Origin of the sequence: Cognatishimia activa (assembly GCF_026016445.1) — a bacterium.
Lineage (GTDB): Bacteria > Pseudomonadota > Alphaproteobacteria > Rhodobacterales > Rhodobacteraceae > Cognatishimia > Cognatishimia activa_B.
Genome location: NZ_CP096147.1, coordinates 1,606,037 through 2,060,918 on the forward strand (window position 1 = coordinate 1,606,037; position 454,882 = coordinate 2,060,918).

General features: G+C 53.9%; 449 protein-coding genes, 8 tRNA genes, 1 pseudogene and 2 riboswitches (2 of these 460 cut by a window edge). Of the genes and pseudogenes, 234 read left to right on the plus strand and 224 right to left on the minus strand.

The genetic code is table 11. The annotated features are described in order from the left end of the window. The 3 genes in view from gatA to M0D42_RS08020 are tightly spaced (at most 33 nt apart) and all read right to left on the minus strand, a layout consistent with a single transcriptional unit that may run on beyond the window. Positions 1-552, minus strand: the beginning of a protein-coding gene (gene gatA, locus M0D42_RS08010; protein WP_265021062.1) for an Asp-tRNA(Asn)/Glu-tRNA(Gln) amidotransferase subunit GatA. The gene continues 936 nt to the left of window position 1, outside the view; the window shows 552 of its 1,488 coding nt (coding positions 1-552); the start codon lies at positions 550-552; the stop codon falls past the left edge of the window. Further along, positions 552-839 carry an Asp-tRNA(Asn)/Glu-tRNA(Gln) amidotransferase subunit GatC gene (gene gatC, locus M0D42_RS08015; RefSeq protein ID WP_265018096.1) on the minus strand — a complete coding sequence of 96 codons (288 nt, stop codon included), beginning with the start codon at positions 837-839 and terminating at the stop codon, positions 552-554. Before gatC ends, gatA begins: the two co-directional genes overlap by 1 nt. A 33-nt stretch (positions 840-872) precedes the next feature. Next, positions 873-1,529, minus strand: coding sequence for a ceramidase (locus M0D42_RS08020; protein ID WP_265018097.1), 657 nt, complete (start codon positions 1,527-1,529; stop codon positions 873-875). Between the two features lie 56 nt (positions 1,530-1,585). Between M0D42_RS08020 and M0D42_RS08025 the strand changes: the two genes are divergently transcribed. Next, positions 1,586-2,278, plus strand: a complete 693-nt coding sequence (locus M0D42_RS08025) for a metal-dependent hydrolase (protein ID WP_265018098.1) — start codon at positions 1,586-1,588, stop codon at positions 2,276-2,278. Between the two features lie 4 nt (positions 2,279-2,282). Here M0D42_RS08025 and M0D42_RS08030 read toward each other — a convergent pair whose 3' ends face one another. Further along, positions 2,283-2,735 (minus strand): nucleoside deaminase, encoded by a 453-nt coding sequence (locus M0D42_RS08030; protein ID WP_265018099.1) that lies wholly within the window; start codon positions 2,733-2,735, stop codon positions 2,283-2,285. 62 nt (positions 2,736-2,797) lie between these two features. Between M0D42_RS08030 and M0D42_RS08035 the strand changes: the two genes are divergently transcribed. The 7 genes from M0D42_RS08035 (at position 2,798) to M0D42_RS08065 (ending at position 10,341) form a co-directional block, all read left to right on the plus strand. Further along, positions 2,798-3,769, plus strand: a complete 972-nt coding sequence (locus M0D42_RS08035; RefSeq protein ID WP_265018100.1) for a pseudouridine synthase — start codon at positions 2,798-2,800, stop codon at positions 3,767-3,769. Between the two features lie 200 nt (positions 3,770-3,969). Further along, positions 3,970-4,788 carry a TerC family protein gene (locus tag M0D42_RS08040; protein ID WP_265018101.1) on the plus strand — a complete coding sequence of 273 codons (819 nt, stop codon included), beginning with the start codon at positions 3,970-3,972 and terminating at the stop codon, positions 4,786-4,788. 213 nt (positions 4,789-5,001) lie between these two features. Further along, positions 5,002-5,889 carry a 5-bromo-4-chloroindolyl phosphate hydrolysis family protein gene (locus M0D42_RS08045; protein ID WP_265018102.1) on the plus strand — a complete coding sequence of 296 codons (888 nt, stop codon included), beginning with the start codon at positions 5,002-5,004 and terminating at the stop codon, positions 5,887-5,889. A 25-nt stretch (positions 5,890-5,914) separates the two neighbouring features. Next, positions 5,915-7,114 (plus strand): toxic anion resistance protein, encoded by a 1,200-nt coding sequence (locus M0D42_RS08050; RefSeq protein ID WP_265018103.1) that lies wholly within the window; start codon positions 5,915-5,917, stop codon positions 7,112-7,114. Positions 7,115-7,120: 6 nt separating this feature from the next. Then, entirely contained in the window at positions 7,121-8,050 is a 930-nt protein-coding gene (locus tag M0D42_RS08055; protein WP_265018104.1) for a DUF2927 domain-containing protein, read from the plus strand. A gap of 26 nt (positions 8,051-8,076) precedes the next feature. After that, entirely contained in the window at positions 8,077-9,192 is a 1,116-nt protein-coding gene (locus M0D42_RS08060; RefSeq protein ID WP_265018105.1) for an SPFH domain-containing protein, read from the plus strand. Positions 9,193-9,225: 33 nt separating this feature from the next. Beyond that, the gene (locus tag M0D42_RS08065) at positions 9,226-10,341 is read left to right on the plus strand and encodes a TFIIB-type zinc finger domain-containing protein (protein ID WP_265018106.1); all 1,116 of its coding nucleotides are present in this window, start codon (positions 9,226-9,228) and stop codon (positions 10,339-10,341) included. A 10-nt stretch (positions 10,342-10,351) separates the two neighbouring features. On the opposite strand, the gene M0D42_RS08070 is transcribed toward M0D42_RS08065, so the two are convergent. Continuing rightward, positions 10,352-10,768 (minus strand): Hsp20/alpha crystallin family protein, encoded by a 417-nt coding sequence (locus M0D42_RS08070; protein WP_265018107.1) that lies wholly within the window; start codon positions 10,766-10,768, stop codon positions 10,352-10,354. A gap of 136 nt (positions 10,769-10,904) precedes the next feature. Between M0D42_RS08070 and dtd the strand changes: the two genes are divergently transcribed. Beyond that, complete coding sequence (gene dtd, locus M0D42_RS08075; RefSeq protein ID WP_265018108.1) at positions 10,905-11,354, plus strand: D-aminoacyl-tRNA deacylase; 450 nt, start codon at positions 10,905-10,907, stop codon at positions 11,352-11,354. Between the two features lie 25 nt (positions 11,355-11,379). Here dtd and glpK read toward each other — a convergent pair whose 3' ends face one another. From glpK to M0D42_RS08090, 3 genes are all read right to left on the minus strand, one after another. Continuing rightward, on the minus strand, positions 11,380-12,864 hold the full coding sequence (gene glpK, locus M0D42_RS08080; protein ID WP_265018109.1) for a glycerol kinase GlpK: 1,485 nt from the start codon (positions 12,862-12,864) through the stop codon (positions 11,380-11,382). A gap of 273 nt (positions 12,865-13,137) precedes the next feature. Beyond that, on the minus strand, positions 13,138-15,018 hold the full coding sequence (locus tag M0D42_RS08085; RefSeq protein ID WP_265018110.1) for an acyl-CoA synthetase: 1,881 nt from the start codon (positions 15,016-15,018) through the stop codon (positions 13,138-13,140). A gap of 163 nt (positions 15,019-15,181) precedes the next feature. Continuing rightward, complete coding sequence (locus M0D42_RS08090; RefSeq protein ID WP_265018111.1) at positions 15,182-16,978, minus strand: ABC transporter transmembrane domain-containing protein; 1,797 nt, start codon at positions 16,976-16,978, stop codon at positions 15,182-15,184. Between the two features lie 210 nt (positions 16,979-17,188). Here M0D42_RS08090 and M0D42_RS08095 point away from each other — a divergent pair. Beyond that, positions 17,189-17,262 (plus strand) — tRNA-Gly (locus M0D42_RS08095). 51 nt (positions 17,263-17,313) lie between these two features. Here the strand turns inward: M0D42_RS08095 and M0D42_RS08100 are convergent. Next, positions 17,314-18,693: an FAD-binding oxidoreductase gene (locus M0D42_RS08100; RefSeq protein WP_265018112.1), complete on the minus strand. Its 1,380-nt coding sequence runs from the start codon at positions 18,691-18,693 to the stop codon at positions 17,314-17,316. A gap of 293 nt (positions 18,694-18,986) precedes the next feature. On the opposite strand from M0D42_RS08100, the gene M0D42_RS08105 reads away from it, so the two are divergent. The 5 genes from M0D42_RS08105 (at position 18,987) to M0D42_RS08125 (ending at position 25,325) form a co-directional block, all read left to right on the plus strand. Then, positions 18,987-20,714: a sensor histidine kinase gene (locus tag M0D42_RS08105; RefSeq protein ID WP_265018113.1), complete on the plus strand. Its 1,728-nt coding sequence runs from the start codon at positions 18,987-18,989 to the stop codon at positions 20,712-20,714. Continuing rightward, the gene (locus tag M0D42_RS08110) at positions 20,711-21,934 is read left to right on the plus strand and encodes a sigma-54-dependent transcriptional regulator (RefSeq protein ID WP_265018114.1); all 1,224 of its coding nucleotides are present in this window, start codon (positions 20,711-20,713) and stop codon (positions 21,932-21,934) included. Before M0D42_RS08105 ends, M0D42_RS08110 begins: the two co-directional genes overlap by 4 nt. A gap of 237 nt (positions 21,935-22,171) precedes the next feature. Continuing rightward, positions 22,172-23,173, plus strand: a complete 1,002-nt coding sequence (locus tag M0D42_RS08115; RefSeq protein WP_265018115.1) for a DctP family TRAP transporter solute-binding subunit — start codon at positions 22,172-22,174, stop codon at positions 23,171-23,173. A 62-nt stretch (positions 23,174-23,235) separates the two neighbouring features. Continuing rightward, the gene (locus tag M0D42_RS08120; protein WP_265018116.1) at positions 23,236-23,907 is read left to right on the plus strand and encodes a TRAP transporter small permease; all 672 of its coding nucleotides are present in this window, start codon (positions 23,236-23,238) and stop codon (positions 23,905-23,907) included. Further along, on the plus strand, positions 23,907-25,325 hold the full coding sequence (locus M0D42_RS08125) for a TRAP transporter large permease (protein WP_265018117.1): 1,419 nt from the start codon (positions 23,907-23,909) through the stop codon (positions 25,323-25,325). The genes M0D42_RS08120 and M0D42_RS08125 overlap by 1 nt, the downstream gene beginning before the upstream one ends. Positions 25,326-25,393: 68 nt before the next feature. Here the strand turns inward: M0D42_RS08125 and M0D42_RS08130 are convergent, their stop codons facing one another. From M0D42_RS08130 to M0D42_RS08140, 3 genes are all read right to left on the minus strand, one after another. Next, entirely contained in the window at positions 25,394-29,122 is a 3,729-nt protein-coding gene (locus M0D42_RS08130; RefSeq protein ID WP_265018118.1) for a translocation/assembly module TamB domain-containing protein, read from the minus strand. Continuing rightward, complete coding sequence (locus tag M0D42_RS08135) at positions 29,122-30,912, minus strand: autotransporter assembly complex protein TamA (RefSeq protein WP_265018119.1); 1,791 nt, start codon at positions 30,910-30,912, stop codon at positions 29,122-29,124. The genes M0D42_RS08130 and M0D42_RS08135 overlap by 1 nt, the downstream gene beginning before the upstream one ends. 239 nt (positions 30,913-31,151) lie before the next feature. After that, positions 31,152-31,241, minus strand: a tRNA-Ser gene (locus M0D42_RS08140). Positions 31,242-31,450: 209 nt separating this feature from the next. Between M0D42_RS08140 and M0D42_RS08145 the strand changes: the two genes are divergently transcribed. From M0D42_RS08145 to M0D42_RS08180, 8 genes are all read left to right on the plus strand, one after another. After that, positions 31,451-32,311 carry an SPOR domain-containing protein gene (locus M0D42_RS08145; RefSeq protein WP_265018120.1) on the plus strand — a complete coding sequence of 287 codons (861 nt, stop codon included), beginning with the start codon at positions 31,451-31,453 and terminating at the stop codon, positions 32,309-32,311. Between the two features lie 35 nt (positions 32,312-32,346). Then, positions 32,347-33,513 carry a D-alanyl-D-alanine carboxypeptidase family protein gene (locus M0D42_RS08150; protein WP_265018121.1) on the plus strand — a complete coding sequence of 389 codons (1,167 nt, stop codon included), beginning with the start codon at positions 32,347-32,349 and terminating at the stop codon, positions 33,511-33,513. Beyond that, positions 33,510-34,151, plus strand: a complete 642-nt coding sequence (gene tmk / locus M0D42_RS08155) for a dTMP kinase (protein ID WP_419195932.1) — start codon at positions 33,510-33,512, stop codon at positions 34,149-34,151. Before M0D42_RS08150 ends, tmk begins: the two co-directional genes overlap by 4 nt. Beyond that, positions 34,148-35,269, plus strand: a complete 1,122-nt coding sequence (locus tag M0D42_RS08160; RefSeq protein ID WP_265018122.1) for a DNA polymerase III subunit delta' — start codon at positions 34,148-34,150, stop codon at positions 35,267-35,269. Before tmk ends, M0D42_RS08160 begins: the two co-directional genes overlap by 4 nt. Before the next feature lie 2 nt (positions 35,270-35,271). Then, positions 35,272-36,078 (plus strand): TatD family hydrolase, encoded by an 807-nt coding sequence (locus M0D42_RS08165; RefSeq protein WP_265018123.1) that lies wholly within the window; start codon positions 35,272-35,274, stop codon positions 36,076-36,078. Continuing rightward, positions 36,075-36,875 (plus strand): MBL fold metallo-hydrolase, encoded by an 801-nt coding sequence (locus M0D42_RS08170; protein ID WP_265018124.1) that lies wholly within the window; start codon positions 36,075-36,077, stop codon positions 36,873-36,875. Before M0D42_RS08165 ends, M0D42_RS08170 begins: the two co-directional genes overlap by 4 nt. Positions 36,876-36,881: 6 nt before the next feature. Next, positions 36,882-37,811, plus strand: a complete 930-nt coding sequence (locus tag M0D42_RS08175) for an AEC family transporter (protein ID WP_265018125.1) — start codon at positions 36,882-36,884, stop codon at positions 37,809-37,811. 111 nt (positions 37,812-37,922) lie between these two features. Continuing rightward, positions 37,923-38,567 (plus strand): DsbA family oxidoreductase, encoded by a 645-nt coding sequence (locus tag M0D42_RS08180; protein ID WP_265018126.1) that lies wholly within the window; start codon positions 37,923-37,925, stop codon positions 38,565-38,567. Positions 38,568-38,573: 6 nt separating this feature from the next. On the opposite strand, the gene M0D42_RS08185 is transcribed toward M0D42_RS08180, so the two are convergent. Beyond that, positions 38,574-39,218, minus strand: a complete 645-nt coding sequence (locus M0D42_RS08185; protein WP_265018127.1) for a class I SAM-dependent methyltransferase — start codon at positions 39,216-39,218, stop codon at positions 38,574-38,576. A 2-nt stretch (positions 39,219-39,220) separates the two neighbouring features. Then, entirely contained in the window at positions 39,221-40,249 is a 1,029-nt protein-coding gene (locus tag M0D42_RS08190) for a hypothetical protein (protein WP_265018128.1), read from the minus strand. Between M0D42_RS08190 and M0D42_RS08195 the strand changes: the two genes are divergently transcribed. The 4 genes from M0D42_RS08195 to M0D42_RS08210 all read left to right on the plus strand — a co-directional run bounded on the left by M0D42_RS08195 (position 40,244) and on the right by M0D42_RS08210 (position 45,390). Continuing rightward, entirely contained in the window at positions 40,244-42,616 is a 2,373-nt protein-coding gene (locus tag M0D42_RS08195; RefSeq protein WP_265018129.1) for a glycosyltransferase, read from the plus strand. The two genes, M0D42_RS08190 and M0D42_RS08195, sit on opposite strands and share 6 nt — an antisense overlap. Next, positions 42,613-44,382, plus strand: coding sequence for a glycosyltransferase (locus M0D42_RS08200; RefSeq protein WP_265018130.1), 1,770 nt, complete (start codon positions 42,613-42,615; stop codon positions 44,380-44,382). Before M0D42_RS08195 ends, M0D42_RS08200 begins: the two co-directional genes overlap by 4 nt. Beyond that, the gene (locus M0D42_RS08205; RefSeq protein WP_265018131.1) at positions 44,379-44,951 is read left to right on the plus strand and encodes a hypothetical protein; all 573 of its coding nucleotides are present in this window, start codon (positions 44,379-44,381) and stop codon (positions 44,949-44,951) included. The genes M0D42_RS08200 and M0D42_RS08205 overlap by 4 nt, the downstream gene beginning before the upstream one ends. Positions 44,952-45,090: 139 nt before the next feature. Next, entirely contained in the window at positions 45,091-45,390 is a 300-nt protein-coding gene (locus M0D42_RS08210; protein ID WP_265018132.1) for a hypothetical protein, read from the plus strand. A 67-nt stretch (positions 45,391-45,457) separates the two neighbouring features. Here M0D42_RS08210 and M0D42_RS08215 read toward each other — a convergent pair whose 3' ends face one another. The 6 genes from M0D42_RS08215 to M0D42_RS08240 form a co-directional block, all read right to left on the minus strand. After that, positions 45,458-45,928: a hypothetical protein gene (locus M0D42_RS08215; RefSeq protein WP_265018133.1), complete on the minus strand. Its 471-nt coding sequence runs from the start codon at positions 45,926-45,928 to the stop codon at positions 45,458-45,460. A 3-nt stretch (positions 45,929-45,931) separates the two neighbouring features. Further along, entirely contained in the window at positions 45,932-46,747 is an 816-nt protein-coding gene (locus M0D42_RS08220; RefSeq protein ID WP_265018134.1) for a hypothetical protein, read from the minus strand. Positions 46,748-47,185: 438 nt separating this feature from the next. Further along, complete coding sequence (locus M0D42_RS08225; RefSeq protein WP_265018135.1) at positions 47,186-48,292, minus strand: hypothetical protein; 1,107 nt, start codon at positions 48,290-48,292, stop codon at positions 47,186-47,188. A gap of 62 nt (positions 48,293-48,354) precedes the next feature. Further along, positions 48,355-49,722, minus strand: coding sequence for an efflux transporter outer membrane subunit (locus tag M0D42_RS08230; protein WP_265018136.1), 1,368 nt, complete (start codon positions 49,720-49,722; stop codon positions 48,355-48,357). Between the two features lie 160 nt (positions 49,723-49,882). Then, positions 49,883-50,419 (minus strand): hypothetical protein, encoded by a 537-nt coding sequence (locus M0D42_RS08235; RefSeq protein ID WP_265018137.1) that lies wholly within the window; start codon positions 50,417-50,419, stop codon positions 49,883-49,885. Then, complete coding sequence (locus M0D42_RS08240; protein WP_265018138.1) at positions 50,406-51,170, minus strand: response regulator transcription factor; 765 nt, start codon at positions 51,168-51,170, stop codon at positions 50,406-50,408. The genes M0D42_RS08235 and M0D42_RS08240 overlap by 14 nt, the downstream gene beginning before the upstream one ends. A 726-nt stretch (positions 51,171-51,896) precedes the next feature. Between M0D42_RS08240 and M0D42_RS08245 the strand changes: the two genes are divergently transcribed. The 7 genes from M0D42_RS08245 (at position 51,897) to M0D42_RS08275 (ending at position 62,934) form a co-directional block, all read left to right on the plus strand. Beyond that, on the plus strand, positions 51,897-53,966 hold the full coding sequence (locus tag M0D42_RS08245) for a hypothetical protein (protein ID WP_265018139.1): 2,070 nt from the start codon (positions 51,897-51,899) through the stop codon (positions 53,964-53,966). A 126-nt stretch (positions 53,967-54,092) separates the two neighbouring features. After that, positions 54,093-55,049 (plus strand): hypothetical protein, encoded by a 957-nt coding sequence (locus M0D42_RS08250; RefSeq protein WP_265018140.1) that lies wholly within the window; start codon positions 54,093-54,095, stop codon positions 55,047-55,049. 12 nt (positions 55,050-55,061) lie between these two features. Beyond that, positions 55,062-56,087: a hypothetical protein gene (locus tag M0D42_RS08255; RefSeq protein ID WP_265018141.1), complete on the plus strand. Its 1,026-nt coding sequence runs from the start codon at positions 55,062-55,064 to the stop codon at positions 56,085-56,087. 21 nt (positions 56,088-56,108) lie between these two features. Continuing rightward, positions 56,109-58,151 (plus strand): type I secretion system permease/ATPase, encoded by a 2,043-nt coding sequence (locus M0D42_RS08260; RefSeq protein WP_265018142.1) that lies wholly within the window; start codon positions 56,109-56,111, stop codon positions 58,149-58,151. Positions 58,152-58,162: 11 nt separating this feature from the next. Next, the gene (locus M0D42_RS08265) at positions 58,163-59,524 is read left to right on the plus strand and encodes an HlyD family type I secretion periplasmic adaptor subunit (RefSeq protein ID WP_265018143.1); all 1,362 of its coding nucleotides are present in this window, start codon (positions 58,163-58,165) and stop codon (positions 59,522-59,524) included. A gap of 378 nt (positions 59,525-59,902) precedes the next feature. Next, a complete protein-coding gene (locus tag M0D42_RS08270; RefSeq protein WP_265018144.1) occupies positions 59,903-61,636 on the plus strand; it encodes a type I secretion system permease/ATPase in 1,734 nt (577 codons plus the stop codon). Continuing rightward, the gene (locus M0D42_RS08275) at positions 61,633-62,934 is read left to right on the plus strand and encodes an HlyD family type I secretion periplasmic adaptor subunit (RefSeq protein WP_265018145.1); all 1,302 of its coding nucleotides are present in this window, start codon (positions 61,633-61,635) and stop codon (positions 62,932-62,934) included. The genes M0D42_RS08270 and M0D42_RS08275 overlap by 4 nt, the downstream gene beginning before the upstream one ends. Positions 62,935-63,066: 132 nt before the next feature. Here the strand turns inward: M0D42_RS08275 and M0D42_RS08280 are convergent. The 3 genes from M0D42_RS08280 to ychF all read right to left on the minus strand — a co-directional run bounded on the left by M0D42_RS08280 (position 63,067) and on the right by ychF (position 65,435). Continuing rightward, positions 63,067-63,156, minus strand: a tRNA-Ser gene (locus M0D42_RS08280). 111 nt (positions 63,157-63,267) lie between these two features. Next, positions 63,268-64,185, minus strand: coding sequence for a nucleoside hydrolase (locus tag M0D42_RS08285; protein ID WP_265018146.1), 918 nt, complete (start codon positions 64,183-64,185; stop codon positions 63,268-63,270). 152 nt (positions 64,186-64,337) lie between these two features. Continuing rightward, positions 64,338-65,435, minus strand: a complete 1,098-nt coding sequence (gene ychF / locus M0D42_RS08290; RefSeq protein WP_265018147.1) for a redox-regulated ATPase YchF — start codon at positions 65,433-65,435, stop codon at positions 64,338-64,340. Positions 65,436-65,529: 94 nt separating this feature from the next. Between ychF and M0D42_RS08295 the strand changes: the two genes are divergently transcribed. The 3 genes from M0D42_RS08295 (at position 65,530) to M0D42_RS08305 (ending at position 67,309) form a co-directional block, all read left to right on the plus strand. Continuing rightward, positions 65,530-65,949: a VOC family protein gene (locus M0D42_RS08295; RefSeq protein ID WP_265018148.1), complete on the plus strand. Its 420-nt coding sequence runs from the start codon at positions 65,530-65,532 to the stop codon at positions 65,947-65,949. Positions 65,950-66,010: 61 nt separating this feature from the next. Then, positions 66,011-66,802 (plus strand): tryptophan synthase subunit alpha, encoded by a 792-nt coding sequence (gene trpA / locus M0D42_RS08300; RefSeq protein WP_265018149.1) that lies wholly within the window; start codon positions 66,011-66,013, stop codon positions 66,800-66,802. A 3-nt stretch (positions 66,803-66,805) separates the two neighbouring features. After that, the gene (locus M0D42_RS08305; RefSeq protein WP_265018150.1) at positions 66,806-67,309 is read left to right on the plus strand and encodes a GNAT family N-acetyltransferase; all 504 of its coding nucleotides are present in this window, start codon (positions 66,806-66,808) and stop codon (positions 67,307-67,309) included. On the opposite strand, the gene M0D42_RS08310 is transcribed toward M0D42_RS08305, so the two are convergent. Both M0D42_RS08310 and phhA read right to left on the minus strand, forming a co-directional pair. Further along, positions 67,306-67,626 (minus strand): 4a-hydroxytetrahydrobiopterin dehydratase, encoded by a 321-nt coding sequence (locus tag M0D42_RS08310; protein WP_265018151.1) that lies wholly within the window; start codon positions 67,624-67,626, stop codon positions 67,306-67,308. The genes M0D42_RS08305 and M0D42_RS08310 overlap by 4 nt on opposite strands. Positions 67,627-67,628: 2 nt before the next feature. Further along, positions 67,629-68,429 carry a phenylalanine 4-monooxygenase gene (phhA, locus tag M0D42_RS08315; RefSeq protein ID WP_265018152.1) on the minus strand — a complete coding sequence of 267 codons (801 nt, stop codon included), beginning with the start codon at positions 68,427-68,429 and terminating at the stop codon, positions 67,629-67,631. Between the two features lie 121 nt (positions 68,430-68,550). Here phhA and M0D42_RS08320 point away from each other — a divergent pair, with 121 nt between their 5' ends. From M0D42_RS08320 to M0D42_RS08335, 4 genes are all read left to right on the plus strand, one after another. Further along, positions 68,551-69,009 carry an Lrp/AsnC family transcriptional regulator gene (locus M0D42_RS08320; RefSeq protein ID WP_265018153.1) on the plus strand — a complete coding sequence of 153 codons (459 nt, stop codon included), beginning with the start codon at positions 68,551-68,553 and terminating at the stop codon, positions 69,007-69,009. 72 nt (positions 69,010-69,081) lie between these two features. After that, positions 69,082-70,248, plus strand: a complete 1,167-nt coding sequence (locus M0D42_RS08325; RefSeq protein ID WP_265018154.1) for an alpha-hydroxy acid oxidase — start codon at positions 69,082-69,084, stop codon at positions 70,246-70,248. Between the two features lie 75 nt (positions 70,249-70,323). Beyond that, a complete protein-coding gene (locus M0D42_RS08330) occupies positions 70,324-70,935 on the plus strand; it encodes a sulfotransferase family 2 domain-containing protein (protein WP_265018155.1) in 612 nt (203 codons plus the stop codon). 117 nt (positions 70,936-71,052) lie between these two features. Further along, a complete protein-coding gene (locus tag M0D42_RS08335; RefSeq protein ID WP_265018156.1) occupies positions 71,053-71,715 on the plus strand; it encodes a 50S ribosomal protein L25/general stress protein Ctc in 663 nt (220 codons plus the stop codon). Positions 71,716-71,827: 112 nt separating this feature from the next. Here the strand turns inward: M0D42_RS08335 and M0D42_RS08340 are convergent, their stop codons facing one another. Beyond that, a complete protein-coding gene (locus M0D42_RS08340) occupies positions 71,828-72,898 on the minus strand; it encodes a CobW family GTP-binding protein (protein ID WP_265018157.1) in 1,071 nt (356 codons plus the stop codon). A 92-nt stretch (positions 72,899-72,990) separates the two neighbouring features. Continuing rightward, a complete protein-coding gene (locus tag M0D42_RS08345) occupies positions 72,991-73,686 on the minus strand; it encodes an FkbM family methyltransferase (RefSeq protein WP_265018158.1) in 696 nt (231 codons plus the stop codon). Between the two features lie 119 nt (positions 73,687-73,805). On the opposite strand from M0D42_RS08345, the gene pth reads away from it, so the two are divergent. Then, positions 73,806-74,486, plus strand: a complete 681-nt coding sequence (gene pth, locus M0D42_RS08350) for an aminoacyl-tRNA hydrolase (RefSeq protein WP_265018159.1) — start codon at positions 73,806-73,808, stop codon at positions 74,484-74,486. Positions 74,487-74,501: 15 nt separating this feature from the next. Further along, positions 74,502-74,873, plus strand: a complete 372-nt coding sequence (locus M0D42_RS08355) for a DUF2237 family protein (RefSeq protein WP_265018160.1) — start codon at positions 74,502-74,504, stop codon at positions 74,871-74,873. On the opposite strand, the gene M0D42_RS08360 is transcribed toward M0D42_RS08355, so the two are convergent. From M0D42_RS08360 to M0D42_RS08370, 3 genes are all read right to left on the minus strand, one after another. Continuing rightward, entirely contained in the window at positions 74,870-75,349 is a 480-nt protein-coding gene (locus M0D42_RS08360; RefSeq protein WP_265018161.1) for a helix-turn-helix transcriptional regulator, read from the minus strand. The two genes, M0D42_RS08355 and M0D42_RS08360, sit on opposite strands and share 4 nt — an antisense overlap. Positions 75,350-75,384: 35 nt before the next feature. Next, positions 75,385-75,759, minus strand: coding sequence for a PepSY domain-containing protein (locus M0D42_RS08365; protein ID WP_265018162.1), 375 nt, complete (start codon positions 75,757-75,759; stop codon positions 75,385-75,387). A gap of 117 nt (positions 75,760-75,876) precedes the next feature. Next, positions 75,877-76,248: a hypothetical protein gene (locus M0D42_RS08370; protein ID WP_265018163.1), complete on the minus strand. Its 372-nt coding sequence runs from the start codon at positions 76,246-76,248 to the stop codon at positions 75,877-75,879. Between the two features lie 374 nt (positions 76,249-76,622). Here M0D42_RS08370 and M0D42_RS08375 point away from each other — a divergent pair, with 374 nt between their 5' ends. Next, the gene (locus tag M0D42_RS08375) at positions 76,623-76,931 is read left to right on the plus strand and encodes a hypothetical protein (protein WP_265018164.1); all 309 of its coding nucleotides are present in this window, start codon (positions 76,623-76,625) and stop codon (positions 76,929-76,931) included. A 32-nt stretch (positions 76,932-76,963) separates the two neighbouring features. Here the strand turns inward: M0D42_RS08375 and trpB are convergent, their stop codons facing one another. From trpB to ihfB, 4 genes are all read right to left on the minus strand, one after another. Beyond that, complete coding sequence (trpB, locus tag M0D42_RS08380; RefSeq protein ID WP_265018165.1) at positions 76,964-78,217, minus strand: tryptophan synthase subunit beta; 1,254 nt, start codon at positions 78,215-78,217, stop codon at positions 76,964-76,966. Positions 78,218-78,286: 69 nt separating this feature from the next. Beyond that, complete coding sequence (locus tag M0D42_RS08385) at positions 78,287-78,946, minus strand: phosphoribosylanthranilate isomerase (protein ID WP_265018166.1); 660 nt, start codon at positions 78,944-78,946, stop codon at positions 78,287-78,289. A gap of 65 nt (positions 78,947-79,011) precedes the next feature. After that, positions 79,012-79,362 (minus strand): LapA family protein, encoded by a 351-nt coding sequence (locus M0D42_RS08390; protein ID WP_265018167.1) that lies wholly within the window; start codon positions 79,360-79,362, stop codon positions 79,012-79,014. Beyond that, positions 79,363-79,647, minus strand: coding sequence for an integration host factor subunit beta (ihfB, locus tag M0D42_RS08395; RefSeq protein WP_058315462.1), 285 nt, complete (start codon positions 79,645-79,647; stop codon positions 79,363-79,365). 320 nt (positions 79,648-79,967) lie between these two features. Between ihfB and M0D42_RS08400 the strand changes: the two genes are divergently transcribed. Continuing rightward, complete coding sequence (locus tag M0D42_RS08400) at positions 79,968-81,350, plus strand: aldehyde dehydrogenase family protein (RefSeq protein ID WP_265018168.1); 1,383 nt, start codon at positions 79,968-79,970, stop codon at positions 81,348-81,350. Positions 81,351-81,355: 5 nt separating this feature from the next. Here M0D42_RS08400 and M0D42_RS08405 read toward each other — a convergent pair whose 3' ends face one another. Both M0D42_RS08405 and rpsA read right to left on the minus strand, forming a co-directional pair. Then, positions 81,356-83,314: a DEAD/DEAH box helicase gene (locus M0D42_RS08405; RefSeq protein WP_265018169.1), complete on the minus strand. Its 1,959-nt coding sequence runs from the start codon at positions 83,312-83,314 to the stop codon at positions 81,356-81,358. Positions 83,315-83,454: 140 nt separating this feature from the next. Then, positions 83,455-85,131: a 30S ribosomal protein S1 gene (gene rpsA, locus M0D42_RS08410; protein WP_265018170.1), complete on the minus strand. Its 1,677-nt coding sequence runs from the start codon at positions 85,129-85,131 to the stop codon at positions 83,455-83,457. Between the two features lie 332 nt (positions 85,132-85,463). Between rpsA and M0D42_RS08415 the strand changes: the two genes are divergently transcribed. After that, positions 85,464-86,786 carry a hypothetical protein gene (locus M0D42_RS08415; RefSeq protein WP_265018171.1) on the plus strand — a complete coding sequence of 441 codons (1,323 nt, stop codon included), beginning with the start codon at positions 85,464-85,466 and terminating at the stop codon, positions 86,784-86,786. 14 nt (positions 86,787-86,800) lie between these two features. Further along, entirely contained in the window at positions 86,801-87,214 is a 414-nt protein-coding gene (locus M0D42_RS08420; protein ID WP_265018172.1) for a GNAT family N-acetyltransferase, read from the plus strand. A 4-nt stretch (positions 87,215-87,218) separates the two neighbouring features. Here the strand turns inward: M0D42_RS08420 and cmk are convergent, their stop codons facing one another. The 7 genes from cmk to ybeY all read right to left on the minus strand — a co-directional run bounded on the left by cmk (position 87,219) and on the right by ybeY (position 94,381). Beyond that, positions 87,219-87,839, minus strand: a complete 621-nt coding sequence (cmk, locus tag M0D42_RS08425; RefSeq protein ID WP_265018173.1) for a (d)CMP kinase — start codon at positions 87,837-87,839, stop codon at positions 87,219-87,221. Then, positions 87,832-89,184 (minus strand): 3-phosphoshikimate 1-carboxyvinyltransferase, encoded by a 1,353-nt coding sequence (gene aroA / locus M0D42_RS08430; protein ID WP_265018174.1) that lies wholly within the window; start codon positions 89,182-89,184, stop codon positions 87,832-87,834. Before aroA ends, cmk begins: the two co-directional genes overlap by 8 nt. Positions 89,185-89,350: 166 nt before the next feature. Beyond that, the gene (trmB, locus tag M0D42_RS08435) at positions 89,351-90,082 is read right to left on the minus strand and encodes a tRNA (guanosine(46)-N7)-methyltransferase TrmB (protein WP_265018175.1); all 732 of its coding nucleotides are present in this window, start codon (positions 90,080-90,082) and stop codon (positions 89,351-89,353) included. 123 nt (positions 90,083-90,205) lie between these two features. Further along, a complete protein-coding gene (metK, locus tag M0D42_RS08440; protein WP_265018176.1) occupies positions 90,206-91,387 on the minus strand; it encodes a methionine adenosyltransferase in 1,182 nt (393 codons plus the stop codon). A gap of 4 nt (positions 91,388-91,391) precedes the next feature. Next, positions 91,392-91,440, minus strand: a riboswitch (SAM-SAH riboswitch). A gap of 38 nt (positions 91,441-91,478) precedes the next feature. Then, the gene (gene lnt / locus M0D42_RS08445; protein ID WP_265018177.1) at positions 91,479-92,978 is read right to left on the minus strand and encodes an apolipoprotein N-acyltransferase; all 1,500 of its coding nucleotides are present in this window, start codon (positions 92,976-92,978) and stop codon (positions 91,479-91,481) included. Beyond that, the gene (locus tag M0D42_RS08450) at positions 92,965-93,861 is read right to left on the minus strand and encodes a hemolysin family protein (RefSeq protein ID WP_265018178.1); all 897 of its coding nucleotides are present in this window, start codon (positions 93,859-93,861) and stop codon (positions 92,965-92,967) included. The genes lnt and M0D42_RS08450 overlap by 14 nt, the downstream gene beginning before the upstream one ends. A gap of 22 nt (positions 93,862-93,883) precedes the next feature. Further along, complete coding sequence (ybeY, locus tag M0D42_RS08455; RefSeq protein WP_265018179.1) at positions 93,884-94,381, minus strand: rRNA maturation RNase YbeY; 498 nt, start codon at positions 94,379-94,381, stop codon at positions 93,884-93,886. Between the two features lie 70 nt (positions 94,382-94,451). Between ybeY and M0D42_RS08460 the strand changes: the two genes are divergently transcribed. Next, a complete protein-coding gene (locus M0D42_RS08460) occupies positions 94,452-94,760 on the plus strand; it encodes a Dabb family protein (protein ID WP_265018180.1) in 309 nt (102 codons plus the stop codon). Here M0D42_RS08460 and M0D42_RS08465 read toward each other — a convergent pair. From M0D42_RS08465 to M0D42_RS08480, 4 genes are all read right to left on the minus strand, one after another. Beyond that, positions 94,735-95,784, minus strand: a complete 1,050-nt coding sequence (locus M0D42_RS08465) for a PhoH family protein (RefSeq protein ID WP_265018181.1) — start codon at positions 95,782-95,784, stop codon at positions 94,735-94,737. The genes M0D42_RS08460 and M0D42_RS08465 overlap by 26 nt on opposite strands. A 160-nt stretch (positions 95,785-95,944) precedes the next feature. Continuing rightward, entirely contained in the window at positions 95,945-96,259 is a 315-nt protein-coding gene (locus M0D42_RS08470; protein WP_265018182.1) for a hypothetical protein, read from the minus strand. A 12-nt stretch (positions 96,260-96,271) separates the two neighbouring features. Then, on the minus strand, positions 96,272-96,784 hold the full coding sequence (locus tag M0D42_RS08475) for an OmpA family protein (RefSeq protein WP_419195969.1): 513 nt from the start codon (positions 96,782-96,784) through the stop codon (positions 96,272-96,274). A gap of 192 nt (positions 96,785-96,976) precedes the next feature. Beyond that, positions 96,977-97,879 (minus strand): LysR family transcriptional regulator, encoded by a 903-nt coding sequence (locus M0D42_RS08480; protein WP_265018183.1) that lies wholly within the window; start codon positions 97,877-97,879, stop codon positions 96,977-96,979. Positions 97,880-97,970: 91 nt separating this feature from the next. Here M0D42_RS08480 and M0D42_RS08485 point away from each other — a divergent pair, with 91 nt between their 5' ends. Further along, entirely contained in the window at positions 97,971-98,399 is a 429-nt protein-coding gene (locus tag M0D42_RS08485; protein ID WP_265018184.1) for a DUF6326 family protein, read from the plus strand. Continuing rightward, positions 98,392-99,120, plus strand: coding sequence for a class I SAM-dependent methyltransferase (locus M0D42_RS08490; protein ID WP_265018185.1), 729 nt, complete (start codon positions 98,392-98,394; stop codon positions 99,118-99,120). The genes M0D42_RS08485 and M0D42_RS08490 overlap by 8 nt, the downstream gene beginning before the upstream one ends. Before the next feature lie 9 nt (positions 99,121-99,129). Here the strand turns inward: M0D42_RS08490 and miaB are convergent, their stop codons facing one another. Then, positions 99,130-100,452 carry a tRNA (N6-isopentenyl adenosine(37)-C2)-methylthiotransferase MiaB gene (gene miaB / locus M0D42_RS08495; protein WP_265018186.1) on the minus strand — a complete coding sequence of 441 codons (1,323 nt, stop codon included), beginning with the start codon at positions 100,450-100,452 and terminating at the stop codon, positions 99,130-99,132. Between the two features lie 116 nt (positions 100,453-100,568). Between miaB and M0D42_RS08500 the strand changes: the two genes are divergently transcribed. Continuing rightward, complete coding sequence (locus M0D42_RS08500; protein ID WP_265018187.1) at positions 100,569-101,438, plus strand: hypothetical protein; 870 nt, start codon at positions 100,569-100,571, stop codon at positions 101,436-101,438. Between the two features lie 69 nt (positions 101,439-101,507). On the opposite strand, the gene M0D42_RS08505 is transcribed toward M0D42_RS08500, so the two are convergent. Then, on the minus strand, positions 101,508-102,713 hold the full coding sequence (locus M0D42_RS08505; protein WP_265021126.1) for a BCCT family transporter: 1,206 nt from the start codon (positions 102,711-102,713) through the stop codon (positions 101,508-101,510). A 209-nt stretch (positions 102,714-102,922) separates the two neighbouring features. Further along, positions 102,923-103,339, minus strand: a complete 417-nt coding sequence (gene irr / locus M0D42_RS08510) for a Fur family transcriptional regulator Irr (RefSeq protein WP_265018188.1) — start codon at positions 103,337-103,339, stop codon at positions 102,923-102,925. 176 nt (positions 103,340-103,515) lie between these two features. Between irr and fabA the strand changes: the two genes are divergently transcribed. From fabA to M0D42_RS08525, 3 genes are all read left to right on the plus strand, one after another. Next, positions 103,516-104,025, plus strand: coding sequence for a bifunctional 3-hydroxydecanoyl-ACP dehydratase/trans-2-decenoyl-ACP isomerase (fabA, locus tag M0D42_RS08515; protein ID WP_265018189.1), 510 nt, complete (start codon positions 103,516-103,518; stop codon positions 104,023-104,025). 144 nt (positions 104,026-104,169) lie between these two features. Beyond that, entirely contained in the window at positions 104,170-105,399 is a 1,230-nt protein-coding gene (gene fabB, locus M0D42_RS08520; protein WP_265018190.1) for a beta-ketoacyl-ACP synthase I, read from the plus strand. Between the two features lie 15 nt (positions 105,400-105,414). Next, the gene (locus tag M0D42_RS08525; RefSeq protein ID WP_265018191.1) at positions 105,415-106,206 is read left to right on the plus strand and encodes an enoyl-ACP reductase FabI; all 792 of its coding nucleotides are present in this window, start codon (positions 105,415-105,417) and stop codon (positions 106,204-106,206) included. A gap of 81 nt (positions 106,207-106,287) precedes the next feature. On the opposite strand, the gene M0D42_RS08530 is transcribed toward M0D42_RS08525, so the two are convergent. Further along, positions 106,288-106,605 carry a YciI family protein gene (locus tag M0D42_RS08530; RefSeq protein ID WP_265018192.1) on the minus strand — a complete coding sequence of 106 codons (318 nt, stop codon included), beginning with the start codon at positions 106,603-106,605 and terminating at the stop codon, positions 106,288-106,290. 89 nt (positions 106,606-106,694) lie between these two features. On the opposite strand from M0D42_RS08530, the gene M0D42_RS08535 reads away from it, so the two are divergent. After that, positions 106,695-107,570, plus strand: coding sequence for a LysR family transcriptional regulator (locus M0D42_RS08535; RefSeq protein WP_265018193.1), 876 nt, complete (start codon positions 106,695-106,697; stop codon positions 107,568-107,570). A gap of 10 nt (positions 107,571-107,580) precedes the next feature. Here M0D42_RS08535 and M0D42_RS08540 read toward each other — a convergent pair whose 3' ends face one another. Continuing rightward, positions 107,581-108,009, minus strand: coding sequence for an FKBP-type peptidyl-prolyl cis-trans isomerase (locus tag M0D42_RS08540; protein ID WP_265018194.1), 429 nt, complete (start codon positions 108,007-108,009; stop codon positions 107,581-107,583). Between the two features lie 144 nt (positions 108,010-108,153). Between M0D42_RS08540 and M0D42_RS08545 the strand changes: the two genes are divergently transcribed. From M0D42_RS08545 to pdeM, 8 genes are all read left to right on the plus strand, one after another. Further along, on the plus strand, positions 108,154-108,837 hold the full coding sequence (locus M0D42_RS08545) for a haloacid dehalogenase type II (RefSeq protein ID WP_265018195.1): 684 nt from the start codon (positions 108,154-108,156) through the stop codon (positions 108,835-108,837). Next, the gene (locus M0D42_RS08550) at positions 108,837-109,667 is read left to right on the plus strand and encodes an alpha/beta fold hydrolase (protein ID WP_265018196.1); all 831 of its coding nucleotides are present in this window, start codon (positions 108,837-108,839) and stop codon (positions 109,665-109,667) included. The genes M0D42_RS08545 and M0D42_RS08550 overlap by 1 nt, the downstream gene beginning before the upstream one ends. 96 nt (positions 109,668-109,763) lie before the next feature. Further along, positions 109,764-110,963, plus strand: a complete 1,200-nt coding sequence (locus M0D42_RS08555; RefSeq protein ID WP_265018197.1) for an endonuclease/exonuclease/phosphatase family protein — start codon at positions 109,764-109,766, stop codon at positions 110,961-110,963. A gap of 9 nt (positions 110,964-110,972) precedes the next feature. After that, positions 110,973-111,758, plus strand: coding sequence for an alpha/beta fold hydrolase (locus tag M0D42_RS08560; RefSeq protein ID WP_265018198.1), 786 nt, complete (start codon positions 110,973-110,975; stop codon positions 111,756-111,758). Between the two features lie 20 nt (positions 111,759-111,778). Further along, positions 111,779-112,534: a hypothetical protein gene (locus tag M0D42_RS08565; RefSeq protein WP_265018199.1), complete on the plus strand. Its 756-nt coding sequence runs from the start codon at positions 111,779-111,781 to the stop codon at positions 112,532-112,534. 83 nt (positions 112,535-112,617) lie between these two features. Further along, on the plus strand, positions 112,618-112,941 hold the full coding sequence (locus tag M0D42_RS08570; protein WP_265018200.1) for an ArsR/SmtB family transcription factor: 324 nt from the start codon (positions 112,618-112,620) through the stop codon (positions 112,939-112,941). Between the two features lie 3 nt (positions 112,942-112,944). Beyond that, positions 112,945-115,350: a ligase-associated DNA damage response DEXH box helicase gene (locus M0D42_RS08575; protein WP_265018201.1), complete on the plus strand. Its 2,406-nt coding sequence runs from the start codon at positions 112,945-112,947 to the stop codon at positions 115,348-115,350. Between the two features lie 40 nt (positions 115,351-115,390). Further along, complete coding sequence (pdeM, locus tag M0D42_RS08580) at positions 115,391-116,065, plus strand: ligase-associated DNA damage response endonuclease PdeM (protein WP_265018202.1); 675 nt, start codon at positions 115,391-115,393, stop codon at positions 116,063-116,065. Here pdeM and M0D42_RS08585 read toward each other — a convergent pair. From M0D42_RS08585 to ruvC, 18 genes are all read right to left on the minus strand, one after another. Beyond that, positions 116,013-116,855, minus strand: coding sequence for a LytTR family DNA-binding domain-containing protein (locus tag M0D42_RS08585; protein ID WP_265018203.1), 843 nt, complete (start codon positions 116,853-116,855; stop codon positions 116,013-116,015). The two genes, pdeM and M0D42_RS08585, sit on opposite strands and share 53 nt — an antisense overlap. Before the next feature lie 174 nt (positions 116,856-117,029). Next, entirely contained in the window at positions 117,030-117,920 is an 891-nt protein-coding gene (folD, locus tag M0D42_RS08590) for a bifunctional methylenetetrahydrofolate dehydrogenase/methenyltetrahydrofolate cyclohydrolase FolD (RefSeq protein ID WP_265018204.1), read from the minus strand. 26 nt (positions 117,921-117,946) lie between these two features. Next, positions 117,947-118,252 carry a chorismate mutase gene (locus tag M0D42_RS08595; protein WP_265018205.1) on the minus strand — a complete coding sequence of 102 codons (306 nt, stop codon included), beginning with the start codon at positions 118,250-118,252 and terminating at the stop codon, positions 117,947-117,949. Positions 118,253-118,305: 53 nt separating this feature from the next. Further along, positions 118,306-119,982: a formate--tetrahydrofolate ligase gene (locus tag M0D42_RS08600; RefSeq protein ID WP_265018206.1), complete on the minus strand. Its 1,677-nt coding sequence runs from the start codon at positions 119,980-119,982 to the stop codon at positions 118,306-118,308. A 341-nt stretch (positions 119,983-120,323) separates the two neighbouring features. Then, positions 120,324-121,010: a hypothetical protein gene (locus M0D42_RS08605; RefSeq protein WP_265018207.1), complete on the minus strand. Its 687-nt coding sequence runs from the start codon at positions 121,008-121,010 to the stop codon at positions 120,324-120,326. Positions 121,011-121,139: 129 nt separating this feature from the next. Then, complete coding sequence (ftsH, locus tag M0D42_RS08610; RefSeq protein WP_265018208.1) at positions 121,140-123,056, minus strand: ATP-dependent zinc metalloprotease FtsH; 1,917 nt, start codon at positions 123,054-123,056, stop codon at positions 121,140-121,142. A gap of 101 nt (positions 123,057-123,157) precedes the next feature. Continuing rightward, on the minus strand, positions 123,158-124,390 hold the full coding sequence (tilS, locus tag M0D42_RS08615) for a tRNA lysidine(34) synthetase TilS (RefSeq protein WP_265018209.1): 1,233 nt from the start codon (positions 124,388-124,390) through the stop codon (positions 123,158-123,160). After that, on the minus strand, positions 124,381-125,196 hold the full coding sequence (gene ybgF / locus M0D42_RS08620) for a tol-pal system protein YbgF (RefSeq protein ID WP_265018210.1): 816 nt from the start codon (positions 125,194-125,196) through the stop codon (positions 124,381-124,383). The genes tilS and ybgF overlap by 10 nt, the downstream gene beginning before the upstream one ends. Positions 125,197-125,209: 13 nt before the next feature. Beyond that, positions 125,210-125,728, minus strand: a complete 519-nt coding sequence (pal, locus tag M0D42_RS08625) for a peptidoglycan-associated lipoprotein Pal (protein ID WP_265018211.1) — start codon at positions 125,726-125,728, stop codon at positions 125,210-125,212. Between the two features lie 90 nt (positions 125,729-125,818). Continuing rightward, positions 125,819-127,150, minus strand: a complete 1,332-nt coding sequence (gene tolB, locus M0D42_RS08630) for a Tol-Pal system beta propeller repeat protein TolB (RefSeq protein WP_265018212.1) — start codon at positions 127,148-127,150, stop codon at positions 125,819-125,821. Beyond that, the gene (locus tag M0D42_RS08635) at positions 127,147-128,238 is read right to left on the minus strand and encodes an energy transducer TonB (RefSeq protein WP_265018213.1); all 1,092 of its coding nucleotides are present in this window, start codon (positions 128,236-128,238) and stop codon (positions 127,147-127,149) included. Before M0D42_RS08635 ends, tolB begins: the two co-directional genes overlap by 4 nt. A gap of 11 nt (positions 128,239-128,249) precedes the next feature. Further along, entirely contained in the window at positions 128,250-128,717 is a 468-nt protein-coding gene (tolR, locus tag M0D42_RS08640; RefSeq protein WP_265018214.1) for a protein TolR, read from the minus strand. Positions 128,718-128,720: 3 nt separating this feature from the next. Then, positions 128,721-129,395 carry a protein TolQ gene (tolQ, locus tag M0D42_RS08645; protein ID WP_265018215.1) on the minus strand — a complete coding sequence of 225 codons (675 nt, stop codon included), beginning with the start codon at positions 129,393-129,395 and terminating at the stop codon, positions 128,721-128,723. Between the two features lie 120 nt (positions 129,396-129,515). Continuing rightward, positions 129,516-129,905, minus strand: coding sequence for a tol-pal system-associated acyl-CoA thioesterase (gene ybgC / locus M0D42_RS08650; RefSeq protein ID WP_265018216.1), 390 nt, complete (start codon positions 129,903-129,905; stop codon positions 129,516-129,518). A gap of 69 nt (positions 129,906-129,974) precedes the next feature. Further along, complete coding sequence (locus M0D42_RS08655; protein WP_265018217.1) at positions 129,975-130,607, minus strand: hypothetical protein; 633 nt, start codon at positions 130,605-130,607, stop codon at positions 129,975-129,977. Positions 130,608-130,720: 113 nt separating this feature from the next. Continuing rightward, positions 130,721-131,752, minus strand: coding sequence for a Holliday junction branch migration DNA helicase RuvB (gene ruvB, locus M0D42_RS08660; protein WP_265018218.1), 1,032 nt, complete (start codon positions 131,750-131,752; stop codon positions 130,721-130,723). After that, positions 131,753-132,439: a Holliday junction branch migration protein RuvA gene (gene ruvA / locus M0D42_RS08665; RefSeq protein ID WP_265018219.1), complete on the minus strand. Its 687-nt coding sequence runs from the start codon at positions 132,437-132,439 to the stop codon at positions 131,753-131,755. After that, positions 132,436-132,942, minus strand: coding sequence for a crossover junction endodeoxyribonuclease RuvC (gene ruvC, locus M0D42_RS08670; RefSeq protein WP_265018220.1), 507 nt, complete (start codon positions 132,940-132,942; stop codon positions 132,436-132,438). The genes ruvA and ruvC overlap by 4 nt, the downstream gene beginning before the upstream one ends. Before the next feature lie 271 nt (positions 132,943-133,213). Here ruvC and M0D42_RS08675 point away from each other — a divergent pair, with 271 nt between their 5' ends. After that, positions 133,214-133,405 (plus strand): DUF1127 domain-containing protein, encoded by a 192-nt coding sequence (locus tag M0D42_RS08675; protein ID WP_265018221.1) that lies wholly within the window; start codon positions 133,214-133,216, stop codon positions 133,403-133,405. A 76-nt stretch (positions 133,406-133,481) separates the two neighbouring features. On the opposite strand, the gene M0D42_RS08680 is transcribed toward M0D42_RS08675, so the two are convergent. The 4 genes from M0D42_RS08680 to M0D42_RS08695 all read right to left on the minus strand — a co-directional run bounded on the left by M0D42_RS08680 (position 133,482) and on the right by M0D42_RS08695 (position 138,465). Next, entirely contained in the window at positions 133,482-133,829 is a 348-nt protein-coding gene (locus M0D42_RS08680) for a hypothetical protein (RefSeq protein ID WP_265018222.1), read from the minus strand. 192 nt (positions 133,830-134,021) lie between these two features. Further along, a complete protein-coding gene (locus M0D42_RS08685) occupies positions 134,022-134,891 on the minus strand; it encodes a 50S ribosomal protein L11 methyltransferase (protein ID WP_265018223.1) in 870 nt (289 codons plus the stop codon). A gap of 63 nt (positions 134,892-134,954) precedes the next feature. Next, complete coding sequence (locus tag M0D42_RS08690) at positions 134,955-136,187, minus strand: MFS transporter (RefSeq protein ID WP_265018224.1); 1,233 nt, start codon at positions 136,185-136,187, stop codon at positions 134,955-134,957. Positions 136,188-136,269: 82 nt separating this feature from the next. Continuing rightward, complete coding sequence (locus M0D42_RS08695; RefSeq protein WP_265018225.1) at positions 136,270-138,465, minus strand: primosomal protein N'; 2,196 nt, start codon at positions 138,463-138,465, stop codon at positions 136,270-136,272. Positions 138,466-138,580: 115 nt separating this feature from the next. Here M0D42_RS08695 and fsa point away from each other — a divergent pair, with 115 nt between their 5' ends. The 6 genes from fsa (at position 138,581) to M0D42_RS08725 (ending at position 146,497) form a co-directional block, all read left to right on the plus strand. Further along, positions 138,581-139,234 carry a fructose-6-phosphate aldolase gene (gene fsa / locus M0D42_RS08700; protein WP_265018226.1) on the plus strand — a complete coding sequence of 218 codons (654 nt, stop codon included), beginning with the start codon at positions 138,581-138,583 and terminating at the stop codon, positions 139,232-139,234. Positions 139,235-139,433: 199 nt separating this feature from the next. Next, positions 139,434-140,141 (plus strand): DUF484 family protein, encoded by a 708-nt coding sequence (locus M0D42_RS08705; RefSeq protein ID WP_265018227.1) that lies wholly within the window; start codon positions 139,434-139,436, stop codon positions 140,139-140,141. Next, a complete protein-coding gene (locus M0D42_RS08710) occupies positions 140,138-141,052 on the plus strand; it encodes a tyrosine recombinase XerC (protein ID WP_265018228.1) in 915 nt (304 codons plus the stop codon). The genes M0D42_RS08705 and M0D42_RS08710 overlap by 4 nt, the downstream gene beginning before the upstream one ends. Before the next feature lie 657 nt (positions 141,053-141,709). Next, a complete protein-coding gene (locus tag M0D42_RS08715) occupies positions 141,710-143,644 on the plus strand; it encodes a PrkA family serine protein kinase (RefSeq protein ID WP_265018229.1) in 1,935 nt (644 codons plus the stop codon). 10 nt (positions 143,645-143,654) lie between these two features. Continuing rightward, entirely contained in the window at positions 143,655-144,977 is a 1,323-nt protein-coding gene (locus M0D42_RS08720) for a YeaH/YhbH family protein (protein ID WP_265018230.1), read from the plus strand. Beyond that, complete coding sequence (locus tag M0D42_RS08725; protein WP_265018231.1) at positions 144,974-146,497, plus strand: SpoVR family protein; 1,524 nt, start codon at positions 144,974-144,976, stop codon at positions 146,495-146,497. The genes M0D42_RS08720 and M0D42_RS08725 overlap by 4 nt, the downstream gene beginning before the upstream one ends. Positions 146,498-146,518: 21 nt before the next feature. Here the strand turns inward: M0D42_RS08725 and M0D42_RS08730 are convergent, their stop codons facing one another. Beyond that, positions 146,519-149,026 carry an ATP-dependent helicase gene (locus M0D42_RS08730; RefSeq protein WP_265018232.1) on the minus strand — a complete coding sequence of 836 codons (2,508 nt, stop codon included), beginning with the start codon at positions 149,024-149,026 and terminating at the stop codon, positions 146,519-146,521. 205 nt (positions 149,027-149,231) lie between these two features. Between M0D42_RS08730 and M0D42_RS08735 the strand changes: the two genes are divergently transcribed. From M0D42_RS08735 to M0D42_RS08745, 3 genes are all read left to right on the plus strand, one after another. Then, entirely contained in the window at positions 149,232-151,040 is a 1,809-nt protein-coding gene (locus M0D42_RS08735) for a diguanylate cyclase (RefSeq protein WP_265018233.1), read from the plus strand. Between the two features lie 313 nt (positions 151,041-151,353). Then, positions 151,354-154,794, plus strand: coding sequence for a pyruvate carboxylase (locus M0D42_RS08740; RefSeq protein ID WP_265018234.1), 3,441 nt, complete (start codon positions 151,354-151,356; stop codon positions 154,792-154,794). 109 nt (positions 154,795-154,903) lie between these two features. After that, the gene (locus tag M0D42_RS08745) at positions 154,904-155,290 is read left to right on the plus strand and encodes an MAPEG family protein (protein ID WP_265018235.1); all 387 of its coding nucleotides are present in this window, start codon (positions 154,904-154,906) and stop codon (positions 155,288-155,290) included. On the opposite strand, the gene M0D42_RS08750 is transcribed toward M0D42_RS08745, so the two are convergent. After that, the gene (locus M0D42_RS08750) at positions 155,287-156,186 is read right to left on the minus strand and encodes a YHYH protein (RefSeq protein ID WP_265018236.1); all 900 of its coding nucleotides are present in this window, start codon (positions 156,184-156,186) and stop codon (positions 155,287-155,289) included. The genes M0D42_RS08745 and M0D42_RS08750 overlap by 4 nt on opposite strands. A 22-nt stretch (positions 156,187-156,208) precedes the next feature. Further along, positions 156,209-156,526, minus strand: coding sequence for a hypothetical protein (locus tag M0D42_RS08755; protein ID WP_265018237.1), 318 nt, complete (start codon positions 156,524-156,526; stop codon positions 156,209-156,211). 187 nt (positions 156,527-156,713) lie between these two features. Here M0D42_RS08755 and M0D42_RS08760 point away from each other — a divergent pair. From M0D42_RS08760 to hisB, 5 genes are all read left to right on the plus strand, one after another. After that, a tRNA-Gly gene (locus M0D42_RS08760) sits at positions 156,714-156,788 on the plus strand. A 25-nt stretch (positions 156,789-156,813) separates the two neighbouring features. After that, positions 156,814-156,888: transfer RNA gene (locus M0D42_RS08765), tRNA-Gly, on the plus strand. Between the two features lie 22 nt (positions 156,889-156,910). Further along, positions 156,911-156,985: transfer RNA gene (locus M0D42_RS08770), tRNA-Gly, on the plus strand. A gap of 91 nt (positions 156,986-157,076) precedes the next feature. Further along, the gene (locus tag M0D42_RS08775; RefSeq protein WP_265018238.1) at positions 157,077-157,781 is read left to right on the plus strand and encodes a DUF1868 domain-containing protein; all 705 of its coding nucleotides are present in this window, start codon (positions 157,077-157,079) and stop codon (positions 157,779-157,781) included. Between the two features lie 113 nt (positions 157,782-157,894). Further along, complete coding sequence (gene hisB / locus M0D42_RS08780; RefSeq protein WP_265018239.1) at positions 157,895-158,482, plus strand: imidazoleglycerol-phosphate dehydratase HisB; 588 nt, start codon at positions 157,895-157,897, stop codon at positions 158,480-158,482. A 51-nt stretch (positions 158,483-158,533) separates the two neighbouring features. Here the strand turns inward: hisB and M0D42_RS08785 are convergent, their stop codons facing one another. After that, positions 158,534-159,157 carry a DUF2306 domain-containing protein gene (locus M0D42_RS08785; protein WP_265018240.1) on the minus strand — a complete coding sequence of 208 codons (624 nt, stop codon included), beginning with the start codon at positions 159,155-159,157 and terminating at the stop codon, positions 158,534-158,536. Between the two features lie 95 nt (positions 159,158-159,252). Here M0D42_RS08785 and M0D42_RS08790 point away from each other — a divergent pair, with 95 nt between their 5' ends. The 3 genes from M0D42_RS08790 to M0D42_RS08800 all read left to right on the plus strand — a co-directional run bounded on the left by M0D42_RS08790 (position 159,253) and on the right by M0D42_RS08800 (position 160,816). Further along, positions 159,253-159,846: a TetR/AcrR family transcriptional regulator gene (locus M0D42_RS08790; RefSeq protein WP_265018241.1), complete on the plus strand. Its 594-nt coding sequence runs from the start codon at positions 159,253-159,255 to the stop codon at positions 159,844-159,846. 62 nt (positions 159,847-159,908) lie between these two features. After that, complete coding sequence (gene hisH / locus M0D42_RS08795) at positions 159,909-160,547, plus strand: imidazole glycerol phosphate synthase subunit HisH (protein ID WP_265018242.1); 639 nt, start codon at positions 159,909-159,911, stop codon at positions 160,545-160,547. 17 nt (positions 160,548-160,564) lie between these two features. Next, on the plus strand, positions 160,565-160,816 hold the full coding sequence (locus M0D42_RS08800) for a WGR domain-containing protein (RefSeq protein WP_265018243.1): 252 nt from the start codon (positions 160,565-160,567) through the stop codon (positions 160,814-160,816). A gap of 4 nt (positions 160,817-160,820) precedes the next feature. Here the strand turns inward: M0D42_RS08800 and M0D42_RS08805 are convergent, their stop codons facing one another. Further along, on the minus strand, positions 160,821-161,216 hold the full coding sequence (locus M0D42_RS08805) for a DUF2147 domain-containing protein (RefSeq protein ID WP_265018244.1): 396 nt from the start codon (positions 161,214-161,216) through the stop codon (positions 160,821-160,823). 145 nt (positions 161,217-161,361) lie between these two features. Here M0D42_RS08805 and hisA point away from each other — a divergent pair, with 145 nt between their 5' ends. Next, positions 161,362-162,084, plus strand: a complete 723-nt coding sequence (gene hisA, locus M0D42_RS08810) for a 1-(5-phosphoribosyl)-5-[(5-phosphoribosylamino)methylideneamino]imidazole-4-carboxamide isomerase (RefSeq protein WP_265018245.1) — start codon at positions 161,362-161,364, stop codon at positions 162,082-162,084. Positions 162,085-162,125: 41 nt separating this feature from the next. On the opposite strand, the gene M0D42_RS08815 is transcribed toward hisA, so the two are convergent. After that, complete coding sequence (locus M0D42_RS08815; protein WP_265018246.1) at positions 162,126-162,512, minus strand: hypothetical protein; 387 nt, start codon at positions 162,510-162,512, stop codon at positions 162,126-162,128. Positions 162,513-162,681: 169 nt separating this feature from the next. Between M0D42_RS08815 and M0D42_RS08820 the strand changes: the two genes are divergently transcribed. After that, the gene (locus M0D42_RS08820; RefSeq protein WP_265018247.1) at positions 162,682-163,167 is read left to right on the plus strand and encodes a DUF2867 domain-containing protein; all 486 of its coding nucleotides are present in this window, start codon (positions 162,682-162,684) and stop codon (positions 163,165-163,167) included. 42 nt (positions 163,168-163,209) lie between these two features. Here M0D42_RS08820 and M0D42_RS08825 read toward each other — a convergent pair whose 3' ends face one another. Next, positions 163,210-163,653: a DUF302 domain-containing protein gene (locus tag M0D42_RS08825; RefSeq protein WP_265018248.1), complete on the minus strand. Its 444-nt coding sequence runs from the start codon at positions 163,651-163,653 to the stop codon at positions 163,210-163,212. A 170-nt stretch (positions 163,654-163,823) separates the two neighbouring features. Between M0D42_RS08825 and hisF the strand changes: the two genes are divergently transcribed. Together hisF and M0D42_RS08835 are read left to right on the plus strand one after the other, a co-directional pair. After that, on the plus strand, positions 163,824-164,621 hold the full coding sequence (gene hisF, locus M0D42_RS08830) for an imidazole glycerol phosphate synthase subunit HisF (RefSeq protein ID WP_265021127.1): 798 nt from the start codon (positions 163,824-163,826) through the stop codon (positions 164,619-164,621). A 10-nt stretch (positions 164,622-164,631) separates the two neighbouring features. Then, positions 164,632-164,946, plus strand: a complete 315-nt coding sequence (locus M0D42_RS08835) for a phosphoribosyl-ATP diphosphatase (protein WP_265018249.1) — start codon at positions 164,632-164,634, stop codon at positions 164,944-164,946. Here M0D42_RS08835 and M0D42_RS08840 read toward each other — a convergent pair. After that, entirely contained in the window at positions 164,943-165,371 is a 429-nt protein-coding gene (locus tag M0D42_RS08840) for a CoA-binding protein (protein WP_265018250.1), read from the minus strand. The two genes, M0D42_RS08835 and M0D42_RS08840, sit on opposite strands and share 4 nt — an antisense overlap. A gap of 146 nt (positions 165,372-165,517) precedes the next feature. Between M0D42_RS08840 and M0D42_RS08845 the strand changes: the two genes are divergently transcribed. Next, positions 165,518-165,997 carry a DUF1203 domain-containing protein gene (locus tag M0D42_RS08845; protein ID WP_265018251.1) on the plus strand — a complete coding sequence of 160 codons (480 nt, stop codon included), beginning with the start codon at positions 165,518-165,520 and terminating at the stop codon, positions 165,995-165,997. Positions 165,998-166,166: 169 nt separating this feature from the next. Here M0D42_RS08845 and M0D42_RS08850 read toward each other — a convergent pair whose 3' ends face one another. The 3 genes from M0D42_RS08850 to rlmB form a co-directional block, all read right to left on the minus strand. Further along, a complete protein-coding gene (locus M0D42_RS08850) occupies positions 166,167-166,625 on the minus strand; it encodes a YHS domain-containing (seleno)protein (RefSeq protein ID WP_265018252.1) in 459 nt (152 codons plus the stop codon). A 98-nt stretch (positions 166,626-166,723) separates the two neighbouring features. After that, a complete protein-coding gene (locus M0D42_RS08855) occupies positions 166,724-167,008 on the minus strand; it encodes a hypothetical protein (RefSeq protein WP_265018253.1) in 285 nt (94 codons plus the stop codon). A gap of 64 nt (positions 167,009-167,072) precedes the next feature. Beyond that, positions 167,073-167,855: a 23S rRNA (guanosine(2251)-2'-O)-methyltransferase RlmB gene (rlmB, locus tag M0D42_RS08860; protein ID WP_265018254.1), complete on the minus strand. Its 783-nt coding sequence runs from the start codon at positions 167,853-167,855 to the stop codon at positions 167,073-167,075. A gap of 134 nt (positions 167,856-167,989) precedes the next feature. Here rlmB and M0D42_RS08865 point away from each other — a divergent pair. Then, positions 167,990-168,073: transfer RNA gene (locus M0D42_RS08865), tRNA-Tyr, on the plus strand. 65 nt (positions 168,074-168,138) lie between these two features. Here M0D42_RS08865 and M0D42_RS08870 read toward each other — a convergent pair. From M0D42_RS08870 to M0D42_RS08880, 3 genes are all read right to left on the minus strand, one after another. After that, the gene (locus M0D42_RS08870) at positions 168,139-169,449 is read right to left on the minus strand and encodes an O-antigen ligase domain-containing protein (protein WP_265018255.1); all 1,311 of its coding nucleotides are present in this window, start codon (positions 169,447-169,449) and stop codon (positions 168,139-168,141) included. Then, entirely contained in the window at positions 169,442-170,899 is a 1,458-nt protein-coding gene (locus M0D42_RS08875) for a GumC family protein (protein ID WP_265018256.1), read from the minus strand. The genes M0D42_RS08870 and M0D42_RS08875 overlap by 8 nt, the downstream gene beginning before the upstream one ends. A gap of 118 nt (positions 170,900-171,017) precedes the next feature. After that, positions 171,018-171,632 carry a response regulator transcription factor gene (locus M0D42_RS08880; protein ID WP_265018257.1) on the minus strand — a complete coding sequence of 205 codons (615 nt, stop codon included), beginning with the start codon at positions 171,630-171,632 and terminating at the stop codon, positions 171,018-171,020. A 250-nt stretch (positions 171,633-171,882) separates the two neighbouring features. On the opposite strand from M0D42_RS08880, the gene M0D42_RS08885 reads away from it, so the two are divergent. The 3 genes from M0D42_RS08885 to M0D42_RS08895 all read left to right on the plus strand — a co-directional run bounded on the left by M0D42_RS08885 (position 171,883) and on the right by M0D42_RS08895 (position 176,417). After that, positions 171,883-173,259: a WecB/TagA/CpsF family glycosyltransferase gene (locus M0D42_RS08885; RefSeq protein WP_265018258.1), complete on the plus strand. Its 1,377-nt coding sequence runs from the start codon at positions 171,883-171,885 to the stop codon at positions 173,257-173,259. A gap of 96 nt (positions 173,260-173,355) precedes the next feature. Next, entirely contained in the window at positions 173,356-173,871 is a 516-nt protein-coding gene (locus M0D42_RS08890) for a molybdopterin-dependent oxidoreductase (protein WP_265018259.1), read from the plus strand. A 20-nt stretch (positions 173,872-173,891) separates the two neighbouring features. Then, complete coding sequence (locus tag M0D42_RS08895) at positions 173,892-176,417, plus strand: PAS domain-containing hybrid sensor histidine kinase/response regulator (protein ID WP_265018260.1); 2,526 nt, start codon at positions 173,892-173,894, stop codon at positions 176,415-176,417. Positions 176,418-176,447: 30 nt separating this feature from the next. Here M0D42_RS08895 and M0D42_RS08900 read toward each other — a convergent pair whose 3' ends face one another. Next, positions 176,448-177,653 (minus strand): polysaccharide biosynthesis/export family protein, encoded by a 1,206-nt coding sequence (locus M0D42_RS08900; RefSeq protein WP_265018261.1) that lies wholly within the window; start codon positions 177,651-177,653, stop codon positions 176,448-176,450. 193 nt (positions 177,654-177,846) lie between these two features. Here M0D42_RS08900 and M0D42_RS08905 point away from each other — a divergent pair, with 193 nt between their 5' ends. The 5 genes from M0D42_RS08905 to M0D42_RS08925 all read left to right on the plus strand — a co-directional run bounded on the left by M0D42_RS08905 (position 177,847) and on the right by M0D42_RS08925 (position 182,489). Next, positions 177,847-179,082, plus strand: a complete 1,236-nt coding sequence (locus tag M0D42_RS08905) for an oligosaccharide flippase family protein (protein WP_265018262.1) — start codon at positions 177,847-177,849, stop codon at positions 179,080-179,082. A gap of 2 nt (positions 179,083-179,084) precedes the next feature. Then, positions 179,085-179,999: a glycosyltransferase family 2 protein gene (locus tag M0D42_RS08910; protein ID WP_265018263.1), complete on the plus strand. Its 915-nt coding sequence runs from the start codon at positions 179,085-179,087 to the stop codon at positions 179,997-179,999. A gap of 15 nt (positions 180,000-180,014) precedes the next feature. Then, on the plus strand, positions 180,015-180,986 hold the full coding sequence (locus M0D42_RS08915) for a glycosyltransferase family 2 protein (RefSeq protein ID WP_265018264.1): 972 nt from the start codon (positions 180,015-180,017) through the stop codon (positions 180,984-180,986). A 21-nt stretch (positions 180,987-181,007) separates the two neighbouring features. Then, positions 181,008-182,006: a glycosyltransferase family 4 protein gene (locus M0D42_RS08920; RefSeq protein WP_265018265.1), complete on the plus strand. Its 999-nt coding sequence runs from the start codon at positions 181,008-181,010 to the stop codon at positions 182,004-182,006. 406 nt (positions 182,007-182,412) lie between these two features. Continuing rightward, positions 182,413-182,489: transfer RNA gene (locus M0D42_RS08925), tRNA-Arg, on the plus strand. 331 nt (positions 182,490-182,820) lie between these two features. Here M0D42_RS08925 and M0D42_RS08930 read toward each other — a convergent pair. Further along, positions 182,821-183,066 (minus strand): helix-turn-helix transcriptional regulator, encoded by a 246-nt coding sequence (locus M0D42_RS08930; RefSeq protein ID WP_330221165.1) that lies wholly within the window; start codon positions 183,064-183,066, stop codon positions 182,821-182,823. An 87-nt stretch (positions 183,067-183,153) separates the two neighbouring features. Here M0D42_RS08930 and M0D42_RS08935 point away from each other — a divergent pair, with 87 nt between their 5' ends. After that, the gene (locus M0D42_RS08935; RefSeq protein ID WP_265018267.1) at positions 183,154-183,816 is read left to right on the plus strand and encodes a hypothetical protein; all 663 of its coding nucleotides are present in this window, start codon (positions 183,154-183,156) and stop codon (positions 183,814-183,816) included. A gap of 285 nt (positions 183,817-184,101) precedes the next feature. Next, positions 184,102-184,449, plus strand: coding sequence for a helix-turn-helix domain-containing protein (locus tag M0D42_RS08940; protein ID WP_265018268.1), 348 nt, complete (start codon positions 184,102-184,104; stop codon positions 184,447-184,449). 226 nt (positions 184,450-184,675) lie between these two features. Here the strand turns inward: M0D42_RS08940 and M0D42_RS08945 are convergent, their stop codons facing one another. Both M0D42_RS08945 and M0D42_RS16040 read right to left on the minus strand, forming a co-directional pair. Further along, positions 184,676-184,894, minus strand: a complete 219-nt coding sequence (locus M0D42_RS08945) for a hypothetical protein (protein WP_265018269.1) — start codon at positions 184,892-184,894, stop codon at positions 184,676-184,678. Continuing rightward, positions 184,786-185,025: a transposase gene (locus tag M0D42_RS16040; RefSeq protein WP_419195933.1), complete on the minus strand. Its 240-nt coding sequence runs from the start codon at positions 185,023-185,025 to the stop codon at positions 184,786-184,788. Before M0D42_RS16040 ends, M0D42_RS08945 begins: the two co-directional genes overlap by 109 nt. A gap of 81 nt (positions 185,026-185,106) precedes the next feature. On the opposite strand from M0D42_RS16040, the gene M0D42_RS08950 reads away from it, so the two are divergent. Then, positions 185,107-185,421 carry a RidA family protein gene (locus M0D42_RS08950; protein ID WP_265021128.1) on the plus strand — a complete coding sequence of 105 codons (315 nt, stop codon included), beginning with the start codon at positions 185,107-185,109 and terminating at the stop codon, positions 185,419-185,421. A gap of 98 nt (positions 185,422-185,519) precedes the next feature. Next, positions 185,520-185,828 carry a rhodanese-like domain-containing protein gene (locus M0D42_RS08955; protein ID WP_330221166.1) on the plus strand — a complete coding sequence of 103 codons (309 nt, stop codon included), beginning with the start codon at positions 185,520-185,522 and terminating at the stop codon, positions 185,826-185,828. 129 nt (positions 185,829-185,957) lie between these two features. Here M0D42_RS08955 and M0D42_RS08960 read toward each other — a convergent pair whose 3' ends face one another. Next, entirely contained in the window at positions 185,958-186,566 is a 609-nt protein-coding gene (locus M0D42_RS08960) for a TetR/AcrR family transcriptional regulator (protein WP_265018270.1), read from the minus strand. A gap of 70 nt (positions 186,567-186,636) precedes the next feature. Here M0D42_RS08960 and M0D42_RS08965 point away from each other — a divergent pair, with 70 nt between their 5' ends. The 4 genes from M0D42_RS08965 (at position 186,637) to M0D42_RS08980 (ending at position 189,237) form a co-directional block, all read left to right on the plus strand. Further along, positions 186,637-187,170, plus strand: coding sequence for a peroxiredoxin-like family protein (locus M0D42_RS08965; protein ID WP_265018271.1), 534 nt, complete (start codon positions 186,637-186,639; stop codon positions 187,168-187,170). A 177-nt stretch (positions 187,171-187,347) separates the two neighbouring features. Continuing rightward, complete coding sequence (locus tag M0D42_RS08970) at positions 187,348-188,328, plus strand: MFS transporter (protein ID WP_330221196.1); 981 nt, start codon at positions 187,348-187,350, stop codon at positions 188,326-188,328. A 45-nt stretch (positions 188,329-188,373) separates the two neighbouring features. After that, positions 188,374-188,685: a hypothetical protein gene (locus tag M0D42_RS08975; RefSeq protein ID WP_265018272.1), complete on the plus strand. Its 312-nt coding sequence runs from the start codon at positions 188,374-188,376 to the stop codon at positions 188,683-188,685. Positions 188,686-188,802: 117 nt separating this feature from the next. Next, entirely contained in the window at positions 188,803-189,237 is a 435-nt protein-coding gene (locus M0D42_RS08980; RefSeq protein ID WP_265018273.1) for a YybH family protein, read from the plus strand. A gap of 49 nt (positions 189,238-189,286) precedes the next feature. On the opposite strand, the gene M0D42_RS08985 is transcribed toward M0D42_RS08980, so the two are convergent. The 6 genes from M0D42_RS08985 to M0D42_RS09010 all read right to left on the minus strand — a co-directional run bounded on the left by M0D42_RS08985 (position 189,287) and on the right by M0D42_RS09010 (position 192,895). Beyond that, the gene (locus M0D42_RS08985; protein ID WP_265018274.1) at positions 189,287-189,859 is read right to left on the minus strand and encodes a hypothetical protein; all 573 of its coding nucleotides are present in this window, start codon (positions 189,857-189,859) and stop codon (positions 189,287-189,289) included. 29 nt (positions 189,860-189,888) lie between these two features. Further along, complete coding sequence (locus M0D42_RS08990) at positions 189,889-190,452, minus strand: SRPBCC domain-containing protein (RefSeq protein ID WP_265018275.1); 564 nt, start codon at positions 190,450-190,452, stop codon at positions 189,889-189,891. A gap of 15 nt (positions 190,453-190,467) precedes the next feature. Then, positions 190,468-191,034 (minus strand): TetR/AcrR family transcriptional regulator, encoded by a 567-nt coding sequence (locus tag M0D42_RS08995; protein ID WP_265018276.1) that lies wholly within the window; start codon positions 191,032-191,034, stop codon positions 190,468-190,470. Positions 191,035-191,269: 235 nt separating this feature from the next. After that, a complete protein-coding gene (locus M0D42_RS09000) occupies positions 191,270-191,419 on the minus strand; it encodes a tripartite tricarboxylate transporter permease (protein ID WP_330221167.1) in 150 nt (49 codons plus the stop codon). 52 nt (positions 191,420-191,471) lie between these two features. After that, on the minus strand, positions 191,472-191,999 hold the full coding sequence (locus M0D42_RS16020; protein WP_330221197.1) for a tripartite tricarboxylate transporter permease: 528 nt from the start codon (positions 191,997-191,999) through the stop codon (positions 191,472-191,474). After that, positions 191,996-192,895: a LysR family transcriptional regulator gene (locus M0D42_RS09010; protein WP_265018278.1), complete on the minus strand. Its 900-nt coding sequence runs from the start codon at positions 192,893-192,895 to the stop codon at positions 191,996-191,998. The genes M0D42_RS16020 and M0D42_RS09010 overlap by 4 nt, the downstream gene beginning before the upstream one ends. 110 nt (positions 192,896-193,005) lie before the next feature. Between M0D42_RS09010 and M0D42_RS09015 the strand changes: the two genes are divergently transcribed. From M0D42_RS09015 to M0D42_RS09030, 4 genes are read left to right on the plus strand one after another with little or no spacing between them, the layout of a single operon-like run. Then, positions 193,006-194,565 carry a sulfatase gene (locus M0D42_RS09015; protein ID WP_265018279.1) on the plus strand — a complete coding sequence of 520 codons (1,560 nt, stop codon included), beginning with the start codon at positions 193,006-193,008 and terminating at the stop codon, positions 194,563-194,565. A gap of 54 nt (positions 194,566-194,619) precedes the next feature. Continuing rightward, positions 194,620-195,621, plus strand: a complete 1,002-nt coding sequence (locus M0D42_RS09020) for a tripartite tricarboxylate transporter substrate-binding protein (protein WP_265018280.1) — start codon at positions 194,620-194,622, stop codon at positions 195,619-195,621. A gap of 13 nt (positions 195,622-195,634) precedes the next feature. Next, positions 195,635-196,129, plus strand: coding sequence for a tripartite tricarboxylate transporter TctB family protein (locus M0D42_RS09025; protein ID WP_265018281.1), 495 nt, complete (start codon positions 195,635-195,637; stop codon positions 196,127-196,129). A 6-nt stretch (positions 196,130-196,135) separates the two neighbouring features. Continuing rightward, positions 196,136-197,641 carry a tripartite tricarboxylate transporter permease gene (locus M0D42_RS09030; protein WP_265018282.1) on the plus strand — a complete coding sequence of 502 codons (1,506 nt, stop codon included), beginning with the start codon at positions 196,136-196,138 and terminating at the stop codon, positions 197,639-197,641. Positions 197,642-198,037: 396 nt separating this feature from the next. Here the strand turns inward: M0D42_RS09030 and M0D42_RS09035 are convergent, their stop codons facing one another. The 6 genes from M0D42_RS09035 to M0D42_RS09060 all read right to left on the minus strand — a co-directional run bounded on the left by M0D42_RS09035 (position 198,038) and on the right by M0D42_RS09060 (position 204,239). Then, complete coding sequence (locus M0D42_RS09035; RefSeq protein WP_265018283.1) at positions 198,038-198,361, minus strand: 2Fe-2S iron-sulfur cluster-binding protein; 324 nt, start codon at positions 198,359-198,361, stop codon at positions 198,038-198,040. A 6-nt stretch (positions 198,362-198,367) separates the two neighbouring features. Beyond that, positions 198,368-198,760 (minus strand): carboxymuconolactone decarboxylase family protein, encoded by a 393-nt coding sequence (locus M0D42_RS09040; RefSeq protein WP_265018284.1) that lies wholly within the window; start codon positions 198,758-198,760, stop codon positions 198,368-198,370. Positions 198,761-198,827: 67 nt separating this feature from the next. After that, positions 198,828-200,675 carry a BCCT family transporter gene (locus M0D42_RS09045; RefSeq protein ID WP_265018285.1) on the minus strand — a complete coding sequence of 616 codons (1,848 nt, stop codon included), beginning with the start codon at positions 200,673-200,675 and terminating at the stop codon, positions 198,828-198,830. 37 nt (positions 200,676-200,712) lie between these two features. Next, the gene (locus M0D42_RS09050; RefSeq protein WP_265018286.1) at positions 200,713-202,167 is read right to left on the minus strand and encodes an aldehyde dehydrogenase family protein; all 1,455 of its coding nucleotides are present in this window, start codon (positions 202,165-202,167) and stop codon (positions 200,713-200,715) included. Positions 202,168-202,245: 78 nt separating this feature from the next. Then, a complete protein-coding gene (locus M0D42_RS09055; RefSeq protein ID WP_265018287.1) occupies positions 202,246-203,355 on the minus strand; it encodes an aromatic ring-hydroxylating oxygenase subunit alpha in 1,110 nt (369 codons plus the stop codon). Continuing rightward, positions 203,352-204,239, minus strand: a complete 888-nt coding sequence (locus M0D42_RS09060; protein WP_265018288.1) for a MurR/RpiR family transcriptional regulator — start codon at positions 204,237-204,239, stop codon at positions 203,352-203,354. Before M0D42_RS09060 ends, M0D42_RS09055 begins: the two co-directional genes overlap by 4 nt. Before the next feature lie 103 nt (positions 204,240-204,342). Between M0D42_RS09060 and M0D42_RS09065 the strand changes: the two genes are divergently transcribed. Genes M0D42_RS09065 through M0D42_RS09095 form a run of 7 tightly spaced genes read left to right on the plus strand, consistent with a single transcriptional unit; the run spans position 204,343 to position 213,901 of the window. Then, entirely contained in the window at positions 204,343-206,820 is a 2,478-nt protein-coding gene (locus M0D42_RS09065; protein ID WP_265018289.1) for an FAD-dependent oxidoreductase, read from the plus strand. Then, complete coding sequence (locus tag M0D42_RS09070; protein WP_265018290.1) at positions 206,817-207,956, plus strand: alcohol dehydrogenase family protein; 1,140 nt, start codon at positions 206,817-206,819, stop codon at positions 207,954-207,956. The genes M0D42_RS09065 and M0D42_RS09070 overlap by 4 nt, the downstream gene beginning before the upstream one ends. After that, the gene (locus tag M0D42_RS09075; RefSeq protein ID WP_265018291.1) at positions 207,953-209,068 is read left to right on the plus strand and encodes a mandelate racemase/muconate lactonizing enzyme family protein; all 1,116 of its coding nucleotides are present in this window, start codon (positions 207,953-207,955) and stop codon (positions 209,066-209,068) included. Before M0D42_RS09070 ends, M0D42_RS09075 begins: the two co-directional genes overlap by 4 nt. A 27-nt stretch (positions 209,069-209,095) precedes the next feature. Further along, positions 209,096-210,199, plus strand: coding sequence for a mandelate racemase/muconate lactonizing enzyme family protein (locus M0D42_RS09080; protein WP_265018292.1), 1,104 nt, complete (start codon positions 209,096-209,098; stop codon positions 210,197-210,199). Positions 210,200-210,225: 26 nt separating this feature from the next. After that, positions 210,226-211,587, plus strand: a complete 1,362-nt coding sequence (locus tag M0D42_RS09085; RefSeq protein ID WP_265018293.1) for an aminotransferase class III-fold pyridoxal phosphate-dependent enzyme — start codon at positions 210,226-210,228, stop codon at positions 211,585-211,587. 39 nt (positions 211,588-211,626) lie between these two features. Next, the gene (locus M0D42_RS09090) at positions 211,627-212,841 is read left to right on the plus strand and encodes an NAD(P)/FAD-dependent oxidoreductase (RefSeq protein WP_265018294.1); all 1,215 of its coding nucleotides are present in this window, start codon (positions 211,627-211,629) and stop codon (positions 212,839-212,841) included. Positions 212,842-212,872: 31 nt separating this feature from the next. Continuing rightward, on the plus strand, positions 212,873-213,901 hold the full coding sequence (locus M0D42_RS09095) for a GlxA family transcriptional regulator (RefSeq protein ID WP_265018295.1): 1,029 nt from the start codon (positions 212,873-212,875) through the stop codon (positions 213,899-213,901). Between the two features lie 19 nt (positions 213,902-213,920). Here the strand turns inward: M0D42_RS09095 and M0D42_RS09100 are convergent, their stop codons facing one another. Next, positions 213,921-214,814, minus strand: coding sequence for a LysR substrate-binding domain-containing protein (locus M0D42_RS09100; RefSeq protein ID WP_265018296.1), 894 nt, complete (start codon positions 214,812-214,814; stop codon positions 213,921-213,923). 101 nt (positions 214,815-214,915) lie between these two features. Between M0D42_RS09100 and M0D42_RS09105 the strand changes: the two genes are divergently transcribed. The 8 genes from M0D42_RS09105 to M0D42_RS09140 all read left to right on the plus strand — a co-directional run bounded on the left by M0D42_RS09105 (position 214,916) and on the right by M0D42_RS09140 (position 223,021). Further along, complete coding sequence (locus M0D42_RS09105; protein ID WP_265018297.1) at positions 214,916-216,043, plus strand: CaiB/BaiF CoA transferase family protein; 1,128 nt, start codon at positions 214,916-214,918, stop codon at positions 216,041-216,043. Between the two features lie 23 nt (positions 216,044-216,066). Next, positions 216,067-216,900, plus strand: coding sequence for an FAS1-like dehydratase domain-containing protein (locus M0D42_RS09110; RefSeq protein ID WP_265018298.1), 834 nt, complete (start codon positions 216,067-216,069; stop codon positions 216,898-216,900). 10 nt (positions 216,901-216,910) lie between these two features. Next, entirely contained in the window at positions 216,911-218,326 is a 1,416-nt protein-coding gene (locus M0D42_RS09115; RefSeq protein WP_265018299.1) for an MmgE/PrpD family protein, read from the plus strand. Further along, the gene (locus tag M0D42_RS09120; RefSeq protein ID WP_265018300.1) at positions 218,326-219,165 is read left to right on the plus strand and encodes an HpcH/HpaI aldolase/citrate lyase family protein; all 840 of its coding nucleotides are present in this window, start codon (positions 218,326-218,328) and stop codon (positions 219,163-219,165) included. The genes M0D42_RS09115 and M0D42_RS09120 overlap by 1 nt, the downstream gene beginning before the upstream one ends. A 222-nt stretch (positions 219,166-219,387) precedes the next feature. Beyond that, complete coding sequence (locus tag M0D42_RS09125; RefSeq protein WP_265018301.1) at positions 219,388-220,878, plus strand: NAD-dependent succinate-semialdehyde dehydrogenase; 1,491 nt, start codon at positions 219,388-219,390, stop codon at positions 220,876-220,878. Between the two features lie 254 nt (positions 220,879-221,132). After that, a complete protein-coding gene (locus tag M0D42_RS09130; RefSeq protein WP_265021194.1) occupies positions 221,133-221,258 on the plus strand; it encodes a hypothetical protein in 126 nt (41 codons plus the stop codon). Between the two features lie 268 nt (positions 221,259-221,526). After that, complete coding sequence (locus tag M0D42_RS09135) at positions 221,527-221,919, plus strand: BlaI/MecI/CopY family transcriptional regulator (protein WP_265018302.1); 393 nt, start codon at positions 221,527-221,529, stop codon at positions 221,917-221,919. Further along, positions 221,909-223,021, plus strand: coding sequence for a M56 family metallopeptidase (locus M0D42_RS09140; protein ID WP_265018303.1), 1,113 nt, complete (start codon positions 221,909-221,911; stop codon positions 223,019-223,021). The genes M0D42_RS09135 and M0D42_RS09140 overlap by 11 nt, the downstream gene beginning before the upstream one ends. 83 nt (positions 223,022-223,104) lie before the next feature. Here M0D42_RS09140 and M0D42_RS09145 read toward each other — a convergent pair whose 3' ends face one another. The 7 genes from M0D42_RS09145 to M0D42_RS09175 form a co-directional block, all read right to left on the minus strand. Next, positions 223,105-223,635, minus strand: coding sequence for a hypothetical protein (locus M0D42_RS09145; protein ID WP_265018304.1), 531 nt, complete (start codon positions 223,633-223,635; stop codon positions 223,105-223,107). A gap of 158 nt (positions 223,636-223,793) precedes the next feature. Beyond that, positions 223,794-224,072, minus strand: coding sequence for a DUF2160 domain-containing protein (locus M0D42_RS09150; RefSeq protein WP_265018305.1), 279 nt, complete (start codon positions 224,070-224,072; stop codon positions 223,794-223,796). 1 nt (position 224,073) lies between these two features. Further along, positions 224,074-224,871, minus strand: a complete 798-nt coding sequence (locus M0D42_RS09155) for a carbohydrate ABC transporter permease (RefSeq protein ID WP_265018306.1) — start codon at positions 224,869-224,871, stop codon at positions 224,074-224,076. Between the two features lie 13 nt (positions 224,872-224,884). Continuing rightward, positions 224,885-225,748, minus strand: coding sequence for a carbohydrate ABC transporter permease (locus tag M0D42_RS09160; RefSeq protein ID WP_265018307.1), 864 nt, complete (start codon positions 225,746-225,748; stop codon positions 224,885-224,887). Then, entirely contained in the window at positions 225,745-226,836 is a 1,092-nt protein-coding gene (locus tag M0D42_RS09165; protein WP_265018308.1) for an ABC transporter ATP-binding protein, read from the minus strand. The genes M0D42_RS09160 and M0D42_RS09165 overlap by 4 nt, the downstream gene beginning before the upstream one ends. Positions 226,837-226,845: 9 nt before the next feature. Further along, positions 226,846-227,907: an ABC transporter ATP-binding protein gene (locus M0D42_RS09170; protein ID WP_265018309.1), complete on the minus strand. Its 1,062-nt coding sequence runs from the start codon at positions 227,905-227,907 to the stop codon at positions 226,846-226,848. A gap of 100 nt (positions 227,908-228,007) precedes the next feature. Then, a complete protein-coding gene (locus M0D42_RS09175) occupies positions 228,008-229,744 on the minus strand; it encodes an extracellular solute-binding protein (RefSeq protein WP_265018310.1) in 1,737 nt (578 codons plus the stop codon). A gap of 662 nt (positions 229,745-230,406) precedes the next feature. Between M0D42_RS09175 and M0D42_RS09180 the strand changes: the two genes are divergently transcribed. The 5 genes from M0D42_RS09180 to M0D42_RS09200 all read left to right on the plus strand — a co-directional run bounded on the left by M0D42_RS09180 (position 230,407) and on the right by M0D42_RS09200 (position 237,381). Then, positions 230,407-231,987 (plus strand): ABC transporter substrate-binding protein, encoded by a 1,581-nt coding sequence (locus M0D42_RS09180; protein ID WP_265018311.1) that lies wholly within the window; start codon positions 230,407-230,409, stop codon positions 231,985-231,987. Positions 231,988-232,143: 156 nt separating this feature from the next. Beyond that, positions 232,144-233,709 carry an ABC transporter substrate-binding protein gene (locus M0D42_RS09185; RefSeq protein ID WP_265018312.1) on the plus strand — a complete coding sequence of 522 codons (1,566 nt, stop codon included), beginning with the start codon at positions 232,144-232,146 and terminating at the stop codon, positions 233,707-233,709. Positions 233,710-233,780: 71 nt separating this feature from the next. Further along, positions 233,781-234,752 carry an ABC transporter permease gene (locus tag M0D42_RS09190; protein WP_265018313.1) on the plus strand — a complete coding sequence of 324 codons (972 nt, stop codon included), beginning with the start codon at positions 233,781-233,783 and terminating at the stop codon, positions 234,750-234,752. Further along, the gene (locus M0D42_RS09195; RefSeq protein ID WP_265018314.1) at positions 234,749-235,690 is read left to right on the plus strand and encodes an ABC transporter permease; all 942 of its coding nucleotides are present in this window, start codon (positions 234,749-234,751) and stop codon (positions 235,688-235,690) included. The genes M0D42_RS09190 and M0D42_RS09195 overlap by 4 nt, the downstream gene beginning before the upstream one ends. Continuing rightward, complete coding sequence (locus M0D42_RS09200) at positions 235,690-237,381, plus strand: ABC transporter ATP-binding protein (RefSeq protein WP_265018315.1); 1,692 nt, start codon at positions 235,690-235,692, stop codon at positions 237,379-237,381. The genes M0D42_RS09195 and M0D42_RS09200 overlap by 1 nt, the downstream gene beginning before the upstream one ends. A gap of 140 nt (positions 237,382-237,521) precedes the next feature. On the opposite strand, the gene M0D42_RS09205 is transcribed toward M0D42_RS09200, so the two are convergent. Further along, entirely contained in the window at positions 237,522-238,436 is a 915-nt protein-coding gene (locus M0D42_RS09205; protein ID WP_265018316.1) for a LysR substrate-binding domain-containing protein, read from the minus strand. A gap of 109 nt (positions 238,437-238,545) precedes the next feature. On the opposite strand from M0D42_RS09205, the gene M0D42_RS09210 reads away from it, so the two are divergent. From M0D42_RS09210 to M0D42_RS09230, 5 genes are all read left to right on the plus strand, one after another. Continuing rightward, on the plus strand, positions 238,546-239,202 hold the full coding sequence (locus M0D42_RS09210; protein WP_265018317.1) for a pyroglutamyl-peptidase I: 657 nt from the start codon (positions 238,546-238,548) through the stop codon (positions 239,200-239,202). Positions 239,203-239,213: 11 nt separating this feature from the next. Then, on the plus strand, positions 239,214-241,079 hold the full coding sequence (locus M0D42_RS09215; RefSeq protein WP_265018318.1) for an ABC transporter ATP-binding protein: 1,866 nt from the start codon (positions 239,214-239,216) through the stop codon (positions 241,077-241,079). Positions 241,080-241,146: 67 nt separating this feature from the next. Continuing rightward, positions 241,147-242,688 carry an ABC transporter substrate-binding protein gene (locus tag M0D42_RS09220; RefSeq protein ID WP_265018319.1) on the plus strand — a complete coding sequence of 514 codons (1,542 nt, stop codon included), beginning with the start codon at positions 241,147-241,149 and terminating at the stop codon, positions 242,686-242,688. A 72-nt stretch (positions 242,689-242,760) separates the two neighbouring features. After that, the gene (locus M0D42_RS09225) at positions 242,761-243,687 is read left to right on the plus strand and encodes an ABC transporter permease (protein ID WP_265018320.1); all 927 of its coding nucleotides are present in this window, start codon (positions 242,761-242,763) and stop codon (positions 243,685-243,687) included. After that, positions 243,688-244,563, plus strand: coding sequence for an ABC transporter permease (locus M0D42_RS09230; protein WP_265018321.1), 876 nt, complete (start codon positions 243,688-243,690; stop codon positions 244,561-244,563). Positions 244,564-244,816: 253 nt separating this feature from the next. Here the strand turns inward: M0D42_RS09230 and M0D42_RS09235 are convergent, their stop codons facing one another. Continuing rightward, positions 244,817-245,983, minus strand: a complete 1,167-nt coding sequence (locus M0D42_RS09235) for an ROK family transcriptional regulator (protein ID WP_265018322.1) — start codon at positions 245,981-245,983, stop codon at positions 244,817-244,819. Between the two features lie 1,617 nt (positions 245,984-247,600). Between M0D42_RS09235 and M0D42_RS09240 the strand changes: the two genes are divergently transcribed. Further along, the gene (locus M0D42_RS09240; RefSeq protein ID WP_265018323.1) at positions 247,601-248,323 is read left to right on the plus strand and encodes a dimethylsulfonioproprionate lyase family protein; all 723 of its coding nucleotides are present in this window, start codon (positions 247,601-247,603) and stop codon (positions 248,321-248,323) included. A gap of 154 nt (positions 248,324-248,477) precedes the next feature. Here M0D42_RS09240 and M0D42_RS09245 read toward each other — a convergent pair whose 3' ends face one another. After that, entirely contained in the window at positions 248,478-249,332 is an 855-nt protein-coding gene (locus tag M0D42_RS09245; RefSeq protein ID WP_265018324.1) for a LysR family transcriptional regulator, read from the minus strand. A gap of 97 nt (positions 249,333-249,429) precedes the next feature. Here M0D42_RS09245 and M0D42_RS09250 point away from each other — a divergent pair, with 97 nt between their 5' ends. The 8 genes from M0D42_RS09250 (at position 249,430) to M0D42_RS09285 (ending at position 260,170) form a co-directional block, all read left to right on the plus strand. After that, positions 249,430-250,623: a M24 family metallopeptidase gene (locus tag M0D42_RS09250; protein ID WP_265018325.1), complete on the plus strand. Its 1,194-nt coding sequence runs from the start codon at positions 249,430-249,432 to the stop codon at positions 250,621-250,623. After that, positions 250,620-252,266 carry a choline dehydrogenase gene (locus M0D42_RS09255; RefSeq protein ID WP_265018326.1) on the plus strand — a complete coding sequence of 549 codons (1,647 nt, stop codon included), beginning with the start codon at positions 250,620-250,622 and terminating at the stop codon, positions 252,264-252,266. Before M0D42_RS09250 ends, M0D42_RS09255 begins: the two co-directional genes overlap by 4 nt. 12 nt (positions 252,267-252,278) lie before the next feature. After that, positions 252,279-252,635: a cupin domain-containing protein gene (locus tag M0D42_RS09260; protein WP_265018327.1), complete on the plus strand. Its 357-nt coding sequence runs from the start codon at positions 252,279-252,281 to the stop codon at positions 252,633-252,635. Then, positions 252,635-254,098, plus strand: a complete 1,464-nt coding sequence (gene betB, locus M0D42_RS09265; protein ID WP_265018328.1) for a betaine-aldehyde dehydrogenase — start codon at positions 252,635-252,637, stop codon at positions 254,096-254,098. Before M0D42_RS09260 ends, betB begins: the two co-directional genes overlap by 1 nt. A 135-nt stretch (positions 254,099-254,233) precedes the next feature. Then, positions 254,234-256,057, plus strand: coding sequence for a BCCT family transporter (locus M0D42_RS09270; RefSeq protein WP_265018329.1), 1,824 nt, complete (start codon positions 254,234-254,236; stop codon positions 256,055-256,057). 567 nt (positions 256,058-256,624) lie between these two features. Then, positions 256,625-258,226 (plus strand): aldehyde dehydrogenase family protein, encoded by a 1,602-nt coding sequence (locus tag M0D42_RS09275; RefSeq protein WP_265018330.1) that lies wholly within the window; start codon positions 256,625-256,627, stop codon positions 258,224-258,226. A 26-nt stretch (positions 258,227-258,252) separates the two neighbouring features. After that, entirely contained in the window at positions 258,253-259,074 is an 822-nt protein-coding gene (locus M0D42_RS09280; protein WP_265018331.1) for an SDR family oxidoreductase, read from the plus strand. 22 nt (positions 259,075-259,096) lie between these two features. Further along, positions 259,097-260,170 carry an AraC family transcriptional regulator gene (locus tag M0D42_RS09285; RefSeq protein WP_265018332.1) on the plus strand — a complete coding sequence of 358 codons (1,074 nt, stop codon included), beginning with the start codon at positions 259,097-259,099 and terminating at the stop codon, positions 260,168-260,170. Between the two features lie 289 nt (positions 260,171-260,459). On the opposite strand, the gene M0D42_RS09290 is transcribed toward M0D42_RS09285, so the two are convergent. After that, positions 260,460-260,963, minus strand: coding sequence for a winged helix-turn-helix transcriptional regulator (locus M0D42_RS09290; RefSeq protein WP_265018333.1), 504 nt, complete (start codon positions 260,961-260,963; stop codon positions 260,460-260,462). Positions 260,964-261,024: 61 nt separating this feature from the next. Here M0D42_RS09290 and M0D42_RS09295 point away from each other — a divergent pair, with 61 nt between their 5' ends. Both M0D42_RS09295 and M0D42_RS09300 read left to right on the plus strand, forming a co-directional pair. Next, positions 261,025-261,297 carry a hypothetical protein gene (locus M0D42_RS09295; RefSeq protein WP_265018334.1) on the plus strand — a complete coding sequence of 91 codons (273 nt, stop codon included), beginning with the start codon at positions 261,025-261,027 and terminating at the stop codon, positions 261,295-261,297. A gap of 7 nt (positions 261,298-261,304) precedes the next feature. After that, positions 261,305-261,757 carry a hypothetical protein gene (locus M0D42_RS09300; protein ID WP_265018335.1) on the plus strand — a complete coding sequence of 151 codons (453 nt, stop codon included), beginning with the start codon at positions 261,305-261,307 and terminating at the stop codon, positions 261,755-261,757. A gap of 303 nt (positions 261,758-262,060) precedes the next feature. Here the strand turns inward: M0D42_RS09300 and M0D42_RS09305 are convergent, their stop codons facing one another. The 5 genes from M0D42_RS09305 to M0D42_RS09325 all read right to left on the minus strand — a co-directional run bounded on the left by M0D42_RS09305 (position 262,061) and on the right by M0D42_RS09325 (position 267,008). Then, positions 262,061-263,161, minus strand: coding sequence for a DUF917 domain-containing protein (locus M0D42_RS09305; RefSeq protein ID WP_265018336.1), 1,101 nt, complete (start codon positions 263,159-263,161; stop codon positions 262,061-262,063). 28 nt (positions 263,162-263,189) lie between these two features. Next, positions 263,190-263,981 (minus strand): ABC transporter permease, encoded by a 792-nt coding sequence (locus M0D42_RS09310; RefSeq protein ID WP_265018337.1) that lies wholly within the window; start codon positions 263,979-263,981, stop codon positions 263,190-263,192. Then, entirely contained in the window at positions 263,978-264,844 is an 867-nt protein-coding gene (locus M0D42_RS09315; protein WP_265018338.1) for an ABC transporter permease, read from the minus strand. Before M0D42_RS09315 ends, M0D42_RS09310 begins: the two co-directional genes overlap by 4 nt. Further along, positions 264,826-265,875 carry an ABC transporter ATP-binding protein gene (locus M0D42_RS09320; protein ID WP_265018339.1) on the minus strand — a complete coding sequence of 350 codons (1,050 nt, stop codon included), beginning with the start codon at positions 265,873-265,875 and terminating at the stop codon, positions 264,826-264,828. The genes M0D42_RS09315 and M0D42_RS09320 overlap by 19 nt, the downstream gene beginning before the upstream one ends. Positions 265,876-265,958: 83 nt before the next feature. Next, entirely contained in the window at positions 265,959-267,008 is a 1,050-nt protein-coding gene (locus M0D42_RS09325) for an ABC transporter substrate-binding protein (protein WP_265018340.1), read from the minus strand. Between the two features lie 188 nt (positions 267,009-267,196). On the opposite strand from M0D42_RS09325, the gene M0D42_RS09330 reads away from it, so the two are divergent. After that, positions 267,197-268,114, plus strand: coding sequence for a LysR family transcriptional regulator (locus M0D42_RS09330; RefSeq protein WP_265018341.1), 918 nt, complete (start codon positions 267,197-267,199; stop codon positions 268,112-268,114). 71 nt (positions 268,115-268,185) lie between these two features. Beyond that, entirely contained in the window at positions 268,186-269,397 is a 1,212-nt protein-coding gene (locus tag M0D42_RS09335; RefSeq protein ID WP_419195934.1) for a M14 family metallopeptidase, read from the plus strand. 179 nt (positions 269,398-269,576) lie between these two features. Here the strand turns inward: M0D42_RS09335 and M0D42_RS09340 are convergent, their stop codons facing one another. Then, entirely contained in the window at positions 269,577-270,506 is a 930-nt protein-coding gene (locus M0D42_RS09340) for a GntR family transcriptional regulator (protein WP_265018342.1), read from the minus strand. Between the two features lie 314 nt (positions 270,507-270,820). Between M0D42_RS09340 and M0D42_RS09345 the strand changes: the two genes are divergently transcribed. The 10 genes from M0D42_RS09345 (at position 270,821) to acnA (ending at position 281,832) form a co-directional block, all read left to right on the plus strand. Further along, a complete protein-coding gene (locus M0D42_RS09345; RefSeq protein ID WP_265018343.1) occupies positions 270,821-271,801 on the plus strand; it encodes a Bug family tripartite tricarboxylate transporter substrate binding protein in 981 nt (326 codons plus the stop codon). A gap of 76 nt (positions 271,802-271,877) precedes the next feature. Then, a complete protein-coding gene (locus tag M0D42_RS09350; protein ID WP_265018344.1) occupies positions 271,878-272,309 on the plus strand; it encodes a tripartite tricarboxylate transporter TctB family protein in 432 nt (143 codons plus the stop codon). A 12-nt stretch (positions 272,310-272,321) separates the two neighbouring features. Further along, the gene (locus M0D42_RS09355) at positions 272,322-273,863 is read left to right on the plus strand and encodes a tripartite tricarboxylate transporter permease (RefSeq protein ID WP_265018345.1); all 1,542 of its coding nucleotides are present in this window, start codon (positions 272,322-272,324) and stop codon (positions 273,861-273,863) included. Positions 273,864-273,947: 84 nt separating this feature from the next. Then, positions 273,948-275,021 (plus strand): isocitrate/isopropylmalate dehydrogenase family protein, encoded by a 1,074-nt coding sequence (locus tag M0D42_RS09360; protein ID WP_265018346.1) that lies wholly within the window; start codon positions 273,948-273,950, stop codon positions 275,019-275,021. Between the two features lie 87 nt (positions 275,022-275,108). Continuing rightward, positions 275,109-275,780 (plus strand): aspartate/glutamate racemase family protein, encoded by a 672-nt coding sequence (locus M0D42_RS09365; protein WP_265018347.1) that lies wholly within the window; start codon positions 275,109-275,111, stop codon positions 275,778-275,780. 12 nt (positions 275,781-275,792) lie between these two features. After that, on the plus strand, positions 275,793-277,076 hold the full coding sequence (gene otnK / locus M0D42_RS09370; protein ID WP_265018348.1) for a 3-oxo-tetronate kinase: 1,284 nt from the start codon (positions 275,793-275,795) through the stop codon (positions 277,074-277,076). Then, a complete protein-coding gene (gene otnC / locus M0D42_RS09375; RefSeq protein ID WP_265018349.1) occupies positions 277,076-277,717 on the plus strand; it encodes a 3-oxo-tetronate 4-phosphate decarboxylase in 642 nt (213 codons plus the stop codon). The genes otnK and otnC overlap by 1 nt, the downstream gene beginning before the upstream one ends. Before the next feature lie 7 nt (positions 277,718-277,724). Beyond that, a complete protein-coding gene (gene rraA / locus M0D42_RS09380; protein WP_265018350.1) occupies positions 277,725-278,198 on the plus strand; it encodes a ribonuclease E activity regulator RraA in 474 nt (157 codons plus the stop codon). Between the two features lie 95 nt (positions 278,199-278,293). Continuing rightward, positions 278,294-279,235 (plus strand): AbrB family transcriptional regulator, encoded by a 942-nt coding sequence (locus M0D42_RS09385; protein WP_265021131.1) that lies wholly within the window; start codon positions 278,294-278,296, stop codon positions 279,233-279,235. Continuing rightward, positions 279,235-281,832 (plus strand): aconitate hydratase AcnA, encoded by a 2,598-nt coding sequence (acnA, locus tag M0D42_RS09390; protein ID WP_265018351.1) that lies wholly within the window; start codon positions 279,235-279,237, stop codon positions 281,830-281,832. The genes M0D42_RS09385 and acnA overlap by 1 nt, the downstream gene beginning before the upstream one ends. Before the next feature lie 410 nt (positions 281,833-282,242). Here acnA and M0D42_RS09395 read toward each other — a convergent pair whose 3' ends face one another. Then, complete coding sequence (locus M0D42_RS09395; protein ID WP_265018352.1) at positions 282,243-282,554, minus strand: ETC complex I subunit; 312 nt, start codon at positions 282,552-282,554, stop codon at positions 282,243-282,245. A 125-nt stretch (positions 282,555-282,679) separates the two neighbouring features. Next, a riboswitch (TPP riboswitch) is annotated at positions 282,680-282,800 on the plus strand. A 104-nt stretch (positions 282,801-282,904) separates the two neighbouring features. On the opposite strand from M0D42_RS09395, the gene thiC reads away from it, so the two are divergent. The 3 genes from thiC (at position 282,905) to M0D42_RS09410 (ending at position 287,767) form a co-directional block, all read left to right on the plus strand. Then, the gene (gene thiC / locus M0D42_RS09400) at positions 282,905-284,698 is read left to right on the plus strand and encodes a phosphomethylpyrimidine synthase ThiC (protein ID WP_265018353.1); all 1,794 of its coding nucleotides are present in this window, start codon (positions 282,905-282,907) and stop codon (positions 284,696-284,698) included. A gap of 474 nt (positions 284,699-285,172) precedes the next feature. Further along, on the plus strand, positions 285,173-287,365 hold the full coding sequence (uvrB, locus tag M0D42_RS09405; protein WP_419195935.1) for an excinuclease ABC subunit UvrB: 2,193 nt from the start codon (positions 285,173-285,175) through the stop codon (positions 287,363-287,365). Positions 287,366-287,503: 138 nt separating this feature from the next. Beyond that, positions 287,504-287,767, plus strand: coding sequence for a hypothetical protein (locus M0D42_RS09410; protein WP_265018354.1), 264 nt, complete (start codon positions 287,504-287,506; stop codon positions 287,765-287,767). Here M0D42_RS09410 and M0D42_RS09415 read toward each other — a convergent pair whose 3' ends face one another. After that, complete coding sequence (locus tag M0D42_RS09415; RefSeq protein WP_265018355.1) at positions 287,768-288,175, minus strand: universal stress protein; 408 nt, start codon at positions 288,173-288,175, stop codon at positions 287,768-287,770. It abuts the gene before it with no gap. 30 nt (positions 288,176-288,205) lie between these two features. Next, positions 288,206-288,526 carry an antibiotic biosynthesis monooxygenase family protein gene (locus tag M0D42_RS09420; RefSeq protein ID WP_265018356.1) on the minus strand — a complete coding sequence of 107 codons (321 nt, stop codon included), beginning with the start codon at positions 288,524-288,526 and terminating at the stop codon, positions 288,206-288,208. A 135-nt stretch (positions 288,527-288,661) separates the two neighbouring features. On the opposite strand from M0D42_RS09420, the gene M0D42_RS09425 reads away from it, so the two are divergent. From M0D42_RS09425 to M0D42_RS09435, 3 genes are all read left to right on the plus strand, one after another. Next, complete coding sequence (locus M0D42_RS09425) at positions 288,662-289,324, plus strand: hypothetical protein (protein WP_265018357.1); 663 nt, start codon at positions 288,662-288,664, stop codon at positions 289,322-289,324. A 113-nt stretch (positions 289,325-289,437) separates the two neighbouring features. After that, entirely contained in the window at positions 289,438-289,758 is a 321-nt protein-coding gene (locus M0D42_RS09430) for a hypothetical protein (RefSeq protein ID WP_265018358.1), read from the plus strand. Positions 289,759-290,011: 253 nt separating this feature from the next. After that, complete coding sequence (locus M0D42_RS09435; protein WP_265018359.1) at positions 290,012-290,977, plus strand: LysR family transcriptional regulator; 966 nt, start codon at positions 290,012-290,014, stop codon at positions 290,975-290,977. A gap of 97 nt (positions 290,978-291,074) precedes the next feature. On the opposite strand, the gene M0D42_RS09440 is transcribed toward M0D42_RS09435, so the two are convergent. Beyond that, complete coding sequence (locus tag M0D42_RS09440) at positions 291,075-291,509, minus strand: low molecular weight protein-tyrosine-phosphatase (protein WP_265018360.1); 435 nt, start codon at positions 291,507-291,509, stop codon at positions 291,075-291,077. A gap of 67 nt (positions 291,510-291,576) precedes the next feature. Between M0D42_RS09440 and M0D42_RS09445 the strand changes: the two genes are divergently transcribed. Next, positions 291,577-292,269, plus strand: a complete 693-nt coding sequence (locus M0D42_RS09445) for an NAD-dependent deacylase (protein WP_265018361.1) — start codon at positions 291,577-291,579, stop codon at positions 292,267-292,269. A gap of 28 nt (positions 292,270-292,297) precedes the next feature. On the opposite strand, the gene M0D42_RS09450 is transcribed toward M0D42_RS09445, so the two are convergent. From M0D42_RS09450 to meaB, 4 genes are all read right to left on the minus strand, one after another. Then, on the minus strand, positions 292,298-292,801 hold the full coding sequence (locus M0D42_RS09450; protein ID WP_265018362.1) for a copper chaperone PCu(A)C: 504 nt from the start codon (positions 292,799-292,801) through the stop codon (positions 292,298-292,300). Positions 292,802-292,848: 47 nt separating this feature from the next. Beyond that, the gene (locus M0D42_RS09455) at positions 292,849-293,196 is read right to left on the minus strand and encodes a DUF2946 family protein (RefSeq protein ID WP_265018363.1); all 348 of its coding nucleotides are present in this window, start codon (positions 293,194-293,196) and stop codon (positions 292,849-292,851) included. Between the two features lie 112 nt (positions 293,197-293,308). After that, on the minus strand, positions 293,309-293,599 hold the full coding sequence (rpmB, locus tag M0D42_RS09460; RefSeq protein WP_058315359.1) for a 50S ribosomal protein L28: 291 nt from the start codon (positions 293,597-293,599) through the stop codon (positions 293,309-293,311). A 191-nt stretch (positions 293,600-293,790) separates the two neighbouring features. Further along, entirely contained in the window at positions 293,791-294,774 is a 984-nt protein-coding gene (gene meaB / locus M0D42_RS09465) for a methylmalonyl Co-A mutase-associated GTPase MeaB (RefSeq protein ID WP_265021133.1), read from the minus strand. Positions 294,775-294,960: 186 nt separating this feature from the next. Here meaB and hrpB point away from each other — a divergent pair, with 186 nt between their 5' ends. Continuing rightward, positions 294,961-297,396 (plus strand): ATP-dependent helicase HrpB, encoded by a 2,436-nt coding sequence (gene hrpB / locus M0D42_RS09470; protein ID WP_265018364.1) that lies wholly within the window; start codon positions 294,961-294,963, stop codon positions 297,394-297,396. 75 nt (positions 297,397-297,471) lie between these two features. Here the strand turns inward: hrpB and argF are convergent, their stop codons facing one another. Both argF and M0D42_RS09480 read right to left on the minus strand, forming a co-directional pair. Beyond that, positions 297,472-298,398: an ornithine carbamoyltransferase gene (gene argF / locus M0D42_RS09475; protein WP_265018365.1), complete on the minus strand. Its 927-nt coding sequence runs from the start codon at positions 298,396-298,398 to the stop codon at positions 297,472-297,474. Between the two features lie 12 nt (positions 298,399-298,410). Beyond that, positions 298,411-299,589 (minus strand): aspartate aminotransferase family protein, encoded by a 1,179-nt coding sequence (locus tag M0D42_RS09480; protein ID WP_265018366.1) that lies wholly within the window; start codon positions 299,587-299,589, stop codon positions 298,411-298,413. Positions 299,590-299,923: 334 nt separating this feature from the next. On the opposite strand from M0D42_RS09480, the gene M0D42_RS09485 reads away from it, so the two are divergent. Both M0D42_RS09485 and M0D42_RS09490 read left to right on the plus strand, forming a co-directional pair. After that, positions 299,924-300,823, plus strand: a complete 900-nt coding sequence (locus tag M0D42_RS09485) for a DMT family transporter (RefSeq protein WP_265018367.1) — start codon at positions 299,924-299,926, stop codon at positions 300,821-300,823. A 170-nt stretch (positions 300,824-300,993) separates the two neighbouring features. Continuing rightward, positions 300,994-301,575 (plus strand): GcrA family cell cycle regulator, encoded by a 582-nt coding sequence (locus M0D42_RS09490; RefSeq protein ID WP_265018368.1) that lies wholly within the window; start codon positions 300,994-300,996, stop codon positions 301,573-301,575. A gap of 75 nt (positions 301,576-301,650) precedes the next feature. On the opposite strand, the gene M0D42_RS09495 is transcribed toward M0D42_RS09490, so the two are convergent. From M0D42_RS09495 to M0D42_RS09530, 8 genes are all read right to left on the minus strand, one after another. Beyond that, on the minus strand, positions 301,651-303,762 hold the full coding sequence (locus M0D42_RS09495) for a S8 family peptidase (protein ID WP_265018369.1): 2,112 nt from the start codon (positions 303,760-303,762) through the stop codon (positions 301,651-301,653). 128 nt (positions 303,763-303,890) lie between these two features. Continuing rightward, positions 303,891-304,625, minus strand: a complete 735-nt coding sequence (locus M0D42_RS09500; protein ID WP_265018370.1) for a prephenate dehydrogenase/arogenate dehydrogenase family protein — start codon at positions 304,623-304,625, stop codon at positions 303,891-303,893. A 188-nt stretch (positions 304,626-304,813) separates the two neighbouring features. Further along, positions 304,814-306,712: an AsmA family protein gene (locus M0D42_RS09505; protein ID WP_265018371.1), complete on the minus strand. Its 1,899-nt coding sequence runs from the start codon at positions 306,710-306,712 to the stop codon at positions 304,814-304,816. A 146-nt stretch (positions 306,713-306,858) separates the two neighbouring features. Beyond that, positions 306,859-307,230 carry a hypothetical protein gene (locus tag M0D42_RS09510; RefSeq protein WP_265018372.1) on the minus strand — a complete coding sequence of 124 codons (372 nt, stop codon included), beginning with the start codon at positions 307,228-307,230 and terminating at the stop codon, positions 306,859-306,861. Between the two features lie 91 nt (positions 307,231-307,321). Beyond that, complete coding sequence (locus M0D42_RS09515) at positions 307,322-307,579, minus strand: DUF6455 family protein (protein WP_265018373.1); 258 nt, start codon at positions 307,577-307,579, stop codon at positions 307,322-307,324. 122 nt (positions 307,580-307,701) lie between these two features. Next, positions 307,702-308,052 (minus strand): YigZ family protein, encoded by a 351-nt coding sequence (locus M0D42_RS09520; RefSeq protein ID WP_265018374.1) that lies wholly within the window; start codon positions 308,050-308,052, stop codon positions 307,702-307,704. Next, positions 308,052-308,762: a M48 family metalloprotease gene (locus M0D42_RS09525; protein WP_265018375.1), complete on the minus strand. Its 711-nt coding sequence runs from the start codon at positions 308,760-308,762 to the stop codon at positions 308,052-308,054. The genes M0D42_RS09520 and M0D42_RS09525 overlap by 1 nt, the downstream gene beginning before the upstream one ends. Positions 308,763-308,800: 38 nt before the next feature. Further along, a complete protein-coding gene (locus tag M0D42_RS09530) occupies positions 308,801-309,520 on the minus strand; it encodes a M48 family metalloprotease (protein ID WP_265018376.1) in 720 nt (239 codons plus the stop codon). Between the two features lie 147 nt (positions 309,521-309,667). On the opposite strand from M0D42_RS09530, the gene M0D42_RS09535 reads away from it, so the two are divergent. From M0D42_RS09535 to M0D42_RS09545, 3 genes are all read left to right on the plus strand, one after another. Then, a complete protein-coding gene (locus M0D42_RS09535) occupies positions 309,668-309,907 on the plus strand; it encodes a hypothetical protein (RefSeq protein WP_265018377.1) in 240 nt (79 codons plus the stop codon). Positions 309,908-310,017: 110 nt separating this feature from the next. Then, a complete protein-coding gene (locus M0D42_RS09540; RefSeq protein ID WP_265018378.1) occupies positions 310,018-310,596 on the plus strand; it encodes a nitroreductase family protein in 579 nt (192 codons plus the stop codon). After that, positions 310,581-311,294 (plus strand): EI24 domain-containing protein, encoded by a 714-nt coding sequence (locus M0D42_RS09545; protein ID WP_265018379.1) that lies wholly within the window; start codon positions 310,581-310,583, stop codon positions 311,292-311,294. The genes M0D42_RS09540 and M0D42_RS09545 overlap by 16 nt, the downstream gene beginning before the upstream one ends. A 45-nt stretch (positions 311,295-311,339) precedes the next feature. On the opposite strand, the gene M0D42_RS09550 is transcribed toward M0D42_RS09545, so the two are convergent. Beyond that, a complete protein-coding gene (locus M0D42_RS09550) occupies positions 311,340-311,621 on the minus strand; it encodes a DUF1467 family protein (protein ID WP_265018380.1) in 282 nt (93 codons plus the stop codon). A gap of 93 nt (positions 311,622-311,714) precedes the next feature. Beyond that, positions 311,715-312,119 carry a methylmalonyl-CoA epimerase gene (gene mce, locus M0D42_RS09555; protein ID WP_265018381.1) on the minus strand — a complete coding sequence of 135 codons (405 nt, stop codon included), beginning with the start codon at positions 312,117-312,119 and terminating at the stop codon, positions 311,715-311,717. A gap of 150 nt (positions 312,120-312,269) precedes the next feature. Between mce and M0D42_RS09560 the strand changes: the two genes are divergently transcribed. Beyond that, positions 312,270-312,980 (plus strand): response regulator, encoded by a 711-nt coding sequence (locus tag M0D42_RS09560; RefSeq protein ID WP_265018382.1) that lies wholly within the window; start codon positions 312,270-312,272, stop codon positions 312,978-312,980. Positions 312,981-312,983: 3 nt separating this feature from the next. On the opposite strand, the gene M0D42_RS09565 is transcribed toward M0D42_RS09560, so the two are convergent. The 3 genes from M0D42_RS09565 to aspS form a co-directional block, all read right to left on the minus strand. Beyond that, entirely contained in the window at positions 312,984-314,216 is a 1,233-nt protein-coding gene (locus tag M0D42_RS09565) for a DUF1501 domain-containing protein (RefSeq protein ID WP_265018383.1), read from the minus strand. Positions 314,217-314,227: 11 nt separating this feature from the next. Further along, entirely contained in the window at positions 314,228-315,616 is a 1,389-nt protein-coding gene (locus tag M0D42_RS09570; protein WP_265018384.1) for a DUF1800 domain-containing protein, read from the minus strand. 144 nt (positions 315,617-315,760) lie between these two features. Beyond that, positions 315,761-317,542 carry an aspartate--tRNA ligase gene (aspS, locus tag M0D42_RS09575; protein ID WP_265021134.1) on the minus strand — a complete coding sequence of 594 codons (1,782 nt, stop codon included), beginning with the start codon at positions 317,540-317,542 and terminating at the stop codon, positions 315,761-315,763. 280 nt (positions 317,543-317,822) lie between these two features. Here aspS and M0D42_RS09580 point away from each other — a divergent pair, with 280 nt between their 5' ends. Next, a complete protein-coding gene (locus tag M0D42_RS09580; RefSeq protein ID WP_265018385.1) occupies positions 317,823-319,037 on the plus strand; it encodes an SAM-dependent methyltransferase in 1,215 nt (404 codons plus the stop codon). A gap of 2 nt (positions 319,038-319,039) precedes the next feature. Here M0D42_RS09580 and M0D42_RS09585 read toward each other — a convergent pair whose 3' ends face one another. Together M0D42_RS09585 and M0D42_RS09590 are read right to left on the minus strand one after the other, a co-directional pair. Continuing rightward, complete coding sequence (locus M0D42_RS09585) at positions 319,040-319,675, minus strand: aminotransferase class IV family protein (protein WP_265018386.1); 636 nt, start codon at positions 319,673-319,675, stop codon at positions 319,040-319,042. Then, entirely contained in the window at positions 319,630-320,751 is a 1,122-nt protein-coding gene (locus M0D42_RS09590; protein ID WP_265018387.1) for an aminodeoxychorismate synthase component I, read from the minus strand. The genes M0D42_RS09585 and M0D42_RS09590 overlap by 46 nt, the downstream gene beginning before the upstream one ends. A gap of 246 nt (positions 320,752-320,997) precedes the next feature. On the opposite strand from M0D42_RS09590, the gene carB reads away from it, so the two are divergent. After that, entirely contained in the window at positions 320,998-324,342 is a 3,345-nt protein-coding gene (gene carB / locus M0D42_RS09595; RefSeq protein WP_265018388.1) for a carbamoyl-phosphate synthase large subunit, read from the plus strand. A gap of 6 nt (positions 324,343-324,348) precedes the next feature. Here carB and M0D42_RS09600 read toward each other — a convergent pair whose 3' ends face one another. The 5 genes from M0D42_RS09600 to M0D42_RS09620 all read right to left on the minus strand — a co-directional run bounded on the left by M0D42_RS09600 (position 324,349) and on the right by M0D42_RS09620 (position 328,888). Then, on the minus strand, positions 324,349-324,981 hold the full coding sequence (locus M0D42_RS09600; RefSeq protein WP_265018389.1) for a hypothetical protein: 633 nt from the start codon (positions 324,979-324,981) through the stop codon (positions 324,349-324,351). 51 nt (positions 324,982-325,032) lie between these two features. Beyond that, positions 325,033-325,869, minus strand: a complete 837-nt coding sequence (locus tag M0D42_RS09605) for a DMT family transporter (RefSeq protein WP_265018390.1) — start codon at positions 325,867-325,869, stop codon at positions 325,033-325,035. A 113-nt stretch (positions 325,870-325,982) separates the two neighbouring features. Next, positions 325,983-327,626, minus strand: a complete 1,644-nt coding sequence (gene groL, locus M0D42_RS09610) for a chaperonin GroEL (RefSeq protein ID WP_265018391.1) — start codon at positions 327,624-327,626, stop codon at positions 325,983-325,985. Between the two features lie 51 nt (positions 327,627-327,677). Further along, positions 327,678-327,965 (minus strand): co-chaperone GroES, encoded by a 288-nt coding sequence (locus M0D42_RS09615; RefSeq protein ID WP_265018392.1) that lies wholly within the window; start codon positions 327,963-327,965, stop codon positions 327,678-327,680. A gap of 149 nt (positions 327,966-328,114) precedes the next feature. Next, positions 328,115-328,888, minus strand: a complete 774-nt coding sequence (locus tag M0D42_RS09620) for a helix-turn-helix domain-containing protein (RefSeq protein ID WP_265018393.1) — start codon at positions 328,886-328,888, stop codon at positions 328,115-328,117. A gap of 110 nt (positions 328,889-328,998) precedes the next feature. Here M0D42_RS09620 and M0D42_RS09625 point away from each other — a divergent pair, with 110 nt between their 5' ends. Next, positions 328,999-329,829, plus strand: coding sequence for a hypothetical protein (locus M0D42_RS09625; RefSeq protein WP_265018394.1), 831 nt, complete (start codon positions 328,999-329,001; stop codon positions 329,827-329,829). Here the strand turns inward: M0D42_RS09625 and M0D42_RS09630 are convergent. The 3 genes from M0D42_RS09630 to M0D42_RS09640 form a co-directional block, all read right to left on the minus strand. Next, positions 329,826-330,470, minus strand: coding sequence for a DUF2161 domain-containing phosphodiesterase (locus M0D42_RS09630; protein WP_265018395.1), 645 nt, complete (start codon positions 330,468-330,470; stop codon positions 329,826-329,828). The genes M0D42_RS09625 and M0D42_RS09630 overlap by 4 nt on opposite strands. Positions 330,471-330,537: 67 nt before the next feature. Beyond that, the gene (locus M0D42_RS09635; protein ID WP_265018396.1) at positions 330,538-330,714 is read right to left on the minus strand and encodes a hypothetical protein; all 177 of its coding nucleotides are present in this window, start codon (positions 330,712-330,714) and stop codon (positions 330,538-330,540) included. A gap of 207 nt (positions 330,715-330,921) precedes the next feature. Beyond that, entirely contained in the window at positions 330,922-331,839 is a 918-nt protein-coding gene (locus M0D42_RS09640; protein WP_265018397.1) for a hydrogen peroxide-inducible genes activator, read from the minus strand. Positions 331,840-331,942: 103 nt separating this feature from the next. On the opposite strand from M0D42_RS09640, the gene katG reads away from it, so the two are divergent. The 8 genes from katG to M0D42_RS09680 all read left to right on the plus strand — a co-directional run bounded on the left by katG (position 331,943) and on the right by M0D42_RS09680 (position 339,799). Then, a complete protein-coding gene (gene katG, locus M0D42_RS09645; protein WP_265018398.1) occupies positions 331,943-334,120 on the plus strand; it encodes a catalase/peroxidase HPI in 2,178 nt (725 codons plus the stop codon). Positions 334,121-334,273: 153 nt separating this feature from the next. Next, the gene (locus M0D42_RS09650) at positions 334,274-335,194 is read left to right on the plus strand and encodes a manganese-dependent inorganic pyrophosphatase (RefSeq protein WP_265018399.1); all 921 of its coding nucleotides are present in this window, start codon (positions 334,274-334,276) and stop codon (positions 335,192-335,194) included. A gap of 98 nt (positions 335,195-335,292) precedes the next feature. Then, positions 335,293-335,829 carry a GNAT family N-acetyltransferase gene (locus M0D42_RS09655; RefSeq protein WP_265018400.1) on the plus strand — a complete coding sequence of 179 codons (537 nt, stop codon included), beginning with the start codon at positions 335,293-335,295 and terminating at the stop codon, positions 335,827-335,829. Positions 335,830-335,897: 68 nt separating this feature from the next. Continuing rightward, entirely contained in the window at positions 335,898-336,773 is an 876-nt protein-coding gene (locus tag M0D42_RS09660) for a TIGR01459 family HAD-type hydrolase (RefSeq protein WP_265018401.1), read from the plus strand. Between the two features lie 101 nt (positions 336,774-336,874). Continuing rightward, positions 336,875-337,318, plus strand: a complete 444-nt coding sequence (locus M0D42_RS09665) for a MaoC family dehydratase (RefSeq protein WP_265018402.1) — start codon at positions 336,875-336,877, stop codon at positions 337,316-337,318. A gap of 53 nt (positions 337,319-337,371) precedes the next feature. Beyond that, positions 337,372-338,304, plus strand: a complete 933-nt coding sequence (locus M0D42_RS09670; protein ID WP_265018403.1) for a bifunctional riboflavin kinase/FAD synthetase — start codon at positions 337,372-337,374, stop codon at positions 338,302-338,304. Continuing rightward, positions 338,301-338,774: a YcgN family cysteine cluster protein gene (locus tag M0D42_RS09675; RefSeq protein ID WP_265018404.1), complete on the plus strand. Its 474-nt coding sequence runs from the start codon at positions 338,301-338,303 to the stop codon at positions 338,772-338,774. Before M0D42_RS09670 ends, M0D42_RS09675 begins: the two co-directional genes overlap by 4 nt. Continuing rightward, complete coding sequence (locus tag M0D42_RS09680) at positions 338,774-339,799, plus strand: threonine aldolase family protein (RefSeq protein ID WP_265018405.1); 1,026 nt, start codon at positions 338,774-338,776, stop codon at positions 339,797-339,799. The genes M0D42_RS09675 and M0D42_RS09680 overlap by 1 nt, the downstream gene beginning before the upstream one ends. Here the strand turns inward: M0D42_RS09680 and M0D42_RS09685 are convergent. From M0D42_RS09685 to M0D42_RS09725, 9 genes are all read right to left on the minus strand, one after another. After that, entirely contained in the window at positions 339,796-341,244 is a 1,449-nt protein-coding gene (locus tag M0D42_RS09685; RefSeq protein ID WP_265018406.1) for a TrkH family potassium uptake protein, read from the minus strand. The genes M0D42_RS09680 and M0D42_RS09685 overlap by 4 nt on opposite strands. Positions 341,245-341,291: 47 nt before the next feature. Next, entirely contained in the window at positions 341,292-341,681 is a 390-nt protein-coding gene (locus M0D42_RS09690) for a lysozyme inhibitor LprI family protein (RefSeq protein WP_265018407.1), read from the minus strand. 12 nt (positions 341,682-341,693) lie between these two features. Then, positions 341,694-342,794, minus strand: coding sequence for a GTP cyclohydrolase FolE2 (folE2, locus tag M0D42_RS09695; protein WP_265018408.1), 1,101 nt, complete (start codon positions 342,792-342,794; stop codon positions 341,694-341,696). 97 nt (positions 342,795-342,891) lie between these two features. Further along, positions 342,892-344,079 carry an O-succinylhomoserine sulfhydrylase gene (gene metZ / locus M0D42_RS09700; protein WP_265018409.1) on the minus strand — a complete coding sequence of 396 codons (1,188 nt, stop codon included), beginning with the start codon at positions 344,077-344,079 and terminating at the stop codon, positions 342,892-342,894. A gap of 280 nt (positions 344,080-344,359) precedes the next feature. Further along, positions 344,360-344,641 carry a hypothetical protein gene (locus M0D42_RS09705; protein ID WP_265018410.1) on the minus strand — a complete coding sequence of 94 codons (282 nt, stop codon included), beginning with the start codon at positions 344,639-344,641 and terminating at the stop codon, positions 344,360-344,362. Positions 344,642-344,820: 179 nt separating this feature from the next. Beyond that, entirely contained in the window at positions 344,821-345,432 is a 612-nt protein-coding gene (locus tag M0D42_RS09710) for an inner membrane-spanning protein YciB (RefSeq protein ID WP_265018411.1), read from the minus strand. Positions 345,433-345,472: 40 nt separating this feature from the next. Further along, a complete protein-coding gene (locus tag M0D42_RS09715; RefSeq protein ID WP_265018412.1) occupies positions 345,473-346,375 on the minus strand; it encodes a DMT family transporter in 903 nt (300 codons plus the stop codon). Positions 346,376-346,431: 56 nt separating this feature from the next. Beyond that, positions 346,432-347,619, minus strand: a complete 1,188-nt coding sequence (ftsY, locus tag M0D42_RS09720; RefSeq protein WP_265018413.1) for a signal recognition particle-docking protein FtsY — start codon at positions 347,617-347,619, stop codon at positions 346,432-346,434. Between the two features lie 111 nt (positions 347,620-347,730). Further along, a complete protein-coding gene (locus M0D42_RS09725; protein WP_265018414.1) occupies positions 347,731-349,416 on the minus strand; it encodes an NAD(P)H-dependent oxidoreductase subunit E in 1,686 nt (561 codons plus the stop codon). Between the two features lie 187 nt (positions 349,417-349,603). Here M0D42_RS09725 and M0D42_RS09730 point away from each other — a divergent pair, with 187 nt between their 5' ends. Together M0D42_RS09730 and M0D42_RS09735 are read left to right on the plus strand one after the other, a co-directional pair. Beyond that, on the plus strand, positions 349,604-350,680 hold the full coding sequence (locus M0D42_RS09730) for an alkane 1-monooxygenase (RefSeq protein WP_265018415.1): 1,077 nt from the start codon (positions 349,604-349,606) through the stop codon (positions 350,678-350,680). Between the two features lie 38 nt (positions 350,681-350,718). After that, positions 350,719-351,111 carry a hypothetical protein gene (locus M0D42_RS09735; protein ID WP_265018416.1) on the plus strand — a complete coding sequence of 131 codons (393 nt, stop codon included), beginning with the start codon at positions 350,719-350,721 and terminating at the stop codon, positions 351,109-351,111. A gap of 1 nt (position 351,112) precedes the next feature. Here M0D42_RS09735 and xseA read toward each other — a convergent pair whose 3' ends face one another. Then, on the minus strand, positions 351,113-352,621 hold the full coding sequence (gene xseA / locus M0D42_RS09740; RefSeq protein ID WP_265018417.1) for an exodeoxyribonuclease VII large subunit: 1,509 nt from the start codon (positions 352,619-352,621) through the stop codon (positions 351,113-351,115). A 72-nt stretch (positions 352,622-352,693) separates the two neighbouring features. Here xseA and purD point away from each other — a divergent pair, with 72 nt between their 5' ends. Further along, positions 352,694-353,956, plus strand: coding sequence for a phosphoribosylamine--glycine ligase (gene purD / locus M0D42_RS09745; protein ID WP_265018418.1), 1,263 nt, complete (start codon positions 352,694-352,696; stop codon positions 353,954-353,956). 61 nt (positions 353,957-354,017) lie between these two features. Here the strand turns inward: purD and M0D42_RS09750 are convergent, their stop codons facing one another. Continuing rightward, on the minus strand, positions 354,018-354,770 hold the full coding sequence (locus tag M0D42_RS09750; protein WP_265018419.1) for an FG-GAP repeat domain-containing protein: 753 nt from the start codon (positions 354,768-354,770) through the stop codon (positions 354,018-354,020). Next, positions 354,770-355,093, minus strand: a complete 324-nt coding sequence (locus M0D42_RS09755) for a 2Fe-2S iron-sulfur cluster-binding protein (RefSeq protein ID WP_265018420.1) — start codon at positions 355,091-355,093, stop codon at positions 354,770-354,772. The genes M0D42_RS09750 and M0D42_RS09755 overlap by 1 nt, the downstream gene beginning before the upstream one ends. A gap of 218 nt (positions 355,094-355,311) precedes the next feature. On the opposite strand from M0D42_RS09755, the gene M0D42_RS09760 reads away from it, so the two are divergent. Further along, a complete protein-coding gene (locus M0D42_RS09760) occupies positions 355,312-355,857 on the plus strand; it encodes a peptidoglycan-binding domain-containing protein (protein ID WP_265018421.1) in 546 nt (181 codons plus the stop codon). A gap of 64 nt (positions 355,858-355,921) precedes the next feature. Here M0D42_RS09760 and M0D42_RS09765 read toward each other — a convergent pair whose 3' ends face one another. Continuing rightward, entirely contained in the window at positions 355,922-357,328 is a 1,407-nt protein-coding gene (locus M0D42_RS09765; protein WP_265021135.1) for a Do family serine endopeptidase, read from the minus strand. Between the two features lie 467 nt (positions 357,329-357,795). On the opposite strand from M0D42_RS09765, the gene M0D42_RS09770 reads away from it, so the two are divergent. Beyond that, entirely contained in the window at positions 357,796-358,116 is a 321-nt protein-coding gene (locus M0D42_RS09770; RefSeq protein WP_265018422.1) for a hypothetical protein, read from the plus strand. Here M0D42_RS09770 and M0D42_RS09775 read toward each other — a convergent pair. The 5 genes from M0D42_RS09775 to rpiA all read right to left on the minus strand — a co-directional run bounded on the left by M0D42_RS09775 (position 358,113) and on the right by rpiA (position 362,528). Further along, complete coding sequence (locus M0D42_RS09775) at positions 358,113-358,307, minus strand: DUF2065 domain-containing protein (protein WP_265018423.1); 195 nt, start codon at positions 358,305-358,307, stop codon at positions 358,113-358,115. The genes M0D42_RS09770 and M0D42_RS09775 overlap by 4 nt on opposite strands. Further along, entirely contained in the window at positions 358,304-359,185 is an 882-nt protein-coding gene (gene hflC / locus M0D42_RS09780) for a protease modulator HflC (protein ID WP_265018424.1), read from the minus strand. Before hflC ends, M0D42_RS09775 begins: the two co-directional genes overlap by 4 nt. Continuing rightward, positions 359,182-360,309 carry an FtsH protease activity modulator HflK gene (gene hflK / locus M0D42_RS09785; protein ID WP_265018425.1) on the minus strand — a complete coding sequence of 376 codons (1,128 nt, stop codon included), beginning with the start codon at positions 360,307-360,309 and terminating at the stop codon, positions 359,182-359,184. The genes hflC and hflK overlap by 4 nt, the downstream gene beginning before the upstream one ends. 66 nt (positions 360,310-360,375) lie before the next feature. Further along, on the minus strand, positions 360,376-361,731 hold the full coding sequence (gene gor, locus M0D42_RS09790) for a glutathione-disulfide reductase (RefSeq protein ID WP_265018426.1): 1,356 nt from the start codon (positions 361,729-361,731) through the stop codon (positions 360,376-360,378). 8 nt (positions 361,732-361,739) lie between these two features. Beyond that, on the minus strand, positions 361,740-362,528 hold the full coding sequence (gene rpiA / locus M0D42_RS09795; RefSeq protein ID WP_265018427.1) for a ribose-5-phosphate isomerase RpiA: 789 nt from the start codon (positions 362,526-362,528) through the stop codon (positions 361,740-361,742). Between the two features lie 252 nt (positions 362,529-362,780). On the opposite strand from rpiA, the gene M0D42_RS09800 reads away from it, so the two are divergent. Together M0D42_RS09800 and M0D42_RS09805 are read left to right on the plus strand one after the other, a co-directional pair. Beyond that, complete coding sequence (locus M0D42_RS09800) at positions 362,781-363,479, plus strand: glutathione S-transferase family protein (protein ID WP_265018428.1); 699 nt, start codon at positions 362,781-362,783, stop codon at positions 363,477-363,479. Next, positions 363,479-364,852, plus strand: a complete 1,374-nt coding sequence (locus M0D42_RS09805; RefSeq protein ID WP_265018429.1) for an L-serine ammonia-lyase — start codon at positions 363,479-363,481, stop codon at positions 364,850-364,852. The genes M0D42_RS09800 and M0D42_RS09805 overlap by 1 nt, the downstream gene beginning before the upstream one ends. A gap of 2 nt (positions 364,853-364,854) precedes the next feature. On the opposite strand, the gene M0D42_RS09810 is transcribed toward M0D42_RS09805, so the two are convergent. Next, complete coding sequence (locus M0D42_RS09810; RefSeq protein ID WP_330221168.1) at positions 364,855-365,694, minus strand: lytic transglycosylase domain-containing protein; 840 nt, start codon at positions 365,692-365,694, stop codon at positions 364,855-364,857. A gap of 378 nt (positions 365,695-366,072) precedes the next feature. Here M0D42_RS09810 and M0D42_RS09815 point away from each other — a divergent pair, with 378 nt between their 5' ends. The 14 genes from M0D42_RS09815 to M0D42_RS09880 all read left to right on the plus strand — a co-directional run bounded on the left by M0D42_RS09815 (position 366,073) and on the right by M0D42_RS09880 (position 379,042). Beyond that, positions 366,073-366,288, plus strand: coding sequence for a Flp family type IVb pilin (locus M0D42_RS09815; protein ID WP_265018430.1), 216 nt, complete (start codon positions 366,073-366,075; stop codon positions 366,286-366,288). A gap of 132 nt (positions 366,289-366,420) precedes the next feature. Further along, positions 366,421-366,630, plus strand: a complete 210-nt coding sequence (locus M0D42_RS09820) for a hypothetical protein (RefSeq protein WP_265018431.1) — start codon at positions 366,421-366,423, stop codon at positions 366,628-366,630. A gap of 117 nt (positions 366,631-366,747) precedes the next feature. Further along, on the plus strand, positions 366,748-367,611 hold the full coding sequence (gene cpaB, locus M0D42_RS09825; protein ID WP_265018432.1) for a Flp pilus assembly protein CpaB: 864 nt from the start codon (positions 366,748-366,750) through the stop codon (positions 367,609-367,611). 192 nt (positions 367,612-367,803) lie between these two features. Continuing rightward, positions 367,804-369,225, plus strand: a complete 1,422-nt coding sequence (locus M0D42_RS09830; RefSeq protein ID WP_265018433.1) for a type II and III secretion system protein family protein — start codon at positions 367,804-367,806, stop codon at positions 369,223-369,225. Between the two features lie 15 nt (positions 369,226-369,240). Continuing rightward, positions 369,241-369,897: an OmpA family protein gene (locus M0D42_RS09835; RefSeq protein ID WP_265018434.1), complete on the plus strand. Its 657-nt coding sequence runs from the start codon at positions 369,241-369,243 to the stop codon at positions 369,895-369,897. A gap of 284 nt (positions 369,898-370,181) precedes the next feature. Beyond that, entirely contained in the window at positions 370,182-371,459 is a 1,278-nt protein-coding gene (locus M0D42_RS09840; protein ID WP_265018435.1) for an AAA family ATPase, read from the plus strand. A gap of 11 nt (positions 371,460-371,470) precedes the next feature. Continuing rightward, positions 371,471-372,919 carry a CpaF family protein gene (locus M0D42_RS09845; protein WP_265018436.1) on the plus strand — a complete coding sequence of 483 codons (1,449 nt, stop codon included), beginning with the start codon at positions 371,471-371,473 and terminating at the stop codon, positions 372,917-372,919. Between the two features lie 5 nt (positions 372,920-372,924). Continuing rightward, the gene (locus M0D42_RS09850; RefSeq protein WP_265018437.1) at positions 372,925-373,893 is read left to right on the plus strand and encodes a type II secretion system F family protein; all 969 of its coding nucleotides are present in this window, start codon (positions 372,925-372,927) and stop codon (positions 373,891-373,893) included. Between the two features lie 9 nt (positions 373,894-373,902). Then, positions 373,903-374,886, plus strand: a complete 984-nt coding sequence (locus tag M0D42_RS09855; RefSeq protein ID WP_265018438.1) for a type II secretion system F family protein — start codon at positions 373,903-373,905, stop codon at positions 374,884-374,886. 5 nt (positions 374,887-374,891) lie between these two features. Further along, complete coding sequence (locus M0D42_RS09860) at positions 374,892-375,467, plus strand: tetratricopeptide repeat protein (protein WP_265018439.1); 576 nt, start codon at positions 374,892-374,894, stop codon at positions 375,465-375,467. 27 nt (positions 375,468-375,494) lie between these two features. Further along, the gene (locus tag M0D42_RS09865; protein WP_265018440.1) at positions 375,495-376,343 is read left to right on the plus strand and encodes a tetratricopeptide repeat protein; all 849 of its coding nucleotides are present in this window, start codon (positions 375,495-375,497) and stop codon (positions 376,341-376,343) included. Beyond that, complete coding sequence (locus tag M0D42_RS09870; protein ID WP_265018441.1) at positions 376,343-376,831, plus strand: prepilin peptidase; 489 nt, start codon at positions 376,343-376,345, stop codon at positions 376,829-376,831. Before M0D42_RS09865 ends, M0D42_RS09870 begins: the two co-directional genes overlap by 1 nt. A gap of 132 nt (positions 376,832-376,963) precedes the next feature. Further along, the gene (locus tag M0D42_RS09875) at positions 376,964-378,283 is read left to right on the plus strand and encodes an ATPase (protein ID WP_265018442.1); all 1,320 of its coding nucleotides are present in this window, start codon (positions 376,964-376,966) and stop codon (positions 378,281-378,283) included. 48 nt (positions 378,284-378,331) lie between these two features. Next, positions 378,332-379,042, plus strand: coding sequence for a CDP-alcohol phosphatidyltransferase family protein (locus M0D42_RS09880; protein WP_265018443.1), 711 nt, complete (start codon positions 378,332-378,334; stop codon positions 379,040-379,042). 23 nt (positions 379,043-379,065) lie between these two features. Here the strand turns inward: M0D42_RS09880 and M0D42_RS09885 are convergent, their stop codons facing one another. The 3 genes from M0D42_RS09885 to M0D42_RS09895 form a co-directional block, all read right to left on the minus strand. Beyond that, entirely contained in the window at positions 379,066-379,524 is a 459-nt protein-coding gene (locus M0D42_RS09885; protein ID WP_265018444.1) for a GreA/GreB family elongation factor, read from the minus strand. A gap of 68 nt (positions 379,525-379,592) precedes the next feature. After that, positions 379,593-380,048 (minus strand): methylated-DNA--[protein]-cysteine S-methyltransferase, encoded by a 456-nt coding sequence (locus tag M0D42_RS09890; RefSeq protein WP_265018445.1) that lies wholly within the window; start codon positions 380,046-380,048, stop codon positions 379,593-379,595. Between the two features lie 3 nt (positions 380,049-380,051). Continuing rightward, positions 380,052-380,681 (minus strand): LysE family translocator, encoded by a 630-nt coding sequence (locus M0D42_RS09895; RefSeq protein WP_265018446.1) that lies wholly within the window; start codon positions 380,679-380,681, stop codon positions 380,052-380,054. Between the two features lie 210 nt (positions 380,682-380,891). Here M0D42_RS09895 and M0D42_RS09900 point away from each other — a divergent pair, with 210 nt between their 5' ends. Further along, a complete protein-coding gene (locus M0D42_RS09900) occupies positions 380,892-381,386 on the plus strand; it encodes a hypothetical protein (RefSeq protein ID WP_265018447.1) in 495 nt (164 codons plus the stop codon). 56 nt (positions 381,387-381,442) lie between these two features. On the opposite strand, the gene ileS is transcribed toward M0D42_RS09900, so the two are convergent. Then, the gene (ileS, locus tag M0D42_RS09905) at positions 381,443-384,403 is read right to left on the minus strand and encodes an isoleucine--tRNA ligase (RefSeq protein ID WP_265018448.1); all 2,961 of its coding nucleotides are present in this window, start codon (positions 384,401-384,403) and stop codon (positions 381,443-381,445) included. A gap of 265 nt (positions 384,404-384,668) precedes the next feature. Between ileS and M0D42_RS09910 the strand changes: the two genes are divergently transcribed. Then, positions 384,669-385,082, plus strand: coding sequence for a group III truncated hemoglobin (locus M0D42_RS09910; protein WP_265018449.1), 414 nt, complete (start codon positions 384,669-384,671; stop codon positions 385,080-385,082). Here the strand turns inward: M0D42_RS09910 and M0D42_RS09915 are convergent. From M0D42_RS09915 to M0D42_RS09925, 3 genes are read right to left on the minus strand one after another with little or no spacing between them, the layout of a single operon-like run. Continuing rightward, positions 385,069-386,079 (minus strand): YcjF family protein, encoded by a 1,011-nt coding sequence (locus M0D42_RS09915; protein WP_265018450.1) that lies wholly within the window; start codon positions 386,077-386,079, stop codon positions 385,069-385,071. The two genes, M0D42_RS09910 and M0D42_RS09915, sit on opposite strands and share 14 nt — an antisense overlap. Further along, positions 386,076-386,522: a GNAT family N-acetyltransferase gene (locus tag M0D42_RS09920; protein WP_265018451.1), complete on the minus strand. Its 447-nt coding sequence runs from the start codon at positions 386,520-386,522 to the stop codon at positions 386,076-386,078. The genes M0D42_RS09915 and M0D42_RS09920 overlap by 4 nt, the downstream gene beginning before the upstream one ends. Beyond that, complete coding sequence (locus tag M0D42_RS09925; RefSeq protein ID WP_265018452.1) at positions 386,519-387,931, minus strand: YcjX family protein; 1,413 nt, start codon at positions 387,929-387,931, stop codon at positions 386,519-386,521. Before M0D42_RS09925 ends, M0D42_RS09920 begins: the two co-directional genes overlap by 4 nt. A 155-nt stretch (positions 387,932-388,086) precedes the next feature. Here M0D42_RS09925 and truA point away from each other — a divergent pair, with 155 nt between their 5' ends. Further along, positions 388,087-388,860 carry a tRNA pseudouridine(38-40) synthase TruA gene (gene truA / locus M0D42_RS09930; RefSeq protein WP_265018453.1) on the plus strand — a complete coding sequence of 258 codons (774 nt, stop codon included), beginning with the start codon at positions 388,087-388,089 and terminating at the stop codon, positions 388,858-388,860. On the opposite strand, the gene M0D42_RS09935 is transcribed toward truA, so the two are convergent. Continuing rightward, positions 388,857-389,315: a hypothetical protein gene (locus M0D42_RS09935; protein ID WP_265018454.1), complete on the minus strand. Its 459-nt coding sequence runs from the start codon at positions 389,313-389,315 to the stop codon at positions 388,857-388,859. The genes truA and M0D42_RS09935 overlap by 4 nt on opposite strands. Before the next feature lie 380 nt (positions 389,316-389,695). Here M0D42_RS09935 and M0D42_RS09940 point away from each other — a divergent pair, with 380 nt between their 5' ends. Further along, positions 389,696-390,274 carry a thymidine kinase gene (locus tag M0D42_RS09940; RefSeq protein ID WP_265018455.1) on the plus strand — a complete coding sequence of 193 codons (579 nt, stop codon included), beginning with the start codon at positions 389,696-389,698 and terminating at the stop codon, positions 390,272-390,274. A 93-nt stretch (positions 390,275-390,367) separates the two neighbouring features. After that, on the plus strand, positions 390,368-390,691 hold the full coding sequence (locus M0D42_RS09945; RefSeq protein ID WP_265018456.1) for a DUF1992 domain-containing protein: 324 nt from the start codon (positions 390,368-390,370) through the stop codon (positions 390,689-390,691). A gap of 9 nt (positions 390,692-390,700) precedes the next feature. Here M0D42_RS09945 and M0D42_RS09950 read toward each other — a convergent pair whose 3' ends face one another. From M0D42_RS09950 to proC, 3 genes are read right to left on the minus strand one after another with little or no spacing between them, the layout of a single operon-like run. After that, positions 390,701-391,654, minus strand: coding sequence for a 2-hydroxyacid dehydrogenase (locus M0D42_RS09950; protein WP_265018457.1), 954 nt, complete (start codon positions 391,652-391,654; stop codon positions 390,701-390,703). Continuing rightward, positions 391,651-391,989 (minus strand): tRNA-binding protein, encoded by a 339-nt coding sequence (locus M0D42_RS09955; protein ID WP_265018458.1) that lies wholly within the window; start codon positions 391,987-391,989, stop codon positions 391,651-391,653. The genes M0D42_RS09950 and M0D42_RS09955 overlap by 4 nt, the downstream gene beginning before the upstream one ends. Next, complete coding sequence (proC, locus tag M0D42_RS09960) at positions 391,982-392,797, minus strand: pyrroline-5-carboxylate reductase (protein ID WP_265018459.1); 816 nt, start codon at positions 392,795-392,797, stop codon at positions 391,982-391,984. Before proC ends, M0D42_RS09955 begins: the two co-directional genes overlap by 8 nt. 141 nt (positions 392,798-392,938) lie before the next feature. On the opposite strand from proC, the gene M0D42_RS09965 reads away from it, so the two are divergent. Then, on the plus strand, positions 392,939-393,310 hold the full coding sequence (locus tag M0D42_RS09965; protein WP_265018460.1) for an STAS/SEC14 domain-containing protein: 372 nt from the start codon (positions 392,939-392,941) through the stop codon (positions 393,308-393,310). 43 nt (positions 393,311-393,353) lie between these two features. Here the strand turns inward: M0D42_RS09965 and M0D42_RS09970 are convergent, their stop codons facing one another. Next, entirely contained in the window at positions 393,354-393,854 is a 501-nt protein-coding gene (locus M0D42_RS09970; RefSeq protein WP_265018461.1) for a YbjN domain-containing protein, read from the minus strand. Positions 393,855-394,456: 602 nt separating this feature from the next. Here M0D42_RS09970 and M0D42_RS09975 point away from each other — a divergent pair. Next, entirely contained in the window at positions 394,457-396,103 is a 1,647-nt protein-coding gene (locus M0D42_RS09975) for a DUF4034 domain-containing protein (protein ID WP_265018462.1), read from the plus strand. A 9-nt stretch (positions 396,104-396,112) separates the two neighbouring features. Here M0D42_RS09975 and M0D42_RS09980 read toward each other — a convergent pair whose 3' ends face one another. After that, complete coding sequence (locus tag M0D42_RS09980) at positions 396,113-396,352, minus strand: accessory factor UbiK family protein (RefSeq protein WP_265018463.1); 240 nt, start codon at positions 396,350-396,352, stop codon at positions 396,113-396,115. A gap of 120 nt (positions 396,353-396,472) precedes the next feature. Here M0D42_RS09980 and lgt point away from each other — a divergent pair, with 120 nt between their 5' ends. The 4 genes from lgt to M0D42_RS10000 all read left to right on the plus strand — a co-directional run bounded on the left by lgt (position 396,473) and on the right by M0D42_RS10000 (position 399,463). Then, complete coding sequence (gene lgt, locus M0D42_RS09985) at positions 396,473-397,360, plus strand: prolipoprotein diacylglyceryl transferase (protein WP_265018464.1); 888 nt, start codon at positions 396,473-396,475, stop codon at positions 397,358-397,360. Further along, positions 397,357-398,409: a class I SAM-dependent methyltransferase gene (locus M0D42_RS09990; protein ID WP_265018465.1), complete on the plus strand. Its 1,053-nt coding sequence runs from the start codon at positions 397,357-397,359 to the stop codon at positions 398,407-398,409. The genes lgt and M0D42_RS09990 overlap by 4 nt, the downstream gene beginning before the upstream one ends. 24 nt (positions 398,410-398,433) lie before the next feature. After that, the gene (gene pgeF, locus M0D42_RS09995; RefSeq protein ID WP_265018466.1) at positions 398,434-399,183 is read left to right on the plus strand and encodes a peptidoglycan editing factor PgeF; all 750 of its coding nucleotides are present in this window, start codon (positions 398,434-398,436) and stop codon (positions 399,181-399,183) included. Between the two features lie 136 nt (positions 399,184-399,319). Then, entirely contained in the window at positions 399,320-399,463 is a 144-nt protein-coding gene (locus M0D42_RS10000) for a hypothetical protein (RefSeq protein ID WP_265018467.1), read from the plus strand. Positions 399,464-399,553: 90 nt separating this feature from the next. On the opposite strand, the gene M0D42_RS10005 is transcribed toward M0D42_RS10000, so the two are convergent. Then, on the minus strand, positions 399,554-400,132 hold the full coding sequence (locus M0D42_RS10005; RefSeq protein ID WP_265018468.1) for an NAD(P)H-dependent oxidoreductase: 579 nt from the start codon (positions 400,130-400,132) through the stop codon (positions 399,554-399,556). Between the two features lie 103 nt (positions 400,133-400,235). Between M0D42_RS10005 and M0D42_RS10010 the strand changes: the two genes are divergently transcribed. Further along, positions 400,236-400,817 (plus strand): TetR/AcrR family transcriptional regulator, encoded by a 582-nt coding sequence (locus tag M0D42_RS10010; RefSeq protein ID WP_265018469.1) that lies wholly within the window; start codon positions 400,236-400,238, stop codon positions 400,815-400,817. Here M0D42_RS10010 and M0D42_RS10015 read toward each other — a convergent pair. After that, on the minus strand, positions 400,814-401,314 hold the full coding sequence (locus M0D42_RS10015; protein WP_265018470.1) for an Lrp/AsnC family transcriptional regulator: 501 nt from the start codon (positions 401,312-401,314) through the stop codon (positions 400,814-400,816). The genes M0D42_RS10010 and M0D42_RS10015 overlap by 4 nt on opposite strands. Positions 401,315-401,520: 206 nt before the next feature. On the opposite strand from M0D42_RS10015, the gene trxB reads away from it, so the two are divergent. From trxB to M0D42_RS10030, 3 genes are all read left to right on the plus strand, one after another. After that, positions 401,521-402,462 carry a thioredoxin-disulfide reductase gene (gene trxB, locus M0D42_RS10020; RefSeq protein WP_265018471.1) on the plus strand — a complete coding sequence of 314 codons (942 nt, stop codon included), beginning with the start codon at positions 401,521-401,523 and terminating at the stop codon, positions 402,460-402,462. Then, positions 402,459-402,959, plus strand: coding sequence for an RES family NAD+ phosphorylase (locus M0D42_RS10025; protein ID WP_265018472.1), 501 nt, complete (start codon positions 402,459-402,461; stop codon positions 402,957-402,959). Before trxB ends, M0D42_RS10025 begins: the two co-directional genes overlap by 4 nt. Positions 402,960-403,203: 244 nt before the next feature. Beyond that, the gene (locus M0D42_RS10030) at positions 403,204-405,279 is read left to right on the plus strand and encodes a bifunctional sulfate adenylyltransferase/adenylylsulfate kinase (protein WP_265018473.1); all 2,076 of its coding nucleotides are present in this window, start codon (positions 403,204-403,206) and stop codon (positions 405,277-405,279) included. Between the two features lie 125 nt (positions 405,280-405,404). On the opposite strand, the gene M0D42_RS10035 is transcribed toward M0D42_RS10030, so the two are convergent. Both M0D42_RS10035 and M0D42_RS10040 read right to left on the minus strand, forming a co-directional pair. Next, the gene (locus M0D42_RS10035) at positions 405,405-405,635 is read right to left on the minus strand and encodes a DUF1150 domain-containing protein (protein WP_265018474.1); all 231 of its coding nucleotides are present in this window, start codon (positions 405,633-405,635) and stop codon (positions 405,405-405,407) included. 3 nt (positions 405,636-405,638) lie between these two features. Then, positions 405,639-406,052: an Hsp20 family protein gene (locus M0D42_RS10040; RefSeq protein ID WP_265018475.1), complete on the minus strand. Its 414-nt coding sequence runs from the start codon at positions 406,050-406,052 to the stop codon at positions 405,639-405,641. 172 nt (positions 406,053-406,224) lie between these two features. On the opposite strand from M0D42_RS10040, the gene M0D42_RS10045 reads away from it, so the two are divergent. The 3 genes from M0D42_RS10045 to M0D42_RS10055 are packed head-to-tail and all read left to right on the plus strand — an operon-like array spanning position 406,225 to position 408,049. Further along, positions 406,225-406,449: a YdcH family protein gene (locus tag M0D42_RS10045; protein ID WP_265018476.1), complete on the plus strand. Its 225-nt coding sequence runs from the start codon at positions 406,225-406,227 to the stop codon at positions 406,447-406,449. Between the two features lie 45 nt (positions 406,450-406,494). Further along, entirely contained in the window at positions 406,495-406,983 is a 489-nt protein-coding gene (gene purE, locus M0D42_RS10050) for a 5-(carboxyamino)imidazole ribonucleotide mutase (protein ID WP_265018477.1), read from the plus strand. Continuing rightward, complete coding sequence (locus M0D42_RS10055; RefSeq protein ID WP_265018478.1) at positions 406,976-408,049, plus strand: 5-(carboxyamino)imidazole ribonucleotide synthase; 1,074 nt, start codon at positions 406,976-406,978, stop codon at positions 408,047-408,049. Before purE ends, M0D42_RS10055 begins: the two co-directional genes overlap by 8 nt. Positions 408,050-408,143: 94 nt before the next feature. Here M0D42_RS10055 and M0D42_RS10060 read toward each other — a convergent pair whose 3' ends face one another. After that, complete coding sequence (locus tag M0D42_RS10060; RefSeq protein ID WP_265018479.1) at positions 408,144-409,277, minus strand: alpha-D-ribose 1-methylphosphonate 5-triphosphate diphosphatase; 1,134 nt, start codon at positions 409,275-409,277, stop codon at positions 408,144-408,146. 390 nt (positions 409,278-409,667) lie between these two features. Further along, a complete protein-coding gene (locus tag M0D42_RS10065) occupies positions 409,668-410,441 on the minus strand; it encodes a FadR/GntR family transcriptional regulator (RefSeq protein WP_265018480.1) in 774 nt (257 codons plus the stop codon). Between the two features lie 306 nt (positions 410,442-410,747). Here M0D42_RS10065 and M0D42_RS10070 point away from each other — a divergent pair, with 306 nt between their 5' ends. From M0D42_RS10070 to M0D42_RS10085, 3 genes and pseudogenes are all read left to right on the plus strand, one after another. After that, on the plus strand, positions 410,748-411,800 hold the full coding sequence (locus tag M0D42_RS10070) for a TRAP transporter substrate-binding protein (protein ID WP_265018481.1): 1,053 nt from the start codon (positions 410,748-410,750) through the stop codon (positions 411,798-411,800). A 103-nt stretch (positions 411,801-411,903) separates the two neighbouring features. Further along, the gene (locus M0D42_RS10080) at positions 411,904-413,970 is read left to right on the plus strand and encodes a TRAP transporter large permease subunit (protein ID WP_330221169.1); all 2,067 of its coding nucleotides are present in this window, start codon (positions 411,904-411,906) and stop codon (positions 413,968-413,970) included. Positions 413,971-414,201: 231 nt separating this feature from the next. Continuing rightward, positions 414,202-415,370: pseudogene (locus M0D42_RS10085) on the plus strand (IS3 family transposase). Between the two features lie 355 nt (positions 415,371-415,725). On the opposite strand, the gene M0D42_RS10090 reads toward M0D42_RS10085, so the two are convergent. The 9 genes from M0D42_RS10090 to phnG are packed head-to-tail and all read right to left on the minus strand — an operon-like array spanning position 415,726 to position 422,506. Further along, positions 415,726-416,919: an alpha-D-ribose 1-methylphosphonate 5-triphosphate diphosphatase gene (locus M0D42_RS10090; RefSeq protein ID WP_265018482.1), complete on the minus strand. Its 1,194-nt coding sequence runs from the start codon at positions 416,917-416,919 to the stop codon at positions 415,726-415,728. Next, on the minus strand, positions 416,916-417,494 hold the full coding sequence (phnN, locus tag M0D42_RS10095; RefSeq protein WP_265018483.1) for a phosphonate metabolism protein/1,5-bisphosphokinase (PRPP-forming) PhnN: 579 nt from the start codon (positions 417,492-417,494) through the stop codon (positions 416,916-416,918). Before phnN ends, M0D42_RS10090 begins: the two co-directional genes overlap by 4 nt. Next, positions 417,491-418,174 (minus strand): phosphonate C-P lyase system protein PhnL, encoded by a 684-nt coding sequence (phnL, locus tag M0D42_RS10100; protein WP_265018484.1) that lies wholly within the window; start codon positions 418,172-418,174, stop codon positions 417,491-417,493. The genes phnN and phnL overlap by 4 nt, the downstream gene beginning before the upstream one ends. A gap of 2 nt (positions 418,175-418,176) precedes the next feature. Next, the gene (phnK, locus tag M0D42_RS10105) at positions 418,177-418,947 is read right to left on the minus strand and encodes a phosphonate C-P lyase system protein PhnK (protein WP_265018485.1); all 771 of its coding nucleotides are present in this window, start codon (positions 418,945-418,947) and stop codon (positions 418,177-418,179) included. Continuing rightward, positions 418,944-419,816: an alpha-D-ribose 1-methylphosphonate 5-phosphate C-P-lyase PhnJ gene (locus M0D42_RS10110; RefSeq protein ID WP_265018486.1), complete on the minus strand. Its 873-nt coding sequence runs from the start codon at positions 419,814-419,816 to the stop codon at positions 418,944-418,946. Before M0D42_RS10110 ends, phnK begins: the two co-directional genes overlap by 4 nt. Beyond that, the gene (locus M0D42_RS10115; RefSeq protein ID WP_265018487.1) at positions 419,813-420,409 is read right to left on the minus strand and encodes an HAD family hydrolase; all 597 of its coding nucleotides are present in this window, start codon (positions 420,407-420,409) and stop codon (positions 419,813-419,815) included. The genes M0D42_RS10110 and M0D42_RS10115 overlap by 4 nt, the downstream gene beginning before the upstream one ends. Continuing rightward, positions 420,406-421,494 carry a carbon-phosphorus lyase complex subunit PhnI gene (locus tag M0D42_RS10120; RefSeq protein WP_265018488.1) on the minus strand — a complete coding sequence of 363 codons (1,089 nt, stop codon included), beginning with the start codon at positions 421,492-421,494 and terminating at the stop codon, positions 420,406-420,408. The genes M0D42_RS10115 and M0D42_RS10120 overlap by 4 nt, the downstream gene beginning before the upstream one ends. Beyond that, complete coding sequence (gene phnH, locus M0D42_RS10125) at positions 421,494-422,057, minus strand: phosphonate C-P lyase system protein PhnH (protein WP_265018489.1); 564 nt, start codon at positions 422,055-422,057, stop codon at positions 421,494-421,496. The genes M0D42_RS10120 and phnH overlap by 1 nt, the downstream gene beginning before the upstream one ends. Then, positions 422,057-422,506 (minus strand): phosphonate C-P lyase system protein PhnG, encoded by a 450-nt coding sequence (gene phnG / locus M0D42_RS10130; RefSeq protein WP_265018490.1) that lies wholly within the window; start codon positions 422,504-422,506, stop codon positions 422,057-422,059. The genes phnH and phnG overlap by 1 nt, the downstream gene beginning before the upstream one ends. A 107-nt stretch (positions 422,507-422,613) precedes the next feature. On the opposite strand from phnG, the gene phnF reads away from it, so the two are divergent. Continuing rightward, entirely contained in the window at positions 422,614-423,348 is a 735-nt protein-coding gene (phnF, locus tag M0D42_RS10135; RefSeq protein ID WP_265018491.1) for a phosphonate metabolism transcriptional regulator PhnF, read from the plus strand. Here the strand turns inward: phnF and M0D42_RS10140 are convergent. The 8 genes from M0D42_RS10140 to M0D42_RS10175 form a co-directional block, all read right to left on the minus strand. Next, positions 423,345-423,962 carry a chloramphenicol acetyltransferase gene (locus M0D42_RS10140; RefSeq protein ID WP_265018492.1) on the minus strand — a complete coding sequence of 206 codons (618 nt, stop codon included), beginning with the start codon at positions 423,960-423,962 and terminating at the stop codon, positions 423,345-423,347. The genes phnF and M0D42_RS10140 overlap by 4 nt on opposite strands. Further along, positions 423,963-425,285 (minus strand): phosphonate ABC transporter, permease protein PhnE, encoded by a 1,323-nt coding sequence (gene phnE / locus M0D42_RS10145; protein ID WP_265018493.1) that lies wholly within the window; start codon positions 425,283-425,285, stop codon positions 423,963-423,965. 1 nt (position 425,286) lies between these two features. Then, the gene (phnE, locus tag M0D42_RS10150; protein WP_265018494.1) at positions 425,287-426,165 is read right to left on the minus strand and encodes a phosphonate ABC transporter, permease protein PhnE; all 879 of its coding nucleotides are present in this window, start codon (positions 426,163-426,165) and stop codon (positions 425,287-425,289) included. A 63-nt stretch (positions 426,166-426,228) separates the two neighbouring features. Further along, positions 426,229-427,137, minus strand: coding sequence for a phosphonate ABC transporter substrate-binding protein (phnD, locus tag M0D42_RS10155; RefSeq protein WP_265018495.1), 909 nt, complete (start codon positions 427,135-427,137; stop codon positions 426,229-426,231). A 56-nt stretch (positions 427,138-427,193) separates the two neighbouring features. Next, positions 427,194-428,006: a phosphonate ABC transporter ATP-binding protein gene (gene phnC / locus M0D42_RS10160; protein WP_265018496.1), complete on the minus strand. Its 813-nt coding sequence runs from the start codon at positions 428,004-428,006 to the stop codon at positions 427,194-427,196. A 427-nt stretch (positions 428,007-428,433) separates the two neighbouring features. Next, positions 428,434-428,898: a DUF6634 family protein gene (locus M0D42_RS10165; protein ID WP_265018497.1), complete on the minus strand. Its 465-nt coding sequence runs from the start codon at positions 428,896-428,898 to the stop codon at positions 428,434-428,436. 31 nt (positions 428,899-428,929) lie between these two features. Then, positions 428,930-429,508, minus strand: a complete 579-nt coding sequence (locus M0D42_RS10170; RefSeq protein WP_265018498.1) for a hypothetical protein — start codon at positions 429,506-429,508, stop codon at positions 428,930-428,932. Positions 429,509-430,311: 803 nt separating this feature from the next. After that, entirely contained in the window at positions 430,312-432,594 is a 2,283-nt protein-coding gene (locus M0D42_RS10175) for an adenosylcobalamin-dependent ribonucleoside-diphosphate reductase (RefSeq protein WP_265018499.1), read from the minus strand. A gap of 134 nt (positions 432,595-432,728) precedes the next feature. Here M0D42_RS10175 and M0D42_RS10180 point away from each other — a divergent pair, with 134 nt between their 5' ends. Then, a complete protein-coding gene (locus M0D42_RS10180) occupies positions 432,729-433,157 on the plus strand; it encodes a DUF1489 family protein (protein WP_265018500.1) in 429 nt (142 codons plus the stop codon). Here the strand turns inward: M0D42_RS10180 and M0D42_RS10185 are convergent. After that, on the minus strand, positions 433,154-433,753 hold the full coding sequence (locus M0D42_RS10185) for a 2-hydroxychromene-2-carboxylate isomerase (RefSeq protein WP_265018501.1): 600 nt from the start codon (positions 433,751-433,753) through the stop codon (positions 433,154-433,156). The two genes, M0D42_RS10180 and M0D42_RS10185, sit on opposite strands and share 4 nt — an antisense overlap. A gap of 104 nt (positions 433,754-433,857) precedes the next feature. Between M0D42_RS10185 and M0D42_RS10190 the strand changes: the two genes are divergently transcribed. From M0D42_RS10190 to M0D42_RS10220, 7 genes are all read left to right on the plus strand, one after another. Continuing rightward, positions 433,858-434,865: a ribose-phosphate pyrophosphokinase gene (locus M0D42_RS10190; protein ID WP_265018502.1), complete on the plus strand. Its 1,008-nt coding sequence runs from the start codon at positions 433,858-433,860 to the stop codon at positions 434,863-434,865. A gap of 17 nt (positions 434,866-434,882) precedes the next feature. Continuing rightward, a complete protein-coding gene (locus tag M0D42_RS10195; protein WP_265018503.1) occupies positions 434,883-435,164 on the plus strand; it encodes a helix-turn-helix domain-containing protein in 282 nt (93 codons plus the stop codon). A gap of 153 nt (positions 435,165-435,317) precedes the next feature. Next, positions 435,318-435,902, plus strand: a complete 585-nt coding sequence (locus M0D42_RS10200; RefSeq protein WP_265018504.1) for a YceI family protein — start codon at positions 435,318-435,320, stop codon at positions 435,900-435,902. Between the two features lie 25 nt (positions 435,903-435,927). Beyond that, positions 435,928-436,869, plus strand: coding sequence for an AraC family transcriptional regulator (locus tag M0D42_RS10205; protein WP_265018505.1), 942 nt, complete (start codon positions 435,928-435,930; stop codon positions 436,867-436,869). A gap of 97 nt (positions 436,870-436,966) precedes the next feature. Beyond that, positions 436,967-437,140 (plus strand): hypothetical protein, encoded by a 174-nt coding sequence (locus tag M0D42_RS10210; RefSeq protein WP_265018506.1) that lies wholly within the window; start codon positions 436,967-436,969, stop codon positions 437,138-437,140. Positions 437,141-437,146: 6 nt separating this feature from the next. Then, positions 437,147-437,524, plus strand: a complete 378-nt coding sequence (locus M0D42_RS10215) for a hypothetical protein (RefSeq protein ID WP_265018507.1) — start codon at positions 437,147-437,149, stop codon at positions 437,522-437,524. 196 nt (positions 437,525-437,720) lie between these two features. Next, a complete protein-coding gene (locus M0D42_RS10220) occupies positions 437,721-438,212 on the plus strand; it encodes a fasciclin domain-containing protein (protein WP_265018508.1) in 492 nt (163 codons plus the stop codon). A gap of 69 nt (positions 438,213-438,281) precedes the next feature. Here M0D42_RS10220 and M0D42_RS10225 read toward each other — a convergent pair whose 3' ends face one another. The 7 genes from M0D42_RS10225 to M0D42_RS10255 form a co-directional block, all read right to left on the minus strand. Beyond that, positions 438,282-438,632: an H-type lectin domain-containing protein gene (locus M0D42_RS10225; RefSeq protein WP_265018509.1), complete on the minus strand. Its 351-nt coding sequence runs from the start codon at positions 438,630-438,632 to the stop codon at positions 438,282-438,284. A gap of 111 nt (positions 438,633-438,743) precedes the next feature. Beyond that, positions 438,744-439,142, minus strand: coding sequence for a F0F1 ATP synthase subunit epsilon (locus tag M0D42_RS10230; RefSeq protein ID WP_265018510.1), 399 nt, complete (start codon positions 439,140-439,142; stop codon positions 438,744-438,746). 63 nt (positions 439,143-439,205) lie between these two features. Next, the gene (gene atpD, locus M0D42_RS10235) at positions 439,206-440,630 is read right to left on the minus strand and encodes a F0F1 ATP synthase subunit beta (protein WP_265018511.1); all 1,425 of its coding nucleotides are present in this window, start codon (positions 440,628-440,630) and stop codon (positions 439,206-439,208) included. 15 nt (positions 440,631-440,645) lie between these two features. Then, positions 440,646-441,521, minus strand: a complete 876-nt coding sequence (locus M0D42_RS10240) for a F0F1 ATP synthase subunit gamma (RefSeq protein WP_265018512.1) — start codon at positions 441,519-441,521, stop codon at positions 440,646-440,648. A gap of 12 nt (positions 441,522-441,533) precedes the next feature. After that, entirely contained in the window at positions 441,534-443,072 is a 1,539-nt protein-coding gene (gene atpA, locus M0D42_RS10245) for a F0F1 ATP synthase subunit alpha (protein ID WP_265018513.1), read from the minus strand. Further along, positions 443,073-443,633 carry a F0F1 ATP synthase subunit delta gene (locus M0D42_RS10250; RefSeq protein ID WP_265018514.1) on the minus strand — a complete coding sequence of 187 codons (561 nt, stop codon included), beginning with the start codon at positions 443,631-443,633 and terminating at the stop codon, positions 443,073-443,075. It abuts the gene before it with no gap. Between the two features lie 311 nt (positions 443,634-443,944). Beyond that, complete coding sequence (locus M0D42_RS10255) at positions 443,945-444,682, minus strand: class I SAM-dependent methyltransferase (protein ID WP_265018515.1); 738 nt, start codon at positions 444,680-444,682, stop codon at positions 443,945-443,947. A gap of 114 nt (positions 444,683-444,796) precedes the next feature. On the opposite strand from M0D42_RS10255, the gene gloB reads away from it, so the two are divergent. Together gloB and clpA are read left to right on the plus strand one after the other, a co-directional pair. Next, positions 444,797-445,564, plus strand: coding sequence for a hydroxyacylglutathione hydrolase (gene gloB, locus M0D42_RS10260; RefSeq protein WP_265018516.1), 768 nt, complete (start codon positions 444,797-444,799; stop codon positions 445,562-445,564). A gap of 281 nt (positions 445,565-445,845) precedes the next feature. Then, entirely contained in the window at positions 445,846-448,182 is a 2,337-nt protein-coding gene (clpA, locus tag M0D42_RS10265) for an ATP-dependent Clp protease ATP-binding subunit ClpA (protein ID WP_265018517.1), read from the plus strand. 72 nt (positions 448,183-448,254) lie between these two features. Here clpA and M0D42_RS10270 read toward each other — a convergent pair whose 3' ends face one another. The 3 genes from M0D42_RS10270 to M0D42_RS10280 all read right to left on the minus strand — a co-directional run bounded on the left by M0D42_RS10270 (position 448,255) and on the right by M0D42_RS10280 (position 452,161). Then, a complete protein-coding gene (locus tag M0D42_RS10270) occupies positions 448,255-450,327 on the minus strand; it encodes a peptidoglycan -binding protein (RefSeq protein WP_265018518.1) in 2,073 nt (690 codons plus the stop codon). Positions 450,328-450,329: 2 nt separating this feature from the next. After that, positions 450,330-451,556, minus strand: a complete 1,227-nt coding sequence (locus M0D42_RS10275) for a biopolymer transporter ExbB (protein ID WP_265018519.1) — start codon at positions 451,554-451,556, stop codon at positions 450,330-450,332. Positions 451,557-451,624: 68 nt separating this feature from the next. Next, positions 451,625-452,161: a gamma-glutamylcyclotransferase gene (locus M0D42_RS10280; protein WP_265018520.1), complete on the minus strand. Its 537-nt coding sequence runs from the start codon at positions 452,159-452,161 to the stop codon at positions 451,625-451,627. 75 nt (positions 452,162-452,236) lie between these two features. Here M0D42_RS10280 and M0D42_RS10285 point away from each other — a divergent pair, with 75 nt between their 5' ends. Then, positions 452,237-453,223, plus strand: coding sequence for a DUF2125 domain-containing protein (locus M0D42_RS10285; RefSeq protein WP_265018521.1), 987 nt, complete (start codon positions 452,237-452,239; stop codon positions 453,221-453,223). Here the strand turns inward: M0D42_RS10285 and M0D42_RS10290 are convergent. Both M0D42_RS10290 and M0D42_RS10295 read right to left on the minus strand, forming a co-directional pair. After that, positions 453,220-453,990, minus strand: coding sequence for an extensin family protein (locus M0D42_RS10290; RefSeq protein WP_265018522.1), 771 nt, complete (start codon positions 453,988-453,990; stop codon positions 453,220-453,222). The genes M0D42_RS10285 and M0D42_RS10290 overlap by 4 nt on opposite strands. Next, a protein-coding gene (locus tag M0D42_RS10295) for a prephenate/arogenate dehydrogenase family protein (RefSeq protein WP_265018523.1) crosses the window boundary here: on the minus strand, positions 453,990-454,882 show its 3' portion. The gene runs 37 nt beyond the window's last position; 893 of the gene's 930 nt are visible here — the last part of the coding sequence; the start codon falls outside the window, past its right edge; the stop codon is at positions 453,990-453,992. Before M0D42_RS10295 ends, M0D42_RS10290 begins: the two co-directional genes overlap by 1 nt.

Consider the following 454,882-nt stretch of genomic DNA (forward strand, 5'->3'; position numbering starts at 1 on the left):
ACGGATCGAACCACCAGTGTCAGTACCGGTCGCCGCCAAACACAGGTCTGCCGCAACGGCAGAAGCAGAACCACCAGAAGAACCACCCGGTGTCAGCTGCGCATCATCGTTGCCGCGACGCCATGGGTTCACAGCATTGCCGTAACAGGATGTTTCGTTGGAGCTGCCCATGGCGAATTCGTCCATGTTGAGCTTACCCAGCATGACGGAACCCGCATCAAAGAGGTTTTGGGTCACGGTGGATTCATACTCAGGCACGAAGCCTTCCAGAATACGGCTGGCGGCCTGGCTCGGAACACCTTTGGTGCAGAAGAGGTCTTTGATGCCAATCGGCAGGCCACACATCGCCGGCGCATCGCCTTCGGCAAGGCGTGCGTCAGCGGCTTTCGCCTGAGCCAGCGCAACTTCTGGTGTGTTGTGCACAAAGGCGTTCAGCGCGTCTGCGCCTTCGATCTCTTTCAGGCAGGCTTCGGTCAGCTCAACAGAGGTGACGTCCTTGGCACGCAGTTTGTCGCGTGCTTCGGCGAGCGTGAGTTTGTTCAGATCAGTCATTACTCAACCACCTTTGGAACCGCAAAAAAGCCTTCGCGCGCGTCTGGCGCGTTGGAAAGCGCTTTGTCCTGTTGATCGCCGTCGGTCACCTCGTCCACGCGGCGCTTCAGGCGCTGCGGGGTCACGGAAGTCATTGGCTCAACGCCTTCAACGTCGACCTCATTGAGTTGCTCAATAAAGCCAAGGATATTGTTGAATTCTTCGGCCAGCGCAGGCAGCGCGTCCTCTTCGACCTTGATGCGCGCAAGTTTGGCAACGCGCGCCGCGGTGTCCTTGTCAATCGACATCGGCAAACTCCAAATGAAACTTGAGGAAAGCGTTTAGCCAAGCTTTGTAGGGCGTGCAAGCATGTGTCGGCGATAGACCTCAATCATCCAGCCCAAAGCGATGCCATTCAGGATGTGCCATAGGAAATGGGTACCAAAAGGCAGCACATTGCACAGGGGTTCATCAATGGAACGGAAAAAGAGCGACAGGCAGACAATCGACGCGCCAATCGCTAGACCCTTGGCAGTTTCTGGCGCTCTGTTTCGCAGACCAAATGCATAGGTAAAGATCAGGAGTGGTACAGGTCCGTAAGCAGACGAGCTTTCAAAGCCGGGAATTTGCGCAAAGAGCGGTGAGAGCAGCGCCGCATAGGGGAAGAAAAGGACCACCGCAAAGCCCGCGATCCAAGCTCTTTGGTTCCAGAAATCGCGGGTCGCAGCGAAAATATAAACGAGGATGTAGAGGATGATGGGCAAAACATCCGCAATACCGGCCCAGGTTTGCGCAAAAGTGTGGAATAGGAAGCTGCCAACACCGATGGCGAACAGCACGATACACAGGAGTTTTGCGAGAAACAGCCCTTCGCTCCTCCGCCACATGTAGATGGCCGCGATCAGAAAGGCCGCGTTTGTGATGGCATTGATCGGTTCCGACCAGAACGAGGGATCCAGACGTTCGCAATAACCATCAACGTGTTGATGCAGATCCATGGGCTTCTCCGACTCACTGAATTTGCTAAGCTTCTACCAAAGTTAGGGAGGCTTACATGAAAATAACCTGGTTAGGACACGGCTCGTTCAAAATTGAGATCGCGGATCAGGTCTTGCTGCTGGATCCCTGGCTGACGGGCAACCCGATGCTGAGCGAAGATCAACATGATGCAGCGCTTGAAGGCGCAACCCATATCCTGCTGACCCACGCGCACTTTGATCACGTTGCTGATGTGCTGGATATTGCCCGCAAGCATGCGATCCCGATTGTCGGCCAATATGATCTGATGTCTTACTGGGAGGAGCATGAACATCTGGCGACGGTTGGTTTCAACAAAGGTGGCACGGTTCAACTAGGGGATGTCGCTATCACAATGGTGCACGCAACCCATTCGTCCACTTTCGCAACACCAGAGGGTCCCAAAGCAGCGGGCAGCGAATGCGGCTTCATGATCGCGGGTGAAGGTCACGTGATTTATGCGACTGGCGACACGGATGTGATGGCGGACATGGCCATTTTCGGAGAGCTGCACGAGCCCGACATTGGCCTCCTCTGCGCAGGCGGTCATTTCACGATGGATATGAAACGCGCAGCCTTCGCGGCGGAAACCTTCTTTGATTTCAGCACCGTGATCCCCTGCCACTACCGGACATTTCCGATTCTGGAGCAATCTGCACAGGTGCTGATTGATGCGCTGCCGGATGTGGATGTGATTGAACCAGAGGTGATGCAACCGATCGAGCTTTAGGAGCTCAGGGGCGTTTTTGACGGAAGAAATCTCTTAGGATGTGCTCGCAGGGCTCCGCCGAAATGCCGTCATAAACCTCTGGCGTGTGGTGGCTCTGCGGATGGTCAAACACCCGCGGCCCCTGGGCGACACCGCCTGATTTCGGGTCAGATGCTCCGTAGTACAATCGCGCGATGCGGGTTTGGGAAATCGCCGATGCGCACATTGGGCATGGCTCCAGCGTCACGTAGAGATCACAGCCGGGCAGACGTTCGGAGTTGAGTTTCTGGCAGGCCGCACGGATGGCAAGAATTTCAGCGTGCGCGGTAGGATCGTTCAACTCGCGGGTGCGATTGCCCGCCTGTGCCAGCACCTTGCCATCCGGACCAATCACGACCGCCCCCACGGGCACCTCTCCCCGCTGGGCCGCTGCCTGCGCTTCTTCAAGCGCCAGATCCATGTGGCTGTTGAATGTCATGATTTTCAGATGCCTGATGATTGGCTCTTTCGCAATGGGGCTTTCGCATATAGGAAACCCAAATGACCAAAGATCGCTCCGATAAAACCCCCGCCAAAACGCCAGCGGGCGACCGTATTGCCAAAGTTCTCTCTCGCGCAGGCGTGGCCTCGCGCCGTGATGCGGAGCGTATGATTGAGGCTGGTCGGGTATCGGTGAACGGCAAGGTGCTGACCTCCCCTGCCCTCAACGTAACGGGTCGGGATCGCATCGAGGTGGATGGCAAATTGATTGCCGAAAAAGAGCCGGAACGCATTTGGCTTTATCATAAACCCGTGGGCCGCGTGACGACCCACAAAGACGAAAAAGATCGCGAGACGATCTTTGATGACCTGCCAGAGGACATGCCAAAGCATGTGCTGACTGTCGGACGTTTGGATCTAAATTCTGAAGGTCTGCTGCTGTTGACCAACGATGGCGAGGTCAAACGCACGCTCGAGCTGCCATCGACCGGTTGGGTGCGTAAATATCGCGTGCGGGTAAATGGCCGCCCAACGGAAGAGACATTCACCCCTTTACGTCGCGGTGTGACCGTAGATGGGGAGCGATTTGCCCCCATGACAATCAGCTTGGATCGTCAACAAGGCGCTAACGCCTGGGTGACGGTTTCATTGAAAGAAGGCAAAAACCGCGAAATCCGTCGCGCGATGGCAGACATCGGCCTGACCGTGAATAGACTGATCCGCGTATCTTATGGTCCTTTCCAATTGGGCGATCTGAAAGCCGGCGAAGTGGATGAAGTGCGCCGTCGCGTGGTGCGCGACCAATTGGGACTGGATGGAGCGATTGCGCCCGAAGAGCGCCGCAAGCCCCAGCGTCGTCGTAAGCCCGGAGCGGGTAAACCGGTTGCAGGCAAGCCGAACCATGGTGATCGTGGGTTCTCTGCAAGCAAACCGTCGGGACAAAAACCAGGCGGAAAACCGGGTGCAAAGCCAAGTGGCAATCGCGCCAGGACCTCATCTAAAGCCCCCCGCAAGTTCACGCCAAAGCGCTAGTCCAATCTTATGAGCGACCGCCTTGACGGGCTGTGTTGATCCAGTAGTCGCATATGGAAAACTAAAGTATTTTGCCTCTCACGCCTTTTGACCCTCAGGTCTTGAGGCGCGTGCCAGAATTTTCCCCAGCATCAACGCTTTGCGGCCTGCCTGTCCTACGTTATGCCTTGGCCAAATGCGCGAATAGGACGAGGCAAATCATGGCTGAACTGTTAACTTTTGAAAATCTGGGCAATCTCTTGATGCTCTGCTTCCTGCAGGCGGTGCTGGGGTTTGATAACCTGCTATATATCTCCATTGAAAGCCAACGCGCGCCGGTTGCGCATCAGCGCGCGGTACGCTTCTGGGGTATCATCATTGCGGTGGCATTGCGGGTTGTGCTGCTCTTCACGATGATCCGTTTGATCGACTCTCTGTCCGAACCCTTCTGGGTCTTCAATAGCCCCGGCCTGATCGAAGGTGGCATCAACTTTGCGACTTGTGTCTTCATTCTGGGTGGTATTTTCATCATTTACACGGCTGTGAAAGAAATCAGCCACATGCTGACTGTCCAGCATCTTGATGCGGATGTGCATCACAAATCCGGTAAATCGGCTGTGAAAGTTGTGGCATTGATTGTCATGATGAACCTGATTTTCTCTTTTGATTCCGTGCTTTCTGCGCTAGCGATCACTGATGTCTTCCCAGTTCTGGCCATTGCGATCCTCTTGTCTGGCGTCGCCATGCTGGTTTTGGCCGATGGCGTCACGAAATTCCTTGAAAAGAACCGCATGTATGAGGTTCTGGGCCTATTCATTCTGTTGATCGTGGGTGTGGTCCTTTTGGGCGAAGCCGGTGTGGCGGCCTCCCATGCAATGCATGACGATGCGCTGGCGCTGAAGTTCTTTGGCTACGCTCTCGAACCGATGTCCAAGACCACCTTCTACTTCTCAGTTGTGGTTCTCTTCATGGTCGAGATCATCCAGTCAGGCTATGCACGCAAGCTCAATATGGAACGTGTAGCAGAGACGCGTCACTAACAGGCTGCGAGTGCAAATGATTGCGGCGGCAAGGCACCGCCGTGATCCCTATTTCAATTTCTTCCCCCTAGTAACGAAAGCCGAAACTTCCTAAGTTTCTGGCAGGGTTACTGGGGGTTTTTCATTTATGTCCCAAACGGGTTTGCAAAAACTGGCGTTTGTTCTGCTTGTCATATTGATGTTCTATGTCTCCATCGCAGGAGCAGGTTCATAATGGCAAAGCGATACGGCGGAAAATTCAGCCCGGATGGGGCATCAAGCGAGCACGACACTCAAAAGCCCGGCCCGTTCCTGAATGCAAAACGCAGCAAAGCGGGTGGGCGCACAAATATGCTCTTCATTGCGCCCTTGCCTCTGATCTGGAAGGCCTTCACCTCTGAGCCGATTGTTATGGCTCAGTACCTGATGGCGCTTGGGTTGTTGCTCTTCGCGGCTTGGATGACCCGCGAAGGCGTGATTGCACAAGAAGCCTACGATGCCCGCAAGGTCGCGCGTCGTCCGGCTCTACCTCGCAAGATGGTGGGGTCTTTGCTGACTGGCGCAGGCCTGGCGATGGCCGGGATCGCTGGCTTTGGCCCAGTTGATGCGATAATTTTCGGCGTCTTGGGGACCGTTATTCATAGCTTCGCCTTCGGTTTTGATCCTTTGAAAGACAAAGGTGCAGAGGGTATCGACCAATTTCAAACTGACCGCGTGGCGCGCGCTGTGGAAGAAGCAGAGAGCCATCTTGCCTCAATGTCAGATGCAATCCTGCGCTCTGGCGATCGTCAGATGGAGCGCCGCGTCGATCAATTTCAGAAAACTGCACGCGATCTCTTTCGCTCGATCGAAGATGACCCGCGTGATCTGACCTCAGCGCGCAAATATCTGAGCGTCTATCTGAGGGGTGCGCGTGACGCGACAATCAAGTTCGCGGATGTCTGTAGCCGCAACCAAAGCGCGGATGCACGCGCAGGCTACGCCGCCCTGCTCGATGATCTGGAGCAGAACTTTGCGGCCCGCACGCAGAAGCTTTTGGAAAACGATCACTCTGATCTCACCATCGAAATCGACGTGCTGCGCGAACGCCTGCAGCGCGAAGGCATCCGAAACGATGCATAAAACTCTATCCAACGAGGGGAATTAAATGTCTGACACAGTACGTCAAAAAGCCGAAGCCGCGCTGGCGGAAGTTGAACAAGTCACCGCAGTTGTGCTGGCAGAGCCTGTAGAAGCCAACGCCATTGTGCCGCTGGCTGATGCCGATGCGCCAACAAGCGAAGAAATCACAAAGCGCATGGCAGAGCTCGATATGAGCGACACGAATTCCATCGTGACCTTTGGCTCCGCCGCGCAATCTGAGCTGCAGGAAATCAGCCAGGCGATGCTACAGGACGTGCGTAACAAAGACGTCGGGCCAGCCGGCGACAGCCTGCGCAATATCGTGACAACAATCCGGGGCTTCTCGATCTCTGAACTGGACGTGCGTCGTGAACGCTCTTTCTGGGAGAAACTGCTTGGCAAGGCCGCGCCTTTTGCCAAATTCACCGCGCGATTTGAGGAAGTTCAGGACCAGATAGACCGTATCACCGACAATCTGCTGGATCACGAACACACCTTGATGAAAGACATCAAATCCCTGGATGTGCTCTATGAAAAGACGCTGACATTCTACGATGAGCTGGCGCTTTATATCGCGGCGGGCGAAGCCAAGATCGCTGATCTGGATGCAAATGACATCCCAGCAAAAGAAGCGGAGGTTCAGGCCGCGCCTGAAAACGAACAGGTCATGAAAGCGCAGGAACTGCGTGATCTGCGGGCTGCCCGGGATGATCTGGAACGCCGTGTACATGACCTGAAACTGACACGTCAGGTGACCATGCAGTCCCTGCCCTCGATCCGTCTGGTTCAGGAAAACGACAAGTCGCTGGTCACCAAGATCAACTCGACGCTCGTGAATACTGTTCCGCTATGGGAAACCCAGCTGGCACAGGCAGTGACGATCCAACGCTCTGCCGAGGCTGCGGCTGCGGTGCGGGATGCGAATGATCTGACAAACGAACTGCTGACCGCAAATGCAAAGAACCTGCGCGAAAGCAACAAGATGATCCGCGAAGAGATGGAACGTGGTGTCTTTGACATCGAAGCCGTTAAACAAGCCAATGCAGACCTGATCGGCACCATCGAGGAAAGCCTGCAAATCGCGGACGAAGGCAAAGCCAAACGGGCTGCTGCCGAAGAGGACCTTAAAGCGATGGAAGCAGAACTGCGCGACACGCTGGCAGCGGCGAAAGCCAAGGCAACAGGTCTGGGCGATACCGTAGCAACCTCTGCAGGCGATGCGTAATCCAGAATGCCACGCAGCCTTTTGACATCAGCCCTATTTGCAGGCGCTTTGAGCGCCTGCACGTTGACGTCTGAAGGCACATCGCCCCAAGCGACACCTGCGGCGCTGCCACTTCCGGCTGCGCCAAGTCAGCAAAGCGTTGCAATTGGAAAATACTATTCCAATCTGCAGGCTGATCTTCTGGTGCAAGGTCTTCTGCGCAAGGATGGCGGCGGACCTGACACGCCTTATACAGCAGACATGCTGGCACGCAATTTCGAGCGTATTGCCTTCTACGACGAACACGCCGTGGGCACGCGACTGCAAAGTGCGGATGGCGAAGCGCGCCAGCTGGTACGCTGGCAAGATCCGGTTCGGATCAAAGTGGAATTCGGTCCCAGTGTTTCGAGAGATCAACGAGAGGCTGACAGCCAATTCGTCAGCGCCTTTGCCGACAGGCTTTCCAAGCTGACCAACCACCCTATCCGTCCTGCCATAGTCCGCCCCAATTTTCATGTTTTCGTTTTTGGCGAAGATGATCGCGCAACCATGCAAACCCGCATCAATGAGGTCCTTCCCGGATTGTCGAGCGCCTCTCGTGCCATCATCCAAAACCTGCCGCGTGACATGCATTGCCTGATCCTCGCCAATAGCGCGGATGATGCAGTGCCGCAGATCAAATCCGCCGTTGCCATCGTGCGCGCCGAACACCCCGATCTGCTGCGTCAAACCTGTTTCCATGAGGAAATCGCGCAAGGTCTCGGCCTGCTCAATGACAGCCGCTACGCGCGGCCCTCGATTTTTAACGACGACGATGAATTTGCCTATCTCACCAGCCACGATGAAAAGCTGTTGCAAATGCTTTATGATCCACGGCTTAAGATCGGCATGACGGCTGACGAAGCCCGCCCCATCGTCAAAACCATGGCCCGCGCTCTGACCGCGCAGGCGCTATAACGATATGATGAAGTAAGGAGTGTCCCATGGGTATTTTCGATTTTCTGACAGGCGAATTTATCGATGTCATTCACTGGACGGATGACACGCGTGACACGATGGTCTGGCGTTTTGAACGCGAAGGCCATGAGATCAAATACGGTGCCAAACTGACCGTCCGTGAAGGACAGGCGGCGGTATTTGTGCATGAGGGCCAGTTGGCGGATGTTTTCACGCCGGGTCTTTATATGCTTGAGACCAACAACATGCCTGTGATGACAACACTGCAGCACTGGGATCACGGTTTCAAAAGCCCGTTCAAATCCGAAATCTACTTCGTCAATACAACGCGCTTTAATGACCTGAAATGGGGCACCAAAAACCCCATCATGGCACGTGACCCAGAGTTCGGCCCAGTGCGTCTGCGCTCCTATGGCACCTATTCGATCCGCGTCACAGACCCTGCGCGTTTCCTGACAGAGATCGTTGGCACCGATGGTGAATTCACCATGGATGAGATCTCTTTCCAGATCCGAAATATCATTGTGCAGGAATTCTCTCGGGTCATTGCAGGCTCAGGCATTCCCGTGCTGGATATGGCCGCGAATACGGCTGAGTTTGGCAAGATCGTTGCAGAGGCGATTGATCCGGTCATTGCGCAATATGGTCTGTCGATCCCAGAACTTTACATCGAGAATATTTCACTGCCCCCCGCAGTCGAACAGGCGCTGGATGACCGCACCTCGCGTGGCATCGCAGGCAATCTGAATGACCACATGAAATGGAAAGCGGCTGAGGCCCTGACAACGGGTGGCGCGGCAGGCGACTCCATGGGCATGGGCATGGGTGCGGCCATGGGATTGCAAATGGCGCAGGGCATGATGGGTGGCGGCAATGCCGGTCCTTGGGGTGCAGCTCCTCAAGCGACCCAACCTGCTCCACCACCTCCACCTGTTGAGCACGTTTGGCACATTGCTGAGAATGGCAAAACCACAGGTCCATTCTCCAAGGCGCGGCTCGGACAGATGGCCTCTGAGGGCAAGCTGAAACGCGAGACCTATGTCTGGACCGCAGGTCAAGACGGCTGGAAAGCCGCAGGTGACGTGCAGGAACTCGCGCAACTTTTCACGATTATGCCACCGCCTCCGCCTCCTGGCGCATAAATCCAAACCTTAAAAATAAAACACCGGACGACCATGACCAACATGCCGCCCCCACCACCCGCGCCGAAAGCGGCGCATCGCTTTCCCTGTGACCAATGCGGGGCGGACTACCGGTTTGATCCCAAAGAGTCGCAACTGGTCTGTGATCACTGCGGCCATACTTCTGAAATGGCGGACATGGGCCCCTGGGCTGGGTCCATCAATGAGCTCGACTTCAAAACTGCGATCAACAACCAACTCCCGGCACAGGAAATCGAAGAGACCCGCGTCTCCACCTGTCCGAACTGCGCAGCGCAAGTCGAGTTTGATGCAATCACCCACTCCAAGGAGTGCCCGTTCTGCGCCACGCCTGTGGTCACGGACACAGGTACACACCGGCACATCAAACCAAAAGGTGTGCTGCCTTTCGCTTTGAATGAACGTGCCGCAAATGGCGCCATGACGGACTGGCTTGGTAAGCTCTGGTTTGCCCCCAACGGATTGCAGGAATACGCCCGTAAAGGTCGGAAAATGGATGGCATCTACGTCCCCTATTGGACTTTTGATGCCGACACGAAATCCTCGTATCGCGGTGAACGCGGCACGGAATATCACGAGACCCGCACCGTCATGCGGGATGGCAAGCAAGAACAGCAGACGGTCACCAAAGTGCGCTGGCGCAATGTTTCGGGCCGAGTGGCGCGGTTCTTCGATGATGTGCTTGTTTTGGCCTCCAGAAGTCTGCCGAAGAAGTTCACCGATGCGCTGCAACCATGGGACTTGGACGCGCTTGAACCTTACCGCCCGGAATTCCTGGCGGGCTTCCGCGCGGAAGGCTACGCGGTGGAACTGGACGAAGGTTTCGCCGAGGCCCGCGCCCATGTGGACCGCGTGATCCTGCGCGATGTGAAATTTGACATTGGCGGGGATCGCCAGCGGGTGCATAACATCGACACAACCGTGTCTGACGTGACCTTCAAGCACATCCTCCTGCCGGTCTGGATGGCCGCTTATAAGTATCGTGGCAAAACATATCGTTTTGTCGTGAATGGCCGCACAGGGCGCGTTCAAGGCGAACGCCCCTGGTCAGCATGGAAAATTGCCTTCGCTGTGCTTCTGGGCGCCATTGTGGCAGCCGGAGTGGGTTACGTAGTGGCGATGAACCAGTAATCCGCAGGTTTTACCCTTTTGAGATCTTAACGGTTTTCGCCTCATTCACCTCTGGCGCGGATTTTGGAATCATAACGGCCAATACACCGTCTTTCAGGTCAGCTGTTACGCCCTCTGCATCTGCATCCGCCGGCAGTCTGAAGTTGCGGCTGAAGGCCCCGTATTGCCGCTCGGAAAAGAACCAAGTGTCACCTTTGTCCTCTTTTTCAGTCCGTTTTTCGCCTTTGATGGTCAACACATCTCCATGAACCGACACATCGATGTCACCTTCATCAACTCCCGGCACTTCCATAGAAATCCGGTAAGCTTCTTCGTCAGACGAGGCCTCGCTGGCCGGGGTCAACCAATCAGCCAGACGCGTGCTCATCGTGCGGAACGGTTCATAAAGCGCGGGCCACAGGCCCAGACCATGTGTTTTCTCAACCATGTCTCTCCTCCTGATATGACAACACATGCGAAGGATCGCACATTTGTTCAAAGGCCGCCTTGAGGCGGATCAAATGGCTTGAAAATCAGGTTTCGAAGTGGCAGCAGGCTTTGAACCTTTTCAAAGGAAAATCAGAATGCGCGCATTGATTCAAAGAGTGTCCGAAGCTGCCGTACGCGTGGATGGCGAGATCGTAGGAGAAATCAAACAGGGGCTACTTGTGCTGATCTGCGCCATGAAGGGTGACACAGAAGCGGATGCCGATCGCCTAGCCGCGAAAATCAGCAAGATGCGGATATTCACTGACGAAAATGGTAAGATGAACAAGTCTGTGCTCGACATCGCAGGCGGCGCTTTGGTGGTCAGCCAATTCACCTTGTCCGCCGATACCAAAAGCGGCAACCGTCCCGGCTTTTCAACTGCTTGCGGTGCGGAAGAAGGCAACGCCTTCTATGAATATTTTGCTCGTGCATTGGGAGAAACCGGTGTCCCGGTTGCCAAAGGCATTTTCAGCGCTGATATGAAAGTTTCACTGGTCAATGATGGTCCTGTAACCATTTGGATCGATACGGACCAGTGGTCTTAAGGTGGGGTGACACCCCACCCTCTCCTTACACGGATAGCGTCGCTTCGACAGCTTTCTTCCAATTTGCGTAACGTGCTTCACGGGTGGCCTCGGCCATTACTGGCTCAAAAGTCTGATCAAGCGCCCATTTTGCTGCAAAGTCTTCCTGAGACGGATAGACGCCTGCGCGCATACCTGCGAGCCAAGCCACGCCGAGCGCGGTGCTTTCCAATACGGTTGGTCGATCCACTGGCGCTCCGGTGATATCCGCAAGGAACTGCATCGCGCAATCGCTTGCGGTCATACCACCGTCGACGCGCAGTTGAGCTTTGCCTGCACCACCCATATCACCTTGCATCGCCTCCAGCAGATCCCGGGTTTGAAAACCAACACTTTCAAGCGCTGCCTTTGCAAATTCAGCCGGACCCGACCCTCGCGTCAGCCCAAAAATCGCCCCTCGGCAATCCGGTGCCCAGTATGGTGCACCGAGGCCTGTAAATGCAGGCACCAAAATCAGTTCTTGCGCGGGATCAGCCGATTCCGCCAAAGCTTGGGTTTCTGAGGCGCTTTCGATGATCCCCAGACCGTCTCGCAGCCATTGAACCACTGCGCCCGCGATAAAGATCGCCCCTTCCAGCGCATACGTCGGCTTTCCATCCAATTGATAGGCAATCGTCGTCAACAAACGGTTCTCTGAGGTCACTGGAGTATCGCCTGTATTCAAAAGCGCAAAACAGCCGGTGCCATAGGTGGATTTCAACATGCCCGGCTCAAAGCAGGCATTTCCGAGCGTCGCAGCCTGCTGATCCCCTGCCACGCCGAGAATTGGAATTTCCGCACCGAGAATAGATGCTTCCGCAACACCGAAGTCCGCTGCGCAATCCAGAACCTCTGGCAACATCGCTTGCGGCACCCCCAGAAGATCGCAGATCTTATCTGACCATGCCCCGTTGTGGATGTCGTAAAGCATAGTGCGCGCCGCATTCGTTGCGTCCGTCACATGGCGTTTGCCGCCGGTCAAATGCCAGATAAGCCAGCTGTCAACCGTCCCAAAGGCAAGCTCGCCCGCCTCAGCGCGTGAGCGCAGGATTTCGTCTTGATCCAATATCCATTTCACCTTCGTCGAGGAGAAATATGGATCAAGCAACAGCCCTGTTGTTTCGGTAATCAGAGCCTCGTGGCCATCTGCTTTTAGGGCGCGACAGATGTCCGCTGTCCGTCGGTCCTGCCAAACAATCGCATTGTGTACGGGCTCACCAGTAGAGCGGTCCCAGACAAGCGTAGTTTCACGCTGATTGGTGATACCAATCGCTGTGATGGCGGCCATTTCAAGCCCGGCCTTGGCAACTGCATCTCTGCAAGTGGACAGCGTGGTGTTCCACAGATCCATCGCGTCGTGTTCCACCCAGCCCGAATTGGGGAAATGCTGTGTGAATTCTTCCTGTGCGCTCGCGATGATTTTCATCTCCGCGTCAAAGACAATTGCACGGGTGGAAGTTGTGCCTTGATCAATGGCCAAAATATACGTCATGCGAGTCACTTCTCTTGCTGCCAATTCAGAATGCCTAAGAATGCAAAGGAGGCAAGCATGACCACGCTGGCAGCGTCCTCCCAGCACTGCATGCCCCTCGTTAGCGCCAAATTGTTCGTTTGAAAAGAGATGAACATGAAAAGAAAATGAATTAGCAGCTATTTGCCGCGATTTTGGGTCGAAAACAAAGAAAACCCCGGCCAGAAGTTCGGCCGAGGTTGTCTATGATTTATAAAAGGATCCTACGCGGGGCTGACGCTCAGGAGAGTTTGTTTAATCCGCCCACTCCCACGACTGCGCAAAACTCCCCAGAAGGGATTGTACTTCTGCCTCTTCAGCACCGTTTCTTTCGAGACGCGCCACAAGGCCGCGTTTTTTGTCATCAATGACTTCCGTCACCCGGGCAGCAAGACCCGCTTCTGTAAGCGAGGCATCAAAGACCCGCGTAATGGCGCGTTTGCGCAAGTCGGGTTTGAACACTTTGCCGACTGCGGTTTTGGGAAGCTCTGTCAGAATTTCCACGTGCTTTGGATGCGCTGCGCGTTCGTGCACCAGTGTTTTGGCATGGGCACGCAGGGTTTCGCCATCCACTTCCGCCCCTTCAACCAACTCTACATAAGCACAGGGCAATTCGCCTGAATGCATATCTGGCTGACCAATGGCCCCGGCCATCGCAACGGCTGGGTGCTGAACCAGCGCTTCTTCGATCTCGGCAGGATCAATATTGTGACCACCTCGAATGATCAGGTCTTTTGCCCGGCCCGTAATCCAAAGGTAACCATCTTCATCCAAGCGACCCAAATCACCTGTGCGCAGGTATTTTTCGGCATAGAAAAGATCGGCGTTCTTTTCGGCTTCGGTGTAGGTGTGCCCGGCGTAAACGCCGGGGTTCGAAACACAAATCTCGCCCACCTCATCCGTGGCACATTCAACGGCCCCATCTGAAGTATGATTGACGATACGCACGTCCGTATGTGGGAAAGGAATGCCGACAGAGCCAACTTTCTTTTCACCACCTGGAGGGTTGCAGGACACCAGACAGGTGGCTTCTGTCAGACCGTAGCCTTCAACAATTGTCACGTTCGACGCGCTTTCAAAGCGTTTAAACAGCTCCATTGGCATCGGCGCAGACCCAGAGAAGGCCACTTCAACAGATGAGATATCCGCGTCCACCGGGCGTTGCATCAAGGCAGAGACCGCCGTCGGCACGGTGATAATAAAGGTGATGTTCCAGCGCTCGATGAGCTTCCAGAAGTTGTCGAACACGCCGTCGCCACGATAGCCCTGTGGTGTCGGAAAGACGACGTGCGCACCAGACGCAATCGCCGACATCATGATCACCTGAACCGCAAACACATGAAACAACGGTAGCGGACACATGATGTTGTCTTTCTCGGAGAAGAGCAGCGTATCTCCAATCCAGCCATTATAGATCATGCCTTCGTAACAATGCTGCGCGACCTTTGGCATACCGGTGGTGCCACCGGTGTGGAAATAGGCCCCAACCCTATCCCCTTTGCTATCCTCAAAATCCAGCGTTGTGTTCTGCTTGGCAAGTTCCTTGCGGAAGTCCAATACCTCGGCGTGATGCTCACCATCGTTCTTCGGGCGGATCAATGGGACGATCCAGCTTTTAGGTGGCGTCAGATAGCGCAGCAGATCGATCTCAAGCACGGTATGAACTTGCGGCGCGTGGCGCACGGCTTCGGTCACCTTCTGGGGCACATCTGTTTTTGGGAAGGCCTTAAGCGTTACAACCACTTTGGCGTTTGTTTCGCGAAGGATCGAGGCAATTTGTTCGGGTTCAAGAAGCGGATTAATCGGGTTTGCGACCCCCGCGATCATACCACCCAGCAACGTCACGAGCGTTTCATGCGCATTGGGCAGAATGTAGGCAATCGTGTCGTTGTCACCGATACCCAGCTTTCGAAACAGGTTCGCCGCCTGAACAGACATCTTGTGAAGCTCATCCCAACTCAGCGTCTCCGCCTTGTCTTTGGGGCCAGAGGTCAGTTGGTAACTGACTGCAGGACGGTTGGGGAACCGATCTCTTGTGCGGGTCAGGAATTCATACATGGTCTTAGCGACATCGCGCTTCTCCCATGGCATTTCCTGTTCAATTGCGTTGCGATCCTCCATCGACGCAAAACTCATGGTCTTCCTCCCCTAGTGTCTGCCCTGCCTTGTGGCTTGATGGCGTTTGTTGACTGTCTCAATAGTGACTTAGCCAAAGCAAGCTTGCCCACAGGTCAACATTAGCGTCGACGTTACGTCCGACAACAGCGAAAACGAGTTTCTAACCGTTTAACGGGAAAATTCAGGCGGCTTTTCCATCAGTGAACTGCAAACGTGCCAATTTCGCGTAAAGCCCGTCTTCAGCGACAAGCTCATCATGGCGGCCCTGAGCGACAATGCCACCCTGATCCATGACGATGATACGATCCGCCTTTTTTACGGTTGCAAGGCGGTGCGCCACAATGATGGTGGTACGGGTTTCGGCCAGTTCATCCACAGCTTGCTGAACCAGACGTTCGCTTTCTGCATCAAGCGCAGAAGTCGCCTCATCCAGAAGCAGTACCGGCGCATCGCGCAGGATTGCACGCGCAATGGCGATACGCTGTTTCTGGCCACCGGAAAGCATCACACCGCGTTCACCGACATAGCTGTCATAGCCATCTGGAAGCTTGGCAATGAAATCATGGGCTGCGGCTGCCTTTGCAGCCGCTTCAACCTCCGCATCGGTGGCGTTTGGGCGCCCAAAGCGAATGTTTTCGCGCGCTGTGGCCGCGAAGATCACCGGATCCTGTGGCACCAGCGCCATGTGCTGGCGGAAATGATGACGGTCCATGTCTTTCAGCGGCATGCCATCCAGAGTGATCTGACCGGACAATGGATCATAGAAGCGCTGAATCATTTGGATGATCGTGGTTTTACCCGCCCCAGAAGGGCCGACCAAAGCAACGGTTTCACCCGGTTTGATGGTCAGGTTCACGTCGCGCAGTGCTGGAATGTCTGGTCGCGCCGGATAGTTGAAGTTAACCCCTTCAAATGCAATCTCGCCGCGCACATCATGCTTGATGAATTGCGGATCAGCTGGGTCTTTCACAGTGTCTTCTACTTGCAAAAGCTCAACCAAACGTTCCGTCGCCCCTGCTGCGCGTTGCAACTCTCCCCAGATTTCGGAAAGCGCGGCCACAGAGCCTGCTACCATGATGGCGTAGATCACAAATTGGATCAGCGCACCGGGGCTCATTTCATCCTGGCGCACATCGTTTGCACCAATCCACAGTACGCCCACCACGCCTGTGAAGATCAGGAAGATCACAATCGAGGTCATAAGCGCACGTGTATTCACGCGACGCAGGGCAGATTTCAGCGAAAGATCCGTCACTTCCGCGAAGTTCTGACGGCTTTCACGCTCATGCGTAAAGGCCTGAACAGTCTGCACCGACAGCAGTGCTTCTGATGCATTGCCAGAGCTTTCGGCGATCCAATCTTGGTTCTCACGCGAAAGCTTACGCAGGCGGCGGCCAAGAACAAGAATGGGCACGATCACCATAGGTACGATCAGCAGAACCAAAGCGGTCAGCTTGGCTGAGGTGAAAAGCATAAGCACCAGGCCACCCGCAAAGATCAATACATTGCGAAGCGCGATGGATATCGAGCTGCCGATCACGGACAGGATCAATGTGGTGTCCGTGGTGATCCGGCTTAGAACCTCACCTGTCATGATGTTCTCAAAGAACGAGGGACTCATGCCGATGATGCGGTCAAAAACTGCCTTGCGGATATCGGTGACCACACGCTCGCCCAGTTTGGTCACCAGCATATAGCGCAGTGCCGTCCCCGCCGCCAAAAGCGCCGCGATGGCGAGGGCAGACAGGAAGTACTGATCCAAGAGCGCGGCATCAGCTGTGCGGAAATTGTCTACAACACGACGAACTGCAATTGGCATCACAAGAGAAATGCCGGCAGTCAAAACCAGAGCAAAACCGGCCATGATTGCCAGCATACGATAGGGTTTTAGAAACGGCGCAAGCTCGCGCAATGCCCCAACGTTTTTGGACTTTGCCCGATCATCGTCAGTGCTTGTCGGCGTAGGTTGGCGCGCCATTTTGGTCCCTCATGTCAGTCTTGCGTGTTAGTGACGCCCCCCTAAAGCAAGGTCAAGGGCCACCAATGTCACGCCCTGACATTTGGGCAACAAAGCCATCGCGCAAGTCAGGCATAAGCCATATGTAATTTTTATGGCCGGAAAGCCGCATCTTGGCTCAAAGAGCTATTGACCTCGGAATCGGGATAAAATACATCCTCATCCTACCGAGCGGGTATGGTGAAATGGTATCATAAGAGCCTTCCAAGCTTAAGGTGCGGGTTCGATTCCCGCTACCCGCTCCACTTTAACTTCCCAACATTATATTTTGAAATATAGACGAAAACTGCTATTCGTCAGTTCAATGAAACCACTTTACCAGGGTTCAGAATGTTGTCCGGGTCCATCGCGCGTTTCAACGTCGCCATAACACCATAGGCATCGCCATGCTGCGCGGACATATAGGGGATTTTACCCAGCCCCACACCGTGTTCACCTGTCACTGTACCTTCATGTTTGATGGCCAGATGGTTGAGGTCTGACACCAATGCTTTAGCGGCGCTCACTTCTTCTGGGTCGTTTGGATCAACCAGCATTTGAAGGTGGAAATTTCCATCCCCGACATGGCCAATCACAGGAGAAATCAATCCTGTTTTCGCTATGCCCTCTTTCGCGATCTGAATGCACTCTGCCAAGGCAGATATTGGCACGCAGCAATCTGTGACAATACCTGAAGCCTCTTTACGAAGCGCTTTCACAGAATAGTAAGCATTGTGCCGCGCCGCCCAAAGTTTGTTTCGGTCTTCGGTTTTTTCAGCCCACTTGAAATCGCTGGCACCAAGTTCCTCAGCGATGTCTCTAAAGAAAGCGACCTGTTCTTTTACACCGGCTGGAGTGCCGTGAAATTCTAGGAAAAGATGTGGTTTTTCAGGAAGGTCGAAGGACTCGTTGTAAGCATTCAGCGCTCTGATCTGGATCTCATCGATCAATTCGATCCGCGCCATAGGCAAGCCAACCTGAATTGCGAGGATTACGCTCTGGACGGCGTTATCGAGATCATCAAACGCGCAGGTTGCAGCGGAGATGCTTTCTGGCTGACCGAACAGACGAACGGTCAGTTCGGTGATAATACCAAGGGTGCCTTCAGAGCCTATGAAGAGATGTGTCAAATCATAGCCCGCTGAGGATTTCTTGGCACGCGACCCGGTGCGAATGATCGACCCGTCAGCTGTAACCACCTCTAATGCCAGCACATTTTCGCGCATGGTGCCATATCGTACGGTATTGGTACCCGAGGCACGCGTTGCTGCCATGCCCCCCATCGTCGCATCGGCGCCCGGATCGACAGTGAACATCAACCCGGTATCGCGCAGCGCTGTATTCAACTCTGTACGTGTCACACCCGGCTGCACCACCGCATCCAAGTCCTCAGAGTGAATATTCAGAATGCGGTTCATACCAGTCATATTCAGACTGATCCCGCCTTTCACAGGCACAACATGGCCTTCAAGTGACGAGCCAACACCATAAGCCACGATGGGGCACTTATGACGTGCACAGATTTTCACGATCTCAGACACTTCCTGAGTGCTTTCCGGAAAAGCAACCGCGTCTGGCAAAACCGGTGTCGTGTAAGCCTCATCGTGGCTGTGCGTTTCACGCACGGACTGCCCAGTTGAAATGCGATCGCCCAACAAAGATTTCAACTCTGCGATGGCTGCTTCATTATTTGCCAAAACGTCTTCCCCCTGCGATATGCAACAGCCCCCATGAAAGCGCTGCATTGCCCTGTTGGATGTTTCTACCTTACCGACCACAAAACAAAAGTGTATGGCCGCTCTTCGCGCAAAATTGACGCAACGAAGAAACTTGGTGATGCTTCTATTGCTCTATGTAATCGATTACAACACTTATTGTTCGACAAAGCACTAACCAAATCCGCTTATCCGCTCGACGTTTCAACACAACTGGTTATCCGTCAAACCTCATCTGGGTTGCGGTCTTTCGGCGCTGCGGCAATGATGGCGGCATGCGAAGGCCCTGGTTAGCAACTCTTTTTCTTGCAGGTGTATTAAGCCTGACCGCTGCGGTCTGGGTTTACTCTGCTGTGCAATCGATCGATGAGCTCGAACGCCGTGGTGAAGTCGATCTCGCATTGGCGTCAGACCGTCTTGTGGGCAATCTCACTGGGTTCCGCCAACTGGCCGTTACTTTGGCCGCTGATCCACGCATCGTCGAGTCTGATACAAGCAATTCAGAGCTGATCGACATTCTTCGCCGTGCTACAGATATCTCTGGCGCATTGGATTTCGTACTTTTGGATCGTGGCGGGCACCATATCGCCAGTGCGGCTGACCGCCCTGTGGAACCATGGTTGAAAGGGCCATTCATTGACCGAGCGCTCGATGGAGCGCTTGGGCGACATTTGACTGTCAGCGAAGAGTTCGGGCGCAGGGTCTTTGTATATGCCGCACCAGTCTTTTCAAACGACGGCCCGGTGTCCCGTGTGTTGGTGGTCATTTTGGATCTTGAGGCCATTGAAGCGGATTTCCGGGGTTCAAACCCTGCGGTTTTGATGACCGATCACACAGGGATCGTTTACTTCTCCAACCGATCAGAGCTTGTTCTGCGTGATCGCTTTGCCAAGGCGACAGACCCGTCCGATGACACGGCTTTTGTGGATTTCACCGACTATCAGCTTTTTGGGTTTGATCTCTGGTCGGTCTCCGCCGGTCGTTATGTGCCCAGCAGTGCGCTGCACATTGAACAGGAGCTGCCCGTCATCGGAATGCGGTCCGAAGCCCTGATCGATCTGCGCCCTGCCCTTGCGACTGCATGGCTGCAGTCAGTTGTTGCGGGCACGATCTGCCTGCTGATGGGATCAGCGATTTTCTTCGTATCTAACCAGCGCCGCATCCTTGCCGAAGCCAACCAGAAATTGGAGTCCCGCGTTGCAAAACGGACTTACGAGCTTTCCGAGGTGAACACCGCCCTTCGCGCGGAAGTTCATGAACGCCGGGAGGCAGAAAAGGCGCTAAAGCGCGCACAGGCTGACCTCGTTCAGGCAGGTAAGCTCAGCGCGTTAGGGAAGATGTCAGCAGGCATCAGTCATGAACTCAACCAGCCACTGATGGCGATCCAATCTTTTGCGGATAACTCCGTCACGTTCCTTGAACGCGAAAACCAAGCCGCTGCCAGCCGGAATATGTCCAAGGTTAGTGATCTCGCGCGGAGAATGGCACGTATTATCAAGAACTTCCGCGCTTTTGCGCGGCAGGAACATGAAACCCTTAACCGCGTGGAGTTGGTTCAAATTGTCAAATCTGCGATCGAACTGGCAGATAACCATCTAGAACGTCATGCGGTTTCTTTGGACATGTCATTGCCCCACGATCCAATTTGGGTTCAGGGCGGCGAAGTGCGGTTGCAGCAGGTCGTTTTGAATCTGGTGACCAACGCAGTAGACGCAATGGCCACCTCTGACGAACGTCATTTGCAAGTTAGTATTGAAGTAGGCTCTGCTGTTGTTCTTAGCATTCGCGACACCGGTCCAGGCATTGAAGAACCGGAAAAAGTGTTTGAACCTTTCTATTCAACCAAAGAGATTGGCGAGGCTGAAGGTGTCGGGCTGGGCCTGTCGATTTCCTATGGTTTGGTGCAAAGTTTCGGAGGCAATATCCGTGGCGTTAACAGCCCAGAAGGCGGTGCGGTCTTCACGGTGGAACTACAACCCTGGAAAAATGAGGCGGCGGCATGAGCGACGTTGTTTTGGTCGTAGAAGACGATGCGCTGGTGCGCGAGGCGCTCGGACAGACTTTAGAACTTGAAGGCTATACCGCCCTGCTGGCAAGTTCCTTCATTGTTGCCAAGGATCACATCAAACCGGATTTCGAGGGCGTGATCCTTTCCGATATTCGCATGCCCGGTCGTGATGGTCTCTATCTGCTCGACTATGTACAATCGATCGATCCGGATTTGCCTGTGATCTTACTGACCGGCGAAGGTGATATTCCAATGGCTGTCGGGGCGATCAACAAAGGTGCCTTTGATTTTCTGGAAAAGCCCTGTGCGAACGATGTGTTGCTGGAAGCGGTTCGCAAAGCCTATCGCACGCGGAATCTGATACTGGAAAACCGGCAACTCCGGACAAAAATCACACGCGGTGATTTGGCGGCTCAGCTGATTTTTGGGATTTCTGATCGCGCCGAAGCTCTGCGGAACCAAGTCCGTAAAATCTCCGCTGTTGAAGGTGCCGTTCTGGTAGACGGAGCACCCGGTACTGGGGTCGCGAAAATTTCTGAAATCCTGCACCGCATGTCCACACGCGCTGAAGGACCATTCGTGCGCATGCCCGGTGCCGGATTATCGCCTGAGGCTCTAAGCAACGTGCTGGCGTCCTGTGTAAACGGCACCCTGTTTCTGGATGAATTTGTGGCTATGCCACAGGAAACCCAATTCGCCCTGCTTGAACATATTGACGCGGGGGTTGGCGCGCGTATCGTAGCGGGATGCTCATCTGATCTCGATGCCCACAACGCGGACGGCGCGATCAATCCGGATCTGTTCTACCACCTGCAAGCACTTAAAGTCCGCATTCCAGCACTGAAAGACCGGCCCGCCGATATCCCTGTGATCTTCCGCGACTACGTGCGCCAGGTCAGCGAACAGGCAAATGTCGCAGAACCCGATATTTCACCGGATGTCTTGGCGGGGATCATGGCGCGGGACTGGCCTGGAAACACGCGCGCATTAATGAATGAAGCAACACGGTTTGTGTTAGGGCTTGAGAGCCAGTCTCAGGGCGAGCAGTTGGGGCTTGCCGAGAAGATGGCGCAGGTGGAGCGCACATTGATTGTGGACGCGTTGCAGAAGAACCAAGGCAATGCCAGCGCCACGGCGACAGAGCTGAAATTGCCGCGAAAAACCTTCTACGACAAACTCTCTAAACACAGAATCAAACCCGAAGACTATCGCTAGCCACTGTGTGGATTTCCACACAGTCACCGATAACGGAGTGTTCCGTTTTCCGCACACTGTTTAAGCAAGCCTCTCACGGCAAGTGCCTGTAACGAACTTACATGACTGATTCCAAACAGTAAAACCCCTCTTATCACGCCAATGTGAAATTCCGATTGCCGCAAATCCTCCCCTGCATCGAAACTATCTGTGGGTAAATCAGATCGTTTTTTTTGCGATCCCAACGGAGGAGAATCCATGAAACTTCTAGCAACAGCCGCAACGGCTATCGCGCTCAGCATGTCCGCAGGTGCAGCTCTGGCGGCATGTGACGCCGGTGAAATGGTTATCAAGTTCAGCCACGTCACCAACACAGACAAACACCCAAAGGGTATCGCTGCTTCCTTGCTGCAAGCACGCGTGAACGAAGAGATGAACGGCACAGCCTGCATGGAAGTGTTCCCAAGCTCTACGCTTTACAACGATGACAAAGTGCTTGAAGCGATGCTGCAAGGCGATGTTCAACTGGCGGCACCAAGCCTGTCCAAGTTTGAAAAATTCACCAAACAGTTCCGCCTCTTTGACCTGCCGTTCATGTTTAAAGACATCAATGCAGTTGACGCGTTCCAAGCGTCCGACGCGGGTCAGTCCATGAAAGACAGCATGCAGCGCCGCGGCCTGCAGGGTCTGGCGTTCTGGCACAACGGCATGAAGCAGATGTCTGCAAACGTGCCTCTGAACACGCCGTCTGATGCTAACGGTCTTAAGTTCCGCGTTCAGTCCTCTGACGTTCTGGTAGCGCAGATGGAAGCCATCGGTGGCTCCCCTCAGAAAATGGCCTTTTCTGAAGTTTACGGCGCGCTGCAGCAGGGTGTTGTGGACGGCCAGGAAAACACCTGGTCCAACATCTATGGCCGCAAGTTCTTCGAAGTGCAGGACGGCATTACAGAAACCAACCACGGCATCATCGACTACCTCGTCGTGACCTCTGTGGACTGGCTCGACAGCCTGGATGCAGACGTGCGTGATCAGTTCCTGACCATCCTTGAAGAAGTCACCACAACCCGTAACGCGGAAGCATTTGCAGTAAATGAATCCGCAAAACAAGCAATTGTCGAAGCAGGTGGCACCATCCGTCAACTTGATGACACACAGCGCGCGGCGTGGGTCGACGCAATGCGCCCGGTTTGGACACAGTTCGCAGATGACGTGGGTCAGGACATGATCGACGCTGCCCAAACTTTCAACACCGGCAGCTAAGTTAAGAAAGTGGCGGCCTCTGCATCCAAACAGGCTGCCACTTTTCTATTTGGGAGGGCGCTATGCACGCAAAACCCGGACAAAATTGGGTCGACCACATAGAGGAAACGCTGATCGCTGCGCTTCTTGGTCTGATGACCCTAATCACTTTCGCCAATGTGGTCGCTCGCTACGGCTTTAACTCTAACATTCTTTGGGCACTCGAACTGACCGTCTTCATGTTTGCTTGGCTTGTCCTTCTGGGCGCGTCTTATGCGGTGAAGAAATCAGCACACCTCGGTGTTGACCTGCTGGTCGAATTGTCTGCCCCACCCGTCCGTAAGACACTGGGCATGATCTCGGCAACCGCCTGCATTGTCTTCACATTCCTTTTGCTCAAGGGCTCTTGGGACTACTGGGCGAACTTCGCCAACCTACCCGCCACCGAAGGCCGCTGGTTCCCGCTCGGCTTCGAAGAAAAGTTCCGCGAAAAGGGCTGGTATGAGGTCAACGACATTCCTTTGCCGGAAGTCCTGCGCTGGCTTGAGGGCGCGTTCAACGAGGGCGAAGAATACGAGAAGATCCCACGCCTGATCCCCTACGCCGTCCTTCCATTCTCTATGACGCTTCTCTTGTTCCGTTTCCTGCAGGCCGCTTGGGCCATGTGGAATGGCAACATGGACCGCATCGTCGCGAGCCATGAAGTGGAAGACGAAATTGCGGAAGTCCGCGAACAAGCTGGGGAGCACAACTAATGGAAGTCCTACTTCTCTTTGCAATGATCATCGCACTGCTGGTGATCGGTGTACCAATCGCAGTTTCGCTGGGCCTCAGCTCTGTTCTGTTCCTGCTATGGTTCTCTGACAGCTCGTTGGCATCCGTTGCTCAGACTCTGTTTGCGGCCTTTGAAGGCCACTTCACACTGCTGGCGATCCCGTTCTTCATCCTCGCGTCTTCGTTTATGACGACCGGTGGTGTGGCGAGACGGATCATCCGCTTCTCCATTGCCTGCGTGGGTCACTTCCCAGGCGGCCTGGCCATCGCTGGCGTCTTTGCATGTATGCTCTTTGCGGCCCTGTCTGGTTCCTCCCCTGCGACAGTTGTGGCCATCGGCTCCATCGTGATCGCTGGCATGCGCCAGGTGGGTTACTCCAAGGAATTCGCAGCAGGTGTGATTTGTAACGCGGGTACGCTGGGCATCCTGATCCCGCCGTCCATCGTGATGGTTGTTTATGCAGCCGCCGTTGAGGTGTCTGTAGGTCGCATGTTCCTTGCGGGTGTTATCCCGGGTCTGCTCGCGGGCTTCATGCTGATGGTTGCGATCTATGTGATCGCGAAGGTCAAAAACCTGCCAAAAGGTGAATGGGCTGGTTGGGGTGAGGTTTTTACAGCTGGTCGCGACGCGGCTTGGGGTCTCTTCCTGATCGTCATCATCCTTGGTGGTATCTACGGTGGTATCTTCACGCCAACCGAAGCCGCGGCTGTTGCCGCTGTCTATGCCTTCTTCATCGCGACCTTCGTCTATCGTGACATGGGCCCACTTGCGGCACCAAAGGCGCGTAGCCTGAGTGCTGCGTCGATCACCGACACAGGCGATAATGGACCGGCAACACCGTTCCTGCAGAAGCCATGGTCCGTCGTGACGGCCTTTGTGCACCCAGACACCAAGCACACACTGTTTGAAGCCGGCAAGCTGACAATCACGCTCCTGTTTGTGATTGCCAACGCGCTGATCCTGAAACACGTGCTGACAGACGAACAAGTGCCTCAGACCATCGCATCAGCCATGCTGAGCGCGGGCTTTGGTCCGGTGATGTTCCTGGTCGTGGTGAACGTGATCCTGCTGATCGGTGGTCAGTTCATGGAACCATCAGGTCTGCTGGTGATCGTGGCACCTCTGGTGTTCCCAATTGCCATCGAACTTGGCATCGATCCGATCCACTTGGGCATCATCATGGTGGTCAATATGGAGATCGGGATGATCACGCCACCGGTTGGTCTCAACCTCTTTGTGACCTCAGGCGTGGCTGGTATGCCGATGATGCGGGTCGTGAAAGCAGCCCTGCCCTTCCTGGCCGTGCTCTTCGTCTTCCTGATCATGGTGACCTATATCCCTTGGCTGTCGACATACTTACCGACAACCTTCATGGGGCCAGAGATCATCACCAAATAATAAACCAAAAGAGGCGCTGAAATCACTCAGCGCCTCTTTCACTTTTGAGCGAACCCAATCTGGGAAGCTCAGTAATCCTTCTCAAAGAATATCCCGATGCCAGTATTGCCCTCTGAATTGGTGCCACCTTTGGCGCGAATATTCGGGGTAATATCCAAATTCAGCTCGATCGCTTGATTGCCTTCGCTGTCGATTGTGATCTCTGAATAGATGTTCTCATTGATGTAAGTTCCCGCGCGAAGCTGACGAGCACCTGACTCTGTGGTGGTCACATCAAAATCGCTGAGCCCTAAGGCATTTCGTAAACGACCCGTCACGCCACCTGAGTTGCGCCCGGATAGCGTTGCAATTGCAGAGACCAAGGAGGCCGCTTGAAGTGCGGAGATATTTGCCAAATCCCGCCCGAATAGCAGCTGCGCAATCGCCTCTTCCTGAGGCATATCCGGGTCAGATTCAAAGCGCAGATCAGGATCAGACGCCAAGCCTTCCAAAATTAAAGAGACGGACCCCTCTTCAGTCTGCGACTGTGCAACAAATCGCAAGAAAGGATCAAGGCTGCCGCGCAGATTGATCAACCCTTCAGTCATCACAAAGCGCCGCCCAAGGATGTCAAACCGTCCACGGATCAGTTCGAAGTTTCCGCTTGGGGTCACATCTGACGAGGTGCCGCCAATCCGCAGCTGCCCGCCGAGTTCTGCATCCAATCCACGACCGCGTACAAAGATTTGGTTTGGCGCGGAAAGGGTGACATCCAGATCAAAGGCGCGTCTTGCCGACGATCCAGCCGATTGCTCGACCCCTGCCCTTTTAAGCGTCGCTCGAACATCGCTAGGAGGGTTGATATGATTGATGTCCGGGATTGCACCACTCGCCCCGCTGCTGCCTGTAGGCACCACCACCTCTGTTATCCCAAGAGTGAGCGCACCTGCGATGCGGCCAGCACCCGTAAGTGGGCCAGTTACATTGACTTGCCCAGAGAGGTTTGTGGCAAACAATTCAGGATCAGTGATCCCAAATCGACTTAATGTGATCGCCAGATCAGCGCGGTTTCCAGTGTCCAGAGACAACGGTCCTGAAACGCGGAATGTCCCGCCTTCGCTGGAATTTCCGGTGATATCGATCTGGGCCCGAGCCCCTGCCATCGTGATCCCCCCATTGACTTGCGCCAAGACAATACCACTGTCGGGAAGTGCAACGCGCCCGCCAGAAAAATCGACACGCCCGCTCACCGCATTCAGCCCGGGCGCGCCATTGATCGAGAGATCAAAGCTCGCGTCTCCCTGCACTGAATTTGGAGCAATGAAGCGATTGGCCAACCCAAGTGGGGCACGTCCAATTGTTGTCAGATCAACCCTCTCACCGAAGTTAAAAACGCGTCCGGAGGTGGTGAGCGTCAAACCAGCGGGTCCATTTGCTTTGGCGGTTACATCTATGTCTCGCCCACCCGGTTCATCGAGCTGGGCAGAGCCCGAAAGATCAAACCGTCCACTGAAGCCCGGCGCGATTGGGGCGATGTCTTTTATGGTGGCTTCAAAGTCCAGCTCATCCAGCGATTCACCACTGTTGCCTTTGATGGATACTAACGGTGAAGTTACAGCCAATTCGCGCACTTCCAACCGATTATCCTCTGCAGAGGCCGAGAGCGTCGCATCCAGAGCACCGGCCAAAAGCGGGTCAATTTGTGCCAGCCCCACCTGAAGATTGTTACCCTTCAATTGGACGTCGATCTGATAGGACTGCTGGGACGGTGCAACTCCCCCAGAAAGCTTCAGATCAAGTTCACCAGACAGATCTCGTCCCGTCACCTTTGCAAAGGCCGAGATGTCGGCACTCATGAGGTCAATTTGACCCGAATAAGCATCGCTCTCTGGGTCGTAGTCAAGATCACCACTGATCTGCGACCCGGCGATATCAGCTTCCAAACCACGGAGTTCGAAACCGGTGATTTCATTCCAGAGAACTTGGGATTTCACATTGCCCGCACCAGCGATATTTGGCTCAACCAGCGACAGGTCAGAGAACTTTGCATATAGATCAAGCGCGCCCTCAGCGGGATCGATGCGCCCGGAGGCACTGATCTCAGCGCTTTGGCTCCTGATATCTAGATTTCGCAGCTCAGTCCCCTCCGGGTCACGCGCCGCAGACAATGCAACCTTTGCTTCCCCAACAACCAGTGGATCTAGTCGAGGCTCTGAAATCGAGAGGTTGGTTGTATTTGCGCTCAACTCGACATCAAAACCACCGCCGATGATATCCAGACGCCCGGCAACATCCAATTGTGCAGAACCACGAAGAGGTCGCCCAGCCAATCCTGAGAACGGCCCTAAGTCATCAACATCAGCGCTTGCACGGCCTGTGATTGGAAGACCTTCGGTCAATGCCCCCAATGCGCCAGAAGCAACAATGCGCGCCGTTGCCGAGTTCAATTCGAGCTTTTCGAAAACAAGATCAGCACCATCTTCCCATGCGAAGACCACGCGCCCCGATTGCGCCCCATCAAAGGCGCGTGCCAGATCTGGGTCATTGAAGATGAGATCAGCCAGTTCGAACCCGATTTCACCTGAGACCTGTTTGCCCAAAGAGCGATCAATCGTACCGCTGCCACCAAGCTTGGCAGTGGGCAAAGTCAGGCTTTCATGAACCAGTTCGGAAAGAGAAACATCAGCGGTCCAAGCATCGCTTTTAGAGGCATCAAAGGATGCACTTAACTGCAGCCCGGCGACTGTCATCGGCGCGCCGGAGGTCGGCAAGCGCACAGGGTTTTCTGACGTTAAAATCCCTCGCAGATCAAACATGTCTGGCAGTTTATCCGCACCCAGTGCCAACGCGCCTTCAATGTTGAGCACCCCAGTTTCCAGGGACAGCGCGGTGACGTCCAATGCACCATCCAAAGCGCGATCTGCTTGGAACAACAGAGCAGATTCCGCTCCGAAAAACTCATGAAAATCAGATGCAAATAAAGGCCTTAGATCACCAGCCAATCGTGCACCAAAGCTTTGGGCCAGATCAGCATTTTCGCCGCCTTCTTGATACCGAATATCCCCTTCTAACCGTGCGACATCATCTGTCGATAGGCTTAGCTTTGCGCCAAAATCTGATAGCGGGGCCGCCCCCTTCAATGACAATTCGAGCGCCGGACTGTCAGGGATATTCAGAAGCTCCGCGACAACGCCCTGCGCTGGTTCTTTGAACGACACATCCAGATCAAGCTCGCGCGTTTCATTGGCGAAATTCGCAATGATCGCAAAACGCCCCCTCGCATCTTTTCGCAATGCCTCGACGTCTACCGCCATCGCGCCGCCCGCAAGCTGCGCGTTGCCAGAGATCGACAGGTCAACTTCTTTCCCTACAATCGATGCATCCAACAGGACTGATGCCACATCAATTTTGTCAATCTCAAGCGAGATCGGAAGTTCCGGCACCTCGAAAGTCCAGGATTGCGAATCCTCTGTTGAAATCGCAGGCGCAGGCGTGGGTTTACGCAGAATAGCGATCTCATCTGCAGAGATTTCATTGATATCTACACGCCCTGAAAGAAGTGCGCTACGTGACCAGATCAGAGTGGCATTGTTGATGGTTAGCCAAGTACCCTCGTCATCAGCGATGGTCATCTGCTCAAAGCTTGCTTCAGAAGAAAATGCGCCTCTGAATCCCGAAATCGTCACATCGCGTCCAGCCGCTGAAAGCGCCTCTTCAAGCCAAAGCTCAACGCGGCCTTTTTCGGTGTTTTCCTCAGATTGAGCCCAGACCTGACCGGCCAAGCAGGCCATCAGCACATATGCAATAATCCGTTTCATCAGAAGGCCTGACCGATACCGATATAAAATTCGACGTTGCTTCCAGAGCCCGATCCTACCGGTGCCGCGACATCAAACCGGATGGGGCCAATGCCAGTGTTATATCTCACGCCAAGTCCTGCTCCGAAGTGCCAATCGCCGCTGCCCGTTCCAAAATCATTCGCACCAACGAAGCCCGCGTCATAGAAGGCGACGAGCGACCATGCATCCGTGACTTTCGTCCGCAATTCAGCTGATGCACCGATGAAAGAGCGGCCCCCAACCGTCAGACCTCCCCCCAGATCAACACCCAGGGATTGATAGCCCTGCCCCCGCACTGTTCCTGCCCCACCTGAAAAGAAGAGCATGTCGGGTGCGATGTCTGTCAGGCTACCACCAGTGACGCTACCGATTTGCAATCGCAACGCAGCGGTCAAACGATCCTGTTCGCCCGGTGTTAAGTAGGTGCGCAGATCGGAATAGAACCGCAACCCTGTCGTTGCCCCCCGTGTTTCATAAAACGGCATCAGGTCAACATCGACATAGACACCAGAGGTAGCATTCAGCGTATCATCCCGCGTGTCATAGGTCAGACCAACTGGTAATTGAAGAAAGGACAGTTCGCGACTGCCGAGATCATCCGTCACATCGGAGAACTGATAGGCAACTGAGGCCTCACCAGAAAGGCGTTCACTAAAGATATGGCTCAACCCCAGACCGAGCCGTGCACTGTCTTCTTTGTAGTCTGGCTCATCAACGCGTGCCAATCTGCCTTCAACAAATAGCGCTGTATCTGGCGTAAAGGTCGCTGGACGATCAAACCGCGCACCGAGACTATAGTCGATGCCCTCTCCGGTCTCTCGAATACCGGACACCTCAGCATCCAGCCTCAAACGTTCGCCGCCACCGCGAAGGTTGCGATGCAGCCAGAACCCTGACAGGGAAAGGCCCTCAACGGTTCCGATTTCACCGCCAAAACCAATGCGACGAGGCTTTGCAGCGACCAATTCTGCATCTATGTCCAAGGTCTCATCAGGATTGATCTCTTCCGCTTCGGCCAGCACCACAGATCGATAGACACCGCTGCGGCGCAACCTTTGGCTCGCGGTCTCCAACTCCTGTGGTGAAAACACCTCGCCCACTGGCAGCCCTGCTATTTCTCTGACCCGCTTGGGGCGCACAACGCCATCTTCTGAGACATTCAGCGTGCCAAATCGCAATCGCGGTCCGGGATCTACTTTGATATCGACATTCAATTGAGATTGCCGATGGTTGGCCGTGATCGATTGCGTGGTGATGACAGCCTTCGCGTGCCCGATATCTCGCCAATCATTGATCGCTGTGCGCGCTGTGTCGCGAATAACTTCGGTTCCCGCTAAGCGGGAAGGCGCGAAATCCTCTGAAACCTGAGAGCCTGAGGCAAGCGGACCTATTACGGCTTTGGAAAATGTGAATGCTGCACGGGGAATGACCGAAATTTCAACACGTTCGACAGGTTTGGACGCCTGCAAAAGAGAGATTTCCGAGGCTTCTTGGCCATCAACCAAAATGCTGATCGAGGCACCGTATCGGGCTTGCTGATAAAGAACCCCCAAAAGGCGGCCATAATCAGAGCGTGCAGCGGCCAGAACGTCGATCGTCTCTACATCTTCCTGATTGCGTAGAGATGCTACCGACGACGCTTCAACCAACGAAGCCTCTAACCCAGAAGAATCTGCGTTTAGCTCAAATTCAAAAGTCTTTGCTGGGTTGGGCCATCCGGCACATACTGCCAAAATCGCGGGAATACAGACCCTTAGAGTTTTAATCACGCAGCTCTCCGTGGCCCCAATGTAGCGGGGAAGTTTCGCGCAGCGACCCATCGCTGACGGCAATTTGTCCTGCAAATTTGAGTGTAGTGCATCCCCAAAAGAATTGCAGCATGCGCAACACGAGAAATCTGGTCACGATTGAGCGAGGGTTTGAAATTCGATTTAACTCAAGCGTAAACCGGCGGCACCCCGGAACGAAACCGAAATTCAACAGATTTGTATTTTATGAAAACACAGAGTGGCGGAAGAGGTGGGATTCGAACCCACGGAAGGCGTTAACCTTCGCTGGTTTTCAAGACCAGTGCATTCAACCGCTCTGCCACTCTTCCGGTCGGGCCTGAGTAATGGGCTTGAAATGATTCTGAAAGACCGAAATTGGGGAAAAATCGCCGATTGATCTAACCAGCCTTTTCACAAAGCAGGCTGCGCGTTAGACTGCCTGCAAATGAACGGGCGCCATATGGGACTTCTTTTGGGGAATTGGCGCCTGAAATCAGAACGCCAGCAATCGGCGCGACATTCAGGCAAAGGGCATGTCATGAAAAATTCAATCCATGGGATGGGGTCCACACGGCGACTTGGACGGGTCGTTTTGATGGTTTCCACCCTCGCGTTGGTTTCTGCTTGTGAGGACTTTCAGGGCTTTAATCTGAACAGCGGTAGCGGTTCAGGTAGCAACACGCCGGAGCAAAGCACCTCGACCAAATTTGTAGAGCGCGATGTAGAGGCACCTGAGGTCTTTTCCGCGTCAGAAGCGGGTCTTTGGGATGGTCGCCCATCGCTTGGAGGTGTCTGGGTGGCCCATCCGGATGTAACCGATCCTGAACGCGTGATCATCCGAAATCAGGCCAATGGCAAGTTTGTCATCGGCGCGCTCTTCCGTCGTGAGCGCGCCCTGCCGGGACCACGTCTGCAAGTGTCTTCAGATGCTGCTGGTGCGCTTTCAATGCTTGCAGGCCAACCGGTTGAGCTGGAAGTAACCGCTCTGCGTCGTGAAGAGACACCGGTGGAGCCAGAAGTGGTTGAGACGGTTGAAACCGCTGAGACCGTAGAGACCGAAACACTCGATCCGGTCGCCTCTGCGGCGGCGGCAATTGATGCAGCGGAAGCCACGCCGGCCCCTGCCCCGGCGCCAAAACCAGCGGCTGCACCAAAGACCAGCAATCTTTCAAAACCGTTCATTCAGATCGGCATCTTCAGCGTTCAGTCCAATGCCGAGAACACAGCCGCGCAGATGCGCCGCGCAGGCATGGTGCCCACCATCAAAACCGGCGAAAGCAACGGCAAGAAATTCTGGCGAGTTGTGGTTGGCCCAGCCTCAACGTCTTCAGAACGGTCGTCCTTGCTGAAAAAGATCAAAGAGACCGGCTTTACCGACGCTTATGCGGTTACACACTAACAACGTGATATGATTTCTGGGGGATCAGGATCGTGATGAAAACAGTCAAATCTGTGCTAATGGGCACGATTGCAGCCGCGTTGATTTCAGTTCCCGCGTGGGCCTTTGAAACACGCGCCAAAGCGGCCTTTGTAATCGACCAAACCACAGGCACCGTTCTTTTGACCAAGAATGCGGATGATGCTTTGCCACCCGCCTCTATGTCAAAACTGATGACACTTTACATGGCCTTTGAGGCCGTACGCGACGGGCGTCTCTCGATGGAAGAAAGGCTCCCGGTTTCGCAACACGCTATGAGCTACGGTGGCTCAACAATGTTTCTGGATACGACAGATCGGGTGAAAGTGGTGGATTTGATCCGCGGGATCATTGTGCTTTCTGGCAACGATGCCTGTGCGGTGATTGCGGAAACGCTGAGCCCAGACGGCACCGAAGAAGGTTTTGCGCGTCAGATGACCCTGCGGGCGCGCCAACTCGGCATGACAAATTCTACTTTTGCGAATTCCAATGGCTGGCCAGCCCCTGGGCACCGTATGTCCATGCGAGATCTGGCTCTTTTGGCCAATAAACTGATCGCCGATTTCCCAGAATTCTACCCGATGTTTGCGGAAACCGAGTTTGCCTTTGACGGGCGCGCGCCGCGGAACACACAGAACCGCAATCCACTTTTGGCGCTTGGCATTGGTGCAGACGGTTTGAAAACCGGTCACACGCAGGAAGCAGGCTATGGCCTGGTGGGTTCTGCAAAACAAGCTGGGCGTCGCGTGATTTTTGCGATTTCCGGCATGGATAGCGCCAAAGATCGTGCGGAAGTTTCCGAACAGATTGTCAATTGGGCCTTCCGGCAGTTTAGCGAACGTCAGGTCCTGCGCGCAGGCAAACGCGTGGCGCAGGCAGATGTCTGGATGGGGGCGAGCACGAAGGTCGGGTTGGTCTCAGAAGCGGATGTCGACATTTTGCTCCCAGTGATTGGGCAAAATGATCTGGAAGCAGAGGTTGTTTACAATGGACCGCTGCAGGCCCCTATTCAAAAAGGTCAGGCCCTGGCGGAATTGGTGATCAAGCCGATGGATCTGCCAGAAATTCGTGTCCCACTGGTGGCCGAAGCAGATGTCGCCGCTGGTGGTTTTTCGGTGCGTATGCGCACAGCGACCTCGGTTTTGATGTCTCAATTTGGGCTGACTTCTGAGGGTGCAAGTTGACCGACCACCAAATCAAACGGCCCGGCACGTTTATCACCTTTGAAGGCATTGACGGGTCTGGAAAATCCACCCAGACCAAACGGCTTGCTGCTCATCTGGAAAGCCTCGGTCACGAAGTTATTCTGACACGCGAACCCGGCGGTTCAGTTGGGGCCGAAGAAATCCGTAGCCTGGTGCTTGAGGGCGATCCAGATCGTTGGTCTGCTGAGACTGAGCTTCTGCTTTTTACGGCCGCGCGTCGTGATCATCTCGAACGCACCATCTATCCGGCATTGGACGCTGGCAAGATTGTAATTTGCGACCGGTTTGCCGATAGCACGCGCATGTATCAGGGCCTCTCTCGCGGGGATCTGCGCGAAAAAGTTGATAAACTTCATGGACTTATGATCGGCACAGAGCCTGACCTTACGATACTGATCGACATGGATCCCGCGATTGGTCTGGCGCGGGCGAAGGGCCGACAGACAGCGGAAGAGCGCTTTGAAGACTTCGGCCAGGAGTTGCAGATCAAAATGCGCCACGGGTTTCTGGACCTCGCACAACAGTTCAAGGACCGTTTCCGTCTGATCGATGGCAACCGAGATATGGACGACGTTGCAGCCGATATTCGTCTGGCCGTCACGGACTATCTGCCATGAGCGATGACAATTTGCCTGAAAGCGACCGCATTGAAGGCGCACCGCACCCGCGTGAAACCGCTCGGATATTTGGACAAGATGCTGCTCAGGCAGGCTTTTTGGAAGCCTTCAACGCCGATCGTCTGCACCATGGCTGGCTGCTGACTGGTCCCAAGGGCGTAGGCAAAGCCACATTGGCTTGGAAAATCGCGCAGTTTTTGCTCGCTACGCCGAAGGATGACGGTGGTGGTCTCTTTGGGGATGCGCCTCAAATTGCTGACAGTCTGGATATTGACCCAGAACATCCGGTCGCACGGCGCATTCAGGCGGGGTCGGAACCGGGTCTTTTCTCCGTCAAACGTCCTTATGACGAGAAAACCAAAAAGCTGAAAAGCCAGATCACTGTTGATGAAATCCGCAAGTTGAAGAACTTCTTTGCTCTCTCTGCAGCGGATGGAGGCCGCCGCGTTGTGATTGTGGACAGCGCCGATGAAATGAACGTTAGTGCGGCCAACGCGCTATTAAAGTTGCTCGAAGAGCCCCCTGCTGACACAACAATCTTATTGATCTCGCACCAGCCTTCTCGCCTTTTGCCGACCATTCGCTCGCGCTGTCGCGAATTGCGCCTGAGCGCGCTGAGCAGCGAAGACATGGCCGCCGCTCTAGCGCAGGCCGAGGTCGAAGCGGAACATTCCGATGCCATGGCCGAGCTTTCAGCTGGATCCGTCGGTGAAGCCATTAGGCTGTCGCAATCAGGCGGATTGCGGATCTACGCAGATATTGTGAATCTCTTTTCCGAGCTGCCACAGCTCAACCGCCCAAGAGCATTGGCACTGGCGGAATCTGCGGTCGGAAGGGGCGCTGAAGAACGCTATGATCTTATGCTGAATCTGATCGACCTCTTCCTGATCCGTATTGCACGCACTGGAGCGACCGGCCAACCACCTGTGGTCGAAGCAGCACCGGGAGAAGCCCAGCTCTTGAGTCGGCTCTCCCCAACCCCGCACAAAACAAGGGCGTGGGCAGAGGTCGCTGCCGAGATCACCTCACGTAGCCGCCATGGTAAGTCAGTTAATCTTGACCCCGCCGCCTTGGTGCTGGATACGGTTTGGAAGATACAACAAACCGCTCAAGGCTGAGAATGACCAACGCCCCCCTGATTACCGACAGCCACTGCCATCTGGATTTCCCGGATTTTGACGGTGAACACGATGCGTTGATTGCGCGCGCATCAGAGGCCGGCGTGGGGCGCATGGTGACGATTTGCACACGGCTTAGAAACGAGCCTCAAGTGCGTGCTTTGGCTGAGAAATACGCGCCCGTCTTCTATGCCGCAGGCACCCATCCCATGAGTGCAGCCGATGAGCCTTTGGCCACCGTTGAAGAACTCGTTGCGATGGCGCAGCACCCCAAGTTCGTGGGCATTGGCGAAAGCGGGCTGGACTACCATTACACCGCTGAAAGCGCTGACATTCAAAAACAGTCATTGCGAGTGCATATCGAGGCGGCTCGACAGACTGGCCTGCCCCTGATCATCCATGCCCGCGCGGCGGATGAGGATATGGCACGCATCCTGTCTGATGAGCATGCAGCAGGCGCTTATAGCTGCGTCATGCATTGCTATTGCTCCGGGCCTGAACTCGCCAAGACTTGCCTTGATCTGGGATTTTATCTGTCGATGTCTGGCATCGCGACGTTCAAGAAAAGCCAAGAAGTGCGCGACATCTTCGCGGCGGCTCCTGTTGATCGTGTGCTTGTAGAGACCGACAGTCCCTACCTTGCGCCAACGCCTTATCGCGGCAAGCGCAACGAACCGGCCTACACCGCACATACAGCACAGGTAGGTGCAGAGGTCTTCGGCATGGACTACGCCGAATTTGCGGCGCAGACCGAAGCCAACTTTGAACGGCTCTTCACCAAAGCGATCCCAAAGGCGGCGGCTGCATGAGCGATACCCTAAGCTTCACGATCCTCGGCTGCGGCAGTTCCGGCGGCGTTCCGCGTTTGGGTGGGCATTGGGGAGACTGCGATCCCAATGAACCAAAGAACACCCGCACGCGCTGCTCCCTGTTGGTTGAGCGCGAAGGCCCTGAGGGCAAAACCACAGTTCTGATCGACACCAGCCCAGATATGCGCCAGCAACTTTTGCGTGAAAATGTTGGGCGCTTGGATGGCGTGATCTACACCCACAACCATGCCGATCACGTGCACGGTTTGGACGACCTGCGAATGATCGTTTTCAACATGCGTGAGCGGGTGAAAGTCTGGGCGGATACGCCGACCCAAGACGCACTGCTTTCGCGTTTTGGTTATGCCTTTGTGCAGCCAGATGGCTCCCCCTACCCGCCGATCCTTGATCTGCACGGGATCACCGGGGATGTCACCATTGACGGTGCTGGTGGGCCGATCACTTTTGAGCCCTTGGAAGTCACACACGGCAGCATCGACGCGCTTGGGTTCCGCATACATGACGTGCTCTATATGCCTGATGTTTCAGATATTCCGGAAACCATCTGGCCGAAGCTGCAGGGGCTACGCTGCTGGATCTTGGATGCTCTGCGTCGCACGCCACACCCAACGCATGCGCATTTAGAGCGGTCTTTGGAATGGATCGAGCGCGCGGCACCCGCCGAAGCGGTTTTGACCAACATGCATATCGATCTGGATTACAAAACGATTGCAGAAGAAACCGGCGACAATATTCAGCCTGCCTATGACGGGTTGAAATTGCATTTTGCGATTTAAGATCAGATGCTTGAAATCCTAAACGTCGTCCTTCCGGTCTTTGTGCTGATCGGGGTTGGGTATGCGGCGCGCTGGGTAAATCTGATTACTGACGCTCTGGTCGATGCGCTGATGCGCTTTGCAATCACCTTTGCGGTCCCTGCACTTCTCTTTCAGGGCATTTCCAAACTCGATCTCTCGCGCAACTTTGACCCAGCCCTTCTCAGCAGCTTTTATATCGCTGCGGCGGCAAGTTTCTGCATCGGCATACTGGGTGCGCGGTTCCTCTTCAAACGCGACATCGAAGACAGCATTGTGATCGGCTTTGCCTGTCTCTTTTCCAACTCGCTCATGTTAGGCCTGCCCATCGCTGAACGGGCCTATGGCCCGGAAGGGCTGTCTGGAAACTTTGCGATCATTTCAATCCACTCGCTTTTTGCCTACGGAGTAGGCATCACCACGATGGAAATTGTAAAAGCACGCGGCAAGTCAGTGCTGCAGATCCTTCAAACGGTATTGAAAGGCATGCTATCTAACGCACTCGTGGTTGCTATTGCCTGTGCCTTTGCTGCCAATCTCTCAGGTCTGACAATCCCTGCGGCAGTGGATGACAGCCTTGATCTTCTGGCGCGGTCAGCCCTCCCGATTGCTCTTTTTGCGATCGGCGGCATCCTGCGGCGCTATCGTCCCGAAGGCGATCTGCGAACCATCTTTTTCATTTGTTTAGTGTCTTTGGTCTTCCATCCAAGCCTGACCTACCTTCTGGCGCATTCGATGGATCTTTCTAAGGACGGTCTAAGATCTGCGGTCACAACTGCTTCCATGGCCCCAGGGGTCAACAGCTACCTCTTTGCGAATATATATGGCCGCGCAAAACGCGTAGCTGCCAGTGCCGTCCTAGTCGGTACAACTATCTCAATTTTTTCGGTATCGATCTGGCTGATCATCCTGCCATAGGTTTGGTTCAGATAAGTGGCGTTTGATCATCTTTATGTGATCACTCCCCCCTTGTTCTGTAGCAGGTCAATCGCCATCCTTTGAACGCAAGCGAATTCAAAGGATCTGGTTATGGCATTGCGTGTCGATATTGTCTCTGATGTGGTCTGCCCGTGGTGCGCCGTTGGGTATAAGCAACTCGAAAAGGCCGTCGCCGCAACAGGCCATGAAATCGAGGTTCATTGGCACCCGTTTGAACTGAACCCGCAAATGGGTGCAGACGGTCAAAATCTACGTGAGCACCTGACTGAGAAATATGGGTCCAGCAAGGAGCAATCCGATCAGGTCCGGGGCAAACTCAAAGAACTCGGTGATGAGCTTGGCTTTGCATTCAATTTCAAAGAAGAGAGCCGGATATTCAACACATTTGAAGCACACCAGCTGATCCATTGGGCTGGCGAGCAAGGCAAAGCACATGAGCTGAAACTCGCACTTCTGGCCGCCTATTTTTCAGATGGGAAAGACGTTTCTGACCCAGAAGTTCTGCTGGCTGAAGTCGCCGGAATTGGGCTTGAAGCTGACAAGGCCCGTGAGGCTCTGGAAAGCGGTGCATTTGCTGAAATCGTGCGTAGTAAGCAGGAATTCTGGCACTCGCATGGAATCAACAGCGTGCCATCGATGATTTTTGACAGCAAACACCTTGTACCGGGCGCACAAGGCACTGAAACTTACGTCAAAATCCTAGAACAGCTGGCCGGATCCCCAACGAATTCCTAACAAGCTTTAAACAATTTTCTTCCGCGCTAGGCCGAGTTGGAATTCTCGGTATTCGCAAACCTGTTCATATCCGAGATGCGGAAGAATGGTTTCCCAGACACGGCGAACAGCCGGGGCTTCGCGTTCATCCATATCATAAGGCTTCATCCGGCCAGGGTTGTTTTGATAATATTGCGATCCGCCAATGGTCCAATCCATATCATCCAGCAAAATAAGTCCACCAGGCCGCAATAGCATATCGATGAGCAGCACCCCAAAACCGGTGTTATCCCAAGTATGGCCGCCGTCAAAGAAACAGAAATCGAACTGAGGTCGGGGGGACGCGGTGATCAACCGTTGTAGCTCCCACGTGTAGGAGCGTTTGGCAAAAAAGGGTGTCACACGATGGCTGAGCCCCGTTTTTGCCAGCATTTCTTCGATATTTGGCTCTTTATCACGCGCCTTGCTCAGATCGAATGTGGAGAGATGGCCTGCATCCTGATCTTCTAAAATCGCTGCGATGTAACAGCTGCTTTTGCCGTGAAAGAAACCAATCTCGATGATGTCTTTTGCATTATTGTCCTCAATAATGGCCTTGACCAAATTGGCGCGGGATCGGGTCATATAGGGGGTATCTGCGTAATGCTCGTCGACAATATCCAAATGTGACATCCCTAATCCCTTTTTTCACTCTGTGTTGCATCAAGTAGAGTCTCAATGGAAAGACCACCTCCGCCTTTCGTGGCAAGCCACGCATGGCGCATCGCCCAAATTGGGCTTTCATCGGCAGGCGCCCACAGCGTTTTCTCTCTTGAACCGTGATGAAAGCAAAATAACTCTGCGAAAGCTGCAAAAATGCCCTCATGCTCTTTAGACACCACCATTTGCGGTTCGATCACATCCCAGATTGCTAAAACGTCAGGAGAAACCGGCTGCGCTTTAAGAAGCTTCAAAGCCTGATCCACATGACCTTCTGAAGCCCAATGTGCAAATCGCCCAATCCGCAGTGTCAGCGCCTCTCGGGTCATGCTTTCGGGGAAACTATCCAGCTCATCAAGTGAGGCAATCAAAGCCTCGGCTGGCGTTTCTTGCATGCATGCTGACGTCGCTTCAGTGCTGCGCAACACTGCAATGTTGCACCACTTTGGCTGTCCGGTTTTCACCAGTCCAAACCAGCCCAGAGCAATCATCACATCGATCAACGACAGCATGTCTAGATGAGCTGGGTTCAATCCATGTTTAACCAAAACATAGGAAGAAGGAGCGAGGCTTGCGCCAATACTTCTAAGGCAGGTCAATAAATCCTCAGCAGACCGCGGTGCGTCGATCAAACAAAAATCCAGTTTTGCACCGGACCATTTAAAGTCCTCAATCTCACTTTGATGAATGCGCGCGCCCAGGCCTTGCTGAGCCAAACGCGCCTCAAACAATGGCCGGAAACTCTGCCCAACCGGCAAAACATCGGGGTAGTTTTTGGCGTTTAACTCGCTCCACTGAAAGCGGTCCACCACATGGAGTTCCCCTCGCCTGGCGAGACGTTCACTGACGCCGCCAAGCCATGGGCCAAACTCAATCAAGCGAGGCTCTGGCGGGAGTTTCGCAAGGATTTGATCGACCAAAGCCACATCAGCCTCCCCCATCATGCGCGGCGTATCTGGAAGGTTTTCAACGGAAAACTTGCCTTCGCTTAGGGGCCCATGCATACTGATTTTACCTTTCTATTGACCGGAAAATCTATGGATCAGGGTAGTTTACTGGATGATTTCGCGCAAGTTCGCCGCCAAGTAATTACCCTATGCTCAAGCAACCGCTTCTCTGCAGCACAGATGCTATTGGTCGGCTCAGGCCATTCACCCAGCCAATTGCCGGGCCTTTGGGAGCACATCGCACGCAAGGCTGCTGAAGCAGGTCACGATCCCATCGCGCAAGAGATCCGAAGGCAAATCACAGCTGCTGGCGGGCAACATGAAAGGCTGACATTGGATGAGGCGGCGTTCTTGTTAAAGAATGGCGATTACCAGAATTCCATCTTTGTGGTGGAAGGGTATTTTGGCACTACTCCCGACCACCCGGAGGCTTTGGAACTCCTGACCCTCGCCTACATGCAGGAAGCGACCGGGCGACGAAACGGCACTCGGCTGCGCACGAGCCAGGAAGCGGCGTTAAGATTGACTGAAGGCGTAACTCCAATATCAGAGCGGCACGCAATGGCCGCCATCGATCTGCTGCGATATTCTGGTGAATATGATCGTGCCTTGGCCATGAACATGCGCGCCATAAAGCAATTCCCTGATGATGTGCGGTTTCTGATGCGCCGCGCGCGTATGGACGAGCAAAAGGGCCAGTTTGACACCGCTATCCCAATTTGGGTGCAAGTGGCAGAGCGCTCAGAGCGCTATCGAATTGAGGCCCTCTTCCGACTTCGTTCACTCTATCAGAAATTAGAGCGGTTCCCGGAAGCAGAGGCAATCGCTGCGCAGCTCCTCAGCAGCGATCTGCCAATTGACCGCCGGGTGATATTGGCGATTCAGGTTGGACAGCGCCCGCTAATGCTTGCAATCCTTCGTGCACTCTCATCCAGTCAGTTGGTGATGGAGGGGCTTTCTTTTGATCAAGGGCGCGCCATTGGAGATGCGCTTTTGGACAATGGAGAAATTGGTCTGCTGGTCTGGCTGCGCAGGCGGCGCATGCCCCTCAGCGACCGGGTGAAACAGGTGCTTGATCACTGCGCCTTTGGCGAGCCTGACGGCCCTGAACTCCCTGATCGTTTTGAAACCGCCAGCAAGATCCGCAGTCCGGAATTCATGTTGCCCCTTGAAGACTTCGCAGGATTGCCACCCAAACCACCTGGCTGGCCCGGTCGACGACGCGATCCGGGGCGCATCTTGTTGGTCAATTCCTCCTTAAAAACGGGTGGTGCCGAACGTCAATTCGTCGCTCTGGCAAAGGCGCTCCTGGATGCAGGAACCCATCCGGAAGAGATTCATGTGGCGCTCTTCTCTGTCGAAGCTGACCGGGGCATGGACGCCTTTTTACCCGACCTCGAAGCACTTGGGATCACTATCCACAACCTTGGCACCACAGAAATTGATAACCCCACCCTGCCCGCAAATATCGAACGTGTGATCAGCGCTTTGCCATATGATCTGCGGCAAGATGTGACGCCCTTGTGGCACCTGCTGAGCAAACTCAAGCCCAATGTCGTACACGCTTGGCAGGACCGATCCTGTGCCGCTTGCGGTATTGCCGGCAAGCTCACAGAAGTTGAAAGCTTGGTCCTCAGCATGCGCAACATGTCGCCTCAGACGCGACGTGACAGCAAACTGGCGGAAACACGTCCGTTGATTGCCTCCCTCGCCAAACAGGACAATGTGACCATTACGGCGAATGCAGCTGCGGCTGTTCAAGACTATGCTGATTGGCTGTCACTAGATGGCGACACGGTGCAAGCCCTGCGTAATATCGTCGATGTTGATCACTTCGCGCCGGTGCGCGAAGCCTATATCTCCCGACAAACCAACGCAGCGATCACAATCGGAGGGGCCTTTCGCCTCGCACTGAATAAACGCCCCCTTCTTTGGCTTCAGACCGTTGCTGCGCTGAAATCGCGCCTTGATGTGCCTTTGGTTCCGGTGCTTTTCGGGAGTGGGCCAATGTTCGATCAGGTCACCCAAGAAGCGGATCGACTTGGGATTACAGACCTCAAAGTGATCACCGGTGAAACGGATCCCCTTAAGATTTACAAAGAGTTGGACTTGCTCTTGTTGATGTCGCGCGTGGAGGGATTGCCCAACGTCCTATTGGAAGCGCAAGCCGGTGGCATTCCCGTTGTCGCTTGTGACGTAGGCGGTGTGAATGAAACGCTGCAAAAGCGAGGCGACGCGGGGGCGCTGCTGCTGCCTGAAGATGTGTCAGCAGAGAATGCCGCTGATCAAATCGCGCATTGGTTGCCTACCGCGCGCGCGGCACCCATTGATCCGCGCATCGGCTTTATTCGCAAGAATTACGGCGCTGAAGCCGTCATTCGCCCTCTGATCGATACCTATTGCGGTCGGAGGGTTGAGCAATGAGCAGCACCAACACTCCACATCGCGTCGGTGTATTGGGCGCACAATACGATCCTCTTGGGCAGCTCCTAGAAGATCAGGTCGGCCACGAGAACACAATCTTTCTCCCCATCATCACGCCGCCGACCACTCCAGAGCAACTCGATGAGATCATTGTACTTTCACAGCATGATGCACTTGCCCATTTTCCAGAGCTTGCGGCGTCTGCCCTTCCTTGCAGTATTGTATTGCGCCGAAATGACGCGCTTCAGGAACCGCACGATTGGCTGATGACCCTCAGGATGTTGGCAAACTGTGTGAAAGAATGCACCAAGACATCGATTAAGCTCCACGCCATCACCGAGGTCGCTGCAACTGAGCTGTCCGAGCTTCTCGATATGCAAATATTGCCTTGCCCTGATCTGGTCTCGGTCGCTCCCCGCGAAACCAGTCTTCCTGTGGATCGACAAAACATCGAAGCGACTTTTTTTCTTGATGAGGCTGCGCAAGACCGAGAAGCCCGCAAAATCGAAGTCACTGCCCTATCTTGGGCAAAGCTCAGAAGGCTTTCGCGTATCCGACCTCAAAACCCGAAGGACACGGACCTTCAAGACCTCGCCGATTACGCCAGCGCAGGTCGTGTGAGCAACACAACAGCAAAGCCCCAAAACACGCTCAAACTGCTATCCGTCGTGCCCAACGGGGTAGGTCTTGGGCATATTACTCGAATGATGGCGCTGGCAGCGGCTCTCAAGTCGCAGCGGAACACAGAAGTGACTTTCTGGTGTTTCTCGCGGGCGGCAGAAATCTTGCAAGCTGCTGGATACCCGATTGTCCTGCGCCAAACCGCTGCGCATTTGAAGGCCCACCCGCCGGATTGGCGTGCCTTTGAAACGCAGGAATTCGCTCTGCTTCTGCAGACTTTGAAGCCTGATATCGTCGCCTATGACGGTGCCATGATTGACCCCTTTGTCTTTGACGCTCTGAGAATGCCAGGATGTGGAAAAAGCGCGTTCCTTTGGGTTCGCCGAGGTATGCTTGCACCAGATTCCGATCCGCTCTTCATGGAGAACGAGCAGTTCTGCGATCTGATCCTTGAGCCCGGCGATCTTGCCGTTGCCGTCGACCAAGGTCCCACACGCACCCGCAAAGCTGACAAACGCGGCTTCTGCCGGTCTTATGAGACCAAACCCGTCTCTCTGGCGGTCGGCATGCCAGCCTGTACGCCACGCGAAGCCAAGAAGCGTATGGCGCTCGGACGTGGCAAACACTGCCTCGTGTCTCTCGGTGGTGCCTTTGGCGATTGGGATGCGCTCGAATCAGCTTTGGTGTCTCAGGCGCAGAAACATAAAATTAAACTGATCTGGGCACAGAGCCCGCTTGCTGCACCGCCCCAATCACAAGGCACGTTGGTCCGTCGGCTGTTCCCCCTTAGCCGCTACCTTCCGGGGATCGATGGTGTTGTGACTGCAACGGGGTACAATAGCTTTCACGAATTGATGCTGACCTACGACAAGCCGGTACTTTTTGCGCCCACCAATCACATCCGCATGGATGATCAGGTTGCGCGAGCCAACTATGCGGCGCAACAAGGGTGGGCCTCCGTGGTTCGTGCTGATCTTCCAGATGAGTCAGAGCATCAGATTTCTGATTTCATGCAGCAGATCAAAGCAGGTCGAACCTATCCCGCACGCCCGACTGAATCCCTTGATGCCGTAAGTCTCAACGATCAGATCAATCGCATGTTGGCGCCCTATGAAAGCCACGTCGTTCAGGAGGTTTCAGTATGAGTTCGTCCTATGCACCCTCTTCACTTTTGCGCCGCCTGACCCGTGAAAATAAGACCATGGGCCCACGTCTGGCACAGCTTGAATTTCAAAACCTTTCCAAAGAATTGGATCAAGACGATCTCTTTGATCTGGCGCTTGATTTTCCTAACGACAAAATGGCTGATCCGCTTACGCCACCCAATATTTCAATGACGCCCTTCGCAGATCATCTGCCGTCGTTAAACGTCACACTGGGGCGCACAGCTTGGTCCCCTGATGCCGCGGCTCTGCCGGTGGTTGGAGTCTTGGTGCGGAACGTCGAAAGCTCTGTTCTGCGCCCTGCTTTGAAGGCGCTTTTACGCAAGCATTACATTGAGCCTTTTGCCCGCTATGTATTCCTCTGTGAGGTGATGCGCCCGATCCCTTTCCTCGGTCGATACGAGTTCACATACGAGTACATCGGGCAGCAGAAACCGCTTGAGATCGCCCAGAGGATGCGACGCAGATATGGGATGGTGCAACTACGTGATTTGACCTCTGGCCAAGCACTCTGGAAAGCCATGAGCAATCCTTCGCCCGCAGGCGGCTGAATCTTGCCTGCCACAATTATGTAAAATTTTATTCGTGACCTCGTGAAAAAGCTTTTCTAAACCCCCGGCAGGTATCATTGTGAAGGCGCAGTCAAAGAGCGCATAGGAATGTGCCGCTAAACGGATTGAGGACGACAGTATGAAAAAGCCTATCGTAGGTGCGCTGTTGGTGTGCGCCGCGCTGGTTTCCACACAGGCAGTATCAGCAGCAACATGTGCAGACCGGGATCATGTCACCACTCAGCTTGCTGAGCGTTTTGGTGAAGCTCCGGTGGCCAACCAGATCAGCCATAGCAACCGCGTTCTGGAGGTCTTCGCCTCCCCCGGTGCTAAGACTTGGTCCATTGTGATCACTCTACCCGAACGCAACCTGTCTTGCCTTGCAGCAACAGGAAAAGGCCAGGCCCCTCTGAAGCGCACTTTGGGTTCGCTTTCTTAAGAACCTGACCTTCTTAGGCCTCACAGGCCGTACTCGTTAACGCACTCTCATGTGGGCGTTAGTCTTTTCAGCCGTGGCCACCATCGCAGTCACCACCACCGCCACCCCAGGCGTTCCAGAGCCACCAATCCAAGTGAGACCCTGAGTCTGGGATTTCGATTTTCAGCGAGGTGCGCACAGCGAAATACTGTGCCATCTGGCTTGAATTCCCACGCGAGATGATGGTGTCGAGCCAGCGGGCATCCAATGCCGCAACCCCCGCATCATCCACCAGCGCATACGAGGTGCGCACGGCGAATTCGATATTGTTGTCCAGATCGGCCATCGACAGGATGTCTTCGAGCTCTGGAGGCAAATCGATGATGTTTTGGCCGCTGTCGAGCTCCCCACGCAGCTGATCCCAATTTGCATTCAGCTTCTCCAGCTCATTGGGCATCGGTGGTGCTACGACCGCAGAAGCGCGTGATACCGCGATAGCACCGATGATCAGGCCTTTGACAACCGTTGAAGCGGCACGAAGTTTTGATTTAATACGCATCTCTTACCCCTCCTCAGTTGCAAAGATGATCCCGGCGACGGAGAAATCGTTACTCGCGTCGAACGGTGCAAAGAACGTCAGCCCATCCAGGCCTGCCGCATCGATCAGTTCGGTGCGCACTTCGCCGTTAGACATATCTACGGAGGTCCGCTTGCGTTCAGCCACCTGACGCAGGTTGTTCAGCGCCTGATCATTGTCAGCAATCCGCTCTACCGCATCAAAGTTGCTCGTCCCAACCGCAAAGAGGTTTGTGCCGTGGAATTCCGCCAGGATCGGCGTCAGATCGATTTCAACCGTTTCCACACCTTCAAAAATCGACCGCTTGTCTTTATCGATGGTGCCAATTGGGTTTTCCAAAAGAATGTCCAGCTCGGTTGAAGTGCCGCTTGGCGCCAGAACCGTGATGGATTCATCTTGAATAATCACCCGCCGACGCAGGTCGCCATTCTCTTTGAAATTCAGCGAGACTTCCTGATTGAAAGACGCCCAAGGCAGGCGATCTTCTGCAGAGAAAGTTTCCTTGCGAATCTCCTGATCCCCAACCACCAGTCCTAGCCCGGCGATTTCAGCATCTACTGGCTCGTTCTCCACCCGATCGGTCAGGTAAGAGCCATAGCGACGGTCTTCTGTATGGAAGAGATCACTGTACCATATGGTCTCCACGGTCTGCGGTGACGCAAAGCGCACTTCCAACCGTTCTTCAAAATCAATCTCGTCGTTCTGAGCTCCATCCTGAATGCCGAGACCATCTATTGGATCCCAATATATGGTAGCTTGGCTCCAAGTTTCCCCGTCATCGTTCATGCGCGTGGCGCGCAACGAGATATTCCCAACGGTGCATTCGTGTTTCCCCAAACACCCCTTAAAAATTAACGCCCTAAAGTCAATAGCTTGCCGCAATTCACTATCGATCCGCGACAGGCTTTGAGCCTCTACAGCCGTCCCTCCTCCTAAGAGTGGGACTGCTGCCACAAGGGCAAAACAGTTCATCCACTTAGTTAACATTTTACTTCTCCCGCTTGGCCTCCATGGCCCGAAATTTCGGACGCAAAGACACTTATTTTATGCTTTAAAAATAACGCATTATGGGAGTTTTGGGGGAAGTCTTTAGATTATTAACCTAAAGGGTAAGTGGGGCCTTTTTGCCAATCGCGCTACATCAAGCGATTTTTGATGCGGCCCCACTATATCTTGTGGTCTTACTGGTTAGAGCGAAATTGCAACAATACCAGGAAAAATACTGACCTAATCGCCCGGTCAGTTACTCGCCGTCTGGCTGAGTCGCGCCGCTTTTTCAGCACCGATTGCGCGGGCAATCAGAAGAGAACTATCGTAGTTCACCGGCCCATGTTTGCACGTCTCGAAGATGTCGTTTTTCCGGCAATAGGCAAAGACTGAGCGAATGGTGCGCGTGGTCAGTTTGCCTGTTGCAGGCCCGGAATATGCATCAAGCGCAGCCAGTTCTTTCTGAAGCAGATAGACAAAGGCGGTCTTTTCAATCCCCCTAAGGCGAAGCGCGGCTTTCACAAAAGGTTCACCTGTGGCCGGTTCCAGCTGAGCCGTCAACTTACGCGCTGACGCAGAATGATTGAGATAGTCATATTCCGCGCTCACAATCTCAGCCAGCTGCTTGCTTTCAGGCAATAAATCGATGTGATTGGCAACCAAATCACGATGACGTTTTGCAGCGTTTGGAATGTATCGATCAAGACGCAAATAAGCGCGCGCCAGAACATCTGCAGCTCGGCCATCTCCTTTTTCAAGGTTCGCTTCCATCGCCGAGACAACACCGACCACATCAAGGCCTTGAACACGCGTCGATCTTTTTTCATGGCTTCGCAATACAATCTTCGCGGCTCGGCTATCCCCTGCCAGCGCAAGATCAGCAAAAATGGCGTTCGCATCCGCACGAGACCCCCCAATGCCATCTTGATAAAGCTCTGCAAGTGCGAGTTGAGCCCGCTGGCCATCCTGCTGCGCAGCCATTTCTTTCAATGTGGCCAATCCAACATCTGGTTGGGACACCGCTCCAAAATCGCTTCGTGCGTGATGAACCGCAAGGAGATGCCGCGCGTAACCGCTTCCGGCATCGCTAGCGGCCGTGAAACTTTTCAGAGCATCCTCACCCTGCCCCAAAGCCACCTGCAATTGAGCCATTCTTAACAAAGACTTACGGTTTCCTTGATCATAAAGCCCCTGCTGAATATCCAAGGCCTTCGCTAGATCCGCCTCGGTACTTGCCGTTTTGCGCAGCGTCTCGGCCATGTTGTAGGCTTCTTTGATCTCTGCGGCGTCCATCGCTGACAATGGCATTGCCAGACAGAGACAAATCGCGCTTGTACTTAGTATTTTGAAATGTCCCATTTCCTTCCTCCCCTAGTGAAACAAACACATAAATTGGCAAACGGGCCCGAAGGCCCGTTGGTTTAGTTCGTTTGTGTGATGGGCTGCACAGCGCTGCCTGCACCCAGAGCAATCTGCAAAGCGACATAGTTCAACGCGCGTTGACGTCGGTTCTGTGCCAGGTTGGCCTCAGCTGTCAGCTTGTTGCGTTGCAGCCGTACAAAATCGAGCACCGACAATTCCTGTGCTTTGAAGAGTTCGCGCGATAGATTCAGCGCCTCACTGTTCAATTTGACCGCCTGACCAGACGACCCAACCGCATTGTTCAGCTTGCGTTGGGCAACAAGTAGCGTTTCGACTTCCTCCATCGCCAAAAGCACCCGCGATTTCCATTGCAAGAATGCAGCGTCCGCCCGCGCGTGCCGCGCTTTGACAGTGGCTTTCAACGCACCTTGATTGAAAATCGGAATGTTCAATCCCAGGATCGAGATCCCGTTTCGAGCTGGCGATAGATCACTGCGCCCTAAAATCGTTCCCGTAAGATCAAGCGTTGGATATTGATCCGCTTCCGCGACGTTCAACTCTGCGACCGCCACCTTATAGGCGCTTTCTGCGCTGCGAATATCGGGGCGATTTGACAAAAGATCGGCCGGCACGCCTGACGAGGCACGGAACCTTGGACGCGGTTGCCCGTTGTAATTGAGGTTCACTTCATTCACCCCGGCCACTTTGCCCAGCAATGTCGCAATGCGATTTTTCTGCCGCTCAACTTCGATGATAAGTACGGAAATTTCTGCGCGTGTTTCTGAAATCTCGGCAGTTGGCTGCAATACCTCCAACCGCGTTGTAGCGCCTTCGCGTTCAAGGATATCAAGGTCAGCCGCTGTCTGCTGCCAAGATTTAAGCTCTTGGTATTTCAATCCCAGTCGCTTCTGAACAAAGCGCAGATCGATATAGGCCGTCGTGAGGTTGGACAGCAACAGAAGCCGCGCTGCATCAAGTTCTGCCAATGCAATTTGCGCCCGCGCTTGTGCAGCAGCACTGCGATAGCGCTGACTTCCCAAAATCGTGGCCCGTCCGGTGATCGACGCCAGATCACGGTTCCCGCCTAGGGCACTATCTGCCACTTGCGTTTCGATCCGACCACTAACATCCACGACAGCCGCTGAGGTTAATGCCAATGCATCTGCCTCTTCTACCCGCAACCGCGCCTGGGCCAATTGAATATTGTCCTTCAAGGCAATTGCCACGAGGCTTTCCAGGGTTGGATCCCGGAAGTCCCTCCACCATGGCGCTTTTACAGATACTTTTTTAACCGTCGCATCCGGCGCGGAAAACTTGGCCGGTAGCGGTGTGGTTGGTTCTTTGTATTCTGTGATTTCCCCGCAGCTCACCAAAAAGGCGCTGCATATGCCTCCCAAAATAAATTTCGGCGCAATGAAAGTCCCCATTTACCTTCTCCTACTGTCGCCAAATTGAAAACTCTTTTCAATTTCCTCATCTGTCGCGTCGGGACGACAAAACGTGCCCAACCCCACAGATCACGTGCGAGATCTGCGCCCCCTTAATTCTAGTGGATTCAGTCAGTCAGTTTGCATGCCGCTTTCTGCGTCACGCGGGGAATTTGTACCTCAGTACAAGATCCCAAATATCTACATTCAGCTGGCGTAGGCGTCCGATGCTTTCATCGATACTGGACGCTTCCCCTTGGGTGACCGGTTCAGTTTTACCCACCCGGATGTCTTTACGCCGATCCTGAATGCGCATCATAATCGTCTGCAGTTGCCCCTCTTCCGGGTCAAACGAATAGATGCAGTGGTTGTACTTGTTACGGAGCGCTGCCTCCCGCGTCAGACGCGAGGTCAAAGCCAGCACCTCATCTCGAAGCTTCACATCAACCCTCGACATCTTGGCCAACCTTTGCACCAGATCCACTCGTGCACGTGTCGTGCTGAGAGTGAGGAAGATGACGACAGCCACGTCCTTTTCAACGCTCGCCAACCCTGCAATCAAATGGATCAACAGGCTTTCAGTATTGGTCCAAGTGTAATTCAGGCGACCGACGCGCTGCAAAACGCCGTCCAGAACGTCTTCTGGCGCTTGAGGTGAATTTGCAGCACCAGCAGCAGCCATTTTAAGGCCGTGCATGTTGGCTGGTTGCGACAAACTTCATCGCAGCAGCAGTGCGATTGCTCACTTGCAGCTTGGTGATGATGTGGTGAATGTGTAGTTTGATTGTGTGTTCAGACACGCGAAGTTTTGCGGCGATTTGCTTGTTCTGCAAACCGTTTACAACTTCTTCCATCACAGCCACTTCCCGCTCTGTCAGCACATCCTTTTGAACAGGCTCGACCTCTGAAGGCTCAGCTGCAACTTGCGCGACCGGAACCTGCGGCACAGGCTGTCCCTGCACCTCTGGTGGGAAATATTCGCCGCCACTTAAAAAGAGACGCATCACAGCCAACCAGATGTCGATGCTTTGGTTCATAGGCAAAAAGCCCTGAACTTCGGAAGTGCCACCAAGCCGTTCAAACACACCCTGCGCATCTGCTTCGTTCCAGTAGGCAATAACAAATCCAGGCACTTGCTGATGTGGGAACTCGGATGCATCAAGACGCGCAAGATCGCGCACTTTCCGAAGCACCGTATCGCAAACGCAAGCGTCAACAATAACCAATCTTATTCCTGATGATTGAGCCTCCATCGAGAGCAGGAAATCCTCAACGGATTCATGTCGCACCGGTAGAATATCTTCGATTTCTTCGTCCACAATTCGCAAAACAGTCTGTGTGAAACTCTTTTGCGGTCCAATAAATATGGCGACCTCAGTGTCGGCGATGGAAGCGTCAATCTTGTTCGCTTCCAAAGTCAACGGCGCCACAGCTTTTACACTCGGCATTCGTCCCTCCAACGCAGTAACAACGGGTCCCTCCCCGCTGCCAAACACTAGTTACAAAGCGTCGCTTTTCCTCCTTAAAGGAAGCTATACACTTATCCCCATCTGCTCGAAGTAGCCAAGAAACAGTGCGCCTTCTTAAGTCAGTGCGCAGTTGACGTTTTTTGTTTGAAAACAACCTCTAAACGATAAGACGGCAATAAAGACTCCGTCAATTAATCGAATTACTAGTGCGCTTATCCACAGGTTATCCCCAACTAATCTAAAGATTATGTCAACTTATCCAAAGCGTTTCAATCTCATAATGAAACTCATTATGTTCACAAATTTTATTTTTACCGATTACTCAAAAATACGCGCATCCAACCCATTAAAATTGAACATCTTTAACGTTCAAGTTGTGAGTTGAAAAAATATCTACATCCAATCTCCAGCTTACCGCTCGCTCACAATTCTAAGACGCTGTTGTGGTCTGGAACGGCAGCTCGGGGTGGATTCTTTATAATAACTGCCCCCGGTGGGAATTCAGCCCAGCTGTCGTTTTAGCTTTCGCTGCCAAACGAAGGGAGGGGTTCGTGCAGCTTTGTCACCGTCTCGTTTCACATCTTTGGATTCAGTCAAACGAAACGCGTCGGAGACCTTCTCAGTAACTATCATCAAAACTCGGTTCGACCATGGTCACATAGGAATGAATGGTGATCGTTCGAGCCCTTTTAAGGAGTATTGAATATGCCTGGAGGTAGACACTATCACCCACTGTTTGGTTTGCAGTCACAATGGCAGCACCAACACCAGGGTTCCCACAATTTCAATGGGAACAAAAACTACAACAAGTCAGACAATGACAACGACAATGGGAACCATAACGGAAACGGAAATGGAAACCTGAACCTAAATGGGAACCTGAACGGAAACCATAACGGGAACGACAACGGAAACTCCAACAGCAACAGCAACACAAACACCAACAACACCAACTCTGATTCACATTCAGGTGCAGGTGCTGGCGCTCTGAGCGCAGGTTTGGGTGCAGGACTTGGCGCAGGGCTGGCAGATGCCGACTCTAACTCCAATTCCAATTCACATGCTGGAGCGAAAGCACATTCCGGATCGAAATCCCACTCCAACTCATCATCTCAATCCAAGTCCGAGGTCAGCAACAAGTCTGATGTCGACGTCGATGTGAAAATCGACCTGACCGATTGGGAGCCAACTGATGATGACTTTGCCGACTTTGATCTGAAGGGATCAAAAATTGGCGATATCACTATGGCTGATGGCGACATGAACACCGATATCGGTGGCGACATCCATTTGGGTGGCGTTCTGCAGAAATCTCTGGACGGTGCAGGTAATGACGTCGGCGTTGTAAACGGCATGTCAAATGCCCTGCAAGACAACGATATCGCTGAAGACTCCACGGTTGCCAACAAAGGCAAATACTACTCGATGCAGAAAGCAGAAGGAGGCCAAGCCGACTCTGAAGAAGGCATCGACAATGAGTCTGATGGTGGGTCCGCAGGATATGCGAAATCCGGCAGCGCGGACGGCTATGCCAAAGGCGCAGATGGCGGACACGCTCTGGGCTTTGGTGGTAAGCATTACGGCAATGATGGCGGCAAGTCTGAAGGCGACGACGGCGGCGACTCCGGCGATGCAACAGCACTGGGCGTAGGCCTTGGCGGTCTTGGCGTAGGTGTTGGCGCGAACGGCGGTACATCCGGCAAAGGCGGCAACGGTGGTGATGGCGGCAACGCAAACACCAAAGGTGGCGGCGGTGACGGCGGCGACGGCGGCAACAACGGCCACACTGGCGCGCTTGGCGCGGGTAAATCCGGCGACTCTGGTGCAATTGCAGCGGGCGTAGGCGGCGACTCCGGTGCTCTGGGTGCCGGCAAAGGCGGTAGCGCGGGCGCAGTCGGCGCTGGCCTTGGAGGCAACTCCGGCGCAGTTGGCGCAGGCCTTGGCGGTGACTCCGGTGCAATCGGTGGTGGCGTTGGCGGAGACGCAGGCGCGGCTGGTGCAGGCCTTGGCGGTGGACTTGGTTTCCTCCCCGTAGGCGCGGGCATCGGTATCGGTGATGCAGACGGTGGCAATGGTGCAGGGTTTGCAAACTCTGACGGTGGTCACGGTGCAGGTCTTGCCAACTCAGATGGTGGCCATGGTGCAGGTCTTGGCGCAGCGGATGCCGGCAACGGCAAAGGCTATGCTGACTCCGATGGCGGTCACGGCGGTGCATTAGCTGGTTCTTCCAGCGGTGATGCTGGTGGCATTGGTATGGCCAAAGCTTACAACGGCGGCAACGACGCTGATGGTGGCGCAGGCGCAACCGGTGGTACCGGTGGAGCTGGTGGCGCAGGCGCGTCTTCTGGCGATGCAAGCGGCGGAAACGCTGGTGGTCTGGGTATGGGCCAAGGCATTGGCAAAGCCCTGGCGGCTACCGGTGATGGTGGTGCTGGTGGCGCAGGCGGCGATGCAAGCGCACACGGTGGTCACGCTGGTGATGCGAATGGTCACGGCGGTCACGCAGTTGTCTATGGCGGTAATGGCGGCATGAGCGGCCACGCGTCAGCAGACGGCGGCATGGGCGGCAAGACCGGCGGCGCTTGGGGTTCCCATAACGGTGACGATGGTTTCGTGAATGGCTACTCGACTGCATCTGCAGACGCGGCGCTGGACAATGCAGCCTTCAACCAGAGCATCGTTCAAGGTGCAAACGTTCTGGGTAACACCGTGGACATGACTGTTGTTGGTGGTGGTTACCACTCCACCCTCATCGGTGATGACGACATGGGATAAGCCCAGCGGCTTAAGCAACCGATCTGCGCGGCGTTTGTCGCGCAGGTCCAACAAAGGAATTTCAAGGCGAGCAGAGTTTTATGTGGAGGACGGATAGCCCGTCCATTTTGACCGAGGGCCAGCGTTATGCTTGACGACAAGACGGAAATGATCGCCCACTTCATCGGTATTTTCGAACTTAAAACCGAAGAAGCGCGCATGAAGGTTCAATACCAGGAATTTGCCGCGCAGATCGCTGAAAACCCGGATCTTGGTCAGCTCTTTAATATCACAATCCATATGACCAGTGGCTATGGCCTAGGTGGCTTTATGCCAGATATGAAATGGCCGCTTTCCTTTGTGTCCGTTCCGGTGAGTGACTTTTCCGTTCTTATTCCGGGTGCATTTGGATTTGTACCATTCGGACTGCCGACATTCTTTGATGACATATTCGACAGTTTCCCTGGGGCGCCCAGCGCGAGCAAAACGGTCTTTTCGATCCCCCTGCCCTCCCAAATGGCAACGGTGACGGTTCAGGCCAACTACCTCGAAGACTTTGACGTTCTAAACACCTATGAAGGCAATGCAGAATTTATCAACGCTGCAGCCTATAACAGCGGATTAGAGTATCTCGAAGACATCGCGCGGGATCTTCAACCACTCAGAACACCGGACCCCGCAGCAGACGAGGATGCCATTGCGCAGGCAGGTCTGGATTTGTCTGAGGACATCAAGGCGCTGGAGGAAAGTGGCGTTGAGAGCAATGTGGAAGGTGCCGAGATTTACGCGGCCTTCAACGGCGATATCAATGAATTCACAGTGAACGGTGAAAGCGCTGAAGAGATGCCGGAACTGGCGGAACACAGCCATCGTTTCGCGAAGTCCGAAGAAGAGGACGAGGAAGAAGAAACCAATGAAGCAAAGTCTGTCTCTGGCGAAGTCCTAACCGACGAAGACGCTGAAGAGAACAGTCACGAAGCCAGCACTGGTGGCAATTTGCTTCTAAATGAAAGCTACATCGCCACAAATTGGCTGGATGCTCCGGTCTTTACCGTGATGGGCAAAGTTGTATCCGCAGACGTGATCTCTCAAGTGAACGTTTAGAGTGATGTCGACATGCTGAACGGCGCGCTGCATCACGATGAAAATGGCACAAACACCTATAATGCTGCGCATTTTGAACAGATATCCACGGCGATTGAGAACACTGACGAGGACGCAGAAGAAGGCGAAGCAACACCTCCGGGCAACGGCCCAGAGAACACGGTTGTGGTCACGCTGGAAGGCAATCTTTTAAACTACAACTACGTGAAGCAGTTCAACTTTGCCAATGATGGCGACATCATGAGCGTGGGCTTCTCCGCCAATGAAACCATGATCCAGATGGGAAATAACTCATTGGTGAATGCGACCAGTATTCTTGGGCTTGGGTTCTACTATGATTTGATCATTGTTGATGGCGACATCATAGACCTAGCATATTTGTCTCAGACGAACGTTCTGCTGGACAGCGACAAAGTCAATTATAAGGGTGATTTCGCTGGCAAGATGAGCACCTCCGACAACGTGCTCTTTAACTGGGGTAAGATCAAACACCTCGGTATCGATCACCACAAGGAGATGAACGAGGCCTACGGCGAAGTTGCTTCCTCATTCATGGCCGGCAAAGGCAAACTTGGCAGTATTTCAAAGGATTCAGTTTTCGCAGATACTGATCTGCTGAAAGTCCTGCACATTAAAGGCAGTATTTTGGATGTGCAGATCATCGAGCAATTCAACGTCTTAGGGGATGGCGATCAGGTCGAAATGGCCCAACAGACTCTGGCAAGCGCCGAAGGCGCAGACGTGTCTTTGATCACAGGTCAAAACGAATTGCTTAATCTGGCGTCCATTACAGACGCCGGTATGGATTCAACCATTTACACCAACGAAGGCGCCTATACCGACGCCTTCCTCTATCAGGCGGACTTCGTTTCTGAAGAAGATCCACTGGTCCTGGCAGCTTCAGACACGCTGGCAGGCGAAGCATTCCTATTCCTGGCCGATGGCATTTTGGAAGGGGAAGCTCCGGAAGACGGCGGCGTCAATGCGCCAGCGCCATCCGAGACAGCCGTGGATGTGATGCAGACGGTTCTGGCCTGATTTTATTAAGGGGGCACTACTTTGAAAGATTATGACACCGGGAAAGGTCATCCACGCGATGTGGGCACTTCGGAAGAAAACCCGCAGGCGTCAGATGACACGACACTAGACGATCCAATTGAAGCCAAGGCTGGCAATGACCCTGCCCAAGATCGGGTGGGAGATGACGATGACGTCGAATTCGTCTCCTACCGTGGGGCTGTGGATCAATTGCTGGGCAAAGATGACAACAAAAAGCCCCCGAAACCACCGGCAAAACGCAAGGGCGGCGGTGGTGGCGGCGGAGGCAAGAACGGCTTTCATACCCGTTTGGGGCCAAATGATTTCTCAAGAGGTCTGGAGCTTGGCCTAAAGGCCATCCGCAAAAACCTGTTGTTGGTAATCACTTTCACCTGTGCGACCAACCTTTTGATCCTCGCAATCCCTGTCTATCTGTTCCAGATTTCAGACCGCGTTCTGACCAGCCGGTCCGTAGATACGTTGATCATGCTGACAGCCGTCATCGTTGGCGCTGTGCTAATTCAAGCAACGCTAGACGCAGTTCGACGGTTTGTCCTGATGCGCACCGCTGTGGAAGTGGCCGCACAACTCGGCAACCCAATTCTCAGCGCGGCCGCGCGTGCTTCACTCAACAGTAATGGCAGGGAATATCAGGTCCTTGGGGATTTGCAGCAGCTTCGAGGTTTCCTCGTCTCAGGTACCCTGCTGTCCTTTCTGGATGTGCCATTCACGCCATTTTTCATACTTGCCATCTATCTGGTTCACCCCCAGCTTGGGATGATTGTTATGGTCACGGCTTTGATTTTGTTTCTGATTGCTATGATCAACCAACGGATCACTTCGCGAAGCTTTGCCGAAGCCAACCAACATCAATCAAAAGCAAACCTGCATCTGGATTCCATGTCTCGCAATAGCCAGATCATCAACGCCTTGGCGATGATCCCAGAGGCGGTGAATATCTGGGGTCGCGATACGGCACGGTCGTTAAAATCTCAGGTCAAAGCACAAGATCGCAATATCATCACGGCCGCATGTTCACGTGCGGTCCGCCTGCTCACACAGATTGGCATGCTCGGCTGGGGTGCTTCGCTTGCCATTGCCGGAGAAATCACGGGCGGGATGGTCATCGCCGCATCCATTATCGCAGGCCGTGCATTAGCACCGGTTGAAGGCGCGATTGAAGGGTGGAACCACTTCCTACTTTCCAAATCAGCCTACGGGCGGATTTCTGCCCTGCTCAAAGGGTCGCCGTTGAACAAAGATCGTCTGATCCTGCCAAACCCCGAAGGGCGACTTGATGTCGAACGTCTCCTCTTTGTGCCTCAGGGGACAAAACGGGTGGTGCTCAACGGGTTAAGTTTCACTCTAACTCCGGGTGAAAGCCTGGCCATCATCGGCAATTCCGGAGCGGGTAAGACCACGTTAGGGAAAATGCTTGTTGGATCTATCCTGCCGACCTCAGGTGCGGTGCGCATGGATTTGATGGACTTGCGCAATTGGGATCAACGTCAGCTTGGCACAAACGTCGGGTATCTTCCGCAGGACGTGCAGCTCTTTCCGGGTACAATCAAACAAAACATCGCGCGGATGCGCGAGGACGCGACCGACGAGCAAATTCACAAAGCCGCGGTTCTGGCAGATGTGCACGAAATGATCGCGAGTTTCCCGGAAGGCTATGAGACCGTGGTCGCAGCCGACGGCACCCCACTTTCCGGGGGGCAAAAACAACGGATCGCTCTCGCGCGGGCCTTCTTTGGCGATCCAAGGTTGGTGGTTTTGGATGAACCCAATTCTAACCTTGATACCGCAGGCGATCACGCTCTGGCCCGCGCCATGGGGCACGCCAAAGAAAACGGTATGACCGTTGTGGTGATTACTCAAAAGCCTTCTCTACTGGGTTCCGTCGAAAAGATCATGCTCATGGCCGAAGGCAATATCGCCATGTTCGGCTTCCGTCAGCAGGTTCTGGAGGCGTTGGAACAACGTCGGCGCGGTCGACAGCAACAACATCAAGCACCCGGTCCACAGCAAAATCCAAACCTCAACGGCCCGGCGCCAGCATAAGGGGATAGAACATGACACTTTTAGACGCCCCATATGATCCTTACGAAGAAGAACCGTCTCAGGAATGGTATTCCGAAGTTCCACGCCAGATCTGGAAAATCGGGCTGTTTGGTATCCTCCTGATGGTCGGAACCCTTGGGGGTTTTGGTTACTGGGCCTTTAGCGCTCCTTTGGCGGCAGCCGTTGTCTCTCAAGGCAGCTTTGTTGCCACAGGCCGCAACAAGATCGTGCAGCACTTTGAAGGTGGCATTATCGACCAAATTGTAGTCGGTGAAGGCGATTTTGTGACGGCTGGCGCTACGCTTATCACACTTGATACAACTGCCTCACAAACCCGGCTTAAAGAGCTTACGCTGCGCAGCGCAAGGCTTGAAGCCATGGTGTCGCGTTTCCGCGCGGAATACTCTGGCATTGGAGATCTGCGCTTTGCCGCCGGCCTGAAACTTCAGGCTGAAGAAAACGACGACCTACTGCAAATTCTGAATAGCCAGATGGAAAGCTTTGTTTTGTCACGTGACAAGATGAAGAATGAACTCGAACTGCTGGACGCCAACATCACCGCGCAAGAGGTGCGCAAATGGGGGTACGCAGAACAGAAATCTTCACTGGAACTGCAGATTGCCTTGCTTGAAGAAGACTTCACTTCGAAAAGCAAACTCTTTGAAAGCGGGCTCACCCGGAAAACTGAAATCAACTCGCTTCGCCGATCCATTGTGGATGCCAAAGGACAAATCGCGCGCCTCGCTGCAGAAGTTGGCGAGAGTGAATCCATGATCGATAAATACCAGAAGCAGGCCATTCAGACGGAGCACGCCTATAAGGAAGCGGCTTTGGATGAATTGAATGCCGCGCAGGCAGAGCTTGATAGTGTTCGGGAACAAATACTTCAGGCTCAAGATGTGTTGCGCCGCACCGAGATTGTCGCGCCGGTCTCCGGCACCGTTGTGCGGATGAATTACCACACCTCTGGTGGTGTGATTAAAGGTGGTCAGGAAATCGCAGAGATCATTCCGCAAGATGCGCCTCTGATCATAGAAACGCTGATCCCAAGAAATGACATCGACAGTGTGCAACTGGGCCAACACGCCTTTATTCGCCTGTCAGCTTTGAACCAGCGCACTACTCCGGTTTTGGATGGCGAGGTGATCTATGTTTCAGCAGATTCAATCCACAACACCTCTGACAAGAACAACCCAGAAGTCTACGTGGCGCGTGTGAACCTCGCGAATTCAAGCATCGGACAGGTTCCGGGATTTGTCCCAACTCCCGGCATGCCTGCCGAGATCCTTATCACAACGCAGGAACGCACGTTTTTTCAATATCTGACGAAGCCAATCGTCGACTCGATGAGCCGAGCATTCCGAGAAGATTGATCTGAAAACGTGAGTGGCGAATTTGAATTGGCGGATTGCAACGTGAATTAGCGATGCGGCTCTCAGTTCATGCCATTATCAATTCGTTAGTCGTCAACCATCTTCTGTGTCGATCGATTTGCATCCGTCGCCCCGCCGACAAAACCCATGTTTCCTAGAAGTTCATTAACTCGACATTGAAACGACCTGACGCGAGCCGGTGCTTGCAGCAGGCACTCCATCATGGCCCGAAAGAATACTTCAAAGACAGATGCTTAGACCAGTCTCTAAAACTCAATCGCGAAATTGACCGACTTTTTAACCATTTTGCCTCCAAACTATTTTGCCGCTCAGTTTTGCGGCCCAGCGATTTAAAAATTCACAAATTGAGTTTCCAAGATGGCGAATGAATTCATTAGTGGCTTCAGAGAACTGAAAAACGCGCGGCGCGAAAACCTGCATTTGTTCGGCATAGTCTTTGTGTTCTCAGTGTTTGTGAACATCCTGATGCTGACAGGCCCCCTATTCATGCTTCAAGTCTATGATCGGGTTTTGGGCTCACGCTCAGAAGAGACGCTCGTTGCGCTCTTTGCGTTGGTCGCTCTGTTGTTTTTCCTGATGGGTGTGCTGGACTATGCACGGTCGCGCCTCATGGTGCGCATCGGGGCGCGATTTCAAAAAGCAATATCCTTGCGCGTTTTCAAAGCGGAGCTTCTGAAAGCCAAGCATCCAAAACTGCGGGCCCAAGCCGCCGAAGGTTTACGCGATATTGAAACGATGCAGGCTCTCACAAACTCACCTGCCACAATGGCAATATTTGATGTGCCCTGGGCGCCAGTATTCATTTTCGCGATATTCATATTTCATCCCATTTTGGGGTGGCTGGCACTTGGAGGTGGCGCGACCCTGATCGTCTTTGCAATCCTCAACAACGTCCTGACGCGCCGCAGAACAATTGAAATGCAATCAACGTCCATTAAGGCGCAAAGTTTTGCTGAAGAATCCCGGCAAGCCGTTGAAATCGTCAGTTCACAGGGTCTGGTTTCCGTCGTCCAAAACAGATGGTTGCAAATGAAAGACCTGTCGCTAGAAAAAGGTGTGCGCGCATCGGATTGGACAGGCTTCTTCACCACATTTTCCAAAGCATTTCGTATCTTCCTTCAATCCGCGATGCTGGCGGTTGGTGCTTGGCTCGTTTTGCAAGGCGAATTGACCGCCGGAGCCATGATTGCAGGCTCAATTCTACTAGGCCGCGCCCTCGCACCAATTGAGCAAACAATTGGACAATGGGCCTTATTTCAGAAGTCGATTGCTGGATGGAATGCCTTGGGCATTCTTTTGTCGAAGCACCCCGAAGAAGAGACACCGATGCAGCTTCCTCGGCCTGAAGCGCGTCTCACAGTGAATGCCGTCAACCTGCTTGCGGAAGAAACACGTTCTCCTATTCTAAGCGGCATTTCCTTTGAGCTAAATCCAGGGGAAGCACTGGGGATCATCGGAAAAAGTGGGTCTGGAAAATCAACGCTGGCAAAGACGGCATTGGGGTTGATTGCTCCCACAACTGGGGAAATCCGGCTTGGTGGCGCCACGTTGGCCCAGTATGGGCCGGAAGCCATTGGATCGCATATCGGGTACCTGCCGCAAGAGCTAACGCTGTTTGATGGAACGATCGCTGAAAACATTGCGCGCATGTCCCAAGAACCAAATGAAGAGCAAGTCGTGAAGTCGGCAATCGCTGCTAACGCACATGAACTGATCTTGGCCCTGCCAGAAGGATATCAAACCGTCATTCGACGAGGAGACGGGCAGCTGTCTGGTGGTCAGAAGCAACGCATTGCACTCGCCCGCGCGCTTTACACAGATCCCGTACTGTTGGTGTTAGACGAGCCAAATAGCGCTCTGGACGCTGAAGGTTCAGACGCACTGAACCGAGCCATCCGAGACTTCAAATCAACCGGCAGAAGCGTACTCATCATGACCCACCGCCCCACCGCAATTACAGAATGTGACACCTTGGCAATCGTGGACCAGGGCGCCATCCGAAGCTTCGGCCCTAGAGATGAAGTCCTGCGCTCCGGCGTCAGAAATGCAACAGCCGTTCAGTCCACTTTGGTGAAGGAGGCAGCCTATTGACCTCTTCTCCAAAACTGAATGTCACCTTCCCCATTTTGATTGGTTTTTCAGCCCTCGTTGTTCTGGTTGGCGGTGTCACCGCATGGGGAACCCAAGCCCGCATCGCAGGTGCCGTTATTTCCAGCGGCATGATCCAAGTTGAAAGCAATCGGCAAGTTCTCCAACATCCGGATGGCGGCGTCGTGGGTGAGATACTGGTCCGTGATGGTGACTCTGTGAAGGCCGGTGACATTGTTCTGAGCCTGGATGATACCTCTCTTAAAAGCGAGCTCTCCATTGCAGATAACGAACTCAGTGAGATCAATGCCAGGATCGCAAGATTGATTGCGGAAAGAGACGGGTTAGAACACATACAATTTAGCATCGAGCAGCAAGATGATGCGCGTACAGAGGGTAAAGTTGCTGAAATATTGGCTGGGCAATCCAGGTTGTTCGTCGCAAGGCGGACTGCACTGCATCAGCACGTGAGGCAAATTCAGGAACAAATAGCGCAGACCAAGAACCAGATTCACGGAGAGCAATCACAGCTGGATGCCATCACCGAACAACAGCGGCTCATTGCTGAGGAGTTGACCCGGAATGTCGGCCTTTATGAAAAGAACCTCGTGCCGCTCCGCGTGGTTAACTCTCTTCAGCAAAAAGATGCTCAGCTTCGCGGAGACATAGGAAAGCTGACGGCGAATATGGCGCGTCTCAACGGTCAAATTGCAGGATACAAGATTGAAATTCTGCGCCTCAAGTCAGCACGCAGCGAAGAGGCGATATCAACATTGAGAGATCTTAAATATCGCGCGCTCGAACTCACCGAGCGAAAGCGTGGCTTGTTGGACGCTTTGGACAAAATGGATGTGAAAACCCCGGTCTCTGGGGTGATTTACGGTAGCCGCGTCTTTGCGATCCAATCCGTTGTCTCCCCTGCGGAACCGATCATGTATGTGATCCCTCAGGACCAACCACTCGTCGTGTCCGCACGTGTCGAGGCCATTCACATAGATCAGGTTCACCTTGGCCAGGAAGTTTCGCTCCGCTACACAGCCTTTGACCAGAGAACGACACCAGAAATCGAAGGCATCGTATCCAAACTCTCAGCGGATGTGTTTCAGGATGAACTCTCTGGTCAGAATTTCTATCACGCTGAATTTGTTCCAAAATCCGATGAACTTTCAAAGCTTGAAGATCAGGAATTACTTCCCGGCATGCCTGTCGAAGCCTTCATTAAAACCGGAGATCGAACGCCTCTTTCCTACCTTGCAAAACCACTCTTGGATTACTTCCAACGGGCATTCCGAGAAACCTAGAGCAAATTTAAACCGAGTTCACAAAACCAAATGAAAAGTGCGTTTTGCATGGGAATATGGACTCCGACTTGGCCCCCATAGACAGCCAAAAATCATCCAAATTTACCGTTCTTAGGTTTTCAGAGTGATTTATGGCGGAGACGAAGGGATTCGAACCCTCGATACCGTTTCCGGTATACTCCCTTAGCAGGGGAGCGCCTTCGACCACTCGGCCACGTCTCCGAGAACCGGTAGTAATGATTAGCCCGGAGGAGGACAAGCGGTTTTTGTCACTTTTTTGAAGGTCTTCACAAAGAAAAAGGACGCCCCGCAGCGCCCTCTTCCTTCATCCATTTAGGAAAGCGTTGCGATGCGCTCCAAGAAGAGCGATTTGACCTTTTTGGCTTCAACCGCCGTGTAAACTGCTGTTGGTGAGCGCCCATCCTTCGCCTCAATGGTGGCTCCCGAGGTGTCCCCTTCGCAAGAAACTTCGATGCCAACATTTTCCGCAGTAAACCAATCTGGATGCGAGCAAGCAATCACCGCTGCGGGATCATGCAGGGAGCAGCCATCGAGTTTGCCAACGGATTTGTAGAACTCCAGATAGAAATGGCTCATATCCTGCAGCATCCCGCCCAGAGTTGGCGCAGTTGCGGCCATCTCTGTGAAATCTTCAGCTGTGCAAAGGATGCGATGGGTCACGTCAAGGCCGACCATTTCAACGCGTGCCCCGCTCGCAAAGACCATCTCGGCCGCATGCGGGTCGTGATAAATATTGGCCTCCGCATGAGGCGTGATATTACCGCCTTCGCGATAACTGCCGCCCATCAGGACGATGCGTTTCACGTTGGAGACGAAGTCCGGATCCTGCTGGATCGCTTGCGCAATATTGGTCAGAGGACCAATCGGGCAAACAACCAGTTCGCCTTTGTGTTCACGTGCCATGCGGCACAGGAATTCAACCGCGCTTTCGTCGGCGGCAGTCCCTTTTGGAGTGGCCGCTGGTATGTCCCCAAAACCTTCGTCGCCATGCACGTGGAACGATGGTTTGTAAGGTGGCAATTCAAGCGGTGTGCTGGCGCCCGCTGCCACAGGTATGTCCAGACCAGCCGCCTCAACCAGACGCAGAGCATTCCGAGTGGCCATGTCCACGGTTACATTGCCAAAGATGGTTGTCAGACCCAGAAGCTCGATTTCCGGTGCGGCGGCGGCATAAAAAATCGCCATCGCGTCATCCACACCCGGATCTGTATCAATGATCAGTTTTGTCATTATTCTTCCTCGTAAATCTCCAGCAAACCAAGGCGGTTCGCGGCAATCTAAACCGCATAAGATCGCCTGTTATTGCGAAACAGAAAAGACAACGCAAGCGCGAGGTAAATCACACTTGCGAGGAGCAGTTTCAAATTTTCCCGAAAGCGGGATCAGGTGTTGAACAGGAAGTGCATCACGTCGCCGTCCTGCACAATATAGCCCTTGCCTTCTGCGCGCATCTTGCCCGCTTCTTTGGCGCCCTGCTCACCATTGAACTGGATGTAGTCATCATAGGCGATGGTTTCGGCGCGGATGAAGCCGCGTTCGAAATCGCCGTGGATCACACCCGCGGCTTGCGGTGCCGCTGTTCCCTTTTTGATGGTCCAGGCGCGCGCTTCTTTTGGGCCAACTGTGAAGTAAGTTTCCAACTGCAGCAGGTCGTGCCCAGCGCGGATCAGACGGTCGAGCCCCGCCTCTTCAAGACCCATCTCGCTCAGGAACATTTCCGCTTCTTCAGCTTCTAGCTGGCTGATCTCTTCTTCGATCTGCGCGGAGATGATCACATGGGTGTTGCCCTGCTTGGCAGCCATTTCAGCAACCGCCGCAGAATGAGCATTGCCGTCTGCTGCTTCGGATTCACCGACGTTACAGACGTAGAGCACTGGCTTGGTAGACAGAAGCTGCAGGCTTTTCCACATCTTCTCATCTTCGGCATCAATCTCAACAGTGCGGGCAGGACGATCATTTTCAATCGCTTCCTGCGCCATCGCCAGCAGGCGATCCTGCTCTTTGGCCTCTTTGTCATTGCCCTTTAGTTTTCGAACCAGACCCTGACGGCGTTTCTCGATGCTTTCCAGATCCGCGAGCATAAGTTCGGTTTCGATGGTTTCTGCATCCGCCACTGGATCAACGCGGTCATCGACGTGGGTCACATCGTCATCGTCAAAGCAACGCAGAACATGGGCGATCGCGTCTGTCTCGCGGATGTTGGCGAGGAACTGGTTGCCGAGGCCTTCACCCTTGGACGCGCCCTTCACCAGACCGGCGATGTCCACGAAGGTCATACGTGTTGGGATAATCTGCTTAGAGCTTGCGATGGCCGCCAGTTTGTCCAGACGATCATCAGGAACGGCCACGTCACCGACGTTTGGTTCGATGGTACAGAACGGGAAGTTCGCAGCCTGCGCGGCCGCGGTTTTGGTCAGCGCGTTAAATGTGGTGGATTTACCGACGTTCGGCAGCCCAACGATCCCAACTTTAAAGCCCATTCTGGTCTCCTGTCACATGTTCCTGCTGCTCATATGCAAGGTTTGGGCATGGTGCAAGCCGTGTTACCATAGAGCCTTAAAATAGGAGCTTCCCATGACTTTCACCCCGTATATGTTCTTTGACGGAAATTGCTCTGAAGCGATTGATTTTTATGCCGATGTTTTTGGTGCAGACAATGTCGTCAAGATGCCTTTCTCAGATGCCCCGCCGGATGTTGGCCTGCCCGCGCTTGATGACCGCTTCATGCATGCGCAGATCGATGTGGGTGATACGGTACTTATGTGCAGCGACGTTGCTGATACCACTCAGTTCGAACCACTGGCAGGATTTGCGGTCGCGCATCAAACAAAGACGCTCGAAGAGGCAAAGACAAAATTCGAACGGCTTTCGGATGGCGGCAAGGTTACTATGCCCTTTGAAGCCACGTTTTTCTCATCCGGGTTTGGCGTCTGCTACGATAAATTTGGCACCCACTGGATGATCATGGTCGATGATGAGGCGGCCAATTCTTAACTGGCATTGCTTTTCCCAAGCAAAACCGGCAAACCCCTAGCAAGATTTCTAAGGGGCCATCATGACTCGTATCGACGCCAAATTCGCTGAACTGAAAGCCGCAGGTAAAAAGGCCTTTGTGTCTTACGTGATGGCGGGTGATCCAAACTATGAAACCTCGCTGGAGATCGTGAAAGGTCTTCCAAGTGCGGGCGTGGATGTGATCGAGCTGGGCCTGCCCTTCACCGATCCAATGGCGGACGGTCCAACCATTCAGCTCGCTGGTCAGCGCGCGCTGGATATTGGCATGACCTTGGAAAAGACCCTTGAGCTGGCGCGTGAGTTCCGCAAAGAGGATGACACGACGCCAATTGTTCTGATGGGCTACTACAACCCGATCTACAGCCGCGGTGTTGATAAGTTTCTGGCAGATGCGAAAGAAGCTGGCATCGACGGCTTGATCGTTGTGGACCTGCCTCCAGAAGAAGACGAAGAACTTTGCATTCCAGCTCAGGCGGCGGGTCTGAACTTCATCCGTCTTGCGACCCCAACCACAGATGACAAACGCCTGCCGAAGGTTCTGCAGAACACCTCTGGATTTGTGTACTACGTTTCGATCACCGGTATCACCGGTGCAGCGGCTGCGCAGGCGACCAACGTGGGTCCGGAAGTGGCCCGCATTAAAGCGGCAACCGACTTGCCGGTGATTGTTGGCTTTGGCGTGCGCACGCCTGAAAAGGCTGAAGAAATCGCGTCCATCGCAGATGGTACGGTTGTCGGTTCTGCCATCGTCAGCGAAATCGCGGCGGGCAAACCAGTTGCCGAGGTGCTGGATTTTGTGAAGTCGCTGGCCGACGGCGCACACCGCGCATAATCCATGTCCCGCGCGCCGACCCTTGAGACAGAGCGCCTAATCCTACGCCCAATGACAATGGCTGATTGGCCTGCCTATAAAGCGCTCTGGGAAACCGAGCGCTCTGTCCACATGGGCGGCCCTGCAGGACCGGACGAATCTTGGGGATATTTCTGCAGCGACGCGGCGATGTGGGATCTCTTCGGTCACGGCGCGCTAATGATTGACGATCGAACTACCGGCGAATGCTATGGTCAAGTCGCGATCAATCACGGGCCATGGTTTCCTGAAAAAGAACTGGGATGGATGGTCTACCCCGAAGCCGAGGGCAAAGGTCTGGCTTACGAGGCAGCAAAGGCATTGCTGGATTGGGGTTATCAAGTGGCCAAATTAGACACGCTTGTCAGCTACATTGACCCAGAGAACGCGCGTTCGATTGCCTTAGCTAAGAAATTAGGGGCAGCGCTGGATAACACTGCCCCACGGCAAGATCCGGAAGATCTCGTATTTCGCCATCCTAAACCTTAATCCAACAACGCTTCCAAACGGATCGCGCAGAAAAAATCATTCTCGGTCAGCCCCCCTGCTTCATGGCTCGTGTAGACCACTTCGCAATAGCCCCAACCAAAGCTGATGTCAGCGTGGTGTCCCATCTTGTCGGAATGCCAAGCCACAAGGTTCGCCATCTGAGTTGCCTTGGCAAAGCCTTTAAACTCGTAGCGCTTGAAAATTGTCTTTTCGCGCTGCGCCCAACCCGGCAAGTTGCTCAGACCCTCTTCAATCTGCGCCTGATCCAATACGCCGGTGCCTTCAGAGCACGGCACACATTCGGTTGCGGTTGTCATTCTTAAGATGCCTTCTTTTCAACAGGTGGATATGTCGGAGCAAACAACCCTTTCGCTTGTGCGGCCTTGATATCGACCATCAGATCGCGATCGGCTGCCGCAAAGAGTTCATCCATATCTTCGATCACAAAATAGATCGGCTGATGGATATCGATGCGATACGGCGTGCGCAGGATGTCTTCGATATTAAAGGGCCGGATAACAGGGTCACCGGACAGAACCGCATGCGGCAACTCTGTCTTGGATGAGGCCAGCCCCGAACCAAGCGCCTTCAATTGGCCGTTCTCACGGGTCAAGCCAAACTCGATGGTGAACCAGTAAAGGCGGATCAGCCAGCTGAAGTCTTTCTTATCTGCCTTCAGTCCTGCCCTGCCTATCGCGTGGGAAAACTCCGCGAACCGCGCGTCAGTCAGCAACGGCGTGTGCCCAAAGATCTCGTGGAAAATATCGGGTTCTTCAATGTAATCAAAATCCTCGCGCGAGCGAATAAAGCTCGCCGCTGGAAATGTGCGATCCGAAAGCATGCCGTAGAATTTATCAAAGCCAATCAACGCAGGTACCGGCTCTACCCTCCACCCGGTTTCACGCATCAGTACCGCTGAAATATCTGGGCATTGCGGGACCTTATCCTTAGGCATTGCAAGCTTTTCTAACCCCTCAAGATAGGGCTTTGCCATATGTGCCTGCACTGCGTTTTCTTGGGCGAGATAAAGATCACGCCACACGGCATCTTCTTCAGGGGTGTAGGAAATATACCCCTCAGCATCGGGGATTTTCGCAACGTATTTGGTGGATTTTGGCATCTATTCGCTCCTCTCACCCCATTTTTTGTGGCCTCGCGCGGAAAAACTTGCCGTATTTGTTGGAGAAATCACCTTTCTGGGTAATTATTTCCCCAATCCACATACTTTAAGGAACTTTCATTTGAAACTGGAAGAGAAAGACAAAGAAATCCTTCGCGTCCTGCAAAGGGACGGTAAAATCAGCCTCCAAGCACTGGCAGAGGCGGTGAACCTTTCCACCTCACCCTGCTGGCGGCGAGTGAAGCGCCTAGAAGAAAGCGGGCTGATTGATAGCTACGCGGCAATTTTAAACCCGCGCCTGCTGGGGCTGCACGCCCAGGCCTATATGCATGTCTCGCTGATGGATCACACGGAGGCCACGATCGAAGCGTTTGATCGCTTTGTGCAAACCGAAGACCAGATCACAGAATGCTGTTCGATTACGGGCTCCAATGACTACATGCTGAAGGTCGTCGCGGAAGGGCCCGAGGCACTTGAAGCCTTCATCATGAAGCGTGTGTTGCGTCTGGGGATCGTCCGCTCTTCTCACACCAATTTCGTGCTCAGACGGACAAAATCCAGCAGCGCACTGCCTGTTTGACGCAGATTTGACGCTTGACACGTCAAATTTTGACGATATTGGTAAATTCAAATTACCAATATGAGGTATTTCATGCCTGTCATCACCAATGTCGACGATCTAAAGCGCATCTACAAACGTCGTGTGCCGAAGATGTTTTACGACTACGCCGAGTCTGGCAGCTACACCGAGCAAACCTTCCGCGAGAACACTTCAGACTTTGATTTGCTACGCCTACGCCAACGTGTGGCAGTCGACATGACCGGACGGTCTACAGCCTCACAGATGATCGGTCAGGATGTGTCCTTGCCCGTCGCGCTTGCGCCGGTCGGACTAACCGGCATGCAATCTGCTGATGGAGAAATCAAAGCAGCCCGTGCCGCTGAAAAATTTGGTGTGCCCTATACGCTTTCCACCATGTCGATCTGCTCTATAGAAGATGTGGCTGAGCACACTGAAAAACCCTTTTGGATGCAGGTCTACACCTTGAAAGACGATGATTTCATGCGTCGGTTATTTGATCGAGCAAAAGACGCAAAATGCTCCGCAGCCGTAATTACCGTTGATCTTCAAGTGCTTGGCCAACGTCACAAGGATGTCAAAAACGGGCTATCTGCCCCACCCAAGCCGACACTTGCAAACATGTTGAATCTCGCAACCAAGGTCCCCTGGGGGCTTGAAATGCTGGGCACAAAGCGTCGCTTCTTTGGCAATATTGTCGGCCACGCCAAAGGGGTGAGCGACCCATCTTCTCTCTCTGATTGGACAGCTTCGCAGTTTGATCAGGCGTTGAATTGGGACCGTATCCGCGAGTTCCGCAAAATGTGGGATGGGCCGTTGATCATCAAAGGCATCATTGACCCGCGCGACGCCCTAGAAGCACTGAACGTTGGGGCTGACGCGATCATCGTCTCCAACCATGGTGGTCGGCAGCTTGACGGCGCACTCTCCTCAATTCGTGCCTTGCCCGCCATCATGGACGCGGTCGGTGATAAAATCGAAGTGCATCTGGACAGCGGCATTCGCTCTGGCCAGGACATCCTGAAGGCCGTCGCCATGGGCGCCAAAGGCACCTACATCGGCCGCGCCTATGTCTACGGGCTTGGTGCTATGGGTGAAGCGGGCGTCGCCAGGTGCCTTGAAGTGATGCAAAAAGAGTTCGATATCTCAATGGCGCTTTGTGGCCGTACATCTGTGGACGCGCTTGACCGCGACATCCTCATGATCCCTGAAAGTTTTGAGGGGAATTGGGTGAAATAATCCCTCCCTTTCCACTTTGACATGCTCGGCGCTGCGGGTGATATTCCTACCAACAAAGCAGCACCGAGCATACATTTGCAGATATATTTCAAACAGAACCTCGCTTTTCTCGCGGTCCCGAAAACCGGAACAACTGCCTATGAGCTTGCGTTACGCAACGAGGCTGACATTGTCTTCGCGAAGCGTCGCAAACATATGACCGCAGGTCAGTTTGAAAGACGCATGATGCCGTTCCTCAGCGAGTTCTATGACCTGAAGCCAGAACGCATGGCGATCATGCGAGATCCGATTGAGCAGATCCGAAGCTGGTTCCGCTATCGCACGGACCCGAAGCGCAAAAACCGCACCGAAGGTCTGACGTTTGACGAATTCGTTCTGGCCACAATGCAAGACCCTGAACCACCCTTCGCAGCGATCGGCAGCCAATATGGGTTCCTGACCATGGTGGATGGCACTCAACCGATCGAACATCTCTTTGCTTATGAATCCCAGCGCGTGGTGCGTGGATGGCTTGAGGAACGTTTTGAGAAACATCTGAAGTTTCCAATCAAAAACGTCTCTCCAGAGGCTCCCACCCCGCTTTCCCCTGAAGTCGAAACAAAACTGCGCGAGGCCCGCGCCCCTGAATTTGCGCTATATGACCGGATTTTGCAGGCTGGTGGCCATCTGAAGCCGTTAGAAAGCTAATTTCACCTCAAAAGGTGATTTTCCATCTTTCCAGTATGGCGAATCTGCGCTATGGGCCGGGCTTCACGCGGGGTTACAGCCTTGGAGGAACCCCGCCCTAACTTTTGGAGAATTATTATGGCTGGACAGATCCCTGATCTTAACGTCGAAATCCGTACGGGGACAGGCAAGGGCGCCGCTCGTCAAGCACGTCGCGATGGCTTTGTACCTGGTGTTGTATATGGCGGCGACGCTGAACCACAGGCAATCCAAATTCCTTTCAACATTCTGCTGAAGAAACTGAAAGACGGACAATTCCTGAGCACTCTCTTCAACCTGAAGATCGAAGGCCAAGAAGACGTTCGTGTGATCTGCCGTAACGTGCAGCGCCACGTTGTTAAAGACCTGCCGACACACCTGGACCTGCTGCGTCTGAAGCGTACTTCCAAGATCAACCTCTTCATCCCTGTAGAGTTTGTGAACGAAGAAGAAGCACCTGGCATCAAAAAAGGTGGCGTTCTGACCGTCGTACGTAACGAAGTTGAGCTGAACGTAACTGCAGGCGATATCCCAGAGAAAATCGTCGTGGACATGGCCGGTGCGGAAGTTGGTGACACATTCACTATTTCCGGTGTTGAGCTGCCAGCAGGCGCGAAACCAACCATCGACCGTGACTTCGTGATCGGCAACATCTCTGCGCCATCCGCGCTGCGTTCCGAAGACGACGATGCAGACGGCGAAGCAACCGAGGCGGAAGCAGCAGAAGCACCAGCAGCAGAAGAGGCAGCAGCAGAGGAATAATCCTCGCTACGCATTCTGTGCTAAAATTAGAAACGCGGCTCTTTTCAGAGCCGCGTTTTTCGTTTGTTCATGAGCTGAATAATAAGCCGGGTCAGGTTGCTGATACCCATAATCAAGCGCTGGCGGTGTGTTTGGCCAATGCATCGAGATTGCCTTGAAGCTCTGACTGAGGAATGTCGCGTGCAATGATGACAACGCGAGAGGTCTGATCGCCTTCAGGCCAGTCTTTCACCAGTACTGGTGGGTCAAATACATTCTGCACCCCATGGAAGACGAAGGGATTTGGAATACCCTCCAAAAAGACGATGCCCTTAACACGTAAAAGGTTCGGCCCCTTACGACGCACCAGATCATTCAACCAATCATCAAAACCCTGATCGGTGACAGGTGTATCAATGATGATCGACGCCGTTTCGATGCGCGCATCGTGCGGAGAAAACTGTGCAGCAGGCTTGGGGGATGTTCCAAAGCCTGAAAGATTGGCGAGCGGATCAGGTTTTGGTTGCCCAGCCCCCGCTGCGACGGGCGCAACCCAAGAGATCGCATTTGCGGCCTGCACATTGCGCTTCAAACCGCTCAGGCCCCAAATCTGATCCGAAATATTTTTTCCCCGCACTGCCGGTACGATGCGCGCCGTCGCGTTCAATCCGCGCAGCCGTGCTTCAAGGGCGATGATCTGATCGTAATCAATCAGATCGGTTTTACTGAGAATAACCAAATCTGCCATGGCAACTTGAGAGACCGCTTCAAATTGCGCATCAAGCGTCGCCGGGCCATTGGCTGCGTCTACCACGGTGACAACGCCGTCCACCCGCGTAGCATCCGAAACCGCACGCTCAACCAGCATTGTTTGCAGGATCGGTCCGGGATCTGCCAGACCTGTTGTTTCAATCACGATGCGACTGAAATCAAACTCTCCTGATGTCCGTCGCGCTAGAAGTTGTGTGATGGTCTCTGAAAGCTCTCCGCGCACTGTGCAGCAGAGGCAGCCAGAAGACAGAAGCACAACGTCATCCGTCGAAATTTCCATCAGGTCGTGATCAAGACCAACTTCCCCGAACTCGTTGACGATAACCGCGATACGCTCACCCGCTTCATCAGTGAGCAAACGGTTCAGCAGAGTGGTTTTACCAGCCCCGAGAAATCCTGTGAGAAGGGTGACGGGAATGCGCGAGTCTTCCAAGAAAGCTCTCCATGAATGACGAGATGATTGGCGATCGTGTGGGCTACAACTATGTTATAAAATAACAGCACTCAATGGGCCATTGAGTAGATTTATGCACGCATAAACCCAAGTGTGCGTCCACGTGATGTAACGGGATCATAGGTCAGACCGCTTTCTGACATACAATCCACGATCTCTTTGATTGTGGTGTTTTCGTATTTCTTTGGATGCAGTTCCAACACAACAAAGCGCACAAAAGATGGCCATGGCTTTTTGAACAGATCTGCTTCGCCGCCTTCTACGTCCAACATGACGAAACGCGGCCGCACCTCCATCAGCAAAGGCCGGATACGGTAGGCCGGCACAGAGATCATGTCTTGCCGCTTTTCACCAACCGACAGCGTCGAGCCTCCCCAAAACAGCCCGCCAGCGCGGAAATTAACCGTCTCTAAATGATGCCCGTTACCAACAACCGCGCCATGCTCCAAAAGAACATCTCCACACCCGTTTCGCATGAGGTTTGCGCGGGCTGCAGAAATCATCTTGGGATTGGCTTCAAGGCTCACAACATTTGCTGGCCCGGCCATTTTCGCGCAAACGGAGCTGACGTAGCCTAGCCCAGCTCCGACTTCCAGAACCTGCATACCAGGCTTCACACGCATGCGCGCGGCATGAGCCTCTTGGCCCTCGTAGTCACCTGAGGCAATTTTGCGTTCGATGGCTGTACCCTGAAGCCAGTCAGGAACCTCAATTTGAATGTCATGAAGCGTATAGACTGTCATGCCTGCCCCGGTTTTTTGCAGCATTGTTAAATCATCACCGTGGCGACGCAACCATCAATGATGATTGAAAAAACCTTTCTCCGCGCCTAGGTTCTGCGCGACACGCCATTGCGCGAAACGCGCATCAAATTAAGGCAATTGGAATGAAACTCTTCGTTGGCCTCGGCAATCCCGGCCCCAAATACGCAGGTAACCGCCATAACATCGGCTTCATGGCGCTGGATCGGCTTGCCGAAGATCACGGATTTGCCCCCTGGCGCAAGAAGTTTCAGGGCCAAGTGTCTGAAGGCAAGTTTGGCGGCGAAAAAGTTGTTTTGCTCAAGCCTGAGACATTCATGAACCTCTCAGGCCAATCCGTGGGCGAGGCCATGCGGTTTTATAAGCTTGAGAGCACAGACGTTACCGTTTTTCATGATGAGCTTGATCTTGCCCCCGGAAAATGCCGTGTGAAATCCGGCGGAGGGCATGCCGGTCACAATGGTCTGCGCTCTATTCACCAGCATCTGGGGCCGCATTACGATCGCGTGCGTTTGGGGATCGGTCATCCGGGCCACAAAGATGCGGTCGCTGGCTACGTGCTGCGCGATTTTGCGAAGGCCGACCAAGAATGGCTCGACGACCTGATCCGTGGTATCTCTGATGGGGCACCCCATCTGGCTGCGGATGATGCTGGAAAATTCATGAATGCGGTGGCGCTGCGTGTCGCGCCGCCTCGCTCTTCGACCAGCCAGCCAAAGAAAAAGCCAGCGCAGAATGCGGCGCCAGAACCCGAACCGGTAGATGACCGGACGCCAATGCAGAAACTGATGGACAAGTTCCGCTAGTCAAGGAAGCGTACCATGCAGAAAGACCCTGAAGTAAACGTCTTAGGAGACAAGCTGGAGCCCTGCTCTACTGACCCTGTGACAGGGTATTTTCGCGATGGTCATTGCAATACCTGTGATGCGGATACGGGCAGCCACACAGTCTGTGCAGTTATGACGGCCGAGTTTCTCGCCTATTCCAAATACGTAGGAAATGACCTCTCAACGCCACGGCCTGATTTTGGTTTTGCGGGGCTGAAGCCCGGCGACAGCTGGTGCCTTTGCGCCTCGCGTTTTCTGCAGGCCCACGATGAGGGGTGTGCACCCAAGGTGCATCTTGCGGCCACCCACGGACGCGCTTTGGAAATTGTGCCGCTGCGGATTTTGCAGGAACACTCAGCAGGTTAATCTTCGATCAGGTCTTCAATGAAGAGGCTCAAGAGTTGGCTCCGGCCACTCACACCAGCCTTGCGGTATATCGCGTTGCTCTGCGCTTTCACGGTGCCTTCTGATGTCTCGCGCACAGCAGCGATCTCAGAAACCGAAAGGCCTTTCAAAGAAAATAACGCGACATCCCGTTCCGCATTGGTGAGCGACCATTGCTCAAACCGCTCCTCAAGGTGCTCATGAAACGCAGATTGCACCTGACGCAGGCTTTCCTCGGCCTTGGCCTGCTGTCTCTGCGCTGTTCTAAGCGCCACAAAGGCAAAGCTTGTGCCCAGAACCAGACCCACAGCAGCACCAATCTCTAGCAACTCGCGCAGACGCCAGCTGATCGGCGCAGTACGTCCGCCAAATATTGTTAATACGATCTCTGAAACAAAAAAGAGTGCGCAGCCGATCTGAATGACAGCCAGAAGCAGCAAAAGATGTTTTTTATCCAATGGGCTTCCCCACGATCTGAATAAAAGACATTTGGCTATTCAGAGTCATCATCATCTTCCTCTTCTTCGCCATCGTCATCTTCACTATCGTCCTCTTCGCCTTCTTCTTCCTCGTCTTCATCCTCATCTTCATCGTCGTCCTCGTCTTCTCCGTCCGAGAACAAGCCCCCTTCTTCCACAAGATAATCTCTGAGAACCTCGCCGGTGCTGCGATTGATCACGATCTCGCGGTCAACATCACCCTTTTCAGCTTCGATCCGAATGCGCCCCAGCCAGGTACGCTCCATTTCGATACTGGTGTAGCCCTCCGCCCTAAGCTGGCTCACGATGCGATCTACATGCGGATTGGCAAAGGCTGGTGTTGCCAGAACGGCGCTCAGGGTAGCTGCGAGTATCAGTCGATGTTGCATAGTGCCTCCATTGGCAATGGCCGGTCCGTGCTTTCGGGGGATGCAACGCGGACCAGCCTGAGGATAAACAGGACTAGACTGGGAAATTCAAGGCGGAGCCCTGTTACCCTATTCTAGTTAGTCGTCATCTTCATCGTCTTCGTCGTCATCTTCGTCGTCGTCATCTTCATCCTCATCATCTTCATCCTCGTCGTCCTCATCTTCAAGGTCATCTTCATCCTCTTCATCACGCTCATCTTCGTCATCTTCGTCGACGCGTTCTTCTTCGGTTTCCAGCAGTTCTTCGGTGGAGCTGTCGTAGGTGAATTCATATTCGGTATCGCCGAGCACGGCTTCGATGATGATAGTATCTCCATCAGTTTCGACTTCGATGTCCGTGTATCCATTCGCGACGAGGTCGGCGACAATCGGATCCGTAAAGCTTTGCGCATTAGACTGCGTGGCAAAACCCAATGCGATAGCGGCAGTTGTAACGAGTAGTTTTTTCATTTGTTTCTCCGATGTGTTTGGCGCCAGCAGGCTCGCTGGCTGTGAGAAACAGATGCGGTAGGATCGGGAATTTCTCTATTGAGCGCAGGTTTATGCGGGCAAAGATCAACGAAATGAGGATGGGCATAAACCAGAGTTTATGGCTGAAAAGCCTGTTAACTTAATAAAACTGCCGAATTCCGCGACTTTGCCTCAATTCCGCCAACAATCAATGTGAGACTTCACTCAGGAAACGCGCATACAAAAGTCAGTTTATAAACCTGAGGCATATTATGCGAGTTGAAGCGAAACGGAATAAATACAAACCGAAGTCATTTTGGCAGACTTGTGAAGAGCTCTGGCACGCCGTCAGTGATGACACCCCACCAGATCCAATGAGCGAGCAATTACTTCTGAATGCGCGCAAAATGGGCATTCGTGAAAACGCCGCACATCAAATGCAGTCCATGGGTAAGCTATTTGGGCTAAGCGCGCAGATGTTGCAAAAACCCGATGATCGCGCTCTGCGCATCATGCGAAAATGTGATGATTGCAAGATGGCAGGGCATTGTTTTGTTGATCGACGGGGCAGACCTGATGCCGAAGCACATATCTCCCCGCAATCCTGCCCGAACTTCCCAGAATATCAAAGCATGGCCCGCGACATTGGAAGTCGGACTGCGATCAGGAACAAACTGGTCTAAAGAAAAAGGCGGGCCCTGCCCGCCTTTCTGACTTACTCAAACACACGCCCTTCAGGGCCGGACATATCAAACCCCAGATGTCGGGCGACGGTGAAGATGTCTTTGTCACCGCGACCGCACATGTTCATGACCAGGATATGGTCTTTCGGCAGAGTTGGCGCCAGTTTCATCACATGGGCCAAGGCGTGGCTTGGTTCCAGCGCAGGAATGATGCCTTCAGTGCGGCAGGCAAACTGGAATGCCTCCAGCGCTTCTTTGTCGGTGATCGACACGTATTTCGCGCGACCAATTTCATGCAGCCATGCGTGTTCGGGACCAATGCCCGGATAGTCGAGACCAGCTGAGATCGAGAAGCCTTCAAGGATCTGGCCGTCATCGTCTTGCAGCAAATAGGTACGGTTTCCGTGCAGCACGCCAGGGCGACCACCGGTCAGGGAGGCGCAATGCTCCATCTTCTGGTTCACACCTTTACCGCCAGCTTCGACACCGATGATATTGACGCTGTCGTCGTCCAAGAACGGGAAGAAGAGACCCATTGCGTTGGACCCTCCACCGATCGCAGCAATCACGGTATCCGGCAAACGGCCTTCGCCTTCTTGCTCCGCCAGCTGAGAACGAACCTCTTTGCCGATGATGGCCTGGAAGTCGCGCACCATGGCTGGGTATGGGTGTGGGCCTGCTACAGTGCCGATGCAGTAGAAGGTGTCGGCAACATTGGTCACCCAGTCACGCAGTGCGTCGTTCATCGCGTCTTTCAACGTGCCTCGACCAGAAGTCACTGGCACAACCTCTGCACCCAAAAGGCGCATGCGGAAGACGTTTGGAGCCTGACGTTCAACATCATGCGCACCCATGTAGACCACGCATTTCAGACCGAACTTCGCACAGACCGTTGCCGTCGCAACGCCGTGCTGGCCTGCACCAGTCTCCGCGATAATGCGGGTCTTGCCCATGCGTTTCGCCAGAATGATCTGCCCCAGCACGTTGTTGATCTTATGCGCGCCAGTGTGGTTCAGCTCGTCCCGCTTGAGGTAAATCTTGGCCCCGCCAAGCTCCTCAGTCATGCGCGGTGCGAAATACAGAGGGCTTGGGCGACCTACATAGTGTTTCCACAGGTCATCCATTTCGGCCCAGAAGGTCGGATCGTCTTTGGCTTTTTCGTATTCCGCCTCGAGATCCAGGATCAGCGGCATCAGGGTTTCAGACACGAAACGCCCGCCGAAATCACCAAAACGGCCCTTCTCGTCGGGACCATTCATGAAGCTGTTGAAAAGATCGTTGGCCATGGATGCCTCATTTACTCATCGTTACCGATTGTCTTAGGGCGATTGGCAGGAAACTTCCATGCCTAAGTGCTACGAAAGTTTCGGCGCAGGCTCATCTTGTGCAGCTTTGATAAAGGCGCGGATTAAGTCTGGGTCTTTCACGCCCGGCGCGCTTTCAACACCTGAGGAGATATCCACTTGTTTTGCGCCCGTCATCTGAACTGCCAAGGCAACGTTGTCAGGCGTCAGCCCCCCAGCCAGCATCCAAGGCTTTGGCCAGAACTTGCGTTTCACCAGCCTCCAGTCAAAGGCCAGACCATTGCCACCTGGCAGGTCCGCATCTTTCGGCGCTTTGGCGTCGACCAACAGTTGATCAGCAACCTCGCCGTAAAGATCGATCTGAGCGGTATCCGCTTCGTCAGCAATGCCTATCGCCTTCATGACAGGCAGACCTGTGCGCGCTTTGACCTCTGCCACGCGCTCTGGCGTTTCTTTGCCGTGTAGCTGCAATATGTCGATGGGCACCTGCGCAAGTAACTCATCGATAAAAGCATCATCCGCATTCACGATCAGAGCAACTTTGGCGAGCCCCGCTGGGGTCTCAAGCGCGAGATCGCGCGCTTGGGAAACACTGACATTACGTGGGGATTTTTCAAAGAAAACAAAGCCAACATGGCTCGCGCCAGCCTCCGCCGCGATCTGAATATGGGCCGGATCTTTAAGCCCACAGATTTTGACGCGTGTTTTCATTTCAATTCCCCAAAAACAAAACGCCCCGGAAACGTCCGAGGCGCTGCATCAGACTCGCAGTCGGTTTAACTGGCTTCATCCAGAAGCGCCAGCACCTCGTCTTTGTCCTCTTCGCTCTTGCCTTTCAGGCGGCGCACTTCGCGTTTGGTTTGCTGAAGTTCGCGCTCTGCACGGCCAGCCGCCGCGCGGATTTTATATTCGCGCATCCATTCCCAAACAAAGCCGATCAGAAGCCCCGCGATGATGCTGCCCAGAATGACAACAAAGAGCGGCAGTGAGATGGAGTAGTGCATTCCCAGTAGCTGTGCCAAAGGCTCTGGCAGAAGGTTCAATGTCACCATGCCCCGATTGGCAAGGGCAACAGAAATCAGAACCACGCCCAGCGTGGCCAAGAATGCATAGCGAATGTAGCGCATTTAGGCTTTCCCGTTCAGACGATCCCGTAGGAGTTTCCCTGTCTTAAAGAACGGAACGTGTTTTTCTTCAACTGCGACAGATTCACCAGTGCGCGGATTGCGGCCCACACGAGCGTCGCGTTGCTTGACCGAAAAGGCCCCAAAACCACGCAGTTCAACGCGGTCGCCACGAGACATGGCCTCGGTGATTTCGTCAAAAATAGTATTCACAATACGCTCAACATCACGCTGATAAAGATGCGGGTTTTCGTCGGCGATTTTTTGAATGAGTTCCGATCGGATCATCGATGTCCACTCCCCAGGGAATTTGTTTTTTTATTCGAGCATCGAAGACGACTATAGGCAAATTGCCAAAGAACGGAAACATTAACTGGATTTCAAACTCGGCAAACCTCTGATTTCCTACAAAAATACCGATCAATGGGGCAATTTAGGCGAACCTGCGCCGATTGAAGACCTATACTTCTGCGCACGCAAAGAATGCTGCAGAGCAGCATAAACCAACGATTCGGCCTTATTGCATTCGCGGTTTACGCAACGGGACCGATGTACAATCCGAGTGCAAAAGCCATGGTGACATTAGGAATCCAAGGCAAAGGATCGTCATGCTGACAGAGACTCCAGCAAGCAAGGTGAATGCGTTGAGGCGCTGTTTTGAAGGCGGAGAGACCCGCCCGATCGCCTGGAGGCAAAAGCAACTCGCGGCTTTGGAAAGTATGCTGCGAGACAATGAAGCCGCGATTTTTGAGGCGATGGCGACCGATCTCAGCAAATCACAGACTGAAACCTATGCCACAGAAATCGGCCTGCTCTATTCTGAAATCCGTCACGCGCGTCGGCATTTGAAATCCTGGATGAAAGCCCAACGCGTTTCGACAGGGTTGCACAATTTGCCAGGGAAAGCCTGGACTAAGCCAGAACCGCTAGGCGTGGTTCTGATTATCGCCCCATGGAACTACCCTTTGATGCTCGCTTTGAGCCCGCTGATCGGAGCATTGGCGGCAGGAAACTGCGCCCTGATAAAACCCTCTGAAATGACGCCTTCTGTCTCTCGGCTTCTGGCCGAAATGGTTGCTCGCTCGTTTTCCAGGTCCGTGGTGCAAGTTGTGGAAGGTGGCGTGGAAGAAACCACGCAGCTTCTGAGGGAGCGTTTCGATCATATCTTTTTCACCGGCAGCGAGGCTGTCGGCCGGATCGTGATGCGTGCTGCGAGTGAGCATCTGACTCCGATCACCCTCGAACTTGGCGGCAAATGCCCCTGTATATTGACTTCCTCTGCAGACATCAAAGTGGCGGCGCGACGTATAGCTTGGGGCAAGACGCTGAATGCAGGCCAGACCTGTGTCGCGCCGGATTATCTTATTGCGCTGCCTGGCACATCGGAAGTTTTTAAGCGAGAATTCACACGCCAAATCAAAAGCTTCTTTGGCGAAGATAGCCAAAACAGCAAAAGCTATCCTCGCATAGTGAATGATCAACATTTTGATCGGTTGGCGCGTATGCTTTCTGAAGAAAGTATTTCTTATGGCGGTCAGTCGGATCGTGAGGATCGGTTTATTGCGCCAACGCTCCTAGAAAATCTACCAGTCGACGCGCCTGCCCTGACCGATGAAATCTTTGGCCCGATATTGCCGGTCATAGAGGTTGCAGACCTTAAAGAAGCCATTGACCACATCAATGCGCGGCCCAAACCCCTGTCACTATACCTCTTCAGCAACGACACCGATGAACAGCGGCGCGTGGCAGAGGCGACAAGATCAGGAACGATGCTCATCAACGATGTTGTTATGCAGTTTGGCACAACAACTGTTCCATTTGGCGGTGTTGGCAGTAGCGGTATGGGCCAATCCCATGGCAAGGCGTCCTTTGACGCCTTCAGCCATCACAAATCGATCATGCGCAAGCCGTTTTGGGGCGAAGTGAAACTTCGCTACGCCCCATATACCAAGCGCCAAGAACGCCTGATCCGGTTGCTATTCGGTAGGTAACGCCTTTAGCCGCGTTGTCGGCGTGGACGTGCATTCCCACCTTTATCCGCAGCACGCGCCGCTGCACGCGCCTTGTTCTTCTTGCTATTCGGCTTGCCTTTGGGCGGTGGTGGCCCTTTAGGTTTGTTGCTCTTGGGCTTTCCAGCCTTGGAACTGCGATCTTTCCAAGCTTCCTCGTCACGCGGCTTGTAAGGTTTTTCCTCACGTGGTTTTGCTGCTGCCGCGTCACCACCCTTACGGTGTGGTTTCTTGGCAGATTTGTCATCCAGCGGATCAAACCGCTTGCCGCCTGGCTTTTTGAATTTCGGGGGGCCTTCGCGTTTTGGTCCACGGTCATCAAATTTGCGGCTTTTGAAACCACGATTTGGACGATCGGAGCGTTCCGGGCGTTCGAGGTTTGGCTCACCCTCTACCTTTTCGATCTTGGCGTCTTCGACCTTATGATCAGGGCCAATCGATTTCAGGAATCCATCAACACTGGTTTCCAGAATCTGCACATAGGTTTCGTTTTCCTGAATGCGGATCGCGCCCAGATCGTCTTTGGTCAGATTGCCTGCCTTACAAAGCATCGGCAGCAGGCGGCGTACCTCTGCACCGGCTACACGACCGCCAGAGACAGAGAACCAGACGGATTTGCCAAAGTCCTCTTTGCGGCGAGGTTTGGCTTCGGCGAAGGCATTCAGTTCTTCCGGGGCTGAACGAGACAGCTGACGCAGGCGCAGGTAGGCCGCGGCCAGTTGCTCTGCAGAGAAGGCTTCGGTCAGCTTGTCCACACCTTCGCGTTCGCTTTCGTTCACCGGTGTAGTCCATGCCTCATCAGCCAGCATACGCTCTTCTTCGCGGGCAGAGACTTCTTCCGCTGTCGGCGCCCCACCCCATTCGGCGTTCAGCTTCGCCATTTTGAGAATGCGATTGGCTTTGTTGGCGGACCGTTTGGTAACGATCAAAGCAGAGGTGCCTTTGCGCCCTGCCCGGCCTGTGCGGCCAGAACGGTGCAACAGGGTTTCATGGCTACCCGGCAGTTCGGCATGCACCACAAGATCAAGGTTCGGCAGGTCGATTCCGTGCGCGGCCACATCGGTTGCCACGCAGATATTCGCACGCCCGTCGCGCATCGCTTGCAGCGCGTTTGTGCGCTCTGCTTGGGTCAGCTCGCCAGACAGGCACACAACCCGAAGCCCACGGTTCGACAAACGTGTCGTCAGACGGTTTACAGTTGCGCGGGTGTTGCCAAACACAATGGCATTTGGCGCATCGTAATAAAGCAGCGTGTTGATGACGGCGTTTTCCACGTCACGCTCAACCACATTCATCGCGCGGTATTCAATATCTGCGTGTTGTTTGGTCTCGGACTTCACCACAACGCGGATCGCGTCTTTTTGATAGTTCTTCGCCAGAGCCGTGATCATCTTTGGAACCGTGGCAGAGAACAAAAGCGTCTGGCGGTCTTCCGGGCATTCGCCCAGAATGAATTCCAGATCTTCACGGAAGCCAAGATCGAGCATCTCATCGGCTTCATCCAGTACCACGGCGCGCACGTTGGACAGATCAATCGCGCCCTTTTCGATGTGATCGCGCAGACGACCCGGAGTGGCGACAACGATATGTGTGCCGCGATCCAAGTTGCGGCGTTCTGTGCGGATGTCCATGCCGCCGACGGTAGAGGCCAAAATGGCTCCTGCTTTGGCATAGAGCCACGCCAGCTCGCGTTTCACCTGAAGGGCCAACTCGCGGGTTGGAGCGATCACCAAGGCCAAAGGCGCTTCGGCGCGCTCAAAACGTTCGCCTTCGCCAAGCAATGTTGGCGCGATAGCCAGACCGAAACCGATGGTTTTACCAGACCCGGTCTGTGCAGAGACCAACAGGTCTTTGCCCGCATATTCGTCGCTGATGACAGCCTGTTGTACAGGCGTCAGGGTTTCATAGCCGCGATCATCTAACGCGTCTTGCAGGGCTTGTTTCACTATAGGTCTTCTCTTTGTGTAGGGTGTCTGCGCGTTGCACAGGAAGATCATTCGCCGACCACCGACACGAGACCTTCAATAAGAAAGGCCCCGCCCGGTGGGCGAGGCCAATATTTGCTTTAGCCCTAAGGCCAGTCGACTTATTCGTCGCCCTTCAGAGCTGCGCCCAGGATATCACCCAGGGATGCGCCGGAGTCAGAGGAACCGTACTGTTCAACTGCTTCCTTCTCTTCTGCGATCTCACGTGCCTTGATGGACAGACCCAGACGACGTGTCTTGCTGTCTACATTGGTCACGCGTACGTCGACTTTGTCGCCAACGTTGAAGCGCTCTGGACGCTGGTCTGCACGGTCACGTGCCAGGTCGGAGCGGCGGATGAAGGACTTCATGCCTTCGTATTCCACTTCAACACCGCCATCTTCGATCGCGGTCACTTCAACAGTTACGATAGAGCCACGCTTCACGCCGCCAACTGCGTCAGCGAACTTGTCGCCGCCCAGTGCTTTGATGGAGAGAGAGATACGCTCTTTTTCAACGTCAACTTCGGACACAACCGCTTTGACGACGTCGCCTTTGCGGTAGTTCTGGATCGCGTCTTCGCCACGCTCGTCCCAAGAGATGTCGGACAGGTGAACCATGCCGTCGATGTCGCCTGGCAGGCCGATGAACAGACCGAATTCGGTGATGTTCTTAACTTCGCCTTCGACTTCTGTGTTCTCTGGGTGAGATTCAGCGAATACTTCCCATGGGTTGCGCATGGTCTGCTTGAGACCAAGGGATACGCGGCGCTTCGCACCGTCGATTTCCAGAACCATGACTTCGACTTCCTGAGACGTAGAAACGATCTTGCCTGGGTGTACGTTTTTCTTGGTCCAAGACATCTCGGACACGTGCACCAGACCTTCAACACCGGCTTCCAGCTCAACAAATGCACCGTAGTCGGTGATGTTGGTGACGCGACCAGTGTGGACAGATTCCAGTGGGTATTTCGCTGCAACCAGATCCCATGGATCTTCCATCAGCTGTTTCATGCCCAAGGAGATACGATGTGTCTCTTTGTTGATCTTGATGACCTGAACCTTAACGGTTTCACCGATTGTCAGGATCTCAGATGGGTGGTTCACACGGCGCCATGCCATGTCGGTGACGTGCAGCAGGCCGTCAACGCCGCCCAGGTCAACGAATGCACCGTATTCAGTGATGTTCTTAACAACACCGTCAACCGCATCGCCTTCTGCCAGCTTGCCGATAACCTCAGCACGTTGTTCTGCGCGAGACTCTTCCAGGATCGCACGACGGGAGACAACGATGTTGCCACGGCGACGGTCCATTTTCAGGATTTGGAATGGCTGCTTCAGACCCATCAGTGGGCCCGCGTCACGTACTGGACGTACGTCAACTTGGGAACCAGGCAAGAACGCAACCGCGCCGCCCAGATCAACAGTGAAGCCACCTTTAACGCGGCCGAAGATCGCGCCTTCAACGCGTGCATCGTCTGCGTATGCTTTTTCCAGGCGATCCCATGCTTCTTCGCGACGTGCCATCTCACGGGAGATAACCGCTTCGCCACGAGCGTTTTCAGCTGCGCGCAGGTCGACTTCTACCTCGTCTCCAACAGAAACTTCAGGAGCTTCGCCAGGGTTTGCGAATTCTTTAAGATCAACGCGGCCTTCCATTTTGTAGCCTACGTCGATGATGGCCTGACCCGCTTCAATCGCGATGATCTTGCCTTTTACAACGGAACCCTCTTCTGGGGTGTCCATTTCGAAGCTCTCGTTCAACAGTGCTTCGAATTCTTCCATAGATGTCATTGCCATGTGGCGTACATATCCTTTGTAAGTTTTCTGGCCGAGCGGTTGTCTCCGCCGGTCTTAGTTTCGTTACATCCAAAACCGCATCTAAGGCGTTGCAAACACAGGTGAAAACAAACAAACAACAAGGGCCGAAGGTTTCCCTTGGGCCCTGCTCACCAGATTTGCGACTCTTAACGGTCGTCAGACAGGCGCGCGTATATGCCGAACAGGCCTTGTTTGCAAGCCCTTCAACGCAATCACAGTTCTGTAAAGACGTTGCAATAAAAGGCGGATTACGGCGCTGCTATGTCATAGTGCCCGCAACACATCTCTAACAATACCCTCGGAGACATCTCATGCGGCACCCTTTACGCTCACTTCTGGTTACATTGGCCACAACGCTGATATTGGCGGCCCCAGTAGCAGCGCAGGACGTCTTGGAACGCGCAGACCCCCTTTTGAATCGCATGGCCGAGATCGATACGCTTTTGCAGAACTCCCGAACAACTAGCGACCAAAAGCGTGTTGCGCTGCAAGATTTGATGCGCGTACGCGATGAGCTGGATACGCTATATTCACAGACCAGAAACCCCGAGTATCGCGCACGTTTGACGCGATGGAGGAATTCGGCATCTCAAATAAACAACGACAACGGGGGCCCTCTTCAGCGTATTGTCTCTCCTGCTGAACGCCGTGCGGATCCGAATGACCAGGATCGTCAGGTTAACTTCACCCCAAGCGCTTTGCCGAGCTACGATGGGCCAGATAGTCTTGAACATGTTGCCCTGCGCAATCTCATCGACAATTTGCAGGCAGAACTCAGCATTCATAGCGTCGATGTACCTTCTGGTATCATCAAAAAGGATCTGCACATCTGGGATGGCACCTATAACAGCCTGCTGCGCGAAGCCATTTATCGTCAGGAACAGCTGATTTTTAATCGAGGAGGCACCTTCACTGATGGCGAACGCGACAGTCTGCAACAGGCCTTTGAGACATTTGAGGTCATCAAGGGCCATCTTGCAGATGCGGACGCCACAGATGAAGTCGCTCGCGATCTTCGCAGGCGCATGGGTGACGTCGAACGTGCCTATGTTGTGCAGCAACACGGCCTAGCCCAAGGCGGAAACGCGAACAACACATGGAAAACCGAATGGTTGCAAAGCGCTTATCTGAAAATGGTCTACGCTGCGCTTGGTGCTGAACTTGTTGACGTCGACAGGGAATATTCAGCTTCGGTTCGGCAGGCCTTAGAATTGGCGGGGCCCGCAGAAGAGGATTTGCTGGCCGTCTATCATAGCCGCATGCAGCGTGGGCGGGACGACATCGCAAGAGACATGCCAGATGGCCAAGAATTTCAAGTGCTGCCAGCGCGCGGAAACGTCATGCGCAAAGAAATCGACGAGTGGTTGATGAGCGAGTTCTTTGAGCAGATGAACCATCCGCTATACTCCGATGAAAAATCAGCAGAGCAGTTCAAAGGTCAGATCGACGGCATTCTTCTGGGCATGCAAAACGGGGAGATGTCAGATTCAGCAGCCGTGGCTGCTCTGCGCGATACACGCGATGAAATGACCCGCCAGAAGCCCTATAGAAACAAACGCGATGATCTGATTAAAGAGATCAATCGCACCAATAAAGAGATCGACAATATTCTCTACAAAAAAAGCAAGAACTAGGCTGCATCCGATTTATGAGTTTCCAAATTAAATCTGTTGGCGCCGAAGACACACTCCCCCTTCGCCAGCAGGTGTTGTGGCCTGATCACCCGATTGCCCAGTCTCAGGTCGATGGGGACGAGGACGCGCTGCACTTCGGTGGCTATCTTGATAAAAAGCTTGTCTGTGTTGCGTCTTTGTTTTGGGAAGAACCCGGCATCCGCCTGCGCAAATTTGCAACGGACCCTGCATTCCAAGGACAGGGCATCGGCACCAAAATGCTTTCCCATCTGCTTAAGGAAGCCCAAGCCAACGGTGCCGAAACCTTCTGGTTTGACGCCCGCGAAAGCGCGCTGCCTTTTTATGAACGCAACGGCTATTCCCCTGAAGGGGAACGCTTTTTCAAAGGTGACATCCCCTATCGCCGCATCGCGCGCGCGCTGGGTTAACCCATTAGTGAGCGGTTTTATCCATGATCGCCTGCAACGCCTTTGCCACAGCCGCGTCGATATCCAGCTCCGACGTATCAATCAAAACCGCATCCTCTGCGGGCTTTAACGGCGCCTCGGCGCGGTTCATATCGCGCTCGTCCCGCGCTTTGACATCCGCCAGTACATCATCGCGGGTCACGTCGTGACCTGAAGCTGACAGTTCAAGATAGCGCCGCTCAGCACGTACTTCAGCGGAGGCTGTCACAAAGAGTTTCACCTCAGCATTGGGGCAAATCACCGTGCCAATATCACGGCCATCCAAAACCGCCCCGCCCAGACGCCGTGCAAAGGCGCGCTGGAAGTCAACCAATGCCGCCCGAACTTCTGCGATCACGGCCACTTTAGACGCGGATTGCGCCACTTCCGGAGTGCGCAGGTTGCCTGCCTCCAAGTCTTCAGCTGTCAAAGAGGTCGCAGCGTCAACCGCCTCAGCTCCCGCCAATACCTTTGCTCCGACCGCACGATAGAGAAGGCCTGTATCAAGGTGTGCAAAGCCCAACTCTCTGGCCACAGCCTTGGAAATTGTACCCTTTCCCGCGGCCGCCGGACCATCAATCGCAATGGTGACTCGTGTTTCAACCATTGGTTCGCACCAATTGCGCACCCAGATCACCCATCAGGCTTTCAAAGATCGGGAAAGAGGTCGCGATTGGGCCACCGTCATCCACGCTGACAGGCTTTTGCGTGGCCATGCCCAAGACCATAAAGCTCATCGCAATGCGGTGATCCAAAACACTCTCGCAAGTGGCGCCACCTGGTACATTACCATGACCCAGGCCTTTAACGATCCACCAATCATCACCCTCTTCGACGTCAACACCGTTCAGGCGCAGGCCCTTCGCCATCGCATCGATGCGGTCAGATTCCTTCACGCGTAATTCCTTAACACCCTTCATCACGGTGTCGCCTTCCGCGAAGGAGGCCACAACGGAAAGCACAGGGTATTCGTCAATCATGCTTGCAGCGCGCGCCGGATCAACTTCGATGCCTTTCAGGTCTGGAGAGAACTTCGCGCGCAGATCAGCCACGGGCTCGCCACCCTCTTCACGCTCGTTTTCAAAGGTCAGGTCCGCGCCCATTTCTTTAAGCGTGGTGAAAAGCCCCGCGCGTGTTGGGTTGAGGCCAATATTTGGCACAAGCACGTCGGATCCCGGCGTGATGATGGCTGCACAAACCGGGAAAGCCGCAGAAGACGGGTCACGTGGCACCACAATGTTCTGCGCCTTAAGTTCAGGCTGCCCAGTCAGGGTAATAACGCGACCTTCGTCGGTCTCTTCCACTGTCAATTCTGCGCCAAAACCCTGCAACATGCGCTCTGTGTGATCGCGCGTTGCTTCTTTTTCGATGACCACGGTTTTGCCCGGCACGTTCAGACCTGCAAGTAGAACCGCAGATTTCACCTGCGCGGATGGCATTGGCACCTCATAGCGCACAGGGATCGGATCTGCAGCGCCCACGATCGTCATCGGCAGACGCCCACCTGAACGCCCTACCGACTGAGCACCAAACAATGCAATTGGGTCTGTCACCCGCGCCATCGGGCGTTTGTTCAGGGATGCATCTCCTGTAAAAGTCGCAGAAATACCCGTGGTTGCCATGCACCCCATGATCAGTCGCACGCCCGTGCCAGAATTGCCGCAATCGATCACGTTCTCAGGCTCAGCAAACCCCCCAACGCCCACACCATGCACGGTCCATTCTCCGCCGCCGTGTTCAATGACTTCTGCGCCAAAGGCGCGCATCGCCTTCGCAGTGTCGATCACATCCTCGCCCTCCAGAAGGCCGGTAATGTGGGTCTCTCCCACAGAAAGGGCTCCGAGGATCAGGGAGCGGTGCGAAATCGACTTGTCGCCCGGCACATTGGCCTCGCCTTTCAGAGGGCCACAGGGGCGGGATGTCATTGGAATGGGGGTGCCGTGGCCAGACATAAGCGCTATCCTCGAAGTATCTTTACAAGGCTGTTAGCGCAGAAGGTCAGCAAGGTCCATGGGGCAAGGCGGTGATCAGAAAGATCACCGTATTTTCTTTTTGGCAAAAAATACCTTGGGGTGAATTGGCGGCACGCCAAGAGGGGCAAAGCCCCCTTCACATCACTTAGCCAAGTCGCCGGAATGTTAAATAATGCGGTGTCCGACCTTCGCGCAGGGCTTTTTGTTCGTAGCGCGTGGAAATCCAATCATCCCAGGGATGGCGCCAGTCATCTGGACGCTCGGCCAGCCATTCAAAGCCAGCCTTAGGCACCTCTTCCAAGGTCTGGCGCACATAGTCTTCAATATCCGTCGCCACGCGGAAAATTGCACCGGGTTGCATGACTTTAGCCAAAGGCTCCAGATGTTCTGGCGTGACAAAGCGACGACGATGGTGGCGCTTCTTTGGCCATGGATCAGGATAGAGTAAAAATGCTTTGGAGATCGATTGTTCTGGAAGCACATCAAACATATCGCGCGCATCCCCCGGGTGTACTTTGATGTTTTCAGCTTCCGCGTCGCGGATTTTACCGAGCAACATAGCCACACCGTTGATATATGGTTCACAGCCGATGAACCCGACATCCGGGTTGCTCACGGCCTGATGTACCATGTGCTCACCGCCGCCAAACCCGACTTCCAGCCAGACGTCTTTACCACCAAAAAGCGCATTCAGATCGATCTTTTCGCGATCTGGATTCACGTCCCAATCGACCGCACCCGGTGAGAGTTTGGCGAGGTCTTCATCCAGATAGGCTTCTTGAGACTTCCGCAGCCCCTTGCCTTTGAAGCGGCCGTAAAAGTTACGCCATGGAGCGCCAGATGGATGTGTGTCGCTTTGCTTTGGGTCGTCAGACATGATGGGCCTCTCTCAGGTGGCGCTCATCTGCCGTATGGCAACTGATTGGTCAAGGCCACGATAGGTTCCTATAACGAAAAAGCGCGGCCACTTGGACCGCGCTTTCAAAGGTATCTCGATCAGTCAGACCGATGCTTTCAGCGTATCCACCAAATCGGTGCGCTCCCAGCTGAAACCCCCGTCGGCATCTGGCGTCCGACCAAAATGCCCGTAGGCTGCAGTGCGCTGGTAGATTGGCTTGTTCATTTGCAGATGTTCGCGAATGCCACGTGGTGTCAGGTCCATCGCCTGTGCTACTGCTGCTTCGATCGCTGCGTCACCCACCTGCCCTGTGCCGTAGCTGTCCGCATAGATGGACAAAGGCTTTGATACACCAATCGCATAAGAGAGCTGAATGGTGCATTTGTCTGCGAGACCTGCGGCCACGACGTTCTTCGCCAAGTAGCGCGCAGCGTAGGCTGCGGAACGGTCCACTTTGGTTGGGTCTTTCCCAGAGAAGGCCCCGCCGCCATGCGGCGCTGCGCCACCGTAGGTGTCCACGATGATCTTACGACCTGTCAGCCCTGCGTCGCCATCAGGACCGCCGATGACAAATTTCCCAGTTGGGTTCACGTGCCATTCGGTCTCTGCGGTCAGCCAGCCTTCTGGAAGGACGTCTTCGATATAAGGCGCAACAATAGCGCGGATATCTTCACTGGTCAGGCTTTCATCCAAGTGTTGGGTCGAGAGCACCAAAGAAGACACGCCGACAGGCTTGCCGTTTTCATAGCGCACAGACAGCTGCGATTTTGCATCCGGACCAAGCACTGCTTGCTCGCCGGATTTGCGGACCTCTGCCAAACGCCGCAGGATTGCGTGGGCGTATTGGATTGGGGCTGGCATCAGGTCCGGCGTTTCGTTGGTCGCATAACCAAACATAATGCCCTGATCGCCTGCGCCTTCGTCCTTGTCTGCGGAGGCATCCACACCCTGCGCGATATGCGCAGATTGCTCGTGCAGCAGGTTGGTGATTTCCACGGTCTCGTGGTGGAACTTGTCCTGCTCGTATCCGATGTCTTTGATACAAGCGCGGGCAATCTCATCGATCTTGCCCATATAATCTTTCAGCTTGTCCTGATCAGAAAGCCCGACCTCACCACCGATCACAACACGATCCGTGGTGGCAAAGGTTTCGGCCGCAACACGCGCTTCTGGTTCCTCTGCGAGGAAAGCATCAAGAACTGCGTCGGAAATGCGGTCACAAACTTTATCAGGATGGCCCTCCGAGACGGACTCGGAAGTGAAAACGTAATTCTGTCTGGCCATGAAGTGCTCCATTAAATTTCATCTGTCACGCCAGGAAGCCGTTGTGACAGACAGCAAGTTGATACCCACTTAGGGGGCCGGACTCACAAGGTCAATTGGAAATACGGCGTCTTTTTATCCAAAGGGTCAGAAGCCCCAAGGTCAAGAGAAGCGCCACCGGAAGATCACCTGTGTGGCTATAAAGCGTCGCCGGTTTAGGTCTAGGTAACGACACATCAATAAACCCCGCCTCATTTAGAGGTAACGCATTCAAAACACGCCCCTTTTCATCAATGAGCGCTGAGATACCAGTGTTTGCCGCACGCACCATTGGCAATCCTTGCTCAATGGCGCGCATTCTCGCCTGTGCCAAATGCTGGTGCGGCCCCGAAAAAGCGCCAAACCACGCATCATTGGTGATTTGCATCAAGAACGCGGGGCGATCTCTGGCGGCAATGACATCCTGCGGGAAGACCGCCTCATAGCAAATCAATGGAAGCGCCGTGCCAAGAGGCCCTAAGTCCATCAACTCAGCGCCACGGCCCGCGCTAAAGCCGCGCCCCTCTGAAGCTGCCAAGCCATGAATTCCAAAGCGCGCGAGCATATCCCCAAATGGCACATATTCTCCAAATGGCACCAGATGATGTTTGTCATAAGTCTGCGTAAGCTGCCCCTCGGCATCCATGAACACAGCAGCGTTGTAAATCAAATACCCATCAAAGCGATTGGTCCCAAAGACAATCGGTGTACCCTCCGCCGCTTCCCGCATTTCTTCAAGTGCCCAATCGGCATTGGGCAGGCTCGCAGGCAAACTGGTTTCGGGCCAAATGATGAGATCAGGAGAACCTTCCGCCGATGTGAACTCTAGCGCGCGGTCAAAGAAGACCGGCATCATCAGCGGATCCCACTTCTCATGCTGTGGCGCATTGGGCTGCACAAGACGAATGGTGCCAACCGGTTTTCCCAAAGGCTCAGGTACTTCTGACAAAGGCCAAAGCGCGGCGAGGCCAAGTATGGACACCAAAACCGCGATGATCTGTGCACGAGAAGATGTCATCACCGCCTTGAAAACTGCGAATGCGATGATCAGAAACAGGATGTTTAACCCGTGTGGACCGATCCAACTCGCAGCTTGCCCAAACCAAGTGTTCACCAATCCATAGGAGGGCATCCCCCAAGGAAAACCCGTAAACAAATAAGCACGGCCAAGTTCCGCGAGTGGCAGCAACATCAGCAGAGAGGCATTGCCCAGTCGTTGTGAGACCGCAAAGGCTGCAGACCAAAAGAGCGCAAGGCCACCTGCCAGAAAAAACACGGCAAAGGGGGCCATCCAGGCATGTTTTTCAGGTTCGACCAAAAAGGGAGACACGAGCCACTGCAGCGTCAGGCAAAAATATCCAAGGGCAAAAAGCCAGCCTAACTTTCCGGCCTGCTTTGCCGTTTCAACAGTGCTGAGCAATCCAAAGACAACAGCAAAAGCGATGAGAGAGATGAGCGGCAGATCAAAAGGGGCCTGCCCAAGTCCAGCTGCCATGCCCAATAAAATGGGCACGGCGAGGCGCACGAAGCGCGGCTGTTCTTTGAATTGATCGAAGGCCTTATTCAGCCACATGCTGCTGCGCTTCGGTCAGCATTACGCGCAGACGTTTGATCCGGCGTGGATCAGCGTCGATGACTTCGAATTCGGTCCCATCAGGATGCACCACTAGCTCGCCCCGCGCCGGAACACGGCCAGCAAGCATAAAGACGAGGCCCCCCAGCGTATCAATCTCTTCAGGATCGATTTCATCATGGGCACTGAGAGACCGGCCGATTTCAGCTTCGAACTCATCCAGAGGTGTTTTGGACAAAGCCAAGTAACAGCCAGGCGCTTCCTGTGTCCAAAGCGCGACTTCTGCCTGGTCGTGTTCGTCTTCGATTTCACCGACGACCTGTTCAATCAAGTCTTCGATGGTCACCAAACCGTCCACGCCGCCGTATTCATCGATGACGAGCGCCATATGGCGACGTTCGGTCTGCATTTTGGTCAGCAGAACACCGATAGGCATGGAAGGCGGCACAAATAGCAACGGGCGCACCATGGCGCGCAGTGCAAATCCACCGCCAGCGCCATTGAACCCATATTTCAACGCCATGTCTTTCAGGTGCAAAAACCCGATCGGCGTATCCAGCGTGCCGTCATAGACCGGCAGACGCGACAGCCCGCTTTCGCGAAACGCGTTAACAACCTCTTCCCGGCTCATGTTTGCCGAGAGCGCAACAATATCCACCTTTGGCACAGCCACATCTTCAACCCGCATACGGCGCAAGTTGATCATGCCTGGAGTCGGCGTGAATTCGCGTTCAACGTGAGGGTTTTGGAGCTCATCACCTGCATCTGCAGGGCTGATAGCTTCCATTAGTCGGCGGAAAAAACCACCGGATTTACTCTGTATCTGGGAATCTCCCTGCGCGCTTTGCGCTGCGCTAGAAGACCCGTCGGTGCTGTCGCCCATCGTACCTTTCCAAAATGGGGGGTTACCCCGTTGTCTCTCTATATGGGTCTGCGATACCCATTTTGCCAAGTATCTTTGTCTCTAATGTTTCCATCAAAGTGGCATCTTGGTCACGGATGTGATCATAGCCAAGAAGATGCAAGATACCATGGATCAACAGATGCGTCACGTGATCCTCAAAAAGCACTTCAGATTCCTGTGCTTCGCGCGCACAGGTTTCATAGGAGATGGCGATATCTCCAAGTTCTGGATCAGGTCCTTCTGGCGCAAGAGGTTCATCACCATCGATCTCAGCGCCCCGCTCTTCGGACGGCCAACTGAGCACATTTGTTGGTGTCGGCTTTTCTCGAAATTCCGCATTAAGATCAGCGATACGCGCGTCGTTGCAAGCCATGATACAGACTTCCCATTCCGCACTTAGTGCTAGCGCTAAGCGCACGCCCTCACCCGCTTTATCAGCGAGCGTTCGCAGATCATGATCGACCCAGCGATCATCCTCAATGACAACATCAATCTCCATCTGTTCGCCATAGCCCGAAAGCCTTAGGGTGAACAGCAAAATTGAAACGAAGTCAGATAGGGATGGGATTATGATACTGCACTGTGTGTTCTGCAGTTTTCGAGATGATATCTCTGAAGACGCTTCAAAAGCTGCGATCAATGCGCTGGAAGATTTCAGTCTGAAACTTGACGGGGTAATAGCCTTTGATCACGGGCCAAATCTTGATTTCGAAATGAAATCACAAGCCTATGACCGAGGCTTTGTCATCCGTTTCACTGATGCCCAAGCCCTGGACAACTATGCCAACCACCCTACTCACAAAGAATTGGGTGGTCAGCTCAGCCAGCTCTGCGTTGGTGGCGGTGACGGGATTATTGTTTTTGACTTGGACGTCTAGGCTCTGCCAAGGCGCGTTCGGCATCCGCGTCATAGGCCTTGATGATCGCGGCAACCAAAGGATGGCGCACAACGTCATCAGCCGTGAAGTAGTTGAAACTGATACCTTTTGTGCCTTTTAGTAGGCGCTCAGCATCCTTCAGGCCAGACTGCACGCCGCGCGGCAAATCGACCTGTGACCGGTCGCCTGTGATGGCCATGCGGCTGCCTTCACCCAAACGGGTCAGGAACATTTTCATTTGCATCGTCGACGCGTTCTGCGCCTCATCCAGCACAACAAAGGCATTCGCTAAAGTGCGGCCCCGCATAAAGGCCAAAGGCGCGATTTCGATCTTTTTCTCTTCGATCAGCTTAGCCAGCATTTTACTGGGCAGGAAATCATTCAGCGCGTCATAAAGCGGCTGCATGTAAGGATCGACTTTGTCCTTCATATCGCCCGGCAGATAGCCAAGCTTTTCACCTGCCTCAACGGCTGGGCGCGACAGGATGATCCGGTCCACCTCTCCTGAGATAAACATGCTGACGCCCACCGCCACAGCGAGGTAGGTTTTACCTGTCCCTGCTGGTCCGATGCCAAAGGCGAGTTCATTCTGAAACAGACTTTGCACATAGGCCTTCTGAGCGTCGGTGCGCGGTTCGACATGTTTCTTCTTGGTTTTAATCTCGACCGGGCCACCCTTGAACATCTCAAGCTGGTCGCCATCGCGCGCACCCGTACCTCGTTCGGCATTACCCATGCGAATTTCGCGGTCAATGTCACCCGCTTCTACGGCTTTACCGCTTTCAAGCCGCTGATAGAGCGCCTGAAGAACCTCATGCGCCTCAAGCTGCGCACCAGTGTCCCCATGGATTGCCAGTTGGTTGCCTCTTCGGATGATCTGAACACCGAGCTTTTGCTCTATATCCGCCAAGTTCCGATCGTATTCTCCGCAGAGATCAATGAGCAAACGATTGTCGGGAAACTCGATCAAGACTTCTTTCACGGTTTCATTTGTGGGCGGTGGGGTCAGGGCGCTGGTGGCCAAGTAGGTCTCCTTAGACTCAGTGTTCTGAGTCTAAGCGTGACAAGTTGTGGGCCGCAACGCAAGTGATTCAGGGTTAAAATTCACCCAATCGTTACAAAAAAAGATCGCGTGAAATACTCACGCGATCTTTCAGAAACTTTATTAAATTCAATATCCTAGCTTACGCTGGGTCGTTGAAGAATGTGCCTTCTTTATAGGCACCTGTGGCTGTGTTTGGTGGCGCAATTGGTGCGCAAACAGGCTTGCCGTAGCGATCCAGTCGAGCGTCCATATAACCCTCGTTGCCATCATCGATGATCCAGTGATGGCAGCCGTTTGGATCAACCCAGATGCCAGCGACCAGATCAGTCAGTGGCTTGGCGTCATAGCCGCCATCGACGGTTTTATCTGTGATCTCGCCGCCGCTTTCTTCGCCGAAGCACCCAGCCAATGTGGAGACAGCAGCCAGAGCGACACATAGTTTCAATGCTTTCATGACCCGTCCCCCTTAGCGGATGCACATGATTTCAACACGGCGGTTTTCAGCCCGGCCCGCAGATGAACGGTTGCTTGCGCGTGGCATGCGCTCGCCGTAGGCCCGGACGTCAGCAATATCAGCGCCAGCGGATTGGCCTACCTTGGCCACAGCGGTCGCGCGACGGAAGCTTAGGGCCATATTGGCCTCATCGCTGCCGCGGCTATCTGTGTGCCCCATGACGATGTAATACTGTGCGCCTGCGGTCTGGAAGAACTGCTTGATCTGCGCACGTCCGGAAGCGCTTAGCGCAGAGCTGCCGGATTTGAAGAATTGGTCAGAGCTCAGCTCGCCGCACATATTGCCTTCACGACAAACAGGCAGACCCTGTCGTGTCAGATGCGGGCTCATATAGCCCTCAGCACCGTCATCCATGACCCAATGCTCACAGCCATCTGGGTCAACCCAGATACCCGGCGTATAATCCTGCGCACGCACTGTTTTGGTTTGTGAGATTGCCGCGCTGCTAAATGCTGTGGCGGCCATGGCTGCGATCATGGCCCCTCCCAACAGCTTGCGCGCGGTTGCATTCAATGTAACTGCCACGATCTTACCCTCTGCTTGCCCCGTATCCCCCGTTTATTTGAATCGGCACGGGTATTCGAAGTCCTGTAATAAAGGTACTCTAGCAAATTTTTGGCCTATGTGAAGGAATAATACTAGATGTGGTGGTCACAACTAGGATTGTGAGCTTTGTTGCAACAACTCTTGGCTCAACACATCATAGACGAGCCGAATGCGCATATTGGTATTTAGATCCCTATGGGTTGTAAGCCAAACCGGCATCTCTCCAAGGGGAACTTGAGGCAGAACGCACTGAAATTCAGCAAACCTAATGGCGTATTCTTTTGGCAGTATGGCGATGCCTAATCCTCGCCGCGCCAATTCAAAATAGGACACCCCGTCCATCGTGGTGATTTTGAAATTGGTCGCATCAACGGAAATGCCCAGCGCTTTAAACTGTGGAATGAACCGCTCGGCGCTTTCATAGCCCACGAAATCGGCCTGCGAGAGATCAGCCGGGGATTCGACTGGGCCAAGCGTGCCTAGATAAGCTTTGGTGCCGTAAAAGTACGGAGACAGGTTGCCAAGCTTCTTGGCGATCAGTTCAGGCTGCTCGGGTCTGATATGGCGCACGGCAATGTCTGCTTCGCGTCTTAACAGATCACTGACATCATTGGAGGCCCTTAGATCGACATGAATGTCTGGGTATTTCTCTCGAATAATCGCGATGATGTCGGGCATGATATAGGCAGCCATGGCGTCACTGCAGGATATTCGCACAGTGCCCGAAACGGATTCAGACTGCCCGCTCGCCACGAATGCGATACGCATTGCCGCCTCTGCCATCTGACGGACATCTTCTAGCAAGGCCGTGCCCGCCTCGGTCAGCTCCATGCGACGTGTTCCACGCAGAAACAACGTCAGCCCCAAATCCTCCTCAAAACCTCCGATTTGTCGACTGAGCGTCGGCTGGGTCAATTTCAGCTTTCGTGCTGCGCCAGAGAGGGACCCCTCTTCGACAACCGCCAAGAACGCACGCACATGGTTCCAGTCATATAAAAGCGCATCCCATTTCATCTATAGACGCATACCTTTCATGTAGAAATATAGAATTCCATTCCAATATAGATGAAATAAATGTGTGGCGAAACTCAATTAGGAGCCCCCAATGCTGTCGCCACATTCCCAAGAGAACAAAGGATCGTTGCTTGCGATGCTTTGGGTCTTTGCCACATTCAATATCCTTTTCCGGGACATTCACGAGTTGACCACCGCGAGCGCCCTCGCAGAAATTTCGTCGGGATATCTGAATGGAAATCCTGTTACCGAGGAGGTCTTGTTTGCAGGCTCATTCGGTGTGGTGCTGTATCTTTTGGCCATCCCCGCCTCATTCGCCCTACCCAATCGTGCGGCGCGCATCCTTAACATGATCTTTCCGGTCTTGGCCACTATCGGTGTTTATTTAGGTCAACCAAGTGATCCAGATGACTTTGTTTTCGCAACTGTCGAGATCTTTACCTTCGGCCTCATCTTTTGGATTGCCTCACGCTGGCGGGTTACTGAACCCATGTCCAAAAATGAGGCAAGCCATGTCTGAGCCCACCTCCTACTATCGCGCCGCTAAGACATGGTTCGATATTGGCGCGCTTCGCATTGGCAGTTGGGAGATAAGTCTCAGGCGTCATGCTTGGGAAGACCATCGTCTCAAAGAGTTTTACGATCGTGCAGCCACATCATGGACCCGAAAAACCCAACGGCTGGGACTTGATGATGCCTATGGCACACTTACGGCAGCCGTATCGACCCAGACGATCGATCACCCCATGAAAGTGCTTGATATTGGAATTGGCACTGGGGTGTTGTCTTCGGCTCTTTTGCGAACCCTAGGTCGGGACATTGATTTAACCGGCGTCGATATTTCACCCTCAATGCTTGAAGTTGCTGAAGATCGCTTAAGCAGTAAGTGTGCTGCCTTACGTCTGTTGCAATCTGATGCCTGCGACCTGCCCTTTGCAGATAATAGCTTTGATCTAATTGTCTGCGGACATGTTGTTGAGCATCTTTGCGAGCCTTCTGATGCATTGCGAGAAATGTTGCGCGTGCTCCGGCCGGGTGGACAACTGCTGATTTGCATCACGAGAAACACAATTGCAGGCGCCGCGATTCAATTGATGTGGCGCACCCAGCGCGCCTCGCCGAAGACGGCAGCGGGCTGGCTCGCGACCTCGGGCTTTGAGCGTATCGAAATCATCGAGCTACCAAAACACACGGCCACGTCGCGGTTAAGCTGTGGCTATAGCGCGTTCAAGCTGCGCTAAGTCTGCTGCTTAAATCGCAACGCCTTTCAGCGAGTTGGTACCGCTTTCCACGATTTTCACCTTGCGAATATCACCAATCGCGGCGCCAGAACCGGCGACGTGCACGGCGTGCAGATAGTCGGATTTTCCCACCATCTGATCTTCCAAGCGACCCTCTTTTTCAAAGAGCACTGACACTTCACGCCCCACCATAGCGTCTTGCAACTCTTTTTGTTGCTCAGACAGCAGCGCTTGAAGGCGTTGCAAACGGTCGCTCGCTTCAGCTTCATCCACCAATGGGCGTTCGGCAGCCGGGGTGCCCGGACGCGTGGAATATTTGAATGAATAGGCCTGCCCGTATTTGACCTCTTTGATCAAATCCATGGTGGCTTGGAAATCTTCCTCGGTCTCTTCCGGGAAACCGACAATGAAGTCACCAGAGAGCAGCAAGTCAGGGCGCGCCGCGCGGATACGCTCGATCAGGCGGATATAGCTTTCCGCTGTGTGGCTGCGGTTCATGCGCTTAAGGATCTTGTCGCTGCCAGACTGCACAGGTAGGTGCAGATACGGCATCAGCTTTTTGCATTCGCCATGGGCAGCAATCAGATCGTCCTGCATGTCATTCGGGTGGCTGGTGGTGAAGCGGATGCGCTCAAGCCCGTCGACCTTGTCGAGCTCCCAGATCAAATCAGCCAAAGACATTGTGCCGCCCTTCAGGCCTTCGCCATGATAGGCATTCACGTTCTGACCGAGCAGCGTGATCTCGCGCACGCCACGTTCAACCAAATCCTGCGCCTCAGAAATGACGCGGGATGCTGGGCGAGAGACCTCTGCCCCGCGGGTGTAAGGCACCACACAGAAGGCGCAGAATTTATCGCAACCTTCTTGGACAGTCAGGAATGCCGCTGGTGCGCGTTTGGCTTTGGAGCGACCTTTGAGTTTCTCAAATTTATCTTCTTCCGGGAAATCCGTATCCAGCGCCTTTTCACCAGCGCGGGTCTTTTCTTCCATCTCTGGCAGACGGTGATAGGCCTGCGGGCCCACAACCAGATCAACCATCGGCTGGCGGCGCATAATCTCCTGGCCTTCTGCCTGAGCCACACAGCCCGCCACACCGATCTTCAGGTCAGGCTTTTCAGCTTTCAGGCCCTTGAAACGCCCAAGTTCGGAATAGACTTTCTCTGCCGCTTTCTCACGAATATGGCAGGTATTCAGCAGGATCATATCCGCGTCATCTGGCGTATCCGTGGTCTCATATCCTGCCCCACCCATGGCTTCCGCCATGCGTTCACTGTCATAGACATTCATCTGACAGCCATAAGTCTTGATGAACAATTTCTTTGGATCGGACATGAGAGATACTCGCGGTTTCAAGGCGCTTCCGTATATCAGTTTCACACTGGCTTGCAATGCACGTCAAATTAACCGAATTTAACATCAACTAAGAGCAGACAAACAAAAGCAGGCCCATGCGTTTCACCTCATTTGATGACCTTGTGTCCAAAGATAAGGCCCTGATTAAAAAGGGACCATTGGCGCTGATTTTTGTGGAAGATCAGGTCGAAATCGACACCACACTGCGCCACCATGTAGATTTGGGCTTTAGCCAGGTGATCGCATTTATGCCTGCAGCCTTCAAAATGGCCTATGACGTCAGCGAAGATGTCATCCGCGTGGATTGCGAAAAGACCACCGGGCAGGACATGATCGATATGGTCAACAAGGTCGCCCGGCAGGTACCAGGGCAATGGCTTTATTACTGCTTTAACGCTGAATACCTGCTCTTCCCTTTCTGTGAGACACGCACCATTGGCGAGATGCTGGCCTTCCACGCCGAAGAGCGCCGCAGTGCTATGCTGAGCTATGTGATTGATCTTTACGCGGACAATCTCTGGGAACACCCCAATGCGGTGTCCATCGAAAGCGCTTTGATGGACAAGACCGGCTATTACGCCCTCTCCCGTCATGACAAAGAAAACCACAACCACCCGAAAGAACGTCAGTTGAATTTCTATGGTGGTCTGCGTTGGCGCTATGAAGAGCATATTCCGCAGGTTCGTCGCAAGATCGACCGGATCTCCATTTTCCGCGCCACGGAAGGTGTGGATTTGAGGTCTGACTTCACCATGTCAGATGAGGAAATGAACACATTCAGCTGTGAATGGCACAACAACATCACCGCATCTGTCTGTTCCTTCCGCACGGCGAAGGCTCTGAAAACCAATCCGGGTAGCACCTTTGATATTCCTAGTTTCAAATGGCACAACTCCGTACCCTTTGAATGGCATTCCCGTCAGCTCTTGGATTTGGGCCTGATGGAACCGGGTCAGTGGTTCTAAACCCTTTTTATTGACTCCAATAAAAAACCCGCCGATTGGCGGGTTTTCCGTTTCTTATGATCCGTAAGATCAGTGCACTGTTTCGATCTTGTCGAAGTCGAGTGTGTTCTCTTCCGGAGAGGCCTTGATGCTCATGACATCAGGACGCTTACGCAGTGCGATGTAGAGGATACAGGCCACGTAAATGCCAACCACAATCGCGCCGACCCATTGAATCTGCAGCCACTGGCTTTGGAAGGCCAATGTTAGACCAAAAAGGATCGCAACGTTCATGGCGATATATGGCACGCGACCAAGGCGTTTCACGGTCAGAGACAGGTTGTCCGAATAGAGGCGGATCAAACTGTCCAGAGAGTTCACCACGAAGGTGATACCGACAACGATCATGCAGAAGTTCACGAGACCAGAGGTATCGATGCCATTCTGGTAGTAGAAATACAGAACAGAGAACCAGATCGCCAAAGGAATGGATGGGATCACCAGGAGTGCGACAAGAAGAGTCTGCGTTCTGAGACCACCCACGAAGCGAGAGGTAAACTGACCAATCATAATCGACCAGGCAAACCACCAGAAGAGATAGAACTCATGGTAGTCATTGATCGGCGCTGCAAAGCGATGGATGTTGCCAAAGTAACCGCTTGCCAGCTCTCCGAGGTTGCCGAAAAGACCGCCAAAACCCATCTTTGCGTAGAGCCACATGAAGATAACAAGACCGGCAAAGAGAAAGCTGGATGCAAGGCTGAGGATACGAACGTATTTAATATCCGTACTTGAATAGGCTGCTGCGAGAATTGTCAGGAAAACAATCACATAGAAGGCAGGCACAACAGTTTCACCATCGCCAATTTCAGGAATGTAGAACGGCAGGTAGATCAGGAAGAGGCTTGCTGTGAAGGCACAGGTACCAATGATCACGATGTTGTTCACAATCCGCACAATAGGAATTTCAAAGAACTTCACCTTTGGTTCCACAACACAGAAGTAGAAACTGGTCAGGAAGTAGAAGCTCCAGATCAAAAAGCCCCAGAACCCAAATTCAATCGAAAGCGGGTTTGTGAATGCGTATTCTGCGTTCTCAGGATCCGCATAAACCGGGAATTCCCCAAGCGGAAACATGATCAATCCAACGTCTAAGCCGGATGTGAACAGGATAGCGATGAATGTGAAAAGCGGCACAGGAGTGACGCCAATTGCTTTGACATTCCACCATTTCACCACACAGAACGCGACCATTACCAAGGCCATGATGATGCCAAAGGTAATGATGACTGACAGAAGACTTGCCATTTTGTCCCTCCATTTTGTTAGGCTCGCTTGGTTGCGAGCGCGTTATAGCGAACGGGAGCAAGCAGCGCTCGCCTAGGTCCGCGTATTTCGGACGCCGTCGCGCACGGCTCCCAAAATTCTGTTGTTGGCCCTACCCCAACAATAAGGGCCTTTGGCCAAAAAAAAGAGGCCCATAGGCCTCCATCATTTCTATTGGATCACTTGCGACGCAAACGAATAACAACGTCCACTTTAGAAATCTCCGCCCCTTCAGGTGCCTCAGGCAAGGACATGATTTTCAATTGCTCCGCCGGTGCGTCAGTGAGCGCCCGTTCATCCTCCCAGAAGAAATGCGGGTGATCATGGGTATTGGTATCAAAATAGCTCTTCGATCCATCGACAGTGATTTCCTGCATAAGACCCGCGTCACAAAACGCCCGAAGAGTGTTGTAGACGGTCGCCAGAGAAACGCTATCTCCGTGGTCTTTGACCTTGGCAAACAGGCTTTCTGCGGTGACGTGACGGTCCTTGCCATCGCCAACCAACAGAGCTGCGAGTGCAACACGCTGACGTGTTGGGCGCACTCCGCCATCGGTCAACCATTGGGTGCCAATCTGAACTGGGTTGATATTCATCTGCCTGGACCTGTCATCTATTCCGGTAAGTCTATGGTTTCACCGGCGCGAATTCAATTGAAAATCATTTGCAGTTGAAATCCCGATTTTCACCAGATCATCCCCTGCCCTTGCACCCGCTGCAAAGCCAGTGATACAGGAAGAAAACGACAGAATTACAAAGGGGACATGCCTGTATGGCCGATTTTCCAACCAGCTTCGACAAAGAGGATCTTCTGAAATGCGCCCGTGGCGAATTATTCGGCCCCGGTAACGCGCAATTGCCGGCTCCTCCGATGTTGATGATGGACCGCATCACTGAAATCTCCGGTGACGGCGGCGCGCACGGCAAAGGCCATGTTCTGGCGGAATTCGACATCACCCCTGATCTTTGGTTCTTTGAATGCCACTTCCCAGGCAACCCGATCATGCCGGGCTGTCTTGGCCTTGATGGCCTGTGGCAGCTGACCGGTTTCAACCTCGGCTGGCGCGGTTGGCAAGGCCGCGGCTACGCGCTGGGTGTGGGCGAAGTGAAGTTGAAAGGCATGGTACGCCCGGAAAGCAAACTGCTGACCTATGAAATCGACTTCACCAAGGCTGTTCAAACCCGTCGCCTGACCATGGGTGTTGCTGATGGCATCGTAAAAATCGATGGCGAAGTGGCCTATGAAGTCAAAGACATGAAGGTTGCGTTGTCTGAGGCGTAAGCCCGGATAAACCCAATTGAAAGGCCGCCTTCTGGTGGCCTTTTTTAGTTCTATAGACCTTTCTATCAAGGCATTCGGCCTCCAAGCCTTGCCGCTCCCTCGCGGTTGTCCTAAACAAGTTTCAAATAACAAAGGAGTGCACGTATGCGTCGTGTCGTCGTCACCGGATTGGGCATTGTAAGCTCAATCGGCAATAACGCGGAAGAAGTTGTCGCGAGTCTGCGTGCAGGAAAATCCGGGATCGAAGCCAGCCCTGAAATGGTGGAACACGGGTTTCGCAGCCAGGTCGCTGGCACTCTGAAAATCGATGTGTCAGAACACGTCGACAAACGCACCCTGCGCTTCATGGGTCCGGGCGCGGCCTATGCGCATATTGCGATGAGCCAAGCCATTGCGGATGCTGGGCTAAGCGAAGATCAGGTTGTGAACGAACGTACAGGTCTGGTGGCGGGCTCTGGTGGCCCATCCACCTCCGCGATGCTGACAGCGCACCAAACGGTAGCAAAAACCGGTGCAACCAAACGTATTGGGCCTTTCGCTGTTCCAAAGTGCATGAGCTCCACAATCTCGGCCAACCTTGCGACGGCCTTTAAGATCAAAGGCATCAACTACTCCATCACCTCTGCCTGCTCTACATCCCTGCACTGCATCGGCAACGCGGCTGAACAGATCATGATGGGCAAACAGGACGTGATGTTTGCAGGTGGTGGCGAAGAGCTTGACTGGACGCTGTCCTGTCTCTTTGACGCGATGGGCGCGATGTCATCGAAAAAGAATGACGAGCCAACCAAAGCCTCCCGCGCCTTTGACCAAGACCGCGATGGTTTTGTGATTACCGGTGGTGGTGGCATCGTGGTTCTGGAAGATCTGGATCACGCCCTAGCACGTGGCGCAAAAATCTACGCAGAAGTCACTGGTTTTGCAGCCACTTCTGACGGTCACGACATGGTGGCCCCATCGGGTGAAGGCGGCGAACGCGCGATGCGTTTGGCCCTGCAAACCCTGCCAGAAGGCCGTAAAGTCAGCTATATCAACGCGCACGGCACATCGACACCAGTCGGTGACGTGGGCGAAGTCGAAGCGGTACGCCGCGTCTTTGGCGAAGGCTCTGTTCCTCCGATCAGCTCCACCAAATCCATGACCGGCCACGGTCAGGGTGCGGCGGGCGCAATGGAAGCCATCTTCTGCCTTCTGATGCTTGAGAATGATTTCATCACGCCATCGATCAATGTTGAGACGCTGGCAGAGGGCATCAACGAAGGCGAGATCGCCACGAAACTCGTGGAAAACGCGGGCCTGGATAGTGTTATGACCAACAGCTTTGGCTTTGGCGGTACCAACGGCTCCATGATCATGTCGAAATACAACGGATAAGCAGGGAATTTGACCATGTCGGATCAAATGAAGGGCAAACGCGGCCTGATTATGGGCGTTGCCAATAACCGCTCCATCGCTTGGGGCATTGCACAGGCGATGCACGAAGCAGGTGCAGAACTGGCGTTCACCTACCAAGGCGAAGGTTTCGGGAAGCGCCTTGCGCCTTTGGCTGAGAGCGTAGGCAGTGATTTCATGGTGGATGTGGATGTCACCGATGATGCGTCGCTGGACAATGCCTTCGCCCAGATCACTGAGCGCTGGGGCACTTTGGACTTTGTTGTTCACGCAATTGCCTATTCTGACAAAAATGAGCTGACAGGCCGTTTTGTGGATACCACACGCGCGAACTTTAAGAATTCGCTGGATATCTCAGCCTACTCTTTCATTGAAGTTGCACGCCGTGCACATCCTTTGATGAAAGAAAATGGCGGCACTTTGCTGACCCTCACCTATCAGGGTTCAAACCGCGTGACGCCGTTCTACAACGTCATGGGTGTTGCAAAGGCTGCTCTGGAGGCGACAACGCGTTACCTTGCGAACGATCTTGGTCCAGACGGCATTCGCGTAAATGCGATCTCTCCGGGTCCAATGAAAACCCTGGCTGGTGCAGCAATCGGTGGCGCGCGCAAGACCTATCGTCAGACCGAACAGAACGCTCCGCTGCGGTCCAACGCGACGCTGGAAGCCGTCGGTGGGACAGCAGTCTATCTTGCGTCTGATGCGGGGGCCTGCACAACAGGCGAGATCATTCGGGTCGATGGCGGCTACCACGTCTTGGGCATGCCGCAATCAGAAAATCTCTAGTAAATTGAAAAAAAGTCAAAGAAAGCCCGGCATATGCCGGGCTTTCTTTTTGGGTGCAGACCAAAGATCTACGAAGACCATTCAGGCGTATTTCGGAGATGGGATCTTGGAATCCAGCGTTTCAGTCAGAGTCTGGCTCCATTTCATAATGCGGAAAGACTTGCGTAAGCCAGTCGGCCAGAACGGATCTTCACGCACGTAGCGCACAACCTCGTCTTCATCTTCCGCATTCATCACCCAGAGCCCACCAGCCCCGTTATTCTGCGTATCCGAAAGATCACCGGCGGCAGCGATCTTTTTTGCATTTCTCTGAAGAAACTTCAGGTGCAAAGGCAGGTAACTCAAACGTACAGTGACATCCGTCTCCGGATTGTCCTCAAAAAGCACTACATATTTCATGACACGTCCTCCCAAACCTCGCCTGACACTCCGATAGCACAGCAAAATTGGCGCTTGCATCAGCAATATTGCTGAGTCATTCTGCAAAAATGCAGGATATAACCTGGAACGACCTTCGATACGTGCTGGCGATGCACCGCACCGGTTCTTACACGGAAGCTGGCCGAAAGGTTGGCGTAAGCGAAACCACCGTAGCAAGACGGGTGGCCACGCTTGAAGAAAAGCTAGGCGTGAAGCTGGTTCAGAAAGGCGGCAATTCGGGATATGAAATCTCGGACATTGGTCTTTTGATCCTGGACCACATCGAAGTCATCGAGCAGCAGGTCTCTACGATTTTAGAAATTGCGGGCAATAAAGCAGCGACGGTTGGCACGGTCCGGCTCAGCGCCGTCCCCCTCGTGATCAACCGCATTCTGGTTCCGGAACTGCATCGACTACATAGCAAACACCCGGAACTGGTGCTGGAGCTGATCCCCGAAACCCGCAACATTGACCTCACCAAACGCGAAGCTGATCTCGCAATTCGACTGGCGCGGCCCGTTTCTGGTGGTTTGAAAACCTCGGCACGCCGCATTGGTCAGCTGAATTACGCAGTATTTGGACAAGGCAGTGCGGATAGCGACAAATCAGATCGCTCAAATTGGATCATCTATGATGAAAGCCAAGCGAGCTTTCCGCAGGCGGTATGGCTGAATGCTGCATTGGCACAGGGAAAGGATGACTCCTCGCCGCTACGTGTTGCTGATGCGGAAACCGCAATTGAAGCCATCGCCGCGGGGGTCGGAAAATCTATCCTTCCCCGAAGGGTTGCCGCGATGGATCAGAGGTTGCGGGAGTTGGTGCGCCCCGCCGGGACGCCTCCAATGCCAAAACGAGATGTCTGGCTTATGTCACACAACAGCCAATTGGGATCTGCTGCGGTGAATGCAGTCAAAGAGTGGCTTGCCGACATTCCTTGGAACTAGACGCCCCCGATCAACCGACGGATACAAGCTCCAGTGCAAAGGTCAGGTCTTTGCCTGCCAACTCATGATTGGCGTCCAAGGTCACTGTGGCATCATCAAATGAAGTGACTTTCACCGGCAATACATGCCCGTCTGGGGATTGCATTTGCAGGGTCATGCCAACCTCTAGCGGAATTTCCGCTGGGATTTGCTCGCGCGGCACATCCTGACGCATTTCTTCGCGCACCGGGCCATAAGCATCTGCGCAAGGAATGTTCACGGTTTTCTTTTCGCCCACGGTCATGCCGGTCACACCGTCATCAAAACCTTTGATGACCATGCCAGAGCCAAGAGTAAATTCCAGCGGATCACGTCCCTCTGAACTGTCAAAAACACTGCCGTCATCCAGAGTGCCGGTATAGTGAATGCGGACGGTATCGCCCGATTTTGCCGCTGTCATATGGTGTCCTAACCTAGGGTTTCGCCCAATATCACTTGATATGACTGGGCCTAAAGCGCGCACCCTACTCTGACGCACCGTCATTGCCAACCGGATGATTGACTTTCCCTTACACACCGCCAAGTTGGGATCAGGAGGGCCAAAATGACCATCACCACCTGTATTTTTGATGCCTATGGCACTTTGTTTGACGTCTCAGCTGCAGCGCGAGAAGCCGCACAGGAGCCAGGGTATGAGGCCTTGGTCGATACCTGGCCCAAAGTGGCGTCAGATTGGCGACTTAAGCAGCTGCAGTACACTTGGCTGCGTGCAATCACCAAAGAGCACACCGATTTCTGGCAAGTCACGCAGGATGGATTGGACTGGGCGCTAGAAGCTTCTGGGCTGAGCGATCCAAAACTACGGGAGCGGTTGTTGCAGCTCTATTGGGAGCTTTCCGCCTACCCCGAAGTACCGGCAATGCTGCAGGCCCTGAAAGACAAGGGGCTGAACACGGCCATCCTCTCAAATGGCGAGCCCAAAATGTTGCAAGCGGCCATTGACAGTGCCGGTATTGGGGATGTCTTGGATGACTGCCTCAGCGTCGAGGACGTCGGAATTTTCAAGCCCGATTCCCGTGTCTACGATCTGGTTCTAAAACGTTTTAACTGTCAGCCTGCAGAAGTCCTTTTTGCGTCGTCCAATGGCTGGGACGCGGCAGGTGCGACGGGATTTGGGTTTCAAACTGTCTGGGTCAATCGCGCAAAGGAGCCGGTTGATCGCTTGCCTCACCATCCACAGCATCTATTGTCCGACCTAACTGACATTCCTGCACTTACGGATTCCTGATGCCTAACTTCAAAACGACCGATGGTTTGACGCTCTACTTCACGGATTGGGGCGAAGGAGTACCTGTGCTCTGCCTCTCAGGACTCAGCCGAAACTCCAGTGATTTCAGTTACATTGACGATCATCTTCAAGGTGTTCGCCTGATCAAAATGGATTATCGCGGGCGCGGCCGCTCCGATTGGGCAGAGGACTTCACGACCTACAACATCCCTCGCGAAAGCATGGATGCGCTGGAATTGATGGATCATCTTGGCATCGAGAAATTTGCCGTGCTTGGCAGCTCGCGAGGCGGGCTATGCGCCATGACAATTGGAGCTTTCGCGAAAGAGCGCTTACTGGGCGTTGCCTTCAATGACATTGGGCCAGAGATCGATCCACGCGGTCTGCAATTCATAAATGTATATCTTGGGTGCCCCCCTACTTGGAAAACTCTGTCTGAAGCCACGGAAAAACGCGCCAGAGCCATGACGACCTTTAAGAACGTTCCAGAGGCCCGCTGGCGTGAAGAAGTCGAAAAGCTCTATCGGCAATCCGAAAACGGATTGGCGTTGACCTATGACCCAAAGCTTCGAGATGCGGTGATGGAAGCACAAAAGCAGGAAGCACCCGATCTTTGGCCCTTCTTCACTGCGTTTTCTGACATCCCGGTGACCGTGATCCGCGGCGAAGGTTCAGATATTTTAAGCGCCGAGACGTTTGCAAAGATGGCCGAAGCCATGCCCAGCGCCATCATGGCCGAAGTCAAAGATCGCGGTCATATCCCCTATCTGGATGAACCTGAATCTCTTGCGGCGCTGCGAGAATGGATCACTCAACTCAAGGCCGCATAGACCTCTGACAAAATCTGTCAGCAAAAGCAGAATGCCGGTTTGTAATGTTCAGGCAGTGGGTTAACTTCACCTCGAACAAGTATTTTCTGGTGCCCTATGACCCGTTTCACGATTGCCTCATTCAATGTCAAAAACCTGATTGGAGCTGATAAAGAATACTATCGGTTCCAAAGCTATACGCCTGAGGAATACGCTTGGAAGGTCGATTGGATGGCGGATCAGCTGCTGTCGATGGACGCGGATATTGTCGGCTTTCAGGAAATTTTCGAAGAAGAGGCCCTGACGGATGTCATCTCTGAGGCCGACCGTCGCGGAGCGGAACTGAATGACGCGGTCATTCCCGGACGTGACAAACGCTATCACCGCAAAGCCATCTTCAAAAAACTCGGGTTTGATGGCTATAAAGACGCCGCTGTAGCCTTCGCGCCCAATATCAACGACACCGGAGAGCCTGGCAAACGCCGTCCGGGTGTCGCTGTCCTGAGCCGCTTTGGTTTTGCGGAAAAGCCTGAGATCATCCAGGAACTTGCAGAGCCCGTTCAAATCCCTTTTCAGGAACTTGGCGGAGGTGATGCCGGGCATTTTGAGATCACGAAGATCAGTCGCCCGATCCTGAAGGTCCGCATTCCTGTTGGGGATCAGGTTGTGACGGTCTTCAATTGCCATCTGAAATCCAAACTGGGGGAATTCATCACCCCCGAAGGCGCGGAATTCCCACCAGAGGCGGATCTCACCCAATATGATGCTGTTGGGCGCGCGCTCGGCTCAATGCGAGCTGCAGTCCGTCGTATGGCGGAGGCCTGGGTGTTGCGCAGGGCAATAGTGGAGGAACTCGAACTTGGCCGCCCTGTTATGGTCACCGGCGATTTCAATGACGGCGAACATGCCGTCAGTTCCGAAATCATCTCTGGAGAGGCCCCGTTTAAGAATTATGCCTGGATGCTACGCCATGATGCAGAAACCCCGCGTGATCGCTACAGCGAAGAGGAAGACACCAAAATCCGAGCCGCCCTGCTGAAACTGCAACTGACTCCTGCCGAAAAGTTCTTTGTTCGCAAGAGCCTACGCGACATGGTTTATACGACCGCTTTTGGCGGCGTGCATGAAAGCATCGACCAGATTTACCTCAGCCGTCACTTCAATCCTGAAAATCCACAGGCTGTTGGTGAGATGGAATATTTTAGTGTGTTCAATGACCATTTGACGGATGGCAGCCACCCAGAAGCGCCTTATAATAAGCTGGCCTCTGACCATGGTCAGATCATGGCGCATATGCGGATCGGCAAAGCAGACTAAGAACAGACGATGACTTCAGGCAAAGGCGAGATCGCCCTCAACGTCCAACATTCCGGGCCAAAAATCGGCGCTCCGATTGTCTTGTTGCACACTTTTGGTGGTGACCTGCACCTATGGGACGCGGTTCTGCCGCTCCTACCCGAAACACTGCATGTGATCCGCATGGACTTGCGCGGGCATGGGGCTTCTGACTGCCCTGCTCCACCCTACTCTATGGGTGCCATGATCAAAGATGTTGAGATGGTCCTAGAGCGGGAGAAAATCCGCGATGCTGTCGTCGTTGGCGTGGGGCTTGGTGGCATGATTGCTCAGGGGCTTGCGGTGAAACGGCTGGATCAGGTGCGAGGGCTTGTCCTGTGTAATACCGCTGCCAAGATCGGCCATCCGCCCCATTGGCAGGCCATGATTGATGAGATCACCGAGGGTGATCAGGCAAAGCTTGCTTTGCGGATGATGCAAATCTGGTTTCACCGTGCAGCCCTGACGAATGGTCAGCACGAAGACATTCTGGAATCCTTTATCAACACTGCATCAGATGGCTTGGCAGGCAGCTTTGCAGCGCTGATGGGCACAGATTTCTACACACCAACCAGTGGCCTGCGTCTGCCTTGCCTTGGCATCGGTGGCGCAGAGGATCGCTTTGTCCCGCAAGATATGACCCGTGAGACCGTGGGGCTGATCCCCGGATCAGATTTCGCCCTCCTGCGCAAATCCGGTCACCTGCCGCCAATTGACCAACCCGAAGCTTTTGCGGAGGCCGTGACAGGTTTTCTCAAGCGCATCGGCCACGCTTAAACGCAGATAACGAGAGACCTATGGCCGCTTCCATCTTTGACAGCCCTATGTTTGTGACCTCTTTCCCTACAGGAGAAGCTGCACGCCTCTTCAGTGACAGCGCCGCGGTGCGTGCGGTTCTCTTGGTCGAAGGATCATTGGCAAAAGTTCAGGGAGAATTGGAGATTGTCCCTGAAGATTCAGCCTTCTTCATCCATCGCAGTGGCATGGAAGTGCAGATCGACCCAGCTGGTCTGGCGGCAGACATGCTCACGGGGGGCTTTGCTGAGGCTGTCGCCAAAGCCTTTGCCAAAGCGATGGAGGCACCAGAGCACTCCAAATTCATCCTGCACGATGTGAACCCCGATGAGATTGAAGCCGTCGCATTGGCTCTCCGCATACGTCAGTTCCTGAGCTATTGCGATAAGCGTATAGCAGAGATTGAGAACGGCCAAATCGACAAGGCGGCCATGACCGCTGCTTTGAGCGAAGCACGTTCTTCTGCCATTGGCCTTCACATGAGCGCCGGTTTGAACGTCGCGAAACCACTGGCGGATGCTCTGCGCCTACCTCTGTGTGAGCAACCGATGCAGCCCGAAGCAGTTTCTGCCGCTGCTGCTTTGATCTGCAATAGGTTGTCTGAGGCCTACCCAGATTGCACCAGTCTAGGGCAACTGCATCTATTGAGTAGCGGTCTTAATGAGACAATCACGAAAGACCCGGCGCATATGCTTTCGATTTGCCTGCCTCAAGCCTGTCTTTGCGCGGCCTCAGCATTGGAAATCGTTTCTCGCTAGATCAGGTGTAGTTAGAAGAACCAAGCTCGCGCTCAATCCTGTACCGTGGTATCACTCTCAAAAGACCAAGGACCAAGGCCCCGATGCAGAAAGTGCAGATCCCAGCCGAAGATATGGCGCGCAACGCAGAAGCCGCTGCGAGCTATTTGAAAACCCTCGCACATGGTGGGCGTTTGATGATCCTTTGCCATCTGAGCGGTGGTGAAAAATCAGTGGGTGAGCTGGAAGGTCTGTTGGACTTGCGGCAGGCCGCCGTGAGCCAGATGCTGGCACGCCTGCGGGATGAGGGCTTCGTCTCGACCCGGCGCGACGGTAAGGCCATCTACTATTCTCTGAAAGACGCGCGCACTGCAGAGGTCATCGGCATGATGTACCGCCTCTTCTGCGCGCCTGCGGACACGCAATAACACATGCCCACGCTGCCGAAGCGATTTGACGCTTGGTTTGCCAGCAAAGGCTGGCACATTCATCCGCATCAGCAGGAGATGCTCGATCGCGCGGATGACCCTTCGCTAATGCTGATTGCCCCGACAGGGGGCGGTAAAACATTGGCCGGCTTTCTCCCAACACTCGTTGATCTCTCTGAAGTGTCTCATGAGGGTATGCACACGCTTTATGTCTCGCCCCTGAAGGCTTTAGCGGCAGACATCAAACGCAACCTGCGCACGCCCGTGGATGAGTTGAGGCTCGATATTCGGATCGAGGACCGCACCGGGGATACATCGAACTTTCAAAAGAAACGCCAGCGCGCTGACCCGCCGCATATCCTGCTGACCACACCAGAAAGTCTTGCCCTACTGACAAGCTATGAAGATGCCGAGCGCACCTTCAAGGGCCTGAAACGCGTGGTGGTCGATGAAATCCATGCACTGGCGGAAAGCAAGCGCGGCGACCAACTGATGCTGGCCTTGGCACGCCTTCAAGCGATCTGCCCTGATCTGCGCCGTGTCGGGCTTTCAGCCACCGTCGATAACCCCGATGAAATCGCCGGGCTATTGGCGCGGCATCCTGACCCTTGCGACATCCTCCACGCAGACCCCGGCCCTGATCCTGACATCGCGATGCTGATCACCGAGGAAGCCCCTCCTTGGGCGGGTGGTGGCGCGGCCTATGCGATCCCAGCGGTGCTGGAGCAGATCAAACAGCATAAGACCACACTTATCTTTCACAACACCCGCGCGCAGGCTGAAATCTTCTTTCACAAGCTCTGGCTTGCCAATGAGGACGGGCTGCCGATTGGCATTCATCATGGCAGTCTGGATCGCGAACAGCGCCAAAAGGTCGAAGCTGCCATGGTGCGCGGTGATCTGCGGGCGATTGTCTGCACAGGGAGCCTTGATCTGGGCATCGACTGGGGGGACGTGGACCTGGTGATCCAGATCGGCGCACCCAAGAATGTGAAACGGCTTGTCCAGCGCATTGGCCGCGCCAATCACCGTTACAATGCGCCCTCCAAGGCGCTATTGGTGCCTGCCAACCGGTTTGAAGTCGTGGAGTGTACCGCCGCTTTGCAAGCGGTCTTAGAGCGCGATCTGGACGGTGAAACGCGTGGCGCTGGTCCCTTGGATGTCCTCTGTCAGCATATCTTGTTGCGCGCGGCCTCCGGGCCCTTCCAAGCAGATGAGCTTTTTGCAGAGATGTCCTCGGTTGGTGCCTTCGCTGACATGACACGCGAGGCTTTTGACGCCTGTCTCGATTTCTGCGCCACCGGCGGATACGCCCTTCGCGCCTATGATCAATGGCAACGCCTGCAACAGCGCCCCGATAGAGCGTGGCAACTCCGTGATCCGCGCACCGCCGCGAAAATCCGTATGAATGCAGGCACCATTCAGGACAGCGACCTTTTGAAGGTGCGGATGAAGCGCAGCCGTGGTGGCAAACCACTTGGTGAGGTCGAGGAATATTTCGCAGCCTCATTGCTGCCCGGAGACACCTTTCTGATTGGTGGGCAAATCGTGAAATACGAAGGCCTGCGCGAAATGACTGTAGAAGTCAGCAAAGATGCGCGCAAAAAGCCCAAGGTCGCGGTCTTTGGCGGCACAAAGTTCTCAACTTCCACCCAGCTGTCCCAACGTATCCTCCGCCTGTTTCAGCAAGAGACATGGCCTGATTTGCCAAGGCACACAGCTGAATGGCTGACCTTGCAGCGAGAGATATCTGAGCTCCCGCAACCCGGCCGGTTGCTGATCGAAAGCTTCCCCCACAATGGGCGCAATCATCTCTGCGTTTATGGATTTGCCGGGCGCAATGCGCAGCAAACGCTTGGGCTACTGCTGACCAAACGCATGGAAGAGCTGGGGCTCGCACCGATGGGTTTTGTCTCGACCGATTATGCAACGTTGATCTGGGGCATCGATGCGGTCACTGATCCTGCACCACTTTTGGATAGAGATGCGCTGCATGACGGGCTCGATGGGTGGCTTGCCGGCAACGCTTTGATGAAGCGCACCTTTCGGGGCGTTGCGACCATTGCGGGGCTAATCGAGCGCAATACGCAAGGGCAGCGCAAGTCTGGGCGGCAGGCGACATTTTCCAGCGACATCCTCTATGATACGCTGCAGAAATACGACCCAGATCATTTGCTGATGCGCATCACGCGTGACGAAGCCATGCGCGGCATGGTCGATTTCTCGCGCATTGATGAAATGCTGGATCGGGTCGCAGACCGGATTGATCACATTACTCTGGAGCATGTCACGCCGCTGGCAGCGCCGCTTTTATTGGAGGTCGGCAAAGTCACTGTGGCAGGCAGTGCCGAAGAGCGGCTTCTGGCGGAAGAGGAAGCCGCTTTAATGGAGACAGCCGGGCTTGCCTAATCGCTTGTCATGACCTCGGAATCAGGTCACCAATGAGCGCATGAAAACCGTGGATTTCTCTTTGGCTGGTGTGCAGCTCACAGCGCTTGGATCGGGCGCGCTGTGGTGGCAGGATAAAAGCCTGCTTTGCATTTCAGACCTACATCTGGGGAAATCAGAACGCATCCTGCGCCGGGGTGGCAGCGCCTTGCCGCCTTATGACACGCGCGACACGCTGATCCGACTTGAACAAGACCTGCGCTTCACCAATGCGGAAACGGTTGTCTGTCTGGGTGACAGTTTTGATGATCTGGAGGTGCTTGACGCCATGCCAGAGAGCGAAAGCAATTGGATCAACCGCCTGCAAGCGGGACGGCGCTGGGTTTGGATTGAAGGCAACCACGATCCGGGACCGGTTGAACTGCCCGGCAGTCACCTCGCAGAACTGCCACTACCACCGCTGACCTTCCGTCACATCGCAGAAACAGGCAAAAGCGGTGAAATCTCTGGGCATTACCATCCAAAGGTGCGCGTACAAACACGGCTGCGCGGCATTTCCCGGCCTGCTTTCTTATTTGATGCAGATCGCGTGATTATGCCTGCCTATGGCACCTACACGGGCGGATTGCGCAGTACGGAAGCAGTTCTGAGTGAGCTGATGCGTCCAGAGGCAAAAGCCATTGTTACTGGACAGACACCTCGGATTGTTCCCCTGCCCCGTCAAGCGAAACGCTAATGGCCAATTGTTCGACATCGGCGCGGTAATTCCGGCTGACCGGCACGCGATCTCCATTTTTGAGCAGCAAATAGACTTTGCCCTGCTCTTTGAGCACGCCCTGCATGGCACTTTGCGCGACCCAGTGCGAGCGATGGACCAAAGTCCCTTCCACACCGTCCATTTCTGAAATCGCATCGCGCAGCCGCATACGGATTGGGTGCTCTCCCGCAGCGGTCAATACATGCACAAAGTGATCGTTCGCAGACAGGCGCAGGACCTCAGTGTCTTTGAGTTCTGGCAGCCGCTCCATCAGTCGTGGCTTCAAGCTTACCTGCGTTATCGAACTATGCGGGGGCAACTCAATCGCAGTCGCTACGCTTGATTTGGATGTCTCAAGTACCGCATTCATAAAAATCGACCGCGCAAGCAACACCGCAAAAAAGACAAAGCCCACCCAGCCCATGAGCTGCAGATACGGGGCGGAACTTGCACGTTCAGGACTAAAGAGACGCGATAACCAGAACACATCTGTGGTGATGAACAGCGTCCCAAGTGTACCGGCCATCATCCGGCTCTTGGTGTTTTCCCCATCGTCAAAGACCATACGTGTCAGAGCATGCGCAAGATACCCCAGCAGAATGGAGCTCGTTGTTACAAGCGGCCAATAGGCACACCGCGACGCAAAACTCATACTTTCAAATGTTCCAAAGGGCCCCGCCAAAATCGAGCCAATGGAGGCAATCGCCCAAATTGAAATAGTCAGTTTTGAGAACAGCGATTTATAAGTGTCTTTGAATGTATCAATCATTGAACTCTGCACGGCCCCGGATGCATGTAATATTATCACGTCAAATTAACGCTTTGTCTATCAGAGCGCGAAAATGGGTCAAATGAATTGGGAATTTCCGACAGGAATTCCCCAAAACGTGAAAAGCGCCGGTGATCTCTCACCGACGCTTCAAAATGCAAGCAGCGATCTCTTTTAGGCGGTCAGGCCTTCTGGCTCTGCCAGACCGTTTGCGCGGCAGCAGGCCGTCACGGTGTTTGCCAAGAGGCAAGCGATGGTCATTGGGCCAACACCACCTGGAACAGGTGTGATGGCGCCAGCGCGTTCGGCGCAGGATGCGAAGTCCACGTCGCCAACCAGTTTGTTTTTACCGTCGCGTTCGATGCGGTTGATGCCCACATCAATTACAGTCGCGCCTTCTTTGATCCAGTCGCCTGGAACCATTTCAGGGCGGCCAACAGCAGCAACTACGATGTCTGCGCGGCGGACAACTTCTGGCAGGTCTTTGGTGCGGGAATGCGCGATCGTCACGGTGCAGCTGTCGCCCAGCAGCAGTTGCGCCATCGGCTTACCAACGATGTTGGAGCGACCGATGACAACCGCGTCCATGCCGGACAGGGAGCCGTGGTAATCACGCAGCATCATCAGGCAGCCCAGTGGTGTACATGGCACCATGGATTTCTGACCAGTGCCCAAAAGACCCACGTTTGAGATGTGGAATCCATCGACGTCTTTCTCAGGCGCAATGGAGTTGATGATCAGGTCTTCGTTCAGGTGACCCGGCAGCGGTAGCTGAACCAGAATACCGTGCACATTTGGATCGTTGTTCAGCTTCTCAACAACCGCCAGCAGATCCTCTTCAGAGGTGTCCGCGTCCATCTTGTGCTCATAGCTGTTCATGCCTGCTTCGACGGTCTGTTTGCCCTTGGAGCGCACATAGACTTGGGAAGCTGGGTCTTCGCCGACCAGCACAACCGCCAGACCCGGGGTGATGCCATGCTCTTCTTTCAAGCGGGCGACATGGCCTGCGACTTTCTCGCGAACGGTCGCCGCAAAGGCTTTGCCGTCGATAATATTTGCTGTCATCACTCTCTCCTTGCGGACGATGCCAATTATTTGCGGCCCAGACCGGTTTCTTCCCGATCAATGGACCAATCAATCACCTGACGCCAAAGCTTTTCGATCAAGTCAGGGTCCAAGCCCTGTACTTCAGCTTCGCGTCGCGCATTCACAACAACCTCTTCCACGCGTTCGGGAATGCGGGCTGGCCAGCCGTTCCCTTGCTTCAGTTCGGTTGCTCGATCGATGAACGCCGCCCGCTCCTTGAAGAGCTGAACCAGTTTCTTGTCCAATGCGTCGATGCCCGAACGGACCTCTTCCATTGATGAACAATCATGTGGTTTTTTGGGTGTGGTCATCTGAGTCTCCTGCGGCCCGAAAGCTCTCGGACCGCAGTAGCTTTTCTAGGGGCTTAGAACAAGCCTTCGATCTGACCTTCTTCGTTCAGGCGGATCGATTCTGACGCTGGTTTGCGTGGCAGACCTGGCATGGTCATGATCTCACCGCAAACAACCACAATGAAGCCTGCACCCGCAGAGAGGCGAACTTCACGCACTGGAACGGAGTGACCAGTTGGCGCGCCGCGCAGGTTTGGATCAGTGGAGAAGGAATACTGGGTTTTCGCCATGCAAACCGGCAGGTTGCCGTAGCCCGCTTCTTCCCATTCTTTCAACTGATTGCGGATCTTCTTGTCAGCCAGAACTTCGTCTGCGCGGTAGATACGCTTCGCGATGGTTTCGACTTTCTCAAAGAGCGGCATATCGTCTGGGTAGATCGGTGCAAAGTTTGCAGCATCTGCGTCAACGATTTCCACAACTTTTTCCGCCAGAGGTGCAGAGCCTTCAGAACCCAGCTCCCAGTGACGGGACAGAACCGCTTCGACACCGTGGGTTGCACAGTAGTCTTTAACAGCTTGTACTTCTGCATCTGTGTCAGTCACGAAGTGGTTGATCGCAACCACAACAGGCACGCCGAAGGACTTCACGTTTTCGATGTGACGGCCAAGGTTTGCACAACCGTTGTTCACGGCGTCAACGTTTTCCGCGCCCAGATCCGCTTTGGCAACGCCACCGTTCATTTTCATTGCGCGCACTGTCGCAACCAGAACAACCGCAGAAGGCGCGATGCCTGCTTTGCGGCATTTGATGTTCATGAACTTCTCGGCACCAAGGTCTGCACCAAAGCCCGCTTCGGTCACAACGTAGTCCGCGACTTTCAGCGCAGTCTTTGTTGCGATGACAGAGTTACAGCCGTGCGCGATGTTCGCGAATGGGCCGCCATGTACGAAGGCTGGATTGTTTTCCAGAGTTTGCACCAGGTTTGGCTGCATCGCGTCTTTCAGCAGAACAGTCATAGCGCCTTCTGCTTTGATGTCGCGGCAGTAAACTGGTGTCTTGTCGCGACGGTAAGCAACAATGATGTCGCCCAGGCGTTTCTCAAGGTCTTGCAGATCGTTTGCCAGACACAGGATCGCCATAACCTCAGAGGCCACAGTGATGTCGAAACCAGTTTCACGTGGGAAACCGTTGGAAACGCCGCCCAGAGACGCAGTGATCTGACGCAGCGCGCGGTCGTTCATGTCAACAACGCGACGCCATGCGACGCGGCGGATGTCGATTTCCTGCTCGTTGCCCCAATAGATGTGGTTGTCGATCATCGCGGACAGCAGAGAGTGCGCGGATGTGATCGCGTGGAAGTCACCTGTGAAGTGCAGGTTCATTTCTTCCATAGGCACAACCTGTGCCATGCCGCCACCTGCAGCACCACCCTTCATGCCGAAGTTCGGGCCGAGGGAGGCTTCGCGAATACAGATCATCGCGTTTTTGCCGATGCGGTTCAGGCCGTCACCCAGACCAACCGTGGTTGTGGTTTTACCTTCACCAGCTGGTGTTGGGTTGATCGCTGTGACCAGAATCAGCTTGCCATCTTCTTTGTCTTTGACAGAGTTGATGAATTCCTGGCTTACCTTCGCCTTGTCGTGGCCATAAGGCAGCAGGTCATCGTTAGACATGCCGATTTTAGCGCCGATCTCTTGGATTGGCAGCTTGTTCGCTTCGCGAGCAATTTCAATATCTGATTTGTAGGCCATAACCGCATAACTCCTTCGGTGCGCCGCAACTTACGCATGGATTAGCCTGACACGATAGACAAGCAGGTTGAGAATACGACATTTCGCGATTAACTTGCGTCGTAAATCATATCCTATGTCGCGCATTGGAAACTTTGCTCATTGCTCCGCTAGGCATGCGCGAAATCTGTGGGTTCTTTCTAGAAACCTAGCAGAACAGAACAATCGACTGGCCCGAAGTCGTTCTGTCCTGTCGCTTTCTTAACATTATTTTGCGAACAGGTCCTGGCTGTTTTACCGAAGCCAGATGTGTCCGTGAAACCGCCTTCTTTAGCGCTCAACAGCGCGCGGAGGATAGCACTCTAAATAGTTCTAAGGGGTCGTCGATGGGGGTCAATCTGACTGCGCACAAACACGACCAATGCTGCGACCAAAGAAAAGGCAAAGCCGAACTCCATAATCTCTTCCATGTAACTGGCGACTGTCAAAGCAGCCGGAGCTAGCGTCAGGCCAATTGCAGACAGGTTGGCCTCGACCCCATCCAGAACAAGTGAGAGCGAAACAAAAACACCGCTCGCCGCCAAAATCAGCGCCCATGTGTCACCCTGGAAAAGCGCAGACAAGAACGGGCGTGCGCCATTCACCAACAAGCTAATGAGAGTGATAGCAATAACGCCCATAGCGCTCGCCGAAACAAGCTTTTGCCAAATCGGAACGGGTGCGCTGAATATTTCTGTTCTCAACAAACCCGGGTCGAACCACCAGTTTTGGAAATCCATCTCTCTGAGAGCCAAAAACGCAAAGACGTAAGGGATCGCCCAAAGCCTCACCAAGCCGCTCTTGTGAAACGAGCATCCGATCAAAGCGGCAAATGACAAGCAGACAAATGAGGAGAGTTCTAAAGCACCAAGCTCGGATTTAATCGCGACCTGCCAACCGCCGGACATCACATTGCCCACGATCAGCAAAATACAGATCGAAAGAAGCGCGCGTAAACTGCCACGCTGGAAAGCAACAGTGGCGATACTGGATTGTGCGGAAGTAACCATATTTTCCAAAGGCAACCGTCGGATAGGACGACCCCAGCTCCTAAGCTTTGACAACGTAGTGGGATATAGGAACGAAAAACCCCGGCCAAATAGGCCGGGGTATACGTTTTCGCTCTTTGCTACGTGCGTTTATGCAGACGGCTCAGGCTCCATGCCACCATCACCAGACTTGTCACGTGGCTTGGTTTTAGGGATCGCTGTCAAAGATGGTTTCTCATCTTTTTCCGGTGTTCCGCCTTCATCATCGTCAGCCTGTGGAGGCTCACCGTTCATGACCCGCTTGATCTCTTCGCCCGTCAGGGTTTCATATTCCAGAAGGCCCTGCGCCAGACGTTCCCACTCATCATTATACTTGGTGAGCAGCTCATGCGCACGGTCATAACCGGTTTGGATGAAGCGCTTCACTTCTTCCTCGATCAGAACCTTGGTGTCTGCAGAGACAGAGAAACCACCAGTGTTGCCTTGATAGCCTTCATGGGCTTCCGCGTAGTCGATGTTACCGACTTTGTCAGACATGCCCCAGCGCATCACCATGGCACGGGCCAGTTGGCTCGCCTGCTGGATGTCACCGGCTGGGCCGTTAGACACATGGTCTTCACCGTATTTGATGATTTCAGCGGCTTTACCCGCCATGGTCATCGCAAGCTTTTGCTCACATTCATCACGGTGCCAGTTCAGGCGGTCCATTTCAGGCAAGGAGACAACCATACCCAGCGCGCCGCCGCGTGGAATAATGGTGGCTTTATATACCGGATCGCATTCAGGCAGCTTTAGACCGACTACTGCGTGGCCCGCTTCGTGATAGGCAGTCTTCTCTTTCTGATCCTGCGTCAGAACCATAGAGCGACGTTCCGCCCCCATCATGACCTTGTCCTTGGCGGATTCAAAATCCTCCATGGTCACAAAGCGACGGCCCACACGTGCAGCCATCAACGCGGCTTCGTTTACGAGGTTCGCAAGATCAGCACCGGAAAAGCCAGGTGTACCGCGCGCGATGATGCGCAGGTCTACGTCTGGGCCCAGGGGGGTCTTGCGTGCGTGCACTGCGAGAATCTTCTCACGACCTTTGATGTCTGGGTTGCCCACAGTCACGTTACGATCAAAGCGGCCCGGGCGCAGCAGCGCTGGGTCCAACACGTCTTTACGGTTGGTTGCAGCAAGGATGATCACGCCTTCGTTTGCTTCAAAGCCGTCCATTTCGACCAGCAATTGGTTCAATGTCTGCTCGCGTTCGTCGTTACCACCGCCGTAGCCTGCGCCACGGTGACGGCCCACGGCGTCGATCTCGTCGATAAAGACAATACAAGGCGCGTTCTTCTTCGCCTGTTCAAACATGTCGCGGACACGGGATGCACCCACACCGACGAACATTTCAACAAAGTCGGAACCAGAGATTGTGAAGAATGGCACACCCGCCTCGCCCGCAATCGCGCGCGCCAGAAGGGTTTTACCAGTACCCGGAGGGCCAACAAGCAGCGCACCTTTCGGGATTTTGCCGCCCAGACGCGAGAATTTCTGCGGGTTGCGCAGGAATTCCACGATTTCTTCCAGCTCTTCTTTGGCTTCGTCGATGCCTGCTACGTCGTCAAAAGTCACACGGCCATGCTTTTCAGTCAGCATTTTGGCTTTGGATTTGCCAAAGCCCATCGCGCCGCCTTTGCCGCCGCCCTGCATGCGGTTCATGAAGTATATCCACACGCCAATCAGCAGCAGGAATGGCAGAAGGCTCAGGATAAAGGCCTGAAGCCCAGATTGCTCTTGGGATTTCGCGGCAACATTCACGTCGTTTGCGAGCAGCAAATCAGTGACGCGCGCGTCGTCTGGAGCGATGGTTACGTAGTCATTGCCATCTGATCCACGGTAAATGACCTGTTCACCATCCAAGGTGACGCTGCTCACAGCACCGTCTTCCACGGCGTCCACAAATTCAGAATAAGCGATATCGCGGCTCTGCAGGCTGCCGCTATTGCCACTGAACAGGTTGAACAGGGCCAGAATCAGCAGGATGAGCACAATCCAAAATGCAATATTGCGTGCGTTGCCCAAGGCAATTCTCCTCAAAGTCGATTGCAGCCGGTCCTGGCACAGCTGCCTTACCTGATAAATAGACATCAAACCGTCATGTTCAATGCGATAATGGCCCTAGTTCAAAGGCAATCCAGAAATTCTGGCGATTTCAGATGCGCCTGCCAACCCTCTGCCGCCCGCGCAAGCGGTGCCGCAATCAATTCCTCTCCCAGCCACACGCTGGGTGAAGCCATCAGGGATTTCCGCGGCAACGCCGATTCTCGCCAAAGTTCCAACTGTGTCAGACCGGGTTCTCCTAGCGCTTTAACTTGCATGCCCATCTGCCATGGCCCTTCAAGCATCCAGCGATCCCAACCGGGCGAATGCTCCGTGAGTTCCCGCACCGCATTGTATTCCCGCGCCAGACGTACCCGTGTTTTGCTGACCGATATAATACAGCCACCGAGGGCAAAGTTGCGCCCCTCGGTGATGGCCTGATCAAGCTCATCGACAGGCGCGCGCCGTGGGGCGTAGTCATTTTGGCCAATCCAGCTGATCGAAGCGACCAGCAGACGGCGACGTAGTTCTTTGGGCGCTTCAAGGAACGTGTTTCGTTCAAGCAGCAAATCACCGTCGACCTGTTGAATGCATTCCCCTGCGAGATTTCTGACGTCTGCCTCCAGCACCTCGCGCGCATCGCGCATATTTTGGGAGACACGCGCTAGGCTTTCAGCGGAAATGCCGATGCCTTCGAAAATCTCCATCGCGCGCCGTGCACGGACGCGTTGGAACATCTCGTTTTCATTGGAGGGATCTTCGCGCCACTCCCGACGATGACGTTTCAGGAACTGACGCAAGTCTTCGCGAGAGACCTCAAGCATGGGGCGCAAAAACCGCATGCCTTGTCGCTCAAAAGCAGCATCCATTCGCGCCAAACCATCAACCCCCGCCTCTCTGCCAAGGCGGATCAAGAAGGTTTCAGCCACATCATCTAAAGTGTGCCCGATCATAACGGCATGAAGCTTTCGGCGCTTGGCCCATTCGGCGATCAGGCTATAGCGTGCCTGGCGCGCTCGGTCCTGCAGATTGCCTTCGCCTTTCCAGCCCGTCCACCGCGCTGTCGCGTGGCGCACATCTTGGCCGGCACAGGCACGTTGAACGAATTCGGCTTCCGAGGCCGATTCAGCGCGAAGTCCATGGTCCACGGTGATGGCTTCCACCGTGTAACGCTCTCCAAGAGCGACAGACAAATAGAGCAACGCCATGGAATCGCCACCACCGGATACGGCGATACCGATCCGTGTCGCTCCGGCCTTGGCAATTTCGGATTTCAGGATCTCTAGTAGGTCGTTGTCAGTACGACCTAGCTGCATCCCAAGCTCTGCATCTGGTTTTGCGCCTCAAATGCAAACTCATGCCCCGGGTGGCGCACATCTACTTCATTCAGAGTAACGCAGGCCTCGTCAATTTGGCCAAGCTTGCCAAGAGCCGATCCCAACCGGAACAGTGCTTCAGGCGCAACACGGCTTTGCGGATAGCCGGAATAGCTTTCCAAATAGGCACGTGCCGCATCAGGCATGACGCCCGCCCCCTCCAGAGCTTCCCCGCGACGCAGATGTGCTTCCGCTTCCAGTGGGCTGCCCGGATAGGTCTGGCTAAAGGCTGCGAACTGATCGGCTGCAGAGCGGAAATCCTGCCCTTCCAAGGCGGCAAAGGCGCGATTGAAATCGGCCTCTTCGCCCACTGCGAGTTCGGTGTTCTCAGAAGGTGTTGTGGCTGGGCCCGAAGTTAGCTCGCCAAAATCACCACCAAGCGTAGTGGTTTCACCCAACTGGCTAAGATCGCCACCTTCGAGCTCCACAAGGCGAAACTCCAGATCGCCGATGCGGTTTGTGCCATCGCGTACAATCTCATCAATGCGGAATTCAAGCTGTTCTGTCTTGCCCGTAAGGCGTTGAACCTCGGACTCAATGGCATCCAAGCGTTCCAAAACAGATCCACCGGAAACGCTGCCCTGCGGGGCACCTGTGGTGGAGAGCTCGCGTTTCAGGCGCTGAATCTCGACATAAAGCACAGAGAGCTGCTGACGCACATCCGCCAGTGTCTCATCAGACTGCGCCGCCACAGTCAGTGGAGACACACTGCCCATCAAGGCAACAACAACAGCCAGAACTCGCATCTTTTGGTCTCCCTTAGCTCAGCAGACCTGCTGAGATCACAGTTACCGCTCGGCGGTTTTGTGAATAGCATGCCTCAGCTGAACAAATCTCAATCGGGCGTTCCTTGCCGAATGTCACGGTTTTCAGGCGATTGTTGGCAATGCCCTGGCTGACGAGGAATTCCTTCACAGCATTTGCGCGACGTGCGCCAAGGGCGAGGTTATATTCCCTTGTGCCCTGCTCGTCAGCGTGGCCTTCGATGATGGCCATGTAATCAGCGTTTGTGATTAGCCAATCCGCTTGCGCGGTCAAAACGGCGCGCCCCTGATCGGTCAGAGTGGATTGATCCACTTCAAAGAGCACGCGATCGCCGATCGTTTGCTGGAAGTAAGCTGGGCTTGTCGGGTCACTTGCGCTGCCCGGCTCGAATGCTCCGGTATTCGCACCTGCGCCGCCGCCAAACAGTCCACCACCCACGCCATTTGGGTTGGTACATGCGCTGACTGCCACGAATGCAAGAAGGAGGGCGGATTTACCTAGTTTACTCTTCATTGTTATGCTCCCGACGTTTGCGCCTCTAAGATGTTATTTGTGTTTGGTATTACCACAGGTCGTTAAGAAATAATATTCACTGTTGCCCGCTTACTGCTGCAAAGGGGACCAACTTGGGTCGGAGCCGCCGCCCTGTGTGCGCACAGGCTTCAGATTGCGGCCAGAGACATCCACGGAATAAAGCGATGCCGCCCCGTTTGCACCCTGTGTTTCGCGTGTGAACATGATGACACGGCCGTTTGGTGACCATGTTGGCCCCTCATCCAAGAAGCTTGCGGTCAGCAGGCGTTCCTCTGAGCCGTCGGTGCGCATAACGCCGATATGGAACCGGCCTTTGTTTTGTTTGGTGAAGGCAATCAAATCACCCCGCGGGCTCCAGACCGGCGTGCCGTACCGCCCTTGCCCAAAGCTGATGCGCTGCGCTTCGCCACCATTTGCGTTCATGACATAAAGCTGCTGGGTGCCAGAGCGGTCGCTCTCAAAGACAATCTTAGACCCTTCCGGGCTAAAGCTCGGCGCGGTTTCAATCGAAGGCGCTGAGGTCAGCCGCGTGCGTTTGCCGCTGGCGATGTTCATGCGATAGATATCGGTGTTGCCGCCATCGGTTACAGAGAAGACCACATCCAACCCGTCAGGTGAGAAGCGCGGCGCGAAGGTCATGTCGCCGGTCTGCGCTTCAAGCACGCGACGCGTGACAGAGCCGATATCCAGCACGAAAACACGTGGGAAACCTGTTTCATAAGATGTGTAAAGCACACGGTCGCCAGATGGGGAGAAGCGCGGCGCCAGAACGATATTATTGCTATCGGTCAGGAACTTCAGGTTCGCGCCGTCATAGTCCATAATCGCCAGGCGTTTTTTGCGGTCGTTCTTTGGTCCTGTCTCAGACACGTACACAACTCGGCTATCAAAATAACCGCTTTCACCAGTGATCCGCGAATAAACCGCGTCGGCAACCTTATGCGCCATACGACGCCAGCCATCTTGTGTGCCGCGGAAACGCAGCCCATTGCCGAGTTCTTGGCCTGCAAAGACGTCATAGACACGGAACTTTACAGCGATATTGCCAGACCCATCTACGCTGACGGCACCAGAGATCAGAGCCTGCGCATTGATGGCTTTCCAATCCGCGAACTGAACTGGAGAGGCAAAGTTTGTGATTGTGCTGATGAAAGCTTCTTCAGGGATCTCACGGAAGAGGCCCGTGCCAGAAAGGTCGGCAGCCACCACCCGCGCAATATCCTGCGCAATCTGATTGGCGCCTGCGTTTTCAGCGACAAAATCGGGTACCGCATAGGGCAATGGCTCGATCACACCATCGGTGATTTCAATCCGAAGGGGTCCGTTTTGTGCGGCCGCACTGGTCGGAGCCAAATGTACGCTGGTAAGGACCAGCGCCAGAGCCAAGAGTAGTTTTGTCATCTGCGCCTCATTTTCTCCGGATTAAACGTGATTTCCACATCACGCCAATGATCATATTTCTCGATCGGCAAATTATAGCCACCGCGCTGACAGCGTAAAATCGCACGTCGCGCAGATTCAAAGGCCGCAATGGCCGCATTTTCGTCGCCACCAGAGGCACTTAGCCGCCTCAGAGACCCACCAACGACCTTACCTTCGCGATCCAGTGACATTGCTACAGTCACCGTAACATTCGCGGCCTGGCTGCCAACGTCGACGACCCAGCACTCCTGCACCGAAATGCGTAGCGCATCTTTCTCCCCCTGCGTAAGTGGTGGACCGGATGGCGTTGCCGGCGTCTCGGCCAGAGCCTGCGCCAGGGCATCATTTACGCCGCTTTCGCGATCTGCTGTGTTGGTTTCTGGTTCTGAGCTTGGTTCGGGACGCTGCGAGGGTGTCGGACGACTGGGTCGCGCCTTAGGACGAATGGAGGATGTCACCGCACCAGATTTCGGTTCCGTCGGAATTTCAGGAGCCGCCTCTTCACGCGCGGTCTCTTCCTGCGCTTCTATCGTCTCGGTCTGACTTTCCGCTGGGGCCGTTGGCGCTTGATCAACGTCAGAAATCTGCACATCTGGTTCCGGTGTCGCAACCGCCTCTGGTGCAACACGTGTTACTGGGCGGGCAACGGGGCGCGGAGATTGTTCTGGCGCGATTTCAGGCTCTGCAGGCGGTGTGATTTCAGGCACCGTGTCCGTCAAATCCACCGGCGGCGAAGTTGGTTGCTCGACTTCAGGCGCGCTTTCTGGCTCAGGCGCCTCTGTCGGTTCTGGAGGGCGCGGAGGCGTTACAGGGTCGGGCTCCGCAATCACCGCAGGCGGGGCTTCGGAGAGCTCCGGTGCCACAGGAGTTTCGACTTCGTCCGCAGTTTGTGGTGGTAATTCGGAGTTCAGAAGTCGCTCAAATTGCTCCGTCGAAATGATATCGACGCCGGTCACAACCGGAGGCTCCGGTTCAGAGCTGAACACGCCTCCGAACAAGGCATATCCAATCAACAACGCATGCGCGCCACCGGATACGTAATGACCGATATTTAAGCGACTATCCAAGCGACCGGGCCTCAGCCATCCTGACCATCTAAGGTCGGCCCACCAATGTCTGTCACAAGACCAATGTCAGCAAATCCACCTGCATTCAGCGCACCCATGATCTGCACGACATTCTCATAAGGAATACCGCCATCAGCCCGTAGATAAACGCGGTCAGACGCCCGCTCCACCGCAATGGCACGCAGCTTGGGCACAAGCTCTTCCAAAGTGGTTGGCGTGGTCTGGATCATCACAATGCCATCTGCGGTGATAGTCACGGTCAGAGGTTCTTCCTGTTCACCCGGCAAAGGATTGGCGGCAGTCTTTGGCAGCTCAACCGGCACACCGACCGTGAGCAAAGGCGCGGCCACCATGAAGATGATCAAAAGAACCAGCATCACATCCACAAAGGGCGTGACGTTGATCTCTGCCATCGGCTGGCTGCGCGTGCGTCGGCTACGACGTCCCCCGCCCTTCTTTTTGATGACACCCGCACCCATGGGTCAGCTGTCCAACTGACGGCTGAGAATGGTGGCGAATTCGTCTGCAAAGGCCTCATATCCCGCGAGAATGCGGTCACTGTCTGCACTGAGCTTATTGTAGAAAATCACGGCTGGGATCGCTGCAAGAAGGCCCAGACCGGTCGCCAGCAGCGCTTCAGCAATACCCGGCGCCACAACAGCGAGGTTGGTGTTCTGCTGCTCTGCAATTTCAATAAAGGCATTCATAATGCCCCAGACAGTCCCGAAGAGACCTACGAAGGGCGCAGTCGAACCGACAGTTGCCAGAACTGGCAGACCCTTTTGCAGCTCTTCAGCTTCTTTCGCGACAGCCACATCCATGGATCGATCAATCCGGCTGGTCGCGTTGGCAATCAACCCGCCGTCCTGTCGATGGCTGCGGCGCCATTCCATCATGCCTGCTGCAAAAATGCGCGCGGACCGCCCGTCAGGTTCAGGCCCGATCTCATCAAAGAGACCATCTAAAGGCTCCCCGGACCAAAAGGCCCGGTCAAACTGCGCGGCTTCCCGACGCGCAGTGCGATAGGAAATGATCTTCTGAATGATCACAGACCACGACCAGAAAGAGGCAATGACAAGCATCACCATCACGAGTTTCACGGTCAATGTGGCGCGTGCGAACAACCCCCACATCGAAAAATCGACTGCTGCTTCCATATGTCTGCTCGTTTTCTGACGGCCATTGGTGGCCCTTTTGCCAGAAAACTAACGCCAATCGGCGCAGTTTGCTACGGGGAAAGCCTTGCAAAGCGGCTCATTCACGAGAATTTGCCCGATTTAGTGCAACATTAAGCGAAGATTTGCCGGTAAACGCACCGGCTGACCCGCTTCGTTAATACAAACAAGCGTCACAACCGCCTGAAACAGCAGATCGCAGTTCCGCTTCACAATCTGCTCCATCACCAATCGCGCGCCCGTCACCGAGATGGTGCGGGTTTCGACAACCAGTTCTTCATCAAAATGCGCTGGCGCAAGGTAATCGGCCTCAACGCGACGTACGGCAAACACCAGACCTTCCTCTTCTTTGAGTTCGGCTTGATTGATGCCTTTGCCGCGGACCCAATCACTGCGCGCGCGTTCGATGTATTTCAGGTAGTTCGCATAAAACACAATCCCTGCCATATCGGTGTCTTCGTAATAGACGCGGATGGGGAAATTATGCTGCATCGGATCTGCCCTTTGTTGGTGACAAATCGCTACGAGGTCTTTGGTTAAAATTCAACCAAGATTGAGAAACTACCCCTGAAGCCGCGCAAAGATGCGGTAGGCGTGGCTCGCGTCATCCGCCGATGGCGGCATCATCCGGTCATAGGCCGCCGCAATAATGCCCGCCACATCAGGACGCAAAATCGTCGCCCCGTTTTCAGGCAAGACCGCCAGCGGAGAAGCATCGACAAATGCGCGGTCCCCCCACATCAGGATGACCTGCGCTGCTTGCCCCAATGCCAGTGTTTCCGCCGGCACCTTCGACAATGCCATATCCATACGCAAGAATACAAAGGCCGCCTGAATGGCCCCTTGGTCGTCAAACCGGAACGCTCGGTATTGATTTGCATCTGCCACATCGAGCTTTCCTACCAGCTCCTTCAATCCGGGAATAAGTCGATCGAGATCAGGCACCTCCAGCAATTCGCTCCAATCCCGAAAGAAAAAGAACATGAGGTTGCTGCCAAGTTCCGGATCGGTCTCGGCCATCGTGTGGCCTGCCAGAGTGACAACTGCCTCAATCGCGCCTTTTACGGTGCTCAGGGTTTCATCCTCAACACCAAAGACAATCGGCGCAATCGGCCGCCCCCAGCGCGCGAAGGCATAGCTTCCGTCTGAACGGGTGAAAAACTCTTGAATGGCTTCGGGAGTGGTAACGCTCATGGAACTTCGCAATCTGGCAAAAAAGATCGCGCTTTAATGCCGCCCGCCTGCAAAAACAGCAAGCCCCCGCTTTCACCTTTGCAAAAATACTCCCGCCGGAGGCATTCAGCGGATCACTCAAACAGATCGGTCTGCGACTTACCGCTCTCCGGCGCCACCAATCCCAAATGCTTCCATGCCTTGCGCGCCAGCATGCGTCCGCGTGGCGTGCGCTGGATCAGGCCTTGCTGCAACAGGAATGGTTCGATGACTTCCTCAATAGCATCCCGACTTTCACTTAAAGCCGCAGAAATAGTCTCAACGCCCACAGGGCCGCCGCCATAATTCTCGGCAATGAATGTCAGATAGCGCCGGTCGGCCCCATCCAGCCCCAGATTGTCGACACCCAACCGTGTCAGCGCACCATCTGCGAGCTTCTTGGTGATCACCCCGTCCCCTTCAACAAGCGCAAAGTCCACCACACGGCGCAACAGACGCCCCGCGATCCGCGGCGTGCCGCGAGACCGCCGCGCAATCTCCCTGGCTCCGCCCTCTTCCTGCTGGACACCCAACTTACGCGCATTTCGCGTCACGATCTCATTCAGCTCATCTTCCGTGTAAAACTGAAGACGCGTTGGAATACCGAAACGATCCCGCAATGGGGTGGTCAGCAAACCCAGACGTGTGGTCGCCCCTACCAAAGTAAAAGGCTGGAGTTCGATCCGAACGGTCCGCGCCGCTGGCCCCTCACCAATCACCAAGTCCAGCTCAAAATCTTCCATGGCCGGATAAAGCACTTCTTCGACAACCGGATTGAGGCGGTGGATTTCGTCGATGAACAACACGTCCCGCGCTTCCAAATTGGTCAGGATCGCCGCCAAGTCCCCTGCTTTGGCCAATACCGGCCCGGAAGTCATGCGGAAATTCACACCCAACTCGCGCGACATGATTTGCGCCAAGGTCGTTTTACCCAAACCTGGAGGACCGTGGAACAGCGTGTGATCCATGGCTTCGCCACGCTGTTTGGCAGATTCAATGAACACTTTCAGGTTGGCACGGGCTTCGGCCTGACCAATGAACTCACCAAGACCCTGCGGACGCAGAGCGCGGTCGGCGTCTTCAGGGCGTGGTTCGGGCCGCAAGGTCGGATCAGGAGCGTCCATCAATTACCCTTTCGGTGCCAATAGGCGCAAAGCCGCGCGGATCAGGCCAGAGGTATCCAATTCTGGCTCAGCCCCAGAGGCCTCAGCCACCGCAGCTGCCGCCTCGCCGGGACCATAGCCAAGATTTGAGAGGGCCGACAATGCCTCAGCCTGTGCCGCAGCCCCTGCTTTGGGCGCAGCAGACGCCTTGGGTGCGGGCGCCGGCTGAATCGCCGGTTCCTCAAGCACATCAGCTGATGCCGGCGCTTCGCCTTGCGCTTCCGCGAGCGACCCACCAAGCGCCATGACCGCTGGGGCTTTGTCTTTTAACTCGTGCACAACACGCTGAGCAGTCTTAGGGCCGATGCCCCTCGCCGCTTTGATGGCTGCGATGTCTCCTAAGGCAATTGCCCGGCCTACGCCTTCCGGTCCTAGAGTGCCTAAAATGGCCAAAGAGGCTTTTGCGCCGATGCCTTGCACGGAAATCAGCAGGCGGTGCCATTCCTTCTCAAGCAAAGTGGTAAAGCCAAAAAGCTGCAGAATATCTTCGCGCACCAGCATTTCGGTAAAGAGCGCGGCAACTTCACCATTACCCGGTAGCTCCATCAAAGTGCGTTCAGAGCAGTAAACAATATAGCCCACGCCGCGCACATCGATGAGCACGTGATCGGTGGTACGATATTCAATGCGGCCGGTGATTTTCCCAATCATGCGCTTGCTTTCTTTAGGGCGGCTTCCCAGCTGCCGCTGGCGCGCGCGTAATGGGCGTGACACATGGCGATTGCCAAAGCATCCGCTGCATCCGCCCCTGCGATCTGAACGCCAGGCAACTGCAACTTTACCATATGTTCAACCTGATGCTTCTCAGCATGCCCAACGCCGACAATGGTTTTCTTAACCTTGTTTGGAGCATATTCGCCAATCGTCAGCCCTGCCTGTGCCAGTACCAGCAAGGCAATGCCGCGCGCTTGGCCCAGTTTCAAGGTAGCTACACCGTCTTTGTTCACAAAGGTCTGTTCGATCGAGCCGTGATCCGGTTGATGTTGATGAATCACATCGGTGAGCTGTTCGTGCAAGGAATGTAGCCTCAGCGCCAAATCCTGCCCTTTGGAATGGCAAATCCCGTTTGCCACATGGCTCATCCGGCTACCTGCAACATCGATGATCCCCCATCCCATGTTGCGCAAGCCCGGATCAATCCCCAATACCCGCATATCTGCTCCTGCCTTTTCGGCCTTTTCACGAAACCTAGCACAAAACGAGAACGCGCGCCAAGCACCTTCGTGACATTTAGGTAGTGAACCCCCTCCAAGTCGGCCCAACATGCGCAAACCCCAGCGCTACATTTCGCGACGCAATGCCCAAAAATGAGGCATGCAAAAAACGCAAGGCGGGAATGATATCTTGTCGATTGTGAAAAAGCCGCAGTGATCCTAAATCCGGGTCAAGCACAACGACCATAACTCAAACAGAAGGATTACCGATATGGCCGCTTTTGAAACTACTCGCGTTCAACCCGCAACTGCTGGCTTCTTCGGCCAGTTCTTCTCCAACCTCTTCGCTAATGTTGCGCATTGGTATGAAGCTCGTAAAACACGCATCGCCCTGTCCAAACTGACAGACCGCGAGCTCGAAGACATCGGCCTGCTGCGCCGTGACATCCACTCTATCGTTTAATCTTTTAAACGTTCCCTAAAGAAAACCGCGACAGCCAAGCTGCCGCGGTTTTTTTGTTAGCGAATTGCTTTGGGGCTCATAAAAAGTCCCGAAGGTGTGATGCGACCAGGTTCGATACGGGATCAGGTTGCAGAGTCCAGACACCAACACTTGCGGCAGTGGAGTCGCTGGCGCGCAGCTCATCCATTTTCGCGGCGTAGGTTGCCTCCCCCATCTGCGCCATCAACGCGCCTTTCAATCCAAAGAAACCAACAAGCAGGATCATTAGCCCGGCATAAGGAATACCACGCTTTTCGCGATAACCGCGCACGATCATATAACCATCATTGTCAATGAATGCGGAACGGGAACGTCTTAAAGACTTCTTACGCTTTGCGTTCACACGACGCAGGCGCAGGGAAAACTCATCACGTGGATCGGCCATAGCAGCACACTTCGTTTGGCCCCCACCAAACAAGGCCAATTTCCCTCCAAATTGTGGCGAAATTAGGGCAAGAATCGCCAATTTTCACAAAACAGCCCGAATTCCAACGCTTTCGAGGCCCAATTCCGCGCAAAGGACGCAAAAAAAGCGGCCCGAAAGCCGCTCTTTTACTTCAAATTAGGCGAATCACGATTAGCCGCGTTGCAAAGTCAGTGTGGTCCACTCACCGATTTCTTCGCGCGTGTGCACGGAAAAGCCATTTTCTGCATAGGCCGATACGACCTCGTCGGCTTGCTCGTTCAAGATACCCGACAAAATGGCATAGCCTTGCGTCGCTATGTTCTGTCCCATCTCAGGGGCGAGCCCGACCAGGGGGGCTTTCAAGATATTGGCAAAGACCAAATCATATGGTGTTTTCGCTTGCAGCGCGTCATGCGCAAAACCCGCGGCTTCCACACAGATCACACGACCATCCAAGTCATTGGCTTTGACATTGGCAATAGCTACGTCCACGGCCACTTCGTCAATGTCGCTGGCCAGAACTGGGTTTGGCCAAATGCGTGCGGCCGCCATGCCCAGTACAGCTGTTCCACATCCGATATCCGCTACGTTCTGGCCTACAAAGCCCTCAGCTGCCAGACGATCTACCGCCTTCAAGCAGCCCAATGTGGTCCCGTGGTGTCCGGTTCCAAAAGCCATCGCAGCCTCAATCAGCAGAGGTTCGCAATCTGCAGGCACCTGATCTGCATCGTGGCTCCCGTAGACAAAGAAGCGTCCAGCCTGAACAGGAACAAGCTCACGTTTCACATGGGCAACCCAATCAGTTTCTGGCAGCTCTGAAACGGCAAAGGGTTTGATCCCAAACGCGGCCTCCAATAGCGCCAGAGACGCTACATCGGGTTCTTCAGTGAAATAGGCGCCGACTTCCCAAAGGCCTGAACCATCTTCGATTTCAAAAACACCCACTCCCGTTGGTTCAGGAACAAGGTTCTCCATAGCTTCGCCCAGGCGCTCGGCCTGATCTTTGCCTTCCAATGTGGTGAGAGCGGTAAATGTGGGCATCGCAAATTCCTTTTCACGCTTGTCAGCGGCCTACGCATCGACGCGGTGAAGGTCAAGAGCAGCCTATTCTGCGGGAACCGGTCCAACACCCTGAAGGCGCGTTTCATAGCCCTTTTGTGGATGGCGCGGGATCAACAGAGCCAGGCCAAATGAGACGCCAGCCATTGCTGCTGCCATAGCAAAGACAGCGCCTGGAGAATAAAGCCACAACAGGCCCAACAGCACTGGCAGGAACACAGCTGCGATATGGTTGATCGTGAATGCAACAGCTGCAGTTGGAGCAATATCCTCTGGATCAGCAATTTTCTGGAAGTAAGTCTTGAGCGCCAAAGCCATCGAGAAGAGCAAATGGTCGATCACATAAAGCGCCATGGCCAGCATCACACCCCAGCCGAAATAGTAAATACCACCGTAGGCCAAAAAGACCGTCACCAAGCCAAGATATTCCACTAAGAGGGTGCGCTGTTCGCCAAAACGACTAACAATGCCACCGATCATCGGACCAAAAATCATATTGGCCACAAGGTTGACCAAATAGAGCCCGGTTAGCTCGTGCACATCAAAGCCGAACTTTTCGACCATCATGAAGCCAGCAAAAACCACAAAAATCTGGCGTCGGGCTCCTGCCATGAACTGCAAGGCGTAATAGAGCCAATAGCGCTTTTTCAGCACCATCTGTTTGATTTGAGGCGTAGGGCTTTCAAATTGAGGAAAAGCAAACAACGCAACAAGCGCTATAATAAGTGTCGCCCCGCCCGACAATAAGAACACCATATTGTAGCTCAACCCGAGGCTTTCCCATGTCATGATCAGTGCAACATAGATGATCAATGTGGCCGCCGAACCCATGGCAGTTAGCCAACCCAGCACTTTGGGTGCGCGTTTCTTGTCAAGCCATTGCAGCTGAAGGCTCTGGTTCACGGTCTCATAGTAGTGAAAACCGATCGAGCTGAAGAGCGTGATCATCAGAATACCGCCTAGGGTCGGAAACCAAGCAGTCACCGCAGTCGCCAGACCGAGCAGCGCCAACGACAACATGCCAAGCACCTGTTCGCGGATAAAGATGATCAGGAAAATCACGCCAACGGCCAGAAAACCCGGAATTTCGCGCACCGTGTGCAAAAGACCTATGTCTGAGCCGTCAAAGTTGGCGACCTCGATGACAAAGTTATTCAGAAGCGCAAGCCATGTGGAAAATGCAATAGGCATGGCCGCCGCCATCAGGAATAGCAAAACAACGGGCTGACGCCACCGAGGCAGATGCCCGGTCTCTCCAATAGTAATCTTTTCAAACATGCATTTCCTTTACGCCTCTAGAGCACAAGAGGCGAGACTTTTTGACTTTGCAGGAATGCACAGAGCTTTGCGCGCAGATGCTTCAGTAAAACGACTGCGGATCGATATCGACCGATAGACGGATATCGCCTTTGATCTGAAACTGTCCGATCCATTTGGCAATGGCTGCCTGAATGGGGGCTGATTTCTCTGCTTTCACCAAAAGCCGCACTCGATGGCGCCCCCTCACCCGCGCAATTGGAGCTGGCGCGGGGCCGAAAACCTGCGCCCCAATCTGACGCAACGCACCGTCGTTGCGCGCCAAGGCATTGCCTAGGTCAAAGACCTCTCCGACATCAGTGGACGAAAGAATGATCCCCGCCATGCGACCATAAGGCGGCACGCCTGCGTGACGTCGTTCGCCTGCCTCTGCCTGCCAGAAGGCTTCTTCGTCACCCGCCAAAATCGCGCGAATGACAGGATGCTCTGGCTGGTGGGACTGCAAGAGTGCCGCGCCTTTGCGTTCAGACCGCCCAGCACGCCCAGCCACCTGACGGATAAGTTGGAAGGTGCGCTCCGCTGCGCGCAGGTCTGAGCCCTGCAAACCAAGATCAGCATCGATCACACCGACCAGTGTGAGCAGCGGAAAGTTGTGCCCCTTTGCAACAAGCTGCGTACCGATGATGACATCGGCCCCACCATCAGCGATGGCTTTGATCCCTTCTTTTAACGCTCGTGCCGACCCGAACAGATCTGAAGAGAGCACCGCGAGCCGCGCATCCGGGAAGGCCTCCTTTGCTTCCTCGGCAAGGCGTTCCACGCCCGGACCAACCGCCGCCAGCTTGCCCTCGACCTCGCAGCTTGGGCAAGCCTCCGGCATCGGTTTGCTTTCGCCACATTGGTGACAGAGCAATCTTTTGAGGAAACGGTGTTCCACCATCCGTGCATCACAATGATCACAGCCAATTTGATGGCCACAAGCTCGACACACAGTGACCGGCGCATAGCCGCGTCGGTTGATAAACAAGAGCGACTGTTCACCCTTGGCAATCCGGTCATTTACTTGCTGGCGCAGTGTGGGTGAAATCCAAGTGCCCGTTGGTAGATCTTCAACGCGCATATCAATCGCGCGCATGTCGGGCATCACGGCAGGTCCGTAGCGGGATGTCAGCTCTATGCGTTTGTATTTCCCGGCATCCGCATTTGCCCAGCTCTCTAAGCTTGGAGTGGCTGAGGCCAGCACAACGCTTGCCCCCACGAGACTTGCGCGCAGAACAGCCATGTCACGGGCATTATAGAGGACACCGTCATCCTGTTTATAAGAAGTGTCATGTTCCTCATCGACGACGATCAGTCCGAGGTTTTGAAACGGCAGGAACAATGCCGAGCGTGCACCAATCACGATCTGAGCACCGCCCTGCCCGACCATTTTCCAGATACGCCTCCGCTCGGTCATGGTCACACCAGAGTGCCATTCGGCTGGTTTCGCCCCAAAGCGCGCTTCGACGCGGCCAAAGAATTCAGCCGTCAGAGCGATCTCAGGCAAGAGCACCAGCGCCTGGCGCCCGACCCGCAGGCATTCTGCGATGGCCTCCAGATAGACTTCGGTTTTGCCTGAACCTGTGACACCCCGCAGCAAAGTGGTGCCATATTCCTCGCGCCGTATTTCCGCTGTCAGATGTGCAGCAGCCTCGGCCTGTTCCGATGTCAGTTCTTTGGCACCAAAATCTGGGTCCATGCGTTGAAACGGCATATCGCGTGGGGTGTTTTCTTCGGCAACGGCCCCAAGCTTTACCAGACCTTTCACCACCGAAGAGGTCACGCTGGCCATATCCGAGAGCTCTTTCAGCGTAAACGATAGCCCCCCATACTCCTGCAAAGTCTCCAAAACCCGTTTGCGCGCATCCGTCAGCCGATCTGGTGCCTGATCTCCTAAGCGGTAGACTTTGCGCATGGAGGGCGGATCAGAAAGTCCAGGAGCGCGCGTGGCCAAACGCAGCATATTCGGCATCGAGGTCAGTGTGTATTGCGCAGCGCGTTCCAAAAAACTGCGCATCTCTCCGCGCATCGGAGCCACATCCAGGACACGAATGACAGAGCGCACCTTCGCCGGATCCCAATCACCACGACCCGGCCCCCAGACCACCCCAAGCACTTTCCTTGGACCAAGCGGCACTTCCACAAAGGCTCCCGCCCAGCAGCCGCCTTCGGGTGCTTTATAGTCCAGCACGCGATCCAGGGGTTGCGTGGTCAGCACCCCTACCAGGGCACCTTCGTCAAAGTAGTCGGTCTGCGCCAAAATCACCTCGAAATATGTTAGCGCTCACAATTTGCCCTCAAAGGGGGTTCCAGCACCTCTTCTTATGAGGTAAACGAGGCGCGACCTTAGGCCAACCCATCAAAGGACTTGCCCCATGAAATTCTTCGTTGATACCGCTGAAATCGACGCCATTGCCGAGCTGAATGATCTGGGCATGGTGGACGGTGTGACCACCAACCCTTCTCTGATCAAGAAATCTGGCCGAGACATTATCGAAGTCACCAAAGAGATCTGTGATTTGGTGGATGGCCCTGTCTCCGCAGAAGTAACCGCGACTGATGCTGACACCATGATTGCGGAAGGCCGCAAGCTGGTTGAGATCGCTGAAAACATCGCCGTGAAAGTGCCATTGACCTGGGATGGCCTGAAAGCCTGTAAGGTTCTCACTGAAGCAGGCCATATGGTGAATGTGACTCTCTGCTTCTCTGCCAACCAAGCGATTCTGGCGGCAAAAGCCGGCGCGACATTCATCTCGCCTTTCATTGGTCGTCTGGATGACATCAACCTGGATGGCATGGACCTGATCGCAGACATCCGCAATGTCTATGACAACTACGGCTTTGAAACTCAAATCCTTGCGGCCTCAATCCGCTCTGCAAACCACGTTCTGGAAAGCGCGCGCATCGGTGCCGATGTGATCACCGCGCCTCCGGCTGTGATCAAAGGTATGGTCAACCATCCTCTGACCGACAAAGGCCTCGACGCCTTCCTGAAAGACATTGCAGCGGCAGATATTAAAATTCTCTAAGCTTGCCCAAAGAAGACACTCAACACTTCTTCTTTGCAAAAATACTCTGGGGTGAAAGCGCATCGCGCTGAGGGGCAAGGCCCCTCCCCCAAACCAGCTACTCCCATAGCACGCGCAATTAACCGCGCCTTTGCCAAAAAAAAGCAGAAATCCCGGAAACCTTCTGCTAAGGTCTCCGCAAAAGACGATTGGCACGAGCATGACCAACCCAGCACAGATCGAAAACGACCTTCGTGAGAAGATCATTTCTGCTCCGGAAATGATTCTTGACGACAATGACCTGATGAATGCGCTCATTGCCGCAAACGAGAAGTCCATGGGCGGCAATATCGTCGATCTGCGCGGCATTGCGATGGAGCGGCTTGAGGCGCGGCTTGATCGTCTGGAAGACACGCATCGCAGTGTGATTGCCGCGGCCTATGAAAACCTCGCAGGTACCAACCAGGTCCACCGCGCGATTCTACGTATGATGGATCCGCTGGAGTTTGAAACCTTTCTGAAGGATCTGGATGGAGAAGTTGCCGACATTCTGCGCGTGGACGCAGTGCGTTTGGTGCTCGAAACCGAACAGACCGACGATGATCCCGCGATCCGCAAACTTGGCAGTGTACTGTCTGTCGCGGAACCGGGCTTTATTGATGCCTACCTCACCCAGGGGCGCAACACGCCTGTGCGTCAGGTTACTCTGAGACAAGTCAGCGGCGGTGCACATGAAATCTACGGCGACAAATCCGACTTTGTGCGCTCTGAATCCTGCCTGAGGCTCGACCTCGGCGAGGGTCGCCTTCCCGGTATGCTTGTAATGGGCGCCGAGGATCCGCATCACTTTACGCCACAGCAAGGCACAGATTTGCTTTCTTTCTTTGGTGGCGTTTTTGAGCGCGCCATGCGGCGCTGGCTCTCTTGATATCGGCCGCAGCCACCGACGCCCGAGACAAGTGGCTTGAGGCTGAAAAAGCGCTGAAAGGTGCATCTGAAAACACGCTGAACGCCTATTTTGCGGATGTCAGCGAGTTTCTTGCCTTTATGACGGAATACAAAGGCGACCAGCAGGGGCTTGCACCCCTATCCCGCTTGACCATTCGCGATATGCGGGCCTGGATGGCGCGGATGCGCGCTGGTGATCTTTCGGCACGATCTTTGGCGCGTAAGCTCTCTGCCGTGAAAAGCTTCTTTCGATGGCTCGCAGAACGCGAAGGGTTTGACCCAACCGCAGTTCTATCGACCCGCGCTCCAAAGTTTCAGAAAAAGCTGCCGCGGCCATTGGCTCCTGATGCGGCACAGGCCGTGATCGACACCGTCGAAATCCAATCCAAAGACGCATGGGTTGGTGCGCGCGACACGGCGGTGATCACGCTTCTTTATGGATGTGGGCTGCGGATCTCTGAGGCACTGGGGCTAAACCGCGGTGATGCCCCCCTGCCTGAAGTGATGCGCATCCTTGGCAAAGGCGGCAAGGAGCGTCTTGTGCCAGTACTGCCGACGGCGCGGGAGGCCGTTGAAGAGTATCTGCGTCAGTGCCCATATCCGCTTGAGGATGAAGGGCCCCTCTTTATTGGCGTCCGCGGTCGCCGCTTGAGTGCCCGACAAATCCAATCGGTTATGCAGAACGTGCGCATGCAGCTTGGGCTCCCTTCGACCGCCACCCCCCATGCGATGCGCCATAGCTTTGCCACTCATTTGTTGGAAGCAAGCGGCGACCTGCGTTCGATCCAAGAACTCCTTGGGCACGCGAGCCTCTCTACCACTCAGGCCTATACTGCCGTCGACACTGCGCGTCTGATGGATGTCTACAACCGGACCCACCCGAAGGCTTAAAAACGAATCCCTCACCTAGATGTTGTGGAAATGAGGCGGACAATCAGCGAAGAAAAGCCTCACAAAACCGGTAAAGTGTTTCAGTAGTGAAATTTCCACGAGAGTGTTGCTCAGAATTTGAGCGTTGCATTTCACACCTAATTTGATTGCCATTCATGACCTTCAGGCAGGATCAGATTTCGCATATAATTTAACAGTTGTTCATTTCTCTAAGCTGTTCTGAAAGCAAAGCAATACAGGCCAATCAGCCCATTTTGATTTTACCTGACCTAGGGTCAGGTTGCGCCATTCCAAAGACACCGGTCGGCATGGTTAACCAAATATTCCACATTTTCGTGAAGCCTGATTTGGAACACGATTTATTGAGCAGCTCTGGCAAATCACAAGATGTGCCACAGATTAATATAGAAAACACAGGATTTTTCGTGTACCCTAGAGGTATAAATATCGACCGAAAAGCCTAATGGCTTCAATGACTTCCCGGAAATCGGGAGCACGATACGGTCGAGCCTAAAGTGGCGACATCGAGCTAATTCTGAACATTCGCGCGGTCAGCGGTTGCCACATCGTTCGGCAAGTCACGACCTGTTTGCACCGCGCATCTGCATGATCCCGAGGAGGAATCCGGGCCTTATAGTAACCAGAGGGGAAAATCACATGAAGGATATCGTCGAGCTATTTGCGGAACAATATTCCGGCGCGCGCGAGCAGGAAATGTCACTGCAGGAGTACCTGTTGGGATGCCGCGATGATCCGGGGATGTACGCGAACGTGGCCGAGCGCATGTTGGCGGCCATTGGCGAAGAAGAGCTTGTTGATACCTCAAAGGATGCCCGACTGGGTCCGATCTTCCAAAACCGAACCATTAAACAATATGCGGCCTTCAAAGACTTCTACGGCATGGAAGACACGATCGAACGCATTGTCGGTTACTTCCGCTATGCGGCGCAGGGTTTGGAAGAACGCAAACAAATCCTCTATCTTCTTGGACCTGTGGGCGGTGGCAAATCCTCTCTTGCTGAACGTCTGAAACGCCTGATCGAAGACCAGCCAGTCTATGTTTTGAAAGCGGGTGACACCCTGTCACCGATCTTTGAAAGCCCGCTAGGCCTGTTTGATCCTCTGAAGATGGGCGACCTGCTGGCCGATGAATACGGAATCGCACAACACCGGCTGCCGGGTCTGATGTCGCCGTGGGCTGTACGTCGGTTGGACGAGTTTGGCGGGGACATCTCCAAGTTCTCGGTTGTGAAAATTCACCCGTCCCGTCTGCGCCGCATCTGTGTGGCCAAAGTTGAACCGGGTGATGAAAACAATCAGGATATTTCGACGCTGGTTGGTAAGGTTGATATCCGCATGTTGGAGCATTTCAGCCAGGACAACCCTGATGCCTATCGCTTCTCCGGTGGTTTGAACCGGGCGAGCCAGGGTATTCTGGAATTCGTTGAGATGTTCAAAGCGCCGATCAAGATGCTGCACCCGTTGCTGACAGCGACGCAGGAAGGCAACTATATGGGTACCGAAAGCTTCGGCGCCATTCCGTTCAGCGGTTTAATCCTTGCGCATTCAAATGAGAGCGAATGGCAGCAGTTCAAGAACAACAAAAACAACGAGGCCTTCATTGACCGCGTGAGCATCGTGAAAGTGCCTTATTGCCTGCGTGTGAGCGACGAAGCGCAAATTTACGACAAGCTGCTACAGAACTCAGAGCTAAAAGATGCGCCCTGCGCCCCTGAGACACTGAAAATCCTGTCTCGCTTTGCGGTTCTGAGCCGTCTGAAGCCGCATGAGAATTCAAATCTCTACAGCAAAATGCGCGTTTATGACGGTGAAAGCCTGAAAGACACTGATCCGAAAGCAAAAACGGTTCAGGAATATCAGGATACCGCCGGTGTTGATGAAGGTATGAACGGCGTTTCGACACGCTTTGCCTTCAAAGTGCTCTCCAATGTGTTCAACTATGACACGCAAGAGGTCGCTGCTGATCCAGTACATCTAATGTACATCCTAGAGCAGATGATCAAACGGGAGCAGTTCCCGTCAGAGACCGAAGCGCAGTATCTGGAGTTCATCAAAACAGAACTCGCACCACGCTATGAAGAGTTCATCGGCAATGAAATCCAGAAGGCCTATCTGGAAAGCTACACCGAATACGGCCAGAACGTCTTTGATCGCTATATCTCTTATGCAGATGCCTGGATTGAAGAACAGGATTATAAAGACCCAGACACGGGCCAGCTTTATAACCGTGAAATTCTGGATGCTGAGCTTTCTAAGATCGAAAAGCCAGTTGGTATCGCGAACCCGAAAGACTTCCGCAATGAGGTTGTAAAGTTCGCCCTGCGTCACCGGGCCAATACGGGTCAGAACCCACCATGGAACTCGTATGAGAAGCTGCGCGATGTGATTGAAAAGCACATGTTCAGCCAGGTCGAAGAATTGCTGCCAGTGATCAGCTTTGGCAGCAAGAAGGACAGCGACACGGAAAGCAAGCACATGGAGTTTGTCCAGCGGATGAAAACCCATGGCTACACAGAGCGGCAGGTCCGTCGCTTGGTTGAATGGTACATGCGTGTGAACAAGGCGGGGTGAGCATAAACAGATGCATCATTTCATCGACAGACGCGCCAACCCAAAGGGTAAGAGCCTCGGAAACCGGCAACGGTTTCTGAGACGTGCGCGGGAAAACATCAAGAAGATGGTCGACAAATCCGTGCGCGATAAATCCGTGACGGGCGCGGACCAGGGGGATGGCGAACGTGTCACCATCCCGGCGAAGGGCATCAAAGAACCCTTCTTTGCTAGCTCTTCAAAAGGCGGGTTTCGCCAACATGTCCTGCCTGGCAACAAAGACTTTGTAGTCGGTGACACCATCCCGCGCCCTAAGGGCGGTGCCGGTGGGTCTGGTAAAAAGGGATCAGAGGATGGCGAAGGCGAAGATGGGTTTTCCTTTACGCTGACGCGGGATGAATATCTTGAGATCCTTTTTGAGGGGCTAGAGCTTCCTGATCTTGTGAAGAAAAACACTGTGGAGACTGAGACAGTCGGCACGCGGCGCGCTGGCCTGACGACAGCTGGCACACCAAATAACCTCAATCTTGTTCGCACAATGCGAAATTCGCTTGGGCGCCGGATTGCTCTGCAACGTCCCTCTTCCGCGGCCCTTAAAGCCTTGCAGGACGAATTGGAGAACCTCGAAAGCATCGAAGATGAGTCCGAGGATCATTCTGCGCGTATTGTAGAGCTGAAAGAAAAGCTCGCAATCATGGATCGTCGTCGCAAACTGGTTGGCTATATTGACCCGATTGATTTGCGCTATGATACCACAGTACCAGAAAAAATCCGCAACTCGCGCGCCGTTGTTTTCTGTCTTATGGACGTGTCAGGTTCTATGCAGGAGCGCGAAAAAGACCTCGCGAAACGGTTCTTTATGCTGCTGCATCTGTTTCTGGAGCGGGCTTATGAGCACACAGAGATTGTGTTCATCCGTCATACGCATCAGGCGCAGGAAGTCGATGAAGAGACATTCTTTTATGCACGCGAAACCGGTGGCACCATTGTCAGCACCGCGCTTACTAAAATGCGGGAAATCATTGACGAGCGTTATCCGACGGATGAATGGAACATCTATGGTGCGCAGGCTTCAGATGGCGAGAATTTCGGCAATGACAGCGTGAAATGCAAAGACCTGCTTTTTGATACGCTGATCCCGGTTTGCCAGTATTACGCCTACGTTGAAATCGTCGGCGAAAACGATGAAAAGCTCCTGAGCGACCGCGAAGAAGGGGCTGACCTCTGGCAGAACCTGCGCGAAGTCGACCAGTCTTTCCCACAATTTGAAATGCGTCGCGTCGCAGAGCCGGGTCATATTTATCCGATCTTCCGCGATCTCTTTACCGCCAATAAAAAGGAGCGCGCTTCATGAGCAAACTCTTATTTGATGGTCCGGAATGGACGTTTGAGTTGCTCTCTAAGGCCCATGACGCGATCGAAGAAATTGCAATCGAGGATTTGGGCTTAGACGTTTATCCAAATCAGATTGAAATCATCAGCTCTGAACAGATGCTGGACGCTTATAGCGCGGTGGGCATGCCACTGATGTATCAGCATTGGTCTTACGGCAAACGTTTTGCTCGCGATGAAGCGCTTTACCGGACAGGTCGTCAGGGTCTCGCCTATGAGATCGTCATCAATTCCAACCCCTGCATCAGCTATAATATGGAAGAAAACACCATGGCGATGCAGACCTTGGTGATGGCGCATGCGGCCTTTGGACATAACCATTTCTTCAAAAACAACTACCTCTTCCAGCAATGGACCGACGCAGCCGGCATTCATGATTACTTAGCCTTTGCGAAAAACTTCGTGGCAAATTGCGAAGAACGCTACGGCGTTGATGCGGTGGAGGAAATTCTAGACGCGGCCCATGCCCTGCAAAGCCAGGGGGTCTTCCGCTACGGGCGCCCTCCCCGCCCCAGCAAGGAAGAGCTTCAGGCGATGCAGCGGCAGAGGGAAGGTTATGAGAGTCAGCAAAGTGTTCTGGAGCTTTGGGCCGATAACATGGGCACTCGGAATGATCCGAGCGCTGCCGAAGATGGGGAGCTTTCAGCCCGTCGCGGCAAAATGAATCTGCCGCAGGAAAACATCCTCTATTTCCTAGAGAAACACAGCCCGGTTCTGAAAAGCTGGCAGCGAGAGCTGTTGCGGATCGTGCGCTACATTGCGCAATACATGTACCCGCAAAAGCAGACCAAAGTCATGAACGAAGGCTGCGCGACCTTCACACATTACTACATTATCAATCGCCTGCTGGAGAAAGGTCTGATCAGCGAAGGCTCTTATATGGAGATGATGCATAGCCACACCAATGTGGTCTTGCAGCCGGAATATGATGATCCACGTTATGGCGGGCTCAATCCTTACGCGCTTGGTTTTGCGATGATGCAGGACATTCGCCGGATTTGCGAAGATCCCACTGATGAAGATCGCGAGTGGTTCCCTGATATTGCGGGTAATCCAGACTGGAAATCAGTGATGCGGGATGCCTGGGCGAACTACCGGGATGAGAGCTTTATCCTGCAGTTTCTCTCACCCCGTCTGATGCGCAAATTTAAGCTCTTCATGCTGTCAGATGACGCCAAGCAACCGAACCTTGTGGTCAGCAATATTCACAACCGACAGGGCTATCGCAATATTCGTTCGGCCCTCGCCCAGTCTTATGATCTGGCCTATCTGGAACCTGACATTCAGGTCGATGACGCAGATCTCTCTGGCGACCGGGAATTGAAGCTGACTCACGCGGTGCGCAACGGGATCAATCTTGATCCCGAAAACCGTGATGAGGTTTTAAAACACATTCGCCGTCTCTGGGGCTATGAGGTCAGTCTGACGGCACGCGATAGCGAAAGCGGCGCAAGGATTTCACATGCAACAACCGCAGCTTAACCAAAGGAGGCGCGATGGCGGCTAGAACGGGATATCAGTTGAAGCAGTTACGAATTTGGCCACGACCTTTTTTTCACCGGCCTTGTCAAATTCAATTACAAGCTTATCGCCTTCGATTTCCATGATTTCACCATAGCCAAACTTCTGGTGAAACACGCGGTCCCCAACAGCATGACTTGAGACCGCTTCGAGGTCGATAATCGTATTTTTGCTTTCCTTCGGTTGGCTCAGCCCCCGTTGCCCTGCCCGATCTTGCATGCGCTTCCAGCCCGGTGAGTTATAGGTGTTGGCGGATTGCACGCGATCCTGAATGCCGCTGCCAAAATCCCCCGTCGCCCCACCATGACCACCGCCATAAATACCGGGAGCGGTGAGCACCTCGACATCTTCTTCAGACAGTTCATCAATAAAGCGACTTGGCATTTGTGACTGCCATTGGCCAAAGACGCGCCGGTTGCCCGCAAAACTGATCGTACAGACTTCTTCGGCCCGCGTGATACCGACATAAGCAAGCCGCCGCTCTTCTTCTAAGCCCTTGAGCCCGCTTTCATCCATGGAGCGTTGCGAGGGGAACAGCCCATCTTCCCAACCCGGCAGGAAGACCACCGGGAATTCCAAACCTTTCGCGGCGTGCAGCGTCATAATGGAAATCTTGGCATCCGCATCGTCGTTTTCATTGTCCATGACAAGACTGACGTGTTCGAGAAAACCTTGCAGGTTGTCGAAATTCGCTAGTTGGCCCACAAGTTCCTTGAGGTTCTCAAGCCGCCCCGGTGCTTCCGGGGTTTTGTCGTTCTGCCACATCGATGTGTAGCCTGATTCATCGAGGATGATCTCAGCGAGTTCCGTGTGGGGCATCGTTGGAACTGTCTCGGAAACTATGCCTTCTTGGAAACCCTCTGTGTCTTCATCGAAGAGTTCGCGGTTGTAACCTATGTCTTCGAAAACTCCGCCATCGGTTTCAATAACTTCGTCGTCAACGTCTACTTCGACAACTGGTTCCACTACATGCTGTGCTGCTTTACCAAGCATCGCAACTCGCCAACGATCAATGCTATCGATTAGAATTCCTAATTCTTTGGCACCCTTGCCGCCAATTCCTTTAGCTTCCAGCAAAAGACGCGCGCCTTCCACAAGTGAGACGCCGTTTTCACGCGCGGCGGTTTGGATTTTCTGAACCGCCACATTGCCAAGGCCGCGTTTCGGGGTGTTCACGATCCGCTCAAAGGCAAGATCATCTTCGGGGCTGGTGACCACGCGGAAATAGGCCATGGCATCGCGGATTTCCATGCGCTCGTAAAAGCGCGGGCCGCCGATGACGCGATATGGAAGGCCAATCGTGAGGAAACGATCTTCAAAAGCGCGCATCTGGTGGGAGGCACGGACGAGGATCGCCATATCCTCCAGCCCATAGGGCTTCATACCGCGCGTGCCATTTTGCAGCGCTTCAACCTCTTCGCCGATCCAGCGCGCTTCTACCTCGCCATCCCAATGGCCAATCAGACGAACCTTTTCGCCTTCTTCCTGTTCGGTCCAAAGCGTTTTGCCGAGACGGTTTTCATTGCCGGAAATGACCGCAGAGGCCGCCGCCAGAATGTGAGGGGTCGAGCGATAGTTCTGCTCCAGGCGCACGACATATGCGCCGGGGAAGTCCTTTTCAAACTTCAGAATGTTGCCAACTTCAGCCCCGCGCCAGCCGTAGATCGACTGGTCATCATCGCCAACGCAGCAAATGTTTTTATGCTCTTGAGCCAACAGGCGCAGCCAAAGGTATTGGGCGACGTTTGTATCCTGGTATTCGTCTACGAGAACGTAGCGGAACCAGCGCTGGTATTGCTGTAGTATGTCAGTGTGGTTCTGGAAGATCACCACTACGTGCAACAGCAGGTCACCAAAGTCGACAGCGTTCAGCTCTCGCAGGCGGGTCTGGTATTGCTCATAAAGCTCCCCACCCCGGTTGTTAAAAGCGCCCGCATCTGCTGCTGGCAGGCGGTCCGGCGTCAGGGCTTTGTTCTTCCAAGCATCAATCAGCGAAGCCAGCTGTCGCGGTGGCCAACGCTTTTCGTCGATATTGGCGGCTTGTATCAGCTGCTTGAGAAGTCTGATCTGATCGTCTGTGTCCAAAATGGTGAAGTTCGACTTCAGCCCTACCAATTCCGCATGGCGGCGCAGCAGTTTCACACAGATCGAGTGGAAGGTGCCCAGCCACGGCATGCCTTCAACTGTCTGCCCCAACATGCGACCGACGCGGTCTTTCATCTCGCGTGCAGCCTTATTGGTGAAGGTCACGGCCAGAATTTCGTTCGGGCGCGCCCGCCCCGTGTTGAGCAGATGTACGATGCGCGAGGTCAGCGCTTTGGTTTTGCCTGTGCCAGCGCCTGCCAGCATCAAGACCGGCCCATCGAGCTTTTCCACCGCCTCGCGTTGCGCGGGGTTCAGCTCGTCCAGATAGGGTGTCGGCCGCGCGGCCATGGCGCGGGAAGCAAGGGAAGCGCTCTCAAAGGCGTCGGATTCGTCAAAACTGCTCATGGCGCACAGGGTATCGCGGCTGTCGCGCGAAGGGAAGTCACGTTCTCCTATTGTTCCTCGCCCGTTTTTTAAGATTGTCAGGCGAGAGTTAACCAGTGTTTGACGCAATTCTCTTCAAATTGAAAGAAAGTCCCTGCGCCCCATTAACGGTTTCAACAGGGTCAATCGTGTTGAGTGCTCTGGGGCGTTTATGGGAGTTGATGGAATGCGGTTCGTCCGGAGGTTTCGCAATTGGTTTTGGGTTGCGAGTGTTGTGGTCTTTGCAGGCCTCACTGCCACGGGTGGGTACTGGGCGCACCGCATGCTGCCTGAACCGATCGTCAAATGGATGCTGGATACAGACATCCAGACCCAAGCGCAGCTGTGGCAACGGCGGATTCTCAGCCAAATCTCATCTGGAGCCGGGGCTTTTGAGGATCAGCAATTGTCTGATGCCGATTTGGAGTTTCTGCGCCTCGTGCCAAACACCTCTGATATCTACCGTATGAAATTGGTTTCTGATGAAGGTCTTGTCTTTTGGTCAACGCGTCCCGAAGATATCGGTAGCACTTTGGCCAATTCTAAAGTGCGCGCGGCTGGTATCTCAGGAGAGTTTCTGTTGGAAGCCTCGCAAAAAGACGCGAGTGAAATCGATGGATTGGCCATTCACTCTTTGGAAATCGACACCACCAAACGCCATCTGGTCTATGAGGTTTACACACCTGTGTTTCAGGATGGAGCCTATGTTGGCACGTTGGTCTTTTTCAAAGATGTCACAGGCCTGCATGACGTTCTTTATGAACGCGTCGACAAAGGCGTCACCTATGGGGCCTTGGCGCTGATCCTCGTGATGCTGGGCACTGCAGTGTTTATGGTGCGCACGTCACGCAATCAGATGCGGCGCATTGACGATCGCAATTCTGAAGAACGCGAAATTCTAGAAAACCAAATGCAATTGGCCAAAGAGGTCAAACTGCTTGGAGAACTCAATGAATGGCTGCAATCCAGCCGATCATTGGATGAGCTCTTCGATATGGTCATCAAGTTTATGAGCCACATGCTGCCGGAATGTGCTGGGTCCATTTATGTCTATTCGAACTCACGCGATGTTTTGGATGGGGTCAGTTCGTGGAACGATGGCGTGGTCAAACGGCACATTCACCCGGAAGCCTGCTGGGGGCTACGCCGGGGTCGCACATATACATATGGCACCAGTGAGGTAGACTTTATCTGCGAACACGCAGAGCCGCATGACGATAGCCCCTATTTCTGCTTCCCGGTTCTGGCACATGGGGAAACCGTGGGTTTGATGCATCTGAAGAAACGTCCTGATGTTTCTGATCACGATTTCCTTGCGGTGCGCAAACTGGCTCAGATGTGCGCAGAGCAGATCTCAATGGCCATCGCCAATGTGCGCATGCGTGATCAGCTGCAGGAACAATCCATTCGCGATCCTCTGACGGGGCTGTTCAATCGACGTCATATGATCGATCGGTTGCGCCATCTGGTGGACCTTTCAGGGGATCGGACCAGAGCCGTACATGTTATCTACCTCGATCTTGATCATTTCAAACGCTTCAATGACACCCATGGACATGACGCAGGAGATTACGTGTTGCGCGCTGTTGGGGAGGTGCTGGATGCCAGCTGCAGCGATGACGAGGTGGCTTGCCGAATGGGCGGAGAGGAGTTTGTGATCCTTTGGCCGGACCTGGCTGACGCTGAGCTTAAACACCGTCTGGATGCGTTGCGTAGCAAAATCACCGGGTTGTCATTGAACTATCAGACGAAAAATCTCCCAAAGGTTACTGCCTCTATCGGTGTCGCCTCTTCTCCACAGCATGGCACCTTGCCTCAGGACATATTGAGAGCCGCGGACGAAGCTATGTATGACGCAAAAAACAATGGCAGAGACCGCATCGTCTTTGCCGGTCATCCCTCGCGTTCAGCAACTGCGCCTTTGGTGTTGTCAAAAGACGAAGCTCTGTCTGAAGAAGAGGCGAAACCTTCAAAGGGCGATATTGCTGCGGAATAGCACAGAGACAATTGCTGCATCGCCGCATCTACGAGTCTGACAGCTCCAGCAGATAAAACCGACTAACAAGTCGAGTTTATTTTTGCAGTTGCGAATTTAGGTCAATTGAATTGACCTACTAACATTTTCGAACATAGATTTTGACCCGATTTTACGATTATCTGAGTGTAATCGACGTTTTTTGGGTAGCAAATGGTACGAATTTTTTACCAAATCCCTGCAACTCAGCACTTCTTGGTATTGATTCAAGGCTTCTGCTCGATCTAGCCAAGGACTGCGAACACTATGTCGACCCAAGAAAGGCTCCGTTCTTATGGCAGATTTCAAGAAAATTTTGGTTGCGAACCGCGGTGAAATTGCAATTCGCGTCATGCGTGCAGCAAACGAAATGGGCAAGCAAACCGTCGCTGTCTTTGCCGAAGAGGACAAACTGAGCCTACACAGATTTAAGGCAGACGAAGCTTATCGCATCGGCGAAGGCATGGGACCGGTTGCGGCCTATCTGTCTATCGATGAGATCATTCGCGTGGCACGCGAAAGCGGTGCCGATGCGATCCACCCAGGCTACGGTCTCCTGTCTGAAAACCCAGACTTCGTAGACGCCTGCGTAGCCAACGGCATCACCTTTATTGGTCCAAAGGCTGAGACCATGCGCGCGCTTGGCGACAAGGCCTCTGCCCGTAAAGTGGCCATCGCCGCTGGCGTACCAGTGATCCCGGCAACCGAAGTGCTGGGCGATGACATGAAGTCGATCAAGGCGGAGGCCAAAGAGATTGGCTACCCGCTGATGCTCAAAGCCTCCTGGGGCGGTGGCGGTCGCGGCATGCGGCCAATCATGGGCGAAGACGAAGTCGAAGAAAAAGTTCTGGAAGGCCGTCGCGAAGCAGAAGCCGCCTTTGGCAATGGCGAGGGTTATCTTGAAAAGATGATCACCCGCGCCCGCCACGTGGAAGTTCAGATCCTGGGCGACAAACATGGCGGCATGTATCATCTTTTTGAACGAGACTGCTCCGTTCAGCGCCGCAACCAGAAAGTGGTTGAACGCGCCCCTGCCCCATATCTGTCTGAAGCACAGCGCGCCGAAATCTGTGATCTCGGCTACAAGATCTGTAAGCACGTGAACTACGAATGCGCGGGCACGGTTGAATTCCTGATGGATATGGAAACCGGCAAGTTCTACTTTATCGAAGTGAACCCACGCGTTCAGGTGGAACACACGGTGACCGAAGAAGTCACTGGGATCGATATCGTTCAGGCACAAATTCTCATTGCGGAAGGCAAAAAGATTGCTGAAGCCACCGGCAAAGGCAGCCAGAAAGATGTCCGTCTGAACGGTCACGCTCTGCAAACCCGGATCACAACTGAAGATCCACAGAACAACTTCATCCCGGACTACGGCCGCATCACCGCTTACCGCGAAGCCACCGGCATGGGCATCCGTCTGGACGGCGGCACCGCTTATTCTGGTGGGGTGATTACCCGTTACTATGACTCTTTGCTGACCAAGGTGACCGCTCACGCGCCGACCCCGGAGAAAGCGATTGCGCGTATGGATCGTGCGCTGCGCGAATTCCGTATCCGCGGCGTTTCGACAAACATCGCCTTTGTGGAAAACTTGCTGAAGCACCCAACTTTCCTCTCCAATGAATACACTACAAAGTTCATTGACGAGACAGCTGACCTCTTCAGCTTCAAAAAGCGTCGTGACCGCGGCACCAAGGTACTAACATATATTGCGGATATCTCCGTCAATGGTCACCCGGAGACACAGGGGCGCGCTGCGCCTGCAGAGGATTTGAAACTTCCAGTTGCGCCAGAAAAGAAGGCTGATCCAGCCTACGGCACGCGTAATCTTCTGGAACAAAAAGGCCCTCAGGCGGTCGCAGATTGGATGAAGCAGCAGAAGCAATTGCTTCTGACTGACACCACAATGCGGGACGGACACCAGTCCCTACTGGCAACGCGTATGCGCTCCATTGATATGCTGCGCGTGGCGCCAACCTATGCCGCGAACATGCCGCAGCTCTTCTCGATGGAATGCTGGGGCGGCGCAACCTTTGATGTGGCCTATCGCTTCCTTCAAGAATGCCCGTGGCAGCGTCTACGCGACCTGCGTGCGGCAATGCCAAACCTTATGACCCAGATGCTGCTGCGTGCATCCAACGGCGTGGGCTATACAAACTACCCTGACAACGTTGTTCAGTCCTTTGTGGCAGAAGCGGCGAAAGGCATCGATGTCTTCCGCGTGTTTGACAGCCTGAACTGGGTTGAAAACATGCGTGTTGCGATGGATGCAGTCCAAGAGGCGGGCAAGGTCTGTGAAGGCACCGTTTGCTATACCGGCGATATTCTGGACCCGAACCGCGCCAAGTATGACGTGAAATACTACGTTGATATGGCGAAAGAACTGGAAGCGGCCGGTGCTCATGTTCTGGGTCTGAAAGATATGGCAGGCCTTCTGAAACCTGCTTCAGCGAAACTCTTGATCCGTGCTCTGAAAGAAGAGGTCGGCCTGCCGATCCACTTCCACACACACGACACATCTGGCATCTCCGGCGCGACCGTTCTCGCCGCCGCTGATGCGGGTGTGGACGCGGTTGATGCGGCAATGGACGCCTTCTCTGGCAGCACATCGCAGCCGTGCCTGGGCTCTATCGTCGAAGCCCTGCGCAACACCGATCGTGACACCGGCATCGACATCGCCTCTGTCCGTGAGATTAGCGACTACTGGGAAGGCGTGCGCGCGCAGTACACAGCGTTTGAAAGCGGCACAACTGCGCCAGCCTCCGAGGTGTACCTGCACGAAATGCCAGGTGGCCAGTTCACTAACCTGAAAGCGCAGGCGCGTTCCTTGGGGCTGGAAGAACGCTGGCATGAGGTTGCGCAGACCTATGCGGATGTGAACCAGATGTTTGGTGACATCGTGAAGGTGACACCGTCTTCCAAAGTGGTGGGCGACATGGCCCTGATGATGGTGAGCCAGGGCCTGACCCGTGAAGAAGTGGAAGACCCGAACAAAGATGTGGCCTTCCCGGACTCCGTTGTTGACATGATGCGCGGCAACCTTGGTCAGCCAGCGGGTGGCTTCCCATCTCATATCATTGAGAAGGCACTAAAGGGCGAAAAGCCAAACACCGAGCGTCCGGGTAAGCACCTGGAGCCAGTGGATCTGGACGCAACGCGGGCGGACCTGTCCAAGCAGCTTGAAGGGTTTGATGTCGATAATGAAGATCTGAACGGCTACCTCATGTACCCAAAGGTCTTCTTGGATTACATGGGTCGCCATCGCCTTTACGGCCCGGTCCGCGCTTTGCCGACCAAGACTTTCTTCTATGGCATGGAACCGGGCGAAGAAATCTCTGCAGAAATCGATCCGGGGAAAACACTGGAAATTCGCCTGCAGGCCATCGGTGAGACCGGCGAAGATGGTGAAGTGAAGGTGTTCTTTGAACTAAATGGCCAACCACGTGTCATCCGCGTGCCAAACCGTCTGGTGAAGTCTTCCACTGCGGCCCGTCCGAAGGCAGAGCTGGGCAACGCAAACCACATCGGTGCGCCAATGCCAGGTGTTGTTGCGTCCATCGGCGTCAGCACGGGTCAGAAGGTGGCTGAAGGCGATCTTCTCCTGACGATCGAAGCGATGAAGATGGAAACAGGCATCCACGCCGAGCGCGACGCGGTTGTGAAAGCCGTGCATGTCACGCCGGGTGGCCAGATCGACGCCAAAGACCTTCTGGTCGAGTTGGAAGACTAAGCGCAACCGCTTACGAAGGAAAAAGCCCCGCCTCTGCGCGGGGCTTTTTCTTTTCATCCATTGATCTTACCCACCCGCGGCCTAAGTGCTTTGCAGGCAGGAGGAAAACATGGGTTCAATTACTGCGATTTATGCGAGCTTGCTTGCGCTGCTTTACGTCTGGTTGGCCGCGCGGGTGATTTTGTATCGGCGAGACAATCGCATTTCCTTGGGAGATAGCGGTGACCCGGAAATGCGCCAGCGCATGCGCACCCATGCAAATTGTGCTGAATATGCACCCATCGGTGTGATCCTGTTGCTGTTGCTTGAACTGCAGGGCGTTCCGAGTTGGGTGGCACATGCTTCTGGACTTTGCTTGGTCGCCGGGCGTGTATTACATGCAATTGGATTGCAGCCGCACCCGATGAATTTCCGCCAGCGCACGTTGGGAATGGCGCTGACGCTTTCTCAAATCATCGGAACTGCGATTGTGCTGCTCGCTCTTGCGTTGCTTTAGCGCCGACCTTTGCTAAAGCTGCGATCCGCGGTTCCCACAAGGCATCGAGGCACCACCGGGAAGCTTTCGGTAAGGAAATAAGCATATGTGCCATTTGGGTAGTCCTGGGTTTTGACATAGCCGCCATTGCATTGGTCTAAATCCCCGGAACCAGCCACATAAGCGTAGTCTTGAACGAAGGTTCCGTCGTAATCCCCTGAGGGTGCGGACCCACCTGGGCGGTTTCCTGACTTCAGCCGGTATGAGCTTTGCATCTTCTTAACGGTGCCATCCACCTGAGCGGTGATTGCATAGATCGGAAAGCCATCTGCCGCATAGCCGATCAGCGGGGATTCTGCTTTGCTTGACCAGCCAAGTTCCTGCATCAGACCCACGGGAAGGCCATGATAGTGGTAGGCCCCTGTCGGCTGTACGTGGCCATAGTTTTCATCAAGCCCAAGCCGCACAGCGCCGCCAAGCGCCTCGTATTGCCAACCGGAGCGCGGGTTTCCCATCCAGAATTCAGCCGCACCGGGATCGAAGGGAACACCGTTGACGGCCACACCGAACAATCCTCCGCGGCGCATGCCTGTGGCTAAACCAACCGTCGGATTAGTAGATACTTTGAAAGTGTAGCTCTGCGCTTTGATCCGGTTAGGGTTGCCTCGATTAGGGAAACGCCCAACCGCGTGATCTGGCACCCCGTTGGCACGAATGGTTCGGGTGTTGCCCGAAGTGGTAATACTCACCCGATTGGAGCTGAGAGACTGACTGGCCGAGATCAGCTGCAGCGGCTTGGCCTCAGTGGCCGTGTGGTTGCGCATCTGTGGCCTGCCCTGTGCGTCTGCGCTGGCGACAAAGCCCAATCCAAGGGCCACCACCAAGGCTGTGATGCGAATATTACCATTACCTGTCATGGACTTACCTCCTGCTCGAAATTCAATTCATCACCAAAACCGGTCCCTGCCCGTCCGATCCAAAATCAAGGACAGCAGTGAAAATGCCGGGAATGGGAGTTTCGAAGAATAGCGTGACGTCAACATCCTGCTGCGCACCGGGGGCAATGAGCACCGGAGCAATCGATGTGCTTTCCGCATTCGGGACAGAGATTGCCTGAAGCACGACTTCCGCCTCTGAATAGTTGGATACGGCGAGTGTCAGCGTCATACGGCTGCCCGCGACGGCGATGGCCTCCACATCAGAGACGATGCGCGTCACGTGATGTCCGTCGTGCGCGGGCACCATAACTGGCGTCATTGTGACCCCAAAGATCACCGCCATCCGCCGGAAAAATGTGGAATATGTTGTGTTTGCTATCTTCATGACGGGTAATACGCCGGGGTTCTAAGTTTCCGTCGCAGCTTGAGATATTTTTTTGCCAAGGCGTCACTTTTCCTCTTGCGGCTACGCCGTAGAGTTTATATTTCACGCCTCACTCAACGGTGCGGGCGTAGCTCAGGGGTAGAGCATAACCTTGCCAAGGTTAGGGTCGGGCGTTCGAATCGCCTCGCCCGCTCCAGAGAGTGACATAGAACTGACGGTTTGCGGGCGTAGCTCAGGGGTAGAGCATAACCTTGCCAAGGTTAGGGTCGGGCGTTCGAATCGCCTCGCCCGCTCCATCGGTTCCAGACATTTTGAAGCGCGGGCGTAGCTCAGGGGTAGAGCATAACCTTGCCAAGGTTAGGGTCGGGCGTTCGAATCGCCTCGCCCGCTCCAAAATGTCATTGCTGAAAAATATCAGAATTTTCAAAAGCTATAATACAGCCGTCACCTGTGCTTCGTAATATCCGTTCAACGGAGATCTACTATGACACCAACGACAAATATCCTTCGCTTTTCAGATGTTGATAACGATGCCCCGCCGCCTCGGTTGGGTGTTCGATATACCAATACTAAGTTCCTTCCTGAAGGCGGCAATACCGTCGTCTGCCATCTAAATACCGACGCACCGGAGCATGAGGCAATTCTTGATGCCTGCAATCGGATGCGCGCTTTGCCTTCAGCCGACAGATTCTTATTCACGCCGACAGCCAGCCTGCACATGACGCTTTTTAACGGCGCATTGGAAACGCAAAGGGAAATGAACTTCTGGCCGGAATGGTTGCCGCTTGATGCGCCAATGACAGAGGTCACACGCTGGTTGCTTGAAAGTTTACGAGAGTTTCAGCCACTATCTCGCTTTAACGTTCGGATTGAAAGCATCGCCCCTACCGGGCTTCAACTTTGTGGCGCAACTGCAGCTGACGAACAAATCATGCGCACCTGGCGCGACGCGCTATGCGGACCATTTGGATACCGTCATCCGGACCATGATAACTACAGGTTCCACATGACTTTCGCCTACCCGCTCGCATGGATACCACAGGCTATAGTTCCGGTTTGGCAGGAAGAATATCAGTCCATTCTTTCAGATTTACAGGTTACCGTTCCAGTTATTCCACTTAATCCGCCAGCGTTTTGCACATTCGAAGACATGACACATTTTGAAGAAATTCTCAGGTTTGAATCTTAAAGCGTCCGCCAGCTTTGCACATTTGGCACGTACACGAGTTTCCGTTTTAACATCTCTTCCCCTCTGCCCCCTGCCCGCCTATAACAGCGCGGCAAAGTACGAAGGAATGGCCCATGCGCACAGGCAGCGTCAGCCGCAAGACTGCGGAAACTGAAATCACCGTTGAGATCAATCTCGACGGCACAGGAAGCTATGACAACCAGACCGGTGTTGGCTTCTTTGACCACATGCTGGACCAACTGTCGCGCCATTCCCTGATTGATTTCAAAATCCGCGCCAAGGGCGACTATCACATCGATGATCACCACACGGTCGAAGACACCGGCATCGCGCTGGGTCAGGCTCTGGTGCAAGCGCTCGGTGATAAACGCGGGATCAACCGCTATGGCGAATGCCACCTGCCGATGGATGACGCGCAGGTGCGTGCTGCTCTGGATCTCTCCGCGCGACCGTTTCTGGTCTGGAACTTGGACATTCCAACCCAGAAGATCGGCACATTCGATACGGAGTTGGTGCGCGAGTTCTTCACCGCTTTCGCGACCAACGGCGGCATCACCCTGCACATTGATCAGCTGCACGGTGGCAACAGCCACCACATTGTTGAGGCCGCTTTCAAAGCAGTTGCGCGTGCATTGAGGACCGCAGTGGAAACTGATCCGCGCAAGGCCGGCGATATTCCATCGACCAAAGGCGCCCTTTAAGGAAGCCAATCCCAGAATTGAGAAAGCCCGGCCTTCGCGCCGGGCTTTTTGTTAGGCAGGCTGTGCGGCGACACGCCGTCTCAGCATCCATTCTGCCAAGATCAGATTGGGCACCCAACAGGCCCAGGACACAAGCACATAGGCCAGCTCGAAGCCCAACAGAGGGATACCGATTGGCAGATATATCCTCAGGGTCACTGCGGCCAGCGTTAGTGCCGCAGATCGGATCATCCAGCGACGGTGCTCTGCAATGCGCCTTTGCATGGCCAATTGCACAGCACGGGCCGTGATTGCGAGCCATAGGATTGCCAGCAGCCCAAAGCCTGCGGCGGCTATGGGGCCCGCCTCGGATGTGATCGCTAAGAGCAAAGCGCTGATGCCTGCAAGCAGAACCATTACTGCATAGAGACGGCCACCCCAGCGATGCAGACCAGGTCTGCAGCTGCGCAGTCTCTGGCTGAACTGGACCGGCAAAAGAAGCAAGGCAATCGGAGCAAGGCCAATATGCAGATAGAGGCTGACCGGTCGGGACATAGCGTGATGGACCATATGGGGCATAACCAGCGAAAGTTCCGCGATCAGAAACCGCAGCGAAGCAATGGCAACCAGCACCGATAAGATCCAGACAATCATCAGGGACCAAGAGGTCTCGATTTTAGAACGGGTGGTAGACATGAGGATCTCCAGTAAACTTGACGATGTAAAGTTAATCTTGACAGTGTAAAATCAAAACAACTTGACGATGTCAAGTCTCTTGCTAGTAATGGGCTATGTCAGAGGCGACCAAGAAAAAGCACCATCACGGAAATCTGAAAGAAGCGCTGGTACATGCCGGGATCGAGCTGCTTGAAGAAAGCGGCATTGACGGGCTGACCTTACGCAAATGTGCGGCGCGCGCTGGCGTTTCGCATGCGGCTCCCGCGCATCATTTTGATGGGCTATTGGGGCTCAAGATAGCGATTGCTCAGGAAGGTTTTCTTATCTTTTCAAGATACTTAGAGGACGGGCTGGAAGGAATAGATAACCCAAAGGAACGTCTGCGTTCGATCTGTCGTGGTTATTTAGCTTTCGGGTTGGAACACCCCGGCCTGTTGAATGTGATCTTTGGCACCGGGCTTGCGGCCCTTGTGCCAGACAATCGTGAAGGCGGCTATGCCTACAACATTCTGCGAGGCGTCTGCGCACCGTTTATTCCTGAGGGGCAAGATCCTCAGGTAGTGGAAATTCAGGTTTGGTCTCTGATTCATGGGTTCACCATGCTGTATCTGGCGGGAGAATTTGGGTGCCCGCCCCCACCGATCCAAGATGGCCCTTTTGACCAGGTGGTTACCCTGCTTGATCGTGTTGGAAACCTTAGCTCATAGCCCTTCTCTCTTGACCCCGGCACCAATTCGTTTCACTTGAGCATCAAGCGAAAGGACTGACCATGCTGACAGCGATCATCGACTATGAAAGCGGCAACTTGCATTCCGCAGAAAAGGCTTTTCAGCGGATGGCCGAAGAAGTCGATGCCGGTGAGGTTGTTGTCACTTCCGATGCCGATGTTGTGGCCAAGGCAGACCGGCTGGTGCTACCCGGTGATGGTGCTTTCCCAGCCTGCGCCGCTGAATTGCGTGGCCACAAAGGCATCTATGACGCCATGGTAGAAGCGGTCGAACAAAATGGCCGCCCTTTCCTTGGCATTTGCGTCGGCATGCAATTGATGGCGACCACTGGCCGTGAATACGAAGATACAAATGGTCTGGATTGGGTCAGCGGCGAGGTCGTTAAGATCCAGCCGAGTGACCCCCGCCTGAAAGTGCCGCATATGGGGTGGAATGATCTGGTGATCGACCAGCCTCACGCCCTGCTTGACGGTGTTGAAAGCGGACAGCACGTGTATTTTGTACACAGCTACCATTTTCAGGTCACCAACCCTGCTGAGCGCATCGCCCACGTGGATTATGCGGGTGACATCACAGCCATCATTGGACGTGACACAATGGTTGGCATGCAATTCCACCCGGAAAAAAGCCAGCATGTCGGTCTGCGCATGATTAGCAACTTCCTGCGCTGGAAGCCCTGAGCTGCCGTTCGTTCCCTGTGCACGTCCGACTTGAGAAATTCAATCATAACCGCAGGCAAAAGCGGTACTACGCGCTACGTCTCAACCAGACGCTTTTTGGCGAGTGGTGTCTGGTGCGCGAATGGGGTGTGATTGGCGGTGCGGCGCAAGAAAAACGTGACTATCTGGCCGAAGCCCCCGCTGCAGAAAAAGAGCTTGAACGCCTGAAAGCGGCCAAGCTCAAAGGGGGATATGCTGTTATCCCCGTGCAATTGGGCATGTTTGGCTGAGCCCTTAGTTCACGCGTGTCCAAGTCTGGCCGCGGCAGATTGCACCGCCTGCGACACAGCCTTTAACGGTCAGCTTATTCCCACTCAGAGACATCTTGGACTTATAAGTTTTGTCCTTGTCTGGCGCCCAGATCTTACCGCCGCCATAGCTGCCATCCCCTTGGGATTTCATATCCCAGATCATGCGTTTACCAGTGTGCTCATAGTCAGAGCTCACGCTGCCTTCCGCATCGAAGGCCTTGTCGATAGAGCCACAAAGCGCGTCTCCGCAGGGTGCCATCTTTACATGTAGATAGCCGCCCGTGTCTCCGGCTTCGGTTTTCCAGGTCCCCGCTGCTGCGTCAGCGAGCGCAATTGAAGCTGTCAGGCTCAGAGCCCCTGCAAGCAAAGCAGTTTTCATAAGTTCACTCCCTTTTTGCGAAGCAGCCTGACGCAGGCCACCGGCTTCGATCAAGAATGACTTGGGGTCAGGTTGCCATTTGCGCGAGGTCATGCATAAGGGCAGCCAGTGGGAAAAAACCGACGATAGACCAAAGGAAACTGCCATGATCCTCTACCCTGCAATTGACCTGAAAGACGGCCAGGCCGTGCGCCTGCTGCATGGGGATATGGATAAGACCACTGTCTTTAACGACAACCCGGCTGCGCAGGCGTTGGAATTTGTGAAAGCAGGCTGTGATTGGCTTCACTTGGTTGACCTGAACGGCGCTTTTGCTGGCGAGCCTGTGAATGCCGCTCCGGTTGAAGAAATTCTGAAGCAGACCAAAGTGCCAGCTCAATTGGGTGGTGGCATTCGCGATATGGCAACAATCGAACGTTGGATCGACAAAGGTCTTGCACGTGTGATCCTCGGCACCGTTGCGGTGGAGAATCCTGATCTGGTGCGCGAAGCAGCGAAGGAATTCCCCGGTAAAGTCGCCGTTGGCATCGACGCGCGGAATGGCAAGGTCGCAACCAAAGGCTGGGCGGAAGAGACCGATGTGATGGTCACCGATCTCGCCAAGTCATTTGAAGACGCAGGCGTCGCTGCAATCATCTACACCGACATCATGCGCGATGGCGCGATGAAGGGCCCGAATGTGCAGGCAACAGCTGATCTGGCGAATGCGGTTTCGATTCCTGTGATCGCCTCTGGTGGGGTGTCCTCACTGGAAGATTTGCGGGCTTTGAAATCCTGCGGAGCAAAGCTGAACGGCGCAATTTCAGGCCGCGCGCTTTATGATGGGGCGATTGATCTGGCCGAGGCGCTCACTGTTCTGAAATCCTAAAAGATTGGGCGCCTCAGGCGCCCATATTTTCTTTCAGCCATTTACTTCTCAAGTTCAGCAACCGCGTTGTCAAAAGCGCGGGTTTCCACAAGCGCCTGCGCAATTTCGACAGGGACACCTCTTGTGATCATACGTTGGAACAAAATTTTTGCGGTCTCAGTGCCCTTTTCCACCTTATAGGGCTTCTGCGCATTCAGGGCTTCTCGGAACGCAAGACTGTTGTCCCGCGTTGTCATTTCAAAAGTCCAACTCTCATAGCCCGGACAATCCACAAGGATGTCAGAAAAGGCCGTGTCTTGTTGAGCTTTCGTGACCTTATAAGCCAGCTCCAAAAGACGACATTCTGATGTGACAGCGCTGGTCGCAGATGCCGCTTGTGCCGCGATCACAATACCCGTGGCACACCATAAAATTCTCGAACGAAACATAATAAAACCTCCCACAAAATATGGGATTTCTTAACCCGTTCTTAATTTCTGGCAAGCGGGGGAATGTGACCATTTTGGGGCATTTTGCATGCGACAAACGCGCCCGGTTGCTTGAAGATTTTGCTACTCCCCCCAAGGTGTAGTGGAGGACATTTGAAAGGATTCGCGCATGGTCCAGAAGGTCAGAAAAATTCCACTCCCTGAAAGCAGCGCATTGCATGACCGCATTCAAGACGGAGACTTCATCGACTGCTTCGCAACCGATGCTCAGATCTCTCCACGCCAAGCAGCAGGCGTCATTGTCGACTTTCCAATCTGGGGAAAATGGCTGGTGAAACTCCGTGGGATTGTCACGGCACCTTTTGGATTAGATCAGGACGGCCCCGACGCCGAGGACAAACTCGGCCCCTTCCCTGTTGAAAGTGAAACAGACCATGAGATCATTGCGGGTTTTGACGACAAGCATCTCGATTTCAGAGTGTCGGTAATCTGTGAAAACGGCCAGCTTTCTCTCGCGACCTGGGTGCATCCTCACAACATTGGTGGGCGTCTTTATCTGGCACTTATCATGCCGTTTCACATCTTGATTGCCCGAAACGGTGTGGCAAGGGCTGCTCTTGCTGGCAATCGGCCACCTGTCCCATCCGCATCTTGATGGTCGGCTTTCCGCACTTCAGAGCGCGGAAAACCTCTTGGATTATTCAGCGGCTGCGGCGGTCAGCTTGCCTAACGCACCTTTCATTATGGCAATGAAGGGCGCTTCTCGATCGATGCCCAGACTCACTAATCTTGTAGTGGGGTCTTCATAGGTCAAATACACCGTCCCATCCTCGGCCTCATAGGCCAAGACTTTCAATGGCAAATAGAGACCCGCTTGGATATTTGCCTGCATGGCTGGAGTACCGATTTTCGGGTTCCCGAAAACCAGCAATTCGGCATCGGCCAATTCTTCTCCGATTTTCTTTGCGCCTCCGGCGTGGTCAACACGAGCAAAGACCGTGGTCCCTGCATTTTCAACGGCGGCTTCAAGGGCATCGATTGTTTCCGATACGGATTTGTTGCTGATAACTGAGATCAGCTCTGCAGCGGCGGGTAGACTGGACGACATGGCGATGGCTCCGGCAATAAGTAGACGTTTCATAATGTCTCTCTCCCAATGGGTACCTACGCAGTCATTCACGATAGGCACGTGACAATTGGCCAATCACAAATAGTCGACCGCAAAAAAACGGCAGGCTTTGGCCGTGACGCGCGATCCTCGCCTTGGCGCAGCGGGGAAAACCAAGTATGAGACCGCCAAGAGGTGCCAAGATGTTGAAAACCCGCCTGATCCCTTGTCTGGACGTTGCTGATGGCCGTGTGGTCAAAGGTGTGAACTTTGTTGGCCTGCGCGACGCGGGCGACCCTGTCGAAGCGGCTCGTGCCTATGATGCGGCCGGTGCTGACGAGATCTGTTTTCTCGACATCCATGCCACCCATGAAAACCGTGGCACCATGTTTGACATGGTACGTCGCACAGCGGAGCAATGCTTTGTTCCTCTGACAGTTGGTGGCGGCGTGCGTACGAAGGACGACGTGCGCGCACTTTTGCTGTCGGGTGCGGACAAAGTAAGCTTTAACTCTGCCGCAGTGGCCCGCCCTAACGTGATCGCTGAATCGGCAGATCAGTTTGGCAGCCAATGTATTGTCTGCGCGATTGATGCCAAAACCGTTGGCCATGACGACGAAGGCGAGCCAAACAAATGGGGTATCTTCACCCACGGTGGCCGCAAAGAGGCGCTTGATGGCGAAGGTAACCCGATTGATGCGGTGGAGTTTGCAAAACTCGTCGCCTCTAAAGGCGCGGGTGAAATCCTGCTGACCAGTATGGATCGTGATGGCACTAAGTCGGGCTTCAACCTGCCCCTGACCAAAGCCATTTCGGATGCCGTGGATATCCCGGTGATCGCCTCTGGCGGGGTTGGCAACCTGGATCACCTCGTCGAAGGCGTGACCATAGGCGGAGCCTCTGCCGTGCTGGCCGCCTCGATTTTTCACTTCGGTGAATATACGGTGCAGGAAGCGAAAGAGCACATGATTGCCAATGGCATTCCAATGCGTCTGGTGTGAGGGCTGGTAGATGAACACTCTGAACGATCTTGCCGCGACCATCGCAGAGCGCGCGAAAGCCGATCCTGACAGCAGCTGGACCGCAAAACTTCTGGCCAAAGGTCCAGAAAAATGCGCTGAAAAATTTGGCGAAGAGGCGATTGAGGCCATCATCGAAGCCATAAAAAATGACCGCGAAGGCCTGATCAGCGAAAGCGCTGACGTGCTGTTTCACCTCTTGGTCATGCTGCAGTCGCGTGGCGTGGCGCTGGAAGAGGTTTTGGCTGAACTGGCGCGCCGTCAGGGCACAAGCGGCATCGCGGAAAAAGCCAGCCGAAAAGGCTAGCTTGTTCGGCCCAATCTCGGAAATTCGATCATTGGGCAACGGTTTATTATCACAGTCAATCCTGCAGCCTCGGCTTTCTGAGCCGCGGCCTCGTCTATGACGCCCAATTGTGTCCAGACGGTCTGCAAATCTGGAAGATGCGCCAAGGCATCCTCGACAACCCCCATCAAAGCATCCGATTTGCGGAATACATCTATCATATCAACAGGTTCATCGATTTCTTCCAGAGAGGCGCGGATGGTTGTGCCAAACATTTCTTTGCCCGCGTGCCCCGGATTCACCGGGATCACTCGATAGCCCTGCTCATGCAGGAACTGCGCCACATAATGGCTGGCGCGCGCTGGATTCATTGAAAACCCGACCACGGCAATTGTTTTTGCGCGATCAAAGACCTGATTAAGCAGCTCATCGGAATATTGTGTCATGCCCCAACATTTGGGTGTTCAGAACGGAATGAAAAGAGCAACCCCACGTCTCAATCCTAGAATTCGCGATGAAAGCGCAGGAAGCGGGTCGTCTTAGAGCTTGCGGAAACGCAGTTTGAGGTAAAACATGATCAGGAGAGTTCGGAATGGACATTCAATTCAAAGCGCTTCCCGCCCGCGACTTCAAACATCTCTTTACACTTACAGATCAGGAGCTGGCTGCACAGCAGGCCAAACGTATGACGGTGACCGACTGCCCCGGTGCGCCCTGCCGCGTTAGCATGGTGGATGCAGAAGTTGGTGAGACCGTCATTCTGCTGAACCACACGCATCTGAACGCAGATAGCCCCTTTCAAGCGCGCCACGCTATATATGTGCGTGAAAATGCCGAGGAGGCTCACTTTGAAGTCAATGAAGTCCCAGAATTACTGCGCTCGCGCATGATATCTCTGCGCTTCTTTGATGCGGATCACATGATGATTGATGCGGATCTGGCAGTGGGGGATCAGCTCCTAGAGTTTCTTTCCAAAGCCTTTGATAATCCTGAGGTTGCCTACGCTCATATGCACTACGCCAAACCCGGCTGTTTCGCTGCTTCGGTTCATCGGGCGGATAGCACAAACTAAAAAAGCGCCCGGAAAATATCCGGGCGCAGTGCGGAACGAGGGACAGTGAAATGAAGGCAAGAGTTCCGGTCTTGCCCTCATGAATAAGAGATATGACGAAATTCTCGTCTTTCCAGAGGATGTAAGAAAATTGTGAACAATGCCTTAATCCTCGACACTTACCCGTGATTCAGGCCTCTAGAACCGCAGGCCAATTGGCATCAGCACGGGCGACAAATCCAGGAATATCTTTGCGCCACTTGGCGCGCACGGATTTGTTGAAATTCAGGTAAAGCTTGCCGTCATGCAGCGTCCAGGCGTCGGCGTCGGTTTTTGCGGTGGCACCATGGGCGACAGCAAAGGCGCACCACCCGCCATATTGAGGCGCATAGGCTTCTGGGTTGGCGGTGAAATCAGTAAGGTTTTCAGCAGAGGCAAAATGCCATTCTGCGCCCTTCCAATTGGTCTTGTATGCGGCATCACCCTTCACATGGGTTTCCTGTTTGAAAAAGGCCACGGTGTCATAGCCTTTGATGGCCACGCCATTTGGTGCATAGATTTCGGCGGTTTTTGCAAAAGCTGGGGATGCTAGAGACAGCGCCGCCGGGGTTGCGGCTGCGGCGATGAGAAATGAACGACGGTTCAGCATTGTGGGCTCCGGTTTAAATGAACTGACCCAAGACTATGCAAAAATTAGAATTCCCCTAGAGGGGGTGACGACTTTGTGAGCGCCTGTCAGCAAATGTTTCAGTCAAAGATATCAAGTATATCGTCAAAATCATCAAAGAGTTCCGACAGGAAGCCCTTCTTTTTCTTCTTGTATTTTTTCTTTGATTTCAGCGGCTTCTTATAAGCAACTGGCTTTTCATAATGCTGCTTTTTCTCAGCCTTACGCGATTTGACAGGCATTTGCTTGATGTCATGCAGTGGCGCCCCGCAGGAAGCACACGCCAGCTCATGTTGCACATCACCGGTCAGTTTCAGGGCCGCCCGTGTGCCGCAATAACAGCATGTCGCGATTTTTGGTCCCATCTCTGCCCTGCTCTTTTGGTTCTGTTCAGAACGATATTGCCTTCAGTGCCTCGTGTTTCAAGCCTCAGGACTTCGGCTTGGCCGCATAAAGCGCCACTGCTGCGGCGTTGGAGACGTTTAAGGAGCCGAAACCGCCAGCAAAATCGATTTTTACAAGCTGATCCACCGTCTCTTTGGTTTTCTGACGCAGGCCCGGTCCTTCAGCGCCAAGAACCAAGGCAATCGGTCGGTCATATTTGCCGTCCAATACCTCTTCGATGGTTTCCTCAGCTTCACCATCCAGCCCCAGAACGATGTACCCCATGTTCTGCAAATCAATAATGGTATCCGCCAGATTGCGCATGCGCAGATAAGGCTGGCGTTCCAAAGCACCAGAAGCTGTTTTCGCAAGCGCCCCAGTTTCAGGTGCCGAGTGATGGCGGGTTCCGATCACGGCCTGCGCGCCGAAGACCTCGGCAGAACGCAGAATCGCGCCAACATTATGTGGATCGGTCACGCGATCGAGCAAAACCAGACGCGGAGGACGATCATCAGAGCTGATTGCGCGATCCGTCAGGCTGCCCCAATTCAAGGGCTTCACTTCTAATGCTGCGCCTTGGTGCACGGATTGCTTATCGATCGGAGCGTTGAATTTCCGCGGGTCCACCATTTCTGGTGTCATGCCAGAGGCGGCAATGGCCTCTGCGAGCTTGTCAGAGGCGTTTTTGGTCACCATGAGTCGCAGTTTTTCCCGCGCTGGGTTCATCAGCGCATCACGCACCGCATGAAGGCCAAATAGCCAGACCGTTTCGGCAGATGCGGCCTTTTTGGCCTGCTCTTTTTCAACGACCCACTTTGGCTTTTTCATGGTTTTCCGCCTTCCAGAAATAAGAGCGGTACCAATGCAGTGAACTTGACCCATCTGCAAGAGATTTTCTTGTTGACGCCCCCCAATGGGGCCTGTAATCAGCCCCTCACGTTCAGCAGCGATGCCGAACAAGTGGGCGACAGGCCGCAAGGTGTGGCAGGGGACTGTAACTCCCTCGAGGCGACTCACGCTTGGTTCGATTCCAAGGTCGCCCACCATTTTACTCAGACCCATCAAGGGTTTGCAGATACCAAAACGGCTCCTTCGGGAGCCGTTTTTGTTTTCATGATGCAATGGCTGGCTTCACACGTTTGGGATGCACAGTGTCAATTGGATCGGCTGCAATTTCTCGCGCATGAATGCCCAGGATCATCAGACCCGGCCAGAGCAAATAAGCTTCGATTTCAATGTTTTCCCCGAAAGACAGCATGCAAATCACCAGCAGGATTCCCAAAGGCAAACGTCCGCGTTGATGAAGTGTAGTATCCGCTAAAGCTGTGAGCAGCTGGTAGAGCAATGGGATCAGCAGAGCCAGGAAGCCCAACAGACCTTTTACAAACAAAAGCCCATACCAGGTGTGATGTGTGCCGATGGGCATATATTCGACGATATGCGCACCGGGTTCTGGTCGACCATGACCGAACCAGACGGCCTCTTCCCGCCATCGTTCCTCTGCAATGCGCTGCAATGTGGCGCGTACACGGGTGCTGTCGGCACGGGCGTTTTTGAAGGCGGATATCCCTGCCCCTAGCGAGGAAATCAATCGATCCGCGGTTACTGCAAGGCTCGCAGTCAAACCCGCCAAAAGGAAGACAGCCCATTGCTTTCCGATCAATGGCAAAAGTCTTGGCGGGATTGTGCAAAAGACCAACCCAACGAGTCCCATACGCGATTTTGATGCCAGTACCATCAGAACACCTGCCCCGATTCCAGCGGCCCTCCATTTGCGATCTTTCTCTTCAAGCGCAAAGAGCACCATGCAAACGCCAAGCAAGGCTGCAAATGGAGACCATGGCGCGAAAAATTGCCAGCGCGGCGTCCAGGACGCTGGATCGAAAGTGAAGAGGAACAGTGTGAAATACTCTGGTCCGGGCCCACCAACGACCTTCAACGGCGACGTGAAAATACGTTCTGGCAGTCCGATATAGGGGGCGGCGAGCAGAACTGGCGCAAGACAGAGGGTCCAAAAGCCCACGATGCATTGCCCGCGGATCAATATTTCCCGGCGGATGGGCAGGACGGCCCCAACGAACGGAAAGAGCGCCATCAAAGCCCAACCCTTGGCCCAGCCGATCGTAGACTTGATCGTCGAGGCAAGCCCATAGCCCCAGTTTACGTGCCCAACCCAGAGAATGGGCAGCATCGCCGCCATACCAATCAACCAAAACCAAACAGATGTTGGAATTGCCTGCGCATTCAGATCAGATCGCATAGCTGGTCCGAGATAGAGCGCAAGCGCCGCGATACCGGCGAGAACCCAAGCCAGGACAGGACCAACCACATAAAGTGCACCGACAGCGTAAAGCGGCCATGTCCAGGTGAGAGTCCTATAGATGATGGTTTCAACCGGGTTCGCAGGCTTTAGATCAGACATGAGACACGCCATCTCTGAGGCCCAAAGCCCAGCGAATGATACTGCGACGCAGCCAACCCAATGAAAGCGCGATGAGCGCAAGGAATGTCGCCCCAGCCCCTGCAAGAAAAGCAAGTTTCTTGCGTGGTGAGCTGCCTTCCTCAGGAAGGGATGGGTTTTCCAGCACCTGCACCAGTGGATAAGAGGCAAAAACGTCAGTCTTTGAGGACTGTGCGCGCGCGATAGCAGAGGCAAACACGGCCTCGGCTACTTGGAAATCCCGTTGCAAATCTTCGAGCTGCGCAGCAGCGCGTGAAGCTTTGGCAAGGCGCAATTTTTCTTGTTGGTAGCGCTTATCAAGTTCCTGATGCTGCGCCTCAAGCCCGGCGCGTTCTGCCTCGTTTCGCAGAAGATCAGCGAGCAAGGACGTGCGGTCCCCGTATTGAGAAACATTCAGCTTTGCGGCCACCGCACGTGGCATACCGGTGATGGCCATTGCGGCCTCCACAGTCGCCTCTTGCGCCATGTCATATGCGTTTTCAGCTTCCTGGCGCTCTGGATGCCGCGTACCGAATTGCACGCGCGCCCTGTTGCGCAAAGCCGCCTTCGCAGAAAGATCGTCTACCAAAGCCAGATATTGTTGATCAGAATATAAATCGAGCGCGCGGGCAGCCTGTTGCGGCGTGAGGCCGAGCGATTGCTGCAAACGACCCACGAAAGCGGTTTTATCATGCAACTCACTGCGAAGAACCACCAGATCAGACAAGCGCGCATCGTTTTCTGAGACCTGCTGGCTGAACTGATCCCTAGAAATAAATCCGGTTTCAGACTGCAGGCGGTTTACGGCCTGGCGGGTGGCCAACACAGAGTCGCGATATTCTTCGATGGCCTGAACTGCACCCTCCTCGCGCTCTTGCAAATCATCGGTGCGCAGTGCCTCAACTTCCTTGAAAAACGCCGTCAAAATCGCCTGATTGCGGTCGCGTGCTTCCTCAGGAGTTACCCCGGTCATTTCAACGTGGATCAACCCAGTTTGGTCAACCAAGGTCACCTTTGGTCGAGGCAGGTCTTCTCGGCGGGCATTCAAACTCAAAGCCGCGGCATCCAGAATGCGATCCGCCCTTAGCAGGCGTTTGTAGGTTTGGGTTGGGCTGATCGAGTTGCTGGAAAAGGCCGAGGATGCATAACTGCTGGCTTGGCCGATACCCTCCATATTCACGCTGGCCGACACCCCCGATCCCGGCAAAATCAGAGACATCTGAGAGGTATATTTTGGCGGCGCGGATGAGAGATATCCGATGATTGGGGCCCAGATCAGAGCAATCCAGATCAGGCACACCGCCAGGTATCTTAGAATGCGCTTGAAGAGATATCCTGGTTGACCAGGTTTTCCCTTCGCCAAAACTTTATCCAAACGGCTGAGGTATTCAGCGTTGGACACGTAGGTCGGAACATTGGGTTGCATCACCATGGGGCACTCGCACTGAAGGAATTTACCAGTCAGCCTAGCCTTGGCACGCCATCAAAATTTCGGGGGATTGGAGAGTAATGAGGGCAAAGGCATGCCCTCATGATCCGTTTGGATAGGCTTAGAATACGCCTTGGTCGCGGGCGATCAGCGCCGCTTGGGTGCGATTTGCCACGCCCAGCTTCTTATAAAGCGTCTTCACGTGCAGCTTCACCGTAGGTTCCGACAGATCGAGATCGCGGGCGATCTCTTTGTTGGATTTGCCTTCGGTCAGACCTTTCAAAACCTGAGTTTCACGTTCTGTCAGGTTTTCCAAAAGCGGGTGATTGTTCGCTTCTGGTTCTGCAGTCATGAATTCCAACGGGGCGTATTTCTCACCCATGGCCATGAACTTGATCGCGTTCACCAACGATTTTGCTGGCAGGGTCTTCGGAACAAATCCCGTCGCCCCCAATTCCAGCGCCTGTTCGGCTATTTCGCGGTTGGCCTCGCCTGACATCAATGCCACGCGGTGCACACCGTTGCGATCAGCGGCGATACGCAGGCCATCGAGCCCGTTCATCCCCGGCATATTGTAGTCCAGGAGGACCAGATCATATGTCCAGTCCCCATCAATCAGCGCGACTGCTTCTGCAAGATCCGCAGCTGTATGTGTCTCTATATTCTCTTCCTGATCCATGAAGGCCACCAACGCGTCGCGCAGCAGGTCATGGTCATCAGCAATCAAAATACGCATCGCCGATACCTCGCTCGATACTTTACTCAATAATGTTTTGTCGCAAACAACTGTGGCCGAAATGGGAAAATTTCGCGGGAAACATCAGGTGATAACTCTACCCTAAGGGATAGGAAGAAAACACAACAGCATGAAAAACAAGACCTTTTACTGCTCACAAACTCCGATTTAGCCGCAATTTGAGCCAAATGTGATGCTGTTTTCCCCCGCTGCGCCTTCCACCCTGATGGAAACGCAAGGGAGCAAACTCATGACCTATCAAGCCAAATTCGATCATTGGAATTTCAGCGAAACGGCCAGCTTGCCGCTGTGCAAAGAGGTTCTCGGAAATCGTTTTGATAATCTTCACACGCGAGAAGCGATTTCCCGCGTGCTTTCCCCTGGACGCCGGAAAGTGGCTTTTCTGAATGCGCACTGCGTAAATGTCGCTGGGAAGGATAACGCGTACTCAGCTACGCTTGAGCGCACAAATGTTGTCTTGTCAGATGGGATCGGGATGGAGCTTGCCGCAAAAATGCAGGGCACCCATATTCGCGAGAACCTGAACGGCACGGATTTTGTTCCGAAGCTGCTTGTGGAAGCTGCTAAGCGAGGTCAAAGCGTTTACTTGCTGGGTGGCAAACCGGGCACTGCAGAACGGGCCGCTGCAGCTCTGTGTCGACAAATCCCAAAGCTCAAGATTGCAGGAACACGAGATGGGTATTCTGGTGCCGAGGACCAGGCTGCGATCAAAGAGATTAATGCCTCGGACGCTGATATTCTCTTGGTTGCACTGGGTGTGCCACTTCAGGAACTTTGGATCGACCGCAATTTTCCAGCGTTGAAAACACGCATCTGCGTTTCGGTTGGAGGTCTTTTTGATTTCCTTGCGGGCAATGTATCAAGAGCACCCAATTGGGTCCGCAAGGTTAAATCTGAGTGGGTTTGGCGACTGATGATGGAGCCCCGCCGGATGGCAAAACGTTATCTGATTGGCAATCTGGCATTTCTTGCCCGGGCGGCTCTGTGGCCCTACAGGCAGAGCTCCTCGTCAGATAAAACCAAGCGCGCAATCGATATCACCCTAAGTCTTGGCGGTCTTATCGTGCTGGGCCCGATGCTTCTTTGCCTCATGGCGCTGATCCGGTTGGAAAGTCAGGGTTCACCAATTTTTCGCCAACAACGGGTTGGGCTGAATGGCCGCCGCTTCACACTCTATAAACTACGTTCCATGGCCCTGGATTCAGAAGCGCAGCGCGCAAAGCTTCTTGCAACCTCTGATCGTGAAGGGGTCTGTTTCAAATCCCGTAGCGACCCACGTGTGACACGCATTGGCAAATTCATCCGCCGCTATTCGTTGGATGAACTCCCACAGATCGTGAACGTTTTAAAAGGTGATATGTCGATTGTTGGTCCGCGCCCTGCTTTGCCGGAAGAGGTCGCCGCCTATCCTGAAAAAGCGCGTGGTCGGCTTGCGATCAAACCCGGTCTCACTGGACTTTGGCAGGTTTCAGGCCGCGCGGATATCGACTTTGACCGGATGATCGACATGGATCTCGCCTATGCCTCTTCAAAGTCACTTTGGCTAGACGTCTTTATCTTCTACGCCACGTTTCGCGCAGTTTTGACAGGTCGAGGCGCCTATTGAGAGAGATCACTCCTATCCGACCGGATAGGGGGATACCCGCTAGATATGACTTAATGGGCAAAGAAATCTGGCATTCTCAACCAAGGAGGATGCCGCATGTGGTCCCGTTTGTTAACCAGCGCTGTTTTGATTGTAGCGTTGATCAGCCTGACACCTTCAGCCCTGATCGCGCATGAGGAAAATCTGCCGTCATCCTCCGTCCTGCTAGAGATCGTTGATCAAACGAGCGGGGGGAAAGAGGTGGCATTTCAGCTGGATTTACAGGCCCTTGAGGCACTGGAAAGCCGTGAAATTGTCACCTCTACCCTTTGGACCAATGGGATCAATCGCTTCAAAGGCGTTCCCTTAACACAACTTCTGTCAGCTTATAACATCGAAGGGTCCCAGCTTCGCTTGCTTGCCAACAATGATCACGCCGCAGACATTCCTTTGGATGACGCCTTAAACCAGCACGCCCTATTGGCCTACAGAATGAATGGCTCAGAAATGTCTCGCCGGGGAAAAGGCCCCCTTTGGATTGTCTATCCATTTGATCAATCGGCACGATTTCGGACAGAAACGGTTTACGCGCGCTCAGTTTGGCAGCTTAATAAGATTGAAGTGATTGATTGAAGCCACCGAACGGACATTCATTGTTAGAGAATTCCCCTACCCTCACCTCTGAGAAGCAGAAGTCGTCTCTCAGGTCTTGGCTGTTGCCGATTGCGGCGGCGATCAGCCTGGTTGTGATCCTATTGCTCGCACGCAGTGTGATAAATGATCTTCGAGAACTGCGTTCAGCCAGATCAGACACCGTCCAATGGACCCTATCGCAGGTTGAGATTGAGTACTTAGATTTCTCTGCAACCCTGCAACAGACCATTTGGGAAGAAGCACCAGATCTCAGCGATCTTCGAAAAGACTTTGATGTGTTCTTCAGCCGCCATGACATCATTTCCCATAGTCAGGTATTTGAGGCAGCAAGACGTCAGAAACCCTTTTACGAAGCTAAGGAAGACATTGGGGAGTTCTTGACCAAAACGGCCATAGCAATTGATTCTGATGATCAGACCTTGATTGCTGCCTTGCCTCAAATTCAGACCGAAACCTTGGCATTACGCCCGAATGTGCGCACCCTCTACGTGTCAGGTTTGGCGCATTTTACGGATGCCTCCGACCAATTGCGCGAGAACCTGTCAAAAACCTTACGAGAGCTTTCCGCAGTCACCGCCCTTTTGGTCGTGAGCCTCGTGGCCTTGCTGCTCTATTCTCGATCAGCTGACGCCAAAAGCCGGACCCGAGGACATGCCCTTGCGCGTGCAAATGCGCATATGGAAACCATTCTATCCACTTCCTTGGACGGGGTAATTGTGTCTGACCGCAGTGGCAATGTGGTAGACTTCAACACCGCCGCGGAAACCATCTTTGGCTACACTTATGAAGAGGCTGTTGGACGTTCCATTGGAGATTTAATTGTGCCGCCTGAATTGCGCGCAGCGCATCAGGCCGGCATGAAGCGCCTGCAAGACACGGGCCAAAAGAAACTTGTCGGCAATGGCCGCATTCGCATCGACGCGATGCGCAAAGACGGGTCAATATTCCCAGTGGAGCTCGCTCTGCAATCTGGACGTGGCCCAGATGGCGATATCCTAATTGCCTTTTTACGAGATATCTCTGCACAGGTAGAAGCGGAAGTAGAGCTCACCGAGGCGCGGGACCAAGCTTTGGCGGGGGAAAAGGCAAAAGCTGAATTCCTGACGGTCATGAGCCACGAAATCCGCACCCCTCTAAGTGGGCTTTTGGGTAACCTCACATTACTGGGCAGCACTGCACTGACGCAGGAACAAGAGCAGTTTCAGAACAATATGCAGATTTCAGGTCGGCAATTGCTGAAACATGTGAACTCGATCTTGGACATCGCGCGCTTTGAAAGCGGGCGCCTTCCAATCCAGGAAGAGACATTTCACATCGGAGAGTTCCTGCAGGATGTTGTTGATGGCCAAAGTGCCGGAGCAGAACAGCGCAATACAGCAATGAGCTGGGCGTGGATCGGGGATGCTCTGGATTGGGTGAAAACCGATAAAGGGCATCTGGAGCAGATCCTACTGAACCTCGTAGGCAACGCCGTTAAGTTCACGGAAAACGGTCGAGTGGATATCGAGATCGAACAGGTTGGTCTCAGGGGGGCCTCACCTCTCGTAGAAGTCAGGGTGATAGACAGTGGTCTGGGCATTGCCGAAGATGATATCGAGAGGATTTTTGAAGAGTTTGAAACCACAAATCGAGCCGGAGGTGACACCGGATCGACGGGGCTCGGCCTGCCAATCGCAAAACGGCTGGCCACTCTGATGGGCGGGGAAATCGGGGTTGAGAGCACGCCAGGAGATGGCAGCGTGTTCTGGGTTCGCCTGCCCATACCGGAGGGCCATGCCCCCACGCCGGAACGTGATGTACCTGAAGCAAAAGCTGAATATGCATTGCATTTGCTGTTGGTGGAAGACAACGAAATGAATGCGTTTGTCGTCGACAAAATGCTGCGTGCCGAGGGGCACACTGTGATCATTGCCACCAACGGATTGGAGGCAATCGATTGGGCGGGCAAAAGCGACTTTGACGCGATACTGATGGATATCAACATGCCAAAGCTGGACGGGTTGGAGGCAACAAAACGCATTCGCGCCAATGTGAAACGCGCGCGGAAAACGCCGATTTTTGCTTTCTCTGCCAATGTGTTATCCGAGGATACCAAGCGGTTCCGAGAAAGCGGCATGGATGGCTTCATCGGCAAGCCGGTGCAAATCGAAGAGCTGCGTGCCGCTTTGGGAACGATCGGTCACCCGCAGGACAGTCCCTCCATTCGAAATGCGACGGTAGCAATCGATACCGGCGATGCGCAGACGATGTTTGGGGATCAATATGACCACTTCCTTGAGCGTTTCATCTCGGAAGGTGATGCGCTTTCTATGTGGTTAGAGAGCGCACCCAATTCAGCTGATGAGATCGTTCAACGCTGCCACAAGATCGCGTCCTCAGCGGCTTTGTTTGGTGCAGAAGGGTATCGCTCCGCGCTTCAGGCTGCAGAAAAGATTGGAAAAGCAGAGACAACAGTCCCGGAGCCCGTTCTGGCAGAAATCCAAAGCAGTTGGTCTGAGACCCGCACGTCGCTGACGAAAGGCTAAGCCCCAACTGCCTAGAAATAAAAGGCTGCCCTAGTTCAACGCTGCACCAAGGGTCACAGCACCCAACACACGCGCTGCTTCTGTGAAGTTGGTCACCGCACTGTCATAGCAAGCGATCGCATCGCCCGGCAGCAAATATGGATCGTAGTCATCGCGGTCAGCCCGACGCAGCATGTCTTCGATATCCCGTTCGATCACAACCGAGACTTTGGTTTCTGGATTGCGTGACATCAACATGGCAGACCGATGGGCACTGCTGACACGCGCGCCACCCACACAGTTGGCATCGACAACAGCCTGCATATAGCGTGTTCCGTAGGGTAGTTCACGAACATCCCTACCGATCGCAGAGGAGGCATTGCTCGACGCTGGCTGCGTGAGATTTGACAGAAACATTGTGATTCCCGGAGGGCTGATCGGGCTTGGTCGCATGAGACTGTCCTGAAAACACTGACGCGACGGTACATAAACCTGATCACCCGTCATCAGCATCACATCGACCATGTTGCGCCCTTCAAAAACGCCACGCAGATCAAGTTTGTGAACGCGACCAGCGCGCCGCAGCTCGACGGCGGAAATATCCGCATCAGGCCGGATGCCTCCAGCTGAGCGCAGGGCCGCCGAGAGATTGCGAGACTCGGTGGAAGCCCCCAATGCCTCTGCGCGATTGGGATCAATCTGATCTCCGGGTGTGCCGCCCAGTTCGATTTGATGCGGTTCAAACACTGCACCCGAAACGCCAATGCTGACCGATGCGAAATCAACCAGTCTGACGGATATTGGCGGTAGATCATCGTAAAGATCGGAATTGATTAACGCGCCGGCCAAAAGTGTTTCGACATCGCCGACAGATCTCCCCTGCACCGGGACAGAGTGTACAAAGGGCAACTTCAACGACCCATCGCGGGAAACGACATAGCGTCCTGTCAGGGTCTCATCTGATCCGATCCGCACATCTAGAAGGTCATTGCGCGAAATCTTTTCCCCGAGCAGATGCCCAGCGCCTATGGTCTTTCCTGCAACGCCTCCTCTAAGAGGCAGGCACCGTTCTGCATTGAGCCGCGCTGAGGTTAGAAAGCGATCATCCCGCTTCGTGACGACATCTCTGTATTGGGCCTGATATCCATCACCGACATCAATGGGCTCGATATTCTCAGGATCGGCAACAGCCGCGCAACCGGCCAAAAAGGCCAGCAAGCCAACAGCTTTTGTTGTTTGGAACCAACCAGTACCCATCAGAACATGCGCCTCAGCTATTATTGTTTTTCCCGAAATAAGACATCTGCTTGATCCCGCCGCAATACATTTCGGCTCGCGTAATACCCGTTTGGGTAGAAATGTGCTCTCTTGGTCGCTGTTTTGGCCAGAAGGGTCCGCCCGACACACCCCTCCATCTCGCAAGCTGGGTTTATTCAACCGGGAGCTTGCCATGTTTGGCCGCAATCAAAAGTCACCTGCATTTCTCTCTCACCTGATGGCCTATGGCGCCTCAGAGGTGGTCAGCAAGCTCTCCCGGTTGTTTGTTGTGATCATGGTGGCGCGTCACCTTGGTGCCGAACAGATTGGTTTGGCTGCAGCGGCTCTGGCGGTTTGTGATATTCTTAAAAGCCTGACCGAAAATGGAATTGGTCAAAAGATCATCGCCGCGCCCGAAGGTGATCTACCGCAAGTAACCGCCCGCGCGCATCGCCTTTTCTGGCAAGTCAACCTCACGCTCTTTCTGGTGCAAACTCTGATAGGCGGGCTGTTCGTTTATTTCGAAAATCCAATCGTTGGTATGCTCATTGCACTGACTGCCGTTGAATTGCTGTTTATGCCAGCGGGTCTGGTTCAGGCGGCGTTGGCCATGCGTGAGGGCAAGCTCTCTCAGACGGCAGCGATCGCTGGAGCACAGATCTGCAGCGCCAATCTCTTGTCTGTTGGCCTTGTGCTGATCGCACCCTCCCCGCTTGTTCTTGTTCTGCCACGAGTTCTGACCGCCCCAATCTGGCTTATAGCCATGCGCCGCCTGCGCCCCTGGAGCCCCCATCGCTCTGTCACGCCCGCCCCTGTTCATGATTTCCTGACATTCGGCCTGCCTGTAATTGGTATTTCACTCGTGAATGCACTGCGCCTGCATGCCGACAAGCTGGTAATCGGCGCTTTGCTCGGCGCCGAAGGACTGGGCGGCTATTTCATGGCCTTTAATGCCGGCCTCAGCATCGCGACTTCATACGTCGCTGCCTTTGACAAGGTTATCTTCCCCCACCTTTGCAAAGGCACCTCAATGGATGTCCGTCGTCTGGCTTTGCTTGGCGTCGCGATGATTGCGCCGCTGGTTCTGATGCAGTCCCTGCTGGCCCCAATCTATGTGCCGCTCCTGCTGGGCGAGGCCTGGAGCTACATCACTCCGGTGGTCTCCCTTCTATGCCTGACCGCATTGCCTCTGACCCTGTGGTCCGCCGCCGCTGCACAACTGCGCGTCGCGGGGCACCCCGAAGTGGAGCTGGTGGTGACCATCACTTTGACAGCGGTGCTTTTGCTCTCCGCGTTTCCTGCCGCAGCTTGGGGTCTGATGGGGCTGGCGACGGTGCACGTCGTGGTCGTGACCCTGACACTCTGCCTGGCATCCTACCGCGTTCTATGGCCAGCGCGTCCCTCCCTTGATCTCAAACCAGAGGTGTAAGTATGCCCAAATTTTCCGCCATAATGCCTTGTTATAATGCCGAAAAGTCTCTTGGCACCTCCATCCAATCTGTGTTGGAGCAAACCTGTGAAGACTGGGAACTCATCTGTTTCAACGATGGCAGCACCGATGCAACACCGCGCTTGCTTGAGTGCTGGGCGAAAGAAGAGCCTCGTATTCGTGTCATTCATTCTGAGAACAGAGGACCAGCTGTCGCGCGCAACTTCGCTGCGTCTCAGGCAACTGGCGATATCCTCTGTTTTCTCGATGCGGACGACCTTTGGTGCTCTGAGAAACTAGAAGAGCTTTGTGAGGTCTTTCAGGATCAAACCGTCGGCGGGGCCTTTGGCGAGGTCATATTCTGCGATGAGCCAGGAGAGGAATTGACGCGTTCAATTGTTCCCAATGAACGGCTCTCCTTGCCGCTTCTCATGGGGGAGAATGTCGTCTGCACCATGTCCAACTTCTCTCTGCGCCGAGAGCTGTTCCTCGAGCATGGAGGATTGGCGCAGGGTTTTGTGCACAATGAAGACCTTGAATGGCTGATGCGGCTGACAGGGTTGGGTGTAGTGATCCAACCGATCTCCTCCCCTCATGTATGGTACCGCAAATCGTCAGGTGGGCTTTCTTCTGATCTCATCGCCATGGTGCGGTCACGCCGTCAGGCCCTGCGCACGGCGCGCTTCTTTGGATATGAACCAAAGCCCGCAGATGAGGCGCGTTATCTCCGCTACCTAGCACGCCGTGCACTTCGTTTGGACCAAGGCGCCGAGATCGCTCGATCATTCGCCGTCGCAGGCTTGAAACAAAGCCCAATGGCCTTCCTCTGCCCAGCGCGCCGCGGAGTGGCCACGGCCCTGGCGTCACTTCTTGCCCCAGTCATCCCATCGGCGATGCGCCGCAAGTTTTTTAGTTAATTCAGGAGATCACCCATGCCCCAAGCATCGATCATCGTTCCGGCCTTCAACGTGGCTTCCACAATCCGCGAAACACTAAAGTCCTTGGTCAGCCAAACTGTCACCGATATCGAGATTATCATCGTGGATGATGGTTCAACGGACACGACGGCGGATGTTGTTGCCCCCTTCCTGCAAGATCAAAGACTACGTTATGTGCGCCAAGCCAATCGCGGCCTCGCAGGTGCCCGGAACAGAGGTATTCAAGAAGCCTGTGCCGACATTATTGGGTTTTGTGACGCAGATGATCTTTGGCACCCCGACAAGATCCGCCGCCATATCGCGCATTTCAACACCAATCCAGACGTGGGGCTGAGTTACGCGGGCTCTGCGATGATCGATAACAATGGCAAAGCGCTTGGTGTCAGCCAATCCCCGCGCCTGCGCGGCATCTCAGCGAAGCACATCCTGAAACGCAACCCCATTGGGAATGGCTCCGCGGCCGTGCTGCGCCGGGCGACACTTGAAGACATTGCGACATCCCCGGATGGGCGTCACACGACTTATTTTGACGAAGCTTTTCGTCAATCTGAGGATATTGAGTGCTGGCTGCGTATTGCCCTTCTAACGGATTGGAAGATCGAAGGATTACCCGGCAAGCTGACACTTTATCGAGTGGCGATGGGCGGCCTTTCAGCGAACACAGATCGGCAGCTCGCAAGTTGGGAAAATGTGATCGCAAAACTACGTCCGTTGCAGCCAGAATTTTTCGCCAAATATGAAGCCGCAGCGCGTGCCTATCAGCTGCGCTATCTCGCGCGACGCGCGGTGAGTGGCGGAGATGAACGCAAGGCAGTCGAGTATTTACGGAACGCAAACCAATCTTCTTTAGAACCCTATTGGTCAGAACCCCTGAAGTCGCTGACCACACTCGCCGCAGCCTTGGCGATGACCCATTTGAAATTCAACCCCGTCAGCCTGCGCTTTGGCGCCGGACAATCTCAGTAATTGCTAAGTGGAGGATTAACTATGAATATGACTGTGACTCATCTGTTGGACGATGCCACTCCCGGCGGTGTGACCCGCGTAATTGAAGGGCTGCAAAGCTCCGAAACGCTTGGGAAACAAGCGAAACATGAGCTGCAAATGGTTGCCAACCGTGGCCGATGGCCTGTCTTCCATAGCGAAGTCATCGTCAGCCACCTGGCACTGAACTGGCGCAATCTGCCGACCTTGATGACCCTGCGCGCACAGCATCCACATGCCGCATTGATCCATGTCGAGCACAGTTATACTCAACGTTTCACTGCGCTAAATGTCAGTAATCGCGATCGATTTTACACCCTGTTGCGGACGGCTTATGCACTGTTTGATCAAGTTGTCTGCGTAAGCCGAGCCCAGGGCAGCTGGATGGCCACACGCGCGCTTGTCGACGCGCCCAAACTGCGGATCATTCGGTCTTCTGTGGCACTCGATGAATTGGCGAACCTTCCGGCACCCAAAGGCAATCCACATGTCTTAGGACTAATTGGTCGGCTGCATGTACAAAAGGGCTTTGACCAGGCCATAGCGGCATTTCAGAAACTGGAAGACCCCGATCTTCGCCTGAAGATCTTCGGCACAGGGAACGAACAGAAAGCACTCGTGGCTCAGGCTGGGTCAGACCCGCGTATCACCTTTGAGGGTTTCTGCGAAACCGCCAAAGCTATGGCGCAGATCGATGCATTGGTTGTGCCCTCCCGCTGGGAAGCCTTTGGGCTTGTCGCGCAGGAAGCCTTGGCTGCAGGCCGTGCCGTTCTGGTCGCCCCGGTTGACGGTTTGCTGGACCAGATCCAAGACGGTGCCCAGTCGCTGACGGGCGTCGGAATCGCATCATTAAGCACCGACATGAAACGCCTGGTGGAATGCCCGGTGCCCAATGCCACCCAAAATCGCCCGAAACTGGCACGGCTCAACCAGCAACGCTTTGAAAACGGGTGGCTGCAATTGATTGAAGATATGACAGTCAAGCATATGGCTGCTGCCTAGGGAGGAGAATGGAAATTGGCGATCCCTGAAGGACTCGAACGCTTAGCTAAACCTCAAAATCAGAAACGACATTGCTTTGGTAGCAACATAAGGAGGCAGCGTTGATACAGATTAAGTTCGTGAGACTTCTAACGCTATGTTAAATAGTAGATTTTCGCCAAGTCGGAAGCCGCTGCTCTTAAGGAGAGGGGAACAATCGCCATGTAAAACCCCAGAAATAAAAACTTCTTTTGAAAAGAATTAAACATTGCAAAACACTCTCCTAATACTGGGCCGTTTTAACAAGCTTCCAATCGAAGCTTTCTAGATATACCCACCAGAAACGAGGACTTTCAAACTTGAGTGTTGTATGTCTCTTGCAAGGTATAGACACCCTAAAGCTTTCACTTTAAGTCAGCATTTGTGCGGTCCCGTAGCTCAACTGGATAGAGCAAGTGCCTTCTAAGCACTAGGTTCTGGGTTCAAGTCCTAGCGGGATCGCCAAAAAATCACTCTGACTTAATTGCGGCTCTATAAGCTATTGAGACTTATGCAATGCCTTGCGCCTCTAAGTCTGCAAGCTGAGAAATGAATATCTTAATTTATAATAACAGCGCCAACCAAAAAAACTTGTAACTTTTCTCCGTCACGGATTGTCGAAGAACAGGTGATATAGATGGCTCTTACCCTTCATTTGACAGCAATTGAATGCGGCGCACTTAGGCTCCAACTTGGAAATGCACTGCAAACGTTCCGAATTCATTCAATTCGTACACCGATACACTTAGCTGTACTCGCCTCTGAGGCGCTAACCAAGGCTTGAACTTAGTTCCGCTCATTTGTCCGCTGCCCTTGACGTTAATAGAACTTCCGCTGGTATCTGGAGTGCCTGAGAAAGCCTCCACAAATTGTCAATCGATATATTCTGCTCGCTTCTCTCGATCGCGCTCAGATATGTTCGATTCAAGCTGGCTTCCTGTGCTAAACGTTCTTGTGACCATCCCAATTTAGCTCGCTCAACCCTTAGATTAGTTGCCAACCTATCTCGAAGGGGGGATTTAGGGACGCGTTTCATACACATCCCATCGCCCGATGTCGGTTTTAGCTCTACCGGTTTTAAGAGACATTCGTTATGACGTGCGAAAATTCACATATCGAAAGAAATGGCATGTACTTAGATCTTAACTTGGTCGACCCCAAACTTTTGTTGAAGACCGACCAACTCACTCAGGCATTTTGGGAACGATCGATGCGAAATGAGCTTGGGTCGGGGACTTGTCAGCGCATGATAAGAGGCATGTTGGCAGACCCGGTGCTCCGGCCGCTTTTGGAAGTGAGCGAGAACGGTGCGACAAGTTACGAAAACGCATTGATATTGAAAGCTCTAGGATTCCTAAAATCTCATGAAATGAAAGTACACTCCGGGTCGCTCCAAGGAGACACGCTTCAATTCATATGCCTCACCGAAAGTGGATGGGCTTGCCTAAAATCCTGGAAAGATCGCTCCGAGCAAGAATTGGCGGCGCATGAACTTTCGCGAAAACCTTTTGAACTATTGACCAAATTTGTTCGTAGCTACCTTGCTATTGATCGGGGCAGCGGAATAGCAATCTCCAAAAAAGTAGCCGAGTTCGCTCTAAAATTACATGACGAGCGCGTTCTAGGGAGAATGATCTTCCTGGAACATGACAAACTTCAATTTTGGTTGGAATGGGACTCGGTCAAACTCACTGAGTCTGAGTGGTTGTTAGGCGAGAGAGAGTGGTCGGATAGTTCTCGAAACGATCGCACCGGCGCTCAAATAATCGACCTTTTTGAAGTTTGGCAGTGAAAAGCGCACCAATTTGATGACCGACTGCTAAGACATTGTAGTGACGGTCCGAAGTTCTCAGGCCTACATGAGGCATATGCCCTGCTAAAGCCAACCGCATACGGACCGAATGGAGACATTCGATGAAATCTGATTGCGACGCGGGGAAGAAATTAAGTCTCAACGAGCCTTCAACGAGACTGGGTCGCTGAGATTGCAATTTAAACGTGATGGCTCGCAAACGCTACTGTGATAGTGATCCCTTTTTAGAGCCTTATCGCAAATAAACGCCTTAAGGAGCCGTTATTGGACCGTAATCAAAACCCAAGCAAACCAGTTTTTGTTCTTGCTCAAGAGTTCGGCGAAAGTCTTGCAGCTTACCGGCTTTCGAGAAACTTGAGGCAAAAAGACATAGCAGAATTAGCAGGTATTTCTCGAGGTGCCGTCAGACGTTTGGAGGCTGGAACTGGAGGTAATTTTGAGAGTTTAGTCCGAATTTTGGTGGCACTAGAAATCGATGAACGCCTGGTCAACCTCGTCCCAAATGCCAAAGTTAGTCCTTTGGATTTACCGGCAGTGAGGACAGGTTCGCGGCAGCGCGCTCGACCAAAGAGCAACGAATGCAGTAACGAGCCTTGGGAGTGGGATGATTGAGCGTTGCTCAATGGGCGGAAAGCGGAAGTTCGCTGCGTTTGCGAAAGTTTTGCGCCTGAGCCGAAAAAGCGGCCATTCATGCCTATTCGGCCCGAAGCCCCCTGTGCTGCGCTGCGCAAAAATCAGCTATGCGCAGAAAGCGGACTTTGCAAAGTCTTGGAGATGTGCGCGAATTCAACGTTCGCTAACTCGACCGCGAACGTCTCCTTTAGTGGACTAACCCGTCTCAGTGCTTATCAGTTTCCACAATCTCTCCTGAAAACCGACCGCGCTTCTCAAACACTGGACGGGCGGCTTTAGCCTTGGCTGCAACCAATTTCCACTCAGCGTTTGATGTCAGGATTTCAAGATCCCAAGTGTCTGCAGTCGAAGCGTATTCTCCTTTTGTAGCGCTCTCATCTCCACAAGTTGCGATCGCCCCATGCCACCAAACTTCTTGCGCCAATAGTAATAGGTCTTGTCCGAAATCCCCGCCTTGCGGCACTCACTCACGACATCAAGCCCGTCATGAAGATGGACGTCTCTCTCGCGCAACAATCGCAGCGCGTCTTCATCCGAATATCGCTTTCGAGCCATCCCTCATTTTTCCCATGCCAAATAAATAGTGGCACAGTTTTATGGGGCTAAGACAACGGGTTCCTCTTCGTCTCCGGCCAGATCGCCTATGTCGGCGGCGAGATTCCGGCCCACGCACGGGATGGCGAAAATGACGTGCAGGATCAGACGAAGATCGTGATGGACAATATCAAGAGTGTCATGGCCGAAGCAGGCTACGACTTCAACGATGCGGTCCGGGCGACGGTCTTCATGACCGACATGGTCAACTATGGCGCGTTCAATGAAGTATACGGAACCTACTGGGGCGAAGGCGAGATGCCACCAGCGCGGGCCGCCGTCGAAGTCGGTGCTCTCCCGGGCGGAAAACCCGGCGCCCCGGTCTTGGTCGAGGTTTCGATGATCGCCTTCAAATAGGTCACATTCCGAATTTCAGGTTGCCCTACGGGGCCATCCCTCCCCTGAGAGCTGGCACTTGTGCCGGCTCTCTTTCACTCATCAACTGGAGAATAGCCATGAAAACTGCTCAAACATATTTTGAAGAAGCCAATGCTGTCGTTCCGAAATTGTCGTCGGAAGAAGCAATCAAAGTTCATGCCGCCGGGGGCGGCGTTTTTGTCGATGTGCGTGATAGTGCAGTTGCCGCCAAGACCGGCACCATTTCCAGGGCCGTTCGAATTCCGCGCGGCTTTATCGAGTTCGCTGCTGATCCCGACATGGGCTTTCATAATGAAGCCTTTCAGAAAGATGCCGAGATTTACCTTTTCTGCGGTCTGGGCGGGCAAGCGGCGCTGTCTGGTAATACCCTTATCGATATGGGTTAAACATCTGTCACTAATGTCGGCGTCTTCGACGCGTGGAAAGAAGCTAGCGGCCCGACGGAAGAAGGGTGATACAGCAAAAAGATGCGGGGCGTTCCCAAAGGCTCGTCCTGCATTTTGAGGTTGCGTCGGTCAGGTCATCAGGATCATGCGGACCCGATCGTCCAAATCTTCCAACAGGCTTTCGGCAGACCACCCTGCGCGGCTGCGATGGACGTGGCCTTGGCGCATATCGTGCAATAGCCTTGCGCGCTCTTGCGCTGGGAAGTTGGGCGGAAGGTTGCCTTTTGCTTTCTCCGCCTCAAAACGACCTGCGAGGCGCGCATCGGTGTCTCGTATGGCCTTGTCCATACGTTCGGCCACGCCTTCGACTTCGCCCACGGTCATCGCGACACAGGATGCCAGGAAACAGCCGCGCGGTGCCCCTTCCTGTTGCGTCGAATAGGTAACGACCACCTCCAGAAAATTGCGCACCGCCTCTTCTATGGTTCCGGCGGTTTCAAACTCGACAATGGGCGCGCAACCATCGACATCAGCGTAGCGATCGATGGTCTTGAGATACAGTTCGCGCTTGTCTCCGAAAGCAGAATAGATGCTCGGTCCGCTGATACCCATCGCGTTTGACAGGTCTTTCATCGAAGTGCCGTCGTAGCCCCTTGCCCAAAAGGCATTCATGGCCGCCATCAGTGCATCATTCTCGTCGAAGGTACGCGGCCTTCCCATTTTTTTTGTATCGATCACAATAAAAGTCCTTGACCTCTCTCCTGCTATATATATGTAACGATTGTTATTTAAGTCAAGGAGCGGTGATATGCACGCCAATAAACCGAAGCCGGGCGACAAAATCCCGCACACAGAACTTCCAAAACTTTACGGGGAAAACCTCACTCTTGGCAAAACCGGGAGCGGCTATGATTGGCAGCTGATTGTTGTCTACCGGGGCAAACATTGCCCGATCTGCACCCGTTACCTGCGCGAATTGAACGAGATTGTTGCCCCCTTGAAGGAGTTGGGTATCGAAATCGTCGCTATCTCTGCCGACAGCGAAGCACGCGCCGCCGATCAGATCACAGAAGTGAACCCGGATTACGCGGTCGGCTACGGGTTGAGCATCAAACAGATGCAGTCGCTGGGCCTCTATATATCCAGCCCGCGTCACGGCATGGATGTAGAAGGTCCGTTCGCAGAACCCGGCCTTTTCCTCGTCAATCAAGAGGGTGAGTTGCGCATGGTTGATATTGCGAATGTACCCTTCTTGCGTCCGCAGATTGGCTCCCTTGTGGGTGGTCTGAAGTTCATGCGCGGCATGACAGAACCCTTCCCCGCCAACGGAACCTTCGCTTGATTCAGCCAAAGGAGCGCAAAATGTCAGAGACTTCCCTTCCCACAACCACGTTGAAAATCGGACTGATCCTCTGACTGCTTTCCGTGGTCGGCCCGATGACCATCGACATGTATCTGCCCGCCCTTCCAGAGTGCGCAACTTTTCTACGGTCCGGTTTCGGATCAGACCGGCCGGAAACTGCCCCTCTACATTGGCTTGTTGCTGTTCATCGCAGGCAGTCTTTTGGCTTACTTAGCCCCGACTATCGAGGTCTTGACTGCCGCGCGTGTCGTGCAGGGCCTTGGCGGGGCGGTGGTGATGGTCATTCCACGGGCCTTGATCCGTGACATCGACACTGGCGTTGCGGCCACCCGTATGATGGGCACGATCATGATGGTTATCAGCGTCTCCCCCATGATTGCTCCGTTGCTGGGCAGCGGTATCATGATGCTGGCCGGATGGCGCACGATCTTTCTGGCGCTGATGCTGCTCGCGGTTCTAAGCCTTGTGCTAACGCGAACCGCGTTGCCCGAGACGTTGCCAGCGGAGAAGCGCACCCGGCTCGACGTCTCGACCTTTACAACCGGCATTCGCACGCTCATGAGTGATCCGACTTATCTGGGCCTGACCTTCATCGGCGCGTTCGGAATGGCCAGCTTCTTCGTCTTCTTCGCAAGCGCCTCTTTCGTCTATACCGGCCAATTCGGCCTGACGCCGATTCAATTCAGCTTGGCCTTCGCCCTGAATGGCTTGAGCTTCTTCCTCGCCACACAAGTTGTCGGCAAAGTCGCTGAACGCTTAGGGATGGCCACCATGATTAAAGGCGCAACTGCCCTTTACGCCGCTGCCGCGATCTTGCTCGTGGTTCTGACAGCCGCAGGCTTTGGCAGCCTGCCAGTGATCATTGCGGTGCTCTTCACCTCTTTTGGATTTCTGGGCTTCGTTGTGCCGCCAACCATGGTGCTGGCGCTAGACAAGCACGGCAGCATTGCGGGACTCGCCGCGTCCCTCGGCGGCACGCTTCAGGTTGTGACCGCAGGCCTGATGATCGCGATCAGCGAGCCGTTTCTTGACGCTACTGCGTTGCCGATGGTCGTGACGATAGCCCTGTGTGCTACCGGGGCCTTGCTACTATCCCGGATCACGTTGCGCAAGGCCGACAATCCGCAAGCGGCATGACGTCTTTCGCAATTCTCTGCACCAACACCACCAAGGAATACCCCGATGACCATGACAACCGATCACCCGAACACCGCTGCGGTGAAAGCCACCCTTGATGAGCTTATTGCCGGGGTTTCAGGCCACTCGTTCGACGTGCTGGACCGCGTCTATCACGCTGACATGCAGACCTATCTGCTGGTCGACCGCGGCGAGATGATGCGCAACGACAAACCCGGTTTTATGAAACATGTGCAGGCTGCCATGGGTCAGATGCAAGACCCCGATCCATGGGCACTCTATCATCTGGTCGAGGCCAATGAGTCCCAAGGACACATTATTATCAGCCGGAAAAACAATGTCACCAACCGTAAGTAGCTTGTGACACTCAGCATCGACTTCGTGTTCGAGGACGACCGCTGGCAGATCACCCGCGAGGTCATCATGACCCGCAATGAAAACATTTGAACAACCCTAACCCTCAAAGGAAAATCCATGAAACGTCTCCTCTCTGCTGCAATCATCGCAGTAACAGCAACGACCGCATTTGCCGATAGTCACGAACCTGCGAGCCTGACCGCAGTTAACGACCGCTTCAACGAAGCCGCCGCCGCAGGTGATGCCGAAGCGCTGATCGGGCTTTATGCCGATGACACGCTTTGGATTGAGCAAGGCAAACGCGTCACTCAGGGGCTGGAAGGACCTCGGCAGTTGTTTGAGTTTGTCACGCAAAACGCGGGCGAGGTAACGCACACCATCGATCATTTGTTCGTCTCCGAAGATGAAACGCTCGCCGTAATGATTGGGTCCGTAGAAGCCGTTGTGAAAAGGGCAGGCCTTGATGCGACCGGCACCTATCTTTTCGTGCTGAAACCTGAGGACGAAGGTTGGGAAATAGTCACCGACATGTGGCATCAGCACGTAGAATAGTCACGCCAGATCCGGACCGCGCCATTCAGTGCGGTCCGGACAACTCTCGCTATTCTGCTGCGGCTTTCAATTCCCGGTTGAAGTTGACGTAACTAGGCAGGATTTGCTCTGCAAAGGCTTTCGTCTTGGCGTCCGGGTTTTCCACACTTGTTCCCTTGAACGCATCGGTCTGAACAAAGCGGGTCTGACATTCCGAAATAGCCTCGACGCGGTAGATATGGTTGTCAAAAATGCCCTTTGCGTTTGGAAACTCCTCAGACCACCCGAATTGCTGACCGTCGATGTAATGCGCCAACACGAGCGGGAAATCGGTTAAGTTCCCGTTCTTCATGCGCCAGGCGATGTTGACCTGACCGCCATTGCGTACGTCGCCCGAAATGCCGCGATAGGACGAGCTCCAGTCATTTTTGGGCGAGATGAGGACAGCCCACACTTTTTCCGGGGCAGCGTTGATAATGATTTCCGTCTCGATAATGTGGTGATCTTCTGCCATCTCGGTAATGCCGAACGTCTCAAGAGCAAGCGTGTCGTCGATGGTGCAATCACGGCCATCCGCAAGAACCGGGGTGGCAAAACATAGTGCTGTTAGCACGCTGGTAATTCTGGTAAACTTGTGTGTCATGGGATCTATCCGTTTCTTAAGTAGCAGCGTTACTTTTCGACTTCCGTCTTCAGCGCCTGGTTGAAGGCCCGGTACCCCGGAAGAACGCGCTCGGCAAAAAAGGCCGTTGTGCGGTTGGGTTGCTCGGTGCTGGTCCCCTTGAAGGCGTCACTTTGGATGAGCCTGCTTTGGCAATCCGAGATTGCCACGACCTCATACAAGTGGTTGTCGAAAATGCCGGGGGCCGGACCTTTCAACTCCTCGGCCCAGCCGAAGGACCTGCCCTCCTGGTACGAAATGACATGTGGAATTTCCGCGACCCTGTCACCGACTTTGTAGAAGACCGTGACCGCGCTTCCGTCCGCAAGGTCGCCCTCTATGCCTTGCAAGGCGGGGCTCCAGTCCGGCATTGCCTCGAAGTCCGTGAGCGCATCCCAGACCTCTGCGGCAGGGGCGTTGATGGTGATTTCCGTAAAGACGGCGTGGTGATCTGACGCGATGACCGAGGTTGAGTGTCGCTCTATCGGGAAGTGCGGGTTTGGATTGCACGCCATTGCGATTGCGGGAAATGCTACCACAAGTGAGGCGGCTGCAGCCATGGAGCCAAATTTCATATATTAATCTCCGTATTAGGTTTTTGAGATTTTGAGAATGGTGCGAATTGCGGTCTTCATTTTGGACAAGTAGTCGACCTCGCTGCTGGAGAAGCCGTGCAGACCCAGTGACGTCGCAACCAGCGTCTCAGCGGCATCGTATGCAGACACTTCATCATTTGCGGCAAAGGAAATCGCCGGGTGTGTTGAGATGTAGTCTGACAACAGCGCGATGAACGCGGCTCGAAGTTCGATAAATCGGGCACCCGACAGTTGGATAGTAGGTTGTTCCGCCCCTGCTCTCAGGCGCCTATATCGTTTGACATATTGCCCGTGCCAAACGCCAAAAACTTCTGTGAGCGCTTCCAAGGGCTCGGCGGTTGTTTCAAGAATTTCCGTTGCCTGCGCCAAATTTCGGGACATCTCGAACTCGAAATTCGCCTGAAACAGGGTCTCCTTATCCCCGAAGTGGATGTAGATCGTTTGCCGCGAAACTTCCGCCGCCCGCGCAATGTCATTCAGAGACACCTTTTGATATCCGTACTCACGGAATGCCTCGCAGGCGGCTTCCAATATTTGAGTTTTCGTATCGCGCCGCGCCACGGGTCTCTCCCTCACCATTGGCACTATTTTACAAATGAGACAGGAATTGTAAACTTCGTCTGGTTACGCTGAACATCAAAGCGGCGGGCCTTGTCAGCTTGAAGCCGGACTTGCCGTTTTCATTCGGCATTTGCGCAGCCCGTCCCGAAAGGCACCCCGAATGAGCAATACATTCACCGTAACCAGTAAGGCGGACACTGGAGGGCGAGAATAATCCAGTACCCCTTTCTCGAAATCAGAAACGCGTAGCGCGAGACAGGATGCCGATCAGCCCGAAACCAAGAATGACCACCAAGTCAAAGACCGAAGCTTGCAGCGCGAAGGTTCCGACAAAGCACAAGAGCAGCACAATCGGCGTAAGAAAGTACTTAGGTATCCGCAGCACGTAGACGAAAAAACGGTGCCATCAATATGCCTGCGATCAGCAGAAATACATTCTAGACCATATAGGCGAGGGAAGTACCGCCCGCCATGTCGGGCTGTTGTTCGAAGAGGATCGGGCCCAGCACGAAGCCAAAGATCAGGAGCGCACCAAGCAGCATCGCGGAGGATGCGTCGCCCGGAAAACCGAGTGCCAGCAAAGGGACCCGTCTGCCGCCAACGGTCGCGTTGTTGGCGCCTTCCGTTGCGACGCCGCCCTCGGTGCCATTGCCGTATTTCTCATCCGGCCGGGCCGAGGTTTTGGCAATGGCGTAGGAGGTGAAAGAGCTGATAACCCCGCCCGCCCCCGGGAAAGTGCCAGAAAAGAAGCTGATACCCGAGGAACGGATCAGGTTTTCCAGCTTCTGTGCGTCAGGATGACGGATCGGAACCCGGGCTGCGCGACCTCTACATCGGGTTACTTCAGAAGGTCGCGACTCATGATCTGATAAGCCCCTTAAGAAGGGGGCCGCCAGAAATGGCAGCGATGGTAAAGAATAGCAACTGTAGACATCTGATATCTCAACACCAGCGCTTTCAATTATTTCTGAAAATCAAACACATACGTGTCAAAATATTGTAGAACTGATTGGATTACACCATACCCAAGTGCGCTTTCGCGGACGTAAATTCCGGCACGCCGCGTGGGCATTCCTTGCGTCGTCGGTCTTATTACCAGACCTGTGGAATTTATAACCGTCGCTAGTTGAAGGGGAGCCGAAAGAACAAATTTTCCCTCATGTACAAGCTGAAGACCTGTATTAAATGACGTCGTACGCACATCTATGATAGAACGATTCATTGATCCTGGGACGAAATAATCTCGGATTGTACGCTCCGTTTCCGGGTCGACGGCGAAAATAACCCAATTGTATCCCTCTAGTTCGGCAGGATCGAGGGTTTCTCTCTTGGCAAACGGATCATCTGGATGGAGTACTAACCCGTGCTCCACTTGAGTCACGTATTTAACGTAAATGGTGTCATCCAGATGGTCATCGGTGATGACACCCATGTAGACGTCAAGCGTACCATCATTCAGCAAGTCGCTTTTGGGTAAATTCACATCCGTTGAAAGCTCGAGCTTGAGATGTGGAAATTCAGACTTCAATTGCGCGAACAACCCGGCGACGCAATTCAAGTGAAAGAGAGGTCCTGCACCCACGCGCAAAACTGACAGTCCGGCGGACCCGACGATACCGACCTCTTCCTGACATTGTCGATATTCGGCTTCGATACGTTTTGCATGACGCAAAAAGACATGTCCCGCTTCAGTTAATGTCATACCCCGACGATGCCGAATGAACAGCTCTGTCCCGATGCTCTCTTCAAGGTTTGCAATCCGTTTGGTGAGCGAGGGTTGCGTCAAACCAATCGACTCCGAGGCTTCTGTCAGAGTGTTTGCGCGTGCAACGGCGAGGAAGGCATCTAAATTGCGGTCCATGATATTCCTTTTTTGAATATCTTAGGGCAAAAAAGCAATTTTACAGAATATTTATTTCGACCCACACTCCCGAAAGCGCCAATCACAAAATTTGGCGGCTGGGGAGCGAAATGAAAACTGTCTTTGTCCTATTTGATTCACTGAACCGCTTGGCACTCGGTGCCTATGGAGGAACAGCTGTTGAAACACCGAATTTCGATCGTTTTGCGCAGCGTTCAGTGACATTTGACAAACACTATGTTGGAAGCCTGCCTTGCATGCCGGCGCGTCGCGACATGCACACCGGGCGGTTGAATTTCATGCATCGTCACTGGGGGCCACTTGAGCCGTTTGATGACTCGTTCGCCCGTTGCCTCAGCCAGTCTGGTGTCTACACACATTTGATTTCTGACCATCTTCATTACTTCGAGGAAGGCGGCTGGGGATATGCGACGGCTTACGATAGTTTCGACTTCATCCGGGGGCAGGAATATGACGCCCTGAAAGCTTTGGTACAGCCTCCACTACAACGCTACAAAGAGAAGTTTGACGCCCGCCACTATCCACTGGATGAATTGCCAGAAGGGCAATCCGTCACCAAAGGCACCTCTGGGAAGACGGCTTGGAAAAAGTCCCGCGCGGCAATCTCCCGAGATTTCCTCAAAGAAGAGGCCGATTTCCCAACTGCGAAATGTTTTGCGGCGGCCTTTGATTTTCTTGATTTAAACGCTGAAGCAGATGACTGGTTTTTGCAGTTGGAGTGCTTTGATCCGCATGAACCCTTTGTGGCGCCCGACAGATTTAGGGATGCTTACACGAGCGGCTACAATGGCAAAATTCTTGACTGGCCGATGTATGAGCGTGCCACGGAATCTCCTGAAGACATTGCAGAAATCCGAGGAAACTACGCAGCGCTTGTGGCCATGTGCGACGAGTATTTTGGTAAGCTGCTGGATTATTTCGACGCAAATGATTTGTGGAAGGACACCGCCCTGGTCCTGTCTACGGATCACGGGTTCCTACTGTCGGAACACGAATGGTGGGGCAAAAATAGGATGCCTTACTATGAAGAAATTTCGCATATCCCGTTGATGATCAGCCATCCGGATTTTGCTGAAAATGCAGGTGAGCGGCGAAGCGGATTAACACAAACACCGGATCTTATGCCGACATTTCTGGATTTCCATGGATGTGAAGTTCCACCCGGTGTGACGGGGTCTTCGATCAAGGCTTTGCTTGGCATTGACAAAGCAGGTCATGACTCCGTCGCGCTCGGAATGTTCACCGGGCCGGTCTGCGTCACGGACGGAACGTACAGTTACTTCCACTACCCGGACAGCACGACGCCCGATCAAATCAATATCTACACGCTCATGCCAACACATATGCTCAGCCACTTTGACATCGAAGAACTGAAATCCAGCGAATTGGTGGGTCCCTTCGATTTCACAAAAGGCGCGCCGGTATTGCGCATTCAGCTTGATCCCAAAAACAGTCAGCTTGGGAATGACGGGCAAACACTCTCTGATTGCAACTCTGCTTTGTATGACTTGCCCAATGACCCGGAACAGCAGCAACCCATTGACGATCCAGTGATTATTTCGCGCCTAAAGGAACGGATTTCTTACCATTTCCAACGGCACGACGCCCCAACGGAGCTTTACGCCCATTTCGGGCTGGAAGGCCCCTGAGAGACTGGCGAACTTCGCCAAAACACAACATGAATATATGTATGGGAGGAAAACATGACATTCATGAAGAACCTAAAGACCGGTTTTGCCGCCGCTGCCTTCGCCACATTTGGCGCAGGTGCTGCGATGGCAGAGTTCCCTGAGCGGACCATTGAATTGATCCACCCTTGGGGGCCCGGAAATGCTATGGCAGTCAGCCAGATCATTGCAAAAGCGATGGGTGAAGAGCTGGGCGTCGACATGCCTGTGATTTCAACACCTGGGGCTGCGGGCACCAAAGGCCAGATCACGGCCATGCAACGGCCTGCGGATGGATACACCGTGTTTGACGGCTATGTTGCACCGCTGGTCCTGCAACCTGTTCTTGGAAACGCTGACTGGACCTATTCCGATTTCACACCACTGCATGCAGCCGTGTCCAATGCCTTTGCCATTGGTGGTCGTCCGGGTGAAAGCCGCTGGTCCAACTTCGAAGAGATGATGGCCTATGGGAAAGCAAATCCAGGCGAGTTGCGGTATTCTTCAGGCTCGCGCAACAACCTGCCGCATATGGTGATCGCGAAGGTTCTGCAGTCTTATGGTGTTGTTGCGCAGAACGTGCCCTACACGCAGGACGGCAACGCCGTCAAAGACCTCAAGTCGGGTGTTCTGGACTTCGCATTCGTAAATGTCGGCAACTACATTCAGGACAAACCAGCGTTCAACATTATGCTGGTTCTGTCTGAGCTCCCTGGCGCAAAAGCCTCCTATGATGGGGCGCCATCCATCGCGGACCTCAGCATTGACCTTGGACTGTCCGGGCTTGCGCCAATGGGATGGACCTGGTGGATTGTGAACCCAGACACACCAGATGCCGAAGTAGCCAAACTGCGCGCGGCGATGACCGCTGCGATGAAACGCGACGACGTTCGCTCTGCCATCGAAGCCGTTGGCTTTGTACCGCTAGAGTGGGACCATACTCAATATGACGCCATTGTAGGTCCGGTTGCCGGACAACTCGGAGCGATGGGCAATGCCCTTGATTGGGAAGTCGAAGAGCTGAAAAAGCTAAACTAAGGACGCATTGACGATGATTACCCAGAAACAAATGCAATGGCTGGTGTTTGCCTTTCTCGCAATCATCGTCGCTGTTACCTTTCAGCAAATCTACACTTCAATGACAGAACAGGGGATCGCCAGCGGCGGTCCCTACAACAACGGCGCGGCATATCCGCGGGCAATTGCGATTGCAATTGCGGGATTGGCGCTGTTGCAGCTGGTGATTGAGCGATTGGCCCCGCCATTAAGCGACGACGACATGCCTCCAGCACAGCCCGACCAACTGAAACGCGGCGCACTGTTGCTGGTCATTTTCGGCGTTTATCTGGGGCTACTCAAGACACTCGGATACCACTTAACCACCGGCCCAATGGTCTTCGCAATCATGTGGACCTGTGGAGCACGGAACACCTTAAAGCTGCTGCTCTCATCCTTCGCGCTGGCTTTTGTGTTTGCCTATGCCTTTGAAAAAATCCTGAACGTCGTTCTGCCAGGCGGCGTGTTCGGCCTGAATATTCCATGGTGATTGATCATGTTGTTTGAATCTGTTGCATCCGGTCTGGAACTCTTCCTTACGCCCCTTGCTGTTAGCATGACGTTGCTGGGGGTCATTATCGGGTTGCTCATTGGCGCGCTTCCTGGCCTCGGGCCGCTAATGGGCATTATCTTATTGCTGCCTGTGGCAATTTCTTTGCCGCCGGTTGCCGCAATGGGGTTTCTGATCGCGATTTTTGTGGGCGGTTCCTGTGGCGGCTCCATTTCCGCGATTTTGCTACGTATCCCCGGCACTCCCTTGGCTGCAGCCACCTTGTTTGACGGCTATCCTATGGCGAAGAAAGGCCGGGCGTCTGATGCGATTGGCATCGCCATCACGGCTTCGGCCATTGGAGGGCTGATAGGTGGTGTGGTTCTCATCATGGGGTCGCCAATCCTGGCAAATTTTGCCAGCGATTTTGCCCCACCCGAATATGCCATGCTGGCCATTACAGGTCTATTTGCCATTGCCATCATCTCGGGTGGATCGTTGGTAAAAGGGCTGATCTCTGGGTGTTTTGGTCTGCTTTTGGCGACCATCGGCACAGACGAATTTTCGACCGGTTACCGCTTTACATTCGGCAACCACAATATGCTGAATGGCTTTCATATCGTTGCTGTTGTTGTCGGCCTTTTCGCAGTGTCAGAGATGGCCGCTCAGATCATGGGTCGGGATCTGTTGAAGAAGCCGGAAATCAAGATTGAACGTCCCGGTTTCAATTCGATTTTTCTGACGCTCAAAAACTGGAAAAACCTAGTGCGCTCTTCAAGCATTGGCGTGTTCTTTGGTGCCCTTCCTGGCGCAGGCGGGGTGATCAGCTCGTTCACGTCTTACGCAATCGCCAAAGCCTGGGCGAGACCGGATGAGAATTACGGAGAAGGCGCCGAAGGCGGGGTGGTGGCAACGGAAGCGGCCAATAACGCGACTGTTGGTGGTACGCTAGTGCCCTCGCTCGCTCTTGGCATTCCGGGCGATGCGTCGTCTGCCATGTTGCTGGGCGCCTTGTTGATTTTGGGTTTTGTACCCGGCCCAATCCTATTTGAACAGCAACCGGACATGGTGGGCGGTATCTTCTTGGTCTATCTCGCCTCCAATGTGTTTTTGCTGATTGCCGGAATTTTGGTGACGCCTCTGTTCGTTTACATTCTGCGTATCCCGAAATTCTACCTGATCCCAGTAGTTTTGCTTCTGTGTTCCATTGGTACATTTGCCCTTCAGGCGTCGGTGTTTGACCTGATGGTGATGCTGGGGTTTGGGCTCGTTGGTATTCTGTTCAGAGCTGCAAACTACCCGCTTTCACCGATTGTGATCGGTTTGATTTTGGGCCCGATCCTAGAAAACAACCTGCGTAGAGCCTTGTTGATCTCTCGAGAAGGATACTGGATTTTCGTGGATCGTCCTGTTGCCGCAACTCTGCTTGTTATCAACATCCTGCTGGTCGTAGGCGCATTCTGGGTTGCTCTCAGAAACCGGCGTAACAAAAATCAACTTTCAAAAGCTTAGCCAATGCTAAGTAGCTGTTAGAATTGTACCAATCTCTACCGAACACTATACGAAAACCGAGGCCGAAAAACGATCGCTAAAGATTACAATGAGAATCCAAGGTACATGGTGGTATGGGCTGACAAAGTCTTCTCGGTTCAGAAGTTGCGGATCACGTATTATTTAAAAGTTTGGGGATGCTCGAGACCAAGACTAAAGCATGTGAGAGTCACGCATGCCTGACAAATTAGAAACCGGAAAACACTCATACTTTGAACGTTTCCCGATAGACTTATCGCCGTAGTAATACCATCTAGAACTTCTGATTTAACGACGGCTAACGATACTGCCAGTTCGTTGGGCTTACGAAACACCAATTGTAGGTGGCGCTTTTCAGGTGTCTTGAAGTGGCAGGAGTCAAACTTGGCGTTCAGGTAATCGCAATACCAAACCTTCCATATCCACCGTCACCTTCAATTGACATGTCAACCGAGATAAGCGTTCGTTTGGCTCATACGCGAACTCTAACATGTCCTCTTCTACGTCGCCTTTTGTCACAAGCTTGTCCACCCAGGCGTCATCGACATAAACATGACAGGTCGAGCATGCGCAGGCACCACCACAATCGGCTTCAATGCCAGCTATGTTATTGTCTCGCGCGCCCTCCATTACTGAAGATCCAACAGGAATATCAACAGTTCTAGCCTGTCCTTCAAAACTAAAAAACGTGACTTTGACCATACATTCTTACTCCAGCAGGCCGCGCTCGGTGAGCACCTTGCGTGCCACGCGGAAACATTCCAAGGATTGTGGAACGCCGCAGTAGATGCCAATTACGTGGATGATCGACTGAATTTCTTCCTTGGTGACGCCATTGTTCAAAGCACCTTTGCAGTGAACTTCCCACTCGTGCATTTTGCCCAGTGCGCCGATCATCGCGAGGTTCATCATTGAACGCGTCTTGTGATCGATAGTGTCGTCACCCCAGCCAAAACCCCAGCACCAGGCGGTCATTGCTTCCTGGAATGGGCGCGTGAAATTATCCGCCGCGGCGAGATTCTTTTCGACATATTCCGCGCCCAAAGTGGATTTGCGCTGCTCCAGGCCCTTCAGGAACAGGTCTTCGTCAAACTGACTCATGGTTTCTCCGTTTAAAAAAGGGGCGGTCCCGGAGCCTCCTCCAAGACCGCCCCGTTGCATCTGCAGATTATTCTGCGGGTTCTTGTGTTGCGATCTTGGACGCCGTGCTAGGCACGCCAACCTTTTCACGCTGACCATCGCGCCAGATGGCCTTGAGCACTGCGAATGCCATCAGCACCATGACCAGCGAGAATGGCAATGCGCCAATCACCATTGCCGTCTGGATTGCTGACAGGCCGCCCACGATCAACAAGGCACCAACAACAAGCGCCAGAGCTGCACCCCAGAACAGGATGTGCGGACGGGCCTTGGGGCCTTCGTCGCCGCCTGCGTTGATGGTGTTGATGATCAGAACAGCCGAGTCCGCCGAGGTGACCAAGTAGGTCAACAGCAGCACTACAACCATTACAGACATAATCCATGACATATTGTCGGACAGCAGCACCGCAAGGGTCGCAAACAGCTGATCTGACGTGCCTGCGGCCGCGATCGACGCCTCACCCTGCAGGGTCAGATCAATAGCTGTGCCACCCACAATGGCGAACCAGACAAAACACATGATCGACGGGATGATCATCGCACCCAGTACGTATTCACGCACGGTACGGCCACGCGAAATGCGCGCCAAGAACACGCCCACAAAGGGAGCAAAGGCAATCCACCACGCCCAGTAAAAGATCGTCCAGGCACCCTGCCAACCAGACAGGCGGCTTTCAGTACCAACCTCGTAAGCAGCAGCAATATCTTCCGCGGACAGGCCAGCAGCTGCAGCAGGCAGCCCATCGGTAAAGCTTTGCAGCGTACCCCATGGGCTTGTTGCGGCGCCGTGGATGGCAGAAATCTCTTCAGCTGACAGTGCCTGAACCGCAGCAGGAGCCGAAGCGGTAAAGCTGTCCAGTGGCGTAGAAGACCAGACCGCTAAGATTGTGCTAGGGATCGAGACGAGATAGTCGAATATCCCGACAAACAAAGCCTGCAGGCCAAACATCGTCGAGCCAAAGATAACAAAGAACGCCAGCAGCAGGAAACTAAGAACCATGTTCAGGTTGGACAGCCACTTGATGCCTTTGCCTACGCCAGACAACGCCGACAAGGTTGACGCGCCCATGATCACGGCTAGCGCAACCAAAATACCGGCCATGCTGGCTTTGACGGTGCCTTCTGCGTCAGTAGTCTGCAACCAGTCACCGAGCCCGATCCGTGACAGGCCGGCGATGAACTGTTCAACTCCGAAGCCCAGCGTCTGGGACACGCCCAGCACAGTGGCAACAACGGCGACGATGTCGACGATGTGACCCAGCGGGCCGGACAGCGCCTTGCCAAAGATTGGAACCAAGCCAGACCGGATGGTCAACGGCAGATCGCGACGGAAGGCAAAATACGCCAGCGATAAACCGACGATGGCATAGCTTGCCCAGGCAGCAAGCCCCCAGTGGGTGAAGGACCACACATAGGCAGATCGCACGTTATTCAGCGCCGATGGGTCTGTCACACCAGTGATGGTGTCCGGGTTTACGCCAAAGTGATACATTGGCTCCGCGGTCGCAAAGGTCAGCATCCCAATGCCGATCCCTGCCCCAAACATCATCGAGAACCAGGAAAAGCTCGAAAACTCGGGCTTGTCATCCTCATGGCCCAGTTTCAACCGCCCGGCCGCAGGCCATAGCGCCAGCCCAATACAGACGATCACATAGAAGGCCATCACATAGACGTACCAGAAGTTGAACGAGGTCAGGATCGCTGAGTTCAGATTAGACAGAACCGCACCCGCCTGTGAAGGAAAGGCAACTGACCAGATGATCAGAGCACCGACGACGATTTTGGCGGTGATGGCCACGTCTTTGGTAAAACCTCGATAAAAGCCGCTCTCTGCGGTCTTAATCGGCAGATCTGTTAGCGGTGGTTGGATTGACATAGTCTCTCTCCCTCTCCTTTTTTGCGTTTACTTCGATTCAGCCGCGCAACCGAATGGCAACATTCTTGGTTTGCACGTAGTTCCAGAGCGCCTCGCGCCCCTTCTCCCGGCCGTAGCCAGATTTTCCGTAACCGCCGAAGGGAGTTTCAACCCCTCCGGCGTACCACTCATTGACAAAAACCTGACCCGCACGGATTTCGCGTGCAGCTTTGGTCGCTCGGTCAATGTCACTGGTAAAAACACCACCGACGAGACCGTAGGGCGTCCCATTTGCAATCTGGATTGCTTCTGCATCATCCTTGAATTTCAGAACGGACAGGACTGGTGCGAATGCTTCCTCATTGGCAATCGTCATGCCTGGTGTCACTCCGGTCAAAAGAGTTGGTTCAAGGAAGGCACCAGGGATGTTCATCTTTCGCCCACCCGTTGCCGCCGTTGCTCCGACGGAAATCGCCTCCGACACCATGCCGGCAGCGCGGTCACGCTGTGCCTCGCTGACCATCGCTCCCATGTTTGCGCCAAACTCACCGAAGTCGATGCCCGGGCCAACATTCAGGTTTTTGGCCGTATCAACAATACGTTCCACCAATTCATCGTGGCGGCTTTCATGAACAATCACACGGCTCATGGCGGAACAGACTTGTCCCGCGTTGAAATAAATGCCCCAACGCACGTCGTTGGCAAAAGCTTCCAAGTCTGCGTCATCATGCACGATAGCCGCAGATTTTCCTCCCAGTTCCAATACGCATGGAACAATATTGCGTGCTGCGGCTGTGGCGATTGCAACTCCAGTTGGGACGGAACCTGTGAAGACAATTTGGTTCACATGAGGATGGGCAGACAAAGCAGCACCTGCCTCATGACCCAGACCACAAAGGATGTTTACAGCTCCTGAAGGCAAGCCAACCACTTCGGCTGCTTGAGCAAACCAGGCGTTTGTCAGAGGTGTCAATTCTGGGGTTTTGATAACAACCGTATTGCCAGTTGCCAGCGCCGCAGAAAGCGAACGCGCGGTCATTTCCATCGGATAGTTCCAAGGAATGATCTGTGCCGAAACGCCATAGGGCTCGTAGGTGGTGAAGTCGAAATAGTTTGAACCCAGCGGGATCGAACGACCTTCTACTGTTTCAGCTTGATTACCGTAGTATTCAAAATACCGAGCAGCCGCTTCGACTTCCATCCGGGCTTCCCAAAGGGGTTTGCCCTGCTCTCTGGTTAGCACCGGCGCGATTTCGTCGATCTTTTCGAGCAGGAAATGACCCATACGCTGCACCATGCGGCCACGCTCGACAGGGCGCAGATCGCTGAGTGCACCAGATAGATGAACCCGTCGCGCTGCCATGACAGCACGATTTACGTCGTCTGCATCAGCGAGCGCCTGTTCAGCCAGTTTTTGGCCGGTTCCCGGATCAATAACGTCGATACGCCCCGCGCCGCCGTTAACCCATTGGCCGTCGATATAATTCTGCCAGTAAGGCTTCACTTCATGCATGATATCCTCCAACCCTTTGACGAGGCGCTATCTGCACCGCGCCAAATTCAGTGTTTCTTCTGTAAGAATGTGACGGGCTTATTCTGTTGACTTGGGCGCGCAATCGACCGCTTCTCGTATCCACTGATGCAGTTTGGCGACTGAGTGTTCACTCATAACACCACAGGAAGGGTCAAGAACCAGCGGACCCGGGCGGAAGCCTTTGGATCTCAAGCCGCGGTTCACAGACTCGACCAGTCGGATATCCTCCTCTACCGTGGTTTCCCGATCCTGAATCGCCAACTTGCGAATTACGTCGCTTTCGTGACCACCTTCGGTAAACCAGCCCCGCCATACGGTGCATTTATCAACGGCATTTGCGCGCCAGTGGTATGTATTAAGCACATTGCCTGGATAGCACTGGAATGAGAAAGCTGGCCACAGGAACCAAGATTGGTAGTCCCCAGCATGAGGCACGGACATATCAATTGGATAGGTCATGTTTTCCAGTGCTTGGCACTCGGTCACATGCCGGAGAACATAACCACCATTGATGTCAGGCTGGATATCGTAGGTTTCCGGCTTGATGACTCCCGTTGAAAAGGTAGAATGGTTGGACGGGCAGTGATAGCACTCGGAGTAATTCTCAACCGAAAGCTTCCAGTTGCAATCTTCTGGAATCTCAACCCATTCTAGTGGGGCCAATTCATTCACGTGTGGCACAAATTCTCGAATTTCTTCGCGCACACCAGGGTACCATTCATCCATCGGAGCTGCGTCATTATCGAGATTAACGAATATAAACCCCAGGAAATCTTCTGTGCGAACCTCGGTCAGGCAAATTTTTTCGCGGTCAAAACCAGGCACTTTTTTTAGGTTTGGACCCGCACGCAAACCACCCGTCAGTTCATATGACCACTGGTGGTATGGGCACACCACGACGCGCGTATTGCCGGTACCCGTAACCATTTCATGAGCGCGATGCTGACACACATTATAGAATGTGCGGATAACGTTATCGCGACCGCGGATAGCAAAAAGGTTTTGCCCTGCGATCTCGAAGGCGAAATAGTCACCGACATTCGGAATGTCGTTGGTATGTCCAGCAAATTGCCAAGTGCGGGACAGCAAACCTTCCATCTCATTTTCGAAGATATCGGGATCCGTATAGTATCTTGGCTCTAGTGTGTGCGTGAGCGGTGCGTTCAATTCTGATCCTCCTGATACAGTCCAAGCTGATGGCGACGATTGTGATATTTTTCGACCCTGCCGACGACTTCCTCAGAAGAGTGCGCGACGACAAAACTCAGCAGAGTTTCAAGCAGTGCGATCGTTGCGGCGGACGATGGGAAAAATTGAGGGGTTTCCGTGGACACCAGAAACCCGTGATCTGCAGCCCGAATGATCGGTGACGCGGGTGAATCTGAAAGGGCGACAATTTTGATGCCCTGCTCCTTTGCGAACTGAACAGCCTGCACAACCTCGGTTCGGTAAGGTGAGCAGGTAATCGCGATCAACACGTCCTGCTCATCCGCCCATGCAAGATCATCTACGCTGGTCGACCCCGGGCGCGGAATTGTGTGGAAATCGGTCATTCCGGTTGAGGCGAGGTACGTGAAATTATGCGCGTTGGCATGATTCACGCCGACGCCCAAAGTGTAGACTTTGCGTGAATTCCAGATGGCTTCGGCCGCCGCCTGCAACTGTTCTTCACTGGTCGAGGCAAAGGTCTTTTCGATGTTCTTCAAGGCGCGCTCTGCCATGTCGGCAAAAAGCTCGCCCATCGCACCGCCCTTTTGGATGCCTTGCAGCCAGCGTGCGCGGTCCGAAAACGAGGCTTCACCGGATCGAATTGCATCGCGGAATTGCTCGCGGAAATCGTCAAACCCATCAAATCCGGCCTGACGGGCCATACGTACCATTGTGTTGGGTTTTACATCTGCGGCCTCTGCAACCTCTCGCACAGTAGAGAACCCGATATCCTCGGGATGTTCCATGACATAGCGCGCGGCCTTGCGCACTTGTGGTGTCATCTCATCCAACCCTTGAGACAGGGCATTTAATGCTGCGTTTGGTACAGTTGTATAATTCAATTTTCCATCCGAACGTACGTTTGTGTCATTTCGTGTTGACTTGGGTACAACTGAACCATTACCAAGTCCACTGAAAACTTCGACTCGAACAGGAAAATTTGCGATGTCCAAAAAAGAACTGCCCGCACGCGCAAAAGTCGTCATTGTCGGCGGCGGCGTCATGGGCTGTGGCCTGGCCTATCACCTAGGCCACGAAGGCTGGGGTGAAGAAACTGTGCTTCTGGAGAAAGCTGAACTGACCAGCGGCTCAACATGGCACGCAGCAGGTCAGATCACCCACTCCACCAGTTCTTATGGCCTTGGCAAAATGGTCGACTACAATATCGGCCTGTATTCCAAGGGGCTAGAAGAAGAGACCGGCCAGGCGGTGACGTGGCACGGCTGTGGTTCCTTCCGGCTGGCTTATACCGAAGACGAGATGGATTGGCTGCGCCACACGCTCTCAGTCGGCCGTGCGTTGGGTTTCAACATCGATTTGGTTGGTCCTGACTTCATCGCTGAAAAGCACCCATACTATAATCTCGAGGGCGTCATTGGTGCGCTTTACACGCCGGATGATGGTCACGTCGATCCGTCTAATGTGACAATGGCCATGGCTACGGGTGCGCGCCAAAAAGGCGTGCAGATCTTCCGCCATTGCCAAGCCACGAACATCACGCAGAACGATGCGGGCGAGTGGGTCGTTGAAACCCAGCAAGGCACCATCATCTGTGAACACGTAGTTAACGCGGGCGGCACCTATGCCCGTCAGATGGGCGAATGGTCTGACCTTCAGCTGCCAATGACGTCGATGACGCACCACTATTTCGTCACCGAAGATGTGCCAGAGTTCCAAAACCTCGAAAAAGAACTGCCTGTCATTCGTGATGACAAAATGGTCTCCGGCTACATCCGCATGGAGCAGAAGAAGGGTCTGATCGGGATTTACGAGAAAGAGAATTCCAACTCAGTCTGGCATGATGAATGCCCTTGGGAATACGAGAACTGGCTGTTCGAAGCGGATTATGACCGCGTCATGCCGTGGCTTGAGAACTCTCTGGAACGCATGCCTATTTTTGCTGAACTCGGCATCACCCGTGAAGTGCACGGCGCGATTTCCCATCCGCCAGATGGCAATCCAATGGTTGGCCCGGCACCAGGCGTTAAAAACTACTGGTGCTGCTGTGGTACGCAGATCGGCATCGGCTGGGGTCCTGGCCTGACTCGCGAGCTGGCTAAGTGGATGGTGCAAGGGTCTGCTGACATTTCGATGCGCGACTACGATCCACGTCGCTTCGGTGCCTATGCCAAGAAAGACTGGCAGGTCATCAAGGCACACGAAGACTACAAGCTGCGCCACGAGATCCCCTTCCCGCACTACAACCGGCTGGAAGGTCGCCCGATCAAACCGTCGCCGCTCTATGAGATCCTGAAGGACAAAGGTGCGGTCTATGAGGAGGTCTATGGCTTTGAACGCCCCCGCTGGTTTGCCACCAACGGCGTAGAGCAGCGCGACCACTACAGCTTCCGTCGCAATGTTGTGCATGACCAAGTCGGCGCCGAAGTTAAAGCCGTCCGTGAAAGCGTTGGCATCATGGATGTGACCGCCTTTACCAAAGTCGAAGTATCTGGCCCGGACGCTTACGCGCTGCTTGATCGTCTGACCGCCAATAAGATGCCGCAAAAAAACGGGTCTATCACGCTGACCCATATGCTGAACCGTCGGGGTCGAATCGAACTGGAAACCACCATCGTACGCATGGCGGATGACCGGTACTACCTTGTTTGTGCCGCCTTTTTTGAGCAACGCCTGCTCGATCACCTGACTCACAATCGTGCAGATGAGGACGCCACCATAAGGCCTCTTTCTGCTGGCTGGTCAGCGCTGTCCTTGAACGGACCGAAATCTCGCGATGTTCTGGCGCAATGCACAGATGCAGACCTCTCGAATGCTGGGTTCCGTTGGCTGAGTGCGCAGGAAATCACTGTTGCGGGTCACAAGGTCTGGGCCTTCCGCATGTCTTATGCAGGTGAACTTGGCTGGGAGTTCCACATGCCGGACGATGCCTGCGTAGATGTCTACACAGCGCTTTGGAACGCAGGTGAAGCCCATGGCATCGTCAACTACGGTTCCTTCGCGATGAACGCCATGCGGATGGAAAAAGCCTTCCCGGGTGCAGGCGAGCTGACCAATGAAGTCACGCTGCCCGAAGCAAATGTTGGCCGTTTCTATAAGCTCGACAAGGACTACCTCGGCGTGGTGGAAACCAAAGCCTCTGCGAAAGAAATGGAAGCCGGTAAATCGCCATGGGTCTGCGCTTATCTGGAAATTGAGCCGGATGGCATTGAAGACGGGCACGGTGGCGAAGCTGTGAAGGTCAATGGCGAGGTTGTCGGGGCAACCGCGTCTGTGGCTTACGGGCATACGGTCGGCAAAATTCTGGCCTTTGCCTACATCAAGCCACACGCTGCAGCGGCGGGCACCGAAGTTGAAGTCATTGTTGCCGGTGAACCGCGCAAAGGCCGCATCCTTGCCGAAGCTGCCTATGACCCGATGTCCGAGCGACCACGCGTTGACGCACCCGCGGCGGTGCCTGCATGAGCGCCGTTCCAAGCACCATGAAAGCTATGCTCCTGACGGGGCATGGTGGCTTGGACAGGTTGGTTTACAGCGACGTCGAAACACCCCGGCCTGAAAAGGGCGAGGTTCTGATCAAAGTTGGGGCCTGCGGCCTCAACAACACCGATATCAACACCCGCACCGCTTGGTACTCCAAAGCCAATGACACGGCTTTGGGCGAAGGCGCGAAAGAGGGATTTGCCGAAACCGATGATGCTGACAGCACATGGGGTGCGGGTGCAATCACCTTCCCGCGCATTCAGGGCGCAGACGCAGTTGGCGAAATCGTTGCCGTCGGCGCTGGCGTCTCTGATGCCCGCATCGGAGAGCGCGTGATGGTGGACCCATGGCTCCTGGGTCATGGAGATTGGCAAAACCCCGTAAACTCGGGCTATTTCGGTTCTGAATGCGATGGCGGCTTTGCGCAGTTCACCAAGGTGCGCGAGGCCAGTGCGATCAAGGTCACATCGGAACTTTCCGATGTTGAGCTGGCCACATTTGCCTGTGCTTATACAACAGCTGAAAATCTCGTTCAGCGAACTGCGCCCCGTCCCGGAGAGACCGTCGTCATCACCGGTGCGTCTGGCGGCGTGGGGTCTGCCGCAATTCAGCTGTGCCGCCTGCGCGGTTGCAAGGTGATTGCTGTCGCAAGCGTATCCAAAGCGGATGTGTTGCTGGACCTTGGCGCTGCGCATGTCATTGAACGCAGCACAGAAAATTTGGAAGCAGAAATCCGACACGTTGCAGGTGGACCTGTTGATATTGCCTTGGATGTCGTAGGTGGCGATCGGTTCATGCCTCTGATCAATGCGCTACGACAGGGCGGGCGATATTCGACCTCAGGCTGCATCGGCGGGCAATTTGCCCAGTTCGATCTGCGCCAATTGGTTTACAAGGATCTACAACTTACCGGAGCCACAATCTGCCCGCCGGGTACGATGCACCGTGTGGTTGGAATGATCGAAACCGGCGTCCTGAAGCCGCTTTTAGCAGCAATCTACAAATTGGAAGACCTGGCGGAAGCACAAGAAGCCTTCATCCGTAAATCGCATCTTGGCAACATCGTGGTGACGCCATGTGATACGTCCGTCGGGACCCACGAAGGAACCCCTACATGAAGATCATTCGCATCATGGTCTATCAATTGGATATGCCTTTATCGGAACCCTACTACCTCTCTGGAGGTCGCCTGAAGTTCGAGAAACTCGACAGCACCTTTGTGCGCATCGACACTGATGCAGGCATCTCCGGTTGGGGCGAAGGGTGTCCATGGGGGCACACCTATCTGCCCGCGCACGGTCCCGGTATCCGCGCCGGGATCGAAACATTGGCCCCATTCCTCATTGGAGAAGATCCGCGCAGCCTTAATCACATCAACCGTGTGATGGATGTGCAGCTGCCGGGTCATCCATATGTAAAATCTCCCATCGACATGGCCTGTTGGGATATTCTTGGGCAAGCGTCCGGCATGCCGCTGTGGCAACTGATGGGTGGCCATGAAGCCGCGGCTGTTTTGGTCAATTCTTCCATTTCAACGGGCTCACCAGAGGAAATGATCGCGCGGATCGAAAAGGCCGCAGCCAAAGGTTACACGGTGCATTCCGCCAAGGTTGGCGGCACCGATATCGGATTAGATATTGCGCGAATAGATGCCATATCGGCGGCGCTTCCTGAGGGCCACAAAGTCACGTTTGACGTAAACCGCGCTTGGCAACCGGCTGTGGCGATCGAGGTTCTTAACAGCACTTCGGCCCGCGATTGGGTCGAGCAACCCTGTGAAACACTGGACCAATGCGCCCATGTCGCGACCCGGGTTTCAAACCCGATCATGCTGGATGAGTGTATGCACACGTTCTCGGATCACCTCGAGGCGTGGAAGCGTGGTGCCTGTGAAGGTGTGAAGGTCAAGCCAAACCGCGTTGGTGGCCTGACCAAGGCGCTGCAAATCCGTGATTTCGGCGTATCTGTGGGCTGGCAGATGCACATTGAGGATCTCGGTGGTTCTGCTTTGGCGGATACTGCAGCCATCCACCTGGCGGCGTCGACACCGGAGGCCAACCGCCTCGCCAGCTGGCTGTGCCACTACCACCTATCAGTTGATCCGGTCCCGGGCCAAGGTGCGCGAAATGATCAAGGCGTGGCGGTTCCACCCAGCTTGTCAGGGCTGGGCGTGGCGCCGGACCCTGATCAATTTGGACCAGCAGTCGCAACGTACGAAACACGCGCTTGAAAGAGAAAAAACAAGGGAGGTCACGCAATGAAAATCACACGTATCACCGCTTGGGAGGTTCCGTTGACCTCCCATGAAACCTACTACATGGCGGACGGCAAAACCTGCGACACCACGCTTTCTGTCATTTTGCGGCTCGACACGGACACAGGCTTGTCCGGCTGGGGCGAAGTTTGCCCCATCCCGCACTATCTGCCTGCTTATGCAAAAGGCGTGATCCCGGCACTGGAAGAGATGGCGCCAGTTCTGATCAGTGCGGACCCAGTGGGGCCAGAAGCGCTGATGGAGCGGCTGAACAAACACCTCATCGGTCATGACTACGCGAAATCAGCCGTTGATACCGCGCTGTGGGATCTGACCGCTCAAGCTACTCAATTGCCACTCTATGCACTGCTTGGCGGACGGGCGGTGCAGGACATGCCGCTTTATCATTCCATCACCTGCGTCGCTCCAGACGAGATGGCCCGCATGGCGCGTGATGCTCAGGATCAAGGCATGACCCAATTCCAGGTGAAGCTTGGCGCAGACAAAAACTGGGAAGCCGACGTGGCGCGCCTGACATTGGTGCGTGAGGAAGTTGGTCAAGGACCACTGGTTTATGGTGATTGGAATTGCGGGTCGGACGCGCTGACAGCGACGCGTGTTGGGCGCGCGGTGGCTCATCTGGATGTGATGCTGGAGCAGCCCTGTGCCACCATTGAAGAATGCGCTCATGTACGCGCCGCTACCGGATTGCCCATGAAACTGGATGAAAGCGCGCGGGATGTCCCTTCCCTGCTCGCTGGTCACCGCGCGGGGTGCATGGACGCAGCCGCACTGAAGCTTTCCAAAATGGGCGGGCTTTCCAATATGCGCCGGACACGAGATCTTTGCCTGACGCTCGGCACTCAGATGTGCATCGAAGACACCTGGGGCAGCGACATCACCACGGCCGCAGTGCTGCATCTGGCTGCAGCGACGCCGGAACGGGGCATTATGAACACCTGCGACCTATCACATTATGTTGGCCCGCGCCTCGATCCGGGGGTGCCGACAAGAGACAACGGGCGCATCGCGCCACCTGACGGCATCGGTCTTGGCATCACACCTGACCTCGACACGCTGGGTCAGGCCCAAGCCATTATTGAATAACCATCTAGAACTATAGGGAAAAACCCATGGACGACCTCTCAAACGCCTTCCCCTCCCATGATCCGGAATGGGTACAGGAGATGCACGCAAACCACTATCTACAGAGTTGGTCCAAGCAAGGCGGCAAGCCGAGGGTCATCACCGGGGCCAGCGGGTCTTGGTTCTGGGACAGCGATGGTAAACGCTATCTCGATTTCCAATCTCAACTGGTGAACGCGAACCTTGGTCACCAGCATCCGAAGATTGTGCAGGCCATCAAAGATCAGGCGGACAAACTCTGTTACATCGGCCCGGCCATGGGGTCTGACGTTCGTTCTGAACTGGCAGCGTTAATGAACGAAATTACACCTGCCAATATTTCATCGACCTTCTTCACGACTGGCGGCTCTGCGGCGAATGAGACAGCCATCCGACTGGCGCGCCACTTCACAGGTCGCAATAAAATCATTGCGCGGTATCGGTCCTATCACGGCGCTACAGGAGGCACCTTGTCCTTGACGGGTGATCCGCGTCACCATCTGACCCGCGCCGATATGCCTGGGATCGTGCGGATGCTTGATCCTTATCTTTATCGCTTGCCGACAGGCCACACGGACCCTGCAAAATGTCCGGTCGCACAGGGTGGCCCGCATCTGGAAGAACTCTTGATGTATGAAAATCCGAATACGGTTGCGGCAGTCATTCTGGAGCCAATCGTTGGGACTAATGGAATTCTGGTGCCGCCAGATGGCTACCTGCAATCCATCAAGGAAACCTGCGAGAAATATGGCATCCTTCTGATCGCTGACGAGGTTATGGCGGGCTTTGGCCGGACCGGCGAATGGTTCGCCGTTGATCATTGGGGCGTTCAGCCAGACATCATTACGTCCGCCAAAGGCATCAACTCGGGCTACGTACCACTGGGAACAATGTCGGTCAGCACCGAGTTGCATGACTGGTTGCGCAATACGCCATTGCCTGGTGGTTTGACCTATGCAGGTCACCCACTGGCGTGCGCCTCGGGCGTGGCTGCCATCCTCGCAATGCAGGAAGAAGGCACCCTAGCCCATGCAACCGCCATGGGTGAGAAAATGCGCGCAGAACTGCACAAACTAGCCGAAAAACACCCGTCCATTGGCGACATTCGCGGAAAAGGCATGTTCAACGGTATCGAGCTCGTGAAAAATCGAGAGACTCGCGAACCATTGGTACCGTTTGCAGCAAAGGGCGACGCAGCCAAGCCAATGAACGAGATGATGAGCTTTGCGATGAAGAATGGCCTTTACCTGTCTTTCTACTCCAACGTTATCCGTCTGACGCCACCGCTCAACATCTCGGAAGAAGACATGATGACCGGCCTCGAAATTCTCGACCGCACATTGGGCATCGCTGACAAGGAATGCGCCTAAGGGCGCATTTCCAACCTTGGCTTTTAAAAGGTTATACAAATGACGGAAACTGGTGTCGTTATCGTAGGCGCAGGACAAGCTGGCTGCTCCGCAGCGGTCAAGCTGCGAAATCTGGGATATGACAAACCAATCACACTGATTGGTGAAGAACCCCATCCACCCTATCAACGCCCACCGCTGTCCAAGGCATACCTATTGGGTGAAATGTCGCGCGAGCGCCTGTTCTTACGTCCAGAGTCCTACTACGCAGAACACAACATCTCCCTGCGCCTCGGCGCAGAAGTTTCCGAGCTTTCCGCCAAAGACCGCACCCTGGTCTGCGGCGGGGAAACACTGAGCTTTGAGCATGTGATCCTCACTACTGGTTCCACACCACGGCGCCTACCAGAAGCCATTGGTGGCACACTTTCCGGCACGCATACTATCCGCGGGATCTCTGACATTGACGCCATTGCCCCAGAATTCGATTCAGGCCGCCGTCTGGTCATCATTGGCGGTGGCTACATTGGTTTGGAAGTGGCCGCCGTAGCGGCGAAGCTTGAGCTTGAAGTTACGCTGATCGAAGCCGCCCCCCGCATCTTACAGCGGGTTGCGGCACCTGAAACTGCTGATTTCTTCCGGGATCTGCATCAGTCCAAAGGCGTACGTATTCTGGAAAACACGCAGCTAGCGCGTGTTACAGGAACGGAAAAGGTAGAAGGTGTTGAACTCGCAAATGGCGAAGAGATCCCAGCTGATTTTGTGGTCTTCGGCATCGGGATCACGCCAAACACTAAGCTGGCAGAACAAGCGGGTCTTGAGGTGCTGAATGGTATTGTCACTGACAACAAGGGCCGCACATCTGATCCACGAATCTGGGCCGCAGGCGACTGTGCCACCTTGCCTTTTAAAGGCACTCAAATTCGTCTCGAAAGCGTCGGAAACGCCATCAATCAGGCCGAAATTATTGCCGCCAATATTGCAGGTACTGAAACTGTCTATGAGCCAAAACCCTGGTTCTGGTCGGACCAGTACGACGTAAAGCTGCAGATCGCGGGGCTGAACGCAGGCTATGACCAGACCATATCCCGCGAGGGTACCAATGGTGTGCTGTCAATTTGGTATTACCGAGACAACGCCCTGATCGCTGTCGACGCCATGAATGATCCGCGAACCTACATGGTCGCGAAACGATTGATTGAAAGTGGCAAATCTCCGACTCCCGAAGTGATCCGCAACCCAGAGACCGACCTCAAGGCGTTGCTGAAGGCGTAAGGCAGAACAGAGGAAGCGTGAAGAGATGTATTTGGCCCCAAATTCCAAGGCAACCTTCGGCGGCGAAAATGTTTCGATCGCGGCTAAAGCATGCCTAAAACGCCACTTCCGCTTTCTCCTTTTGCCCGGTGCCAATATGCTGGACTTTTCCGCGGCAATTGAACCGCTGCGCATTGTGAATTCGCTGCGCGCTGCACCAGAATATACTTGGTCTATCGTATCTGAAAACGGGCAGCCGATAACACTTTCAAATGGGATTTCATTACCCGTTGACGGCGCTCTGCTTGATACCGACGCTGCGGATGTTGTCGTCGTTTGTTCTGGCGAAGCTGGCTTTCTGGACGCTGATCCCAAAACGTTGCAGTGGCTGCGCAAGCATGCTCGATTTGGAGGGGCGGTTGCAGCTTTAGCCACCGGCGCGTTTACACTGGCTCGAGCCGGGCTTGCAAAAAGTGCAAAGTTGACACTGCATTGGGCGCAAATCCCGGTCTTTGAAGAAATCTTCCCGGATTTGGAATGCATGAGCTACCGGTCTGTTTCCGAAGGGACATTGTCCTATTGCGCAGGCGGAAGCGCGTGTCTCGACCTGACGCTTCAAGTGATTCAGGAAGACTTCGACCACGCAACGGCGCAACGCGTCGCGGAATTCTGTTTGCACGATTTTGATTGTGACGTCAGCCGAACTCAAAGGATTACGATTGCAAAACGGGTCGGCGGCCGACATCCAGCCATCACCAACATTGTTCAGAAAATGGAAGAGTCCATACATACAGCCCCTCTGCTGGAGGATCTTATCGGAGGCGAGAATATATCTCGTCGACAGGTTGAGCGTCTATTCAAACGATACCTTGGAACCACGCCGTCGCAGTACTTTCGAAACTTAAGACTTGATCGTGCTCGCTGTCTTTTGCTGGGCACGGATATGTCGATCATGGAAGTGGCCATCGCAACTGGGTTTTCCGGATATACTAGCTTTTCGAAACTTTATCGAAAGCGTTTTGGTGAACGCCCCTCCTCAGACCGCGGAGGCAAAATAAGCGGTAACGGAATGGCGCTTTAGCGCCCGCAAACCCAGAATGTTAGAGCTCTCGCTGCGTTTCGTTCATTATCCAGTCCCAGAAGGCCTGAACTCTTGGCTGGCGTTTTCGGTGTGACACAGCGCTCAGGAAATAACGAGGCGCTGGCGGCAAAGAATCTGAAGGGAGTTCAAATGGAATACACAGTCGCCCTTCAGCCAACATTCGGTCGGCATTTGCGCGGTTACCCAAGGCAACGCCGATACCACGCGCTGCAGCTTCAAATGCATGCAATGAATAACTGACAGAGAAGAACCGTTGATGCTTAAGCCAGCTCCGTCCTGCCAGAATTTTCTTCCAAGAGGTCAGTCGCCTTTCTGTTTCAATCAATGTCGCACCATTGAGATCTTCCAGAGACGTGATGTCTTTCATGGCGACATAACTTGCGCTGGCAAGCGGGACCAGTTCATCAGGCAAAAACTGTACAGAGACAAGATCGGGGTCGGGCTCAAACCGGTATTCTATAGCGATATCGATACTGCGTTCATCAGGATTGAAGGTCATCCGATCCAGAAGACGAATGTCGTATTCTGGAAACTGCTCAGAAAAACCTATGAGCTTGGGCATCAGCCACATCGTGGTCAGCGTAGGGGGCGCCGCAATTGTCAGAACTTCGCGCTGGGATTCCTGGGTGGCAACAGACGTCGCGCGTCCAATCGCTTCCAAACTGGGGCGCACTTCAGTCAGGTAATCCCGCGCCCTGTCTGTCAGCACGAGATTCCGGCCTCTGCGAATAAAAAGTGGGGCACCCAGAAAGCCCTCGAGCTTATCAAGTTGGTGACTGACCGCTGGTGGAGTGACATTCAATTCAGCCGCAGCCGCGCGAACGCCCCCAAGCCGGGCCACCGTCTCAAAAACATGCAGGGCATGCAGCGGGGGAAGTTTGTGAATCGCCATTCTGTAAGAAAATATTTAACAGAAATCACAAAATCAATAAATTTTCTTTCAATTTGCACCGCAGTAACCTGTGGCAAACAGCACCATGCATAGGTATCTAGATGAAACCGCTCAAAGACATTCTTGTGGTCTCAATTGAACAGGCCCTTGCCGCGCCGCTCTGTACTGCAAGGCTGGCAGAGGCAGGCGCTCGCATCATCAAAATCGAACGCGCTGAAGGAGACTTTGCGCGCGGATATGACGAGGCCGCGAAAGGCACCAGTTCCTATTTTGCCTGGACCAACCAAGGCAAGGAATCGCTGTCATTAGATTTCCGCACCGCTGAAGACGCAGCTTTGTTGGACAAGATTATCTCGAAGGCGGATGTATTCATTCAAAACCTGGCACCTGGCGCTATTGCCCGCGCGGGTTTTGGCTCCGCCAAACTGCGCAAAAAATACCCGCACCTCATTACTGTCGACATTACCGGTTACGGCGAGAGCGATGCAGTCAAACACCTGAAGGCCTACGACTTCCTAATTCAAGCGGAAACCGGGCTAACGGGCATCAGTGGCGGTGCAAATGAAATGGGCCGTATTGGAGTTTCCATTTGTGACATCGGTGCAGGCATGACTTGTCACGCTGCGGTTCTCGAAGCCTTGATGCGACGCGAAAAGGGCGGCGAAGGCGCTGCAATCGCTGTGTCTCTCTTTGACGTGGCTGCAGATTGGATGAGCGTACCGCTAATTCATGGTGAATACGGCAAGGGCGCGCCGAAACGCGTCGGATTGCGGCATCCGAGCATGGCTCCCTATGGTGCCTTTGAAACAAGCGATGGTGCCCTTACTCTGATTGCCATTCAGAATGAACGCGAGTGGCAAAAATTCTGTCAGGAAGTTCTGTGTTCTAACGTGGCAGGTGCAGATCCCCGGTTTGACTCTAACAACAACAGGGTCATCAACCGAGACGCGCTGGAGGCTTTGATCTCTGCCGTGTCGCGCGATCTAACGCTGGATGAATTCCGCAGCCGCCTCGCTGCTGCAAATATCGCCTTCGGTGGTGTCAACAGCGTTGATGATCTGGGGCAGCACCCAGCTCTGCGCCGTCGCGAAGTTCTGACCGAAGAAAGCGAAGTTGTCTCTATCCCTGCCGCCCCTATTCGCTGGATGGATGCGGAAGACTCTGCGCCATTGGCCAAGGCTCCCGCCATTAACCAACACGGCGCTGCTCTACGCGCCGAATTCACATAAATTAAGCAGAAGGATCAATTCCGATGTCGCAAGATGTATCGGCATGGATCGGTCGGTCCGAAACTCTGAATGACACGCTTCATGAGCAACCAGCCCGTTTTATGCAGACCACCATCGGTCGCGACGCGACTCTTCAAGATGGTGATGCGCTGCCGCCACTGTGGCATTGGCTTTACTTCCTTGAAGCCAAGCCACTTGGCGAACTGGGCCGCGATGGTCACCCAAGAAAGGGCGGCTTCCTGCCGCCCGTCTCCCTGCCCCGCCGAATGTGGGCAGGTGGTCGTTTTGAGTTTCATGCCGAAGCCCCCATTGGCGCAAAGGTCTCCAAGCGCTCTACGATCAAAAACATCTCTGAGAAAAACGGGCGAAGCGGTGCCCTGTGTTTCGTGACTGTGCTGCACCAGCTGTTCCTTGAGGACGGCACTCTGATACTGACAGAAGAGCATGACATCGTTTATCGCGAAGACCCGCATCCAGATGCTCCAAAGCCCACCCTGCCACAGGCACCAACCGATGCGGAAATTTCAGAAATCGTAAACCCGTCTCAGGTCATGCTATTTCGTTATTCCGCTCTGACATTCAACGGTCATCGGATTCACTATGACGTAGATTATGCCCGGTCAGTCGAAGGGTATGACGGACTTGTTTTCCACGGCCCGCTGACAGCAACCTTCCTGGTTGACCTGGCTGCGCGGACACTTGGTAAAGCTCCAAAGACGTTTGAATTTAGGGGTTTGTCACCGATCGCCGATCTTCAACCGTTCCACATTGAAGGCAACCGGGATGGCCACACGATGCACCTGTGGGCTCGACGCCACGATGGTGTCAAATCCATGCAAGCAACAGCAAATTTCTGAGATCAGATCAATGCCTGATACCTCTGTCGGGAATAACACCATGGCGAAACCAAATGTTCTGAACTTTTCCGAACGTCTTTCTGAATGGGCCACCCAAGACGATCTGGGTGTCGATCAGCATGTCAAGGAACAGGCTAGATTTACATTAATCGATACTCTGTCCTGCATGGTTCTTGGCGCCTCTGAGCGGCAAGCCGTTGCAGCATCCGAGGCAATGCTATTTGGCTTGCGACAGGGCTCTGTTCCGCCTGTGGGCGGGGGAGAGATGCTGTCTATCACCGGCGCGGCATTGTCCAACGGCGCACGCGCTGCAGCGCTGGATTTCGACGACTACGAGCTATCAGGTTCCAGCCACGCAAGCGCCCCGGTGCTGAGCGCGCTGCTCAGCCTGGCCCACAAGGTGCCTTTGACAATTGACCAGATGAGCGATGCATGGATTGTCGGGTATGAAACCATCATTTGGATGGGCAAAGCTTTGGGCTATGGCCACTACGACATTGGCTGGCATTCGACCTCCACCCTGGGACCGATCGGGACTGCGGCTGCGGTCTCTAAGGCAATGGGCCTCTCGTCACGCCAAATGTCGAACGCCATGGCTTTGGCCGCCTCTTCTTCCTCTGGCTTGCTGACCCAAATTGGCTATGACGCGAAGGCTCTGCACACAGGGCTTGCGGCTGAGGCCGGGCTACGTGCCGCGCTATTGGGTCGGGCGGATGCAACCGGGAACTGCAACCTGTGGGATTCCGAATTCGGCTTCACAAAGGTCTACGGCACACCTGAGTCTATCGGGTTCCGCGAAATGATGAAGACAATGGAGCTTGGCCAAGCGGTTAATCAGTATCCGGTTGTGCGCAAGCTCTGGCCCAGTTGCGCCTACACCCAGCGTGCCATTCACGGCGCAATCGCACTGAGCGATCAGATCGACAACACGGATGACGTGGATAGCATCACAATTCGCATGGCGGCGCCGTTCCACCGTGTTGCCGGTTTTGGCGTACCCAACAACGATGCCGAAGCGCGGTTCTCTGTGCGCTATTGTATTGCGGTTGGATTGACGGAAGGCAAAGTTCTACCCGAGGACTTTGGACTGCAGGGTTTTAACAACCCGGATCGCCGCGCGTTAACCGAAACCATCAAATTGGATCTCTATGATCTGCCAAAAGGCGATACAGGCGACATCGGCCCAACAACGCCTGAAAAGATAACAATCGAGTTCAAGGATGGCCGCGTCATCGAACAGGAGATGACATTTGTACCTGGGGGCCACGCCATGCCAATGAGCGAAGCGGACCTGATGCAAAAAGTCAGCGCCTGCGGATGCTCTGTGGATACCGCCCAGGCATACCTGACCGCGCCTGGAGATTTGCCGTTCATGGATAGCCGATTGTTGGACCAAATCTCCCCTGCAATGAAGGGAAAACCCTGATGACGAGCCTGCGCCTTAGATCCTTGCTATACGTCCCCGGACACTTAGAAGCGCTTGTTGCCAAAGCTGGCAAGACAGAAACTGATGTCGTGATCCTTGATCTTGAGGATGCTGTTCCACTCAGTAAAAAGGACAAGGCACGGCAGAGGCTCAGCCAGTCGACCGCAATCTTGTTCGAGATGGGCAAAAGCGTCGCGGTTCGGATCAACAATGACGACGCGATGGTCGAAGATGATCTGGAGGCAGCGGCAGCTGTAAGGCCTGATCTTTTGATTCTCCCAAAGGTGGAAAGCCAAGCCTTCGTCCGTCAGGTTGCACAGTTTTTGCATCATGAAGGGTGCAGTGACACCTCGCTGGTTGCGCTGATTGAAACTCCAATTGGACTGGTAAACGCTGTTGAAATTGCCGCGTCCCACGACAAGCTTATCGCGCTCAATCTCGGAACAGAAGATTTCAGCCTCGAGATGGGTATGGAACCTGAGTGGGACGGTCTGCTTTATCCCAGCCAACAGATTGTAATCGCTGCTCGGTCTGCAAACAAAATCCCATTAGGCTATGCGGGAAGTATCGCAAATTTTGGGAACATCGAGGCATTTGAGACAATTGTTCACCGATCTGCGAAACTTGGTTTTGAAGGCGGTTTTGCCATACACCCCAATCAGATACACACACTGAATTCAGTTTTCACCCCATCTGAAAACGACCGCATGCAAGCCCAACGGATCATTAAAGCCGCAGAGCAATCATTCGAACAAGGGCTGGGTGCCGTGTCATTAGACAATAATATGATTGATCGGCCTGTCATCGAAAGAGCGCGGCGTTTACTTAATAGATCTTAGCGCCAAATCTTTCGTGAACGTTCAGCTAAACGAGTTGCAACCATTAGTCTCAAAGGCTTTCGAGCCTCCGCCAAATCCAAACACAAAGCAATGCACACTTCGTTGCGCGATTAAAGAACATCAACCACCGACAAAGATCGAATTCAGACAAATTGGAAGAAGATTGTAAATGCAGCCAAGAATCGAAAGCTCTGGAAAGCAAGTTAAGCGGAGTATTTTTTCATGAATCAGAAAACTGCGAATGCCTCTGGGCAACTTCATTTGGCAGATCCGAGTCTCCTTCTCAACTCTGCTTATGTGAACGGCCAATGGCTTGGTTCGTCAACAAGCTCTGCGAGCTTTTCGGTAACCAACCCTTCTACAGGCACTGTTTTGGCAACGTTACCTGATCAAGGCATTTCCGCGGCGCGCGCCGCGATTGACGGAGCCTATGAGGCTCAAAAGGATTGGGCAGCGAAGACAGGTAAGGAACGTTCGGCTGTCTTAAGACGGTGGCATGATCTGATAATCGCCAATGTTGATGATCTGGGCGCGATCCTCTGTGCCGAGATGGGCAAACCCTTGGCTGAAGCCAAGGGTGAGATCATGTATGGCGCGAGCTATATCGAATGGTTCGCTGAAGAAGCCAAACGCATCTACGGCGATCTCATTCCGGGCCACCAACCGGACAAACGTATCATGGTGATGAAGCAGCCCGTGGGTGTTGTTGCTTCCATCACGCCCTGGAACTTTCCGAATGCCATGATTGCACGCAAAGTGGCCCCTGCCCTGGCGGTCGGTTGCGCCTTCGTCGCGCGACCTGCAGCTGAAACACCCCTCTCAGCGCTGGCCATGGCCAAGCTGGCAGAAGATGCCGGGCTGCCAGCGGGCCTTTTCTCGGTCATCACATCGACACGCAGTGCGGAGATCGGACAGGAGTTTTGCTCGAACGACAAAGTGCGCAAGCTCACTTTTACAGGCTCTACAGAGGTGGGCCGCATTCTAATGAAGCAGTCCGCTGATCAGGTCATGAAGACATCCATGGAATTAGGTGGCAATGCTCCCTTCATCGTCTTCGATGATGCCGATCTTGATGCGGCCGTCGAAGGCGCGATGATCTCCAAGTATCGCAACAACGGCCAGACTTGTGTTTGTGCCAACCGCATCTATGTTCAGTCCGGCGTCTATGATGTCTTTGCTGAGAAGTTGGTTGAAGCCGTCAAGAAAATGAAGGTCGGCGATGGATTTACTGATGGCGTCACGGCCGGACCGCTAATCAGCGAGAAGGCTGTCGCGAAAGTCGAAGAGCATATCGAAGACGCCACATCAAAGGGCGCATCTGTCATCATCGGCGGCAAACGCCATAGTCTTGGTGGCACCTTCTATGAGCCAACTGTGCTCAAAAATGTGACCCGTAAGATGCTCATCGCGTCTGACGAGACCTTTGGCCCTGTCGCGCCACTCTTTCGTTTTGATACCGTCGAAGACGTGATTGAGCAGGCCAATGACACGATCTTCGGGCTCGCATCCTACTTCTATGCTAACGATCTCTCCAAGGTTTGGCGCGTCGCGGAGGCCCTCGAATACGGGATGGTCGGTGTGAACACTGGTTTGATCTCAACCGAGGTGGCACCCTTCGGCGGCGTCAAGCAATCAGGCCAGGGTCGCGAGGGCTCCAAATACGGAGCCGATGACTATCTAGAACTCAAATATGTCTGCCTTGGCGGCGTATAAACAAGGAATTCTTCCAAAATCGCCTGAGGAAAACTCCCAAGATGCGTGGCAATTCGGCCGGTGGGCGAAAAGTCCTCCACCCACCGGTCTTTTTAATTTAGTAATTAAATCACTGCTAAACTTTCGCGAAATTCGACGAATCTAATCGTGAGATATTGAACTACTATGTGTCTGACGTCAGCACCTATGGGTCAAAATAGGGTAATTTGATAAGAGAGTGTTTATGGCTCATCGTAACCACCGAGGAGTGGACGATGAGGAAGACAACCAAGAACCCTGGCGAGAAGATCGTCAAAGGCATCAAACGGGCGACCCGCAAACAGTATTCAGCTGAAGAGAAGATCAGGATTGCCCCATCCGGCCTGTCATCAGATCAATAGAAACTTCCGTGGAAATTAGAAAAGCCCATACAATTCAAACCACTATCCTTTCGCTCAGGTGTGCATGAGTGAAGCAACATCGCGGCTGAACCAAGGCAGCGCCTAACAGGAGCCGCATATTCATCGAACGTTGCTATCGATTGTCGGACAGAAAACTCTAAGTTTCACAAAAGCGCATGTGGCGCCCGTTGATCGATCAAAACGTTACACTTCACTAAAGCAAGGATCTCTGTTACTAAACAATTAGTAAATTTAGTGGGGACTCATATTGGTACGTCGTCGCAGTGAAATGCTCACGGATGTTGAGCTTGAGTTTATGGTCGCTCTCTGGGAGATCGGGACCGGTTCCGTGCGCGATGTCATGGGCGCCTTAGAGGGCGACACCAAGCGTGCCTATACTTCTGTTGCCACTGTTTTGAAGATTTTGGAGGATAAGGGCTACGTTAGCTCAGAGCGTAAAGACCGCAGCCTGATCTACAGCCCTGCCATCCAGCGAGCAGACTATGAGGGACGGTCCCTCAAGAATTTGTCAGATTCTTTGTTTGGAGGAACGCCAACCGCGCTTGTGGCTCGGTTGGTGGATAACGAAGACCTGACGGACGAAATGATCCAGGAAATAAAAGAGATCATTGATACAAGGATCAGAAAGGATGACGGTTGATCAAATCGTAGGGGGGGCGATCTGGATCCAATTGATGATCCTGTTGGCCGCGCTGGTTTTTGCAGTGTTCGAGGGGGTGCTTTGGCTGTCTGGTAACAGACGCCATTTCCTGACGCGACGACGTTTAGGTGTTGCAACTATTGCATGTCTGGGCACCCTGCCCTTCATCATGCCGTATCTCTCTAAAACGACCTATGCAGCGTCGGTGAATGCTACCGACGTGATCGTGGCACAGGTTTTGAAGGGCAATATTGCCATCTCTGCGGTTGAGATGAATAATCTCTTCCAGATCAAAGCGCGTGTGATGGAACAATTGACCACCGGCCGCACTCTGATTGCGCAGCTGGTCATCGCAGCCTTCCTTTCTGCGCTGATCTTGCGACTTTGCTATATCCTTCTGAACCTCTGGCGTGTCCGTCGCTCGATTTATCAAGGCCGCGTTCTACACCGCTCGCGCCGCATGAAGCTCATCATGAGTCCGCATATCACTGTGCCATTCTCTACACGCGGGCTGTGGTTCTACTATATCATCATCCCGCAAGGTTTTGGCGGTGACCGCAAAGCGATGCAAATGTCACTCGGTCATGAAATGCAGCATATTCGCCAAGGGGATGTGGATGCGGAAGTGCTGCTCTCCCTTCTCTCTCCACTGGTTGTTTTGAACCCTGGCTTCTGGTTCCTTTCCAGCCGGTTGAGAAAACTGGGTGAATTGGCCTGTGATCGCGCCTATCTTGCGCGGAGCGGTTTTGACGCCCACGGCTATTCGCTGCGACTACTCAGCATTGCCCGCCAAAGCATCGTGAACCGCGCTCAACCAACAGCGCTGGGTGTGCCCCTTGTTGGTCGAAGCATCCCTTTCATGGGACGCCGTTCGATCCTGAAAGAGCGCATCCTTGAGATCGCTCATGATCAGGAAGACCCCAAGCGAGAGACCATCTGGTTTGCCTTTGCCTTATCGGTGTTTATGGCGGCAGGTGTTCTGTTTGGGGCCGCGGCGCTAGCTGAACCCCCAGAATGGAGCCATGATCGCATCATGCTGTCGACGGTGGCGAATTTGGATCGGCTGAATGAGTTGAATACACTGGCACAGCGAAGCTGGTAAGTGACTTTTTTTGTTTAAGTGCTCCACACAATTATGTTTTTGTACTTAAACAAATAACTTCGTCAGCCCGTTTAGACGAAGGCTTAGTTGCAGACGGCAGCAACATGTAACGTTTCATCAACTGCGCCAAATCGGTAGGCTGTTTGCGAATGATATCCGGTGTCAAACCCCACCCATTCGCAGCGATCGCTCAGGGCCAGAGTGCGCTTAGCGAAATCAACGCGTTTCTGAATTGATAGGCCCAGTTTCTTTCCGCACAGACCGCGTTGGATAGCGTGTATGGTACAAACCCGTAATTCTCCATCTGGACCCTTATATGCAGACTCTCCCAAGAAGGTTTTGACGTCGGATACGGCCATCCCCGTCTGGGCAGCCCTACGCTCCCAATCGGCTTCCGTTACGCCCTTGCTGTAAGTTGGCGTCAGTGACTTGAAAGTGAAAATTAACGGCGTTTTCCCGTTGGGGACTTTTGCAATAGATTTCTGCAATGCACCCCAGCTGACATTATAGCCCTCTACATTCGCAGTACCTCTAAGTTTTGATACGCTGCCGCTTGGAGATGACACACAAGCCGCCAGCACTAACGCTGAAACACTTAAGATAATGGCCTTCATTAATTTTCCTTTCAAATTCAGTTTGTTCTGTCACTAGCGTTTCACAACTTATGAAGGAAGAGCCCAGCTTAAAATACAGCACCGAAATTTGAACGCAGCAAAAAGGACCCAGCGAAACCGCTGAGTCCTTCTTCGATAATCTGTGAGGAAAATGGAACTCACACTTTCCAGAAGCAGGTAATCCCCCACAATATCGCCAATCCTAGCGGTACCCATAAAGGCATGCCGAATAGTCCGATCCAGAGCAGGAAAATATAGCTGGTCCCCAGACAGGTCAGGAACAGGCGATCCCCTCGGGTGGTGGTGAGGCCGAGAATACCTTGGCGCTCATCCCCACCGGGGTTGCGGATTTCCAGCATGACCAAAATGCCAATAGCGCTGAAAATCCCAATGAAAACGGCCGCGGTTGGCCAGGTCCATGCCATCCAACTCAGCATATCAAACCCTCCCCATCGCGAAGCCCTTCGCGATGTAATTACGGACGAAGTAGATCACGATCGCCCCCGGAATGATGGTCAGCGTGCCCGCCGCCGCGAGAAGCCCCAACTCGTAGCCTGCACTTGAAGCAGTCTTGGTCATTGTCGCCGCGATCGGCTTTGCAGCAACAGCTGTCAGCGTTTTCGCAAGCAGAAGCTCTACCCAAGAGAACATGAAACAGAAGAAGGCTGCGACCCCTACCCCAGCTTTAATGGTCGGAATGAAAATCGCCATGAAGAAACGTGGGAAGCTGTAGCCGTCAACGAAGGCCGTTTCATCGAGCTCCTTCGGAACACCGCCCATGAAGCCCTCCAAAATCCACACGGCCAGCGGGATGTTGAAGAGGCAGTGTGCAAGAGCCACGGCAAGATGCGTGTCAAAGATGCCCACAGCGGAATAAAGCTGGAAGAAGGGCAAAGCGAAGACCGCAGCTGGTGCCATCCGGTTGGTCAGCAGCCAGAAGAACAGCTGCTTATCGCCGAGAAAACGGTAGCGGCTGAAGGCATAAGCAGCCGGCAGAGCCACCGCGATGGAAATCACCGTGTTGATCGACACATAGAGGATCGAGTTGATGTAGCCCCAATACCAGGTCGGATCGGTGAAGATCGTCTTATAGGCCTCCAATGTGAAGGTCTGAGGGAACAAGGAGAACCCGGCCAGAATTTCATTGGTGGTTTTGAAACTCATCGCGACGAGCCAGTAGATCGGCAGCATCAGGAAGAAGATGTAGAGAATGGGAACGAGAGATCGTTTTTGCATCAGATCGCCCTCCTTAGTTCAGATCGTCTTTGGTCATCAGCGTGTAGAACAGCCAAGACACCAAAAGCGTGATTGCAAAGTAGATCAGAGACATCGCCGCTGCCGGGCCAAGGTCAAATTGCCCAAGGGCGATTTTCACGAGGTCGATGGACAACAATGTGGTCGAGTTGCCAGGCCCACCGCCGGTCAGAACAAACGGCTCTGTGTAGATGTTGAAGCTGTCCATAAACCGCAAGAGGATTGCGATGGTTAGAACGTTCTTCATCTTTGGTAGTTGGATAAAGCGGAAAACGCTCCAGTTGCTGGCGCCGTCGATCTTGGCCGCCTGATAGTAGGCGTCAGGGATCGAAACGAGGCCTGCGTAGGCCAGCAGTACAACCAGCGAGGTCCAATGCCAGACGTCCATGGTGATGATGGTCACCCAAGCCGCAATCGGGTCTTGGGTCATGTCATAATTGATGCCCAGAACGTGGTTCAGGAAGTAACCCAGCAGGCCAATATCTGGCAGGGCAAAGATGTTCCACATTGCGCCCACAACGTTCCATGGGATCAGCATCGGCAGAGCCATCAGAACTAGACAGACCGGCACCCAGAAGCCTTTGCGCGGCATAGAAAGTGCGATGGCGATACCCAGAGGGATTTCGATGATCAGGATCAGCGCGGTGAACATGAACTGACGTCCAAGGGCCGCGTGGAAGCGATCAGACCGCAGGATCTGTTCAAACCATGTCAGGCCTTCCCAGAAAAAGAGGTTGTCACCAAAGGTTTCCTGCACCGAATAGTTGACCACCGTCATCATCGGGATCAGCGCGTTGAAGGCGACCAGTAAGAGAACCGGCAGGACAAAGAACCATGCCTTTTGATTTTCGGTTTTCATGCTGCGTCCTCCTGAACTGCGACATCCGTCGCCAGCCATCCATCGGCGTAAAGTCGTGTTTGGCTTGGTTTGAATTGCAGATGCACGATGTCCCCTTTCGCCGGTGGGGTACCATTCAAAATGGCGGCCACGCGATGTTCGCCGACTTCGACTTCGACAACCGTGTGTTTACCAATGTCAGAGACCTTGCGCACATGCGCCTCAATGCCGGTATCGCCAAGGCTGACAAATTCAGGCCGAATACCGATCTCAAGCTTGCCAGACGTACCTTCTTTGATCGGTCCTTCCAGCTCAACCTGATGACCGTAGAAATATGCGACACCATCTTTGATCTCTGCCGGAAGCACGTTCATGCCAGGGGAGCCAATGAAGTGACCCACAAAGGTATGCGCAGGACGTTCAAACAGTTCGACCGGTGTGCCGACCTGAACGACCTCTCCCAGTTCCATGACAACCACCTGATCGGCAAAGGTCAGGGCTTCGGTCTGGTCGTGGGTCACGTAGATCATGGTGCGACCGACGCGCTGGTGCAGTTCCTTGAGTTTGGTGCGCAGTTTCCATTTCAGATGCGGGTCAATCACAGTCAGTGGTTCGTCAAACATGACGACGTTCACGTCATCGCGCACCAGACCCCGCCCCATGGAGATCTTCTGTTTGTTGTCAGGAGACAGACCAGCTGCGCGGCGATCCAGCATATCCGTGACTTCCAGCATCTCAGCGATTTCATAGACACGTTGATCGATGGTCGCTGGGTCCACGCCGCGGTTCTTCAGCGGAAACGCAAGGTTTTCGCGCACCGTCATCGTGTCGTAGATCACCGGGAATTGGAACACCTGCGCAATGTTGCGTTGATCGGGTGTCGCTCTTGTCATGTCGTTTCCGTCAAAGAGGATTTGCCCCTCAGATGGCACCAGCAGACCTGAGATAATGTTCAGCAAGGTCGACTTGCCGCAACCTGATGGACCCAGAAGCGCGTAGGCGCCACCATCTTGCCAGTCCAGATCGACTTCTTTCAGAGCAAAGTCCTGCGGCCCCTTCGGATTGGGGTAGTAGGAATGCCTGAGATTTTTCAGAGTGATTTTGGCCATTACGTCCCCCTAGGCCACGCGGTTGCCGTCGGGTGCGAAATAAAGGCACGCGTCGGTATTCATATAGAAAGTGTGATCCTCACCCAGTCGGTAAGGATGGGTGCCGTGGGCCAAAGAAACCCAGCCGTTTTCACCAAACTCGAAGTGTGCGGAGCTTTCAGATCCAGACAGTTCGGTAACACCAACAGTGCCTGTCACGGCCACACGCGCCTCCGCAGAGGCGTTTGGCAGAACGTGGTTTGGCCGGATGGCAACTGTGTATTCCCCGTCTGTTAGCCCAGTCGCATCACCTTCGGCCGCCCAAGATACATCCCCCAAATGGAAGGCGCTGCCTTGCTTCCGTACTGTTGCATGGTTGATTGGAGGATCAGAGAAGACCTGCGCTGCCATTAGGCTGCTTGGCGCGCGGTAGATCTCGGCGGTCGGGCCAAACTGCGCGACATTGCCATCCACCATCAGAGCGGTTTCACCACCCAGCAAAAGGGCTTCTTCAGGTTCAGAAGTGGCGTAAACCACTACAGCACCGCGATCAGCAAAGAGTTCTGGCAACAGCTCCCGCAGCTCTTCACGGAGCTTATAATCAAGGTTCGCCAGCGGTTCATCTAAGAACACTGCTTGGCTGTCTTTCGCAATCGCACGAGCCAAGGCGCAGCGCTGTTGCTGACCACCAGAAAGCTCATGCGGGCGACGATGCAGCATTGGGCCGAGTTTCAGAATATCAGCGGCTTCGCCAACCCGCCCTTCAATCTCAGATTTCGCCATGCCGGCCACGCGCAGAGGAGAGGCGATATTGTCAAAAACCGTCATGTGCGGATAGTTGACGAAAAACTGATGCACGAGGCTGATGCGCCGTTTCTGTGTGTTCAGTTTTGTTATGTCATTGCCGTCCATAACAACCGTACCGGATGCGATCGGGTCGATCCCTGCCATCATCTTAATGAGGGACGTCTTACCTGCGCCCGTTTCGCCGAGCAGAACGTTGAAGTGACCTTTTTCCAACGTCAGGCTGGTGGGTTTGATGTGGGTAACACCTCGCACCACCTTAGTAATATTGTTCAAAACAAGTGCCATTTTGCACCTTTGGATTTGGATGTTGCCGTTTCCTGCTAAGGAGGCTGGGGTCACGAGGACCCCAGCCTTGGCCTAACTTCGGGGAGAGTGTGTTAGGTGCTTAGTTGGCGTTCCAGCGTGCAACGAGGTCGTCGTAATTCACTGTCTCACCTGCAGGCTTCTCGTTTGCCAGCTTTGGCTTCGCGCCGCCGTTTGCAAACCAGTATTCTGCGTCACGCTCTTCGTTCAGACGAGGGCCACAGCCGCCGTAGACATTCTGCGCTTCGTCTGCACGCTGCATCCGTGCCATGGTGATGTCCATTTCCTCAGCCAGTCGATCCATCGCCTCTTGCGGAGTAAATGCACCAGAGTTCACGTCACCAATCTGCTGCCACCAGATCTGTGCCAACTTTGGATAATCAGGCACGTTAACACCGGTTGGAGACCATGCAACACGATCAGGAGAACGGTAGAACTCGACCAGACCACCCAGTTTTGGGGCACGCTCGGTAAAGGACGCGTGGTTCACAGAAGAGTCGCGTGTGAATGTCAGACCAACGTGAGATTTTTTCACGTCAACGGTCTTGGATGTCACGAACTGAGCGTAAAGCCATGCAGCCTGCGCGCGCTCAGATGGGGTGGACTTCAGGAAGGTCCAGGATCCCACGTCCTGATAGCCAACCTTCTGGCCTTTTTCCCAGTATGGTCCGTGCGGAGATGGAGCCATGCGCCACAGTGGGTTGCCCTCAGCATCCACGGTGTTGTTACCCTCGTTCTGAGGCTTCACCATGTCTGCGGTGAAGGCTGTGTACCAGAAAATCTGCTGGGCCACATTGCCTTGGCTCAGAGCTGGCAGAGACTGATAGAAGTCAAAGGATGCCGCACCTGGAGGAGCGTAGTTCCGAAGCCATTCGTCCCATTTGCGGATCGCGTAAACCGCTGCTGGGCCGTTAGCCGCACCACCGCGAGTCACGCTTGCGCCGGCTGGGTTGCAGGACCCTGCTTCCATGCGAATGCCCCATTCGTCGATAGGAACGCCGTTTGGTTCACCCTTGGAGCCCGCGCCTGCCATAGACAGCCACGCATCGGTCATACGCCAACCCAAGTCAGGGGCGCGTTTACCATAATCCATGTGACCGTAGATGGCTGTGCCGTCGATCTCTTTCACATCTTTTGAGAAGAACTCTGCGATGTCTTCGTAAGCAGACCAGTTGACTGGAACACCCAGCTCATAGCCGTATTTCGCTTGGAAGGCTGTTTTGAAATCTTCTCGGTCAAACCAGTCTTTGCGGAACCAGTAGAGGTTCGCGAACTGCTGGTCTGGAAGCTGATAGAGGTCGCCGTCAGGGCCAGTGGTGAACTGGGTGCCCATGAAGTCATCCAGATCAAGCGTTGGCGAAGTTGTCGCCGCCCAATCACCTGCCATCATATCGGTCAGGTTATAGGCCAGCTGCAGACGAGAGTGTGTACCGATCAGGTCAGAGTCGTTCACGTAACCATCATAAAGGTTACGCTTGGTCTGCATCTGGGTTTGCACCGCCTGAACAACTTCACCTTCGCCGAGGATCTGGTGGTTCACTTTGATGCCAGTGATTTCCTCGAAAGCTTTCGTCAGCACCTCGGCCTCGTAGCCGTGTGTTGGAATGCCTTCGGACAAAACGTTGATTTCCATGCCAGCGTATGGCTGTGCTGCGTTGATGAACCATTGCATCTCGCTCATCTGCTCATCTTTGTTGAGCGTGGATGGCTGGAATTCGGTATCAATCCAACGCTTTGCTGCCGCTTCGTCGGCATAAAGCGAGTGTGTGCCCGCAATCACGGCAGCCGCCGCCACTGCGGAAAGAAGATACGTCCGCATCTTTTCCTCCCAATGAATTATATCCCGGATTTCCCCGGTCGCATTACGTTGGCAAACGTACACAATTTAGTCAACTAAATAATTAGTAGTCACCGAAAAGGGCCTCAAATCATTGTTTTAAATATATATTTTTAGATTAAACTTCACTCACCTTAGAGAGCGAGATCCAGAGATCGGCGCTTTATGAAGTGGACAAACACCTAATAATGGCTGGTTAAGCAACTTCAAATTCGCCAATATATACTGACCCCTCATTCCGATCGACTTCCAGCAACCTAGAATTCGTTAAGTAACTGGAGCCCCCTTGTAGGGATCGCCTGCAAAGTGTTTGGTAGCAGGATGCCAGAAGGAACCGTCGGTAAATCTGATATCCAAGTGCACAACCAATGGCTTAAAGACCCGCACTCCTCGCAGATTGAATGCCGGTTAGATTCCGAAATATGTGAAACTGACCTTACCGGAAACAAAGCTGCTTGCGGCGTCGCTTCGCGAATCGCCGACTAAACCTTTGTATTAAAGTAGGTTTTTATCAAACAATCCGACCTAAATCGTTGCAAAGTGAAATTGTTGACATTTGCAACCTAATATTTCCTTTGAAATCCCTGATTTTTTATCAAAGAATAAATTCCATAATCAAAAAAACCAAACTTAGGGGAGCTCCTATGAGATTTGCGAAGAAAGCCATTGTGGCGTCGTTGCTTGCTGCGACGGCGTTGCCAGCGGGCGCTGAAACACTACGGTGGGCCAGTGCGGGTGATGCGCTGACACTTGATCCACATTCACAGAATGAGGGCCAAACACATACTATTCGCCACCAAATGTACGATGCTTTGATTATCCGTGATGTGACCGGTGCATTCGAAGCGTCCTTGGCGACCGATTGGGCCCCTAGCCCAAGCGATCCAAACGTCTGGGTCTTCAACCTGCGTCAAGGTGTGAAGTTCCACAACGGCAATGACTTCACTGCAGAAGATGTTGTTTTCAGCTACAACCGTGCGAAAACAGAAACATCTGACATGAAAGAACTGCTGAACTCTATCACAGAGATCCGCGCAGTTGATGATTATACAGTGGAAATGGTCACGGACGGTCCTAACCCGATCCTGCCAGCCAACCTCACCGACCTGTTCATCATGGACAAAGACTGGACTGAAGAAAACAACACAGTCGATGTACAGGACTTTGAAGGTGGCGAGATCACCTATGCGACCACCAATGTGAACGGAACCGGCGCTTATAAGCTTGTCAGCCGCGAACCAGACGTAAAAACCGTCATGGAACGCAATGATGACTATTGGGGCCGCGATCAGTTTCCGATGGCGTATTCAGAGATCATCCACACACCAATCCAAAACGCGGCGACCCGTGTTGCGGCATTGCTGTCTGGTGAGATCAACTTCCTGCAAGACGTTCCGGTGCAAGACCTTGAGCGTGTAAATGGCTCTGACGGTCTGGTTGTGAAAACCGCGCCACAAAACCGCGTGATCTTCTTTGGTATGAACCAAGGGGCTGAGGATCTGGAAGCGGATAACGTGGACGGCAAAAACCCATTGGCAGATTTGCGCGTCCGTCGTGCGATGTCGATGGCAATCAACCGGGATGCGATCAAGCAGGTTGTGATGCGTGGTCAGTCTGAGCCAGCGGGCATGATTGCACCTCCGTTTGTGAACGGCTGGACTGCTGCAATGGACGGCGAAAGCACAACTGACATCGATGGCGCGAAAGCTCTGATGGCAGAAGCTGGCTATGGCGATGGTTTCTCCATCCGTCTGGACTGCCCGAATGACCGTTACATCAACGATGAAGCGATCTGTCAGGCGGCCGTGGGTATGCTCGGTCAAATCGGCATTACTGTGAACTTGGACGCGATTCCGAAAGCACAGCACTTCCCGAAAATCACCGACAGTAAAACCGACTTCTACATGCTGGGTTGGGGTGTTCCAACTTACGACTCCGAGTACATCTTTAACTTCCTCGTACACGGTCGCGAAAGCAGCATCGGCACATGGAATGGTACCGGCTTTGACAACGATGAACTGGATGCAAAAATCCTGTCTCTGGCGTCAAACACCGACCTCGACCAGCGTAATGCGGACATCGCAGCGATCTGGCGAGTCGTTCAGGACGAACAGCTTTACATCCCAATTCACCACCAGGTGCTGAACTGGGCGATGGGCGACAATGTCGGAATCGAAGTTGACCCTGAGAACCAGCCAATGATCAAGCACGCGACCGTCAAGTAACCGCGGCACAAACCGCAGTTAAATTTCTGGTCTGTGCTTAATTGAAGGCCCAGATGTGCGCTGAGAAGGATATCCCTTCTCAGCGCATGCAATTAGAACAGTGTACATAACAAAAACAAGAAACCAGTAAATTGTTCTACCAACATAGGTGAAAGCATGAAAACAGTCTTTTTGTCGGCGCTTGTTTCGACCAGTTTAGCTCTACCGGCCATTGCCGAAGAATTCAAATGGGCGGTCACCACCGATCCTCAAACTCTGGACCCACATGCAGTGAACTCTGCGCCGGTTCTGGGCTTCCTGAATAATGTCTACGAAGGCCTTGTGCGTCGTGGCAAAGACATGAGCGTTGAGCCAGCTCTGGCGACCTCATGGGAACCGATTGGCGATGGCGAAGGCTGGCGTTTCACTCTGCGTCAGGGCGTCACCTTCCAAGATGGCTCTGCCTTCAACGCGGATGACGTGATCTTTTCCTACAAACGCGCCTCTGATGAAGCATCAGACACACGCAGCTGGTTTGCCTCTGTTTCTGACGCGGTCAAGGTCGATGACTATACCGTCGACATTCTGACCAATGCGCCAAACCCAATCTTCCCAGGCTCGATCGCCAACTGGATGATCATGGACAGCGGTTGGGCTGAGGCCAATAACGCGGGCCTGCCTGACAAGGAAAACGGCAACTACGCAACGCTGAATGCCAACGGCACAGGTGCCTTCGCGGTCACCGCGCGCGAACCTGGTCTGCGCACCGAACTTCAGCCGCATGCTGGCTGGTGGGGTGAGGTTGAACACAACATCACCAAAGCAGAACTGGTTCCGGTACAAAACCCGGCGACAGCCTTGGCAGCGCTTCTGTCTGGCGACGTGGACTTCATCAACCCGGTGCCAATCCAAGACGTGGCGCGTCTGCAAAGCAATCCAAATGTAGACGTGATCCAAGGCATCGAAGCCCGTGTGATCATGCTGGGTTTCCCACATGAGGCTGACACGCTCAAATATTCGTCTGATGTGACAGACGCCAACCCCTTTGCGGACCTGCGTGTGCGCCAAGCGGTGGCTCATGCCATCAACGTGCCTGCGATCTTGCAGACCATCATGCGTGGCAACGCGCAAGAGGTCAGCCAGCTCGTCTCTCCGGCGATGAATGGCTATTCCGATAGTCTCGCCGCCCGCCCTGCTTACGACCCAGAACGCGCCAAGGCGCTTTTGGCGGAAGCAGGCTATGCAGATGGCTTTTCGTTTGGTCTGAAATGCCCGAACAACCGCTATCTCAACGATGAATCTGTCTGTCAGGCTGTCACCGGCATGCTGGCACAAGTAGGTATCAAAGCGACTTTGGACGCGATGCCTGTGTCCAACTACTGGCCGGAACTGCGCGCAGACAACTACGATATGTACCTGTTGGGCTGGTCCCCAGGCACATTTGATGCGGAACACCCAATCCGCTTCCTTGCATCCACGCCAAATAGCGAAAAGAAACTTGGCTCTTGGAACTTTGGTGGCTTCTCCAACGCACGTGTGGACGAGCTTCTGCCAATGATCCAATCAGAAATTGACGCGGACAAACGTCAGGCTCTGGTGGATGAGGCGCATAAAATTCTTCAAGACGAAGTTGCCTATGTGCCGATGTATGTACAACCGCTGGTATGGGGTACCGGCAGCAACATCGAACTCACGCAGCGCCCGGATAACTTCTTTATCCTACGCTGGGTGACAGTAAACTAATCAACCTAAAGCGCCCCGACATCGTTCGGGGCGTTCGCATTTATGCGTAACCCACTGGAGAATAAAAACAAATGCTGGCTTACGTAATAAGGCGCATTGGGCAGTCCATCTTGGTCTTGCTCATTGTGGGCCTTGTCGCATTTTCCATGTTCAACTTCGTAGGTGACCCGATCGACAATATGCTCGGTCAGGAACGCACCATTGAAGATGTTGAGCGTCTGAAGGAACAGCTGGGCCTGGATAAGCCCTTCCCTGTTCAATACTACAAATTCCTCGAAGGGGCCGTTCAGGGCAATTTCGGCGTGAGCTACCGTCAAGGTCGCCCTGTGTCCGAAATCCTGCTGGAACGCGCACCGGCAACCTTGGAATTGGCCGCGGTATCGGCGCTTTTTGCCATCCTGATTGGCATCGCGCTTGGGGTTTATACCGCCATCAAACGAGACGGTTTCTTAGCGAACTTCATCATGTCGACCTCGCTTATTGGCGTCTCACTGCCCACCTTCTTAATCGGCATCCTCTTGATCTACCTCTTCTCGGTAGAACTCAATTGGCTGCCCAGTTTCGGGCGCGGAGAAGTTGTGGATCTCGGCGGCTGGACAACGGGTTTGTTGACATCAAGCGGGCTGAAATCTCTGATCCTTCCGGCGATCACATTGGGGCTTTATCAAATGACCCTGATCATGCGTCTGGTGCGATCAGAAATGCTTGAGGTTCTAAGGCAGGATTACATCCGCTTTGCGCGGGCACGGGGCTTGGGTGACAGCACCGTCCATTTCCGCCATGCCTTGAAGAACACAATGGTGCCGGTTGTGACCATCATCGGTCTGCAACTTGGTGCGATCATCGCCTTCGCCATCATCACGGAAACCGTGTTCCAATGGCCAGGCATGGGCCTCTTGTTCATCAACGCAATCCAATTCGTCGATATCCCGGTGATGGCAGCTTATCTGATGCTGATCTCTGTGATGTTTGTGGGCATCAACCTCGCGGTTGATATCCTCTACGCCTTTATTGATCCTCGACTGCGGGTGGCAGGCAAATGACCGAAGTAATCGAAACACAAACCCCGACGCGCCTGCGTCGTATTCTGGACAGCGATCTCTACTACGCGTTCCGCAAATCACCGGTTGCGATGATTTCGGCAATCGTCGCGCTGCTCTTGATCCTTTCCGCCGTCTTTGCGCCGATCTTGGCCACAAGCAACCCATTTGATCCGGCAAGCTTGAACCTGATGAACGGTTTCACACCGCCCTCTGAAGCCAACGCCTTCACCGGCGAAAGCTTTATCATGGGCACTGACGACCAAGGCCGCGACGTCTTTTCCACCATTCTTTATGGCATGCGGATTTCGCTCTTTGTGGGTGTGGCTGCCGTGCTTTTTGCCATGGTGCTGGGCATCGCGCTTGGTCTTCTCGCGGGTTACGCAGGGGGCTGGACCGACACTATCATCATGCGCGCCGCTGACGTGCAGTTGACCTTCCCATCCATTCTGGTGGCCATGCTGGTCTTCGGTATCGCCAAGGGCATCACGCCCGTGGAATATCGCGATCAAATGGCAATCTGGGTTCTGATCCTTGCGATTGGTCTTTCAGATTGGGTGCAGTTCGCCCGCGTTGTGCGCGGGGCAACCATGGTGGAAAAAGGCAAAGACTATGTGGCCGCCGCGCGGTTGATCGGACGTCCGTCCTTCTCAATCATGCTGCGTCACATCCTGCCAAACGTGCTGTCGCCGGTTCTGGTGATTGCCACGATCTCTTTGGCATTGGCGATCATCGCAGAGGCAACGCTCAGCTTCCTGGGGGTCGGCGCGCCGCCTACCCAACCGTCGCTGGGCACGCTGATCCGCATTGGTCAGCAGTTCCTCTTCTCTGGCGAGTGGTGGATCCTCTTCTTCCCTGCCTGCACCCTTCTGACGCTGGCCCTGAGTGTGAACCTGCTGGGTGACTGGCTGCGTGACGCTCTGAACCCGAGGTTGAAATAATGACAGAAGCCATTCTCTCAATCCGCAATGTGACCGTCGAAATTCCGACCCGTCACGGTATTTTCAAACCTGTTCAGAACGTCAGCTACGACATCGTCCCCGGGGAAATCCGGGGCGTCGTGGGCGAAAGTGGCGCTGGCAAATCCATGACCGGCAACGCTGTGATTGGCCTGCTGGACGAACCTGCGCATATCTCGCAGGGGGAAATCTGGCTGAAGGGCAAGCGCATCGACAATCTGTCGGCAGAGGAAAAGCGCAAGATCCGCGGCAAGGAAATCAGCATGATCTTCCAAGATCCGCTGACCTCCCTCAATCCGCTGTTCACCATCGGTGAACAGCTGGTGGAGACCATTCAATTGCATCTCGACCTTGGGGCAGCTGCTGCCAAGGAACGGGCGATTGAACTGCTGGAAGCCGTTTCCATCCCCAACCCGCATGATCGCTTTGATCAATATCCTCACCAGTTCTCTGGCGGGATGCGGCAACGGGTTGTGATTGCGCTGGCGCTTTGTTCAGAGCCCTCTGTGATCATTGCGGACGAACCGACCACAGCGCTCGATGTCTCCATTCAGGCGCAGGTACTGGAGCTGATCAAAAAGCTCGCGCGGGAACGTCAGATTGGCGTCATTCTCGTGACCCACGACATGGGCGTGATTGCCGATACTACGGAACAGGTGACAGTGATGTACGCCGGTGAAGTGGTCGAAAATGGCACCACCGATCAGGTTTTGGGCGCACCAGAGCACCCTTACACTAAGTCTTTGATTGCGGCGGTTCCCCGTCCGCACAAGAAAATTCACCGTTTCCCGCAAGTCAGCTATGGCGGGCGTGAGACGGTGTTTAAAATCGAAGACCTTGCGCGTAACTGGCAACACTCAGATGCCAGTAAATCCGGTAAGATGCTAGAGGTCAAAGGCCTGACCAAACGCTTTGTGGAAAAGGCCTCTGTGATCCCTTCGCGCACCAAATACTTCACGGCCGTTGATAATGTCAGCTTCGATATTAAAGACGGTGAAGTCTTTGGCATCGTAGGGGAAAGTGGCTCAGGTAAATCCACCGTCGCACGTATGATCGCAACGCTCTACGATACCGACGGCGGCGAGATCATCTTTGACGGGGATGAAGTCACCTCGATGGATGCTCAGCAACTGGCGACCTACCGCAAACAGATTCAGATGATCTTCCAGGATCCATTCTCGAGTCTGAACCCGCGCATGAAAGTCGGCGATATCGTTGCGGAACCGCTGATCCACCACAAGATTCTTCCCAAAGGCCAAACCGACGCCCGCGTGCAGGAACTCTTGGACAAGGTGGGGCTGGCGCGCGGCTCTGATCGCAAATACCCGCATGAGTTCTCAGGCGGTCAACGGCAGCGGATTTCCATCGCGCGCGCCATTGCGACCCAACCGCGTTTCTTGATCTGCGACGAACCAACCAGTGCGCTGGACGTGTCCATTCAGGCGCAAATCCTCAACATCCTGAAAGATCTGCAAGAGCACCTTGGTTTGACGATGCTATTCATCAGCCACGACCTGCCGGTGGTGCGCCAGATGTGTGATCGGGTTGCGGTGATGAAACAGGGTCAGATGATCGAGGTGAATGACGCTGAAACCATATTCACGGCGCCAGAACACCCCTACACGGCGGAACTTCTGAAGCTGATGCCGCATCTGTCTCAGTTGCAGGACTGATCTCGTAGCTTAGAACAAAATGAGGGCGCAGTGACGAATTCAATCACTGCGTCTTTTTCTTTCAAACATGGTCACTCTTAAATATTTGGGTCTAAGACCCGCGCCCGGCAGAAAGCTTAGACGCACACCTTAAAGGCCTTTCACGTTTCTGCATTACCCAAGCCGTGCAAGAACTCAGCGGTAACGCCCTTCAGAGTACGCACAAATGCAGCCAGGTGCTCCGATGGCGGCAAGCCCTCAGGTGTCGCAACTATGTAGGAATATTCGATACATGGCTCAAACGGGCGAGCAATGACGCCATTTGCCTGCCAGGGCCCCGCACCAAATGGTTCAATCACACCAACCGCTAAATTCTCAGCGATCATGGAGTATCCCGTATGGGAGCTCTGAATGCCAATGTCTGAGCGATACTGGATATTCGCGCCATCGAGAACATTGTGGGTATCGTCCCAATTGACTTGTTGTGCAGGCAATATTCGCAGCACGTTTTCGTTTTCCAGATCCTCTACTCGTATTACCTCACGTTTTGCCAAGGGGTGAGTTTCGTGCATGGCGCAGACATGCGCAGCCTCAGCCAGTGGCTCTTGAAGTATTCCCGGCAAGTCAGGAAAGGCATGCGAAATCCCAAGCGTAGCTTGGTGAGTCTGCAGCTTAAGTGCGATTTGGTTGAAAGATGCGGTTTCGATCTGGAAAGCGACTGAGGGGTGAGATTCGCGAAACTTCTTTACAGCAAGAGGTAGCACACTCGTCGACAAAGCTGGCGTTACGCAGATTTTCAGGTCGCTTGGTCGTTGCTCTCGGATTTGTCTGGCAGCGCTGTCGAGTTCATCCATGCCGATGTAGAACCGTTCCACCCCATTATAAAAACGAAGCGCCTCAGGTGTTGGATGCAGCCTGCCCTTGGTGCGCTCAAACAGTTTGAAATCAAGGGAAATTTCGAGATCAGCAATCAAGCGACTCACAGCAGGCTGGGTCACCGACATCAGGTTTGCTGCTTGCGCCGTGGTGCCTGATTGCATGACGCCACGAAAGGCTTCGATTTGTCGGTGTTTCAAAGCATATCTCCGCCTATAATATTTACCTATTCACCTATGTATTAATATGACTTGAGATTATCAACTTCGTTCGTCCATGGTTTCTAAAAAACAAACCAAGGAAATACGAATGGCGCATCTGCCGAAAATTCTGGTGGCGGGATATGGTCCCTGGGCGAAAGCGGAAAACAACCCGGCTGCTCAGACTGTAGAGGAACTGCGCAAGCGCGATTGGCGGCATTGTGACGTCAGTTTTCACGTACTCCCCGTACGTAGCGACAGTCTGGCAAGCAAAGTGAATGCACTGCTGGAAGATCATCGTCCAGATGCCTGGATCGGGATTGGCGTTTCTGACGCTGGGATCATTCAGCCAGAGATGGTCGGCATCAATTGGCGGCACTTCGGCGTCCCGGATGTGGCTGGTGCAACCTTTGACAAAACACCAATTCTCACAGGCGGGCCTGATGCCTACAATGCTACGCTTCCCAATGCCAAATTGGTCGATGCGGTGATCAGAGCCGGTATCCCCGCCGCCCTCTCCTTTCATGCGGGCACGCATCTCTGTAATCAGATGCTCTACACCGCAGCGCACCTGATCAGTCAGCGTGGCATGTCCACACTACAGGGCTTCATCCATGTGCCTCAGACCCCTGGCAACATCGCGATGACCGAGCGCCGCGAGGCACAGGTGCCCTCCATGAGTCTGCCGATGATTACCGAAGCTATCGCGATTTGCATCGACACTCTCACCGAAGAACTCACCACCCAGCAACCTCTTTCCGCATAAGGATCATCGCCATGTCTGACAGCACCCCCAACACCTCCCCACTGCTTTCCGTGCGCGATCTCACGGTCGAATTCGGCTACGGAGATTTTGCGGTACGCGCTGTCGATGGCGTCTCCTTTGACCTTGAGCATAATAAAACCTTAGCCATTGTCGGGGAATCCGGCTCTGGCAAATCGATCTCTTCCTTGGCGATTTTGGGTTTGCTGCGGCACATCGGTGGCCGTGTTCCAAAGGGAGAGTTGCTGTTTCAAAGTGAAATCCTGGGTCGGCGTGTTGATCTTGCGCAACTGTCTGAACGTGAGCTTCGAAAAATCCGTGGCAATGAAATCGCGATGATCTTTCAGGAACCAATGACCTCGTTGAACCCCGTGTTCACCATTGGCGGGCAAATGGGGGAAACGCTCGCGGTCCATCAGAACTTAAACAAGCGCGAGGCTCGCAAGAAAGCGCTGGAGTTTCTTGACCTGGTGCGCCTGCCAAATGCAGCGCGTCTGCTTGACAGCTACCCGCATCAACTATCCGGCGGGATGCGCCAACGCGTGATGATCGCGATGGCACTCTGTTGTCAGCCGAAAATCCTTGTTGCAGATGAACCCACGACGGCGCTCGACGTGACCATTCAGGCGCAAATCCTGCACATCATTCGCGAGTTGCAGGCGGAAATGGGCACCTCGGTGATCTTCATCAGCCATGATATGGGTGTGGTCTCTGAGATGGCTGATAATGTCTTGGTGATGAAGGCCAGCAAGTTTGTCGAAACGGGCTCTGTCAGAACCGTTTTGGGAGCGCCAAAAGAGGCCTATACGCAGGCGCTTCTTGCCGCAGTTCCCCGCATCGGCAGCATGACCGGCACCACCCAACCGAAACTCTTTGATATTCCGGGACAGACACAAATCCAGACAAAGGCACCTGCCAAAGCTGTCGACCGCAGCCAGCCTGTTCTTGAAATCGAAGATCTCACCACACGCTATGATGTGCGTGGCGGTCTCTTGAACCGGGTCACACATCGCGTGCATGCGGCAGAGAAGATTTCCTTCAACATCTACCCCGGTGAAACACTTGCCTTGGTGGGGGAATCCGGCAGCGGCAAGTCCACGGTCGGCAAAACCATTCAGCAACTTGTAGAGCCTGTTTCTGGCGCGATGCGCTACCACGGCCAGGATGTTTTTTCACTTCCGCCTGAGCAGCGTAAGGCCTTCCGCCAACAGACCCAGTATGTCTTCCAAGACCCATACGGTTCCATGAACCCGCGCAAGACAATTGGTGAAAGCTTGATTGAACCTGCAAAGGTCCACGGGTTGGTGTCGTCACAGGAAGAAGCTGAGGCAAAGATCGCGGACCTGCTCACAAAGGTTGAGCTGCCGACCAGCCATGCCAGCCGATACCCGCATCAGTTTTCAGGTGGTCAAAGACAACGTCTCTGCATCGCCCGTGCTCTGGCATGCGATCCAAGCCTGATCATTGCAGATGAGGCAGTCTCTGCACTGGACGTTTCCGTGCAGGCGCAGGTTGTGAATCTCCTGATGCAGCTCCAAGCTGACCAAGGGCTTTCTTATCTCTTCATCACTCATGACATGGCCGTCGTGGAGCGCATCAGCCATCGTGTTGCCGTGATGTACCTCGGCCAGATTGTTGAAATCGGCAGCCGCCAGCAAATCTTTGAGAACCCGCAACACCCTTATACTAAACGACTTTTGTCTGCCGTGCCCGTTCTCAATCCGGGGCATCGCCCAACCAGACCACCACTCGAAGGGGAAATCCCTAGCGCGATGCGGCCTGTTGGAGATGAACCAACTCTGGTCGACCTACTGCCTGTTGAAGATGGTCATTTCTACGCAGCGCAGTCTGCAGAAGAGCTCGGCGCATTACTGCAATAGCCCTCATCCAATCCGCTTAACAACAAGGGCGAATGCCCACCCTCATCAACCACCGACTGGAGGACTTATGTCTTTTATCTCTCGATATCTCACACCCAAAAACGCGGTCCGTTCGACCCTTTTGGCGTCCTGCCTCACCTTGGCAGCACCCATCACCGCTTTTGCCGAAACCACCTTGAATGTGGCGCAGGGCCGAGATCCACAAAATCTTGATCCGATCGATACCTTCCGACTGGCATGGGGCTCGATCGCGAGCAACGTCTTTGACGGTCTGGTATTCCGTGGCGAAGATCTACAGCTGCAGCCAGGTTTGGCAACGAACTGGGAATTCCTGGACAATGAAACACGTATTCGTTTCAGCCTGCGCGAAGGCGTTGAGTTTCATAACGGCGAACCGTTCAATGCGGATGCTGTAAAATACACCTTTGACCGCCTCCTCGGCGAAGAAGGTGCCAAGGGTCCGCAGCGTGGCAACTACACGTCTATCCGTGAAGTGGTTGTGGTCGATGAATACACTGTTGATTTCATGATGGAACGCCCTGATCCCGTTCTGATCACCAAACTGGCTGGCTACGGTGCGATGATCGTACCACCAAAGTATATTGAAGAAGTCGGCGAAGATGCCTTTGATATGAAACCAGTAGGGACTGGCCCTTTCAAAGTCGCCGAATATACGCCGACAATCGGCGTGAAACTTGAGAAGTCTGATACCTACTGGAATGGCGAAGCGAAGGTCGACAACGTCAACATTCGCTTCATCCCAGAAGATGCAACCCGCATGGCAGAGCTGCTGTCCGGTGGTATCGACATCTCGCTGAACATTCCAACACCTTCGGTAGAGACCATCAAACAAAGCGACGTCGTTGATCTTGTGAACGTGGATGGGCCTTCTGTTGTTATCACCCGGTTCAACACCGAGCGCGGCATCACCACAGACCCACGCGTCCGTAAAGCAATCTCCATGGCAGTTGATCGGGAGACCATCATTCAAGCGCTACTTGGCGGTCTGGCGAGCCCAATTTCCAGTGCGCAGGGCGAGAAATCATTCGGCAACGACAGCTCGCTCAAGCCCTATCCCTACGATCCGGAAGCCGCAAAGCGCCTCTTGAAGGAGGCAGGCGTTGCTGCGGGCACTGAAATCACACTGGATATTCCAAGCAGCAACGACACATTCCGCGAAATTGCCCAGGTGATTGCCGCCTATCTTGAGCAAGTTGGGCTGAAATTAAATGTGCGCACCCATGAGACCAGCGTTTTCTTCAATGAGATCGTCACCAACGGCAAATCCGGAGAAATGTTCTATTTCGGCTGGGGCGGTTGGACCTTTGACTTCGATAACACCGCATATCTGCTCTATCACACCGGTGAGCGTAACAATCCTTACATCGATGATGCAAAACTGAACGCTCTGCTCGACGAAGAGCGCGCGACATACAACACCGATGTCCGTCGTGATGCGCTGCAGAAAGTGGCTGCCTATGCGCACGAACATGCGCTCGACCTGCCGCTGTACAACCTGTCGACTCTCTATGGCGTCAATAAACGTGTTGAAGGCTTTGTTCCGGCACCGGACGACCGAGCCCGTTATATGGACGTCACCCTGAAATAATCTAACTCCGGCCCCTGACCCTGCCGGGTTAGGGGCTGGCCGCACCAGCGTTGATCGCTGGGAGGAGATCTCATGCCAGTATTTCGTTTTATCTTACAACGTGTCTTCCAAGCGATCCTAGTGACGCTTGCTGTGACCCTCTTTGTTGCATTCGCCATTCGCTTAACGGGCGATCCGGCGATCATGATGACCGCTGAATCCAGTAACGTTACAGAAGAAGACCTTGCCCAAATTCGCGAGGCATTAGGTCTGAACCGACCGTTCTTCGTCCAGTATTTTGAGTTCATAACCAGCCTTCTCTCAGGTGATCTGGGAGAGTCTTTCTTCCGCGGTTCAATCCGTGATCTGATTGGCATCGCCATGCCCGCAACCTTGATACTGGCGGTGGCATCGCTAGGTATATCTATCCTGATATCCATTCCCCTGGGCATCCATTCAGCGCTGCACAAGGGCGGGCTATCTGATCAAATCATCCGCGTTCTGTCCCTTGTTGGATTATCCTTTCCGAACTTCTGGCTTGGCATCATGTTTGTGCTGCTTTTGTCTATCACGTTCCCCATCCTACCAGCCTCAGGCTTTGAAAGCTGGTCCGCATTGATCCTGCCTGCGCTGACAATTGGTATTATTTTGACCGCCACCAATGTGCGCCTGGTGCGCACCCAGATGCTGGAAACACTCTCGGCTCAATACATCATGGTGGCCCGTGCCAAAGGGATGAATGAAGGTGTCGTGATCTACAAACACGCCCTGCGCAACGCCGCAATTGCGATCGTGACCTTCCTTGGCCTTCAATTCGGCAATCTCATTGGCGGCCTCGTGGTGGTAGAGCTAGTGTTCAACTGGCCCGGCATGGGCACGCTGTCAATTGAGGCCATAGCGCAGCGCGACTATCCGCTCTTGCAGGCAACCGTCTCTCTTTTGGCGATCATGATTGTCGCCGTAAACCTCGCTGTTGATCTGGTTTATGGCCTGATCGACCCTCGCATCCGGGTGGCTTAAATGACTGATCAAACACAACAAAAACCCACGCGCGCATTGCCGAAATTCCTGACGAGTCGCTATGCATCATTTGAGTTTATCGCCGGTGCCTTGCTTACTGGTGTACTGACTCTGTTGGTTATTTTTTCAGGGGTCATCTATCCAGACGGCGGCACCAAAGTTGACCTGCTCGCACGTCTGACAGCGCCCTTTCTCTCTTCAGATCATCCTTTGGGCACTGACCCGTTAGGTCGCGATATCTTGGAGCGGATTATCCACGGCGGCCGTGTATCGCTGCTCGTTGGCCTCCTGTCCGCGATTGGCTCCGTAGTGCTTGGAACCGTAATCGGTCTCTTTGCGGGCTACTATCGAGGGTTTCTTGACGCCTTTGTTATGCGATTTGCAGACGTTCAATTGGCCTTGCCTTTCATCCTCATGGCCATCACGGTCATCGCGATTGTCGGGCCCGGAATTGATCGGATCATCATCCTGATGATCGTATCACAATGGGTGCAATATGCGCGGCTGGTCCGGGGGTCTGTACTAAGCCTGAGAGAACGCGAATTTGTTCAAGCTGCGCGTAGCTATGGATTGCCTGATGTGAAAATCATCTTCTCGCATATTTTGCCCAATGCCATGGGGCCATTGATCATCCTTCTGACTCTCAACGTGGCCAATAATATTCTGCTGGAAAGCAGTTTGACATTCCTCGGTCTTGGCGCCGATCCGCAGACCCCAAGCTGGGGAGGTATGTTGTCCGAGGGCCGCAGCTACATTCAAACCGCATGGTGGGTCACGGTATTCCCCGGCATCGCAATCATGCTGACTGTCCTAGGTCTGAACCTGCTGGGAGATTGGCTCAGAGACGAGTTGGACCCATTGGGCCGAACCCGCTAACCGGGAACACAAGAAAGACTAAATGGCCCGCTGATAGCGGGCTGTTTTATTCAGGCCCCCTGCACTTCTAGGTCAAACAACTTAGCGAAGCCACGAATGCGTCGATGGTTCGCAACGCTTTAACTCCACGTTTCCGGCAAATAAAAGCACGAAGTTTTCTGCAAATTTTTTGCATTAGAGGGGTTGGCTTATTGATACAAAAACAAACTCTGACGAACGATTAGTTCGCTTTGATGATCAACATATTAGGCGCTCAAATCGCTCCAACCTTTGCTAGCAGATTATGCATTGCCACGCTAAGTGCAGAGTCCTCCGAACTGATATCACTACGCGCCAACTCAATCTCTGGCAGGGCTTTCAAAACCTCTTCTACACCTGAGTGAAAATCGTTCTGACGCCCAACCTCCCCTGCCAATACAATCGTTTGCGGAGCCATGAGCGTCGCCACTGCAAGGAGCGCTGTTCCCAACGCGCGACCCGCATCATTGAATGCAGATTTCGCGTTGATATCGCCAGAATTTGCTTCAGAAATTGCTTGCCTGAGAGCATCCGCTGGGACAGAGACTTCACCGTACAGCTTCCTGATGACAGCTAAGCCTGATGCTGCGTCTTCGAGGCGTTTGCTGGCCCCGCCATGGTCAGAAGGCTCCACTACAAAGTTTGAAATTGAACCGAAGCCAGGATCACCCGAAACGAAGAACTGTCCATTGAAATAGGCAGAAGATCCGAAACCAAGCGCTGCGTTTACGAGATATACGCTGCCATTGCGATGCCCTGCGCGAATTTCACCTCGAAGCAATGCACTGGCGCGATGCTCGACGACCACAGGCATTTGCAACTTGTCCGTTAACATCGACTGGACAGGAACATTGGTCCAACCCAACGGCCTGGAATCGACGGTTTGTACCGTGTCGCCATCGGCTATGCCTGATGACATCGCCATTGATACGCCGGCCCCCAGCAATCGGCTCTTGTCGAGATCATTGCTATCCACAAGGGCTAGAGTTCGCGCAGAAAGTTCATCAAGGAAATTTTGTGGATCAGCAAAAGACAAATCACTGCAGTCAGCGATTTCTAGGATGCGACCTGTTGCATCCGCCAGGCAAACATTTCGACGGTTCGCAGTGATTGATATCCCAAGAAAGTAGGCCCCTTCGGGGTTGACGACGAGTTCGAACTCTCTGCGCCCAACGCGTTTTGGAGTCGCAATTGCGTCACCTTCTGCGATCAAGCCACTATCTATCAGTTCTCTGGTGATGCGTGAGACCGCCGCTCCAGTGAGCCCCGTTAATTCGCTGATCGTACCGCGGGTAATGGGCGCATTTTGAAGGATAATACTTGCGATCATTTCCCGATTTTGCTGACGGAGTACAGAGGTGCCACGTTCTGATTTCGCCTGTCGGGTATGGGGGTACTGCACGATTGCTCTTCTCACTCTAAGTCGTTTTTTGAACCATAACGCTGGGATCATTGGAAGAACAGCGTAACACACATCCAATTAATTGCAGGTGGTAATTAATTATTAATACAACCGGCTAAATTGAGACAAAATGCTTTGGTTAAAGTTACGACATAGAGGCCCAGCATGGATTCAAAGCGACCCAACATTCTGTGCAAAAAAGCGGTTCAGATTGTCTGAGATCAGCTCTTGTGGGGCCAAACAAAGCGTTTTGATACACGTGTTTGGCTCAGTTGGTTGGTGAGAGAATGCTACGCGTTTGCTATCATTCAATCGCCGCGCCTCGAAGGACTTTGTATGATCCTTGCCCGTTGTTCCTGAATGGCTCGGGTACGCGCAAGTTAGACATAGGCAGGTGTGATGTCGCTCAGACACTCAGATCATTCGCTACAGATTTAGCTGAATTCACTTAGCTGGCTTTCAAGCAAGATATAACTCACCAAAGCCTCGCGATCTTTGTCCCGATTTCGAGACAACTTTATCCCGATTTGCAGGCTCTGTAGATCGGAGTAAAGTTATCTCCAATCAAACGGAAAATTGGTTATAATTCAATAAGTTATTTTTCACCAAAATTGGCTGGGAGCAAAGATTTCGCGAATTTTGGACAAAGATCCCGCGAAATTCAGATTTTGGAAACAAAAAAGCCCGCGAATGCGGGCTTCAATTCGACTAGATTATGACTGAAATTCACTTCGTTCAGCGCATCGAGTTCAGAGTTTCGAGGCTAATGCAGATCGCTGCGACCCCGGTTTTTTCTGGATTTTTGAAAGCGGAAATGTCGCCATCAAGAACACCTCTTAGCAATTCCTCGAACCGGCCAAAGCCGCGCTGGGCGCAGTCCATCGAACTCATATCAAGCTGAAATGTTTGCGAAAAACGGCGCAGTCAAAGTGTTCGTAGGGTGATTTATTCATCGGTGAAAACGGGATGCACACGCTTTCGGAGTGCTTTTCGCAAGTGATTTTCAGTAAAAAAAATTGTCCCACAGCTCTGAGACGGAAACATTTGGCTTGCTAAGAAAGCTTGTTGGCCAGGCTTTGCGCGTTTCCAAGCAAGAATTTCGAATCATATAACGGCACCGAGTGGCTGTGTCCGGCCCTTAGCGGCCTTTCGTCGAGGTCATTGATGCTGTTGTGCAGCCCGTCAAAGGAGACATTCGCTGCGGCTGCACCAATGCTTGCTTTGTCTAGCGCATTGGACATTCCATTTTGAAAGAGCCACTGCTCAATGGCGACAAGTTATCTTCGGCAAGGGCGGTGCAATTTCTAATTCCCAAACGCTGGCATTATCTAGAACCGTGCAGTTTCCTTGAACAACGCCGCTTAAATCGCGTTTGCGTCCGTAGCAAATGCTGTGCTCGCCAAGTGATCCGAGCCGAAAATCATCTTGAAAAATCATCAGATTGCAAAATACCAATCTCGATGAAGTCATGAACAAATATTATTTAAATAGTAAGTAATCATATTTAGTTTGCCTTACTCACCTCTCCCATGATGGGGTGCCTCTACAGCTGTATTCTTAGAACAATCCAACCGAAAACCGGAGTGCAAACTGGGTTTCGGATGCAAGGAGGTAACAATGAAAAGAACAGCAACTTTAGTAATGGCCGCCGTTTGCTTGTGCAGCAACATCGCATCGGCGGAAATCTTGGACCCGAAGGCGATCAAGACCGAGGGCGAGTACAATGAATTTGGCACAAAATACCCCGTGACAGGTTTTCGAGGCCTTCCCTGGTCCATGCATTGGGACGACATGAAGGATCAAGGAACCACGCAATCCAACCGTTACAAAAAGCTTTTGACTTGGGCTGAGGATAACGGTGTCGAAATGGATGCCGTTCCAAATACCCAATATTCCTATACAACTGTCGTCGGGCCAGGCGCGCCATTGGAAGCCAAGAATATGTGGGCAGGGACTTTTAGTTTTGAGCCCGGCGGGGTCTATGGCGTTGGTCAACATGCATCTTGGGAAATCTATTTAGTGGTCTCAGGCGAAGCCGAGTTTTACAACTACGATAAAGTGACACATGCCAAGCCAGGCACTTGGATCTACACCCGCCCGTTTGACCCCCACGGGATCAGAAACGCATCTGATACCGAACCTTTGGAAATTGCCTGGTTCTGGTGGAAGGAAGATGAAAACCGTCCGAACTGGGCGACGGGTGGATTACCATTCCAACCCGCGGAGCTATGGGTCGGCAAAGGAATGGAACCCGAATTGGTTCCAACCAATTTGCCCCCAGAACCAACAGGCGATGATCGCTATAAATACATGTATGCGGACGAAAACGAAGTGAAGTAAATCAACTTTTTGGGTATTGTTACTCTAGACGAAACGCCCAAACAGGTCTGCATTTCTGAACTTCACAGAGAGCCGTAAGTGCTATTTACGGCTCTCAATGCTATAATGGCCTAGCGGATTAGACAGGCTCCGCCCGAACAGCCAAATCAGTCTTTCACGTACCATGCGATCCTGATCTAATTGTCGTTCTGAATTTTCTGGCAATCTGTTCAGCCCTCTTTGAATCGAAGCGTGGTCCGGCAATAAGGCAGAACGTAAGCTGTAGCGAGGTTCCAGAGGCCAACCCTGTGGCACGTTGCAATCCATCGGCGATATTAACCGGCAAAAGCGCATGGCAAAACCCGGCTTTGACGGCATCGCACAAGGAAGCGACCGTTGCTGCCTCTAGTACGAGATCATTCGGTCCGGAATAATTATCTAGATCGCGCAGGGCACGGTCGCGAAGTACACAATCAGTCGTTAGCACGCCAAATTGCGCAGGGCCGCCCCTGTAATCTGCAGACCCAAACCAGGCAACTTCTTCGGTCCACAATTCAAATCCTTCGTCTGATCCCGGCTCTCGAGCTAGGATTGCCATATCCAAGACACCTGAGGCAACCTTTGGCCGAAGGGAACGGCTGGGTTCCAAGAAAATACTCGGGGAAACCCTTGGAAAGTCTCGTTGGAAGATAGGCAGAAGTTCTTGGAGTAATGTCGGCGCATAGTCCGTTGGAGCGCCAAACCTCAGCGGGCCGGACAGTTCATCTTGTCGTAGTTCCCCGAGTAAATCGTAGTTCAGCGCGACTAGGCGTTGCCCCCGATCGCGAAGTATTTCGCCCGCAGAGGTCAGGGACACACCCTGGTTGCTGCGATCCAACACACGTTTTCCAAGAACTTCTTCAAGCCTCTTTATCTGTTGGCTTACGGCTGCAGGCGTCTTGTTCAATTGCAATGCAGCAGATTTGAACCCCTTTGTCTCTACGACGGTGAGGAAGGTTTTGATCAAATCAAGATCGATGATTGGCGGCATTATTAAGTTTTATTGTCTCAGTGGTTAATATTGTTTCGTTTGAGTTAACCACAACAACATCGCAAACTGAAGCTACTTTCTGTTGCAAAGGTGAGTCATGTTGGATCTGCCACAAATCATTGATGACAAGCGTGTCCGCGCTTACCGCTTAAACCGTACGCGCGAACTGCTCGCGCAGTTCAAAATGGATGCCGCGGTTCTGTTTGATCCGCTGAACCTTCGGTATTCGACCGGTTGCCGAAACATGCAGGTTTGGACCTCACATCACCTTAGCCGTTATGTCTTTGTGCCAGTCGAAGGCCCAGTTGTCCTATTCGACTATGGTGGTGCAAAGCACCTCTCTGACGACCTAGAAACAATTCAGGAAACACGACCAGCAAAGAGCTGGGACTACTTCGGTTCTGGCCATCGTGCTGAAGAGCATGCGAACAAATGGGCTGACGAGATCGTGGACTTGCTACACTCAACATGTGGACGTGGAGCGACCTTGGGCATTGACCGTGCTGACCTTCTCCCAATGCTAGCATTGCAACATCGCGGGATCAAAATGAAGGACGCCAAAGGCCCGATGGAAATGGCGCGCGCCATCAAGTCGATGGATGAAGTGTCGATCATCAAGAATTCAATGCAAGTTTGCACCGATGCGATTGCCTATATGCGCGGTTTTGCAGAGCCTGGCGTGACGGAAAACTACCTTCTCGCGAAGATGAACGAATACAATATGCGACATGGCGGCGAGTACCAGGAAACCCGACTTCTTGCTTCGGGGCATCACACCAATCCTTGGTTCACAGAGTCGACGGACAAGAAAATCGAAAACGGTGAAATGCTCGTTTTTGACAGCGATTTGATCGGGCCTGATGGCGTGTTCGCGGACCAAACGCGGGCTTTTGTCATCGGAGATCGGAAGCCAACCGACGAGCAACGCGTGCTCTACGCTCACGCCTATGAGCAGATGGAACACAACATGGCGCTTTTGCGCCCGGGCATGACTTTCGAAGAATTTGGTGAGCTGAGCTGGAAGATGCACGATATCTATGTGCCAAACCGCTACGCAGAGATGATCCACGGCATTGGCTTTGGTGTCGAATACCCGGTGATCTACTACCCTGAAGATCACGAAACCTGGCAATATTCCGGCACCTTCCAAGAGGGCATGTGTGTCTGTGTCGAGAGCTATATTGGTCCGGTCGGCGGCGATGAAGGGGTTAAACTCGAGCAACCCGTACTGATCACGGCTGATGGCCCTGTACCTCTTACTGACTGCCCGTTTGAGGATGACTATCTGTGAGTTCTTATGATTATATCATCGTCGGCGCCGGCACTGCAGGATGCGTGCTGGCTCACCGGCTGAGTGAAGGCGGCACCTATTCGGTCCTTATGTTGGAGCACGGCGGGGACGATCGGAACTGGATTTTGCAGATGCCTGCTGGCCTGCGCTCCGCTTTCAAGCCAACCAGTAAATACAATTATTGGTTCAAAACAACACCTCAGAAACACCTGAATAATCGGGAAATTGACCAGCCGCGCGGCAAGGCTTTAGGTGGCTCGTCTTCGATCAACGGAATGACCTTCTTGCGTGGAAACCCGCGCGACTACGATGATTGGGCGGAGCTTGAGGGCTGCAAAGGCTGGTCCTTTGCTGACTGTCTCCCTTATTTCAAGAAATTTGAACGCCGGGATGGTCCCGCAAATGAATATCGTAGCAGTGACGGAATGGTCGGGGTTAAGGCACAGCCTATTCAACACCTCAATCCACTGAATGCGGCATTTCTTGAAGCAGGGCAGCAGGCTGGGCATGCGCTGACTGAAGATGTCAACGGTTTCTCGCAGGAGGGTGTAAGCCGCTTTGAAATGTCGGTGGAGGGCGGATATCGCAGCACCTCGGCACGATCTTACATTCATTCGCAACCAAAACGCGACAATCTGACCGTTTTAACTGGGGCCAAGGTGCTTCGGGTTGTTGTGGAAAACGGCCGTGCAGTCGGTGTCGAGTACGCCAAAGGCCGCAAGGTCAAAGTGGTGCGCGCCAATCGCGAAGTTGTCATGTCAGCAGGGGCATTTGGAACACCTCATATACTCATGCTTTCAGGCATTGGCCCTGAGGACCACCTGAAGGACAAAGGTATTCCGGTGATGTTCAACGCCCCTATGGTAGGCGAAAACCTGCAAGATCACCTCGAGGCGCATGTGCAGGTCGAAACCGATCAACCGGTGTCCCTGAACAAGTACCTTAAACCTCATCTCATGTTGTGGGCAGGCATTCAGTGGTTTGGTTGGAAAGGTGGTGTGGCCGCTGTAAACCAATGCCATGTTGGTGCCTTCCTGCGTTCGACCGCTGAAACGACGCATCCAGACATCCAGTTCCACTTCTTCCCCATCCTGTTTGGTCCGAACTGGATCCCGGATCCTGCCAAGAACGGATACCGGCTGGGTGCGGGCCCAATGCGCCCTGAAAGTAGAGGCACCATCCGATTGGCGAGCGGTAATCCTAGTGATGCTCCGTTGATTGACCCAAATTATCTGGCAACAGATCACGATTGGTTTGTCATGCGAGAAGGGCTTAAACTGGGACGCGAAGTCCTCGCCCAGCCTGCATTCAAGGAATTCCACAAGCGGGAAGATTTGCCAGGCAGCCATGTGAAAACCGATGCTGATTGGGACGAGTTTATTCGCGAGGATGCCTCATCGGCCTACCATCCTTGCGGCACCGCACGCATGGGGGCCGATGGTGACCCCCGTGCTGTCGTCGATCTGGAGCTTAAATTCCGGGGCATCGAAGGTCTTCGGGTTGTCGATGCTTCGGTCATTCCAGCAGTTCCCAGCGCTAACATTAACGCCGCCACTTTCATGATTGCTGAAAAAGCCGCGGACATGATTCTTGGCCGCAAACCCTTACCCCGTGAGGCAGTAGCCTATCACCGGGCCGTCTGAAGCGAGAATGCAATGACACGACTCAACGAACGTATTTTGGACACGGACCTATTTAAACGCCGCAAAGCGACCGAAGACACAAAACGCAAGATTGCGGGTTGGGAAATTTGGGAGTGTGCGGATCCAGCCTTTAGCTACGAATACGATCGTACGGTGACTATGTTTGTGCATGAGGGCGCGGCCGTGCTCAGCTTTTCCAACGGACACAAAGTTGACCTCCAAGCGGGCGACACTTTGACCGTACAGGCGGGCGCAAGCGCTGATTGGGTAATCTCATCTCCGATCCGCAACAGTTACATGTATCACGATACCTTCATGTCTGCCGACAACAGGGCGCAACAGGTGCGTTGGGAAGGTGAGAAAGACTGATGCGCGCGCAACCCAAAGGATCACATTTCATCAACGGTCGATTTGTTGAGGATGAAAATGGCGTGGTATTCACGTCGATCTTCCCCGCTACCGGTGAAACCATTGCCAAACTAACAAGCGCAACATCGTCCACGGTTGATAGGGCAGTATTGACAGCAAAACAGGCACAGCCTGCTTGGGCTGCGATGCCGCCGGTCGAACGTGGTCGTATTCTACGCCGCGCGGCTGATATTATCCGCGAGCGAAACCGGGAACTCAGTGAGCTTGAAACACTTGATACGGGCAAACCGATTCAAGAAACTCTTGTGGCGGACGCGGCCTCAGGTGCCGACAGTCTAGAGTTCTTTGGCGGTCTTGCAGCGTCAATCAATGGTCAGATGATCGAATTGGGCGGTGCGTTTGCTTATACACGCCGTGAACCCTTAGGCGTCTGTGCGGGTATCGGCGCTTGGAATTACCCAATCCAAATCGCCTGTTGGAAAGTGGCGCCAGCACTGGCAGCAGGCAACACAATGGTTTTCAAGCCATCGGAAGTGACACCACTGACAGCTTTAAAGCTTGCTGAGATATTGCAGGAAGCTGGACTCCCGGATGGGGTGTTTAACGTGGTTCAAGGGTTTGGAGACACAGGTGCCGCTCTGACCACGCATGCTGATGTGGACAAGATATCATTGACCGGTTCCGTACCAACCGGGAAACGCGTGATGGCCAGTGCCGCCGAAGGGTTGAAGCACGTTACTTTGGAACTTGGCGGAAAATCCCCACTGGTGATTTTTGAAGACGCCGATCTGGATAATGCCGTGAGTGCTGCCATGAATGGAAACTTCTATTCTTCCGGCCAGATCTGTTCGAATGGTACGCGCGTTTTTGTGCAGCACAATGTTTTGGAAGATTTCTTGTCGCGTCTCAAGGAACGCACTGAAGCGATCACGTTGGGCGACCCAATGGACCCGGAAACTCAGATGGGTCCAATGGTGACTAACGACCATGCCGACAAGGTGTTGACCTATCTTGATAAGGGTAAGTCAGCAGGAGCCCGATTGGTAACCGGTGGGGGCCGTACCAAAGTTGAAGGGTGCGATCGGGCACGATTTATCCAACCAACAGTTTTTGCCGACGTGACCGACGAAATGGTGATCGCACGCCAGGAAATTTTCGGACCGGTAATGTCCGTTTTGACCTTTGACACCGAGGAAGAGGTCCTAGCACGTGCCAACGATACGGAATTTGGTTTGGCTGCCGGAGTATTCACACGTGATCTAGCCCGTGCCCATAGGTTTGCGGGTCAGCTCGAAGCTGGCACGATCTGGATCAACAATTACAATCTGACGCCTGTTGAAATGCCGTTTGGCGGCGTCAAGAACTCGGGAATTGGGCGCGAAAACGGACTGGCGGCGATTGGTTTCTACACTCAGGAGAAGTCGATCTACGTTGAAACCGGAGATGTTGAATCTTCTTACTAGATCGCGGCTGCCCTAACAAAGACTCCCTACGAAAAACAATAGCGTTGCCTAAATCGAAGCGTCACGTGGGAAAATCGGAGGTTAATTCAGAGCTTTAGGTACAGCAAAAAACTGCATCCAACAGATGAGGAATTCATGTCTATTCAACCGCCGTTTACGGATCTTGAGATCAAAACTCAGGATTCAGGATTTTACGAGAATAACAGCCTACCGATCGCATTGATCAGCAAGGGTATAATGATTGCCCTGGTTCTTTGGGCTTTGGTCTTTCCAGCTAATGCCAATGGTGCATTGGGAACACTGAACGGTCAGATTCTGGCAGTATTCAATCAGTTCTACATCATCATCGTCGGCATGTTCATCTTCTTCCTGGTGATTGTCGCGCTACTACCGGGATCCGGCACTCGTGTGATGGGTGCACCGGGCGAGACTCCAGAATTTTCTAATTTCTCGTGGTTTTCAATGATGTTTGGCGCAGGCCTAGGCGTTGGCCTGATGGTCTTTGCGACGGCAGAGCCTCTGAGCCTTTGGGGATCGAACCCCGTGGTTGTAGCGGGTGATGCCGCAGGCAATACCGAGCAATCTGTCAAATATGCCTATCGCTGGACCTTCGCGCATTATGGTTTCCATGCTTGGGCTATTTATGTCGTAACTGGATTAAGCCTGGCCTACTACGCCTACACAAGAGACATGCCACTAACTATCCGATCAGCGCTGACTCCGCTTTTTGGCTCTCTAATGAATGGCTTTTTGGGCCATGTTGTTGATGTGCTGGGTGTGGTTGCGACGATCCTTGGTGTGTCTGTAACGATCGGCTTTGGGGTGAGCCAGTTTATTGACGGTGTCTATGCTATCACCGGCATGGATTGGATCATGAATATGGGTGGTGATGTACCGGCGCCTAGCAAAGTTGGCTTGGTTGCAGGCCTGGTGGTGATCATGGGATTGTCGATCTTATCGGCTGTTTCGGGTGTGGGCCGCGGGGTAAAATACCTGTCGAACCTCAATCTGGTATTGTCACTGATCCTCTTGGCAACCTTCGTTGTCTTTGGCTCCTTTGGCTTTGCAATGTCAACTTACGGCTCGGCATTCATCGACTATATGATCAACTTCGTTTCACTCGCGTTTGGAGCATACGGCCCGCTGTCTGCCGCCGACTTCGCGGCGACAATTCCTGAAGCAGCGAAGCCATTGGCGGATGAACTGTTTAGTGGTGCCACTAATGCATGGGGTGCCTGGGGCGGATCTGACGGCTTTGAGACTTTCAAGTCAGGCTTAACTGGCGCAGCTGCTGAGTTAGACGAAGAAACATTGGCCGCAGTCTATGCTGCAGGTAACGATGGCCGCCAGTTCAGTTGGCAGTCTGGCTGGACAACCTTCTATTGGGCCTGGTGGATCGCATTCTCGCCATTTGTTGGCTTGTTTCTCGCTCGTATCTCAAAAGGCCGCACTGTACGCGAATTCATCATTGGGTGTGTCTTCGCGCCAGCCATGGTTTGCTTTGCATGGATGACAATTCTGGGCGGCACCGCGATCGATCTGGAGTTGTCAGGAAAAGCTGCTGGCGCAATTACTGGTGCGAGCCAGACCAATCAACTATTTGCGACGCTGGGCGTGATGATCGACGGCGGACTTCTAACCGGCTTGACGATCATGTGTGTTGTCTTGATCATGACATTTCTCGTCACGTCCGCCGACTCTGGAATTCTCGTGATGAATACGATTATGTCGGGAGGCAGCCAAGAAACCGGCATCAAGCATCGTATCGTTTGGGGTTTAGTCTTAACTGCAGTGATCGGTACATTGATTTTGGCTGCTGGTGAAAACAATCCGATGGATGCTCTGAAAAATGCAATGATCATTGGCGCACTCCCATTCACCATGGTGATGGGCCTAATGTGTGTGTCTTTGGCAAAGGCGTTATACCGAGACAACTTGCGGGACAAACAAAGCACCTAGCGCGGTTCAATTAGAACAGGGATCTGCAGCGCCGATTCACAATGGCGCTGCAACTTTTTGGTACGAATTTTCGCGAAGCCGTTTCAACTGAACAATTATTCGATCATCAGTGGAAAGCAGGTATTTGTAATTCGTTAACGGCTTTACCTCAGCTTAATTGAAACGTTGCATGGCGTCGCAGCGAACGTCTACTTTCCGCCGAAATTGCGTTGTCCGCACTCGGCCCAAACCCGACCTTGAACACGACCTTCCAATGCTGCGTTTGCTACCCGCATTGCTGCCATTCGCTGCAATCGCAAATTCGAAGAGGCCGTGAACTTACAGTTCGCGGACAAAAGTTAGCTTTCGCTGCGGTTGCGCCGATGGCTGCTTTTTACAAACAGCTAGGCCGCGTAGACTGAAGGCAAAGGTTAAACCTACTTCCGCGAATTTGGCGTGTTCTGCTAATCGAATGGCACGTACTGAAAATGACGTAACAGCTGCGGATTGCCATCTTCAGCTCATCGGAACCTGTTTTGAGAAACTCAAAATGGGTCGGAAAACGACATTCATTACGGAGCGAATACCATGATTGCCAAGGAAGCGATTGATCATCTGGACCCTCAAAAATGGGCCAAAACCTCGCCGGCCGAGCGCCTGCATCTGCTCGAGGAAGTGCGCGACAACATTAAAACATATGCCGACGACCTAGCCGCCTCTGACAGTAAGATGAAAAATGACATCCTGGGCGCACCGCTGTTTTCCGACCCGGTGTCCAAAGTCGGGACTGTGGTCCCCATGGCCAGCACGATCAGCGCGGCGATCAGCCTTTATGAATCCATCATCGACGGCAAGATGCTACAACCGCTCAAGGTCGAAAAGGTGGGCGATGACCTGTATGATATCTATGTCTTCCCGCAGGAGCGCAAAGACAAGCTGATGTATGCCGACCGCAAGGATCGCATCCGTGTTAAAGGCGCTCCGACACAGGTCAACCCTATGGAAAAGCCTGCCGGGATCATCGCCGTTCTGGGTGCCGGGAACTACAGTTCTTCGCTTGAGATGATGAAAGCCCTGTTCTTTGAGAATTGCGCTGTTGTGCATAAGCCCCATCACCTGAACGAGGAAACCGATGCGGTTTGGGAAAAGATCATGCAGCCGCTGATCAAACATGGCGCGCTCAGCTTTTGTGCATCTGATCAGGGCCGGGATCTGACCGTGGATCCACGCCTAACCAAGATCTATTTCACCGGTGGTACCGGTACCGCCGAGGCGATCATGTCCGCCACGGACACGCCTCTGATCTCCGAATGTGGCGGCAACAACCCTTGTATTGTCGTACCTGGTGATCGCCCTTGGACGCAAAAGGAAATCGACCATCAGGCGCTGCAAATTGCCACCATGTCTAAGATGAACGGCGGTGCGGTCTGCGGGCGGGTTCAGACGCTGGTGACCAGCAAACACTGGCCGCAGCGTGAGGCTTTTCTGGATGCGCTCCGTCTCGCGATATCAGAGAAAACACCGGCGGCAGGCAGCTACTATCCGGGATCAGACAACGTCATGCAGGGCTTCAAAGAAGCCTATCCGCAGGCCGAAGTCTTGCAACCCGAAAACGGTAAGTTCCCACATAGCGATTTCCTATTGGTGCCGGATACGGAACCCGGCGGGTATGCGAGCCGAAACGAAGCGTTCTGCCAGATCATTGACGAGGTGCCATTGGACTTACCGGCCAATGCGGCAGAGTTCCTGCCTGGCGCGGTTGAGTTCTGTAACGAACAACTTCTGGGCACTCTTGGCAGCGCAATCCTGATCGACGAAGACACGAAAAAAGCCCACAAAGCTACGCTTGATCAAGCCGTGACCGACATGGAATACGGTGGTATTGCCATAAACACTATGCCGCCGTTCATCTTCCTCAGCCCCTATCTGACCTGGGGTGGTAATGAAGAAGGCAAAGACTTTGTCTCTGGTCACGGCAATTTCGGCAATCTGCTGAATTACGAGAATATCGAGAAGTCGATCATCGAAGCCAATTTCATGTCGATGGGCCACATGATGAACACAAACAAACTGGCGTTTGATCACATGGCTGACAATATGGCTCGCTTCTCAGTTGAGCCGACCTGGATGAACCTCACATGTCTAATGGGTGATGCTGTCCGAGACAGTTTCCGTAAAAAGGACTTCTAAGCCCTGCAAAAATTTGGAGATAGACCATGAACACACAAACGATCCTTATCACCGGCTGCAGCAGTGGCATTGGCCGTCTGACAGCCCAGTATTTTCAGGAACGAGGCTGGAACGTCATCGCAACAATCCGTTCAAATCCTGAAGGCGACGCCGAACTAAATGCGTTGGACAACGTTTTGGTCACGGCGCTCGATGTCACAAAAAAAGAGACCATCGAAACAGCAATTGCCGCTGGCATTGAGCGGTTCGGCCAAATCGATGTTGTTGTTAACAATGCAGGTTACGGCTCTTACGGACTGCTGGAGGCCACGCCTGAACACAAGATGCGGATGCAATATGAGGTCAATGTGATCGGCACCATGTTGGTCATGCAGGCGATTATTCCGCATTTCCGTGCGCGCGGCTCGGGAACGATCATCAATATCTCGTCTATGGGTGGTAAAATCACCTTCCCGCTTGGAACCATGTATCACGGATCAAAGTTTGCCGTGGAGGGGATGAGTGAGGCGCTGTCTCACGAGATGGCTGCAATTGGAGTTAAGGTGAAGCTGATCGAGCCTGGGGTTATGAACACCAATTTTGCCACCACATCCTTTGACATGAACCTCGATCCGTCTCTGACGGAATACCAAGACTATGTCGCCCGCGTTACCGGTGCCATGAGTGGAGGAATCGAAAACGCTTCTGATCCGATCAGAGTGGCCGAAACAATCTGGGCGGCGGCCACCGACGGCACCAAACAATTGCGCTATATTGCAGGTCAGGATGCTGAACAGATCATCGCAGCCAGAAAGGCGATGGACGACCCCGAGTATCTGGCAATGATCCGGGGCCAATTCGGCGCCTGAAAATTCTGTTTGAGGGCATGTCATGAAGCGTGCCCTCGACTTCCGCTCATCACAATTAGGCTATCCCCTTTTAGTTCTAAAGTTGCAGCGGTATGTCTTAATTATGCGATTGGAAAAGAACGAGAAATTCACACTAAACCCCGGCTGGCGCATTCTGTTTTCTGAAATGAACCTGCCGGTTGGTGAGACCCTAAGACGCGCCGGGTTATCCCCCAGACTTTTTGAAAAGCTACCGGTAACCTTGGATGCAGCCAGTTTCTTTCGGTTCTGGAAGGCCATGGAGAAGGCTGGAAACGACCTTGAAATTCCCATCCTGATGGCCAAGTCGCTTGATGTAGAGGTCTTTTCACCGCCACTGTACTCTGCGGTCTGTTCCCACAACTTGCGCCAGGCTGCGGAGAGGATCAGGCGCTACAAAGCCCTGATGGGACCAATCACATTAGACATCGAAGACACACCCAAGCAGCTTAAAATCATCTGGCGGTGGCCGCTTCATTTGGAACCGCCGCTGGGGTTCTTGCTCGCTGATATGTTGTTCTGGGTGTATCTCGCACGCAAATGCACACGGTTTAACATCGCGCCGCGCGAGGTCACGGTCCCAATCTTGCCCTCCTCTCTGACTGACTACCTGGACTATCTGGGTGCGCCGCTTACGCGGGCCGACGAGGTGTCTCTGACGTTCTCCGGAACAGACGCCGAGCTTGATTTCCTGAGCAGCAATGACGCGATCTGGAGCGCTTTTGAACCCAAACTGCGCGATCAACTCGCAGAGCTTCAAAGCGGAACTTCAGTCACGGATCAAGTGCGTATCGCCCTGATGCGGGCGATCCCAGCGGGCACCGCGACAGCAAGCCATGTGGCCGAGACGTTGTCCATCACGACACGGACGTTACAACGCCGCCTTCAGACAGAGGGCGCAAGCTTCAAATCCGTTTTGAACGCCACCCGCGCCGATTTGGCCCGCCACTACCTCACAACGTCAACCCTACCGCTCTATGAAATCTCATTCCTAATTGGCTACAAGGAGCCAAGCTCTTTCAACCGGGCCTTTCGGGAGTGGGAAGGCATGACACCCGAAGAATTTCGCAACTGCTGAGCTTTGTGTCGAAGGTGGGGCTACCAATAGCCGACATTCGTACATGTTGCAGCATCGGCGAAAATGGGCTCACTTCTGCCCTCTGAGGCATCGCAGCATCTGATGAGAATAACCTCGGAAACCGATCGCAGACGGCCCATTCCTGCCGTTGACCGGTACTGGCCAATGCTGCGTCAGCAGCACGCTTTGCGGTCATTCGCTGCGTTAGCGAAACTTAATACGGGATGAACTCACACAACGCGGACGAAGTGTGAATTCGCTGCGCATGCGCTAATGCACGCTATTCAGTTTAGTCAGACTTGCTTGATAAGAGTTTGGCCAGCGATTGGCGCGTGGCATCATTGGCGCCTGGTCCAGCCTCAAAACGAAGTTGCTCTGGGGAAAGTGTAACGCCATCGGTTGTTTGTACTTTAAGTGGCGCAAGTTTGCTTCCTGAACGGCCGTCCAGAACCGAGATGGGTTCATTGTCTTTCCCAAAGACCCACTTGTCCCCCCACTGGCCGATACCAACAAGAACTGCAAAGAGATCATAACCTTTTTCGGTTAGCCCATAGCGAGGATGTTCTTTGTCTTTCTGGATGGCCTCCACCAAGCCATGGTCGGCAAGATGCTTGAGGCGAGCCGTAAGTATACCCTTGGAAATACCAAGGCGCTCTTGCATCAGCGTGAAACGATCAACACCAACCATCAGTTCCCGGATCACTAGCAGGCTCCAGGAATCCCCCAGTATGTCGAGTGTACGGGCCCAGCTGCAGTTTCGCTCAGAGTGCGGGATATTCGGTCGTCGCGGCACAGCAATTCCTGACTGATCAATTTGATAAGCTGAATTTTAGCCAAGTTGCGGCTTGTTGAGAATGCGACCTAGAGCCAATGCCACAATTGACTTGAGGCAAGCGGGTCAAGGTTGGGTAGAGAAGCTGGCCAAAGGGGCCACCCTGGCGCATGCGGACCACAAGACACTCCTGCGTGCTTGGTCAAACGGCGGCATTACCGCTGCTGACGAATTGATGCCCGCAATGCTGGGGAAAACCCTTATGAGCGACGACTGCCAAGGCAGCCTCTTGGGCGCGATTGAAGCCGCGAAGCATGGTCAACCCCGCCCCGAATACAAGTTCCAAGGAAAGTAGAAATCTCATGTCTGACTCCCTAAAGAAACAAAGGTTTCTTCCTTTGTGGATATACCTTCTTATTGCCGTTCAGCTGTTCTTGATAACCGGTGTAACAATTGTTGGCATGCAGGACATCACAATCATGCATCCGGATCAGACCGGGACGAGCTATCTCGCGTCGCTCTACATCACACGAAACCTGGTCGCCGTAGGTGGACTGGTACTGGCCGCCTTCTTTTTCCGCAGCTACGTAGCTTTCCTTGTAGTCTATCTGTCGCGGATCGCCACTGAGATCTCCGATTTTTCCAATTCCATCTGGTACGGCCGCGACCCAGAGCTCATGGCATCTCTGCCCTATATGGTCATTTTTATGGTTTTGCTTCCGATCATCGCTTTGGCGGTGGTGTGGCCGCACGCCACGAGCGAGGCTCGCAAGCTGCGCGGAGATAGCACCAACAGAATCCAAACGGGGTTTTGAAAAACAGGTGACAATAATGAACGACTAAGCCGACCTTCGTGCCTCCCGCAGCACCAGTCACTTTGGGTTCGAAGCTGCCTTGCGGCGGTGCGATAGCACGGCTGCAGCGAAATTTTCATCAAACCTCACTGGCCAGATGACCGCATCCAGCCCTCCAATAGACACGATTGCTACACACAGCGAGCAACAAGCAGCCATTCGCCCCAGTCGAATTTCAATCCTGCAATTAAAAGTGCATTAACAAACCAAGCGGGTCGAAAGGCGGTATCATTGCAGCGGTAAAGCAACCTCGGCGAACGCAAATCACTTTAGCGCGGGCTGATAGGATTGTTTCAGCCCAAGATATGCAGGCCCAAATGCTGAAAGTCCTTTTGGTGTCAGGAACGGAGCCGGCGCCGGCAAAATCACCACCGATACTTTCTGACCTCTAAAATAGTTTGGATTGGTCACAGGATCGCCCGTTTCGATATCTATCAAGCAAATGAGATCCGGGATCGTCGCATGAACTTGGTCGTTTAAGCGCCCGATCATGTTCTCGTTCTTCAGCCAAATTCGGTATTGATCTCCGGAATGCTCACCAGTGCCTTCAATGGCAATATCACCAATCGTGAACCCGTCTTCAGTTTTCCAGCTGTTTTCACCGACGATCCCACGGAAGACGACGGCGCCTCGCCCTTCATTCGCAATTGCTTCTGGAACGTCGGCTCCACGCCCTTTGGTTTTACGCCATGTTTCCCCCATGCGCATGGCCATTGAAATCGCGCCAGGAATGACCGCGTGGCGAATTTCACGAATTTCCAGCGCATGATCAATTGCTGCGATATCATTTCTGCTGACGACAGACAGGGCTCGAACGATGTGTTCAGCGCGCTCGTCGTCCATGACGTTTTCGCAAATAATAGTCTCTCCGAATGCGTTGGCAGTCACAATTGGTGCAGCGGGCAACCCATTGATATAGTATGTGGAATGCGTGATCTCTGGGACAGCGCGTCCGGCAGGATCAGCGTCGATGATGTATGCATCTGCCATGGCTGCTGCATAAAACGCTGCTGCAGTGTTTGATCCACCCAGTTCGCAAGAAATGGTTCCGTAGAACTTTCTTCCCAAATAGTCTTCAAAACGATTGAAAGCCGCCAGAATGGACGGTTCAGCCATACGCGGCAAACGTTCATATTTCTTTTCTTCTTCGGCCGGCAAAGGCGAGATTGCCCCAAGCATATAAGGCGTACAAACAAGGGCATCCTCTGGGGCCTCATCTAAGCTCACGAGGTTGAAGCTTTTGCCCTTCGTAAGGGCGTCATCAATCATTGCCAATCCGTCCGAGATTTCGCCCCCGCCACCTGTGCCAAGAATGGTCGCGCCAAAGAGGATATCTTCTAGGTTCTGTCGAGACAGTTTTTTCATAGTTTCATTCCAAGAAATAGAAGCGCGGTCAGTCGCGTGAGGCGCCAAGAAGTTTCAGAAGATCGGTGAACATCGACAAGACAAGCAGGGTTCCGATGGTCAGAAGCGCAAAGCCCATGGCCGCTGAGGCCACTACGGGCGTGTAACCGTAACGTACGTTGTTAAAGATGCGGATCGGAAGTGTTTCAACGGCAAAACCAGAAACCATGTACGAGATGAGATATTCATTCACCGAAATGATGGCGACCAGAGCATAGCCTGTGATGGCATAGGGCAAAACCAGAGGGAAAATCACCTTGATAAATGTCTGCCAAGGCGTTGCGCCCATAGTGCGAGAGGCTTCTATGACGTCATCGGAAAGTGCTGCAAAACCGCGCGCGATGATGACAAGAGGAAGTGTCACAAAGAAGACGCCGTGGGATATTACTGTAGCTTCTGCGCGACCGTACCAACCCATTTCCGCCCAAAAGACACTGGCACCCATCGCGATAATAATTGGCGGCAACATGAAGGGGCCAAGCCCAAGACCAAATACCAATTTACCAAACCCGGATTTCAGACGCCAGAGGACGTAATTCGCGGCCAATGCGATTGTCACGGCAATCAGACCCGCAAAGAACGCGATGATGAGCGAGTTGCGGATGGGTAGCAGCCAATCCGGTTCGGTTAGAAGCTGTGTGTACCATTGCATGGACAGCTCTTGCGGTGGGAAGGAGATGTTGCTGGCTGAATTGACCGATACGCCAGCAACAATCAAGAACGGTAGGATCAACCCGGCGCCGATAGAGCAAATGAACAGGCGTTTTAGGACTAGGATCATGACCGTTCTCCTTGTTCCCTAGTGCGCGAGGCATAGGCCAGCGATCCGATGATGATGAGAGTAAAGATCAGCATTACAACCGAAAGTGCCGCACCAAGTGGCATGTTTGCGTCGCCAACGGCCTTGTCGGTGATGATCACCGTCATGTTCCAATCCTGCGGACGACCCAGCATGGTCGGCATGACGAAAACGCCGAGAAAATAGACGAACATTGTGACCAGCGCAGAGATCAGACCCGCCTTGAAATTCGGCAGGATCACCTTTGAGAAAACCCTCATTGGCGGGGTTCCCAACGTCAAAGCGGCTTCTTCAATACTGCGGTCCCGGCGGGCGAGCTGCGGTAGAAACATTAGGGCGACGAGCGAGAACCCAAGGGTCACGTACCCGACCATCATGGCTCCGAAGCTTGGCGATAGTGACCGTGGATCTTCCCAGAGGCCGGCCCAACCCAAGAATTTTGGAATGCCAGAGTTTTCAGAAAACAATATGAGCCAGGCAAAGCCAATGATCACCTCACTCAGGCACATGAGCGAAAGCAAAAGAATGACCCAGAACAATTGCCAGCGGCGGGACATGTCGACGATGATGTACATGGCTGGAAAGGCCAGAAGGACAACAATCACGGCTCCCAGCGAGGCTGACCATAGCGATCTTAAAGAGATTACGTAGTAAAAGCTGGAAAAGAACTTGCTGTAATTGTCCCAAACGAAGGCGACTTTGTAAAAACCTAATGGGTCGCGTTCATAAAAGCTCACGACCACCATAAAGGCGAGTGGAGCAAGGAAGAACAGGCTCATCATTCCCAATGGGAACAGGCCAATCATATGGGGAACCGCTTTACCTTTCATGATGGGATCACCCATGCATGATCAAAGTCGAAGTTTATTTCGACCCGGTCGCCAACCGCAAATTTCGGTGCGCGGTCTGACACCATTGTGTGGATAAAGCTGCGGTTGCCCACGCTGAGTTCCGTTTCGATCGAAGCACCAAGCAGGCGGACAAAGTCAACTGTGCCCACCAATCCGGTGCTGTCAGCGGATGCCGCGCTTAGTTGCAGGTATTCAGGACGAACAGCCACAGTGTGTTTGCCCGCGAGTTTAGAAAATTCACCATTTGGCTGTCCCAGGTTTGCCTCTTCAAGCAAGGCATCGCCGCCGGGAGTGAAGACAGGGCTGAAGATGTTGTTTGTGCCCATGAAATCCGCGACGAAACGGGTTTTTGGATGTGCATAAACTTCAGTGGGTGTACCCGCCTGTTCGATCCGCCCTTCGTTCAAAATAACGATCCGATCGGCAATCGACATGGCCTCGTGCTGGTCGTGTGTCACGAAGATCGTGGTCACGCCCAGCTTGCGTTGCAGTTTTTTGACTTCGATCTGAAGATGTTCTCGCAAGCCCGCATCAAGGGCACTGAACGGTTCGTCCATCAGGAAGAGCTTCGGCTCGATTGCCAGCGCTCGAGCGATTGCGACGCGTTGCCTTTGACCACCCGAGAGCGCGGAAACTTTGCGTTTGTACAGTCCCGCAAGGCCGACAACATCGAGCAACTCTGTGGCTTTCGCTTTGCGTTTAGACTTCTCTACGCCGCGCACTTCCAGTCCATAAGCAATGTTGTCGCCCACATTCAGATGGGGAAACAGGGCAAGACTTTGGAAGACCATGCCAACATTTCGTTTATGGCAGGCAACTTCCGAGAGATCAGAGTTGTTCAATCGCAGATCGCCCGAGGTCTTATCTTCGAGCCCCGCGATGATGCGCAACAAGGTTGTCTTGCCGCATCCCGATCCACCCAAAAGGCATATGAATTCGCCGGAGCCAATTTCGAGGTTCACATCACGCAATGCAGTGAAGGTACCAAAAGATTTCTGAATATTTGATAGGGACAAATTGGCCATGGGTATGTCTTTCTATTTGCCGCGCCGACATCGGTTTGGTGGTTACGACACCGGCGCAGCTTAAGTCACAAAGTCGGTCCGACTTAACGCGAAATCATCTCAAGATATTTGTCAGACAACCAATCGCCTTCACGCAGATGAATTGCTGTTTGAGTACGAATGGCATTCCCAGTGGTGCTAATGGCTGCAAATTCTTCATCCGTCAGATCCATTGTCTCGCGCTTGGCAACTGGGGCCACGCCGAGATTGCGGGCCAGTTTTGCCTGGATGTCTGGACGGATCATATAGTTGATGAATTGCTCTGCCGCATCGATGTTCTTGGAGTCACGAGGTACAATCCAATAGGCGTCTCCAAGAATGCCACCCTCTTGCGGGAAAGTAGATGTCACCGGGCGCCCGTCCGCTGCGGAAAGCATGGTTACGTCATGGTAGTACAGGCCACCTGCAAGCTCTCCCGCTTCAAGACTTTGCTGGAATTGACCTTCATCACGATACCAGAGCTGCACCTGAGGCTTTAGCTCTGCGATTTTCGCGATGATCTGCTCCAGACCCTCGCGGGTTTCCATGGTGTCATACCCGTCAAAGAAGGTCAGAGCTGTGGCTTCAATCAGACCGCTGTTGGAGTTTGAGGTCAGTCCAAGCTTTCCATCCCAATCACGTGTCCATAGATCAGCCCACGAAGTGGGCGCATCTGGGGCTGCGTCGGTATTTGTGACAAAAGTCGTAAACCAAGTCAGCGCTCCGACGGCATTCAGGGCGCCATCTTCACTTTCTTTGGTGAACCCATCCAGCAGCGTTGCCGTGTTGGGGATATCTGCGGCATCAAGATTGGCCCAAAGACCGATTGATTGACCACGGATGAAAACCTCATCGGCCACCAGCGACAGATCCGCAGGCGCCTTTTTGGCGCGCGCCGCATTTGTCAGCTGTGTCAGCCATGCTTGGTCAGCTGGCTGCGCAATGGAGCGCACTTCAATTCCGGTTTCCTCTGTAAATCCAGGATAAATCGCGGATTTCAGTGTTTCTTCAAAAAATCCGCCCCATGCACTGACGGTGATTTCCTCCGCAGAAGAGTTAGAAACCATTGCTGTTGCCAACCCCGCCGCGATAGCAAGTGTTTTGACTGAATTCATGATTTGAACTCCCTGTGTTTTGCTGGCAAGCAAAAGCGCTAGCTTGCCGTTGATCAGATTTAGCGTTTCAACAAACCTATGATGCATGCATAATTAGAAACCATATCAATCAGGTGATGTATGCATAATCCACACTACATGCTTGCCGAATTCGGCTTAAGTTTCAAACAGTTCTAACTGGAGACACGATGCGTCTATCCGACATCGATTTGCGTTTGCTACGTGTTTTTAAAGCCGTCGCTGAAACCGGTGGATTTGTAAAAGCACAAGGACAGCTGGGAATCAGCCAGCCAGCGATCAGCGCGCACATAGCCAATCTCGAACAACGGCTGAACGTGCGACTTTGTAATCGCGGGCGACAAGGGTTTTCCCTGACGGCTGCTGGCAATGAAGTTTTGGAGGAGACCAATAAGCTCCTGAGTCATCTCGACTCCTACGCTTCAAAGCTGAATGAAATCGGTGGAAGAGCGAAGCAGCTTCTCCGGATTGGTGTGGTTGATTGTTTGGTAACAGACGACGCCAACCCGGTGAGCCGTGGAATAGAAGCAATCAATGCAGCCTTTGACCAACTGCGTATCCGCATCGGGGTATATGATTACCTTGATAACTTGACAGAGCTTCGTGCAGGACGGCTGGATATCGTGGTGGTGGGTACCACTTGGGAAGCGCAAGTACCCGAAGATTTGGAAACCCTTCACCTTTATGATGAGACAAGCGGGTTGTTTTGCTCTCCGCAACATCCATGCGGCCAGACAACAGACGCCGACACCCAAGAGGCGCATCTAAAAAGCAGCAAAATATCTGCTCATAGCTTTTTGAATAACCCGATTGATGAGAGTCTTGAAATCCATCTGCTCGAAGAAAATGCGGAAGTCTCTCAGGGAAACATTGAATCAACAACTTATTTGACGCTTGCCGGTACCCACGTGGGGCTCATTCCAAAACATTACGCTGATCGCTGGGTGCGAACCGGAAAACTCGTGCCTGTCGCACCCGACCGATACCAAGTTGTCTCGCAAATTCACGCTGTCCGGTTGAGATCTAAGACACCCAATGACGTTGCAGATCACATTTGGAAACACCTTAAGATGCAAAGAAAGGCCTAAGCAGATGTATTTCTGCTGATGATGTTTGGATCACCCAAATTGTCTGTTTCAGCGTGTGAAAATTTCTTAGCGTGTGCCGACACATCGGATCCGAAGGTTTAGATCCTGATTCATCTAGAACAGCAGTTCTTTATCTGACGGAGGCAAAATTGTTCGTTGATGCAAATTTTGATGGTGGGAATATCGACCTCGCAGATTGCAGGGAAAACGGAGAAATTGAACTTCGTATCCGTCCAGACTCTGCGTCATCTCATGCTCAGTGGTTCTATTTTCGCGTATTGGGTGCTGGCGGACAACATTGCAAGTTTTCAATTCTGAATGCCGGAGAAGCCTCATATCCCGAAGCCTGGACAGATGGTTCGGTTGTTATGTCACGCAATCAAGTGGACTGGTTCCGAGTGCCGACAACCTATGCGGACGGGTGTTTGACATTCTCCTACAAATGCCCGTTTGAAGTTCTCTACGTTGCGCTTAGTCCGCCTTATTCTTACGACCGCCACCAAGGCCTGATCAGCAACGCACTGGCCACGGACACCTGTCGTCTCGCCGCCGTTGTTCAATCTGTCCAAGGCCGGCCAGTCGAGGTCCTGCAGATAGGAGACGCACCTGAAAAGTCACCTGCTGTTTGGGTCATCGCACGACAACACCCTGGTGAACCAATGGCTGAATGGTTCATGGAAGGCTTAATAGAGCGTCTCCTGTCTTCGCCGGACCCTTTGACAACAAAACTTCGCAAGACACTTCGCTTCTTTCTCGTTCCAAATATGAACCCTGATGGAAGTATTGCTGGTAATCTGCGCACCAACGCTGCTGGCGTGGACTTAAACCGGGCTTGGGCAGCTCCGGATGAGCAGGTCAGCCCAGAAGTTGCGGGCGTCATGCACCTGATGAAAGAGCGAGGCGTCGATCTGTTTCTTGATATTCATGGGGACGAAGAGTTCCGGTTTGTGTTCGCTGCAGGTTGTGAAGGCATTCCCGATTTTTGCGAGCGAATGGCCAAGAATGATCAAAACTTTAGACAAGATTTTCAGAGCGCGAACGCTGATTTTTTGACCAGAAATGGATACCCTTCCGATCCGCCTGGGGGTGCCGATTTGTCAATCGCTTGCAATCAAATCGGACACAGGTTCAGGTGCTTGTCGATGACTATCGAAATGCCGTTCAAAGAGAATGCAGCGAGAGTGAATGATCCAGAAGGTTGGGGTATACGTCACAGCAAAGAACTCGGTGCCGCCATTCTGTATCCAATTGCGAAAAAGTTTCAGTTGACAGGCACCACATGATCAGTCGCCGGCCTCTGGCCCACAGCTGACATTTCTGCACGTGTCTAAATGTTGCAATGCAGCCCGCCTAACCGATCATTCGCTGCGCTCGCGCTGTCAAAAGACTTTGGAGTTCATCGCGTTGGCTTTCGCTGCGTCCGCAAATTATGACTTTTGGGTCTTAAGATCGACTTGCATTACTAGCTCTTCCTATCAAAGTGACTTCCATCATTCTTTGTGGCAGACCAATTCCAAGCAATGGGCGACTTCCGTTTCAACGCTCCGCTCAGATGACGCCGCATAAGGTAAGATGCATCCACAATTTCACCGCATTCAAGAAGATTAATAATCTCGAGGTGTTCGCTGCATTGTTCAACAATGCGTTCGCGGTTGATCTCTGCTCGATATTCCATCAATCGGCGCATTCGGTTCACACGCTGCAACGCCATCAAAAAAAACGGATTGCCGGAAAGCCGAATGAGTTCTTCGTGGAAATCCGATCCATTTCGCAACAAAACTTCACCTGGAGTTTCCGAAATATCCTTTTCCAACATTCCTGCCTGAGTTCGCTTCAACTCGTCGAGTACTTTGCGGTCAACTTCGAAGCTAGGTTCCAGCATTGCCGCTGGCTCGATGGCCATGCGAAATTGATAAATCTCGTCGAAAGCTTCGGCAGTCTTAGCAACCGGTAGAAGTTTCCAGCCATAGCCATCCTTGGGTTCAGCCCAGCCTTCGCGTGTCGCGCGGCTTAGGAGTTCCTGCGTACCTGATTTGGTTAGGCTGTATTTCTGGCGCAAACTTTGTTCTGTGACGATTTCAGGCAGAACATCTGTCAACCAATCCTCAGCAAATTGTTGATAAACACTTGCGTCTGTGCTCTGATCCTCAGCGAATTCTTGGATCAGAGAGCGATCAATCTGCTCAGGTACAAAATAACCACGGTTAGGAATTCGTTCCAAAACCTTTGCTTGCTCTAAAGCGATCAAAGCGTCCCTCACCGGCGTACGGGAAACCTGATAGCTATTCGCAATCGTCTGAGTCCCGATGTGTGATCCTGCCTTTAGCGCCCCACTCAGTATTTCTTGAGCGACGCGGAGGGCAATCTTGTTGCTTAGATCGGTGGTTCGCAAGTCTCTTACCTCAGCTTTCGTCTTCAATTTGGCTTAAGCCTAGATTGGTTTTATGCCGAGATAAGAGCCAAAACTCAACCGAGAAGTTACTTTGGTTATATCAGTAGCAATATCCAAAAACCTCCAAATATTTTTATTTTTCGACATCAAATAATCACAAATATCGCTGATTTTATTATAAATCTCTCAATTGCAAGTCATTCAAAATTGGCTTTCTGCGTTTTCATGTGCAATTTAATATTGGCTTTTAGTGTCCCGATATGCAAATTTGTCGTGACGAAGAATCGTCTAGCAAAACTGGGAGGAAAATCATTTTGTTTAGAAAAATCGCAATCGCTGGTGTTTCCGCGGCCATGATGATGGGCGCTACAGGCGCCAATGCTGAATTCAAAGCGGACAGCCCACAATGTATCGCCCCATCGAACCCTGGTGGTGGCTGGGATTTCATCTGCCGCACAACAGCGAAGTATCTGTTTGACCTTGGCATCATCGAAGATTCAATGCAGGTCACCAATATGTCCGGTGGCGGCGGTGGTGTTGCCTTCGCTCACGTCACTAAAGAGCGTGACGACGACAACAACCTGATCGTTGCGGCGTCTATGTCCACCAGCGCTCGTATCGCTCAGGGCATTTATGAAAACGCAACGCAAGACGACGTCCACTTCCTGGCAACCTTTGGTGCAGAATACGGCGCAATTGCTGTACGCGCTGACTCTCCTTATCAAACACTCGCAGACATGATGGATGACATCCTGAAAGATCCGCGTTCTGTTGGTATCGCGGGTGGTTCGTCCGTTGGTTCCTTCGACCACATAAAACCGATGCTGGTTGCACGTGAGGCCGGTATGGAAGATGTCACCCAGCTGAAATACGTGTCCTTTGACGGTGGCGGGGAAGCGATGACAGGTCTGCTGTCTGGTGCGACCGAAGCACTGTCTGGTGACTTCTCAGAGATGCTGGGCTTCCTGGAATCCGGCGACATCCGTATTATTGGTATCATGGCGCCTGAGCGTCTGAAGAACTACCCTGATATCCCAACAGCAAAAGAGCTGGGCTATGACGTCGTGGGTGCGAACTGGCGTGGTCTCTACATGCCGGCAGGTTCTTCTGATGAAGCGAAAGAGTTCTGGTCCGACGCGATCAAAACTCTGACCGAAGATCCGGGTTTCCAAGCAGAACTGGAAGCGGCCGCAATCGCTCCGTTCAACAACTTTGGCGACGACATGTACAACTTCGTAGCGGGCAGCATTGCTGACGTAGAGAAGCTGTCTCGTGAGATCGGCATCATCAAGTAAGCGCAAGCTTTCTGATACTCCGGGCTGGTCTGAGAATTTCGGATCAGCCCACACTTATTCTTTATTGGAGGCAAAAATGAGTGACCGCATTTTCGGCGGCTTTGGATTGGCGCTGGCCATCTTCTATATTTGGGCCGCTTCCACAATCAAAGACAGCTTCATGGTTGATGTGGTCGGGCCGCGCGCCTTCCCGTACATCGTTGGCACCATTGTTGGTCTTTGCTCCATCTATTTCATCGTCCGTCCCGACGATGAGCCGGAATGGCCTCAAGCACGCGCATTTGCAGAGATTGTTTTCGCAGCGGCGGTAATGTTCGCCTACTGCTTAGCTCTGCCAGAATTCGGCTTCGTAATTTCCACAATCTTTGCAACGGCCTACCTGACTTGGCGCCTCGGCACCGCGCCGCTTTGGTCGATAGTTTCAGGCGTTGCGACTTCTGTCGGGATTTACGTTGTTTTCCACCTCATCCTCGGCCTTTCTCTGGCTGAAGGTCCATTGGGTTTCTAAAGGACTGAAACTATGGAAATTCTATCACTTCTCGCAGAGGGTTTCGGGGTTGCGTTAACACCGACGAACCTATTTCTCGCGATTATTGGCTGTTTCTTGGGCACCCTGATGGGCGCGCTTCCAGGACTTGGGCCAGCAAACGGCGTTGCGATCCTTATCCCGATCGCTTTCTCTTTGGGCCTTGACCCAACTGGTTCTTTGATCCTTCTCGTCAGCGTCTACTACGGCGCGATGTACGGTGGTCGGATCTCCTCGATCCTTCTGAACATTCCAGGCGACGAACCCGCGATGATGACCTGCCTTGATGGCTACCCGATGGCACAGCAAGGCAAGGCTGGTGAGGCACTTTCACTTTCCGGTGTCGCATCCTTCGTTGGAGCGTTCGTGGCAACCTGTGGTCTGGTTCTACTGGCACCACAACTGGTGAAAATCGCGTTGCTATTTGGACCGGCTGAATACTTCGTGCTCTTCACTGTAGCCTTCGCAACTCTTGGCGGAATCTCTTCGACGAACCAAGCGAAATCTGCATTTGCTGCGGCGCTGGGTCTTGGTATTGCCATGATCGGTTCTGACAGCCAAACGGGTTCTCAGCGATTCACCTTTGATCACGTACACCTTTACGATGGCATCGACTTCCTGATTGCGATTGTCGGCCTGTTTGCCTTGAGCGAGGTGTTCATTTTCCTTGAGCATCATCGTAGCAAACAGGGTGTTGCCCCTAAAGCAGCAACCGTAGGTCGCATTATGCCGGACTTCGGCATGATCAAACGCTGTATCCCTTCCATGGCACGCGGCACAGGTCTTGGCTTCTTCTCAGGTGTTCTTCCAGGTGCGGGTGCGTCCCTTGGATCCTTCCTTGCGTACTCCCTTGAGAAACAAGCGGTTGACCGTGATGGCAAGTCCTTCGGAAAAGGTGATCCACGTGGTGTTGCTGCTCCTGAAGCGGGTAACAACGCAGCATCTGGCGGTGCGCTTGTACCAATGCTCGCGTTGGGTGTTCCGGGTTCCGGTACAACGGCGGTTCTTCTGGCGGTTCTTCTGCAGCTGAACATCACGCCGGGCCCGCTGCTGTTCACCAAAAACCCAGACATTGTTTGGGGTCTGATTGCAGCGCTGTTCCTTGCGAATTTCATCCTGCTGGCAATGAACATCCCGCTGGTTGGCATCTTCACACGCGTTCTGATGGTACCGACACGGATCCTGATGCCAATCGTTGCGATGATTTCCTTCGTCGGCATCTACAGCATCACCGGTTCATCCTTCGATGTGATGCTGATGGTTGGCTTTGGCATCGCTGGTTGGGTTCTGCGTAAGCTCGATGTTTCGCTGGTTCCTGTGATCCTCGGCATTCTGCTGGGTAACCAAATGGAAGTGAACCTGCGCCGCGCGATGACAATCTCCGATGGTGATTGGTTCATCCTCGTGGGCAGCCCACTGGCCATCGTTCTCTGGCTGATCGCAATTGCTGGTTTCGTGCTGCCGATGCTGATGGGCCGTCGCATGAAGAAGCGCATGGAATCCATGCACGACAACGAAGAATTCGTCGGCGACTGATCTCGTCCCAATAATCCCGGCCTGCGCTTGTGGGCCGGACCGTTCAAAGACCTGTCACTTGCGTGACAAACTTAGGAGATACAAATGCGTATTATGACCCTGCCGTGTGACGGCATTGGCCCAGAGATTATGGCTGAAACGCTGAAAGTTGTTGAAGCTGCCAACAAGAAATATGATCTAGGCCTGACTTTCCACGAAGAAGAGTCCGGCTTCAAAAGTCTCGAAAAGCACGGCATTACCCTGCGGGAAGAGGTTCTGGACCGCGCACGTACAGAATTTGACGGCGTGATCCTGGGCACACAGTCCCACATGGACTACCCACCACTGGTCGAAGGCGGTCGTAACGTCTCCGCTGGCTTCCGTATCGGTCTTGACCTCTACGCAAACGTTCGTCCTGCGCGCACACGCGACTTTATCCCAAATAAAGCGCCTGACATGGATCTGGTGATCATGCGTGAAGCGACTGAAGGCTTCTACCCAGACCGCAACATGTACAAGGGTGTTGGCGAAATGATGCCAGACTCCGACATGGCGCTGTCCGTTCGCAAAATCACTCGTAACAGCTGCATGCGCATCTGCCGCGAAGGCTTCAAACTGGCGATGCAGCGTAAGAAGAAAATCGCAGCGATCCACAAAGCAAACTCCTTCCTGATGACCGATGGTCTGTTCCTGGAATGCTTCCGTGAAGTTGCAAAAGACTACCCAGAAGTAGAATGCGAAGAGTTCATCGTTGACGCGTTTGCTGCTCTGCTGGTGCGCAAGCCAGAGGCATATGACGTTGTTGTTGCAACAAACTTCTACGGCGACATCCTTTCTGATCTCGCGTCTGAACTGTCTGGTTCTCTGGGTCTTGCGGGCTCCATCAACGCGAACGCAGAAACCGGCCTGTGCTGCGCACAAGCTCAACATGGCTCCGCCCCTGACATCCAGGGTCAGAACGTTGCAAACCCAACTTCTCTGATCCTGTCTGCGGCAATGATGTTGACATGGCTCGGTGAGCAGCGTGGCATTCAAAAGCTGCAAGATGCAGGTAACGCAATTACAGCAGCCGTTGATGCGGTGATTGACGATCCAGCAAAGCGCACCCGTGACCTTGGCGGCTCTGTGAACTGTGATGACTTCGGCACCTTTGTAGCTGAAGCGGTCGCAGCCGCTTGATATCTCCCTTGGTCGGTTCCCTCTTGCCGACCACTCAGGGTGGCGCTGGTCGGTCGGCGTCACCCGCCCTTTCTTGAAAGAATTCCGATGTCGTCAAAACCGCGAATTGCTTTGATTCATGCGACGAGAGTAGCTGTTGAACCTATCGAGACGGCCGCTAAGGAACTTTGGCCCGACGCGGACACCATCACAATTTTGGAAGAAGGACTGTCCGCTGACCGCGCCAGCGGAGCCGCAACACTTGATGAATTGAATGCCCGTATTGTGCGACTCGCACGTTACGTGGAAGACATGAAACCAGATGGAATTCTCTACACTTGTTCGGCTTTTGGTCGCGGTATCGAAAAAGCCGCAGCAACATCGAGCATTCCGGTGTTGAAACCAAACGAGGCGATGTTTGAAGCCGCCTTTGCGAAAGGTGACGACATCGCAATGATCTATACTTTCGAACCGGCTGTTAAAGGCATGGAAGACGAGTTTGCAGAAGAGGCTACCAGCCGCAAGTCCTCCGCTAAGATTCGCTCAGTTTTTGCTGAAGGCGCACTTGACGCATTGAAAGCTGGAGATGGGCGAACCCATGATCGTCTGATTGCTGAAGCGGCAAGAACCATCGGCAAAGCTGACGCGATTTTGCTGGCTCATTTCTCCATGGCGCGGGCAGCGAATGAAGTACGAACGGTAACGGATGTACCGGTGCTCACAAGCCCAGAAGCTGCGATCCACAAACTACAAGCCGCATTGAGCGGAAAGTCAGAATAAGGAAGCTATCAAATGCTGATAGGTGTTATTGCCGACGATTTCACAGGCGCAAGCGATATTGCAAACACCCTAGCTAAGGGTGTTGCACCTGAGGGTGGACTGGCCACGGCGCAGTTCCCGGGTGTCCCATCCGAGCCGGCTCCCGAAAATGTAGAAGCGGGTGTGATTTCTCTGAAAACCCGCACAGCGCCTATTGATGAGGCCGTAGCGGAAAGCCTAGCCGCTCTGGAATGGTTGCTGGAGCAAGGGTGTCGTCAGATCATATTTAAATACTGTTCGACCTTTGACTCAACATCCGAAGGTAATATCGGGCCTGTTGGTCAGGCACTCGCTTTGGCGATGAATGCGCGCGGAGTTGTAGTTTGCCCAGCATTTCCAACGGTTGGCCGCACCGTCTACCAGGGGCATCTTTTTGTTTTCGACAAGCTGTTAAACGAAAGTGGCATGCAAAATCACCCGTTAACACCGATGACCGACCCAGACATCCGCCGATTTTTGGCTCTGCAAACGGAATGGGGCGTGGGACATGTGGCGCAGCCGGTTGTAACCGATGGGCCTACCAGCATTTCTGCGGCTTTGGCCGCGGATGCCAAGGCCGGCAATATGTTCACAGTCGTTGATGCGACATCTGACAATGACCTTTTAACTATTGGCGAAGCGCTGGAAGATGCGTCTTTGATCACCGGTGGTTCCGGTATCGCGCTTGGTCTGCCCCGTAACTTTATTCGAAAACGGTTGGCTCGCGGAGGTGAGACCACATTGGAGGTACAGGGTGGTCCCGGCGCCATTCTGGCCGGGTCATGTTCCGGTGCGACACGCGGTCAAGTGGACTTGCATGAAAGTAGCCAGCCTGCCTACGCGATTGACGTGCCAAAAGTTATCTCTGGCGACATCACTGCTGACACGTTGGTCGACTTCATTGTCGAGCATCAAGGCAAGCAGCCGCTCATCTATTCTTCCGGCACACCGGAAGCCGTCAAAGAAATTCAAAACAAGTTTGGTCGCGCGAAAGTCGCCGCGACTTTAGACGCACTCTTCGCTGATACCGCACGCAAGCTCATCCAGCGAGGCTATCGCAAGATCGTTGTGGCTGGTGGGGAAACCTCTGGCGCGGTGGCTCAAGCAGTTGCAGACGAGCTAGGGAACCCAGCGATGCAGATCGGTCCAGAGATCGACCCGGGGGTGCCCATTCTCAAACTGGGCAACGGTGATCCTGTCTTACTCGCATTGAAATCCGGGAACTTCGGAGCGCCTGATTTCTTTAGCAAAGCTCTTTCAATCATGGGGGGCAACTGATGAACCCGGCAGAACTCAAAGCGCGCGAGGATATGGCGCGACTATGTAAGTCGCTATTTGATCGTGGATTCTCAGTGGGCACAGCAGGCAACGTCTCGGTACGCCTTGAAGACGGCATCCTGATGACCCCAACCAATGTGACGCTTGGCGATCTGGTCCCAGAGCGCATTGCAAAGATCGACCTAGAGGGCAATCACGTTGCAGGTGACCGGCCCACCAAAGAAGTGTTCCTGCATCAGGCATTTTATGAAACCCGCCCAGGGGCCGGCGCGGTCGTGCATCTTCATTCCACCTGGGCAACAGCATTGTCATGCCTTTCCGATGTCAATCCAGACGACTGCGTACCACCGCTGACACCCTATGTGGTGATGCGTGTCGGCACCGTGAAACTGGTGCCATACATAAAGCCCGGCGACCCAAAGTCCGGAGAAATGATCCGCAATCTAAAGGGAAAATACGCCACTGTGTTGCTTGGCAATCATGGCCCTGTTGTGAGCGGCAAGAACCTATTTTCAGCCGTTTGCGCTGCAGAGGAATTGGAAGAAACCGCAAAGCTTTTGGTGGCGCTACGCGGGCAAGAGACCAAACTTTTGAGCGAAGAAGAGGTTGCCGACCTGAAAACAACGTTTGGAACGATTTGATGGCGCCATGAAAACTGCAGACCTAATTGATAATCACGCGGCACAGCTGGAGTTTGTGCATCTTCCCTTCCGTAAATTTGGCCAAAAGGCATTCATCGGTGGAATGATCGAGACGGTGAAGTGCTTTGAAGAAAACACCAAAATGCGTGAGCTGCTTCAGTCTCCTGGCAAAGGGCGTATTCTTGTGGTGGATGGTGGCGGCTCAACACGCACTGCCATCCTGGGTGACAAAATGGCTGGCTGGGCGATCGATAGCGGTTGGGCCGGTTTGATCATCAATGGGGCCATCCGCGACAGCGTCGAAGTCAATGAAATGGACATTGCCGTTTTTGCACTGGGCACATCGCCTGTAAGATCGGAAAAGACAAATGCAGGACAATCCGGGATCGACGTAAAATTCGGCGGAGTTCGTTTTGAATCTGGCCATTATGTGTATGCAGACGCAGATGGGGTTCTTTACAGCCCGGCCAATCTCGTTTGAGCCGTCTAAAAGTTAATATCGAGCCATCCGCGACACTTGTAATTGCCGCGACTGGAGGTTGGCTGGTCTCATTAACTAGCATTCCTCTCGGCTGGTTGATCGGCTCGATGCTGAGCGTCGTCGCCATGTCGCTTTTCAAAATCCCGGTACATCAACCGGGCCGGGTCATGCCCTTTGTAAGAGCGTCAGTCGGCACGATGTTGGGCGCTTCCGTGACCCTAGGTGTGCTGCAATCGTTAACGGATTTGTGGCCGTCTTTTGTCTTTATGGCGGCTGTGATGTTGCTGGGCGGCTTCGTAAACTACCAGCTTTTGCACCGCTCTTTTTCATTCGGGAAATCTGAATCCGCACTGTGTTCGGTTCCCGGTGGGATTGCCGAAATGATCCTATTGAGTGAAACCACAGGCGGGGAGCAATGGCGGGTTGCGATCGTACATGCGGTACGCATTGCTTTGGCGATCCTGCTTATTCCGATCTTGATTGGATTCATCACTGAAAACGAAATCGTCCGAGGCGGTGGTCCGGTCCTTCCCGATATGAAATGGGGCGACGCCTTCTGGTTCGTGATCTGTATTGCGGCGGGGCTGTTGTCTCAGAAGCTGAAATTCATTCCTGCCCGTATTGTGCTTGTGCCCATGCTAGTATGTAGCGTTCTTCATGTCACCGGCGTTACCAACTTTGTGGTCCCGACGCAGCTGTCAAACGTGGTGCAAATTTTCATCGGCATCAACGTAGGGGGTCGCTTTGCTGGGGTTTCCACCAAGCTTTTGATGCAGGTGATGCTGGCGGCGGCCTGTATCGTTATGGTCCAAATCTGCTTCGCATTTGGTTCCGCCATTGTTGGCGCTGGCATCTTGAATGCTGATCCCATCACGCTGGCCTTGGCCTATTCTCCCGGCGGGCTTGCTGAGATGTCGATGATTGCCATCGCCTTCGGGCAAGAGGTCGCGATCGTCGGCTTTCACCACATCGCGCGTGTTCTTGGCGCATTGTTTACCGCGCCACTTATTCTGAAATCCTTGACTAGGAGGCCCTGATGTTTCCTCGGCAAACCGTTCAAACACCAAGCCAATCTGTCCAGTGCGTAGATCTACCCGGAATTCTCGGAGATCGCCTCCCACATCTGCCGCATGTGCTGCGCCTTTTGGCGGAAAACCACGTGCGGGCGGGTGCAAGCCTTGAGGATCTGCGCGTCGCGTTGGATGGGTGGCTCTTACGGAAGCCGTCGCAAGCAGAGCTATCTTTCCGACCCAACCGAATTTTGATGCATGACACGACCTGCACACCGGCGCTGGCCGATATTGCGGGCCTACGGGACGCCGTCGCGGAAGCGGGTGGTGATCCAAGCAGCCTTACACCGACTTTGCCAGTGGAGGTGTCTGTCGACCACTCCTTGGCAGTCGACGTCTATGCCCAAAGCGATGCAAGCGTGATCAACCGTCGCAATGAAATCACCCGGAACCGCGAACGTTATGCTTTTATGAAATGGGCATCAGTGAACATGGATGGGGTGACGGTGAATCCTCCGGGCACCGGGATCATGCACACGATCAACCTTGAACAGCTGGCGACTTTGTTGGTGATCGGCGAAGATCGATTTGCGCATCCTGATATGTTGCTGGGCACAGACAGCCACACGCCAATGATCAATGGGATCGGTGTATTGGGTTGGGGCATCGGCGGCCTGGAAGCAGAAAGTGTGATGTTTGGCCAAGCCGTTTCTCTGGCCGTACCTGAAGTAGTCGGGGTGGAACTGATCGGGGCGTTGAAAGCCGGGGTCACACCAACCGACTTGGCGTTGGTGGTCACCCAAAAGCTGCGCGAGATTGGCGTGGCCGGTAACTTTGTCGAATTTTACGGGGCGGGGGTGTCGAACCTTTCAGCAGATGCGCGTTCTGTGATTGCCAACATGGCGCCAGAATATGGGGCCTCAACCGGGTTCTTCCCCGCGGACGAAGAGGTGATTAGCTATCTGTGCCGCACGGATCGTCCTGATACGCTGACCGGCAGCATAGAACCTGTGTTCAAGGCGATGGGGCTTTGGTTTGACCCGGCAGAGCGTCCACGATTTGACCGCAGCATTGTCATTGATCTGGATAGTATTGGCACCAATATTGCAGGCCCACGCCGCCCGCAGGATTGCTGTGCTCCAAAGGATGCACTTGCCCGCATAGAACAAGCGATTGGTCGGAAGCTAAAAGACTTCCCTGCGGGTTTTGATCGAGATGCAGGCGAAGTGCCAGACGGCGCCATTGGGGTTGCTGCGATCACCAGTTGTACGAACACGTCTGACCCACGGCTGTTAGTCTCTGCTGGTCTGTTGGCGCGCAAGGCGCGGGCTTTCGGCCTGCGTCCGCCGCATTGGGTGAAGACGTCGCTGGCACCGGGATCTCCTTCTGCACGGGCATATCTGGAACGGGCGGAGCTGACGGGAGATTTGGATTCCGTTGGGTTTTCCATCGTGGGCTTTGGTTGCACGACTTGTATTGGCAATCCGGGCCCTTTGCCCGAAGTGATTGAAGATGCACTCGGCGAAAAGAAGGCCATCCCGGCGATCCTTTCTGGTAACCGCAACTTCCCGGGCCGTGTGCATCCGAAGCTTGATCTTGGTTATCTCGCGTCACCCCCTTTGGTCGTGGCATATGCGCTGAAGGGCAGCATTCAAGGGGACATTCTTAGCGACCCGATCGGTCAATCTGCGGATGGTAAAGACGTCTATCTGACAGATATCTGGCCCGACGAGGCCGAGATTGATGCCGCGCTGAACAAAGGCTTTGAACCCACCGACGTGCCGCAGGCCTTCTCAGAAGCGTGGCGCAGCAAACAGTGGGACGATATTGAAGCACCTAAAGCCGCACAATTCCCGTGGAGTGCTGGGTCGCGCTATCTGCGTCGTCCGAAGTTTGCCTCTTTGGATGAAACCTCGCGCCTTGGTCACTATCAGGCCGCGCCGCTTCTGGTGCTGGGGGATGACATGACCACAGACCACATCTCCCCAGCAGGTTGGATTGATCCAAACAGTGAAGCGGGCGATTGGCTGATTGAACGCGACGGCGATCCTAAAGACCTAAACGTCTATGCCGCCTATCGCGGCAATTGGGAGGTCATGGTGCGCGGCCTCTATACCAACCGTTTGGCCACCAACTATCTTGCCGAAGGTTTGGCCCCGCCACAGACCGTCCTGGAGGATGGGTCTATACACCCTGTTTACGCGGCCTCTCAAATTCTTGCGGAACGCGGGCAGTCCATCGTGATCCTTGCGGGTGAACGCTATGGCATGGGGTCCAGCCGAGATTGGGCCGCGAAGGGTGCTGCACTTTTGGGCGCGCGCGCGATCATCGCGAACGGGTTTGAGCGGATTCACCGCACCAATCTGATTGGGATGGGGGTTCTGCCGCTTCAGATCATTGATGACTTTGTCCCCAAGGATGCAGGCGTAACTGCCGCTGACCGCCTTGAAGTGAACATCGCCAATGAGGCCCTGACACCTTTGCTGGAAACACAGGTAATCCTGCACGCTGCGGATGGAACCAAACGCCCAATTAAATGTCGTGCTGCTGTGGAGACACATCAGGAAGTAGCTACTCTGCAGAAGGGGGGCATCCTGTCGGCGATTTTACGGAAAACAAACTAGGAGTTGCATAAATTGCAGAGAAACCGATTAGCCACAACTTGGTATTTCCATTCAATCTTATGTCTGGTTTGGCTGGTCAGCTGACAAATTCGCGGACGCAGCGAATGTCTGCTTTCCGCCGTTTTCGCTTGCTCAATAGCCCTGAGTACTTTCGGACTGCATTCATTTTCAGTCGTGCGTTTCTTAGCTCCGCCTTTTGCCCGAAGAGCTAAATTCGATCGGCTCACATTTGAAAGAAGCAGAGCTGTTACTCCGCAGAAAATCACTACAAATCCGATCGAAGTACTTTAACCGCCAATAATAAATACATTGTCCGCTGGAACCAAACGGCGGCAAACACCAATTTTCTTAAAGTTCGCGAAATCTTTATCCCGATTTCGAGACAACTTTATCCCGATCTACAGCAGGCTCTAATGCGTCCAGGGACCTTTACGATCAGTGGCGAAGTTCTCGCCATACCCGCCCGCGCGAATGTTCGCTTTGCGCTTATGCGGCTCTGTGACCGTTGCTTCGATGCCGTGTTCCTTGGCGTAGTCCAAGGCCGCTTCTTTTGAAGAAAAACGCAACTTCACTTGAGATTGCGTGTCATCAGAACTGGTCCATCCCATCAAAGGATCAATGTCACGTGCAGAGGACTGCGCGTATTCCAAAACCCAAGTCTTGGTTTTGGCCTGACCAGAAGTCATTGCATTGCGGGCTGGCTGGTAGATGCGAGCGATCATCAAAGGCTTCCTCTTCTTGAAAACACTTATCTGCAATTTGTCAGGTTCAGACAAGACCAGAATGTCTCCTTCGATCAGGCCAATGGTCGCAACGGCTTGACCGCACAACCTTGCCGAGAATATCAAGGCCCTACGCAGGGGTGTCCCGCAAAGGACTGAGAGGCGGATACGGGCGAATGCCCAGCGACGCGACCCTTTGAACCTGACCCAGTTGATACTGGCGTAGGAAGCTAGGAACGCATCGCGACAGGCTTAGGGCCAATCCGACTGTGGTATCTGATTAGGGGTAATCCCCCTCGCCTCCCCGCCCTAATTCATCTGGTGTCCTTTGCAAATTGGAGGAGACCAAAATGAACGTCCCAAATCCCAAAATCACCACTGGTGCACTTCCTGCATCCAAAAAGATCTATGTCGAAGGGGTGAACTTCCCAGACATTCGCGTGCCCATGCGCGAAATTTCTACCCATCCGACTGCCGGTGAAGCGCCGCTGCCGGTCTATGACAGCTCGGGCCCTTATACAGATCCAGACGTCCTGACCGACATCCGCGAAGGCTTGCCAGCCCTGCGCGAAGACTGGATCAAAGCGCGCGGCGATGTTGAAGAATACACGGCACGTGCAGTCAAGCCGGAAGACAACGGATTTGTCGAAGGCGATCGCTTGGTTGCCGAATTCCCTAATCTTCGCAAACCTTTGCGTGCGAAAGACGGCAAAGCGGTCACGCAGTACGAATACGCGCGCCAAGGCATTGTCACACCTGAGATGGAATTTGTCGCCATCCGCGAGAACCAACTGCGTGAAACCGCGCCCTGCCATCGGGATGGGAACGACTTTGGTGCCAACATTCCAGACTACGTGACACCAGAATTTGTGCGAGATGAGATTGCAGCCGGTCGCGCCATCATCCCGGCCAATATCAACCACCCGGAAATCGAACCGATGATCATCGGTCGCAATTTCCTTGTGAAAATTAATGCCAACATGGGCACCTCGGCTGTGACCTCTTCCATGGAAGAAGAAGTCGACAAGCTGGTCTGGGCGATCCGCTGGGGCGCGGACACTGTGATGGACCTCTCAACCGGTCGCAATATTCACAACACACGTGAATGGATCATCCGCAACTCACCTGTGCCTATTGGCACCGTGCCGATCTATCAGGCACTGGAAAAGGTAAACGGTATTGCCGAAGACCTGACCTGGGACGTCTTCCGCGACACGCTGATTGAACAGGCGGAACAGGGTGTGGACTATTTCACCATCCATGCTGGCGTGCGCCTGCACATGGTGCCAATGACGGCGAAACGCGTGACTGGCATCGTGTCGCGCGGCGGCTCGATCATGGCGAAGTGGTGCCTGCATCACCACAAAGAGAGCTTCCTTTATGAACATTTCGGCGAGATTGCGGACATCTGTCGTCAGTATGACGTGTCATTCTCTTTGGGGGATGGCCTGCGCCCGGGCTCTATCGCGGATGCCAATGATGAAGCTCAGTTTGCCGAACTCGAAACTCTGGGCGAATTGACCAAGATCGCTTGGGAAAAAGGCTGCCAGGTGATGATCGAAGGCCCAGGCCACGTGGCCATGCACAAGATCAAAGAGAACATGGACAAGCAGCTGGAGTGTTGCCACGAAGCGCCCTTCTACACGCTTGGGCCACTGACAACCGACATTGCACCGGGCTATGACCACATCACATCTGGCATCGGCGCGGCGATGATCGGTTGGTTTGGCTGCGCAATGCTGTGTTACGTGACACCAAAGGAGCATCTGGGCCTGCCAGATCGTGATGACGTAAAAACCGGCGTGATTACCTATAAGATCGCTGCCCATGCTGCGGACTTGGCCAAAGGGCTGCCCGGCGCACAACGCCGAGATGACGCTCTGTCACGCGCACGGTTCGAATTCCGTTGGGAAGATCAATTCAACCTGTCGCTTGACCCGGACACAGCGCGCGCGTTCCACGACCAGACTTTGCCGAAACAGGCCCATAAGGTTGCGCATTTCTGTTCGATGTGTGGACCGAAGTTCTGCTCCATGCGGATTTCCCACGACATTCGGGCCGAGGCGCAGAAGGAGGGCATGGAAGCCATGGCTGCGAAGTTCCGTGAAGGCGGTGAACTTTATGTCCCTGTAAAAGAAGACTGAATCAGAAAGCCCCCAAGTTTTGGCTTGGGGGCTTTTCCATGCCTGCAAGTCTTGGTTGCCGAACCGTCCACGGGGAGCGAGGGGTATGTGTGGGCCATCCAGCAACCAAGCGCTGCTTGCCTAAAAACTATACTAATGAGAAAATGAGAATGGCAACTAGGTTTGCAATAAATGTTCACAAAGCCGATCATTTCTTTGCAAAAATTTCAATGAAACCGATTGCGGTTTCCGCAAGATTTCTCGAAACAGTGAACAGACCAATCCGATATAAAATCAATAGGTTACCCACGGTAAGCTTTTGACCAATTAGTAAGGCGTTGGAACGCCTCTTCTGCGACATTCGGTCTCAGTCCAGAATTTCGAGTTCTCCTGACAATAATTGACAGTTTTTCTTAGCCTACGGGTCTTTGTGACCGACTTCGACTTGCGCTTGACGCGTTTCGGTTCAAATTATGGGCAACGAAGGGATTCCAAATGAGCTCTGCCCAACCAGATCAGCAAATGCCCATGACGCAAACGCTACCGCACCGGCGCGAAAAGCTGGAAGGTGGCAAGCAATTCATAATGCATACTGAGTTTGCTCCTGCGGGTGACCAACCAACGGCAATCACCGAATTGACGGGTGGCATTGCAGACGGCGAACGGGACCAGGTTCTACTGGGGGCGACAGGGACAGGTAAGACATTCACGATGGCGAAAGTCATTGAAGAAACCCAGCGCCCTGCCATCATCCTCGCGCCGAACAAGACACTGGCAGCCCAGCTCTATGGCGAGTTCAAAGGTTTCTTCCCTGAGAATTCCGTCGAGTATTTTGTGTCTTTTTATGACTATTACCAACCCGAAGCCTATGTGCCCCGGTCTGACACCTATATCGAAAAAGAAAGTCAGATTAACGAGCAGATCGACCGGATGCGCCACTCCGCGACCCGTGCGTTGCTGGAACGCGATGATGTGATCATCGTTGCCTCGGTCAGCTGCATTTACGGCATCGGTTCGGTTGAGACTTATTCGGCCATGACGCAGGATCTGCACGTCGGCAAAGACTACGATCAACGTCAGGTCATGGCCGATCTGGTTGCACAGCAATACCGGCGCAATGATCAGGCCTTTCAGCGGGGATCATTCCGTGTGCGCGGCGACAGTCTGGAAATCTTCCCGGCCCACCTTGAGGACCGAGCATGGCGTCTGTCATTCTTTGGTGAAGAACTTGAAAGCATCACCGAATTTGACCCGCTAACGGGCGAAAAGACGGACGATTTTGAGAAAATCAGGGTCTATGCGAACTCGCACTATGTGACGCCCAAACCAACCCTGAATCAGGCCATCGTCAACATCAAACAAGAGCTGAAACTGCGACTTGATCAGCTGGTCGATGAAGGCAAACTTCTGGAAGCGCAGCGTCTTGAACAGCGCACCAACTTTGATCTGGAGATGCTGGAAGCTCAGGGCTTCTGTAACGGGATCGAAAACTATTCGCGTTACCTGACTGGCCGCGCGCCGGGCGAGCCGCCGCCTACCCTGTTTGAGTTCATTCCAGACAACGCGATTGTCTTTGCCGATGAGAGCCACGTTTCTGTTCCTCAGATCGGCGGCATGTATCGCGGCGACCACCGCCGTAAGTTCACTTTGGCCGAACACGGCTTCCGTCTGCCATCTTGCATGGATAACCGTCCGCTCAAGTTTGAGGAATGGGACGCGATGCGTCCTCAGTCGATTTTTGTGTCAGCGACGCCGGCCGCATGGGAGCTGGAACAATCTGGTGGTGTCTTCACTGAACAGGTGATCCGCCCAACAGGGTTACTTGATCCAGAGGTCGAAATCCGCCCTGTGGAAATGCAGGTCGATGACTTGCTTGATGAAATCCGCAAGGTCACAGCGGATGGCTTCCGCACTTTGGTGACAACCCTCACCAAGCGAATGGCAGAAGACCTGACGGAATACCTGCATGAGCAAGGCATCAAAGTCAGATACATGCACAGCGATATCGACACGCTGGAACGCATCGAAATCCTGCGCGATCTACGCCTTGGCGCATTTGATGTCCTAATCGGGATCAACCTACTGCGTGAGGGGCTGGACATCCCAGAATGTGGACTGGTCGCCATTCTGGACGCTGACAAAGAGGGTTTCCTGCGCTCTGAAACCTCGCTGGTTCAAACCATTGGCCGCGCAGCACGAAACGCCGATGGGCGGGTAATCATGTATGCCGACAAGATGACCGGCAGCATGGAGCGCGCACTAAAGGAAACCAACCGCCGACGCGAAAAACAAATCGCTTATAACGAAGAGCACGGCATCACCCCGGCGACAGTAAAAAAGAACGTCGAGGACGTCCTTGCCGGCCTCTATCAGGGCGACACAGACATGTCGCGTGTCACAGCGACCATCGATAAACCGATGCACGGTGCAAATCTGGAAGCGCACCTCAACGGGCTTAAGGAAGAAATGCGCAAAGCTGCGGAAAACCTTGAGTTCGAAGAAGCGGCGCGCCTGCGTGACGAAGTCAAACGGCTCGAAGCTGTGGATCTCGCAGTTGCAGATGATCCTTTGGCGCGTCAATCGGCCATTGATGCAGCGGCAGAACAGGCTGTGAAGAGCAGAGGCCGCTCCACCGCTGGCCGTCCAGGGCAGCGCGGCGGGAATGTTTCTCGCCGCCGTGGGCGGTAGGGCGACAGATCCGACTGCACGTAGAATTTCACTTTTCAGAGATTATGTGGATAATCAGCAGGCTGAGCGGCAAAACTGCTCAGCTAGGCTCTTAACTGAGTGCTAAAGGAATATGATCGCCACCAATTGAGAAACGCGATGAAATTTGCGGTCCATCTTTTGATTTCAGTGCAACTTGTCTTATGGGCAGGCTACATGGTGGTCGCCTATCTTGCGCCCGATGAAAAACTGCCTGCGCAAACACTGGAAGGGTTTCTCTTCCTCTGCGTTGTGGCAATTATCCTCTGCTTTTTTCCTGCCCTCAGAATGGCGCGCAGCTATGAGATGCAGCCATTTGCCTTCATCATTGCAAGTTTGCCGATTATTGCGGTTGCCGCGATCGTGATCATCCAGTTGATCTAGCTATCTGGCAACATGCACCGCGCATCTCACATGGCGCACGACAAAGGCTGCCGTACTGCCAAGATTAAACTCATGCACACCGGGCTTATGAGACGACATGACCACACAGTCGATCTTATTGTCTCTGATCCAATTCAAGATCACTTTACCCGCATTGCCCTCGACCACTACGCCGCGCGCATTGGGTAGGCCCGCCGCCATTTCTTCAAGTGAGGCTTCAATCGAGGCTTTGGCCTCATCCTGATAGCCTTTTGGAAAGTAGGACTTCGCATAGCCGGGTACCGGCCCCATGACATGCAGCAAAGTTACCACCGCGTCGGGGCAAGCAAGTGACGATGCTGCGCGCAATACCTTCTCTGTCCCCTGCTCTTCTTCAAAGGATACAGGTACTAAAATGTTGTTATACATGGCTCTCCCTCATCCCCATGTAGCGACCTTTCAGTCAAAGACCTCCTGCACGTCATACATCACTGGCTCAAAGGTTTTACACAAAGTGCTAAATTTACGTGACCAATCACGCATTTCTGGCGCGCGAAGCATGGCAAGGAAGTTATCTCTCGTCTTCCATTGCGAATAATTGGCAATTCGTGTCTGCGCGTCGTTCACGTGCAAACCAGCTGCAATAAACCCGGGCTGCTTTGAGATGAATTGCTGATAGGCGGTAGTCAATTCATCCATCAAATCCTGACATGTTCCGGGCGTCACCTCGAATGTCGTGATAACTGTCTGACGATCTTCACCTATTTTGATTGTTGGCATTTTGACTTCCTTCTTGACTACCCTCAGCCTAGCGCCCGTAAAGCCAGACCGCCAAGCGTTTTCTCAACGCCAAAAAGGTCATGCTTAATCCTTTATTTACGAATATTTATCAGACTACCCCGGCGAGGGGAGCCGATGCGAACCATCTGGATCATAACCTTTCTGGCTATGGCTTGCTCGGCCAACGCAGGCCCCTGGTTGCGCCCGGATGGGGACGGATTCATGTCTCTGGACAGCATTGGATCCATTGGGCGTGATCAGGGTGACCTGAGCGCATATTCCGGGCTATTTGCCGAATACGGGCTGTCAGATATCACAACATTCGGCTTCGTCGGGGGTATTGATCAAGCCAACAACGGCAATGCAACGGCTTACCTGAAGTGGCAGGGTCCAGCGGTTTCAGAGAACTGGATCACGGCATTTAACCTGGGACTTGGAGCAAATTTCGATGCGGATGGCTCCCACCCTCATCTGAGAATTGGCACCTCGCTGGGCCGCGGAGGTCTTTTCCAAACTCAACGAGGCTGGACGCAATTCGACGCTTTTCTGTTGATCGGATCAGGGCAGCAGATAAGGGCGAAACTAGAAGCAACTCTGGGTACGCGTGGGGCGAAAGACTGGATTTATCTGCTGCAACTATTTGCGCAGTCAAATACAGAAAACGGATGGGATTATGAGCTGGCTCCGTCCATCGCAGTGCCACTTAAGAGGAAGCGCCATCTGCAGATTGGATTGTTGGCCAACACACAAGACGTGGGGCGCATTGGGCTGAAAGCCGCTCTCTGGAACGAATTCTAACAGAATGTTCGAATAACAATCACTTGAGTGCCTCTTTGAGATTTCGAATTTCTCAGGCATAATAGGGCCAGCAGTACCACGAGCAAAAGCTCGGGCCACAAAAGAGGCAAGAAATGAGAAACCTGATCGGTAGCGCCCTTCTGGCGATGATGATCCTCCCTGTCGGACCTATGCCTGCAGAGGCTGGCCCTATTTCTTCGGCCTGTATCAAGTCCGACCGAAAAGCAGCCACCCGGCGCATGTGTAACTGTCTGCAAAGCGTGGCAAACGGCGAATTGAATCGCACGGATCAGCGCCTCGCGGCGACCTTCTTCAAAGATCCCCACAAGGCGCAGGAAATTCGGCAATCCGACCGACGTAGCCATGAGAAATTCTGGCTGCGTTATAAGGGCTACGGCCAGACAGCTGCCGCCCTATGCAGTCGCCACAGCTAAGCTAGGACAGCATTTCGAAGCGGCTGACTGGCAGTGCATGGATTGTCTCACTGACCTTGCCGCTCCGTCGGATGTCTCGCAGCATTTCGCTTACAATTTCTATTGTGTTCGCCTCGTCATGCGGCGGCGGGCCCCTAGTCTTTTAAGATAGTGAGCCGCTGCAAGAGACCTCCCGTCGGAACAGAATTGAAAATTTCATTTGACCGCTCGCCGCACTAGTTTCACAAAAGGTAAATCTAGCGGGAGAGAGACGATGCTGACCAAAGGGGTGACCCTGCGTGGTTTGGAAGTGTTTGAAGCCTTGGCGGCCAGCGGTTCAGTAGCTCAGGCCGCGGATGCTACGGGGCTGAGCCAACCGGCTGTCAGCCAGCAAATCCGCAACCTTGAAACGGCGCTCGGCGCACCTCTTGTTGACCATGGTAAGCGCCCCATGCAACTGACACCTGCAGGCCGCTCTTTCCTTGGCCGTACTCAGGCTGTTCTGTCGGAATTGCGTCTCGCGCAGTCTGAATTGACAGTCATGGATCTGTCGCACATCAGCTCCATGTCGATCGGTATTATCGATGACTTTGACAACGACATGACCCCGCGTTTGGTGACCACTCTCGCCGAAAGCCTCACCAAATGTCGTTTCAAGATGATCACCGCAAGCAGCAACGATATCGCCGAGATGATGCGAGACCGACACCTGCACATGGGCATCACCGCAACATCCGGGGAAGTTATTGATTATGCAATGGAATACCCGCTTGTGCGCGATCCATTTATTTTGGTTACACCGACCGCTATGGCACCGAAAGGTGCTGATGTCATCAAAGTCATGCAAGAGCTTCCCTTTGTGCGATATGAGCGCGAACAACTGATCTCTCGTCAGATCGATGCCCATTTGGCGCGATTGAAACTGGAGTTTCCTGAGCGTTTCGAAATCGGCAGCAACTTGGCACTTATGGCCTGTGTTTCGCGGGGGATTGGTTGGGCGATCACAACGCCACTGGGCTATATGCGCGCTGTACGCTTCCACGATCAAATCACCGCGCACCCGCTTCCGTTTGCTCATTTCTCGCGTCAGATTTCACTGCTCGCGAGCCCGGATTTCGCCGACAAAGTCCCACGCGACTTGGCGCAGTCCTTCCGCACGATGCTACAAGATAAAATCATCAAACCAAGTCTGCGCACGCAACCGTTTCTGGCCGGAGAATTCAAACTTCTACCCAACTGATTCTTTCGTTTTTGCAAAACTCTGCGAAAGAGTTGGCAAGCAAGGTTGCTTTGTCGTTGTGCAGAACGAAATCCGCGCAGTTTTGGGAAATCGAAAGTTAATCTGAAATTTCTGCCTGAAGCCCCCGAGAGCATATCTCGATCAGGTCCAATGCCCCATCAAAATCGCGGGTGTAGTAGGGATCAGGCACTTCTTGCATACCCGTCTCTGGGGCGTAGTCGGTGAAACACCTCACAGGCGTCTCATTCCCGCTTGGGCGCAGGCGTTCAATATCTGCCAGATTAGAGGCGTCCATACCGATGATCAGGTCAAACCGATCAAAATCCTGCGCTGTGAACTGCCGTGCCCGCAGATCGCTAAAGTCATAACCACGCCGCTTTGCAGCTTCTTGCATCGGACCATAAGGTGGCTTGCCCACATGCCAACCCGCGGTGCCAGCGCTGTCAGTAATGGCTGTAGACATTTCACGAAAGACCCCTTCTGCAGATGGGCTGCGACAGATGTTGCCCAGACAGACAAATAGGACTTTCATAACGGCTCTCCGGTTCTACGATGCAACCCAGATAGCGCGAGCCATCATGGCAAAGCAAGGAGACCCCATGACCAATATTGTAATCCTGACTGGCGCGGGCATTTCCGCTGAAAGTGGGCTAGGCACCTTTCGAGATGAAGGCGGTCTTTGGGCGCAGCACCGGATTGAAGATGTCGCCACACCAGAGGGTTTCGCGCGCAATCCTCAACTTGTGCATGATTTCTATAATGCCCGGCGCGCGCAGGCAGCTGAAGCGCAACCAAATGCGGCGCATGCCGCTCTGGCAGATTTGGAAAATCAACTTGATGGCGACGTGCTGATTGTCACTCAAAATGTTGATGACCTGCATGAAAAGGCGGGAAGCCGAAATGTGGTTCATATGCATGGTGCTCTCAACAAAGCGCTTTGTGCGGTGTGTGATCACCGCTGGGATGCACCATTGCTCATGGCACCTGAAGATGCCTGCCCCCGGTGCAATGCTCCTTCTACGCGCCCGGATGTCGTATGGTTCGGAGAGATACCTTATGCCATGGAAGATATCGCTGAGGCGCTATCCAAAGCAGATGTATTTGTCTCCATCGGAACCTCAGGTGAGGTCTATCCCGCTGCCAATTTTGTCGCCGAGGCAGATCATTTCGGGGCCCATACTATTGAACTCAACCTAGAGCCATCGGCGGGCGCATCGCGTTTTTCTGAATGCCGTTTTGGACCGGCAAGCGAGACTGTTCCGACGTGGGTGACCGAAGAGCTGAAAAGATAAGGCCGGGTCTCCCCGGCCTTTGCTTTGCTTAATGGTGATCGTGATCGCTGTGTGCATCCTTGTCGTGTTCGCCGTGACCACCATGCATGGCCTTCCGCTCCAGATCGACTGGGATGGTCACTTCAATCTCACCGGCCTGTTCAAAGACCAGAACCGCTTTGACTTCATCGCCGTGATCAAGAGGCGTGTTCAGCCCCATAAACATCACATGATCACCACCACGTGCAAGCACGTGTGAGCCGCCTGCCGGGATCACAAACCCCTCTTCGACGTGCAACATCTTCATGACGCCATCACCTATATCTTTGTGGGTGTGCAGCTCGTTTTTCACAGCGATATCTGTGCTGACAGAGATCAGTCTATCATCGGTGTCGCCCATATTGTGGATTTCCAGGAAGGCAGCACCGGCTTTAGCAGCCTTAGAAGCGACGCGCGCGTAGGCGTCTTTTATCATGATTTTGCTCTCTGCCAGCGCAGGGGAGGTCAAAACAAGGGAGGCCACAGCAGCCAGCGCAAAGGATTTGAAAGACATAGCTTTCTCCGAATTCTTAGAATGTATGTTTGAATAGTGGTTGGACTTCAAACAGCGCGCGGTGGGGCCCGCGCGTTCACACGCAATATGCGCTGCGCAGCAACCAAAGCGACCTTTGGCGGCGTCAATAGGGAGAACACAAGCTGATCAGGCGCTGCGACGCGAGGCTCTGCATCAGGCAGTCCCAATGCCAATAGAGTGCAATCCAGGCAATGGTGCTGAGGCGCGGTAGGTTCGCCATTCGCATCGACCGCAATGATGACAGTGTGTTGCCCTGAACAAAGCTCCATCGTGCCCACGCTCATCGGCATACCACGCGCCATCGCCATGCCCTGCCCGGTAAGGGCCATGAGCGCGATCAGGAAGACGCTGATATGAAGGCGAAGCCGTGTCATCAGGCCGTATATAGGCCCCGAAGACTGGTAATGAAAAGCGACAAAACGCAACAGCCCCGCCTGATGTCAGGCGGGGCGTGCTTCACTGTCCAGTGAGAAGAAAGCGAAAAGCTTAAGCTTGTGCAGCCTGTGCTTTTGCGATTTCTTTTTTAACTTTAAGAGCGTTTGCAGACAGCTCAGTGTCCTTGGCTTTCGCCAGGAACGCATCCAGACCACCGCGGTGATCTACGGAACGCAGAGCAGATGCAGAGATACGCAGTTTAACGCCGCGACCCAGAGTTTCGGATTGCAGTGTCACGTCGTTCAGGTTCGGCAGGAAACGACGCTTTGTTTTGTTGTTGGCGTGGCTGACATTGTTGCCAGTCATCGGGCCTTTTCCGGTCAGTTCGCAACGGCGCGACATAGGATCATCCTCGTTTTACGGTCTACGGGGAAAGAGACCCCGTTAAAGCAAAAAGGCGCCGCCACGGGCAGCACCCAGAAATTCGTTGGGCGTCTTTAGGCCTGAATCTGGGCGGCGTCAAGTGATTCACGACAATGAAATGACACTCGGGCAGAGGAAAATTCATTTTCGCCTTTTGCGCGCCCTGCCCCTTACTTCTTTCGAATATCCAGTGCGCTCAGAACCTTATCTGCCGCTGCAGAAGGCGTGATCGCCTGCTGAGCCACCTGCGCTGCCAATTCCGCGATTTGCGCCTTTGCATCACCTGTCTCAAGCTGCGCCAAGACGCCTTGTTTTACTTCCTCATGGAACCAGAACTGCGCCTGCGCATCGCGACGGCCATCCCAATGCCCATTATCACGTCGCCAATCGGTCAACTCTTCCATCTGCGCCCAGGCATCCGCGAGTCCCTGCTCTTCCAGAGCTGAGACCGTCATGGCCTTTGGGAAGCCCTCTGGGTCTTGAGGTCGCTTCCTGAGAAGCCTCAGCGCGCCGGAATAGTCAGCACAGGTACGCATCGCAGTGGTTTTCAGATCGCCGTCTGCTTTGTTCACGAGGATCAGGTCCGCCATCTCCATAATACCGCGCTTCACACCCTGCAGCTCATCACCACCGGCCGGAGCCAACAGCAGCAGGAAGAGATCCGACATCTCAGCCACAACAGTTTCGCTTTGACCAACGCCGACGGTTTCGATCAGCACTACATCAAAGCCAGCCGCCTCACAAAGCGCCACAGCTTCGCGTGTGCGGCGTGCCACGCCACCAAGGTGGGTCTGGCTTGGGGATGGGCGGATAAATGCGTTTTTATCGCGCGACAGGCGCTCCATCCGGGTTTTGTCGCCCAAAATGGACCCACCAGAGCGCGCCGAAGAAGGGTCCACCGCCAGAACAGCGACCCGTTTGCCCTGCGCGGTCAGGAACATGCCAAAGCTTTCAATAAAAGTAGACTTACCGACACCCGGAGTCCCTGAAAGGCCAATCCGCAAAGCCTGCCGTCCCGCACCGCGCAGTGCCTCAAGCAATTCCGCTGCTTTCGCCCGATGATCAGCCCGTCCGCTTTCCACCAAAGTGATTGCCCGCGCCAGCGCCCGGCGATCCTGCTTCAAAATCCTGTCACGAAGCTCTGCGATGTCCATGGGGCGGCCCTGTTCATGTATTGGTTCTGGATCGAGTTCATGCCCTGAGCTCTGCCCCATTGTCTACCCCGTTCCCGACGATTGGCCTATGCTTGCGCGACAATGACGCTGGGTTTGAGGATTTAGCGCTTCCTGAGAGAACCGTTTGTGGCTTTACCCGCGCTGATGCATTCGGGATAAGGCGGTATGACAACCCTTCCCATTCACGAGGCCCTCCCAGACTTGATCGCCGCTCTGACAGAGCGCGGGCGCGCGGTGCTGCAAGCGCCTCCGGGTGCGGGTAAAACCACCGTGGTTCCTTTGGCGATGCTGGAAGCAGGGATTATCGATGGCAAGATCGTGATGCTTGAGCCGCGCAGGCTGGCGGCCCGTGCCGCAGCGGAACGGATGGCTCAGACATTGGGAGAGCCCGTTGGCCAAACGGTGGGCTACCGCGTGCGTGGCGAGGCCAGGACCTCCAAATCCACAAAAATAGAGGTGGTCACCGAGGGCATCCTAACCCGAATGATCCAGTCAGACCCTGAACTCGCAGGGATTGGCGCTGTCATCTTTGATGAATTCCACGAACGTTCGTTGAATGCCGACCTTGGATTGGCGCTTTGTCTGGAAATTGCAGGCGCCCTCAGGGACGATCTGATGCTTCTCGTCATGTCAGCAACGCTTGACGCTGAACCGGTTGCAGCTTTGATGGATGAGGCGCCGATGGTGACTTCAGCCGGGCAAAGCTATCCGGTTGAAACACGCTGGCTTGAGAAACCTCTACGCAAAGACGACCGGCTGGAAGACGCCACTGCGCGACTGATTGAACAAGCGGTTTCAGAAACTGAAGGCGGTGTGCTTGTCTTCCTGCCCGGTGAAGGCGAGATCCGCCGGACAGCCCAGCGGCTGAAGCTACCGGCGGATTACCATGTGCACACGCTCTTTGGCGCGATGGACTTCAAAGCGCAACGTGCCGCAATCCAGCCAGCCACATCTGGGCGCAAGGTTGTTTTAGCGACATCAATCGCGGAAACCTCTCTGACGATCCAGGACGTGCGTGTGGTTGTGGATGCGGGGCGTGCGCGCCGGGCGCGGTTTGATCCGGGGTCCGGCATGTCGCGGTTGGTGACCGAAAAAGTCACCAAAGCCGAAGCTACCCAACGCAAAGGTCGTGCGGGTCGCGTGGCCAAGGGGATTTGCTATCGCCTTTGGACCAAGGGTGAAGAAGGTGGGCTGATGCCTTTCCCTCCGGCTGAAATCGAAGCCGCAGATTTGGCTGGACTGGCGTTGGAACTGGCCGCCTGGGGGACAACACCTAAGGATTTGCCGTTTTTGACCCAACCTCCTTCTGGCACATTTGCAGAAGCTCAAAGGCTGCTGCAAATGCTCGGCATCCTCGATGACAGCCTCCGTATCACAGAACATGGCCAGTCCGTTGCACGCATGCCGCTGCACCCGCGCCTTGCCCATATGCTGGCGATTGCCGGCCCCAAAGCCGCGCCCCTGGCGGCGCTCTTAGCTGCGCGCGATCCCCTTGCGCGGGGCGCGCCCGTTGATCTTTCGCTGCGGGTCGAAGCTATCTCGGATCTCAAACGGTTCGAACAATCCCGCCCCTATCAGGTCAATCGCGGCGCGCTGCATACGATCCGCGATGAAAGCAAGCGATTAGCGCGTCTGGCCACGACAGATGCCGACCTCTCGCTCGCCGAGATGGCAGTGCTGGCTTATCCAGACCGGATCGGTCTGCGCCGTAAAGGCGATGCCGCCCGGTATGTCCTGTCAGGCGGCAAAGGCGCCATTTTGGATGATGGTGATCCAATGGCCGTAGAACGATTGATTGTCGCCACCGATCTTGATGGCAATCCAAGAGAGGCGCGTATTCGTCAGGCGATTGCGATTTCCGAAGCTGAGGTGCGCGGGCTGTTTGCTAATCAAATTTCTTGGCAAAAAACCTGCGCATGGTCCAAACGCGATGGTCGCGTCGTGGCGCGCCAACAGGAAATGCTAGGCGCTGTCGCTCTGGACGATCGCATTTGGAAAGGCGCGCCAGAGGAAGAGATGGCCCGCGCCATGCTAGAGGGTGTCAGAGATATCGGTTTGCGCCCAAGCGCCGCTGCGCAACGATTTATCGCACGCGTCGAACTTGTGCGCGCCGCAGGTCAAGACCTGCCGCAGATGACCGAGGAGACCTTGTTGAGTGACCTGGAAACTTGGCTGTTGCCGCATATCAGCGGGATCAAAACAGCAGACCAGTGGAAGAGGTTCGACATTCTAGATGCGCTCCGAGCGATGCTCGACTGGCCGCAGATGCAACTGGTCGACAGGATCGCACCCGCGCATTTCACCACGCCCCTCAACCGCCAAATCCCAATTGATTATTCCGGCGAACACCCGGAAATCACTTTGCGCCTGCAAGAGATGTTTGGTCAAAAGACGCATCCAATGGTGGGCAATACCCCTTTGAAAGTGACCCTGCTTTCCCCTGCCCAGCGCCCGGTGCAAACAACAATGGACATCCCAGGCTTCTGGGCAAGCAGCTACTCGGACGTGCGCAAAGACATGCGCGGGCGTTATCCAAAACATCCGTGGCCCGAAGACCCCACCGAAGCTGATCCCACCTTAAAAGCGAAACGGCGCTCTTAAGCGCCGCTCCCCCAATTTCTCTTTGTCTAAATACCTTGGGGTCCGGGGCAACGCCCCGGGTGGTTCAGAAAAAGCTCACTTACCCAAGCACCAGCGCATCACCGCCTTTTGCGCGTGCAGACGGTTTTCGGCTTCATCAAAGATCACCGAATTGGGCCCATCCATAACGGCATTGGTCGCTTCTTCATCACGGTGTGCAGGCAGGCAGTGCATGAACAGCGCGTCAGATTTGGCGTGCGACATCAGCGCTTCGTTCACCTGATAAGGACGCAGTTGATTATGGCGACGCTCGCGTGCGGATTGCGGATCATGCATGGACACCCATGTATCGGTCACAACCAGATCAGCGCCTTCAACCGCCTTGAGTGGATCGCGTTCGATCTCAATCTTGCTGCCCTTAGAACGCGCAAGATCGATGAATTCCTGTTCTGGATCTAGTGTTTGTGGACCAGTAAAGGTCAGGTCAAACCCAAACTGACCCGCTGCGTGGGCAAAGCTCGCGAAGACGTTATTGCCGTCCCCTGACCAGACAACCTTTTTGCCTTTGATCGGGCCATTGTGCTCTTCAAATGTCAGGATGTCCGCCATGATCTGGCATGGGTGCGTCCGGTCGGTCAGACCGTTGATCACCGGCACGTCCGCGTATTCCGCCAGTTCCAGCAGGGTTTGCTCTTCAAAAGTTCTGATCATGATCAAATCGACATATCGGCTGAGTACACGCGCTGTGTCAGCAATGGTTTCGCCATGGCCGAGCTGCATCTCTTTGCCAGACAGCACCATGGTCTGACCGCCCATCTGACGCACACCCACATCAAAAGACACGCGGGTCCGGGTGGAGGGTTTTTCAAAGATCAGTGCAACCATTTGGTTTTCAAGCGGGCGATCCGCGTCAGGCGTGCCTTTTGACAGGCCTGCCCGCGCCGTTTTCATGGCTTTCGCGTTATCGATAATCGCACGCAGATCCGCAGGATCGGTTTTGTGAATATCCAAAAAGTGGTTCATCGTGCTTATCCTTTAGAGTGTCTTTTCAACGGCTTGGGCAGCATTGGTCAGTCGTACAAGCGCTTCGTTGATATCTTCGTCTGTGATGTTCAAAGCGGGTAGCAAGCGGATCACATTGTCCGCAGCCGGGATCGTAATCAGATCGGCGTCATAGGCCGCCTGCAACACCGCCCCCATATCGGCTTTACATTTGATACCCAGCATGAGGCCAGAGCCACGTACGGTCTCAAACACCTCTGGATGCGCCGCCACGAGACCTTCCAGTTTTTGTTGCAGCAGGCCTGATTTCCGGTTCACTTCCTCCAAGAAAGCTGGCTCTGCAACGATGTCCATCACCGCATTACCGACGGCGCAGGCCAGAGGGTTGCCGCCATAGGTCGACCCGTGGGTTCCAGCAACCATGCCGCTTGCGGCTTCTTCAGTTGCCAAAACGGCCCCCAGTGGGAAGCCGCCACCTATGCCCTTGGCAACCATCATGATGTCAGGAGAGATTCCGGCCCATTCGTGAGCAAAGAGCTTACCTGTCCGCGCGACGCCGCACTGAACTTCATCCAAGATCAACAGAACGCCCGCGTCGTCACAGATGTCACGCACGGCTTTCAGATCTGCGTCATCCATCGGGCGAATCCCACCCTCCCCCTGTACAGGCTCCAGAATAACGGCACCGGTTGTTTCGCTGATCGCATCTTTCAATGCTTCCAGATCACCCCAAGGGATTTGGCTGAACCCAGGAAGAAGCGGCCCAAAGCCCTTTGTCATCTTCTCAGAGCCCGCCGCGGCGATGCCTGCGGAACTCCGGCCATGGAAAGCACCTTCAAAACCGATGATATCCGTCTTCTCAGGCTGGCCTTTTTCAAACCAGTACTTCCGCGCCATTTTCACGGCGAGCTCGCAGCTTTCCGTGCCAGAGTTGGTAAAGAACACCGTATCAGCAAAGCTCGCTTCAACCAGCTTATCGGCCAATGCCTGTTGCTGTGGAATTTCATAGAGATTGGAAACGTGCCAGATCGCGTTGGCCTGACTTGTCAGTGCGTCCACCAGCGCTGGGTTCGCATGACCCAGCACATTCACGGCAATACCAGCACCAAGATCTAGAAAACGTCGGCCATCTGCCTCAGTTACCCAGCTGCCTTCGCCTTTGACGAAGTTAAGAGGTGCCCGATTATATGTCGGCAGAACAGAGGAAATCATGGTCTGGTCCTTGTAGTGAAGCCCTTGAATGCAGGCGCGGTGAAACAACGGCGTGCAATAGCTGGGCTATGGTGTCAATGAGTGAACTTTGGATTGCGGCGCATTTGCGCATATTTTGCAAAGATACGATTAGAAAATCGCAAGATGATGTCGCTCAGACCTTGTCGCGAGACAGAGGGTTGAGGGTCAGCGTCGGAATCGTCGGATTCGAATATGGCTGGTTTTGATCATCATAGATGACCCTATACGGTGCGCTTTCAATTTTGAGAAGCTTTTTCTTTGCCGCGCGCATGCAACGCTTGTGAGAGCATTCGAAACACCCTAACGAATTCTCATGAGCACCACCGAGAGCAACACAGAGCAGAAACCCATCCTGGCTGCCGCACTGACCGTTTTGGCCTCCTCTTTTGTGGCCGGGACCACGTTATTGGCCAAAGCTCTGGGAACCGATGCGCTCGGCACCCCCTTGAATGCCTTGCAAGTCAGCCAGGGGCGGTTTCTGTTTGCCTTCATGGCGATCTCCTTGGCCGTTGCTGTGCTGCGCCCCAAATTCACAAGGCCCGCGATTGGCACGCATATCCTGCGCTCCACTCTTGGTTGGGGCGGCGTCACACTGATGTTTGCGGCGGCAGCGTTCATCCCACTAAGCGATGCGACAGCGATCAGCTTTCTGAACCCGGTCTTTGGTATGCTCTTCGCGATACCTTTCTTGGGTGAAAAAGTTGGTCCTTGGCGCTGGCTTTCAGCTTCAATCGCCATCGCAGGAGCAATCGTGCTCATGCGCCCGACCTCTGGCGTTTTGGAATTCGGCGCATTGCTGGCTTTGTCTGGCGCCGTCCTTCTTGGCGTAGAAGTCACCGTCATCAAAAAACTGACCAATCGTGAAGGCCCTTTGCAAATTCTCTGGGTGAACAATCTGATTGGTCTCTGTATTTCGACCACGGTGGCCTCTTTTGTTTGGATTTCGCCAAGTCCCATGCAATGGGCCGCACTCGCAGGGGTGGGTCTGTTAATGGCGGCTGCACAGAGCTGTTTCGTCAACGCTGTCCGACTTGGAGACGCGAGTTTCGTCGCCCCCTTCTTTTATACAACGCTGGTCTTCGCTGCGCTTTACGATGGGGTGATCTTTGGGGTGATCCCCGACGCGGTGTCCTATTCTGGCAGCGCGATGATCCTGCTGTCTGCGGCGCTATTGGCTTGGCGAGAAACAAAACGGACCAAGGTCCAGAGCTAACGTGGCTTCAAAAGCTGATTTCGTGTCAGATTCTGACGCTCTTGACCCCGACATTCCGAATCAATGCCTTGTAACTGCCGGTGGGGTGACTAAAATAGGCCTCTGACAGAGAATTTTGGAAGCGGACCCTGGTCCAGCCGGGGCGCCGCTTCTTTTGTAAGGGAATAGGCATGTCCTGGACTGACGAGCGCGTAGAGATCCTGAAGAAAATGTGGGGCGAAGGCCAATCCGCAAGCCAGATCGCAAAAGAACTGGGCGGTGTAACCCGCAACGCGGTGATCGGTAAGGTTCACCGTCTTGGCCTGTCTAACCGGGCAGGTTCCGGCGGTGCAAAGGCAGAGGCGAAACCAAAAGCAGAGGCGAAGCCAAAGAAGGCAGCGCCGAAGCCTAAGGCGGAACCAAAGGCTAAGCCAGTTCCTGAAATGAAAACTGAACCGGCAGTGCCGCCGCGTCCAGCGGGTGCAACCAACCGCAAGGCGATCATTCCTGCAGGCCAGCCGCTGCCACCGCAACCGTCTGCGAATGAGATCAGCCCGGAAGCGCTGGCAAAAGTGAACGAAGTTGAGAAGAAAGCGAAGAAGCTCTCTTTGATGGAACTGACCGAACGTACATGCAAGTGGCCAGTAGGTGATCCGGCAACAGAACACTTCTGGTTCTGCGGTCTGCCGGTACAAGCGGGTAAACCTTATTGCGAAGCGCATGTTGGCGTGGCCTTCCAGCCTATGTCCTCGCGCCGTGATCGTCGCCGTTAAAGCATTCGACATTCGGAATGAGAAAACCCAGCCTTTTGGCTGGGTTTTTTGTTGAGATATATTGTTTCTGATTGATCAGAACCGCTTGGTATAACTCACCACCAATCCGGTCTCACGTTCCCCGGCAATATTTCCCCGGTTCTGGGCATGGGCGACAGAGAACCCAAGTGATGCCCCGCGAGACAGCGGGCGTTCATAGGTCAGCTCTAACCTTAGCTCGCGCTTATCCGGCGCCAGATCAATCGGAATGGACTGGAACGCAACTTTCCCATCGTCTGACCGGACCGGCAGATTCAATGAGGTCTGCCCGCGGGTCACCGCTGCTGGCAAAGCAAGTGAAACTTTGAAGCTGTCATCACGTGCAAAAGTGTTGCGTCGTGTAAGCGATAAGGCGGCGGTATTCATCAGAACATCGGATGACTGACCAATAACAGAGGTCTCTCGACCTGTCGCATAGCCAACTTCAAACATAAGCTCAGACAACGGGCTGACATCTGCAGAAAGCGCCATGCCGGCTGAGAAAATCTTGGACTGCGTGCCGCCGTTCCAATCAGAGAGCAAGCCGCCGGTGTCTCCACCAAATGCGGTATTCACCTCAAGGGTCGCACCATCCAGATCAAACGACCGGCTTGCTCCAAATCCAAAGGAATCCGCACCGGTTTCAGGACGTTGATAGAAGGCAAAACTGATATCGCTGTCGCCCCATTGCATCGGGATGTGCTGCCCATCTCCAAAGAAAGCCGCGGAACCATAGCTGGCATTTTGAACAGCACCGAAGTTGCTGACATCATTCAGAGAGAAAAGCGACTGACGGGATGCGTCCACGACCATCGAAGACGCTTCAATTGCGAATTGTGCAGCCAATGTATCCTGACTGATAACATTCACGCCTTTAAGCGCACGAGAGACCGCATCACCGCTTGCACCACCGGTGACAACAAGCGGGGTCTCAGGATTAATTTCTGCGCCGCTGGAAGTCACAATTGTCGATTGCCCAATCGGCAAAAGCGCAGCGGCAACATCAAGGAAGCCATGACCCCATTCTGAGCTGTATTCATGTTCAAAGCCGGGAACGAGTTCGACGGTTCCTGCGGAGGTAAATCCCGCGAAGTCGTTGTCAGCAGACGCCAACAAGCGAATACGCAGCTCTTGATGCGTCATCGTCGGAAAGGCTTCAGCCATTAGCGCAAGTGCACCTGCAATTGTTGGCGCTGCGTAGGACGTCCCTGTTCCGATGGAATAAGAAGTGTTTGAGGTTGAATCCGCACCTGTCCAGGTGCCATCAGCTGCAAGACACCATTCCGCGGCTTCCAAACATGCACCTGAGATACGCGTAGCGGATACGATATCATCACCGGACAGAGTGGCGATACCGTTCACGACGGCAATCCAGCTCTCTTCCAAGTCAGGCTCTAGAATGGGCAAACCCGGCATCAGCCCAACGGAAGTGATGCTGGTATCATTGTCGATTGAGAAAAGAACGATCCCATCCTGCGCGTAGGTTTTGAGCGCATTCAAATAGTTGGCTCCAACGGTGTTTCCGAAAATCGTATTGTAACTTGTCGTATCGGCATTCATGCCGACAAAGCCCCAAGAGTTGTTATATGCAACGGCTCCAGCAGTGGTCGCCGCGTTCACGGTCGCCGCCAAATTGGATAAGCCCCATTCGCCTAAAATCAGATTGGCACCTGGTGCGACGCCAGTCATCGTCGATGAACTTCCGGCTGCGATCGATGCGACGAAGGTCCCGTGATCTTCAACTGCAAGCCCCGTACCCACAGTGGTCGCCCGCCCTGCAAAGGCTTCGTGTGTGGTTAGGAACCCGTTGTCCGTGATGGCAATCGTTTCCCCTGCCCCGGTCAGACCGGCAGCGTGGGCATAGTGGACTCCTGCCGCCTGCAGTGGGTTTCCTGCGAGGTCAGTGCCGGGATCATAGCGATTGTTGCTGTTTAGGTCATAATAGTAGTTTTGTTGACGATACCGCACATCATTGTTGATGAGATTATTGGCAGCTGTCCTAACACCATCAAGGTTGTCCAAAAACGAAGCCAGCAAAGTTGCGCTTGTTGTAAATGGCAAGAGCGTGCTGCCGCTTGAGGACCCACTCAGATCATCCTCCCCGCTACACCCGGCAAGCAGGGTTGATCCAAGCACGACAACAGCCAAGTTTCGAATCGATCGGTTCACTTAAATTTTTCCCTCAAAAGGCATCTGTCTTCGCAGATAAAGTCACAAATCTATGAGCTCTTTCTACTACAACCATGCCTAGAAAAAAGAGGCCGTTTTAAGGCGAACTGACATTCTTTCTATCTGTGTCACATCCGTCGCAAATTTGTGTCCAACTGTGCGCGGACAATGTCAGCGCGGTGGAAGAAACTATCTCTTACTTCAGCAGCAAAAGGGTTTGCGTTTTCAATCGCATTTAGCACGGTTGGAGGATCATCTTTCACCATCTCAACGGCCTTTGCCATCAGCTCAAAACTCGCCGTTGTCATGCGGGTCGGTAATGGCCCCATCTCCGTTAAGACCTTTGCAATCAAGTGGGTCAGACCCTGCACCATGGCAGCCTCTCTATCGTGATCTTCTGGGTGGCAGGTGATGACGTTCAATCTCAGGCGCCGTTTCAGAAAAGCACGGATCACGCGCCAAGCCGCTCCGCGCACAGGGCAAAGGGACAACTTATGCCCAGCAATTCCATCCTGTGCGCTTTGGGGGCCGAATAATGGATGCGTCCCAACGATTTGCACATGTTCTGGCAGGCATTCAACCATATCTGAGATTGGTGCGAGTTTGACCGAGCCTACATCCACGACAACGGTGCCTTCTTTCAGAAACCCAGCAATGTCTTCACAAATTGAGCGGATTTCCTGTACAGGGACAGCCAAAATGATCACATCACATTGCGCCGCCTCAGCAAGGCTGACACCCCCAAGGACGGAAGTGTATGGATCGTGGATTTTCATCGCCACATGGTCTGAAAGCTCTTTGGCAATCAGCTGCCCGAAGCCTCCAAATCCAAACAATCCAACAGTTATCTCTTTCGCAAACATAATGTCGCCCTCTGGTCAAAGCCGCGAGCCGATGCGTTTAGATGTTTGGGAATATTGTGATCCACCGGCCAGCGGCGGTCACGTCAATTGCCCCGCCGTTATTTTGGCAGGGGATAATAAGTTACAAAGATGCTGATCATCCGTGTCATGGGCAGCTTGGTGCCACCCAAGACATGGATCGTCAAGACTTAGTTGCCACCAAAGAGTTTCAACAGCTGCTTGCCCGCTTCTTCTTCCAATTTCTTTTTTGCGGCATCTTCGAGTGATTGGCCCTCTTCCGCCGTTACCCCAAGCTTGTCAGCAACCGCCTGCTTGGCCTTCTCTTCCAGCTGTTTCTTCTCTTCTTCGAAGTTCTGGTTCACCACTGCTTCCAAGTCAGGCCAGATTTTAGGATCGGCCCATGGCCCTTTCACGCGCACAGGGATTGCAAGGCCGGTATCTGTGTCGTTTTTGATCTGTGGCGTGAACGTGTAGTCGATGTTCTGTGGTCCAAGCCCAACGGTGCCGGCCCCTTTGGCCTGCACATTTGGCAAGTCCATCAGCAAATCATTGTTGGTTAATATGCCCTCTGAGATCATCCAAGAGGCCGCCATATTGTCGAAGACGGTTGTGCCACCACTCGGTGTGCCGCGGAACAGTTGATCGAGATCGATGCCAGCAATGGTGCCGCGCCCAACCGTCATTTGCCCGTCCCCTTGCAGGGAGTTCATGATGCGATGCAGTGAGTTTCCTGATGCAAGAAAGCCGATCTGCGCGTCTGCCTTACCCGTAAAACGATCAATCTCGGCAAAGTCATTTAGCAGTTCTTTCAGCTCCATGCCTTCTACGTTGACCTTGCCTCCGACCGAAAGCCCATTGCGATTGTTCGCCACAAACTGACCCGTGATGACCCCATCATATCCATCCAGTCGCTGAAGCGTCGCGACCGCGCGCGCATTGTCGACATCAATAGTCATACGCGATGTCCCGAAGTTCAGCGTTCCGGTTGAGAGCGACTGCGCGCTCACCGTGATCGTGCCATCAAAGAGCGCCAACGCACTTGCATCGATCACATCTTTCGACCAATCGCTCTCGGTGGACTCTTGAGACGCTTCTGAATCAGGACCACCGGTGAAAGATTCCATATTCAGGTCGCCCGCCCTGATATTGGCTGTCACAACAGGTTTCGCCGCCAGATCGATATCCGCATCCGCGTCGAAGGCCGTGCCTGCAAGGCTGATCTTCCCGCCGCGCAGGCTGAAAAGCTGCGCTTTGGTCAATGTGATATCTCCTGCGAATTCCGTTGCTGGAACTCCTGCTGGTTCAAGACCCAGTGCAGCCATAAAGGCATCTGGATTTGGCAGCGAAGCTTTAGCGGCCCCCTGAATTTCGGGCACCATGGAGGCACGCCCCTCAAAATGCACTTCGTTCCCAGCAGCTTTGATATCACCAACCACCTGGCTGATGCCGCCATCAAGCAGGCTATTCAAATCAGCGATCTCTGCATCAACGGTCACAGTTTCAGAAGAAGGCTTCGCACTGATGCTCACGGTCGCTTCGCTTCCGCCCCACTCTAAAGATGCATCCACTTCCCTCAGAGCGACATCCAATCCCGCACCATCGAGATATTGAATTGTCGCATCCGACACTGTGAGCTTGTCGAGCGTGAAGCCTGCACCGGATGTCGCCTCAGAGGCCTCTGCCGCTGAGGTGTCTTCTGAACTTGGAAACAGATCCCAATTGGCATGCCCTCGCCCATCCTGTTCAAGTAAGATCTTTGGACTGACAAGTTCGATATTCTTGATCTCGATATTGCCCCTGATGAGCGCCATCAAATCCACACCGATCTTCGCGCCCTCAGCTTCAAACATCGGGCCCTTATCTGACCAATCCGCATTGCTAAGTGCAACTGCACCAGTCGAGACGCCAAGCGATGGATAAAGGCTGAACTTCACCTCTCCATCAAAGGTCAGATCTCGTCCCGTTTGCCCCTTTACTTGATCCGCTGCCAGCCCGGCGATTTTCTCACCGGGAAGCACAAACACCAAGCCGACAACGGTCAGCACAAGGATCACAATGACAGACAGTAAGATTTTGATGATCCGCATCACAAAGGCCTCTGAAACTTAAACACAGTATAGAGGTAAGCGGAGCCTCGGCAGGTCGCAAGCGCAAGTGCCTAAACCTAAGGATGAAATTGTCCGAAACTCGCAGGAATTGGCTCTGATTGACCGAAAAGCCATTGCTTTGGAATTCACTCAGGATAACGTTCGGCACATTGCGCCAAAGCTACCCCACGACGTCGCTCTTCCTCAGCCAGCCGCTTCTTCGCAGAGGCGAGTTTGCGCTGCTCCGCGTCTGGGTCAATCGCGACAGGTACCGTTTTCGTGACATATTCATTGCGCAGGCAGGTTTCGATATTGCCGCTGTTGGTGCAAAGCCCATAGCGAAATCGCGGGCTGACATCCTTTTGCAGAGCGTAGCCCCGCGCCAGATTGCCCTCGCTGGTGGCAATCGCTTGTTTCAGCGCGGTGATGTTGTTGTCCACGCGCGCTTCACATTCCTCGCGCGGTGTCGCGCAGGCGGCAAGGACAAGCAGCCCGGCCATCACATATGCATGTCTCATGGTGTCCCCTTTTATCAAACTGGGTTCAGTTACAGACGATGCATCCCCAGCACAGCATAACGCGAAGGGCGACTAAATGGGCGAATTTTTCTCAGTCGTTTGGATTTAAACGCTCAAAAAGTGCGTGATTTCGGCAGAAATCATAGGGTTCTGACATCTCACGCGCCAACGGCAGCGCCGCTTCGCAAGTGGATGACTTAGCGCAATCGGAGCACCTGAAGGAGGCTTCAACGATTTCCTCAGGAGAAATTTCCCCATCGATAACAGCCACTTCCAGATCATGCCCGAGTTTCTCGGCCATCATGTCAAAAAGGTAAATATGTCGTTTCAGATTCACATGTTTGGTCATAAACGTCTCCTTCTCCCGAAGGAAACTTACCAAGGGTTAGCAATTCGCCCTTTGATCTGGGTCAATCTGTGTGGTCGCAGGCCAGAGCGCGTGGGTGGCGCCTCGATGGCCTCAACTATGCGTCACGCACTCTCCAAATAGGCGTTCACGCAGTCCTGTACACGGCGAAACCGATCACCGCCAAGCTTGGTGCCACCATACCAACGGGTGACCACAATCATATGATCCTGAAGCTCAGCCCGCTCGAGCATACGCATAATCACCATACCGGCACCGCTTTCCCCATCATCGCCTTTGATCGGCGTGCCATCAGACAGGACCGCCGCCCAAGTGTTATGGGTCGCCTTGGCAAATTTTTTGTCTCGCTTGAGTTCCTTTAGAGCCGCATCAATCTCAGCGCGGTTCGTAACATCAAAGCCCGTCACAGCATATTTGCTGCCACGGTCGGTGACCACGTTCAAGATTTGACGCATCAGAAATTCGCCGCAGCTCTGCGCACAGTTGCTTTGCGCTCTGCATTCGGCGGGTGGCTGCCAAGGAAACGATCGCCAGGATCGGGAATCCGATCAAAAAAGGCTGCGCCCAAGACTGGATCATAGCCAGCATTATGGGTGATACGTGCACCTAAGGCATCTGCTTCCAGTTCATGCTCTTTGGAATAGGCGCGAGCACCGACTGTACCTCCAAGGTTTGTGCCTAAATCCACAGCGGATTGGCCTCCTCCCAGCAAAACAGCGAGGCCCCCGCCGACGACTGCACCCAGTGTAGCGGTCTGGCGCATCTCTCCCAGATGTCCAGCAATATGGTGTGCTGCTTCATGACCTAAGACGAATGCAAGCTCGTGATCATTCTGCATTTCCTTCAACAGAGCTGTGGTGAAGGTCAGCACCGGTCGGTTGTTGCGATCCAGAGATTGATAGGCATTAGACGGCTGTCGCGGGTCTGTATCCAGAACAATTTTGAAATCGCAATCCACGCCGCTGCGCACGCGATCTCGGCACGCTTGCTCTGCGACACCTTCCATGCGCGCAACCACCCGATTGAATCGCGTTACTGCAGGATCATTGGCACTGAGCGTCGCCGGCGCCGAAGTGGATGTCGCAACGGGTGCGCTCCCTGTGGTTTCCACACAGCCTGCTAAAAGAACGGATGCACATAGTCCGGCCAACGCTATAGATTTCATTCTGCTTCGCCCTGCTCACAAATCAGTTGTGGCAGATGTTACGATTGCGACGGCGAAATCACCAGAGTCCCCTCCGGCAATTTATTGCGCAATACGGCATCGCGCACGACCGCCCGTCGTTTGGCGTTAGGGGGATGAGTATTCAGCGCGTGATTTCCCGGATCAGGAATGCGATAGAAAAACTCGGCGTCCCGCAGGGCATCAAACCCTGCTTCACGCAGCATAATTGCACCCAAGGCATCCGCCTCCAACTCATACTCCTGCGCATAGAGACGTGAGCCAACCAACGCTCCAACACGCTGCGCCCGGCGCACTTCCTGGCGACTAGCGCCTTCCTGTGCCGCAGCTTCAGCCAAAACAGCGGCCGCCTCAGTTGCATCCACGCGCTGTTTAGCAAGGTGGTTCAGAATGTGGTGCGATGCCTCATGCGCCAAGATCAGCGCCAGCTCATCTTCGTTGCGCACCTCTTCCAAAAGGGCGCTGGTGACCAGTACGAAGGGACGACCGAATCCGTCGATTGACTGAAAGGCATTCGATGTCCCATCCGGAGCATCAGCAACATAAAGCCGGATATTGCAATTACGAACCAGCTCGGCGGTTTCACAAGTCTCCTGTACGACCGGTGCCAGGCGGTCCACAACCGAGACAAAGGAAAAGGCTCCATTCAAAGCCTCCGGTTCACGACTCGGCGGTTCAGCAACATCGCAGCCCATCAAAAGCGCGATAAGCCCGAATGTCATGTATTTCAGTCTGCGCATGTGATCACTCCCACTGATAGCTTAAACCTAATGCGCTGGTCACAAAAGCAAGCGTAGCAAAATGGCATTACAACTTCGTGTGACATTCCTTGAGACAATTCTAGGGCTCAGACTTGCGCTTTGCCCATTCTGAGGTAGGCTGATCTCATGTTCAGCATCGAGCACGAATTTGACTCCACCGTCGTTACACTTGTCGATGAAGGCACCGCCCATCTGCAAGAAGACATTTCAATCAACCTGTTTGAGGACTGCATCACAATAGAGCAGCTCGATCCACGCACAGAAACCGTGCAGAAGATCACGCTCTCCATTGCACAGGCCGAAGACCTTGCGGCAGCGCTTGATTTGCCCGAAGGTGTTTACCGGATCGCTCGCGAAGACGAGTGAGCACATAAAGAAATCCTGCCAAATCGCTCCAGTAGCTCGGAATTTTCAAAACCTCGGTTGAAATTTGATCAACTTAGGCAGACATGAGGAGCGACTGACAGGAGACCACTGTGCCCGAACGCAACGACGCAGCTTTAGACTTTTTTCTCACGCGCCGCTCCCGGCCCGCAAAAACCCTAACCACACCGGTTCCGAACCGTGAAGAACTTGCCCCAATTCTGGAAGCCGCATTGCGCACGCCAGATCATGGCAAACTGGAACCATGGCGTCTGGTTGTTTTGGAGAAAGCGGCTCTCGTGCGTCTGGGCGACCTGGCTGGTGAACGCGCCACCGCACTGGGGCTTGATGAGGTGCAAACCGAAAAAGGGCGCAATCAATTTGACAACGGCGCGCTTGCGGTTGCCGTGATCGAAAGCCCTGTCGACAGCCCCAAAGTACCCGTGATCGAGCAAACCTATTCAGCAGGTGCAGTCTGCCTCGCACTACTCAACGCTGCCCTGGCCTCTGGCTGGGGTGCGAATTGGTTGACGGGCTGGCCAAGCCACGACCGTGAATTTTTGGAAAAAGGCTTTGGACTCGCGAAACATGAACGTATCGCGGGGATCATACACATCGGCACGGAAAAATTCGCCCCGCCAGAACGCCCACGCCCGAACCAAGAGGAAAAGGTCACATGGCAATCGGAGTGATTTTCTCTTCTTTCTTCAAAGCATTGAACCAGATGTGGGATCCACGGTTTCGCAAGGTTTTTTGGCGTGGGATTGGGCTGACGTTTGCCTTGCTGGTGGGCATTTACATTCTTTTCGTGAGCTTCCTTTTTTGGGTTGGACTTCCCGATCTGATTTCCAGCTGGTTTGACGAAGAGGTCTGGGCGGGAAGTGTTGTCGGCGTGGGGTCTTTTGTTCTCATGATGATTGCCTCAGTCTTTCTGATGGTGCCTGTCGCCTCCGCCATCACATCGATGTTTCTTGATCAGGTCGCAGATGCGGTGGAGGACAAACATTATCCTTCTCTGCCAGAAGCGCCATCTGTGCCGCTCCTGGAAGCCATGAAAGACACGGTGAGCTTTCTCGGCATTCTGATCATCGCCAATATTTTTGCGTTGCTGATCTATTTTGGTCTGCCACCACTTGCACCCTTTGTGTTCTGGGGCCTCAATGGTTTCCTGCTGGGCCGAGAATATTTCACACTTGTTGCAATGCGTCGTGTAGGTCGGACTGGCGCGAAAGAACTGCGACGTCAGCATTTCGCGACAATCTGGGCCGCTGGCGTTCTTATGGCCGTACCGCTTTCAATCCCGCTCGTGAACCTATTGGTCCCAATCCTGGGCGCGGCGACATTTACCCATGTCTACCATCGACTAAGGCGCGGCGAGCAAATCGCCTAGTACCAAAAAACAAAGCCGCCTCTGAGTTTCAGGGCGGCTTTTTCACTATTCGCTTCCGACCGGTGGCAAGCGGTCCATCCAGTCAAAATCTCTGACCTCGATGATCCCCTGCGTAATGATCCAAAAGAGGATCGCCCAGATTACAGCAGCGACGCCTGTCGTGATCCAGGCTTTCTTTTTCAGGTAATGATGCTCTGGCGCACCCGCCTGCGTGCCCGGCACAATCTCGCCAACATCCCCCTGCGTTTGCAGGCGTATTGGGATGACAACCAAAAAGGTCATGAACCAGCAGACGGCATACATAACAATCGCGGATGTGATGGACATGGGTGCTCCTTCAGATTGCCTGACTACCTAAATCGCCAAAGCCGCCCGGACAAGGGCGGCTTCGTTCAATTCTTGCTGCTAAGCTGCGGCCAATTAGACCTGCTCTAACTCCACGAGGCAGCCGTTGAAGTCCTTCGGGTGCAGGAAGAGCACAGGTTTGCCATGCGCACCGATCTTTGGTTCGCCAGTGCCCAGAACGCGTGCACCGGTTTCTTTCAAATGGTCCCGGGCTGCCAGAATGTCTTCGACTTCGTAACAAACGTGGTGAATGCCACCAGAAGGGTTCTTGTCGAGGAAGCCTTGAATGGGGCTGTTTTCACCCAGAGGGTAAAGCAACTCTATTTTCGTGTTTGGCAGTTCGATGAAGATCACCGTCACACCGTGATCGGGTTCATCCTGCGGATCGCCGACTTTTGCGCCCAGCGCGTTACGGTATTGGTCCGCGGCGGCTTCCAGATCAGGAACAGCAATTGCAACGTGGTTCAATCGGCCAATCATTGGCGTCTCCTCAGAGTTTTTTAAGTGCGAACCTTATGGGGGAGCGTTTTCCACATGACAAGCGACAGGCCGTCGCGGCCTTAACGCCTTGTTATCCATATGCCGCATAACGTTGGGTCTCATTGCTGCTCAACTCAAGGAACATAGACGATGGAGGAATTCCACAATGTAATGGCAACCCCAACCGCGACGCGCCCCTTGATGGGGTTGACGGTTTTGGCGGTGGAGGACAGTCGATTTGCCAGCGACGCTTTGCGCCTCATCTGCTTGAAAAGCGGTGCACGCATTCGCCGCGCAGATTGCGTGGCATCAGCTCGTAGACATCTGCGTGTCTATCGTCCTTCGGTCGCGGTGGTTGATCTGGGATTACCAGATGGATCAGGGCTCGACCTTATTCGAGACCTCAATCGCGCAACACCACGAGTGGATGTACTACTTGCGATTTCTGGCGATACACATCTCTGCCACGCCGCCCGCGCCGCTGGGGCTGACCGATTTTTGGAAAAGCCCCTAACTTCAGTTGCCGCATTCCAAGACGCCGTACTTGGTGTCTTACCAAAAGACCGCTCTCCCAATGGGCCAAGGTCCATACCAACCGGGTCGATTTGCCCTGATCCCATCGCATTTGCAGACGATCTCGCCCATGCTTCCGATGTGCTGGGACAGGCACAGGATGAAAAGACCATCGCATATGTTGCGCAATTCCTCTCGGGCGTGGCGCGTTGCGCAGAGGACAGAGGATTGATCCGCGCCACGGATGAGTTGATTTCCACTATCCATAGAGGCAACCCCAATCATGTTTTGCTCTCTCGTGTCGCGGGCTTGGTTCAAGACCGCTTGAGCAAACGCGAGGCCGTTTAGGCTTCAGAGCAATAACCCAGGGGATGCCCCCATATCCAGACCACCAAAGACGCCGCTTTCCAGAGCTGACTGTGGTACTCCGAAACTATCGTGCATCGCCCACGCCGCCCAAGCGCGCACATCGCTTGTCGGCATTAAATCGCGCCCCTGATAGAGCTCGCTGTCGGCCAAGCCCGGCCAGCCCCCGAAGACGCGTCCGCCTCTGACCGCACCTCCAGCCATGATCATGGTGCCGCCTGTGCCATGATCTGTGCCCTTTGTGCCATTCTCGCGCACCGTGCGGCCAAATTCGGTCATGCAGAGGATGGTGGTCTTATCCCACACCTTTTTTCCGAGTTCCTGTTTTATGCGCAATATGGTCTCGCTTAGCCGCGAAAGAGGGGCGTTCAAGGCCCGCTGCTGGTTGGCATGAGTGTCCCAGCCTGAAATCGAGAAAGAGGCGATCCGACTTTCACCCCGCAACTGTTCCGCAGCGAAATCAGCAATTTTTAGATGTGTTTTGCCTTTACGCGCCTCCTGCGCATCCGCCATCATCTCATCCATCATGCCTTGCTCAGACATGTCAAAGGTCACTGAATCCCCATCTGAACCCGCCAATGCAATTGCCTGCGCCATGGCAGCCCCCATGTCCGGATCGCTCTGCATCATAAGCTCCAGCAAGCGCATTCCTTGCGAACTCAGGGTCAGGTCCACTTCTGGCGACCAGTTGGAGACAGACGCGTCCCCTGTCAAAAGCAGCATGTCTTCGCGCCCGATGGCAAATGCCGTACGCTCCACAGCGCCGGGTAGATACGGCAGAAGCCGGTTCAGCCACCCGGTGCGTCGCCCCAAGGGTGCAAGATCGACCGTACCGGCCTCCAAAATATCCTGCCCATCGAAATGACTGCGTTTGTCGCGATAAGGTGTCGATGTGGCTTGCACAAAGCCAAGGTCGCCCGCCTGCCACAGCGGAAGAAGGTGTTTCAATCCTGCATGGACGCCATGGAAATCAGTGATCTGCAGCGCATTGTTCTGTTCCTTTGCGAGATTAGGCCGCATCTCAGCAAATGCGCGATCCCCCCAAGGTCGCAAGACATCGATCCCATCCATGCCTCCACGCAAAATGATCACAATCAGTCTGCGATCACCGGGAGCAGACGCCAAGCTGACGGGAGTCATCAGCGGGCTGGCGGCGGCAGAGCACCCCAATACGGAGGACCACCCTAGAAACTTGCGACGAGAAAGCCGTTCAGTCATGTCCTTCCCTCCTATTGCCGCTGGAAGGCTGGCGAGGTCAGCACCAAAGCGATACCTTCCCAGCGGTTCTCGGCGGCTTCCGCCACAAAGGCGACGTCCCTGGGCAAACGCTCGCCCAGCGCTGCGCGCGCAAACTCCCTCGGATCGGGTAAATTCCGCCGCAGCGCCCGCGGAGCGGCCAACGCCCATTGCAGGCGCGCGGCCATGAATTGTGGCGTGATCCAATGGGTGTTTTCTTCCGGCCAGCCATCCGGGCCGTTCGGCGCCTCCCAGGGCTGCCCCATGATTTGCATCGGAATATAGAGAATGTTTCTCAGATCCTTTTCACGTGTCCGGCTGAGAGTACTTTCTCCGACATCTAGCGCGCGCAGAGCTGTCGCCATAAAATCGTAAGGGCGTTTAACTTTCACTGCATCGGAATGCCAACTGGCGGGGTGATTAAGCAAAGCAGCATAAACCGCCATAAGGTCCCCATCTGTATCGCGATAGGCCGCTTCGAGCGCTGCAACGACTGACGCATCCGGGTGATCCGATAGGAAATGACGAGCAAGTTTTTCTGAAATATGCCGCGCTGTCGCTGGGTGCCGGGCCAAGTTACTCAGCACGTCTTTGATATTGTCGAGCGAAGCTTGAACCGCATATTCCTCACCCAATACGGTCTCAGCTCCAGGTTCTGAGATGGCTGATCTGAAGGTGAAAAGCAGCTCTTTATCAATGCTCAGGCCAGTGAAGAGTTCCGCCAATTGCCGAACGTCTTTCTGTGTATAGCCCGCAGACACTCCAAGCGTGTGCAGTTCCAGAACTTCACGCGCGAGATTTTCATTTAGGCCACGCACCCTGCCCCGATCTGCCGCGCGTTTGGCGACTTTGCTGTTAGGCCCGGCAGACTGCGCCTGATCCAGATAGGTCAGCATCAAAGGATGCATGATCGCAGCAATTAGGAGGTCTTCGAATTTACCGCTGATGTTTGGGCGAATGGCCTCTTCCACGTATGGCCCTGTTGCCCGTTTCGCGAGCGCGCTTTTGCCACGGGCGGTGAAGTGATCCTGCCAGAAAAACGTAAGTCGTTCGCGAAATCCGGTTTCTGTGTGAATACGCCGAAGAAAGGCGTTGCGAAACATATCGCCGTAGACGCGCCGCGCATCTCGCGCGATGGCCTTCCGTGCCTGATTATAGACTTCCTGGTCCGGCTTGCCGCGGTTGCGCCGAAACATCTTTCGAGCCTGATTGAAATCGCGAATTCGTAGGCGGTAGTCATTGTAAGGCTCGACCGGGAACTGGCGCGCCATTTCATCCACAGCTGTCAAACCACTTAGCATCACGCCAATGCTGTTTGGCGCAACCGCCCGCTGGGACAGGCCGGTTCCAAAGCGTATTTCGGCAAGAGTCGGATCAAACATGGCGGTCTCTGCAGTGGTTTAAGCCAAATATAAGCTCTTAAACGTTGCCTGCGAGAATTTCCGTCGTCATTTTTTCTAGAAGCAATGATCCGCGCATAAAAAAGGGGGCCAAAGCCCCCTTAAATTCATCTTGTTTTGAACCGCTTAGTCCTGTGGGATTACCCGCAGGCCCAGTTCCATCAGCTGATCGCTCTGTGGATCACTTGGCGCATTCATCATCAGGTCTTCCGCGCGCTGGTTCATTGGGAACATCATGACTTCGCGGATGTTCTGCTGATCAGCGAGCAGCATGACGATGCGGTCAACACCTGCCGCACAGCCCGCGTGTGGAGGCGCGCCATATTGGAAGGCGTTCACAAGCGCTCCAAAGCGCTTTTCAACTTCTTCCTTGCCGTAGCCTGCAATTTCAAAGGCTTTGAACATGATCTCTGGCTTGTGGTTCCGCACCGCGCCGGACACGAGCTCATAACCGTTACACGCCAGGTCATACTGATAGCCTTTGACCTCCAGAGGATCGCCGTTCAGCGCGTCCATTCCGCCTTGCGGCATGGAGAATGGGTTGTGTTCAAAGTCGATCTTGCCGCTTTCTTCGTCCTGCTCGTAGATCGGGAAGTCCACAATCCAGGCAAAGGCAAAACGATCTTTGTCGATCAGACCCAGCTCTTCGCCGATCACGTCACGCGCACGACCCGCAACCTTTTCAAAGGCTTTTGGCTTGCCGCCCAGGAAGAAGGCCGCATCGCCCACGCCCAGACCCAATTGCTGACGGATGGCTTCGGTGCGCTCTGGGCCAATATTTTTCGCCAGTGGGCCAGCAGCTTCGATGCCCTCGCCCTGATCGCGCCAGAAGATATAGCCCATACCTGGCAGACCTTCGCCTTGGGCAAATTTGTTCATGCGGTCGCAGAACTTACGGGAACCACCGGTCGGCGCTGGGATCGCGCGGATTTGGGTACCCTCTTGCTCCAGCAGCTTCGCAAAGATCGCAAAACCGGACCCAGCGAAGTGTTCGGACACAACCTGCATCTCAATCGGGTTACGCAGGTCTGGCTTATCAGAGCCATACTTCAGCGCCGCGTCTTTGTAGGAAATCTGTGGCCATTCGTTTGGTGCGTCGACCTTGCGACCACCACCGAATTCTTCAAACACACCCGCCAGTACCGGCGCGATCGTGTCGAAAACGTCCTGCTGCTCTACAAAGCTCATTTCCATGTCGAGCTGGTAGAAGTCAGTTGGGGAGCGATCCGCACGCGGGTCTTCGTCACGGAAACAAGGCGCGATCTGGAAGTATTTATCAAAGCCCGCCACCATCATCAGCTGTTTGAACTGCTGAGGCGCCTGTGGCAGGGCGTAGAATTTGCCCGGATGCAGACGGGATGGCACGAGGAAGTCACGCGCACCTTCTGGGGAAGAGGCTGTGATGATCGGCGTTTGATACTCGCGGAAGTTCAGATCCCACATGCGTTTGCGCATGGACATCACAACGTCAGAGCGCAGCTTCATGTTTTCCTGCATCTGCTCACGACGCAGGTCGAGGAAACGGTACTTCAGGCGGGTTTCTTCCGGGTATTCCTGATCGCCAAAGACCATCAGCGGCAGCTCTTCGGATTTGCCCAGAACTTCCAGATCGCGGATGAAGACTTCGACTTCACCGGTTGGCAGATTTGGGTTCACTAGGCTTTCGTCCCGCGCCAGCACGTTGCCGTCGATGCGGATACACCATTCAGAACGCACTTTTTCCAGTTCAGAGAATACCGGGCTATCGCCATCTGCGATCACCTGAGTAACTCCGTAATGGTCGCGCAGATCGATGAAAAGAACGCCGCCGTGATCTCGGACACGGTGAACCCAGCCAGCCAGACGCACGGTCTCACCTACGTTGGATTTGGTCAGCGCTGCGCAGTTGTGGCTGCGGTATGCATGCATGGTATCTGCCATTCTTCGGGGCCTTTCATCGGGCATGTCTCGGGGCGCCCCCAAAAACGGGGTGAATGCGCGCAAAATCGGTCTGGGGTGATACACCTTTTGTAGGCCGGGAAGTCAAGCGGTGTGAGGTGCCATTTGCAGAAAACCGCACCCCTGTTGCGGCGAATTTCACCCGAAATTTCTCCCTAAAGGCGAAAAACTTTACAAAACAGCCGTTCTTCTTGCAGAATTTAATGGGGGAGAGCCAGCGCTGCCTGCTGGCGACAGTATGGGGGAAGGTATGTGGACGACCTTATTCCTAAGGATGATGCGCCAGCTGATAAAGCGTGGTGCGCTTGAGATCACGATGCCAGATGGATCAGTTGAGCGCTTTGGAAGTGGCGATCTGATCCGCTTAAAATTGACGGACCCAACGCTGCCACGCCGCATTGTACTGAGCCCGGAGCTGGCGGTGGGTGAAGGCTATATGGATGGAACTTTGGTTATCGAGGGTGACGATCTTTATGGGCTGCTCACCCTAGGCATTCGAAATTTCTCATTGGGTCAGGGACACGGGCTGGAACGGCATATCGGCCCTTGGTTAAGGCGTTTTCAACAATTCAATCCGGTGGGGCGCGCGAAAGACAATGTGGCACATCACTATGACTTGTCAGGAAAACTCTATGACCTCTTCCTAGATGAGGACAAACAGTATAGCTGCGCCTATTTCATTGATCCGACCATGACGTTGGAGGCCGCGCAGATCGCCAAGAAGCGTCACATCGCTGACAAGCTACTGATTGAGCCCGATATGCGCGTTTTGGATATAGGCTGTGGTTGGGGAGGTATGGCGCTGACCTTAGCGCAGGAATATGGCGCTCAGGTCACAGGGGTCACTCTCTCAGAAGAGCAACATGCCTTAGCCACTCAGCGTGTGAAAGATGCGGGGTTGGAAGATCGCATCGACATTCGCCTGCAGGACTACCGGGAACTGGATAAGCGGTTTGATCGCATTGTGTCTGTAGGCATGTTTGAACACGTCGGCGTGCCGCATTACCGGGAGTATTTCGATCACGTCCGCAAAAAACTACGCGGGGATGGCGTGGCGCTCATCCACACCATTGGTCGTGCAGCCCCACCCAGCCGCACCAGCCCGTGGGTGAACAAATACATCTTCCCCGGTGGCTATGTCCCTGCGATGTCAGAGGCGTTGAAAGCGATTGAAAAGGAACGACTTTGGGTGACAGATGTCGAGGTCTGGCGGCTGCACTATGCGGAAACGCTGAAACACTGGCATGATCGCTTTATGGATCGCGTCGATGAGGCCAAGGAGCTTTATGATGAGCGGTTTTGTCGTATGTGGCGGTTCTATCTGGTGGCCAGCGAATTGACTTTCCGACTGCACCGTCAATGCGTGTTCCAGTTCCAGCTGACGCGAAAGCAGGAAAGCGTTCCTTTGACGCGGGACTATCTTTATAAAAGCGAACCCCAGCGCCAACGCACCGCTGCTCAATGAGATTAGGCCAGAGTGACCGGGATCAGTCCGCGCAGCGAGTTGCCCATGTGAATGGCTTTGGCGGAGTACAGCATGTCGAGCGTGACGAGCGCCTCTTTGCATTGCCCGCTCTCAAGTAATTCCTCACGCAAAATACCTGGCAACAGTCCGCAGTCAGTCGGCGGGGTCACCTGAGTTCCGTCCGCGAGAGTGACAAAGATATTGGTGATCGTTCCTTCGCAAACTTGATTGTTTTCATTGAGAAAAAGAGATTCATCAATCCCGCCAGGAAGGTCTGCGCGCACGGTATCATAGAGCTCCCGGCGTGTTGTTTTGTGTTGCAACCATGGATCGCCAGAGAAAAGGCGCTGGTCTGAAATAGACACTGCCCAACTCTTTGGCGTCGCAGCCACGATCGCAGCAGTGAATTCAAAACCGTCAGCACCCAGCGTTAACCGACAGCGCAGCGGCTGTGACCCATCCGCGCTCAGGCACCTGCGGGCCGCCGCTGCATCGAACCCAAATCCCATTTGGCCAGCGGACTTCGCCATACGCGCAAGATGCCGTTCCAGACGGGCGTATCCGGCATCAGGCGTCCAGCCGAAGGTTTCGATCAGTCGCGTTCCTGCTGGAACGCTGCCGCGTAGCGTGCTTTCCAAAGCGCTTCCTCATATTCAGACGGGCCAGTGCTGTCCCAAACGACACCGCCACCGACGTTCAATGTCGCCTTGCCATCTTCGACCAGCAACGTACGGATCGCCACATTGAAATCGCTGCGCCCATCGGGTGCTGCCCAACCAATGGTGCCGCAATAAATATCGCGTGCCTCAGGTTCTAGATCATTCAGGATTTCCATGGCCCGCACCTTTGGCGCACCGGTAATAGACCCACAGGGAAATAGGGCTTCAAAGACGTCACCGAGGCTGACACCTTCGCGTAGTTTTGCACGCACAAGCGAAACCATCTGATGCACGGTTGCATAGCTCTCGACTTTGAAGAGCTCAGGCACATGAACCGACCCAAGTTCGGCAACCCTGCTGATGTCATTGCGCAGAAGGTCAACGATCATCAGGTTCTCAGCCCGGTTCTTTTCGTCAGCCTGAAGGAAGGCCACACGCTGTGCATCTTCTTCAGGATCTTCAGATCGTGGCTGCGTGCCTTTCATGGGCCGTGTTTCAATCACGCCTGCGCTCGTCGTGCGGAAAAACAGCTCCGGCGACCGGCTGAGAAGATCAGGCAGCCCCTCCTGCAAGACCATGGCCCCCTGCCCGACCGGCTGACGCGTGGACAAAGCTGCATAAAGCGCTTCGGGACTGCCTTCATACTCTGCATCCATCGGAAAGGTCAGATTGGCCTGATAGATGTCGCCGGCTCCGATATAGGCATTCACCTGATCAAAGGCTCGCTGATAGCGCAGCTCATCCCATCGGGGTTTAGGATCGCTGAGCTTCACTGCCCTATGCGTGAGCGCCTTTAGTCCCGGAGCAGCATAGGTGCCAAAACAAATAAGCGGCAAACGGCGCTTCTCAGGCATACGGTGCGCAAGTTTCGGCTCTAAAGCATAGCCAAGCTCATAGGTCGCATAACCCGCAAGCCATTTACCATCTGCACGCGCCTTATCCATCGCAGCAAAAGCTGCAGGCACCTCATCGGCGGTCTGAGCGACAATCACGTCCTCAGGCGCATCAAACCATGTGCCTGCCCCCAATGGCCCCTGATCAAACCGAATCTGCAAGCTTTAGCCCTTCTCACGTGATCTGCCTGATATAACGCCCTTGCCCCGCCCGCACAGCCCTGAAATCGACAGGATTCACCCTAAGGTCGCACATTGTGTTAAAGGAAGTCGCGCGTGGTTTGTGAGCTGCGTCGAGATACCGGTCGGATTTATCCGAATCCCTCTTGAACCTTGGCCGTCGATTTGTATAACCCACGACAATTTGCGCACACGGTGGTTCTGCTCCACCCTTACCCGAGGTCTGCCATGCCAAAAAGAACCGACATCTCCTCCATCATGATTATCGGCGCTGGTCCTATTGTGATCGGCCAAGCCTGCGAGTTTGACTACTCCGGCGCACAGGCTTGTAAAGCGCTGCGCGAAGAAGGCTATCGCGTCATTCTGGTGAACTCCAACCCAGCGACGATCATGACCGACCCGGAATTGGCGGACGCGACCTACATCGAACCGATCACACCTGAGGTGGTCGCGAAAATCATAGAGAAAGAACGCCCCGATGCACTGCTACCAACCATGGGTGGCCAGACGGGTCTGAACACGTCTCTTGCCTTGGAAGAAATGGGTGTTCTGGACAAGTTCAACGTCGAGATGATCGGCGCGAAACGTGACGCGATTGAAATGGCAGAAGATCGCAAACTGTTCCGCGAAGCGATGGATCGTCTGGGCATTGAAAACCCACGTGCGTCCATCGTGACAGCACCAAAGAAAGAAAACGGCGAAGACGATCTGGACGAAGGCATTCGCCTGGCGCTGGAAGAGCTGGAAGACATCGGTCTGCCAGCGATCATCCGCCCGGCCTTCACCATGGGCGGCACCGGCGGTGGTGTGGCCTATAACCGCGAAGACTACATCCACTTCTGCCGCACCGGCATGGATGCCTCTCCGGTGAACCAGATCCTCGTCGATGAAAGCCTGCTGGGCTGGAAAGAATACGAGATGGAAGTGGTCCGCGACAAAGCGGATAACGCCATCATCGTCTGTTCCATCGAAAACGTGGACCCAATGGGTGTACACACCGGTGACTCCATCACCGTGGCCCCTGCTCTCACATTGACCGACAAAGAATACCAGATCATGCGGAACCATTCGGTGAATGTTCTGCGCGAAATCGGCGTAGAAACTGGCGGTTCCAACGTGCAGTGGGCCGTGAATCCGGTTGATGGCCGTATGGTTGTGATCGAGATGAACCCACGGGTGTCTCGCTCTTCCGCGCTGGCCTCCAAGGCAACCGGCTTCCCGATCGCGAAGATCGCGGCGAAACTGGCAGTTGGCTATACACTCGATGAGCTCGACAACGACATCACCAAAGTGACCCCGGCGTCGTTCGAACCAACCATCGACTATGTTGTGACAAAAATCCCGAAATTTGCTTTCGAGAAATTCCCGGGTTCTGAGCCATACCTGACCACCGCGATGAAATCCGTGGGTGAGGCCATGTCCATCGGCCGCACAATCCACGAATCCATGCAGAAGGCTCTGTCTTCGATGGAATCCGGCCTGACCGGATTTGACGAGATCGAAATCGAAGGTGCGCCAGAAAAGCCCGCCATCGTGCGTGCCTTGTCTCAGCAAACACCGGACCGCCTACGCGTCATCGCGCAAGCGATGCGTCACGGGTTGACCAACGAAGAAATCCAGAACGTGACCATGTTTGATCCATGGTTCCTGGATCGCATCCGCGAAATCATCGACGCCGAAGAAGACGTTCGCAAGAACGGCTTGCCTGTCGAAGAACACGCGCTGCGCCATCTTAAAATGCTCGGCTTCTCCGATGCGCGTCTCGCCAAGCTCACCGGCCGTGACGAAGACAACGTGCGTCGAGCGCGTGTGAACCTCGGAGTCACAGCTGTCTTCAAACGCATCGACACCTGTGCTGCGGAATTCGAAGCGCAGACCCCTTACATGTACTCCACCTACGAAAAGCCAGTCTTTGACGAAGTGGAATGCGAGGCACGCCCATCTGATCGCAAGAAAGTGGTCATTCTGGGTGGCGGTCCAAACCGGATCGGCCAAGGTATCGAATTTGACTACTGCTGCTGCCATGCTTGCTATGCGCTGACAGATGCCGGTTACGAGACCATCATGGTCAACTGTAACCCTGAAACAGTGTCCACCGACTACGACACCTCTGATCGTCTCTATTTTGAGCCTCTGACCTTCGAACACGTGATGGAAATCCTGCGTGTGGAACAGGAAAACGGTACCCTGCACGGTGTGATCGTTCAATTCGGCGGTCAGACCCCGCTGAAACTGGCGAACGCACTGGAAGATGCAGGCATTCCGATCCTCGGCACCACACCTGACGCGATTGACCTTGCAGAAGACCGTGAGCGTTTCCAGGCGCTGGTGAACGAGCTGGGCCTGAAGCAGCCGAACAACGGCATCGCATCAGCCGACGCAGAAGCGCTTGAAATTGCGGAACAAATCGGTTTCCCACTGGTTATTCGCCCATCTTATGTTTTGGGTGGCCGCGCGATGGAAATCGTCCGTGATATGCCTCAGTTGGAGCGCTACATCTCTGAAGCGGTTGTGGTCTCCGGCGACAGCCCGGTTCTGCTGGATAGCTACCTTGATGGTGCAACGGAACTGGACGTGGATGCGCTTTGTGACGGTGAAAACGTCCACATTGCAGGCATCATGCAGCACATCGAAGAAGCTGGTGTCCACTCCGGTGACTCCGCTTGTTCCCTGCCGCCATACAGCCTGTCTGCAGAACTGATTGAAGAGATCAAACGTCAGACCGTGGCGCTCGCAAAAGCGCTGCACGTCAAAGGTCTGATGAACGTTCAGTTCGCAACCAAAGGCAACGAAGTTTACCTCATTGAGGTAAACCCACGGGCCTCCCGGACCGTGCCGTTTGTTGCGAAAGCAACGGACAGCGCGATTGCATCTATTGCAGCACGCCTGATGGCGGGTGAGCCTTTGTCCAACTTCCCTCTGCGTCCACCGTATGAGGAAGGCGCTGACATCAGCCAACCACAGCCGATTGCAGACCAGATGACCCTGGCCGATCCAATGATGCCTTGGTTCTCTGTGAAAGAGGCCGTCATGCCGTTCAACCGCTTCCCGGGTGTGGACACCATCCTAGGCCCAGAAATGCGCTCTACCGGCGAAGTCATGGGTTGGGATCGCGACTTCGCAACCGCCTTCCTCAAGGCACAGATGGGCGCAGGTATGAAGCTGCCAAGCGAAGGCAAAGTCTTCGTTTCCATTAAAGACGCAGACAAAACGGAGCTGATGCTGGAAGCGGCGAAATTGCTGACAGGTCTTGGCTTCTCAATCGTTGCAACCTCTGGCACGGCCACTTGGCTGGCAGATCAGGGCGTGGAATGCGAGCGCGTGAACAAGGTTTACGAAGGTCGTCCAAACATCGTCGACATGCTGAAAGATGGTCAAATCACCCTCGTGATGAACACCACAGAAGGCGCGCAGGCGGTTGAAGACAGCCGCGAAATCCGCGCGGTGGCTCTGAATGATAAGATCCCTTACTTCACCACCGCAGCCGGATCTCACTCAGCGGCTCTGGCGATCCAAGCACAGATCACTGGCGACATTGAAGTCCGCAGCCTGCAGGGTCTGACAGCAGCCTAAATGGCCTCACGGGTGATACCCGTAGACCAGAAACAAAATTGGCACCGGCGCCACAGCGAGCGCCGATGCCACACAAAACCAAAGCGGTGAATAAAGCCGGCTCATCCCCGCAAAAAGCGCAATGCCGCCTCCTCCTCCAAGCACCGCATTCCCCGGCATATTGAATAAAATCGCAATCGCCAGGTATTTGTTTTTCAAAAGAAATGGCAGAAGCCGGCCGGGTGCATTCTGCGCAAGGAACGCCCTGCGCTCAGCGCCAGACATCGTCTCGGCCTGGCGTACCATCACGGCTGCGCGCTTTAGCCTCAGGGCAACAAAAAGCTTTCTCAGCGTGTCCTTTGGCAAAAGGTGCCCCGCTGCAAAAGCGAGCCAAAGCGCGGCGACCATGCATGCGTAAACCAAAACGGCTATGCGAGCACCAAATACCATCATCAGGGCAAAGCCAATCTCTGCTCCCGGTATGAAGGGGATTGCCGAGGTCACCAAATAGATGCCCGCGACTGTCATTGTCATGGCGCCATATGGCGCGCTTGTTTCTCCGGGGACATCGAGCCACATGGGCAGATATTGCCCAAGCAGAAAACCTCCACCCAGCAGCAGCGCATATCCTGCAACTGCCCATATCAAACGCCATGACATTTGATGATCATAGCGAAGGACAGTTCAAATAAGGGGAATATTTTGTGACAGCTATTTGCGCAGTATGGCCAGACCGACACCACCGAGGACAAGGATCGATGAAATTCCAAACTGCAGAGTGACCGCCTCAGACAAAAAAGCAACGCCGCCCAATGTTGCAATCACCGGGACAGTAAGCTGCGCGACGGCTGCCCTTGTCGCGCCTAGGGTCGGCAATATGCGGTACCAGAGCGCATAGCCAAGCCCTGATGTCACAGCCCCTGAAAGGATCGCCAAGGCTACCCCATTCGCTGTGTAAGCATCTGTATTTACAGGCAGGATTAGCAGCATAACGAGCCCAACCGGGGCTGCAAAGATGAAATTCAGCGCCGTGGCCTGCACCGGATCTTTCGCCCCGCGTCCTGCCAGCGAATAGACACCCCAACCAATCCCCGCGATCAACATAGCTGACATCGCTAAGAACGGCGTCTGAACACCGGGCTGGGGCCAAAGCATCCAACAAAGCCCCAGAAAGGCAAAGCCAGTGCCAGCCCAGCGGGTCATTGGGATGACCTCACGCCCCAAAACCGCAGCTCCAAACATTGTGACCTGCACCATACCAAACAGCAAAAGCGCCCCGACACCGGAGGGCAAAACACGATAAGCCAGCGAGAACCCAAAGAGATAAACCAACAGGGACACCACTCCGGCTGGGTTTCGCAATGCGCTGACCTCAAAGGATTTGCGCTGCCAGAGCATCAAAGCCGCCAACAGCAAGGCGCCTGCCAGCAGCCGAACAACAGCAAACACAAACGCATCCATACCGCCATCCACAATCGCCATACGATTGAGAACCGAGTTGGCCGCAAAGGCCACCATGGTCAGCGCTGTCAGTGCAATTAAACGCATCGCCTGCTCTTCTCTTTGCCTAAATACCTTCGCCGAAGGCGTCCCACTCTCATAACAAAAAAGGGCCGTGCCAAAAGGCACGACCCTCAATTCTCACACGAATGTGCGGCTGATTACATCATGCCGCCCATGCCGCCCATGCCGCCCATGTCAGGCATTGCAGGTGCGCCACCGTCTTTCGCTGGCTTGTCAGCAATCATCGCTTCTGTTGTGATCAACAGACCTGCGATGGATGCAGCATCTTCCAGTGCAGTACGTGTCACTTTCGCTGGGTCGATCACACCGAAGGAGAACATATCGCCATATTCTTCGGTCTGAGCGTTGAAACCAAATGAAGTGTCTGCGCTCTCGCGGATTTTGCCCGCAACAACAGCACCGTCAACACCGGAGTTCTCAGCGATCTGACGCAGAGGCGCTTCGATTGCCTTTGCAACGATCTTGATACCTGCGTTCTGGTCAGCGTTTGCGCCTTCCAGAGCTGCCAGTGCTTTACCAGCCTGAACCAGAGCAACACCACCACCAACGATAACACCTTCTTGAACCGCTGCGCGGGTCGCGTTCAGGGCATCGTCAACGCGGTCTTTGCGTTCTTTCACTTCAACTTCGGTCATGCCGCCAACGCGGATCACAGCAACACCGCCTGCCAGTTTGGCAACACGCTCTTGCAGTTTTTCACGATCGTAGTCGGAAGTGGTTTCTTCGATCTGAGTACGGATCTGAGCAACACGTGCTTCGATCTCTGCTTTGTTGCCAGCGCCATCAACGACGGTTGTTTCGTCTTTGGTGATCTCAACTTTCTTCGCGGTGCCCAGCATGTCCATGGTTACGGACTCAAGCTTCATGCCAAGATCTTCAGAGATAACTTGGCCGCCTGTCAGGATCGCGATGTCTTGCAGCATTGCTTTACGACGGTCGCCGAAGCCAGGTGCTTTCACTGCTGCGATTTTCAGACCGCCGCGCAGTTTGTTTACAACCAGAGTTGCCAGCGCTTCACCTTCAACATCTTCTGCGATGATCAAGAGAGGCTTCTGAGACTGGATCACCTGCTCGAGCAGTGGAACCATTGGCTGCAGGGAAGAAAGTTTCTTCTCGTGCAGCAGGATCATGCAGTCTTCCAGGTCTGCAATCATCTTGTCTGGGTTGGTTACGAAGTATGGGGACAGGTAGCCGCGGTCGAACTGCATGCCTTCAACAACGTCTGTTTCTGTTTCCAGACCTTTGTTTTCTTCAACGGTGATAACACCTTCGTTGCCAACCTTCTGCATCGCGTCCGCGATTTGCTGACCGATTTCTGCTTCGCCGTTCGCAGAGATTGTGCCAACCTGTGCAACTTCTGCAGAATCTTTAACGTCGCGTGCAGATGCCTTGATGCCTTCAACAACTTTTGCAGTCGCCAGGTCGATGCCGCGCTTCAGGTCCATTGGGTTCAGGCCAGCTGCAACCTGCTTCAGACCTTCACGAACGATCGCTTGCGCCAGAACAGTCGCGGTTGTTGTGCCGTCGCCTGCTTCGTCGTTGGTGCGAGAAGCAACTTCTTTCACCATCTGTGCGCCCATGTTCTCGAACTTGTCTTCCAGTTCGATTTCCTTCGCAACAGAGACACCGTCTTTGGTGATGCGTGGTGCGCCGAAGGATTTGTCCAGCACAACGTTACGGCCTTTTGGGCCCAGAGTAACTTTTACAGCGTCTGCCAGTACGTTCACGCCGCGCAGCATCGCGTTACGTGCATCGGTATCAAATTTGACGTCTTTTGCCATCTTGATAGCTCCTAAATTCTATATGTTGGTTTGATGTTCAGGGTCTGCGACTTAGGACAGGATGCCCATGATGTCGGACTCTTTCATGATCAGCAGCTCTTCACCGTCGATGGTGATTTCAGTGCCGGACCATTTGCCGAACAGAACCTTGTCGCCTGCGGAAACAGACGGTGCGATCAGCTCGCCGCTGTCTTTGCGTGCGCCTTCGCCTACGGAAATGATTTCGCCTTCAGAAGGCTTTTCTTTTGCGGAATCTGGAATGATCAGGCCGCCAGCTGTTTTCTCTTCGCTTTCGGTGCGACGAACCAGCACGCGGTCATGCAGTGGTGTAAATGCCATGGTTAGGTTTCCCTACTTTAGTTTCTCCCTCACTCCGAGCGGAGCGATTAGCACTCCCAGTCGGCGAGTGCTAACAGCGGAATAGCTAGGCATGTCTTAAGACGGAGTCAACAAGGTCAGCAAAATTTTCTGATGGCTTTTTGAGCGCTTTAAGAAGCGACCGCTGCGGGTCGTTTGACAGATTGAATTTCCAAGAGCTCTGGATAGCTTAATACGCCCATGGCGGCTGTCCATTTAAACGAGACAAGCTCCTTGTCAGAGGCGATCATCTGGTCCTGTCGAGCAAGGTTGGCAATATGGGATTGGAACTCCGCCATCTCCTTCACGACTTGCCGCACCGTGTCAGGCAACATCCGCCGCCCCATGGTTGTGAACGCAAGATCCTCATCATTTGCCTTGTCGATTGTATCTAATACGAATTGCTGGCTGATCCGTTTGACGTGCGGGTGAAGCGGCCCGAATGGTCGGAATTTAATCGGCTGCGGTACTTTCAGTCGGATTTGCCCTTCCGGCATCAACTCCGCAAGGCCCATCAATTCCAATGAACGGCCATAGTGATCAACATCAAGTGGCGTGAGCCCATAGATCTTTGCGATCTCGCGCGCAGGGAAATCTTCTCGTAACAGAATGAAGAAGTGAAATAACGAAGCGTCAGCCGCCAGCGCCGCCTCGGTTTCACGCGGTAAGTAGGCTGCAGCTGCTTGAGTCCGCCGTGCACGTTGCAACACTTCCTCAGGCGGTAAATCCAACAAATCGCAAAGCTCAAACAATCGGGACATCTTGCAATCACGCTGCGCAAACATGCGTTTGACGGAAACTTCAGAGAGGCCCAGCGCCTCACCGACCATGGCATAGGTCATACCCCGCGCACGTAATGTGCGCTTCAAAATCTCAAACGCATCTGCAAGCAATCTGTTTTCCATACCAAGACCCACCAGTTCGTATCACAAATTGATACCACATCCACCCGTTGTTGCAATATGGATCATAAATACCTCCTTTCAGGCAAGAACAACACGAAAGGACATCCCCTATGAAACACCTCGCAATTGCCTTCGCTCTGATGGCTTCCACTGCCAACGCATGGGAAATCACCGGGTTTGAACATCCTGAATCCATCCTCGCAGACGCTTCCAACGAACAGCTTTATGTATCCAACATCGTTGGTCACCCGGCTGAGGCAGATGGCGTTGGTTATATCAGCCTGGTTTCCCTTGATGGCAAATTCATTGACCAGAAGTGGTCTACAGGCATGGACGCCCCGAAAGGCATGGCGCTCTTTGGCGACAGCCTCTTGGTCTCTGACCTCACCAAGTTTCATGTCATCGACCGCACCAGCGGTGAAATCACTCAGACCTTCGCACCCGAAGGCGCGGCCTTCCTCAACGACATCGCGGCATCAGGTGATCGCGCCTTTATCTCGGACATGTTCACAGGAGTGATCTACAGCTTTGATGGCAAAGAGGTCACGCCGTTTTATTCTGCGGCAGACTTGCCCCATCCAAACGGACTTTGGACCGACGGCGTGACCTTGGTGATCGGCCATTGGGGACCGGGGATGCAGCAAGACTTCTCGACAGAAAAACCGGGCGATTTGCTTGAGGTGAATATCGCGACCAAAGAGGCCAATACAATCGTCTCCGAGTTAGGCAACCTGGATGGCGTAGCCAAAACAGCAGAAGGTTTCATCGTGAACGATTGGATGAACGGAAAGATCTTCTCCGTTGTTGAAGGTCAGGCCACCGAGGTTCTGCAAATGCCGCAAAGCACAGCGGACATCACGGTTTTGGGCGATACGATCTACATGCCGCATATGTTTGAAAACCGCATCAGTACGGCAACACTTGAAACTGTGTCTAATTAAGACTGGCTTCTGGCGAGTCCTTCAGGGCTCGCCGCATAAACACCGCGCTCAACCTTGTTGAACCAGCCATAATGGTTGTCACGCATAATAGCGGTGGCGGAAGGCGCGCCTGCCCCTTTCGCCACATCAGCGCCTCGGCTCGCGCCATGTTCGATCACAAATGCCAAACACCGCTCGGCTTCCTGCTGATAACCGGTAACGATCTTGCCGTTTGTGCCGCCGAGGTTCGGGTCGCCCACCCTACGGCTGAACTCTTTCAGCAAGGCCCCCTTGCGGGGTTTTGATTTTCGCGGACGGAACTCCGCTGGGTCTGCATGCACGTGGATCGTCTGATCTGCCAGATTCACTGAAATCACACCAACACCAAGCCGTTTACACAGCCCAACATTGGCTTTGAAAGACCGCCACGCCGATTTACCCTTCCAACGAGGCACGGCTACGTAAACCCAGTCCGACAAGCGCTGGCGCGCGATGGCTTGTTGTAACAACGTCAGAGAAAACCCAATTTTCAGCTCGACAATGACCGGGTCTTCATCCGCCCGACAGGCCACGACATCCGCCGCGCCGACCTCCGCCTTAACGTCAAACCCCTGCCCCTCAAGCCAGGCCTTCACCGGACCATATAACTCGGTTTCTTTCATGCTCTGCACTTTGCCTCAAAGCCCTGCCCGGCATCAAGCATCGATGCTTGTGCCGGGCAGGATCAGACTAGCGACCTCCTGTACGCCCCGGGAAGAGTTTGGGACGTCCGCCAGCCGAAAGCTGAGACTTCGCACCTCCCAGATGGTGTTTCGGTGCAGGTTTCACGGGTGATTTCAACGCTGGCTTCTTAGGCATAAGAAGACCAGCGCCGCGCTTGCGCGCAGGTTTTTTGGATTTGGGCATAATAACCCCCTGAATGAAATGGTAGTTTTCTGCGTAAAAGCAGATGCTATGCGCCCGCAGGCGTTAGCTGGTCTTGTCCATTGTCAGGGTGCTCCTCTGAAAAGGTGGGGCGTAGATACGCCAAAGTCGATGACGGCTTACTGAGCTTTGTCCATTGGCAGGGTCTCCTTTTCAGATGCCTCACCCTAGCCAGCAGATATGCGGAGGTCAAACGCCTTCCTCAAAGTGCCAACGCTGGGTTTCACCGATCTCTTTCAGAATTTCCGCGAGGCCTTTGAGCTGTTGTTCCAGAGGGTTGGTTTTCCGCCAGATCATGCCAATGGTGCGTTTCGGTGTAGCGTCCTGAAACTGGGCCAGTGAAACGGATGTGCCGCGCCGTTCCAAAGGCACCGCCATCTCAGGGATCAGCGTCAGCCCAAGGCCCGCGTCGACCATCTGCACAAGCGTCGCGAGAGATGATCCTTCCATCAGAAGGCTCGGATCAGATTTCTTGATGTCACAGAAAGAAAGCGCCTGATCGCGGAAGCAATGCCCCTCTTCCAGAAGCAACAATTTCATTTCCTGCAATTTCTTCGGGCTTGGTACGGGTTTATCGGCGTCCTGGGCAGCGCGAACCAGAATGAATTCCTCATCAAACAGAGGAAATTCCTGAAAGGCGGGCTCTGACACCGGCAAGGCCGCCACAATGAAATCCAACCGTGAATGTCGCAGATCTTCCAGCAAAGTCTGCGTCACCGCTTCTCTGGGGCGCAGCTCAAGGTCAGGCAGTTCGTCGGAGAGGCCCCGAATAAAAGCAGGCAATAAATACGGCGCAATCGTTGGAATAACCCCCATGCGAAGCGTGCCTTTGATCGGCCCTTCTGACAATCGTGCGAGGTCCCCCATGGCCTCCACCTCAGTCAGCACTTTGCGCGCCCGCACAAGGAACTCTTCGCCCAAGGTCGTCAGCCTGATCTGGCGCGCGGTGCGTTCCACCAGCGGCGCCTCCATCATGGCCTCTAACTCTTTGATCTGAACCGAAAGCGCGGGTTGGGAAATCGAACAGGCCTCAGCCGCACGACCAAAATGCCCATGCCGCGCCAGCGCATCAAAATAGCGGAAATGTTTGAGGGTGAAGTTAATCATAAGCCACAGTTATCAGAGGCAAAGGATTTTTCAATTGGAGATTATCGACTTCACCACTTAGGTTGATTCCAGACACAGCCATCATTTAGTCAGGAGAGTCATTATGGACGGAAACAATTCATCAGGTCTCGGTGGATGCCCAGTCAATCATGGTGGGAATACCGCGATGGATAAACCGGTTACCAAGTGGTGGCCTAATGCGCTCAACCTAGACATCCTGCACCAGCATGGCGCGCGGACAAATCCGATGGATGCCGGCTACAATCATCGCGAAGCTGTAAAAGGCCTCGATTATGACGGGGTGAAAGCCGATGTGAAGGCGCTTTTGAGCGACGGCCAGGACTGGTGGCCGGCAGACTGGGGATTTTATGGTGGCCTTATGGTCCGCCTTGCCTGGCACTCCGCGGGTTCCTACCGGATGCAAGATGGCCGTGGTGGTGCGGGTTCCGGCAATATCCGCTTCGCGCCCCTGAACTCATGGCCAGATAACGCAAGCCTCGACAAAGCCCGCCGCCTGCTTTGGCCAGTGAAAAAGAAATACGGCAACGCGCTGTCTTGGGCTGACCTGATTATCCTAGCAGGCAATATGGCCTATGAAGCGGCGGGGCTGAAAATGTTTGGCTTCGGCTTTGGCCGTGAAGACATTTGGGGGCCGGAAACGGATGTTTATTGGGGTTCAGAGAAAGAATGGCTCGCGCCTTCTGAAAACCGCTACGACGATCTTGATGATCCTTCCACGCTCGAAAACCCGCTCTCTGCGGTGCATATGGGTCTGATCTATGTGAACCCAGAAGGCGTGAATGGTAAACCTGATCCGGCACGAACAGCGCTACATGTGCGCGAAACATTCTCTCGCATGGCGATGAATGATGAAGAAACAGCCGCCCTCACTTGTGGTGGCCACACCATCGGCAAGGCCCATGGTGCAATTGCGGGTGATAATATTGGTGTGGAACCGGAAGCTGCTGGCATCGAAAATCAGGGCTTTGGCTGGGATAACCCGGATCATGGCGGCACGGCGTCTAAATCGTTCACCTCTGGTATCGAGGGCGCTTGGACCAAAGAGCCCACTAAGTTTGACATGGGCTACTTTGACTATCTCTTCAATTGGGAATGGGAGTTGCAAAAGTCCCCTGCTGGCGCGTGGCAATGGCAGCCGGTGAATATGCCTGACAGCGAAAAGCCAACCAATGCCGGGGATGGCACAACACCTCAGAACCCGATCATGACCGATGCCGACATGGCGATGAAGGTTGACCCGATATACAACGAGATTTGCCGGCGCTTCATTGCGGACCCGGAGTATTTCAAAGACACCTTTGCCCGCGCTTGGTTCAAGCTGACCCACCGCGATATGGGGCCACGTGCCAACTATTACGGGCCTGATGTGCCTGCAGAAGATCTCATCTGGCAGGATCCAATCCCGGCAGGCAACACAGGCTATGATGTTGCCGCGCTCAAGGCGAAAATCGCAGACAGCGGCCTAAGCTCTGCAGAGTTGATCGCAACCGCATGGGACAGCGCACGGACATTCCGTGGCTCTGACAAACGTGGTGGTGCAAATGGCGCCCGTATTCGTCTGGCTCCTCAAAAAGACTGGGCAGGCAACGAGCCTGCGCGTCTTGCGAAGGTTCTGGGTGTTCTGGAACCGCTCGCAGCTGATGCAGGTGCTTCCGTCGCTGACACCATCGTTCTTGCAGGCAATGTCGGTCTGGAGATGGCAATCAAAGCGGGCGGTCAATCCGTCGAAGTGCCATTCACATCAGGTCGCGGCGATGCGGACGACAGCCAAACCGATACCGATAGTTTCAGCGTGCTAGAACCCCTCGCAGATGGTTTCCGCAACTGGCGGAAGGAAGCCTATGCGGTCTCAGCTGAAGAGATGTTGCTGGATCGCGCGCAGCTGATGGGGCTGACAGCGGCAGAAATGACCGTGCTTCTGGGCGGTATGCGTGGCCTTGGCACCAACCATGGTGGCAGCAAACACGGTGTCTTCACTGACAGTGAGGGCGCTTTGACCTCGGACTTCTTCGTCAATCTGACCGACATGGCCTATCGCTGGCACCCGCTGGATGACGGCACCTATGAGCTGCGCGACCGTGCAAGCGGTGCGGTCAAATGGACCGCTACTAGTGCCGATCTGGTCTTTGGATCCAACTCCATCCTACGTGCTTATGCTGAGGTCTATGCACAGGACGACAACCGCGAGAAATTTGTGAAAGATTTTGTCGCCGCCTGGACCAAGGTCATGGAAGCAGATCGCTTTGATCTATTGGCATAATCGAGACCAAATGCCTTGATCTAACCCGTTATTGGCCCGGTGCGTCCCACCGGGCCATTTCTTTTTCAATCCCTGCGAATTCCTGTCACGTGACAACCAGATTCTCTGGCCGTATAAGGCCACCAAAATTGCATGCCCTCGCGAGGAAAGATCATGACGACTCTGGTATTTGGCCATAAATCCCCCGACACAGACTCCACCGGTTCCCCAATCATCTGGGCGTGGTACCTGAACGAAATCAAAGGTGAAAAAGCAGAGGCCGTTCTGCTGGGTGAGCCAAACACCGAAGCGGCATTTGTTGTAGAAAAATGGGGCTGCCCAAAGCCACGGATCGTATCTGAATTCGACGCAGGCCAAGCGGCTGTCATCGTTGACACAAACAACCCGGCAGAGCTGCCAGACAATGTGAATGACCTGGACGTGCAGGCGATCATCGACCACCACAAACTGGTGGGAGGCCTGGAAACCAAAGGCCCGATCGACATCACAATCCGTCCGCTGGCCTGCACCGCAACCATCATGTACGACCTGATGGGTGACGACGCGGTGAAAATGCCAGATTGGGTCAAAGGCCTGACCTTGTCATGTATCCTGTCAGACACATTGGAATTCCGCTCCCCGACCACTACCGACCACGACAAAGCGCTGGCAGAAAAACTGGCAAGCGAGCTGAACTTGGATCTGGGCGCATATGCGTCTGAGATGTTTGAAGCCAAATCCGACATCTCTGCCTTCTCTGATGCAGAGCTGATCCGCATGGATTCCAAAGAATACGAAGTCGACGGCACAAAGTTCCGTGTCTCCGTTCTGGAAACCACCGCGCCTAAACTGGTTCTGGATCGCAAAGACAGCCTGATGGCCTCCTTCAAAGACGTCGAAGCAGAAGATGGTGTTGATCAGGTTCTGCTGTTCGTCGTGGACATACTGAACGAAGAAGCGACCCTGTTTGTACCGAACGACTTGGTAAAAACCGTTGCCGCGAAGTCCTTTGGTGCCGACGCCACAAGCGATCTTCTTGTGCTGCCAGGTATCATGAGCCGCAAAAAACAGATCATTCCAAACCTGAAGGTTTGATTACACTCGAAAATCAAGTCAGAAAGGCGCTCAACAGAGCGCCTTTTTTTATTGGCGAGTAGCCAGTTACGTCCAACAGATTAGAAGCATTGCAATCCATGTCTTTCACAGTCGCACCAACGCTCACCACCGAACGCCTGCGCCTACGCGCGTTTCGCCGTGAAGACTTCGACGATCATGCAGCCCTTTGGGCGCATCCGACTGTGGTTGAACACATCACGGGCGAACCGGCGACACCATCAGAGGCCTGGTTGCGTTTAATGCGCGCCATGGGAACATGGTCAATGCTGGGCTATGGCTATTGGGTCGTCGAAGACCGATACGATCAAACCTTCCTGGGCGAAGTTGGCGTGGCAGATTTTTACCGCGACATGGAACCCTCGATCCGGGGTATTCCCGAAGCGGGCTGGGTCCTTGCCCCGGAAGCTCATGGTCGTGGTATCGCAACCGAGGCGATGCAAGCTGTTTTGGCCTGGGTAGATGAACATCTCGACGTCGGAAAAACCGTGTGCATTTTGGATGAAGGCTACTCTGCCTCCAAAAATGTAGCGCTTAAGCTGGGGTACAAAGACGTCACACTTACACGTTTCGCCGGCAAACCAACACTCTTGATGGAACGCCCCAGAGCATCCTGATAAGACAAGATCAACCAAAGGGCCCATTGGCCCCGCCCCTTATTTATGGCCTCCTCAGGACACGCGACATGACACAAATCATCGAACACCTTTCCGAAATCTCCGACAACTACGATGCGCTGTTCGTGGATCTTTGGGGCTGCATGCACAATGGCGTCGAAGCCTTTCCAAGTGCTGTGAAAGCCATGCAGGATTACCGGGCGCGGGGTGGGACTGTTGTTCTGGTTACGAACTCCCCAAAACCGCGTGCGGGGGTTGCTGATCAGCTCGGTCAATTCGGCGTTCCTGAGGATGCCTATGACACGATTGCCACTTCGGGCGATTCCGCGAGGTCTGCCATGTTTCGTGGCGTCGTTGGTGAAAAAGTCTATTTCATGGGCGAATGGCAGCGCGATGAAGGTTTCTTTGAACCACTGAACCTGCTTGAGAACCCAGTGAATATCGAACGTGTCCCGCTTGCCGAGGCAGAAGGTATCGTTTGCTGCGGCCCGTTTGATACCTTGGCGGATCCAGACGTGAACCGCGCCGATTTCCTATTTGCCAAAACCAAAGGCATGAAATTGCTCTGCGCAAACCCCGACATCGTGGTCGACCGCGGTGAGGTACGAGAGTGGTGCGCGGGTGCTCTGGCGAAGCTCTATACAGAGATGGGCGGCGAGAGCCTTTACTTCGGCAAACCTCACCCGCCGATCTACGATCTAGCGCGTCGACGTCTGGCGGAGCTGGGCAAAGACGTGCCTGACAGCCGTATTCTGGCCATCGGAGACGGAGTTCTGACCGACATCAAAGGCGCCATGGGAGAGGACATTGATTCCCTCTTTATCTCTGGTGGTCTTGCGGCTGCAGAAACAAAAACATCACATCAGCCAGACCCAGAATTGCTAAGCACTTACTTGAAAACAGAAAAATCAAATCCAACCTATACAATTGGTCACCTACGCTGACTTAAAAAACGCTTGATTTTCTGCGGTTGCAAAGTAATAAAGTTGCCCAACCGGGCGACTTATCGCCCTTTTCTTTCGAGCCCGATTGGGCGGAGGGTGACATGTTGGATAATTTGCCTCGCGGAACGATCTGCATTGAAGACATTGAAATGGGCATGGTGCGCTATGTTCAGAAGGTCGTCACAGATGCAGATATTGAAATGTTTTCTGAGGTCTCAACCGACCGGAACCCAGTGCACCTGGATGACGACTACGCCAACGATACGATCTTTGAAGGCCGCATCGCGCACGGCATGCTGACCGCTGGGCTTGTATCTGCGGTTATCGGTGAGCAACTGCCGGGGCACGGCACCATCTACATGAGCCAGTCTCTGAAGTTCCTTGCCCCAGTGCGCCCAGGTGATCTGGTGCGTGCAGAGGTTGAGGTCACAGGCATTGAAATCGACAAGCGTCGCGTGAAACTGGATTGCCGCTGCATGGTCGACGGTAAGAAGGTCTTGATCGGCGAAGCCATGGTTATGGCACCGTCGCGCAAGTTCGACTGACCTTGCATTCAAACAGGCTTGCATGCCGCGGGCGGCAGGGATAACCCTGCCCCATGCGGATCATTCGTGACTACCAATTTGTAACCCCAGACGACCGTGGTGCCAGCGTTGCCATCGGCAATTTTGATGGTGTGCATATTGGCCATCAGTCGGTCATCGAACTCGCGCGCAAAGCGGCGCCGGATGCACCTTTGGGGGTCATGACTTTTGAACCCCATCCGCGTGAATACTTTGCCCCAGATGCGCCGCCCTTTCGCCTGACCGGCTCTGATGCGCGTGCGCACCGTTTGGAGAAGCTGGGCATTGAACGCCTCTATGAGCTGCCTTTCAACGCCGCCCTTGCAAGCCTTGAACCGCGGGCTTTTGCGGAACAGGTGATTGTCGAAGGTCTCGGCCTGAAGCACGTGGTTGTCGGCGCAGATTTCTGCTTTGGCAAAGGCCGTGCAGGCACAGCTGAGGACCTTCAGACCTTTGGCAAAGAGCTTGGTTTTGGGGTCACCATTGCGCCGCTTGTGACCGGTGGCGATGGGCAGGTTTCTTCAACCAATATCCGCAATGCCCTCACTGAAGGTCGCCCCCGCGACGCGGCAGCAATGCTGGGCCATTGGCACCGCATCGACGGGCCTGTGATTGGCGGCGAGCAACGTGGGCGCGAGCTGGGATATCCAACCGCCAACATGTCTATCGAAGGTCTTCATCCACCGAAATTCGGCGTTTATGCCGTTCTGGTGGATATCCTTAGCGGTCCCCACAAAGGCACCTACCATGGTGCTGCCAGCATGGGCACCCGCCCGATGTTTGGCGAGAACCGCCCAAATATCGAGACCTATCTCTTTGATTTTTCGGGGGATCTATACGGCACTCCGCTTTCAGTGGGTCTTGTTGAATACCTTCGTCCAGAAGAGAAATTTGACAGCCTTGAAGCTCTGGTCGCCCAGATGGACGCCGATTGTGCCAAAGCGCGCGACATACTGGCCGCACTATGAGCAAAGACCCGATTGAACGCGACGGGTTGAAGTCCCGCTTCTGGGAAAAGAAGCCATTGAACAAGCTGACCCAGAAAGAATGGGAAGCGCTGTGTGATGGCTGTGGCAAATGTTGCCTCAACAAACTGGAAGATGAAGACACTGGCCAAGTTGCCCTAACCCGCGTCGCCTGCCGTCTGCTGGATGATACCAACTGCCGCTGCGCGCAATATGATATCCGTCATCAGTTCATTCCGGAATGCATCGTTCTGACGCCCGACAATCTGGACACCCATGCTTATTGGATGCCCAAGACCTGCGCCTATCGCCTCTTGTGGGAAGATAAACCGCTTTATGATTGGCACCCGTTGATCTCCGGCACTCCAGAAAGCGTTCATGAAGCGGGTGTTTCAGTCAAAGATATGACCGTATCAGAATTCGAAATTCCCATCGAAGAATGGGAAGACCATATTATCGAGGAACCCAGCTAATGTTTTTCGCCTCTGACAACACAGGCCCCGCCCTTCCGGAAGTCATGCAGGCGATCAACGAAGCCAACCAAGGCTATGTGCTGGGCTACGGCAATGACGACCTGACCCGCGAGGTCACTCAGTCGATCCGCGATATTTTCCAGGCACCTGACGCCCTCGTTTATCTGGTGTCGACGGGCACCTCGGCCAACGCGCTTGCTTTGTCCTGCCTTGCGCAGCCCTACCAAACCGTTTTCTGCGCCCCGATGGCGCATATCCAAGAAGACGAATGCGGCGCGCCGGAATTTTATTCGGGTGCCAAACTGTCTTTGGTGGGGTCCGATGACAAAATCGCGGCGAACGAACTGGACGCGGAAATTCAAAAATGCCTTGAACGCGGGTTTCAGGGTGTTAAGCCGGGAGCCCTGTCCATCTCTCAGGTTACCGAATTTGGGCAAGTCTATACCCTTGATGAGATCGGGACGCTTACTGAGGTTGCAAAGGCACATAACCTTCCTGTGCACCTCGACGGTGCGCGGTTCGCCAATGCCATGGTCGCACTGGGCTGCACTCCTGCTGAGATGAGCTGGAAGGCTGGCATTGATGCGGTCAGCTTTGGCGGCACAAAGAACGGCTGTCTTGGCGTGGAAGCGGTTATTCTTTTTGATCCAGATAAGGCCGTTGAATTTGAAGCGCGGCGCAAACGCGGGGGGCACCTGCAGTCCAAACATCGCTATCTGGCCGCACAAATGAAGGCTTATCTGGCCAATGATCTTTGGTTGAACACCGCACAGAATGCCAACGAAAACGCGGCTTATCTATTAGCGCAACTGGCTAAAATTGGAGTGAAGTTCGACTATCCACCAGAAGCAAACGTTTTGTTCTGCCAACTGCCAAAACAGATACACGCTAAGCTACAAGACGCTGGGGCCTCGTATTACACCTACGATGAAAGTCATGAGACGATCACAGCGCGCCTTGTGTGCGATTGGTCGATTCCACGGCCCTCGATCGAGCAATTCATCGAAATCTGCCGCTCAGCTTAAGAACGCCAGAACTGCGGTGTAAGCATCGCGTAAACCGCCAGAAGCTCCAGCCGCCCAATCAGCATACCAATGGCCAACAGCCATTTCGCCGTATCGTTCAGAGGTGCGAAATTCCCGGCTGGCCCAATAATATCTCCAAGACCCGGCCCGATGTTCGCAATCGCTGCTGCAGCTCCTGAAAGAGAGGTCACGAAGTCGAGGCCAGTCAACCCAAGCAGCACAGCCAAAACGCCCAAGGTCACGATGAAGAAGACAAAAAACACCATCACGGAGTTCAGGACGTCTTCGGAAACAGGACGCCCGTTGTAGCGCGGCGTGAAGACACCGCTTGGGGTGTGAATTTTCAGAATCTGCACGCGGATCGCAGAAAACAGCAGCTGATAGCGGAAGATTTTGATCGAACAGGCTGTGGACCCCGCACAACCACCGATCAAGCCAATGAAGAAGAACAAAGCCACCAGAAAGCCGCCCCATTGCATGTAGTTCGCGCTGGCGTAGCCTGTACCTGTCGTGATCGAAGTTACATTAAATAGTGCCTTGCGGAAGGCGGGTTCAAAACTCTGATCCTGCGCAAAAGAAAGCACGAAGGATACGCCGATCACCAGCACCGCAATAGTTCCGAAGAAGGTCAGGATTTGACGGTCCTTGAAGAGCGGCGTCGCGGAGCCATTCACCAGCTGCACATAGCGCACAAAGGGCAAAGCAGCGAGCAGCATGAAGATGGCGCCTAGATATTCCGCAGCCCCTGCAAAGGCCCCAAATGACGCGTCGTAGTTAGCAAAACCACCCGTCGCAATGGTTGTGAAAGCATGTACAACAGCATCAAAAGGCTGCATCCCAACCGCCAGATAAGACAAGAAACACAAGAAGGTCAGCGCGATATAGATCGTTGAGATCTGGCCAGAAATCTGCGTCGCCCTAGGCAGGATTTTCCCAAAGGTATCAAAGCCTTCCGAACGGAAGATCTGCATACCACCAACCCGCAACTCGGGCAGGAAAACCATCGCCACAACAATGATACCAATGCCTCCAAGCCACTGCAGAATACCACGCCAGAGCAGAATGCCTTTGGGCAATTCTTCCAATCCAGAGAAGACGGTTGATCCAGTGGTTGTCAGGCCCGACATGGCCTCAAAAAAGGCATCCACCAGACGCGCCTCCGTCGCACCAAGAATGAAAGGCAAAGCGCCAAACATTGGCAGGGCAAGCCACACGCCGGTTGTGAGAATAAAGGTCTGCCTCAGGGTCAGCCCGGGGCGGTTCCCGTCCTGACAGGTCAACGCCACAAGCCCGCCGATCAGAAACGTGAACAAGGCACTTTGTAAGAAGGCCGGCCAATGCCCATTGCCATCGACGAAATCGACGCCCATTGGGATCAGCATGGTCAGGCCCAACATGGCCACCATAAGGCCAATCACATATCCGACAGGTCGTAGATCAAACATTGGATGCAGGGTTGGCTTGCTGCAGGCGCGCTGTCAAGCGATTGCGCTTAATTGACTTCGGCAAAATACCGCAGGGATTCAGTGCGCGCGCGCGTCTCGCGTTCCAGGCAGCTGGAATAAATCAATGGCTGCATAGAGCCACCTCGCACGATAGTGCTTTCCAGCTCGCAGGCCTTGTCGCGGAAAGTGATCCAGGCACGCTGTGCTTCACGCAATAGCTGCTCTGCCGGTACCTCGCCATCCTGCAGGTATTCATCCATGGAACGCGCCATATCAATCGCCATACCATAGGCAAGATTGAGGTCTTCATCTGCCAGCACATAGGCCTGGTGCGCGCAGCGGTTCATATCAAGCTGCGTCATGGCGTTGTCGCAGTCCAGATCTGCTGCTGCCACAGGCGCCGCGCAAAGTGTCAGGGCAAGTGTCAAATAGCGCATCAAAGGCCTCAATCAGCCGACGTGGAACAAAGTTGTAAATAGTTTTGGATCGATGGAACCTGAAACAAATGTATCACCTTCGGTCAGAATCGAAACCGCGTCATGGCTGTGCAGGCTTTCCTGATGGCTCGCCACAATCCGGAAATCGCCAATGCGGTCATCCAATTGCAGTTCCCGACAGAACAGCCGCGCTGCATCCTCCACGAAAATCGGGTTCGCCGCGTTGAGCTCTGCAAACGCCTGCTCATCTTCGCGCTTTACCATCACTTGTGTTTCGGTTGGAACTGCACGTCGCGCCATGTCAATCAGGTCTTCAAACCAGAGGCGTTCGATGCTTTTGGTCACAACAGAAATCCGCGCGACAGACCGCTGGGAATGTGGTGTTGCCAGCTGACCGCGCGATTGGCGGGCATGTTCAGATAGCTCCATAGAACATGGGCATGTAGACGAATAAACATAGTCCAAATGCATGATCTTCAGAGGTTTGCCGCCGATCTCGACCTTTTCCATGGCCAGATCGTAATACTGATAGCCTTCCAGCCCCGACCGCAGGGACGGAATTTTCATCGGATAGCGGAAACGCATCTGAATGCGCGCATCAAAACTACCGAGGTCAGCTTTGTAATCCGCAAGAGCATGCTCAAGCACTTCAAAGCTGAAGGTCTTTTCCGCATGCTTGTAGAAGGACCGCATGATGCGACTCATGTTGATGCCCTTCTTGTCCTCTTCGAGGCTTACGGTGCCCGTGACTGAGGTTTCAAGAGTGACATCCCCCCCCTCACGAGTCCGGTAGGTGATCGGCAGACGGAAGTTTGAAATCCCAACGTGCTGGATTTGTTTCTTCGCACCTTTGATTAGGCTGGTCGGGCCGTTCTGCAGATCAGGCAGGGTCGCCTTGTACGCCGGATCCACCTCAAAATCCGCGGGATAATCGCGAGACAGATCTGGATAGTTGGACACTTCCTGCCCAGGAATAAGACGCGCGACGGCAGGATCGAGTTCTGCAATTTCGGTAGGATTGGCGGCTTGCGCCCAGGCGCGCAGCTTTTCAAGCGCCGCGCGCGCTTCCTCACGAGTCATCGGTGTCTCAGACTTTGACGACTGGATATTCATAGGCGTTCCCTTTTCGCGACCTACAGATGTCTACCTTAGAGCTATAGGCCGCGATTTGCCAATTACACTGGTTTAGGCACCAATGACGACAAAGATGTCAGCTTTGAGAAGCTTCCAGCGCCGCCAAAGCGTCATTTACGAGATCATCTGCGTCCTCAAGGCCAATTGAGAAGCGGACCAGACCAGGAGTGATTCCCAAATCATCCTTCTGTTCGTCGCTCAGACGTTGGTGCGTTGTGGTTGCTGGGTGCGTCGCAATCGACTTCGCGTCACCCAGATTGTTGGAAATCACCGGGATCTGCAGCGCGTTGAGGAACTTAAAGGCTGCATCCTTGCCACCCTTAATATCCAGCGACAGCACCGTTCCGCCATGACCGTCAAGCTGTGTTTGCACCAGTGCGTTTTGCGCATGAGTTTTAAGACCTGGGTAAAGTGTGCGCAGCAAGGCCGGATGACCCTCCAGTGTTTCAGCAATTTTCTGTGCGCTCTCCGCCTGTGCACGCACCCTCAGATCGATAGTTTCCAACCCCTTCAGCATGACCCACGCATTGAACGGAGAGAGCGACCCTCCAGTGTGCTTCATATAGGTTTCCAGAGGTCCGCGGATATATTCCTGTTTACCAATGATCACACCGCCCAGCGCACGGCCCTGGCCATCAATGTGCTTGGTCGCGGAATAAACAACAACGTCTGCACCCTGTGCGATGGCGTTTGAAAACACGGGTGTCGAGAACACGTTGTCCACAACCACAGTTGCGCCAACGGAATGCGCGATCTCGGAAACACCGGCGATATCGATGACTTCCAGCGTAGGATTGGACATGGATTCAAAGAAACAAATCTTAGTGTTTTCGCGAACAGCCGCACGCCATTCATCTAGGTTTGGACCATCTACAAAGGTGACCTCGACGCCAAGCTTCATCAGGATGTTTTCAAGGATGTGCAGACAAGAGCCAAAGAGCGCCTTAGCGGAAACCACGTGATCGCCCGCTTGAACAAGCGACATCAGAGCGCCGTTGACCGCAGCCATGCCAGAAGCGGCTGCAAAGGCGTCTTCACCACCTTCCAAGAGTGCAATGCGCTGTTCGAACATGGAGACCGTTGGGTTGCCGTAACGCGCATAGATGAACTCGTCTGGGCCAGATTCAATGAACCGCGCCTCAGCTTGCTCTGCATTTTCGTATACGAACCCTTGGGTCAGGAAGATCGCTTCGCTGACTTCGTTATACTGGCTGCGGCGAATGCCGCCGTGCACGAGTTTCGTGCGGTTTTTCCAGTCGCTCATCTTCGTCTCCTTAGCGCCCGAGTCCCTGCCCGGTGCAAACAAAAAACCCCCGCACGGCCAAGCGTAAGGGGGTTCTTCCGTCCTGACCTCTTTAGCGGAATTTGGGCTTCAATCGAAACCACGTGGCCCGCAATCCGGTAACAAATCGCCACAAGCTCGATTTAACGCCGCGTCACTAAAGGGTCAATAGAATATGGAAAGCAATCGCTTGTTTCGCGCAAGGATTGATAAGCTGAAGCACCGCTTTTACATCAAACTCAAAGACGGCGCATCGCGAAGACTAGCCGTCCTTACCCTTTTTCCGTTTAAGCGAAACTTTATACTCGACCAGCCGACGTTCTCCTTCGGCTGTGCAAATTGCGTCGGCCTCTTCCTTTGTCAGCTCATCCGGGAAAGTCAGCGCATGGTCCCACATCACGCGGTCAACCGTATAAAGCTGGCAGGTCACTGTACCTCCCCTATGTTTCAGCGCGACCGGGGCTGTTTCATATTCGCTTCGATCACATCCCAGCAACAGCGCCCCTGCTGCCACAACGATTGTCGCTTTTACAAATACTGTCATCTCGGTTCCTCAATAGCTGTACCTCTTAGCGGGCATCACCTTTGTGGCGGAATGAGAGCCGCCGTTAACGGTGAATTATCGCTTAGAGGTACCCGCGGCGGTCGATCCTGCGGACCAGTATCGCGGAAATAGACTGAGGAATTCTTAAGCCAATGGCCGGAAAGTCATCAATTTCTGCCTTAGGCTGCGTCGTCGCCTTCGGTTTCAATTGCGTATTTTGTTAGCAAACCGGCTTGCGTCATAAAAAAGAGGAACACGGCAGCGGTTAGACCGAACGTTTTGAAATAGACCCATGTGTCTGTGCTTTGAGTGCGCCAGATCACCTCGTTCAACACTGCAAGGCCAATGAAAAACCCAGTCAGGCGTTTGGTCAAAAGCATCCAGCCCTCGTCTTCTAGCGGCAACACTTCTTCCATAACGAATTTCAGATAGCTTTGTCCGCGCAGCAGACCCAGGCCCAGTGCCCCACCAAAGAGCAGATAAATCATGGTTGGCTTCATTTTGAAGAAACGATCATCGTTCAGCCAAACCGATAGACCTCCAAAAACAGTCACCAATACTACCGTTGCAATCTGCATCTTGGATAGATGGCCCGTCAGCCGCCAGAGAATAAAACTGGTGAGCGCAATTAGGGGCACAAAGGCCGCAGTCACAACGATAAACCCGTCATATTCGGTCCCACCGATCAGGAAGCTTTCATCCCGCAGCCGCAGATAACCCACGAAAAACAGCAAAATAGGACCCAATTCGAGCGCCATTTTGAGCATTGGATTGATCTGTTTGCCTGCCATTGGGCACTCCTTAACTGGTCGATTGCCTTGATGTGGGGTGTTAACCGCCGAGTTCAACTATCACGGCCCCAAGAGCAATCAAACCCATGAGAGCAATCCGGCGCGGGCCAACGGTTTCTTTGAGGAAAATCCACCCGATAAGCGCCGCAAAGACGGTGGAAGTTTCGCGCAACACAGCCGCTTCCCCAACCTTATCAAGGCGAGTGGCCAGCATTATCGCGCCAAAGGACGCAATGCCGATAAAAGCACCTATCACGCCGCGCAGCATCAAGGGGCCAACTTGAGGCGGGTGACTCATACGGCGGTATCGCCAAAGAGCGTATGGTGGAATGGCAAGCCCATCGATGAAGAAAAACCACGCCAGAAAGGTCAGCGGATCAGCGGTCGCACGGATACCATAGGCGTCATAAGTCGTATAAAGCGCCACAAAGCCACCAGTGATGAAGGCGAAGAACAGCGCTCTATCAAGCGTTTCACGCTCGCTGGTCAGGAAGATCACATTGTAGACGGCAAGGCCAAAGATTCCGGCCAGAAGCACACCTACTCCCAGCCATTGGACGCCAGAAAAAGTCTCGCCAAAGATCAGATATGCTCCGATGACAGTGAACAGAGGACCTGTGCCACGCACAACGGGATAAACAACGGTGAAGGCGCCCATTGTGTAAGACAGCGACTGCATAATCTTGTAGCCGACGTGTATCACGAAGACGCCGAGAAAAATCGGCCACATATGTGGTTCTGGCCAAGGCACTACAAAAAGCGCAATGGGCATCGCCATTAGCCCATAGCTCGCATCAATTGCACCACGCGTCAGCCACGGATCATGCCGGCCCTTTTGCAAAGCGCCAAAGACAGCGTGCAGGATGGCTGCTGCAATGGCGAGAAGAAGCGCAAGCTGATGGCCCGCTTCAGTGCCTTCCAGAGAAATCAGCCAGTCACTCATGCTCTGCACTTGGGGGCCAGCCCCCAAACCCCCGAAGTATTTCTACAAAGAAGAATTCAGGACTTGTCGCTACCTGTCAGCGCCTGGGCAAATTCCTGAGGATCAAACGGGGCGAGATCGTCTATTTTCTCCCCCACCCCAATCGCGTGGATTGGAAGGCCGAATTTATCTGCCAGCGCAACAAGCACACCGCCTTTGGCCGTGCCGTCAAGCTTGGTCATGACAAGACCAGAAACGTCCGCGAGCTTCTGGAATGTCTCGACTTGACTGAGTGCGTTCTGACCAGTGGTCGCATCAAGCACCAGCAAGGTGTTATGCGGCGCGGATTCATCCTTCTTGCGAATAACGCGCACGATTTTAGCCAGCTCTTCCATCAGGTCCTGGCGGTTCTGCAAACGCCCCGCCGTGTCGATCATCAAGAGATCCGCACCCATTTCTTGTGCTTTGGTCATCGCATCAAATGCTAAAGACGCCGGATCAGAACCTTCCGGCGCTGTCAAAACAGGCACTCCCGCCCGGTCGCCCCAAACCTGCAGCTGCTCCACAGCCGCTGCGCGGAATGTATCCCCTGCAGCGATGACCACCGATTTTCCGGCGTCTTTAAACTGGCTGGCGAGCTTCCCGATTGTAGTTGTCTTACCCGAACCATTCACACCAACGACAAGCACGACCTGTGGGGTCTTCGGGTAGATTGGCAACGGTTTAGCCACAGTTTCCATGATGCGTGTGACTTCATCGGCCAGAATCTGTTTGATTTCTTCGGTCGAGACCTTCTTACCAAAGCGCCCTTCCGCGATATTCGCTGTTACGCGCAGCGCAGTATCCACGCCCATATCAGAGGCGATCAACAACTCTTCCAGCTGTTCCAGCATTTCATCATCCAGCTCGCGCTTGATGACAGGCTTGGCAGGCTTTCGACCAGTCAGGCGACCCAAAAGGCTCTGTTTTTCAACAGGTTTTTCTGAAACATCCCGCGCTGGTGTGGGCTCGGGGATTGGGTCTGCGATTGGCTCCGGTTCAACAACCGGCTCAGGTTCGACCGCCGCCGGAGCATCCTCTGCAGCAGGCGCTTCAGCCTCAGGCGGCGCTTGTGGAGTTTCTGGCTCTACAGGTGTTTCAACAGGCACCTCAGCAGGCACCTCAACAACTTCTTCACCGCCATCTTCCACAATCGCATCCAGCCCTTCTTCAAGGCGCGAAGAAGATTTGAACAAGCGATCTTTGAGCTTAGAGAAAAACGCCATGAGGCCTCCGGAAATTGCCGTTATTCCCAGTTAATGTGGATTGTCCCAATTGAAAAGGCCGCACGCCAAGATGACATGCGGCCTTTCCTCAAATCTCTGAACTAATCAGGGTCAGATTTCATCCGCGAAGTGTTTGATGGTCAAACGGATCGGGTTTGGTGCCGCTTGGCCCAGACCGCAGATCGAAGCATCTACCATCGTCTGGGACAGTTCTTCCAAAAGCCCGGTGTCCCACTTGTCTTTCGACATCAGCTTCACAGCTTTTTCACAGCCCACACGGCATGGCGTACACTGACCACAGCTCTCGTCTTCAAAGAAGCGCAGCATATTCAAGGCCGCCTGTTTCGCGCTGTCTTTGTCAGACAGAACGACAACCGCAGCTGAACCAATGAAGGTGCCATGTGGTTGAAGGGTGTCAAAGTCCAATGGAATGTCGTTCATGCTGGCAGGAAGCAGCCCAGAAGACGGGCCACCTGGCTGATAGGCTTTGAACGCATGGCCATCAAGCATACCGCCACAGGCCGCTATGATGTCATCAATGGTGGAACCTGCAGGCAGCAGATGCACACCTGGGTTCTTCACGCGACCAGATACAGAATAAGAGCGCAGACCAACGCGGCCGTTCTTCTCGGTGCTGTTCAGACACTCAGGGCCTTCGCGGTTGATTTTGCAGACCCAATAGAGCGTCTCAACGTTATGCACCAAAGTCGGCTGACCAAAGATACCCACCTGCGCCACAAATGGCGGACGGTGACGCGGCTCACCACGTTTCCCTTCGATGGATTCGATCATCGCGGATTCTTCGCCGCAAATGTACGCCCCGGCTCCACGACGCAGGTCGATGTAACCCGCTTCCACGATGCCAGCATCTTCCAACGCTTTGATCTCACGGCGCAGGATTTCCAGAACCGCTGGATATTCGTCGCGCATATAGATGAAGGCTTTTTCCGCCTCGACAGCCCAAGCGGCAATCAACATGCCTTCAAGGAAGACATGCGGTGTGCGCTCCAGATAGTAACGGTCTTTGAATGTACCCGGTTCACCTTCGTCGCCGTTCACCGCCAGATAGCGTGGACCTTCGTTCATGCGAACAAAGCCCCATTTCTTGCCAGACGGGAAGCCCGCACCACCAAGACCACGCAGACCGGCCTCAAGCACCTTGTCTTGCACCGCTTCCCAGTCGCCATTTGCGCGCAGCTCTTTCAGCGTGGCGTAACCGCCGTCCGCCTCATAACCCGCGAATGTCTCATACTCTGGGATATGCGCATGGGTGTCATCTGCCGCGATGGCTGCCTGAACCTTTTCAGGGGTCGCGTAGTCGATGTGGTTGTGACCGATCTCAAGCACCGGCGCGGTATCACAGCGGCCCATGCAAGGCGCTCGCACCACGCGCACCTCTTCTGGGTTCAACCCGTCTTCCAGCGCCTTTTGCAGCTGCTCAGCACCGGCTAATTCGCAGGACAGGCTATCGCAAACACGAATGGTCAGCGCAGGCGGAGGGGTCTCATCTTCACGCACCACATCGAAATGCGCGTAGAAGCTTGCCACCTCGTAAATCTCAGCCTGACCCACACGCATGATTTCCGCCAAAGCGCGGATGTGGCGTGCCGCCAGATGGCCGTATTGATCCTGGATCAGATGCAGGAATTCGATCAGCATGTCCCGAGAGACATCGCGCCCTTCAATAAGCGCCTGAACCTCTTCCAAAGCCGCATCATCGACCTGGCGACCTTTTGGGGTGTGGCGACCTTTGCCCTTACCGGACTTCCAGACGCCTTTCTTGATTTGCTGAGTCATTTTTATTCCTGGCTGAAAAGCTCCCTTAATCGTAACGATCTACTATCTAAAAAAAGAGGTCAAAAACGACATTCACGCGTCGAGTTGCGCGCAAAGTACCTGAGGAGCGACACTAGGACGTCTTAAAATTTCCTAAATTTGTCTCCAGTGTCCCATCGGAACGCGCGCTCGTTTGGAGGCTATAAAAATGCTGTGGTTTAACCTGGCAACGGCAGTACCGGTTCTTTTGCTCACCCTTGCAGGATTTCTGGGGGGTATTTGGGCGATTCTAGCGGTCGCATATCTGACAGTTTTTGTCTTTACGATGGATCGCCTGATCAAAGGTGCAGCAGCGCGAAAAAACGCGGATGGGGAATTCCCTGCAGGCGTCGAACTCTCTGTATTTCTTGGGTTTTCCCATATCTTCCTAATGGCGATTGCCGTTCTGGCCCTGTCCGGCAAAACCGGACTGGCTGTCTGGGAGCGCATCGCCTGCCTGATCCTATTCGGGCAATATTTTGGGCAGGTATCCAACGCCAATGCCCATGAGCTGATTCACAAGGGCAACCGCTGGCTGCGCCGTTTAGGTGTAGCCGTCTATACGACTCTGATGTTTGGTCACCACGCATCGGCGCATGTCAAAGTGCACCACGTCTTTGCGGCCAGCCACCGCGATCCAAACTCAGCTTATATGGGTGAAAGCGTCTATCATTTCTGGCCGCGTGCCTGGATTGGCTCCTTTGTGAAGGGCCTGGAAGCGGAAAATAAAGACCGCGAACGCGCGTCTACACCGCAGCCGAAATGGAACCACCCTTATGTGACCTACCTTTTTGGTTCATCGGTTACGATCATCACCGCCTTCCTGCTGGCGGGTTTCATGGGTGTCGCATCGCTCCTGTTTGTCTGCCTCTACGCCACACTTCAGCATCTCGCGAGCGACTATATCCAACACTACGGATTGCGTCGTCGCCGTTTGGAAAATGGAAAGTTCGAACACGTTGGTCCAAAACACAGCTGGAACGCACCGCATACGTTTTCTTCTGCGATGATGCTGAACGTGCCGCGCCACTCTGACCATCACATGAACCCGCGTCGCAACTACACAGAACTGCGTCTGGATGAAGACGACGTGCCGATGCTGCCGCGCTCTTTGCCGGTGATGGGGATTATATCTCTTTGGCCACCGCTCTGGCGTGCGATGATGGATCCGCTGGTGATGGAAGTAACCGGCCAGTCCAAAGCCGCCTTGGAAGCGCAGGCATTGGATCATGTAAAACCCGCCTAAGCCCTCGCCAGACTGCAGAAAATTTGCCACGATAGCCTATGCGGTTTTTGTGGTTCCTTCTCAGCATTGGACTTTTTGGCACATCGCTCAGCGCGGAGACGCCGCTAAGCGGACCAGAGTTTGACGCCTATACCGCCGGCCGCACCATCACCTACAATGCCAATGGCCAAGAGTTCGGCGCAGAAACCTATCTGCGCCGTCAGCGTGTGCGTTGGTCATTTCTGCAAGGCGAATGCCAGGAAGGGCATTGGTTTGAACGCGGTGATACGATTTGTTTTGTCTATGAAGCGGTTGATGGCCCACAGTGCTGGCAGTTTTTCATGACCCAATCCGGGCTGCGCGCTGAGTTCACGGGCGATACCGGCACCATCCTTTTTGAAAGCCCTTCAGACAAAGACCTCAGTTGTCCCGGCCCAGACGTTGGCATGTAGCTTAGAAAAGGCTGCCTTGATCCGGGGCTGACGGTTTGGATTTCGCAGGTTTCTTTGCAGCTTTTGGCGCAGGCTTGGGGGCTGTGTCACCTAAAACCGAATGCCGCCCGTCCGCAAATTGAATCTCAAGATCTTTAGCCTTGGCCGCATCCTTCGAATTTGTCACCACCTGATCGCCATCCCAAACTACAGCGTAACCACGCTCCAGCGTAGCTTCATAGCCAAGGGTTTGCCGCAGACGTTCCAACCCTTCGAGCTTAGAATTCCAAGCGGTCAGCTGCACATCCGCCGCGGATTTAAACCGGTGAGATATGGCCAACAGCCTCTCAACCTTGCGTTCAATGTCGCGCTTGATGGGCTGAACCGACAATCGATCCGCCCGTCGACCATATTCGCTTCGCTTCCCGTCAATCATACGGCGCAGGTTGTTCGGGCGCAGGCCCGCCGCCTTTTCGGTCAGTTTCAATCGCCGCGTATCGACAGTTGTGCGCAGCGCACGCGGCAAGGCCTCCCCCGCCCGATCCAATCGCTGCCGGGGCGTTTCGAGCAGCACCTCAGCACGCGGCAAGGCCCGCGCCAAATCCTGCAACCGTTGCCCGCGCTGCGTCACACCTTGCTCCAGCGCCCGTGTCATTCGAGCACCCTGTTCATCCACCCAAGCCAGCATCTCAAGTCGCACAGGCACTGCGAGTTCCGCTGCCGCTGTCGGCGTCGGCGCGCGCCGGTCAGAGGCAAAGTCGATCAAAGTCGTATCGGTTTCGTGCCCCACGGCAGAAATCAGCGGAATATCAGACGCCGCCGCCGCTCGGACGACGCTTTCCTCATTAAAGCCCCAGAGGTCCTCAACGGAACCACCACCCCGCGCAACGATGATCAAATCCGGCCGCGGCAAGGCCCCGCCTGGGGTCATCTTGTTGAAGCCTTCAATGCCGCGGGTGACCTCAGGCGCGCATTTCTCGCCTTGAACCGCCACCGGCCAAATCAGCACCTTGCGTGGGAATCGATCCCGCAGGCGGTGCAGAATATCTCGGATCACAGCGCCAGATGGAGAGGTCACCACGCCAATCACTTCCGGCAGCGTTGGTAGCGGCTTTTTACGAGAAGCGTCGAATAGGCCTTCAGCAGAGAGCTGCGCCTTGCGTTTTTCAAGCATCGCCATAAGCGCACCGACGCCCGCAGGTTTCATGCTTTCGATGACGATCTGGTATTTCGACTGCCCGCCAAAGGTTGTGATCCGCCCTGTGGCGACCACCTCCATCCCCTCTTCCGGGCGCATCGGCAATTTGGAGGCAACGCCTTTCCACATCACGCCAGCGATGACTGATTTATCGTCCTTCAGATCCAGATAGACGTGGCCTGAGCGTGGGAAACTGACTCGCCCAATCTCAGCACGGATTCGCACGTGGCCAAAATTGCCCTCGATGACTTTCTTAATGGCTCCAGAAAGTTCCGAAACTGAAAATTCCGGGGCGTTTTCGCCTTCTCGTGGATCGTCAAACAGATCAGACATCCTGCCTCGCTTGATTGCTGTGCGCGCGCAGCTTAGAACGCCCCCAACGGAAGGCCAAGCGGAAGGGCGATCATGAACATTCTTATTCTCGGCAGCGGTGGACGCGAGCACGCGTTGACCTGGGCGGTGAAGCAAAACCCGAAATGTGACCGCCTAATTGTGGCTCCGGGAAATGCGGGCATTGCTCAGATCGCTGAATGTGCTGATCTGGATATCGAGAACGGTGGCGCGGTTGCGGCTTTCGCCGAGGAAAACGCGATCGACTTTGTAATCATCGGCCCAGAAGCGCCTTTGGCAAAGGGCGTAGCAGATCGTCTGCGTGATGCGGGCCTCTTGGTCTTTGGCCCCTCCGAAGGCGCAGCACGTCTTGAGGCTTCCAAGTCCTTCACCAAAGAAATCTGCGACGCTGCAAAAGCGCCGACCGCAGGCTACGGACATTTCACTGATGCTGAGGCTGCGAAAGCGCATATCCGCGCAAACGGTGCGCCGATTGTGGTTAAAGCTGACGGTCTGGCCGCAGGCAAAGGCGTGATTGTCGCCATGGAAGAGCAAGAAGCACTCGACGCAATCGACGACATGTTCGGCGGTGCTTTCGGCGGTGCTGGCGCGGAAGTGGTTATTGAAGAATTCATGGAAGGCGAAGAGGCATCACTCTTTGTGCTGGTTGATGGTGAAGAAGTGCTCTCCATCGGCACCGCGCAGGACCACAAGCGTGTTGGCGAAGGTGACACCGGCCCGAACACGGGTGGCATGGGTGCTTATTCACCAGCGCCGGTTCTGTCTGCTGAAATCGAAGCCAAGGCAATGGAAGAAATCGTCAAACCAACCATGGCAGAAATGGCCAAGCGTGGCGTGCCCTTCCAAGGTGTTCTTTACGCAGGCCTTATGATCAAAGACGGTCAGCCGCGACTGGTGGAATATAACGTCCGCTTTGGCGATCCAGAATGTCAGGTGCTGATGATGCGTCTTGGTGCACAGGCGCTGGACCTGATGCAGGCCGCTGCTGAAGGTCGCCTTAGTGAAGCCCAGGTGAATTGGGCAGATGATCATGCGATGACCGTTGTCATGGCGGCGAATGGTTATCCGGGGTCTTACGAAAAAGGCACAGAGATCAAAGGTCTGAAAGATATTGCAGATGACAGCATGAATGTTGTCTTCCACGCAGGTACCAAGGCGGACGGTGAGAAAACCCTCGCGACCGGTGGTCGTGTACTCAACGTCACTGCGCGTGGCGCATCATTGCAAGAAGCGCGAGACCGGGCCTATGCGATGGTGGATGCTGTTGATTGGCCAGGTGGATTTTTCCGCAAAGACATCGGCTGGCGCGCGCTTTAAACGGGTGAATTGCGAGGGGCCAGCCCCTCGCGCTCCCCAAGGTACTTAGACAAGAAGAAGCTTATGAGCAGTCTAAGGCTGCAGCGAAGCTCTTTGGACCGTTAAACGCGCCGATTGTCTTGGAGCGAACCTCTTTGCCGTCGAATGTCGCAACAACCACATTCTGCCATTTCGCATCAGCGACAATCATTTCCGAACCATTGCCGCAATCGCGAATACCGCCCGAGATAAAGTCCTCGCCAATTCTGTGATTGGTCACACCGGCCAAGCGACCAACCTCAGTCAGCCCATTGTCTTCAAAGCGCCAGATGCGCAGCGTCTTAGCCAAATGCGGCCGATCAACATAGGCGATTTCCACGCGACCATCACCATCTAAGTCAGCTGCGCCAACTGGGGCGAGCCAACGGAATTTTCGGCCAATAAACGGCGTCGTTGCGATGAGACCAGTCTCATCATACACCGCAAGCCGCCCACCCTGGGCCTGGCTGCTTTCCACAACGATGACTTCGAAATCGCCATCCAGATCGACGTCCGCCAGACGCGGCTGCAAATCCTCAAAGACGCGGCTTTCAGGCAACACAAACCGCAGGGATTTCCCCCCTTTCAGGCGCAGCTCAAGCGCCCCCCATTCCACATTATCGCCCAGCACCGCATGAGCATATCGTGTGGTAGGGTCAGCAAATTTGGCAGATTTGATATCAGCCGTCGCTGCGACGGGCGCAACAACCGCAATGGCCAGAAGCGCGCGGCGCAAACAGCACTTCAAAACTTGAAACGGCTGACGCCGCGCTTTGCCCGGCCCTGCGCCCAGCATCAGATTTGTTTCTCTGGCATGAAAACTTTCAAACCGTCCAGCGCATCAGACACTTTCAGCTGGCAGGTCAGGCGAGAACGCGCTGGATCAGGTTCAAACGCAAAGTCGAGCATGTCTTCTTCCATGTCATCTTTCGCATCGAGTTTCTCAACCCAGTCCGCATCCACATAAACGTGGCAGGTCGAGCAGGCACATGCACCACCGCAGTCTGCTTCGATGCCCGGAATATTATTATCGCGCGCGCCTTCCATAACAGTCAGCCCGTTGGCCACCTCGACGGTGTGCTCGGTACCGCCGAATTCAACATAGGTGATTTTCGCCATTCTGTTCGTCTTCCCTTGCAAAAGTTGCAGATTACCTAATGCGCCCAAAGGGATCAGACCAGCCCCTTTTCTGCGGTTTTTGGTAACGGTTGCGCCATCCTGTTGAAATCTCGTGGATCGTTAACCTGCAAGGCACAGAGATTTTCATATTTCCGCTGATGGGCTATGCGCCTGCCTTTAAACAGGCTATCTGTCAGAAAACGCCCAAGAGGCAGAGCATGACATCAAAACGCGCGCTGATCACAATGGCTTTTCTCGCCATGAGCGCCTGCGACGCCGGAGGCGCGTTGCAGGGCAATGTTGATGCGCTGCGCGAACCTGATGTTGTGCAAATCCGACAAGCACAGCCACCCGGTGCGCCGCCCGGCACCTGTTGGGGTAAATCGATCAGTCCCGCTGTGATCGAAACAGTGACAGAGCAGATCTTAGTGCAGCCAGCACAAGTGAATGTGGATGGACAGGTTCTCAGCCCTGCCATCTATCGCACGGAGACCTTACAGCGAATAGTGAAGGAACGGCGCGAAACCTGGTTTGAAGCACCTTGCCCGGATATTCTGACCAGCGATTTTATTGCCTCGGTGCAGCGCGCTCTGAAAGCACGTGATCTTTATCGTGGTCGCATCACAGGCATTATGGACGCCCGAACTCGTGGTGCGATCCGCCGCTATCAGGCACCTCTGGGCCTCGACAGCGGCATTCTCGCGCTAGAAACCGCTCGGCAATTTGGTCTGGTTGCGATCACGCGTGAGACTGACAGCTTTTAAGCGAAACGTACTGAACGCAAAAAAAGGGCGCCGAAGCGCCCTCTTTCTTTAGGTTGTTGTGATCCTATTCGAGGCTCAGAGCTACGAAACGTGGCTCTCCGCCGCGGCGCACCAACAACAAGATCGACTTGCGACCAGCGTCCTGCGCTTCTTCAATTCTGGCATCCAGATCAGAGATTGAAAGGAGCGCCTGCTGACTTGCTTCTACGATGAGGTCGCCCTGACGTAGCCCCTTTTCAAATGCCTTGGACGTCTCATCTACCGCAGCCACCACGAGGCCAGTTGCATCCGTATCCAGACCAAGTTCAGAGCGCAGAGCCTCTGTGACTGGCGTCACAGTCAGGCCAAGAATGTCTTTCTCGCTTGGCTCTTCTGGTTGTGCCGGAGCGACGGCAGGTACCGCAGCTTCCGCATCTTCGCGACGGCCCAATGTGACTTTCAGCGTCTGCGTTTTGCCTTCACGCAGAACCACCACACGCACAGCTTTACCCACTTCTGTGTTGCCAACGGTGCGCACTAGTCCGCGCACGTCTTCGACCTCTTGACCATCAAAGGTCAAGATCACATCGCCCGCTTCCAGTCCTGCGTCTTTGGCAGGGCCGTCAGGCACATCTGTGACCATCGCACCATTGGTGTTTTCTAGGCCTTCAATGGCATCAATCATATCTTCAGATACGTTTTGAATGCGCACACCCAGCCAACCGCGACGGGTTTCACCAAAGTCGCGCAGCTGATCGACAACGCGTGTCACAACATTGGATGCCATGGAGAAGCCGATACCAATCGAGCCCCCGTTTGGAGACAGGATCGCTGTGTTCACACCGACAACGTCGCCATCCATGTTGAACAGCGGTCCACCAGAGTTGCCTCGGTTGATAGCTGCATCGGTCTGAATGTAATCATCATAGCTGCCAGAAAGCGCACGGTTACGCGCAGATACAATACCTGCAGATACAGAGAAGCCTTGGCCAAGCGGGTTACCTACGGCCATGACCCAATCGCCGACACGTGCGGTGTCACTGTCACCAAAGCTGACGAATGGTAGCGGCTCTTCGCTTTCCACCTTCAGCAGGGCAATGTCCGTGTTGGGGTCTTTACCTACGACGGTCGCTGGCAGTTCTTCACCTGAGAAAAACTCAATGAGAATCTCGTCGGCGCCATCAATGACGTGGTTATTGGTAACAACATAGCCATCCTCAGAGATCACAAATCCCGACCCCAGGGCCGAGCTGCGGCGCGGACGGTCACCCTCACCTTGGCGATCTTCAAATTCGCGGAAGAAATCCTCAAACGGGCTTCCCTCTGGAACCACGCCGCGCGGGCCGGTTCGGCTGGCAACAACGGTAGAGGTTGTGATGTTCACCACTGAAGGGCTCACCTGATCTGCCAAATCGGCAAAACTATCGGGGCGGGCTTGTGCGACAACGGCCTGAGCCACGAGCGCAACAATGGCGATAAACGAGAGCCACATCGCGCGGATGTAGCCTGTTTGTGTGATTGGAACGGAAACAGCCTGTGGTTTCACTCCCTAAACTCCTTTGATCTGGTTTCCAGGTTTCACCTACCCCCGATGTAGGTGACTGGTTTTAACATAGGGCACTTTCTCTTGGTCACAAGAATCGTAATGCAGGTTCAATCGGTTGTGATCTCACAGTGAGAGATTTTTCACTCAAATCTTGACAAATCTTCACTGAGCCTGAAAATACGGCGGTCGAAAGTACAGCCAAGCCAGAACTTCTAATTGAATATCTGTTCATTTACAAAAGCTTGCGTGTTTCGAGCCAATCCCTCTCAAAACCTGTAAATAAGAGTCAAGTATCGTATTCCGTAACCTGCTTTCTATTGTCTTGATAGATTTTATTGACAAGTATCAAAGCAATACTTTGGCGTAACGAGAATAAGGCAGAAGCAGACCAAAAACAAAATGCGGGGTGATTTATGCACAAATGGTTTACCCAAAAAATCAACGAAATGATTGGCTTGGCGCATTACTGCCAGTATCCGATCTTAAAAGCCCATTTGATATTAACACAGCAAGCAATTGATGAAACATACGGTCAGAGCAGTTCAGATAGCTCTTCGTTGAAACGCATCCTTCCATTGTTGATCAAACAGGCCGAATTGGATGGCAATCCTGAATCAGCAAGGCATATGCGCAGAGCTCTTGAGGCAATGGAAAGCGATTCCATTCTTGCTGAGAACGTCGTTCAAGTCAGTTTTGTGGGTGAGGAAGAGAAACGCTCTCAATTAAGCCGCTAGGGCAAAGCTGATCCCGCCAATAAGAGCACGACACCAAGCGCACTTGCAATAATGCCGATCTGCCTTTTCTGGGCGGTCGGCATTTCACTCAAAAGTTTCAATATCTCTTCAATACGCGAAGGGGCCAGCGCGAACGCCAGCCCCTCGACAATGAGTACAAGCCCGAAGGCCCATAGAACAGTCGCAATCACTGCGCACCCAAATCTGACTTCAGATAGTTGAAAAATTCACTATCCGGAGACATGACCATGGTGGAGTTGTTCTCCAGCAGGGCCGCACGGTAAGCAGCCAGCGAACGGTAGAATTCAAAGAATTCCTGATCCGAACCATAAGCTTCTGCGAAGATTGCGTTGCGGTTTGCGTCAGCTTCACCGCGGATGATCTCGGCCTGACGTTTCGCGTCAGAAACCAGCTCAACCACGGTACGATCTGCCTGCGCACGAATACGCTGCGCAGCCTCTTGACCACGAGCACGTTCGTCCGTTGCTTCACGCTCACGTTCCGCACGCATACGCGCGAAGGTCGCGTCAAGGTTTTCACGAGGTAAGTCGGTGCGTTTCAAACGCACATCGATCACTTCCAGACCCAGCGCTTGAGCATCCCTGATCGCACCCGTCCGAATGCGCAGCATCAGAGCTGCACGGTCGGTGCTGAGAATGTCGTTTGAGGCCACAGAACCCAGAATTTCCCGTGTTTGCGAACGCAGGATCGAATCCAGACGACGTCCTGCAACGGCAATCGCTTGATCGCCTTCTGCACCGGTTGCCTGACGGAACTGATTCACATCGGCAATGCGGTAACGTGCGAAAGCGTCAACCACGAGGCGACGGTCATCCAATGGAGTGACTTCGATTGGGTCAAGGTCACGGCTCAGGATACGGTCATCATACCGCGCCACGTTCTGAATGAAGGGCAGTTTAAACGCCAGACCCGGCTCTTCTTTGACCGCATCAACGCGACCAAATTGCAGAACCAGAACCTTTTCACGTTCATCAACGATAAAGATCGAATTCAGGGCAACAAATACGGCCCCGACAAGCAGGACTAGGGCTGCAAAGGAACGTGTCATTGGTTTGTCCCCTTTCTCAGTTCGTTGATCGGCAGATAAGGCACAACACCCTGACCGCCAGATTGTTCATCAATGATGACTTTATCGACGCGGCCCAGGACCTCTTCCATGGTTTCAAGATAGAGACGCTTACGAGTCACTTCTGGTGCTTTGCGATATTCTTGAAGAACGGCATTAAATCGGCTCGCTTCACCTTCCGCTTGGTTCACAACCTCAGCACGGTAGGCCTCTGCTTCTTCCAAAGTCTGCGCTGCTTCACCACGTGCACCCGCAAGACGGGCATTCGCGTAGGCATCGGCTTCTTTCTGAGTCCGGTCACGCTCTTGTTCCGCCGCCTGAACGTCGCGGAAAGCATCGATCACCTGTGTTGGTGGGTCAGCTTTGTCAAAGTTCACACGAACGATGTTCACGCCAGAGTTATAGCTATCAAGCGTCAGCTGGATCAGATCTTTCAGACGTTCCGCAATGGATGCACGGTCACGGTTGAGGATCGGTGCCAGATCGGACTGAGCAATAATCTCGCGCATCGCCGATTCAGACACGGCGCGGATCGAAAGCTCTGCGTCACGCAGGTTAAACAGGAACTTCGCTGGATCGTTGATGTTCCAAACCACCTGGAAGTCGATGTCGACGATGTTTTCGTCACCGGTCAGCATCAAACCTGCATCAGAACCACGCGCGCCCACACCGATATCTTCGGTTTGTTCGCGGGTCACCTGGATGACTTCGCGGGTCACAACAGGCCAAGGCGCGAAGTTCAGACCCGGATTGCCGGTTGAGGAATACTCACCCAGGAATAGCTCAACGGACTGTTCTTCTGGCTTCACGGTGTAGAAGCTCGCCATGCCCCAAAGCACAACCGCTGCAACCACACCCAGACCAATGGTGCCTTTGCCAAAGCTTGGGCCCTGGCCTCCGCCACCGCCGCCACCTGTGCGACCACCGCCTTTGCCGCCCATCAGGACGCGCAGCTGGTCTTGACCTTTTTTCATCAGGTCATCGATGTCAGGAATTTGCGGGCCGTCATCCTGTGGGCGTCGGCCTCCGCCATTGTTGCCGCGGTTTCCACCACCGCCGCTGTTGTTTCCGCCGCCGCCCCAAGGGCCGCCGTTATTACCTGCCATAAAGGTATATCCCCTTTTCGTAATACACTTACGCACCACACTAACCTGTGTGATGCGTAAAGAAAATCAACCCGTACGGGTCGGTGTTTTCATTGTCACCAATTCTTCGGACATGGTTGGGTGTACCGCAACCGTCCGATCAAAATCTTCCTTGGTTGCGCCCATTTTGACAGCGATGCCAGCCAGTTGGATCATCTCACCTGCTCCCGGCGCCACGATGTGACAGCCCAGAACCTTGCGCGTGGCTTGAGAAACGATGAGCTTCATCAAAACGCGTTCGGAACGACCTGCAAAGGCCTGCTGCATCGGCTTGAAGGAAGTTGCGTAAACTTCAATCGGCTCCTGCTCGCGTGCGTCTTCCTCAGACAGACCAATTGTACCCATTTCGGGCTGCGTGAAGATCGCAGTCGGGATCAGTTCATGATCAGGCTTGGTTGGGTTGCCTTTGAACACGGTTTCCACAAAGGCCATGCCTTCGCGGATCGCAACCGGTGTCAGATTCGCGCGATCCGTCACATCGCCAACAGCATAGATCGAAGGCACAGCGGTCTGGCTGTAGTCATCAACAACGATCTCACCCTTGCGGCCGAGTTCAACGCCGAGTTCTTCAAGACCAAGGTCATTGGAGTTCGGTGACCGGCCCGTCGCGAACATCACCTGATCAAACAGATTCTCATCGCCGTTGGTCGCTTTGACCCAGATCTTGTCGCCCTCTTTGCGCATCTCAAGAACATTGGTGCCCAGATGCAGATCAATCCCACGCTGGCACATCTCTTCAGCGACCAGACCACGGGCTTCGTCGTCAAAGCCACGCAGGATTTGCGCGCCGCGATAATACTGAGTGGTTTCCACACCCAGACCATTCATGATGCCTGCAAATTCGCTGGCGATGTAGCCGCCACCAACAATCAGGATGTTCTCTGGCAGATTTTCCAGATGGAACATCTCATTTGAAGTGATCGCATGTTCGATGCCCGGAATTTCCGGCAGAACAGGACGCCCACCGGTCGCAATCAGGATATGTTTTGCGGTTTTCTTGGTGCCGTCAGACAGCTCAACTGTATGAGCATCCGCAAGTTTGGCGCGACTGTCGAAGGTCTCGACGTCATTGTTACCAAGAATATTGCGGTAAATACCTTCTAGTCGATCAAGTTCATTGTGCATATGCAGTTTGAACTTATCCCAATCGAACGCACCCGGTTTGATATCCCAGCCGTAGTTCTGCGCGTCCTCCACCATGCCGGAGTATTCGCTGGCAAAAACCATCAGTTTCTTTGGCACACAGCCGCGGATCACGCAGGTGCCGCCGTAACGGTCTTCTTCCGCTAGTGCGACTTTCGCGCCCTCTTGCGCCGCAACCCGTGCCGCACGCACGCCACCGGAGCCACCACCGATGACAAATAGATCGTAATCAAAGCTCATGATTTTCCTCAATCAGACAGGTCAGCGAAGAGGTTCTCGCCTTCGACAAAGTCCAGCATATTCTCTTCAATCGTGCCTGCATTTATGTCTCGCACCTGGGCTTTACCATCCCCATAACCGATCACAACTGTGTCACAGATATCAATGAACAGTCCGTTTTCCACGACACCCGGCATCTGGTTCAGAATCATCGCCATCTGGCGCGAGTCGCCAATGCGTTTCAGATGCAGGTCCAGAATATGGTTTCCCTCATCAGTGACATAAGGGCTGTCGCCATTCATACGCAGTGAGGCTGAGCGCCCCAGCACATCCATGGACACCAGAGTTTCCTCAATCAGAGCCTGCGTGGTCTGCCACCCAAATGGAATGACTTCGACAGGCAAAGGAAAGGCACCGAGCGTATCCACTTCTTTGCTTGCATCCGTAATGACAATCATCTGGTCTGACGCGGTCGCCACGATCTTTTCCTGCAACAGCGCACCACCACCGCCTTTGATCAGGTTCAGCTCTCCATCAAACTCGTCTGCGCCATCGATTGTAATATCCAGCCATTTCGCGGCATCCAGACTGACAACTTCGATGCCAACCTCTCGCGCAAGCTCCGCCGTGCGTGTCGATGTCGGAACACCTCGGATTTTCAGCCCTTCTTCGCGCACCATCTCGCCAAGGCAACGCACCATCCAGGCCGCAGTTGATCCGGTTCCCAATCCTACCCGCATTCCGTCTTCGACAAATTCCACCGCTTTCTTGGCAGCCACAAATTTGGCTTTGTCGATCGGTGACAACTCTGAGGTCATGGGCGACTCCGTAAAATGAACTTGGATAGTTTATAGATAAGAAGCCGCGCACTTGCGAGCACACAATTACCTTATGAACATAAACAAGCGCACTCATCCTGATACAGCGTTCGTGCCCGTCACCGCTCGGTCCAAAAAATCTCCCTGACACAGAATGTCGGAGCGGGAATTTCTAGCAATCCAGTCTTGTTTCCGATAGGAAACGTCGCAAACTCCCCTACGGATGTGTGAATAGAAGGCTATTGAGCTCTTATGAGTATGACCTACCGCCTGCATTACGCCCCTGATAACGCCTCGCTGATCGTGCGATTGGCGTTGCTGGAGATGAGCGTGCCATTTGAAGACATACTTGTAGATCGTCGAAAGCAAGAGCAGTCCTCGGAAGACTATCTTCGGATCAATCCTGCAGGTTTGATTCCCGCGCTAGAGACAGATCAGGGCACACTCTTTGAAACAGGTGCAATTTTGCTTTGGCTTTCTGAGCAGCATAACGCCTTGGCCCCAACACCAGATTCCGAAGAACGTCCGGATTTTCTGAAATGGCTCTTTTATATATCCAACACGTTGCACCCAAATCTGCGCATGCATTTCTATCCGGGCAAATACATTAAAGCAGGTCAGGAAACAGCTTTGCGTGATGGATGTCGGGCGAACCTCACGAAATCCCTCACCCTGCTTGAGGCCGAAGCGGGTCAGGGGCACAGTTGGTTCAACAGCGCCTCTCCAAGCGTAGCCGATATTTACCTTGCCGCCTGTCTGCGTTGGATGGACCTTTACACCAACCGTGATCGTCCTTGGTTTACACTCTCTGATTGGCCCAATCTAACCACGCTTTGCAAAAAGCTGGATCGCCGAGCATCCGTTCTCGCCGCAAGCCCCATCGAAGGCTTTGCCCCGAACCCTTTTTCCAATCCCCAGCCGGTCACACCACTAGCAGGAGCCGCAGTCTGATGTTTCTCTCAGTCTTTGATATGTTCAAAATTGGCGTTGGGCCTTCATCATCTCATACGATGGGCCCCATGGTCGCCGCCGCGCGTTTCCTAGACATGATGCGTGCCAGCCCGTTTGAGTTTCATGGCTTAAAAGCCAGCCTGCACGGCTCTTTGGCATTCACGGGCGTCGGTCACGCAACCGACCGCGCGACCATTTTGGGATTAGCAGGCTTCCTACCGGACACATATGATCACGAGAAAGCCGAAGCGGCATTCGCTGACATTCGCGACAATAAAACTGTTAGTCCACCAGATCTACCAAAGCTTGTCTTTGATCCTCGAGAAGACCTGCGCTTTGATTTCGGGCCTGCCCTGCCCGGCCATGCCAACGGAATGATCCTGATGGCGACCGACAAACAGGGCGACGTTATACTACAAGAGACCTTCTATTCCATTGGCGGCGGCTTTGTTGTGACCGAACAGGAATTGGCCGAAGGCAAAGCCACTGACGAAGGCACGCCTGTGCCCTATCCGTTTAAGTCCGGCGAAGAGATGCTGCAGATGGCGGAACGCTCAGGCAAATCCATTGCTGAGATGAAACGCGCCAATGAGCATTCTCGTGGGGGCGTCGAAAACTTAAACAAAGGCTGTAAGCGGCTCTGGGAAGTTATGAATGGCTGCATTCAGCGCGGGTTAGAAAATGACGGCACTTTGCCAGGAGGATTGAATGTGCGCCGTCGTGCGAAATCCATTCATGATTCCCTGATGGCCGAACGCGGCATGAACCTGCTGGCGCCCCATACCATCAATGACTGGATCAGCGCTTACGCCATGGCCGTCAACGAAGAGAACGCTGCAGGCGGTCAGGTTGTGACTGCACCAACCAATGGTGCGGCGGGTGTACTGCCGGCTGTCATTCGCTATTGGCTTGACCATGTGCCCGGTGCGACCACCTCAAAAATCGATGAATTCTTGCTGACTGCTGCCGCTATTGGTGGGCTTGTCAAATTCAACGCCTCAATCTCTGGCGCTGAGGCGGGATGCCAAGCAGAGGTCGGTTCAGCCTCTGCTATGGCCGCCGCAGGACTTTGCGCGGTTATGGGTGGCACCCCTGAACAGGTGGAGAATGCCGCTGAGATCGCTCTTGAGCATCACCTCGGCATGACCTGCGACCCAATCAAAGGTCTCGTGCAGGTTCCCTGCATCGAACGCAACGGTCTCGGCGCAATCAAAGCGGTCTCGGCTGCCAGCCTTTCCCTGCGCGGGGACGGCAAACACCTCGTACCGCTTGATTCCGTCATCGAAACCATGCGCCAGACCGGTGCCGACATGCATGAGAAGTATAAAGAGACCTCTCTGGGTGGCCTCGCCGTCAACGTGCCAAACTGCTGAGGTCAGTTCGCGATTGTTTTAAAGACACAGGGGTCACTCGCCAAAAGCGGCGGAGAGGTGCAAAGACCACGCGCTACAGTGAACGCGCTTAGAACACGCGGCACGTAATTCATTGTTTCAGGGTACGGTGGCACTCCGGCAAATTTGTCCAAGGCACCCTCTCCGGCATTGTATCCCGCAAGCGCAAGTATCGGGTCGCCATTATATTTGCGAAGTAATACGTCCAAAAAGGCCACCCCGCCTTTGATATTGTCAGCAGGCGTTTTGGCATCTCCAACTTCAAACCGATCAATTGTTGCTGGCATCAATTGCATCAACCCCATTGCGCCTGTGCTGCTTAAGGCTTCGGGATTGCCTGATGACTCCGTATATATGACGGCCAATGCAATTGCAGGAGACACTTCTGTCCCGATTGTGGATAGCAAAATGTCCCGTCCGTAGGCCGTGGCTATATCCTGCATGGTTTGCAGTCTTGGTGGCGGCAGCTGTGCGACCCCTTCCGGTGTTGCCATGACCTCCAATGCATCCTGAAGCCGCCCCGGTCCCGGCTTTTCTGTTTGCGCAGGCACCACCGCCCAGAACCAATCATATAAAGAGACAGGTTTATCACCGTCTTCCGCTTCTGGCTGTATCGGGGTGGTGCCGATGCTGGCGGCAGGCGGCGCCACAGCGGGGTTTGCCCGTTCCTCAATTTGAACAGTGATCCGCTTTTTCGTGCCAGCGCTTGGTGGTTTCAGCCGTTTTGCTTCGAAATTGGGAAAAGGTGGCGGCGAATCCGAAAGACTCCCCGTTGGAATCACAAAAACCGCGATCAAAACCGCTGCGAGTCGCCCAATACGCACGAAAAACTGCTCCAATTTCTGTTTTGCGGCCAGTTTTGCAGAATTTCCTGGCTCAAACCAGAAATTCCAATGCGACTAAAGGTTAATTTGGCGTGAAATTGCACAACTTTACAGGGAAATCCGCCTGTGATTCATTGAAGAAAAACCTAAATTCAAAATTTCTTCATTTTTATTTTCATTATTTTTCAAACAGTTAAGTGATTTATTAGCAAAAAATTCAGACCTCCCAAAATCGCACCATTCGTGCCCAATTCGTGCCCCAATCAAGGGGCTATATATGCTCATACCAAGTCGGGAACAGGCCAAAGAGAGAGACGGCCACTAAGGGCCCGGCACGGTGGAAACTGAAATTACTGAGATCCTTTGGAGGGACACACAATGATCAAGTTCATCAAAAACTTCCGTAAAGACGAAGACGGCGCAGTAACTGTAGACTGGGTTGTTCTGACAGCAGCAGTTGTTGGTCTGGGCGTTGCAGCTTACGCAGCGATCGAAGGCGAAACTACCCAGCTTTCCGCTGACATCGCAGCAACTATCGAATCTGAAAACGTTGCGGCCGTTGCACCAGCAGCAGGCGTTTCCGGCGGCGACTAATAGTCACCCGCAGTTTGCGTAGAGATTTTAGCGGGCCGTACCTCGGCGGTACGGCCCGCTCTTTTGTATGTTCATAGTACAGTCAAGGCGAAGAAGTCGCACTTAAGTAGCTCACCGCCCGAGGTAAATAATATGAAACTATTCAAAAAATTCGCAGGCGACGAAGACGGCGCCGTCACCGTCGACTGGGTAGCACTCACAGCCGGCTTGGTCGGCCTTTCGATACTTGCACTGACCCTGATTGGTAATGAAACCACCCAGCAGGCGGCTGATATTGCAGCCACCATTGAAAACGAAGACGTCACAGGTTTGACTTTGGTAGGCGTTTCCGGCGGCGACTAATGCAGCAAAACCCGGTGAAAAGCCCAAGAATGGTTACCGGGTTTTCACAATTTAGCCCCACTGCGTCATCACAATGGATGCAAACGTGGGCAACCCACATAACCCTGAGGTGAGACCATGCGTGGTTTATTTGCAGTAGTACTATTGGTTGGCATCGGCTTGGCCGGTTTTGCAGTCCATATGGCGCAAAGCTACGTTGAAAAGTACCAATCAGCTCTCGCTCAAGAACGTCAGTCGCGAGAACCTGCGATTGAGCTGACTGAGATTTACGTCGCATCTTCCGAGCTGAAATATGGCGACAAGCTCATGCCGGAAAATGTGAAATTGGTAAAATGGCCCAAGGATTCCCTGCCAAATGGCTGGTATTCAGACGCCGCAATCCTCTTTAAGAACGAAAACATTCGTCCGCGCCACATCGTTCGTCCAATTGAAGTTGGTGAACCTATTTTGCGCGTGAAAATCACCAAACCCGGCGAAGCTGCTGGCCTGACCACCCGTCTCGACAAAGGCATGCGTGCATTTGCTATCCGTGTTGACGTGGCGAGCGGTGTATCCGGTTTTCTACGCCCAGGTGACCGTGTTGACGTCTACTGGACTGGTTCTGTCGAGGGGCTTGCGAATGAAGACAGTCGAGATTTCACCAAGCTTATCCAAGCAGGCGTACAGCTGATCGCGATCGACCAGAAGGCAGATGTAGAAGGTGTAAAAGGCAATGTGGCGCGTACCGTTACGGTTGCTGTGAAACCTGAACAGGTTGCTGCTCTGGCCCAAGCGCAGAACTCTGGCAATCTATCACTGGCCCTTGTTGGCGCTCAGGATGATACTGTTGCTGAATCCATTGAGGTTGATCAAAACAAACTCTTGGGTATCAAACGCGCCGAGAAAAAAGTTGTTGAGGCCCGTCAGGAAGAGCGTGTTTGCACAATTCGCACACGCCGTGGCGCTGAAGTGGTTGAAATTCCAATCCCCTGCTCAAACTGAGCCTAATCAAATGCTTAGCAATGTGCCCCTCTCTGGGGCGCATTTCTTATGGTGACAACTGTTGCCCCCGCCCCACATGCAGATTCGCCCCGAAGCCTTTGATTCTTGCAAAAAAATGCGAATTGCAGCACAGTGCCATCAATGCGGACACTAAGAACCGCGAATTGAGGCGTGATCGGAGAGGCAGGTCACATGACATATCGGAACTACATCAAAGCGGCGCTGGTCGGGATGACCGTCGCATTGACCCCCATTGTGAGCAGCCCCCTAGTGGCTGAAACGCTACGTGTTGTGCGTAGCGGAACCAAATCCATGCTGTCGGTGCCAATGAACCGCGCGGTTGTTGTGGAAAGCGAAACCCCGTTTGCAGAGCTCAGCATTGCAAACCCGGCCATCGCTGACATTTCAACCCTGTCTGACAGGACCATCTACGTTCTTGGTAAATCTCCAGGCACAACGACATTGACCCTTTTAGACGCCGCAGGCCGGTTGATCACCAATGTCGATGTTCGTGTCGCAGCAGATATCAGTGAATTCAAAGAGCGTCTGCGCCAGATCCTTCCCAACGAGAAGATCGACATTCGCACTGCGAATGACGGCATCGTCTTATCGGGCACCGCATCCAGCACTCAAAAGATGCAGCGAGCTCTTGATCTTGCAGAGCGCTATGCACCGGAACGCGTTTCAAACCTGATGACCGTTGGTGGCGTTCAGCAAGTGATGCTGAAAGTGCGCTTTGCAGAAATGGAGCGTTCGGTTTCAAAACGTCTCGGCGCCTCCCTCATCGGCACGGTCGATGGAAATGGTCTCACCACGGGGACATTCCTGAATGGTGAAAACGCTGTCAATTTTACGGATGGCGATCCGACAACCGGGATCACCCTTACCGATGGTACAGCTGGTGCCTTTGATATTGGCATCAACGCTGGTCCGCTTCAGTTGAACCTGCTTTTGGAAGCGCTTGAAGCACGAGGCATGGTGCGCTCTTTGGCGGAACCGAACCTCATCGCGCTGTCTGGCCAACAGGCCACATTCCATGCAGGTGGTGAATACCCCGTCCCTGTATCCCAGGATGACGGCAAAATTTCCGTTGAATTCAAACCTTTCGGTGTCAGCCTGCAGTTTGTTCCACGCGTTGTTGATGGGGATCTGATCAACCTCGAACTCAACACCGAAGTTTCTGGGCTTGATTCAGCGAATGGCTTGAATGACGGCACATTCAACATCAGCGCATTCACCTCACGCAAAGCCTCGACCACGGTTGAGCTTCGAGATGGTGATAGTTTTGCCATTGCAGGCCTATTGGAAGACGACTTCCAAGACGTGAACGCGCAAATTCCATGGCTCGGCGATATCCCGGTTTTGGGTGCCCTCTTCCGAAGTGCAAATTACCGACGCGCGCAGTCGGAACTCGTGATTGTCATCACCGCACATCTGGTAACACCGACACGCGGCGAAGCGATTGCTCTGCCAACTGACCGTGTCAAACCACCTTCAGAGAAAGACCTCTTCCTCTTTGGTGAAATTTCCAAGAGCAACCGCCCTACCCGCGGTGCCGCAGGTGAAGTTGCTAAGCAAGACTTTGACGGCTCCTACGGCTATGTTTTGGACTGATCGGGAGAACAGCAGATGAAAAAGGCACTTATTACAACAGTCGCTTTCGTTAGTCTCGCCGCTTGTGAAGATCCTAACGCGAGTTTCCCGACTTTCTTTCAAGAAGCCGGCGCAGTTGCCGACGCCCATGGTGACTTCGGCGCGGCGACCGCGAATAACATAGCGATCCAGAACGGCGACAAGAGCTACACAATCAGCCTTGCCAAGCGGTTTGCCGATGAGGTGAACAGCACTGTGAACTTCGAGTTCAACTCTGCAGTTCTTGATGACTCTGCTCGCGCAACCCTTCGCCAGCAAGCACAATGGATTGCTCAGTTCCCGGAAGTCCGCTTCCGCGTCTATGGCCACACCGACGCCGTGGGCTCACAAGCCTACAACAAGCGGCTCGGCCTGCGTCGCGCGCGAGCAGCAGTTTCCTATCTGGTCAGCCAAGGTATTGACCGCTCTCGCCTTGAGGCGGTGGCCTCCTTCGGTGAAACCCAGCCTGTGATCGTGACCCAAGACCGTGAGCGTCGCAATCGCCGTACAGTCACTGAGGTCTCTGGATTTGTTCAGGCGCACCCAAATATTCTCGACGGCAAATATGCGGCGGTCATTTACCGCGAATACATTGCCAGCGCGGTTCCAATTCCAACCGGCGCGGTTCCGTCGATTGCGAAAGACGGTGGTTAATAAAGGCGAAACAAAGCCAATACCAACCTCATGGCCCGCATTCGCGGGCCATTTGTTTTAGTAAACTCTCTAAAATTCTATTGTTCTCATTTGCGCAATAACGGGGCCTTTGCCTTCTAAAAGTCCCACGATACCGCACAATTACGATGTTTTAGCCCAAATCTTGCCCACATTGGGCATCACTAATCATCCAACGGGATGAGTGTGCTTGATGTGAGTCGAGCCGTCGCTTGGAACCGACCAGAGAGAGTCGATCAGGCGCGATCCTCAGAGGAAGTTAGGCTATGACGAGTAGTGAAATGAAAAATTCTGATCCAAACGCGATCCTGGCCTGCACGGTCTGTCGCGACGTGCAGAATTTTGATCTGCTTATTGTCGACATGGAAGAGGTCATGGGCGAGCAATGGGGCGATCTTGGTTTCGAAGACGCTCTGCAATTCTTTGATCAGCCAGAGGCGGAATCCCTAGAATTCATAGCGCTGGCCATCGATGACCTGGATGAAGACGATCCGGAAGTTCTTAAGAAGGTTGTTATTGCTGCCAAAGAAAAAGGCATCAAAACGCTATTGATTGCTGAAGACGTCACCCCGTCTTTGCTACACCAGCTTCTGCGCATGGGCGCAGATGAATTTATTCCCTACCCGCCTCCATCTGGTGAATTGCTGCAGGTTGTCGAAACCATGCGCGCGGACCCAGACGAAATTGATGCGGTAGACCTGCCAAAACCAAAAACCGACCAGCCTCAGGATGCAACACCTGTATCTCTGAATGCGGCGGCCCCGAAACGTCATGGTGTCATCATTGCAGCGCATGGTCTGGCCGGCGGCACAGGAACAACGACTTTGGCCGTCAATCTGGCTTGGGAATTGGCGACCGTTAATAAAGAGCAATCCCCATCTGTCTGCTTCTTGGATCTTGACCTGCAATTTGGCTCCGCATCGACATTCCTCGATCTGCCACGTCGCGACGCCGTTTTTGAACTGCTGCAAGATACAGAAAGCATGGACAGCGAAAGCTTTGGCCAAGCGCTTCAGAAATTTGACGACAAGCTCAATGTTCTGACCGCTCCGCCAGATATGCTGCCACTGGATCTGGTCACACCAGAAGACATCGACCGCGTATTGGAAGTCGCCAGCCACCATTTTGATTTTGTGGTCGTAGACATGCCAAACACGGTTGTTCAATGGACAGAGACTGTCCTGAACAAAGCCCATGTTTATTTCGCAACAATGGAAATCGACATGCGCTCTGCGCAAAACGCGATGCGCATGAAACGTGCACTTCAGGCTGAAGACCTACCATTTGAAAAACTGCGGTATGTGCTGAACCGCGCACCAAAATTCACAGATTTAACAGGCAAAGCCCGTGTGAAACGCATGGCTGAAAGCCTTGATATCTCGATTGACGTGATGCTGCCCGATGGTGGACGCCCTGTGATGCAATCCAGCGACCACGGACAGCCACTCGCGCAACTCGCGGCCAAAAACCCATTGCGTAAAGAAATCGCCAAGCTCGCAAAATCTTTGTTTGAGCTTGATGAAGACAACAGCCAGGCGGCTTGAGGATAAAGTAGATGTTTAGCAGATACAAAAAAGATACGCCCGCAAAGCCAGTTAAGGCCGCAGCGAAAGCTGCGCCAAAGCCAGAGGCTGAAATTCCTACTGTTCCGGTGGAAGAAGAGCGCGCTGTACTTCGTAAGCCGATGCCAAAAGCCAAGGCACAGGCTGAGGCAAGCGACAAGGACCGCAAGCGCAAAGAACGTCTGGCCGAAATCAAACTTGAACTGCACCGCGAGCTTCTGGACAATCTCAATCTGGCCGCGCTGGAATCTGCTTCCGAGAATGATTTGCGCAATGAAATCAACGCAATATCTACAGAGGTCCTGCAAGAACGCGCGATTGTTCTGAACCGTCAAGAACGCTCCGTTCTCTTCCAGGAGCTGTACAATGAAGTTACCGGCCTCGGCCCTCTAGAGACTTTGCTGCAAGACGACGGCGTGAACGATATTCTTGTGAACGGCCCACAGCAGATCTTTGTTGAACGCTCTGGTAAGCTTGAACTGACAGACATCACCTTTAAAGACGAAAAGCACCTGCTGCGGATCATCGACAAGATCGTATCTGCCGTTGGTCGTCGGGTTGATGAATCAAACCCTTATGTGGATGCCCGCTTGGCGGACGGCTCTCGCTTCAACGCGATGGTGCCGCCGATTGCCGTAGATGGCTCTCTGGTGTCCATTCGTAAGTTTAAGAAAGACAAGCTGGGTATCGATGATCTGGTAAGCTTTGGCGCTTTCTCAGAAGAGATGGCGGCCTACCTGCAGGCCGCTGTTGCGACACGTCTGAACGTGATCGTGTCGGGTGGTACAGGTTCTGGTAAAACAACCACACTGAACGCGCTAAGCTCTTTCATCGACAACTCCGAGCGTATCCTAACCATTGAGGATACAGCGGAACTTCAGCTCCAGCAGACCCACGTTGGTCGTATGGAAAGCCGCCCACCAAACGTGGAAGGCAAAGGCGAGGTTTCCCCACGCGACTGTCTGAAAAACGCGCTGCGGATGCGTCCTGACCGTATCATCGTGGGTGAGACCCGTGGTGAAGAGGTTATCGACATGTTGCAGGCGATGAACACCGGCCACGATGGGTCCATGACAACAATCCACGCGAACTCCGCACGCGATGGTGTCAGCCGCCTGGAAAACATGATTGCTATGGCCGGTATCGAAATGCCGATCAAGGCGGTTCGCTCGCAGATTTCCTCCGCGGTGAACCTGATTGTACAGGCCTCGCGTCTACAGGACGGCTCCCGCCGCATGACATCCATCACTGAAATCACCGGCATGGAAGGTGACGTGATCTCAATGCAAGAGGTCTTCCGCTTCCAGCGCACAGGTCTGACCCCAGAGAATAAGATCTTGGGTCACTTCACAGCGACCGGCGTGCGCAGCCACTTCTCTGAACGTTTCCGCATGTGGGGCTACGACCTGCCTGCGCATATCTATGAACCGACCGCAGGATAAATCCGATGCCTATTAGTCCAGAACTACTGATTTACGGCCTGATTTTTGTTGGCGTACTTGTCCTTGTCGAGGGCGCCTACCTGACGGTCTTTGGTAAATCCATCAGCTTGAACAACAAAGTTAGCCGTCGCCTCGAAATGCTCGACAAAGGTGCGGCCCGTCAGGACGTGCTGGAACAGCTGCGCAAAGAAATGGCGCAGCACGGCAAAACACGCTCGATCCCGCTGTATTCTATGTTGGCTGACAAGGCGCAGAAGGCAGCGATCGCCTTTAGCCCGCAGCAACTGATGATCATTATGGCAGTGCTCAGCGGCGTTGCATTCACTGCAATGAGCCTGGGAACGCAAGCTGGAATTGCAACCAACCTCGTGATGTCCATCGCGATTGGCGTGGGCGGTGTCTACACATGGGTCAGCATGAAGGCAGGCAAACGTGTTTCTATGATCGAAGAGCAGCTGCCAGATGCGATTGAATTGATGGTACGCTCCCTGCGCGTTGGTCACCCCTTCTCTTCCGCGATCCAGATCGTCGCGAAAGAGACCCCTGACCCGCTTTCAACCGAATTTGGCATTATTGCGGACGAAAGCGCCTATGGCCGTGACGTCGGTGAAGCCCTGAAAGACATGGCGGAACGCCTGGACATGCAGGACATGCGCTTCCTCGCGGTGGCCGTGACCATCCAGCAGCAATCTGGTGGTAACTTGGCTGAAATCCTTGCGGGTCTCTCCAAGGTGATCCGCGCCCGTTTCCGCCTATTCCGTCGCGTGAAGGCGATCACGGCTGAGGCAAAATGGTCCGGTAAGTTCTTGTCCGGTTTCCCTGTGGCTGCGTTGATCTTCATCAACCTCAGTGATCCACATTACTATGACAATGTAAGAGACCACCCATGGTTTGTGATGGGCTGTATCGCCGTTGGCCTGTTCCTGGCAGCAAACCTCATCGTCATGCGCATTCTCACCAACATCAAAGTGTAAGGACGCCCCATGCCCCTATTTGATACGCTTTCCGAATTTCTAACTGGCACCATGGGCCCGTTCGGCCCAATCATCGCAGTCGGTGGGCTTGGCATCATCATTGTGATGATGGCGCTCGCTTTGATGTTGCGTGACAAAAATGACCCGATCTCCAAGCTTGGCAAAGCTGGCCGTGAGGGCACTGTAAGCAAAATCAAATCCGATCCGAAGAAAGAAAAGCTGCGTCGCGCGTCCAACAATGAGAAGCTCGAAAAGTACAAAGCTTTCCTTGAACCAAAAAGCGCTGAAGAACTGTCTTCGATCCAGATGAAGCTGATGCAGGCGGGGTATCAATCTCGTGATGCTGTGCGTGCTTTCTATCTCGCGCAGTTCGCACTTGGCATCATTGGTCTAATTCTCGGTGTGGCCTATTTCACAATGGCGCTCGACCCTGAAACCGCGACAACCAAACAAACGCTGATGTACGTGCTCGGCCCAGGTGCGGCAGGTTACTTGCTGCCAAAGTACTGGATCACCCGTCGCGTTGAAGAGCGTAAGGAAGAAATCACCAACGGCTTCCCCGATAGCCTTGATATGATGCTGGTTTGTGTTGAAGCAGGTCAGTCTCTGGACCAAGCCATTATCCGTGTCGCCAAAGAACTGCGTGCAAGCTTCCCGTCCATGGCAGACGAATATGAGATCGTCGCGCATGAGATGAAAGCGGGCAAGGACAAATCCACCGTTCTGTCCGATATGGGTGAACGTTGCGGAGTGACCGATGTGTCAAGCTTTGTGACCGTGATGAACCAATCCACCACCTTTGGTACGCCAATCGCAGACGCTCTTCGGGTTTATTCGGCGGAAATGCGTGACAAACGCGTGATGCGTGCTGAAGAAGCAGCAAACAAGTTGCCAACCAAGATGACCCTTGCCACAATGATGCTGACGGTTCCGCCGCTTCTCTTGATCCTGGTGTCACCGTCTGTTGTGAACATTACAAATATCTCGCAGTAGGCCCGTTGAAACATCTTTATCGACTGACGTCAAAATCTCTTCTGATCCTCAGTCTTGCACTGGCCGCCTGTACCACGGGCGGCCTTGGCACATCCAAAGACAGCCCTTTCGCTCCAAGCCTAGACTCCAACAAAACGTCAGTAGATCAAATGCTTGTCGGCCATCGATTGATGGATGCCGGAGAGCATGAGCTCGCTTTGCGAGCCTACACACGGGCAGCCGCCACTGATGGGTTGACCGCAGAAGTGCTCTCAAACGTCGGCATTGCGAACCTCGCTTTGGGACGTGTCGGCCAAGCCGAAGACAATCTCCGGGACGCGATCAACAAAGACGAAATGCGCCCGGAAATCTGGAACAACCTCGGCATTGTCCTGATGGAAACCAATCAAACCGCCGAAGCTGTGCAATCGCTCAAGAAGGCCTATGCGCTGGATAATGGCGAAAGTGACGCAATTCGTGACAATTTACGCTTGGCTCTCGCAAAATTAGAAAATTCCACCTATGATGCCCCTCAAATACAAGAAGAATTCAAATTGGTGCGCCGGGGCAGCAGCGACTATTTGCTTCGGAGAACACCTTAGAGACGAGCAGTAAAAAGGACGCAGCAAATGCGCCACTCTATTTTTGTGAGCATGACTCTGGCCGCAACCGTCGCATTGGCGGGTTGTCAAAAAGCCGGAGATGCCGAGGTCGACAGGGCCCTCGAAGCCGTTAACGCCATTGATGGCGCGGAACTTTCAGACATTATGTTGAACGCGGCTGATCCAAACGAAGGGGTCGCCTATTTCCAACGTACGCTTGGTGAAAACCCAGGTCGGGTTGATCTTCAACGTGGCCTTGCCATGTCACTGGTACGTGCGCGTCGCTACGATGAGGCCGTTCCTGCGTGGCGCAAGGTTGTGAAGAACCCAGAAAGCACTTTGGATGATCAGGTAGATCTGGCAGATGCGCTGATCCGCACTGGCGAATGGGAGACGGCAGACAAAACTCTGGATGCAATCCCACCCACCCATGAATCCTTCAAACGTTACCGCCTGGAAGCCGTTGTCGCTGACTCAGCGAAAGAGTGGAAAAAGGCCGATAGCTTCTATGAAATCGCTGTGGGCTTAACCACCCGCCCGGCAGGTGTTTTGAACAACTGGGGCTATTCTAAACTGACACGCGGTGATTTCACTGAAGCGGAACGCCTGTTTGTCGATGCAATTCGCCAAGACCCTGGACTGTTCACCGCCAAAAACAACCTTGTTCTGGCCCGTGGCGCGCAGCGCAACTACTCGCTGCCAGTTGTGCCCATGGAACAAACCGAACGTGCGCAGCTTCTGCACACCATGGCGCTTTCTGCGATCAAGCAGGGCGATGTGGAAATCGGCAAAGCGCTCCTGCGCGATGCGATCGACACCCACCCACAGCACTTTGAAACCGCAGTTCGTAGCCTCAGAGCGCTGGAAAACGCCTGATGCAAATCACCCCTGCTGAGGCGCTGTGGTTCCTGCCATTTGTGACGCCCATTTGCTTTTATGTCGCTTGGACCGACATGAAGATGATGAAGATCACCAATCAGGCGGTTGTCGCGCTGTTTCTGGTGTTTGTTGTCATTGGTCCGCTGGCCCTGCCCTTTGAGGCCTACCTTTGGCGCTATCTGCACCTCGTGGTCATCCTGATCATAGGTATCCTGCTCAACGCTGTGGGAGCTGTCGGTGCCGGGGATGCAAAATTCGCCGCTGCCGCCGCGCCCTTCATTGTACTTGGTGATTTCACCCAGTTGACGATGATCTTTGCCACAACACTTTTAGCAGCTTGGGTCACACATCGGTTGGCCAAACACAGCCCTGTGCGCAAGCTTGTTCCCAATTGGGAAAGCTGGTCCCGGAAAAAGGATTTCCCGATGGGCCTGGCCCTTGGTGGAACACTGGCGCTCTACTTGTTGTTCGGGGCAATTGGATAAGCAGCCCTTTGGCCTGTGCCCCTCCCAACGTCAGCAGCGGCACATTCATTAACCTTGTCAGCGCCCCATTCCTGCCATGTTCCTCCGCATCATGGGCAGCGGATTATTACGCGTTTGATCGAGGGTCATACCATGAATATGCCAATGGAAGCTGCCGCAACGACGGTGATTGCCCCCCCTGCCCCGAAACGGCTGGAGGATATGCAACTCCCCATCGTCATGATGCGCGACATTCTGTTGAAAACCATGTTCCGCAAAAATGTGGATATGGTCAGCGAAGTGGCGCATGCGATCTGCCTACCCCGCGCGGTCACGCAAGAACTGATCGATATGGCGAGAGAACAGAAGTTTCTGGAAGCCACCGGTACGTTGAACGCGAATTCCGGCAATGAAATGGGTTACCAGCTAACAGACCTCGGCAAAACCCGCGCACAGGACGCGCTGTCGCAGTCGGAATACTATGGTGCGATGCCGGTACCTCTGCATGTCTACGGAGAGCAGATCAAACGCCAGTCCATCCGCAACATCCAGATTTCACGCGAACAACTCACAGGCGCTATGGGGCATCTGATCCTCCCTGACAGCCTACTCGATCACCTCGGCCCAGCAGTCAGCGCTGGTCGTTCGATCCTGATGTATGGCCCTCCGGGCAACGGTAAATCCTCGATCTCAAACGGCATCCGCGACGCCATGGGCGACAAGGTTTATGTACCTCGCGCGATTGAATATGCAGGACAGGTGATCACTGTGTACGACCCTATCGTGCATTCAAAAGCTGAATCCGAAGTGGATGACCCAAACAGCCTGCGCCGCCGCCGCAGCTTTGACACGCGTTATGTGCGCTGTGACCGTCCAACCGTGATCACCGGTGGTGAACTCACGCTGGATATGCTGGACTTGGTCTACAACCCAACCGCACGCACCTATCAGGCCCCGCTTCAACTGAAGGCCGCTGGCGGTATCTTCATTGTCGACGACTTGGGTCGTCAGCAAGAACCGCCGCAGGCGCTTGTGAACCGCTGGATTGTACCGCTTGAAGAGAGCCGCGATATCCTCGCGTTGCAATCTGGTGAGAAGTTTGAAACTCCGTTTGATACGCTGGTTATCTTCTCGACCAACTTCCACCCGAATGAAATCTTTGACCAAGCGGCCCTGCGCCGGATCTTCTTTAAGATTAAAATCGATGGTCCTGACCAAGAAGACTTCCTGAAGATCTTCGCCATGGTCGCTCGTAAAAAGGGTATTCCGCTTGATGAAACAGCGCTGGTGCATCTTCTTCAGAAGAAATACCCAACGATCGATAATATATATGCGAACTATCAGCCGGTCTTCCTGATCGATCAGATGATCTCAATATGTGAATTTGAGGGTATTCCTTACCAGATGACTCCTGATCTGATTGACCGTGCTTGGGCCAATATGTTTGTGAAAGACGAACACATTGTAAAATAAGCGCTCCTTCGCGTTGCAACTGATGGCGGAATGCGCCATCAGAGGTGCATGAGCCCACAGATTAAAGCCCTTTCCGTTCATCTATTGACTGCAACCGGTGCCGTTTTTGCCATGCTCGCCATGTTGGCAGCCGTGGAGGAAAAATGGAGCCTCATGTTTCTTTGGCTTGTGGTGGCCTTTGTGGTCGATGGCATTGATGGCCCTCTGGCGCGTCGATATCACGTCAAACACTACGCTGCAGAATTTGACGGCGTTCTGCTTGATCTGATTATCGACTATCTGACCTATGTGTTTATCCCGGCCTTCGCGCTCTTCAAGTCAGGGCTGATGGACGGATGGACCGGCTGGTTTGCGATCATCATCATCACCTTTGCATCAGCCATGTATTTCGCCGATACACGCATGAAAACAAAGGACAACTCCTTCTCTGGATTTCCCGGGTGCTGGAATATGGTGGTCTTGGTCATCTTCGCACTTGAGCCAAATTTCTGGGTCAGCCTGTCGCTTGTGGCCGCTCTGGCGGTGGCTATGTTCCTCCCGCTGCGATTTATCCACCCAGTTCGAACCGAGCGATGGCGCCTTGTTTCCCTACCGATGGCGCTTGCATGGACTTTCTTTGCGGCCTGGGCCGCCTGGGTCGATTTTCATCCCGAGAGTTGGGCGCACTGGGGCTTGGTGGTCACGTCAGTATATCTGCTGCTGGTTGGCTTCGTGCAGCAGATTTTTCCTGATCGTACAACAGAGCTTGATGCGCCCTAGGCCGCCAGCCATCCTGACAGAGCCTAAAGTACGTCCTCGATGGTAAATTCAGAACCGTTAAATGCAAAGCTGTCGCCGGCCTTAAGACCCGCCATGGCCTGATAGATCGGGCTGCCCGTCGATATGCCCATATAGGTGCTGCCTTCGACATCAAAGCGTGTGGTCGAGACGCAGATGACAAAGCACCTGTTGTTGAAACGCACGACCGCTCCTGGACCGACGGTATCTGTCAGTGAAAAATCCGTATTTTCAATCGCATCAACTTTGGCGTGATGTGCCAGTACAGGGGCGTCAAATGCGACAGCCAAGTCACGGCTTTCGCGTGCTGACACCTGATCATCTTTGTCGTGGATGTCGTGATCGCCGGTTTGGGATTGGCTGAGATGCGCTTCGTAGTGGCTGATGGCAACAGCCAATTCGCCCGCTTCCAAGGCCATCAGGCGGTCATGAATGGCTTTTTTCGAAGTTGCGCGATCTGTCATGTGATCCCCTTTCGTCACAGGTTTCACGTCAACATTGCAGCGAATGGATGGGCGCGCCTTGATCGAGGTCAGAGCAGAAAGCCACCTGCCCCTTCGTGACGCAGAAGGGCAACTTTGGTTTCCACACCGCCCGCTCCACTAAACCCAATCAGTTTATCACCTGCCCCCATCACTCGATGACAGGGGATGATAATTGGGATCGGATTGCCGCCACAGGCCCCACCAACAGGCTGAGCAGACACGCCAAGCGTCTTCGCGATATCGCCATAGGTGCAGGTTTCGCCAAAGGGTATTTTTAACATCTCATCGCAAACGGCACGTTGAAAGTCAGAGCCTTTGACATAAAGCGGCAGATCAAACACCTGCAGCTCGCCTGCAAAATAGGCTGCAAGTTGTGTCACCGCCTGATCCAGCAAGGCCGTATGCGCCGACTCAGTTTCATCCCAGCGAACACTGGTGATCGCACCGTCTTCTTCATAGATGGTCAAGGCACCAACCGGGCTATTAAAACACGCGCTCAGCATTTCCTAGCCCGCCAAAGCCTGATTGCCGGGCTTAGGTGTGAAGAGCAGCAGCAAGCCAAATCCGATCATGCCAAATCCAGATGCACGCTGAAACCAGTGCAAACGGCGTGAAGCTGCCCGCGCGGCAAATTGGCCGACTGCGGCATAGATGAACAGGGCCGCGATCTCCATCACGAGGAACAGGCTGCCGAGGATCAGATAACTCTGGGCGTAATCTTCAACGACAACAAACTGCGGGAAAAAAGCCGCGAAGACCAAAATCGCCTTCGGATTGCCAAAGGCCACAAGCATCTCACTGCGAAACGCTGAGCGGAATTCCAGCTGGCGTGGCTTGAGATCCGAGAGATCCGCCGAAGCAGAAGAACGCAGAATCTTGATGCCCAAATAAACCAGATAGGCCGCGCCGAAAATCTTAATGGCGGTAAACACCATGGCCGAGGCAGATAGGATCACCCCTAGCCCAATTGCGGAAATTGCAATCATCGGTGCAAAGGCCAGAATACGACCCATCCCTGCACGCAGAGCAAACCCTGTTCCCGCCTGCGCGCCATGGGTCATGGCGAGCAAATTGTTCGGCCCAAAGGCCAGGTTGATGGCAAAACACGCCGGGATATAGACGGCAAGATCAAGCATTTTGGCTCCTGAATATCGTCCGTTGTCATGAACTGAACGCGCCGACTGAAACAGATTAGGCGCGTGTTGCCAAGGATTTACCAATTCAACATGCGGTTCGGCTTACCCTACCCGACATTGGCAATGCGGCCAAAATGGGCGCAAACCCCGCTTTAAACACGTTATGTTATATTTTGAGCGAGGCAGTAGATCATAAAAAGGAGAATACCTTTGATCGGACTTATGAACGGCATTGCGCATGGCCACGCCAACCGCCCCTTTCAACATCCAGTTATATCTCGGCTTGCCAATGGTGATGGAGATCACCAGTTAGCGAAGCTCGGCGAGAAACTGGCCGATAGATTTGGCACCCCTGACTCAGAAGCAAGTGGCAGCCAAACCACATTCAACTACACGTCTTTCAATGCGAGCTTTCAGAGCGGACCAGATGGTTTCAGCCTGTCGGTTTCCATCGTGAAGGCGACGATCTCCATCGGGGCGCTTGATGCCGCGAATGGCGATGAGGTTCCTGAGGTCATTGATGGCGAAGCAGCACCTGTAGAAGAGGTGCCTGATATCGTTGTTGAAGCGCCGGAAGATGATGACGGAACGATCGTCAGCGAAGGCGCTGCAGGCGCTCTTTATGAGAAAGCCGCATCAGGCGAAGCTGCTCTGGAAATCCTTGAGAATATGACAGAGCAGGACGGCGAAGGCATCTTGAGCTAAGCAATTATAATTAAAAGAATAAAGGCGCTCTGAAATCAGAGCGCCTTTTCTGTTTCTTAGATCAAGCCCGCTGCGCGTAGCTCGTGTAACGCTGCGGCGTCACGCGCGGATACATCAGGAAATTCAGGGTCAGAGCCAACATCCGGCAGGATCTTCCAAGAGCGCTGACACTTCTGACCTTCAGCCTTTTCAAAGACGACACCCACACCTTCAACTTCCGGCAGGCGGAAAGCTTCGGCTGGGCTAGGGTCACCTGTCAGTTCGATCGCTGATGTGATGCAGACGTCTTCGAACGCAACCGTTTTCAGCGCCGCCAGCGTATCTTCGTCACGCACGTGCACGACTGGTGCCGCCTCAAGCGAGGAACCGATGACTTTATCGACGCGTTGCACTTCCAGCGCAGCGGTCACAACGCGACGCACGGTGCGCACCTTTGACCACTTCGCCGCCAGTTCTTCGTCAAGCCAATCTGACGGTGTTTCCGGCATATCGACCAGATGCACAGAGCTGCCCTCTTCCGGGAAACGCTCCAGCCACACATCTTCCATGGTGAAGACCATGATCGGCGCGAGCCATGTGGTCAGACGGTGGAAGAGGATATCCATTACAGTGCGGGATGCGCGGCGGCGCAATGTGTTGCCGTCGCAGTACAGCGCGTCTTTGCGAATGTCGAAGTAGAAGGCCGACAGGTCCACCGTTGCGAAGTTGAAGATCGCAGAGAACACGCCTTGGAAATCATAGGCCTTATAGCCTTCACGAACTTTCAAATCGAGTTCTGCCAAACGGTGCAGGACCCAACGCTCCAGTTCCGGCATGTCTGCTGGTGCCGTCCGATCTTCCTCGGTGAAGTTGCCCAGCGCGCCGAGCATGTAACGCATGGTGTTGCGCAGGCGGCGGTAACCGTCGGCCACACCTTTCAGGATTTCCGGCCCGATCCGCTGGTCGGCGGTGTAGTCGGTCTGTGCCACCCAGAGGCGCAGAATGTCAGCACCGTATTGCTGCACGACTTTCTCTGGCACGATGGTGTTGCCCAGAGATTTGGACATCTTGTTGCCCTTCTCGTCCAGCGTGAAGCCGTGGGTTACAACATTGCGATAAGGCGCGCGGCCTGCGGTGCCGACAGATTGCAGCAAGGAGCTGTGGAACCAACCGCGGTGCTGGTCGGTGCCTTCCATGTAAACATCGGCGATACCGTCCTCGGTGCCATCTTCGCGATCGCGCAGCACAAATGCGTGGGTGGAGCCAGAGTCAAACCAAACGTCGAGCACGTCATAGACCTGATCGTAATCCGCCGGGTTGGCGATCCCATCGAGCACCTTCTCTTTGAAGCCCTCGGTGTACCAGATGTCTGCACCGTGCTCTTCGAACTCGGCTTTGATACGCGCGTTCAGCTCATCATTGCGCAGCAGGAAGTCTGCATCTGTTGGCAGCGTGTCTTTCTTGGTGAAGCAAGTCAGCGGCACGCCCCAGGCACGTTGGCGGGACAGCACCCAATCCGGGCGCGCTTCCATCATGGAATACAGACGGTTGCGACCAGACTGAGGATGCCATTTGACCTCTTGGTCGATGGCGGTCAGCGCACGGTCGCGGATGGTCTTGCCCAGTTTGTCCTGCCCATCGCCCACTTCCTTGTCCACAGAGGCAAACCACTGTGGCGTATTACGGAAGATCACCGGTGCTTTGGAGCGCCAGGAGTGCGGATAGCTGTGCTTCACACGGCCACGCGCGATGATGCCACCGGCCTCAACCAGTTTCGCGATCACGGCGTTGTTGGCTTTGCCTTCCTTGCCTTTGCGATCAAAGACCTGCAGGCCTGCAAAGAACGGCACATGCGGCAGGAACTCGGATTCCTCACCCACATTGTGGGTCATGCGGTCAATCCAGTTGCGCGCGACAAAACATTCGTAGTCGTCCTGACCGTGGCTTGGCGCAGTGTGCACAAAACCCGTACCGGCGTCATCTGTGACGTGGTCGCCGTCGATCATTGGAACATCATAGTCCCAGAAACCGTCTGCGCCTTCCATGCCGTTGAACGGGTGCTTGCAGAGTGCGCCGTCGAGTTCGGAGCCAGCCACATCACGTACACGAGTGAATTCGGTCACGCGGGATTTCTGCAGCACGTCTTCGGCAAGCGTATCTGCCAAGAGGTAAAGATCACCTTCAGAGGTCCAGCTTTCTTCCTCGGTCGCATCCACGCGGTAGAGACCGTATGCGATCTTTGGATTGTAAGCGACCGCCTTATTGGACGGGATCGTCCAAGGGGTGGTAGTCCAGATAACAACACGTGCGTCCAGCAGGTCTTCGGCAACATCGGCCTCGCCTTCGCCACCGAGGAAGGTGATTTCAAACGGCACCCAGATCGTGTGGCTCTGGTGATCGTGATATTCGATCTCAGCTTCCGCCAGCGCGGTCTTTTCAACCGGGGACCACATCACAGGCTTGGAGCCCTGATAGAGCGTGCCGTTCATCAAGAACTTCATGAACTCATCCGCGATGACCGCTTCGGCGTGGTAGTTCATCGTCAGGTATGGGTCAGCCCAGTTGCCGGTGATGCCCAGACGCTTGAACTCTTCGCGCTGGATGTCGACCCATTTGTCGGCGAAGGCGCGGCATTCCTGACGGAACTCAACCACGTCAACGGCGTCTTTGTCTTTGCCCTTCTGGCGGTATTGCTCTTCGATTTTCCATTCGATTGGCAGACCATGGCAGTCCCAGCCCGGTACGTATCGCGCGTCAAAACCCATCATCTGGTGCGACCGGACGATCATGTCTTTGATGGTTTTGTTCAGCGCGTGGCCGATGTGCAGGTGGCCGTTGGCATAGGGAGGGCCATCGTGCAGCGTAAATGGCGCGCGGCCTTCTTTTTCACGCAGACGGTCGTAGATCCCGATTTCTTCCCAGCGTTTCAGCCATTCTGGCTCGCGCTTAGGCAGGCCTGCGCGCATTGGGAAATCGGTTTTCGGCAGGTTCAGCGTGGTTTTGTAATCTAGGGTATTTTCAGGGGTGTCGGCGCACATTTTCGGCGTCCTTCGATCTTCAGATGTCGGAATAAATGGAAGGGTCGGCGCGGTATCCCATACGCCTTGTCCCGGCGGCTCGTAGCTTCAGAGCGCCGGGTATATAATTCGAATAATGATTGCCATTACACGGGTCATGTCTGCGTTATAGGCCTGTGTTTCATCGGGGTAAAGCGGCAAACACGCCGCATTGCATATCGCATGGAATTCGCGTTGAGTGCGCAGGCGAGAACAGGGATTTGGACGTCATTGATAGGAGTGCCAGATGGCCCATCCCATGCAGCTGTTTGAGATCAGCGCCGAACAGATCGATCAGGTGGTCACCGCCTTCTATGCGCGTATTCGACAGCACCCAGAGCTAGGCCCTGTGTTCGCGGCGCATATCGAAGCAAAAGACTGGCCTGAACATGAGGCCAAAATCGCTTCGTTCTGGCGCAATGGTATCCTGAAAGAGCGCTCTTATTCTGGCAATCCGATGCAAGTGCACATGATGGCCGGCAATGTGAAGCCTGCGCACTTTGCCAATTGGCTGAGGCTGTTTGATGAGGTGCTGGCGGATCAACTACCGCCTGATACGGCGCGTGCCTATTCGGCGCTGGCGCATCGCATTGGGCGTGGGCTGCGGCTAGGTTTGGAACATGTCCAGAAACCCGCTGACCAGCCGCCTATTCTGAGTTAGAGCTGAACAGTCCTGTGAGCGCCCGTTTCACCAACTGACGCACTGAAGGGCGTGTCTTTTTGGTGAAGGCCAGCGGACGACAGACTTCCATCGCAGCAATCCCAACGCGGGCCGTCAAAGCCCCGTTCACCATACCTTCGCCAAAGCGGCGGCTGATTTTTCCAAGAACAGACCCGCCCGCGATGGAACTGAGCAGGTCATCTCCGACAGCAACTGCACCGGTCGCCACCAAATGCGCCATGACGGCGCGGGTCAGACGCCAGCTGCCAAGCGTGCCGGATCGGCCTGCGTAGACTTCCGCAATCCGGCGGATCATGCGAATATTGGCGACCAAGGCAGTGACAACATCTGCCAGCGCAAGGGGGACCAGGGCCGTGACTGTCGCCACCTGACGCGAAGCCGCTTCGACTTCTTTGCTTGCCAAAGCATCCAGAGGGGTCAGCAGCTCTTTTTCAGCTAAGGCAAAGACAGCAGGCGCATCAAACGTATCGTTTAGCCCCTCGCTTAAGCGCTCCCGTCCCCATGCTGTCTCTTCGCGGCTCGCGTACAGCGCTATCAAATCGCGCGCGACTTTGCGGGAGGCTTCGAGGTTGTCATCTGCCACGGCCGCATCCGCTGCGCGGTGCAAGCTGTCGACTTTTCGCAACCGGCCAAAGGCCAGCAGTTCTTTGACGACAATCACCACAGACACCAGCAGCAGGCCTGCCAAAAGGGCGGTGAAACCCATGCCAAGGAGCGGGTATTGCGCCAGCAAAGATTGCACGAAATTCCATGCGGAAATCGACAGGATAGCCGTCAGAACGCTCAGCAAAAGACCCCAAAACCAGCGCGACAGGGCTGAAGGGCGGCGCGCACCAAGGGTCACGACTTGCTGCATCGTCTGACCCGTTGGCGTGGGAAGCAGTTCATCCGGCACATTGGGCGCGTCTTGCACAGCCGGTGCCGCGTCATCAAGTTCGATCAGAACTGGTCCCGAGCTCTGGTTTTCGTTGCTCATGATGCGCCCCTTTCCCAGCGATAGCGAATGTCGGGCAGCTTTTCGTCATTGCCCTGCCCGTCTGTACGTTCCATTTCTACGAAGCCTTCCCGCAGATAAAACCGCTGCGCGCCTTCGTTGAACTGAAAGGTCCAAAGCTCCAGCGCCAGCTCCTGCATTTGCGCGTCCCGAAGGAGCCGATGCCCGATGCCCTGCCCGCAGCTATCACCTACGACATAGAGCGCATGGATGAATTGTTCTTCGCGAGAGATGAAAGCTTTCAGTTCGCCGTCAACCACGGCCAGTGTCACCCAACCGCGCGCAATCATAGAGTCGCAAAACTTGCGGGTCTGACGGCGGCTATGCATGCGTGGCATCCAGGGTGTTTCATCAAGGAAAGCATAGAGGATGTCACCGACATCATTGCTGTCGCTCTCGGTGGCTGGGCGCAGAAGCACGTTCATAACCGGTCCCCGATCAGGAACTGCGCAGCGCGGTCCAAACGGATGTGCGGCGGGCCGAAACCGGGCTTCAGACTGAGTTCAGCAGGCGCGAAGGCCATGAATTGGTAGTCCTCTTGCAGCCATTTGTCCGAACCCGACTTGGCAGCGCTAAGGATGTGATTTGGATCTTCGGGCAATTCTCCCGGAAAGAAAGCGGCCTGCTTGCCACCATCCAGCAAGGTGCCACGTACGCAATCAAGTTGGCGGCCTTTGTGATCTACGGTTTCCTCAACGGTCGTCCGTAGCGACGCCAAAGATAGCGATTGCGTTCGTGCCCCAGCAAATTGCGCGCGGTCGCGTGCATCGCGTGTGAGCGCTTCCATAATGGCAGTGAGTTTACCGTGCTGGCGGTGATGCAGGTGGTCGGCTTTGGTGGCGGCAAAGAGAATGCGCTCGACCCGTTTGCCAAGCAGAAGCCGGTTCAGGAACGCGTTTTTGCCGGGACGGAAGGCCGAAAGGATATCCGTCATCGCCTGACGCATGTCTTCCACAGCCTTAGGCCCGCGATGAATGGCTCCGAGCGCATCGACCAGCACCACTTGGCGGTCGATACGGGCGAAATGATCCTGAAAGAAAGGTTTCACCACCTTGGCCTTATAGGCTTCAAACCGGCGCGCCATTTCACGCGCAAGAGATCGGCGGGGTGTGTCGCTTTCTGGCAGCGGGGCAAAGGTCAGAACCGGTGATCCGGCAAGGTCACCCGGCAACAAGAACCGTCCAGGTGTACAATCGTAGTACCCAGCATCGCGCGCCGTGTTGAGATATTCGGTAAACCGCTGCGCAAGAAACTGCGCCTTCGGCTCCTCTAGTTGAGATGCACCGTCAACGTCATGGATGGCATCGAGATAAGCGGCCCCTTCTGGTCGTGCCGCCAATCGATCCAGTACTTCTGCGCTCCATTGCGCATAGGTCTTGTCGAGGAGCGCCAAATCCAGCAGCCATTCGCCGGGATAATCCACGATGTCCAAATGCACTGTTCGAGGCTTTTGCAGGCCTGCCAAAAGTCCTGCGGGCTGCACTTTGAGCGACAGGCGCAATTCACTGACCGCGCGCGTGCTTTCCGGCCAGTGAGGCTTCGGCCCCAACAAAGCCGCACGGTGATTTTCATAGTCAAACCGGGGAACGGTCACATCCGGTTGCGGCTGCAGGTAGGCCCCTAACACACGCCCCTCAGAGATCGCGGCCACTTGGGTCATGCGACCGCGGTCCAGCAAATTCGACACCAAGGAGGTGATAAATACCGTTTTGCCAGATCGCGCCAAACCTGTGACACCGATGCGAATGACCGGTTCAAACAGGGCTTCTGACAGACCATCGCCCACCGCTTCCACGCGGCGTGACACTTCGTTGGCCAAGTCGGTTATGATCACATCTGCCCCCAATCTTCTTACATGCAAATATGCAGCAAGACGCACCGTTTCCATAGGCAGGATCGCAAAACTGGGCGGGAAAAAGCCAGTACATCTCCCCTCTTAGCCACCGTTTACCCGTTGAACGGCCCCCAATGTGACGCTATGGCGAGGGCATGCGCATTGCTTTGAAAGTCGAATACCACGGAGCACCCTTCGCGGGGTGGCAACGGCAAGCTGACCAACCTTCTGTTCAGGGGGCCATTGAGGCTGCTTTGTCAAAACTGGAACCGGGGGCGCACACAATTGCTGCTGCCGGTCGCACCGACGCGGGTGTGCATGGTCTCGCGCAGGTGGCACATTGCGACCTGAAAAAGGATTGGTCGCCTTTTCGTCTTTCTGAAGCGCTGAACTATCACCTGAAACCCGATCCGGTTTCGATTGTAGATGCAGCCGTTGTCGATGATGATTGGCATGCCCGGTTTTCAGCAATCGAACGCCGTTATCTCTTTCGCATTTTAATGCGCCGTGCACCGGCAACCCATCAGGCGGGGCTTGTGTGGCAGGTTAACCATCAGTTGGACATCGATGCCATGCAGGAAGGTGCGAATTACCTTCTGGGCAATCATGACTTCACCACTTTCCGCTCCTCCATCTGTCAGGCCCTGAGCCCTCAGAAAACGCTGGATGAGCTGCGCGTTGAAAAGGTCGAAATGCCCTGGGGGCCTGAAGCACATTTCTATGTGCGCGCGCGGTCATTCCTGCACAATCAGGTGCGCAGTTTTGTTGGCACTTTGGAGCGTGTGGGGGCTGGAGCCTGGGCACCAGAAGATGTCCGCGAGGCGCTGGAAGCCAAAGATCGCGCCGCCTGCGGACCAGTATGCCCGCCGCAAGGGCTATACCTTGCGGGCGTGGGTTATCCTGAAGATCCGTTTGAGAAAGCGGTTTAAGTCGCTTCGTCTTCCAAGTGTAGCTTCATATCCAGAAGCACATGCTGCAGCGCAAGTGTTTCTTTCAAGAGACGTTTGGCTTCGTTGACGGTGATGACACCATCCTCAATCGACTGATTATACTCGGCCATCAGCATCGCAAATCGCTGACTTAGGGCAATCACATCAGCGTTCACGCCGCCTTTGTCGTCCTGATTGCGACGACGTTCATCGGAGCTGAGCGTAATGCCTTTGAGTTCCGCCAGTGCTGTGGTCACATGAGGGTAGCTGGATGCCTCTTCCAAAGCCGCGACCGCATCTACCGGCATAAACCGATCTGCGTGTTCTTCGTGCTCGGAGTAATACCGGCCCAAAGTGGCCTTGGACTTCCCTGTCAGCTGACAGGCCGCTTCAATCCCGACGTCTTTGACAAGCGCCTCAGTGTGTTTTTTCAGGTAGCTGCCAACGCCGGCCATTAAACGTCCCCCAAGATCGAATCTTACTCTCCCACCCCCAAGGAGGGGGAAATCACTAAGTCTTTCCCCTTAAAGGCAATTCGCTCCTTTGTCATTTGTAAATTGTCTTGATCGAATTTCAAACTTCGGTTCGCCCCATGTTTCTTGGGAACGGAGCGACGAACTTCGTCAACGGGTACAACCTCGGGTGCCCTGCGATGGGTTTCTGCTTGAGGAGGGACAAAGGTATGGCGTGCGGCCATCCCCAGTGACATTCGTCCGACCGCACGCCTGTAAAGAGTTCTTAAGCAGATCCGGGTGGCTTTCTGTAAGCCACCCGGACTTCGTTTATCCACAGCAATCCACTTGATTTCTCAGAAACTCCGGGCCTATCTGCAGGCATGGCAAAGCTCTATTTTCAGTACTCGACAATGAACGCAGGAAAATCGACTGTCCTGCTGCAAGCCGCCCACAATTATCGTGAACGTGGCATGGTGCCGTTCCTGCTTACGGCGAAACTGGATCACCGCGCAGGCGAGGGTCGCATTGCCTCTCGAATTGGGATTTCTGAGGCTGCACAGACATTTACCCCAGAGGATGATCTATTTTCTGTACTTGAGGCGCGTTTTTCTCAAGACGATGTTGCCTGTGTTTTCATCGACGAAGCGCAGTTCCTAACAAAAGACCAAGTCTGGCAGCTCGCCCGCGCCGTGGACGATCTGCGCGTGCCGGTCATGTGCTACGGGCTGCGCGTTGACTTTCGCGGAGAACTTTTCCCAGGCTCGGCTGCCCTTCTCGCCCTTGCGGACGAAATGCGTGAGGTACGCACGATCTGTCATTGCGGCAAGAAGGCCACTATGGTGGTGCGCCAAGATGATACGGGCAATGTGTTGAAAGACGGGGCTCAAGTTCAGATCGGTGGCAATGAAACATATGTGTCGCTGTGTCGCCGCCATTGGCGTGAAGCGATGGAGCATTAATCTCGCACCGCAAATGACTTTACGTTAACGGGCAGAAATCCGGTTTGAATGTCCCTGTATTAAGGGCGTGGCAACAATGATGGAGCCCGCCAAATGAAGTTTTCATTCCTGTCTGAATATCGGATTCGCAAAGCCGAACGCGACGGCCAGCTAGAGGGCTTAAAGGGGGAAGGCAAACCCCTACCAAAAGCCGGAGATGGTGACTTTTCTGAAAACGTCGGATTTCGGATCATGGCGGAGGCTGGCGCGCTACCGAAGGAAATCGAGTTGAAGCGCGAAGAAGAAGCACAACTAAAGGTCCTGCAGCGGACAACCGACCCAAATGCCCGCAAATCAGAAATGAAGAAATTGGCGGATATCCAGCTTCGCCGCGCCATTCAGGAAGAGGCGCGACGAAAATATTATTCGCAAGACTAACCTGCGTGTTTAAACAGCATTCGGCAGAGGTTCACCGGCAGAGAAGGCCCTGAGGTTATCTACTGCCATCAAGCCCATGCCCGTGCGCACCTCCATTGCAGCGGTACCTAGATGCGGAAGAAGCGTCACGTTCTCCAAAGCAATCAGCTCTTCTGGGACATTCGGTTCGAATTCATAAACATCCAGCCCAGCGCCGCCGATTTCGCCTTGTTGCAATGCTGTGATCAATGCAGCTTCGTCGACGATCTCTCCACGCGCGATATTGATGAAAATCGCATGTGATTGCATAGCTGCAAAGACTTCAGCATTGATCAGATGGTGCGTGTCACCTCCTCCTGGAAGCGCAACGACCAACACATCCACCTGCCCTGCGAGCTCTTTCAATGTCGCCACCTGTTCAGAAGGAAAATCCATCTCTTTGGCTGAGCGGTTGACGTATTTGATCGACATATCAAAACCAAAATGCGCGCGTTTTGCTATGGCCTGACCAATGCGCCCCATGCCGACAATGCCCAGTGTTTTACCGGTCATATGCAGGCTCAGGAACTGGATCGGGTGCCAACCGCGCCATTCGCCGCGTCGCACCATCCGTTCACCTTCTCCTGCACGGCGACAGGCCATCAGCATCAGAGTCAGTGCAATATCTGCGGTCGCATCAGTGACGGCGCCGGGTGTGTTGGAAACCTGCAAACCCGCAGCATGTGCCGCATCTACGTCGATATGATTGTAACCCACGCCGAAGTTTGCCAGCACCTTTGCGCGCGGGTTTGGCACATCCGCAAATATCTCTGCCGAATAGTGATCCCCTAAAGTCGGCAAAACAGCATCGTAGTCACGTAGGCTTGCGCGCATTTCATCAGCGCTCATCTTGCTTTTGTCTTGGCGCACGGTGACGGCGTAGAGCTCTTGAGCGGCAGCGATCACTGGATCAGGCAAAGGTCGGGTAATTAGAAGTGTTTTCAAAACATGCGCCCTCCCATTGGGACGTCTTTATCAGACGTAAGCAAAACAACCTCACCCTCATCATCGGGCAGGCCAAGGACCAGAACTTCGGACATGAATTTGCCGATCTGGCGTGGCGGGAAATTCACCACTGCGATTACCTGTTTTCCGATCAGGGTCTCAGGGGTGTAATGTTTGGTGATCTGGGCGGATGATTTTTTCACCCCCAGCTCTTCACCAAAATCGACCCATAGCTTGATTGCAGGCTTGCGCGCCTCTGGATAGGGCTGGGCCTCGACAATTTTGCCCGATCGGATATCGACGTTTAGAAAGTCGTCAAATGTGATCTCAGCCATTGGCGAGTTCCTTGGATCGATCCGTCGCTGCGGCAACGGTTTTGTTGATGAGGTCAGGCAAGCCAGTGGTTTCATCCATCAAAACCTCCAACCCCGCCTGTGTGGTGCCATTGGGGCTGGTGACATTGACGCGCAGCTGGCTTGGGGTTTCATCCGCATCCTCAGCAAGAGCCCCTGCCCCAGCAACCGTTGCCTTGGCCAGAGCCATTGCAAGATCAGCGTCCAAACCCTGAGCTTCGCCTGCTTTGGCGAGGCACTCGATCATATGAAACACATAGGCCGGGCCGGACCCCGACACGCCAGTGACCGCGTCCATCTGATCTTCGGCCTGAAGACGCACGACCTGCCCCACAGCGCTGAGAAGCTGATCAGCCAGATCCAAATGCGCGGAAGTTGTATATCCGTTGCCCACAATGGCAGTGATGCCTTTGCCGACAGCTGCTGGCGTATTCGGCATAGCGCGAATGATTGGCGTCTCACCACCCAGAATGTCTTCGTAGCTTCCGATTGAAATCCCCGCCGCGACGGAGAGAAAAAGCGTCTGGCCGTTGCCCATCGCCCTGAGCACCGGCAGTGCTTCGGCCATCATTTGTGGCTTTACAGCGATCAGAACAATTGCAGGTGCCGCAGGCAGATCGACATTCACATACACGCCGCTTTCCTGCACCCAGTCAGATGGATACGGGTCTTGTACGTAAACAGATTTGGCAGGCAGACCGTCCTTCAACCAGCCTTCCAACATGGCTGATCCCATTTTGCCACATCCCAGCAAAACAAGGCCTTTCTCGGCCAGATACGTCATATCCATCGGGGGCTCCTTTTACTTACGGCGCACTTTGGCGCGTTTCTAAGCGAGCGTCGAGAGCAGAATTAGCCTTGATCGCTTGACCTGCATCAACGAAAGCAATCGCGGATGCTTTAGAGTCGGTGACACCGAAAGGAGAACATCATGCTTAAGGTGACCAAGACCGGGGAAAATCGTGTCGATATCGAATTGAGCGGGAAGATCGACGCCATCAATATGCGCGTTGCTTTGGATGAGATGATCCATGCATCCGAAAACATCGAACATGGTCGCATGCTTTACACGATCCCAGAATTCGCGATGCCAACCCTGTCCGCGATTGGTGTCGAAATGACCTATCTGCCAAAGCTTTTTTCGCTGCTGGGTAAATTTGACCGCTGTGCTGTGCTAACCGATTCAGGCTGGCTGCAGAAGGCTGCTGAAATCGAAGGGGCGCTGTTCCCCGGCATCGATATAAAGAGCTTTGATCTTAAAGAGACGGAAGCCGCTGAAAGCTGGCTTGCGGAAACGGGATGAAGGGCGGCTGCGCCGCCCTCATTCCCAATGATTACAGCGTTGATTACGCCCGACCGTAGGCTTCGGCGATTGCGACCTGCATCGCGTCTTCCACGGAACGACCGCCCCATGTTGCGAGTTGCATCGCTGGATAAAAGCGCTCGGCACTCATGATGGCGACATTGATCACTGTGTCGATCTGGTCTGGGCTTGCCACTTGCCCACCCGCCAGAACCAGCCCGTAGCGGTAGATCATCAGCTTCTGATCATTCCAGAAGGTAAACCCGCCTGCCCAGCATTGGTCGTTGATGCTGTTCAGAACTTCATAAAGTTCCGCCATCTTGTCGGTTGGAGGCTCCATTTCAAAGGAGCAAACCATCTTCAGGGTCTCATCAAATGAGGACCATGCCAATGTGATGGAATAGGTCCGCCATTGCCCATCAACCGCCATCGCAATCTGGTCATCTGCGATCCGGTCAAAGGTCCAATCGTGGTGTTCTGCAATATGTTCGACAATGTCGATAGGATGAATTTCTTCTTCAAGAAACTGCTCAGAAACTGCCATAGCGCCACCTCTTTCTTGGTTTGCGCCGAGACGTGGCAGCGTCTGCTAGCGCTTGGTGCCTGCTCGAAGGGGAGTATTTTTATCTTCCCCTCTCACTTGATATGGTAGGTGCGCGAGGGTCGTTGAGTAAAGCGAAATATTTGTGGATAACGCAATTTCTTGTGGATTGTTTCAGCCATAAACGCAAATTGTCGTGTTTTCGGCAAAATATTGTATAACATAAGAAAAAAGGCCTCGCATCGCTTCGAAGCCAAAATACATTTCAATTTGTTCAGGCCGCCCTGGGCAACCGAGCCGCACTGCTCGGTCCATAAAAATCACCCATCAGCCCAATTTGCGCCACATTAAATTTGGAAGCTATCTCAAGTTTTTTTGAGGATTTCCATGTTTGAATTTGTCTGCTCCGTGTCTGCGACGCTGTTGTTGGCGTCTCACGATGCACTGCCGCAATCCATTGCCCCGGACTTTCAACACCGCATCGCGAAGTTAAGTGTCCAGCATTGCCTAATACCAGATCACCAATTCAAAGAATGCGTGGGCTCACCTTACGATACGGCAGAAATCAATTCTCTTTGGTCGGGCGGCGTTTCAGGAGAGTTCGAATGAGATACTTGCTCGCCATTACCCTAATCATTTTTGGCTCATCTGCTTCTGCCGAACCGATCACGCCCGAGGAGATCAGGTCCTTAGTCCTTGATCGAAAATTTCAAGCGCTAGAACAAGCCATGTCAAGTGCACAAGGCGCATTCGAAGCGGGTCAAACAAACGCTGAACATCTTCGTGATCTCAACATGGTTTTTGTAACCACCTCTCCAATCATTCAAGAAGCCACCGAGGAATGGTTGGAAGCCTACCCCGACTCTGTTTATGCGATAATGGCCAATGCTTGGATCGCAAACAAGATTGCTTGGACAATTCGGGGTACTGGCTATGCACACACAGTTTATCAAGATGCATGGCCTGCTTTCTACGCAGCCTCAGACAAGGCTGCGCAGCTTACATTGAGTGCCTTTTCAATTGATCCAACGTATTTGCCAGCAAGCGATGGGATGATAGCGCAAGGAACGTTTGGGAACGTCGACGTCAATGTCACGGATATTGTAGACGCTGTAATGGCGCAGGCCCCAAATGCTGGCACTCTGACCCGAGGCTTAATCGTCGCACACAAAGGTTGGGGCGGTTCTTACACGCGTGGTGAGAAAATGTGTGAGCAGCACGCCCACAAGATAACCGCCTGGGGAGATCAGGCCTTCGACATTTGCATGATACACTTGGCTTTCCAGTATAACGGCTGGAAACCTTTAGATGCATTTATCGAAAGACTTCTGCACACAGATCATTCTGCAATCTCGCAGATTCGTCACCAAGTCATGATAAAGACGCCACTATTAGATCCTGAACATATCGAGGGGGTAAGCGATGCGGAGTTCCCTTTCGAGAAATGGCAGAATGAACTCCTGCGAGAGCTATGGTCACCCGATTTTGACGACCTAGAGTTGGCAATTTCCTACGATGGGCGATTTGCGCAAAAACCGCACATCTCAATCGTAAGCGACCGAGTCAGAGAAACAGCAAGGGAGAATGCCAAGCGCGTACTCGAATATGATCCCTACAATGTGTCCGCGATTGAAACGCTTTTAAACATAGGCGGTTTCAAACCGGGCCAAGACGGACGCAAGAAATATTATGCCGTGACGGGGCTCAACTCTCCTTCGGAAACACTCAATCTTTACAAGAGACTTGCGATCGCACAGCCATGGAATGCCGAGCACTGGTCAAATTTATCACACACCTATGCCGGACCGCCTCATTCAAAAGAATCTTTTTGGAAAAAGCGAATTCTTGAACGGAACTACTTGGCGTACTCCAATCATGCGCCAGAACGCCTTTGGGAATTTATAGAAACCAATTTATATTTTGTTCGATCCTACAATTCAGCACAAAAGAAAGAGCCACAAAGTAAATTGCCTTGGATCAGCGATCTAGACCCTTCTGTTGCGTTTTATTGCCCAATTGCAAGGGCCTCAGCGTTGCTAAGCGTTGCCTGCGAAAACCCGAGAGGCTCGCAGAATGAACAGGCTTGCTGGAGCGCCGACTTTCAGAAAGAACAGTTGGAGACAATTTCGAACAAAATTCGAACTCACCAGGACTGCCCTACTGCCATCAGCAACAATATCGAAGGCTGGATGTTCAAACCAATCGAGTTTGAAGCTGATGAGTTGAGCGTATTTCTGGAACAAACGAATTGAGCACTAGGTTTACTTCCCTTCCAGAGCTTCAATACGGGCTTTCAAGGCTTCGTTTTCTTCGCGCGCCTTCTGCGCCATGGCGCGAACGGCGTCGAATTCTTCGCGTGTCACAAAGTCACGATCTGCCAGCCAGCGGTCCATCCAGGATTTCATGGCGTTTTCCGCCTCATCCTTTGCTCCTTGGGCCACACCCATGGCGTTGGTCATCAATTCGGACATATCGTCCATGAACTTATTGCGCGTTTGCATCGGTCACACTCCGCCTTGGATTAAATACATTTAGGTTCGCACCATTTGATCCCTATATGGGGGCAAAGACGGTTGGCCTCAAGGTTGACCTCGCCCAAAAGCAGAGGCACAGAGACGCACATGCAGGCCATGATCCCCTTCCCCGATATTTCACCCGAGATTTTCACGATCTCGCTTGGTTCCTTTGAATTCGCGCTGCGCTGGTATGCGATGGCCTATATCGTCGGTATCTTGATCGCCTGGCGGATCACGGTGCGCGCGGTTGAAACACCCCGGCTTTGGAATGCGCAAGGCGCGCCAATGGATCGGCTTCGGGTCGAGGACCTGCTGACTTGGGCCATTTTGGGTGTGATCATCGGTGGGCGCCTTGGTTTTGTGCTGTTTTATCAACCTGGATATTACCTGAGCCACCCCGAAGACATTCTGAAAGTCTGGCAAGGCGGCATGGCTTTTCATGGCGGCATGCTGGGTGTGGTGATCGCCGGATGGATTTATTGCCTGCGTCACGGATTGCCCAAAGCCTCTGTGGCGGACGCGATTGCGCTGGGCGTGCCAGTCGGGCTGATGCTGGGGCGTATCTCCAATTTCATCAACGCCGAACTGTGGGGGCGGGCGACGGATCTTCCTTGGGGCGTGGCGTTTCCAGGATTTGACGCGCAGGATTGCGGGCAACTGCAGGGCCTATGCGCGCGCCATCCAAGCCAACTCTATGAAGCCGCGCTGGAAGGTGTGCTGCTCTTAGCTGTGCTGTTATGGCTCGCTTGGAAAAAGGGCGCATTGAAGGCACCTGGCCGAATTACAGGTGTCTTTTTCCTAGGTTACGGGCTCGCACGCTTCGCGGTGGAATTCTTCCGCCAGCCTGATGCGCAGTTCATTTCTGAAGGCAACCCGCTTGGTCTTGCGCTGCATTTTGGTGGCGTCGGTCTGACCATGGGACAAATTTTGAGCCTTCCAATGATACTTGGCGGCTTGTGGCTGATGCGCCGCGCTGCCAAAGTGGGGGCATGAGTCTTAGAGACATTTTGATCGAGCGCATTCGTACGATCGGCCCCATGCGGGTCGCCGACTATATGGCTGAATGCCTGATGCACCCCCAACATGGGTATTATGCCACCCGCGATCCGCTTGGCGCGCGAGGGGATTTTACAACAGCGCCAGAGATGACCCAGATGTTTGGAGAACTCATTGGGCTTTCATTGGCGCAGGCATGGATGGATCAGGGCGCACCCTCTTCCTTCATTCTTGCAGAGATTGGTCCAGGGCGCGGGACGCTCATGGCGGATCTGTTGCGCGCGACAAATAAAGTTCCAGGTTTTCATGATGCCTTGGATCTGCATTTGATTGAGGCCTCCCCTGCCCTGCGCCGCAAACAACGCGAGCTTTTGGGAGAAGCCACTTGGCATGACAGCATTGCTGATTTGCCGGAAGGTCCTTTGTTTCTGGTCGCAAATGAATTCTTTGACGCCCTACCCGTGCGCCAATTCATCCGTGAAGGAGAGCTGTGGCGGGAGCGCCTTGTCGGGTTTGAAAACGCTCAATTCTGCTTTGGTATGGGTGCGCCTGTGGATCAGCCCGTTTTGCGGCACCGGCTGGAAGACACCGAAGAAGGTCACCTGGTTGAAGTTTGTGAGCCAGCGCATCCGATTGTTCATGAGATCGGCAAACGCATCAAACGCCATGGAGGTGCGGCGTTGATTATCGATTACGGTGATTGGCGTTCCCAAGGAGATACGATGCAGGCGGTGAAAGGTCACCAAGAAGTAGATGTATTGGACCTCCCTGGAGACAGTGATCTGACCGCGCATGTAGATTTCGAACTGCTGTGCGCTGCGACCCCTAGTCGGTTTTCCCGCGTGACCCCCCAAGGGGTGTTCCTTGAACGCCTCGGCATCACCACGCGTGCGCAGGTTTTGGCCCAGCAAATGGAGCCGGTACAAATTGAACAGCATGTCGCTGCACATCGGCGCTTGACCCACCCGGAAGAAATGGGAAATCTGTTCAAAGTTGTTGCCTTCTATCCGGAGGGCGAAACCCCGCCTCCGGGCGTTGATCCCTAAGTTTCGGTCAGTGAGCGTGCAAGCATGAGCCTTGAGATATTAACCTCTGCAAGCCTGTCCCCCGTGAAACACGGGTTTTTCACGCGTAAAGGCGGAGCCTCCTCGGGTGTTTTTTCTGGCTTAAATTGCGGAATGGGCAGCAGTGACCAAAAGGAAATGGTAACGATCAACCGCGAGCGTGTTGCTGCAGCGATGGACGTCGACACTCTTGCGCGCGTGCATCAGGTACATTCGGCTGATGTCGTTGTGGTAGATGGACCGCAAGGCGATGCTGAAGAAGCGGATGCCATGGTCACCAACGTTCCGGGAGTTGCGCTTTCCATTCTGACGGCGGATTGCCAACCGGTGCTGTTTGCAGACCGCGAAGCCTCAGTCATTGGCGCTGCCCATGCCGGATGGCGCGGAGCTTTGGATGGCGTATTGACCAACACGGTTGAGGCGATGCTTGGCCTGGGCGCCAAACGCAAGAACATCCAGGCTGTGATCGGACCTACCATCAGCCAGCGCGCCTATGAAGTCGGACCAGAATTTCTGGATGAGTTTTTATCAAACGATGGCGAAAACAACCGCTTCTTTATCCGTGGCGAAGGAGACCGCTATCTGTTCGACCTTCCGGCCTTTGGATTACATTGCCTCCGCCTCGCAGGCGTTGAACTGGCTGAATGGACGCATCATTGTACCTATTCTGACCCTGATCGTTTCTTCTCCTATCGCCGCGCAACTCATAAGAAAGAGGCTGACTACGGTCGCCTGATCTCGGTTATTCGCCTTTAAACCTTGGCGAACCGCCCCGGTTTTACCTCTGCAAATCCCCGGAAATTTTAAATTGTTGCCCCACGACTGCCCCAATTGAAGGCGAGATTGTTCAGGAACAGAGAACAATCCCGATTGGGCAAGACGGAGCAGTCAAATGTGTAAACAACGGTTTTTGAAATCGATCCTGGAAACATCCAAGTCAGAGCATGTGGTTCTGCCATGGGCCAAGAAGCGCCTGAACGGCGCTGCAGTTCAGGTGACCCTGAAGCCAGCGATGCCAGCGCGCAAAGTTGCATAAACGAATTTTCCCCCGGAGTGAGAACTCCATCCTCCCCTGAGAAACTCCCCGCCAGACCACCGGCGGGGAATTTTTTGTCTCATGTACAGGTCACTGCGCTTGCGCCGCAAAGCCCTTAACGCGCCGCGACCAAGTCTGAACATGTTTCTCCGTCGCTTGGGTTGCCCCGGAAAAGGCTGTGATTTTGGTTTTTAATCCAATGAAACCGAGGATTTGCTTTTTCAGCTGCCATTTTAATGCGTTGCGATAAAAGAGCCTGAAATACCAAGCCGGAGTATCTGAGGTTAGAAAGACGCGGGCCGTCCTCCCCTTCAACATCGGCTTGGGGAGTTTTCCCCGTGTATCAAAAGTGCGACCAGGCAAAAGGCTGCGATCAAAAAGGCCCTTTAACTTGGCAGGCAGCCCGCCCCACCACATTGGTGTCGCAACGACGACATGTTCGGACCATTCAATATTTGACAGCACCTCTTCCAATACAGGCTCCAATGGCTTCGGGCTTTTGTAGCCCCCTCCACCAAAATCCAAATCGAAGTTCATCTCGCTGACATGCGCCACGCGGACTTCATGGCCTGCATCTCGCGCTGCCTGCGCATAGGTAACTGCAATCGTCCGTGACAAAGATTTGTCAGCGGGATGTCCATCCAAAACAAAAATACGCTTTTGTGCCATGAGTCACTCCATTAATTGACCATGGTCATTTTCCTATTATCAAAAAGTGACCGCGGTCAATATCAAATTTGACCATGGTCATAAAACATGTCAAAACGCGCTTATGGTGAAAGTTCAGGCCCGCACTTTAAAAACCCGCGCACGATTACTGGATGCAGCACGAGAAATCGTGTCGGTGTCAGGCTATGAAGCTTTGCGCGTTGAGGAAGTCGTCTTGCGTGCAGGTGTAGCCAAGGGCACCTTCTTCTCGCATTTTCGAGACAAAGACGCCCTGATGGATCAGCTGATCGGCGAGAAGATCGATGAATATCTGAATGAAATTGAGACTCGCCATCCACCAAAATCCGTCGAAGAATTGGTCGACATCCTCATACCCCTTTCGGATTTTATGACATGCGAGCGCTATGTCTTTGACGTGATCCTGCGCCATTCGGGTTCTGCAGCGAGTGACTACATGGGGCCGATTGCCCAAACTTTTGAACGCCACGGTCGCGTTTTCGGGCAATGGTTGGCGGGCGGCCCCTTCCGGCGGGATATTGATGCCAACCTGCTGGCCGAAGGCATTCAGGCCTTTTCCATTCAGGCCATGGCCCTGAAGTTCTGTGCAGCACATACAGAAATACCGATGCGCGACATGCTGCATCGGTACTTTAAAGCTTGGTTGATTGTCGGTGAACAGGCTTAGGCTGTCCGGCTGATCCGCTCTTCAAGAACATCAAACGGCACGCCGGGTTCATCCTTAGCATCGCGGATGACCAAGGAAGTTTTCACGCTGGCCACATTTTCGGCCTTAAGCAGGTCTTCGGTGAGGAAGCTCTGGAACGTAGACAAGTCTGGCGCCACGCACTTCAAGATGAAATCCACCTCGCCATTCAGCATGTGGCACTCGCGTACTAACGACCATCCGCGACAACGCTCTTCAAAAGCCGACAAGTCGGCTTCGGCTTGGCTGTTGAGCCCAACCATGGCGAAAACTTGAACTTCAAATCCCAGTTCACGAGAATCCACATCAGCATGGTAACCACGAATATAACCGGATTCCTCCAAGGTCCGCACCCGACGCAGACACGGCGGAGCCGAAATCCCAACGCGCTTGGCCAGCTCAACGTTGGTCATACGTCCGTCAGCCTGAAGCTCAGCAAGGATCTTTCGGTCAATGGGATCAAGCCGTGTACCGGGCATGCAATATTCTCCATGAAATTTGCAGTTCTTATAGCAGCAAGTCGGCAATGCGCAATTATATTTCGCGTGACGCTACGATCGTTTCAAGAGCGTGCGTCTTATGCACCATGATTTGAAGTCATAGCCGCCATGTCAGGGGTTTTCGTTCGGCCTGTGCGAGTCTATATCCCTTGCCTAACGCGAAATCGCAAGCATGGGTGGGAAATATGGGCGAGACCAAACACACGAAGGTTCTGATCATTGGATCGGGACCAGCTGGCTACACCGCAGGCGTTTATGCAAGCCGCGCCATGCTGTCACCAATCTTGGTGCAGGGTATCGAGCCAGGCGGTCAGTTGACCACAACAACCGAAGTTGAAAACTACCCGGGCTTCACCGAAGTTCAGGGGCCTGACCTGATGATCAAAATGCAGGAACACGCGCAAGCGATGGGCTGCGAAATCATCGGCGACATCATCACTGAGCTCGACACCGAAAGCCGCCCCTTTGTGGCGAAGGGCGACAGCGGCACGACCTACACAGCGGATGCTGTTATCCTTGCAACCGGCGCACGCGCCAAGTGGCTGGGGCTGGACAGCGAAGAGAAATTCAAAGGGTTCGGCGTTTCTGCCTGCGCGACATGTGACGGCTTCTTCTATCGCGGACAAGAGATCGTGGTCATCGGTGGCGGCAACACCGCCGTCGAAGAAGCGCTCTTCCTGACGAACTTTGCTTCCAAAGTGACTTTGATCCACCGGCGCGATGAACTGCGCGCAGAAAAGATCCTGCAAGAGCGCCTGTTCAAGAATGAAAAAATTGAGACTCTCTGGTTCCATGAACTGGAAGAAGTTATCGGCACCGATGCGCCTCTCGGCGTAACCGGCGTAAAAGTCAAACACACCAAAACTGGCGAGATTAACGAGATCCCATGTGCCGGTGTCTTTGTTGCGATCGGTCATGCTCCGGCAACCGAACTCGTGAAAGACGTGCTAGAGACCCACAATGGAGGCTATGTCAAAGTTGAAGCTGGCAGCACACGAACCTCGATCCCAGGTATTTTCGCAGCGGGCGACCTGACAGACCATGTATATCGTCAGGCGGTGACCTCTGCGGGCATGGGCTGTATGGCAGCTTTGGACGCTGAAAAGTTCCTCGCTGAGAGCGAGTGACGCTTCAGGCGCATATTAAAACTGTGGTGGGGCGCTTCTGGCGCGCCACCTTTATCGGACAAGAACATCACCTTTTGTCCCCCGCCCAAGCCCCACGCGGACGATGGCACCACTCCCATCAAAAAACTCTGTATCTCTCTGGCACTCCTGACGGGTGCCGTATTGCAGTAAAAGCCTATCAGCGTTCAGATGATCCTCCGCGTCGAATTTTTCCCATCGATGTAAAGCAGGCGCGCGTTCTGGATTTAAGAAAACCTGAAACACGCGAAGCCTGCGCGACCACTTTGGCTGAGATGCACGTCTTTTGGGCCGACTTACACGCGGCAGACCAACACTCTCCTACTTGGGAGGTCAGCGATGCCGCAAGAGCGCTTGGTGTTGACGGTCTTCTTACACCCTCGCGATCACGCCCCGACCTGACGCATCTTACACTCTTTGAGTGGAATCAACCGGAGGCACCGCAGGTTTCATTGGCTGGAAAGCCCATCGATTTTTAGAGATATTCCGGGAAATCATTCTAAATCTGCCCCAAAAGTCTCAAACAAGGAAAAAGACTTTCCTTGAAACAGATATTTGAGAAACACCTTCCTCACGAACAGCGATGACGACAGGAGGCTGTTTTTGTTCCCGTTGCAGCGCCGCAACATCGTTTCTTTCCGCGAATTTGCCCCATTTTTTTCTTTATTGAGACTCTGAGCTGTGTGATATGTTCACGCGTGAACACACATTGAGCCGAGCATAATGACAGCCCCAAAGGGAAAAAACGGTTTTGCTGAGGAAGACCTCCTCTTCCGCCTTCTGCGCCAGCTGGACACAGCGCCAGAGGCCTCTCAGCGTGCAACCGCAGAAGCCCTCGGGATTTCATTGGGACGCCTGAATTCACTGCTGCGAAATGCCGTTGAAAGCGGCCACATCAAAATCAGTGAACGCGACGGCCCGGACAAACGCCAACGTTTCGCTTACGCGCTGACCCCAAAAGGGGCCACGGCCAAGACCCGCCTAACCGACGCCTTTCTTGCCAGAAAATTCGCTGAATATGACGCTTTGCATGCAGAGCTGACCGGCACGACCTCTGGCTTTAATCCTTTGAAATCAAGGACCAAAATCATGCAAAGTAACTTTGCTCCAATCCCAGAACTCTTCGTCTCTTACGAGAGCGCGCAGAAGATGAAAGTCGAGGCTGCCGATCTGACCAGCCACGACCTGACACCACGCCAAATCTGCGATCTGGAACTCCTGATGAATGGTGGCTTCAACCCGCTGAAAGGTTTTCTGACCGAAGAAGACTACGACGGCGTGGTCGAAAACATGCGTCTCGCGGATGGCTCTCTCTGGCCAATGCCCATCACATTGGACGTGTCCGAGAACTTCGCCGCCTCAGTCGAGCTTGGCCAAGACATTGCCCTGCGCGACCAAGAGGGTGTGATCCTTGCCACCATGACCGTGACAGACCGTTGGGAGCCAAACAAATCCCGCGAGGCAGAGAAGGTCTTTGGTGCGGATGACGATGCCCACCCAGCCGTAAACTACCTGCACAACCAAGCAGGCAAGATTTACCTTGGCGGTCCGATTGTTGGTATTCAGCAACCGGTCCACTACGACTTCAAAGCGCGTCGCGATACACCAAACGAATTGCGCGCCTACTTCCGCAAAATGGGCTGGCACAAGGTTGTGGCCTTCCAAACCCGCAACCCGCTGCACCGCGCGCACCAGGAACTGACCTTCCGCGCCGCCAAAGAAGCTGAGGCTAACCTTCTGATCCACCCTGTTGTTGGCATGACCAAGCCGGGCGATGTGGATCACTTCACCCGCGTTCGCTGCTATGAAGCTGTGCTGGATCAATACCCGTCTTCCACCACCAATATGTCATTGCTAAACCTCGCAATGCGAATGGCTGGCCCGCGCGAAGCGGTTTGGCACGGTCTGATCCGCAAAAATCACGGCTGCACGCATTTCATCGTTGGCCGCGACCACGCCGGCCCGGGCAAAAACAGCCAGGGTGAAGATTTCTACGGCCCATATGACGCTCAGGACTTGTTCCGTACCCATGAAGAAGAAATCGGCATCACCATGGTTGATTTCAAACACATGGTCTACGTGCAGGAACGTGCGCAATACGAGCCAAATGATGAGATCGAAGATCGCGACGATGTCACCATTCTGAACATCTCCGGCACTGAATTACGTCGCCGCCTGGCGGAAGGTCTGGAAATCCCTGATTGGTTCTCCTTCCCGCAAGTGGTTGCAGAACTGCGCAAGACAAAACCGCCACGCTCGAAACAGGGTTTTACCGTTTTCTTCACTGGTTTCTCTGGTTCGGGCAAATCCACCATCGCCAATGCCTTGATGGTCAAGCTGATGGAGATGGGTGGCCGCCCTGTGACACTGCTGGATGGTGACATCGTGCGGAAAAATCTCAGCTCTGAACTGGGCTTTTCCAAAGAACACCGCGACCTCAACATCCGCCGCATCGGCTATGTCGCCTCTGAGATCACCAAAAATGGCGGCATCGCCCTTTGTGCACCAATTGCGCCATATGCGACCACGCGCCGTGCCGTCCGCGAGGATATCGAGCAATTTGGCGCCTTCGTGGAAATCCACGTAGCAACCAGCATTGAAGAATGTGAACGTCGTGACCGCAAAGGCCTCTACAAACTGGCGCGCGAAGGCAAGATCAAGGAATTCACCGGCATCTCAGACCCTTACGATGTGCCTGAATCCCCGGAGCTGCGCCTTGAGACCGAAAACACAGAGGTCGACCACTGCGCGCATCAGGTGATCCTGAAGCTGGAAAGCATGGGGCTTATAAAAGCGTAGGCCAGAGACATTTCAAAAAAGAAAACGCGGCTCAACTGAGCCGCGTTTTTTTGTTTACGAAACCGCCAGCGGTGTCTGGTCGCCCTTTTCCAACTCCCTTGCAGGGACAAGAAAAGGCAGATCCTTTAGTGTACAGTCACCGGCGCATAGTCATTTTGACGCGCCAGAGCAAAAGCCAATCCGCGATCTTTCACCAGCGCAAGGCGCTCACCATCAGAGGCTGCATGCACGGCATAAAGATGGTCGGTGCCTTTCACCTCTTCCTGTAGATCATCAGGCAGATCGGCAATATCCACTTCTCGGATGTAGACCATGCGATCATGGGTCAACGCGTCGATATTCACTTTGCTGTTCATCGCTTACCCCTTCTTGATTTGAATAGTTTGAACCACGGTCTCTGGACGCGAGCGGGTCAAATCGACATGAAGCAACCCGTTTTCCATGGCCGCTTCTCCAACCTCGACCCCGTCTGCCAAGACAAAAGACCGCTGAAACTGACGTGCTGCGATTCCCCGGTGCAGGAACACACGGTCGGCCCCGTCATCGGTCTGACGACCCCGGATCACCAGTTGGCGATCTTCCACGGTGATCGACAGGTCTTCCTCTGCAAACCCCGCAACTGCAAGCGTGATCCGATAGGAATAATCCGACGTTTGTTCAATGTTAAAAGGAGGATAGCCTTCGTTTCCAGTCTTCGCTGTGCGCTCCAGAAGGCGCTCCAGCTGCTCAAAACCCAGCATGTGGGGGTAAGACCCCAATGTCATCTTGCTCATCGACACGTCCTTTACGTAAAGCGACCGTGATAGTTCTGGGCCCCGTTATGGCGACCCCTTCAAGATCAATATGGGCATGGCAGATATCGAGCGCAAGGGCTTTGCTCTTGCACGTCAAAAGGGTATTCTTTCAACAATAGCAAAGAGTCAGCACGAAGACCCAGGGGCCCCAATGAACGCACAGAACGATCTGTCCATGAAAACCAACGATGTTCTACGCGTGGAACTCGAGGTTTTCCGGCAGGAACATCGCGATTTGGATGAGGCCATTTCGGCTCTGGTTGAGCGTGGAATAAGCGATCAGCTGACAATCCAGCGTTTGAAAAAGCAGAAACTGCGTCTGAAAGATAAAATCGCCCATATCGAAGACCGTTTAACGCCAGATATCATTGCCTAAGGGGGCAATCCCGCTATAGTGCGCGCTCCTTTCAAAGAGGCGGATATGACGGACATTAAAGTGGGAATCATCATGGGCAGCCAATCCGATTGGCCCACCATGAAAGAGGCAGCTGACGTGCTGGATGAATTGGGCGTTGCTTACGAGAAAAAAATCGTCTCAGCCCATCGCACCCCTGACCGCCTTTGGGACTATGGCAAGACCGCGGTAGACCGCGGCCTGCAGGTGATCATCGCAGGTGCTGGCGGGGCTGCCCACCTCCCAGGTATGATGGCCTCTAAAACGCGCGTTCCCGTTGTTGGCATTCCAGTTCAGACCCGTGCACTTTCGGGCGTCGACAGCCTCTATTCGATCCTGCAAATGCCACGCGGCTTCCCGGTTGCCACCATGGCTATTGGCGCAGCGGGCGCTAAAAACGGTGGCCTGATGGCCGCCGGTATCCTTGCGCTACAAGACGAAGCGCTTGCCAAACGTCTGGATGACTGGCGCGACGCCTTGTCAGCCTCAATTGCGGATGAACCAGTCGATGAGTAATCCCCTCCCTTTAGGTAGCACCATCGGTATTCTTGGTGGCGGCCAGCTTGGTCGCATGCTCTCGGTTGCAGCCTCCCGTCTGGGCTACAAGACCCACATCTTTGAACCCGGCGCGAATCCTCCTGCGAGCCATGTGGCTGATCAAGTGACCACAGCGGCGTATGAAGACAAAGCCGCCCTGCTGGCATTTGCGCAGTCGGTTGATGTAATCACCTATGAGTTTGAAAACATCCCAACGTCTGCGTTGGATATTCTTGAAATCCACCGCCCGATCCGTCCGGGCCGCGAAGCGCTTCGGGTGAGCCAAGACCGGATCACCGAAAAAGAATTCCTCTCTGATCTGGGATTGCAGGTGGCCCCTTTCGCCGCCGTTCAAACCGCTGAAGAGCTCTCCGAAGCGCTCGATACAATCGGGACGCCGTCGATCTTGAAAACCCGTCGTTTTGGCTATGATGGCAAAGGCCAGGCGCGTTTGAATTCGGATGCGGATGCACCAGCAGCACTGGCGGATATGGCTGGATCTCCCTCTGTGCTGGAAGGCTTTGTAAAATTCAGCCACGAGGTTTCTGTGATCGCAGCGCGCGGCGTCACAGGTGAGGTTGCTTGCTTTGATCCCGGTGAGAACGTGCACGTTGGAGGCATCCTGCGCACGACTACCGTGCCTGCCAATTTGCCAGGCAGCATGCGCATGGATGCTGTTCTGATCGCCTCCAAGATTCTGAATGCATTGGACTATGTTGGCGTCATGGGGGTGGAGCTTTTTGTGACCGCTGGGGGCCTTGTCGTAAATGAAATCGCCCCGCGTGTGCATAACTCTGGCCATTGGACGCAAAACGGCTGTGCGGTTGATCAATTTGAACAGCACATTCGCGCAGTCGTGGGCCTGCCGCTGGGCGATGGCAAACGCCATTCAGATGTGGTCATGGAGAACCTGATTGGCGAGGACATGGAGAAAGTGCCCGCGCTGCTCAAAGAGCCCCATGTCGCGGTGCATCTCTACGGCAAAGCCGAAGCCAAGACTGGGCGCAAAATGGGTCACGTTAACCGCGTGTCCCCAAGCGCATAAGCGTTCAAAGCGGCGGGTCCGGTGTCAGACCTTCTTGATCGGACCATCCCCCGCCGCTTCTAGGACGCCTTTTCTGTGGATTGCGTGACCGTAACTAGTGAAGCAGGCGCTCTGCCACACCACCTGTGAGATGTGAAAATCGCCCGGCCACCATTGTAGCCTCAATCCGTCGTGTTTCAGGATTTAGGATCACAAGATCCGCTCGAAGACCGCTTTCCAATCGGCCACGATCTGAAAGTCCAAGAAGCCGCGCAGGCCCTTCTGAAACAAGTTTCCAGGCGGTTTCCAATGGTAGTACTTGATCATCCACCAAACGAAAGGCTGCCTGCTTTAGCGCTGGATAGTGATAATCAGATGCCAGCGCATCACAATATCCTGACGCGATGACCTCCGCCGCTGAAACCTTGCCGGAATGAGATCCTCCCCGCACCACGTTCGGGGCACCCAATATCACCTGACCAGCCCCATCTTTCGCGGCCTTAGCCGTTTCGATCGTTTCAGGGAATTCTGAGAGCGAGATACCCATATCCTGGAACAGGCCACGTGCTTCGGGCGTGTCGTCGTCGTGACTTCCTAGCAAAACATCCTTTTTAATCAGTCGCTTCGCCAAAGCAGCCAGAGCACCGGTCACATCCTCTGATCGAGCATGTAGCGCCTTCAAAAGCTCCAAATGCGCCTCCGGACTACGTCCGCTTTTTAATGCCTGCCCTGTGTGTCTGGGTGGGCGCTTCCCCTTGTTGAGCGCGTCATGCGGCAGGTGATCATTGAAGACCACATAGGGCACGTTGAAAGCGTCAATCAGCTCTTCGAACACAGAATAGTCGTCTAACAAATGGGTCTCAAACCGCATCTGTATGCGCGTGTCTGTCAACATTTCACAACCGCGATGAGCCTCTAGAAAACGCCGAGCGAACTCAGGTCCGCGCATACCGCCTTCCCAGCTATAGAATTGAGCCAATGTCGCGGTCGCAATGCCATTGGCGGCGAGCTCCGCATCTGCGGACATTAAGCCCTGCCCCAAATCTCTCAACGCACCCCGGCGCGGCGCCAGATGTCTCTCAAACCCATCGCCATGAACATCAACCATTGCAGGCAAGATCCAATAACCTGACAGGTCCACACTTCGGGCATCTATTTCAGCAGCCAAAAGACCATCGGACACCGCAATCGGAGTTGGCTCCAAGCCGTTTGGTCCCAAGACTTCGGCATTTACAAAGCTGATGCGCATAAACAGTTCTTCTCGTTAGCTCGTGCTGCCAAAGGACATCAACACGCCTTCAAATATGAGTGGCTCCCAATGGGAGCCGTTTAGTGGTGGACCCATGTAAGAATACCCCGTCCATGGATCAGTCTTATTGATTTTGTTGAGAGACTCCAACACCCGGAAGCAAAAGGCGGTGATTTTGGATATTCACTGAGCGCGTTAAACCAGATCATGTCTACCGAAGGCGGCAGGTACGGAATTCTACACAGGATGCCCAATATGGATGAGTTAAGTTTCACCTCTAAACCCAAGCTTTGGGATCAAGGCTTTTGGACTTAAACGACAACCGGCGGCGACAAATCGCAACGGTTTCGCAGAATCCTTCTCAATTTGGGAACGCCTCATCAGGCTCTCTTACACTGAGAGTTTACGTCTTTTTGCGGCTCGTTCTTCGCGGCGCGCTTGCTCCTGACCGTTACGGAAACTTTGTTCAACGAAGTCCATGTGAGCCCGCGCGGCTGCGTCTGCAGCGGCTCCATCGCCCAATATAATGGCCTCCACCATATCTTTGTGCTGTTGAAGCAGCGCCTCTCCAGTGCCATCCATAGTGCGCAGATATCGGCGGTTATAAAATACACCTTGCCGCGTCAGATCATAGACCGATGCCATCATGTGCATGAGAGTCGTATTCTGGCTCGCATCTACAATAGCTGTGTGTAGTCGGATATCAGCTTCCTGGGACGCTTCCATGTCGTCATCTTCCCAAGCCTTTTGCATCTGATTGATAATATCAGAAAGACGCTCCTTGTCAGACTTAGTTGCGCGTTCCGCCGCAAGTCGCGCAGCAAAAGCCTCCTGCTCGCGTCGATACTCCAGATAGTCATAAAAGGCATCACCATGACGGGCATATAGCGAAAGCAAAGCAGGAGACATTGCACGCCCTGTCAGCGTCGAGACAAACGTACCCTCCCCGTGCCGGACGGTCACAAGACCGTTACCTTCGAGTTCTTGCAGCGCTTCTCGGATTTTCGGACGCGACACGCCCATGGCTTCAGCAAGCTCTCTTTCTGATGGTAGTTTACGCCCCTCTTTCAGGATGCCATCAACGATCATCGACTCGATTTGATCAACCACTGCGTCTGAAATTGATTCGTGACCGACAGGTTCAAATGGGCTTTTTTCCGACATGATCCGTTGTCCTGAGCGCTTAGGTGAATTTTAAGTTGTAAAATTAGTTTACCACTAGAAGTCATTTATTCAAGCTGCAAATACCCAAAAATACGGATAAGAACAGAACCCATAAGCCATTGAAATGCATAATTAACAGAAATTCACATCAGAAATAAGTGGTTTCTTTGTATTTTCAACACCCGCTCAAATCCGAACGATAACGACCATCAGTGGTAAATTAATTTGTTGACTGAATCCTGAGGTAAACATTATTTACCAATTTGAGCCGTTAGCTCGGATATTTCGATCGTTGGAGGAGATACGATGAAAAAGACCCTTACTTCCCTGGCCGTCGCCGCAACGCTGGTTGCCGCGCAGGGCGCTACCGCTGCCGACAAAATCCTTTTGAAAACCCCAATTGCGTTTTCGACGTCTTTGCCAGGTCTGGGTTCCCCAATCCCACGCGTTGCTGAACAACTGGACCTGATGTCCGGTGGCACGCTGAAAATGAAAGTTTATGAGCCAGGCAAACTGGTTCCGCCATTTGAAATTCTAGACGCAGTGTCTTCCGGCAAAATCAATTCCGGCTACACAACAGCGGGTTACTGGGCGGGTAAAATCCCAGCGGCACCTCTGTTCTCTGCAGTTCCGTTTGGTCCTGAAGCCGGTGAATACATGGCGTGGCTCTACTACGGCAACGGCATGAACCTCTATCAGGAGATGTACGACCAAGCGGGCTTCAACGTGAAAGTTCTGCCATGTGCTGTGATCGCACCTGAGACTTCCGGTTGGTTCGCAAATGAAATCAACAGCCCAGAAGACCTTGATGGCCTGAAAATGCGCTTCTTCGGTCTGGGTGGTAAAGTCATGCAGAAACTGGGTGTTGCAACATCCCTGTTGCCAGGCGGCGAAATCTTCCCTGCGCTGGAAAAAGGTGCGATTGATGCGACCGAATTCTCCATGCCTGCGATCGACGCGCGTCTTGGCTTCCACAAGCTGGTGAAGTTCAACTACTTCCCAGGCTGGCACCAGCAAGCGACCGTATTTGAGCTCCTGGTCAACAAAGACGTCTGGAACGAAGCCTCTGACCAGCACAAAGCCATCATCGAAAACGCATGTAAAGCCTCCATGGCGGACAGCTTTGCGGAAGGCGAAGCCATCCAGCACGCGGCTCTGATCGATAACGTTGAGAACAACGGCGTATCCATCAAGACTTGGAACGACGAGATGCTGTCCACCTTCCGCACCACTTGGGAAGAAGTGGCCGCAGAAGAAGCTGGCAATGATGAGTTCTTCGCAAAGGTTCTCGCGGATCTGACAGACTTCCGTGACGGCTATGCGGTCTGGAAAGAAAACGCATTCCTCCCTCGCAAGTAATCTACACTTGCATCCCTGTTGGGGCGACCTCCCTTAGTCGCCCCATTTTTCTAACTGATTTTTAGCGAAAACAATGGGCCCATGGCCCCTGGAGGAGGAAGCTATGGCCACTCTGAACGCGCCCGAAACCGATCCAATCGACGTCTACGAGCACATTCTTGAACAAGAAGAGCGTGACACTCAGGCGGTTGCAGTCGGCATCGACACAATGGTCAAAGGTGTCGGCAGTGTTGTGATGTGGGCCAATGTGCTGCTGATCGCTGCCATCGTTTCACAGGTTACGCTTCGCTACCTGTTTGATCTGAACTTCCCCAAGCTCGACGAAATCCAATGGCATTTCTATGGGCTCGTCACTATGGTCGGAATCTCTTATGCGCTGGTGACAGATAGCCACGTCCGCGTCGACCTGTTGCATATGCAGTTGAGCGCCCGTGCACGCCGCGTGATCGAGATCATCGGCATTTTGGCGCTTCTGGTGCCTTTCATCTATCTGATGGTCGATCAGGGCTATGATTATTTCTACGAAAGCTGGCGCGTGAATGAACGCTCTGACAGCCCAACCGGCCTGCCTGCACGCTGGGCGTTAAAAGCGGTTATTCCAGTGAGCTTTGCTCTGCTCGGCTTCGCTGCACTTGCCCGCCTGATCCATGATGTACACGCTCTCTACGTGAACTATGAAGATGAGCGCGAAGGCAAAGGCCTGCGCCTGATCCTCTGGGCTGTGATCGGATTTGGTCTTGTTGCAACTGCGCTGACATTCCTTGTTGAAACCACTGAAGAAAAACTCGTCATCGCGATGTTCCTGACTTTCATCGCGCTTCTGTTCACGGGTTTCCCGGTCGCTTGGACATTGGCTGGCGTGGGTGTCGCCTATTGCGGTATCGCCTTCCTCTTTGACAACGGCATGATGAACTGGACAGGGCTGGAAGAGACCCTGACCGGGCTGGATTATCTGACCCTCGGTGCTGTGGTGAACCGTGTCTACGCCACCATGTCAAACGCCGTGCTTGTTGCCCTGCCGATGTTCATCTTCATGGGGTTGATGCTCGATGAAAGTGGCGTTGCAGAACGCCTGATGACTTCCATGCAGCGTCTGTTTGGTACCGTGCGCGGTGGCCTTGCAATCACGGTGACCATGATCGGTATCATCCTTGCGGCCTCCACCGGCATCATCGGTGCCTCCGTTGTGCTGCTGGGTGTTCTGTCTCTGCCATCCATGATGGAGCAGAAGTATAATCCGTCCCTGGCAGCAGGCGTGGTGTCCGCATCCGGTACTTTGGGCATTCTGATCCCGCCATCGATCATGTTGGTGATCATGGCTGATCAGATGGCGCTCTCCGTTGGCGATCTGTTTATGGCTGCTGTCTTCCCTGGCATCATCATCGGTGGCCTGTATCTGACCTACATCTTCATCATCGCGCTGGTGAAACGAGATGTGGCTCCAGTGCCAGAAGGTGCGACGCGTCCGGATTGGGCAGCAGTCAAAGACGTATTGATCGCTGTACTCCCAACCTTGGGTCTGATCCTCGCTGTGCTGGGGTCGATCTTTGCAGGTCTGACCACGCCAACAGAAGCGTCCGGCATCGGTGCCTTCGGCGCAACATTGCTGGCGCTTGGCTACCGCAAACTGACCCTGCGCAAGCTGGTGAACGTGCTGAAGTCCACCTTCAACACAACCGCCTATATCTTCGCGATCTTCCTTGGCGCGACGGTCTTCTCTTATGTGTTGCGTGAACTTGGCGGGGACGAACTCATCGAAGCCATGATCCACGGCACAGGCCTCGGACCAAATGGCACGGTCATTGCGATCCTCTTCATCGTCTTCCTGCTCGGCTTTGTGCTGGACTGGATTGAGATCACCCTGATCGTATTGCCGCTGATGCGCCCAATCGTGAATGGTCTGGGTCTCGATATCCCCGGCTTTGACGCGATCGATGAACCATCCTTGGTCTGGTTTGTGATCCTTGTCGCGGTGACACTGCAGACAAGCTTCCTGACACCGCCCGTGGGATTTGCACTCTTCTACCTCAAAGGCGTGTGCCCTCCAGAGATCAAGCTGATGGACATCTACAAAGGCATCATCCCATTTGTGCTGTTGCAGTTGACCGGTCTGGCCCTTGTGTTCCTCTGGCCCGCCTTGGCGACTTGGCTGCCATCCGTGGCCTATTAATTCATCACTGTGACTAGGCCTGCCCGAAGTGGTGGGCCTAGTCCCTTAAATACGTGGCAATAGGAACTGCTATCCAAAGCTGCATTGAATTTCGATAAGTTACTTTAGGTTACGGTAATCGCTGCGCTGCTATGCGCACCGGTGCACAGACGCGTTAAGGCCTATGAACTTTCAATGAGCCTCCCCATCTGAACTGGTCCACCGCTATGTTTAGGAAACGGAGGACCAAGAATGACAAACAAGCGACCGAAGCCCGAGGAGATTGTCTCGAAGTTACGGCAGGTTGAAGTTCTGATGGGGCAAGGCATGCCTCGTCTGGATGCGATCAGACAGATTGGCGTTGTTGAACAGACCTGTTACCGCTGGCGCAAGCAATACGGTGGAATGGGCGTGGATCAGTTGAAGGAACTGAAGCGACTACAGAAGGAGAACGATCGGCTGAGACGAGCAGTGTCGGACCTGACGCTCGACAAGTTGATCCTCACGGAAGCAGCAAAGGGAAACTTCTGAGCCCCGCTCGCCGTCGTGCCTGCATCGAACATGTGCGCCGCCAGTGCAAAGTATCTGAGCGCAGGGCCTGCCGTGTGCTGGGACAACATCGCTCGACACAGAGGCACGTCCCGAGGGGTCGTGCTGATGAAGAGCAGTTGGTTGCGGATATGATTGAACTGACCAGGCAATATGGTCGATATGGCTACCGTCGGATTGCGGCTTTGCTGAGGGAGGCGGGTTGGTCAGTCAGCGATGGGCGCATCGAACGACTATGGCGACGAGAGGGGCTAAAGGTTCCGCATAAGCAACCAAAGAAGGGGCGGCTCTGGCGGAATGATGGATCATGCGTGCGGCTGCGACCAGAGTATCGCAATCACGTCTGGTCCTATGACTTCGTTCACTGCCGGACAGATGACGGCAAGGTCTTCCGGACGCTGAACATCATTGATGAGCACAGCCGGCAATGCTTGGCGATCAAGGTAAAGCGGAAGTTGAACGTCTGTAGACGTGATTGATGCACTGACAGATCTGTTCATCATGCGCGGGGCGCCTGCCTTCATACGCTCAGACAATGGCCCTGAGTTCGTGGCTCAAGCTGTCCGGGACTGGATCGCGGCCGTGGGCTCCAAGACCGCCTATATCGAGCCTGGCTCACCCTGGGAGAACGGATACTGCGAAAGCTTCAATGGCCGGTTCCGGGACGAACTGCTCAACGGGGAGATTTTCTATACCCTGCGGGAAGCCCAAATCCTGATCGAAGAATGGAACCTCTCGGGACATTGCGATGCAATGCCCTGCCAGTCAGTGGAAAACACTACAACACAAAACGACCACACAGTGCATTGGGCTACCGCCCACCGGCACCAGAGGCCATCATCCCGATGGAAAGCAGGCCAATCATGCACTAACAATCAACTTGGACCAGTCAGATGAGGCTGCTCATCATTACGCGGGGCTAATGCCTTGATAGCGGCCATTGGCTTTCAAACCATTGGGGTAACTTTGAATTAACGAGATCGTGCGCATTTACCGTCGCGCAATGAGACTCGGCAATTGTCCGCATTAGATAAAGTTAGTGATCACGAAGCCTCAGGCATTCTGCACAATTTGATCATTTCAAATTTAGTCACGAAATCACTTCCATCTCTATTCTTCCCTGACCAAACCAAAACTACCTTAGGGTAACTTCATCTAATGTGACCTAGTTCGTTTATCGTACTGCTAGTTCGCGGCGAGCTGATGGCGCCAACACGACGTAAACGCTCACCCTATCGGGTTGCCGCAGCTCCAAACGCCACGAACGATAGGCAGCCCCTTCTGAACTCGAATGCGCAAAATGTCTCCTCGTAGACCGACGCTAAGACTTCCGCGATCAGCTAGGTTCGCAGCTCTTGCAGGATTGGCAGTCACAGCCGCAAGCGCGCGTGGCAGGTCATTCCAAATCTCAGCCAGTTTGAATGCTGACAACAACAGCGCTGAAGGCACATAGTCAGAAGAGACGATGTCCAGAAGATCGTGTTTGGCGAGCTCTTCAGCGGCAACGTTGCCGGAATGCGATCCCCCGCGGATGAGGTTAGGCGCACCCATCATTACCGCAATGCCTTGTTCGCGACAGGCGGCAGCGGCTTCAAGCGTGGTGGGGAATTCGGCAAAGCTTACGCCGTTTGCCATTGAGGTGATAACCTGATCGCGCGTCGTGTCGTCATGGCTTGCGAGAACCGCGCCAAGTCGCTTTGCCTCAGCAACGGCCCCTTTTTCGTGCTTTTCCCCGAAGCGTTTTTGCAGGCCTAAGAGGTTTTCTACGTGCTCTTCGAATTCTGCGTCATTCATACCGCGTTTTTTTGCAACATATGTTTTCAACGCCGTTAAATCACGGAATTGCCGTTGGCCCGGCGTGTGATCCATCAGGCTGACAATGCCGATCCGATCATCAGGTGAGAAAGCTGCGAGTTCATCAAGCAAGGTCTCTGAACAGATTTCTGCCCGCAGGTGCAGAAAGTGACTGATCTTAAACATGCCTTCTGCGCGGGCTTCGAGCAGCTCATCTGCCAGCTTGCGCGCATAGTCGATATAGCGCCCTTTCCCGCTGTGAATGGACCCGACACGCATCGCGTCGAAAACTGTGGTGATGCCAACGGAGGCGAGTTCCGCGTCGTGGGCGAGCAGCGCAGGAAGGTGCGGCCAGTCCACTTCTGGGCGCGGTTCCATGTGTCGCTCTACGTTGTCCGTATGTAATTCCACCAGACCGGGCGTGACGAAATCACCGCCACAATCAATCGCCCCAGTTGGGCAATGATCCCCCTCGGCAATATCGCTGATTACGCCATCTTCGATCGTGATAGCGCCATGGATAACGTTATCAGCCAGCACCAGCTGCGCGTTTGCGAGACACAGCGCTCCTGCGGGTTCTGCGTTGTTCGAAACGGCCAAGGAAGATGTTGGAATATGCGTGTTCATAGCGTTGCCTCGCTGCGCAATTTGAGGTCTGACTTTAGGAGTTCGCAAGCGCTTGCGACCGTCTCTTCAAGCGGGCCATCATTTGAAATATGCACCACATCCAAGTCGTCCGGCAGCGATTTCACCGCTTGCGCAAGGCGCTTAGCGATCTGATCGTCTGTTTCGCGACCCCGAGCGGCCAGGCGTTTGGCCAAGGTGTCAGGGGTTGCGGTGATGTTCAGAACAAGAAAATGCGGGAAGATCGCAGCGGCATCACTCAGCGCTTTGCGGGAAAAATTCGCGAGGCAGTTTGTGCCAGACGCGACTTTCTGTTTGATCTCAGTAGGAATACCATATCTCAAATCATGCGCGCCCCAATGCACGGCAAATGCCCCATTTGCTGCCATGGTGTCGAACTCATCGACTGAAACAGCTTGGTAATCTTCACCGCCAAGTTCCGGTGCGCGGGTTATGACCCGCTTCACTCGGTGAAGATCAGGCGCTGCCGCACAAATGCCGCCCATGACGCTGTCTTTGCCAACCCCAGATGGGCCAACGACAGCGATCAGACGCCCATATGTCTCTGAGCTCGTCACGCAGCCAGTCCTGGTGTGAATTGACTTACATCAATTTCGCGATCACACACGCGATCGCGCGCGGCTTCATCGTGGAAAATCCCAATGATCGCGGCACCGCGCACCTTCGCTTCTTCAATCAGCGACAAAACCACCTCGCGGTTCGTGGCATCAAGGCTAGCGGTTGGTTCGTCAAGCAGCATCGCAGGATAGCTATGTGCAAAACCACGTGCGATATTGACCCGTTGTTGCTCGCCACCTGAGAAGGTCGTCGGAGACAATGCCCAGAGGCGTTCCGGGATATTGAGTTGCGAAAGCAGAGATTTCGCGCGCATCTCTGCGTCTTCGGCAGATACACCAACTGCACGCAAAGGCTCAGCAACAACATCCAATGTCGGTACACGCGGCACGACGCGTAGGAATTGGCTGACATAGCCAAGGACTTCCCGTCGCAGAGTGATGATCTCACGCGGTTTGGCCTGCACAATGTCGATGTCGCCAATGCAAATTTTCCCGGCCTGCGTCAGGTAGTTGCCGTAGATCATGCGCATCAATGTGGACTTACCGGCCCCTGATGCACCTGTCAGCGCAACGCACTCACCCTTGGCGACACTTAGGGACACACTGTTGACCACTTCGATCACCGCGCTGCCTTGGTTATGAAGAGTGAAGGTCTTGGAAACGTTAGAAAGTTCAATCATGGTCATACCTGCAAAACGGAGCTGACAAGCAATTGCGTATAGGCGTGTTGAGGATCATCCAGCACCTGATCCGTGAGGCCCGTTTCGACCACATGACCAGACTTCATGACCATCAGGCGATCTGCCAAAAGGCGAACGACGGCTAAATCATGTGTCACGATGATCGCCGACAACCCGAGGTCGCGCACAAGGCTGCGCAGCAAATCCAACAAGCGCGCCTGAACGGACACATCCAAGCCACCGGTCGGTTCATCCATGAAGACCAAACGTGGGCCAGTCACCAAATTGCGCGCAATTTGCAGTCTTTGCTGCATACCGCCAGAGAATGTTGTCGGGCGGTCATCAACGCGATCTTCGGAAATCTCGACGCGACCCAGCCAATTGACCGCTTCCTCACGAATGTCACCGTAATTGCGCGCGCCAACAGCCATGAGGCGTTCGCCGACGTTGCCCCCGGCGCTGACACCCATCCGCAGGCCATCGCGTGCATGCTGGTGCACGAAAGCCCAATCTGTGCGTCCAAGCATGCGGCGCTCTGGTTCGCTCATTTTCAGTGTGTCTTTGGGGCCATCAACGCGGGTGTCAAAAATCACTTCGCCTTTATCGGTCGCCGTATGACCCGCGAGGCAACTCAAGAGCGTCGATTTGCCAGACCCGGATTCACCGACGATGCCCATGACCTCGCCGGGATAGAGATCAAAGCTAACATTCGTGCAGCCAATGTTCGCGCCATAGTATTTGGCAACATCTTTGACAGACAATAAGGGCGTCATGCTGCGCTCTCCTCATTTGCTGGATCGGTCATTTCGCCTGTGTGGCCTTCGGCACGGCGCCCTTCGCAATAATCGGTGTCTGAGCAGACAAACATGCGGCCACCATTGTCGTCGGTGATGACCTCATCCAAGTAGCTGTGTTCCGATCCACAAAGCGCACAGCGATGTGGGGCTTTGGACGGATCAAACGGGTGGTCTTCGAAATCGAGGCTTACGACCTTGGTGTAAGGTGGCAGTGCATAGATGCGTTGTTCGCGCCCCGCCCCAAACAACTGGATGCCAGCCATCTCCATCTTTGGGTTATCAAACTTAGGGATCGGTGACGGGTCCATTACATAGCGCCCCTCAACCTTCACCGGATAGGCATAGCTCGTCGCAATATGACCGTGCTTGGCGATGTCTTCATAAAGTTTCACATGCATGAGGCCATATTCCTCAAGCGCGTGCATTTTCCGCGTTTCGGTTTCACGCGGTTCCAGGAAACGCAGTGGTTCTGGAATGGGAACCTGATAAACCAAGATTTGATTTTCCGTCAGTTCCTCTTCAGGGATGCGGTGGCGCGTTTGAATAACCGAGGCTTCCGAGGTGGACGTTGTGGTTTCAACACCGGCGGTTTTTTCAAAGAACTGGCGAATGGACACTGCGTTTGTTGTGTCGTCCGCACCTTGGTCGATGACCTTGAATGTGTCTTCTGGCGTCAGTGTGGCAGCAGACACCTGCACTCCCCCTGTGCCCCAACCATAGGGCATCGGCATTTCGCGAGAGGCAAAAGGCACCTGATACCCTGGGATCGCTAAGCCCTTCAGGATCGCACGACGGATCATGCGTTTGGTCTGTTCGTCTAGATAAGCAAAGTTGTAATCGCTCATAGCATCTGTCTTTCGCTCAAGGCCCGAGCAAGGGCATCTGCATCTGTGAAGTGAATGGCGTCCATACCAACAGCCCGCGCGCCTTCGACATTCTTTGGTGAGTCATCGATGAAAATGCAGTCCGCCGGTGACAGCCCAGCTCGCTCGCACAAAAGTTCATAAATCCGCGCTTCCGGCTTGAGCATTTTCTCCTGCCCGGACACGACGGTTACATCAAAAACCTGCCCCAGTTCCGGATGCACTTTCATGCCTTCCGGCCAAGTTTCTGCCGACCAATTGGTGATCGCGTGTATTGGCGTCCCGTTGGCCTTTAACTTGAACAGAATGTCCCATGTTCCCGGGACTTTTTGCGGCACAGTCAATGGATAACGGTCGACATATTCAGCGAAACGTTCACGATCCGCATCGTCAGCAATTTCTGTGGACATATCAGCGAAGGTTTCACCGCCGTCGCCCCGCAGATTGCGCGCATAAAAATCGACCTGATCTAGGAAATCTTCAGTGGCCTCTCGGGAGCCAAAGTCCTCCACCCAGGCGAGAACAGGATCCCATTGGATCAGCACATTTCCGATGTCAAAAACAACCGCCTTCATTCTGCGGCCTCCGGCACTGCACGCTCGATGGCTTCCCGCCGCAGTTTGCGGATCAGTTCAAGTTCTGACTGGAAATCCACATAGTGCGGCAGTTTGATGTGCTCAAGGAACCCGGTCGCTTGGATATTATCCCCGTGATAGAGTACAAATTCCGCGTCCTGTGCTGGCACGCCGACATTGTCTTCGCCAAGCTCTTCCCAGCGCAGCGCACGATCAACCAGCGACATAGAGATTGATTTGCGTTCGGATTGACCAAAGACCAAACCATAACCGCGCGTAAACTGTGGTGGTTCGGTTTTAGAACCGGTGAACTGGTTCACCGTCTCACATTCCGTCACTGTGATCTCGCCCAGATCAATGGCGAAACCCAGCTCTGGAATGTCCATTTCCACGGCGACTGCACCGATCCGAAGTTCGCCAACAAAGGCATGTGTGCGGCCGTACCCACGCTGGGTGGAATAGGCCATGCCCAGGGTGAAACCTTCGTCCGCTCGTGCCAAAGACTGCAAACGTAATGCTCGCTCTGCTGGGAGCTCAAGCGGTTCTCGGGTTAAATCCGGTGGCGTGTCGTCCGTCGCGACCTCGTCTTGGATCAGCCCTTCTTCGTTTAGGAACTCCGTGACATGTGGGACGGTATCCAAAACCGCCTCACGCTCTGCCGCTTCAATGGCTTCGCCATCAGCCGCCAGTTTGAAGTCCAGCAGGCGGTGCGTGTAGTCAAACGTCGGCCCCAAAACCTGCCCGCCCGGCAGATCTTTGTAGGTCGCCGAAATACGACGCTCACATTCCATCTCTGCCGTATCGATTGGGTTGGAGTTCCCAAAGCGCGGTAAGGTTGTCCGGTAGGCGCGGATCAAGAAGATGGCTTCGATCAGATCCCCGCGCGCTTGTTTGATTGCCAGCGCCGCGAGGTCAGGATCGTACAGAGACCCTTCTGCCATCACGCGATTGACCGCCAACTTTAGCTGTTCGCGAATTTGGGCAATGGAAAGCTCGGCGATAGATGTATCTCCGCGACGTTCCTCCGCCAGCCAGGCATGAGCATTTTCGATCGCGCGTTCACCGCCTTTGACCGCAACATACATCAGCGCACCTCCGTCGTGCGTGGCAGGGCCGCGATGCGGTCGCCACAGGTGAAGTAGAAATCCAAACCAAGCGGGAAGAGCGCGTGATTGCCTTGAAAAGCCGCGACTTCTGGCAGCGAAAGCGCAGCGCGGTCTTTGATGCCAGGGCCTTGTAGAACAGCCCCTTGGTTTTCCAGAATGTCGCTTTCAACGATCAAGCTTGCCGAGCGATCTGGGTATTCTGACGTGCCGATTTTGAATTGATTAAGCGGCGCAAGATCGCTCCAAGTTCCGACAGCAAAGTCGCATTCAGCAGCGCCAACCAAAGGCGCGCCGATGTGGAAGTTGATCCAGTTGCGGATCGGTTCGATATCCAGATCGCCTGCGAGGAAAATACCCGTGTCGGGGTCACACAACGTCAGCAGAACTGTTCCGGCCGCTTTTGACAGAGGTGCCGGAGGTTCCGCGCCTTGGATCGTTTCAATCGTGCCCGGCTTCGCCATGACCGTCATGATCTGACGGAAGGCGCGCGCGGACTCTGGAGCCGGATCAGCAAAACCGCCAGTGAGTTCAACAGCCTGCATCAGTCCTCTCCCCGCGCCATTGTGAAGAAATCGACCTTGGTTGCCGCAGCTTTACGGGCACGCTTGGCCTTGGCTTCTGCAATTTCAGTAGACAGCGGCGTCAGCACTTTGGTTCGCAGTTCCGCCGCGGCCTCGGTTTGCATCAGCGCGTCGATCAAAGCAGCGCTTTCAGCGTCTTCCTTGCGGCGGCCCTGTACGTAGCCGTGGCCAACTTCGCCGGACGCAAGTTTCAACGAGCAACGCGTGACGGTCATCTCACCCAGATTGAAAGGCGCGCCTGTGCCACCGGTACGGCCTCGAACCATGACGCTGCCGATTTCTGGCCTCCGCAGCCAATCGAATTTCGGCGCTTCTGTTTCCTTTGCAAAAAGCTTCGTCAGTGCCCCATCGGGTGACGTCGCCATCAGGCTCAACCAAGCTTTGCGCTCATTTTGTTGGATCTCTTGCATGATCTTAGCTGTGCCTCTCGACAAATCCGCAACTTACTATACAACTAGACATATATTCGCCGATTCCGGTGAGTCTGACCAGAAGAGTTTTGTGAAGTTTAGATGAAATGAGCCCGCAAACCCGACCTGCAAACCGTAGAACGCCCATCTGGCAAGCCATCGCAAATGCCTTGCGGTTGGACATTGCCGAGAACCGCTACAAGGCCGGTGACAAGCTGCCGACTGAGGCCGTCCTGTCGGAACGATTTGGTGTAAACCGTCACACCGTCCGTCATGCATTGTCTGCCTTGGTCGAAGAAGGCATCGTTCACACAAGGCGCGGCGCAGGGGCCTTTGTGAAGTCTGTTCCAGCCGAGTACCCGCTTGGGAAACGCATGCGGTTTCACCAAAATCTGCGCCAAGCTGGCCGCCTTCCGTCCAAACGGAACCTCAGCTTGGAAACACGACCTGCAACTGCGGAAGAGGCCGAACGGCTCCAACTCGAAACAGGTGATCTGATCTGCGTCAAACACGGGTTGAGCTTGGCTGATGGTCAGCCCATCGCAATTTCCGAAAGCCACTTTCCCGAAGCCCGCCTACCGGGTATCGCCCAAGCGCTTTCCGAAGAAACCAGCATCACCAAAGCAATGGCAAAAGTTGGCGTGTCCGATTTCACGCGCGCCAGCACACGGATCAGGGCGGTTTTGGCGGACGCTACTCAGGCCTTGCGGCTGCAAGTTCGGGAAGGTGCTCCCCTGCTCTATTCCACAGGGCTTGATGTAGACGGCGATGGCGTGCCGGTTGAATACGGCATGACTTGGTTCTGCGGAGACCGTATGACGCTCACCTTCGAGGAAGATTAACGCTCGTATTTCTCTAAGAAAGCTTCGGCCTTAAGTGACCGAAAGTCTTCGAGTGCCGCACGAATATCTTCATGCGCCCAATCCCACCATGCCAAAGCCACCAAACGCTCTGCGATTTGAGGCGGTTGCCGAAGGCGCATCACACGTGCTGGTGACCCGACCACAATCGTGTATGGCGCAACATCTTTGGTCACAATCGCGCCCGCTGCCACAATAGCCCCGTCACCCACTGTGACCTCTGGTTTGATCATCGCGTTGTGGCCAATCCAAGTGTCGTGCCCAATGAGCGCACGGCGAGATTTGCGAAGTTCGAAGAAGGCTGGATCGTGCTCGACATCGTCCCAGTAATCGCTTGAACGATATAGGAAATGATGGAGCGACGCCGTTTCCATTGGATGGTCCGTCGCGCCAATGCGAACGTAGCTCGCGATATTGCTGAACTTGCCGATGGTTGCATTCGCGATGTCCGCAAAGCGGTCGCAATAGGAATAGTCGTCAAAGCTTGAAAAGGCGATGCGGCTGCCCTTGCCGATCTCAACGAACTGACCGAGCGTTACCTCGGTCAGGTCCACATCCTCATGCAAAAATGGCGTCTCCGCTGACAGTCTTGGCATCTAGTGCGCCTCTTCTTTTTTGCCGATCAAGCGCGCGCGCAACCAGCCAGAGAACCAATCCATCGCGATAACCATAAGAACCACGAGGACAATGTAATAGGTGACCTCTTCCCAGTCTTTCTGCGTGATGATCGCCTGCGTCAGCAGAAGCCCGATACCACCACCTGTGATCGCACCGATGACGGTTGCGGAGCGGGTGTTGGATTCCAAGAAATAGAGGATCTGACTCAGCAAGACTGGCATTACCTGCGGGATCACGCCAAAGCGATATCGCTGCATAGGTTTCGCACCGGTAGACCGAATGCCCTCGATCTGTTTCTGATCGACGTTCTCTAGGGCTTCCGAGAAAATCTTACCAAAGGTGCCTGTGTCCGTGATCAGGATCGCCAATGCGCCGGTCAAAGGGCCAAGGCCAAAGGCACGGGTCAGGATGATCGTCCAGATCAAGGCGTCAACACCGCGGAAGAAGTCAAAAAGCCGGCGGATCGCCATACGAACTGCCGCAAATGGGGCAAAGTTCTTTGCCGCCATGAAGGCCAGCGGCAACGCAACAATCGCAGCGCCCATCGTTCCGAGGAAAGCCATCAGAAGCGTTTCGCCAATGGCCCAGAACACGTCCTTATGGCGCCACATCGCGTTATTGAAAAAGTCATCTGCAATCTGAGCCGCTTCGCCGGAAAATGCGCGAGAGATCACTTGGCCAATGCCCATGCCGTGATATGGGCTGTCGAGCGTAAAGAAGAATTGCTCCCAACCAAAGAAGTAGCGGAAGACCTCTGTTCGGTTGCGGGTCACAGTCAGGCGGCCTGCGTCTGTTGTGATCGCCATCCGGTTTTTCGAACTATTGACCCACTCAGGAATTTCCTCGGTTGGATATTCCTGAACGACACCCTGGCTGCGCGACGGGGTCGCGTAGATGGTGCCGTAATCAGGGATGTCGTAAGAGATCGTTTCAGGGCCATAGGTCACAATGTGCCCATCGCCAAGATCGATGATGGTGGTATCGCCTTCGGTTGTCACCCAAGACGGCGACTGACCTTCTGGATAGCGGCCTTTTTTCTCGCCCTCAATCGCGTAAGACACGTCGCCGCTGCGGTTGTCGCGGGTAATGTGTGTCTTGTAGCTGATCATGTCAGAGACAAGCGTTTTTGCGTTATCCGCGCTCGCGCCAGCCCAAAGACCGGCGATGTCGAAGGCTACAAAAATATAAGCAAAGTAGACAAAGATCACGCTGGGAACGGCAAAGGCCAGAAGACGTTTTTTGCGCAACAGCGAAGTGGTTTGGGTGCGCGCGTTGGCGGTGACGACGTCAGTAGCAGTCATCTTAGTTTTCCCCTTTGCGAGAGCCGTGCACCAGCTTGTCGCGATAGTAGCTAGACACCTGATCGAAGAAGACGATTGTCAGGAAGAGAAGAATAAACATGGCGGCAGCGTCGTCGTATTTGCCCTGACCCCACTGGATTGCAGTCTTAAGCTCATAGCCCAGACCGCCTGCGCCAACGAAGCCAAGGATCGCAGAGGCGCGGATATTGATTTCAAAGCGCAATAGCGCGTAGGACAGCCAGTTCGGAGCAACCTGCGGCACTACACCTAGCAACATCTTTTGCGGCCATTTCGCCCCAACCGAGCTGAGACCCTCGATGGGTTTCAGATCAGCGTTTTCGTTCACTTCGGAAAAGAGCTTGCCTAAGGCACCCGCCGTGTGGATCGCAATAGCAATCATCGCTGGCACAGGGCCGCCGCCGAGAACAAAGATCATCACCAGCGCGATGACGATTTCCGGGATCGCGCGCATGATGTCAGACAGACGTCGAAAGACCGGGATCAGGACCGGCCAACGTGCCAAGCCGCGTGTGGACAAGAGCGACAGAATGATCGCCGCCAGTGCGCCAACCAGTGTGGAAACCGCAGCAATATTCAAGGTCTCGATCAAAGCCGGAAAGAAAGTCACAAAATGGCCCGGAATCTCGGCAGCTTTTTCGCTGGCCTCACCGATCACGTCCATTGGGTAGTCAAAGAAATTGTCGATGCCGCCCCAGAAGCTCCCGCCGTTGCGAGACGCCGCTGTGTTGAAGCCGGCAATCATCATCAAGAAGAAGACTATGATCGTGAGGCCGGAATAAAGACGCTTGCGTTGAACCTGCGCCATATAGGAGGCTTGAATTGAGGTAACCTGCGTGTGCCCGGACGTAATGTCTGCCATGTCTTCTGCCTTTGCATAGAAAAGGCGGGCCCATGAATGGACCCGCCAAGAGTATCCGTCCGATTATTGGGACTTCAGACGACGCGCTTCGATGATGGATTCGTAAGTCGCGTGGGTCACAGGCTGGAAGCCGAGTGTGTCGCCCGCAGCGATGTTATATGCGCAGTCTGGGTCGTTTTCGTACATGTTGTCGACCAGTTCGGTCATCACGGCTTTAACATCTGTTGGCAGAGTTTTGCGCAGTACGATTGGGCCTTCAGGGATCGGCTTGGATTTCCAGATTTGCACGAGGTCGTTCATGTCAACGAGGCCTGCGTCAACGGCTTTGCGCAGCGCGCCAGAGTTGTAGCCGTCTTCCCAGTTGCCTTGGCCGTCTGCCCAAGTCACGCCACCGTCGATGTCGCCGTTGTTAACCGCAACGATGGTCTGCTCGTGGCCACCGGTGAATTTCACTTCACCGAAATATGCGCCAGATTCCATTGTAATGCCGTCTTTGTACTGAGGGATCTCGATGGATGGGATCAAGTAGCCGGATGTGGAGTTAGGGTCGCCGAAACCGAACACTTTGCCCTGCATTGCGTCGAGGTTCGCGATTTGCGCGTCTTTGCGTGCAAAACCGATGGAGTGGTAACCGATAGAGCCGTCAACGTTCACTTTTACCAGAACTGGTTCAACTGCGTCTGCGTTGCGCAGGTATGTTGCCGCATAAGAAGACGCGCCCAACCAGGACATGTCCAGAGTGCCGCCAACCAGACCTTCGATCACACCAGCATAGTCAGCAGGCGCGAAAAGCTTTGTTGGAACGCCCAGAGCTTCTTCGGTGTATGCGCGCAGGCACTCGTAAGAGTTCAAACGATCCTGTGCGTTTTCGCCGCCCAGCAGGCCGATACGGAATTCAGTGATGCCTTCTGCCATTGCAGCGGAAGACAGTGCGGTTGTTGCGGCCAGAGCCAATACGATAGTCTTTTTCATCAGTATCTCCATGATGATAGGTCTCGCGCACATCCCCGCGCGCGATGAAGGAAGGATCAGGCTGGAATGCGATCTCTCGCATCCGATCTGTCCAAGGCTTGAATTTCTGTGGATGTGGCAGCTTCGGAGAAATCATCCCCTGCGCCATAGATGTCGCGCGCAACACCGGTGGTCAGCTGCTCGGGTGTGCCATCAAAAACGATGCGCCCATCGCGCATGCCGATGACGCGATCACAATAGCGACGCGCTGTATCCAGCGTGTGCAGGTTCGCAATCACCATGCGACCGTCTTCTTCGTGAATGCGGCGCAGGGCCTCCATCACGATCTGTGCGTTCATTGGGTCGAGCGAGGCAATCGGCTCATCCGCCAGGATGATCTGCGGGTCTTGCATCAAAGCGCGCGCAATCGCGACGCGCTGTTGCTGGCCACCAGACAGAGCCTCGGCACGCTTTGGGGCCTGCTCGGCAATGCCAAGACGGTCCAGAATATCGATGGCTTTGTGAATGTCTTCCTGCGGATACAAGTTAAACATCGTCGCCAATGTGCTGCGACGGTTCAGCGTGCCATGCAGAACATTGGACACAACATCCATCCGAGGCACCAGATTGAACTGTTGAAAGATCATTGCGCAGCGCGATTGCCATTCGCGTTTGGCTGCTCCGGTCAAAGCGGTGACATCTTCACCTTCAAACCGAATATTGCCTTCAGTCGCGTCTGCCAGACGGTTCATCATCCGAAGCAATGTGGATTTACCCGCACCGGAACGCCCGATGATACCGATCATCATCGGCTCCGGCACATCAAAGTTCGCGCAATCCACGGCCGCTTTCGTGCCAAAACGCTTCGTCAAATTATCTACGGTGAGCATCTAGGTTCCCCAAATTTTCTTCGGAGAGACTAGATTTCGGCGATGGCAGATTCTTAAATTTTACATAACAGAGGTGTTAACTTCTTATGTCAGTTTTGTGTTGGTCTAGACAAATTCGAAATTTGCCAAGATCGTTCATGAGAAGCTCGAGCGCTCAGAAGTTTCAGCACCACTAATAAATCTTGCGCGTGTCCCACGCATGTAACAGAACCGGAACATTTTTGCCGACATTGGCTGAAGGCATAACGTTCATGCATGTTACTTCTCGGGTTATACCTCATAAGAAAGGTATGCTCGTCCCTCAGCGATCAAATGACCGCTTTCGTCACTGAACCGGCGATTTCCGCACTTGCAGCGAAAGTCTGCTATCCGCCTTCGATTGACCAACGCGAGCCTCGGCGAATTGCACCGAGACTCGGTAAAATTTTCAATCCGTTAAAGCCTCCAAGAGCTCAAAAGCCGTCGCGATCCGCTTGTCATCACCACGCCGTTGAACTTCCTTCAAAATGATCACTGGCAGTCTGCGTGTGGACGTGATTGCTTCCTCAACAGGAGCTTCCACACCATCTGGTCCAAAAACCAACGCCTTTTTAGGTGTGTTTTCCTGTTGTGAGCGCAGTGGAGTTCCTAGTCGGTACCAGCGAGATCTCGTGCGTGCGATTCCGCTTTCTGAATCTATGTAAATCAATGGCGACGTTCGAACATTCTCCTCTATCCCAAGTGGATGGTCGCTCACTTGACCCCAAAGTAGGTAGCTGGAGCCCCATTTGAATGTGATCCATCTGTCGATAAGCGGCGTGTCACCTATGTCACCTGACGCCTTTACTTCGGCGACATCCCTCATCAAATCCAACAACTGATCGAGTTCATAAATTCCTAACGTGTTTTGCATGGTAGTTCTTCTTTCCTGATTTTTGAGGGTTTCAGTGATGCCGTGGGTGATTGAGCTGGTGTTCGACTTCGTTGAGTAGTCGGATGACATTGCGCAAGCTCAGAAGCTGGGGTTTGCGGATCGCCTCAACCACCTCTAAGACCGCCTCAATTGCGTCTTCTGGTAGTTCTCGGCGCTGCCCCTCACGAACGGCAAATTCGCTGAGGTGCGGAAAAGAAAGTTCGGTGAGATTTAGCGGTGGGCAGCGACTTAAGAAGGGCCTCGACAGCCGGTCAGTGGTGTTAGCGGTCATCACCCAATTGACCCAGGACATATCGAAGCTGACCCGAAAGTAGGGACATGACCAGCTCTTAGCGGTGAACCGCTCCAGCAACGGCAAGAGACCATCCACCAGATCAAAAGGCGTTCCCCTCGAAGCCGTTACGCGCCCTGCTTTTTCGATCTCATCGACCACAACAACGGGATTTCCAACTGCGCTATCTATTATGGTTTGCAGGAGTCTCCCCGGTTGCTGATTAGACCATCCGCGTTGAGTTCCACTAATACTGAAAGACGCAGGTTCGTTAGTGGCCTCAACAACTGTTGTTGGAACTGAGAGGTATTGCCCCAACAGTTGCGCCCAGTGGCTTTTGCCAATGCCTGGAGGCCCAACAAGCTACAAGGGCGATATTGTACTCCGGGATCACCCCTGCGAGCCGATGCGCGCAGCTCTTTCCAAACTCGGTCGGTCGCTTTCGCCATCCAGGGCATTTCTGTGTGCAGTTCACTTGCGATCTCGTCAGCCTGATGTTCCGAGCTGATGGCTCTGAGTTCAATGCCATCGCGAAACATCGCAAGCTTATCTCGATCAATGCGGTCAAGGTGCCCCATTTTTGAAATTTGGCCGCGTACCGCGATGTAAGCTTTTGCACGACGGGTGATCTTGTCCCAGTCATCATCGGACAGGACCCAATGTTCTTTATTAGGTGAATTCTTTTTTCGATAGGCTTGCAAAAAGGTCTTGAGCCTTGCCTCCACATCAAAGCTGTTGATTTCGCCTAAAGGCGGGAATTTAACGTCAGCAAAAGGAATCTTGGTCATAGGTGTCCTCACTCTCTCGGCACACCTGTTGGAAGATGTGCCGTAACTGACAGCGCTTAGCCGTCGAATGTTTCTGAGTTCGGGCTCCGGATCCCTAGGCCAGAAATGAAGACAAAATTATTTAGGCGTCAATAGGAGCGCGTATTCGGCTTACTCCTCTGTAGCCAAACCTATTGAAAATACATGAAATCACTTAAGTCATTGAAAAATATAGAAACCACCGGCAACAGGGATTGCCGATGGTCATTTTTTGCGTGTTGAGTGGACAAATTTCGACCTAAATGGTCATTTAATGCCGGGTCCTACAACATACAACTCTCCGCCGATGTCAGCTTAGCCGCACTTGCTGTAGCCGCAGCTGGTGCAGGTCATGCAACCTTCCACCATGTTCAAGGAATACTCACCACAGGATGGGCAGGCTTTGCCGCGTGGTGCTTCGCCGACGACCATTACTTCGGCATGTGGGTCAGTCTTCAGTCCCTTGCCCTCACCTTCGATGAAGCCGATTGCGATCATGTGTTTTTCGATCACGCCACCGATGGCCGCCAAGATGGATGGGATATATTTGCCTTCCATCCACGCGCCACCACGTGGGTCGAACACAGCTTTCAGCTCTTCGACAACAAAGCTCACGTCACCGCCACGGCGGAACACGGCAGAGACCATGCGAGTTAGAGCCAGAGTCCAGGCGTAGTGCTCCATGTTTTTGGAGTTGATGAAGACTTCAAACGGGCGACGATGACCGTTGATGACCACATCGTTCACGGTCAGATAAATCGCGTGCTCGGAATCTGGCCACTTCAGCTTGTAGGTCGCGCCTTCCAGGGACTGCGGACGATCCAGTGGCTCGGACATGTAGATGACTTCGCCTGTGTCTGCCACGTGATCTGCAGGCTTTTCACCCGGAGCATCCTCAGAGCTTTCTGACACGGTCAGGACAGAGCCGGTGATGTCGTTTGGACGGTAGGTTGTGCAGCCTTTGCAGCCAGTGTCCCAAGCCTGCATGTAGACGTCTTTGAAGGCATCAAAGCTGATATCTTCTGGGCAGTTGATGGTTTTGGAAATGGAGCTGTCGATCCATTTCTGCGCCGCGGCCTGCATGCGCACGTGATCTGCTGGAGCTAAAGTCTGTGCGTTCACAAAGTAGTCTGGCAACTCTTTGTCGCCAAACTTCTCACGCCAGAGTTTCACTGCGTAATCAACGACTTCCTCTTCAGTGCGGGAGCCATCTTTTTGCAGAACCTTACGCGTGTAAGCATAGGCGAACACCGGTTCGATGCCGGAAGAGACGTTGCCAGCATAAAGAGAAATCGTGCCGGTTGGAGCGATGGATGTCAGAAGCGCGTTGCGGATGCCGTGCTCGCGGATTTCTGCTTTCAGGTCTTCGTCCAGATACTGAACCATGCCGCCATCGACGTATTTGTCCGCATCAAAGAGTGGGAAAGCCCCTTTCTCTTTCGCCAGATCAACGGATGCTTTGTAAGAGGCATGCGCGATGGCTTTCATCCAAGCTTCGGTCTGTGCCGCTGCTTCTTCGGTGCCGTATTTAAGTCCAAGCATCAGCAGAGCATCCGCCAGACCCGTCACACCAAGGCCGATGCGGCGTTTGGCTTGCGCTTCTTGCGCTTGCTCTGGCAGCGGGAAGTTTGAGGCATCCACCACGTTGTCCATCATGCGGACGGCGGTTTTGACAAGATCGGTCAGGGCTGCTTCGTTCAGCTCTGCCGCTTTTTCAAAAGGAGCTGTCACCAGACGCGCAAGGTTAATTGACCCCAGCAGACATGCACCGTAAGGCGGCAGAGGCTGCTCGCCACATGGGTTGGTGGCTGCAATCTGCTCGACATAGTTCAGGTTGTTCGCCTTGTTGATGCGATCGATGAAGATCACGCCTGGCTCGGCCTGATCGTATGTGTTCTGCATGATCTTGTTCCAAAGATCACGAGCATTCACGGTCTGGAAAACCTTGCCATCAAAGACCAGCTCCCAAGAGCCATCTGCTTTCACCGCTTCCATAAAGTCATCAGTCACCAGCACGGACATGTTGAACATGCGCAGGCGCGCTGGGTCGGATTTGGCAGTGATGAAGTGTTCGATATCCGGGTGGTCACAGCGCATGGTCGCCATCATCGCGCCACGGCGAGAGCCTGCGGACATGATGGTGCGGCACATCGCATCCCAGACGTCCATGAAAGAGAGCGGACCGGAAGCATCCGCTGCCACGCCTTTCACATCCGCGCCACGTGGACGTATGGTGGAGAAGTCATAACCGATACCCCCACCCTGCTGCATGGTCAGGGCGGCTTCTTTCAGCATATCAAAGATGCCAGACATGCTGTCAGGGATGGTGCCCATGACGAAACAGTTGAACAAAGTCACTTTGCGCGCAGTGCCTGCACCCGCGGTGATGCGGCCCGCTGGCAGGTATTTGAAATCCTCCAGAGCGGCGTAGAACTTGTCTTCCCACTCTTCCGGCTTCTTCTCAACCTTTGCCAGATCGCGCGCGATACGACGCCAGCTATCTTCTACGGTCTGATCAATCGGTGTCCCGTCCGCTTCTTTGAAACGGTATTTCATATCCCAGATGGATTCGGCGATTGGGGCAGCAAAGCGACTCATCATTTCCCTCAGTTTTTGGCGTATTTTTTAAGTTTGGCAGGACTTGTGGGGCTTGATTGCCCTCGTGAGGCCTCTATTCTTATCCAACGGGCGAAAAGACACAAGAGAAATACCACTCATTGTGGTTAAAAAATATGAAAACACTACATCTAGTGAAGCTAAGCGTAGGCACCGAAACGGTTGATGGGCTGGAAGAATGGCAAAAAATCAAGCGTTCTGAGGCACCTGACGGCTGTTCGCGCCATGTCACACGCATGTGGCCGCGTCGCGAGAAAGAGATTCTTGCAGGCGGCTCGATGTATTGGGTCATTAAGGGATCAATCCAAGCGCGGCAACGCATTGTTGGCCTCGAAGAGGTGATCGGTGGCGATGGCATCCGCCGCTGCGCCATAGTTTTGGGGCCAGAACTTATTCGCACACAAACCGCGTTGCGGCGACCGTTTCAGGGCTGGCGTTACCTTAAAGCAGACGATGCGCCACCGGACTTGCCGAAAGGCCGCGCGAGCGAAGAGCCATTGCCAACAGAATTGGCAACGGCCTTGGCTGAGATCGGTGTAATCTAAATTTTGCCGGCCAGATGCAGGTCTAAATCTTCGAGACGGTCCCTGCCCCAGAACCCCTCTTTGCCGTCAACCACATAAAATGGCGCGCCAAATGCCCCCGCATCGATCGCCTCATCCAGATTGCGCGCATAGGTTTCCGCTCCCATAAGCAAACCACTATCGGCAAGCCCAGGATCGAAACCTGCAGCCGTCAGGCAATCCTTGATGACATCGTCCTGCGCGATGTCTTTCTCCTCCACCCAACAGGCGCGTAAAACCCCCTGAACCAATGCTGCTAGGTCTCCACCTCCGCTGCTCTGTGCGGCAATAATGGCATAAGACGAAGGCGCCATATTGGTTGGCCAATGTGCTGGTTTAAGGTTGAAATCGACACCTAGCTTTTTGGCGCTACGCACCAGATCCTGTGCTCGGTATCGCTGACGGTTCGGATGGCGGTCTTTCGGCGACGTGCCTCCGGATCGAGCGAACAGTCCCATGATATCTACGGGTTTGTACGTGATGGTTGCACCATGTTTGGCAGCGATCTCTTCAAGCCCTCCCCCCGCGAGATAGGTGTACGGGGAAATCGTTGCAAAATAGTAGTCGATGTGAGGCATTTGGTCCTTCCCGTCCATAGCTTTGCTTTGCCATTAGCTTAGCCCGTGCTACAGCGTGCGCAACGTCACGAATCTGTCATCTTGCGAACTGGGGATCTGCGCAAATGCCAACCACCATGGAACCTAAACTTATCACGGGCAACGCCAATCCACCTTTGGCGAAATCCATCGCGCGCAGGATGAACATCCATCGCAATCTCGGTCTCGTCGAGGCCCGCGTAGAACGTTTCAACGACGGTGAGATTTTCGTAGAAGTCTACGAGAACGTTCGCGGCGAAGACATGTTCATCATTCAGCCGACATCCAATCCAGCGAATGACAACTTGATGGAACTGCTGATCATGGCCGACGCCTTGCGTCGGTCTTCTGCTAAGCGCATCACCGCTGTGATCCCATACTTCGGCTACGCCCGTCAGGATCGCCGCGCCAAGGCCCGCACACCAATCTCCGCTAAGCTGGTTGCAAACATGCTGGTCGAAGCGGGTGTTGAACGCGTTCTGACCATGGATCTGCACGCGGCCCAGATTCAGGGCTTCTTTGATATCCCGGTCGACAACCTCTACGCCTCCCCGATCTTTGCGCTGGACATCATGAACCAGTTCAAAGGCAATATGGAGGATATCATGGTGGTGTCTCCAGACGTCGGCGGCGTGGCCCGCGCACGTGAGCTTGCAAAGCGCATCAACGCGCCGTTGTCGATTGTGGACAAACGTCGCGAAAAGCCGGGTGAGATTGCAGAGATGACTGTGATCGGAGATGTGACCGGTAAGAAATGTATCATCGTCGATGACATCTGCGACACCGCGGGCACGCTCTGCAAAGCCGCCGAAGTGCTGATAGAGCACGGCGCGACTGAGGTACATTCCTATATCACCCACGGTGTTCTGTCCGGCCCTGCCGTCGAACGCATCACAAACTCGGTGATGAAAAATCTGGTGATCACAGACTCCATCCAGCCAACTGGACCAGTGGCCAATGCACCAAACATTCGCATTCTGCCGACAGCGCCAATGTTTGCACATGCGATTATGAATATCTGGAACGGCGCGTCGGTGTCTTCTCTGTTTGAAACAGAGACTCTGGAAGGCGCTTACGAAGGCTTGCTGAAGTAATTCTGAGGAACGGGCCAATGACCACCGTACAAATCCAAGCAGACAAAATGAAGACCGTGCGCAAAGCGCGTAAGATCGGGCGTCCAAAGCTTGCTAAGATGACCGGCATGACCGAACGCCAGATCGCGCGTCTTGAAGGCAATGGCGCCGTTATGGGTGATCTGTCTTATGACTCTGCTCTGCGAATTTCTCAGGCACTGGAAATACCAGTCGGCGCTTTGACAGGTGAGCTGGCCTTGATCGATGACGATCTGAAACCTGCCTCTGAAACCAAATGCACGAGTGGCTGCTGCGGCTAAGCCAAGGCAACAATGAAACGACCAGACAGGCGCCCAATCGGGCGCCTGATCTTTTTACAGAAACAGCAATCCTAATCAGGTTTTTATACGATGAGCCTTCTAAGACTGACGGGCGGGCTCCCCTCCCCGCGTGTCATTTAGAAAGGAAGTCCCGTGTTCAAGTCCAATGTGATCGGCCTCGCAAGCCTCCTCTCCCTGACTGCAAGCCTTGTGGCAGCAACTGAAACCTATAAGACCGACGCAGGTCACACCGAGGTTTTCTTTGGCTGGAGCCATGCGGGCGTATCCATGCAGCACGGTGAATTCACGCGTGTCGAAGGCCTGCTGAACATCGATCCCGTCGCCCCAGAGAACGCTTTCCTTGATGTGGCCATCGACGTGTCCAGCATTGCAACAGGCGTGCCGGCGCTTGATCGTGAACTGCTTAACAGCAGCTGGCTTAATGCCGAAGCACATCCAGAGATCACTTTCAAAAGCACGGGTATAACTTTAACCGGAGAGAATACGGCAGATGTCGTGGGTGACCTAACCATGAACGGCCGCACCAATCCCGTCGTATTGAAAGCTGAACTGCTCCATCAAGGCAAACATCCTGTTGGGGCATTCCTGTCGGCCTACAAAGGTGAATGGCTTGCCTTTCATGCAGAAACGAAAATCAGACACCGGGCGTTTGGCGTAGGCGATTATTCAACCGGAGATATTTTCATTGAAATCAACGCGGAACTGCAGCGACAATAAAAACAAATCACTTAACGGCAAATAAATGCACCGCGCGACACAGCGACATCGGATCAACCGGGTCATCAACTTCATCTCTGAGCATCACGAACAAGACCTCTGCCTCGATGAGCTTGCCGATGTCGCCTGCCTCTCCCGCTTCCATTTCACCCGTAGCTTTGCACAGCACTGCCAGGAAACGCCCATGGCCTTCCTGGCGCGCACACGGTTAGAGCGTGCAGCCTCAAAGTTGATCTTTGCACCGCAGCAGACGATCACTTCCATCGGCATGGACGCCGGATTTTCGAGTTCTGAGGCATTCTCGCATGCCTTCCACCGCCGCTTCGGCCTTGGCCCCCGACGGTTCCGCAAGGCAAATCTCTGGGGCGTGCGCGATCTGCCCACGAACCAAATCCACAGTTACGGAATGCTTGATCCGGCCCAAATTTATGGTCATGTGACCGAGCCATGGCCGGTATCCCTACGGCGAATTCCAGAGATGCGAGTGGCCTATGTACGCCACCAAGGCCCTTATTTTAATGCTAAAAACCCCACTGTCACCAATTTCACTCTAGAGAACGCTTTCGATGTCTTGATGATTTGGGCAAAGGAAACGCAGCTTTGGCGGCACAATTCAAAAATCTTTGGGCTTTGCCCCAATAATCCGAGTCTCACTCCGCCAGAGCTTTGCCATTATGACGTCTGCCTACCCGTGGATGACGACATTGAAGAAGATGAGGTGGTTAGCATTCGCTATCTACCGGAAATGACCGTCGCCACGCTAGAAGTGACAGGGTCATCAAACGACCTGATGCAAGCTTGGCAATGGCTGATTGACACTTGGATCCCCAGCCAAAACCTTGAAATGCTGAACCACGCCGCTTTTGAAATCTGCCATGCAGAAAGCCACCGCCTGCGCTGCCCCTCCGAGGGCATCACGCTTTGCATGCCGGTCATACGTAAGCGTGCCTATTCTCGCGCCGCTTAACGCCCCATTCTTGAGACTCTAGATGCTCTTGGAAAATTAACCTTTTCATAATGGCGCAGATTGTTAGGCTAACCATAGGCAATGTCGGAGCCTAATCTTGATTGAATGTTTAAGCGTCGAGCAGATGCATTTCTTTGCGTCTCTGCTGGGCGACATCGTATCTGTGTATGGACCAAATGAGAAAACGGTCCTGATTGATGCAGAGAAAGGTCGTGTTCTCTGGGAGCGGCTTGGAGACACCTATTGCATGGTGAAGCCCAAGGATGCGTAGAGCCAGATGAACCTATCAGACCTTATAGAGTGTTGCCTGCGGACGGATCCCAATGTCACTGAAGGCGACTACACAGTGCTGTTTTCAGGCAGTAAGTCTGGCGCGTTGAATGCGGGCGTTTTGCTCTTCACGGCTAGCGCCCTGCCCAAGGCAACAGTTGATGCTATGGAGTATCGGCTGGTCAGCATTCTGATGTTGCTGGTGAACCTCGATGAACAAAAGGCATCAACTGAAACGCGGAACGATTTTCAGGTGCGTTTCTCAGCAGAAGATCATGACGCTGTCGATGAAAACGCCGATCACTTGATGAGTGCCCTAAGGAAGCGTGGCATCGCTCCGGAGCTCGCCAAAGAGCTCGTAAGGGGTCGCGAAAAATCTGTTTGATGTCAGATCTTTAAACTGGCCCTTTCCAGTTTCATCAGTGGAAAAAATCGACTTTTGCTTAGATCAATGAGCAGCAACGCATGTGATCGCTATCGCTAAAAAGTGATCCAAGTCCTACCCTCCTGCGTAATTAAGCCATCACGCCACTCAGCTGTGGCGCACGATTTATGAGGGGCTTTACCGAAAGGACAATCCAATGAACCGCCGCTTTGCTATCAAGACCATCGCAGCTCTTAGTGTCGCTGCTTTTGCTGCCGCTTGCGCACCCATGATGGATGACGGAGATGATATCGTTGATATCGCTGCATCCAACGATGACTTCTCAACTCTTGTCGCGGCCGTGCAAGCTGCTGGGTTGGTTGAGACATTGAAAGGCGATGGGCCGTTCACTGTCTTTGCGCCAACAAACGCGGCTTTCGCCAAGCTCCCAGCAGGTACGGTTGAAACGCTGTTGAAACCTGAAAACAAAGATCAACTGGTTGCGGTTCTCACCTATCACGTCGTGCCTGGCGCTGTGACCTCCGATCAGCTCGCAGGCAAGCGTTTGTCTGTGGCAACAGTTCAAGGTTCCAACGTACATATCGACGGGCGCAATGGCGTCAAAGTGGATAACGCAAACGTTGTTTCCGCTGATATCATTGCGACCAACGGGGTCATCCATGTGATCGACAGCGTGATCCTGCCCTAAAACAGGCATAGCTTGAGTTATTAAAGGCTCCGCAATGTCGGAGCCTTTACACCAGTGACGGCAGAGTAATTAAGGCACGTCCCAACTGTCTTCGTCATCGATCTCGCCAAAAGCAATCCAGCTGAGACGCACGCGAGCGATCTTGCTGTCTTGCCAGGTCCGAAAGACCAAATCAAAGCCATCTTCCGTGACTTTCTCCGCTCCGATGTCAGCCCGAATATTACTACCGTTGGACACATCCCAGAGCGACAATGACACCTGCACCACAGGCTTGTTCAAGAATGTCTCGGAGAAGTTGATATGCTTACGTCTTTCACGTGGGCCTGAGCCAACCCACATATCGCCGCCATTCTCAAAATCGGAAAACAATTGATATTCCCCTTGGTCGATCCCAAGGGTGCGTCCGCGCATTTTTCTCATCGTTCATCCCCTAAACGTGCGGGGAGATTACAACTTTTCCGAAAAGGCTTTCAAACGAAAACAGGCCCCGCGATGCCGCGGGGCCTGTATTATAATCAGATGTGACGCTTATCAGACGTTCAGGGCTGCGCGCAGCGCTTCCATGTCTGCCAAGGTCTTTGCTGCCGCGTCTTTGTTTTCCGCTGCTGCATTTTCTGCCGCGTCTTTCGCCGCTGCAATCAAAGCGTCCATGTCGTCCGCTGTGATGTCAGCTGTCGCGATGGCCTTTTCTGCCAGAACAGAAGTGCCTGCCGCGCTGATTTCCGCAAACCCGCCGGTCACAGCATAGCTGCTGGTGCCGTCAGGGCCTTCAACGGTCAGAACACCTGGGCGCAAAGTGGTGATGGTTGGGGCATGATCAGGCATTGCTGTCATGTCGCCATCCGCACCAGGGATTTGCACTGCAGAGGCTTGCAAAGAGGCAAGCGCACGTTCTGGGCTAACCAGATCGAATTGCATTGTAGTCGCCATTGTGGCCTCCTTTCAGGAAGTCGGCACCCACCCCTTTTCGGAAGGGTGCCAACCTAACCGTTCTTAGGCGGCTTCCGCAGCCATTTTCTCGGCTTTTGCGATCACTTCGTCGATGCCGCCAACCATGTAGAAGGCGCCTTCTGGCAAGTGGTCGTATTCGCCAGCCACAACAGCTTTGAACGATGCGATTGTGTCTTCCAGAGGAACCTGAACACCGTCGGAACCGGTGAAGACTTTCGCAACGTCGAACGGCTGAGACAAGAAACGCTGGATCTTACGCGCGCGCGCAACAGTCAGCTTATCTTCTTCAGACAGTTCGTCCATGCCGAGGATCGCGATGATGTCTTGCAGGGACTTATAGCGCTGCAGGATCTGCTGAACGTCGGAAGCAACCGCATAGTGCTCTTCACCAACAACAGCTGGGTCCATCAGACGGGAAGAAGAGTCAAGCGGGTCAACCGCCGGGTAGATGCCCAGCTCAGAGATCGCACGGTTAAGAACGGTAGTCGCGTCCAAGTGAGCAAAGGTTGTCGCTGGCGCAGGGTCGGTAAGGTCGTCCGCTGGAACGTAAACCGCTTGGATCGAAGTGATCGAGCCGTTCTTTGTGGATGTAATACGTTCCTGCATCGCACCCATGTCTGTCGCCAGTGTTGGCTGGTAGCCCACCGCGGAAGGAATACGACCCAGAAGCGCGGACACCTCGGAACCCGCTTGTGTAAAGCGGAAGATGTTGTCCACGAAGAACAGAACGTCGGTACCGGATTGGTCACGGAACTGTTCCGCCAGTGTCAGACCTGTCAGAGCGACACGCGCACGCGCACCTGGAGGTTCGTTCATCTGACCGTAAACCAGAGCCACCTGAGATTCTTCCAGGTTGTCAGGCTTAATAACGTTGGATTCGATCATCTCGTGGTAAAGGTCGTTACCTTCACGAGTACGTTCGCCAACACCCGCGAATACGGAGAAGCCGGAGTGAACTTTCGCGATGTTGTTGATCAGTTCCATGATCAGAACTGTTTTACCAACACCCGCACCACCGAACAGACCAATTTTACCACCCTTCGCGTATGGCGCGAGAAGGTCGATAACTTTGATGCCTGTTACCAGAACTTCGGATTCTGTGGACTGCTCTGCGAACTCAGGCGCAGGCTGGTGGATCGCACGTGTTTCAGTCGCGTTGATTGGCGCGCCTTCGTCCACTGGCTCACCCACAACGTTCAGGATGCGGCCCAGAGTTGCGTTGCCCACTGGAACGGTGATCGGTGCACCAGTGTCAGTAACTTTCGCGCCACGTACGAGACCTTCGGTCGCGTCCATCGCGATACAGCGAACTGTGTTTTCACCAAGGTGCTGGGATACTTCCAGAACCAGTTTCTTACCGTTGTTGTCGGTGTCCAGCGCGTTCAGAATTTCCGGCAGGGAATCTTCGAACTGCACGTCCACAACGGCGCCAATCACCTGCGTGACTTTGCCTTTTGCGTTTGCCATGTTTCGTCTCCGGTCTTAGAGCGCCTCAGCGCCCGAGATAATTTCAATAAGCTCGTTGGTAATGACGGCCTGACGTGAGCGGTTGAACTCGATTGTCAGTTTGTCGATCATTTCGCCCGCGTTCCGGGTTGCGTTGTCCATAGCGGACATCCGCGCACCTTGCTCGGAAGCGCCGTTTTCCAGCAGAGCAGCAAAGATTTGCGTTGCGACACCGCGCGGCAGCAGGTCAGCCAGAATGGCCTCTTCGCTTGGCTCGTAGTCGTAAAGCGTTGTTGCGCCCTCATCCTCAGCTGCATCGAATGCCGCTGGAATGATTTGCTGAGCCGTTGGGATCTGGGTCACAACGTTTACGAACTTCGAGTAGAAGATCGTTGCGACATCAAACTCACCGCCGTCAAACTTTGCCAGCAGATCACGTGCAATGTCTTGCGCGTTTTCATAACCAACACGTTTCACTTCGGTCAGGTCCACATGGCCTACGAAAGCGTCGCCCAGGTCACGTTTGATCGCGTCACGGCCCTTCTTGCCAACAGTCAAGATCTTAACGGTCTTGCCTGCAGCTTGAAGTTCTTCCGCTTTCGCACGCGCCAGCTTGGCGATGTTCGAGTTAAAGCCGCCGCAAAGACCACGCTCTGCTGTCATCACCACCAGAAGGTGGGTCTGATCAGAGCCGGTCCCCGACAGAAGCTTAGGTGCAGAGTCAGAGCCACCAACAGAGGCCGCCAGCCCACCCAGAACGGCGTTGAACCGTTCTGTGTATGGACGGGAAGCTTCTGCAGCGTCCTGGGCGCGGCGAAGTTTCGCCGCGGCCACCATCTGCATGGCTTTTGTGATCTTCCGAGTGTTTTTCACACTCTCGATCCTGTTTTTGAGGTCCTTCAGACTAGGCATTGTCCGAACCCCTTATGCGAAGTCAGCTGCGAATTCGTCGAGCGCTGCTTTCACTTTATCTGCGGCTTCACCTTTGATCTTAGGATCTTCGTCGGTGATCCACTGCAGCAGGTCTGCCTTCTTGCTGCGCAGGAAGGTCAGCAGAGCAGCTTCGTAGCGGCCAACGTCTTTTACGTCGACTTTGTCGAGGTAGCCGTTGGTGCCTGCGAAGATGATGCAAACGATCTCGGAGTTGGTCAGCGGCGAGTATTGCGCCTGCTTCATCAGCTCGGTCAAACGTGCACCACGGTTCAGCAGCTGCTGAGTTGCGGCGTCGAGGTCAGAACCGAACTGAGCGAAGGCCGCCATTTCACGGTACTGAGCCAGAGACAGTTTAACTGGGCCCGCAACCGAAGACATCGCTTTGGTTTGCGCAGAGGAACCAACACGGGAAACAGACAGACCAGTGTTCACCGCTGGGCGGATACCTTGGTAGAAGAGTTCTGTTTCAAGGAAGATCTGACCGTCGGTGATGGAGATCACGTTGGTTGGAATAAACGCAGAAACGTCACCACCTTGGGTTTCGATCACTGGCAGAGCAGTCAAGGAACCGGAACCGTAGTCTTCGTTCAGCTTCGCGGAACGCTCGAGCAGACGGGAGTGAAGGTAGAAAACGTCACCTGGGTACGCTTCACGTCCTGGTGGGCGGCGCAGAAGCAGGGACATCTGACGATAAGCAACCGCTTGCTTGGAAAGGTCATCATAGATGATCAGAGCGTGCTTGCCGTTGTCACGGAAGTATTCCGCCATCGCAGTCGCCGCGTAAGGTGCGAGGAACTGCATAGGTGCCGGGTCAGACGCAGTCGCTGCCACAACGATGGAGTATTCAATCGCGCCGGACTCTTCCAGTTTCTTAACCAGCTGAGCCACTGTGGAGCGCTTCTGACCAACCGCTACGTAGACGCAGTACAGTTTCTTGGACTCGTCGTCGCCTGCTGCTTCGTTGTAGGATTTCTGGTTCAGGATGGTGTCCAGAGCAATCGCTGTTTTACCGGTTTGACGGTCACCAATGATAAGTTCACGCTGGCCACGGCCAACTGGGATCATCGCGTCAACGGACTTCAGGCCAGTCGCCATTGGTTCGTGAACGGATTTACGTGGGATGATGCCTGGCGCTTTAACGTCTGCAACACCGCGGTTTGCAGATTTGATAGGGCCTTTGCCATCAACTGGGTTACCCAGACCGTCAACAACGCGGCCCAGCAGTTCAGGACCAACTGGCACGTCAACGATAGAGTTGGTGCGCTTAACAGTGTCGCCTTCTTTAATGTCACGGTCGGAACCGAAGATAACAACACCGACGTTGTCGCTTTCCAGGTTCAGGGCCATGCCCATGATGCCACCTGGGAATTCGACCATCTCACCGGCTTGAACGTTGTCCAGACCGTAGACGCGGGCAATACCGTCACCTACGGAAAGAACACGACCAACCTCGGCCACTTCGGCTTCCTGACCAAAATTCTTGATCTGGTCTTTCAGGATCGCCGAGATTTCGGCTGCTTGGATACCCATTTATCCGACCTCTTTCATTGCATTCTGAAGGGAGTTGAGCTTGGAGCGGATCGAGGTATCGATCATCTTCGAGCCAACCTTAACGACAAGACCGCCCACCAGAGACTGGTCGACGGTCGCATTGATTTTCACATCTTGGCCAACACGCGCTTTGAGCGTCTTTGCCAATTTGTCTGCTTGGGTTTTGGTCAGTGCCTTCGCGGAAACGACTTCCGCAGTCACTTCGCCCTTCTCTTCAGCGATCAGAGCGCGCAGAGCGTCGATCAGCTGAGGCAGGACAAACAGACGGCGATTTTCAGCCATCAGACCCAGTGTGTTGGTCAGAACCGCTGGCAGACCCATTTTTTTCGCAATCGCGGAGATCGCTTCGCCTTGTGCGGCGCGGGTCACAACTGGGGAGTTGATCAGCTCACGCAGATCGTTGCTCTCATCCAGTGCGGAATTTAGATCATCAAGGCCTTTCTCCAGATCAGAGACTGCCTTGGACTCCTTCGCGATCTCATAGACCGCCGTGGCATAGCGCGCAGCAATGCCTTGGGAAATCGAAGCTGGTTCGGACACGTCCACCCTTCCGATATTTAGGCCCCGGATTACTGGTCAAACCGGCTTCCAGGGACGTTTCTGGCTTTGACGCAAATCAAAGCCGCAAAATTCAGGCGGGGTGTAGCAGAGGCGACCTTACCTAGCAATAACGTTTGACATAAAGGGTGAGCGCTAAAAATGGAGTATTTATAATACCTTGCGCGACTTGCGTCGCTTTGGCCCAGTTTTGTGGCAAAAAATTTACACGAAAATCGTCAAATTTACCGATTCCTTACGTCGATTAGCGCCAAAGTTGAGTCCAATTTTGGTGCACCTAAAAGACCAATCGATCAAATTGGCGCCACTTCAGGTTTGGGCGCAAGGATCTCAAGTGGCTTGCGAACGGTAGCTTTGATACCCCCTGTCGGGGCGTGAATGCGCTTGCTCGCTTCCACCATTAAAACACCACCTGACACTACCGGTGACAGCGCGCGACCTGTCCCTTCCCAGAACTGAGCGGTCCTCCGCCAAAACCGTCGATGACTGGGCGGTTGAAAAAGAGTGGTGCGATGGCGTTCTGGTGTGAAGCCATGATTTCGCAATTGGGTTTCCAACTGACCGGTGGAATAAGGACGACCATAGCCAAAAGGTGTCGTATCAGATCGGCTCCATATGCCTGCGCGGTGAGGCACGATAAAAAGCGCCCTTCCCCCTGGCCCTAGAACTCGGAAAGCCTCATCCAACAGATCCAGCGGTCGTTCGCAGTTTTCCAACCCATGCATCAAAATCAAACGATCCACCCGACCGGTCTCCATCGGCCAGAGCGTTTCCTCGCATAAGACAGAGACATTTGGCTGGCCAAGTGGCCACGGCATGACCCCCTGTGGCGCAGGCATTAGTCCGACAACGCGGCGGGCTTCTTGAAGATATGGGCGCAACAGCGGCACCGCGAAGCCAAAACCAACCATGGTTTGCCCAGTGACATCGGGCCACAGTTCGCGCACTTCATCTCGCACAGCCTTTTGTGCCGCGCGACCTAGCATGCTGCGATAATAGAAATTCCGAAGATCTTTTACGTCGAGATGCATGCCACCGGAGTCATTCGAAAAACTGCCACGACACTAACATAGTGGCTTTCCATGTCGATAAAACTATCATCTATTAAATAGGGGTTTTTCTTTTTGGCGTTGGGGAGTGATGGTATGCCACTGGAGATCATAACCGTTCCATGTTTGGACGATAACTACGCCTATTTGCTGCATGCGCCTTTGACGGGGCTCACAGCTTTGGTGGATGCGCCGGATGCAGCACCAATCATTGCCGCTTTGGAAGACAAGGGTTGGACGCTCGACTTCATACTACTGACCCATCACCATTGGGATCATGTGGATGGGGTGGAAGAATTGCGGGCGAAATACGGTACAAGCGTGATTGGCGCGGCTGCAGACAAACACCGCCTGCCACCGCTTGATCTAGAGGTCTCCGATGGCACTGTCTTTTCACTTGGAAACGTTGATGTACATGTTTCTGATGTTTCAGGCCACACCATTGGGCACATTGCCTTCCACATCCCATCGGTCAAAGCTTTGTTCTCAGCAGACAGCCTTATGGCACTTGGCTGTGGACGGCTCTTTGAAGGCACACCTGAACAGATGTTGGCAAGTCTCACGAAACTCACAGCTCTTCCAAATGACACTTTGGTTTACTCCGGGCACGAGTACACGGCGACAAACGCAGCCTTTGCATTGACCGTCGATCCAGAGAATGCCGACCTAAAAGCCCGCGCTGAAGGCGTTGCTCGGTCTCGGGAGAACAACCTTCCTACGGTGCCCTCCATGCTTTCCATGGAGAAAAAGACCAACCCTTTTCTTCGATCTGACAGCAAAGGTATTCGCACAGCACTTGGCATGCCAGAAGCCAGCGATCTCGAAGTCTTCACCGAGGTGCGGTTAAGACGCAATCAATTCTAATTTATCTAATTAACCTTAGGAGTTATTGCCAATCGGCCTGCCTTCTGGCAGGCTGGATGCATACAAGATAGTGTGTCGCCGCACCTGCGCCGCCGCTACAACTTTGACAACCTAATTTGGCCCATTCTGTAATCTAGGTCACAAGATTGATGTCAAAAGTGAGCGGAAATTCACAGAAAAGCCTTGAAGCCGGGCACGGATCGACCAAAGTTTAACACTATCAGGCCAAGGTGTCTTTCAGGCCCTGCCTCGAAGAAACCGCAGTAGAAGGAGTACGAGCAGTGCCTTCATTTTCAAAAACACTGGAACAGGCGATCCACACCGCCCTGGCGCAAGCCAATGAACGTCGCCATGAGTTCGCGACGCTTGAGCACCTACTGCTGGCTCTGCTGGATGAACCTGATGCCCTCCGCGTTATGCGCGCCTGCAGCGTTGAAGTTGAAGAACTGCGCCAAACGCTTCTGGAATTTATCGAAGAAGACCTTTCCAACCTTGTGGTGGATATCGAAGGGTCGGAAGCGGTGCCAACCGCTGCCTTCCAACGCGTGATCCAACGCGCCGCCATTCATGTGCAATCCTCAGGCCGTACGGAAGTCACAGGTGCAAATGTACTGGTGGCCATCTTTGCGGAACGCGAAAGCAACGCAGTCTACTTCCTGCAAGAACAGGATATGACCCGCTACGACGCTGTTAACTACATTGCGCATGGCGTGGCGAAAGACCCTGCTTATGGCGAAAATCGCCCAGTCACGGGTGCTGAAGACGATGAAGAAGAAGCAGTCAATGCAAGCGCCAAGTCGGGTGAAGAAGAGAAAAAAGAAAGTGCACTGGCGAAATACTGCGTAGATCTGAACGCGAAGTCTATTGCTGGTGACGTTGATCCGCTGATCGGCCGCGATCACGAGGTGGAACGCTGCATTCAAGTGCTGTGCCGCCGCCGTAAAAATAACCCGTTGCTGGTGGGTGACCCCGGCGTTGGTAAAACCGCAATCGCCGAAGGGCTGGCCCATCGCATCGTGAATGGTCAAACCCCAGAAGTTCTTGCAGAAACCACCATTTACTCGCTCGATATGGGCGCGTTGCTGGCGGGTACCCGCTATCGAGGTGATTTTGAAGAACGCCTGAAGGCTGTGGTGACTGAATTGGAAGATCACCCAGATGCGGTGCTCTTTATTGATGAGATCCACACCGTGATCGGTGCTGGCGCCACATCTGGCGGCGCGATGGATGCATCCAACTTGCTGAAACCAGCTTTGCAGGGTGGCAAGCTGCGCACCATGGGTTCCACCACCTACAAGGAGTTCCGTCAGCACTTTGAAAAAGACCGCGCCCTGTCGCGTCGTTTCCAGAAGATCGACGTGAACGAGCCTTCTGTGCCGGATACCATCAAGATCCTGAAGGGTCTGAAGGAATACTTCGAAGAGCATCACAGCGTGAAATACACAGCAGATGCGATCAAAACAGCCGTGGAGCTTTCCGCGCGTTACATCAATGATCGGAAGCTGCCGGATAAAGCCATCGACGTGATCGATGAAGCCGGTGCTGCGCAGCATCTGGTGGTGGCCTCCAAACGTCGCAAAACTATCGGTACCAAGGAAATCGAAGCGGTTGTCGCGAAGATCGCGCGCATTCCGCCGAAGAACGTCTCCAAAGACGATGCAGAGGTGCTGAAGGATCTGGAGAAGACGCTGAAACGCGTGGTCTTTGGTCAAAACAAAGCCATCGAGGCGCTATCTTCTGCGATCAAACTGGCCCGCGCCGGTCTGCGCGAACCAGAAAAGCCCATCGGCAACTACCTCTTCGCCGGCCCAACCGGTGTCGGTAAAACCGAGGTCGCCAAACAGCTTGCGAGCACGCTGGGTGTGGAACTGCTGCGTTTCGATATGTCCGAATACATGGAGAAACACGCGGTTTCCCGTTTGATCGGTGCCCCTCCGGGCTATGTCGGCTTTGACCAAGGTGGTCAGTTGACAGATGGCGTGGATCAGCACCCACATTGTGTGCTGCTGCTCGATGAGATCGAGAAGGCGCACCCGGATGTCTACAACATCCTTTTGCAGGTCATGGACCACGGCTCATTGACGGATCACAACGGCCGCACCGTTGATTTCCGCAATGTGATCCTGATCATGACCTCCAACGCGGGTGCCTCCGAGCTTGCGAAGGCTGCGATTGGCTTTGGCCGTGATCGTCGCGAAGGCGAAGACACTGCTGCGATCGAACGCACCTTTACGCCGGAATTCCGCAACCGTCTGGACGCAGTCATTTCCTTCGCGCCACTGGGCAAAGAAGTGATCCTGCAGGTTGTTGAGAAGTTCGTACTGCAGCTTGAGGCGCAGTTGATGGACCGCAATGTTCACATCGAACTGACACGCCCTGCGGCTGAATGGCTGGCGGACAAAGGCTATGATGACAAGATGGGTGCCCGCCCATTGGGTCGCGTGATCCAAGAGCACATCAAGAAACCTCTGGCGGAAGAACTGCTCTTTGGCAAGCTCGCCAAAGGTGGCATCGTCAAGGTCACGGTCAAAGGCGGCGAGCTGAAGCTTGATCTGGATGGTCCTGACAAGCCGCAGATCACCGGCAAGAAGAAGCCTCCGCTGCTAACGGCAGATTGATCTTAGAAAATTCTACGAAAAGCCCCGCGGTTGCGGGGCTTTTTTTGTTTCGACTTGCCTGTAAGGCGCTTCCTATTTCTCGGTGAATTTCAACTCAATCCGACGGTTCTTAGCACGCGCTTCGCGGGTATTGGCGGGATCAATCGGCTGATATTCCCCAAACCCATTCGCTGACAGGCGATCTGGTGGCAGGCCAAGGTCATTGGCCATGAAGCGCACAACCGAGAGAGCGCGGGCTTGGCTGAGTTCCCAATTGTCAAAAAATTGGGCACCATTCACGATCGGAATATTATCCGTGTGACCGTCAACTTGAAGCACCCAGTCTATTTCCGGTGGGATTTCATCCGCCAATTCCTGCAAGAGCTCGGCAATTGTGGTGATTTGCAACCTACCTTCGAGGCTCAGTACAGCCCCCCCCGGTGGGAAAAGCACCTCGGAACTAAAGACAAAACGGTCCCCAACAATCTGGATGCCTTCACGGCTGCCCAGAAGCTGACGCATGCGTCCAAAAAATTCAGACCGGTACTGCTCCAGATCCTGAGCTTCACTGGCGAGACGCGCGGCTTCTGCTTCTAGCCGTTTGCGTTCAGCCTCTTCCAACTCGCGCCGCCGTTTTTCTTCAGCGGCAGCACGCGCCAGGGCTGCATTCAAGTCCGAGCCAAGCGTCGACAGTTGCACCTGTGCCGCGGCATCCCGCGCCTTGCTGTCATCCAGCAGCGCTTGCAACTCGCCGAGTTGCTGACGGAGCGCAGCCACTTGTTGGTTCAGGACAGTCGCTTGCTTTTCGCTTTCCGTCGCCTCGGAGCGGCTCGCTTCCAATGCATCATTTGCAATGGCCAGAAGCCGTGCACGTTCCTCAGCTTCTGACAGCCGATCCGCCGCATCCTGTTCTGCAGCTGCTTGAGCGGCGAGCGCTGCGGCCAGTCGTTTTTCGACCTCCGACTGATCGCCCGCAATCGCCTCTGCTGCAAGTTTCGCAGCCAGCGCCGCCGCCAACTGGCTTTGTAGTTCGGCGTTTGATGTTGCTTCCTGCGCTGCCGCACTTTCTGCGGCAAGCTTTTCAGCCAACGCAGCGGCAAGCTGTGCTTGGATGTCTTCTATGCGGGTCTGTTGCTCTTCAGCGGTCAACGCCTGAGCAGCGGCGTCTTGCTCAGCAGCCGCCAAGCGTGCGGCAAGATCTTCAAGCAACGTTTCTTGAGACGCGCTGTCATTCTCCGCGGCTTCCAACGCCAAAAGCGCATTGGCAAGCTGAGCGTTGAGATCACTTTCCTTGAGCAAAGCCGCCGCAAGCTTCACATCCAGATCCTCTCGCGCGTCTTCGGCTGCGGCAAGCAGGGTCAGCGTCTCCTCTGCCCGTTTGCGTTGCTCTTCCAAAGCAAGGGTCATCGCGGTCAGCTCTGCATCTGCATTCTGCAGGCGCTCACGCAGGGCTTCTGCTGCTGCGGCCTGTGCCAACCGCGCAAGTTCTTCCTCTGAAAGCTTGGCTTCAAGATCGGTCACCTGAGCTGCAAGAGCAGCATTTGCTTCCGCATCTTGTATGGCTTTGGCTTCCAATTCCGCAATCATCGCATCGAGCGCTTCCCGTTGCGCAGCCGCCAGACGCGCGGCCTCTGACTGCGCATCGATTTCACTACGCGCCTGAGCAAGAGCGAGGTTTAAGGCTTCCTGTTCCGTCAGCAACGCATCGCGCTCGGTTTCAACAGCCGCAAGGTTGCCTGCGACAGTGTCGCGCTCTGCGATCAGAGCGGCAACCTGCGCCTCAAAGCTTGTGATCTCTGTGCGCGCGGCAGCAAGAGCCGCGGCCGTATTGTCCCGCTGCTGTGTCAGCGTCGCGATCAACGCCGATTGGCTTTCCGCCAGTGCCTCAGCACTGCTAAGCGTTGCACGCAAAGAGCCTACTTGGCTCTCAAGCGCGTCGCCGCGATCTCGCTCCAAACCCAGAGCATCGGCCAATGCCGCTACTTCAGCAGAGAGGGCATCTAGCTTATCTGCCTGACCAGAGATCGTCTCACGCAGAACAAATTGCACAACCATAAAGATGGTGAGCACGAACATCAGAACCAGCAGAAGGCCGGTCATCGCGTCCACAAAGCCCGGCCAGATCGAGGCTTGGAATCGCTGTCCTGTTCGGCGCGAGAGGGCCATGATCAGCCCTCCTTAGGTGCGTCGGGCTTGATCGGTTGCACGCGACGACGGCGTGCTGGTTTTTGCTGATCCCCAAGCTGCGTAATGGCGCGTGTGAGTGCTGAAAGATCAGTGCGGAGTTCAGACATGGTGTCTTGTCGTCCCGCAGAAATCTCTTCCAGAATGCGCAGCATTTGAACGTCGATCGAGCGTAGGCGCATACGGCTTTCAGCATCTACGCCGTCACCACCGCCCACGCCTGACTCGCGAATGGCCTGGATCAATTGCTCTTGGCCTTCAACAACACGATCCATCGCTCCACTGGACCCATTTGCTTGACCCAATTGCTGCGTCATCACCTGTACTGCCTGCGCCAAATCCCCGACCTGTCCCTCCACGCGCGAACGGCTGGCTTCAGCTTTAGTAAACATATCCTGCAGCTGATCCATCTGTTCAGCCATATGCTCAAGCACCTCACCAAGCACATTGGTTTCGACTGCATGATCGCCATCAGCCCCTGTGAAGCCAACGCGGGTGATAGAGCTGAGCCATTCTTCAAGCTCGCGGTAAAACCGGTTCTGACCATGGCTCGCGAAAAGCTCCAGCAGACCAACCACCAAAGAGCCAGCGAGGCCCAATAGCGATGAGGCAAAGGCAACGCCCATACCTGTGAGCTGGCTTTCAAGACCCGTCATCAATCGGCCAAAAACCTCAATGCCGCCCTCACCCTCTTGTGGCGCAAGGCTGCGAATGGTTTCCACCACCGCTGGTACGGTTGTGGCAAGGCCATAGAAGGTGCCCAGCAGACCCAGGAAGATCAGCATATTCACAATGTAGCGGGTGATTTCCCGCCCTTCGTCGATCCGGGTTGCCACAGAATCCAAGATGGATCGGGTCGAGGTCTGACTGATCTGCCCTTTGGCACTGCGCGAACGCAATAAAGATGCCAGAGGCACCAGAAGCTGCGGCGGATGAAGCTGCTGGAAACCTTCGGCACGGGTTGCGAAGGCCTTAATCCAACGGGTGGACGAAATCAGAGAAAACACCTGCGCAAAACAGGCCAAAACCCCGACGAAGAACACAAAAACGATAAAGCCGTTCAGATAGGGGTTTGCTTCAAAAACCGGAAAGACACGCGGTAGCGCGATATAGGTTAACGCCCCTGTAAGACCGAGAACGGTCAACATGAAGAAAATCTGACGCACGGGGTGCGAGAAATGCGGCTCGGCCTCTCGGTCTGGCAGGTCCATAAGGCCAGCTCCTGACGCTATTATTATCTAACAGTCACAGTAAGCTGGCAGGGGCGATGTGCCAAGGTTTATTGCATTTGAGAAGTCAATTCCCGCACGCGTGCAGAGAGCCAGTCCAGTTCTTCATCCTGAATGCCAAGTTCCGACAAATGTGCGGCGGTGTTATAGAGGTATTCTGTGTTTGGCCCACGTCCACCCACAGCCGTTGAAATCACCTTGGCCTGCTCTTCCAGGGTTAAGTGAATATATTGCTCGTGGTGGGGGTCAATTACATAGGTGACGGTTGTAACTTCGCGACCATCCTGAAGCGTAACGCTTAGCTCTTTTTCCAAATAGGCCGAAGAGACAAGTTCACGCTCACGTAGTTCTTTGATCGCTGCATCTTCAGTGCCCGGTTTCACCCGCAGCGCCAATCCGTGGCAATGCGCCTGTTCCGCCGCATCCAGCGCCAAAACAAGGCCCGGATCCTCTTCGGTACCGCGATGGTGAATAGAAGACATGCAGAAACTTCGGTGCCAACCGTGCAGGGTTGCGACCGCTTGCTCGGCAACTTCAAAGCCTGGGTTCCACAGAAGTGAGCCATATCCAAACACCCAAAGCGCCATCACATTTTCCATACTGGTCTAAATTGTTCCGCGCGTTTAAACACCAATGCGCATGGACTGCAAAGGGGCCATTTCATGAGACGCCTGTTGATCGTTGTTTTGGTGGCCGCTTTAGGTTGGTTTGCCTATTGGTTCATCGTGGCACAGACCGCGCGCTCTGGTTACGAAAGCTGGTTTGACGCACGCCGTGCGGAAGGCTGGCAGGCAGATTACAGCGAATTGCAGTTGCGGGGCTTCCCGAACCGCATCGATACGACGTTTGAAAACATACAACTCGCTGATCCTGAAACCGGCTTTGCCTGGGATGCACCTTTCTTTCAGGTCTTTGCACTCAGCTACAAACCAAATCACTTGATTGCGGTCTGGCCAAACCGCCAGACTCTGTCTTCACCCTTGCAAAAGCTGACGATCAATAGCGAGGACATGAAGGCATCCGTTGTCTTTGCCCCCAATACAAATCTCGGCTTGCGTCGTGCCAACTTCGCGACTGAGGCGCTGAACATCACCTCCGATAAACGCTGGACGATCACGGCAGACAGTTTGCGGCTGGCCATTGTGCAAGATGAAACGCAGGACACCAGCTATCAATTTGCCCTGCAGGGTCAGGGCGTTGCCCCGCCAGCATCGCTGCGCAATGAATTGCTGCCTGCAACCATGAGCGCGCTGGATCTGGATGCCACCGTCACCTTCGACCGCGAATGGGATTTACGAGCGCTGGAACAGCGCCGACCGCAACCAACTGCGATCAAACTGCGCAATGCCAAGGCGCAATGGGGGCCGATGCTCTTTCAAGCGGTTGGCGACATGACCACAAACGAAAGTGGCGTTCTTGACGGAGAGCTGACATTGCGCGCGAAGGAATGGCAGGCCATGGTTGAAATGGCGCGAGACTCTCGCCAGATTGATCCCTTGGTCATTGATGGTGCTGAGCAGCTTTTGAGACTGTTTTCGTCCTTGTCAGGACCGGGAGAGGATATCGACCTGACGCTCTCCTTCAAAAACGGCCGCACCTATGCGGGTCTCTTGCCGCTTGGTTCCGCCCCGGTGATTTTCCTGCGTTAGCGGCAGTAAGACCCACTGCGGTGTTTGGCGATGTCAAAGTGGAAGTGATCGCGGTGATGGCGATCTGCATTCGGACCAAGAACCGTGCCAAAGGGTCCGCAGGCTGACCGGTGCATATCACGCAGAATGCGACCGTATTTGCCTCTGCCCCAGTCGTTCAGAACGGATATCTGATCACCGTTCTTCAGATAGAATCCAGAGAGGTCAATCGCGCGACCCTTGCCATGTTCAGAAATCTTTGCACCCGGCTTATGATTGCGTGTTCGACAGGAATATCCCGCCGCGACCTTGAGCTTCACCACGCCGCCACCGGTGCGCCCAACGGCTTTGTCCATCCCGCGTTCCATCCAGTTTTTCAGTGCATGGGCTGTGTCACATTCGATGGTTGCCGGCGTCGAAAGCTGCACCCCATTCACGGAATAGAGTTTTACAGCATCCCGAATGCCACAACCGTTAAGCTTTCCGGGAACTCGCCCTACTTCGATGCCCTGCAGGTCGCGGTCTCCGCAAATGCGGCCAATTTTTTGGCCGCCAGGGGTCCGTTTCACTGGCTTTGAGTAGGTCGGAATAATTGCCGCCCGCCGAACAGGAACGCTGGTGAAAGCCGGACGCATGACCGGTCTCAGACTGCGATGCGGTGCAAAGTTTTGCAGAGCTACTGGAAAAACATCAATGCGCGCGACCGGGCGCAGGGATCGAGACGGTGCATTCGCTTCGGCTAAGGTGGCCGCCAACACAAGTGCTATGACACCCAAGCCGAGCCGCACTAATGCGCCTTCCCGCGCCCAAAGTCGGGTGCATCTGTATCCTGACCCGCTTCGATAATGCCACGGCGAATGGCGCGCGTGCGGGTGAAGTAGTCGTGCAAATGGTCCCCGTCCCCCTGCCGGATCGCGCGTTGAAGGGCAAAAAGCTCTTCGGTGAAGCGACCCAAAATCTCTAGGGTGGCGTCTTTGTTGTTCAAAAACACATCACGCCACATGGTTGGATCACTTGCGGCGATCCGGGTGAAATCCCTGAAACCCGAGGCCGAATACTTAATGACCTCGCTTTCAGACACGCGTCGCAAATCATCAGCTACGCCCACCATCGTATAAGCAATCAAGTGCGGCGTATGCGAGGTGACAGCCAGAACCAAGTCATGGTGATCGGCATCCATCTCTTCGACATTGGAGCCCAGCCCGCGCCAGAACCTTGCAAGGTCATCAGCAGCCTTCCGGTCCGTGTTCGTATCGGTGATCAAGAGACACCAACGGTTGTCATAAAGCTCCGCAAATCCCGATTCAGGCCCGGAATGCTCCGTACCTGCCAATGGGTGCGCCGGGACAAAATGCACGTTTTCCGGAAGGTGGGGCTCAACATCTTTGATGACCTGCCGTTTCACGGAGCCAACATCCGTCACGGTGGCACCCGACTTCAAAACAGGACCGATGTCTTTAGCCACCGCGCCCATTACCCCAACCGGCACACAGAGCACAACCAAATCGGCGTCTTTCACGGCCTCTTGGGCTGTATCAAAAATTTGATCACACAGGCCAATCTTCCGCGCAGTATCTCGCGTTTCTTGCGAGCGCGCATAGCCGGTCACTTCAGCCGCAAGGCCAGCGCGCTTGATCGCCCAGAACATCGAAGACGCAATCAGACCGAGGCCAATCAGTG

Bases quoted from the DNA above. Each gene is read 5' to 3' on its own strand.
- M0D42_RS08240 (WP_265018138.1), bottom strand. From the start codon at position 51,170: ATGCCGAGTGTAAAAGCTGTGGCGCCGTTGACTTTGGAAGCGAACAAG.
- M0D42_RS09280 (WP_265018331.1), top strand. From the start codon at position 258,253: ATGAACACACAAACGATCCTTATCACCGGCTGCAGCAGTGGCATTGGC.
- M0D42_RS09210 (WP_265018317.1), top strand. From the start codon at position 238,546: ATGGCGCATCTGCCGAAAATTCTGGTGGCGGGATATGGTCCCTGGGCG.
- proC (WP_265018459.1), bottom strand. From the start codon at position 392,797: ATGGATATGACGTATCTGGCCGAGAAAGGCCTTGTTTTGCTGGGATGT.
- M0D42_RS09910 (WP_265018449.1), top strand. From the start codon at position 384,669: ATGGCCCATCCCATGCAGCTGTTTGAGATCAGCGCCGAACAGATCGAT.
- M0D42_RS09655 (WP_265018400.1), top strand. From the start codon at position 335,293: ATGTCTTTCACAGTCGCACCAACGCTCACCACCGAACGCCTGCGCCTA.
- M0D42_RS08170 (WP_265018124.1), top strand. From the start codon at position 36,075: ATGAGCGATACCCTAAGCTTCACGATCCTCGGCTGCGGCAGTTCCGGC.
- fabB (WP_265018190.1), top strand. From the start codon at position 104,170: ATGCGTCGTGTCGTCGTCACCGGATTGGGCATTGTAAGCTCAATCGGC.
- M0D42_RS08070 (WP_265018107.1), bottom strand. From the start codon at position 10,768: ATGGTTGAGAAAACACATGGTCTGGGCCTGTGGCCCGCGCTTTATGAA.
- M0D42_RS08675 (WP_265018221.1), top strand. From the start codon at position 133,214: ATGGCCGCTTTTGAAACTACTCGCGTTCAACCCGCAACTGCTGGCTTC.
- M0D42_RS09730 (WP_265018415.1), top strand. From the start codon at position 349,604: ATGCTGTGGTTTAACCTGGCAACGGCAGTACCGGTTCTTTTGCTCACC.
- M0D42_RS09520 (WP_265018374.1), bottom strand. From the start codon at position 308,052: ATGCGTCAAATCTTGAACGTGGTCACCGACCGTGGCAGCAAATATGCT.
- M0D42_RS09245 (WP_265018324.1), bottom strand. From the start codon at position 249,332: ATGCCGCCAATCATCGATCTTGATTTGATCAAAACCTTCCTCACCGTC.
- M0D42_RS09680 (WP_265018405.1), top strand. From the start codon at position 338,774: ATGTTTTTCGCCTCTGACAACACAGGCCCCGCCCTTCCGGAAGTCATG.
- M0D42_RS09955 (WP_265018458.1), bottom strand. From the start codon at position 391,989: ATGGCTGAGATCACATTTGACGACTTTCTAAACGTCGATATCCGATCG.
- M0D42_RS09705 (WP_265018410.1), bottom strand. From the start codon at position 344,641: ATGACAGTATTTGTAAAAGCGACAATCGTTGTGGCAGCAGGGGCGCTG.
- M0D42_RS08600 (WP_265018206.1), bottom strand. From the start codon at position 119,982: ATGGCCTACAAATCAGATATTGAAATTGCTCGCGAAGCGAACAAGCTG.
- M0D42_RS08190 (WP_265018128.1), bottom strand. From the start codon at position 40,249: ATGCATGGGCCCCTAAGCGAAGGCAAGTTTTCCGTTGAAAACCTTCCA.
- M0D42_RS08975 (WP_265018272.1), top strand. From the start codon at position 188,374: ATGACCATGACAACCGATCACCCGAACACCGCTGCGGTGAAAGCCACC.
- M0D42_RS09665 (WP_265018402.1), top strand. From the start codon at position 336,875: ATGTTGGATAATTTGCCTCGCGGAACGATCTGCATTGAAGACATTGAA.
- trpB (WP_265018165.1), bottom strand. From the start codon at position 78,217: ATGGCCAACGATCTTTTCAACAGCTTCATGAATGGTCCCGACGAGAAG.
- M0D42_RS09145 (WP_265018304.1), bottom strand. From the start codon at position 223,635: ATGAAGGCCATTATCTTAAGTGTTTCAGCGTTAGTGCTGGCGGCTTGT.
- M0D42_RS08195 (WP_265018129.1), top strand. From the start codon at position 40,244: ATGCATACTGATTTTACCTTTCTATTGACCGGAAAATCTATGGATCAG.
- M0D42_RS08390 (WP_265018167.1), bottom strand. From the start codon at position 79,362: ATGCGCTACATTCGCTATGCATTCTTGGCCACGCTGGGCGTGGTTCTG.
- M0D42_RS08160 (WP_265018122.1), top strand. From the start codon at position 34,148: ATGAGCGATGACAATTTGCCTGAAAGCGACCGCATTGAAGGCGCACCG.
- M0D42_RS09350 (WP_265018344.1), top strand. From the start codon at position 271,878: ATGAGTGACCGCATTTTCGGCGGCTTTGGATTGGCGCTGGCCATCTTC.
- M0D42_RS08555 (WP_265018197.1), top strand. From the start codon at position 109,764: ATGACCCGTTTCACGATTGCCTCATTCAATGTCAAAAACCTGATTGGA.
- M0D42_RS08755 (WP_265018237.1), bottom strand. From the start codon at position 156,526: ATGACGCCAGTTATGGTGCCCGCGCACGACGGACATCACGTGACGCGC.
- M0D42_RS10240 (WP_265018512.1), bottom strand. From the start codon at position 441,521: ATGCCTAGTCTGAAGGACCTCAAAAACAGGATCGAGAGTGTGAAAAAC.
- M0D42_RS10180 (WP_265018500.1), top strand. From the start codon at position 432,729: ATGAAAACACTACATCTAGTGAAGCTAAGCGTAGGCACCGAAACGGTT.
- rpiA (WP_265018427.1), bottom strand. From the start codon at position 362,528: ATGACCTCAGAGTTGTCACCGATCGACAAAGCCAAATTTGTGGCTGCC.
- M0D42_RS08200 (WP_265018130.1), top strand. From the start codon at position 42,613: ATGAGCAGCACCAACACTCCACATCGCGTCGGTGTATTGGGCGCACAA.
- M0D42_RS08485 (WP_265018184.1), top strand. From the start codon at position 97,971: ATGCTGTCGCCACATTCCCAAGAGAACAAAGGATCGTTGCTTGCGATG.
- M0D42_RS09650 (WP_265018399.1), top strand. From the start codon at position 334,274: ATGACGACTCTGGTATTTGGCCATAAATCCCCCGACACAGACTCCACC.
- M0D42_RS09880 (WP_265018443.1), top strand. From the start codon at position 378,332: ATGAGCCCACAGATTAAAGCCCTTTCCGTTCATCTATTGACTGCAACC.
- M0D42_RS08685 (WP_265018223.1), bottom strand. From the start codon at position 134,891: ATGCCCACATTTACCGCTCTCACCACATTGGAAGGCAAAGATCAGGCC.
- M0D42_RS08120 (WP_265018116.1), top strand. From the start codon at position 23,236: ATGCACGCAAAACCCGGACAAAATTGGGTCGACCACATAGAGGAAACG.
- M0D42_RS08165 (WP_265018123.1), top strand. From the start codon at position 35,272: ATGACCAACGCCCCCCTGATTACCGACAGCCACTGCCATCTGGATTTC.
- xseA (WP_265018417.1), bottom strand. From the start codon at position 352,621: ATGTCTGATCTGTTTGACGATCCACGAGAAGGCGAAAACGCCCCGGAA.
- M0D42_RS08335 (WP_265018156.1), top strand. From the start codon at position 71,053: ATGGCTGGACAGATCCCTGATCTTAACGTCGAAATCCGTACGGGGACA.
- M0D42_RS08840 (WP_265018250.1), bottom strand. From the start codon at position 165,371: ATGACACAATATTCCGATGAGCTGCTTAATCAGGTCTTTGATCGCGCA.
- M0D42_RS10005 (WP_265018468.1), bottom strand. From the start codon at position 400,132: ATGGCACAAAAGCGTATTTTTGTTTTGGATGGACATCCCGCTGACAAA.
- purD (WP_265018418.1), top strand. From the start codon at position 352,694: ATGAACATTCTTATTCTCGGCAGCGGTGGACGCGAGCACGCGTTGACC.
- M0D42_RS09275 (WP_265018330.1), top strand. From the start codon at position 256,625: ATGATTGCCAAGGAAGCGATTGATCATCTGGACCCTCAAAAATGGGCC.
- M0D42_RS08605 (WP_265018207.1), bottom strand. From the start codon at position 121,010: ATGGTTACTTCCGCACAATCCAGTATCGCCACTGTTGCTTTCCAGCGT.
- M0D42_RS09025 (WP_265018281.1), top strand. From the start codon at position 195,635: ATGATTACCCAGAAACAAATGCAATGGCTGGTGTTTGCCTTTCTCGCA.
- M0D42_RS09625 (WP_265018394.1), top strand. From the start codon at position 328,999: ATGAAACACCTCGCAATTGCCTTCGCTCTGATGGCTTCCACTGCCAAC.
- phnE (WP_265018493.1), bottom strand. From the start codon at position 425,285: ATGACTGCTACTGACGTCGTCACCGCCAACGCGCGCACCCAAACCACT.
- M0D42_RS09685 (WP_265018406.1), bottom strand. From the start codon at position 341,244: ATGTTTGATCTACGACCTGTCGGATATGTGATTGGCCTTATGGTGGCC.
- truA (WP_265018453.1), top strand. From the start codon at position 388,087: ATGCGCATTGCTTTGAAAGTCGAATACCACGGAGCACCCTTCGCGGGG.
- trmB (WP_265018175.1), bottom strand. From the start codon at position 90,082: ATGTCTGACGACCCAAAGCAAAGCGACACACATCCATCTGGCGCTCCA.
- M0D42_RS08980 (WP_265018273.1), top strand. From the start codon at position 188,803: ATGAAACGTCTCCTCTCTGCTGCAATCATCGCAGTAACAGCAACGACC.
- M0D42_RS08215 (WP_265018133.1), bottom strand. From the start codon at position 45,928: ATGCGTATTAAATCAAAACTTCGTGCCGCTTCAACGGTTGTCAAAGGC.
- M0D42_RS08500 (WP_265018187.1), top strand. From the start codon at position 100,569: ATGCGTTTCACCTCATTTGATGACCTTGTGTCCAAAGATAAGGCCCTG.
- M0D42_RS09800 (WP_265018428.1), top strand. From the start codon at position 362,781: ATGAGTATGACCTACCGCCTGCATTACGCCCCTGATAACGCCTCGCTG.
- M0D42_RS09670 (WP_265018403.1), top strand. From the start codon at position 337,372: ATGCGGATCATTCGTGACTACCAATTTGTAACCCCAGACGACCGTGGT.
- M0D42_RS08400 (WP_265018168.1), top strand. From the start codon at position 79,968: ATGCTGACAGAGACTCCAGCAAGCAAGGTGAATGCGTTGAGGCGCTGT.
- M0D42_RS08720 (WP_265018230.1), top strand. From the start codon at position 143,655: ATGCATCATTTCATCGACAGACGCGCCAACCCAAAGGGTAAGAGCCTC.
- M0D42_RS10190 (WP_265018502.1), top strand. From the start codon at position 433,858: ATGCCAACCACCATGGAACCTAAACTTATCACGGGCAACGCCAATCCA.
- M0D42_RS10280 (WP_265018520.1), bottom strand. From the start codon at position 452,161: ATGGCGCTTTGGGTGTTTGGATATGGCTCACTTCTGTGGAACCCAGGC.
- M0D42_RS08990 (WP_265018275.1), bottom strand. From the start codon at position 190,452: ATGAAATTTGGCTCCATGGCTGCAGCCGCCTCACTTGTGGTAGCATTT.
- M0D42_RS08530 (WP_265018192.1), bottom strand. From the start codon at position 106,605: ATGAAATATGTAGTGCTTTTTGAGGACAATCCGGAGACGGATGTCACT.
- M0D42_RS10185 (WP_265018501.1), bottom strand. From the start codon at position 433,753: ATGCCTCACATCGACTACTATTTTGCAACGATTTCCCCGTACACCTAT.
- M0D42_RS08815 (WP_265018246.1), bottom strand. From the start codon at position 162,512: ATGTTTCGTTCGAGAATTTTATGGTGTGCCACGGGTATTGTGATCGCG.
- M0D42_RS09805 (WP_265018429.1), top strand. From the start codon at position 363,479: ATGTTTCTCTCAGTCTTTGATATGTTCAAAATTGGCGTTGGGCCTTCA.
- M0D42_RS10000 (WP_265018467.1), top strand. From the start codon at position 399,320: ATGTGTAAACAACGGTTTTTGAAATCGATCCTGGAAACATCCAAGTCA.
- dtd (WP_265018108.1), top strand. From the start codon at position 10,905: ATGCGCGCATTGATTCAAAGAGTGTCCGAAGCTGCCGTACGCGTGGAT.
- pal (WP_265018211.1), bottom strand. From the start codon at position 125,728: ATGAAGAGTAAACTAGGTAAATCCGCCCTCCTTCTTGCATTCGTGGCA.
- M0D42_RS09070 (WP_265018290.1), top strand. From the start codon at position 206,817: ATGAGCGCCGTTCCAAGCACCATGAAAGCTATGCTCCTGACGGGGCAT.
- M0D42_RS08180 (WP_265018126.1), top strand. From the start codon at position 37,923: ATGGCATTGCGTGTCGATATTGTCTCTGATGTGGTCTGCCCGTGGTGC.
- M0D42_RS09170 (WP_265018309.1), bottom strand. From the start codon at position 227,907: ATGGCACTTGTTTTGAACAATATTACTAAGGTGGTGCGAGGTGTTACC.
- M0D42_RS08910 (WP_265018263.1), top strand. From the start codon at position 179,085: ATGCCCAAATTTTCCGCCATAATGCCTTGTTATAATGCCGAAAAGTCT.
- M0D42_RS09760 (WP_265018421.1), top strand. From the start codon at position 355,312: ATGACATCAAAACGCGCGCTGATCACAATGGCTTTTCTCGCCATGAGC.
- M0D42_RS16040 (WP_419195933.1), bottom strand. From the start codon at position 185,025: ATGGCTCGAAAGCGATATTCGGATGAAGACGCGCTGCGATTGTTGCGC.
- M0D42_RS09320 (WP_265018339.1), bottom strand. From the start codon at position 265,875: ATGGCCAATTTGTCCCTATCAAATATTCAGAAATCTTTTGGTACCTTC.
- M0D42_RS08285 (WP_265018146.1), bottom strand. From the start codon at position 64,185: ATGACAAAACTGATCATTGATACAGATCCGGGTGTGGATGACGCGATG.
- lgt (WP_265018464.1), top strand. From the start codon at position 396,473: ATGCAGGCCATGATCCCCTTCCCCGATATTTCACCCGAGATTTTCACG.
- M0D42_RS09765 (WP_265021135.1), bottom strand. From the start codon at position 357,328: ATGTGGCTCTCGTTTATCGCCATTGTTGCGCTCGTGGCTCAGGCCGTT.
- M0D42_RS09150 (WP_265018305.1), bottom strand. From the start codon at position 224,072: ATGCTGAGTTGGATGGCATGGACCTGGCCAACCGCGGCCGTTTTCATT.
- M0D42_RS09725 (WP_265018414.1), bottom strand. From the start codon at position 349,416: ATGACTCAGCAAATCAAGAAAGGCGTCTGGAAGTCCGGTAAGGGCAAA.
- M0D42_RS08845 (WP_265018251.1), top strand. From the start codon at position 165,518: ATGGACATTCAATTCAAAGCGCTTCCCGCCCGCGACTTCAAACATCTC.
- phhA (WP_265018152.1), bottom strand. From the start codon at position 68,429: ATGCCAAAATCCACCAAATACGTTGCGAAAATCCCCGATGCTGAGGGG.
- M0D42_RS08255 (WP_265018141.1), top strand. From the start codon at position 55,062: ATGCTGAACGGCGCGCTGCATCACGATGAAAATGGCACAAACACCTAT.
- M0D42_RS09225 (WP_265018320.1), top strand. From the start codon at position 242,761: ATGCCAGTATTTCGTTTTATCTTACAACGTGTCTTCCAAGCGATCCTA.
- M0D42_RS09035 (WP_265018283.1), bottom strand. From the start codon at position 198,361: ATGGTCAAAGTCACGTTTTTTAGTTTTGAAGGACAGGCTAGAACTGTT.
- M0D42_RS09090 (WP_265018294.1), top strand. From the start codon at position 211,627: ATGACGGAAACTGGTGTCGTTATCGTAGGCGCAGGACAAGCTGGCTGC.
- M0D42_RS09550 (WP_265018380.1), bottom strand. From the start codon at position 311,621: ATGTCCATCACATCCGCGATTGTTATGTATGCCGTCTGCTGGTTCATG.
- M0D42_RS10090 (WP_265018482.1), bottom strand. From the start codon at position 416,919: ATGAACACGCATATTCCAACATCTTCCTTGGCCGTTTCGAACAACGCA.
- hflK (WP_265018425.1), bottom strand. From the start codon at position 360,309: ATGGCAGGTAATAACGGCGGCCCTTGGGGCGGCGGCGGAAACAACAGC.
- M0D42_RS08050 (WP_265018103.1), top strand. From the start codon at position 5,915: ATGTCTGACACAGTACGTCAAAAAGCCGAAGCCGCGCTGGCGGAAGTT.
- M0D42_RS09445 (WP_265018361.1), top strand. From the start codon at position 291,577: ATGACCAATATTGTAATCCTGACTGGCGCGGGCATTTCCGCTGAAAGT.
- phnE (WP_265018494.1), bottom strand. From the start codon at position 426,165: ATGGCAGACATTACGTCCGGGCACACGCAGGTTACCTCAATTCAAGCC.
- M0D42_RS08750 (WP_265018236.1), bottom strand. From the start codon at position 156,186: ATGACAGGTAATGGTAATATTCGCATCACAGCCTTGGTGGTGGCCCTT.
- M0D42_RS09855 (WP_265018438.1), top strand. From the start codon at position 373,903: ATGCCCCTATTTGATACGCTTTCCGAATTTCTAACTGGCACCATGGGC.
- M0D42_RS09300 (WP_265018335.1), top strand. From the start codon at position 261,305: ATGTCTGACTCCCTAAAGAAACAAAGGTTTCTTCCTTTGTGGATATAC.
- M0D42_RS08935 (WP_265018267.1), top strand. From the start codon at position 183,154: ATGTACTTAGATCTTAACTTGGTCGACCCCAAACTTTTGTTGAAGACC.
- M0D42_RS08035 (WP_265018100.1), top strand. From the start codon at position 2,798: ATGACCAAAGATCGCTCCGATAAAACCCCCGCCAAAACGCCAGCGGGC.
- ychF (WP_265018147.1), bottom strand. From the start codon at position 65,435: ATGGGCTTTAAAGTTGGGATCGTTGGGCTGCCGAACGTCGGTAAATCC.
- M0D42_RS09395 (WP_265018352.1), bottom strand. From the start codon at position 282,554: ATGATCGCTCGCATCTACCAGCCAGCCCGCAATGCAATGACTTCTGGT.
- tolR (WP_265018214.1), bottom strand. From the start codon at position 128,717: ATGGGTGCGGGTGTCATCAAAAAGAAGGGCGGGGGACGTCGTAGCCGA.
- M0D42_RS08145 (WP_265018120.1), top strand. From the start codon at position 31,451: ATGAAAAATTCAATCCATGGGATGGGGTCCACACGGCGACTTGGACGG.
- M0D42_RS09115 (WP_265018299.1), top strand. From the start codon at position 216,911: ATGCCTGATACCTCTGTCGGGAATAACACCATGGCGAAACCAAATGTT.
- M0D42_RS08045 (WP_265018102.1), top strand. From the start codon at position 5,002: ATGGCAAAGCGATACGGCGGAAAATTCAGCCCGGATGGGGCATCAAGC.
- M0D42_RS08175 (WP_265018125.1), top strand. From the start codon at position 36,882: ATGCTTGAAATCCTAAACGTCGTCCTTCCGGTCTTTGTGCTGATCGGG.
- M0D42_RS09715 (WP_265018412.1), bottom strand. From the start codon at position 346,375: ATGAGTGACTGGCTGATTTCTCTGGAAGGCACTGAAGCGGGCCATCAG.
- M0D42_RS08775 (WP_265018238.1), top strand. From the start codon at position 157,077: ATGACACCAACGACAAATATCCTTCGCTTTTCAGATGTTGATAACGAT.
- M0D42_RS08565 (WP_265018199.1), top strand. From the start codon at position 111,779: ATGGCCGCTTCCATCTTTGACAGCCCTATGTTTGTGACCTCTTTCCCT.
- M0D42_RS09230 (WP_265018321.1), top strand. From the start codon at position 243,688: ATGACTGATCAAACACAACAAAAACCCACGCGCGCATTGCCGAAATTC.
- M0D42_RS09735 (WP_265018416.1), top strand. From the start codon at position 350,719: ATGCGGTTTTTGTGGTTCCTTCTCAGCATTGGACTTTTTGGCACATCG.
- groL (WP_265018391.1), bottom strand. From the start codon at position 327,626: ATGGCAAAAGACGTCAAATTTGATACCGATGCACGTAACGCGATGCTG.
- M0D42_RS09080 (WP_265018292.1), top strand. From the start codon at position 209,096: ATGAAAATCACACGTATCACCGCTTGGGAGGTTCCGTTGACCTCCCAT.
- M0D42_RS09565 (WP_265018383.1), bottom strand. From the start codon at position 314,216: ATGACTGAACGGCTTTCTCGTCGCAAGTTTCTAGGGTGGTCCTCCGTA.
- trpA (WP_265018149.1), top strand. From the start codon at position 66,011: ATGACTCGTATCGACGCCAAATTCGCTGAACTGAAAGCCGCAGGTAAA.
- tolB (WP_265018212.1), bottom strand. From the start codon at position 127,150: ATGACAAAACTACTCTTGGCTCTGGCGCTGGTCCTTACCAGCGTACAT.
- M0D42_RS08105 (WP_265018113.1), top strand. From the start codon at position 18,987: ATGCGAAGGCCCTGGTTAGCAACTCTTTTTCTTGCAGGTGTATTAAGC.
- M0D42_RS08210 (WP_265018132.1), top strand. From the start codon at position 45,091: ATGAAAAAGCCTATCGTAGGTGCGCTGTTGGTGTGCGCCGCGCTGGTT.
- M0D42_RS09935 (WP_265018454.1), bottom strand. From the start codon at position 389,315: ATGGCCGGCGTTGGCAGCTACCTGAAAAAACACACTGAGGCGCTTGTC.
- M0D42_RS09830 (WP_265018433.1), top strand. From the start codon at position 367,804: ATGACATATCGGAACTACATCAAAGCGGCGCTGGTCGGGATGACCGTC.
- M0D42_RS09315 (WP_265018338.1), bottom strand. From the start codon at position 264,844: ATGGGTGATCCCATCATGAAAGGTAAAGCGGTTCCCCATATGATTGGC.
- atpD (WP_265018511.1), bottom strand. From the start codon at position 440,630: ATGGCAAACGCAAAAGGCAAAGTCACGCAGGTGATTGGCGCCGTTGTG.
- M0D42_RS09535 (WP_265018377.1), top strand. From the start codon at position 309,668: ATGTTCAGCATCGAGCACGAATTTGACTCCACCGTCGTTACACTTGTC.
- pth (WP_265018159.1), top strand. From the start codon at position 73,806: ATGAAACTCTTCGTTGGCCTCGGCAATCCCGGCCCCAAATACGCAGGT.
- M0D42_RS09125 (WP_265018301.1), top strand. From the start codon at position 219,388: ATGAATCAGAAAACTGCGAATGCCTCTGGGCAACTTCATTTGGCAGAT.
- M0D42_RS08470 (WP_265018182.1), bottom strand. From the start codon at position 96,259: ATGAAAGCATTGAAACTATGTGTCGCTCTGGCTGCTGTCTCCACATTG.
- M0D42_RS09435 (WP_265018359.1), top strand. From the start codon at position 290,012: ATGCTGACCAAAGGGGTGACCCTGCGTGGTTTGGAAGTGTTTGAAGCC.
- M0D42_RS09185 (WP_265018312.1), top strand. From the start codon at position 232,144: ATGAAAACAGTCTTTTTGTCGGCGCTTGTTTCGACCAGTTTAGCTCTA.
- M0D42_RS08065 (WP_265018106.1), top strand. From the start codon at position 9,226: ATGACCAACATGCCGCCCCCACCACCCGCGCCGAAAGCGGCGCATCGC.
- M0D42_RS09250 (WP_265018325.1), top strand. From the start codon at position 249,430: ATGTTGGATCTGCCACAAATCATTGATGACAAGCGTGTCCGCGCTTAC.
- M0D42_RS09360 (WP_265018346.1), top strand. From the start codon at position 273,948: ATGCGTATTATGACCCTGCCGTGTGACGGCATTGGCCCAGAGATTATG.
- M0D42_RS09110 (WP_265018298.1), top strand. From the start codon at position 216,067: ATGTCGCAAGATGTATCGGCATGGATCGGTCGGTCCGAAACTCTGAAT.
- metZ (WP_265018409.1), bottom strand. From the start codon at position 344,079: ATGAGCGACTGGAAAAACCGCACGAAACTCGTGCACGGCGGCATTCGC.
- rraA (WP_265018350.1), top strand. From the start codon at position 277,725: ATGAAAACTGCAGACCTAATTGATAATCACGCGGCACAGCTGGAGTTT.
- M0D42_RS09980 (WP_265018463.1), bottom strand. From the start codon at position 396,352: ATGCAAACGCGCAATAAGTTCATGGACGATATGTCCGAATTGATGACC.
- M0D42_RS08785 (WP_265018240.1), bottom strand. From the start codon at position 159,157: ATGTCTACCACCCGTTCTAAAATCGAGACCTCTTGGTCCCTGATGATT.
- M0D42_RS09850 (WP_265018437.1), top strand. From the start codon at position 372,925: ATGCCTATTAGTCCAGAACTACTGATTTACGGCCTGATTTTTGTTGGC.
- M0D42_RS10060 (WP_265018479.1), bottom strand. From the start codon at position 409,277: ATGCGCATCAGCTTTGTAAATGCCGAAGTCTTGGGACCAAACGGCTTG.
- phnG (WP_265018490.1), bottom strand. From the start codon at position 422,506: ATGCAAGAGATCCAACAAAATGAGCGCAAAGCTTGGTTGAGCCTGATG.
- irr (WP_265018188.1), bottom strand. From the start codon at position 103,339: ATGAATATCAACCCAGTTCAGATTGGCACCCAATGGTTGACCGATGGC.
- katG (WP_265018398.1), top strand. From the start codon at position 331,943: ATGGACGGAAACAATTCATCAGGTCTCGGTGGATGCCCAGTCAATCAT.
- M0D42_RS08535 (WP_265018193.1), top strand. From the start codon at position 106,695: ATGCAGGATATAACCTGGAACGACCTTCGATACGTGCTGGCGATGCAC.
- M0D42_RS09770 (WP_265018422.1), top strand. From the start codon at position 357,796: ATGCACAAATGGTTTACCCAAAAAATCAACGAAATGATTGGCTTGGCG.
- M0D42_RS09750 (WP_265018419.1), bottom strand. From the start codon at position 354,770: ATGCTGGGCGCAGGGCCGGGCAAAGCGCGGCGTCAGCCGTTTCAAGTT.
- M0D42_RS08900 (WP_265018261.1), bottom strand. From the start codon at position 177,653: ATGGGTACTGGTTGGTTCCAAACAACAAAAGCTGTTGGCTTGCTGGCC.
- M0D42_RS08655 (WP_265018217.1), bottom strand. From the start codon at position 130,607: ATGAGCGTTACCACTCCCGAAGCCATTCAAGAGTTTTTCACCCGTTCA.
- M0D42_RS08030 (WP_265018099.1), bottom strand. From the start codon at position 2,735: ATGACATTCAACAGCCACATGGATCTGGCGCTTGAAGAAGCGCAGGCA.
- M0D42_RS08250 (WP_265018140.1), top strand. From the start codon at position 54,093: ATGCTTGACGACAAGACGGAAATGATCGCCCACTTCATCGGTATTTTC.
- gloB (WP_265018516.1), top strand. From the start codon at position 444,797: ATGCCACTGGAGATCATAACCGTTCCATGTTTGGACGATAACTACGCC.
- M0D42_RS09285 (WP_265018332.1), top strand. From the start codon at position 259,097: ATGAAGCGTGCCCTCGACTTCCGCTCATCACAATTAGGCTATCCCCTT.
- M0D42_RS08955 (WP_330221166.1), top strand. From the start codon at position 185,520: ATGAAAACTGCTCAAACATATTTTGAAGAAGCCAATGCTGTCGTTCCG.
- ruvA (WP_265018219.1), bottom strand. From the start codon at position 132,439: ATGATTGGGAAAATCACCGGCCGCATTGAATATCGTACCACCGATCAC.
- M0D42_RS09140 (WP_265018303.1), top strand. From the start codon at position 221,909: ATGACGGTTGATCAAATCGTAGGGGGGGCGATCTGGATCCAATTGATG.
- M0D42_RS10140 (WP_265018492.1), bottom strand. From the start codon at position 423,962: ATGCCAAGACTGTCAGCGGAGACGCCATTTTTGCATGAGGATGTGGAC.
- M0D42_RS09155 (WP_265018306.1), bottom strand. From the start codon at position 224,871: ATGCAAAAACGATCTCTCGTTCCCATTCTCTACATCTTCTTCCTGATG.
- M0D42_RS08110 (WP_265018114.1), top strand. From the start codon at position 20,711: ATGAGCGACGTTGTTTTGGTCGTAGAAGACGATGCGCTGGTGCGCGAG.
- M0D42_RS10165 (WP_265018497.1), bottom strand. From the start codon at position 428,898: ATGCAAAACACGTTAGGAATTTATGAACTCGATCAGTTGTTGGATTTG.
- carB (WP_265018388.1), top strand. From the start codon at position 320,998: ATGCCAAAAAGAACCGACATCTCCTCCATCATGATTATCGGCGCTGGT.
- M0D42_RS08545 (WP_265018195.1), top strand. From the start codon at position 108,154: ATGACCATCACCACCTGTATTTTTGATGCCTATGGCACTTTGTTTGAC.
- trxB (WP_265018471.1), top strand. From the start codon at position 401,521: ATGGGCGAGACCAAACACACGAAGGTTCTGATCATTGGATCGGGACCA.
- M0D42_RS09195 (WP_265018314.1), top strand. From the start codon at position 234,749: ATGACCGAAGTAATCGAAACACAAACCCCGACGCGCCTGCGTCGTATT.
- M0D42_RS09675 (WP_265018404.1), top strand. From the start codon at position 338,301: ATGAGCAAAGACCCGATTGAACGCGACGGGTTGAAGTCCCGCTTCTGG.
- M0D42_RS09120 (WP_265018300.1), top strand. From the start codon at position 218,326: ATGACGAGCCTGCGCCTTAGATCCTTGCTATACGTCCCCGGACACTTA.
- M0D42_RS08820 (WP_265018247.1), top strand. From the start codon at position 162,682: ATGGTCCAGAAGGTCAGAAAAATTCCACTCCCTGAAAGCAGCGCATTG.
- M0D42_RS08420 (WP_265018172.1), top strand. From the start codon at position 86,801: ATGAGTTTCCAAATTAAATCTGTTGGCGCCGAAGACACACTCCCCCTT.
- M0D42_RS08355 (WP_265018160.1), top strand. From the start codon at position 74,502: ATGCAGAAAGACCCTGAAGTAAACGTCTTAGGAGACAAGCTGGAGCCC.
- M0D42_RS08365 (WP_265018162.1), bottom strand. From the start codon at position 75,759: ATGCAACATCGACTGATACTCGCAGCTACCCTGAGCGCCGTTCTGGCA.
- M0D42_RS09040 (WP_265018284.1), bottom strand. From the start codon at position 198,760: ATGAGTCAGTTTGACGAAGACCTGTTCCTGAAGGGCCTGGAGCAGCGC.
- lnt (WP_265018177.1), bottom strand. From the start codon at position 92,978: ATGTGGCTGAATAAGGCCTTCGATCAATTCAAAGAACAGCCGCGCTTC.
- M0D42_RS08460 (WP_265018180.1), top strand. From the start codon at position 94,452: ATGATACTGCACTGTGTGTTCTGCAGTTTTCGAGATGATATCTCTGAA.
- M0D42_RS08715 (WP_265018229.1), top strand. From the start codon at position 141,710: ATGAAGGATATCGTCGAGCTATTTGCGGAACAATATTCCGGCGCGCGC.
- M0D42_RS08325 (WP_265018154.1), top strand. From the start codon at position 69,082: ATGCCTGTCATCACCAATGTCGACGATCTAAAGCGCATCTACAAACGT.
- M0D42_RS09515 (WP_265018373.1), bottom strand. From the start codon at position 307,579: ATGACCAAACATGTGAATCTGAAACGACATATTTACCTTTTTGACATG.
- M0D42_RS08055 (WP_265018104.1), top strand. From the start codon at position 7,121: ATGCCACGCAGCCTTTTGACATCAGCCCTATTTGCAGGCGCTTTGAGC.
- M0D42_RS08060 (WP_265018105.1), top strand. From the start codon at position 8,077: ATGGGTATTTTCGATTTTCTGACAGGCGAATTTATCGATGTCATTCAC.
- phnL (WP_265018484.1), bottom strand. From the start codon at position 418,174: ATGATTGAACTTTCTAACGTTTCCAAGACCTTCACTCTTCATAACCAA.
- miaB (WP_265018186.1), bottom strand. From the start codon at position 100,452: ATGTCCGATCCAAAGAAATTGTTCATCAAGACTTATGGCTGTCAGATG.
- phnD (WP_265018495.1), bottom strand. From the start codon at position 427,137: ATGAAAAAGACTATCGTATTGGCTCTGGCCGCAACAACCGCACTGTCT.
- M0D42_RS08885 (WP_265018258.1), top strand. From the start codon at position 171,883: ATGACCTATCAAGCCAAATTCGATCATTGGAATTTCAGCGAAACGGCC.
- M0D42_RS08385 (WP_265018166.1), bottom strand. From the start codon at position 78,946: ATGAAAACACGCGTCAAAATCTGTGGGCTTAAAGATCCGGCCCATATT.
- M0D42_RS09840 (WP_265018435.1), top strand. From the start codon at position 370,182: ATGACGAGTAGTGAAATGAAAAATTCTGATCCAAACGCGATCCTGGCC.
- M0D42_RS08130 (WP_265018118.1), bottom strand. From the start codon at position 29,122: ATGAAACGGATTATTGCATATGTGCTGATGGCCTGCTTGGCCGGTCAG.
- M0D42_RS10255 (WP_265018515.1), bottom strand. From the start codon at position 444,682: ATGCATCTCGACGTAAAAGATCTTCGGAATTTCTATTATCGCAGCATG.
- M0D42_RS08295 (WP_265018148.1), top strand. From the start codon at position 65,530: ATGACTTTCACCCCGTATATGTTCTTTGACGGAAATTGCTCTGAAGCG.
- gatC (WP_265018096.1), bottom strand. From the start codon at position 839: ATGTCGATTGACAAGGACACCGCGGCGCGCGTTGCCAAACTTGCGCGC.
- purE (WP_265018477.1), top strand. From the start codon at position 406,495: ATGACGGACATTAAAGTGGGAATCATCATGGGCAGCCAATCCGATTGG.
- M0D42_RS10215 (WP_265018507.1), top strand. From the start codon at position 437,147: ATGAACCTATCAGACCTTATAGAGTGTTGCCTGCGGACGGATCCCAAT.
- M0D42_RS09940 (WP_265018455.1), top strand. From the start codon at position 389,696: ATGGCAAAGCTCTATTTTCAGTACTCGACAATGAACGCAGGAAAATCG.
- M0D42_RS10030 (WP_265018473.1), top strand. From the start codon at position 403,204: ATGACAGCCCCAAAGGGAAAAAACGGTTTTGCTGAGGAAGACCTCCTC.
- M0D42_RS08740 (WP_265018234.1), top strand. From the start codon at position 151,354: ATGGCAGATTTCAAGAAAATTTTGGTTGCGAACCGCGGTGAAATTGCA.
- M0D42_RS09050 (WP_265018286.1), bottom strand. From the start codon at position 202,167: ATGCATGAAGTGAAGCCTTACTGGCAGAATTATATCGACGGCCAATGG.
- M0D42_RS09600 (WP_265018389.1), bottom strand. From the start codon at position 324,981: ATGTCATGGCGTTTGATATGGGCAGTTGCAGGATATGCGCTGCTGCTG.
- M0D42_RS09635 (WP_265018396.1), bottom strand. From the start codon at position 330,714: ATGCCCAAATCCAAAAAACCTGCGCGCAAGCGCGGCGCTGGTCTTCTT.
- folD (WP_265018204.1), bottom strand. From the start codon at position 117,920: ATGACAGCAAATATTATCGACGGCAAAGCCTTTGCGGCGACCGTTCGC.
- M0D42_RS09480 (WP_265018366.1), bottom strand. From the start codon at position 299,589: ATGATTTCCTCTGTTCTGCCGACATATAATCGGGCACCTCTTAACTTC.
- M0D42_RS09710 (WP_265018411.1), bottom strand. From the start codon at position 345,432: ATGGCAGGCAAACAGATCAATCCAATGCTCAAAATGGCGCTCGAATTG.
- fsa (WP_265018226.1), top strand. From the start codon at position 138,581: ATGAAATTCTTCGTTGATACCGCTGAAATCGACGCCATTGCCGAGCTG.
- M0D42_RS09835 (WP_265018434.1), top strand. From the start codon at position 369,241: ATGAAAAAGGCACTTATTACAACAGTCGCTTTCGTTAGTCTCGCCGCT.
- M0D42_RS08575 (WP_265018201.1), top strand. From the start codon at position 112,945: ATGCCCACGCTGCCGAAGCGATTTGACGCTTGGTTTGCCAGCAAAGGC.
- M0D42_RS10205 (WP_265018505.1), top strand. From the start codon at position 435,928: ATGCACCGCGCGACACAGCGACATCGGATCAACCGGGTCATCAACTTC.
- M0D42_RS08345 (WP_265018158.1), bottom strand. From the start codon at position 73,686: ATGCTGCAAAAAACCGGGGCAGGCATGACAGTCTATACGCTTCATGAC.
- M0D42_RS09270 (WP_265018329.1), top strand. From the start codon at position 254,234: ATGTCTATTCAACCGCCGTTTACGGATCTTGAGATCAAAACTCAGGAT.
- M0D42_RS09450 (WP_265018362.1), bottom strand. From the start codon at position 292,801: ATGTCTTTCAAATCCTTTGCGCTGGCTGCTGTGGCCTCCCTTGTTTTG.
- phnC (WP_265018496.1), bottom strand. From the start codon at position 428,006: ATGCTCACCGTAGATAATTTGACGAAGCGTTTTGGCACGAAAGCGGCC.
- M0D42_RS08235 (WP_265018137.1), bottom strand. From the start codon at position 50,419: ATGCACGGCCTTAAAATGGCTGCTGCTGGTGCTGCAAATTCACCTCAA.
- M0D42_RS09500 (WP_265018370.1), bottom strand. From the start codon at position 304,625: ATGTTTGCGAAAGAGATAACTGTTGGATTGTTTGGATTTGGAGGCTTC.
- M0D42_RS09920 (WP_265018451.1), bottom strand. From the start codon at position 386,522: ATGAACGTGCTTCTGCGCCCAGCCACCGAGAGCGACAGCAATGATGTC.
- M0D42_RS09425 (WP_265018357.1), top strand. From the start codon at position 288,662: ATGCGAACCATCTGGATCATAACCTTTCTGGCTATGGCTTGCTCGGCC.
- ruvC (WP_265018220.1), bottom strand. From the start codon at position 132,942: ATGCGGGTATTGGGGATTGATCCGGGCTTGCGCAACATGGGATGGGGG.
- M0D42_RS09330 (WP_265018341.1), top strand. From the start codon at position 267,197: ATGCGTCTATCCGACATCGATTTGCGTTTGCTACGTGTTTTTAAAGCC.
- M0D42_RS10230 (WP_265018510.1), bottom strand. From the start codon at position 439,142: ATGGCGACTACAATGCAATTCGATCTGGTTAGCCCAGAACGTGCGCTT.
- M0D42_RS10015 (WP_265018470.1), bottom strand. From the start codon at position 401,314: ATGCCCGGTACACGGCTTGATCCCATTGACCGAAAGATCCTTGCTGAG.
- hisF (WP_265021127.1), top strand. From the start codon at position 163,824: ATGTTGAAAACCCGCCTGATCCCTTGTCTGGACGTTGCTGATGGCCGT.
- rlmB (WP_265018254.1), bottom strand. From the start codon at position 167,855: ATGAAAAAGCCAAAGTGGGTCGTTGAAAAAGAGCAGGCCAAAAAGGCC.
- M0D42_RS08680 (WP_265018222.1), bottom strand. From the start codon at position 133,829: ATGGCCGATCCACGTGATGAGTTTTCCCTGCGCCTGCGTCGTGTGAAC.
- M0D42_RS09660 (WP_265018401.1), top strand. From the start codon at position 335,898: ATGACACAAATCATCGAACACCTTTCCGAAATCTCCGACAACTACGAT.
- M0D42_RS08825 (WP_265018248.1), bottom strand. From the start codon at position 163,653: ATGAAACGTCTACTTATTGCCGGAGCCATCGCCATGTCGTCCAGTCTA.
- M0D42_RS10035 (WP_265018474.1), bottom strand. From the start codon at position 405,635: ATGAACAGCAAAGTGAATATCGACGCGTTGACCCATGATCGCATGGTC.
- M0D42_RS09890 (WP_265018445.1), bottom strand. From the start codon at position 380,048: ATGCTGAGCGCGTGTTTTAATAGCCCGGTTGGTGCCTTGACCATCTAT.
- phnF (WP_265018491.1), top strand. From the start codon at position 422,614: ATGAGCCCGCAAACCCGACCTGCAAACCGTAGAACGCCCATCTGGCAA.
- M0D42_RS08415 (WP_265018171.1), top strand. From the start codon at position 85,464: ATGCGGCACCCTTTACGCTCACTTCTGGTTACATTGGCCACAACGCTG.
- hisA (WP_265018245.1), top strand. From the start codon at position 161,362: ATGATCCTCTACCCTGCAATTGACCTGAAAGACGGCCAGGCCGTGCGC.
- M0D42_RS09065 (WP_265018289.1), top strand. From the start codon at position 204,343: ATGTCCAAAAAAGAACTGCCCGCACGCGCAAAAGTCGTCATTGTCGGC.
- M0D42_RS10115 (WP_265018487.1), bottom strand. From the start codon at position 420,409: ATGAAGGCGGTTGTTTTTGACATCGGAAATGTGCTGATCCAATGGGAT.
- M0D42_RS08550 (WP_265018196.1), top strand. From the start codon at position 108,837: ATGCCTAACTTCAAAACGACCGATGGTTTGACGCTCTACTTCACGGAT.
- M0D42_RS10065 (WP_265018480.1), bottom strand. From the start codon at position 410,441: ATGTCGGAAAAAAGCCCATTTGAACCTGTCGGTCACGAATCAATTTCA.
- M0D42_RS09220 (WP_265018319.1), top strand. From the start codon at position 241,147: ATGTCTTTTATCTCTCGATATCTCACACCCAAAAACGCGGTCCGTTCG.
- M0D42_RS08930 (WP_330221165.1), bottom strand. From the start codon at position 183,066: ATGTGTATGAAACGCGTCCCTAAATCCCCCCTTCGAGATAGGTTGGCA.
- cpaB (WP_265018432.1), top strand. From the start codon at position 366,748: ATGCGTGGTTTATTTGCAGTAGTACTATTGGTTGGCATCGGCTTGGCC.
- pgeF (WP_265018466.1), top strand. From the start codon at position 398,434: ATGAGCCTTGAGATATTAACCTCTGCAAGCCTGTCCCCCGTGAAACAC.
- M0D42_RS09990 (WP_265018465.1), top strand. From the start codon at position 397,357: ATGAGTCTTAGAGACATTTTGATCGAGCGCATTCGTACGATCGGCCCC.
- hisB (WP_265018239.1), top strand. From the start codon at position 157,895: ATGCGCACAGGCAGCGTCAGCCGCAAGACTGCGGAAACTGAAATCACC.
- ybeY (WP_265018179.1), bottom strand. From the start codon at position 94,381: ATGGAGATTGATGTTGTCATTGAGGATGATCGCTGGGTCGATCATGAT.
- ybgF (WP_265018210.1), bottom strand. From the start codon at position 125,196: ATGCGAGTTCTGGCTGTTGTTGTTGCCTTGATGGGCAGTGTGTCTCCA.
- M0D42_RS09865 (WP_265018440.1), top strand. From the start codon at position 375,495: ATGCGCCACTCTATTTTTGTGAGCATGACTCTGGCCGCAACCGTCGCA.
- M0D42_RS09165 (WP_265018308.1), bottom strand. From the start codon at position 226,836: ATGGCCAAAATCACTCTGAAAAATCTCAGGCATTCCTACTACCCCAAT.
- M0D42_RS09510 (WP_265018372.1), bottom strand. From the start codon at position 307,230: ATGAGACATGCATATGTGATGGCCGGGCTGCTTGTCCTTGCCGCCTGC.
- M0D42_RS08965 (WP_265018271.1), top strand. From the start codon at position 186,637: ATGCACGCCAATAAACCGAAGCCGGGCGACAAAATCCCGCACACAGAA.
- M0D42_RS09630 (WP_265018395.1), bottom strand. From the start codon at position 330,470: ATGAAAGAAACCGAGTTATATGGTCCGGTGAAGGCCTGGCTTGAGGGG.
- M0D42_RS08890 (WP_265018259.1), top strand. From the start codon at position 173,356: ATGTGGTCCCGTTTGTTAACCAGCGCTGTTTTGATTGTAGCGTTGATC.
- atpA (WP_265018513.1), bottom strand. From the start codon at position 443,072: ATGGGTATCCAAGCAGCCGAAATCTCGGCGATCCTGAAAGACCAGATC.
- ftsY (WP_265018413.1), bottom strand. From the start codon at position 347,619: ATGGCGTTTTTCTCTAAGCTCAAAGATCGCTTGTTCAAATCTTCTTCG.
- aspS (WP_265021134.1), bottom strand. From the start codon at position 317,542: ATGCATGCATACCGCAGCCACAACTGCGCAGCGCTGACCAAATCCAAC.
- M0D42_RS09440 (WP_265018360.1), bottom strand. From the start codon at position 291,509: ATGAAAGTCCTATTTGTCTGTCTGGGCAACATCTGTCGCAGCCCATCT.
- M0D42_RS08835 (WP_265018249.1), top strand. From the start codon at position 164,632: ATGAACACTCTGAACGATCTTGCCGCGACCATCGCAGAGCGCGCGAAA.
- M0D42_RS08735 (WP_265018233.1), top strand. From the start codon at position 149,232: ATGCGGTTCGTCCGGAGGTTTCGCAATTGGTTTTGGGTTGCGAGTGTT.
- ihfB (WP_058315462.1), bottom strand. From the start codon at position 79,647: ATGATCCGATCGGAACTCATTCAAAAAATCGCCGACGAAAACCCGCAT.
- M0D42_RS09975 (WP_265018462.1), top strand. From the start codon at position 394,457: ATGAGATACTTGCTCGCCATTACCCTAATCATTTTTGGCTCATCTGCT.
- M0D42_RS09020 (WP_265018280.1), top strand. From the start codon at position 194,620: ATGACATTCATGAAGAACCTAAAGACCGGTTTTGCCGCCGCTGCCTTC.
- M0D42_RS09895 (WP_265018446.1), bottom strand. From the start codon at position 380,681: ATGCTTGATCTTGCCGTCTATATCCCGGCGTGTTTTGCCATCAACCTG.
- meaB (WP_265021133.1), bottom strand. From the start codon at position 294,774: ATGGACATCGCAGAGCTTCGTGACAGGATTTTGAAGCAGGATCGCCGG.
- M0D42_RS09455 (WP_265018363.1), bottom strand. From the start codon at position 293,196: ATGACACGGCTTCGCCTTCATATCAGCGTCTTCCTGATCGCGCTCATG.
- M0D42_RS08115 (WP_265018115.1), top strand. From the start codon at position 22,172: ATGAAACTTCTAGCAACAGCCGCAACGGCTATCGCGCTCAGCATGTCC.
- M0D42_RS10225 (WP_265018509.1), bottom strand. From the start codon at position 438,632: ATGAGAAAAATGCGCGGACGCACCCTTGGGATCGACCAAGGGGAATAT.
- hisH (WP_265018242.1), top strand. From the start codon at position 159,909: ATGCTGACAGCGATCATCGACTATGAAAGCGGCAACTTGCATTCCGCA.
- M0D42_RS09310 (WP_265018337.1), bottom strand. From the start codon at position 263,981: ATGATCCTAGTCCTAAAACGCCTGTTCATTTGCTCTATCGGCGCCGGG.
- M0D42_RS08790 (WP_265018241.1), top strand. From the start codon at position 159,253: ATGTCAGAGGCGACCAAGAAAAAGCACCATCACGGAAATCTGAAAGAA.
- M0D42_RS09075 (WP_265018291.1), top strand. From the start codon at position 207,953: ATGAAGATCATTCGCATCATGGTCTATCAATTGGATATGCCTTTATCG.
- M0D42_RS08725 (WP_265018231.1), top strand. From the start codon at position 144,974: ATGAGCAAACTCTTATTTGATGGTCCGGAATGGACGTTTGAGTTGCTC.
- uvrB (WP_419195935.1), top strand. From the start codon at position 285,173: ATGAGCTCTGCCCAACCAGATCAGCAAATGCCCATGACGCAAACGCTA.
- M0D42_RS09420 (WP_265018356.1), bottom strand. From the start codon at position 288,526: ATGCCAACAATCAAAATAGGTGAAGATCGTCAGACAGTTATCACGACA.
- M0D42_RS08570 (WP_265018200.1), top strand. From the start codon at position 112,618: ATGCAGAAAGTGCAGATCCCAGCCGAAGATATGGCGCGCAACGCAGAA.
- argF (WP_265018365.1), bottom strand. From the start codon at position 298,398: ATGAACCACTTTTTGGATATTCACAAAACCGATCCTGCGGATCTGCGT.
- M0D42_RS10010 (WP_265018469.1), top strand. From the start codon at position 400,236: ATGGTGAAAGTTCAGGCCCGCACTTTAAAAACCCGCGCACGATTACTG.
- M0D42_RS08125 (WP_265018117.1), top strand. From the start codon at position 23,907: ATGGAAGTCCTACTTCTCTTTGCAATGATCATCGCACTGCTGGTGATC.
- M0D42_RS08040 (WP_265018101.1), top strand. From the start codon at position 3,970: ATGGCTGAACTGTTAACTTTTGAAAATCTGGGCAATCTCTTGATGCTC.
- M0D42_RS09970 (WP_265018461.1), bottom strand. From the start codon at position 393,854: ATGGCAGTTTCTGAGCAGTTTCTTGAAGAAGAAATTCATCCTATCGAC.
- acnA (WP_265018351.1), top strand. From the start codon at position 279,235: ATGTTTCCTCGGCAAACCGTTCAAACACCAAGCCAATCTGTCCAGTGC.
- M0D42_RS09815 (WP_265018430.1), top strand. From the start codon at position 366,073: ATGATCAAGTTCATCAAAAACTTCCGTAAAGACGAAGACGGCGCAGTA.
- aroA (WP_265018174.1), bottom strand. From the start codon at position 89,184: ATGTCTGGCCACGGCACCCCCATTCCAATGACATCCCGCCCCTGTGGC.
- M0D42_RS08185 (WP_265018127.1), bottom strand. From the start codon at position 39,218: ATGTCACATTTGGATATTGTCGACGAGCATTACGCAGATACCCCCTAT.
- M0D42_RS09755 (WP_265018420.1), bottom strand. From the start codon at position 355,093: ATGGCGAAAATCACCTATGTTGAATTCGGCGGTACCGAGCACACCGTC.
- M0D42_RS08585 (WP_265018203.1), bottom strand. From the start codon at position 116,855: ATGATTGATACATTCAAAGACACTTATAAATCGCTGTTCTCAAAACTG.
- glpK (WP_265018109.1), bottom strand. From the start codon at position 12,864: ATGACGTATATTTTGGCCATTGATCAAGGCACAACTTCCACCCGTGCA.
- rpmB (WP_058315359.1), bottom strand. From the start codon at position 293,599: ATGTCGCGCCGTTGCGAACTGACCGGAAAAGGCCCGATGACTGGCAAC.
- hflC (WP_265018424.1), bottom strand. From the start codon at position 359,185: ATGACACGTTCCTTTGCAGCCCTAGTCCTGCTTGTCGGGGCCGTATTT.
- mce (WP_265018381.1), bottom strand. From the start codon at position 312,119: ATGATTGGCCGATTGAACCACGTTGCAATTGCTGTTCCTGATCTGGAA.
- M0D42_RS08265 (WP_265018143.1), top strand. From the start codon at position 58,163: ATGACACTTTTAGACGCCCCATATGATCCTTACGAAGAAGAACCGTCT.
- thiC (WP_265018353.1), top strand. From the start codon at position 282,905: ATGAACGTCCCAAATCCCAAAATCACCACTGGTGCACTTCCTGCATCC.
- hrpB (WP_265018364.1), top strand. From the start codon at position 294,961: ATGACAACCCTTCCCATTCACGAGGCCCTCCCAGACTTGATCGCCGCT.
- M0D42_RS09105 (WP_265018297.1), top strand. From the start codon at position 214,916: ATGAAACCGCTCAAAGACATTCTTGTGGTCTCAATTGAACAGGCCCTT.
- M0D42_RS10285 (WP_265018521.1), top strand. From the start codon at position 452,237: ATGAGACGCCTGTTGATCGTTGTTTTGGTGGCCGCTTTAGGTTGGTTT.
- M0D42_RS08230 (WP_265018136.1), bottom strand. From the start codon at position 49,722: ATGGGGACTTTCATTGCGCCGAAATTTATTTTGGGAGGCATATGCAGC.
- M0D42_RS09160 (WP_265018307.1), bottom strand. From the start codon at position 225,748: ATGAAAACCGAAAATCAAAAGGCATGGTTCTTTGTCCTGCCGGTTCTC.
- M0D42_RS10055 (WP_265018478.1), top strand. From the start codon at position 406,976: ATGAGTAATCCCCTCCCTTTAGGTAGCACCATCGGTATTCTTGGTGGC.
- M0D42_RS10120 (WP_265018488.1), bottom strand. From the start codon at position 421,494: ATGTATGTTGCGGTCAAAGGCGGTGAACGCGCGATCGAAAATGCTCAT.
- M0D42_RS09030 (WP_265018282.1), top strand. From the start codon at position 196,136: ATGTTGTTTGAATCTGTTGCATCCGGTCTGGAACTCTTCCTTACGCCC.
- phnH (WP_265018489.1), bottom strand. From the start codon at position 422,057: ATGCAGGCTGTTGAACTCACTGGCGGTTTTGCTGATCCGGCTCCAGAG.
- M0D42_RS09305 (WP_265018336.1), bottom strand. From the start codon at position 263,161: ATGAAAAAACTGTCTCGACAGAACCTAGAAGATATCCTCTTTGGCGCG.
- M0D42_RS09845 (WP_265018436.1), top strand. From the start codon at position 371,471: ATGTTTAGCAGATACAAAAAAGATACGCCCGCAAAGCCAGTTAAGGCC.
- M0D42_RS08025 (WP_265018098.1), top strand. From the start codon at position 1,586: ATGAAAATAACCTGGTTAGGACACGGCTCGTTCAAAATTGAGATCGCG.
- M0D42_RS09875 (WP_265018442.1), top strand. From the start codon at position 376,964: ATGAATATGCCAATGGAAGCTGCCGCAACGACGGTGATTGCCCCCCCT.
- M0D42_RS08560 (WP_265018198.1), top strand. From the start codon at position 110,973: ATGACTTCAGGCAAAGGCGAGATCGCCCTCAACGTCCAACATTCCGGG.
- M0D42_RS09580 (WP_265018385.1), top strand. From the start codon at position 317,823: ATGTGGACGACCTTATTCCTAAGGATGATGCGCCAGCTGATAAAGCGT.
- M0D42_RS08085 (WP_265018110.1), bottom strand. From the start codon at position 15,018: ATGAGTTTTGCGTCGATGGAGGATCGCAACGCAATTGAACAGGAAATG.
- M0D42_RS08595 (WP_265018205.1), bottom strand. From the start codon at position 118,252: ATGACCACACCCAAAAAACCACATGATTGTTCATCAATGGAAGAGGTC.
- M0D42_RS09430 (WP_265018358.1), top strand. From the start codon at position 289,438: ATGAGAAACCTGATCGGTAGCGCCCTTCTGGCGATGATGATCCTCCCT.
- M0D42_RS09130 (WP_265021194.1), top strand. From the start codon at position 221,133: ATGAGGAAGACAACCAAGAACCCTGGCGAGAAGATCGTCAAAGGCATC.
- M0D42_RS09915 (WP_265018450.1), bottom strand. From the start codon at position 386,079: ATGAGCAACGAAAACCAGAGCTCGGGACCAGTTCTGATCGAACTTGAT.
- M0D42_RS09615 (WP_265018392.1), bottom strand. From the start codon at position 327,965: ATGGCATTTACACCACTGCATGACCGCGTGCTGGTTCGTCGCACCGAA.
- M0D42_RS08270 (WP_265018144.1), top strand. From the start codon at position 59,903: ATGGCGAATGAATTCATTAGTGGCTTCAGAGAACTGAAAAACGCGCGG.
- M0D42_RS08245 (WP_265018139.1), top strand. From the start codon at position 51,897: ATGCCTGGAGGTAGACACTATCACCCACTGTTTGGTTTGCAGTCACAA.
- M0D42_RS09690 (WP_265018407.1), bottom strand. From the start codon at position 341,681: ATGCGCTATTTGACACTTGCCCTGACACTTTGCGCGGCGCCTGTGGCA.
- M0D42_RS09410 (WP_265018354.1), top strand. From the start codon at position 287,504: ATGAAATTTGCGGTCCATCTTTTGATTTCAGTGCAACTTGTCTTATGG.
- folE2 (WP_265018408.1), bottom strand. From the start codon at position 342,794: ATGAATATCCAGTCGTCAAAGTCTGAGACACCGATGACTCGTGAGGAA.
- M0D42_RS08920 (WP_265018265.1), top strand. From the start codon at position 181,008: ATGAATATGACTGTGACTCATCTGTTGGACGATGCCACTCCCGGCGGT.
- M0D42_RS09045 (WP_265018285.1), bottom strand. From the start codon at position 200,675: ATGTCAATCCAACCACCGCTAACAGATCTGCCGATTAAGACCGCAGAG.
- M0D42_RS09965 (WP_265018460.1), top strand. From the start codon at position 392,939: ATGCTTAAGGTGACCAAGACCGGGGAAAATCGTGTCGATATCGAATTG.
- M0D42_RS09485 (WP_265018367.1), top strand. From the start codon at position 299,924: ATGAGCACCACCGAGAGCAACACAGAGCAGAAACCCATCCTGGCTGCC.
- M0D42_RS08375 (WP_265018164.1), top strand. From the start codon at position 76,623: ATGAGCGAGCAATTACTTCTGAATGCGCGCAAAATGGGCATTCGTGAA.
- M0D42_RS08450 (WP_265018178.1), bottom strand. From the start codon at position 93,861: ATGGGCGACAGCACCGACGGGTCTTCTAGCGCAGCGCAAAGCGCGCAG.
- M0D42_RS08870 (WP_265018255.1), bottom strand. From the start codon at position 169,449: ATGTCTGATCTAAAGCCTGCGAACCCGGTTGAAACCATCATCTATAGG.
- otnC (WP_265018349.1), top strand. From the start codon at position 277,076: ATGAACCCGGCAGAACTCAAAGCGCGCGAGGATATGGCGCGACTATGT.
- cmk (WP_265018173.1), bottom strand. From the start codon at position 87,839: ATGGTTGAAACACGAGTCACCATTGCGATTGATGGTCCGGCGGCCGCG.
- M0D42_RS09415 (WP_265018355.1), bottom strand. From the start codon at position 288,175: ATGTATAACAACATTTTAGTACCTGTATCCTTTGAAGAAGAGCAGGGG.
- M0D42_RS08540 (WP_265018194.1), bottom strand. From the start codon at position 108,009: ATGACAGCGGCAAAATCGGGCGATACCGTCCGCATTCACTATACCGGC.
- M0D42_RS08225 (WP_265018135.1), bottom strand. From the start codon at position 48,292: ATGGGACATTTCAAAATACTAAGTACAAGCGCGATTTGTCTCTGTCTG.
- M0D42_RS09545 (WP_265018379.1), top strand. From the start codon at position 310,581: ATGGCAATCGGAGTGATTTTCTCTTCTTTCTTCAAAGCATTGAACCAG.
- M0D42_RS08490 (WP_265018185.1), top strand. From the start codon at position 98,392: ATGTCTGAGCCCACCTCCTACTATCGCGCCGCTAAGACATGGTTCGAT.
- M0D42_RS10220 (WP_265018508.1), top strand. From the start codon at position 437,721: ATGAACCGCCGCTTTGCTATCAAGACCATCGCAGCTCTTAGTGTCGCT.
- metK (WP_265018176.1), bottom strand. From the start codon at position 91,387: ATGGCCAGACAGAATTACGTTTTCACTTCCGAGTCCGTCTCGGAGGGC.
- M0D42_RS08850 (WP_265018252.1), bottom strand. From the start codon at position 166,625: ATGCTGAACCGTCGTTCATTTCTCATCGCCGCAGCCGCAACCCCGGCG.
- M0D42_RS09240 (WP_265018323.1), top strand. From the start codon at position 247,601: ATGAAAAGAACAGCAACTTTAGTAATGGCCGCCGTTTGCTTGTGCAGC.
- M0D42_RS10275 (WP_265018519.1), bottom strand. From the start codon at position 451,556: ATGGACCTGCCAGACCGAGAGGCCGAGCCGCATTTCTCGCACCCCGTG.
- M0D42_RS08205 (WP_265018131.1), top strand. From the start codon at position 44,379: ATGAGTTCGTCCTATGCACCCTCTTCACTTTTGCGCCGCCTGACCCGT.
- M0D42_RS10110 (WP_265018486.1), bottom strand. From the start codon at position 419,816: ATGAGCGATTACAACTTTGCTTATCTAGACGAACAGACCAAACGCATG.
- M0D42_RS08690 (WP_265018224.1), bottom strand. From the start codon at position 136,187: ATGTTTGAAAAGATTACTATTGGAGAGACCGGGCATCTGCCTCGGTGG.
- M0D42_RS10040 (WP_265018475.1), bottom strand. From the start codon at position 406,052: ATGAGCAAGATGACATTGGGGTCTTACCCCCACATGCTGGGTTTTGAG.
- M0D42_RS09015 (WP_265018279.1), top strand. From the start codon at position 193,006: ATGAAAACTGTCTTTGTCCTATTTGATTCACTGAACCGCTTGGCACTC.
- M0D42_RS10080 (WP_330221169.1), top strand. From the start codon at position 411,904: ATGGCCACTCTGAACGCGCCCGAAACCGATCCAATCGACGTCTACGAG.
- M0D42_RS08525 (WP_265018191.1), top strand. From the start codon at position 105,415: ATGTCGGATCAAATGAAGGGCAAACGCGGCCTGATTATGGGCGTTGCC.
- ybgC (WP_265018216.1), bottom strand. From the start codon at position 129,905: ATGCAGCATAATTTCCCCATCCGCGTCTATTACGAAGACACCGATATG.
- M0D42_RS08310 (WP_265018151.1), bottom strand. From the start codon at position 67,626: ATGACAACCGCAACCGAATGTGTGCCGTGCTCTGAAGGCACCGGCGTA.
- M0D42_RS08905 (WP_265018262.1), top strand. From the start codon at position 177,847: ATGTTTGGCCGCAATCAAAAGTCACCTGCATTTCTCTCTCACCTGATG.
- M0D42_RS10045 (WP_265018476.1), top strand. From the start codon at position 406,225: ATGAACGCACAGAACGATCTGTCCATGAAAACCAACGATGTTCTACGC.
- M0D42_RS08705 (WP_265018227.1), top strand. From the start codon at position 139,434: ATGACCAACCCAGCACAGATCGAAAACGACCTTCGTGAGAAGATCATT.
- M0D42_RS08090 (WP_265018111.1), bottom strand. From the start codon at position 16,978: ATGGCGCGCCAACCTACGCCGACAAGCACTGACGATGATCGGGCAAAG.
- M0D42_RS08745 (WP_265018235.1), top strand. From the start codon at position 154,904: ATGGGTTCAATTACTGCGATTTATGCGAGCTTGCTTGCGCTGCTTTAC.
- M0D42_RS08855 (WP_265018253.1), bottom strand. From the start codon at position 167,008: ATGGGACCAAAAATCGCGACATGCTGTTATTGCGGCACACGGGCGGCC.
- M0D42_RS08985 (WP_265018274.1), bottom strand. From the start codon at position 189,859: ATGACACACAAGTTTACCAGAATTACCAGCGTGCTAACAGCACTATGT.
- M0D42_RS08480 (WP_265018183.1), bottom strand. From the start codon at position 97,879: ATGAAATGGGATGCGCTTTTATATGACTGGAACCATGTGCGTGCGTTC.
- phnK (WP_265018485.1), bottom strand. From the start codon at position 418,947: ATGACGCCCTTATTGTCTGTCAAAGATGTTGCCAAATACTATGGCGCG.
- M0D42_RS09570 (WP_265018384.1), bottom strand. From the start codon at position 315,616: ATGTTTGATCCGACTCTTGCCGAAATACGCTTTGGAACCGGCCTGTCC.
- betB (WP_265018328.1), top strand. From the start codon at position 252,635: ATGCGCGCGCAACCCAAAGGATCACATTTCATCAACGGTCGATTTGTT.
- pdeM (WP_265018202.1), top strand. From the start codon at position 115,391: ATGAAAACCGTGGATTTCTCTTTGGCTGGTGTGCAGCTCACAGCGCTT.
- otnK (WP_265018348.1), top strand. From the start codon at position 275,793: ATGCTGATAGGTGTTATTGCCGACGATTTCACAGGCGCAAGCGATATT.
- M0D42_RS09260 (WP_265018327.1), top strand. From the start codon at position 252,279: ATGACACGACTCAACGAACGTATTTTGGACACGGACCTATTTAAACGC.
- M0D42_RS08305 (WP_265018150.1), top strand. From the start codon at position 66,806: ATGTCCCGCGCGCCGACCCTTGAGACAGAGCGCCTAATCCTACGCCCA.
- M0D42_RS08805 (WP_265018244.1), bottom strand. From the start codon at position 161,216: ATGAAAACTGCTTTGCTTGCAGGGGCTCTGAGCCTGACAGCTTCAATT.
- M0D42_RS09605 (WP_265018390.1), bottom strand. From the start codon at position 325,869: ATGCGTTTAATTGCACTGACAGCGCTGACCATGGTGGCCTTTGCGGCC.
- M0D42_RS08370 (WP_265018163.1), bottom strand. From the start codon at position 76,248: ATGAAAAAACTACTCGTTACAACTGCCGCTATCGCATTGGGTTTTGCC.
- M0D42_RS09885 (WP_265018444.1), bottom strand. From the start codon at position 379,524: ATGACAGATCGCGCAACTTCGAAAAAAGCCATTCATGACCGCCTGATG.
- M0D42_RS09530 (WP_265018376.1), bottom strand. From the start codon at position 309,520: ATGCGCAGACTGAAATACATGACATTCGGGCTTATCGCGCTTTTGATG.
- M0D42_RS09945 (WP_265018456.1), top strand. From the start codon at position 390,368: ATGAAGTTTTCATTCCTGTCTGAATATCGGATTCGCAAAGCCGAACGC.
- M0D42_RS08915 (WP_265018264.1), top strand. From the start codon at position 180,015: ATGCCCCAAGCATCGATCATCGTTCCGGCCTTCAACGTGGCTTCCACA.
- rpsA (WP_265018170.1), bottom strand. From the start codon at position 85,131: ATGGCAATGACATCTATGGAAGAATTCGAAGCACTGTTGAACGAGAGC.
- M0D42_RS09505 (WP_265018371.1), bottom strand. From the start codon at position 306,712: ATGCGGATCATCAAAATCTTACTGTCTGTCATTGTGATCCTTGTGCTG.
- ileS (WP_265018448.1), bottom strand. From the start codon at position 384,403: ATGTGCGCCGACACCCCTGAAAATACCCTAGATTACAAAACCACGCTG.
- M0D42_RS09325 (WP_265018340.1), bottom strand. From the start codon at position 267,008: ATGAATTCAGTCAAAACACTTGCTATCGCGGCGGGGTTGGCAACAGCA.
- M0D42_RS09180 (WP_265018311.1), top strand. From the start codon at position 230,407: ATGAGATTTGCGAAGAAAGCCATTGTGGCGTCGTTGCTTGCTGCGACG.
- M0D42_RS10270 (WP_265018518.1), bottom strand. From the start codon at position 450,327: ATGGCCCTCTCGCGCCGAACAGGACAGCGATTCCAAGCCTCGATCTGG.
- M0D42_RS09365 (WP_265018347.1), top strand. From the start codon at position 275,109: ATGTCGTCAAAACCGCGAATTGCTTTGATTCATGCGACGAGAGTAGCT.
- M0D42_RS08150 (WP_265018121.1), top strand. From the start codon at position 32,347: ATGAAAACAGTCAAATCTGTGCTAATGGGCACGATTGCAGCCGCGTTG.
- M0D42_RS09355 (WP_265018345.1), top strand. From the start codon at position 272,322: ATGGAAATTCTATCACTTCTCGCAGAGGGTTTCGGGGTTGCGTTAACA.
- tilS (WP_265018209.1), bottom strand. From the start codon at position 124,390: ATGCAGCTAGGTCGTACTGACAACGACCTACTAGAGATCCTGAAATCC.
- M0D42_RS09820 (WP_265018431.1), top strand. From the start codon at position 366,421: ATGAAACTATTCAAAAAATTCGCAGGCGACGAAGACGGCGCCGTCACC.
- fabA (WP_265018189.1), top strand. From the start codon at position 103,516: ATGGCCGATTTTCCAACCAGCTTCGACAAAGAGGATCTTCTGAAATGC.
- M0D42_RS10070 (WP_265018481.1), top strand. From the start codon at position 410,748: ATGAAAAAGACCCTTACTTCCCTGGCCGTCGCCGCAACGCTGGTTGCC.
- M0D42_RS09640 (WP_265018397.1), bottom strand. From the start codon at position 331,839: ATGATTAACTTCACCCTCAAACATTTCCGCTATTTTGATGCGCTGGCG.
- M0D42_RS08730 (WP_265018232.1), bottom strand. From the start codon at position 149,026: ATGAGCAGTTTTGACGAATCCGACGCCTTTGAGAGCGCTTCCCTTGCT.
- M0D42_RS09870 (WP_265018441.1), top strand. From the start codon at position 376,343: ATGCAAATCACCCCTGCTGAGGCGCTGTGGTTCCTGCCATTTGTGACG.
- tolQ (WP_265018215.1), bottom strand. From the start codon at position 129,395: ATGGAAGCAGCAGTCGATTTTTCGATGTGGGGGTTGTTCGCACGCGCC.
- M0D42_RS09100 (WP_265018296.1), bottom strand. From the start codon at position 214,814: ATGGCGATTCACAAACTTCCCCCGCTGCATGCCCTGCATGTTTTTGAG.
- M0D42_RS09620 (WP_265018393.1), bottom strand. From the start codon at position 328,888: ATGGAAAACAGATTGCTTGCAGATGCGTTTGAGATTTTGAAGCGCACA.
- M0D42_RS08875 (WP_265018256.1), bottom strand. From the start codon at position 170,899: ATGGTGATGCAACCCAATGTTCCGACCTACGTGTCCAACGCTGAATAC.
- M0D42_RS09215 (WP_265018318.1), top strand. From the start codon at position 239,214: ATGTCTGACAGCACCCCCAACACCTCCCCACTGCTTTCCGTGCGCGAT.
- M0D42_RS09190 (WP_265018313.1), top strand. From the start codon at position 233,781: ATGCTGGCTTACGTAATAAGGCGCATTGGGCAGTCCATCTTGGTCTTG.
- M0D42_RS08020 (WP_265018097.1), bottom strand. From the start codon at position 1,529: ATGGATCTGCATCAACACGTTGATGGTTATTGCGAACGTCTGGATCCC.
- M0D42_RS09175 (WP_265018310.1), bottom strand. From the start codon at position 229,744: ATGCGGACGTATCTTCTTTCCGCAGTGGCGGCGGCTGCCGTGATTGCG.
- M0D42_RS09200 (WP_265018315.1), top strand. From the start codon at position 235,690: ATGACAGAAGCCATTCTCTCAATCCGCAATGTGACCGTCGAAATTCCG.
- gor (WP_265018426.1), bottom strand. From the start codon at position 361,731: ATGAGCTTTGATTACGATCTATTTGTCATCGGTGGTGGCTCCGGTGGC.
- M0D42_RS08880 (WP_265018257.1), bottom strand. From the start codon at position 171,632: ATGCGTATTTTGATTGCTGATGACCATGACCTGCTGCGCGACGCGTTG.
- M0D42_RS09490 (WP_265018368.1), top strand. From the start codon at position 300,994: ATGTCCTGGACTGACGAGCGCGTAGAGATCCTGAAGAAAATGTGGGGC.
- M0D42_RS09295 (WP_265018334.1), top strand. From the start codon at position 261,025: ATGCGACCTAGAGCCAATGCCACAATTGACTTGAGGCAAGCGGGTCAA.
- M0D42_RS09525 (WP_265018375.1), bottom strand. From the start codon at position 308,762: ATGAAATCTATAGCGTTGGCCGGACTATGTGCATCCGTTCTTTTAGCA.
- M0D42_RS10175 (WP_265018499.1), bottom strand. From the start codon at position 432,594: ATGAGTCGCTTTGCTGCCCCAATCGCCGAATCCATCTGGGATATGAAA.
- M0D42_RS09560 (WP_265018382.1), top strand. From the start codon at position 312,270: ATGGAGGAATTCCACAATGTAATGGCAACCCCAACCGCGACGCGCCCC.
- M0D42_RS10195 (WP_265018503.1), top strand. From the start codon at position 434,883: ATGACCACCGTACAAATCCAAGCAGACAAAATGAAGACCGTGCGCAAA.
- M0D42_RS09010 (WP_265018278.1), bottom strand. From the start codon at position 192,895: ATGGACCGCAATTTAGATGCCTTCCTCGCCGTTGCACGCGCAAACACT.
- M0D42_RS09085 (WP_265018293.1), top strand. From the start codon at position 210,226: ATGGACGACCTCTCAAACGCCTTCCCCTCCCATGATCCGGAATGGGTA.
- M0D42_RS08475 (WP_419195969.1), bottom strand. From the start codon at position 96,784: ATGGCCGCCACAGCATTTAGCAGCGCGGCAATCTCACAAACCAAAACA.